This window comes from Microbacterium sp. ZKA21, from assembly GCF_050434165.1.
Taxonomy (GTDB): Bacteria; Actinomycetota; Actinomycetes; order Actinomycetales; family Microbacteriaceae; genus Microbacterium.
Window position 1 is genome coordinate 1 of the sequence record NZ_JBNPVV010000003.1, and the last position, 452,994, is coordinate 452,994.

The 452,994-nt window shown below is 69.0% G+C and carries 449 protein-coding genes and 4 tRNA genes (1 of these 453 only partly in view); 208 read left to right on the plus strand and 245 right to left on the minus strand.

All coding sequences use genetic code 11. From position 1 onward, the window contains the following. Positions 1–770 precede the first annotated feature (770 nt). From M2317_RS07245 to M2317_RS07265, 5 genes are all read right to left on the minus strand, one after another. On the minus strand, positions 771–1,940 hold the full coding sequence (locus M2317_RS07245; RefSeq protein ID WP_429458726.1) for a lactonase family protein: 1,170 nt from the start codon (positions 1,938–1,940) through the stop codon (positions 771–773). A gap of 94 nt (positions 1,941–2,034) precedes the next feature. After that, positions 2,035–3,321 carry an adenylosuccinate synthase gene (locus M2317_RS07250; protein WP_429458728.1) on the minus strand — a complete coding sequence of 429 codons (1,287 nt, stop codon included), beginning with the start codon at positions 3,319–3,321 and terminating at the stop codon, positions 2,035–2,037. A gap of 103 nt (positions 3,322–3,424) precedes the next feature. Beyond that, entirely contained in the window at positions 3,425–4,849 is a 1,425-nt protein-coding gene (locus M2317_RS07255; RefSeq protein ID WP_429458730.1) for a mechanosensitive ion channel domain-containing protein, read from the minus strand. A gap of 1 nt (position 4,850) precedes the next feature. After that, a complete protein-coding gene (locus M2317_RS07260; RefSeq protein WP_429458732.1) occupies positions 4,851–7,004 on the minus strand; it encodes an adenylate/guanylate cyclase domain-containing protein in 2,154 nt (717 codons plus the stop codon). A gap of 96 nt (positions 7,005–7,100) precedes the next feature. After that, complete coding sequence (locus tag M2317_RS07265; protein ID WP_429458734.1) at positions 7,101–7,766, minus strand: GntR family transcriptional regulator; 666 nt, start codon at positions 7,764–7,766, stop codon at positions 7,101–7,103. Positions 7,767–7,909: 143 nt separating this feature from the next. Here M2317_RS07265 and M2317_RS07270 point away from each other — a divergent pair, with 143 nt between their 5' ends. Further along, positions 7,910–8,623, plus strand: a complete 714-nt coding sequence (locus tag M2317_RS07270; protein WP_429458736.1) for a Pr6Pr family membrane protein — start codon at positions 7,910–7,912, stop codon at positions 8,621–8,623. On the opposite strand, the gene M2317_RS07275 is transcribed toward M2317_RS07270, so the two are convergent. Next, positions 8,608–9,264 carry a response regulator transcription factor gene (locus tag M2317_RS07275; RefSeq protein WP_429458737.1) on the minus strand — a complete coding sequence of 219 codons (657 nt, stop codon included), beginning with the start codon at positions 9,262–9,264 and terminating at the stop codon, positions 8,608–8,610. The genes M2317_RS07270 and M2317_RS07275 overlap by 16 nt on opposite strands. Position 9,265: 1 nt before the next feature. Beyond that, positions 9,266–10,765, minus strand: coding sequence for an ATP-binding protein (locus tag M2317_RS07280; RefSeq protein WP_429458739.1), 1,500 nt, complete (start codon positions 10,763–10,765; stop codon positions 9,266–9,268). Between the two features lie 146 nt (positions 10,766–10,911). Here M2317_RS07280 and M2317_RS07285 point away from each other — a divergent pair, with 146 nt between their 5' ends. Beyond that, positions 10,912–11,481: a hypothetical protein gene (locus tag M2317_RS07285; RefSeq protein WP_429458740.1), complete on the plus strand. Its 570-nt coding sequence runs from the start codon at positions 10,912–10,914 to the stop codon at positions 11,479–11,481. Positions 11,482–11,582: 101 nt separating this feature from the next. Here the strand turns inward: M2317_RS07285 and M2317_RS07290 are convergent, their stop codons facing one another. Continuing rightward, positions 11,583–11,774, minus strand: a complete 192-nt coding sequence (locus M2317_RS07290) for a hypothetical protein (protein ID WP_429458742.1) — start codon at positions 11,772–11,774, stop codon at positions 11,583–11,585. Positions 11,775–11,956: 182 nt separating this feature from the next. On the opposite strand from M2317_RS07290, the gene M2317_RS07295 reads away from it, so the two are divergent. The 10 genes from M2317_RS07295 (at position 11,957) to M2317_RS07340 (ending at position 20,300) form a co-directional block, all read left to right on the plus strand. Next, positions 11,957–12,658: a hypothetical protein gene (locus M2317_RS07295; RefSeq protein ID WP_429458744.1), complete on the plus strand. Its 702-nt coding sequence runs from the start codon at positions 11,957–11,959 to the stop codon at positions 12,656–12,658. Further along, the gene (locus M2317_RS07300; RefSeq protein WP_429458746.1) at positions 12,658–13,308 is read left to right on the plus strand and encodes a polymorphic toxin type 15 domain-containing protein; all 651 of its coding nucleotides are present in this window, start codon (positions 12,658–12,660) and stop codon (positions 13,306–13,308) included. The genes M2317_RS07295 and M2317_RS07300 overlap by 1 nt, the downstream gene beginning before the upstream one ends. Before the next feature lie 9 nt (positions 13,309–13,317). Then, the gene (locus M2317_RS07305) at positions 13,318–13,878 is read left to right on the plus strand and encodes a T6SS immunity protein Tdi1 domain-containing protein (protein ID WP_429458748.1); all 561 of its coding nucleotides are present in this window, start codon (positions 13,318–13,320) and stop codon (positions 13,876–13,878) included. Between the two features lie 69 nt (positions 13,879–13,947). Beyond that, complete coding sequence (locus M2317_RS07310) at positions 13,948–15,099, plus strand: AAA family ATPase (RefSeq protein ID WP_429458750.1); 1,152 nt, start codon at positions 13,948–13,950, stop codon at positions 15,097–15,099. A 23-nt stretch (positions 15,100–15,122) separates the two neighbouring features. Next, positions 15,123–16,010 (plus strand): DUF58 domain-containing protein, encoded by an 888-nt coding sequence (locus tag M2317_RS07315; protein WP_429458752.1) that lies wholly within the window; start codon positions 15,123–15,125, stop codon positions 16,008–16,010. Continuing rightward, complete coding sequence (locus M2317_RS07320; protein ID WP_429458754.1) at positions 15,997–16,488, plus strand: hypothetical protein; 492 nt, start codon at positions 15,997–15,999, stop codon at positions 16,486–16,488. Before M2317_RS07315 ends, M2317_RS07320 begins: the two co-directional genes overlap by 14 nt. Beyond that, positions 16,479–17,465, plus strand: a complete 987-nt coding sequence (locus M2317_RS07325; protein ID WP_429458756.1) for a VWA domain-containing protein — start codon at positions 16,479–16,481, stop codon at positions 17,463–17,465. Before M2317_RS07320 ends, M2317_RS07325 begins: the two co-directional genes overlap by 10 nt. Further along, positions 17,462–18,454 carry a VWA domain-containing protein gene (locus M2317_RS07330; RefSeq protein ID WP_429458757.1) on the plus strand — a complete coding sequence of 331 codons (993 nt, stop codon included), beginning with the start codon at positions 17,462–17,464 and terminating at the stop codon, positions 18,452–18,454. Before M2317_RS07325 ends, M2317_RS07330 begins: the two co-directional genes overlap by 4 nt. Further along, complete coding sequence (locus M2317_RS07335) at positions 18,451–19,212, plus strand: hypothetical protein (protein ID WP_429458759.1); 762 nt, start codon at positions 18,451–18,453, stop codon at positions 19,210–19,212. The genes M2317_RS07330 and M2317_RS07335 overlap by 4 nt, the downstream gene beginning before the upstream one ends. Then, entirely contained in the window at positions 19,206–20,300 is a 1,095-nt protein-coding gene (locus tag M2317_RS07340) for a hypothetical protein (RefSeq protein ID WP_429458761.1), read from the plus strand. The genes M2317_RS07335 and M2317_RS07340 overlap by 7 nt, the downstream gene beginning before the upstream one ends. A 71-nt stretch (positions 20,301–20,371) precedes the next feature. Here M2317_RS07340 and M2317_RS07345 read toward each other — a convergent pair whose 3' ends face one another. The 9 genes from M2317_RS07345 to M2317_RS07385 form a co-directional block, all read right to left on the minus strand. Continuing rightward, positions 20,372–21,076, minus strand: coding sequence for a ZIP family metal transporter (locus tag M2317_RS07345; protein ID WP_429458763.1), 705 nt, complete (start codon positions 21,074–21,076; stop codon positions 20,372–20,374). 243 nt (positions 21,077–21,319) lie between these two features. Further along, on the minus strand, positions 21,320–21,646 hold the full coding sequence (locus M2317_RS07350) for a hypothetical protein (protein ID WP_429458764.1): 327 nt from the start codon (positions 21,644–21,646) through the stop codon (positions 21,320–21,322). After that, positions 21,636–22,238 (minus strand): Asp23/Gls24 family envelope stress response protein, encoded by a 603-nt coding sequence (locus M2317_RS07355; RefSeq protein WP_429458766.1) that lies wholly within the window; start codon positions 22,236–22,238, stop codon positions 21,636–21,638. Before M2317_RS07355 ends, M2317_RS07350 begins: the two co-directional genes overlap by 11 nt. Next, on the minus strand, positions 22,229–22,783 hold the full coding sequence (locus M2317_RS07360) for an RNA polymerase sigma factor (protein WP_429458767.1): 555 nt from the start codon (positions 22,781–22,783) through the stop codon (positions 22,229–22,231). Before M2317_RS07360 ends, M2317_RS07355 begins: the two co-directional genes overlap by 10 nt. A 4-nt stretch (positions 22,784–22,787) precedes the next feature. Beyond that, positions 22,788–23,402: a hypothetical protein gene (locus tag M2317_RS07365; RefSeq protein WP_429458769.1), complete on the minus strand. Its 615-nt coding sequence runs from the start codon at positions 23,400–23,402 to the stop codon at positions 22,788–22,790. Further along, the gene (locus tag M2317_RS07370) at positions 23,399–23,950 is read right to left on the minus strand and encodes a hypothetical protein (protein WP_429458771.1); all 552 of its coding nucleotides are present in this window, start codon (positions 23,948–23,950) and stop codon (positions 23,399–23,401) included. Before M2317_RS07370 ends, M2317_RS07365 begins: the two co-directional genes overlap by 4 nt. Further along, entirely contained in the window at positions 23,947–24,264 is a 318-nt protein-coding gene (locus M2317_RS07375; RefSeq protein WP_429458773.1) for a hypothetical protein, read from the minus strand. Before M2317_RS07375 ends, M2317_RS07370 begins: the two co-directional genes overlap by 4 nt. Next, positions 24,261–24,452, minus strand: a complete 192-nt coding sequence (locus M2317_RS07380; protein ID WP_429458774.1) for a DUF2273 domain-containing protein — start codon at positions 24,450–24,452, stop codon at positions 24,261–24,263. Before M2317_RS07380 ends, M2317_RS07375 begins: the two co-directional genes overlap by 4 nt. After that, entirely contained in the window at positions 24,449–24,886 is a 438-nt protein-coding gene (locus tag M2317_RS07385) for an Asp23/Gls24 family envelope stress response protein (RefSeq protein ID WP_429458776.1), read from the minus strand. Before M2317_RS07385 ends, M2317_RS07380 begins: the two co-directional genes overlap by 4 nt. 174 nt (positions 24,887–25,060) lie before the next feature. On the opposite strand from M2317_RS07385, the gene argG reads away from it, so the two are divergent. From argG to M2317_RS07410, 5 genes are all read left to right on the plus strand, one after another. After that, positions 25,061–26,509, plus strand: a complete 1,449-nt coding sequence (gene argG, locus M2317_RS07390; protein ID WP_429458778.1) for an argininosuccinate synthase — start codon at positions 25,061–25,063, stop codon at positions 26,507–26,509. Between the two features lie 174 nt (positions 26,510–26,683). Beyond that, positions 26,684–27,304: a TetR/AcrR family transcriptional regulator gene (locus tag M2317_RS07395; protein WP_429458780.1), complete on the plus strand. Its 621-nt coding sequence runs from the start codon at positions 26,684–26,686 to the stop codon at positions 27,302–27,304. Further along, positions 27,301–28,176, plus strand: a complete 876-nt coding sequence (locus M2317_RS07400) for a hypothetical protein (protein WP_429458782.1) — start codon at positions 27,301–27,303, stop codon at positions 28,174–28,176. The genes M2317_RS07395 and M2317_RS07400 overlap by 4 nt, the downstream gene beginning before the upstream one ends. After that, positions 28,173–30,026, plus strand: coding sequence for a YhgE/Pip family protein (locus tag M2317_RS07405; RefSeq protein ID WP_429458784.1), 1,854 nt, complete (start codon positions 28,173–28,175; stop codon positions 30,024–30,026). Before M2317_RS07400 ends, M2317_RS07405 begins: the two co-directional genes overlap by 4 nt. A gap of 117 nt (positions 30,027–30,143) precedes the next feature. Then, the gene (locus M2317_RS07410) at positions 30,144–32,807 is read left to right on the plus strand and encodes a penicillin acylase family protein (RefSeq protein ID WP_429458786.1); all 2,664 of its coding nucleotides are present in this window, start codon (positions 30,144–30,146) and stop codon (positions 32,805–32,807) included. A gap of 448 nt (positions 32,808–33,255) precedes the next feature. On the opposite strand, the gene M2317_RS07415 is transcribed toward M2317_RS07410, so the two are convergent. Both M2317_RS07415 and M2317_RS07420 read right to left on the minus strand, forming a co-directional pair. Further along, the gene (locus M2317_RS07415) at positions 33,256–35,022 is read right to left on the minus strand and encodes a heparinase II/III domain-containing protein (protein ID WP_429458788.1); all 1,767 of its coding nucleotides are present in this window, start codon (positions 35,020–35,022) and stop codon (positions 33,256–33,258) included. 110 nt (positions 35,023–35,132) lie between these two features. Continuing rightward, positions 35,133–35,489 carry a hypothetical protein gene (locus tag M2317_RS07420; RefSeq protein WP_429458790.1) on the minus strand — a complete coding sequence of 119 codons (357 nt, stop codon included), beginning with the start codon at positions 35,487–35,489 and terminating at the stop codon, positions 35,133–35,135. 28 nt (positions 35,490–35,517) lie between these two features. Between M2317_RS07420 and M2317_RS07425 the strand changes: the two genes are divergently transcribed. Next, a complete protein-coding gene (locus M2317_RS07425) occupies positions 35,518–36,276 on the plus strand; it encodes an alpha/beta fold hydrolase (RefSeq protein ID WP_429458792.1) in 759 nt (252 codons plus the stop codon). 104 nt (positions 36,277–36,380) lie between these two features. On the opposite strand, the gene M2317_RS07430 is transcribed toward M2317_RS07425, so the two are convergent. From M2317_RS07430 to M2317_RS07460, 7 genes are read right to left on the minus strand one after another with little or no spacing between them, the layout of a single operon-like run. Beyond that, complete coding sequence (locus tag M2317_RS07430) at positions 36,381–37,211, minus strand: DUF2510 domain-containing protein (protein WP_429458794.1); 831 nt, start codon at positions 37,209–37,211, stop codon at positions 36,381–36,383. A gap of 14 nt (positions 37,212–37,225) precedes the next feature. Further along, complete coding sequence (gene mnhG / locus M2317_RS07435) at positions 37,226–37,615, minus strand: monovalent cation/H(+) antiporter subunit G (protein ID WP_429458795.1); 390 nt, start codon at positions 37,613–37,615, stop codon at positions 37,226–37,228. Continuing rightward, positions 37,612–37,881 (minus strand): monovalent cation/H+ antiporter complex subunit F, encoded by a 270-nt coding sequence (locus M2317_RS07440; RefSeq protein ID WP_429458796.1) that lies wholly within the window; start codon positions 37,879–37,881, stop codon positions 37,612–37,614. Before M2317_RS07440 ends, mnhG begins: the two co-directional genes overlap by 4 nt. Then, a complete protein-coding gene (locus M2317_RS07445) occupies positions 37,878–38,456 on the minus strand; it encodes a Na+/H+ antiporter subunit E (RefSeq protein ID WP_429458798.1) in 579 nt (192 codons plus the stop codon). Before M2317_RS07445 ends, M2317_RS07440 begins: the two co-directional genes overlap by 4 nt. After that, positions 38,453–40,006: a Na+/H+ antiporter subunit D gene (locus M2317_RS07450; RefSeq protein WP_429458800.1), complete on the minus strand. Its 1,554-nt coding sequence runs from the start codon at positions 40,004–40,006 to the stop codon at positions 38,453–38,455. Before M2317_RS07450 ends, M2317_RS07445 begins: the two co-directional genes overlap by 4 nt. After that, the gene (locus M2317_RS07455; protein WP_429458801.1) at positions 40,003–40,539 is read right to left on the minus strand and encodes a Na(+)/H(+) antiporter subunit C; all 537 of its coding nucleotides are present in this window, start codon (positions 40,537–40,539) and stop codon (positions 40,003–40,005) included. The genes M2317_RS07450 and M2317_RS07455 overlap by 4 nt, the downstream gene beginning before the upstream one ends. Continuing rightward, positions 40,539–43,469, minus strand: a complete 2,931-nt coding sequence (locus M2317_RS07460) for a Na+/H+ antiporter subunit A (RefSeq protein WP_429458803.1) — start codon at positions 43,467–43,469, stop codon at positions 40,539–40,541. Before M2317_RS07460 ends, M2317_RS07455 begins: the two co-directional genes overlap by 1 nt. 113 nt (positions 43,470–43,582) lie before the next feature. On the opposite strand from M2317_RS07460, the gene M2317_RS07465 reads away from it, so the two are divergent. After that, positions 43,583–43,984 carry a phage holin family protein gene (locus tag M2317_RS07465; protein WP_429458804.1) on the plus strand — a complete coding sequence of 134 codons (402 nt, stop codon included), beginning with the start codon at positions 43,583–43,585 and terminating at the stop codon, positions 43,982–43,984. Between the two features lie 4 nt (positions 43,985–43,988). Here the strand turns inward: M2317_RS07465 and M2317_RS07470 are convergent, their stop codons facing one another. Both M2317_RS07470 and M2317_RS07475 read right to left on the minus strand, forming a co-directional pair. After that, a complete protein-coding gene (locus M2317_RS07470) occupies positions 43,989–45,296 on the minus strand; it encodes a hypothetical protein (RefSeq protein ID WP_429458806.1) in 1,308 nt (435 codons plus the stop codon). Then, positions 45,293–45,679 carry a hypothetical protein gene (locus M2317_RS07475; RefSeq protein WP_429458808.1) on the minus strand — a complete coding sequence of 129 codons (387 nt, stop codon included), beginning with the start codon at positions 45,677–45,679 and terminating at the stop codon, positions 45,293–45,295. The genes M2317_RS07470 and M2317_RS07475 overlap by 4 nt, the downstream gene beginning before the upstream one ends. On the opposite strand from M2317_RS07475, the gene M2317_RS07480 reads away from it, so the two are divergent. Further along, on the plus strand, positions 45,678–46,202 hold the full coding sequence (locus M2317_RS07480; RefSeq protein ID WP_429458810.1) for a low molecular weight protein-tyrosine-phosphatase: 525 nt from the start codon (positions 45,678–45,680) through the stop codon (positions 46,200–46,202). The two genes, M2317_RS07475 and M2317_RS07480, sit on opposite strands and share 2 nt — an antisense overlap. Beyond that, positions 46,202–47,599, plus strand: coding sequence for an adenylosuccinate lyase (purB, locus tag M2317_RS07485; protein WP_429459551.1), 1,398 nt, complete (start codon positions 46,202–46,204; stop codon positions 47,597–47,599). Before M2317_RS07480 ends, purB begins: the two co-directional genes overlap by 1 nt. A 221-nt stretch (positions 47,600–47,820) precedes the next feature. Here purB and M2317_RS07490 read toward each other — a convergent pair whose 3' ends face one another. Beyond that, positions 47,821–48,162 carry a hypothetical protein gene (locus M2317_RS07490; RefSeq protein ID WP_429458812.1) on the minus strand — a complete coding sequence of 114 codons (342 nt, stop codon included), beginning with the start codon at positions 48,160–48,162 and terminating at the stop codon, positions 47,821–47,823. After that, positions 48,159–48,794 carry an acyl-CoA synthetase gene (locus M2317_RS07495; protein WP_429458814.1) on the minus strand — a complete coding sequence of 212 codons (636 nt, stop codon included), beginning with the start codon at positions 48,792–48,794 and terminating at the stop codon, positions 48,159–48,161. The genes M2317_RS07490 and M2317_RS07495 overlap by 4 nt, the downstream gene beginning before the upstream one ends. A gap of 303 nt (positions 48,795–49,097) precedes the next feature. Here M2317_RS07495 and M2317_RS07500 point away from each other — a divergent pair, with 303 nt between their 5' ends. Both M2317_RS07500 and M2317_RS07505 read left to right on the plus strand, forming a co-directional pair. After that, positions 49,098–50,006, plus strand: a complete 909-nt coding sequence (locus tag M2317_RS07500) for a hypothetical protein (RefSeq protein ID WP_429458815.1) — start codon at positions 49,098–49,100, stop codon at positions 50,004–50,006. 26 nt (positions 50,007–50,032) lie between these two features. Beyond that, positions 50,033–50,188, plus strand: a complete 156-nt coding sequence (locus tag M2317_RS07505; RefSeq protein ID WP_429458817.1) for a hypothetical protein — start codon at positions 50,033–50,035, stop codon at positions 50,186–50,188. A gap of 99 nt (positions 50,189–50,287) precedes the next feature. Here the strand turns inward: M2317_RS07505 and M2317_RS07510 are convergent, their stop codons facing one another. The 7 genes from M2317_RS07510 to M2317_RS07540 form a co-directional block, all read right to left on the minus strand. Beyond that, a complete protein-coding gene (locus M2317_RS07510; RefSeq protein WP_429458818.1) occupies positions 50,288–51,124 on the minus strand; it encodes a sulfurtransferase in 837 nt (278 codons plus the stop codon). A 115-nt stretch (positions 51,125–51,239) separates the two neighbouring features. Then, complete coding sequence (locus M2317_RS07515) at positions 51,240–52,547, minus strand: DivIVA domain-containing protein (protein WP_429458819.1); 1,308 nt, start codon at positions 52,545–52,547, stop codon at positions 51,240–51,242. A 140-nt stretch (positions 52,548–52,687) separates the two neighbouring features. Then, the gene (locus tag M2317_RS07520) at positions 52,688–53,308 is read right to left on the minus strand and encodes a response regulator (RefSeq protein WP_429458821.1); all 621 of its coding nucleotides are present in this window, start codon (positions 53,306–53,308) and stop codon (positions 52,688–52,690) included. Then, positions 53,305–54,546, minus strand: coding sequence for a sensor histidine kinase (locus tag M2317_RS07525; protein WP_429458823.1), 1,242 nt, complete (start codon positions 54,544–54,546; stop codon positions 53,305–53,307). Before M2317_RS07525 ends, M2317_RS07520 begins: the two co-directional genes overlap by 4 nt. A gap of 38 nt (positions 54,547–54,584) precedes the next feature. Next, positions 54,585–55,034: a DUF2871 domain-containing protein gene (locus M2317_RS07530; protein WP_429458824.1), complete on the minus strand. Its 450-nt coding sequence runs from the start codon at positions 55,032–55,034 to the stop codon at positions 54,585–54,587. A gap of 75 nt (positions 55,035–55,109) precedes the next feature. Then, on the minus strand, positions 55,110–55,514 hold the full coding sequence (locus tag M2317_RS07535; RefSeq protein WP_429458825.1) for a (R)-mandelonitrile lyase: 405 nt from the start codon (positions 55,512–55,514) through the stop codon (positions 55,110–55,112). Positions 55,515–55,540: 26 nt separating this feature from the next. Next, positions 55,541–56,563: a zinc-dependent alcohol dehydrogenase family protein gene (locus tag M2317_RS07540; RefSeq protein WP_429458827.1), complete on the minus strand. Its 1,023-nt coding sequence runs from the start codon at positions 56,561–56,563 to the stop codon at positions 55,541–55,543. Positions 56,564–56,689: 126 nt separating this feature from the next. Between M2317_RS07540 and M2317_RS07545 the strand changes: the two genes are divergently transcribed. Together M2317_RS07545 and M2317_RS07550 are read left to right on the plus strand one after the other, a co-directional pair. Then, on the plus strand, positions 56,690–57,574 hold the full coding sequence (locus M2317_RS07545) for a helix-turn-helix domain-containing protein (RefSeq protein ID WP_429458829.1): 885 nt from the start codon (positions 56,690–56,692) through the stop codon (positions 57,572–57,574). Beyond that, positions 57,571–58,230 carry a GTP cyclohydrolase II gene (locus M2317_RS07550; RefSeq protein WP_429458831.1) on the plus strand — a complete coding sequence of 220 codons (660 nt, stop codon included), beginning with the start codon at positions 57,571–57,573 and terminating at the stop codon, positions 58,228–58,230. The genes M2317_RS07545 and M2317_RS07550 overlap by 4 nt, the downstream gene beginning before the upstream one ends. Positions 58,231–58,398: 168 nt before the next feature. Here the strand turns inward: M2317_RS07550 and M2317_RS07555 are convergent, their stop codons facing one another. From M2317_RS07555 to M2317_RS07565, 3 genes are read right to left on the minus strand one after another with little or no spacing between them, the layout of a single operon-like run. Continuing rightward, positions 58,399–59,142 carry an SDR family oxidoreductase gene (locus M2317_RS07555; protein ID WP_429458833.1) on the minus strand — a complete coding sequence of 248 codons (744 nt, stop codon included), beginning with the start codon at positions 59,140–59,142 and terminating at the stop codon, positions 58,399–58,401. 13 nt (positions 59,143–59,155) lie between these two features. Next, positions 59,156–59,653 (minus strand): hypothetical protein, encoded by a 498-nt coding sequence (locus M2317_RS07560; RefSeq protein ID WP_429458835.1) that lies wholly within the window; start codon positions 59,651–59,653, stop codon positions 59,156–59,158. Between the two features lies 1 nt (position 59,654). Continuing rightward, positions 59,655–60,527, minus strand: a complete 873-nt coding sequence (locus M2317_RS07565; protein ID WP_429459553.1) for an aldo/keto reductase — start codon at positions 60,525–60,527, stop codon at positions 59,655–59,657. A 198-nt stretch (positions 60,528–60,725) separates the two neighbouring features. On the opposite strand from M2317_RS07565, the gene M2317_RS07570 reads away from it, so the two are divergent. Beyond that, on the plus strand, positions 60,726–61,607 hold the full coding sequence (locus M2317_RS07570) for a helix-turn-helix transcriptional regulator (RefSeq protein ID WP_429458837.1): 882 nt from the start codon (positions 60,726–60,728) through the stop codon (positions 61,605–61,607). On the opposite strand, the gene M2317_RS07575 is transcribed toward M2317_RS07570, so the two are convergent. Then, on the minus strand, positions 61,597–62,535 hold the full coding sequence (locus M2317_RS07575) for a DUF1214 domain-containing protein (RefSeq protein WP_429458838.1): 939 nt from the start codon (positions 62,533–62,535) through the stop codon (positions 61,597–61,599). The two genes, M2317_RS07570 and M2317_RS07575, sit on opposite strands and share 11 nt — an antisense overlap. Before the next feature lie 122 nt (positions 62,536–62,657). Here M2317_RS07575 and M2317_RS07580 point away from each other — a divergent pair, with 122 nt between their 5' ends. After that, positions 62,658–62,987, plus strand: a complete 330-nt coding sequence (locus tag M2317_RS07580) for a helix-turn-helix domain-containing protein (protein ID WP_429458840.1) — start codon at positions 62,658–62,660, stop codon at positions 62,985–62,987. Between the two features lie 99 nt (positions 62,988–63,086). Here M2317_RS07580 and M2317_RS07585 read toward each other — a convergent pair whose 3' ends face one another. From M2317_RS07585 to M2317_RS07595, 3 genes are all read right to left on the minus strand, one after another. Then, complete coding sequence (locus tag M2317_RS07585) at positions 63,087–63,677, minus strand: ClpP family protease (RefSeq protein ID WP_429458842.1); 591 nt, start codon at positions 63,675–63,677, stop codon at positions 63,087–63,089. Continuing rightward, positions 63,674–64,288, minus strand: coding sequence for a ClpP family protease (locus tag M2317_RS07590; protein ID WP_429458844.1), 615 nt, complete (start codon positions 64,286–64,288; stop codon positions 63,674–63,676). The genes M2317_RS07585 and M2317_RS07590 overlap by 4 nt, the downstream gene beginning before the upstream one ends. A 97-nt stretch (positions 64,289–64,385) precedes the next feature. After that, complete coding sequence (locus M2317_RS07595; RefSeq protein ID WP_429458846.1) at positions 64,386–67,529, minus strand: alkaline phosphatase D family protein; 3,144 nt, start codon at positions 67,527–67,529, stop codon at positions 64,386–64,388. Between the two features lie 247 nt (positions 67,530–67,776). On the opposite strand from M2317_RS07595, the gene M2317_RS07600 reads away from it, so the two are divergent. Genes M2317_RS07600 through M2317_RS07615 form a run of 4 tightly spaced genes read left to right on the plus strand, consistent with a single transcriptional unit; the run spans position 67,777 to position 72,203 of the window. Next, a complete protein-coding gene (locus M2317_RS07600; protein ID WP_429458847.1) occupies positions 67,777–68,694 on the plus strand; it encodes a metal ABC transporter substrate-binding protein in 918 nt (305 codons plus the stop codon). Continuing rightward, positions 68,691–69,422 carry a metal ABC transporter ATP-binding protein gene (locus M2317_RS07605; protein WP_429458849.1) on the plus strand — a complete coding sequence of 244 codons (732 nt, stop codon included), beginning with the start codon at positions 68,691–68,693 and terminating at the stop codon, positions 69,420–69,422. Before M2317_RS07600 ends, M2317_RS07605 begins: the two co-directional genes overlap by 4 nt. Next, entirely contained in the window at positions 69,419–70,282 is an 864-nt protein-coding gene (locus tag M2317_RS07610) for a metal ABC transporter permease (protein ID WP_429458851.1), read from the plus strand. The genes M2317_RS07605 and M2317_RS07610 overlap by 4 nt, the downstream gene beginning before the upstream one ends. A 10-nt stretch (positions 70,283–70,292) precedes the next feature. Then, positions 70,293–72,203: a M3 family metallopeptidase gene (locus M2317_RS07615; protein WP_429458852.1), complete on the plus strand. Its 1,911-nt coding sequence runs from the start codon at positions 70,293–70,295 to the stop codon at positions 72,201–72,203. A 9-nt stretch (positions 72,204–72,212) separates the two neighbouring features. Here M2317_RS07615 and M2317_RS07620 read toward each other — a convergent pair whose 3' ends face one another. Further along, the gene (locus M2317_RS07620) at positions 72,213–73,394 is read right to left on the minus strand and encodes a trans-sulfuration enzyme family protein (RefSeq protein ID WP_429458853.1); all 1,182 of its coding nucleotides are present in this window, start codon (positions 73,392–73,394) and stop codon (positions 72,213–72,215) included. A gap of 114 nt (positions 73,395–73,508) precedes the next feature. On the opposite strand from M2317_RS07620, the gene M2317_RS07625 reads away from it, so the two are divergent. Further along, on the plus strand, positions 73,509–73,979 hold the full coding sequence (locus M2317_RS07625) for an Lrp/AsnC family transcriptional regulator (protein ID WP_429458854.1): 471 nt from the start codon (positions 73,509–73,511) through the stop codon (positions 73,977–73,979). Between the two features lie 171 nt (positions 73,980–74,150). On the opposite strand, the gene M2317_RS07630 is transcribed toward M2317_RS07625, so the two are convergent. Together M2317_RS07630 and M2317_RS07635 are read right to left on the minus strand one after the other, a co-directional pair. Beyond that, positions 74,151–74,906 (minus strand): SDR family oxidoreductase, encoded by a 756-nt coding sequence (locus M2317_RS07630; protein ID WP_429458856.1) that lies wholly within the window; start codon positions 74,904–74,906, stop codon positions 74,151–74,153. 109 nt (positions 74,907–75,015) lie between these two features. After that, positions 75,016–75,777, minus strand: coding sequence for an SDR family oxidoreductase (locus M2317_RS07635; protein ID WP_429458858.1), 762 nt, complete (start codon positions 75,775–75,777; stop codon positions 75,016–75,018). Between the two features lie 321 nt (positions 75,778–76,098). Here M2317_RS07635 and M2317_RS07640 point away from each other — a divergent pair, with 321 nt between their 5' ends. The 4 genes from M2317_RS07640 to M2317_RS07655 all read left to right on the plus strand — a co-directional run bounded on the left by M2317_RS07640 (position 76,099) and on the right by M2317_RS07655 (position 79,979). After that, positions 76,099–76,869: an SDR family oxidoreductase gene (locus tag M2317_RS07640; RefSeq protein WP_429458860.1), complete on the plus strand. Its 771-nt coding sequence runs from the start codon at positions 76,099–76,101 to the stop codon at positions 76,867–76,869. Positions 76,870–76,872: 3 nt separating this feature from the next. Next, positions 76,873–77,790 (plus strand): RNA polymerase sigma-70 factor, encoded by a 918-nt coding sequence (locus M2317_RS07645; RefSeq protein WP_429458862.1) that lies wholly within the window; start codon positions 76,873–76,875, stop codon positions 77,788–77,790. Continuing rightward, on the plus strand, positions 77,787–78,185 hold the full coding sequence (locus M2317_RS07650; RefSeq protein ID WP_429458863.1) for a hypothetical protein: 399 nt from the start codon (positions 77,787–77,789) through the stop codon (positions 78,183–78,185). The genes M2317_RS07645 and M2317_RS07650 overlap by 4 nt, the downstream gene beginning before the upstream one ends. Before the next feature lie 96 nt (positions 78,186–78,281). Next, positions 78,282–79,979: an AMP-binding protein gene (locus M2317_RS07655; protein WP_429458865.1), complete on the plus strand. Its 1,698-nt coding sequence runs from the start codon at positions 78,282–78,284 to the stop codon at positions 79,977–79,979. A gap of 106 nt (positions 79,980–80,085) precedes the next feature. On the opposite strand, the gene M2317_RS07660 is transcribed toward M2317_RS07655, so the two are convergent. The 9 genes from M2317_RS07660 to M2317_RS07700 all read right to left on the minus strand — a co-directional run bounded on the left by M2317_RS07660 (position 80,086) and on the right by M2317_RS07700 (position 88,646). After that, the gene (locus M2317_RS07660; protein ID WP_429458867.1) at positions 80,086–80,430 is read right to left on the minus strand and encodes a hypothetical protein; all 345 of its coding nucleotides are present in this window, start codon (positions 80,428–80,430) and stop codon (positions 80,086–80,088) included. 199 nt (positions 80,431–80,629) lie between these two features. Next, a complete protein-coding gene (locus M2317_RS07665) occupies positions 80,630–81,526 on the minus strand; it encodes a carbohydrate ABC transporter permease (protein WP_429458869.1) in 897 nt (298 codons plus the stop codon). Between the two features lie 10 nt (positions 81,527–81,536). Beyond that, complete coding sequence (locus M2317_RS07670) at positions 81,537–82,487, minus strand: carbohydrate ABC transporter permease (RefSeq protein WP_429458871.1); 951 nt, start codon at positions 82,485–82,487, stop codon at positions 81,537–81,539. A gap of 2 nt (positions 82,488–82,489) precedes the next feature. After that, positions 82,490–83,395: a phosphodiesterase gene (locus tag M2317_RS07675; protein WP_429458873.1), complete on the minus strand. Its 906-nt coding sequence runs from the start codon at positions 83,393–83,395 to the stop codon at positions 82,490–82,492. A 23-nt stretch (positions 83,396–83,418) separates the two neighbouring features. Continuing rightward, a complete protein-coding gene (locus M2317_RS07680) occupies positions 83,419–84,171 on the minus strand; it encodes a tyrosine-protein phosphatase (protein WP_429458875.1) in 753 nt (250 codons plus the stop codon). Further along, entirely contained in the window at positions 84,168–85,514 is a 1,347-nt protein-coding gene (locus M2317_RS07685) for an extracellular solute-binding protein (RefSeq protein ID WP_429458877.1), read from the minus strand. The genes M2317_RS07680 and M2317_RS07685 overlap by 4 nt, the downstream gene beginning before the upstream one ends. A 29-nt stretch (positions 85,515–85,543) precedes the next feature. After that, the gene (locus M2317_RS07690; RefSeq protein ID WP_429458878.1) at positions 85,544–86,686 is read right to left on the minus strand and encodes an ABC transporter ATP-binding protein; all 1,143 of its coding nucleotides are present in this window, start codon (positions 86,684–86,686) and stop codon (positions 85,544–85,546) included. 130 nt (positions 86,687–86,816) lie between these two features. Then, complete coding sequence (locus M2317_RS07695) at positions 86,817–87,725, minus strand: MurR/RpiR family transcriptional regulator (RefSeq protein ID WP_429458880.1); 909 nt, start codon at positions 87,723–87,725, stop codon at positions 86,817–86,819. 81 nt (positions 87,726–87,806) lie between these two features. Further along, positions 87,807–88,646: a metallophosphoesterase family protein gene (locus M2317_RS07700; RefSeq protein WP_429458882.1), complete on the minus strand. Its 840-nt coding sequence runs from the start codon at positions 88,644–88,646 to the stop codon at positions 87,807–87,809. Positions 88,647–88,815: 169 nt separating this feature from the next. Here M2317_RS07700 and M2317_RS07705 point away from each other — a divergent pair, with 169 nt between their 5' ends. Then, complete coding sequence (locus M2317_RS07705) at positions 88,816–89,616, plus strand: alpha/beta fold hydrolase (protein WP_429458884.1); 801 nt, start codon at positions 88,816–88,818, stop codon at positions 89,614–89,616. On the opposite strand, the gene M2317_RS07710 is transcribed toward M2317_RS07705, so the two are convergent. Beyond that, positions 89,555–91,060, minus strand: a complete 1,506-nt coding sequence (locus M2317_RS07710) for an MATE family efflux transporter (RefSeq protein WP_429458886.1) — start codon at positions 91,058–91,060, stop codon at positions 89,555–89,557. The genes M2317_RS07705 and M2317_RS07710 overlap by 62 nt on opposite strands. Before the next feature lie 131 nt (positions 91,061–91,191). On the opposite strand from M2317_RS07710, the gene M2317_RS07715 reads away from it, so the two are divergent. Then, positions 91,192–92,241 carry an NAD(P)-dependent alcohol dehydrogenase gene (locus M2317_RS07715; protein ID WP_429458887.1) on the plus strand — a complete coding sequence of 350 codons (1,050 nt, stop codon included), beginning with the start codon at positions 91,192–91,194 and terminating at the stop codon, positions 92,239–92,241. A gap of 6 nt (positions 92,242–92,247) precedes the next feature. Here the strand turns inward: M2317_RS07715 and M2317_RS07720 are convergent, their stop codons facing one another. The 5 genes from M2317_RS07720 to M2317_RS07740 form a co-directional block, all read right to left on the minus strand. Next, positions 92,248–92,781, minus strand: coding sequence for a VOC family protein (locus M2317_RS07720; RefSeq protein WP_429458889.1), 534 nt, complete (start codon positions 92,779–92,781; stop codon positions 92,248–92,250). A 76-nt stretch (positions 92,782–92,857) separates the two neighbouring features. Continuing rightward, positions 92,858–93,526: a helix-turn-helix domain-containing protein gene (locus M2317_RS07725; protein ID WP_429458891.1), complete on the minus strand. Its 669-nt coding sequence runs from the start codon at positions 93,524–93,526 to the stop codon at positions 92,858–92,860. A 33-nt stretch (positions 93,527–93,559) separates the two neighbouring features. Then, positions 93,560–94,909: a hypothetical protein gene (locus tag M2317_RS07730; RefSeq protein ID WP_429458893.1), complete on the minus strand. Its 1,350-nt coding sequence runs from the start codon at positions 94,907–94,909 to the stop codon at positions 93,560–93,562. A gap of 2 nt (positions 94,910–94,911) precedes the next feature. Continuing rightward, positions 94,912–95,976 (minus strand): NAD-dependent epimerase/dehydratase family protein, encoded by a 1,065-nt coding sequence (locus M2317_RS07735; RefSeq protein WP_429458895.1) that lies wholly within the window; start codon positions 95,974–95,976, stop codon positions 94,912–94,914. Then, positions 95,973–96,896: an MTAP family purine nucleoside phosphorylase gene (locus tag M2317_RS07740; protein WP_429458897.1), complete on the minus strand. Its 924-nt coding sequence runs from the start codon at positions 96,894–96,896 to the stop codon at positions 95,973–95,975. Before M2317_RS07740 ends, M2317_RS07735 begins: the two co-directional genes overlap by 4 nt. Before the next feature lie 130 nt (positions 96,897–97,026). On the opposite strand from M2317_RS07740, the gene M2317_RS07745 reads away from it, so the two are divergent. From M2317_RS07745 to M2317_RS07755, 3 genes are read left to right on the plus strand one after another with little or no spacing between them, the layout of a single operon-like run. Next, entirely contained in the window at positions 97,027–97,593 is a 567-nt protein-coding gene (locus M2317_RS07745; RefSeq protein WP_429458899.1) for a cytochrome b/b6 domain-containing protein, read from the plus strand. After that, the gene (locus tag M2317_RS07750) at positions 97,586–98,194 is read left to right on the plus strand and encodes a molybdopterin-dependent oxidoreductase (protein ID WP_429458900.1); all 609 of its coding nucleotides are present in this window, start codon (positions 97,586–97,588) and stop codon (positions 98,192–98,194) included. Before M2317_RS07745 ends, M2317_RS07750 begins: the two co-directional genes overlap by 8 nt. Then, on the plus strand, positions 98,194–98,412 hold the full coding sequence (locus M2317_RS07755; protein ID WP_429458902.1) for a hypothetical protein: 219 nt from the start codon (positions 98,194–98,196) through the stop codon (positions 98,410–98,412). Before M2317_RS07750 ends, M2317_RS07755 begins: the two co-directional genes overlap by 1 nt. 45 nt (positions 98,413–98,457) lie before the next feature. Here the strand turns inward: M2317_RS07755 and M2317_RS07760 are convergent, their stop codons facing one another. The 3 genes from M2317_RS07760 to M2317_RS07770 are packed head-to-tail and all read right to left on the minus strand — an operon-like array spanning position 98,458 to position 100,447. Then, a complete protein-coding gene (locus M2317_RS07760) occupies positions 98,458–99,138 on the minus strand; it encodes a class I SAM-dependent methyltransferase (RefSeq protein ID WP_429458904.1) in 681 nt (226 codons plus the stop codon). Beyond that, complete coding sequence (locus M2317_RS07765) at positions 99,135–99,788, minus strand: TIGR04282 family arsenosugar biosynthesis glycosyltransferase (protein WP_429458905.1); 654 nt, start codon at positions 99,786–99,788, stop codon at positions 99,135–99,137. Before M2317_RS07765 ends, M2317_RS07760 begins: the two co-directional genes overlap by 4 nt. Further along, positions 99,785–100,447 (minus strand): glycosyltransferase family 2 protein, encoded by a 663-nt coding sequence (locus tag M2317_RS07770; RefSeq protein ID WP_429458907.1) that lies wholly within the window; start codon positions 100,445–100,447, stop codon positions 99,785–99,787. Before M2317_RS07770 ends, M2317_RS07765 begins: the two co-directional genes overlap by 4 nt. A 112-nt stretch (positions 100,448–100,559) precedes the next feature. Between M2317_RS07770 and M2317_RS07775 the strand changes: the two genes are divergently transcribed. The 4 genes from M2317_RS07775 to M2317_RS07790 are packed head-to-tail and all read left to right on the plus strand — an operon-like array spanning position 100,560 to position 104,592. Further along, positions 100,560–101,282 carry a response regulator transcription factor gene (locus M2317_RS07775; RefSeq protein ID WP_429458909.1) on the plus strand — a complete coding sequence of 241 codons (723 nt, stop codon included), beginning with the start codon at positions 100,560–100,562 and terminating at the stop codon, positions 101,280–101,282. 1 nt (position 101,283) lies between these two features. Then, positions 101,284–102,435, plus strand: a complete 1,152-nt coding sequence (locus M2317_RS07780) for a sensor histidine kinase (RefSeq protein ID WP_429458911.1) — start codon at positions 101,284–101,286, stop codon at positions 102,433–102,435. Between the two features lie 27 nt (positions 102,436–102,462). After that, the gene (locus M2317_RS07785) at positions 102,463–103,641 is read left to right on the plus strand and encodes an MFS transporter (protein ID WP_429458912.1); all 1,179 of its coding nucleotides are present in this window, start codon (positions 102,463–102,465) and stop codon (positions 103,639–103,641) included. Between the two features lie 33 nt (positions 103,642–103,674). Beyond that, on the plus strand, positions 103,675–104,592 hold the full coding sequence (locus tag M2317_RS07790; RefSeq protein ID WP_429458914.1) for a DUF808 domain-containing protein: 918 nt from the start codon (positions 103,675–103,677) through the stop codon (positions 104,590–104,592). 95 nt (positions 104,593–104,687) lie between these two features. Here the strand turns inward: M2317_RS07790 and msrA are convergent, their stop codons facing one another. After that, the gene (gene msrA, locus M2317_RS07795) at positions 104,688–105,224 is read right to left on the minus strand and encodes a peptide-methionine (S)-S-oxide reductase MsrA (protein WP_429458916.1); all 537 of its coding nucleotides are present in this window, start codon (positions 105,222–105,224) and stop codon (positions 104,688–104,690) included. A gap of 216 nt (positions 105,225–105,440) precedes the next feature. Between msrA and M2317_RS07800 the strand changes: the two genes are divergently transcribed. The 4 genes from M2317_RS07800 to M2317_RS07815 all read left to right on the plus strand — a co-directional run bounded on the left by M2317_RS07800 (position 105,441) and on the right by M2317_RS07815 (position 109,454). Continuing rightward, positions 105,441–105,953 carry an N-acetyltransferase family protein gene (locus M2317_RS07800; RefSeq protein WP_429458918.1) on the plus strand — a complete coding sequence of 171 codons (513 nt, stop codon included), beginning with the start codon at positions 105,441–105,443 and terminating at the stop codon, positions 105,951–105,953. A gap of 175 nt (positions 105,954–106,128) precedes the next feature. Continuing rightward, positions 106,129–107,031, plus strand: coding sequence for a J domain-containing protein (locus M2317_RS07805; RefSeq protein WP_429458919.1), 903 nt, complete (start codon positions 106,129–106,131; stop codon positions 107,029–107,031). Positions 107,032–107,124: 93 nt separating this feature from the next. Then, complete coding sequence (locus M2317_RS07810; protein ID WP_429458921.1) at positions 107,125–108,783, plus strand: SulP family inorganic anion transporter; 1,659 nt, start codon at positions 107,125–107,127, stop codon at positions 108,781–108,783. Further along, positions 108,783–109,454 (plus strand): GAP family protein, encoded by a 672-nt coding sequence (locus M2317_RS07815; protein ID WP_429458923.1) that lies wholly within the window; start codon positions 108,783–108,785, stop codon positions 109,452–109,454. Before M2317_RS07810 ends, M2317_RS07815 begins: the two co-directional genes overlap by 1 nt. A 74-nt stretch (positions 109,455–109,528) precedes the next feature. On the opposite strand, the gene M2317_RS07820 is transcribed toward M2317_RS07815, so the two are convergent. Beyond that, on the minus strand, positions 109,529–109,915 hold the full coding sequence (locus M2317_RS07820) for an SHOCT domain-containing protein (protein ID WP_429458925.1): 387 nt from the start codon (positions 109,913–109,915) through the stop codon (positions 109,529–109,531). Positions 109,916–110,020: 105 nt separating this feature from the next. Between M2317_RS07820 and M2317_RS07825 the strand changes: the two genes are divergently transcribed. Then, on the plus strand, positions 110,021–111,007 hold the full coding sequence (locus M2317_RS07825) for an FUSC family protein (RefSeq protein WP_429458927.1): 987 nt from the start codon (positions 110,021–110,023) through the stop codon (positions 111,005–111,007). Here M2317_RS07825 and M2317_RS07830 read toward each other — a convergent pair. The 7 genes from M2317_RS07830 to M2317_RS07860 all read right to left on the minus strand — a co-directional run bounded on the left by M2317_RS07830 (position 111,004) and on the right by M2317_RS07860 (position 118,391). Then, positions 111,004–111,183 carry a hypothetical protein gene (locus M2317_RS07830; RefSeq protein ID WP_429458929.1) on the minus strand — a complete coding sequence of 60 codons (180 nt, stop codon included), beginning with the start codon at positions 111,181–111,183 and terminating at the stop codon, positions 111,004–111,006. The genes M2317_RS07825 and M2317_RS07830 overlap by 4 nt on opposite strands. Before the next feature lie 34 nt (positions 111,184–111,217). Further along, positions 111,218–111,616, minus strand: coding sequence for a GntR family transcriptional regulator (locus tag M2317_RS07835; RefSeq protein WP_429458931.1), 399 nt, complete (start codon positions 111,614–111,616; stop codon positions 111,218–111,220). Then, positions 111,613–112,626 carry a hypothetical protein gene (locus M2317_RS07840; RefSeq protein WP_429458933.1) on the minus strand — a complete coding sequence of 338 codons (1,014 nt, stop codon included), beginning with the start codon at positions 112,624–112,626 and terminating at the stop codon, positions 111,613–111,615. Before M2317_RS07840 ends, M2317_RS07835 begins: the two co-directional genes overlap by 4 nt. Before the next feature lie 116 nt (positions 112,627–112,742). Next, complete coding sequence (locus M2317_RS07845) at positions 112,743–115,154, minus strand: TIM-barrel domain-containing protein (protein WP_429458936.1); 2,412 nt, start codon at positions 115,152–115,154, stop codon at positions 112,743–112,745. 2 nt (positions 115,155–115,156) lie between these two features. Further along, a complete protein-coding gene (locus M2317_RS07850) occupies positions 115,157–115,972 on the minus strand; it encodes a carbohydrate ABC transporter permease (RefSeq protein WP_429458938.1) in 816 nt (271 codons plus the stop codon). Continuing rightward, positions 115,969–116,952: a carbohydrate ABC transporter permease gene (locus M2317_RS07855; protein ID WP_429458940.1), complete on the minus strand. Its 984-nt coding sequence runs from the start codon at positions 116,950–116,952 to the stop codon at positions 115,969–115,971. Before M2317_RS07855 ends, M2317_RS07850 begins: the two co-directional genes overlap by 4 nt. A 59-nt stretch (positions 116,953–117,011) precedes the next feature. Next, positions 117,012–118,391: an extracellular solute-binding protein gene (locus M2317_RS07860; protein WP_429458942.1), complete on the minus strand. Its 1,380-nt coding sequence runs from the start codon at positions 118,389–118,391 to the stop codon at positions 117,012–117,014. Between the two features lie 94 nt (positions 118,392–118,485). On the opposite strand from M2317_RS07860, the gene M2317_RS07865 reads away from it, so the two are divergent. Together M2317_RS07865 and pnuC are read left to right on the plus strand one after the other, a co-directional pair. Then, a complete protein-coding gene (locus M2317_RS07865) occupies positions 118,486–119,514 on the plus strand; it encodes a LacI family DNA-binding transcriptional regulator (RefSeq protein WP_429458944.1) in 1,029 nt (342 codons plus the stop codon). Positions 119,515–119,546: 32 nt separating this feature from the next. Continuing rightward, on the plus strand, positions 119,547–120,263 hold the full coding sequence (pnuC, locus tag M2317_RS07870; protein ID WP_429458946.1) for a nicotinamide riboside transporter PnuC: 717 nt from the start codon (positions 119,547–119,549) through the stop codon (positions 120,261–120,263). A gap of 12 nt (positions 120,264–120,275) precedes the next feature. On the opposite strand, the gene M2317_RS07875 is transcribed toward pnuC, so the two are convergent. Both M2317_RS07875 and M2317_RS07880 read right to left on the minus strand, forming a co-directional pair. Then, positions 120,276–120,842 (minus strand): dihydrofolate reductase family protein, encoded by a 567-nt coding sequence (locus M2317_RS07875; RefSeq protein ID WP_429458948.1) that lies wholly within the window; start codon positions 120,840–120,842, stop codon positions 120,276–120,278. Between the two features lie 74 nt (positions 120,843–120,916). Continuing rightward, complete coding sequence (locus M2317_RS07880; protein ID WP_429458950.1) at positions 120,917–121,636, minus strand: MerR family transcriptional regulator; 720 nt, start codon at positions 121,634–121,636, stop codon at positions 120,917–120,919. A 61-nt stretch (positions 121,637–121,697) separates the two neighbouring features. Here M2317_RS07880 and M2317_RS07885 point away from each other — a divergent pair, with 61 nt between their 5' ends. From M2317_RS07885 to M2317_RS07895, 3 genes are read left to right on the plus strand one after another with little or no spacing between them, the layout of a single operon-like run. Beyond that, positions 121,698–122,141 (plus strand): DUF6194 family protein, encoded by a 444-nt coding sequence (locus tag M2317_RS07885; protein WP_429458952.1) that lies wholly within the window; start codon positions 121,698–121,700, stop codon positions 122,139–122,141. Continuing rightward, positions 122,138–122,680 (plus strand): putative immunity protein, encoded by a 543-nt coding sequence (locus tag M2317_RS07890; protein WP_429458954.1) that lies wholly within the window; start codon positions 122,138–122,140, stop codon positions 122,678–122,680. Before M2317_RS07885 ends, M2317_RS07890 begins: the two co-directional genes overlap by 4 nt. A 9-nt stretch (positions 122,681–122,689) precedes the next feature. Continuing rightward, complete coding sequence (locus tag M2317_RS07895) at positions 122,690–122,917, plus strand: RNA-binding S4 domain-containing protein (protein WP_429458956.1); 228 nt, start codon at positions 122,690–122,692, stop codon at positions 122,915–122,917. Positions 122,918–122,932: 15 nt separating this feature from the next. On the opposite strand, the gene M2317_RS07900 is transcribed toward M2317_RS07895, so the two are convergent. From M2317_RS07900 to M2317_RS07945, 10 genes are all read right to left on the minus strand, one after another. Then, entirely contained in the window at positions 122,933–123,670 is a 738-nt protein-coding gene (locus tag M2317_RS07900; RefSeq protein ID WP_429458958.1) for an amino acid ABC transporter ATP-binding protein, read from the minus strand. Beyond that, entirely contained in the window at positions 123,667–124,533 is an 867-nt protein-coding gene (locus M2317_RS07905; RefSeq protein ID WP_429458960.1) for an amino acid ABC transporter permease, read from the minus strand. Before M2317_RS07905 ends, M2317_RS07900 begins: the two co-directional genes overlap by 4 nt. Continuing rightward, the gene (locus M2317_RS07910) at positions 124,530–125,375 is read right to left on the minus strand and encodes an ABC transporter substrate-binding protein (RefSeq protein WP_429458962.1); all 846 of its coding nucleotides are present in this window, start codon (positions 125,373–125,375) and stop codon (positions 124,530–124,532) included. The genes M2317_RS07905 and M2317_RS07910 overlap by 4 nt, the downstream gene beginning before the upstream one ends. Before the next feature lie 32 nt (positions 125,376–125,407). After that, positions 125,408–125,839: a cupin domain-containing protein gene (locus M2317_RS07915; RefSeq protein WP_429458964.1), complete on the minus strand. Its 432-nt coding sequence runs from the start codon at positions 125,837–125,839 to the stop codon at positions 125,408–125,410. Next, complete coding sequence (locus M2317_RS07920) at positions 125,836–127,146, minus strand: amidohydrolase family protein (RefSeq protein WP_429458966.1); 1,311 nt, start codon at positions 127,144–127,146, stop codon at positions 125,836–125,838. Before M2317_RS07920 ends, M2317_RS07915 begins: the two co-directional genes overlap by 4 nt. Continuing rightward, entirely contained in the window at positions 127,143–128,564 is a 1,422-nt protein-coding gene (locus tag M2317_RS07925) for an adenosylhomocysteinase (RefSeq protein WP_429458968.1), read from the minus strand. The genes M2317_RS07920 and M2317_RS07925 overlap by 4 nt, the downstream gene beginning before the upstream one ends. Positions 128,565–128,599: 35 nt before the next feature. Beyond that, the gene (locus M2317_RS07930) at positions 128,600–129,547 is read right to left on the minus strand and encodes a quinone oxidoreductase family protein (RefSeq protein ID WP_429458970.1); all 948 of its coding nucleotides are present in this window, start codon (positions 129,545–129,547) and stop codon (positions 128,600–128,602) included. Positions 129,548–129,629: 82 nt separating this feature from the next. Then, complete coding sequence (locus tag M2317_RS07935; RefSeq protein ID WP_429458972.1) at positions 129,630–129,926, minus strand: SelT/SelW/SelH family protein; 297 nt, start codon at positions 129,924–129,926, stop codon at positions 129,630–129,632. A 43-nt stretch (positions 129,927–129,969) separates the two neighbouring features. Then, complete coding sequence (locus M2317_RS07940; protein ID WP_429458974.1) at positions 129,970–130,764, minus strand: DUF4192 family protein; 795 nt, start codon at positions 130,762–130,764, stop codon at positions 129,970–129,972. A gap of 204 nt (positions 130,765–130,968) precedes the next feature. Then, positions 130,969–131,691: a class I SAM-dependent methyltransferase gene (locus M2317_RS07945; protein WP_429458976.1), complete on the minus strand. Its 723-nt coding sequence runs from the start codon at positions 131,689–131,691 to the stop codon at positions 130,969–130,971. A gap of 126 nt (positions 131,692–131,817) precedes the next feature. Here M2317_RS07945 and M2317_RS07950 point away from each other — a divergent pair, with 126 nt between their 5' ends. Then, positions 131,818–132,255, plus strand: coding sequence for a hypothetical protein (locus M2317_RS07950; protein WP_429458978.1), 438 nt, complete (start codon positions 131,818–131,820; stop codon positions 132,253–132,255). A 1-nt stretch (position 132,256) separates the two neighbouring features. Here M2317_RS07950 and M2317_RS07955 read toward each other — a convergent pair whose 3' ends face one another. From M2317_RS07955 to M2317_RS07965, 3 genes are all read right to left on the minus strand, one after another. Beyond that, positions 132,257–133,081 (minus strand): alpha/beta hydrolase, encoded by an 825-nt coding sequence (locus M2317_RS07955; RefSeq protein WP_429459555.1) that lies wholly within the window; start codon positions 133,079–133,081, stop codon positions 132,257–132,259. Between the two features lie 140 nt (positions 133,082–133,221). Continuing rightward, complete coding sequence (locus M2317_RS07960; RefSeq protein WP_429458980.1) at positions 133,222–134,253, minus strand: LacI family DNA-binding transcriptional regulator; 1,032 nt, start codon at positions 134,251–134,253, stop codon at positions 133,222–133,224. 62 nt (positions 134,254–134,315) lie between these two features. Further along, positions 134,316–134,555, minus strand: a complete 240-nt coding sequence (locus M2317_RS07965; RefSeq protein WP_429458982.1) for a hypothetical protein — start codon at positions 134,553–134,555, stop codon at positions 134,316–134,318. 130 nt (positions 134,556–134,685) lie between these two features. On the opposite strand from M2317_RS07965, the gene M2317_RS07970 reads away from it, so the two are divergent. Beyond that, positions 134,686–135,552 (plus strand): aminoglycoside phosphotransferase family protein, encoded by an 867-nt coding sequence (locus tag M2317_RS07970; RefSeq protein ID WP_429458984.1) that lies wholly within the window; start codon positions 134,686–134,688, stop codon positions 135,550–135,552. Between the two features lie 20 nt (positions 135,553–135,572). Here M2317_RS07970 and dnaB read toward each other — a convergent pair whose 3' ends face one another. Next, on the minus strand, positions 135,573–136,964 hold the full coding sequence (gene dnaB, locus M2317_RS07975) for a replicative DNA helicase (RefSeq protein ID WP_429458986.1): 1,392 nt from the start codon (positions 136,962–136,964) through the stop codon (positions 135,573–135,575). Between the two features lie 503 nt (positions 136,965–137,467). Between dnaB and M2317_RS07980 the strand changes: the two genes are divergently transcribed. Both M2317_RS07980 and M2317_RS07985 read left to right on the plus strand, forming a co-directional pair. Continuing rightward, the gene (locus M2317_RS07980; RefSeq protein ID WP_429458988.1) at positions 137,468–138,733 is read left to right on the plus strand and encodes a hypothetical protein; all 1,266 of its coding nucleotides are present in this window, start codon (positions 137,468–137,470) and stop codon (positions 138,731–138,733) included. A 527-nt stretch (positions 138,734–139,260) separates the two neighbouring features. Then, a complete protein-coding gene (locus M2317_RS07985) occupies positions 139,261–140,223 on the plus strand; it encodes a DNA topoisomerase IB (RefSeq protein ID WP_429458990.1) in 963 nt (320 codons plus the stop codon). A gap of 58 nt (positions 140,224–140,281) precedes the next feature. Here M2317_RS07985 and rplI read toward each other — a convergent pair whose 3' ends face one another. From rplI to M2317_RS08030, 9 genes are all read right to left on the minus strand, one after another. After that, positions 140,282–140,734 (minus strand): 50S ribosomal protein L9, encoded by a 453-nt coding sequence (gene rplI / locus M2317_RS07990; RefSeq protein WP_429458992.1) that lies wholly within the window; start codon positions 140,732–140,734, stop codon positions 140,282–140,284. Between the two features lie 11 nt (positions 140,735–140,745). Further along, the gene (gene rpsR / locus M2317_RS07995) at positions 140,746–141,000 is read right to left on the minus strand and encodes a 30S ribosomal protein S18 (RefSeq protein ID WP_071641238.1); all 255 of its coding nucleotides are present in this window, start codon (positions 140,998–141,000) and stop codon (positions 140,746–140,748) included. A 26-nt stretch (positions 141,001–141,026) separates the two neighbouring features. Continuing rightward, entirely contained in the window at positions 141,027–141,527 is a 501-nt protein-coding gene (locus M2317_RS08000) for a single-stranded DNA-binding protein (protein WP_429458995.1), read from the minus strand. A 5-nt stretch (positions 141,528–141,532) separates the two neighbouring features. Continuing rightward, the gene (rpsF, locus tag M2317_RS08005; protein ID WP_429458997.1) at positions 141,533–141,898 is read right to left on the minus strand and encodes a 30S ribosomal protein S6; all 366 of its coding nucleotides are present in this window, start codon (positions 141,896–141,898) and stop codon (positions 141,533–141,535) included. Positions 141,899–142,051: 153 nt separating this feature from the next. Beyond that, positions 142,052–143,608 (minus strand): DUF6716 putative glycosyltransferase, encoded by a 1,557-nt coding sequence (locus tag M2317_RS08010; protein WP_429458999.1) that lies wholly within the window; start codon positions 143,606–143,608, stop codon positions 142,052–142,054. Beyond that, positions 143,605–144,477, minus strand: a complete 873-nt coding sequence (locus M2317_RS08015) for an N-acetylneuraminate synthase family protein (RefSeq protein WP_429459001.1) — start codon at positions 144,475–144,477, stop codon at positions 143,605–143,607. Before M2317_RS08015 ends, M2317_RS08010 begins: the two co-directional genes overlap by 4 nt. A 619-nt stretch (positions 144,478–145,096) precedes the next feature. Beyond that, on the minus strand, positions 145,097–146,269 hold the full coding sequence (locus M2317_RS08020; protein ID WP_429459003.1) for a cytidylyltransferase domain-containing protein: 1,173 nt from the start codon (positions 146,267–146,269) through the stop codon (positions 145,097–145,099). Continuing rightward, positions 146,266–147,615 carry a polysialyltransferase family glycosyltransferase gene (locus M2317_RS08025; protein ID WP_429459005.1) on the minus strand — a complete coding sequence of 450 codons (1,350 nt, stop codon included), beginning with the start codon at positions 147,613–147,615 and terminating at the stop codon, positions 146,266–146,268. The genes M2317_RS08020 and M2317_RS08025 overlap by 4 nt, the downstream gene beginning before the upstream one ends. After that, positions 147,612–148,592, minus strand: a complete 981-nt coding sequence (locus M2317_RS08030) for a glycosyltransferase family 2 protein (RefSeq protein WP_429459007.1) — start codon at positions 148,590–148,592, stop codon at positions 147,612–147,614. Before M2317_RS08030 ends, M2317_RS08025 begins: the two co-directional genes overlap by 4 nt. A 234-nt stretch (positions 148,593–148,826) precedes the next feature. Here M2317_RS08030 and M2317_RS08035 point away from each other — a divergent pair, with 234 nt between their 5' ends. Both M2317_RS08035 and M2317_RS08040 read left to right on the plus strand, forming a co-directional pair. Continuing rightward, entirely contained in the window at positions 148,827–149,798 is a 972-nt protein-coding gene (locus M2317_RS08035) for a hypothetical protein (protein ID WP_429459009.1), read from the plus strand. Positions 149,799–149,850: 52 nt separating this feature from the next. Then, positions 149,851–150,984: a hypothetical protein gene (locus M2317_RS08040; RefSeq protein ID WP_429459011.1), complete on the plus strand. Its 1,134-nt coding sequence runs from the start codon at positions 149,851–149,853 to the stop codon at positions 150,982–150,984. Between the two features lie 11 nt (positions 150,985–150,995). On the opposite strand, the gene M2317_RS08045 is transcribed toward M2317_RS08040, so the two are convergent. Both M2317_RS08045 and M2317_RS08050 read right to left on the minus strand, forming a co-directional pair. Next, positions 150,996–151,844: a tyrosine-protein phosphatase gene (locus M2317_RS08045; protein WP_429459013.1), complete on the minus strand. Its 849-nt coding sequence runs from the start codon at positions 151,842–151,844 to the stop codon at positions 150,996–150,998. Positions 151,845–152,043: 199 nt separating this feature from the next. Then, positions 152,044–152,517: a DUF2231 domain-containing protein gene (locus M2317_RS08050; protein ID WP_429459015.1), complete on the minus strand. Its 474-nt coding sequence runs from the start codon at positions 152,515–152,517 to the stop codon at positions 152,044–152,046. An 86-nt stretch (positions 152,518–152,603) separates the two neighbouring features. Here M2317_RS08050 and M2317_RS08055 point away from each other — a divergent pair, with 86 nt between their 5' ends. The 3 genes from M2317_RS08055 to M2317_RS08065 all read left to right on the plus strand — a co-directional run bounded on the left by M2317_RS08055 (position 152,604) and on the right by M2317_RS08065 (position 154,400). Continuing rightward, on the plus strand, positions 152,604–153,107 hold the full coding sequence (locus M2317_RS08055) for a sigma-70 family RNA polymerase sigma factor (RefSeq protein ID WP_429459017.1): 504 nt from the start codon (positions 152,604–152,606) through the stop codon (positions 153,105–153,107). Continuing rightward, a complete protein-coding gene (locus M2317_RS08060) occupies positions 153,104–153,814 on the plus strand; it encodes an anti-sigma factor (protein WP_429459019.1) in 711 nt (236 codons plus the stop codon). Before M2317_RS08055 ends, M2317_RS08060 begins: the two co-directional genes overlap by 4 nt. A 73-nt stretch (positions 153,815–153,887) precedes the next feature. Next, positions 153,888–154,400 (plus strand): COG4315 family predicted lipoprotein, encoded by a 513-nt coding sequence (locus M2317_RS08065; protein WP_429459020.1) that lies wholly within the window; start codon positions 153,888–153,890, stop codon positions 154,398–154,400. Positions 154,401–154,424: 24 nt separating this feature from the next. Here M2317_RS08065 and M2317_RS08070 read toward each other — a convergent pair whose 3' ends face one another. After that, positions 154,425–155,771 (minus strand): GAF domain-containing protein, encoded by a 1,347-nt coding sequence (locus M2317_RS08070; RefSeq protein ID WP_429459022.1) that lies wholly within the window; start codon positions 155,769–155,771, stop codon positions 154,425–154,427. Between the two features lie 163 nt (positions 155,772–155,934). On the opposite strand from M2317_RS08070, the gene M2317_RS08075 reads away from it, so the two are divergent. Further along, positions 155,935–158,553, plus strand: coding sequence for a carbohydrate-binding protein (locus M2317_RS08075; RefSeq protein WP_429459023.1), 2,619 nt, complete (start codon positions 155,935–155,937; stop codon positions 158,551–158,553). 62 nt (positions 158,554–158,615) lie between these two features. On the opposite strand, the gene M2317_RS08080 is transcribed toward M2317_RS08075, so the two are convergent. The 3 genes from M2317_RS08080 to M2317_RS08090 are packed head-to-tail and all read right to left on the minus strand — an operon-like array spanning position 158,616 to position 161,855. Next, positions 158,616–159,965 (minus strand): ABC transporter substrate-binding protein, encoded by a 1,350-nt coding sequence (locus M2317_RS08080; protein WP_429459026.1) that lies wholly within the window; start codon positions 159,963–159,965, stop codon positions 158,616–158,618. Positions 159,966–159,985: 20 nt separating this feature from the next. Then, positions 159,986–160,903 (minus strand): carbohydrate ABC transporter permease, encoded by a 918-nt coding sequence (locus M2317_RS08085; RefSeq protein ID WP_429459028.1) that lies wholly within the window; start codon positions 160,901–160,903, stop codon positions 159,986–159,988. A 16-nt stretch (positions 160,904–160,919) separates the two neighbouring features. Further along, positions 160,920–161,855, minus strand: a complete 936-nt coding sequence (locus M2317_RS08090; RefSeq protein WP_429459030.1) for a carbohydrate ABC transporter permease — start codon at positions 161,853–161,855, stop codon at positions 160,920–160,922. A 144-nt stretch (positions 161,856–161,999) separates the two neighbouring features. Here M2317_RS08090 and M2317_RS08095 point away from each other — a divergent pair, with 144 nt between their 5' ends. Both M2317_RS08095 and M2317_RS08100 read left to right on the plus strand, forming a co-directional pair. Next, complete coding sequence (locus tag M2317_RS08095; protein ID WP_429459031.1) at positions 162,000–163,259, plus strand: Gfo/Idh/MocA family protein; 1,260 nt, start codon at positions 162,000–162,002, stop codon at positions 163,257–163,259. A gap of 9 nt (positions 163,260–163,268) precedes the next feature. Further along, a complete protein-coding gene (locus M2317_RS08100; RefSeq protein ID WP_429459033.1) occupies positions 163,269–164,273 on the plus strand; it encodes a LacI family DNA-binding transcriptional regulator in 1,005 nt (334 codons plus the stop codon). 32 nt (positions 164,274–164,305) lie between these two features. Here the strand turns inward: M2317_RS08100 and M2317_RS08105 are convergent, their stop codons facing one another. The 5 genes from M2317_RS08105 to M2317_RS08125 form a co-directional block, all read right to left on the minus strand. Then, positions 164,306–165,733 carry a CCA tRNA nucleotidyltransferase gene (locus M2317_RS08105; RefSeq protein ID WP_429459557.1) on the minus strand — a complete coding sequence of 476 codons (1,428 nt, stop codon included), beginning with the start codon at positions 165,731–165,733 and terminating at the stop codon, positions 164,306–164,308. Between the two features lie 142 nt (positions 165,734–165,875). Next, the gene (locus M2317_RS08110; protein ID WP_429459035.1) at positions 165,876–166,190 is read right to left on the minus strand and encodes a hypothetical protein; all 315 of its coding nucleotides are present in this window, start codon (positions 166,188–166,190) and stop codon (positions 165,876–165,878) included. A 21-nt stretch (positions 166,191–166,211) separates the two neighbouring features. Then, the gene (locus tag M2317_RS08115; protein ID WP_429459036.1) at positions 166,212–166,655 is read right to left on the minus strand and encodes an N-acetyltransferase family protein; all 444 of its coding nucleotides are present in this window, start codon (positions 166,653–166,655) and stop codon (positions 166,212–166,214) included. A 31-nt stretch (positions 166,656–166,686) separates the two neighbouring features. After that, a complete protein-coding gene (locus M2317_RS08120) occupies positions 166,687–167,742 on the minus strand; it encodes an LLM class flavin-dependent oxidoreductase (protein WP_429459037.1) in 1,056 nt (351 codons plus the stop codon). Between the two features lie 147 nt (positions 167,743–167,889). Next, the gene (locus tag M2317_RS08125) at positions 167,890–169,404 is read right to left on the minus strand and encodes a DUF7059 domain-containing protein (RefSeq protein WP_429459039.1); all 1,515 of its coding nucleotides are present in this window, start codon (positions 169,402–169,404) and stop codon (positions 167,890–167,892) included. 96 nt (positions 169,405–169,500) lie between these two features. On the opposite strand from M2317_RS08125, the gene M2317_RS08130 reads away from it, so the two are divergent. The 4 genes from M2317_RS08130 to trxA all read left to right on the plus strand — a co-directional run bounded on the left by M2317_RS08130 (position 169,501) and on the right by trxA (position 174,836). Further along, on the plus strand, positions 169,501–171,633 hold the full coding sequence (locus tag M2317_RS08130) for a DUF6049 family protein (RefSeq protein WP_429459041.1): 2,133 nt from the start codon (positions 169,501–169,503) through the stop codon (positions 171,631–171,633). Further along, positions 171,630–173,246 (plus strand): murein biosynthesis integral membrane protein MurJ, encoded by a 1,617-nt coding sequence (gene murJ / locus M2317_RS08135; RefSeq protein ID WP_429459043.1) that lies wholly within the window; start codon positions 171,630–171,632, stop codon positions 173,244–173,246. The genes M2317_RS08130 and murJ overlap by 4 nt, the downstream gene beginning before the upstream one ends. A 231-nt stretch (positions 173,247–173,477) precedes the next feature. Beyond that, a complete protein-coding gene (trxB, locus tag M2317_RS08140; RefSeq protein WP_429459044.1) occupies positions 173,478–174,452 on the plus strand; it encodes a thioredoxin-disulfide reductase in 975 nt (324 codons plus the stop codon). 60 nt (positions 174,453–174,512) lie between these two features. Next, on the plus strand, positions 174,513–174,836 hold the full coding sequence (trxA, locus tag M2317_RS08145; protein WP_429459046.1) for a thioredoxin: 324 nt from the start codon (positions 174,513–174,515) through the stop codon (positions 174,834–174,836). A 53-nt stretch (positions 174,837–174,889) separates the two neighbouring features. On the opposite strand, the gene M2317_RS08150 is transcribed toward trxA, so the two are convergent. From M2317_RS08150 to M2317_RS08170, 5 genes are all read right to left on the minus strand, one after another. Then, positions 174,890–175,399, minus strand: coding sequence for a GrpB family protein (locus M2317_RS08150; protein ID WP_429459048.1), 510 nt, complete (start codon positions 175,397–175,399; stop codon positions 174,890–174,892). Between the two features lie 218 nt (positions 175,400–175,617). After that, positions 175,618–175,953 (minus strand): tryptophan synthase subunit alpha, encoded by a 336-nt coding sequence (locus M2317_RS08155; RefSeq protein ID WP_429459050.1) that lies wholly within the window; start codon positions 175,951–175,953, stop codon positions 175,618–175,620. A gap of 9 nt (positions 175,954–175,962) precedes the next feature. Continuing rightward, positions 175,963–177,402: a sugar porter family MFS transporter gene (locus M2317_RS08160; protein ID WP_429459052.1), complete on the minus strand. Its 1,440-nt coding sequence runs from the start codon at positions 177,400–177,402 to the stop codon at positions 175,963–175,965. A 70-nt stretch (positions 177,403–177,472) separates the two neighbouring features. Further along, a complete protein-coding gene (locus M2317_RS08165; RefSeq protein ID WP_429459054.1) occupies positions 177,473–178,432 on the minus strand; it encodes a ParB/RepB/Spo0J family partition protein in 960 nt (319 codons plus the stop codon). Beyond that, positions 178,432–179,325 carry a ParA family protein gene (locus M2317_RS08170; RefSeq protein WP_429459056.1) on the minus strand — a complete coding sequence of 298 codons (894 nt, stop codon included), beginning with the start codon at positions 179,323–179,325 and terminating at the stop codon, positions 178,432–178,434. The genes M2317_RS08165 and M2317_RS08170 overlap by 1 nt, the downstream gene beginning before the upstream one ends. A 1,536-nt stretch (positions 179,326–180,861) precedes the next feature. On the opposite strand from M2317_RS08170, the gene M2317_RS08175 reads away from it, so the two are divergent. After that, positions 180,862–181,281, plus strand: a complete 420-nt coding sequence (locus M2317_RS08175) for a VOC family protein (RefSeq protein WP_429459058.1) — start codon at positions 180,862–180,864, stop codon at positions 181,279–181,281. Positions 181,282–182,145: 864 nt separating this feature from the next. Here the strand turns inward: M2317_RS08175 and M2317_RS08180 are convergent. From M2317_RS08180 to rpmH, 8 genes are all read right to left on the minus strand, one after another. Then, entirely contained in the window at positions 182,146–182,400 is a 255-nt protein-coding gene (locus tag M2317_RS08180; RefSeq protein WP_429459060.1) for a hypothetical protein, read from the minus strand. A 289-nt stretch (positions 182,401–182,689) separates the two neighbouring features. Then, positions 182,690–183,166: a GNAT family N-acetyltransferase gene (locus M2317_RS08185; protein ID WP_429459062.1), complete on the minus strand. Its 477-nt coding sequence runs from the start codon at positions 183,164–183,166 to the stop codon at positions 182,690–182,692. Positions 183,167–183,187: 21 nt separating this feature from the next. Then, positions 183,188–183,811, minus strand: coding sequence for a 16S rRNA (guanine(527)-N(7))-methyltransferase RsmG (gene rsmG / locus M2317_RS08190; RefSeq protein ID WP_429459064.1), 624 nt, complete (start codon positions 183,809–183,811; stop codon positions 183,188–183,190). Between the two features lie 30 nt (positions 183,812–183,841). Then, positions 183,842–184,336 carry a protein jag gene (locus M2317_RS08195; RefSeq protein WP_429459066.1) on the minus strand — a complete coding sequence of 165 codons (495 nt, stop codon included), beginning with the start codon at positions 184,334–184,336 and terminating at the stop codon, positions 183,842–183,844. After that, the gene (gene yidC, locus M2317_RS08200) at positions 184,336–185,403 is read right to left on the minus strand and encodes a membrane protein insertase YidC (RefSeq protein ID WP_429459068.1); all 1,068 of its coding nucleotides are present in this window, start codon (positions 185,401–185,403) and stop codon (positions 184,336–184,338) included. The genes M2317_RS08195 and yidC overlap by 1 nt, the downstream gene beginning before the upstream one ends. A 3-nt stretch (positions 185,404–185,406) precedes the next feature. Further along, complete coding sequence (gene yidD / locus M2317_RS08205) at positions 185,407–185,757, minus strand: membrane protein insertion efficiency factor YidD (protein ID WP_429459069.1); 351 nt, start codon at positions 185,755–185,757, stop codon at positions 185,407–185,409. Further along, entirely contained in the window at positions 185,754–186,059 is a 306-nt protein-coding gene (rnpA, locus tag M2317_RS08210) for a ribonuclease P protein component (protein WP_429459070.1), read from the minus strand. The genes yidD and rnpA overlap by 4 nt, the downstream gene beginning before the upstream one ends. Before the next feature lie 51 nt (positions 186,060–186,110). Further along, positions 186,111–186,248 carry a 50S ribosomal protein L34 gene (gene rpmH, locus M2317_RS08215; RefSeq protein ID WP_013584598.1) on the minus strand — a complete coding sequence of 46 codons (138 nt, stop codon included), beginning with the start codon at positions 186,246–186,248 and terminating at the stop codon, positions 186,111–186,113. A 318-nt stretch (positions 186,249–186,566) separates the two neighbouring features. Between rpmH and dnaA the strand changes: the two genes are divergently transcribed. The 14 genes from dnaA (at position 186,567) to M2317_RS08285 (ending at position 201,136) form a co-directional block, all read left to right on the plus strand. Then, complete coding sequence (dnaA, locus tag M2317_RS08220; RefSeq protein ID WP_429459073.1) at positions 186,567–187,958, plus strand: chromosomal replication initiator protein DnaA; 1,392 nt, start codon at positions 186,567–186,569, stop codon at positions 187,956–187,958. Between the two features lie 753 nt (positions 187,959–188,711). Further along, on the plus strand, positions 188,712–189,854 hold the full coding sequence (gene dnaN / locus M2317_RS08225) for a DNA polymerase III subunit beta (protein ID WP_429459075.1): 1,143 nt from the start codon (positions 188,712–188,714) through the stop codon (positions 189,852–189,854). Between the two features lie 2 nt (positions 189,855–189,856). Then, complete coding sequence (locus M2317_RS08230) at positions 189,857–190,321, plus strand: GNAT family N-acetyltransferase (RefSeq protein WP_429459077.1); 465 nt, start codon at positions 189,857–189,859, stop codon at positions 190,319–190,321. A gap of 118 nt (positions 190,322–190,439) precedes the next feature. Then, a complete protein-coding gene (gene recF / locus M2317_RS08235; protein ID WP_429459079.1) occupies positions 190,440–191,633 on the plus strand; it encodes a DNA replication/repair protein RecF in 1,194 nt (397 codons plus the stop codon). Then, positions 191,630–192,133 carry a DUF721 domain-containing protein gene (locus M2317_RS08240; RefSeq protein WP_429459081.1) on the plus strand — a complete coding sequence of 168 codons (504 nt, stop codon included), beginning with the start codon at positions 191,630–191,632 and terminating at the stop codon, positions 192,131–192,133. Before recF ends, M2317_RS08240 begins: the two co-directional genes overlap by 4 nt. A 118-nt stretch (positions 192,134–192,251) precedes the next feature. Next, a complete protein-coding gene (gyrB, locus tag M2317_RS08245) occupies positions 192,252–194,321 on the plus strand; it encodes a DNA topoisomerase (ATP-hydrolyzing) subunit B (protein ID WP_429459083.1) in 2,070 nt (689 codons plus the stop codon). Positions 194,322–194,387: 66 nt separating this feature from the next. Continuing rightward, positions 194,388–196,937, plus strand: coding sequence for a DNA gyrase subunit A (gyrA, locus tag M2317_RS08250; protein WP_429459085.1), 2,550 nt, complete (start codon positions 194,388–194,390; stop codon positions 196,935–196,937). Between the two features lie 5 nt (positions 196,938–196,942). Next, positions 196,943–197,347: a DUF3566 domain-containing protein gene (locus tag M2317_RS08255; RefSeq protein ID WP_429459087.1), complete on the plus strand. Its 405-nt coding sequence runs from the start codon at positions 196,943–196,945 to the stop codon at positions 197,345–197,347. 145 nt (positions 197,348–197,492) lie between these two features. Further along, entirely contained in the window at positions 197,493–198,758 is a 1,266-nt protein-coding gene (locus tag M2317_RS08260) for a sensor histidine kinase (protein ID WP_429459089.1), read from the plus strand. Beyond that, on the plus strand, positions 198,746–199,429 hold the full coding sequence (locus M2317_RS08265) for a response regulator (RefSeq protein WP_429459091.1): 684 nt from the start codon (positions 198,746–198,748) through the stop codon (positions 199,427–199,429). Before M2317_RS08260 ends, M2317_RS08265 begins: the two co-directional genes overlap by 13 nt. Continuing rightward, positions 199,426–200,367: a hypothetical protein gene (locus tag M2317_RS08270; RefSeq protein ID WP_429459093.1), complete on the plus strand. Its 942-nt coding sequence runs from the start codon at positions 199,426–199,428 to the stop codon at positions 200,365–200,367. Before M2317_RS08265 ends, M2317_RS08270 begins: the two co-directional genes overlap by 4 nt. A gap of 52 nt (positions 200,368–200,419) precedes the next feature. Beyond that, positions 200,420–200,493: transfer RNA gene (locus M2317_RS08275), tRNA-Ile, on the plus strand. Between the two features lie 27 nt (positions 200,494–200,520). After that, positions 200,521–200,593, plus strand: a tRNA-Ala gene (locus tag M2317_RS08280). Positions 200,594–200,758: 165 nt separating this feature from the next. Continuing rightward, on the plus strand, positions 200,759–201,136 hold the full coding sequence (locus tag M2317_RS08285) for a YciI family protein (protein ID WP_429459094.1): 378 nt from the start codon (positions 200,759–200,761) through the stop codon (positions 201,134–201,136). Between the two features lie 8 nt (positions 201,137–201,144). Here M2317_RS08285 and M2317_RS08290 read toward each other — a convergent pair whose 3' ends face one another. Beyond that, positions 201,145–201,630: an N-acetyltransferase family protein gene (locus tag M2317_RS08290; protein ID WP_429459096.1), complete on the minus strand. Its 486-nt coding sequence runs from the start codon at positions 201,628–201,630 to the stop codon at positions 201,145–201,147. Between the two features lie 89 nt (positions 201,631–201,719). Between M2317_RS08290 and M2317_RS08295 the strand changes: the two genes are divergently transcribed. Continuing rightward, complete coding sequence (locus M2317_RS08295; RefSeq protein ID WP_429459559.1) at positions 201,720–201,980, plus strand: hypothetical protein; 261 nt, start codon at positions 201,720–201,722, stop codon at positions 201,978–201,980. 181 nt (positions 201,981–202,161) lie between these two features. Here the strand turns inward: M2317_RS08295 and M2317_RS08300 are convergent, their stop codons facing one another. The 4 genes from M2317_RS08300 to M2317_RS08315 form a co-directional block, all read right to left on the minus strand. Beyond that, a complete protein-coding gene (locus tag M2317_RS08300) occupies positions 202,162–203,241 on the minus strand; it encodes a 3-deoxy-7-phosphoheptulonate synthase (RefSeq protein WP_429459098.1) in 1,080 nt (359 codons plus the stop codon). Positions 203,242–203,540: 299 nt separating this feature from the next. Continuing rightward, the gene (locus M2317_RS08305; protein ID WP_429459099.1) at positions 203,541–204,500 is read right to left on the minus strand and encodes an acetylxylan esterase; all 960 of its coding nucleotides are present in this window, start codon (positions 204,498–204,500) and stop codon (positions 203,541–203,543) included. Continuing rightward, complete coding sequence (locus tag M2317_RS08310; RefSeq protein ID WP_429459101.1) at positions 204,497–205,477, minus strand: acetylxylan esterase; 981 nt, start codon at positions 205,475–205,477, stop codon at positions 204,497–204,499. The genes M2317_RS08305 and M2317_RS08310 overlap by 4 nt, the downstream gene beginning before the upstream one ends. A 60-nt stretch (positions 205,478–205,537) precedes the next feature. Next, positions 205,538–206,245 (minus strand): polysaccharide deacetylase family protein, encoded by a 708-nt coding sequence (locus M2317_RS08315; protein ID WP_429459103.1) that lies wholly within the window; start codon positions 206,243–206,245, stop codon positions 205,538–205,540. 151 nt (positions 206,246–206,396) lie between these two features. Here M2317_RS08315 and M2317_RS08320 point away from each other — a divergent pair, with 151 nt between their 5' ends. The 9 genes from M2317_RS08320 to M2317_RS08360 all read left to right on the plus strand — a co-directional run bounded on the left by M2317_RS08320 (position 206,397) and on the right by M2317_RS08360 (position 214,358). Then, positions 206,397–207,140 carry an SDR family oxidoreductase gene (locus M2317_RS08320; RefSeq protein ID WP_429459105.1) on the plus strand — a complete coding sequence of 248 codons (744 nt, stop codon included), beginning with the start codon at positions 206,397–206,399 and terminating at the stop codon, positions 207,138–207,140. Positions 207,141–207,176: 36 nt separating this feature from the next. Further along, positions 207,177–207,767, plus strand: a complete 591-nt coding sequence (locus tag M2317_RS08325) for a TetR/AcrR family transcriptional regulator (protein WP_429459107.1) — start codon at positions 207,177–207,179, stop codon at positions 207,765–207,767. Continuing rightward, positions 207,754–208,758: an NADPH:quinone oxidoreductase family protein gene (locus M2317_RS08330; RefSeq protein ID WP_429459108.1), complete on the plus strand. Its 1,005-nt coding sequence runs from the start codon at positions 207,754–207,756 to the stop codon at positions 208,756–208,758. The genes M2317_RS08325 and M2317_RS08330 overlap by 14 nt, the downstream gene beginning before the upstream one ends. Beyond that, positions 208,755–209,489 (plus strand): glucose 1-dehydrogenase, encoded by a 735-nt coding sequence (locus M2317_RS08335; protein WP_429459110.1) that lies wholly within the window; start codon positions 208,755–208,757, stop codon positions 209,487–209,489. Before M2317_RS08330 ends, M2317_RS08335 begins: the two co-directional genes overlap by 4 nt. 99 nt (positions 209,490–209,588) lie before the next feature. Beyond that, on the plus strand, positions 209,589–210,377 hold the full coding sequence (locus M2317_RS08340) for an ABC transporter ATP-binding protein (RefSeq protein WP_429459112.1): 789 nt from the start codon (positions 209,589–209,591) through the stop codon (positions 210,375–210,377). Next, on the plus strand, positions 210,374–211,117 hold the full coding sequence (locus M2317_RS08345) for an ABC transporter ATP-binding protein (RefSeq protein WP_429459114.1): 744 nt from the start codon (positions 210,374–210,376) through the stop codon (positions 211,115–211,117). The genes M2317_RS08340 and M2317_RS08345 overlap by 4 nt, the downstream gene beginning before the upstream one ends. After that, complete coding sequence (locus M2317_RS08350; RefSeq protein ID WP_429459116.1) at positions 211,117–211,995, plus strand: branched-chain amino acid ABC transporter permease; 879 nt, start codon at positions 211,117–211,119, stop codon at positions 211,993–211,995. The genes M2317_RS08345 and M2317_RS08350 overlap by 1 nt, the downstream gene beginning before the upstream one ends. Continuing rightward, a complete protein-coding gene (locus tag M2317_RS08355) occupies positions 211,992–213,074 on the plus strand; it encodes a branched-chain amino acid ABC transporter permease (RefSeq protein ID WP_429459118.1) in 1,083 nt (360 codons plus the stop codon). Before M2317_RS08350 ends, M2317_RS08355 begins: the two co-directional genes overlap by 4 nt. A 3-nt stretch (positions 213,075–213,077) precedes the next feature. Further along, on the plus strand, positions 213,078–214,358 hold the full coding sequence (locus M2317_RS08360; protein ID WP_429459119.1) for an ABC transporter substrate-binding protein: 1,281 nt from the start codon (positions 213,078–213,080) through the stop codon (positions 214,356–214,358). 63 nt (positions 214,359–214,421) lie between these two features. Here M2317_RS08360 and M2317_RS08365 read toward each other — a convergent pair whose 3' ends face one another. The 5 genes from M2317_RS08365 to M2317_RS08385 all read right to left on the minus strand — a co-directional run bounded on the left by M2317_RS08365 (position 214,422) and on the right by M2317_RS08385 (position 219,433). Further along, positions 214,422–215,999: an AMP-binding protein gene (locus M2317_RS08365; protein WP_429459121.1), complete on the minus strand. Its 1,578-nt coding sequence runs from the start codon at positions 215,997–215,999 to the stop codon at positions 214,422–214,424. A gap of 43 nt (positions 216,000–216,042) precedes the next feature. After that, a complete protein-coding gene (locus M2317_RS08370) occupies positions 216,043–217,257 on the minus strand; it encodes an acyl-CoA dehydrogenase family protein (protein WP_429459123.1) in 1,215 nt (404 codons plus the stop codon). Continuing rightward, the gene (locus tag M2317_RS08375; protein ID WP_429459125.1) at positions 217,257–218,291 is read right to left on the minus strand and encodes a phosphotransferase family protein; all 1,035 of its coding nucleotides are present in this window, start codon (positions 218,289–218,291) and stop codon (positions 217,257–217,259) included. Before M2317_RS08375 ends, M2317_RS08370 begins: the two co-directional genes overlap by 1 nt. A 103-nt stretch (positions 218,292–218,394) precedes the next feature. Further along, the gene (locus M2317_RS08380) at positions 218,395–218,787 is read right to left on the minus strand and encodes an acyl-CoA thioesterase (RefSeq protein ID WP_429459127.1); all 393 of its coding nucleotides are present in this window, start codon (positions 218,785–218,787) and stop codon (positions 218,395–218,397) included. A 7-nt stretch (positions 218,788–218,794) separates the two neighbouring features. Continuing rightward, on the minus strand, positions 218,795–219,433 hold the full coding sequence (locus tag M2317_RS08385) for a QsdR family transcriptional regulator (RefSeq protein WP_429459129.1): 639 nt from the start codon (positions 219,431–219,433) through the stop codon (positions 218,795–218,797). 111 nt (positions 219,434–219,544) lie between these two features. Between M2317_RS08385 and M2317_RS08390 the strand changes: the two genes are divergently transcribed. After that, a complete protein-coding gene (locus M2317_RS08390) occupies positions 219,545–220,762 on the plus strand; it encodes an acyl-CoA dehydrogenase family protein (RefSeq protein ID WP_429459131.1) in 1,218 nt (405 codons plus the stop codon). A 16-nt stretch (positions 220,763–220,778) separates the two neighbouring features. After that, positions 220,779–222,002: an acetyl-CoA C-acetyltransferase gene (locus tag M2317_RS08395; protein WP_429459133.1), complete on the plus strand. Its 1,224-nt coding sequence runs from the start codon at positions 220,779–220,781 to the stop codon at positions 222,000–222,002. A 48-nt stretch (positions 222,003–222,050) separates the two neighbouring features. Here M2317_RS08395 and M2317_RS08400 read toward each other — a convergent pair whose 3' ends face one another. The 4 genes from M2317_RS08400 to M2317_RS08415 form a co-directional block, all read right to left on the minus strand. Then, complete coding sequence (locus M2317_RS08400; RefSeq protein ID WP_429459135.1) at positions 222,051–222,506, minus strand: MaoC family dehydratase; 456 nt, start codon at positions 222,504–222,506, stop codon at positions 222,051–222,053. Next, positions 222,503–223,252, minus strand: coding sequence for a 3-oxoacyl-ACP reductase FabG (gene fabG, locus M2317_RS08405; protein ID WP_429459137.1), 750 nt, complete (start codon positions 223,250–223,252; stop codon positions 222,503–222,505). Before fabG ends, M2317_RS08400 begins: the two co-directional genes overlap by 4 nt. Before the next feature lie 27 nt (positions 223,253–223,279). Beyond that, on the minus strand, positions 223,280–224,374 hold the full coding sequence (locus M2317_RS08410) for an alcohol dehydrogenase catalytic domain-containing protein (RefSeq protein ID WP_429459138.1): 1,095 nt from the start codon (positions 224,372–224,374) through the stop codon (positions 223,280–223,282). Positions 224,375–224,490: 116 nt separating this feature from the next. After that, positions 224,491–224,721 (minus strand): tautomerase family protein, encoded by a 231-nt coding sequence (locus M2317_RS08415; RefSeq protein ID WP_429459140.1) that lies wholly within the window; start codon positions 224,719–224,721, stop codon positions 224,491–224,493. A gap of 58 nt (positions 224,722–224,779) precedes the next feature. Between M2317_RS08415 and M2317_RS08420 the strand changes: the two genes are divergently transcribed. Both M2317_RS08420 and M2317_RS08425 read left to right on the plus strand, forming a co-directional pair. Beyond that, positions 224,780–225,202 carry an NUDIX hydrolase gene (locus tag M2317_RS08420; RefSeq protein ID WP_429459142.1) on the plus strand — a complete coding sequence of 141 codons (423 nt, stop codon included), beginning with the start codon at positions 224,780–224,782 and terminating at the stop codon, positions 225,200–225,202. A gap of 31 nt (positions 225,203–225,233) precedes the next feature. Beyond that, entirely contained in the window at positions 225,234–226,415 is a 1,182-nt protein-coding gene (locus M2317_RS08425; RefSeq protein WP_429459144.1) for an amidohydrolase family protein, read from the plus strand. 16 nt (positions 226,416–226,431) lie between these two features. Here M2317_RS08425 and M2317_RS08430 read toward each other — a convergent pair whose 3' ends face one another. Both M2317_RS08430 and M2317_RS08435 read right to left on the minus strand, forming a co-directional pair. Next, the gene (locus tag M2317_RS08430; RefSeq protein WP_429459146.1) at positions 226,432–226,917 is read right to left on the minus strand and encodes an aminoacyl-tRNA deacylase; all 486 of its coding nucleotides are present in this window, start codon (positions 226,915–226,917) and stop codon (positions 226,432–226,434) included. Beyond that, on the minus strand, positions 226,914–227,402 hold the full coding sequence (locus M2317_RS08435; protein ID WP_429459148.1) for a DNA helicase: 489 nt from the start codon (positions 227,400–227,402) through the stop codon (positions 226,914–226,916). Before M2317_RS08435 ends, M2317_RS08430 begins: the two co-directional genes overlap by 4 nt. A 160-nt stretch (positions 227,403–227,562) precedes the next feature. Between M2317_RS08435 and M2317_RS08440 the strand changes: the two genes are divergently transcribed. Together M2317_RS08440 and M2317_RS08445 are read left to right on the plus strand one after the other, a co-directional pair. Beyond that, on the plus strand, positions 227,563–228,120 hold the full coding sequence (locus tag M2317_RS08440; RefSeq protein ID WP_429459150.1) for a peptidylprolyl isomerase: 558 nt from the start codon (positions 227,563–227,565) through the stop codon (positions 228,118–228,120). 22 nt (positions 228,121–228,142) lie between these two features. Then, positions 228,143–229,033: a rhomboid family intramembrane serine protease gene (locus tag M2317_RS08445; protein WP_429459151.1), complete on the plus strand. Its 891-nt coding sequence runs from the start codon at positions 228,143–228,145 to the stop codon at positions 229,031–229,033. A gap of 144 nt (positions 229,034–229,177) precedes the next feature. Here M2317_RS08445 and M2317_RS08450 read toward each other — a convergent pair whose 3' ends face one another. Further along, positions 229,178–229,417, minus strand: a complete 240-nt coding sequence (locus tag M2317_RS08450) for a cell division protein CrgA (RefSeq protein ID WP_429459153.1) — start codon at positions 229,415–229,417, stop codon at positions 229,178–229,180. A gap of 80 nt (positions 229,418–229,497) precedes the next feature. On the opposite strand from M2317_RS08450, the gene M2317_RS08455 reads away from it, so the two are divergent. Genes M2317_RS08455 through M2317_RS08465 form a run of 3 tightly spaced genes read left to right on the plus strand, consistent with a single transcriptional unit; the run spans position 229,498 to position 231,115 of the window. After that, a complete protein-coding gene (locus tag M2317_RS08455; RefSeq protein WP_429459154.1) occupies positions 229,498–230,289 on the plus strand; it encodes a class E sortase in 792 nt (263 codons plus the stop codon). An 11-nt stretch (positions 230,290–230,300) separates the two neighbouring features. Next, positions 230,301–230,456 (plus strand): hypothetical protein, encoded by a 156-nt coding sequence (locus tag M2317_RS08460; protein WP_429459156.1) that lies wholly within the window; start codon positions 230,301–230,303, stop codon positions 230,454–230,456. Then, positions 230,453–231,115 carry an anthranilate synthase component II gene (locus M2317_RS08465; RefSeq protein ID WP_429459158.1) on the plus strand — a complete coding sequence of 221 codons (663 nt, stop codon included), beginning with the start codon at positions 230,453–230,455 and terminating at the stop codon, positions 231,113–231,115. The genes M2317_RS08460 and M2317_RS08465 overlap by 4 nt, the downstream gene beginning before the upstream one ends. Positions 231,116–231,171: 56 nt before the next feature. On the opposite strand, the gene pknB is transcribed toward M2317_RS08465, so the two are convergent. From pknB to M2317_RS08500, 7 genes are read right to left on the minus strand one after another with little or no spacing between them, the layout of a single operon-like run. Further along, positions 231,172–232,863: a Stk1 family PASTA domain-containing Ser/Thr kinase gene (gene pknB / locus M2317_RS08470; protein ID WP_429459160.1), complete on the minus strand. Its 1,692-nt coding sequence runs from the start codon at positions 232,861–232,863 to the stop codon at positions 231,172–231,174. Between the two features lie 43 nt (positions 232,864–232,906). Then, complete coding sequence (locus M2317_RS08475) at positions 232,907–234,670, minus strand: serine/threonine-protein kinase (protein WP_429459161.1); 1,764 nt, start codon at positions 234,668–234,670, stop codon at positions 232,907–232,909. Continuing rightward, the gene (locus M2317_RS08480; RefSeq protein ID WP_429459163.1) at positions 234,667–236,124 is read right to left on the minus strand and encodes a peptidoglycan D,D-transpeptidase FtsI family protein; all 1,458 of its coding nucleotides are present in this window, start codon (positions 236,122–236,124) and stop codon (positions 234,667–234,669) included. Before M2317_RS08480 ends, M2317_RS08475 begins: the two co-directional genes overlap by 4 nt. Continuing rightward, a complete protein-coding gene (locus M2317_RS08485; RefSeq protein ID WP_429459165.1) occupies positions 236,121–237,506 on the minus strand; it encodes an FtsW/RodA/SpoVE family cell cycle protein in 1,386 nt (461 codons plus the stop codon). Before M2317_RS08485 ends, M2317_RS08480 begins: the two co-directional genes overlap by 4 nt. After that, on the minus strand, positions 237,503–238,810 hold the full coding sequence (locus M2317_RS08490; protein WP_429459167.1) for a PP2C family protein-serine/threonine phosphatase: 1,308 nt from the start codon (positions 238,808–238,810) through the stop codon (positions 237,503–237,505). The genes M2317_RS08485 and M2317_RS08490 overlap by 4 nt, the downstream gene beginning before the upstream one ends. Positions 238,811–238,817: 7 nt before the next feature. Then, positions 238,818–239,378 carry an FHA domain-containing protein FhaB/FipA gene (locus M2317_RS08495; RefSeq protein ID WP_429459169.1) on the minus strand — a complete coding sequence of 187 codons (561 nt, stop codon included), beginning with the start codon at positions 239,376–239,378 and terminating at the stop codon, positions 238,818–238,820. Further along, positions 239,375–240,091 carry an FhaA domain-containing protein gene (locus tag M2317_RS08500; RefSeq protein WP_429459171.1) on the minus strand — a complete coding sequence of 239 codons (717 nt, stop codon included), beginning with the start codon at positions 240,089–240,091 and terminating at the stop codon, positions 239,375–239,377. Before M2317_RS08500 ends, M2317_RS08495 begins: the two co-directional genes overlap by 4 nt. A gap of 329 nt (positions 240,092–240,420) precedes the next feature. Between M2317_RS08500 and M2317_RS08505 the strand changes: the two genes are divergently transcribed. From M2317_RS08505 to M2317_RS08535, 7 genes are all read left to right on the plus strand, one after another. Then, positions 240,421–240,504 (plus strand) — tRNA-Leu (locus M2317_RS08505). 202 nt (positions 240,505–240,706) lie between these two features. Continuing rightward, positions 240,707–240,916, plus strand: a complete 210-nt coding sequence (locus tag M2317_RS08510; RefSeq protein ID WP_429459173.1) for a heavy-metal-associated domain-containing protein — start codon at positions 240,707–240,709, stop codon at positions 240,914–240,916. Beyond that, a complete protein-coding gene (locus M2317_RS08515) occupies positions 240,916–241,872 on the plus strand; it encodes a heavy-metal-associated domain-containing protein (protein ID WP_429459175.1) in 957 nt (318 codons plus the stop codon). The genes M2317_RS08510 and M2317_RS08515 overlap by 1 nt, the downstream gene beginning before the upstream one ends. 94 nt (positions 241,873–241,966) lie before the next feature. Continuing rightward, on the plus strand, positions 241,967–244,225 hold the full coding sequence (locus tag M2317_RS08520) for a heavy metal translocating P-type ATPase (RefSeq protein WP_429459177.1): 2,259 nt from the start codon (positions 241,967–241,969) through the stop codon (positions 244,223–244,225). A gap of 49 nt (positions 244,226–244,274) precedes the next feature. Beyond that, positions 244,275–244,532, plus strand: a complete 258-nt coding sequence (locus M2317_RS08525) for a YHS domain-containing protein (protein WP_429459179.1) — start codon at positions 244,275–244,277, stop codon at positions 244,530–244,532. A gap of 80 nt (positions 244,533–244,612) precedes the next feature. Beyond that, the gene (locus M2317_RS08530) at positions 244,613–246,730 is read left to right on the plus strand and encodes a heavy metal translocating P-type ATPase (RefSeq protein WP_429459181.1); all 2,118 of its coding nucleotides are present in this window, start codon (positions 244,613–244,615) and stop codon (positions 246,728–246,730) included. A gap of 64 nt (positions 246,731–246,794) precedes the next feature. Further along, positions 246,795–247,517, plus strand: a complete 723-nt coding sequence (locus M2317_RS08535; RefSeq protein ID WP_429459183.1) for a VIT1/CCC1 transporter family protein — start codon at positions 246,795–246,797, stop codon at positions 247,515–247,517. Positions 247,518–247,634: 117 nt separating this feature from the next. Here M2317_RS08535 and M2317_RS08540 read toward each other — a convergent pair whose 3' ends face one another. Together M2317_RS08540 and M2317_RS08545 are read right to left on the minus strand one after the other, a co-directional pair. Continuing rightward, positions 247,635–248,237, minus strand: a complete 603-nt coding sequence (locus tag M2317_RS08540) for a response regulator (protein ID WP_429459185.1) — start codon at positions 248,235–248,237, stop codon at positions 247,635–247,637. After that, positions 248,234–249,430, minus strand: a complete 1,197-nt coding sequence (locus tag M2317_RS08545; protein ID WP_429459187.1) for a sensor histidine kinase — start codon at positions 249,428–249,430, stop codon at positions 248,234–248,236. The genes M2317_RS08540 and M2317_RS08545 overlap by 4 nt, the downstream gene beginning before the upstream one ends. A gap of 157 nt (positions 249,431–249,587) precedes the next feature. On the opposite strand from M2317_RS08545, the gene M2317_RS08550 reads away from it, so the two are divergent. Continuing rightward, positions 249,588–250,148 (plus strand): small multidrug efflux protein, encoded by a 561-nt coding sequence (locus M2317_RS08550; RefSeq protein WP_429459189.1) that lies wholly within the window; start codon positions 249,588–249,590, stop codon positions 250,146–250,148. On the opposite strand, the gene M2317_RS08555 is transcribed toward M2317_RS08550, so the two are convergent. Continuing rightward, positions 250,149–251,228 (minus strand): carboxylate-amine ligase, encoded by a 1,080-nt coding sequence (locus tag M2317_RS08555; RefSeq protein WP_429459191.1) that lies wholly within the window; start codon positions 251,226–251,228, stop codon positions 250,149–250,151. 22 nt (positions 251,229–251,250) lie between these two features. Continuing rightward, positions 251,251–251,424 (minus strand): CsbD family protein, encoded by a 174-nt coding sequence (locus M2317_RS08560; RefSeq protein ID WP_429459193.1) that lies wholly within the window; start codon positions 251,422–251,424, stop codon positions 251,251–251,253. 610 nt (positions 251,425–252,034) lie between these two features. Here M2317_RS08560 and M2317_RS08565 point away from each other — a divergent pair. Continuing rightward, positions 252,035–252,241 (plus strand): cold-shock protein, encoded by a 207-nt coding sequence (locus M2317_RS08565; protein WP_046014597.1) that lies wholly within the window; start codon positions 252,035–252,037, stop codon positions 252,239–252,241. Between the two features lie 72 nt (positions 252,242–252,313). Here M2317_RS08565 and M2317_RS08570 read toward each other — a convergent pair whose 3' ends face one another. The 5 genes from M2317_RS08570 to M2317_RS08590 form a co-directional block, all read right to left on the minus strand. Then, positions 252,314–252,985 (minus strand): HAD hydrolase-like protein, encoded by a 672-nt coding sequence (locus M2317_RS08570; protein ID WP_429459195.1) that lies wholly within the window; start codon positions 252,983–252,985, stop codon positions 252,314–252,316. A gap of 19 nt (positions 252,986–253,004) precedes the next feature. Then, positions 253,005–253,982: a DUF389 domain-containing protein gene (locus tag M2317_RS08575; RefSeq protein WP_429459197.1), complete on the minus strand. Its 978-nt coding sequence runs from the start codon at positions 253,980–253,982 to the stop codon at positions 253,005–253,007. A 107-nt stretch (positions 253,983–254,089) separates the two neighbouring features. After that, on the minus strand, positions 254,090–254,785 hold the full coding sequence (gene nucS / locus M2317_RS08580; RefSeq protein WP_429459199.1) for an endonuclease NucS: 696 nt from the start codon (positions 254,783–254,785) through the stop codon (positions 254,090–254,092). Positions 254,786–254,805: 20 nt separating this feature from the next. Continuing rightward, complete coding sequence (locus M2317_RS08585) at positions 254,806–256,173, minus strand: serine hydrolase domain-containing protein (protein ID WP_429459200.1); 1,368 nt, start codon at positions 256,171–256,173, stop codon at positions 254,806–254,808. 65 nt (positions 256,174–256,238) lie between these two features. Beyond that, positions 256,239–257,267: a LacI family DNA-binding transcriptional regulator gene (locus M2317_RS08590; protein ID WP_429459202.1), complete on the minus strand. Its 1,029-nt coding sequence runs from the start codon at positions 257,265–257,267 to the stop codon at positions 256,239–256,241. A gap of 173 nt (positions 257,268–257,440) precedes the next feature. Here M2317_RS08590 and M2317_RS08595 point away from each other — a divergent pair, with 173 nt between their 5' ends. The 6 genes from M2317_RS08595 to M2317_RS08620 are packed head-to-tail and all read left to right on the plus strand — an operon-like array spanning position 257,441 to position 266,231. Further along, the gene (locus M2317_RS08595) at positions 257,441–259,792 is read left to right on the plus strand and encodes a glycoside hydrolase family 3 N-terminal domain-containing protein (RefSeq protein ID WP_429459204.1); all 2,352 of its coding nucleotides are present in this window, start codon (positions 257,441–257,443) and stop codon (positions 259,790–259,792) included. Then, a complete protein-coding gene (locus M2317_RS08600; protein ID WP_429459206.1) occupies positions 259,789–260,766 on the plus strand; it encodes an ABC transporter permease in 978 nt (325 codons plus the stop codon). The genes M2317_RS08595 and M2317_RS08600 overlap by 4 nt, the downstream gene beginning before the upstream one ends. Beyond that, positions 260,760–261,710 carry a carbohydrate ABC transporter permease gene (locus M2317_RS08605; protein ID WP_429459208.1) on the plus strand — a complete coding sequence of 317 codons (951 nt, stop codon included), beginning with the start codon at positions 260,760–260,762 and terminating at the stop codon, positions 261,708–261,710. Before M2317_RS08600 ends, M2317_RS08605 begins: the two co-directional genes overlap by 7 nt. A 58-nt stretch (positions 261,711–261,768) precedes the next feature. Beyond that, on the plus strand, positions 261,769–263,427 hold the full coding sequence (locus M2317_RS08610) for an extracellular solute-binding protein (protein WP_429459210.1): 1,659 nt from the start codon (positions 261,769–261,771) through the stop codon (positions 263,425–263,427). A 57-nt stretch (positions 263,428–263,484) separates the two neighbouring features. Then, entirely contained in the window at positions 263,485–264,180 is a 696-nt protein-coding gene (locus M2317_RS08615) for a DUF624 domain-containing protein (RefSeq protein ID WP_429459212.1), read from the plus strand. Continuing rightward, positions 264,177–266,231 (plus strand): beta-galactosidase, encoded by a 2,055-nt coding sequence (locus M2317_RS08620; protein ID WP_429459214.1) that lies wholly within the window; start codon positions 264,177–264,179, stop codon positions 266,229–266,231. Before M2317_RS08615 ends, M2317_RS08620 begins: the two co-directional genes overlap by 4 nt. Here the strand turns inward: M2317_RS08620 and M2317_RS08625 are convergent. Next, complete coding sequence (locus M2317_RS08625) at positions 266,200–267,426, minus strand: MFS transporter (RefSeq protein WP_429459216.1); 1,227 nt, start codon at positions 267,424–267,426, stop codon at positions 266,200–266,202. The two genes, M2317_RS08620 and M2317_RS08625, sit on opposite strands and share 32 nt — an antisense overlap. A gap of 60 nt (positions 267,427–267,486) precedes the next feature. On the opposite strand from M2317_RS08625, the gene M2317_RS08630 reads away from it, so the two are divergent. Beyond that, a complete protein-coding gene (locus M2317_RS08630) occupies positions 267,487–268,545 on the plus strand; it encodes a LacI family DNA-binding transcriptional regulator (RefSeq protein ID WP_429459218.1) in 1,059 nt (352 codons plus the stop codon). Between the two features lie 145 nt (positions 268,546–268,690). On the opposite strand, the gene M2317_RS08635 is transcribed toward M2317_RS08630, so the two are convergent. Next, positions 268,691–270,193: a hypothetical protein gene (locus M2317_RS08635; RefSeq protein WP_429459220.1), complete on the minus strand. Its 1,503-nt coding sequence runs from the start codon at positions 270,191–270,193 to the stop codon at positions 268,691–268,693. Positions 270,194–270,343: 150 nt separating this feature from the next. On the opposite strand from M2317_RS08635, the gene M2317_RS08640 reads away from it, so the two are divergent. From M2317_RS08640 to M2317_RS08655, 4 genes are all read left to right on the plus strand, one after another. After that, positions 270,344–271,411, plus strand: a complete 1,068-nt coding sequence (locus tag M2317_RS08640; protein WP_429459222.1) for a histidinol-phosphate transaminase — start codon at positions 270,344–270,346, stop codon at positions 271,409–271,411. A gap of 163 nt (positions 271,412–271,574) precedes the next feature. After that, complete coding sequence (locus tag M2317_RS08645) at positions 271,575–272,702, plus strand: thiamine pyrophosphate-dependent dehydrogenase E1 component subunit alpha (protein WP_429459224.1); 1,128 nt, start codon at positions 271,575–271,577, stop codon at positions 272,700–272,702. Continuing rightward, entirely contained in the window at positions 272,699–273,679 is a 981-nt protein-coding gene (locus tag M2317_RS08650; RefSeq protein WP_429459226.1) for an alpha-ketoacid dehydrogenase subunit beta, read from the plus strand. The genes M2317_RS08645 and M2317_RS08650 overlap by 4 nt, the downstream gene beginning before the upstream one ends. A gap of 56 nt (positions 273,680–273,735) precedes the next feature. Next, positions 273,736–275,085 (plus strand): dihydrolipoamide acetyltransferase family protein, encoded by a 1,350-nt coding sequence (locus M2317_RS08655; RefSeq protein ID WP_429459228.1) that lies wholly within the window; start codon positions 273,736–273,738, stop codon positions 275,083–275,085. Positions 275,086–275,222: 137 nt separating this feature from the next. On the opposite strand, the gene M2317_RS08660 is transcribed toward M2317_RS08655, so the two are convergent. Further along, positions 275,223–276,395 carry an ROK family protein gene (locus M2317_RS08660; RefSeq protein WP_429459230.1) on the minus strand — a complete coding sequence of 391 codons (1,173 nt, stop codon included), beginning with the start codon at positions 276,393–276,395 and terminating at the stop codon, positions 275,223–275,225. Positions 276,396–276,568: 173 nt separating this feature from the next. On the opposite strand from M2317_RS08660, the gene M2317_RS08665 reads away from it, so the two are divergent. From M2317_RS08665 to M2317_RS08750, 18 genes are all read left to right on the plus strand, one after another. After that, complete coding sequence (locus M2317_RS08665) at positions 276,569–277,873, plus strand: ABC transporter substrate-binding protein (protein ID WP_429459232.1); 1,305 nt, start codon at positions 276,569–276,571, stop codon at positions 277,871–277,873. After that, positions 277,870–278,781 (plus strand): carbohydrate ABC transporter permease, encoded by a 912-nt coding sequence (locus tag M2317_RS08670; RefSeq protein WP_429459234.1) that lies wholly within the window; start codon positions 277,870–277,872, stop codon positions 278,779–278,781. The genes M2317_RS08665 and M2317_RS08670 overlap by 4 nt, the downstream gene beginning before the upstream one ends. Continuing rightward, positions 278,781–279,659: a carbohydrate ABC transporter permease gene (locus tag M2317_RS08675; protein WP_429459236.1), complete on the plus strand. Its 879-nt coding sequence runs from the start codon at positions 278,781–278,783 to the stop codon at positions 279,657–279,659. Before M2317_RS08670 ends, M2317_RS08675 begins: the two co-directional genes overlap by 1 nt. Positions 279,660–279,704: 45 nt before the next feature. Next, positions 279,705–281,378, plus strand: coding sequence for a glycoside hydrolase family 13 protein (locus M2317_RS08680; protein ID WP_429459238.1), 1,674 nt, complete (start codon positions 279,705–279,707; stop codon positions 281,376–281,378). 142 nt (positions 281,379–281,520) lie between these two features. Then, positions 281,521–282,492 (plus strand): metal ABC transporter solute-binding protein, Zn/Mn family, encoded by a 972-nt coding sequence (locus M2317_RS08685; protein ID WP_429459240.1) that lies wholly within the window; start codon positions 281,521–281,523, stop codon positions 282,490–282,492. After that, a complete protein-coding gene (locus M2317_RS08690; RefSeq protein WP_429459242.1) occupies positions 282,489–283,322 on the plus strand; it encodes a metal ABC transporter ATP-binding protein in 834 nt (277 codons plus the stop codon). Before M2317_RS08685 ends, M2317_RS08690 begins: the two co-directional genes overlap by 4 nt. After that, on the plus strand, positions 283,319–284,179 hold the full coding sequence (locus M2317_RS08695; RefSeq protein ID WP_429459244.1) for a metal ABC transporter permease: 861 nt from the start codon (positions 283,319–283,321) through the stop codon (positions 284,177–284,179). The genes M2317_RS08690 and M2317_RS08695 overlap by 4 nt, the downstream gene beginning before the upstream one ends. Positions 284,180–284,247: 68 nt before the next feature. Continuing rightward, the gene (locus M2317_RS08700; RefSeq protein WP_429459246.1) at positions 284,248–284,664 is read left to right on the plus strand and encodes a Fur family transcriptional regulator; all 417 of its coding nucleotides are present in this window, start codon (positions 284,248–284,250) and stop codon (positions 284,662–284,664) included. After that, positions 284,661–285,680 (plus strand): permease, encoded by a 1,020-nt coding sequence (locus tag M2317_RS08705; RefSeq protein ID WP_429459561.1) that lies wholly within the window; start codon positions 284,661–284,663, stop codon positions 285,678–285,680. The genes M2317_RS08700 and M2317_RS08705 overlap by 4 nt, the downstream gene beginning before the upstream one ends. Further along, a complete protein-coding gene (locus tag M2317_RS08710; protein WP_429459248.1) occupies positions 285,673–286,455 on the plus strand; it encodes a TIGR03943 family putative permease subunit in 783 nt (260 codons plus the stop codon). Before M2317_RS08705 ends, M2317_RS08710 begins: the two co-directional genes overlap by 8 nt. After that, on the plus strand, positions 286,445–288,427 hold the full coding sequence (locus M2317_RS08715; protein ID WP_429459250.1) for a hypothetical protein: 1,983 nt from the start codon (positions 286,445–286,447) through the stop codon (positions 288,425–288,427). Before M2317_RS08710 ends, M2317_RS08715 begins: the two co-directional genes overlap by 11 nt. A 6-nt stretch (positions 288,428–288,433) precedes the next feature. Then, positions 288,434–289,087, plus strand: a complete 654-nt coding sequence (locus M2317_RS08720) for a DNA-3-methyladenine glycosylase (protein ID WP_429459563.1) — start codon at positions 288,434–288,436, stop codon at positions 289,085–289,087. 141 nt (positions 289,088–289,228) lie between these two features. Further along, on the plus strand, positions 289,229–289,465 hold the full coding sequence (gene rpmB, locus M2317_RS08725; RefSeq protein ID WP_120226966.1) for a 50S ribosomal protein L28: 237 nt from the start codon (positions 289,229–289,231) through the stop codon (positions 289,463–289,465). Next, positions 289,465–289,635 (plus strand): 50S ribosomal protein L33, encoded by a 171-nt coding sequence (gene rpmG / locus M2317_RS08730; protein ID WP_046014935.1) that lies wholly within the window; start codon positions 289,465–289,467, stop codon positions 289,633–289,635. Before rpmB ends, rpmG begins: the two co-directional genes overlap by 1 nt. 3 nt (positions 289,636–289,638) lie before the next feature. Further along, positions 289,639–289,944 (plus strand): 30S ribosomal protein S14, encoded by a 306-nt coding sequence (rpsN, locus tag M2317_RS08735; RefSeq protein WP_264156413.1) that lies wholly within the window; start codon positions 289,639–289,641, stop codon positions 289,942–289,944. A gap of 244 nt (positions 289,945–290,188) precedes the next feature. Further along, positions 290,189–291,082: an endonuclease domain-containing protein gene (locus M2317_RS08740; RefSeq protein WP_429459253.1), complete on the plus strand. Its 894-nt coding sequence runs from the start codon at positions 290,189–290,191 to the stop codon at positions 291,080–291,082. Positions 291,083–291,365: 283 nt separating this feature from the next. Beyond that, complete coding sequence (locus tag M2317_RS08745; RefSeq protein WP_120230127.1) at positions 291,366–291,653, plus strand: HU family DNA-binding protein; 288 nt, start codon at positions 291,366–291,368, stop codon at positions 291,651–291,653. A 93-nt stretch (positions 291,654–291,746) separates the two neighbouring features. Continuing rightward, positions 291,747–293,741, plus strand: coding sequence for a cytochrome c oxidase assembly protein (locus M2317_RS08750; RefSeq protein WP_429459256.1), 1,995 nt, complete (start codon positions 291,747–291,749; stop codon positions 293,739–293,741). Between the two features lie 42 nt (positions 293,742–293,783). Here M2317_RS08750 and M2317_RS08755 read toward each other — a convergent pair whose 3' ends face one another. Continuing rightward, on the minus strand, positions 293,784–294,845 hold the full coding sequence (locus M2317_RS08755; RefSeq protein ID WP_429459258.1) for a hypothetical protein: 1,062 nt from the start codon (positions 294,843–294,845) through the stop codon (positions 293,784–293,786). A gap of 73 nt (positions 294,846–294,918) precedes the next feature. Between M2317_RS08755 and M2317_RS08760 the strand changes: the two genes are divergently transcribed. Beyond that, on the plus strand, positions 294,919–296,310 hold the full coding sequence (locus tag M2317_RS08760) for an ATP-dependent DNA helicase (protein ID WP_429459259.1): 1,392 nt from the start codon (positions 294,919–294,921) through the stop codon (positions 296,308–296,310). Here M2317_RS08760 and M2317_RS08765 read toward each other — a convergent pair whose 3' ends face one another. Both M2317_RS08765 and M2317_RS08770 read right to left on the minus strand, forming a co-directional pair. Further along, positions 296,311–296,958, minus strand: a complete 648-nt coding sequence (locus M2317_RS08765; protein WP_429459261.1) for a heme oxygenase (biliverdin-producing) — start codon at positions 296,956–296,958, stop codon at positions 296,311–296,313. A 44-nt stretch (positions 296,959–297,002) separates the two neighbouring features. Continuing rightward, positions 297,003–297,320, minus strand: a complete 318-nt coding sequence (locus tag M2317_RS08770; protein WP_429459263.1) for a DUF2470 domain-containing protein — start codon at positions 297,318–297,320, stop codon at positions 297,003–297,005. Positions 297,321–297,415: 95 nt separating this feature from the next. Here M2317_RS08770 and M2317_RS08775 point away from each other — a divergent pair, with 95 nt between their 5' ends. Both M2317_RS08775 and M2317_RS08780 read left to right on the plus strand, forming a co-directional pair. After that, positions 297,416–298,699, plus strand: coding sequence for a serine hydrolase domain-containing protein (locus M2317_RS08775; protein ID WP_429459265.1), 1,284 nt, complete (start codon positions 297,416–297,418; stop codon positions 298,697–298,699). 5 nt (positions 298,700–298,704) lie between these two features. Then, positions 298,705–299,379, plus strand: coding sequence for a FadR/GntR family transcriptional regulator (locus tag M2317_RS08780; protein WP_429459267.1), 675 nt, complete (start codon positions 298,705–298,707; stop codon positions 299,377–299,379). 8 nt (positions 299,380–299,387) lie between these two features. On the opposite strand, the gene M2317_RS08785 is transcribed toward M2317_RS08780, so the two are convergent. The 5 genes from M2317_RS08785 to M2317_RS08805 all read right to left on the minus strand — a co-directional run bounded on the left by M2317_RS08785 (position 299,388) and on the right by M2317_RS08805 (position 303,396). After that, positions 299,388–300,044, minus strand: coding sequence for a response regulator (locus tag M2317_RS08785; protein ID WP_429459269.1), 657 nt, complete (start codon positions 300,042–300,044; stop codon positions 299,388–299,390). Continuing rightward, positions 300,041–301,327: a sensor histidine kinase gene (locus tag M2317_RS08790; RefSeq protein ID WP_429459565.1), complete on the minus strand. Its 1,287-nt coding sequence runs from the start codon at positions 301,325–301,327 to the stop codon at positions 300,041–300,043. The genes M2317_RS08785 and M2317_RS08790 overlap by 4 nt, the downstream gene beginning before the upstream one ends. Before the next feature lie 19 nt (positions 301,328–301,346). Continuing rightward, positions 301,347–302,168 carry an ABC transporter permease gene (locus M2317_RS08795; protein WP_429459271.1) on the minus strand — a complete coding sequence of 274 codons (822 nt, stop codon included), beginning with the start codon at positions 302,166–302,168 and terminating at the stop codon, positions 301,347–301,349. Then, on the minus strand, positions 302,165–303,076 hold the full coding sequence (locus M2317_RS08800; RefSeq protein ID WP_429459274.1) for an ABC transporter ATP-binding protein: 912 nt from the start codon (positions 303,074–303,076) through the stop codon (positions 302,165–302,167). Before M2317_RS08800 ends, M2317_RS08795 begins: the two co-directional genes overlap by 4 nt. Positions 303,077–303,231: 155 nt before the next feature. Next, positions 303,232–303,396, minus strand: a complete 165-nt coding sequence (locus tag M2317_RS08805; RefSeq protein WP_264156427.1) for a hypothetical protein — start codon at positions 303,394–303,396, stop codon at positions 303,232–303,234. A gap of 151 nt (positions 303,397–303,547) precedes the next feature. On the opposite strand from M2317_RS08805, the gene M2317_RS08810 reads away from it, so the two are divergent. Beyond that, positions 303,548–304,723, plus strand: a complete 1,176-nt coding sequence (locus M2317_RS08810; protein WP_429459276.1) for a MalY/PatB family protein — start codon at positions 303,548–303,550, stop codon at positions 304,721–304,723. Between the two features lie 2 nt (positions 304,724–304,725). Here the strand turns inward: M2317_RS08810 and M2317_RS08815 are convergent, their stop codons facing one another. The 6 genes from M2317_RS08815 to M2317_RS08840 form a co-directional block, all read right to left on the minus strand. Further along, positions 304,726–305,712 carry an aldo/keto reductase gene (locus tag M2317_RS08815; protein WP_429459278.1) on the minus strand — a complete coding sequence of 329 codons (987 nt, stop codon included), beginning with the start codon at positions 305,710–305,712 and terminating at the stop codon, positions 304,726–304,728. An 81-nt stretch (positions 305,713–305,793) separates the two neighbouring features. Continuing rightward, complete coding sequence (locus tag M2317_RS08820) at positions 305,794–306,597, minus strand: ABC transporter ATP-binding protein (RefSeq protein WP_429459280.1); 804 nt, start codon at positions 306,595–306,597, stop codon at positions 305,794–305,796. Positions 306,598–306,610: 13 nt separating this feature from the next. Continuing rightward, complete coding sequence (locus tag M2317_RS08825; protein ID WP_429459282.1) at positions 306,611–307,498, minus strand: ABC transporter permease; 888 nt, start codon at positions 307,496–307,498, stop codon at positions 306,611–306,613. A 19-nt stretch (positions 307,499–307,517) separates the two neighbouring features. After that, positions 307,518–308,492 carry an ABC transporter substrate-binding protein gene (locus M2317_RS08830; protein WP_429459284.1) on the minus strand — a complete coding sequence of 325 codons (975 nt, stop codon included), beginning with the start codon at positions 308,490–308,492 and terminating at the stop codon, positions 307,518–307,520. Positions 308,493–308,532: 40 nt separating this feature from the next. Next, a complete protein-coding gene (gene atzF / locus M2317_RS08835; RefSeq protein ID WP_429459286.1) occupies positions 308,533–310,251 on the minus strand; it encodes an allophanate hydrolase in 1,719 nt (572 codons plus the stop codon). Next, a complete protein-coding gene (locus M2317_RS08840; RefSeq protein WP_429459288.1) occupies positions 310,248–310,979 on the minus strand; it encodes a GntR family transcriptional regulator in 732 nt (243 codons plus the stop codon). The genes atzF and M2317_RS08840 overlap by 4 nt, the downstream gene beginning before the upstream one ends. Positions 310,980–311,106: 127 nt before the next feature. On the opposite strand from M2317_RS08840, the gene M2317_RS08845 reads away from it, so the two are divergent. The 4 genes from M2317_RS08845 (at position 311,107) to M2317_RS08860 (ending at position 314,155) form a co-directional block, all read left to right on the plus strand. Then, positions 311,107–311,883 carry an alpha/beta fold hydrolase gene (locus tag M2317_RS08845; RefSeq protein WP_429459290.1) on the plus strand — a complete coding sequence of 259 codons (777 nt, stop codon included), beginning with the start codon at positions 311,107–311,109 and terminating at the stop codon, positions 311,881–311,883. 77 nt (positions 311,884–311,960) lie between these two features. Then, a complete protein-coding gene (locus tag M2317_RS08850; protein ID WP_429459567.1) occupies positions 311,961–312,518 on the plus strand; it encodes a Dps family protein in 558 nt (185 codons plus the stop codon). Positions 312,519–312,520: 2 nt separating this feature from the next. Beyond that, complete coding sequence (locus M2317_RS08855) at positions 312,521–313,318, plus strand: SDR family oxidoreductase (RefSeq protein WP_429459569.1); 798 nt, start codon at positions 312,521–312,523, stop codon at positions 313,316–313,318. Positions 313,319–313,324: 6 nt separating this feature from the next. After that, complete coding sequence (locus M2317_RS08860; protein ID WP_429459291.1) at positions 313,325–314,155, plus strand: DUF72 domain-containing protein; 831 nt, start codon at positions 313,325–313,327, stop codon at positions 314,153–314,155. A 324-nt stretch (positions 314,156–314,479) separates the two neighbouring features. Here M2317_RS08860 and M2317_RS08865 read toward each other — a convergent pair whose 3' ends face one another. The 4 genes from M2317_RS08865 to M2317_RS08880 form a co-directional block, all read right to left on the minus strand. Then, on the minus strand, positions 314,480–315,829 hold the full coding sequence (locus tag M2317_RS08865) for a DUF222 domain-containing protein (RefSeq protein WP_429459293.1): 1,350 nt from the start codon (positions 315,827–315,829) through the stop codon (positions 314,480–314,482). An 87-nt stretch (positions 315,830–315,916) separates the two neighbouring features. Then, positions 315,917–316,789 (minus strand): carbohydrate ABC transporter permease, encoded by an 873-nt coding sequence (locus M2317_RS08870; RefSeq protein WP_429459295.1) that lies wholly within the window; start codon positions 316,787–316,789, stop codon positions 315,917–315,919. Positions 316,790–316,791: 2 nt separating this feature from the next. Beyond that, on the minus strand, positions 316,792–317,790 hold the full coding sequence (locus M2317_RS08875) for a carbohydrate ABC transporter permease (protein ID WP_429459296.1): 999 nt from the start codon (positions 317,788–317,790) through the stop codon (positions 316,792–316,794). Positions 317,791–317,794: 4 nt separating this feature from the next. Then, a complete protein-coding gene (locus M2317_RS08880; RefSeq protein WP_429459298.1) occupies positions 317,795–319,123 on the minus strand; it encodes an extracellular solute-binding protein in 1,329 nt (442 codons plus the stop codon). 127 nt (positions 319,124–319,250) lie between these two features. On the opposite strand from M2317_RS08880, the gene M2317_RS08885 reads away from it, so the two are divergent. Both M2317_RS08885 and M2317_RS08890 read left to right on the plus strand, forming a co-directional pair. After that, complete coding sequence (locus M2317_RS08885) at positions 319,251–320,345, plus strand: substrate-binding domain-containing protein (protein ID WP_429459300.1); 1,095 nt, start codon at positions 319,251–319,253, stop codon at positions 320,343–320,345. A 101-nt stretch (positions 320,346–320,446) separates the two neighbouring features. Beyond that, a complete protein-coding gene (locus M2317_RS08890) occupies positions 320,447–321,475 on the plus strand; it encodes a hydroxyacid dehydrogenase (RefSeq protein WP_429459301.1) in 1,029 nt (342 codons plus the stop codon). A gap of 74 nt (positions 321,476–321,549) precedes the next feature. Here the strand turns inward: M2317_RS08890 and M2317_RS08895 are convergent, their stop codons facing one another. Then, entirely contained in the window at positions 321,550–323,151 is a 1,602-nt protein-coding gene (locus M2317_RS08895; protein ID WP_429459303.1) for a DUF4832 domain-containing protein, read from the minus strand. A 153-nt stretch (positions 323,152–323,304) separates the two neighbouring features. Continuing rightward, positions 323,305–324,018, minus strand: a complete 714-nt coding sequence (locus M2317_RS08900) for an SDR family oxidoreductase (RefSeq protein WP_429459304.1) — start codon at positions 324,016–324,018, stop codon at positions 323,305–323,307. 124 nt (positions 324,019–324,142) lie between these two features. Here M2317_RS08900 and M2317_RS08905 point away from each other — a divergent pair, with 124 nt between their 5' ends. Continuing rightward, positions 324,143–324,742: a TetR/AcrR family transcriptional regulator gene (locus tag M2317_RS08905; RefSeq protein ID WP_429459305.1), complete on the plus strand. Its 600-nt coding sequence runs from the start codon at positions 324,143–324,145 to the stop codon at positions 324,740–324,742. Between the two features lie 13 nt (positions 324,743–324,755). On the opposite strand, the gene M2317_RS08910 is transcribed toward M2317_RS08905, so the two are convergent. The 4 genes from M2317_RS08910 to M2317_RS08925 all read right to left on the minus strand — a co-directional run bounded on the left by M2317_RS08910 (position 324,756) and on the right by M2317_RS08925 (position 328,046). Beyond that, entirely contained in the window at positions 324,756–325,751 is a 996-nt protein-coding gene (locus M2317_RS08910; protein WP_429459306.1) for an NADP-dependent oxidoreductase, read from the minus strand. Between the two features lie 96 nt (positions 325,752–325,847). Next, positions 325,848–326,582, minus strand: a complete 735-nt coding sequence (locus M2317_RS08915) for an SDR family NAD(P)-dependent oxidoreductase (protein WP_429459307.1) — start codon at positions 326,580–326,582, stop codon at positions 325,848–325,850. Positions 326,583–326,595: 13 nt separating this feature from the next. Then, positions 326,596–327,669, minus strand: a complete 1,074-nt coding sequence (locus tag M2317_RS08920) for a PQQ-dependent sugar dehydrogenase (RefSeq protein ID WP_429459309.1) — start codon at positions 327,667–327,669, stop codon at positions 326,596–326,598. A 32-nt stretch (positions 327,670–327,701) separates the two neighbouring features. Further along, a complete protein-coding gene (locus M2317_RS08925; RefSeq protein ID WP_429459311.1) occupies positions 327,702–328,046 on the minus strand; it encodes a cyclophilin-like fold protein in 345 nt (114 codons plus the stop codon). A 248-nt stretch (positions 328,047–328,294) separates the two neighbouring features. Here M2317_RS08925 and M2317_RS08930 point away from each other — a divergent pair, with 248 nt between their 5' ends. The 3 genes from M2317_RS08930 (at position 328,295) to M2317_RS08940 (ending at position 331,436) form a co-directional block, all read left to right on the plus strand. After that, positions 328,295–329,425 carry a DUF4232 domain-containing protein gene (locus M2317_RS08930; protein ID WP_429459313.1) on the plus strand — a complete coding sequence of 377 codons (1,131 nt, stop codon included), beginning with the start codon at positions 328,295–328,297 and terminating at the stop codon, positions 329,423–329,425. A 204-nt stretch (positions 329,426–329,629) separates the two neighbouring features. After that, positions 329,630–330,880, plus strand: coding sequence for a multidrug effflux MFS transporter (locus M2317_RS08935; protein ID WP_429459315.1), 1,251 nt, complete (start codon positions 329,630–329,632; stop codon positions 330,878–330,880). A 16-nt stretch (positions 330,881–330,896) separates the two neighbouring features. After that, entirely contained in the window at positions 330,897–331,436 is a 540-nt protein-coding gene (locus M2317_RS08940) for a cyclophilin-like fold protein (RefSeq protein ID WP_429459316.1), read from the plus strand. Between the two features lie 294 nt (positions 331,437–331,730). Here the strand turns inward: M2317_RS08940 and M2317_RS08945 are convergent. Then, positions 331,731–331,804 (minus strand) — tRNA-Gly (locus M2317_RS08945). 84 nt (positions 331,805–331,888) lie between these two features. Between M2317_RS08945 and dcd the strand changes: the two genes are divergently transcribed. Next, positions 331,889–332,494 (plus strand): dCTP deaminase, encoded by a 606-nt coding sequence (gene dcd / locus M2317_RS08950; RefSeq protein WP_429459318.1) that lies wholly within the window; start codon positions 331,889–331,891, stop codon positions 332,492–332,494. Between the two features lie 112 nt (positions 332,495–332,606). Here dcd and M2317_RS08955 read toward each other — a convergent pair whose 3' ends face one another. From M2317_RS08955 to M2317_RS08965, 3 genes are all read right to left on the minus strand, one after another. Then, complete coding sequence (locus M2317_RS08955; RefSeq protein WP_429459320.1) at positions 332,607–334,640, minus strand: pectinesterase family protein; 2,034 nt, start codon at positions 334,638–334,640, stop codon at positions 332,607–332,609. Continuing rightward, positions 334,637–336,172: a pectinesterase family protein gene (locus tag M2317_RS08960; RefSeq protein ID WP_429459322.1), complete on the minus strand. Its 1,536-nt coding sequence runs from the start codon at positions 336,170–336,172 to the stop codon at positions 334,637–334,639. The genes M2317_RS08955 and M2317_RS08960 overlap by 4 nt, the downstream gene beginning before the upstream one ends. 263 nt (positions 336,173–336,435) lie before the next feature. Further along, positions 336,436–337,380, minus strand: a complete 945-nt coding sequence (locus M2317_RS08965) for an alpha/beta fold hydrolase (RefSeq protein WP_429459324.1) — start codon at positions 337,378–337,380, stop codon at positions 336,436–336,438. A 73-nt stretch (positions 337,381–337,453) separates the two neighbouring features. On the opposite strand from M2317_RS08965, the gene M2317_RS08970 reads away from it, so the two are divergent. Both M2317_RS08970 and M2317_RS08975 read left to right on the plus strand, forming a co-directional pair. Beyond that, entirely contained in the window at positions 337,454–338,098 is a 645-nt protein-coding gene (locus tag M2317_RS08970; protein WP_429459326.1) for a TetR family transcriptional regulator C-terminal domain-containing protein, read from the plus strand. A gap of 69 nt (positions 338,099–338,167) precedes the next feature. After that, entirely contained in the window at positions 338,168–339,499 is a 1,332-nt protein-coding gene (locus M2317_RS08975; protein ID WP_429459327.1) for a hypothetical protein, read from the plus strand. Positions 339,500–339,604: 105 nt separating this feature from the next. Here the strand turns inward: M2317_RS08975 and M2317_RS08980 are convergent, their stop codons facing one another. Further along, positions 339,605–340,594 (minus strand): MarR family winged helix-turn-helix transcriptional regulator, encoded by a 990-nt coding sequence (locus M2317_RS08980; RefSeq protein ID WP_429459329.1) that lies wholly within the window; start codon positions 340,592–340,594, stop codon positions 339,605–339,607. A gap of 89 nt (positions 340,595–340,683) precedes the next feature. Here M2317_RS08980 and M2317_RS08985 point away from each other — a divergent pair, with 89 nt between their 5' ends. Continuing rightward, on the plus strand, positions 340,684–341,181 hold the full coding sequence (locus M2317_RS08985) for a MarR family winged helix-turn-helix transcriptional regulator (RefSeq protein ID WP_429459331.1): 498 nt from the start codon (positions 340,684–340,686) through the stop codon (positions 341,179–341,181). 1 nt (position 341,182) lies between these two features. On the opposite strand, the gene M2317_RS08990 is transcribed toward M2317_RS08985, so the two are convergent. Then, a complete protein-coding gene (locus M2317_RS08990) occupies positions 341,183–342,586 on the minus strand; it encodes an MFS transporter (protein WP_429459333.1) in 1,404 nt (467 codons plus the stop codon). A 67-nt stretch (positions 342,587–342,653) separates the two neighbouring features. Further along, entirely contained in the window at positions 342,654–343,502 is an 849-nt protein-coding gene (locus M2317_RS08995; RefSeq protein WP_429459334.1) for a serine protein kinase RIO, read from the minus strand. Positions 343,503–343,755: 253 nt separating this feature from the next. Between M2317_RS08995 and M2317_RS09000 the strand changes: the two genes are divergently transcribed. Beyond that, positions 343,756–344,949 (plus strand): MFS transporter, encoded by a 1,194-nt coding sequence (locus M2317_RS09000; protein ID WP_429459336.1) that lies wholly within the window; start codon positions 343,756–343,758, stop codon positions 344,947–344,949. 48 nt (positions 344,950–344,997) lie between these two features. Then, positions 344,998–345,459, plus strand: coding sequence for a DUF3817 domain-containing protein (locus M2317_RS09005; RefSeq protein ID WP_429459338.1), 462 nt, complete (start codon positions 344,998–345,000; stop codon positions 345,457–345,459). Between the two features lie 3 nt (positions 345,460–345,462). On the opposite strand, the gene M2317_RS09010 is transcribed toward M2317_RS09005, so the two are convergent. The 18 genes from M2317_RS09010 to M2317_RS09095 form a co-directional block, all read right to left on the minus strand. Further along, positions 345,463–346,359, minus strand: coding sequence for a helix-turn-helix transcriptional regulator (locus tag M2317_RS09010; protein WP_429459340.1), 897 nt, complete (start codon positions 346,357–346,359; stop codon positions 345,463–345,465). A gap of 387 nt (positions 346,360–346,746) precedes the next feature. Continuing rightward, positions 346,747–347,505, minus strand: coding sequence for an ABC transporter ATP-binding protein (locus tag M2317_RS09015; protein WP_429459341.1), 759 nt, complete (start codon positions 347,503–347,505; stop codon positions 346,747–346,749). Further along, positions 347,502–348,320, minus strand: coding sequence for an ATP-binding cassette domain-containing protein (locus M2317_RS09020; RefSeq protein ID WP_429459343.1), 819 nt, complete (start codon positions 348,318–348,320; stop codon positions 347,502–347,504). The genes M2317_RS09015 and M2317_RS09020 overlap by 4 nt, the downstream gene beginning before the upstream one ends. After that, positions 348,317–349,177, minus strand: a complete 861-nt coding sequence (locus M2317_RS09025) for an ABC transporter permease (RefSeq protein ID WP_429459345.1) — start codon at positions 349,175–349,177, stop codon at positions 348,317–348,319. Before M2317_RS09025 ends, M2317_RS09020 begins: the two co-directional genes overlap by 4 nt. Then, positions 349,174–350,136, minus strand: a complete 963-nt coding sequence (locus tag M2317_RS09030) for an ABC transporter permease (RefSeq protein WP_429459571.1) — start codon at positions 350,134–350,136, stop codon at positions 349,174–349,176. Before M2317_RS09030 ends, M2317_RS09025 begins: the two co-directional genes overlap by 4 nt. A gap of 59 nt (positions 350,137–350,195) precedes the next feature. Further along, on the minus strand, positions 350,196–351,689 hold the full coding sequence (locus M2317_RS09035) for an ABC transporter substrate-binding protein (protein ID WP_429459347.1): 1,494 nt from the start codon (positions 351,687–351,689) through the stop codon (positions 350,196–350,198). Between the two features lie 60 nt (positions 351,690–351,749). Further along, positions 351,750–352,466, minus strand: coding sequence for a DUF1684 domain-containing protein (locus M2317_RS09040; protein WP_429459348.1), 717 nt, complete (start codon positions 352,464–352,466; stop codon positions 351,750–351,752). A gap of 347 nt (positions 352,467–352,813) precedes the next feature. Beyond that, the gene (locus tag M2317_RS09045) at positions 352,814–353,740 is read right to left on the minus strand and encodes an NAD(P)/FAD-dependent oxidoreductase (RefSeq protein ID WP_429459350.1); all 927 of its coding nucleotides are present in this window, start codon (positions 353,738–353,740) and stop codon (positions 352,814–352,816) included. Next, positions 353,733–354,062: a ferredoxin gene (gene fdxA / locus M2317_RS09050; protein WP_429459353.1), complete on the minus strand. Its 330-nt coding sequence runs from the start codon at positions 354,060–354,062 to the stop codon at positions 353,733–353,735. The genes M2317_RS09045 and fdxA overlap by 8 nt, the downstream gene beginning before the upstream one ends. Then, positions 354,059–355,459, minus strand: coding sequence for an FAD-dependent oxidoreductase (locus M2317_RS09055; protein ID WP_429459354.1), 1,401 nt, complete (start codon positions 355,457–355,459; stop codon positions 354,059–354,061). The genes fdxA and M2317_RS09055 overlap by 4 nt, the downstream gene beginning before the upstream one ends. A gap of 46 nt (positions 355,460–355,505) precedes the next feature. Next, positions 355,506–356,366 carry a uroporphyrinogen-III C-methyltransferase gene (cobA, locus tag M2317_RS09060; protein WP_429459356.1) on the minus strand — a complete coding sequence of 287 codons (861 nt, stop codon included), beginning with the start codon at positions 356,364–356,366 and terminating at the stop codon, positions 355,506–355,508. After that, entirely contained in the window at positions 356,363–357,280 is a 918-nt protein-coding gene (locus tag M2317_RS09065; protein ID WP_429459358.1) for an ABC transporter permease, read from the minus strand. The genes cobA and M2317_RS09065 overlap by 4 nt, the downstream gene beginning before the upstream one ends. After that, entirely contained in the window at positions 357,270–358,124 is an 855-nt protein-coding gene (locus M2317_RS09070) for an ABC transporter ATP-binding protein (RefSeq protein WP_429459360.1), read from the minus strand. Before M2317_RS09070 ends, M2317_RS09065 begins: the two co-directional genes overlap by 11 nt. Beyond that, the gene (locus M2317_RS09075; protein WP_429459573.1) at positions 358,124–359,140 is read right to left on the minus strand and encodes an ABC transporter substrate-binding protein; all 1,017 of its coding nucleotides are present in this window, start codon (positions 359,138–359,140) and stop codon (positions 358,124–358,126) included. The genes M2317_RS09070 and M2317_RS09075 overlap by 1 nt, the downstream gene beginning before the upstream one ends. A gap of 88 nt (positions 359,141–359,228) precedes the next feature. Continuing rightward, positions 359,229–360,536, minus strand: coding sequence for a sulfate adenylyltransferase subunit 1 (locus M2317_RS09080; protein WP_429459361.1), 1,308 nt, complete (start codon positions 360,534–360,536; stop codon positions 359,229–359,231). After that, complete coding sequence (gene cysD / locus M2317_RS09085) at positions 360,536–361,456, minus strand: sulfate adenylyltransferase subunit CysD (RefSeq protein ID WP_429459363.1); 921 nt, start codon at positions 361,454–361,456, stop codon at positions 360,536–360,538. The genes M2317_RS09080 and cysD overlap by 1 nt, the downstream gene beginning before the upstream one ends. Continuing rightward, positions 361,453–362,196, minus strand: coding sequence for a phosphoadenylyl-sulfate reductase (locus M2317_RS09090; protein WP_429459365.1), 744 nt, complete (start codon positions 362,194–362,196; stop codon positions 361,453–361,455). Before M2317_RS09090 ends, cysD begins: the two co-directional genes overlap by 4 nt. Beyond that, a complete protein-coding gene (locus tag M2317_RS09095) occupies positions 362,193–363,911 on the minus strand; it encodes a nitrite/sulfite reductase (protein ID WP_429459367.1) in 1,719 nt (572 codons plus the stop codon). The genes M2317_RS09090 and M2317_RS09095 overlap by 4 nt, the downstream gene beginning before the upstream one ends. A 308-nt stretch (positions 363,912–364,219) precedes the next feature. Between M2317_RS09095 and dnaK the strand changes: the two genes are divergently transcribed. The 5 genes from dnaK (at position 364,220) to M2317_RS09120 (ending at position 369,740) form a co-directional block, all read left to right on the plus strand. Beyond that, positions 364,220–366,082, plus strand: a complete 1,863-nt coding sequence (gene dnaK / locus M2317_RS09100) for a molecular chaperone DnaK (protein ID WP_429459369.1) — start codon at positions 364,220–364,222, stop codon at positions 366,080–366,082. Between the two features lie 2 nt (positions 366,083–366,084). Continuing rightward, positions 366,085–366,723 carry a nucleotide exchange factor GrpE gene (locus M2317_RS09105; RefSeq protein WP_429459372.1) on the plus strand — a complete coding sequence of 213 codons (639 nt, stop codon included), beginning with the start codon at positions 366,085–366,087 and terminating at the stop codon, positions 366,721–366,723. Between the two features lie 7 nt (positions 366,724–366,730). Continuing rightward, a complete protein-coding gene (locus M2317_RS09110; RefSeq protein ID WP_429459374.1) occupies positions 366,731–367,714 on the plus strand; it encodes a DnaJ C-terminal domain-containing protein in 984 nt (327 codons plus the stop codon). 100 nt (positions 367,715–367,814) lie between these two features. Then, positions 367,815–368,252, plus strand: a complete 438-nt coding sequence (locus M2317_RS09115) for a heat shock protein transcriptional repressor HspR (protein WP_429459376.1) — start codon at positions 367,815–367,817, stop codon at positions 368,250–368,252. 120 nt (positions 368,253–368,372) lie between these two features. Beyond that, a complete protein-coding gene (locus tag M2317_RS09120; protein WP_429459377.1) occupies positions 368,373–369,740 on the plus strand; it encodes an FAD-dependent oxidoreductase in 1,368 nt (455 codons plus the stop codon). Here the strand turns inward: M2317_RS09120 and M2317_RS09125 are convergent. Together M2317_RS09125 and M2317_RS09130 are read right to left on the minus strand one after the other, a co-directional pair. Continuing rightward, positions 369,680–370,432, minus strand: coding sequence for a Pr6Pr family membrane protein (locus M2317_RS09125; RefSeq protein WP_429459379.1), 753 nt, complete (start codon positions 370,430–370,432; stop codon positions 369,680–369,682). The two genes, M2317_RS09120 and M2317_RS09125, sit on opposite strands and share 61 nt — an antisense overlap. Positions 370,433–370,609: 177 nt before the next feature. Then, positions 370,610–371,185: a TetR/AcrR family transcriptional regulator gene (locus tag M2317_RS09130; protein WP_429459382.1), complete on the minus strand. Its 576-nt coding sequence runs from the start codon at positions 371,183–371,185 to the stop codon at positions 370,610–370,612. Between the two features lie 72 nt (positions 371,186–371,257). Here M2317_RS09130 and M2317_RS09135 point away from each other — a divergent pair, with 72 nt between their 5' ends. After that, the gene (locus M2317_RS09135; RefSeq protein WP_429459384.1) at positions 371,258–371,824 is read left to right on the plus strand and encodes a dihydrofolate reductase family protein; all 567 of its coding nucleotides are present in this window, start codon (positions 371,258–371,260) and stop codon (positions 371,822–371,824) included. A 65-nt stretch (positions 371,825–371,889) separates the two neighbouring features. On the opposite strand, the gene M2317_RS09140 is transcribed toward M2317_RS09135, so the two are convergent. Then, positions 371,890–374,214: an arylsulfatase gene (locus tag M2317_RS09140; protein WP_429459386.1), complete on the minus strand. Its 2,325-nt coding sequence runs from the start codon at positions 374,212–374,214 to the stop codon at positions 371,890–371,892. Positions 374,215–374,366: 152 nt separating this feature from the next. Between M2317_RS09140 and M2317_RS09145 the strand changes: the two genes are divergently transcribed. Further along, entirely contained in the window at positions 374,367–375,275 is a 909-nt protein-coding gene (locus M2317_RS09145) for a formylglycine-generating enzyme family protein (protein ID WP_429459388.1), read from the plus strand. A 25-nt stretch (positions 375,276–375,300) separates the two neighbouring features. Here M2317_RS09145 and M2317_RS09150 read toward each other — a convergent pair whose 3' ends face one another. Beyond that, positions 375,301–376,221 carry an HAD family hydrolase gene (locus M2317_RS09150; RefSeq protein ID WP_429459390.1) on the minus strand — a complete coding sequence of 307 codons (921 nt, stop codon included), beginning with the start codon at positions 376,219–376,221 and terminating at the stop codon, positions 375,301–375,303. Between the two features lie 81 nt (positions 376,222–376,302). Next, the gene (locus M2317_RS09155; RefSeq protein ID WP_429459392.1) at positions 376,303–377,019 is read right to left on the minus strand and encodes a GAP family protein; all 717 of its coding nucleotides are present in this window, start codon (positions 377,017–377,019) and stop codon (positions 376,303–376,305) included. A gap of 228 nt (positions 377,020–377,247) precedes the next feature. Here M2317_RS09155 and M2317_RS09160 point away from each other — a divergent pair, with 228 nt between their 5' ends. Then, positions 377,248–379,605 (plus strand): arylsulfatase, encoded by a 2,358-nt coding sequence (locus M2317_RS09160; RefSeq protein ID WP_429459394.1) that lies wholly within the window; start codon positions 377,248–377,250, stop codon positions 379,603–379,605. A gap of 36 nt (positions 379,606–379,641) precedes the next feature. Here M2317_RS09160 and M2317_RS09165 read toward each other — a convergent pair whose 3' ends face one another. Then, a complete protein-coding gene (locus M2317_RS09165; protein WP_429459396.1) occupies positions 379,642–381,285 on the minus strand; it encodes a SulP family inorganic anion transporter in 1,644 nt (547 codons plus the stop codon). Between the two features lie 29 nt (positions 381,286–381,314). On the opposite strand from M2317_RS09165, the gene cls reads away from it, so the two are divergent. Then, complete coding sequence (gene cls, locus M2317_RS09170) at positions 381,315–382,802, plus strand: cardiolipin synthase (RefSeq protein WP_429459398.1); 1,488 nt, start codon at positions 381,315–381,317, stop codon at positions 382,800–382,802. A 9-nt stretch (positions 382,803–382,811) separates the two neighbouring features. On the opposite strand, the gene M2317_RS09175 is transcribed toward cls, so the two are convergent. Further along, entirely contained in the window at positions 382,812–383,396 is a 585-nt protein-coding gene (locus M2317_RS09175) for a hypothetical protein (protein WP_429459400.1), read from the minus strand. Positions 383,397–383,584: 188 nt separating this feature from the next. Here M2317_RS09175 and M2317_RS09180 point away from each other — a divergent pair, with 188 nt between their 5' ends. Then, a complete protein-coding gene (locus tag M2317_RS09180; RefSeq protein ID WP_429459402.1) occupies positions 383,585–383,995 on the plus strand; it encodes an MmcQ/YjbR family DNA-binding protein in 411 nt (136 codons plus the stop codon). 3 nt (positions 383,996–383,998) lie between these two features. On the opposite strand, the gene M2317_RS09185 is transcribed toward M2317_RS09180, so the two are convergent. Beyond that, positions 383,999–384,643 carry a hypothetical protein gene (locus tag M2317_RS09185; RefSeq protein WP_429459403.1) on the minus strand — a complete coding sequence of 215 codons (645 nt, stop codon included), beginning with the start codon at positions 384,641–384,643 and terminating at the stop codon, positions 383,999–384,001. Next, the gene (locus tag M2317_RS09190; protein WP_429459404.1) at positions 384,640–385,119 is read right to left on the minus strand and encodes a MarR family winged helix-turn-helix transcriptional regulator; all 480 of its coding nucleotides are present in this window, start codon (positions 385,117–385,119) and stop codon (positions 384,640–384,642) included. Before M2317_RS09190 ends, M2317_RS09185 begins: the two co-directional genes overlap by 4 nt. 145 nt (positions 385,120–385,264) lie before the next feature. On the opposite strand from M2317_RS09190, the gene M2317_RS09195 reads away from it, so the two are divergent. From M2317_RS09195 to M2317_RS09205, 3 genes are all read left to right on the plus strand, one after another. Beyond that, positions 385,265–386,479: a glycosyltransferase gene (locus tag M2317_RS09195; protein ID WP_429459407.1), complete on the plus strand. Its 1,215-nt coding sequence runs from the start codon at positions 385,265–385,267 to the stop codon at positions 386,477–386,479. 4 nt (positions 386,480–386,483) lie between these two features. After that, positions 386,484–387,698 carry a glycosyltransferase family 4 protein gene (locus tag M2317_RS09200; RefSeq protein WP_429459409.1) on the plus strand — a complete coding sequence of 405 codons (1,215 nt, stop codon included), beginning with the start codon at positions 386,484–386,486 and terminating at the stop codon, positions 387,696–387,698. 133 nt (positions 387,699–387,831) lie between these two features. After that, a complete protein-coding gene (locus tag M2317_RS09205; protein WP_429459411.1) occupies positions 387,832–388,959 on the plus strand; it encodes an AI-2E family transporter in 1,128 nt (375 codons plus the stop codon). Between the two features lie 10 nt (positions 388,960–388,969). Here the strand turns inward: M2317_RS09205 and M2317_RS09210 are convergent, their stop codons facing one another. After that, positions 388,970–389,491 (minus strand): hypothetical protein, encoded by a 522-nt coding sequence (locus tag M2317_RS09210; protein WP_429459413.1) that lies wholly within the window; start codon positions 389,489–389,491, stop codon positions 388,970–388,972. A 30-nt stretch (positions 389,492–389,521) separates the two neighbouring features. Continuing rightward, complete coding sequence (locus M2317_RS09215; protein WP_429459414.1) at positions 389,522–389,689, minus strand: hypothetical protein; 168 nt, start codon at positions 389,687–389,689, stop codon at positions 389,522–389,524. A 101-nt stretch (positions 389,690–389,790) separates the two neighbouring features. Here M2317_RS09215 and M2317_RS09220 point away from each other — a divergent pair, with 101 nt between their 5' ends. Both M2317_RS09220 and M2317_RS09225 read left to right on the plus strand, forming a co-directional pair. Next, on the plus strand, positions 389,791–390,759 hold the full coding sequence (locus tag M2317_RS09220) for a GlxA family transcriptional regulator (RefSeq protein WP_429459575.1): 969 nt from the start codon (positions 389,791–389,793) through the stop codon (positions 390,757–390,759). Between the two features lie 208 nt (positions 390,760–390,967). Further along, complete coding sequence (locus tag M2317_RS09225; protein WP_429459416.1) at positions 390,968–392,128, plus strand: endo-1,4-beta-xylanase; 1,161 nt, start codon at positions 390,968–390,970, stop codon at positions 392,126–392,128. Between the two features lie 66 nt (positions 392,129–392,194). On the opposite strand, the gene M2317_RS09230 is transcribed toward M2317_RS09225, so the two are convergent. Together M2317_RS09230 and moaA are read right to left on the minus strand one after the other, a co-directional pair. Continuing rightward, positions 392,195–392,869, minus strand: a complete 675-nt coding sequence (locus M2317_RS09230) for an NRDE family protein (RefSeq protein ID WP_429459418.1) — start codon at positions 392,867–392,869, stop codon at positions 392,195–392,197. A gap of 32 nt (positions 392,870–392,901) precedes the next feature. Further along, the gene (gene moaA / locus M2317_RS09235) at positions 392,902–393,999 is read right to left on the minus strand and encodes a GTP 3',8-cyclase MoaA (protein ID WP_429459420.1); all 1,098 of its coding nucleotides are present in this window, start codon (positions 393,997–393,999) and stop codon (positions 392,902–392,904) included. A gap of 276 nt (positions 394,000–394,275) precedes the next feature. Between moaA and M2317_RS09240 the strand changes: the two genes are divergently transcribed. Then, entirely contained in the window at positions 394,276–394,773 is a 498-nt protein-coding gene (locus M2317_RS09240; RefSeq protein WP_429459577.1) for a nucleoside deaminase, read from the plus strand. Between the two features lie 102 nt (positions 394,774–394,875). Beyond that, a complete protein-coding gene (locus M2317_RS09245; protein ID WP_429459422.1) occupies positions 394,876–396,384 on the plus strand; it encodes an NCS2 family permease in 1,509 nt (502 codons plus the stop codon). A 461-nt stretch (positions 396,385–396,845) separates the two neighbouring features. Here the strand turns inward: M2317_RS09245 and M2317_RS09250 are convergent, their stop codons facing one another. From M2317_RS09250 to M2317_RS09290, 9 genes are all read right to left on the minus strand, one after another. Continuing rightward, positions 396,846–397,454 carry a nucleotidyltransferase family protein gene (locus M2317_RS09250; RefSeq protein WP_429459424.1) on the minus strand — a complete coding sequence of 203 codons (609 nt, stop codon included), beginning with the start codon at positions 397,452–397,454 and terminating at the stop codon, positions 396,846–396,848. Then, positions 397,451–400,306 carry a molybdopterin-dependent oxidoreductase gene (locus tag M2317_RS09255; protein WP_429459425.1) on the minus strand — a complete coding sequence of 952 codons (2,856 nt, stop codon included), beginning with the start codon at positions 400,304–400,306 and terminating at the stop codon, positions 397,451–397,453. The genes M2317_RS09250 and M2317_RS09255 overlap by 4 nt, the downstream gene beginning before the upstream one ends. After that, positions 400,303–401,247, minus strand: coding sequence for an FAD binding domain-containing protein (locus M2317_RS09260; RefSeq protein ID WP_429459426.1), 945 nt, complete (start codon positions 401,245–401,247; stop codon positions 400,303–400,305). The genes M2317_RS09255 and M2317_RS09260 overlap by 4 nt, the downstream gene beginning before the upstream one ends. Further along, positions 401,238–402,482, minus strand: a complete 1,245-nt coding sequence (locus M2317_RS09265; RefSeq protein ID WP_429459428.1) for an XdhC family protein — start codon at positions 402,480–402,482, stop codon at positions 401,238–401,240. Before M2317_RS09265 ends, M2317_RS09260 begins: the two co-directional genes overlap by 10 nt. 113 nt (positions 402,483–402,595) lie before the next feature. Continuing rightward, positions 402,596–403,429, minus strand: coding sequence for a xanthine dehydrogenase accessory protein XdhC (gene xdhC, locus M2317_RS09270; RefSeq protein WP_429459430.1), 834 nt, complete (start codon positions 403,427–403,429; stop codon positions 402,596–402,598). Positions 403,430–403,433: 4 nt separating this feature from the next. After that, positions 403,434–405,803 carry a xanthine dehydrogenase molybdopterin binding subunit gene (gene xdhB, locus M2317_RS09275; protein WP_429459431.1) on the minus strand — a complete coding sequence of 790 codons (2,370 nt, stop codon included), beginning with the start codon at positions 405,801–405,803 and terminating at the stop codon, positions 403,434–403,436. Further along, positions 405,800–407,287 (minus strand): xanthine dehydrogenase small subunit, encoded by a 1,488-nt coding sequence (locus M2317_RS09280; RefSeq protein WP_429459433.1) that lies wholly within the window; start codon positions 407,285–407,287, stop codon positions 405,800–405,802. The genes xdhB and M2317_RS09280 overlap by 4 nt, the downstream gene beginning before the upstream one ends. A 22-nt stretch (positions 407,288–407,309) precedes the next feature. Further along, entirely contained in the window at positions 407,310–407,483 is a 174-nt protein-coding gene (locus tag M2317_RS09285) for a hypothetical protein (protein WP_429459434.1), read from the minus strand. Positions 407,484–407,613: 130 nt separating this feature from the next. Then, on the minus strand, positions 407,614–408,366 hold the full coding sequence (locus M2317_RS09290; RefSeq protein ID WP_429459436.1) for an IclR family transcriptional regulator: 753 nt from the start codon (positions 408,364–408,366) through the stop codon (positions 407,614–407,616). Positions 408,367–408,482: 116 nt separating this feature from the next. Here M2317_RS09290 and coaBC point away from each other — a divergent pair, with 116 nt between their 5' ends. The 8 genes from coaBC to M2317_RS09330 all read left to right on the plus strand — a co-directional run bounded on the left by coaBC (position 408,483) and on the right by M2317_RS09330 (position 415,151). Beyond that, a complete protein-coding gene (gene coaBC, locus M2317_RS09295) occupies positions 408,483–409,673 on the plus strand; it encodes a bifunctional phosphopantothenoylcysteine decarboxylase/phosphopantothenate--cysteine ligase CoaBC (RefSeq protein ID WP_429459437.1) in 1,191 nt (396 codons plus the stop codon). Positions 409,674–409,713: 40 nt separating this feature from the next. Continuing rightward, positions 409,714–410,172, plus strand: a complete 459-nt coding sequence (locus tag M2317_RS09300; protein ID WP_429459439.1) for a DUF1772 domain-containing protein — start codon at positions 409,714–409,716, stop codon at positions 410,170–410,172. Between the two features lie 80 nt (positions 410,173–410,252). Beyond that, positions 410,253–411,110, plus strand: coding sequence for an HpcH/HpaI aldolase/citrate lyase family protein (locus M2317_RS09305; protein WP_429459441.1), 858 nt, complete (start codon positions 410,253–410,255; stop codon positions 411,108–411,110). A 21-nt stretch (positions 411,111–411,131) separates the two neighbouring features. Beyond that, complete coding sequence (gene bcp / locus M2317_RS09310) at positions 411,132–411,599, plus strand: thioredoxin-dependent thiol peroxidase (protein ID WP_429459442.1); 468 nt, start codon at positions 411,132–411,134, stop codon at positions 411,597–411,599. A 184-nt stretch (positions 411,600–411,783) separates the two neighbouring features. Continuing rightward, the gene (uraD, locus tag M2317_RS09315; protein ID WP_429459443.1) at positions 411,784–412,287 is read left to right on the plus strand and encodes a 2-oxo-4-hydroxy-4-carboxy-5-ureidoimidazoline decarboxylase; all 504 of its coding nucleotides are present in this window, start codon (positions 411,784–411,786) and stop codon (positions 412,285–412,287) included. Next, positions 412,284–412,625, plus strand: coding sequence for a hydroxyisourate hydrolase (gene uraH / locus M2317_RS09320; protein ID WP_429459445.1), 342 nt, complete (start codon positions 412,284–412,286; stop codon positions 412,623–412,625). Before uraD ends, uraH begins: the two co-directional genes overlap by 4 nt. A gap of 8 nt (positions 412,626–412,633) precedes the next feature. After that, a complete protein-coding gene (pucL, locus tag M2317_RS09325; protein ID WP_429459447.1) occupies positions 412,634–413,527 on the plus strand; it encodes a factor-independent urate hydroxylase in 894 nt (297 codons plus the stop codon). 115 nt (positions 413,528–413,642) lie between these two features. Further along, positions 413,643–415,151, plus strand: coding sequence for a nucleobase:cation symporter-2 family protein (locus M2317_RS09330; protein WP_429459449.1), 1,509 nt, complete (start codon positions 413,643–413,645; stop codon positions 415,149–415,151). Positions 415,152–415,292: 141 nt separating this feature from the next. On the opposite strand, the gene M2317_RS09335 is transcribed toward M2317_RS09330, so the two are convergent. Next, the gene (locus tag M2317_RS09335) at positions 415,293–416,039 is read right to left on the minus strand and encodes an SDR family oxidoreductase (protein ID WP_429459451.1); all 747 of its coding nucleotides are present in this window, start codon (positions 416,037–416,039) and stop codon (positions 415,293–415,295) included. A 53-nt stretch (positions 416,040–416,092) separates the two neighbouring features. On the opposite strand from M2317_RS09335, the gene aceE reads away from it, so the two are divergent. Then, positions 416,093–418,792 carry a pyruvate dehydrogenase (acetyl-transferring), homodimeric type gene (gene aceE / locus M2317_RS09340; RefSeq protein ID WP_429459453.1) on the plus strand — a complete coding sequence of 900 codons (2,700 nt, stop codon included), beginning with the start codon at positions 416,093–416,095 and terminating at the stop codon, positions 418,790–418,792. Between the two features lie 150 nt (positions 418,793–418,942). Here aceE and M2317_RS09345 read toward each other — a convergent pair whose 3' ends face one another. Then, positions 418,943–419,710: an IclR family transcriptional regulator gene (locus M2317_RS09345; protein ID WP_429459455.1), complete on the minus strand. Its 768-nt coding sequence runs from the start codon at positions 419,708–419,710 to the stop codon at positions 418,943–418,945. A gap of 115 nt (positions 419,711–419,825) precedes the next feature. On the opposite strand from M2317_RS09345, the gene M2317_RS09350 reads away from it, so the two are divergent. From M2317_RS09350 to M2317_RS09405, 12 genes are all read left to right on the plus strand, one after another. Further along, complete coding sequence (locus M2317_RS09350) at positions 419,826–421,226, plus strand: NAD-dependent malic enzyme (protein WP_429459457.1); 1,401 nt, start codon at positions 419,826–419,828, stop codon at positions 421,224–421,226. 5 nt (positions 421,227–421,231) lie between these two features. After that, positions 421,232–422,830, plus strand: a complete 1,599-nt coding sequence (aceB, locus tag M2317_RS09355) for a malate synthase A (RefSeq protein WP_429459458.1) — start codon at positions 421,232–421,234, stop codon at positions 422,828–422,830. After that, positions 422,830–424,098, plus strand: coding sequence for a DUF6986 family protein (locus tag M2317_RS09360; protein WP_429459460.1), 1,269 nt, complete (start codon positions 422,830–422,832; stop codon positions 424,096–424,098). Before aceB ends, M2317_RS09360 begins: the two co-directional genes overlap by 1 nt. Further along, positions 424,095–424,910 carry a bifunctional allantoicase/(S)-ureidoglycine aminohydrolase gene (locus M2317_RS09365; protein WP_429459579.1) on the plus strand — a complete coding sequence of 272 codons (816 nt, stop codon included), beginning with the start codon at positions 424,095–424,097 and terminating at the stop codon, positions 424,908–424,910. The genes M2317_RS09360 and M2317_RS09365 overlap by 4 nt, the downstream gene beginning before the upstream one ends. 148 nt (positions 424,911–425,058) lie before the next feature. Continuing rightward, entirely contained in the window at positions 425,059–425,856 is a 798-nt protein-coding gene (locus M2317_RS09370; RefSeq protein WP_429459462.1) for a hydroxypyruvate isomerase family protein, read from the plus strand. Between the two features lie 27 nt (positions 425,857–425,883). Beyond that, positions 425,884–426,768 (plus strand): 2-hydroxy-3-oxopropionate reductase, encoded by an 885-nt coding sequence (locus M2317_RS09375; protein WP_429459464.1) that lies wholly within the window; start codon positions 425,884–425,886, stop codon positions 426,766–426,768. After that, positions 426,765–428,552 carry a glyoxylate carboligase gene (gcl, locus tag M2317_RS09380; protein WP_429459466.1) on the plus strand — a complete coding sequence of 596 codons (1,788 nt, stop codon included), beginning with the start codon at positions 426,765–426,767 and terminating at the stop codon, positions 428,550–428,552. The genes M2317_RS09375 and gcl overlap by 4 nt, the downstream gene beginning before the upstream one ends. Positions 428,553–428,566: 14 nt before the next feature. Continuing rightward, the gene (locus M2317_RS09385; RefSeq protein ID WP_429459467.1) at positions 428,567–429,688 is read left to right on the plus strand and encodes a glycerate kinase; all 1,122 of its coding nucleotides are present in this window, start codon (positions 428,567–428,569) and stop codon (positions 429,686–429,688) included. Positions 429,689–429,805: 117 nt separating this feature from the next. Then, positions 429,806–431,197 carry an allantoinase AllB gene (allB, locus tag M2317_RS09390; RefSeq protein WP_429459469.1) on the plus strand — a complete coding sequence of 464 codons (1,392 nt, stop codon included), beginning with the start codon at positions 429,806–429,808 and terminating at the stop codon, positions 431,195–431,197. Positions 431,198–431,285: 88 nt separating this feature from the next. Continuing rightward, positions 431,286–431,903: a hypothetical protein gene (locus M2317_RS09395; RefSeq protein WP_429459471.1), complete on the plus strand. Its 618-nt coding sequence runs from the start codon at positions 431,286–431,288 to the stop codon at positions 431,901–431,903. A gap of 82 nt (positions 431,904–431,985) precedes the next feature. Then, the gene (locus tag M2317_RS09400) at positions 431,986–434,130 is read left to right on the plus strand and encodes an ATP-dependent Clp protease ATP-binding subunit (protein WP_429459472.1); all 2,145 of its coding nucleotides are present in this window, start codon (positions 431,986–431,988) and stop codon (positions 434,128–434,130) included. 76 nt (positions 434,131–434,206) lie between these two features. Continuing rightward, complete coding sequence (locus tag M2317_RS09405; protein ID WP_429459474.1) at positions 434,207–434,443, plus strand: TetR/AcrR family transcriptional regulator C-terminal domain-containing protein; 237 nt, start codon at positions 434,207–434,209, stop codon at positions 434,441–434,443. A gap of 11 nt (positions 434,444–434,454) precedes the next feature. Here the strand turns inward: M2317_RS09405 and M2317_RS09410 are convergent, their stop codons facing one another. Further along, positions 434,455–434,874 (minus strand): pilus assembly protein CpaE, encoded by a 420-nt coding sequence (locus M2317_RS09410; protein WP_429459475.1) that lies wholly within the window; start codon positions 434,872–434,874, stop codon positions 434,455–434,457. Positions 434,875–434,931: 57 nt separating this feature from the next. Between M2317_RS09410 and M2317_RS09415 the strand changes: the two genes are divergently transcribed. Further along, a complete protein-coding gene (locus M2317_RS09415) occupies positions 434,932–437,058 on the plus strand; it encodes a DEAD/DEAH box helicase (protein WP_429459477.1) in 2,127 nt (708 codons plus the stop codon). A gap of 107 nt (positions 437,059–437,165) precedes the next feature. Here the strand turns inward: M2317_RS09415 and M2317_RS09420 are convergent, their stop codons facing one another. From M2317_RS09420 to M2317_RS09460, 9 genes are all read right to left on the minus strand, one after another. Then, the gene (locus M2317_RS09420; RefSeq protein WP_429459479.1) at positions 437,166–437,753 is read right to left on the minus strand and encodes a nitroreductase family protein; all 588 of its coding nucleotides are present in this window, start codon (positions 437,751–437,753) and stop codon (positions 437,166–437,168) included. Between the two features lie 111 nt (positions 437,754–437,864). Beyond that, on the minus strand, positions 437,865–438,587 hold the full coding sequence (locus M2317_RS09425) for a Pr6Pr family membrane protein (RefSeq protein WP_429459481.1): 723 nt from the start codon (positions 438,585–438,587) through the stop codon (positions 437,865–437,867). A gap of 186 nt (positions 438,588–438,773) precedes the next feature. Next, positions 438,774–439,871 (minus strand): ABC transporter permease, encoded by a 1,098-nt coding sequence (locus tag M2317_RS09430; RefSeq protein ID WP_429459483.1) that lies wholly within the window; start codon positions 439,869–439,871, stop codon positions 438,774–438,776. Further along, complete coding sequence (locus M2317_RS09435; protein WP_429459486.1) at positions 439,871–440,800, minus strand: ABC transporter ATP-binding protein; 930 nt, start codon at positions 440,798–440,800, stop codon at positions 439,871–439,873. The genes M2317_RS09430 and M2317_RS09435 overlap by 1 nt, the downstream gene beginning before the upstream one ends. Positions 440,801–440,875: 75 nt before the next feature. Next, positions 440,876–442,048 (minus strand): benzoate/H(+) symporter BenE family transporter, encoded by a 1,173-nt coding sequence (locus tag M2317_RS09440; RefSeq protein ID WP_429459488.1) that lies wholly within the window; start codon positions 442,046–442,048, stop codon positions 440,876–440,878. A gap of 134 nt (positions 442,049–442,182) precedes the next feature. Further along, positions 442,183–443,682 carry a hypothetical protein gene (locus tag M2317_RS09445; protein ID WP_429459490.1) on the minus strand — a complete coding sequence of 500 codons (1,500 nt, stop codon included), beginning with the start codon at positions 443,680–443,682 and terminating at the stop codon, positions 442,183–442,185. Then, positions 443,679–444,308, minus strand: a complete 630-nt coding sequence (locus M2317_RS09450) for an ABC transporter ATP-binding protein (protein ID WP_429459492.1) — start codon at positions 444,306–444,308, stop codon at positions 443,679–443,681. The genes M2317_RS09445 and M2317_RS09450 overlap by 4 nt, the downstream gene beginning before the upstream one ends. Positions 444,309–444,316: 8 nt before the next feature. Next, positions 444,317–444,970, minus strand: a complete 654-nt coding sequence (locus M2317_RS09455) for a response regulator (RefSeq protein WP_429459494.1) — start codon at positions 444,968–444,970, stop codon at positions 444,317–444,319. Then, positions 444,967–446,223 carry a sensor histidine kinase gene (locus tag M2317_RS09460; RefSeq protein WP_429459495.1) on the minus strand — a complete coding sequence of 419 codons (1,257 nt, stop codon included), beginning with the start codon at positions 446,221–446,223 and terminating at the stop codon, positions 444,967–444,969. Before M2317_RS09460 ends, M2317_RS09455 begins: the two co-directional genes overlap by 4 nt. Before the next feature lie 144 nt (positions 446,224–446,367). On the opposite strand from M2317_RS09460, the gene M2317_RS09465 reads away from it, so the two are divergent. The 3 genes from M2317_RS09465 to M2317_RS09475 are packed head-to-tail and all read left to right on the plus strand — an operon-like array spanning position 446,368 to position 448,138. After that, positions 446,368–446,814, plus strand: a complete 447-nt coding sequence (locus M2317_RS09465; protein WP_429459497.1) for a VOC family protein — start codon at positions 446,368–446,370, stop codon at positions 446,812–446,814. Next, positions 446,814–447,518: a winged helix-turn-helix transcriptional regulator gene (locus M2317_RS09470; protein ID WP_429459498.1), complete on the plus strand. Its 705-nt coding sequence runs from the start codon at positions 446,814–446,816 to the stop codon at positions 447,516–447,518. The genes M2317_RS09465 and M2317_RS09470 overlap by 1 nt, the downstream gene beginning before the upstream one ends. After that, positions 447,515–448,138, plus strand: a complete 624-nt coding sequence (locus tag M2317_RS09475; protein WP_429459500.1) for a dihydrofolate reductase family protein — start codon at positions 447,515–447,517, stop codon at positions 448,136–448,138. The genes M2317_RS09470 and M2317_RS09475 overlap by 4 nt, the downstream gene beginning before the upstream one ends. Positions 448,139–448,145: 7 nt before the next feature. On the opposite strand, the gene M2317_RS09480 is transcribed toward M2317_RS09475, so the two are convergent. The 3 genes from M2317_RS09480 to M2317_RS09490 form a co-directional block, all read right to left on the minus strand. Then, the gene (locus M2317_RS09480; RefSeq protein ID WP_429459502.1) at positions 448,146–448,955 is read right to left on the minus strand and encodes a Cof-type HAD-IIB family hydrolase; all 810 of its coding nucleotides are present in this window, start codon (positions 448,953–448,955) and stop codon (positions 448,146–448,148) included. Continuing rightward, entirely contained in the window at positions 448,952–449,797 is an 846-nt protein-coding gene (locus M2317_RS09485; RefSeq protein WP_429459504.1) for an exodeoxyribonuclease III, read from the minus strand. Before M2317_RS09485 ends, M2317_RS09480 begins: the two co-directional genes overlap by 4 nt. Before the next feature lie 414 nt (positions 449,798–450,211). After that, complete coding sequence (locus M2317_RS09490) at positions 450,212–450,844, minus strand: amino acid deaminase (RefSeq protein WP_429459505.1); 633 nt, start codon at positions 450,842–450,844, stop codon at positions 450,212–450,214. A gap of 130 nt (positions 450,845–450,974) precedes the next feature. On the opposite strand from M2317_RS09490, the gene M2317_RS09495 reads away from it, so the two are divergent. The 3 genes in view from M2317_RS09495 to phnC are tightly spaced (at most 17 nt apart) and all read left to right on the plus strand, a layout consistent with a single transcriptional unit that may run on beyond the window. Next, positions 450,975–451,685, plus strand: coding sequence for an HAD family hydrolase (locus tag M2317_RS09495; RefSeq protein ID WP_429459507.1), 711 nt, complete (start codon positions 450,975–450,977; stop codon positions 451,683–451,685). Then, the gene (phnD, locus tag M2317_RS09500) at positions 451,678–452,688 is read left to right on the plus strand and encodes a phosphate/phosphite/phosphonate ABC transporter substrate-binding protein (protein WP_429459509.1); all 1,011 of its coding nucleotides are present in this window, start codon (positions 451,678–451,680) and stop codon (positions 452,686–452,688) included. Before M2317_RS09495 ends, phnD begins: the two co-directional genes overlap by 8 nt. A 17-nt stretch (positions 452,689–452,705) precedes the next feature. Further along, positions 452,706–452,994, plus strand: partial view of a phosphonate ABC transporter ATP-binding protein gene (gene phnC / locus M2317_RS09505; RefSeq protein WP_429459510.1) — the 5' end (the start) only. 536 nt of this gene lie beyond the right edge of the window; the window shows 289 of its 825 coding nt (coding positions 1–289); its start codon is at positions 452,706–452,708; its stop codon lies off the right edge, out of view.

Genomic DNA, 452,994 nt, shown 5'->3' on the forward strand with positions numbered 1-452,994 from the left:
GCGAAAGTCTGGTTCATCCCACCCGCCAACATCGACCCCAACCGCACCCCACGCCTCGGCGGCACCGCCCGCTACAACCTCGCCGCCTGACACCGGCAGCGCCCGAGCCCCTGAGAGCCTGATCGCCTGATCGCCTGATCGCCTGATCGCCTGATCGCCTGAGAGCTTGTGCGCCGACAGTGCCTGAGAGTCTGACCGCCGACACCTCCCCGCCTGACCGCCGACAGCGCCGGAGCACTTGTGCGCGTGAGCGCGTGAGCGCGTGAGCGCCGATGGCGCCGATAGCGCCGATAGCGCCTGAGAGTCTGACCGCCTGACCGCCGACGCCTCACCGCCTGACCGCCTCACCGCCTGACCGCCTGAGCGCCAACAGAGCCTGAGAGTCTGACCGCCTGACCGCCGACAGCGCCGGAGCACTTGCGCGCGTGAGCGCGTGAGCGCGTGAGCGCGTGAGCGCGTGAGCGCCGACAGCGCCGACAGCGCCTGCAAGGCTGATCGCCTGACCGCCGACGCCTCACCGCCTGACCGCCTCACCGCCTGACCGCCTGAGCGCCTGAGCGCCAACGGAGCCTGAGAGTCTGACCGCCTGACCGCCGACAGCGCCGGAGCACTTGTGCGCGCGAGAGCTTGTGCGCCGAAAGCGCCTGAGAACCTGAGCGCTTGACCGCTTCACCGCTTGAGCGCCGACAGCGCCTGAGCGCCTGAGAATCCGAGGACACGCGGTCGACGCCACCCACATGGTCGGAGCACGCGCTCGCCGGGAACGCGTCTCAGCGCACGGGCAGGATATGCGTCGGCGCCGGCGCCTGAGCGGTGTGACGCACCCCGAGGGGCACACCGGTGCGCTCATCGAGATCGAGCAGCGCGACCGTGTCGGACCGCTGCCCGGCGACGAGCAGCTTGCCCTCGAAGACCAGGTGATGACGCGGCCAATCGACACCGGCATCCGCCAGCGCGATGGATTCCAACCGGTCTCCCGAGCCGTGCACGCGCAGCGCGGCGATCGTATTGCTGCCGCGCAGCGCGGTGTACAGCACGTGACCGTCCCGGCTGCGGGCGAGCTCAGCGGGAAAGTCCGTCCCCACCGCGGCGTTCGGGCTCGCGAGCGTCGCAGACACGATCGCCCATGTGCCATCGGGCCCCGCCGCGAGCGTGAAGACCTCGCAGGAGTACTCGGTCACCACGTGGAGATGCCCGCTGGGATGCACGACCATATGCCGCGGACCGGTACCCCGCGGCAGCACCACCTCATGATCGAGCACCAGCCCCGACGCGGTCGGGCGCCAGAACCGCACGAGGTCGAACCCGAGATCCGTGGTGGCCACGCGCCCATCCGGCAGGAACGCCGCCGCATGGGCGTGTGAGACGCGCGGCTCGTCGCCGACGGGAGTGTCGTACGGATCGGATGCCGCGGCCCCGACGCCCACGCGGGGGGCCGACACGCCAGATGTCGGGCCGTTCGCCGTGTCGCGTCCGACACGTGGCGAGTCGGCCTCCGATCCGGCATCCGGATCCTCGCCGAACAACGCCGCCCGCAGCGCCGCGGCCTTGTCGACAGCATCCGGAACCGGCCGTCCCTCGGCATCCAGGCCGATGCGGACGACCTGTCCGTCGCCGTAGCAGGACGCGATGAGGTACGCACCGGAGGGCGCGACGGCGAGGTGGCAGACGAACTGCCCGACCGGGACGCGATCCCCCAGCGGGGCGAGCGCCGACTCGCCGGTGCGGACGAAGGCCTGCACCGCGGCATCCCCTTCGAGCGCGGCGTAGACGACGTCGAGCCGCGGGTGCGGAGCCAGCCACGATGGCGACGGCGCCGCCGCGACCGCCCCCCGATACGACAGCGCCGTCGCGGACTGCGCGTCACCGGCGAGCAGTCCGATGCCGTCGGCCGAGCCGTCCATGCCGGAGCCGTAGCCGCCGAGCCAGAACCGCGTCATGCGTCCTCCTCTTCAGCCCGTCTCCAAGGCGCGCATGCACGCGACACGACATACGAGCCGTGCGCACGCGCCGCGGAGACGGATTCTGAGTGTGTCAATCGAGCAGATCGTGCCGCACGATGATCTCATCGCGGGCGGGGCCGACTCCGATGACCGAGATGCGCGTGTTGCTCATCTTCTCCAGCGCCAGCACGTAGTCCTGGGCGTTCTGCGGCAGGTCCTCGAAGCTGCGCGCCTTCGAGATGTCCTCGCTCCACCCCGGGAAGTACTCCAGAATCGGCTTCGCGTGGTGGAAGTCCGTCTGGTTCACCGGCACGTCGTCGAAGCGCGTGCCGTCGACGTCGTACGCCACGCACACCGGGATCTGCTCGAGCCCGGTGAGGATGTCGAGCTTGGTCAGGACGAGGTCGGTGATGCCGTTGATGCGCGTCGCATAGCGGGTGATGGGCGCGTCGTACCAGCCGACGCGACGCGGGCGGCCGGTCGTCGTGCCGAACTCGAAGCCCTGCTTGCGCAGCCACTCGCCCTGCTCGTCGAACAGCTCGGTCGGGAACGGACCCGAGCCGACGCGCGTCGTGTACGCCTTGACGATGCCCACGATGCGGTCGAGCGCACCGGGGCCGACGCCGGATCCGGTCGATGCGCCGCCGGCCGTAGCCGAGGACGACGTCACGAACGGATACGTGCCGTGGTCGACGTCGAGCATGGTCGCCTGGCCGCCCTCGAACACGACGACCTCGCCGCGGCCAAGCGCCTGGTCGATGAGGTGACCGGTATCGGCGACCATGGGCCGCAGCCGCTCGGCGTACGAGAGCAGGTCGTCGACGATCTCGTCGGCCGTGATCGCGCGGCGGTTGAAGATCTTCACCAGCAGGTGGTTCTTCGCTTCCAGCGCGCCCTCGACCTTCTGGCGCAGGATGTTCTCGTCGAACAGATCCTGCACGCGGATGCCGACACGGTTGATCTTGTCGGCGTAGGCCGGGCCGATCCCGCGGCCGGTCGTGCCGATCTGGCGCTTGCCGAGGAAGCGCTCGGTGACCTTGTCGAGGGTGCGGTGGTACTGCGTGATGATGTGCGCGTTCGCGCTGACGCGCAGTCGCGAGACGTCGATGCCCCGCGCAGACAGCGCCTCGAGCTCGCTGAAGAGCACTTCGAGGTCGATCACGACGCCGTTGCCGATCACCGGGTTCACGCCGGGAGAGAGGATGCCGGAGGGCAGCAGATGCAGAGCGTACTTCTCGTCGCCGACCACGACCGTGTGTCCGGCGTTGTTGCCGCCGTTGAACTTCACGACCCAGTCGGTGCGCTCACCGAGCAGGTCGGTGGCCTTTCCCTTGCCCTCATCGCCCCACTGGACGCCGACGATAACGATTCCTGGCATGGGTGAACCCCCTTGCTTTCGCCGGGTTTGCACCGGCCGATGAGCTGGCCCGCTTCGGGCGGCTCCATCCTATCGAAGGGGGACGGACACCCCTCGGAGTGCGTCAGCGATCGGCGATGAGCCGCCGCGAGATGCCGAGTTCCGCCATGCGGTCCGCGGCCAGTCGGCGCTTCAGTTCGAGCGATTCGCCGATCTCGGCTGCGAGCCGCGGGCGCGACAGGATCAGTCCGTCGATGGTCTCCCGCGGAACGACCAGCACGGTCAGGATCTCGGACGCCGTCGTCACGGCCTGCGACCGTTCGCGGGTGAGCGCTGTGTGTCCGACGATCTCGCCTGGCCCTGCGGAACCGACGTCGATCCGTGCGCCATCCACCTCGACGGCGAGAGCGGCACGGCCCGATACGACGACCAGGACGTCTTCGGGGATCACACCGGACGGCAGCACGACCTCGCCGACGCCGTAGCGCGCCAGTCTGGCCGTCGCAGCGAGCGGCTCCATGTCGTCCTCGCGCAGGTGCAACGTGGGCGCGATCTTCGCGATGGCGGTCCGCAGCAGTTGCGGGTCGGCCACGGGGTCGGTGGAATCGCCGTCCAGCGCGAACCCGCGCCGCCGCGCCGCGTACCAGAGCCACGAGAGGTACATCGAACGCGCCAGACCCGCGTCGGCCGGACCAGGCAGCGGAATCGACACGTGATAGGCGCCGCCTCCGCCGTAGGTCACGCCTGCCCGCTCGCCGGGGATGCGGACCGGCAGCGCGTCCGCCACGTCGATGAGCAGACTCATCACCTCATGCGGCGGATCGTCCGTCGAGAAGGTCACATCGGCCGTGGCGGAGTAGGGTCCCTCCGGTTCGCTGAGGTTCGTGAAAGAGGCACCCGACAGGCTCGAGTTCGGCACGATCTGGATGCCGGAGCCGGTGTCGATGTGCACCGCACGCCAGTTCACTTCGACGACCCGCCCGCGGACGCCGGCGGCATCGAGCCAGTCGCCGATCTTGAAGGGCTGCTCGAACAGCAGGAGCAGCCCCGAGATCACACCGCCGACGGCGTTCTGCAGGGCGAGACCGATCACGATCGAGGTCACGCCGAGCGCCGTGATGAGGCCCCCCACGTCGGCTTCCCATACCCAGGAGAACAGCAGGGCGAGACCGATCACGACCAGTGCGAGCCGCGCTATCTCGACGAAGATCGTCGGGATCCGGTCGCGCCACGAACCCGGTTCGGCGTTGGCGAACAGCGCGACGTTGAACGACGACAGCACGAGGAGGATCACCAGGAACCCGAACACGGTGGCCACGACCCTGACCCACACCTGATCCGCCGGCGACTGCATCGCGAACCCCAGCAGTGCGAACAGCGCCCCGAAGGGGATGACCCAGTTGCGCAGCAGCTTGAGCGGACCCGCGATCGGGTTGCCCCGTCGCGCAAAACCGCCGATGAGTTCGGTGAGCACGACCAGGACGACCGGCACGCCGATGGCGATCCCGATCACCCACCAGGCCCAGCCGTCCTGGAACGCGTCGGCCATCTCAGGCCACCTTCCACACGGTCTCGGTCCTGCCCTGCACGTCGACCGTCCCGGCTTCGGTGTACGTGAACATCTCCTGCGTGCGATCGCGCACGGTCTGGCTGACGTAGATGCCGGGTTCGCCGGTGACCGAGCGCACCCGGTACGCGAGATTCACGGCATCGCCCCACAGGTCGTACGCGAGGTTCGTCCGCGCCACGAGCCCGCTGGTCACGGTGCCGGAGTCGACACCCGCGCGGATCGCTATCGAGCTGCCGTTCTGCGCGTTGAACCGGTCGGCCGCATCACGCAGCCCGCGGGCGAACTCCACGCTGCGACGGACGTTGTCGACCCTCGGGACGGTGAGACCGGACGAGGCGAGGTAACCGCCCCGGAGTGTTCGGACCTTCTCGACGCCCGCCTTCTCGGCGGCATCGTCGAATCCGCGCATCAGGGTGTTGAGGAAACCGATCTCCTCCTCCGCCGTCAGATCGCGGGCGAAGTCGTCGAATCCGACCAGTTCGGCGAACACGACGGAGACGTTCTCGTGCGCCTCGGTGATCGCCTCGTCGCCCTGCCGATACTTGGCCGCCGCGCTCTCCGGCATGAGCGTGAGCAGGAGCTTCTCGTTCTCCTTCTGCTGCTCGTCGATGAGGTCCTGCTTGATGCGCAGGCTCGAGGCCATGTCGTTGAACGCCGCGCCGAGGTCGCCGAACTCATCCCGAGAGCCCTGCGGCACCTGCACCTCCAGGTCGCCTTCGGCCACACGATGCACGGCTCCGACCAACCGGTGGATCGGTCGCGTGAACACCTGCGCAAGCGCCAGCGACAGGAGCGAAACCGCGAGGATGATCCCCAGAAGAGTGAGGAGCACGTTGCGCGTGAAGTCGGCGACCGGCGCGAACGCCTCCGCCGAATCGATGCGCGCGATGATCACCCAATCGAGCCCCTCGACCTCCAGCGGCGCGTAGGCGGTCACGCTGTCACCGCCGTGATAGTCGGTGCCCGTCGTCGTCCCGGTCTTGCCGGCCTGCGCCTGCGCGACCGCGAAGGTGTTGATCGGCTGGAGCAGCACCGTCCCACCGACGTCGGCGATGCGCTCCGCGACGGAGGGCGGCGTGCCGCCGTTGATGGCGCGCTGGGCGTACGTGCCCGGGTCCTCGATCAGTCGCCGAGAGGTGCTGCGCATCAGATCGTCGAGGCCGACCAGGTACACCTCACCCGTGTCGCCGAGCCCCTGCTTCTTCCACTGCTCCGAGCCCGTCGTGACGTCGTTGATGGCGTCGATGGAGATCTGGAACGCGATGGCGCCCGTGACGCGCTCGTTGTTTCCGATCGGCGAGACGACCCAGATCGCCGGTACGTTCATCGACGGGATCCACCGTTCGAAGTCGGTCATGGCGATCGAGTCGACCGAGTTCGTGGCCATCACGTCGGCGTAGGCCTGCGACAGCTGCGACTCCCGGTACGGGCCGGTGTGCAGATTGGTGCCGAGTTCGATGCCCTTGTACGCGCTGAAGACGACATCCCCGTCGAGGTTCAGCAGCAGGGCGTCCTCGTACCCCAAGCTGTCGACGAGACGCGTGAAGTAGTCGCCGTAGCGTTCCGTCGCAACGGAGTAGGACGTGCCGTCCCCGGCGTCGTTCATCCGGAGAAGCTTGTCGTAGTCGGTATCGAAATCCTGGTTCGCCATCGAGTAGTGCAACTGCGCGTACTGACCTGCCGCCGACTCGGGGATGAAGGCGGCATCGCCGTATTCCTCCCCCGTGCGTTCCTCGAGTTCAGGGATGAAGGTGTCGCTGTAATAGCTCTCCAGCTGGGCGGTCTGCTCCGGCGTGATGACCTGCTGCTCGAGCTCCTCGTATCCGGCGTTGACAGCCGTCGACATGTTCTGCGCACTGAGGTTGCGCGAGTTCAGCGAAGCCTGCTTGCGCACCTCATCGATCGCATCGACGAGTTCGGCCGCACGCATCGAGCGGATCGTGATGAGCTGGTCGACGGCGGCGTCGTGCAGAGACTGCCGGCCGTTGAGAAACCCGATCGCTCCCACCACGATCGAGGAGACCAGGCTCACCCCGAGCAGCATGATCAGCAGCTTGGACTGGATGCTGAGCCCTCCGCGCGGCCGCAGCCGCCGCTTCCTCGCACTCCCGACCGCGTCCACCCCATCGCTCATGCGCCCTCCCTCGCCTTCGTCACCCTCGGGGCGACTCTAGCGATATACCGCTCGGGCGCGGAACCCCCGCGACGCGATCCGCGATCGGCGGGAGGGTCAGGCGGCGGCACCCCCGTGAACGCTGCGCAGCCACCCTTCCGCAGCATCCGCATCGCGCGCGAGCATCGCCTCCCGCAGGTGCCGATACGCGTCGGCGCGCTCCTCGATCGGGCGCACGTCCAGATGCGCTCGACGGACATTGCGATCGAGAACAGGAGCCATCTCCACCATGACGCGCGAGAGCACGGCGTTGCCCGAACGCCGAGACAGGTAGGCGATGAACTCCCGCGCCGCCTGCTTCAACTCATCGTGCGCATCGCGGTCGGACGCCTCGATCATGACGTCCAGCAGTGCGACCGCCTCGGCGAGTTCGGCGCCGTCCATCCGACGGACGGCGAGCCGCAGGGCGAGGCCGGCCTGCAGACCCGTGTACTCGAGCGTCCCGGCGACCATCTCGTCGGACACGCCGGTCACCCGGGTGTACCGGCTCGGCGACACCTCGACGAGGCCGATCCACGTCAGCCGCTGCAGCGCCTCGCGCACCGGGGTGCGCGAGATGCCGAGCGCTTCGGCGATCTCCTTGTCGCTCACGCGCTCGCCCGGCTCCAGCTGCTCCGCCACGATCGCGTCGCGAAGCACCTCGTAGACGCGATCGCCGAGCGACTGCGTCGTGTTCTCCTTCAGGCGCAGCCGTTCGTCCAGCCGCGCATCATCGATCCCCATGTTCTCGGCCCCTCTCTACCGCGAGCCCCCCAGTTCTCGCTCAGCCTACGCACGCGCGCTGACGAGACGTTCCCAGCCGAGCCCTGGTGCTGCGATATATCCCTCGCCCCCGGCGCCCGCTACGCTGACGCGCGGAGGAACACATGAACTGGTGGGCGTACGTCCGACTCGCAGGGGCAGTGCTCGGCGCGGCCGCGATCACGCGGCAGGCATGGCTCGTCATCGGAAACGCGCTCGCGTCCGAGACGGAGTGGGGCTCGCACCTGCCGACCGTGGTGACGAACTTCTTCAGCTACTTCACGATCCTCTCGAACATCCTCGCCGCGGTCGCCCTGGCGATCGGCGGGATCTGGATGCTGCGCAACCGCCGCACCGCCGATGCCGAGCCGGCATGGCTGGCGACCCTCCTCGTCTGCGCGAGCACGTACATGATCGTCACCGGCATCGTCTACAACCTCCTGCTGCGCAGCATCCCGCTCGCCGGCCTGTCGGATGTGTGGACCAACGAGACCCTGCACGTGGTGATCCCGCTGGTGATGCTGCTCGACGTGCTGTTCGCTCCGCGGCGGCGCGGCATACCGTGGTCGGCGCTGTGGGTCGTCGCCGCATTCCCCCTCGCCTGGGCCGTGTACACGCTCGTCCGCGCGGAATTCATCACCGCTCCCTTGAACGGCTACTCGTGGTGGTACCCGTACCCGTTCCTCAATCCGCACGAGGTGCCCGCCGGGTACGTCGGCGTGGCCGGCTACGTGGTCGGCATCGCCGCCGTCATCGTCGTCGTCGGCGCGTTCGTCGTCTGGATCGGCCGTCGCCGTGGCATCCGACCTGACGCGGACGGAGTTCACGGCATCCGGTAGCCCATGCCGCGAACCGTCTCGATGCGCTCGGCGCCGAGCTTGCCGCGCAGGTGCCCGATGTAGACGTCGACGACGTTGGAGCCGGGGTCGAAGTCGTACCCCCAGATCCGGCTGAGGAGCACCTCACGGCTGAGCACCTGGCCCGGATGCCGCACGAACTCCTCGGCGAGCGCGAACTCGCGAGCGGTGAGGTCGATGTCGATGCCGTCGATCCTGGCGCGCCGAGCGGAAAGATCGATCACGAGGTCGCCGTGCATCAGTTCGTTGGCTGTGGGAGTTCTGGTCTGCCGCATGCGCAGGCGGACGCGCGCCAGCAGCTCTTCGAAGCGGAACGGCTTGGCGATGTAATCGTCCGCTCCGCCCTCGAGCCCGGCGACGGTGTCGCGCAGCTCGATGCGCACTGTGAGCATGATGATCGGCAGCTGCGACCCGGATCCCCTGAGCTGCTCGAGCACCTCGAACCCGGTCATCTCGGGCATGTTGACGTCGAGGATGAGCAGGTCGAACTCGTCGGTGAGGGCGAGATCGAGCGCTTGGCGGCCGTTGTTCGCGACGCGGGTGGCAAAGCCGGCGGCGCGCAACCCCTTCTCGAGGAATCCTGCGATGCGCGGCTCGTCGTCGGCGATGAGGATGGAGGGCATCTCACTCGTCTCCCGTCGATCGCGCCTGCGGACCCAGCGTATCCGCGTCGTCGGCACCGGATGCCGCCGACGGTGAGATCGGGATGCTCAGCGTGAACAGCGCACCGCCACCCTCGGCGTCCTCGACCAGCGCCTCCCCGCCGTGCTGCTCTGCGATGAGTTGCACGATACTGAGTCCGAGGCCGCTGCCGTCCGGCCCGCGCCCGCCGTCCTGCAGGCGCTGGAAACGCTCGAAGATGCGCTGCTTGTCCTCATCCGGGATGCCAGGGCCGTGGTCCCGGACGCGCAGCAGCAGCCGTCTGCCCGCGATCTCGGAGGAGAGCTCCACCGCGCCTCCGCCGTGCGTCGCCGCGTTCTGGATGAGCTGCAGCATCGCCTGTGTGATGCGGGCAGCGTCGATCTGGGCATCCGCCTCGGCGATCTCGCCGAGCACGACCTCCGCGTCCGCGATCATCGCCGCCTTCTGCGCGATCGTGCGCAGCAGCGTCGCAGCCGGGACGTGCGCGCGTCGAAGACCCTCATCGTCCAGCAGGACGGCGACGTCGACGAGGTCGCCGACGAGTCGGCCCATGCGCTCGATCTCGTCGACAGCCAGTCGTCGCGTGTGCTCGACGTCGATGGGATCCGCCACATCCATGACGTCGAGGTAGCCGTGCACGATCGTCAACGGCGTCTTCAGTTCGTGGCCGACGTCTCCGAGCAGCCGCCGCTGCGCGGCCATCGCCTCATCGAGGCGATCGAACATCCCGTTCATGGTGCGGGCGAGGCCCGAGACGTCGTCGCGACCGCGCTGCGGAAGGCGCTCGTCGAGCGACAGTGCCGAGACGCGTTCGGCCATCTCGCGCATCTCGCGCAGCGGGCGGAGCAACCGCGTGGAGACGAACCAGGACACCGCCGCGATCACGGCGACCGCGGCGATCGACGTGATCAAGTAGGCACGAGCCGAGAGCTCGAGTCCCCCGAACTCCAGGTCGAGGTCGTAGACCATCACGAACACCGCGGTGGCGTCCGGGTCGGACGAGACCTCGATCGGGGCCGCGAGATACGACCAGTCCTTCCCGTTCTCGCGGTACGTGCCTGCGACCACGTCGCGCCCAGCGGTCTCGTCGACCACGCGCGCGACGAAGTCCTCGTCCGCGCTGGGATCGACCGTGCGTCCCACGCCGGGGACGAGCGCGACCTCGCCGTCGACCAGGCCCATGGATCCGCTGGTCTCGCCGGGCACGAGCACGCGCATGACGCTCGCGAGGGCATCGGTGGCATCGGTCCATCCGCCGTCCGGCGGGGTGCCGACGATCAGACGGGTGGATTCCAGGTCCGCGCGGAGCTGGTCCTGCACGCTCTCGGTGATGCGGTGGCGCTCGACCGCGTACACGGCCATGCCGACCGCCAGCATCCCGAGCGCTGCGACGAGAGTGATGACGATCGTCAGCCGCGCCCGCACCGAGAACCCGGCGGCGTCGGAGCGCGCGTCGGGTGCGGTCGGCTCGCGCACAGGCATGGGAACCATTGTCGGGGATACGGATGCCGGAGCACATGCCTGTGGATCTAAAAGAGCTTTCATGTTCCTTTACCCCGCCCGTTAGATCCGTCCTTCATCCTGGTATGCGGGACGCAGCGCTCCTGCGCGGCCTGGGGAAGGACACGATGAACAGGAAGACCCTGGTGACGGCTGCCGTCGCCGGCGCGCTCGGCCTGGCAGTCGTGGCCGCGCCCGCGGTGGCATCCGCGTTCGGTACGTCGGACGAGGATTCGACCAGCGTGGTGATTCCCGGCGGCGTCGTGACCGACACCGTCGCGGTCGACGAACCCGCGCTCGACCGCAGCACCGCGGTCCGCACGCCGGTGCAGACCCCGGTGGCCTCTGCCGTTCCCGTGCCGCCGCCAGCCCCGCAGGAACCCGACGACGACTCCGGCGAGTACGAGGCGAACACGGAGCCGTCACCCGTCGTCCCGCCGGTGACGACACCGGACGATGAACAGGACCGGACGGATCGCGACCGCGATGACGACGGCCCGAAGCACGTCAACCCGGAGCCGCACAGCCCCTCGGACGACGCTGACGGCGCCTCGGACGGCGACAGGGACCGACACGATGACGGTCGCGGCGGTCGCGGCGACCGCGACGATGACAGGCGCGACCGCGGCCAGCGGGACCATGACCATCGCCACGGCGATGATGACGACCGTCGCGATGACGACGGCTGGAGCCGCTGACCCAGCACTCCCCACAGACTCGGCGGCCGACGTTCCCCCTCCCCAATTGCGCGAATCCCCCGTTCGCGTGAACGTCGGCCGCCGTACCTCTTCGCTCCGAGTCAGTCCTTCAGCGAGCGGATCGCCGCGATCAGGATGCCGAACGCGATCACGGGCAACCCGACCGTCGCGGAGCGGAAGTTTCCGTTCAACATCGGAATGATCACGCACGTCGCGACCCCGAGGACGAAGATCGCGATGATCGTCACCCGCCACAGTCGATCGTTGCGCGTGGGTGTCGGCGAGGTGGTCATCGGTTCGCTCTCCTTCGAACGGGCGCTGCGAACGCAGCGCGGCCTCCACTCTAGAGACGCGAACGCACCGGTGTCTGCAGGCCGATCGGGGGACGGATTCGATGGCGCATGGGGACCTCTCCCCATCGCGATGCCGTGCCGCATGCACTTAAGGTGCCTCTTGGAGGTGGTGCGCTGTGGGGATGATGTTGCCGAATGAGCTTGTCTGGGTGATGGAGAAGCTCGGTTTCGAGTGGCCGGATATCGATGAGGATGAGGTCACGAAGGGTGCCACTCTGGTGCGGAACTTCGGGTCGGATCTGGAGGGTGTGATCCAGGCGATCGATCAGAAGATGAACGGGGATCTGACCGGGTCGCTGATGGGCAGGACGGGTCCGGCGACGATGAGCGCGTGGAACACGAACCGGTCGCAGAATCTGCAGAAGCTGGTCGACATCATGCCTCCGGCTGCGGTGGCGATGGATGTCGGTGCGGCGGCGATCCTGGGGTTGAAGATCAAGGTGATCGTGGATGTGACCACGACGCTGGTGACGCTGGTCGCGATGCTGACGAACCCGATCACGGCGGCCGGGGCGGGGCCGATGCTGATCATCAAGAAGAAGCTGCTGAACGCGGCGGTGGACATCGTGATCGAGCAGCTGCTGAACCAGCTCGCACCGATGGCGATCGAGCCGCTCGCGGAGCAGCTGCCCGCGATCATCGACTGGATTCTGGACTCCCCGATGGTGGAGTCCACCGCGGGCGATTCGGACGAGTTCCATGCGGATCTGGCGGCGCTGGAGGAGGCGCAGTCGACGATGAAGCTGCACGGTGCGGACATTCAGACGCTGACGTCGACGTTCTTCGCCGAGTTCTCCGCCCTCGACTTCGGAGGAGACGACTGATGTCCGCGATCAAACCCATCATCCGCGAACTCAAAGACGCCGCGCTCAAGGGCGCCTCGTCCGCGAAGGACAAGCTCCACCGCCTCGCCGACAACCTCGACGAGCACTTCGACACCGTCATCCGCGAAGTCCGCGACCAGGACAAGTTCGACGGAAAGCCGAACAAGATCGATGTGAGTCTGAAGAAGTTCAAGAAGAACAGGAATCACGACTCAGCGGAGTACAACCGCCAGTACAACGAGCAGATGGACACGCTGCAGAGCACGTCCGTTTCGGACTGGCTGAAGAACCGGATCGAGTATCTGGACAACGGCAGGACTTCGGACTCGCTCAGGGCCCAGCAGAACGCGCGGGACGTTGCGCTCAAGGACAAGATCACAGAGCTTCGACGCGGAGGCGAAAGCCGCGAGGATGCCGCAGCGCATGCCGCTGAGTGGCTCCGCGGCCAAGCGGCGACTCACCGATTGGACGGAATCGCCGGCGGCAACGTCACGGACATCTCGGGCGTCGGAGACACCAGAATCAATTCTTCGCTGGGCTCGCAGTGGAGGTCGCGCGTCGGCGACATCGATCGCGCCGTCATCGACTTCATCAACAAGAACCCCGGTGTGGATCTGGACAGCACGTTCATCAACATCGTCCTCAGGTAGGTTTGAACCATGGTTGAGATCGCTGATTTCGTTCCGCATGCGCCCGTCCCCGCGGAGATCATCGAGGAGTACCGAGGACGCGTCCCGGACGAACTGATCGAGATCTGGGAGCAGTACGGATACGGCACTTTCGGACTCGGCTTCCTGCGGGTCATCGACCCGAAGCTCTACGAAGCCGAAGTCGGAGACTGCATCGGCAAGACCCAGGGCGACGGCATCGCGATTCCCATCATGACCACCGGACTCGGCGACCTCATCACCTGGGAACCCAGCGTGGGCGTCGTCGGGATCCTCTACCGGGAAGGCCGAACGGTCGGCATCAATTCGACCCTGGACAACTTCCTCTTCATGGTCGGCCTCGACGGAGCGGACGAGCTCGCCGACACCTTGAAGTGGGATCTTTTCCCGGAGGCCGTCGAGGCGCACGGCGAACTGCCGTACGACCAGTCGTTCATCTTCGTCCCCCTGCTCTCCCTCGGCGGTGCCGCAGAAGTCGAGAACCTCCACAAGCGCGAGACGATCCCCGCGATCCAGGTCGCCGTCGACCTGCAGGGCGTCATCGGCCACTGACCCTCGGGTTACGCTGTTTCCCGGGGGACGGCGTCGACGTGTCCCCAGGGTGCGAGCGAGGAGACCGAGATGAACCAGCCCTACCCCGCGTCGAACGCCGGCCCGGCAGTCCCTCCTCCCCCGCCCGCACCGGCGCCGCCGATCAGCAGCGTGCCCACAGCCGGCCCTTCGACGGGCTCAGGGAACCCTGGTGGATCAGGGAACCCTGGCGGATCAGGGAACCCTGCCTCCGGCCCCCAGACGACCGATGCCGAGCTCTCCCGTGCGACCGAGATCCTCCGCATCATCACGGACGCGTACTCGGCGAAGATGGTCGGCCAGGAGCGCCTGCGCCTCAGCCTGCTGATCTCGCTCATCGCCGGGGGCCACATCCTGCTCGAGAGCGTCCCAGGCCTCGCGAAGACCACCGCCGCGAGCACGCTCGCCGACACCGTGCGCGCGCAGTTCAAGCGCATCCAATGCACACCGGACCTGCTCCCCAGCGACATCACCGGCAACCAGATCTACGACGCCGCGACCGGCTCCTTCCGCACCGTGCTCGGCCCTGTGCACGCGAACTTCGTGCTGCTCGACGAGATCAACCGCTCCAGCGCGAAGACGCAGTCGGCGATGCTCGAGGCGATGCAGGAGCACCAGACCACGATCGGCGGCGAGGTGCACCACCTCCCCCGGCCCTTCCTCGTCATCGCGACGCAGAACCCCATCGAGCAGGAGGGCACCTACGAGCTCCCCGAGGCGCAGATGGACCGCTTCCTCCTCAAGGAGATCGTCGAGTACCCCAGCCCCGCCGAGGAGTTCGAGATCCTCAACCGCATCGACTCCGGAGTGCTCGACCCCGACCGCCACGTCGGCAGTGCAGTCTCGCTCGCCGACATCGAGCAGCTGCAGGAGATCGCGAGCCGCGTGTACGTGGACGCCTCCATCCGCAACTACATCGTCCAGCTCGCCTACGTCACGCGGAACCCCGCACCGTACATCGGCGAGGAGCGCGCCCGCCTCATCAAGTACGGTGCGAGCCCCCGTGCCTCGATCGCGTTCCTGCAGGCATCCAGAGCCCTCGCGCTCCTCATGGGACGCACGCACGTCGTCCCGGAGGACATCCGCACGCTCCGCCATCTCGTCCTGCGCCATCGTGTGCTCCTGACGTTCGAAGCGGATGCCGAGGGCGTCCGGAGCGAGGACATCATCGACCAGATCTTCGCCGCTGTGCCGACCCCGTAACCGTTCGACAGGCTCACGGACCTATGGCAAGTCTGATCACGCGGGTGCGGGCGAAGCTCTTCATCCACTCGTCGCAGAAGTCGATGCACGCGCTCGACGGCGCATATGCATCGCTCATGCGCGGGCGCAGTCACGACTTCGAGGACCTGCGCGCCTACGAGTACGGCGACCAGGTGCGAGACATCGACTGGCGTGCCACGGCCAAGCAGGGCACACCGCTGGTCAAACGGCACCGGGCGCTGCGAATGCACACCGTGATGTTCGTCGTCGACACCGGCCGCGGCATGACCGCGCTCGCGCATGACGAGCGCCCCAAGAAGGAGCTCGCGATCCTCGCCACCGGGGCTCTCGGCATCCTGTCGCTGCGGCACGGCGACGACTTCACCGTGGTGCACGGCGACTCCTCCGGCATCCGGCGAACGGCACCGGCGCGCAGCGAGGGCGCTCTCGAGCACGCCCTGCGGAGCATCGACCGCGCCGTCGACGCGAGCACGGCGCCGAGCGACCGCGACGGCCTGCTGAGCTACGTCGCCCGGACTATCTCGCGACGCATGATCCTCGTGATCGTCACGGACGAGGCGCCGGTGACGGACGAGACCGAGCGCCTGCTGCGCCGGCTGCGCGTGCAGCACGACGTGCTGTGGATCGCGCTGCGCGACGCCGACCCCGTGCTCGATCACACCACCGGCCGGGTCCGCGCCGACGTCTACAGCCGCTGGCAGGTACCGGACTTCGTCCAGGGCGACGAGGCGATCGTGCGCGAACTGGCGGCGAGCGCCGCCGCCGACGCCGCACGCCGTGACGAGCTGCTCGACCGGCTCGAGATCAGCCGCGTCGACCTGGACACGCAGGACGGCGCCGTCACCGACCTCCTGCGCATGCTGAACCGGAGGGCGAATGTCCGGTTCTGACGAGCTCTACCCTCCTGCTCAGTACGGGTGGGGCTGGATGCTGCTCGCCATCGGCATCCTCGCGCTGCTGATCCTGGCGGCCTGGATCGTCGTCGTCCTGACCCGGCCGAAGCGGCGGCTCGAGCTCGCCGGAACGACACCGCTCGGCCCGACCCGCACCGACGAGGTCCTCGCCGTGCTGCGCACCGAGTACCTTCAGCAGATCGACGGCATCGAGGCGGCGCACGCGAGCGGCGAGATCGACGCCAAACGCACCAATCTCGAGCTCAGCCGCACGGTGCGCGCATTCGTCAACGAGTACAGCGGCATCGAGGCGCCCGTGCTCGCGCTCGACGACCTCATCGCACTCGGCGTCCACCCTGCGCTCATCGACGCCCTGCATCGGCACTACTACCCGAGCGTGTTCCGCCGGGGACCTGCGATCGACCCGGCGGCGGGCCTCGCCGCCGCGCGGACGGTGGTGACGGCATGGAACTAGCGAACATCTGGATGCTCGTCGGTGCCGTCTTCGCCGCGCTGATCGCCGTCGGCGTTGGGCTGCTGGTCGGCTTGCGCCGTCGCAGAGCGGATGCCGCGGCCGACGCCGCCCCCATCGCCCGCGCCGAGCGGCTGCGCGCTCTGCCGTCGTTCCGGCAGGCGGTCCGCCGGCGCGCCCTCGCCCTCGCGGGCCTGCTCGCGCTCGCATCGGTGACGGTGCTGCTGGCCGGCGTCGTCGCGGCCCGCCCGATGTCGTCGCAGACGATCCAGCCCGTCAATACGAGCCGCGACATCATGCTGTGCCTGGACGTCTCCGGCTCGATGAGCGACGTCGACGTCGAGGTGCTGACCGTCTTCGACGAGCTGCTCGACGGATTCGAGGGCGAGCGCATCGGGCTGACGATCTTCAACAGCTCTGCCGTGCAGATCTTCCCCCTGACGGACGACTACGACTTCGTCCGCGAGCACCTCCAGCGCATCAGGGAGAGCTTCGACTACGCCGAGGGCATCCCGGAGCACTGGGTCGGCACGCTGAACGGATCCGGGGCGTCGCTCATCGGCGACGGGCTCGCCTCCTGCGCCGTCGGCTTCGATCACGAGGGCGACGAGCGCAGCCGGTCGATCATCCTGGCCACGGACAACGAGGTCAACGGCGCATCGATCGTGACCCTCGAGGAGGCGGCGGCGTATGCGGCATCCAAGCAGATCCGGGTGTTCGCCCTCAACCCGGTCGAGGGCAAGGACGCCGGCCCGAGCGCGGAGCTGATCGCCGCGGCCGAGGCCACCGGCGGTGCGGCCTTCGGTCTGCGTGAGACGACCACGGTCGACGACATCGTCGCGCAGGTGCAGGAGCAGGAGGCGACGGAGCTCCGCGGGCAGGCGCAGGTCGTGTGGAGCGATCAGCCGAACCTGTGGATCGTGCTTCTCGTGCTGCCGGTCCTCGGCCTCGTCGTGGTGCTGTGGAGGGTGCGACTGTGATCTTCCAACCCGTTCTGAGCCCCTGGCTCATCGCCCTGATCTGCCTGCCGCTGGCCGCAGTCGCCGTGCTCTGCCTCCTCAAGGCGCCGGGCCTGCGCGCACGGCTGCTGTGGGTCGGGCGGCTCCTCCTGGTGCTGGCGTGCTGCGCGCTGCTGCTGCGCCCCGGCATCCCCGGCGGGACGAGCCAGACCCTCGCGACCGACACCGACATCGTGCTGGTGGTCGACACGACCGCGAGCATCGTCGCGGAGGACTGGGACGGCGACCAGCCGCGCCTGGACGGCGTCCGCGCCGATGTCCAGTCGATCATCGACGAGTACCCCGGCGCCCGCTTCGCGCTGGTCACCTTCGATGCGACCGCCGACCTGCGGATGCCGTTGACCACCGACACCACGGCTCTCGCATCCGCGATGGAAGTGCTGCGCCCCGAGGTCACCGCGCAGTCGCAGGGGTCGTCGATCGGCATCGCGAGCGGTCTGGTGTCCGACACGCTGCAGAACGCGGCGTCCTCCTCGCCGGACCGCGCGCGCATGGTGTTCTACTTCGGCGACGGCGAGCAGACCGCTGCCACCGAGCCCGAGTCGTTCGCGGCGAGCGCCGAGTACACCGACGGCGGCGCCGTGCTCGGCTACGGCACTGCCGAGGGCGGCCCGATGCGGGACACCTCCCTCGGCGACGCCGGCGGTTCGTACATCCAGTACCAGGGCGCCGATGCCCTGTCGGTGATCGACGAGGGCACCCTGCAGACGATCGCGGAGGACCTCGGCATCCCGTACCAGCACCGGACGGCGGATGCCGCGATCGAACTGCCGGAGGCGCCGACGACGACCACGAACTACGCCGACTCCGGCGAGGTCGGCAACGTCATCGAGCTGTACTGGATCGCCGCGGTCGTGATGGTGCTGCTGCTCGCCGTCGAGCTCGCGGTGGCGACCGCGCGCGTGGCGCGGCTGCGCGGGCTGTCCTCACGCGCAGGAGGGGACCGATGACCGCTCCGAATTCGACCGACGCCGCCGCCGCACTGCTGGCCGCGAACCGGCGGCGCCGCAGCATCCGGAAGTGGATCGTGATCGGGACCCTCCCGCTGACCATCGCCGCCCTGCTCTTCACCGGCAAACTGCTCAGCATGTACGCGTTCGCGCACCAGTCGATCACGTCGTACGTCGTCGGCGACTACGAGGGCACGATCCGCGCCGGCCAGGGGCAGGAGTTCCTGAACTGGTTCGAGCCCTACAAGGCGCCGTTCAACGTCGGCGTCGGGTTGGCCGGTTCGGCGCAGCTTCCCGAGGCGCGCGCGAAGTTCGAGGAGGCGCTGCCGCTCGCGCACGGGCTCGAGGTCTGCGGCGTCCGCGTCAATCTTGCGCTCGTGATCGAGCAGATGGGCGACGCTGCACGCGATGAGGGCGACGGCGCCGGGGCTGCCGAGCTGTACGCGGAGGCGCTCACCGTGACGCTGGAGACGCCGCCGGAATGCGGCCAACCGGAAGCCGACGAGCAGTCGTCCGATCCCGAGCGCAGCATGGGCGACACGCTCGACGAGACCGAGGAGCGGCTCAAGCAGAAGCAGCAGGAACAGCAGCAGAACAACAGCGGCGAGGGCGAGGAACCGCAGGAGCAGCCCGAACAGGAGGGCCCGAGCGAAGACCAGCTCGGGGACATCGAGGACCGTCTGAATCAGGGCCGCGAGGAGCGCCAGGAGAACGAGGACGGCGACGGTTCGGGCTCGGGGACGGACAGGCCATGGTAGATCCCGATCAGCAGCGCGCCCGTTACGTCACGAACTCCGACGGGGCCCCGCCACTGCCGCCGCCTGGCGGCTATCGCGGCGCACGCCGGACCCCTGACCCCGCCGCGGTCGCGGCGCAGAACGCCGTGGCGACGCTCGAGGCACCGAAGCAGCCGGCGAATGCGATCGGCTGGGTCGCGCTGGTCTCCGGCATCCTGTTCGCCGTGATCCTGCTCGGCACGTTCCTCGCCGGCGGGACCGACACGATCTACGGCGTCACGATGCTCGCCCTGCAGCTGCTCATCGTCGGCCTCGCGGTCTGGGCTCTCGTGACGCGCCGCGGTCGCGCGCTGGGAGCGGTCGCGCTGTCGATCGCCCTGCTGTTCAACACTGCGACGGTCGGGGCGATGGGCGCTGTGCAGACCTCGGCATCCGGAAGCTACGGCGGGGCGAAGTCCGAGGAGCAGAAGCACGAGGAGGCCTACCCGGGCATCAAGGGCACGTCGAGCACGGACGTCCTCGCGCAGCCCTCGCTCGAAGAGGTGCGGGAGTCCTCGGAGGCTGCCCTCGACGACATCAAGAAGCGTCTGAGCGCCGAGTTCGGGTACACCTGGAGCCCTGCGGGCGACGAGGATCTGCGCCCCGAGCGCAACGGCTACGGCGGCGAGTCCATGCTGGTGCAGTACACGTCCGCGAAGTGGGGGACGAACGAGCCGATCCAGGACTACGACCGCAAGCTCGAGGTCATGGGCGTGATCGACGAAGTGCTGACCGAACACGACATGTGGGGGATCATCTCGCTGAACGACGCGACGAGCGGTCTCGACGAGTCCATGCGCGAGAAGCTGTACGGCTCCGCCGATCCGCGCACCCAGGACACCTGGGAGTGGTACAGCGACGACTACCCCGGCCCGCGGCGGTTCTACGCGACGATCTTCGACACGTCGCACGACGAGTCCGGTGAGTTCACGGCATCCCGCGAGGCGCAGGCGGCCCGTACGGGCGAGCCCGTCGAGGGGCTGCAGATCATGTTCCTCGCACCGGAGCTGCTCAGCGAGGGCGACCGGGCCGAGTTCGAGCAGAAGCTCGAGGAGTACCCGGGGTACTGAACGGAGATGGCGGGCGCGGCATGCCGTGCCGGATCCCGGATCGATCGCCCGACGGGTCAGCGCGCGGCGGGTCAGCTCGCGAGCGACAGCCCCGCCGCCACGGCGAAGCCCAGCACCGTCGCGAGACCCGTGACGTCCTTCGCCTTGGACTGCGCGTCCGGCACCATCGAGTCCACGAGCATGACGAGCAGGGCGCCGGCCGCGAATCCGCTGGCCGCGGCACGGAACTCCGCGGTCACGGCGTCCGCCAGGGCGAAACCCGCGACGGTCGCCAGTGCGCACGCCACGGCGACGCCAGCCCACAGTCCGAGCACGCGGGATCGCTTCATGCCGTCCTCGAGGAGATCGGATGCCGAGCCGATCGATTCCGGAAGATTCGACACCAGGATCGCGATGACGAGCGCGACGCTCACGCCCTCGCCGGACGCGAGGCCGATGCCGAGCACGAGCTGCTCCGGAATGCCGTCGAGCAGCGCGCCGACGGCGAGCGGTGCGCCCTGCGATCCGGCGGACGCGGTCGCCCGCTTCTCGACGATGCGGTTGGCAATGTAATAGCAGGCCGCACCGACGGCGACGCCGATCGCCAGCGGGAGGGGACCGGCCAGGTCGAGCCCCTCCTCCCAGAGCTCGAACGCGATCGACGCCATCAGGGCGCCCGCACCGAATCCGAGCACGATCCCCAGCCACTTCGGCGGCCACGGCCGCAGGGTCGCCAGTACGGCGCCGACGATGAGCGGCGCCGCCGCCACCGAGCCCCACAGGATCGCCTCGCCCATGTCGCACCTCCGAGCATCACTCTGGTGCCAAATCCCGGACGGGTCGAGTGCTGCACGGCGTGTCCCGCGTCATTCGAACCCCGACTCGCCGGGCGGATGCCGAAGCATCCGAAATCCGGCACACAGCTGGCCGGTGTCAGGCCGGCCGGGGGCCGTCGGGTCGGGGGCCGTCGGGTCGGGGGCCGTCGGGTCGGGGGCCGTCGGGTCGGACAGGTGCCCGTCCCGGCGACCCGCCCGGCCGCGTCAGGCCGGTTCCACGCGCACGACCGTCAGCACGACGTCGGCCGGCGGCAGCGAGCGCCCGGCCACGACCTCGATGATCGCGTCCCGCACGCGCGCGATCGTGATCGATGCGGCGGTGGACTCGCTCGCACCGATCGCCGCCTCGACCCTGGTGCGCTCCGCCTCGCGCGTGATGCGCAGACGCGGACTCGCGTCACGGAGCCCGATCACCTCCGTCGCGGCCTCCAGCGCGTTGCCCAGCAGCGTGCCGGAGCGGTACAGTCCGACGACGCCGGGGACGGCAAGCACGGCAGCCTCCAGCGCCGTGGCCAGTTCCTCATCGACCATCGGTCACTCCCCTCTCGGCGGACGGCAGCAGGTGCACGTCGTGGACCCGGATGTCGACGCCGGTGATCTCCAGGTCGGTGTGCCGCTGCAGATTGCGCAGGATCTCGGCGCGGACGGCCGCGGTGACCTCGCGCACCGGTCGCCCGTAGAGGATGCTGATGTCGACGTCGACCCCGACCGGTGCGCCCGGCTGCGACACGTCGCCGTCGAACCGGCATCGGCCGACGAGCACGCCCGGCACCCGGTTCTCCGCCGCGCGGACCAGCCCGCGCGCGGCCCCCTCCGTGATCGCGAGGTCGCCGAACTCGGAGGCGTACGGGATCCGTCTCCCGGCCCGTGCATCCAGCGCGATGCCCGCCATCACGGCGGCCACCCAGGTGTCGTCGACCAGCGCGATGTCCTCCTCATCGGCCGTCAGGAGTTCGGGAGCCAGGCCGTGCAGACGCTCCAGAGCGTCCAGTGCCAGCCGGCAGCCGGGCGACTCGTCGATGGACGGGTCCGCGGGCCGCCGTCCCGCGTCGAGATACGCGCTCAGCTCCTGGATGGTGTGGCCGTCGAGATGCTCATCGTCGAAGTGCGGGGTCATCGCCATTGCTCCATCCTCACGATGATGTACTTGCGCGCACGGGCCAGCAGGCCCCGCACGGTGGATGCCGGAATCGACAGCTCCTCGGCGATCTCGTCGTAGGACTGCCCGGCGAGCTCGCGCAGCACCCAGCACTGCCGCTGCGCCTCCGGAAGCTCCGCGAGCACCTCGTCGAGCGCCGCGGCGCGCGCTCTCGCCTCCACGATCCGCGGGGGCGAGAGCGCCACCGGCGCCTCGTGCTCGACATCGTCCACGTCGAGGTGCACCCGCGCCGCCCGGCGCCGATCCATCGCGCGGCGGCTGACGATGCGCATCAGCCATGGCCGCACCGCCGCAGGGTCGTCGAGCTCGTCCAGGCGCTGCCAGGCCACGACGAACGTCTCCTGGACGATGTCGTCGACGTCGGCGTTGCCGCCGAGCAGACGGCGCGTGTGCGCTCGCATCATCGGCGCGTAGCGCCGCACGAGCACTGCGAACGCGGCCGTGTCCCCATCCACGGCCCTCGCCACGATCAGTGCGTCGTCGACGCCGTCCAGCTGCATCTCCGTCATCGGCTCACCTGACCCGGGTGGTGGATCGGAGACGGTCGACGAGGCGGTGCTCGCTGAGATGCAGCAGCACCGGCATCCGCCTGCCGCACAGCGCCGCCCATTCCTCGGTCGCCGTACCCGCCGCCGCGAGCACCCCGACGAGGTCGGCGCCCCGACGTGGGCGCACACGGATCCGCACCACGGTCTCCCCACGGACCATGTGGACGTCGGTGTGCACGGCGATCACATCGGCCCGGCGCTCGAGCTCCGCATCGACGATGGCGCTGACGATGTTCGCGTCCGCCGAGGTGGCCCCGCGGGGATCACGCACCGACAGCGCCGTGGCGGATCGGCCGCCGCCCCGCGTCGAGACGAAGATCACCGCGAGCACGACGATCAGCACGCCCGCCCCCGCCGCGGCGAGCGCGGCCGCAGGGATGCGCCGCCCGTCCGGCGCGATGACGGCGGCATCGCCGAATAGCCGCCCCACGGCGGCGACGGCGTCATCGAGCTGCGCGCGCAACGGCTGCGCCCACGCCGGGTCCACCACGTGCAGCAGCAGAGCGGCGCCCCCGACCCCCAGGACGAGCGCCACGAGCGCCAGCGCGACGCGGTTGACGACACGATTGGTCGCGTTCATCCGATGACCCCCCGATCCCGGACCACGACCGTGGGCTCGACCGCGAAGCCGAGCTCGTCGAACACGCGCCGCGCTGCCTGCCCAGCGGAATCCTCGTCGACGACGGACCCGCTGGTGGGCACGATCTCGACGCGGACGGACCGGCGACCGACCACAGCGCTCACCTGCGACCGGTCGAGCCCGCAACGCGATGCGACGGCATCCGCCACGGCGTCAGCGAGCACACCGTCGTCCACGAGCAGCGCGTGCGCGGCGAGCGTGCGCGCCCGCCGCGCACGCCGGCCCGGCAGCACGGCGGCCGCGAGGAAGACGACGGCGAGGACGATGGCGACGCATCCGACGGCGATCAGGGTCCCCACCCCTGCGCCCGTCGACAATGCCGTCACCCGGTGCGCGACCCCCACATCGAGCACCGACCAGGTCATCACGCCGATCCCCCCGACGATCAGCACGATGAGCACCGCCACCGCGACGACCGACGAGGTCGTGCGCGACGCGTGCGTCTCCCGACGGAGAACACGTCGATACACGCGTGGCGTCTCGCTCACTGCACCCTCCTGTCCACGCGCACCACACCCGAGAAGCGGACGTCCACGACGCCGACACGACGACCCGCGTCGTCGCCCAGCGACGCGATGACGCGGTCGCGGATTCCCGTTCCGCGCCGCACGAGGTCCTCGGATCGCCCCAGCAGAACCGGCACCGTGACCGAGACGCGGAGCGCGCCGTGCTGGTCCCCCAGATCCACATGCACTCGATCGGCCCTCACGTCGGCGGCATCCGAGACGACGCCGACGGCGAACTGCTGGAGCGCCCGCGCCGTGATCGTCGTCCGCCCGCCGAACGGCTCGCGCGTCGTCATGACGACGAGCGGCGTCCGCGCACGGCGTCGGCGATCGCCCGCACATCGAGCCGACCGTCCACGATCCGGCCGATTCCCGCACCGACCAGCACGGCGACGGCGACGAACACGAATGCCCAGAAGCCGAAGGCGATCCAGCACACCGCGAGCGCTCCGGCGAAGAGCGCCCCCGTCACCGTGGGAGTCACCGGACCCGCGCCTCCTCGGCGTCGTCCTCGTCATCCGACGGGATGTGCACGTCGTTGACGGTGACGTTGACCTCAGCGACCTCCATGCCGACGAGCTCCTCCATGGCACGGTACACGGCGGCGCGCACGTCGGCGGCGACCTTCTGCAACGACACCGGGTAGGCCGCGACGATCGTGATGTCGGCGGCGACCTGGCGCTCGCCGACCTCGACGCTGACGCCCTGGGTGAGATCCGTGGAGTTCAGCGCATCGCGGATCGCTCCGACGACCCTGGCGGCCCCGCCGCCGAGCGCGTAGACGCCCTCGACCTCGCGGGTCGCGATGCCGGCGATCTTCGCGACCACCGCGTCATCGATGACCGTGCGTCCGTGCTCGCCCGACGCCGCCTCGACCGCACGCGTCTTGGCCGCAGCACCGGAAACCTGATCAGCCATGTCTGCTCCTTCAGTCAGGGCGCCGGGAGGCGCCATCCGCGAGGCGAGAAGAACAGCCTCACCTGTAAGACGGCGTCATCGCCGATTCGTCACGAAATCGTCCGAAATCTTCTCCGCCGCCCTGCGATACCGGCCGATCAGGGCGACACGCCGCGCGCCGATAGACTGGGAACCATGTCCAAGGTCCTTCAGTCCCTCCCCGTCGGCGAGCGCGTCGGCATCGCCTTCTCCGGAGGACTCGACACCTCCGTCGCCGTCGCGTGGATGCGCGACAAGGGCGCCGTCCCATACACCTACACGGGTGACCTCGGCCAGTACGACGAGGACGACATCGAGTCGATCCCCGGCCGCGCGCTCGAGTACGGTGCCGAGAAGTCGCGCCTGATCGACTGCAAGACCGCGCTGGTCGAAGAGGGCTTCGTCGCCCTCGCCTGCGGTGCGTTCCACATCCGTTCCGGCGGCAAGACCTACTTCAACACGACACCGCTGGGTCGCGCCGTCACGGGCACGCTGCTCGTGCGCGCCATGAAGGAGGACGGCGTCGACATCTGGGGCGACGGCTCCACCTACAAGGGCAACGACATCGAGCGGTTCTACCGCTACGGCCTGCTCGCGAACCCCCGCCTGCGCATCTACAAGCCCTGGCTGGATGCCGACTTCGTCACCGAGCTGGGCGGACGCAAGGAGATGAGCGACTGGCTCGTCGCCCACGACTTCCCCTACCGCGACTCCGCCGAGAAGGCGTACTCCACTGATGCCAACATCTGGGGCGCCACGCACGAGGCCAAGACTCTCGAGCACCTCGACGTGTCTCTCGAGACCGTCGACCCGATCATGGGCGTGAAGTTCTGGGACCCGTCCGTCGCGATCGAGACCGAGGACGTCACCGTCACGTTCGAGGGCGGCCGTCCCGTCGCGATCAACGGCGTCGAGTACTCCGACCCGGTGGCGCTCGTGGACGAGGCCAACAGGATCGGGGGGCGTCACGGCCTGGGCATGAGCGACCAGATCGAGAACCGCATCATCGAGGCGAAGTCCCGCGGCATCTACGAGGCTCCGGCGATGGCGCTGCTGTTCATCACGTACGAGCGCCTGGTCAACGGCATCCTGAACGAGGACACCCTCGCGACCTACCACGAGCAGGGCCGGCGCCTCGGTCGCCTCATGTACGAAGGTCGCTGGCTCGAGCCGCAGTCGCTCATGCTGCGCGAATCCATCCAGCGCTGGGTCGGCTCGACGATCTCGGGTTCCGTCACGGTGCGGCTGCGCCGCGGCGACGACTGGACCATCGTCGACACCGTCTCGCCGAACCTGTCGTACGGCCCGGAGAAGCTCTCGATGGAGCGCGTCGGCGACGCCGCCTTCGGCCCGGTCGACCGCATCGGCCAGCTCACGATGCGCAATCTCGACATCGCCGACTCGCGCGCCCGCCTCGAGCAGTACGCGGGCCTCGGCCTCGTCGGCGGCGCCACGGGCGAGCTCGTCGGACGCGTGACCGCCGGCGAAGCGAACGAGATCACGGATTCGGTCGCAGGCACCACGCTCGCCGAGACCGAAGAGGCCCTCGCGGATGCGGTGGATGCGGCATCCGAGGGCGCAGCCTTCGACTCCGGCACCGACTGATTCCACGCCCGCTCCTTCCACTTCGGGGGCCGACACGCCACCTGTCGGACCGTTTCCACGATTCGGTCCGACATCTGGCGTGTCGGCCCCCTTTTCTGTGCGCCCGTGGGGGCGGATGCTGAGAAAGCACCGAGTTATCTTGCACACGCTTGTGCATGATCGTAGAATGGGGGCATGACAACCCGTGCACCCCGCCGCGACGCGGTCGAGAACCGCGCCGGAATCCTGGACGCGGCCCGCGCCACCCTGGCGAACGACCCGCACGCGTCCGTCGACGTCATCGCCCGCAGCGCGGGTCTCTCCCGCCGAACGCTCTACGGGCACTTCGACGACCGCGACGCGCTCGTCCGCGAACTGATCGCGAACGGCGCGCAGCGCTTCAACGCCATCGCCGCGTCCATCGACGACGCCGATGCCCGCATCGCGCTCGCCCGCCTCGCCGCACGCCTGTGGCAGGAGGCCGCGCACGTACAGGTCGCCGCCGCCCTCGCCCTCGACGAAGCGCACGTCGCCGACACCGCGGACGCGCTCGCGCCGCTGCGGCGCACCGTCGCCGATCTCGTGCGCCGAGGCCAGGAGGCAGGCAGCCTGCGCACCGACCTCCCGGCACCGACGGTCGCCCGGTTGATCGAGGAGATGGCCCGCACCGTGGTGTCCCGGACGGATGCCGCCAGCACCGGCGCCCAGAACCTCGCGGTGCGTTCCGTGCTGAGCATCGCCGGCCTCTCCTGGCGCGAGGCGGACGAGCTCCTCACCGCGCATCCGGAACTCGTCGGGGCGGAGATCGTCAAATGAAGGTCACCTTGCAGGACGTGAGCAAGGGACGCGCACTGCCGAAGACGAGCCTCAAGTTCCACAGCGGCGCCGTCCGCTACGCCCTCGCCGAGACAGAGCAGCGTCCGACCGTGCTCGGCCTGATCGCGAGCGGGCGGATGAAGACGGAGACCGGCCTCGTCACGATCGACGGCGCGGCTGACGCGAAGGCGCTGCGGCGCACCGTCGCGCTCGTCGATGCACCGGACGTCAGCGACCCGCACCCCGACATCGCGCTGGCGGGCGTCGTCGCTGAAGAGCTCATGTTCGCCGGGAAGCCGGCCACGCCGTTGCACGCCCGCCGGTGGCTGGCCCAGGTCGGTTATGACGACCTGGGCTCGGCGCCGATCGGCACCGTGGATCCGGCCGCACGGGTTCGGATCCTGTGCGAGCTCGCCGTGCTTCGCGACGGCGTCGAGGCGATCGTGCTGGTCTCGCCCGACCGGCACGGCGGCAGCCCGGACGGATGGTGGCGCATCGCCGGCGAGTTCGCCGACCGCGGCATCGCGATGCTCGTGATCCTCGGCGGCTCGGCAGCTGTCGCCCTGGAGCGCATGCAGGAGCTGGGAGCCGTCAACGCCTCCGGGCCGATCGAGCCGCTCCGGCTGCCGGAGCCTGCGCCCGCTCACGCGTCGAGCGAGGACGACGAGGACGACGAATCGGGACTCCCGCACGACGAGAAACCCCTACCCGGCAGCGACCTCGGTTCGACTCGCGCGGCTGCGCCGGCCTCGTTCGAAGAACGAGGGGAAGCGGCCGACTCGACCCCGGTCGACGATCGCGAGGAAGCGGCAGCGTCGGCCTCGCTCCACGAGCGCACGGACGACGACCCCGAAGAGGAGGGCGCGCGATGAAGGTCCCCGCCATGATCGCCGCCGAGTTGCGGCGGCTGACCGCCAGCAAGATGGGCGTCATCGCCCTGCTGGCGCTGATGTGCGTCCCCATTCTCTACGGCGGCCTGTATCTCTGGGCCAACCAGGATCCGTACGGCAAGTTCTCCGAAGTCCCCGTCGCCCTGGTCGTCGAGGACACCGGCACCGATACCGGCGACGACGCCACCAACTACGGCGAGGACGTTGCCGAGAACCTCATCGAGGGCAACGCGTTCGACTGGCAGGAGATGACCTCCGAGGAGGCGGCTCAGGCCCTGCACGACGGCGACGTCGACTTCACCGTCACGATCCCCGCGGACTTCTCCGCGGCGCTCACCTCGGCATCCGGAACCGACCCGCACCAGGCGCGGATCGAACTCGAGACCAACGACGCGAACAACTACCTCGCCTCCTCGATGGGGACGCAGGCCGTCGAGAAGATCCGCAGCTCCGTGGCCGAGATGGTCGGCAGCGAGGCGGCCGAGAAGCTGCTCACCGGACTGAGCGACGTCCGCGACGGCATGATCACCGCCACCGACGGCGCGACGCAGCTGGTGGACGGCTCGGCATCCGCGGCATCCGGCAGCGCGGCCCTCGCCGACGGCACCGCCCAGCTCGCCGACGGCACCGCGCAGCTCGCCGATGGCGCGAACTCGCTCTCCGGCGGCGCCGCGACCCTCGCGGACGGCGCCAGGCAGGTGAGCGACGGCAATCGGCAGCTCGCCGATGCGGCCGATCGCGCCGGGTCCGCCGTGCAGCAGGCCGCCGATGCGCTCCCCCAGGCGCGCGCCGACATCCAGACGCTGCTGGCCGAGCAGGGCGTCAGCCAGGAGCAGATCGACCAGGTCCTTGGCCGGCTCGACCCGGTCGCGCAGCGCCTGCAGGACGGCAACGCCAAGGTGCAGGATGCCGTCGGCAAGGTCGACCAGCTCGCCGCCGGGTCCGCGTCCGTCGCGGACGGCGCATCGCAGCTCGCCTCCGGCGCGTCGACGCTCGCCACCGGCGCGGGCACGGTCGCCACCGGCGCGGCGTCCGCGAACGACGGCGCCGCCCAGCTGCGCGACGGGCTCTCCACGCTCGCGGGCGGAACCGTCGAGCTGCGCGACGGCCTGCAGGACGGGGTCGATCGCATCCCGGCATCCACCCCGGAGCTCCGTGCCGACCAGGCCGACACGATCGCCGACCCGGTCTCCGTCTCCAGCGACAAGGTCGCCTCGGCCGAGGACTACGGCGCAGGACTCGCGCCGTTCTTCGCCGCACTGGCCGCCTGGATCGGCATCTACGCCCTGTTCCTCATCGTCAAGCCGATCTCGCGACGGGCCGTCACGGCCCTGCACTCGCCGATCCGCGTGACGCTGGCCGGGTGGCTCACGCCGGCGATGCTGGGCGCGCTGCAGATGGTCGGGCTGATGGGCATCCTGTCGATCACGCTCGGATTCCGCTTCGACAACCTGTTCGGAACGCTCGGGGTGATGGTGTTCGCCTCGGCGACGTTCGCGGCGATCATCCTCGCGCTCAACGTCTGGCTGGGCTCGGTGGGGCAGTTCCTCGGCCTCGTGCTGATGGTGCTCCAGCTGGTCACGGCCGGCGGGACGTTCCCGTGGCAGACGCTGCCGGAACCGCTGGCGGCACTGCACCACGTCCTGCCGCTCGGTTACGTCGTCGACGCCATGCGCCAGCTGATGTACGGCGGGAATCTCGCCCGTGCCGGCTGGGATCTCGCGGTCCTCGCGATCTGGCTCGTCGGCGCCCTGGTGCTCGCGATGGTCGGCGTCACCCGCATGACGCACCGCCGCACGCTGCGCGACCTCCAGCCGAGCCTGATCGGCTGAGCGGCGCCGAGTCCGTGGGAGGGCTCCCGTCGGGTTAGGATGCCGGGGTGCGCGTGACCCGACACGCGCACCCCGATCCGGTGGAACCGGGTCTCACGGCACTACCCGAAGGACTCCATGACGATGACGACAGCTGAGCCCGAATCCGCCGCGCCGCGCCGCTCGATCGGGCGACGGATCGGCGCGATCCTGCTCACCGTGATCGCGGCCGTGGTCGTGATCGCGGTCGCCGCAGGATTCTTCGTCGCCTGGACGATCAGCCGCTCGCTGCCGCAGACCTCCGGCACCGTGGAGCTTCCCGGTCTCGACGCGCAGGTGAGCGTGCAGCGCGATGCCTCCGGCATCCCGACCATCACGGCCGACAGCTCCGGCGACCTGTTCTACGCGCAGGGGTTCGTGCACGCGCAGGACCGCTTCTTCGAGATGGACTTCCGCCGGCACGTGACCAGCGGACGGGTGGCCGAGATGTTCGGCGAGTCCCAGGTCGCGACGGACATGTTCCTGCGCACCCTCGGCTGGCGCGAGGTCGCCGAGGAGGAGGTCGCGGCGATGGACGAGACCACGCTCGGCTACTACCAGGCGTATGCGGACGGCGTGAACGCATATCTCGCGACGCGCAGCGGCGCCGATCTCAGCCTGGAGTACGCCGTCCTCGGCATCCAGAATCCGGACTACGAGGTCGAGCCGTGGGAACCGGCCGACTCGGTGGCCTGGCTGAAGGCCATGGCCTGGGATCTCCGCACGAACATCGAGGACGAGACCGAGCGCGCCCTGCTCGCCTCCCAGCTGGGCGCCGACGGCTCGGATGCCCAGGCCACGCAGGCGACGCTCGAGAAGCTGTACCCGGCGTACCCGTTCGAGCAGAACCCGGTGATCGTCCCCAAGATCTCCACGGTGCCCGCGCTCGGGACCGAGACGGATGCCGAACCCGCCGCCTACACGGCACCGACCGACGGCGAGGCGGACGCGCAGGCCGCGCTCACCACCGTGGACTGGCAGCAGGCCGACTCGGTCATCGAGGCCGCAAGCCTGCTCGTGGGCGATGTCGGCGAGGGAATCGGCTCGAACTCGTGGGTCGTCTCAGGTGCGCTGACCGAGTCAGGGATGCCGCTGCTCTCGAACGATCCGCACCTCGGCGCCTCGCTGCCGAGCGTCTGGTACCAGGTGCAGCTGAAGTGCTCGGAGGTCACCGAGGAGTGCCCGTTCGACGTGGGCGGTTTCTCGTTCTCCGGCCTGCCCGGCATCGTGATCGGGCACAACGCCCAGGTCGCGTGGGGGTTCACGAACCTCACCACCGACGTGACCGACCTGTACGTCGAGCGCGTGGACGGCGATTCGTACTGGCGCGACGGGCAGCTCGTGCCGCTCGAGGTCCGCGAGGAGACGATCAAGGTCGCCGGTGCCGCCGACGTGCCGTTGACGATTCGCGAGACGGTGCACGGACCGATCATCTCGGGGCTGACCGAAGACTTCACGGGCGTCGCCGATGATCCGGTGGTCGGCACCGGAGGCGCAGTGCTGCCCCTGGCCGGTGCGCCCGAGGTCCCGGAGGGCGAGTACGCCGTGAGTCTGCGCTGGACGGCGCTGGATGCCGGAACCGCGTCGACCGCGATCTTCGCGCTGGCCACCGCACAGGACTTCGACGACTTCCGCTACGCGGCGTCGCTGTTCGACGTGCCTGCGCAGAACCTGATCTATGCCGACACCGAGGGCAACATCGGATACCAGACGCCTGGGCGCCTGCCCACGCGCGGTGCGGGCGACGGGTGGCTGCCGCAGCCGGGCTGGGACAGCGCGTACGACTGGACCGGTTACATCCCGTTCGAGGAGCTTCCGGTGGCGTACAACCCGACATCCGGGTACATCGTCACGGCGAACAACGCGATCGTCACGGACGATTACGACCACTTCCTCACGCGGGACTGGGACGACGGGTACCGTGCCGCGCGCATCGCGCACCTCATCGAGCGGCGCGCGGCGGCGGCACCACTGACGGCGCGGGACATGCGCGAGATCCAGATGGACAACGAGATGTGGATCGGCAAGCAGCTCGCCACCGCGATGGGCGAGATCGAGGTCGACGGCAAGGGCGCGCAGGATGCCGTCGCGCTGCTGCGCACCTGGGATGCTCAGAACAACGCGTCGTCTGCGGGTGCGGCGTACGCGAACGTACTGTGGTCGAACCTGGCGCAGAACATCTTCGCGAATCGGGATTCACCGCTGCCGCTGGGCAGCCAGAGCCGGCTGTTCACCGTGGTCGGTGCGATGCTGGACGATCCAGCGGATCCGCTGTGGATCAACGAGGCGATCGACGTGGACGGCATGGACGCGATGCTGAAGCTGTCGGCCGAACAGGCGTACGACGAGCTCGCCGCGCTGCAGGGCGAGACACCCGCACGGTGGAACTGGGGGTCGCTGCACGCGCTGACGCTGCGCAGCGACACGCTGGGTTCTTCCGGGATCGCGCCGATCGAGTGGCTGTTCAACCGCGGGCCGTATGCGGTCGGCGGTGGCGGCTCGGTCGTGAACGCCACGGGATGGGAGCTCGGAGAGTCGTACGCGACGACCACGGTCCCGTCGATGCGGATGGTCGTGGACATGTCTGATCTCGACGCGTCCAGTTGGATCCACCTCACCGGAGCCAGCGGCCACGCTTTCGACGACCACTACACCGATCAGACCGCCGATTGGGCGGCCGGCGTGCAGCGGGACTGGGCGTTCTCGACGGATGCCGTCGATGCCGCGGCCGTCGAGACTCTGGTGCTGACGCCGAAGGGCTGAGTAGCGGGCGCTTCGCACCCTCCCGTCGCAGTTCGCGCCGCTTCGCCCGCGACCCCGCACGTTCCGGTCGCAGTTCATGCCGCTTCCGCCGCGCCAGAGCGACATCAACTGCGACCGCAACAAGCATCGGCATACGCGAAGCGGCATGAACTGCGACCTGAGGTCTGCCTCGTGGGGCAGCCGGGGGGAGCCTCCTCGCTCGTTGAGCGAGCGAAGCGAGACGAAACGCAGTCCGAGCTGATCAGCGGTCACCGCGATTCGACTCGGGCGGCTCCGCCGCGCGCGCATTCCGGTCGCAGTTCGCGCCGCTTCGCCCGCGACCCCGCACGTTCCCGTCGCAGTTCATGCCGTGTCCGCCGCGCCAGAGCGTCATCAACTGCGACCGCAACAAGCATGGGCGTGCGGGCAGCGGCATGAACTGCGACTGGAGGCCAGCAACCAGCTCAGCTCAGCTCAGGCGAGCCGTGATCGTGCACTGCGCATCCGCGGCCGTGCGCACGAGGTCAAGGAAGTACGCGGTGGCGGGGTCGCCGTCGTGCGTGCGGAATTCGGCCTGATCGAGTCGCGGCTCCCAGCCGTCCGACCAGGTCACGCGCACCGCGCCGCGCTCACCACGGATCACGGCGGCATCGCCGTCGAGCGAGATCGGGAACAGCGACACGAGGCGATCGGCGATCTCCACGGCATCCTCGAGGGCGAACTGGTCGGAGATCGTGAGCGCACCGTCGGCGAACGCCAGCGCCCGGCGAACCCGCCGCAGTCCCGGCACGTCATAGGCCGCCGTCAGGTCGAGCACGAGGCGCCCGTCGTCGACGGCGACCTCCTCGACGATCGCCGCGGCATCGGGTCCGTCGTGCTGGCGCGCGCCGCCGATGATCGGCACGCTGTGGCCCTGCGACCCGGCCGAGAGGTTGTCGTACCGGGTCTCGGGCTGGAAGTACGCCGCGTCGTAGTACCCCATGCCGAGCTCGCTCAGCAGCGGATCGCCGTTCACCGCGAGCACGAACGACCCGAGATCGTTGTGGTTGTGCGGCTCATCGTTGTGCCCGGCCTTGGCGGCGAAGCCCAGCTCGTTCCCGTCCGCGTCCGCGCGGATCACCAGCCACTCGGCATCCGGGTACCAGGCCGCGGATGCCGAGGCATCCGGTGCCTCGTCCGCCGCGTCGCGCGCCCAGACGAACTGCCGGATCACCGGAGCCCAGTTGTGCGACCACCCAGCGGTTGCCCAGAACTCGCGGGACACCGCGGTGGACGGGTCATGGGACTCGAGGAACCCGGCGAGCGCGGGGGCGACGATGCCGTACGGCTCGGCATCGGAGAACGCGGCCACCGCGCGGCCGCCCAGCGAGACGCTGCGCGGGTAGCGGGTGATCGCCGCCAGCTTGTCGCGGTGCGGTCCTTCCCACAGGTCGATGCCGGTGCGCTGGCGGAGCGCCTCGGCGTAGTAGACGAAGAAGCCGAAGCCATAGTTCCAGTAGTTGAGGCCCTCGACGCAGATGCCGTCGTCGCCGTAGCCCTCGAGGAGCGCGTCCATGGCGGCCGTGCAGCGGTCGAGGATGCCCTCGAGACCGTCGGTTTCGAGATACATCGCCGCGATGCCGACGCTGCCGGCGCACACGGATGACCAGTTGGTCTCGACGCTCTCCCACCACCAGGTGCGTTCGCGGAACGGCGTGAGCACGCGGCGCTCGACCTCGCGCCGGATGCGGGCGGTGACCAGCGGGTGCAGCCGGTCGCCCAGGAGGGCTGTGATCTCGGTGAGCGCGAACGCCGTCTCGGCGGCGAACAGGTCGACGACCTCGTCGTGCGGGATCTCGGGATCGGGCGACGACAGCTCGGGGATGTGGGCGGGAAGCGCCCACACGTACTCGTCGCAGATCGCCCAGATGGGGTCCTCGACGGCCGAGATCGGTACGTCGTCGCTGAGCAGCGCGCCGATCGTCGCGGCGAACAGGCGCTTGCGGATGCCGAAGTAGATGTCGCTGTGCTCGGTGCGATCGCCGTCGACGTCGAAGCGGCGGTGGACGGCGAACGCGGGCCATTGGATCGGCGCTCCCGCCTCGGCCAGCGCGCGATCGAGGTACTCCTGCGCGCTGGCGGCGATGCGGCGGTTGCGGATGGGCTCGCGCCAGTGCTCCGGAGAACGCGCCTCGGCGAAGACGGCGGAGGACGACCCGCCGTCGAGTGTCGTGCGGGGCGCGGTGGTCTGCGTCATGAGGGTGCTCCGATCGTCTCGGTAAACGTATGCCGTCCGGGGCCGATCCGCGACTCGGCCCGCCCGAGGGATGCGATCCCGGCGAACCTGCCCTCCGGTTCAGTCACGCCTTACGCGGGTTCGGATGCCGGGATACCGCCGGTGGCGTGACCCGATGCGTCCCGCGCCGCCATCGCGGACGCCCGCCGTGCGATCATCCAGATTCCGACCGCCGATGCGAGGAACACCGCACCCAGCACCACCCAACCGATGAACCCGTACGTGATCGCCGTGGCGTTGACGATGATCGGGGCGGCGAGCGGTCCGACCGAGAACCCCACACCGAACACGCCCTGGTTGGCGCTGGCGCGCACGGGGTCGGCGAGCTCGAAGCTCAATCCCCACGCGCCCGCCTGCGACAGGATCTCCGCGAACGTGTGCAGCACGGCCGCCGCGAGCAGGATGACGGACGCCGACCAGGTCGGCATCCCGGCGGCGAGCGGGTATCGTCCTGGTATGCCGTCCCGCCTGCTCGCCCCGGAGGGCGTCCCCGCCGTCGTCGAGGAGTTCGAGCACGGCGGTGCGACACTCGTCGTCGAGACGTTCGGCGAGGGCCGGCCGTTCGTCCTGCTGCACGGGATCGGCATGGGCCGCAGCGTGTACCTCGATCTCACCTCCCGGCTTCGCGGCAGGGTCGTCGCCGTCGACCTGCCCGGCTTCGGCGAAGCGCCCGAGCCCGTGCGCACGCTGACGATGGAGCGGCACGCGGACCTCGTCGCCGCCTACCTCCGCTCCGCCGGCCTCACCGGCGCGGTCGTCATCGGTCACTCCATGGGCAGCCAGATCGCCGCGGAGCTGGCGGCACGGCATCCGGACCTCGTCGCAGGCGTCGTCCTCGCCGGTCCCACCGTCAACAGCGCGTCGCGCAACGTCGGCGCCCAGGCCCGCTACCTGCTCATGGACCTCGTCGGAGAACGCCCGATCGTGCTCTGGCGCGGTGCGAGGGAGTATCTCCGCGGCGGACCGCACCTGATCCGCAAGATGCGGGCGACGATCGTGCACGAGCCGGAGGACGCGTTCCGCCGCATCCGATGCCCTGTACTCGTTCTGCGCGGCGAGAGCGATCCGCTGGCTCCGGTGAGCTGGTGCCGGGAGATCCTGGACTGCATCGCCGGTGCCGAACTCGCCGAGATCCCCGACCACGGGCACGGCACGCTCATCAGCGATGCCGAGCCGGCGGCCCGGCTGATCGAGGAGTTCGCCGCTCGCGTGTGAGCATGCTCGACCTCACCGTGTGACCGAACGTCCGCCTGTGCGGATGTGGGCGATCGCCTGCATCGGTGAATGTGCACCTCACCGCGACGGCCGCGCCGACCGGATCAGCGCACCGGCGGCGGTCCTTCCGGCAGCACCATCGCGTAGCGTCGCGACCGCGTGAGCAGCAGGATGAACAGCGCCAGCCCGGCGAGGATCAGGCCGAACGGGATGCCGAGGAACCCGAGCAGGCCCGCGAGGATGTCGTCCCCCGAGGCGGCGAGGCCGATGCCGATGCCGAGCGCACCGACGGCGAGGGCGAGGAAAGCGATCGCGGCGAGAACCCACCCCGCGATCATCGAGATGCGATAGCTGCGCGGGCCGAAGTGCCCGGGGCGCACGCCGATCTTCATGCCGACGTACCAGCTCCAGCGCGCGCCGGTCCACCATCTGCCGGCCTGTCCGGTGACCGGGTACCAGCCGGCGCCCTGCCCTTCGACATCGCCGGGCAGCGGCCGTACGACGATCTCGGCGAAGGGCGCCCCCTGCGGTGCCGGCAACCGACGCAGTCCGTTCGTGCTGATGCCGCCGATGAGCCAGACCGCTCCGGCCGCGGCCATGAGGACGGCCACTAGCGGGAACGCGCCGTTGCTCGAGATCAGCCCGGTGAGAACCTGCATCGTCGCCAGAAGCAGGAACACGATGCCGAGCACGATGCCGGTCGCCGCCGGTTCGATCGCGAAGGCATCCGGCTTCGGACGACCATCGCGAACACGGTAGGGCGTCCACGCCGTGCCGTCCCACCACCGGATGTCCGACGTGCCCGGCACGGGGTACCAGCCCATCGGCGGTGCGATGACGGGCGCCACCCGCTCCTGCGCGGTCCACTGGACACCGTCCCACCACCGCTGATGCCCGGGCGTTCCCGCGTCGTACCATCCTGCAGGCGTTGACATCGCTCTCCTCCGATTCACCCCGCGCCTGGCGGGGTCTGCTTCGCCTCGGCCAGATCGTCGACGACGAGGTGCCGCTGATCGGTCGTCCCGTTGCGATAGGCCTGCCGCCCGACCATATGCGCCGACAGCGGCGCCGTGGCGAACTGCATGAGCACCACCGGCGCCACCAGCGCCGCGCCGACGAGGATTCCGCCGACCGATCGCTGAGACAGTGCGATCGCGATGCAGATCAGCAGCAGCCCGAGCACCTGCGGCTTCGTCGCCGCGTGCAGCCGCGAGGGCACGTCGTGGAAGTGCAGCAGGCCGACGGCGGCGGAGAGGCACAGCAGCGCGCCGCACAGGATCAGGATGAGCACGGCCCAGTCGACGATGACGTCGGGGATCTCGAGGCCGAAGACGTTCATGGTGTCGTGTTGTCCCTTCTGGCGACGTACCGAGCGACCGAGATGGATCCGAAGACGCCGACGGCGGCGATGATCAGCAGCACCGGGATGCTGCGGGTGTGACCGTTGATCGCCATCTCGGCGCCGAGCACGCACATCACCTCGGTGAGCAGCACGTCGGAGGCCACCGCACGGTCCAGGATCGACGGCCCTCGGACGATCCGGACGACGGCGAGGATCGCGGCGATGCCGAACACCACCAGGATCACGGTCAGGAGAATGCTCATCGCCCACCTCCCGCGAGCGCGCGCTCGTCGTCTCTGAGCGCACGATACTGCGCGGGGCTGCCGAGCGCACGCACGATCCGCCGCTCCCAGCGCAGCACCTGCTCGCGCTGGCGGTCGACGTCGGCGACGCTGCGCACGCCGATGACGTGCAGATAGAGGATGCGGCGGTCGCGGTCCGCCTCGACGATGAGCGAGCCGGGGATCAGCGACGACGTCACCGCGACGTGCGTCATCACCAGATCGTCGGCGTATCTCAGCGGCACGGCCATGATCGCCGCCCCCGGCTGGTGGCGGAAGTCGAACACCTGCAGCGTCACGCTGAGCGCGCCGCGGAGCACCGCGAACAGGAACTGCACCAGGAACAGGGCCCCGTACCAGAGGTTGATCCGGCCGCTCAGCTCGATGGTCGGCAGGCGGAACACGCGGGTGACGAAGATCGCCACGACGAGACCCGTGACGAGCGCGAGCACGGTGAACTGGCCCCACAGCAGCATCCAGAGCACGACGAGCCACGCCAGGAAGGGGAGCTGGAGCAGGACGGCCTTGAGCAGGCCGGGACGCGTGTCCGGGCTCACGGCGACACCTCCTCTTCCAGCTGCACGAGGCTCACGGGCTGCAGCAGCGCATCGCCGATGCGGTCGCACAGCGCGTACAGAGGGCCAGCGAACACGGTCAGCGCCACCGTCACCGCCACCATGCCGCCGGTCGCGACCGTCATGATGTTCGGGATGCGGCGGCGTTCCTGCTGCTCGTCGGCTGCCGGCGCGTTGCCGAGGTAGGAGATGCGCCCGTCCGTCTCGGCGGAGTCCTCCTCCTCGCGCCAGAACGCGAGGTTCCAGGCGCGCATGAGCGCGTACAGCGTCAGCAGCGAGGTGATGATGCCGCCGAAGATCAGGACCATCATGATCGGGGTGCCGACGGACGCCGCCGCCTCGAACAGTGCGAACTTGCCGATGAAGCCCGAGAACGGCGGGAGCCCTCCGAGGTTGATCGCCGGGACGAAGTACAGCACCGCCAGGACCGGCGCCGCCTTCATGAGGCCCTTCACCCGCAGGATGCTGGTGCTTCCCGCTCTTCGCTCGATGAGCCCGACCGCGAGGAACAGGGTCGTCTGCACGACGATGTGGTGGACGATGTAGTACACCGTGGCGCCGATCGCGGCGGGCGTCGCGATCGCGAGACCGAAGATCATGTAGCCGACATGACTGACCAGCGTGAACGACAGGATTCTCTTCAGCTCGGCCTGCGCCACGGCGCCGAGCACGCCGACGATCATCGTCGCGAACGCCACGATCAGCAGCAGCGTGTCGATGCTGTTCTCGGCGAACAGCTGCGTCTCGGTGCGGATCAGCGCGTAGACGCCGACTTTGGTCAGCAATCCGGCGAACACCGCCGTGACCGGGGCCGGGGCGGTCGGATACGAGTCGGGCAGCCAGAACGACACCGGGAAGATGGCCGCCTTGATCCCGAACGCGACCACGAGCATCAGATGCAGCACGAGCTGCGTCTCCTGCGGGAGCTCGGTCATCCGCTCGGCGATCTGCGCCATGTTCACGGTGCCCAGCGCGCCGTAGATCATGGCGATCGACGCGAGGAACAGGATCGACGACACCAGCGACACGACGATGTACACGGCACCGGTGCGGATGCGGGATTCCGTGCTTCCTAGCGTGATCAGCACATACGAGGCGACCAGCAGGATCTCGAACCCGACGTACAGGTTGAACAGGTCGCCGGCGATGAAGGCGTTGAAGATGCCGGCGGCGAGGATCAGGTACGACGGGTTGAAGATCGAGATCGGCGTCTCGTCCGTGCCGTCCGCGGCGCCCTGACCGATCGAGAACAGCAGGACCGCGACGAGCACGATGCTGGAAACCAGGACGAGCAGCGCGGCCAGTCGGTCGACGTACAGGATGATGCCGAAGGGCACCGGCCAGCCGCCGACCGACACGGCCAGGGGGGCGCCCGCGTCGACGACGACGAGGAGGATCGCGGCGATCACCGCCACGGCGGAGAGCGTCGCCGCGGTCACGAAGATCTGCAACCGCGGGCTGCGCCCGAACACGAGCGTGATGGCGGCGCCGAGCAGCGGCAGCGCGACGAGAAGCGGGACGAGGGCGCTCACGGGCGGTCCTCCCCGTCGTCGGTCCGGCGCGGGCCGTAGGGCGAATCCACCGGAGCGTCGTCCTGGATGGAGGGGTGGTCACGCGTGTGCAGCACGGTGATCGGCGCGGTCTGCACGCCGACGAAGTCCGTGGTGACGTCTTCGTCCTGGGTGTCGCCCTCGTCGTCGAGGACGTCCTCGTCGGCATCCGTGCGTTCGCGCAGCGCGATGTCGGCCTCGTCGTCCTCGACCGTGTCCGCCTGGCCGAGCTGCCAGGAGCGGTAGATGAGCGCGAGCAGGAAAGCGGAGACGGCGAACGTGATCACGATCGCCGTGAGCGTGAGCGCCTGCGGCAGCGGATCGCTCACATCGGTCTCGCCGTAGAACGGCGCGTTCCCCGGTACGCCCATCACGATCAGCAGCAGCAGGTTCGTGGCGTTGCCCAGTAGCAGGAATCCGATGAGCACCCTGGTGAGGCTGCGCTCGAGCATCGCGTACACGCCGCACGCGAACAGCACCGCCATGACGACGATCAGGGTCAGCGAGACGTCCATCAGACGTTCACCCCCCGCGCGCGCATATCGAGCGCCTGCTTGTCGACTTCGGCACCGAGGCTGCGCAGCACGTCCAGCACCAGACCGATCACGACGAGGTAGACGCCGATGTCGAAGATCGTCGAGGTCACGAACTCGACATGGCCGATCAGCGGGATCTCCCACTCCCAGAACGAGCTCGTCAGCGGTGCGAGACCGAAGAACAGCGGCACCACGGCCGTGCCGACCGCGACGATGAGCCCGGCGCCCAGCAGCCGACCGGCATCCGTGGGGGCGGCGGCGCCGAGTTCCCAGCGTCCGCCGGCGATGTAGCGCATGACGAGCGCCATTCCGGCGACGAGACCGCCGGCGAAACCACCGCCGGGGCTGTTGTGCCCGGCGAACAGCAGGTAGATCGACACCACGATGATCGTGTGGAACAGGATGCGGACGATGACCTCGAGCAGGATCGACCGGTTCTCGGGCTTCATCTTCTGCCCGCCGACGAGCCAGGCCCGCGGCGCACTGCGGTTCTCGGCCGTCTGGAATCGCACGCCGTCCGTCGTCTCGACGAGAGGGTTGAGCCGCGCCTTGCGTCTGGTCGACCGCGGCAGGGTCCGCGTAGCCGCGAGCAGATCGGCGCGATGCGTGACGAACACGAGCGACGCGACGCCGGTCGCGGCGAGCACGAGCACCGAGAGCTCGCCCATGGTGTCCCAGCCGCGCAGGTCGACGAGGGCGACGTTGACGACGTTCTTGCCGTGGCCGAGATCGTAGGCGAGCTCTGGGAACAGCAGCGAGATCGGGTCGGCCACCCGCGACTGCGTGGCCACGATCGCGACGAGGGCCATGGTGACGCCGACCGCGATGCCGAGGACGGCACGCGGCACGCGTCCGACCGAAGCGTTGTGCTCGCCCATCCGCGCCGGCAGCCGCCGCAGCACGAGAGCGAACGTGACCATCGTGACGGTCTCGACGAGGATCTGCGTGAGCGCGAGATCGGGGGCGCCGCTGGTGGCGAACAGCACGACCATGCCCAGACCCGTCACGGACACGAGCACGACGCCGGTGTAGCGCTTGCGGGCGCGTACCGCGACGATGCCGGCGGCCGCCATGATCGGCGCGACGACGATCTGCGTCGGCGTGTGCCAGGCCGACAGGTTGAGTTGATCGACATCCGCCGCGAGCAGCGCCGTGATCTCGGCCACCACGAGGACGATGAAGACCGTGCCGACGTACACCGGCAGCGAACCGCGCTGCGTGAGCGAGGTCGTGAAGACCGAGAGCCGGTCGACGCTGCGGGTGATGAGGTAGTACGCGTCGGATGCCGTGAACGGCAGCATCCGCGGCTTGCGGTCCCACCCCGTGCGTCGGGACAGCAGGAAGACGCCGAGGCCGGCCAGGATCGACACGATCGAGATCGCGAGCGCAGGCTCGAACCCGTGCCAGAGCGCGAGATGCCCTGGGCCCGCGTCGCCCAGTCCCTGCGTCGCCGTGACCGCGTACCCGTGCAGCGCGACATCGACCGCCGGGGCCCCGATGCCGACCGCGAGCGTCGCACCGGCGAGGATGATCGGCGCCGACAGGAAGCCCACCGGCGGGTCGGGCCACGGAGTCTCCGGCATCCGGTCGCCCTGCGCATCGCGCTTGGTCCAGAAGGCTCCCCACAGGAATCGGATGCCGTAGGCCGCCGTGAGCACGGCTCCGAGCGAGACCCCGATGATGGCCACGATGCCCCAGGCGGATCCGGCGAGCGCATCGTCGAGCAGCGCGGTGAGGGCGGACTCCTTCGCGACGAAGCCGATGGTCGGCGCGATTCCCATCATCGACGCGATCGAGATGAACGCGGCGGTGGCCATGACCGGCGCCTGCCGGCCGACGCCGGAGAGCTCGGTGATGTCACGCGTGGACAGCTGCCGGTCGATGACGCCGACGATGAGGAAGAGCGCGGATTTGAACAGGGCATGCGCGATCACGAGAGCGATTCCGGCGAGCGCTGACGCCTGTGTGCCGTAGCCGACGACGACGGTGAAGAAGCCGAGCTGGCTGACCGTGCCGAACGCGAGAACGCGCTTGAGGTCGGTCTCGCGCAGCGCCTGGATGCCGCCGAGCAGCATCGTGAACACGCCGAGCGAGATGACGATCGGGCGCCAGGGCTCGCTCAGCGCGAAGATCGGCGCGAAGCGCGCGATCAGATAGATGCCCGCCTTCACCATGGCCGCCGCGTGCAGGTAGGCGCTGACCGGGGTGGGTGCGGCCATCGCGCCCGGCAACCAGAAGTGGAACGGGAAGATCGCCGATTTGCTGAGTGCCCCGACGAGGAGCATGACGATCGCGGCGTTCACCACCGGGCCGGTGGGCGGGTCGGCGAGCATGGCCGAGATGCTGGAGGTCCCGGCATCCACCACCAGCAGGACGACCCCGACGAACATGATGAGTCCGCCGAGCGTCGTCACCAGCAGCGCCTGCAGAGCGGCACGACGACTGGCCGCACGGCCGCGGTAGTGCCCGATCAGCAGGTAGGACAGGATGCTGGTGAGCTCCCAGAACATCACGAGCATGACGAGATCGTCTGTGAGGACGAGGCCGTACATCGCGCCGGCGAAGCCGAGCAGCACCGCGGCGAACTGGCCGAGTCCTGCTGCACTGTCGTGGAAGTACCACCGGCAGTACAGCAGCACGAGCGCTCCGACACCGGTGACGATGAGCGTCATGACCCAGGCGAGCACATCCATGCGCATCGACAGGTTCAGGCCGAGCTGAGGGATCCACGCGATCGACTCGAACGGCGTCGTGTCGGCGTCGAGCACCTGCGGCGTGAGGACGAGCGCGTGGACGAACGCCGCCGCCGGAACGAGCGCGGCGATCGCGAACGCCTGCGCACCGAGCCAGCGCACGAGCGCAGGCAGGAGCAGGGAGGCGAGGAGGAAGACCGCGAGGAGCGTCAGCATAAGCGGCTCCTCAAGGGCTCGTCGGCCATACGGCGCAGGCGGGCGGGTCCGTGCCAGTTTACCGGCCGAAACCGTGGCACGGGCCCGGGTTCGCGTGACAGACTGGTCGGATCATGCGCTTCATCGTCAAGGTCGTCATCAACGCCTTCGCTTTCTGGGTGGCCGCGCTGATCCCCGCGCTCGAGATCACGGTGCGCCCGTTCCCGCCGGGCGGCGACCTGCAGATGGTGCTCACCCTGCTGCTGGTGGGGGCGCTGTTCGCTCTGGTGAACACCATCGTCGGCACGATCGTGAAGATCATTGCGTTCCCGCTGTACATCCTGACCTTCGGCCTCATCGGGTTCGTGATCAACGGCTTCCTGCTGTGGCTGACCGCCTGGATCACGACCGGCTTCGGCTGGGGCGTGTCGGTCGGCGACTTCTGGTGGGTGATCGTCGGCGCGCTCGTGATCTCGATCATCAACGCCGTGTTCGGCTTCATCCTCCGCCCGCAGAAGAAGCGCAGTTCGGTCTGAGCGATCACTCGGCCCCTCCCGTCCGATCGGCGACGTACTCGGTCGACTCGATGGTGGTGGCCTTCGCCAGCGCTCTGAGCCGCTCGAGGTAGGCCTCCAGGCGCGGATCGCCGGACGCATCGGCGAGCTCGGCGGTCTCGATGTAGGTGTCCATCATGTGCGGCTCGAGGATCAGATCCTTGATGCTCGGCATCGGGTCGCCCTCGCGCTGAACGACCATGCTGTCCGGCGACCCTGTGCCGCCCTGCGATCCGCCGCCGGCGAGCGCGTTCACGACGTCGTCGGTGTGACGCAGCTGGATGAGGAGTTGATCGTCCCGCAGCGTCGGCTGCACCGGGCTGCCCGCCGTCACCAGCATCTGCACGTCGAACTCGTCCCCCATGGCGAGGTACGAACCGACCATGGCGCCCTGCGAGTGCGCGTACACGTCGACGACGTCGCCCGCTTCGGCACCCGCCTGATGCAGCGCGTCGAGCGTCGCCTGGTACGAGGCCGAGACCTGACCGGTGTAGAGCTCGGCGTTGGACTTCATGTCCCAGGGTTCGCTCGCACCGTACAGTCCGGACTGCGTGCCCTTGATGTACGCCACATAGTGCGCCGTACCGTCCTCGAAGGTGTACTTCTCGACCTTCACCTGGGCATCCTCCGCCTCGGGGAACCGCCGCAGCCCGTCGGCGAGCGACGCAGGGGCCGTCGCCGGGAGCGTCGTGAACACCGGTGCGACCTTGACCGGGTCCGGCCATCCGTCGAGCTTCGCCTTCCCCGGAAGCGTGCCGAACACGGCGGAGCTGCCGAGCATCGCGGCGATCGATGTGATGGCCCCGAAGTTCACACCCGTCACGGTCGTTGCGATGTCGAACTGACCGTCCAGGCCGTCGTAGCGCTGGTCCTCCCAGGTCTGCTGGAGATAGGTCGCCATCGGGCCGAGCCGTTCGTCGGAGGCTTCGAGATCCAGGATGTCCGGAAGGAGCGCCTCCGCAGCAGTGGGGTCCGCCAGCGCGAGCGCCTCGTACTCGGTACGCAGCTCGACGAGTTCGTAGACATCGGCCATGAGCAGTGTGCCGGTGATGATCTCGTCGATCCGGGCCCGCAACGCGGCCAGGCGGTCGCCCACCGCCCACAGCTCGACGGTGCTCACCGTGCTCGAGAGTCCCGCCGTGTCGGTGATCTGCCGATGCGCGGTGCACACGGCATCCGCCGCCTGGCCGACGCGCACGGCGACAGGACCGAGCCGCACCCCCACGTCCCGCAGCGTCTCGGTGTCGACCGCGATCGAACCGCCGTAGGTGATCTGCAGGTCGTCGTCGCTCATCGCGCGGCCTCCAGCTCCCACAGTCGCACGCGCAGCGCCGATTCAGCCGATGCGCACTCGGCGGTCAGGCTCGCGATGGTCTCGTGCAGCTTGCGCACGCCTTTCGCCTGCCAGTCGGTGTCGGCGACGAGAGGGACGAGGGCGACCCCGGCATCCTCGAGCCCTTCTATGGCCTCGTTGACGAAGCGACGGGCGGCGTGCCAGCCCCAGATCTGCTCCGGGGCCCAGTCATTGGCGATCTCGGTGGAGTACATGACGCCCAGATTGGCGCCCACCGCCCCTGTTCCGCGGCGGGATCTCGCGCCCTCTGCGGCACCGGTGGAGAAGCCGTCGGGAATCCGGTCTGTGCAGGAGCAGTCGCGCGGCGGCAGAATGGAATCCATGACCGACCCGGAACCCTTCCGCGTCATCTTCGTGTGCACCGGCAACATCTGCCGATCGCCGATGGCCGAAGTGGTGTTCCGCGACCTCGCGGAACGACAGGGACTCGGACCCCGGATCCTGTCGAGCAGCGCCGGAACCGGAGACTGGCACCTCGGCGAGCGCGCCGATCACCGCACGCTCGCCGCCCTCGAGCGCCGCGGCTACGACGGTTCGCGCCACCGCGCGCGACAGTTCACCGCGGCATCCTTCCGCGAGAACGACCTCGTGGTCGCACTCGACCGGACGCACGAACGCAACCTGCGCGAATGGGCGCACGACGAGGACGAGGAGGGCAAGGTCACGCTGCTGCTCTCGTTCGATCCGGAGACCGAGGTCACGGACGTCCCCGACCCGTACTACGCGGGCCCGGACATGTTCGATGCCGTGCTCGGTATGATTGAGACGTCGACCCGGGGCCTGTTCCGCCAGCTCGAGCCGGCCCTGCGCCAGCCCGCACGACGCCCCGCACTCGAGGGGCCCTGATCAGGAGGACTCCCCTGACTTCGCACGCCCCGCTCCCCGCCCAGCCGCTCAGCCCGCTCGACGGACGCTATGCCGCCGCCGTCGCCGGTCTCGGTGACTTCCTCTCCGAGGCGGGACTCAACCGCGCCCGTGTCGAGGTCGAGGTCGAGTGGCTGATCGCCCTCACCGACCGCTCGCTGTTCGAGACGGCCCCGCTGTCGGATGCCGACAAGGAGCGCCTGCGCGGCCTCTACCGCGACTTCGGCCAGGCCGAGATCGATTGGCTGGCCGAGAAGGAAGCGGTCACGCAGCACGACGTCAAGGCGATCGAGTACCTCGTGCGCGACCGCCTGTCGACGCTCGGACTCGACGCGATCGCCGAGCTCACCCACTTCGCCTGCACGAGCGAGGACATCAACTCCGCCTCCTATGCGCTCACCGTCAAGCGCGCCGTGCTCGGCGTGTGGCTGCCGGCGCTGGACGGCGTGATCGCGAAGCTGCGCGAGCTGGCCGTCGAGCACGCGGACGCGCCGATGCTGTCCCGCACGCACGGGCAGCCCGCGACGCCGTCCACCATGGGCAAGGAGCTCGCAGTCTTCGCGTGGCGCCTGGAGCGGGTGCGCGGCCAGATCGCGGCATCCGAGTTCCTGGCGAAGTTCTCGGGTGCGACCGGCACCTGGTCGGCGCACATCTCGGCCGAGCCGGACGCCGACTGGCCCGAGATCTCCCGCTCGTTCATCGAGGGCCTGGGGATCGACTTCAACATCCTTACGACCCAGATCGAGTCGCACGACTGGCAGGTCGAGCTGTACGACCGGGTGCGTCACGCCGGCGGCATCCTGCACAACCTCGCCACGGACATCTGGACCTACATCTCGCTCGGCTACTTCGCGCAGATCCCGGTGGCCGGTGCGACCGGGTCGTCGACGATGCCGCACAAGATCAACCCGATCCGCTTCGAGAACGCCGAGGCCAACCTCGAGATCGCCGGCGGCCTGCTCGCGACGCTCGGCCAGACCCTGGTCACCTCGCGCCTGCAGCGCGACCTCACCGACTCGACGACGCAGCGCAACATCGGCGTCGCGTTCGGGCACTCGCTGCTCGCGCTCGACAACCTGCGCCGCGGCCTGAACGCCATCTCGCTGCGCCGCGACGTGCTGCTGGACGACCTCGACGGCAACTGGGAGGTTCTCGCCGAGGCGATCCAGACCGTCATCCGGGCCGAGGTCGTCGCCGGCCGCTCGACGATCACCGATCCGTACGCGCTGCTCAAGGAGCTCACGCGCGGCAACCGGGTCGGCGCCGCGGACCTGGCGGCCTTCGTCGAGACCCTGGAGATCGGGGATGCCGCGAAGCAGCGCCTGCTCGCGCTGACCCCCGCGACCTACACCGGCATCGCGGAACAGCTCGCGAAGTAGCCCGCGGGGTAGGGGTCTCGGGCCGAGGAATCGCACCCGAGACGCGGTGCGGTCACGTTTCGGGTGACCTCGGCATCCGCCCACCCGCCCGAAGCGTGACCGAACACAGCAACGGTCACGTCAGCGGCGACCTGCGCACGCGGCATCCCACCGCAAGCGTGACCGCACCGAGCGGTGGCGCGCACACAGCGGCCGCGCCGAAGCGGACTGCTCGAGCGCGCTCAGGCCTTGTCGGGCGCGGAGCCCTCGGCATCCGGCTCGTCGTCGTACAGCACGGGGCGTTCGAGTTCGTCGTCCTTGTACTGGGCCGGGTCGACCGCGAGCATGAGCATCGCGATGCCGAGCAGGGTGACGATGAACGCTCCGCCGCCCACCACGAGGCCGAGCGCCACGGGGCTCAGCCCTTCGTACGTGCCGTTCGCGATCGCGAGGTTCACGCGCGACGTGAAGGCGCCGGTCGAGATCAGCGTCACGACGGCGGCGAAGATTCCGGCGGCCGCGGCGATGCCGAGCAGGTGCAGCGGACGCAGCAGCTCGCGGCGGGTGGGCTTGTCGTCGGTCATGCCGCACCTCCGGAGAGCGGGGCCGCGTCCGCGGCGGGGGTCTGGGCGTCGTCGCGCAGCGGGGTGAACCCGGCGATCCCGAGGAACACCGCGACGAGAGCGGCGTAGCCACCCAGCATCCCGACGCCGAGGATGATGCCGGTGAGCTGGAACGTGCCGGCATCATCGACCGTGTAGTCCGAAGAGAAGCCGGCCGGGATCAGCAGCAGAGCTGCGGCCAGCAGGATGCCGAGGCCACCGATGAGCAGCTGGTCGCGCGCGAGCGGGTCGTTCGCACGACGTCCGCGCAGGCCGACGATGATCTCGACGACGCCCGAGAGCACCGCCCACGAGATGACGACCACGAAGAACATGTCCTCGGTGCGCCAGAGCGGAACGCCGGCGACCATGCCGGCGAGACCGTCGATCACGGCGAGCAGCACGTACGGCCAACGGCGACCGGGTTCGGCGACCAGCCAGGCCCCGAGTGCCAGGACGAAGCCGGTGACGATCGCGAACCCGCTGAAGACCGCGAGGCCGACGGCCGCGGAGTGATCGGAGGAGAACGTCACCATCAGCGCTGCGATCGCCGCGAAGGCCGCGCGCAGCAGCTGGATGTGTCGCACCGTGAAGGCGCGGGCGGGGGCAGACATGACGGATCCTCGGTCCTGATGGTGGTCCGTCCCAGTCTACCGGCGCAGATGCGGCGGCCCACCCGCCCAGGACGGGCATCGCGTCGGAATCCGGCGGTCCGTCCCCAGGCGGACCGCCGGACTCCTCGCTCGCGCAGCATAGGGGCATCGCTGCGCCGGTCGTGCCCATCCGCGCTCGGGCTCCTGCTCGCGGGTGGAACGACCCAGCGACCACTGCTTCCCTCTGGAGCCCCGAGACGGAAGCAGCTGGCCGTATGCTCGAATCTACGAGAACACCGTTCACATACCTGGGGGAGGTCTGTGATGTCAAGGGAGAACAACTCTCACGCCGGCGACAACGCCTTCGCGGAGGCATTGCGCGACGCCGTCCTCGCGCGCGGGGTGACGCTCGCGTGGCTCAACAAGCGTCTGCGCGAGAACGGCAACGCGGTGTCGATGGCCACACTCAGCTACTGGCGCTCGGGCGCTCGTCGGCCGGAGGGCGCGCAGTCGATGGCCGCGATCGCCGACATCGAGACGTTGCTGCACCTGGACAGCGGCGCCCTGGAGAGCCTGGTCGGGCCGTCGCAGCGCGTCGGTCCGGTCGGCCCGCCCGCTTTCCCGCTTCACGAGGGCGTGCTCGAGGATGCCGTCACCGAGGTCTTCCGTGCCCTCGGCGCTCCGCAGTTCGATCTGGCCCGCGATGTGAGCACGCACTCGGTCACGGAGGTCGGCGCGGACGGCGACGTCGTCTCGCGTACGACGAGGACGCTGCTCCAATCGATGTCCGGCCTGCTCACGCATGTGCCGTACGTCGACATCACCCCGGGGATCTCCACGCCGGCTCCGACCTTCCGCGCCGTGGGCGGTGGACGGATCACGGCACGACACTCGCACGCGTCCGGCGAGGTGCATGGGTTCTCGCTCGAGCTGGATCAGCCGGTCGACAGCGCGCAGATGACGATGATCGAATGGGCGCTCGACGTGCCGCCCGGGTACCCGTCGGTCCGCGAGACGGGGCACGGCGTCGCCCGCCAGGCTCGCGACATCGTGCTGTGGACCCGCTTCCACCCGGATGCCCTGCCCGACTGGATCGAGGAGGTCGAGGAGACGCCGGACGGCATCGTGACCACCCCGCTCACGATCGACTCCGGCTCGAGCGTGCTGCAGGTGCGCCGCCGGTTCGGCCCGGGGATGCTGGTGCTGCGCTGGGGATACGGCGAGCGCGACTGACCCGCACCTGTGCGCGGTCGGGTCCTGTGGGCGCACAGGCCGGGTTCTGCGCCACTTCTCTGAGTCTGCGCCTGATACTTCGTATCGCATCTGCAGGCAAGTGGCGCGAACCCCGGGCGGATGCCGGCGTGAAGCTCGCGGCGACGACGCTCACCGTCCTGCCGGTGCTGCTGAAGGGCTGAACAGGCCCGGCCGCGACCTGGATCAGCGTGGAAGGCAAACGCCGGTTCTGACCAGCGATAGCCGACGTTTTCCTTCCATGCTGGCGGCGAGTGCCACGATCAGCGCGGGTCGGGCCCGGTCACGACGGGGCGGCCGGGGGTGTTCGACCACTGGCTCCACGATCCGTGGAAGATCTGCGCGTTGATGCCGGTCTCGGCGAGCATCAGCGCGGTGTGCGCGGCGGTGATGCCGGAACCGCAGTACGCGGCCACAGGCGTCTGCGCCGTGACGCCGATCGCGGCGAGGTTCGTGCGGATCTCGTCGGTGCCGCGCGCCTTGCCGTCCGCGTCGAGGTGGGTGGCGGTCGGCAGGTTGATCGCGCCGGGGATGTGCCCGGCGACGGGATCGTACGGCTCGGTCTCGCCGCGGTACCGCTCGGGGGCGCGCACATCGAGCAGGACTCCGGATGCCGGGAAGGCCGCGACCTCGTCGATCGTGAGGCTCCCGCCCCCGATGTCGGTCAGCGTCACTGTCCCGGACTCGTGCGTGACCGCGCCGGATTCGACCGGCAGGCCGGCAGCGCGCCAGGCCGGCCACCCGCCATCCAGGACGCGGACGTCGACACCGCCCTGCTGGAGAACCCACCATGCGCGGGCGGCGGCGAGCCCCCGGTAATCGTCGTACACGACGACCACGTCGCCGTCGTTCAGACCCCATCGCCGCGCGGCATCCTGAACCGTCGTGGTCTCGGGCAACGGGTGGCGTCCCTCGTCCGGACGCCCGTGGCGGGACAGCTCGGTCTCGAGGTCGACGTAGACGGCGCCGGGGATGTGGGCGGCGAGATGGTCGGGGTAGCCATCCGGACCGCCGAGCCGCCAGCGCACGTCGAGAATCCGCAGCCGCGGCTCTCGATCGATCAGGTCGGACAGCTCGGCGGCGCTCACGAAGTGGGACATGATCCCAGCGTATGACGGCGTCGGCCCCCGCTCGCGACGAGACGAGACGAAGCGCGGTGATTGCTGATCAGCCGTCACCGCGTTTCGACAACGAACGAGGGGACGGCGCCTGGACTCAGTCCTTTTCAGCAGGCTCGAGCTCCTCGGCGACGTCGACCGCCTCGACGAGCTCGTCCTCGTCGGCAGCATCCGCATCCGTCGGCTCCGCGGTCAGCACGCCATCAGGACGGATGAGCTCGCGCACCTCGGCCATGAAGCTGTTCAGCTGCTGCTGCTGCCAGCGCAGCTGTCGCGTGCGGTCCTCGGCGTCGCGCAGCACCTCGGTGGTGTGCCCGATCACGGTCTCCACGATCCTCTGCGCCTTGACCCGTGCACGGTCGAGCGTCTCGCGGGCTCGCACCTGAGCATCCGATTCGATCGTCTGCGCCTGCGAACGCATCAGGCGCTCGTAGTCGTCGGCCTTGGCCGAGATGCGCTGCGCGTGCTCGAGCGATGACTGCACCTGCTCGTTCGCGTCGCTCGTGATGCGCTCGGCGTGCGCCACGGCCTGGTTGTGCAGCGTCAGGAACTCCTGCTGCGCGTCGTTCTGGCGGCGCGTCAGGCTCTCCTCGAACTCCAGCACGCGCGTGTTCATCTCGCGGACCTCGCGTTCGGCATCCGCGCGCTGCTGCTGCGTCTCGCGCGTGACCATCGAGCGCAGCGCTGCCGAACCCTTCTCGGCCTCCGCGCGGACGGCCGCTGCCTCCTGCTCGGCCTGCGTCACCTTCTCGGCGGCGTGCGCTCCCTCGCGGGCGATGCGCGCCTCGTGCGCGGTGTATTCGGTGTCGATGCGCAGCCGCACCTGGTCGGCCTCGGACTGCGCCTCGGCGGTGATGCGGGCGACATCGGCCGCCAGCTCCGCGCGCTTGGACTCGGCCTCTTCGCGTGCCGCTTCGAGCAGGCGCTCCGCCTGCGTGGCCGCGTTCTGGATCAGGACCGTCGCCTGCTCCTCCGCGACCCGCAGCACGGCCTCGAACTGCAGACGCGACCCCTCATCGTCGCCGTCCTTCTTGGGGGCCTCGACGAGTTCACTCGTGAGCGTCGCGACCTGCTGCTCGAGCTCCGCGGCCTGCGCCTGGGCCGCGGCGGCCGCCGCCTCCAGCTCGGCGATGCGCTCCGCAGCCTCGGCCTGCGCGGCTTCGGCCTCGGCACGGACCGCGTCGGCCTCGCCGCTCGCGCCGTTGCGGGCGAGCGCGACATCCGTCTCGGCGCGCTGCAGCTGCGCGCGCAGCGTCGCGACCGCGGCATCCACCTCGCCCTTGTCGTACCCGCGGAAAGCCTGCGTGAACGACGCCTGCTCACGGGGAGCGCTGCCGCCGCCCTGCACCAGCTGGTCGAAGAAGTCGGGCTCTCGTCCGTCGCGGTTGTCGGCGTTTTCGGTCATGAGGAACCTTTCTGAGGATCCCGCCCGGACAGCATCGACGAATGCCGCAGAAGGCGAAGGGGAGGAGGATGGCGCGAAGCTCGCGACACATCCTAATCCGTCCGGGTGTGCAACGGGCCGGGGGATTCCGGCCGCCGGAGTCAGATCAGGCCCTTCTCCCTGGCGCGGCTGACCGCCTTCGCCCTGCTCTCCACCTGCAGCTTGCCGAACAGGTTCACGAGGTGCGTCTTCACGGTTGCTTCGGTGACAAACAGCGCGCGGGCGATCTCTCGGTTCGAGGCCCCCGCTCCGAGCATCCCGAGGACCTCGTGCTCGCGGTCGGTCAGCCGCACCTGCGGCCTGCGCCTCCCCTCGGCGACGCGCTCGGCGAGCTCAGGGGCGAGCACCAGCTCTCCGGCGGCGGCCTGCGCGAGCGCCCTCATGATCGTCTCCGGCGACACGTCCTTGAGCAGGTAACCGGCCGCACCGGCTTCGATCGCCCGCAGGATGTCGGCATCCCGGTCGTAGGTGGTGAGGATGATGACGGCCGGAGCCGGCTCCAGTGCGCGCAGTGCTGCGGTCGTCGCGACCCCGTCCATGCCCTCCCCCAGGCGCAGGTCGCAGAGCACGACGTCGGGGTGCAGCATCCGCGCCGCGGCGACGGCCTGCTCCCCCGTACCGGCTTCGCCGGCGATGTCGACGTCGTCCTGGTGCGCGAACAGCGCGCGCAGTCCGGTGCGCACGATCGGGTGATCGTCCACGAGCAGCACGGAGATGGTCACGCGAACCCTCCCATCGGCGCGTGCGCGGACAATGCGGCGCCATCCCCCAGCGCACTCTCCACATCGAGCCCTCCGCCGAGCTCGCGCAACCGCTCCCGCATGGCGTGCAGGCCGTAGCCGCTGCCGTCCGCACCGCGGCGCGCCGTGTCCCAGGCCGCCGCATCGAATCCGCGGCCGTCGTCCACGATGTCCAGCCGAACGGTGTCGCCGGCCTGCGCGAGACTCAGCGTCACGCGCCGCGCACCCGAGTGCATCCGCACGTTGGCCAATGCCGATTGCGCCGTGCGCAGCAGAGCGACCTCAATCGGCATCGGCAATTGCCCCAGGTCCGGATCGGCGCGCAGTTCCGCGTCGATGCCGGTCTCGGCGGCGAGGTGGTCGACCATGCGTCGCAGCGCACCGGCGAGCGCCGTCTCGTCCAGTTCGGCCGGCGCGAGCGCGTCGATGATCCGACGGACGTCCGTGAGCGAGTCGTGCGCGATCCGACCGATCTGCTGCAGGGCGCGATCGGCGGACGGATCGACGGTCTCGTCGCGCGCGGCCCGTGACAGCATCCCGATCGACGACAGCCCCTGCGCGACCGTGTCGTGGATGTCACGCGACAGCCTCGTGCGCTCCGCGATCACGCCGGCTTCGCGCTGCGTGCGGGCGAGCTCCTCCTGCAGTTCGGCCATCTCGTCCTGCGCGCGCAGCAGCGAGTCGACGAGACGCTGCCGGTCGCGCATATCGGCCGCCAGCTCGACGTAGCCGCGCGCCAGCCCGAACGCGAACAGTCCGCCGATGAGGGGCCCGATGACATTCGCGTATGTCGTCGCACCGTGATGCATGAGGGGTGCGGCGATGGCGAGGACCAGCACGATCGCACTGAAGACGGCCGCGCGCGCCACGGACAGCAGGTAGCCGGCCAGCAGCCAGAGCGGGAAGGCGACCCAGACGTACTCCGCCGACACTGCCAGCCCTGCTGCCCACAGGATGCCGAGGCCGACCAGCCACAGCGCACCATGCCGTGCGTCCCGGCGACGCGCTGCGATGGTCAGGCCCGTCGCGTACCAGCCGAGGAAGAGCACCGATGCAGCCACCGCGGGCAGTACCTGCGTCCCGCCCGCGGCCGCCCTGACCGTTGCGATCACCACGAGCAGCACGGTCAGGACGACCTGTCCCGCCCGCATCGACCGCAGCACGCCGGCCAGCGAACGCAACGACATGCCGGAGCGATCGGTGTCTGACGGGTCGGGCATGAACCGATTCTCCTCGGTCATGCGCAGATCCGCGCGGATCAGACGTGTGCAGGCGCAGAGACGGATGCCGCGGCATCCGTCCTGGAGACGAGCGCTTTGCGCAGGGCGAGGAAGAGCAGGATCATCCCAGCCGTCAACAGCATGTGGCCGAGGCCCGCGATGCCGGCGATCATCTTCGAGGATTCCATGCCGAGGACGGTGAGCGACCCGTGCACGACGAGCATCCCGCTGGTCACGATGACCCCGGCGTTGTAGATCCAGAAGAACCACGCGAACAGGCGGCTGCGCGACAGGGCGAACTGCTTCTCCAGCACGAGCACGATCAGCAGCACGATGAAGCCGAGCGTCAGCAGATGGGTATGCGCGAGGCCGAGCTGGGTGAACTGCCCTTCGGGGAAGCCGTTGAGTTTGGTGAACTCGCGGTAGAACAGGCCGGAGGCGACGCCGGCGAGCATGTAGGCGAAGGCGGCGTAGAAGAGTCGGGTCATGCTCCCAGCCTCACCGTCGATGCCCGCCGGCGGTTCCATCGAAGGATGGAGATCCGGCGCTCAGGCGGAGGCTCCTCAGGGACGCCGGGAGTACTCCTCGTCGGTGACGTGCTCGAGCCAGGTCGTCGTCTCGGCCGGGTCGTCGGCGGACTCCAGCAGCGCGAGGTGCTGCATGAAGCAGTCCTCCGTGGCGCCGTGCCAGTGCTCCTCCCCCGGCGGTGTGTAGATCGTCTGGCCAGGGTGCGCCTCGACGACGACGCCGTCGCGGGTTCCGACGCGGGCGATCCCCTCGGTCACCCGCAGGTACTGCCCGCGGGCGTGCGAGTGCCAGGCCGTGCGCGCACCCGGGGCGAAGCGCACGAGTCCGCCGGACATCCGCTGGTCCGCGTCGTGCGGGGCGAAGATCGGATCGAACCAGACGTCGCCGGTGAACTGCTCCGGCGGGTTCTTGACCGTGGGTCGCAATTCTTCGATGTGCATGTTCTCTCCTCTCGCAGGGCTGAGGCTCAGAGCGTCAGCAGAACCTTGGTCGCGCGGCGCTCGTCCATCGCCCGATAGCCCTCAGCGGCATCCTCCAGCGGCAGTGTCAGGTCGAAGACCTTGCCGGGGTCGATCTTGCGATCCCAGATGAGCTGGATGAGGTCGGGCAGGAAGCGGCGCACCGGTGCGGGGCCGCCGTGCAGGTGGATCTCCGCGAAGAACAGCTCCTCACCGGAGAGCTGCACGTCGTGCGCGACGCCGACATAGCCGACGTGGCCGCCCGGACGCACCGCGCGGATCGCCTGCTCCATCGACTCCTGGGTGCCGACGGCCTCGATGACCGAATGCGCGCCGTAGCCGTTCGTGAGCTCCTTGATCCGGGCCACGCCTTCGTCGCCCCGCTCTTCGACGATGTCGGTCGCGCCGTACTCCCGGGCGAGCGCCTGGCGATCGGCGTGCCGGCTCATCGCGATGATGCGCTCCGCACCCAGCTGCTTCGCCGCCAGGATGCCCATCAGACCGACCGCGCCGTCACCGACGACCGCGACCGTCTTACCGGGTCCGACCTCGGCCGCGACAGCGGCGAACCAGCCCGTGCCGAGTACATCGGATGCTGCCAGCAGCGAGGGGATCAGGTCGGCGTCCGGCTGGCCCGGCGTCACCACGAGCGTGCCGTCGGCGTACGGGATGCGAGCCCGCTCGGCCTGCGTGCCGATCGTGACCGACACGAACTCGGCGTGCACGCACTTGGACTGGTAACCGGACCGGCAGATCTCGCAGGTGTTGTCCGAGATCACGAACGATCCCACGACGAAGTCGCCGACGGTCAAAGTGGTGACCTCGGAGCCGATCTCCTCGACGACGCCGACGTACTCGTGACCCATGTGCTGATGGTCGACGGGCTCGGCTCCGCGGTACGGCCACAGGTCGGATCCGCAGATGCAGGTCGCGGTGATGCGGATCACGGCATCCGTCTGGTCGATGATCCTCGGGTCCTCGCGCTCCTCCACCCGGACGTCACCGGGGGCATACATGACGACTCCACGCATTTCACATTCTCCTCGTGTCTGGGGTTGATGACAGTCAACCCGCGTTTGCGCACCCGAGGAAGGTGCTGTCAAGGGGTGTACCAGCAGGGCGCCCCTCGGCAGCCGTCCGCGTCCTACGATCACTGCATGGACAATCGAGCAGAGGTCCGCGAATTCCTGACGTCGCGGCGCGCCAAGGTGACTCCGGATCAGGCCGGCATCGTCGGTGGCGCGAACCGCCGTGTTCCGGGGCTCCGCCGCACCGAGGTCGCGATGCTCGCCGGCGTCAGCGTCGAGTACTACGCCAAGCTCGAGCGCGGAGCGCTCGCCGGGGCATCGTCGTCCGTTCTCGACGCACTGTCCCGCGCACTGCTCCTGGACGACACCGAGCGCGCGCACCTGTTCGATCTGGCGCGCGCCGCCGACGGCATCCCGACCTCAGGGCGAGCGCGTCGCCGTACGGCTTCCAGCGCCGCTCCGCGGATCAGCCTGCAGTGGGCGCTGGAAGCCCTGACCGGCGCCGTCGCGTTCGTCCGTGACCAGCATCAGGACCTCATCGCCACGAATGCCCTGGGCCGGGCGTTCTTCTCTCCTCTGATCGGCGAGGGCGGGCGCACGCCGAACCTCGCACGATTCCAGTTCCTGGATCCGGCGTCGAAGGACTTCTACCCCGACTGGGACCTCTTCGCCGAGATGTGCGTCGCGATCATGCGCGCCGAAGCCGGTCGCGATCCGCACGACAAGGCGCTGCAGGATCTCGTCGGCGAGCTGTCGACGCAGAGCGACGTGTTCCGTCGGCTGTGGGCCGCGCACGACGTGCGCCAGCACGGAGCGGGCACCAAGCGCTACCGGCATCCGATCGTCGGCGACGTCACCCTGGCCTACGAGGAGCTCGCGATCACGGCGGAGCCCGGGCAGGTGCTCATGGTCTACACCGCCGAACCCGGTTCGCCCTCGGCGGAGCGACTCGGTCTGCTCGCGAGCTGGGCCGCCGGGAATACCCGGTCCGGCGGCGCGTTGCACACCGCATGACAGAATCCTCGACGGTTCTCGCCGCTGCATCCGAGCGCACGCACGTCCGTGTGCCGATGCGGTTCTCGGACGGGTACGCGACGACCGCGGACGTCTTCACCTTCGACGGCCTCGCCGACGAGCGCGAGCATCTGCTGCTCGGCCTCGGCGACTGGCAGGGCGCGCTGGAGCGCGCGGCATCCGGAGGGCCGGCTCCGCTCGTGCGGCCGCACAGCGAATGCCTCACCGGAGACGTCTTCGGATCCGAGCGCTGCGACTGCGGCCCGCAGTTGCGCGAAGCGGTCGAGCGGATCGCCGGCGAGGGCGGATTCCTGCTGTATCTGCGGCAGGAGGGCCGGGGCATCGGACTGTACGCCAAGCTCGACGCGTACGCGCTGCAGGATGCCGGACTCGACACGTACGAGGCGAACCTCGCCCTCGGCCACGGCGAGGACGAGCGGGACTACACCGCGGCGGCGCAGATGCTGACCGCGGTCGGCGTGCGTGCGATCCGCCTGCTGAGCAACAACCCGGACAAGGCCGTGCAGCTCGAGGGTCTGGGCATCGCTGTGGAGGAGCGGGTTCCCACCGCCGTGCACCTGTCGGCCGCGAACGCCGCGTACCTCCGGGCGAAGCGCGACCACACCGCGCACACGCTCGACCTCTCAGCCGCGTAGGTCGACTCGATCCGGAGGAGAACGCACGATTCGGAGGAGCGGATGCCGCAAAAGCATCCTCCCGATCGTGCGAAGTCCTCCCGTTCACGCGTAGGCGGGGAGCCGCACAGCAATCGCGCGTTTCGTCTCGGTCGGATTCACGGTCCTGGATCGACGAATCAGAAACGCTCAGCCCGCGAGCGCGCGGATCCGCTCCAGATCGGCCAGCACGGAGGCCGGCTCCTCGGACAGCGGCTGGGTGTCGGCATCCAGTGCGCCGTCCAGGCCTGTGTCCGGAACGAGCGCAGCGAAGAGCGGGTCGAGGTCGGACTGCGCCGGACCGTGCTCCGCGACGAGCTCGAACGTCTTGCCGACCGCGGCATCCGAAGTCAGCGCCGACACGAGCACCTGAGCGATCTGCGCCCGCGCGATGACGCCGTCCGCCGGGCTGCCGGCGGTGCGGGTGTCGCCCTGGAGGAAGACCAGCTCGTGCTGATCGTCGTCGTTGTAGTCGAACCAACCCGGCCGCACAATCGTGTACGGGTGACCGCTGGCGCGGACCAGCCGCTCACCGCGGCGCTTCCAGTCGTGCGCACGATTCGACGTGTTGTATCCGCCGCGGTAGGTGACCCCGATCGCGGTCATCAGCGCGATGCGCACCGGTCGATCGCCGATGGCCTCGAGAACGCCGCGCACGCCGCCGTAGTCGACGTCGCGGAATCCTGCCTCGTCGCCGTGCGTCCCGTGAGTGAAGACGACCGCGTCGACGCCGTCCACGGCATCCGTGAGGGTCGACGGATCGGTGAGGTCTCCGGTGACGTCGCCGCCGCGCCGGCTGAGCACGCGCACGGGATGGCCGGCCTCCGTCGCGATGCGGGCGACGTGGCGGCCGATGCTGCCGGTGCCTCCGACGAGCAGGATGTTCAGACTCATGATTCCTCCGTGTTCATGCCTGGGCGCCGGCCTTGATCTCGGCGAGGGCGTTCATGAACCCTTTCGAGCATCCGCTGGCTCCGGCGAGCCGGTCGATGGCGATGTCATCGAGATCCCGGCCGATGATCTCCTCGCCGATGGCGTCGGCGAAACGTTCCTGGTGGCCGAGGGAGGTCGGATCCTCGGCCGGAGTGGTGACGGTGACGTCGGTGACGACGTCGCCCTCGATGGTCAGAGTGACGTCCTGGTGCGACGGCAGCGACCCGTACCATCCGGTCGCCTCGTACGTGCCGTCGGCGTAGTCCGTATCGGATGCCGTCGGAACAGGGTCCCGGCTCGCGGCTGCCTCCTCGGGGTCGGTGTCCGCCGCGGGCGTCCCGCCGGCGCATCCGACCAGTCCGGCGAGAGCGAATGCCGCCGCCAGTCCGCCGCCGAGCCGCCTCGCATCGCGCACATCGCTCGACCCGTGGTCGGACGAAGGCGACGTGCGCGATGCGAAAGCGGTGGGCATGTCAGGCCTCGGGGATCTCGCGTCCGAACGTCTCGAGCGTGACGTCCTCGGGCTCGGGTCCCCGGCGCACCTCGGTGTCCAGCGCGTCGATCGACGCCAGCTCGTCGGCGGAGAGCTCGAAATCGAAGACGTCGAAGTTCTCCTGGATGCGCGCGGGGCGCACCGACTTCGGCAGCGCGGACCGGCCCTGCTGCAGGTGCCAGCGCAGCATCACCTGGGCCGGGGACTTGCCGTGCGCCGCGCCGATCACCTTCAGCGTCTCGTCGTCGAACGCGGATGCGCCGTTCGGGCGATACACCGTGATGCCGCCGATCGGCGACCAGGCCTGAGTCACGGTGCCGGCCGCGGCATCCGCCTGCTGCACCGCACGCTGCTGGAAGTAGGGGTGCACCTCGATCTGGTTGACTGCCGGGACGATGCTCGTCTCCTCGGACAGGCGTGCGAGGTGGTCGAGCATGAAGTTGCTCACGCCGATGGCACGGACGCGACCGTCGGCGAGCAGGGCCTCCAGCGCCTTGTAGGCGCCGACGGTGAGATCGAAGCGCGTCGGCAGCGCCTGGTGCAGGATCAGCAGGTCGAGCTGGTCGACGCCGAGCTTTCCGGTGGACTTCTCGAACGCGTGCAGCGTCTCGTCGTAGCCGTAGTCGCTGATCCAGACCTTCGTCTCGATGAAGACGTCGTCGCGGGCGATGCCGACGCGGCGGATCGCTTCGCCGACCTCGCGCTCGTTGCCGTACGCGGCGGCGGTGTCGATGAGCCGGTAGCCGGTCTCGAGGGCCGCGCTGACCGCGTCGACCGTCTCCTCCGGAGCCGACTGGAAGACGCCGAAGCCGAGGGCGGGCATCTGGATGCCGTTGTTGAGGGTGATGTTCATGGTCATGCCTCCAGTGTGGATGTGGTTGCGAATTCGAGGGAGGGGCTGTCGGTACCTGTCACGCGCACGCACGGCAGAGCTTCCGGGTCGTGGTCATGAGTCCATTCCAGTCGCGTGCCCGGCGGGGCGGCAGTGACGGCTCTCCCCGGTACTGCTGGTACCTCCTTTCGCCGGACGCCACGGCGTACCGTCGATGTCATGGACACCCGAACCGAGGTGCGCGAGTTCCTCTCGACACGGCGCGCACGCCTCACCCCCGATCAGGCCGGTCTGCCCGCGTTCGGGGGCAATCGCCGCGTCCCTGGGCTCCGCCGCGAGGAGGTCTCGCTGCTCGCCGGCGTCAGCGTCGACTACTACACGCGGCTCGAGCGCGGCGACCTGTCCGGTGTCTCCGACAGCGTGCTCGACGCGCTCGCCCGCGCGCTGCAGCTGGATGAGGCCGAGACCGCGCATCTGTTCGATCTCGCCCGCACGGCGAACGCCTCACCGGTGGCCCGCAAGCCGCGCAAGAAGACGGAGGGCCTGCGCCCCAGCATCCTGCGCCTGCTGGATGCCATGACCGAGGCACCCGCGCTGGTGCGCAACAACTATTTCGACTACCTCGCGGGCAACACCCTCGGCCGGGCCCTGTACGCCCCATTGTTCGCCGAACCGGCCCCCAACAGTGCCCGGTTCGCGTTCCTGAACCCGGCCGCACAGGACTTCTACCCGGAGTGGGAGCGCAACACGCAGGAACTCGTCGCCGCGATGCGCGGCGAGGCCGGGCGCAACCCGTACGACAAGAAGCTCACGGATCTCGTCGGCGAGCTGTCGACACGCAGCGAACGTTTCCGCACGCTGTGGGCCGCGCATAATGTGCGCTTCCATCGCACCGGCGTGAAGAGGCTCAACCATCCGGTGTTCAGCGAGCTCGAGCTCACCTACGAGGCGTTCGAGCTGCCGGCCGACCCGGGGCTGCACCTGTCGACCTACACGGCGGAACCGGGAACGGCGTCGGCCGACAAGCTGAAGCTGCTGGCCAGCTGGGCGGCGACGGATGCCGCGGTTCCGGGCGCGTCGCGCGATCGGACTACGCGCTGATCGTCGGGAACGTCCAGGCGCCGTCGGTGATCTCGGGACGCGGGCGATACAGCCGCACGAGGTAGTTCCATCCGTCGGTGATCGGAATCGCGTTGGGCGTGTCCACCGGATAGTCCCCGAAGCGCACGGTCGTCGACCCGTCGGCGTTCTTCTCCGCGGTGATGTTGTTGACCGTGTACGCATCTCGATCGTTCGGCTCGAAGTAGCCCTGGGCGTTGTAGACCGAGATCGACCAGAAGCCATCGACCGGCACGTCTCCGACAGTGAGCTCGTACTGCCCGACCGGCAACCGCGGGTCCACACCGATGTACGACGCCTCGCTGGTCGGCAGCCCGCCCCATCCCGCGGCCGTGCCGATGAGATGGCGGACCGGTTCGACTTCGTCCCTCGCACCGAACATGCGGTCGAAGCCGGTCAGATTCCTGGCGAGAGAGAGCAGCGCGTCCCTCGTCTCGTCAAAGGACTCAGTGTCGTAGTCGGGGTACGCGAACCGCTCCGCCGAGCGGCTCGTCAGTCGAATGCCGTCCTGCAGCGTCGCCACGGTCCGCACGTCGTCCGCATCTGCGGGGTCGACGAGGATCCGCACGGCCACGACGACATAGTCGCTGCCGAGCTCGTCAGCACGGAGCTCGTGGTCGCCGGCATCGTGGAAGACCGTCTGCACGAAGTGATCCTCGTTGACGATCATCGCCGAGAGATAGCGCTCCCCGGCATCCGGCAGCGTCAGCGTGGCCCCGTCCGAGACATCGACGACGGCGAAGCTGTAGAGGGTGTCGCGGTTCAGCCGGATCACCGTCTGCCGGTCGATCGCCGCCGGTTCGCGGTTGTGCAGGAAGATGTTGACGCCCCCTGCGCTCTCCTGCAGGTCGTGGAACATCCGATCTGTCTCGGCCCGGACGAAGTTGTCAGCGTTCACATGAGTGGTCACGGGGCTGATCCTCCCACAGCCTCGCCTCGAGGGGTCGCGAATCGTGCCGCTGGAGCCGCAGTGGCGTTCTGCTCTGAGCAGAACGCCTCGATCATGAGGCCCGGGCCGACTTATCGTGAGGCATGGCCGACATCGTCCCGTTCCCGCGTCCCCTGAACCGCGACCCGGAGCCGCTCTGGCGCCAGCTTCTCGGTGATCAGCTCCGTCGCCGTCGCCATGACCGCGAGGAGACCCTCACCGAGACCGCCGACACGGCCGGAGTGTCGCCGCAGTACCTCTCCGAAGTCGAACGCGGGCTCAAGGAGCCGTCGAGCGAGATGATCGCCGCGATCGCGGGCGCCCTCGACACGAGTCTCATCGAGTTGACCAGCGCGATCGCAGATGAGCTGCGGTCGACCCCGGCATCCGTCTCCGCATCCGCCGCACGCGGCGTCTTCGCCCTCGCCGCCTGACACGGCACCGCTTCGGGGCCGGCACGCCAGATGTCGGACGATCTCGAGCGAAACGTCCGACAGGTGGCGTGTCGGCCCCCGGTGTGCGCGCCTTCGGCTTCAGTCGCGCGCACCCAGCACGGTGTCGATGAGTCCGTACTCCTGGGCCGCGGATGCCGTGAACACCCGATCCCGATCGGTATCGGCCCGCAGCGACTCGACCGAACGCCCGGTGTGCCGCGCGAGCACGGCCTCGAGGTCCGACCGCACTCGCACGACCTCGTCGGCCGCGAGGATGAGGTCCGGGATCGCACCGCGCGACTGGCCGGCCGGCTGGTGCAGCACGATGCGCGCGTGCGTCAGCGCCGCGCGCTGCCCTTCGGCTCCGGCCGCGACGAGCAGGGCCGCCGGTCCGATCGCCTGGCCCACAACTGTGGTCGCGATGGCGGGGCGAATGTGCTGCATCGTGTCGTAGATCGCCAGTGCCGCGCCCGGATCGCCGCCCTCACTGTTCACGTAGAACTGGATGGCGGCATCCGGAGCATCCGCGTCGAGGTGCAGCAGCTGCGCGATCAACGCGTTCGCGACCCCGGCGTCGATGCCCGTGCCGAGATAGATCACCCGTTCGGCGAGCAGGTGCGAGTAGACATCCATGATGCGCTCGCCCCGCGGATGCTGCGCGATGACGTTCGGGATCGTGTATCCGCTCATGACTGCCCTCCCAGGCCCACCCGTGCGCGTCGGCGCGGGAACACCTCGGCGGTCGAGGTGATGATCTCGTCGATGAATCCGTAATCGAGCGCTTCGGATGCCGTGTACCACCGGTCGTGCAGCGAATCCTCGAAGATCCGCTCCGGCGACTGGCCGGTGTCGTCGGCGATGAGGCCGAGCACGGTGTCACGCATCTGTCGGAGGTCATCGGCCTGCACCTCGATCTCCACGGCGGAGCCGCCGATCCCCGCCGAGCCCTGGTGCATCAGCACTCTGGCGTGCGGCAGCGCCCTCCGCTTCCCCTTCGTGCCGCCGGACACCAGGAACTGCCCTGCGCTGGCCGCCATCCCCAGCACCAGCGTGGACACGTCGTTCGGGATGAGGTGCATGAGGTCGCGGATCGCGAGCATCGCCGGCACCGAGCCGCCGGGCGAGTGGATCCACAGGGCGATGTCAGCGACCGGGTCCTCGGCGGACAAGGTCAGCAGCTGCGTCATCAGCAGCGTGCCGTTGTCATCGTCGAGGCCGCCGTCGAGCACGAGCACGCGCTCGTGGAACAGCGCACGCCTGGCCTCGGGACCGAACTGCGGGATCGGGTTGTCTTCGCTCATGGATCCAGCGTGCGCCCCGGCATCCTCGCTGTCGCGCGAATCCGCCGTAGGCAGATCCGCTGTGAGCAGTGGGATGCCGGGGTGCCGGCACCTTCGGTCAGCCTTCCTGGTAGAGCACGCCGATCGTGTTCGTCGCGACGGCACCGGAGACGCGTCCGGTGACTTCGACCTCGACGAGCCCCGCAGGCAGGTCGGAGCGTCGGACGGTGAAGTCGTGGAACGCGCTCCGTCCCGGCCGGATGCCGCGAAGCGTCTTCTTGCCGTAGTCGGTGCGGATCTTCACATCCACCGCGACCGCCTCCTGGTTGAGCACGTTCACGGACAGGATCATCTTGTTACGCTCCGCAGCGGACGAGACCGTGACGAGGGCGGCCGGACGATCCGCGTTGACCGCGCGACCGAGCGGGGTGAGTTCCGCAGCGCCCCCGAATCGCGCGCCGTTCTGGGACGACAACGCGACGAGCTTGAGGTAGCGGGCACGCGTCTCGGGGAACTCGATCGTCGTGAGCGCGGTTCCCGCCGGGAGCGAGCCGGTCGCCACCGGCGCCCCCCAGGACACGTTGTCCTCCGACAACTGGATCTCGTAGTCCTTGATCATCCCGTTCGTCGCGCCGTCTTGACGCGGCAGGTGCCCGAGTCCGTCGAGCAGGTGCTCCGACCCCATGTCCAGGACGATCCAGTGCGGGTAGCCCGCCGCATCCGTCGACCAGCGGGAGTGCCAGTGCGATGACGGGTTGCCATCGAGCACGTTCGCGGCCAGATCCCCACTGGCCACGTCCTCCGAGCTCACGGCGGCGATCGCCACGCGTGAACGAGGGACGACGCCCTCGGCCAGGACGGCGACCGGGGCCGTGCGTGATACCGAACCCTTGCGGCCGGAGAACTTGTACGAGGCATGGGCCGTGATCGACGCCGGTCCTGCGGCATGACCGATCGGCGGCTCGACGATCCAGTTGACCGTGCGGCTCTCACCGTCGTCGAGCGTGCCGAGCTTGTCCTCCGTCGACGCCACGGCGCGCCACCCGTCGGGCACCTCGAGGCCGGCCACCACCTGTCGCAGCTTCCCGCCGGACTGATTCGCAACGCTGGTCGTCACGGTCGTCGACTCTCCAGGCAGCAGTTCAGTGCCCGCCGAGGCGACCTGCACGAGTGCGGGCTGCGGCGTGAGCTGCACAGTGTCCGTCTTCACCTCGAACAGCCGCTCCCCGTCGCGATTGATCCAGGTGGCGGTCATCGTCGACGGCTCGACCGTCGTGTCGAGCTCGAGCCGCATGAACACGTGGGGTTCGGCCGCGCTGTGCACCAGCGCCGGGTTCGGCACGTTCAGGCTCGGGATGATCGAGCTGTGCATCGGGCTGACGATGAACTGCCACAGGTCGTATCCGACGCGTGGGCCGTAGTTCAGCGCGCGGGACACGTGGATGTCGCCGCCGAGCAGGAATACGCCGTCGATGCGGTGCTCCTGCACGAAATCGAAGATCGCCTCGCGCTCGTGCGCGTAGGTTCCCCAGTCATCGGACTCCCCATTCATCTTGTCGTCCCAGATCATGCCGGTGGCGATGCACTTGAACGGGGCGCTGCTGGCCAGCAGCTTCTCCTGCAGCCAATCCCACTGGACCTGGCCGATCGCCGTCTGCTTGCCGGAATCGGCCCAGCTCGTCTCGGTGCGACTGAACCAGCGGGGATCGACCAGGAAGACCTCGAGCGGGCCGCGCCGGAACGACGTGTAGATCCCTTCGCCAGCCTCGGTCCGCTCGCGCAGCGGTTCGCCGCCCGCGGTGTGACCATAGGACGAGTGAGCGCGGTAGTCGACGAATGCTCGCCGGTTGTTGCGCTTGCCCGGCAGGTCGCCGTGCACGTCGTTGCCGCCGAAGTCGTGGTCGTCCCATGTCCCCCAGACGGGCATGCTGCGCGTGACCTCGCGCACCTGCGGCTGCTGCAGGAACGCCCGGTGCTTGTCCCGCGCCGTCTGCAGGTTGGTGCTGTCGATGTAGGGGGTGTCCCCCATCATCACGAAGGCTTCGCAGCCCTCGGCACGGATGGTGTCCCAGATGTGGTTGGTCTCGGTCCACACGCAGGAGCCGAGGCCGACGACGAGCTTGGTGGGAGCGTCGTTCTCCGTGGCTGTCGAGAACGATCCGGAGATGTTGAGACCGGGGATGCGGTCGCCGTCGGGGGCGATCGAATAGGAGTACTTCGTGGCGGCCGTCAGACCGCCGATGTCGAACAGCACCGTGTGGTCGTTCTCGGGCGACAGCGCAGCGCGCACGTGGCGCCGTTCCGTGCCCTCGCTCCAGTAGTCCAGGGTCCACTCGGGTCGATCGTGCAGATCGCTGCCCGGGCGGATCAGCACCCGCGAGTGCTCCGTCCCGGTGTCGCCGACCAGCGGTCCGGCGATCGGCTGCATCGTCGGCGTCACCTCCGGCGCAGTGCCGGCGATCACCTGTCGGACGTAGCTGGCGAAGGCGGTGAAGAACATCTCGCTGTCCGCGACAGCGGCAGCCGGCTGAATCGTCTGCCCTGCGGCGTTGTAGACCTTGTCGATCGTCAGGCTGGTGATGATGAAGCGCCCACGCCCGTGGGCGCCCTCGAGCAGGGCCGGCGGGCGTCCGGTGCTCTGGCAGGCGAGAAGCACGCGCATGTTGCTCCAGCCGAGCAGCGATTCCCAGCTCACGCGGATCTGCGTCGAACGGCCGGTGAAGACCTTGCCGTCGACGACGCGCAGATGAGTGATGAGGGGATGGTCGACGGCCACCGGGAAGATCGTGTCGTAGTCGGAGTCGTTGCGGCTCGCCGTCATCGCACCGGGCAGGTACGAGACGGTCGAGTGGAACTGATCCGACTGGGCCATATCCAGCACGACACCACCACCGGAGACGAACGTCTGGATCGATGCCGTCTGGGCCGCGATGTACGCACCGTAGGCAGGAGCATTGTTCGTGAAGCCGCCGAAGGCGATCACGTCGACTCCCTGCTCATCTGCGGCCTTGGCCGTGTCGAGAGGGACGACGGCGAAGCCGGCCTTGGTGAGAAGTTCGGCGAGACCGGTGCCGTTGGTCCATTGGTCCCGATGCTCGAGAACGGCGGCGCGCAACGGTGTGGCGTCTGCCGCACCGGCCGAGCCGGCCCCTGCCTGGGCGAGCAGCGCGGACGCGGCCGCAGTGGCTGCACCCCCGAGGAAACCTCGGCGGCTCGTCAGGAAGGTTTTCGCGGGCTTCTGCTCGCCAGCGCGCTTGGTCATGTGAGCTCCTCGCCCTTCGGGCATATAGGTACCTATCTCCGACAGATCCTCGAAGAAAGGAACAGTTGATTGAACTTCTACGCGTTCATTCGCGCGTCATCGCCGATCGTAGGGACCTAAGCGCACGTCTTCTTGGGAGATTTCATGACATCTCGTTGACAACCTGGTGAACAACCGGGTGCTTCCGGCCCCGGGAAGGCGCGCCGATTCGCTTGTTCCAGGCACTCCGAAAAGGTATCTTTTCGGTGTGCCTAAAAATCCCCGCACCGCCGCGGCGTCCCTCGCAGCCGGCATCCTGCTGGCCGGATCTCTCGCCGGATGCGCGGGGCCGGACACGGCATCCGACGACGACCGACCGATGGTGCTGACGACCTTCACGGTGCTCGCCGACATCGCAGAGAACGTCGCCGGCGAGCATCTGCGCGTGGAGTCGATCACGAAGCCGGGCGCCGAGATCCACGGCTACGAGCCCACTCCCGGCGACATCCGGAAGGCGGCCGATGCGGACCTCATCCTCGACAACGGCCTGAACCTCGAGGTGTGGTTCGCGCAGTTCGTCGAGACGGTCGATGTGCCGCATGCCGTGGTCTCCGACGACGTCGACGTGATCGACATCACCGGCGACGCCTATGCGGGCAAGCCCAATCCGCACGCCTGGATGAGCCCCGCGAACGTGCAGCTCTACGTCGACGCGATGGTCGCGGCCTTCTCGAAACTGGACCCGGACCACGCCGACGAGTACGCCGCGAACGCCGCGTCCTACCAGGCCGACCTGCAGCAGGTTCAGGACGACCTGGTCGCCGACCTCGCCGAGCTCCCCGAGAACCAGCGCGCGCTCGTCACCTGCGAGGGCGCGTTCTCGTACCTCGCCAGGGATGCCGGGCTCACCGAGGCCTACATCTGGCCGGTCAACGCGGAGCAGCAGGCGACTCCGCAGCAGATCGCGGACGTCATCGAGTTCGTCGACGACAACGACGTGCCGGCGGTGTTCTGCGAATCGACCGTGTCCGACAAGCCTATGCAGCAGGTCGTCGAGGCGACTGATGCCTCGTTCGGCGGCGTCCTCTACGTCGACTCCCTCTCAGAGGCCGACGGACCCGTCCCGACATACCTCGACCTGATCCGGCACGACGCGGACACGATCGTCGAGGGGCTGATCGGATGAGCGCGATCGAGGTCAGCGGCGTCACGGTCCGCTACGGCGACGTGCTCGCCCTGGACGACGTCTCGCTCACGGTCGATGCGGGACGCGTCACGGGCCTGATCGGCATGAACGGTTCCGGCAAGTCCACGCTGTTCAAGTCGATCCTCGGGCTCGTACGTCCGGCCACCGGAACGGTGGCGCTGGACGGCGGCGACGCGGCATCCGCTCGACGTCGCGGACTCGTCGGGTACGTCCCGCAGAGCGAGGACGTGGACTGGTCGTTCCCCGTCTCGGTGCGCGATGTCGTCATGATGGGCCGCTACGGCAGGCAGGGCATCACGCGGCGAGCGCGCCCCGCCGACCGGACGGCCGTCGACGATGCCCTCGAACGCGTCGAGCTGCACGACCTCGCCGAGCGGCAGATCGGGCAGCTGTCCGGTGGGCAGCGCAAGCGCGCGTTCGTCGCCCGCGGGATCGCTCAGGATGCCGGGATCCTGCTGCTCGACGAGCCCTTCGCGGGGGTCGACAAGCGCAGCGAGGCGACGATCGTCCGGTTGCTGCGCGAGCTCGCGGCCTCCGGACGGACCGTGCTCGTGTCGACGCATGACCTGCATGCCCTGCCCGAGCTGGCCGACGAGGCGGTGCTGCTGCTGCGCCGCGTGCTGTTCCACGGGTCGGTCGCCGCGGCGCTGGAGCCGGCCCAGCTGGCCAGGGCCTTCGGACTGGATGCCGGCGAGGACGCCGCATGATCTGGGACTGGATCCTCGAACCCCTGCGGTACGACTTCATGGTGCGGGCACTGGCGACGACCGTGATGGCGGCGGTCGTGTGCGCGCTGCTGTCGTGCTGGCTCGTGCTGGTCGGCTGGTCGCTCATGGGCGACGCCGTGTCGCATGCTGTACTTCCCGGCGTCGTCATCGCCTACGTGCTCGGGGCGCCGTTCGCGCTCGGGGCGCTCGTGTTCGGCTTTCTCGCTGTGGCGCTGATCGGCGCGATCCGCGGCACCAGCCGCGTGAAGGAGGATGCCGCGATCGGCATCGTCTTCACCACCCTGTTCGCACTGGGACTCGTGCTCATCTCGGTCACGCCGAGTCAGACGGACCTCAACCACATCATCTTCGGGAACATCCTCGGGGTCTCGGCGGGTGATCTCCTGCAGGTCGGCATTCTCGCGGCCGTCGCGTTCGTCGTGCTGCTCGTCAAGCGCCGCGACCTCACGCTGTACGCGTTCGACCCCACGCACGCATTCGCGATCGGCCTCTCCCCGCGGATGCTGGGGGCGCTGCTGCTCGGCATCCTCGCTCTGACAGCGGTCGTGGCGCTGCAGGTGGTCGGGGTGGTGCTCGTCGTCGCGATGCTCATCATCCCCGGCGCGACGGCTCAACTGCTGACCGACCGCTTCGGACGGATGCTGCTGATCGCGCCCCTCCTCTCGGCGGCGTGCAGCGTCACCGGGATCTACCTCAGTTACTGGTTGGATGCGGCACCCGGCGGGCTGGTCGTCGTCGTGCAGGGGGCGGCATTCGCGCTCGTGTACCTGTTCGCGCCACGGCAAGGGCTGATCGGGCGGCACGTGTTCGCGCGGCGGGCCGTCCGAGCCGCGTCATAGGCTGAGGCGCATGGCTCTCGAACCGCTCGCCCTGCCCGCCGACGACTGGAACGTGTTCATCACCGACCGCGCCGAAACCTCGCTGGCGACCGCCCGCGACATCGTCGCCCGGCTCAAGGACGGCACGCCCCGCAGCCCGCTCGCGATCCTGGAGCTGTGGAACATCGGCGAGATCGCGACGGCGAACGCGTCCAGCTTCACGCAGCTGCTCGCGGAGGTCCACCCGGATGCCGCGGCACGCGAACTCGCCGAGCAGGCGTTGCAGGAGGCATCCGCCTTCGTGACCGAACGCGACCAGGACCGCGAACTGTACGAGGTCTTCGCGGCCGTCGACGCGGCCGATCTCGACCCGCAGGCCGCCCGACTGCTCGAGCGCATCCTGCGCGACTTCCGGCGGGGCGGCGTCGACCAGGACGACGCCACGCGTGCCCGGCTCGCCGAGATCAGCGCCCGGATCACGGTCGTCGACCAGGAGTTCTCCCGGAATGTGCGCGACGACGTGCGCAGCATCCGGATCGCACCGGAACGCCTGTCCGGCCTGCCGGACGATTTCGTGGCGGCGCACCCGACCGGCGAGGACGGCCTGGTCGAGATCACGACGGACTACCCGGACTTCCGGCCGTTCCGTGCCTATGCGCACGATGCGGCCGCCCGCGAGGAGATCGCCCGCGCGTACAACGATCGCGGCTGGCCGGCCAACGACGTGCTGCTGCACGAGCTGCTCGACCTGCGCGCCGAACAGGCGAACCTGCTGGGCTACGCCTCGTGGCCGGACTTCGACGCCGAGGTGAAGATGATCGGCACCGGCGACGCGATCGGCGACTTCATCGAGCGCATCGCCGACCTCTCGGCTGAACGCGCCGAAGCCGACCGCGAAGCCCTGCTGATCCGCGCCCGCCAGGATGACCCGACGATCACCGAGATCACGACGGCCGACGCCGACTACTACGGCGAGATCCTGCGTCGCGAGCAGTACGACGTCGACGCGCAGGAGGTACGCCGCTACTTCGACTTCGCACGCGTGCGCCAGGGCCTGCTGGACGTGACCGGCCGGCTGTTCGGGCTCGCCTACCAGGAGGTCGATGCGCCGGTCTGGGCCGATGAGGTGTCCAGCTACGACGTCCTCCGCGACGGCGAGCGCATCGGGCGCATCCACCTCGACCTGCACCCGCGGGAGGGCAAGTACAAGCACGCGGCGCAGTTCGATCTCGTGACGGGTGTGCGCGGCATCCAGCTGCCCGAGGGCGTCCTGGTGTGCAACTTCCCCCGCGGTCTCATGGAGCACGAGCAGGTCAAGACGCTGTTCCACGAGTTCGGCCACCTGCTGCATCACATCCTCGGCGGCGACCAGGTCTGGGCGCGGTTCTCGGGCGTCGCGACGGAGTGGGACTTCGTCGAGGCTCCGTCGCAGATGCTGGAGGAGTGGGCCTGGGATGCCGACATCCTGCAGACCTTCGCCCTGGATGCCGCGGGCACTCCGATCCCCGCCGATCTCGTGTCCCGCATGCGCGAGGCCGCCGACTCGGACCGCGGCCGCTGGGTGCGCACGCAGATCTTCTACTCCGCGGTGTCCTACCGGCTGCACCTGGAACGTCCGGCCGATCACGACGCAGTGTTGGCGGAGCTGTCGGAGCGCTATTCGGTCATCGCGCGGCTCCCCGACACGCACTTCCAGGCCGGATTCGGGCACCTGACGTCGTACAGCTCCGGCTACTACACGTACATGTGGAGCCTCGTCATCGCGAAGGATCTGTTCAGCGCCTTCGATCCGTCGGACATGTTCGCCGCGGATGTCGCGGGGCGGTACCGGGACGAGGTGCTCGCGCGCGGAGGATCAGCGGATGCCGCGGAGCTCGTGGCTTCGTTCCTCGGCCGCCCGACGTCGTTCGACGCCTTCGGCGGGTGGTTGGCGGGCGCCTGACGCTCCAGGTCAGCGCGCGAGCGCGAGCGACGGGACGGCGGCGAACGCCTGCGCCAGGTCGGCGATGAGGTCATCCGGGTGCTCGAGGCCGATCGACAGGCGCAGCACATCGGCGGCCGGGCGAGCCTCCGCCGGCACGGGCCGATGCGTCAACGCCGCCGGATGCTGGATCAGCGAATCCACTCCGCCGAGCGACACCGCGTGGGTGAACAGCCCCACGCCGGACGCCACAGCGCTCGCGGCCGCGTATCCGCCGCGCACGCGCAGCGCGATCATCGCGCCGGTGCCGCGCATCTGGCGGTCGAGGATGCCGCGGGGGTCGCCGTCCAGACCAGGGAAGAAGACCTCCTCGACCTCCGGCCGATCGATCAGCCACTGCACGACGCGCTGTGCGTTCTCCTGCTGCCGCTGCATCCGGATCGGCAGCGTGGCGAGTCCGCGGTGCAGCAGATAGGCACCGAGCGGATGCAGCAGACCGCCGGTCACGGCGCGGACGCGCCGCAGCGCCTCGGCGGTCTCCTCACTGCAGGCGATGACCCCGGCGATCACGTCGCCGTGTCCGCCGAGGTACTTCGTAGCGCTGTGCAGCGAGAGCGCGGCGCCGTGATCCAGCGGGTTCTGCAGCACTGGCGTCGCGAACGTGTTGTCGACGAGCACGGGAACGGCACCGGCCGAGGCGACGATCGCGGCGATGTCGACGAGTTCGAGCGTCGGGTTCGCCGGGGTCTCCAGGACGACGAGCCCCGTGTCCGCACGGATGGCAGAGGCGACCTCGGACGGTTCGCAGTACGTCGTCTCGACGCCGAGCAGGCCGGAGCCGAGGAGGTGGTCGGTTCCGCCGTACAGCGGCCGGACTGCGACGACGTGGCGGCGCCCGGTCGCTCCGCACAGTGCGAGGATCGCCGCCGTCATGGCGGCCATCCCAGAACCGAAGGCGACGGATGCCTCGGCGTGCTCCAGTTCGGCGAGGGCGTCCTCGAAGCGCGCGACCGTCGGGTTCCAGAGTCGCCCGTAGACCATGCTCCCGTCGGCGGGCGGACGGCCTCCGGTCGCCATGGCCTCGTAGGACTCTCCGCCGCGCTCGACGTCGGGCAGCGGGTTCGTCGTCGAGAGGTCGATGGGCAGCGCGTGAACGCCGAGCGCGGTGAGGTCTGCACGGCCGCTGTGCACGGCCATCGTGTCGGGATGCATGCTCCCATGCTTGCTGACATCGCAATCGAAGTGGGATGATTCGACAGCATCCGCAAGCATCCACGCCGATCGTGCGATTTCCAACAGAATCGGATGCCGGAGGGAGCCGTGACCTTGTCGAAAACGCCAGCCATCCTGGATGAGCTCGACCTGAGGATCCTGGCCGCGCTCTCCGAACGCGGCGACATCACGAACAAGGCGCTGTCGGCGCGGCTGGGGCTTGCGGAGTCGACCTGCGCGCATCGGGTGCGGTCGCTGCGGACGCGCGGGATCATCCGCGACGTGCGGGTGCGACTCGACGAGGCCGCGCTCGGCTATCCGCTGCAGGCGATGATCAAGGTGCGCCTGGCCAACCACACCGGCGCGAAGGTCACTGCACTGTTCGACGCGCTCGTCGCGATCCCCCGCGTGCTGCAGGTGTTCCACGTCGCCGGCGTCGACGACTTCCTCGTGCACGTCGCCGTGCAGGATGCCGCCGCGCTGCGCGACATCGTGCTCGAGCACATCACCGTCCACTCGGTGGTGCGGGGCACCGAGACGCAGCTCGTGTTCGAGCTCCGCGACGGGCGCGGGCTGCTCGGCTGAGTGCGGCGCGGGACCGCCGGCGGCCAGCGGGGCTGCGCCGGGCAGCCCCGCCCCGGGCCTACGGGGCGCCCGAACCACCGAACCGGAGGAGAACACTCGGTTGGGAGGGCCGATCGTCGCCGAACTCTCCTCCCCTTCGCGTGTTCTCCTCCGGATCGGATGAGACGTCGCTTACGCGCGCGGCGGGTTCGCCGGCAGCCACTCCTCCAGCGTCGTCTCGAAGATGTGAGCACCCTCGACCGGGATGAGCGTCCGCTCTTCGATCTGTGCGCCGTAGTACGGCGCGCTGTCGTCCCGAACGACCGTCCTCGGGTCGCCCCGGAAGGTCAGCGCCCGCCGGGCGAACTCATCCATCCCGAAAGCCTCGGGGCCGGCGATCTCGACGTCACCGGTCGGGTCGCCCGCGGCGGCGCGGGCCACGGCGGTCGCGACGTCCTCCGCAGCGATCGGTTGGATGAGCGCCCCCGGCAGCACGACGGTGCCATCTGTGGTCGAGATGTCGGCGATGCTGCCGACGAACTCGAAGAACTGCGTCGCGTGGACCAACGAGTAAGCGATGCCGGACTCGCGGATGAGCTCCTCCTGCGCGACCTTCGCAGCGAAATATGGGATGTTCTGCGGGCGGTTCGTGCCGACGATCGTGAGTGCCACGTGGTGCGTGACACCCGCCGCGCGCTCCGCCGCGAGCAGGTTCCGCGTCGAGGTGGTGAAGAACTCGATCACGTCGTCCGGTGCGAACGACGGCGAGTTCGACACGTCGACGACGGTGCTGGCACCCTCGAGCGCTTCCGCGAGTCCCTCGCCGGTGAGCGAGTTGACGCCGGTGTTCGGTGAGGCGGCGACAGCTTCATGGCCATGCGCGGTCAGCTTCGCGACGACCTTGGATCCGATGAGGCCGGTGCCTCCGATGACGACGATCTTTGCCATTTCATGCCCTTTCGATCTGACGGGCGCCCCTGTCGGCGCCCACCAGGTATGACAAGGCGGGGGCCTTCGATGTGACGGCTGTCCGGAGAACGAGTCCGTCACGACCCGTTCAGGCGACCCCGCGGGCCCGGATGCGCCAGTCGTGGTACCGCGTCGGAGCGATCGACGCGGTGGCCTCCGGAAGGAGATCGCGGCTCGCGAGGTGCGCCCCGAAATACGTCCCGAGCGGATCCGGGACGACTTCGCGCTCGTCCTGGCGGGATCGCATATCGATGACGGCGAGTTCCTCGAGGCTGAACACCTCAGGCCCGGCGAACTCGACCATGCCGTGGAGGGGCGCAGCGACGGCCGTTCGGGCGACGGCCTCGGCGACGTCGTCGGCGGCCATGGGCTGGATGAGGACGTCGGCGACCCGGACAGTGCCGCTGCGGACGGCATGGTCGGTGATGTTGCGGACGAACTCGAAAAACTGCGTGGCGTGCACGAGCGAGTAGGGACGCTGCGACGCCGTGATGAGTCGCTCCTGCTGCTCCTTGGCGACGAAATAGCCGCCCTCGGCACGGGCGAGCCGATCCGTGCCGACGACCGAGAGCGCCACGTGGTGACGAACACCGGCGGCTTCGCCGTAGCTGAGCAGATTCATGGTCGAGGTGTAGAAGAACTCGCGCGCCGCGGCTTCGTCTGTATACGACGAGTTGGAGACGTCGATGACGACGTCGGCGCCCTCCAGCGCATCCTCCAGCCCCTCGCCGGTGTACGAGTTGACGCCGGTCGAGCGGGCAGCGGCCAGGACCTCGTGGCCCTCTGAACGGAGGCTCCGGACGAGTCGAGCGCCGATCAGACCCGTTCCGCCGATGACCGTGATTTTCATGTCGCTCCTTCGAGTTTCGATTGATTGCCACGGGAATCCGTCTGCACTCATCTGACAAGACACGACCTCGAGTTGTGACACATCGCCCAGATGAGAATCCGGCCGATCGGAGCCGTCACAGCCGACGAGGCTGCCCGTGACGACGCTCGGACTACTCGCGTGGCGATGGATCCGGAAGACCGGTTGAGGACGGCTCGCACGGCGTGCTACACGGAGATCTCGGGAAAAGCCCGACTCGCTGTCACAGACCGAATCGCTGCTCGGTCAGTGCATATAGGGCAGTCTGCGTAGTGGCGCAGGTCCAGAAACGGAGCGGGCGAGATGCGAATCGTTGTTTTGGGTGGAACCGGCCAAGTGGGTCGGAAGGTCGTCGAGAAGCTCGAACGGCGCGCTCAGGCCGTCGTGGTGGCCTCGCCGACGAGCGGAGTCGATGCGCGATCCGGTCGCGGACTGGATGCGGCCCTGGAGTATGCGGATGCCGTTATCGATGCGACCAACACTCCGAACCTATCCGGCGAGGCGGCACGGCAGTTCTTCGAGACGACGACGCGCAACGTGCTCGACGCCGAGCGGCGAGCGGGCGTGAAGCATCACGTCGCGCTGTCGATCGTCGGCGCGGATCGCGCGGGCGAAGACGATTATTTCGCGGCCAAGGGCGTGCAGGAGAACCTGGTGCACGCCGGTCCAATCGACCACTCCATCCTTCGATCCACCCAGTTCTACGACTTCGCTCGCCGGATCGCCGAATGGAACACCGCGGAGGACACCGTCCACCTGCCCACCAAACCGGTGCAGCCGGTCGCGGCATCCGATGTCGCCGACGTCCTCGTCGAGCTGGCGCTGGGAGGCCCCCTCAACGGCGCGGTCGACCTCGGCGGGCCCGAGCAGATGCCGCTCTCGGAGTTCGTGCGCCGCGTCCTCGGAATCGATCACGACCCGCGTTACGTCGTGGCGGATAACGACACCGCCCCTGTGGGCTTCAACATCTCCGGCGACCTGCTGCTGCCTCGTGACCCCATGCGCATCGCGGCCACGACGCTCGACACCTGGATGCACGACGAAGGCCGTCGCAGCCTGGCGGGGGTTCAATGAGCCATGGGTGAGCATGACGTGGCCGTCGACGACGCTTTCGATGCACACGACGACCTCGACGAAGCGCTGAGGATCTTCGACGCGCATCGGCGACGCCTGTTCGGCATCGCCTACCGGATGCTGAGCACGGTAGCGGATGCGGAGGACATCGTCCAGGAGACGTGGATCCGCTGGCAGAACACCGATCGCTCGAAGATCCAGGAGCCAGTGGCGTTCCTCACGACCATCACGACCCGGTTGGCGATCAACGTCCTGCAGTCCTCCCACACGCGCAGAGAGATCTATATCGGGCCATGGCTTCCCGAGCCGGTCAACACGGACGATGACCCGGCGCTCGGCGCCGAGCGTGCCGAGGCCCTGCAGTTCGCGATCCTGCTGACGCTGGAGAAGCTCACGCCCACGGAGCGCGCGGCGTACATCCTGCGCGAAGCGTTCGATTACCCCTACCCGCGGATCGCGGAAGTGATCTCCAGCAGCGTCGTCAGCGCACGACAGCTGGTCAGCCGCGCCCGCGCGCACCTGTCCTCCGCTCGAGACACCCCGACGGACGCCACCGCGCAGCGACGCCTGCTGGAGGCATTCCTCACGGCCGCGCGGAAGGGGGATGCGCACGAGCTCGAAGCGCTGTTCGCCGCGGACGTCGTGAGCTACACCGACGGCAACGGCGCGAAGCTCGCCGCCCGCATTCCGGTCATCGGGCGCGAACGCGTCGCGAAGTTCGTCGCGGCTTTCGCCCACCATTTCTGGACCGGGAAGACCATCGACTGGGTGCACGTCAACGGGCAGACAGCCGCCACGCTCACCGAGAACGGTGTGATCACGACGATGGTGACGGCGACGACGTCGAGCGACGGCATCCTCCAGCTCCTATGGGTGATGAGCCCGCAGAAGCTCTCTCACGTCGGCGCGGTCAGCGCATGAGCGGAAAGCACTACCCGGCGTGGCTGCGCAGGCGGCGACGCGGTGCCGCCGACCACGGCATCCTGGATGAACTCGCGAACGCCCTGAGCTCGCACGACGATGACGCCGTCCGTGCGCTCCTGCACTCCGACGTCACGGTCGTCATCGACAGCGGCGGACACCTGCCCACGGCGGCGACTCCCGTGCAGGGCAGGGAGGAAGCGGCATCCGAGCTGCTGCAGCTGATGCCGGCCGGCACCGGCACCGCCGCAGCGTCCATCAACGGCGTCCCTGGACTCACGCTCGTTCGCGACCAACGGGTCGTCGGAGCGCTCACCGCGGAGGTGCGGTCCAGGCTCCTCGTGAGCGTGTGGGTCGTGTGCAATCCGGACAAGCTGCGGCCCTGGAACCGATAGCAACCCACCCACTGATCGGAGGGCGATCCGCGGGGAACGAACGACGAACTCAGCCCCCGCGGATAGTCCGCCGCGTCTGGGTGCAGGATGGAACCCATGAGCCGTCCTGCCACCGCCGCCACGACCGCCATCCGAGAGATGCGCGACTTTCTCTTCGACCACGCCACCGACTACGAGGGCGCGCGCGCCGGGTTCCGCTGGCCGCAGCTCGACTCCTTCAACTTCGCACTGGAGTGGTTCGACGTCGTCGCGGGTGAGCACCCTGAGCGCCCTGCGGTGCAGATCGTCTCCGCCGACCTGAGCGTGCGCACGTGGAGCTACGGCGATCTCTCCCGCCGCAGCGACCAGGTCGCGAACTGGCTCCTGAGCCTCGGCATCCGGCGCGGCGACCATGTCATCGTGATGCTGAACAACTCGATCGAGCTGTGGGAGGTCATGCTCGCCATCACGAAGATCGGCGCGGTGTCCATCCCCACCTCGACGCTGCTCTCGGCATCCGACCTCGCGTACCGGATCGAGCACGGCGAGGCCACCGCGGTCGTCGCCCTCGGGTCGCTCGCCGACCGGGTCGGCGGCGACATCCTGCGGATCGCGGTCGACGGGGCGCCGGACGGCTGGACGGACTTCGCCGAGTCGGCGAGCGCGCAGGAACTCTTCGAACCGGACGCACCCACCCCGGCATCCGACACCAGCCTGCTGTACTTCACGTCGGGCACCACCAGCCGGCCGAAGCTCGTCCAGCACACGCACGTCTCCTACCCGGTCGGGCACCTGTCGACGATGTGGTGGCTGGGGGTCCGGCCCGAGGACGTGCACCTGAACATCTCCTCGCCCGGGTGGGCCAAACACGCCTGGTCGAGCTTCTACTCGCCGTTCCTCGCCCAGGCGACCGTGTTTGTCTACAACTACGACCGCTTCGACGCCAACACGCTGATGCAGGTCATGGAGACGCACCACGTCTCGACCTTCTGCGCTCCGCCGACGGTCTGGCGGATGCTGATCCAGGCCGACCTCGGTCGGCTGGCGCATCCTCCGCGCGAGCTCGTCGGCGCCGGAGAGCCGCTGAATCCGGAGGTCATCACGCGCGTGCGCGACGCCTGGGGCGGAACCATCCGAGACGGATTCGGGCAGACCGAGATGACCGCGTGCGTCGGCAACTCCCCCGGACAGCTCGTGAAGGACGGCTCGATGGGCCGCCCGCTGCCCGGCTACCCGGTCGTCCTGTTGGATCCGGTCACCGGACAGGTCGCCGACGCCGAGGGCGAGATCGCACTCGATCTGACCGAAGCGCCGGTGGGCCTGATGGCCGGCTACTACCGGGATGCAGCGAAGACCGCAGAGTCCCGCGAGGGCGGCTTCCATCACACCGGAGACATCGCCACCCGCGATGCGGACGGATACCTGACGTACATCGGACGGGCGGACGACGTCTTCAAGGCATCCGACTACAAGATCTCGCCCTTCGAGCTCGAGTCCGTGCTGCTCGAACACGAGCTGGTGATCGAGGCGGCCGTCATCCCGAGCCCGGATGAGACGCGCCTGTCGGTTCCGAAGGCGTACGTCTGCCTGCGGCCGGATGCCGGTGACGAGGCCGCCGCGGCATCCGCGATCTACGCGTTCGCGCGGGAGCGGCTGTCCGCGCACCTGTGGGTGCGGATCATCGAGTTCGTGCCCGAGCTGCCGAAGACGATCTCGGGGAAGATCCGCCGCGTCGAGCTGCGCGCCCGCGAGGCGGAGCGCGTCGCCGCAGGTGCGGACGCCGCCGGTCAGCACCTGGACCGCGACTACCGCTGAACCCGTCCGTCGAGGAATCCGATCCGGAGGAGAACGCGGGAAGAGTGCACGAGCGCGGGACCGCGGAGAGCACCCCGAGTCCGAACCCGGGCGCGCGGACCTCGGATCAGCCGGCGTCGAACGCGGCGCGCGGCACCTCGAACGCGGGCTGGCGCGGAGCGTCGACCGCAACCGGCTTCACCGGCAGCGCGGGCTTGGCCGGCACGTCCACCTCGGTGGGACGGGCGCGCTCGGGCCGACCGGCCACGATGCCCCGCACGATCCCGCCGAGCGTCAGGGCGACGGCCAGTGCGATGCCCGACACGAGCGTCGGCATCCACGTGTTCGCGGCGGCGGCGGCGACGCTGAGCAGCGCACCGAAGATCCAGCCGGCGACCGCGCCGCCGACGACGCCCTCCGAGCCGCGCGCCATCGCGACCAGTGCGACGAGGGCGCAGAGCACAGCGATCACCGCGCCTGCTACCCCGATCGGTATGAACACTCCGGCCAATTCGTTGACCACTGCTGTCGATGTCACCATCGTGCACCCCCCGATGCGATCCGTGTATGTCCAGCGTAGGCGAGCGCGGCGCGCTTCACATCCACCGGAGGAATGATGCGACATCATCCGCCGGGTTGATGCTGCTGCCGCCTCACAGCGGTCCGCGCGCCTACTTCAATCCGGACCGCACGAACGCGTCGACGACGTAGCGCTGCAGGAAGATGTAGATCAGCAGCACGGGGATGCAGGCGAGTCCCGCAGCCGCCATCGTCGCGCCCCAGTTGACGCCCTCGGCGGTCAGGAAGCTGCGCACGCCCACCTGGATGAGCGCATCGCCCTGACGCATGATCAACGACGGCCACAGGTACTCGTTCCACGCCGAGATGAAGGCCATGATGCCGAGCGCGGCGAGTGCGGGCTTCATGTTCGGGACGACCACCGACCAGAGCGTCGCCCAGCTCGAGCGGCCATCCAGCTGGGATGCCTCCAGCAGCTCCCGCGGAAAGGCGCGCATGTGCTGCACCATGAGCAGCACGGCGAAGGCCCCGGCCAACTGAGGGACCACGACGCCGCCGATGGTTCCGAGCAGTCCGAGCTGCGACACGAGCACGTAGTTGGGGATCATCGTCACCTGGAACGGCACGAGCCACGAGCCGATGAAGAGGAACATCAGCACCTTCTTGCCCGCGAAGTCCCACACGGCGAAGCCGTACGCCGCGAGCACCGCGATCAGCAGCTGGGCGGCCGCCAGCACGAGCGACATCCCGAACGTGTTCAGCAGCATGTTGCCGATCGGGATGGCATCCCACACGTAGGCGAAGTTCTCGAAGCTCAGCGGCCAGGGCAGCAGGGTCTGGTCGAGGGCGTTCTCCGGCGCGCGCAGCGCCGTGGCGAACATCCAGTACACCGGGAAGATGCTGAACACCGCGAGGATCACCAGGATGACGTGCCCGATGATCACCCCGCCGCGACGGCGCGACCCGACGGCGAGATCCTCGGCCTTGGACTGCACGCGGTTGGTGGCGCCCGCGATGGTTGCCGGGGGTGCGACGGTGACGAAAGCCATCACTGACCTCTCAGTTGTCGTAGAAGCTCAGGCGATCCTGCAGCTCGAGGAAGAGCAGCGCGATCAGGCCGAAGCCGAGGAAGAAGATCACTCCGGCGGCCGAGGAGATGCCGGCGTCGAAGTTCTGGAATCCGAACTGGTACAGCAGGTAGTAGATGTTCGTCGTCGAGTTCGACGGTCCGCCCTGCGTGAGCAGATCGATGATGGGGTACGTCCACTGCGCAGCCAGCAGAATCGTCATGAGCGCGAGGAACACGATCGTCGGGCTCAGCAGCGGCATCGTGATCTTGCGGGTGATGCGGGCGAAGCCCGCCCCGTCCAAAGATGCGGCCTGGGCGTAGTCCGGGCTGATCCCGGCGAAGCCGGCCGCCACCACGAGCACGCCGAATCCGAGCATCTGCCAGCCCACGATCACGATGACCGCCCAGATCGCCCAGGCGGGGTCGCGGAAGACGTTCGGCATGTCGATCCCCAGGTGCGCGAGCACCGTGGCGATCGCCCCCTGCTCGGCGAACAGCCAGCGCCAGACCGCGCTCGTCGCCACCGGGGTGATGAGGAACGGCACGAAGATCAGCGCCTGATAGAAGGTGCGCGCTCTGCCCTGCACCTGCCGCGACACCAGTGCGATCACGATCGGCAGCACGAGCGAGAACACCAGGAAGGCCGCGATGTACACCACCGTGTTGATGATGGCGATGCGCATCTCGGGAAGCTGCACGACGTCCGTGTAGTTGTCGAAGCCCACGAAGTTCTTCGGGCTGGTCGGCAGCAGGTTCCAGTCGTAGAACGACAGCGAGAAGGTCTGCACGAGAGGGCTGTACGTCCACAGCAGCAGGAAGAAGACGCCGGGCAGGATGTAGAGGTACGGCACGAACGCCTGAGGGCGGATGCGGCGCCGCGTGCGCGGGGCCGCATCCACCTCCTCAGCTGCCACCTCGGGGGTGGTGACCGCGACGAACACGGTCAGCTCTGCACCGATGCGGATGCCGCGGCGAGACGCTCTTCGGCGCTCATCCGCATGAACCCCTCGAGCATCTCCGGCGTCATCTCGTACACGGTCGGGAACTGCCCGATCGGGACGATGGAGTGCAGCACCCGGTCGCCGTAGACGTGCACGAGGTTGTACGACTGAGCGCCGTCCTGACCGCGCGCCGCCGGGTAGACCACGTTGAGGTCCTGGGTGTAGCAGGTCGCGGAGGCCACCGAGACGGGGACCCCGGCGAAGGTGCTGTGCGTCGAGTAGTGCAGGTGACCGCCGAGCACGCCGCGGACGTCGGTCCCGCGGATGATCTCCGCCAGACGATCCTGGTCCTTGAGTTCGACCAGCGCGAGCAGACCGAGCGGGCTCGGCACAGGCGGGTGGTGCAGCGCGATGAGCGTGCCATCAGGCGCCGGCGTGGCGAGGACGTCGGCGAGCCAGGTGAGCTGCTCCTCGGAGATCTCGCCGTGGTGGTGGCCGGGGACGGTCGAGTCCAGGGCGATGATGCGCAGGCCGTTGATGTCGAACACGCGGTCGACCGGCTCGCTGTCGTCGGCATCCTGATCCAGCAGACCCTTGCGGAAGGCCACGCGCTCGTCGTGGTTGCCCATCACCCAGATGACCTGGGCGCCGAGACGCTCGGCGGCTGGTTCGACGAGCTCGCGCAGTCGCCGGTAGGCGTCGGGGTCGCCGGCGTCGGCGAGATCGCCCGTGAAGACGATCGCCTCCGGGCGCGTGTTCGACTTCTCGAAGCCCTCGAAGAGCTCGGCGAGGTTCTTGTCGGAATCGATGCGGTCGTGCAGCAGCCCGCCGTCACGCACGAAGTGCGTGTCGGACAGATGCAGGATGAAGTGGTCGGCAGTGGGGAACTGTCCGTCGAAATCGCTCATGAGGGTCCTTCCAGGGTTCGTGTTCAGTCGACCAGGACCGCCGTGAGGCGATCCAGATCAGGGGCGGACAGGCCGTTCGCCCGCAGGTAGGCGCGCACGGAGCCGTGCTCTCGCTCGACACGGGCGAGGAGGGCGTCGAGCACCTCGGCGGGGCTCGCGGTGACCAGCTCGATGACTTCCGGGGTGAGTTCGGCTCCGCCGTCGCGGAAGCCGGCCAGCATGCGCTCTGCCCATTCGCCGCGCAGGTTCTCCGCGGTCTGCGCGTAGTCGGCGACGACCTCGTCCCGGTCGACGCCGGCCGCGCTCAGGGCGAAGGCGATGACGAGACCGGTGCGGTCCTTGCCTGCCGTACAGTGCACGAGCACGGCCTCGTCATCCTCGGCGGCGGCGATCACGCGGACGGCATCCGCCAGCTGAGCACCGCGCGCGTCGACCATGTGGTCGTAGATGGGTGCCAGTCCCAGCCGCATGTCCGCCTGCGATGCCGGTGCGGCCTGGTCGAAGACCGGGAGGTGATGCACATGCACCGCGACGCCGTCCAGCGCGCTCGGCGCGGAACGCAGCTCGTCGTCGCCGCGCAGATCGACGATGTGCGCGATGCCGAGGTCGGCGATCAGATCCCGACCGGCCGCGTCGAGCAGGTGCAGCGCGTCGGAACGGAAGAGCTTGCCCCAGCGCGACGTACCTGTGGCCGCCCGGTACCCGCCGGTGTCGCGGAGGTTGTAGACGCCGGGGGTCACGTGGCGACGCACCGGGGCTCCTTCGACGACGCTCATTCGATCAGTCCCTGAGCGCGCTCTGCGGCATCCTGCATGGTCTGTTCGATGTCGGCGCCGTAGAACACCGACTCTTCGATGGCCGTGGCGAGCACCGTGTCGACCTGCGCATAGCTGTCGCCGGGATAGGAGACCCACGGTTCGAGCGCATCGAGCTGCTGGAGGTTGGGCTTGACGAGCGAGTTCGCCTCGACCCAGTCGTAGAGCGGTCCGCCCTCTTCGGCCATCGTGTTGCGCAGCGGCAGGTACCCGATCTCGGTGGAGATCGTCTCGTAGGCGTGCGGGCTGGTCATCCACTGGATGAGCTCCCAGGCCGCCGCCTGCTTCTTCGGGTCCGTGGAGAACATCGACAGGAAGGATCCGGAGTTCGTCGGAACGACGTCGTGGTCATCGAACGCGGGCAGTGTGCGCGCGTCGAGGGTCCAGCCCCCGGAATCCGCTCCGCCCATGAAGGCCGCCTGCAACGCGGAGGTGTTCACGTGGACGGCGGTCTTGCCCTGCGCGAAGGCCTCGTACATCGAGGTCGAGTCCTGGTTGGCGAGCACGCCGGCGTCGAACATGTCACGGAACGTCTGCACGGTGTCGACGGCGGCGTCCGAGCCGAACTCGATCGTCGTGCGGTCGTCGCTGAGCACCTGCGCCCCGTCGGAGAGGAACAGACCCTGCATGCACCAGTTGCCGCCGGTCACCGTGCACGTGACGCTGACGGACGGCTCACCGGTGGCGGCGGTGATCGTCTCGCCCGCCGCCTGCACGGCATCCCAGGTCGACAGATCGACCGAGTCGGGATCGAGCCCAGCCTGCGCGAAGAGATCCTCGTTGATCCAGAGCACCGGGGTCGAGAACACGTACGGGATGCCGTAGGTGGAGCCGTCCCAGTTCGCGAGGGTCTGAGCGCGCTCGTGATACGGGTAGTCGCCGCCGAACTCGTCCGCCAGGGCGTCCTGCCCGACGACCGCGCTGAGGTTCTGCGCGCCGAGCGTGGTCGCCGCGAAGTCGAGCTCGTTGAAGGTGAGCTGCGCGACGTCCGGCGCCCCACCGGCGAGGATCTGCTGCTGGACGCTTCCCGCGGTGGATGCGGAGCTGGACGGCTGCGCGTTGACCGTGATGTTCGGGTGCTCGGCCATGAACTCGTCGATGAGCGTCGTGATCGTGTCCGACCAGATGCCCGCGTTGGAGAGGTTGTAGGACTCGAAGGTGATGGTCACCTCGTCGTCCTCCGTCAGCGTCGCCATGCTGCCGGCGGATGCGGTGGATGCCGCGGAACTGGCGCAGCCGGCGAGGGCGGCGGCCGCGAGGAAGGCGAGGCCGGCGAGACCAGCGCGGCGGGAGCGGTTGTTCATCGTTTCTCTCTCTTGGGGTTCGGTGGGGATCAGGGGACGAGGACGCGGTCGTCCGCGCGGATGCCGTCGGCGGTCCGGGCCGCATCGGGCACCCATTCCAGGCGGCGTCCGGTGGAGCGGTCGAACAGGTGGACGTGCTCGGGCGAGACATGCAGCGTGAGCCGGTCGCCGTCCGAGACCCGCACGTCGCGCGAGGTCCGCACCTGCAGGCGTCCGGCGCCGGTGGAGCAGGTGAGGATCTGCTCGCCGCCGAGATTCTCGACGATGTCGACCGTCACGGCGACGCGAACCCCCTCGTGGGCGGTGGTCGCGTCCACGATCTGGAGGTGCTCGGGGCGGAGGCCGAGAACGACGTCCAGCGGCACGGTGTCGCCGTCCCAGAGGTCGCCGCCGAGGCCCTCGGCGCTCACCACGATTCGGCCGCCGTCTCCCGCCACCTGCGCGTCGAGCAGATTCATCGCCGGGCTGCCGAGGAAACCGGCGACGAAGACCGACTCAGGCCGGTCGTAGAGCTCTTCGGGCGTGCCGTACTGCTCGATGCGCCCCGCGTTGAGCACGACGATCCTGGTCGCCATCGTCATCGCCTCGACCTGATCGTGCGTGACGTAGACGAATGTGGCGCCGAGCCTGCGGTGCAGCGCGGTGAGCTCCTGCCGGGTCTGCGTGCGCAGCTTCGCGTCGAGGTTCGACAGCGGCTCGTCCATCAGGAAGGCCTTCGGGTTGCGCACGAGCGCGCGTCCGACGGCCACGCGCTGCCGCTGCCCGCCCGAAAGTTCCTTGGGCTTTCGATCGAGGTACTGATCGATCTCCAGCGAAGCGGCCACGTCCTGCACACGGCGCTCGATCTCGTCCTTCGCGAGCTTCTGCACCCGGAGCGGGAAGGCCAGGTTCTTGCGGACGCTGAGGTGCGGATAGAGGGCGTAGCTCTGGAAGACCATCGCGAGATCGCGCTTCTTGGACGGCAGCTCGGTGATGTCCTCGCCATCGAGCAGGATGCGGCCCGTGGTCGGTTCGAGCAGCCCGGCGATCATGCGCAGCAGCGTGGTCTTGCCGCATCCGGACGGGCCGAGCAGAACGAGGAAGTCGCCGTCATCGACGGTGAGCGTGATGTCGCGGACCGCTGCGGTGCTCTTGAAGCTGCGGCCGATCCCGCGGAGCTCGATGGTGCCCATGGGTTCGCCTCCTGTAGGCGACCTGTCTCGCGGGACCGTCCCGTGGAATTCGCTTACATGGCTACATTGAGCGGTGAAAGTGAATTACCGGCGAACGACAGCCCAACGGCATCCGGTGGGACGGAGAACGTTAGGACGCCGTCCTGCTCGACCTCGGCTCCTCCGAGCCGTTCGGCTCGGCGACGATCGCACCCAGCTCATCCCGGATCGCTCCGCGCGCACGCTCGGCGTCATCGCCGTCCATGCGGTCGGCCACGGCGAGCTGCAGAACGGAGAGGAGGAGGTACTGGACGAGACCCGCCCCGACCGCGCCCTGATCCCAGCTCTGGAATCGGGCGCCCGCGACCAGCAGGATATCCGTGTGATCAGCGAGCGCAGAGCGCGAGAAGCTCGTCACGCCGATGACCGTGGCTCCCGCCTCCCTGGCTGCGGCGGCGGCCGCCAGCGTGACGGCGTTCGCGCCGCTCGAGCTGACGACGACGCAGACGTCCCCCGGCCGCAGCACGCGTGCCGTGAGCTGCTGCGAGACGCCGTCGACCGGAGCCTCGCAGGGGCGCCCGTTCATCGTCAGCTTCAGCGCGATCGACTGCGCCGCCGGCCCGGATGCTCCGGTGCCGGTCAGCAGGACACGAGGGGCGGCGACGATGGCGTCGGCGGCCGCGTCGAACGCCGCCGCGTCGACGGACGCGAGCGAAGTGCGCAGGATGTCGCCGGCACCGTCCGCGATGCTCTGGAGCCAGCCCGCCGTCCCGGCCTCGCGGGACCGTGAAGCCCGGGCGACGGCACCGAGATCTCGGACCAGGAGCATGCGCAGGTGCTGGAATCCCTGGAAGCCGAGCGCCTGGCAGGTGCGGGTGACCGTCGGTGGCGAGGTCTCGGCAGCAGCGGCGAGGTCAGCGCCCGACATCTCCACGACCTCCTCCGGGCGATCCGCGCAGATGCGGGCCACCCGCTGCGCGCTCGGGATGAGCGAGGGCAGCACGGAGAGGATGTGGTCGATGGTTCCGCCGATCGGCGGCTCGGCGATTCGCGCATTCATGGGTTTCGGTCTATCACGTGTCGGTGCCCGTATCGCGGCGCCGAGGTGAACGGCACCGCGATACGGGCGAGAGCGGACGGGTCAGAGCGTGACGCCCAGCGCGTCCAGCGCGATGCGCGCCTGCTCGACCTCGAGGAACTCCGGCTCGACGATGTCCAGCGGTGCGCGAAAAGAGGGCAGGACACGATCGCCGAGCTCGTACTCGACGACGCCGAGCTGAGCGAGGCCCGGGCCCACGACGTCGGCGGAGACCGCGCCGCGGTGGACGAACGCCGTCGACGGCGCGGAGACGACCGCGGCGCCATCGCGCTCGGTGAGCGCGTAGTGATGCAGGTGACCGCTCCCGTAGGCGCGGACGTCGAGCCGGGCGAGCACCGCCTCGAGACGCGGCAGGGCGCCTGGACCGATGCTGAGGTGCGTGTTCTGGTGCTCCGGCGCATGCGCCCGCACCGGCTTGTGCGTGAAGACGACCGCCGGACGGGGTCCGACCTGCTCCGGGAGCGTCTCGATCCACGCCCACTGCTCGGCCTCCTCGGGCAGGCCCGACTCGAAGAGTTCGCTGTTGAAGCCGACGACCGCCCAGCCGTCGACGATGTCGACGAAGCGATCGATGCCGAAGTGGTTTCGGAACGCCGCAACGCGCGCGCTCGTCACCGGACGGTCGCCGAACGGGTCATCCCCCGGCTCGCCCACGTCGTGATTCCCGGGGAGGACATGCAGCGGCGCATCGATGCCGGCGAGGATCTCCTTCGCGGTGACGCGGTCGCGGTCCTCGTCCGGATCGAGGATCGTCACGTCCCCGGTGTGGACGACGACGTCCGGCTCGAGCTCGTTGATGAACGCCACGAACCGGGCGGCGTTCGACGAAGGACTGCCGCCGAGGTGACTGATGTGAGTATCGGTGATCTGGACGAGTTTCATCCTGGGCTCCGCCTCTCTGAGGGATGCCGCGGACGCGGCGCCGCCACGCTAGAGCGTTCCGGTGACGTCGGCTCCAACACCAGGTGAATGATTCGTTCACCTGCGACTGCGAGAATGAAAGCTGCTTTCCCTCGCCGGGTCGCGGCACCGCGGGGTCCAAGATGGACTCATGGCCGTACCCCTCTCCGAACTGAACCGGATGCCCGACCCGCAGATGGTCATCGTCGGCGAAGGCGTGCGCCTGGCGACCTACGCCTGGGGAGATCCGGATGCTCCGGCCGTCGTCATCGTGCACGGATTCGCCTCCAGCACGCGTGACAACTGGGTGCTGACCGGCTGGACGAGGATGCTGGAGCAGGCCGGCTACTTCGTCCTCGGCGTGGACCAGCGCGGCCACGGCCTGAGCGACAAGCCGCACGAGCCGGAGGGCTACGACATCCGGGCCCTCGCGTCGGATCTGGAGACCGTGCTCGACACGTACCTCGTCGAGGAGGCGCAGTACGTCGGCTACTCGCTCGGCGCCCGCGTGGGTTGGCAGGTCGCGGTGGATCTGCCGGCGCGGATCACCCGTGTCGTGCTGGGCGGCGTGCCCGAGGGCATCCCGCTGGCGCGTCTGGATCTCGACCAGGTCCGCGCGTACATCGAGAACGGAACCGCGGTCACCGACAGAGCGACGCAGAACTACATCGCTCTGACCGAGCGCGTCCCCGGCAACGACCTGAACGCCCTGCTGGCGCTCGCGTCGGGTATGCGCGCCTCGCGCACGATCGATCCGGACACGGCGGACGCACCGCAGCAGCCGGTGCTGTTCGCGACCGGATCGCAGGACGCGATCATCGAGGGCTCACGCCACCTGGCATCCGCGGCACCGCAGGGCCGGTTCCTCGAGATCCCGGACCGGCATCACTTCAACGCACCCGGTTCCCGCGTCTTCCGCGAAGCCGCCCTCGCCTTCCTCGCGGAGCGTTGATCGCGCCGGGCAGCGTGATGGGCGAGGTGACGACGGCATCGACCACGAGCGAGCTGTTCGTGGGGCCGACCAGCGGAATCGGCGTCGTCTCGGTGAGCACGGTCGAAGTGATCGGCATCCGGGCGAGCCGGCGGTGCTCGCGCACGTAGGCCGGGATGAGGATCACGACCGCGCCGAGCCAGGCGAGCGGATTGCTCCAGGCGACGCCCTCGAAGCCCCACAGCGAGCCGAGTACGACGGCGGCGACCACGCGGGCGACGAGCTCCACGACGCCCGTGACCGTGGGGATCATCGCGTGGCCGAGCCCCTGCAGCGCACCGCGCAGCACGAACAGCACGCCGAGGATGGCGTAGCAGGAAGCGTTGATGATGAGCATCTGGTGTGCGAGATCGACGACCACCGGGGCGCTGTCGCCGACGAACACCTCGACGATCGCAGCGCCGGTGGTGATCAGGAGAATGCCGAGGAGCACGGACCCGATGACGGCGATCCAGGTCGCCTGGACCACACCGCGCCGGATGCGGTCAGGGCGTCCGGCGCCGACGTTCTGCGCGACGTACATGCTGGTCGCGAGACCGAGCGAGGCGAGCAGCGCCGTGGCGAGGCTGTCGACGCGGGACCCTGCCGTCCAGGCGGCGACGGCATCCGAGCCGAGCTCGTTGAGCGCGACCTGAACGGCGAGGGTCCCGATCGCGATGATCGACGCCTGGAAGCCCATCGGCAGGCCGAGACGCAGGTGCTCCCAGATCTCGGCGCGGGTGACGCGCCAGTCCTCGCGCTTGACGTGCAATTCGTGCAGTCGTCGGCGCAGGTACTCCAGGCACAGCGCGACCGAGATGGCCTGAGCGACCACGGTCGCCAGCGCCGCACCGGCGACGCCCCAGCCGACGGGGCCGACCAGGAGGATCACGAGGCCCACGTTCAGCACGCAGGCGAGCGTGAGGAACCACAGCGGCGTGCGGGAATCTCCGATCGCGCGGATGATCGCGGCCAGATAGTTGAAGAACATGGTCGCCGCGGCGCCGAGGAAGCTCACCTGCGCGAAGACGACCGCGTCGTCCATGAGCTCCGGTGGCGTCTGCATGGCGGCGAGAGCCGGCTCGGCGAGCAGCGGAGCGGCGACGGTGAGCAGCACGCTCATCGCACCGGTGAGGATGGTCCCGGTGGCGACCGAGCGGCGCACGACTCGAGCATCCCCCGCGCCGAAGGCCTGCGCCGTCGGGATCGCGAACCCGCTGGTCAGACCCCACGCGAAACCGAGGAGGAGGAACAGCAGGCTGCCGGTGGCACCGACGGCGGCGAGCGCCTCGACGCCGAGCTGACGTCCGACGACGATGGTGTCGACGAACTGGTACAGCTGCTGGACGACGTTGCCGATCAGCAGCGGCACGGAGAAGGCGAGGATGACGCGCCAGGGCGCGCCGGTGGTGAGGGAACGGGACACAGTCACTCGACAGGCAGGAGAGGGCGGAACAGAACGGGGCAGAACGGGAGGAGCACACGCAGAGGTGCGACCTCCGATTGTATCGAATCGATTCGAGCCCGTCGAGCGCGGATTCGGCGTAATCTCTTCCTATGCCCACCACCGTTGCCGCGATCGTCGCGCCCTCCGCCACCGACCGTCTCATTCCCGGCACCGTCGAGCGCCGCGATGTCGGACCGCACGATGTGCTCATCGACATCCGCTGGGCCGGGATCTGCCACTCCGACATCCACACGGTCAAGGGCGACTGGGGCCCGCAGCACTACCCGCTCACCGTCGGGCACGAGATCGCGGGCGTCGTCGCCGAGGTCGGCTCGGACGTCACGAAGCACAAGGTCGGCGACCGCGTCGGCGTCGGATGCCTGGTCAACTCCTGCGGCGAGTGCGCGAACTGCGTCGCCGGGTCAGAGCAGTACTGCCTGAACGGCGCGATCGGCACGTACGCGGCGAAGGACGTGGATGGCACGATCACGCAGGGCGGCTATTCGACGAGCGTCGTCGTGACGGAGGACTTCGTGCTGCGCCTGCCCGAGGAGATCCCGTTCGAGAAGGCGGCGCCGCTGCTGTGCGCCGGCATCACCACGTATTCGCCGCTGCGGCACTGGAACGCCGGCCCCGGCACGCGCGTCGCGGTCGTGGGGCTCGGCGGACTCGGCCACATGGCCGTCAAGATCGCGCACGCGCTGGGCGCCGAGGTCACCGTGCTCACCCGGACGCTCGCGAAGAAGGACGATGCGCTGTCGCTCGGCGCCGACCGCGCGTTCGCGACGAGCGACCCGGCGACGTTCCGTGAACTGCGCGGCGGGTTCGACCTCATCATCAACACGGTCTCGGCGCCGATCGACCTCGACGCCCATCTGAAGCTGCTCGCTCTCGACGGCACGCTCGTCAACGTCGGCGCACCGGCCGAGCCGCTCAGCCTGCACGTGGGCACGCTCATCGGTGGACGCCGCTCGTTCGCCGGCTCCAACATCGGCGGAATCGCCGAGACGCAGGAGATGCTCGACTTCTGCGCCGAGCACGGCATCGCCCCCGAAGTCGAGATCGTCTCGGCATCCGAGGTCAACGAGGCCTGGGATCGCGTGCTCGCCTCCGACGTGCGCTACCGCTTCGTCATCGACACGTCGACGCTCGCCGGCTGATCGGAGTCACACGCCCCGCTCCGTCAAGCGCGGGATCGCGGCGATGAGCGTGTCGTGGATGTATACGAGTTCCGGCGTCGGCTCCCAGGCTGCATCCGCACCGTCGGCTCCCCACTCCTCGTCGGCGCTGTCCTCCCCCGACCACGCGTCGTCGGTCGACGGCGTCGTGCTGTAGACCCACCACAGATTCCCCCACGGGTCGAGGAATCGGGAGAAGACGTCGCCGAAGAACTCCGTCGGCTCCGTGACGATCTCCGCGCCTTTCGCCTTCGCCCGCTCGAGAGCCTGCGGCACATCATCGACGTAGACCTGAAGCAGCGCGGGCAGATAGGGCCAGTCCGGCTTGCGCTCGGCGAACATGAGTGTGGTCCCGCCGACCTGCAGTTCTGCGTGCAGGAGCAGACCATCACCGTCGACCGTGCGCGACTCCGGCCGTGCGGCGCCGTCGAAAACGTGCGCGACGAAGGCGATGAGCCCGTCCGCGTCCTTGGCGATGAGGAACGGGTTGACGGTGGCATATCCGGCGGGAGTCTCGGTCATAAGGCCATCCCATCGCGAGCGGTGACACAGACGCTTGAACGAAAACGACATCTTCGCGCGATCGGCCACCGGCCCGTCAGCGTGCGAGATGCGCGGCCACGATCGCCGCGGGCGTCTGCCCGCGGATCATTCGCAACGATCTGGTGAGGTGCGCCTGATCCGAGAATCCGGCGGTCGAGGCCGCCTCCGTCGGCGACAGCCCCGATTGCAGCAGGACGTACGCGTGCTGCGCACGGGCGAGTTGCCGCACCTGAGCAGACGTGAGGCCGACGACGCGGCGGAAGCGTCGTTGCCATGTCCGATCGGTCGCCCCGGTGCGGTCGCCGGCGAGTGCCGCGCGGATGCCGTCATCGATGCGCAGGGTGCCGGCGTCCACCAGTTCGGCGACCCAGTCCTCCAGGCCGTCGAACTCCGGGATCCGATGCCAGCGCTCCCCGATCAGGACCCGACCGTGCACGGTCGGGAGCGCGACGGTCGATCCCCGGAAGGTGTCCTTGCCCGCCGAGGCGACCATGACATGCGGGGCGAGCTCGACACCCCAGTATTCGTCGCCCAAGGCACCGTCGACGGTCGCGGAGTAGAAGGTCGGTCCGTTCATCTCCGCAGACAGCAGGCCATCCGCGGCGCGCACGAAGGAGATCCCCCAGTACTCCGACCCGGCGACCGCGTAGGTGTCCGGGCGGTCGACGCGGGCATGCCACAGCATTCGGACCGACGTCGAACCGCTCTCGCGTTGCTCCCACATGCCGGTGAGACTACCCGTCGCACCCCGCTGGAATCACCACCCGGTCTGCAGCAGCGACTGCACGACGATCGCGAACACGATCTGCACCGCGAGCATGATCCGACGCGTCCGACGCCCGAACAGGGCGAGCCCCAGCAGTGCCCACGGCACGAACGGCAGCCAGATGCGCTCGACCTCCGCGCGGCTCATGTTCGACAGGTCGGCCAGCAGGATGCTCAGCCACGCCGCCGCCACGAGGAGCACGACGACGCGCACGCCGTCGTCGCGCAGCACGCCAGGTCTACCTCTGCGCCGGATGCCGGCATCCACCGCTCCCCCGAGGGATGCCGCGACCATCGGCCCCGCACTGATCGCGAACGCCGCGAGATTTCCCCACATCCAGTACGCCGCGGGGCGCCGGGAGGCGACGCCGTCCCAGTACCGCTGCTGCAGCACCGGGAACGCCTCCCACCAGGCGAAGCCGCCGGCCGCGAACGTCAGCACCACGGCGAGCGCCGCGGCCGCCGCGATCGGCAGCGGCCACCACTGCCGCGCCGCGAACAGCACCGCGAGCGCGAGCACTCCCAGCAGCGGCATGCCGTACGACAGCATCACGCAATAGCCGAGCAGCACACCGGCGAGCAGAGCCCAAGCCGTCATCGACACCGCGCCCTCGCTTCGTCGCGACGTCGTCGCCGCACGTGCCAGCGCCCACAGCCCCCACGCCGCGAACGCCGCGAACATGCCGTCGCCCGAGACGCCGATCCAGATGGCGGCCGGCGTGAAGACGAGGAAAGGAGCGGCCCGTCGCGCGGACTCCTCCGCCCCCAGGGACCGCAGCGCCCCGAGCACCGCGACCGGAATGGTCGCGCCCAGGACGATCACGACAAGTCCCGCCGCCAGCCCGCTGCCGAGCCCCACCCGGACCAGGACGTAGAAGAACAGCAGCGCACCGGGCGGATGCCCCGCGATGTGCACCGGCCAGTTGTCCTCGTGCGCGTACGGGATGCGCTCGACGTACTCCCGCAGGGTCGCCCCGAAATCGGTGACCTCACGCGCGGTGCCGAGGTATTCGTATCGGTGGTTCAGAATCGTCCCGATGCCGTCGAGCCCGTCGACGAGCGCCAGCGACAGCAGCCAGGCCAGTGCCGCGCCGAACACGATCAGCTGCAGCGGCACCCAGCGCAGCCGCGCGACGAGACGCTGCGCGAAGATCACCGCCGCAACGCCGAGTGCGACAGCGATCGGCAGGCCGGGGCCGATCCGCGGCATCCACTCCGCATGCAGCGGCGGGAAGGACTTCACCCGTACGTTCCAGCCGGTCAGCGACGGAATCGCGATCGCCACGGCGATCAGCACCGCGGCCGCGATTCCGCTCCACAGCGCCACACGAGGACGGACCACGCTCACCTCCCCGCGACCGCCGCCCGCAGTGGATCGCGGGCGAACTGCGCGACTCCCTCCCCGAACGACACCTGCGGACGCCAGCCGAGCTCGCTGCGGATCCGCGCTGAGGATGCCGTGATGTGCCGGACGTCGCCGGCACGGAACCTCCCGCTCACACGCGGCGCCGGCCCGCCCATCGCCGTGGCCAGCTCCCGCGCGAAGTCGCCGATCGTGTGCACGTCGCCGCTGGCCACGTTGAAGGCGCGCGCTTCACCGGCAGCAGCGCTCCAGCGGAGGGCCGCGAGATTGGCGGACGCGACATCGGACACGTGCACGAAGTCCCGTCGCTGCTCGCCGTCCTCGAACACGTCCGGCGCTTCTCCGCGCTCCAGCGCGGAGCGGAACAGTGACGCGACTCCGGCGTAGGGCGTGCCCTGCGGCATCCAGGCGCCGTACACGTTGTGGTAGCGCAGCAGTGCGGCGGTACCGCCCGTGCTGCGGGCCCAGTCGCGCGCGAGCAGCTCCTGCTCGAGCTTGGTCGCGGCATAGGTGTTGCGCGGGTCGCAGGACTGGTCCTCGTCGATGAGCTCGGGCTGCAGCAGGTTCCCGGTCATGGGCGATCGCGGGTCGAAGATGCCGGCCTCGAGGTCGACGAGCCTGCGCGGCGGTGCCTGCCCGATCCACGAGCCGTCCCGATACAGCCCTTCGCCGTATACGACCATCGAGGAGGCGAGCACCAGCCGGCGGATACCGGCATCCCGCATGGCCGCCAGCAGCACGGCGGTGCCCAGCGAGTTGGAGGCGACGTAGTCCGGGGCATCGCCGATGTCGACGCCGAGTCCGACCTTCGCGGCCTGATGACAGACGGCGTCGACGCCGCGCAGGGCGGTGGCCACGGCATCCGGATCCCGCATGTCGCCCTGCACGAACTCGATCCCCGGCGGCAGCGGCCGCCCCGCACCGTCGCCGTGCACATCCGGCCGCAGTGAATCGAACACGCGCACCGACCAGCCGGCGGCGAGCGCACTCTCGACGATTGCGCCGCCGATGAAGCCGCGCCCGCCGGTGACGAGCAGAAGGCTCATCCGGCGCCGCCATCGGGCGTGACCGGCTCCGCGGGGCCGGCGGGTGCGCTGCTCGAGCCGGCAGGATCAGCGCCGCCCGTATCGACCGGCTCTGCCGCCAGAATGCTGCGCACCGCGTCCTCCGACAGCAGCGGCTCTTCGGCGAAGTCCGCCGGGATCGCCCCCACGATCGCGGCGATCGCGGCGTTCAACCGCGGTTCAGCCTCGGCCATCACCCGGAACACGCGCTCCGCTGTCGCCGAGCGATCCTCGTCGCCGCCCCCGTGCTCGGTGTCGGTGTCGGTGATGATCGCGATGTTCACGTGCGCGAATCCGAGCTCGGCGGCCAGCGCCGCTTCGGGCAGCTGGGTCATGTTCACGATGTCGGCCCCCATCATCCGATGCCACGCCGCCTCCGCGCGGGTCGAGAACCGGGGCCCCGGAATCACGACGCTCGTCGCGATCTCCCGCGGAGTCTCCCCCAGTCCGCGCAGCGCCACCGCCGCGATGCCCCGCAGCTCCCGGCTGTACGGCTCGGCCAGCGGCAGGTGCTCGACCCCTTCGACGACGCCCCCTCCGTCGAAGTAGGAATCCGCACGTCCCCACGTGCGGTCGATGAGCTGGTCGGTGAGAGCGATGTCGCCGGGCTGCATGCCTGCGTCCAGGCCGCCGACGGCGTTGGTCGACACGAGGATCCGTGCGCCCAGTCTCGCCAGCGCCCACAGCTGCGCGCGGGCGGGGATCCGGTGGGGCGGCACGCGGTGCCCGGCGCCGTGCCTCGCCAGGAACGCTGTCCGCCGACCGGCGAGCCGCCCGAGCACGATCCCCGACACGTCTCCGTACGGAGTCTGCATCGGCGCGAGGGCGCGGGCGTCGGCGACAGCGAGGGCGGCCAGTCCCGATCCGCCGATCACCGCGATCTCGACCTTTTCGTCATGCATGTCCTCAGCCTGCTCTCGGGCCGTGCACGCGGCATCCGGATTTCCTTACGCCCCCGTGACAGCTGCGCCGTCACCACCCTGTAAGCGAATCGGCGGGCGTCGGCGATCGGCATCCGCGCAGACTGAGGCCATGACGGACCGCACCGCGCTGATCGACCGGCTGGATGCCGTCGTCCGGCCGCGCGCAGCGCGCGTGCAGCGCGCGCTCGCCTCGCCGGTGCGGGATGCACGGATGACGGTCGTCGTCGGCCGGATGCTGGGGCTCGCGTTCCTCGTCTGCTTCGTCACCGGGCTGTACAGCCATTTCCTGCAGAGCCCGGTGGACTGGTTCGTCGCTCCTGCGCGGCCGGAGTATCTGTACGCGTGGACGCAGGGGACGCATGTCGTCGTGGGCAGCATGCTGTTCCCGCTGCTGCTGGCGAAGCTGTGGGTGGTGTATCCGCGGCTGTTCCAGTGGCCACCGGTGACGGGTCTGCGCGACGTCATCGAGCGCGCGTCGGTGGGGGTGCTGGTCGCGACGGCGTTGGTGCTGCCGGTGACCGGCATCCTCAACGTCCTGGGGTGGTACCCGTGGGAGTTCTCGTTCCGGCGGACGCATTTCGCGCTCGCCTGGGTGCTGATCGGCGCGCTGCTGCTGCACATCGCGGTGCAGCTGCCGACGATCCGCCGATTCTGGGCCGGAGGGTCGGATGACTGAATCGGATGCCGTGTCACGACGGCGCTTCCTGCTCGGGATCGGCGCGGGGTCGGCGGCGATGGGGGCACTGGCGGTCACGCACGCGATCCTTCCGGCAGGGCCCTTCAGTCTGACCGACGACCGGAGGCGGATCGTCGCGCCGCAGGCCCTGCCGGTGAACCGTTCGGCACGCGAGGCGCAGGTGACCGAACTCGCCTCGGATCCCGACTGGCGGCTGACGGTGTGCAACGGCTCGCACGTGCGGAAGCTGAGTCTCGCCGACCTGGATGAGCTTCCGCAGCGCCGCGAGGTGCTGCCGATCGCATGCGTCGAAGGGTGGACGGTGGATGCCGCGTGGCAGGGAGTCCGCCTCGCCGACCTCCTCGATCTCGTCGACGCGCCGACCGATGCAACCGTGCGGATGCAGAGCATGCAGCAGCGCGGGGCATTCGCCGCCACGACCATGCCGCCGCAGTACACGCGCGATCCGAAGACGCTCGTCGCATTGCACGTCAACGGCGAGCGCCTGGATCCGGACCACGGCTATCCGGCGCGGATCATCGCCCCTGGTCGCCCCGGCGTGCTGCAGACCAAGTGGCTGAGCGCGATCGAGGTGATGTGATGCGAGTCGTGCTGGCAGCGCTCGGCATCGGCGTGATGCTCTGGGGCGGATGGCTGCTCGTGAGCACGCAGCGCCCCGATCAGCTGCTGAATCTGGCCGTGTGGCTGGCCGCCGCGGTGATCGCGCACGACTTCGTGCTCGTCCCGGCGATCACGGTGCTGCGGCGGCGCATCGCCGCGATGCGGAGAGGTCGCGTTTCGCCGCCTCCTGCAGGCTGAGGCGACCATATGCGGCCCCTCCGCGGGCCCCGAGCCCCGTCACGCTCAGAGCGCCACGCCCTGCGCCCGCTCCAGAAGGGCGAACACCCTCCCCGCGTGCGACCAGGTCTCCGAGACGCGCACACCGGCATCCGCAGCGCACCGGCGCAGTCCGTCCAGTCCGACCTCGTACCAGGGGAAGGGCAGGCTCGTCCGTCCGGCGTGATCGATCAGAATCGCCTGGAACCCGCGATCGCGGTGCGGATCCGCGTGCACCTCGACGATCACGGCACCGTCGGGCTGCACGAGCGACGCGCACCGCGACAGCAGCAGCGCCGGGTCGCCGCCGATCCCGATGTTGCCGTCCATCAGCAGCGCCGTCCCCCACCCGCCCTCGCGGGGAATCGCGTCGAACACCGAGCGGTGCAGCACGGGCAGTCCCTGCGCGTGCGCGTGCGCGACGGCCGCGTCCGAGACATCCACGCCCAGGCTGAGGTGCCCTGCGACGATCGCGGCGCGGACCATGCGTCCCGGTCCGCAGCCGACATCCAGGATCGCCCCGCGCGCCCGCTCCAGCACCGACCGGTCGGCATCGTCCGCCGCCGCGAGGAAGCGCCCCAGCTCGATCGGCGCATCCTGCGCACCGTCGTCGTCGATCATGCGCAGGACCCCGCCTCCGCTGCGCAGCGCCGTCGCGTACGGCGACGCGTCACCGGCGTCGAAATGCGCAACGATCGGCAGAGTCACCTGGCACCCCCACGCAGCAGGCCTCGGTCGTCGAGCAGCCGCACCACCGCGCTCGTTCCGTCGAGCTCCGCCGCCACGGCTCGCAGACTGTCGATGTCGTCGATGTCCGTGAGCATCGGCAGATCGGCGACGCTCAGCCCGGCATCCACCAGCCGGGCGCGCTGCACGGCGCCGGTCCGGTTCTCGGACATCGGCACACCGCGCACGAGGTCGCCCCGCGGCATCCCTCCGACGAGACGGTCGCGCAGCCCGAGCAGCCAGAACCCGCCATCGGATGCCGGGCCGAACCAGGCCCCGACCCCGAACGGCCAGCGGTGCACCACGATGTCCAACAGCTCCGCATCGATCTGCGGGGTGTCCATGCCGATCAGCAGCACCGGTCCGTCGAGGCGGTCGAGGACGTCGGCGATCCGCTCGTCCAGGCCGCCCTCGGACTGCGGGATCTGCTCGAAGCCTTCGACAGCCGGCAGCGTCCCCTGCACGCACAGCACCCGGCGCGCATCGATTCCGCGCACCGCCGCGATGGTGTCGTCGAGCGCCGCCTCTGCGATGAGGGCGGCATCATCGAGCGAGAACGGCGGGTGCAGCCGTGTCTTGACCCGGCCGGCAACGCACTCCTTCGCCATGATGACCACCGTGACGCCGTTCATGCGTACCTCCGCAGCATCCGGAGCATGTCGCCGATCGCCTGAGCCGTCCCGCGGACGGTGCCGGTGACCTTGGACCTGCCCACGCGAGGGCGGTAGTCGACCGGGACCTCGTCGATGCGCCACCCGGCGCGCTGGGCGCGCAGCACCAGTTCCAGCGGATATCCGCTGCGCCGATCCCGGATGCCGAGCCCCACGAGCCTCTCCCGGTCAGCGGCTCGCATCGGGCCGAGGTCATGCAGCCCGACCTGCATCCGCAGCCGCACGAACCACAGCAGCACGGCGTTCGCGACCCTGGCGTGCAGCGGCCATGCCTGAGCCGTCACCGCGATCCGACGGCCCATCATGAGGTCGGCCTCGCCGGATCGGATCGGATCGACGACACGGTCGAGCTGACGCATGTCGAACGAGCCGTCCGCATCGCAGAACGCGACGATCGGCGCGGTCGCCGCCAGGAGGCCGGCATGCACGGCGGCACCGTATCCGCGCTGCTCTGCCGTCACGACCGTCGCTCCGAGTCTTCGAGCGATCTCGGCCGACCCGTCGGTGGAGCCGTTGTCGACGACGATCGCCCGGTACGACGGCGGGAGTTCGGCGAGCAGCGACGGCAGCGCGCGTGCCTCATCGAGACACGGCAGGATCACGTCGACGGAGGAGCTCATCCTCCGAATGTAGGAATCAGGGGCGGATTGCGCCGCCCCCAAACCCTTACGATCTGCGGACGTCGGACGAACTCCCCGCCTTCCGGCCGACCGCCCCGCCTAACCTGGGTGCATGACGTCGACCGCGCCCGCCGAGCCGCAGGGAGATCTCGTCGACCGTCGCGTGCTGATCGTCGAGGACGACCCGATGGTGTGCGAGGTCGCCGAGACGTACCTGCACGCGGCGGGGTTCCTGGTGGATGTCGCGTCCGACGCGTTCTCGGGTCTGGATGCCGCGGCGACCCGACGCCCCGACCTCATCGTCCTGGACCGCATGCTCCCCGGGGTCGACGGCGTCGAGGTGTGCCGCCGGATTCGCCTGACCTCGCAGGTCCCGATCATCATGCTCACCGCCCTCGGCGCCCCGGAGGATCGCATCGACGGGCTCGAGGCCGGGGCGGACGACTATCTGACGAAGCCCTTCTCCCCGCGCGAGCTGGTGCTGCGCGTGCAGTCGGTGCTGCGCCGCAGCCTCGCGGCGTTCGCGCCCGAGGCACCCTTCGATCTCGGTCCGTTCCACCTCGACGCCTCGGCGCGGATCGTGACCGCGGACGGTTCGGCACTGGAGCTCTCGGCGCGGGAGTTCGACCTGTTCGCGTTCCTGCTCAAGCATCCGAGGCAGACCTTCGACCGCCAGACCCTCCTGCGCACAGTGTGGGGCTGGGAGTTCGGCGACCTCTCCACCGTGACGGTCACGATGCGTCGACTGCGCGAGAAGATCGAAGCCGACCCGGGCAACCCGCGGATCCTCGTCACCGTGTGGGGCGTGGGCTACCGACTCGACCTCGGAGGCTGACGTGCCGCTGCCCGATTTCCTCACCATCGTCGGCATGGCGCTCGCATGCGCTCTCGTCATCGGCGCGCTCGGCCTGCTCGCACTGCGGCTGCTGCACCGCCGCCCGCTCATCGCCCAGCTCTTCGTCGTCGTGCTGACCTCGGTGCTGTCGCTGGCCGCCGGCGTGCTCGCCGTGGCGCTCGCGATGTACATCTCCCCGCACGACTTCCTCGTGGTCGTGACCGTCACGATCGTCGCGGCCGTCGTCTCGGTGGGCGTCGCCCTGCTGCTGGGGCTGCGCATCGCAAGGGCCGGCGACGAGCTGCGCCGGCTCACGCACGCCATGGGAGAAGGAGAGGTCGTCGACCGGCATCCCTCCGACGCCCCGAGCGCCGAGTTCGAGGCGTTGGCGACCGAGCTCGCCGAGACCAGTCACCGCCTCGCGCAGGCCCGCGAGGAAGTGCAGGCGATCGACGCGTCGCGCCGTGAGCTGGTGGCCTGGATCTCCCATGACCTGCGCTCTCCGCTGAGCGGGCTGCGGGCGATGACCGAGGCGCTCGAGGACGGGCTCGCCTCGGATCCGGCCCGCTTCCACCATCAGATGCGCCTGCAGGTCGACCGGCTCACCTCCCTCGTCGACAACCTGTTCGAGCTGTCGAAGATCTCGTCCGGCACGCTCGTGCTCACCCTGGAACCGCTGTCGCTGCACGACCTGGTCTCGGATGCCGCGGCCGAGCTCGCGCCGGTCGCGCAGGCCAAGAGCATCGTCCTCGTCGAACGCACCAGCCCCGATCACACGCTCGTCGGCGACCCGCGCGAACTCTCGCGCGTGGTATCGAACCTGCTCATGAACGCGCTTGAGCACACTCCGACGGGTGGCGAGGTCCGCATCAGCACGGTGCAGGATGCCGAGGGCGTGACGCTCTCCGTCCGCGACTCGGGCGCGGGCATCGCCGAGGAGGACCTGCACCGGATCTTCGACCCCGGGTGGCGCGGCACGCACGCCCGCACCCCCGGCACGGGGATCGCCGGGACCAGCGGAGCCGGACTGGGTCTGGCGATCGTGCGCGGGATCGTGGAGGCGCACCAGGGCCGCATCAGCGCGACGAACGAGCCGACCGGATGCCGCTTCGACGTGCGCCTACCGAGCGGGGTCGTCGGCTCGAGTCGCTGAGCTCACACCCCCCGATACGCTGGCCCGGTGACACGCTCCCCCGGACGACTGGCCCTCGCGCCCCTCTACCTCGCGGGCTTCACGACCGCATTCGGCGCGCACGGCGTCGCGAGCGTTCTGGGCTCCGAGTCCGATGACATCGGCATGTCCCTGCTCGCGTTCGGCGCCGTCCTCGCGCTGTACGACGTGGCCGAGGTGTTCCTCAAGCCGGTCTTCGGCGTCCTCAGCGATCGGATCGGCGTGAAACCCGTGATCCTCGGCGGACTCATCGCGTTCGCCGCGGCGTCCGCCGTGGCTCTGTTCGTGGCGACGCCGCTGGCGCTCGCACTCGTGCGGCTCGGGCAGGGCGCCGCGGCATCCGCGTTCTCGCCCTCATCGTCCGCCGCCGTCGCGCGGCTCGCGGGCGACGAGCTGCTCGGCCGCTACTTCGGCCGGTACGGGGCGTGGAAGAGCATGGGCTACATGCTCGGTCCGATCCTCGGGATCTGGCTCGCCTACGCGTTCGGCCTGCAGGCGGTCTACGGCGCGCTGGTGGTCCTCGCGCTCGTGGCGGCGTTCGCCGTCGCGCTGCGCGTGCCGCACCTGCCGCCGCTTCCGAAGTCCAGGGCGACCGTGCGCGACCTGTTTGCGCAGATCACGGCGCGGTCCTTCCTCATCCCGACGCTCGTGCTGGCCACCAGTACCGCGATCCTCGGCGTCGCGGTCGGCTTCCTGCCGTTGCTGGCCGTACGGCTCGACCTGCATCCGCTGGTGGGAGCGGCCGCCGTCGCCGTGCTCGCGCTGGCATCCGCACTCATCCAGCCGGTGGTCGGCAACGCCCGCGACCGCGGCCGCCTGCGCACCGGCAGTGGCACCGCCGCGGGCCTCGCCCTGGCGACCGGAGCACTGCTCCTGCTGGCCCTCGCGCCGGGAACGGTGTCCCTGTTCCTCGCCGCCGTCGGCATCGGCGTCATGATCGGCATCGTCACCCCGCTCGCCTTCGCGCACCTCGCCGCGTCGACGCCGCCGGAGCGGATGGGCCGCACGATGGGCAGCGCCGAACTGGGGCGCGAACTGGGCGACGCGGCCGGCCCGCTGGTCGTCGGCGGAGTGGCCACGATCGCCGGAGTCCCGTTCGGCCTCGGCATCCTCGCGGTGCTGACCGCCGGAGTCGGGGCATCAGCCTGGGGGATGCTGAGACGCCAGCCCGTCACGCGACCCCGCTAGAGTGGCAACCCGACAGCACACTCAGGGGGTCCCATGTCGGTTGGTCTGCTCGCGGTCGTCGACGACATCCTCAGCGCGGCGCTGAAGGCGTCGTCCAAGGCGGCCGGTGTCGTGATCGACGACGCAGCGGTCACGCCCCAGTACGTGCAGGGCATCACGCCGGCGCGCGAACTGCCCGTCGTCCTGAAGATCGCACTCGGGTCGCTGGTCAACAAGTTCGTGATCATCATCCCGATCGCGCTGCTGCTGACCGCGTTCGCCCCGTGGGTGCTGCCGTACCTGCTCATCATCGGCGGCACGTATCTCTGCTTCGAAGGCTCCGAGAAGGTGCTCGAGTGGTTCGGGTTCCATCACGGCCATGCCGACGAGGGCGCACGCGACGAGAACAAGCTCGTGTTCGGCGCCGTCCGCACCGACCTGATCCTGTCCACCGAGATCATGCTCATCTCGCTCGCCAACCTCGAGTCGGGGCTGAGCATCTGGATGACGCTCGGCATCCTCGCGGTCATCGCGCTGCTCATGACCGGTGTCGTCTACGGTGCGGTCGCGCTGCTGGTGAAGATCGACGACATCGGGCTGAAGATGGCGAAGAACTCCGACCGTCGCGTACGGCACACCGGCACCCGGATCGTCCGCTCGATGCCGGCCGTGTTCCGCGTGATCTCCGTGGTCGGCACGGTCGCGATGCTCTGGGTCGGCGGGCATCTCGTGCTGGCCAACCTCGGCGCCGTCGGACTGGTGGGCATCACCGACTTCGTGCACGGCGTCGAGCACCTGCTCGAGCCGCTCGGCGGATTCGTCGTGTGGTTCGGCGACACCCTGATGTCCGCGATCGCCGGGCTCATCCTCGGGCTCGTGATCGTCGGGATCGTCCTGCTGATCGGTCGGATGCTGGGCAAGGAGCCGACCTTCACCGAGGGCGGCGAATCCCCCGCCGACGTGCACGCCTGACGCCTGCCCCGCGACCCACGAGACTTGTTCTGCGGGACGAAACTTGGCTGGAGCGGCCAAGCCTCACCGCACAGATCAAGTCTCGCGGCGGACGGTCAGGCGACTTCGCGCTGCGGCAGCACCCAACCCGCTCGCGGGAAGTGACAGGTGTATCCGTTGGGGATGCGCAGCAGATAGTCCTGGTGCTCCGGCTCGGCCTCCCAGAACGGACCCTCGGGCTCGATCGTCGTGACGGCCTTCCCCGGCCACAGCCCCGACGCGTCGACGTCGGCGATCGTGTCGCGCGCGACCCGCTCCTGCTCGGGCGAGAGCGGGAAGATCGCGGACCGATAGCTCGATCCGATGTCGTTGCCCTGACGGTTCAGGGTGGAGGGGTCGTGAATCTGGAAGAAGAACGCCAGGATGTCGCGATACGAGGTCTTGGTCGGGTCGAACACGATCTCGACCGCCTCGGCGTGACCGGGGTGGTTGCGGTAGGTGGCATGGTCGTTCTCACCGCCGGTGTAGCCGACGCGGCTGTCGAGCACGCCGGGCTGACGGCGGATGAGGTCTTCCATGCCCCAGAAGCAGCCGCCGGCGAGGACGGCGGTCTCGGTGCCCGGGGTGCGGGTGATGGCTCCGGTGTCGGTCATGAGTGGCACTCCTTGTCTGACGTCGCTCTGGTGCGAGGTGCGTCTGCAGAGGACAACGACGAACGCGGCGATTTTGGTCCCGGCCTCTTCGAACGGGCGCCGATCGCCCTTCCCCGCTGTCGGATTCCAGCGTACGCTCGCGGATGCCGATGACGCCCGGATCGGAGATTACGGGCCAGAGACAGCTGACTTCGTCTCGCTGATACGGTCGAGATCGTGCACATCAGGGATGCCGAGGCGAGCGACCTCGCGACGATCACCTCGATCTACAATCACGCGGTCGAGAACACGACGGCGATCTGGAACGAGAACACGGTCGACGTCGCGGATCGCACGGCCTGGCTTGCGGATCGCACCGGGCAGGGTTTCCCCGTGCTCGTCGCGGTCGACGATTCCGGCGTGCTCGGCTACGCCACGTTCGGTCCCTGGCGGCCGCACAGCGGGTACCGCCGCACGGTCGAGCTCTCGATCTACGTGCACCCCGACCACCAGGGCCGCGGCCTCGGCAACGCGCTCATGGCAGCGCTGATCGAGCGGGCCCGCGAGCTCGGCGCGCACGTGATGGTCGCCGCCGTCGAGAGCGGCAACACGACATCGATCCGATTGCACGAGAAGCACGGCTTCGTGCAGACCGGTCTGCTCCCCCAGGTGGGCGTGAAGTTCGGCGCATGGCTGGATCTCGCGTTCCTGCAGCTCATCCTGGACGATCGTCCGACCCCGGCATCCTGACCCCTGCCGTCCGCATCCGCGAGACCTGCTTTCTGCGGTGGCACTTAGCTTCCCTGGCCAAGCATCACCGCACAGACCAAGTCTCGCGAAACGGGTGCTGCACGCCTCCCGACACCGTCCGCCGCGGCATCCCCTCATGCACGCACACGAGCCCGCGGATCGGTAGCCTGAATCGGTGTTCGACAGCCCTCTCTCCGCGTCGGCGTACGAGGTGCTCGGCGTCGCCCCCGACGTCGACGATGACGGGTTGCGTCGCGCCTATCGCCTGCGGCTGCGCGAGACGCACCCCGACACGGGAGGGGATGCCGCGGCCTTCATCCAGGTCCAGCACGCGTGGGAGCTGATCGGCACCGCCGAAGCCCGCCGCGCATATGACCGCGGGCATGACGACGGCGCACAGCTGCAATGGGGCGGACGGACCGAGCCGTCGACAGCGGGAACCCGGCCGAGGACGGCATCCTACGGGCGAGCCGGATCCTGGCGCCGCGAGCGCTACCTCGCCCTCGCGCGCGAATGGGCCGAGGGTGAGATCGCCGACCCGTACTCGCCGGCCTTCGTCCGCTCGACGCCCTGGGAGCTGCGGCGCCTCCTCGCCGACGCTCTCGCCGAGGAGGACACCGCGCGAGCGATGGACGATCTCGGCATCGGCTTCACGGTCTGGCACGGCGTCGTCGCCGGACCCGGTGACGAGACCCTCGACCATGTCGTGCTGAGCCCGACCGGCCTGTACGGCCTCGTCTCGGAGGACTTCGGGGGGCCGGTCGGGTTCCGCCGCGACGAGATCACCGGTCCGGAGGCCGGGGATCGGATGCCGGTCGGCGAACTGCTCGCCCGGATGCGCGTCGTCGCGCGCACCGCACGCGTTCGCTTCGGCGGAGCGATCGTCGTGCTACCGGACGATGACGTCGTCCAGCCCGTCACGCCGCTCGGAACCGTCGGGCGGATTCCGGTGATCGCCGTGCGCCGCAGCGCCTTGCGCACGGTGCTCCGCGCCGGCGTCCCCGGGGCGCGGATCGTCGGCGGCAATGAGCTCTTCGACGTGCGGACGCGGCTGAAGCAGACGGTCCGGACGCGCTGATCCTCATCCTTCCCGCGTGATCTTCCGGCTCGGCGCTGGCCGCGGAGTGCTCCCGAGTGCCAGTGTGGGACACGACGAACGAGAGGAATCACGATGCAGCGCCCTTTGGCCGGCCTCACGACGAAGAACCTGGCATCAGAACTGACCGCCGGCGTCACGCTCCTCGCGATCGCGATCCCCCTGAACATCGGGTACGCGCAGATCGCCGGCTTGCCGCCGACCGCCGGGCTCTACGCGCTCATCGTGCCGACCGTCATCTACGCGCTCGTCGTGTCGTCCCGTCAGCTGGTGGCGTCTCCGGATGCCGCGGCGGCCGCCCTCGTCGCCTCATCGGTCGGCGGGCTCGCCACCGCAGGGAGCGCAGACTACGCGACCCTGGCGATGGCGCAGGCGATCATCTGCGGCATCATGTTCGTCCTCCTCGCCGTCTTCAAGCTCGGCTTCCTGGCGAACTTCCTCTCCAAACCGATCCTCGTCGGCTTCGTGGGCGGACTGGCGCTGGACATCATGGTCAGCCAGATCGCCAAGATGCTGGGCGTCAAGATCGAATCAGGCGGCGAGTTCGTCGAGAAGGTCTCCGGCCTGATCACCGGTCTCGGAACCATCAACGGCTGGTCGGTCCTGATCTCGGCGGTCTCGGTCGCGATTCTGCTCGTCGGACGCATCTACCTGAGGGCCGTGCCCTGGGCGCTCGTGGTCCTCGTGCTCGCGACGGTCGTCGTCCTGGCAGCAGGCCTCGACCAGAAGGGCGTCGCGGTGCTCGGCGAGGTTCCGGCCGGCGCGCCGGCCTTCACCTGGCCGATGCTGGACTGGGCGACCTGGGCGGCGCTGATCCCCTCGGCCATCGCGCTCACCCTCGTCACCACGGCGGAGGGCCTGCTGGTGTCGCGCTCGTACTCGGAGAAGCACCGGTACCCGTTCCACGCGAATCGCGATCTGATGGCGTTCGGCGTCGCGAACATCGCCGCCGGCGCGCAGGGCAGCTTCGCGGTCGGATCCTCCACCTCGCGCACTGCCGCGATGGACCAGGCCGGATCCCGCACCCAGCTGCCGTCGCTCGTGCTCGCCGTCGGCACGCTGCTGCTGCTCCTGTTCGGCACCGAGCTGCTGGCGGACATCCCCTCGCCCGTGATCGGGGCGATCGTCGGCGTCGCGGTCATCCCGCTGCTCGGCATCCGCGAGTTCAGGGAGCTCTGGAAAGCAGACCGCTTCGAGTTCCTCATCGGCGCCACCTGCTTCCTCGTGACGCTGTTCGTCGGGTCGATCCCCGGCATCCTGGTGGCGTTCGTCCTCGCCCTGATCAACATCGCCAAGCGTGCGGCCAACCCGGCCATCGACGTCCTGGAGTCGTCCGGCGACCCGGGCGAATCCTTGCTCGAGGACGCCCCGGCGGGCACCGTGACCGCGCAGGGCGTGATCGTCATCCGCATGGCTGCGCCGCTGTTCTTCGCCAATGGGGCGGTGTTCACGACCGCGGTCAAGGACGCCGTCACGGCCGCAGGCGACGGCGCGGTCGAGCATCTCGTCATCGACATGGAGGCGGTCACCGATATCGACGTGACAGGTGCCGAGTCCTTCACCGCACTCAAACAATGGCTCGCCGATAAGGGCATCACGCTCGGCTTCAGCCGCGTGCGTCCCAAGACGCAGCGTCGCCTGACCAAGCTCGAGCTGCTCGACGACGAGAAGATCTACATCACCAATCGCGCCGCGATCACCGATCTCACCGGCCACGACGTCAAGGAGAACTGATGGGCAGTGTCATCGGGGAGATCCTCCCCCTCGCGCTCGGTGTCGCGATCAGCCCGATCCCGATCATCGCCGCGATCCTCATGCTTCTGTCGCCGAAGGCGCGGGTCACCAGCGTGGGCTTCCTGCTCGGCTGGCTGATCGGGATCATCGTGGCCATCACGGTGTTCACCCTGCTGTCGTCGATCCTCCCCGAGGGCGACGAGGATGCCTCGCAGCCGATCAAGGGCGTCATCCAGCTCGTGCTGGGCGCCCTGCTGTTTCTGCTCGCGCTGAAGCAGTGGCGCAGCCGCCCGAAGGAGGGCGAGGATCCGAAGCTGCCCGGATGGATGAAGGCGATCGACACGATCTCGTTCTTCGGCGCCTTCGGACTCGGGTTCCTGCTCTCGGCGCTGAACCCCAAGAACCTCATCATGGCCGCCGGCGCGGGCACCGACATCGGAGCGGCCGCGTTGTCGACCGGGTCGATCATCGGCGTGATCGCGATCTACACGCTGATCGCGGCATCCACCGTCCTCATCCCCGTCGTCGGGTACCTCTTCGCCGCCGACAGGCTGGGCGGAGCGCTGGATGCCCTGCGCACGTGGCTCATGAAGGAGAACGCGGTCATCATGGCCGTGCTGCTGCTCGTGATCGGTTTCTCGATGGTCGGCAAGGGCATCGGGAGCTTCTGAAGCAGCCGGCACGGTGCGACGAGAAGGGGGACGATCCGATTCGGATCGTCCCCCTTGCCGTGAAGGTCAGCGGATCAGCTGAGCGCCTTCGTCTTGAGCTGCGCGAAGTCCTCGGCCGTGATGGCGCCGGAGTCGAGCAGCGCCTTCGCCTTGGCGATCTCCTCGGACGGGCTGGAGCCCGCGACCTGCTGGATGTACGAATCGGTGGCCTGCCTGACCTGCTGCGCCTCGGCGGCGCTGCGCTCGGCCATGCCGTTCCCTCGTGCGATCAGGTAGACGAGCGCGGTGAGGAACGGGACGAAGATCAGGAAGAGGATCCAGACAGCCTTCCACCAGCCGTTCAGCTTCCGGTCACGGAAGAGGTCGCCGATGATGGCGAACAGCGCGAACAGGTAGGCGATGAAGGCGAATGCCCAGACGAACCACCAGATGATGTCCCAGAACGATGTCCAGAAGTTCATGATGAACCTTTCGGTTGTGCTCCCCCGCGGAAACGGTGCGGATGCTGAGAACGCTATCGCTCCACGGCATCCACGTCCATCGTTCCGTCCGTGTATAACGGTGACATGCAGGTGCCCGCAGGATTGACCTGGAGCTGGTCGCGCTTCGCACTCGGGGCGGTGTTCGCGCTCCCCGGCATCCTCGTGGCTCCCTTCTCGCCGACGGTGGGCGTCGCTCTGGCCGTGGGAGTGCTTCCCGCTGCCGCGTACGGCCTGCCGGCGCGGCGAAGTCGGCGCGCGATTCTCCCGTTGGTTGGGCTGCTCAGCGCCGCGGGCTTCCTGCTGGGCTCCCTCCTGACGCACCTCCCTGTCGTCGCGGTCGTTTCCTTGCTGCTGCTGTCCTTCCTCGCCAGCCTGAGCACAGCGCGCTGGCGCGTCGGCCGACTGCTCCTGGCCCTGGTGCTGCCGATGGTCGGGTTCGGTCTGAGCTTTCCGAACACGTCGACGACCGGGGTGCTCGCGGCCTTCGTGATCGCCGGATCGGTCTACGCCTGGCTGGTTTCGTTGCTCTGGCCGGAACGCGCCGACCCGTTGCCGCCGGCGCCGAAGACCGCACGTGGATCAGATCTGGTCGCTTACGGCATCCTGCTCGGTCTCGCCAGCGCGACGGCGGCGACCATGGGGTACGTCTACGGACTCGAGCAGGTCGGTTGGGCTGCCGGAACGGTGCTGCTCGTCATGCGCCCGGTCCGTGGTCAGGTGATCCTGCGCAGCGTCGGACGCGCCGCATCGGTCTTCATCGGAGCGATCGCTGCGATCTGCTTCGCGCTGTCCGAACCCGGCGGAATGCTGGTCGGGCTGCTCATCGCACTCGCCGTCGGAGCGATGGGCGCCATGCAGGAGAGCCGGTGGTATGTGGCGCCGGCCTTCACTACCCTCATCGTGCTGACGCTGATGCTCACGACGTCTTCGGCAGCGCCGGGCGAGCAGTTCATCGCGCGGACCAGCGAGACCCTGCTCGGCATCGGACTCGCTCTGGCCTTCGGAGCGGCGATCCCGTCGCTGTACGCGTATCTGCGCGTGGAACTGGCGCGATTGCGCGACCGCGGCTAGTCGTCGCGCGAACTGAACACGCTGCGCAGCACGAGGAACACGATCAGCGCCACCACGACGACGATCGCGAGCTTCGCGATGAACCACAGCACGGAGAAGAGCAGCCCGACCAGCCACCAGGCGATCACGACCGCGGCGATGACGCCGAGGACGGTCCAGATCGTGTTCTTGGTCATGGGTCCAGCTTACGGAGTCGTCCGCACGGTGCGGTCAGCCGTCACCCTGATCGGCGCCTGCTGTACCCGACTCGGCCTGCCAGACGAGGCGCAGCACGGTGATCACATCATCCGGATCCGCACCGGTGGAAACGGCGTCCTCCACGAGTTCGCGGATCCGGCGTGTCACCGCCACCGGCAGCACCGCGGCGGACGCGGCGACACGCGTCCCCGCGGCCGTCCTGGTGACGACGAGACCGTCCTGCTCGAGCATCCTGTACGCCTTCGCGGCGGTGCCGGGCGCGACACCGAGGTCGCTCGCCGTCTGCCGTACCGTCGGAAGGCGTTCATTCGCACCGAGCTGACCCGACACGATGAGCCCGCGCAGCTGACGGTAGATCGCGATCGCGGGGCTGGCTTCGTCAGCGGTCCTGACGAGCGGCTGGCCGGTCACCGCACTTCCGCCACGTCGACCGCACGCGCCGCCGGCGACGTCGAGATCGGCGCCGACCGGCGCGCAGGGACCGCCGTGATCAGGAGCAGCACGAACGCCGCGATCTCGAGGAGCGGCGCGAACCAGCCCGCGGCGACGGCGAGCTCGGCATACCGCCAGGCGGCCTCGAACGACTCTCCGCCGTTCTGCCCCTCGATGGTGAGGCTCGAGATCGTTCCCGCAGCGGCGATCAGCCGCCAGGAGCCGGCGAGAGCGAGCAGCATCGCGGCCGCCGTGATGCGGACGATGCCGGTCGCGACTCGGCGTCGTGCTTCGCGCTCGGCAGGGACGGTCTCCGGCCGGAGATAGGGTCGAACGGCATTCGCGCGCAGTGCCGCCCAGGCGACGACGACCAGGACGAGCAGGCAGACCAGCACCGGCAGCCCATAGGCCCAGCCGTAGAACCACGGTCGGACCGGATCGATGTCGGGCTCGTTGGCGATCGGGATCTCGAGCCACACGTACCACCCGCGACTGTTCGGCGTCGACGCCAGACCCGACAGCACGGTCGTGACAGCCAGGACGAGGACCAGGATGCCGGTGCCGATGAGCGCAGGGCGCGCACTGAAGCTGCGCCAGGTGCGTCGGGCGACGGGCAGGACGGCAGCCTCGGCCGGGGCTGTACCGCGGGTCAGGATGAGGGCGAGCACGACGCCGATGCCGACGCTCGCGACGAACAGCGGCGTCGCGTAGCGCCACCACGCGACCTCGTCGATCAGATCCAGCGCGTAGCCGCTCACGAGGTGCTCAACGAGGAACAGGATGATCACCGCGATCGACACGATCATGACCGTGCGCCGCTCCGGCCCGTACCGCCGTCGCAGCGATCTGCGCACCGCCTCCGACAGATCGTCACGCGGTGCAGGCCCCTCGCTCGGCCGCGTCGCGAAGACGAGAACTCCGGCGGCGATCAACGCCGCGAGCACCAGCGAGACCACCGGCGTCGAGAACGCCGCGGATGCGAATGCCATCGGGCCGGACATGGTTGTGCTGACGAGCGGCATGGTGCCTCCGATTCAGATGTTGTGTCATATGTATAGCACAACTTGTATCGAAGGCGCGGCACAAGAAGTCGGCGAGCGATCGCCTACCAGGCCGTGATGGCCGACAGCTGCTCGACGAGCGCGTCCCGCAGCTCGCGCGGGAGATCCATGGCCGCGATCGCCTCCATCGATCCTGCCTCCGTGACCGCCGTCCAGATGCGCCGCTTGTCCTCGTACCCGATCTCGGCCCGCTGCAGCTGCTCGAACACCCGCTGCGGATCGAAGGCCGAAGTCCGTTCCGCGCCGAGGATCCGCAGCGTGAATCCGTCCTCGAAGGAGACCGCGCCGATATCGATGCCCAAGCCGGCCGGCGAGAGATCCTCGGCGGGCAGAGCAGCGACGGCGAGCATCCGACCGTCCCGCAGCGATGCCGATTCAGCTCCGCCGACCCCCGGCACCCGCACCGATACCGTGCGCGAAGGCATCGGTGCGCCGGAGTGCCGCGCCGCCAGAGTGATGTCGGCGCGGCCGTCGGCGCGCACCTCCAGCGTCTGCGTGAACTCGACGAGCGCGCGCTCCGGCTCGGCCGAGCCATCGTCCTCGGCCAGCTGCGACACGCCTTCTCCCGGGATCACCAGCAGTTCCAGGCGCGTCGGCGCCTGCGCCGCCGGTGACATCGGTTCGGCGTCGAGCGGCACGACCGCTCCGGCACGTGCCAGCACCGGATACTCCTCGAGGGACCGTGTCAGCAGCGCGTCACGTCCGCCGCGGTACCGCAGGCCCGTGATGACGTCGACCCAGTCGCCCTCCGGCAGCCAGGCACGAGCCGTCGCGAGCTGAGACGACCGCTCGCGCGGCACCGTGATCGGCACGACGAGGAGATGCTCGCCGAGCAGATAGGAGCTCGGATGCCGGTAGGCCCCGTGCTCGCGCGGCAGGTCGTGGTAGAGCGGCCTCACCACGCTGACGTTCTCGGCATGCGCCGCCCACGCCGCGGTGTAGAGCATCGGGATGAACCGGTGCCGCAGCCGCATGTACCGGCGCATGATCGCCGCCGCCGGCTCGCCGTAGGCCCAGGGCTCCTTCGAGCTGAACGGATTCGTCGACGAATGCAGTCTGTTGATCGGCGACAGCACGCCGAACTGCAGCCAGCGCACGGCCAGCTCGACGTCGTGGATGCCGCCCATGTGCCCGCCGATGTCGTGGCTCCACCACGTGTAGCCGGCGTTCGCGGCGGTCGCGGTGAATTCGGGCTGGAACGCGAGAGAGGCCCAGCTGACGATCGTGTCGCCGGAGAACCCGACGGGATACCGATGGCCCCCGCGCTCGGTGTAGCGCGAGAACGTCAGCGGCCGCCGTCCATGACGCGCCGATGCGTGGAAATGCGCGTGGTTGAGCATCCACAGCGGATCCAGGCCCGGCATGTCCGAGTGCTCACCGGACTGCCAGTCGATCCACCAGAAATCGACGCCCTGGTCCTCGAGCGGCGCCAGCACGTGCGCCTGATAGGCGTCCATGAAGCGTCGGGACGAGACGTCGAAATCGACCGGTGTCCCCGACGACGAGTCGATCCCCATCGCCTCCGCGACCGCTGGGTACGACGACTCGTGCCGTCTGATCCCGTCGGCGGGATGCAGATTGAGCGTGACGGCGAGACCCCTCGCGTGGAGTTCGCCGAGGAAGCGCTCCGGGTCCGGGAAGAGCTCGCTGTTCCAGGTGTAGCCGGTCCAGCCGGTGCCGATCGCCGGATCGACGTCCACGAGGTGCCAGTCCATGTCGATCACGGCGACCGACAGCGGGATGCCGTCGTCGTGGAACCGCGACATCAGCGCGAGATACGCGGCCTCGTCGTACGCCCAGTACCTGCTCCACCAGTTGCCCAGCGCGAACCTCGGCACGAGCGGAATCGGCCCCGTGAGCTCATGGAAGGCGCGCAGCGCCGCGGTGTGATCGCGGCCGTACCCGAAGAAGTAGAAGTCCTGCCCAGTGCTCTCGCGGGGCCGGATCCACCTGTCCTCACCGAGCAGCAGCGAACCCGAATCGTCGAGCACCCCGAAGCCGAATGTCGACAGGATCCCCGGCGGGATCTCGATCGCGCCGTCGATCTCGTCGAGCGTGCGCACGGTGCCGCCGAGGTTGCCGCGCAGCGGCAGCGTCTGCGGATACACCTGCCCCGGTCGCCACGTCGTGTAATGCACGTCGGTAGCGCCGGCCAGCAGTGCGATCGAGAGTCCGGACGTGCTCGGCATCCGCTCGTCGTATCGCAGGCGCAGACTGTCGGTGGTGATCTCGATGCCGTTCTCGGTGCGCACGACCCGGAACGCCGGTACCGGAAACCTGCGGTTCATCACCTGCTGCGTCTTCTCGTCGACGAACCGCTCCTGCGGGTCCCACTCGATGCGGATCAGACGGTCGGTCAGAACCGAGATCCGGTAGCCGGGTCCGGTGACGGTCGCGCCGTCCGCTGCCGGCGCCGGTTCCCCGTCCGACAGCGAGATCTTCGTGTGCTCCGGCATCCTCAACCCTTCAGAGCTGCGCTCGCGGCACCGGCGATGAACCGGCGCTGGAACACGATGTAGACGATCATCACCGGCACGATCGCCAGTGTCGTGGCGGCGAACAGCCCGCCGTAGTCCGTGCCGTACTGCCCTCTGAAGGTGGTGAGGCCCACCGCGAGCACCTGCTTCTCCTCGGACGAGATCATCAGGTAGGGCCAGAGGTAGTCCTCCCACACCCAGAGGAAGACGAAGATCGACAGCGCCGAGATCGCGTTCACGCTCATCGGCGCGACGATGCGGTGGAAGATGAACCACTCCGACGCTCCGTCGATGCGCGCGGCTTCGAGGATCTCGTCCGGCACGGCATCCATGCTCTGGCGCATCATGAAGATGCCGAACGCGCTGATGACCGCCGGAATGATGATCGAGGCGTAGCTGTCGGTGAGACCGACCGCGCGGAACATCGTGTACCGGGGGATGATGACGACCGCCCAGGTGACCATCATGGTCGACAGGATCACCGCGAAGAGCGGGCCGCGTCCGCGGAAGCGGTACTTCGAGAAGACGAACCCGCCGACGAGGCTCGTGTAGACCGAGAGCGCCGTGATCGTCACCGACAGGAACACGCTGTTGAAGAACAGGCGGAGGAAGTCGAGCTTCGTCTGGATCGAGATGAAGTTCTCGACCGTCCATTCCTTCGGCCAGAAGGTCTGGTCGAAGCCGACGATCTCGGCGTTGGACTTGAATGCGGACAGGACCATCCAGAAGAACGGCAGGACGATGATCAGGCCGACCACCAGCAGCATCGCGTTCAGCGCGAAGACGCGGACCTTCATGACGCCTTCCCTTCGGAGTTCTTGGCGCGACGCCGACGACGCGGAGCGTCGAGCGCGGACTGGTTCATGCGCCACGATGCGGCCGTCAGCACGGCGGTGATGAGCAGCAGCACGAAGGCGATGGCGGAGGCGTATCCGAAGTTGTACTTCACGAATGCCTGGTCGTAGATCATGAACGAGATGAGCTGCGTCGAGGTGCCCGGTCCTCCGTTGGTCATCACCAGCACCTGCACGAATGCCTGCAGGTAGCCGATCATCGAGGTGATGACGATGAAGAACAGCATGGGCCGCAGCAACGGCAGGATGACGTGCCAGAAGCGGCGCCAGGCGTTCGCGCCGTCGACGGATGCCGCCTCCAGCACGTCCTCGGGGATCGCGTAGAGGCCGGCGAGGAAGAGGATGACGGCGAAGCCGAAGTCCTTCCAGATCGTCATGATCACGATCGCGAGCAGAGAGTAGCGCTGATCGAACAGCCAGTTGATGTCGAGGCCGAACATCGTGTTGATGGCGCCGAACTGCGGGTTGTACATGAGCGTCCACAGGAACGCGACGGCGACCAGCGGCATCACCGTCGGCAGGTAGAAGATCGTGCGGAAGAACGTGCGCCACCGGCTGAGCTTCGAGAACAGCGCGTAGGCGATGGCGAGTCCGAGCACGACGCGGCCGACGATGGCCAGGATGCCGAAGACGAGCGTGTTGCCTGATGCCCGCCAGAACGTGGCATCCGCGAACAGTTCGGCGTAGTTGTCGATGCCGGTGAAGTCGAACGTGCCGTTGAGCGGGTTCCAGTCGTGGAAGCTGCCGACGAAGGCGATGCCGATCGGGATGAGCAGCAGCACCACGAGCGACGCCATGATGATGCCGACCGTGAGATTGCGCAGCCACAGCTCGCTGGCGGGCTTGCGGATGCGGCGCGTGGCCTGCGTCACCGGGGCGGATGCCGCGGGTTCCGCCAGCCGCGGAGATGTCTGAATGGTCATGCGGGTGCCGCTCCCGGCCGCCGTGGACGGCCGGGAGCGCTCCTTCCTGCGGGGGATGCTCAGTCGGCGGAGTAGAAGGCGTACAGGTTCTCTGCGGAGACGAAGTCCTTGCCGTCGAGATCCTTCTCGATCGTCTTCTGGGCCGCGGCGAGCGCGTCCTCGGGCGCGACGCCGTTGAAGAGGATCTCCTCCCACATGGTGGCGGTCGATGTCTCGAAGGTGGCCGGCACCGGGCCCGGCCAGATGTAGCGCTCGATGTCGCCGAACGCCGCGAGCGCCGGGTCGTCGGCGAAGGCCGGGTCATCGGCGATCGGCTTGTAGGCGGGGAAGATGCTGAAGCTCAGCGCGAGCTCCTTCATCGACTCCTCGTCGGTCAGGTAGTAGCGCAGGAAGTCCTGTGCCACTTCCTTCTCGGCATCCGTTCCGTTCGCATTGATGCCGAACGTCGACTCGCCGTTGTACCGGTCGAACGCGTACGGCGTCTCCCCGGCATCCGGAACCGGGGTCTGGAACGCGCTCCACTTCAGGTCCGGGTAGTCGTTGCGCAGAGTGCCGGAGAACCAGCCCCAGGCGTACGTCATGGCGGACAGGCCCTGACCGAAGCTCTCGGTGCCGGAGGCGCCGTAGTTCGCGTCGCCGGACCCGTCGGCGTAGATGTCGAGGAAGCGGTTGATGACTTCGAGGTTCGCCTCGTTGTCGACGGTCGGCGTGCTGCCGTCCTCGGCGAACAGGTTCTGCCCGAGTTGATAGGCCATGCCCATCTGCATCGCCTGGCCACCGCCGTTGAAGTTGAAGCCGGCCTGGCGCAGTTCGTCGCCCTCACGGAGGGTGAGCTTCTTCGCGACCTCGCGGAACTCGTCCCAGGTGGTGGGGATGTCGGCGTCGGTGAGCCCGGCGGCTTCCCACATGTCGGTGTTGTAGTAGATCGATCCGCTCATGAGACCCAGGTCGATGTAGTAGGTCTCTCCGTCGATGACGTGTGCTGCGGCTCCCGTGTAATCGGCTTCGAGATCGGCGGCGTCGATGTCGTACGGCTCCATCTTCGCGATGAGGTTGTCGTGCTGGGAGTTGTGCACGTTGAAGATCGCCGGTCCGCCGTCGGACTGCAGCTCGAGCGGGAGCTTGGTCCAGTAGTCCTCCCACGGCTGGTTGACGACCTTGATCGTGACGTTCGGGTGGATCTCGGCGTAGGCGTCGGCGATGGCCTGGAACTGCTCGATGTTGCTCCACGCCCACCACTCCAGCTCGATCGGCTTGCCGTCGTTGACCAGCGTGTTGGGGTCGTAGGTCAGGTTGTCGCCGGCGACGGGCAGCCCCTTGTCCGCTTCGGTGTCTTCGACACCGCTGCTGCCGCTCGTGCACGCCGTCAACGACACCGCGAGTGCTGTGGCCGCACCGATCGCCACGGCGGCACGGGCTCGCCTCGTTGGTCGGAACATCTGGACTCCTTTGTCAGGTTTACCGGTATACCTTTACCGGTAAACTATGATGCAACAGCGACGTGCTCCCCGTCAAGGGGAAAGATGTCCTGAGATGAGGGAGACGAGCGCCATGGTGACGATCGCAGACATCGCCCGCGTGTGCGGGGTGTCGAAGATGACCGTGTCGAACGTGCTCAACGGCCGCGACGGCCGCGTGTCCGCAGCCACCAGGACACGGGTGCTGGATGCCGCAGCCGAACTCAACTACCAGCCCAGCGCTGCGGCCCGGTCGCTGTCGGTCGCGCGCAGCGAGATCATCTCGCTGGTCTACTACGCCGCCGCCGAGGGCGACCTCGGCCTGTCGAACCCCCACGATGCGATGCTGCTCGGCGAGATCGAGCGCCACGTCAGCGCCGCCGGCAAGCACCTGATGATCCATGCGGCCACGGATGCTGCGGACACCGCCCGCCGACTGCGCTCCTGGAACGTGGACGGCGCCGTGTTCCTCGGCGTCCTGGCCGACGAGGTCGAGCAGCTGCGCAGCCACCAGGACGTGCCGATGGTCTTCATCGACGCCTATACGGATGCCGAGGTCTCGACGGTCGGGATCGACGACGCCCAGGGCAGCTACGCGGCGACCCGTCACCTTCTCGACGCCGGCCACAGCGAGATCGCGTTCGTCGGCCCGGCCGCGGCGAGCGCGGGTGTCATCAACGCGCGCTTCACCGGGTTCGCCAGGGCGCTGGCCGAGGAGGGCCTGGAGGCGGAACCGCACCGGGTCGTCGCCAATCTCACCTTCGCCGACGCGGATGCCGCGGCCGAGGATCTGCTCGGCCGCGCGCCCGGCTTCACCGCGGCGGTGGTCACCGCGGACATCCTCGCGATCGGTCTGATCAAGGCGTTCGCGCGCCGCGGCATCCGGGTGCCGGAGGAGTTCTCGCTGGTCGGATTCGACGACCTGCCGATCGCGGACATGGTCACCCCATCCCTGAGCACCGTGCGGCAGGACATCGCCGAGAAGGCGCGCGCCGCAGTCGAACTTCTCATGGAGCAGCTCGACGGGCGACGCGAGCCGCGCCGCATCACGCTCGACCCGCAGCTGCTGGAGCGGGAATCCGTGGCTCCGCCACGGCAGCGGTAGGGTCGCCGCCGCATCCTGAGAGACTTGGGTCGATGGAGTTCCTGCGCTGGCTCGTCGACGTCTTCTCGTCGCAGTGGGTGCTGCCCGGCGGGCAGACGCTGCTCGTCCGAGAGGTGATCGGCAACGCCTTCGGCCTGGCCAGCGCTCTCGGCGGGATGCGCCGAAAGGTCTGGGCGTGGCCGGTCGGGATCGTGGGCAATCTGCTGCTGCTCACCGTCTTCCTCGCGTCGATCCTCGACCCGGCGCATTCCCTGCCGGCCCTCCTCGGCCAGGCCGGACGCCAGATCATGTTCATCGCGGTCGCGATCTACGGCTGGATCCGGTGGCGCCGCGCCGCGGACGATGGCGGCCAGGTGACGCCGCGCTGGGCGTCCAATCGCGCACGCGTCGGCCTGGTCGTCGTCCTCGTCGTCGGCACGGTCGCCCTCACGCCCGTCTTCCGCGCGCTCGGCTCGTGGGAGCCGGTCTGGGCGGATGCCTGGACCTTCGTGGGTTCACTCCTGGCCACCTACGGCATGGCGAAGGGATGGACGGAGTTCTGGCTGATCTGGATCGCCGTCGACATCGTCGGCGTACCGCTGCTGTTCAGCTCCGGCTACTACGCGACCGGATTCATGTACGTCTTCTACGGCGCGTTCACCGCGATCGGCTTCGTGGTCTGGTGCCGCGCGCAGGCGAACGCGAAACCGCAGATCGAGACGATCCTGCCGGATCCGACGGTCCACCGCGCGGATGCCGCCGAGGACTGAACCCGCGGCCGATCAGCCGAGCGGCGGACTCTCCAGCACAGTCGGCACGTACTCGAGCAGTTGGATGCGCTGATCGAACGTGCGCGCCTCGACGAGGTCGAGGCGGACGTCGGGGTACCCGTCGAAGATGCGTTCACGGCCGGTCGCCCCGGTGATGACGGGGAAGACGCCGACGCGATAGCGATCGACGAGCCCGGCGACGAGCAGCGACCGGCACAGCGCCACGCTGCCGAGGGTGCGCAGCGGTCGATCCGATTCCGTCTTGAGCCGGCGGACGTACTCCACCGCATCCGTCCGGACGAGCGTCGTATTCGCCCAGGCGAGCGGCTCCTGCAGCGACGACGAGAAGACATGCTTCTGGATGCCGTCGAGCATGTCCGTTCCCGGCTCGCCGCTCGAGGCCATCTCGGACATCAGGCGATAGGTCGTGGCGCCCATGAGCAGCGGATAATCCTTGTCGGGTGCGGTCTCGAGCCACGCGAGGTACTCGGGGCCCTCCATCCCCCAGAATCCGGGCCAGCCCTCGGCGGCGCCGTAGCCGTCGAGGGAGCAGATGAAGTCGATCGTCAGGGTCTGCATATCGTCTCCTTCGGTCTTCACGCAGGAGCCTAGGCCTGTCGGATGCCGCGGTAAACCCGTTCTCGCTCAGCCCCTCACGCGGAACGAGCGAGAAGGAGGGCATGCAGGTCGCTCGCGGCGGCGAGCAGGCCGAGACTCCGCCTGGTGAGCGCGATGAGCCGTTCGTCGAGGAGCTCTCCGGCGTGAGCGGTGAGGCCGTGCTCGCGCACTTGCCCGAGAACCTGGCGGATCCGCGGGATCGGATAGGCGCCCTCCCGCAATGAGGCGACGATCCTGGCCTCGGCGATGCTGCGGTCGCCGTACTGCCGTGCGCCGGTGTGCTGATGACGCGCCGGTCGGATGAGGTCCGCGTCCTCCCAGTGCCGCAACGCGGACGACCGCACGCCCAGCGCCTGCGCCAGCTCGCCGACGGTCATGACGTCGCGTTCGTCGAAGGCCGTCACCGGCTCGGCCAGCACCGCATCGAGGCCACGGCGGGCGCTTCGAACTCGCGCGCGCTCGGCATCGAGTGCCGCATGAAGGCCGTCGATGCGTTCGGCCGCGTCGTCGAGGCTCCCCGTCAGCAACCGCGGCATGAGGCGCCGCGCAGGGACGGGACCGATTGCGGCCGCGAGAGAGCGATAGGCGTGTGCGGCGGCGACATGCATCGGCCGGTAGCGGCGATAGCCGTTCGCGGCGCGCTCGGCCACGGGAATCGCGCCCAGCCGTTCGAGATCGCGGATCTGCTGCGTCGAATAGCCGGCGATCCGGCCGACCTCAGCGGTCGTGAATGTCTGCTCTTGAGGGTTTGACATGAGTCCTCCCGTGATCACGCGGCTCAACTCCACATAAGCACATGAAGGGCATCATCGAAGCATGCAGATGCACGAGATCATCAGTCACGTCCGCTCACTGGAGGGCGTTCTCGTCGTCGAGCCCGACGAGAACGGGCCGTATCCGCCGTTGGCGTGGGGCGACGCGTTCTTCTACTACGCCCCCGATGGAGTCATGCCCGAGCGCACTCAGCCCTACGGAACGATCATCACGAAGAACTACCCCGACGACACGGCAAGCCGCCTGGACGCACCCGACCGCTTCCGCGTCAACATCCACGCGGGGCGCGAGCGGGTGGCGTCGCTCGCCGCCCCGGATGTCGACCCCGCCGAGCCCGATGCGTTCGCCTTGCACCCCGTGTACGGCGACGCCGGGTGGATCTCGGTCGTGAATCCCGGGGCGCGCACAGCGGATGCCGTCCTCCTGACGCTCGAGGAAGCGCATGAGGCCGCGCGCGCCAGATCACTCCGACGAGGCACGGCATGAGTTCGCCGCAGTCCCTGGTCGAGTCGGACAGGCGCGCGGTGGCCGCGTGGGCGGCCGCCTGCGCCGAACGCGTGCTCCCGGTGTTCGAGGCCGAGGCACCGACCGACGGACGACCGCGTGATGCGATCGCCCGCGCCCGCGCCTTCGCCCGTGGTGAACTCACGGCTGCGGAGGAGATCCGGCGCCGCTTCGTCGCGGGTCGCGCCGCCAAGGTCGTGCGCGGGTCGGCCGCCGTCGCCGCCGCCCGTGCCGCCGCGCAAGCGGCCGGTGTCGCGCACATGGGCGCTCATGCGCTGGGGGCTGCCGCGTACGCCGTGCGCGCGGCGGATCTCGCCGCACCCGATGATCCGGATGCCGTGGCGCATGAGATCCGGTGGCAGCTCTCGATCATGACCGATGACGTGCGCGCGGCCCTTCGGCGCCTGCCGCGCGTCGGCGAGGACACCGCGGGACCGCTCGGCCCCGGCCTGCTGGGAACCGGTGTGCTCGCCGAGATCATCGCGACGATCCAGGATGGGCTCGACGCAGATCTCCTCTAGCATTCAGGGATGAGCTCTGCAGACCCGATCGAAGACGTGCCCATCGGCGGAGACATGATCCGCCTCGGACAGTTCCTCAAGTTCGCCGGGCTCCTGGACTCCGGCGGGAACGCCAAGGAGGTCATCATCGACGGTTACGTCGCGGTGAACGGCGAGGTCGATCGCCGTCGCGGACGTCAGCTGCACGACGGTGATCTGGTGACCTTCGAGGGACGCACGGTCCGCGTACGGCCCTGATCCTCCGCCCCGGCGTCAGTGCTGCACGCGCGCCAGGAACTCCACGGTCGCCGGATGCTGCGGGGCGTCGAAGATCTGCTCGGGCGTCCCCTGCTCGATGAGCTCGCCGTTCGAGAGGAACACCACGCGGTCGGCGACCTCGCGCGCGAACGACATCTCGTGCGTCGCCATCACGATCGTCGTGCCGCGGCGCTTGAGCTCGCGGACGAGGTCGAGCACTTCGCCGACCAGTTGCGGGTCCAGGGCGCTCGTGATCTCGTCGAGCAGCAGCACCTCGGGGCGCGTCAGGATGGCGCGCACGATGGCGACGCGCTGCTGCTGACCGCCCGAGAGACGATCCGGGTACTCGCCGGCCTTGTCGCCCAGCCCGAGCGTCTCGAGCAGCTCGCGTCCGCGAGCGAAGGCCTCCGACTTCGGCATCCGATGCACGCGCCGCGCGGCGAGCGTGACGTTGTCCAGCACGGTCAGGTGGGGGAAGAGGTTGAAGTGCTGGAAGACGACGCCGATCCGGGCGCGTGCGGCATCGGCATCCACCCGCGGGTCCGTGATGTCCTCCCCGGACAGGAAGATCTGGCCGTCGTCGACGCGCTCGATGAGGTTCATCGTCTTCAGCAGCGTGGATTTTCCGGAGCCAGAGGCGCCGATGAGGACGACGACCTCGTGCGTGCCGACGGCGAGGTCGACGCCGCGCAGCACGTCGTGGTCGCCGAAGCGCTTCCGGACGCCGCGGGCCTCGATCACGGGAACGGTCATACGACGCCTCCGGCCTGCTCGCGCTTGTTGAGCCGCGCCGAGAGCGCGTCGGTGAGCCGGATCATCGGCCAGCTGAGGACGATGAAGAACAGACCGGCGACGACATAGGGGGTGTAGTTGTAGGTGTCGGCCACTTCCAGCTGCGCGGCGCGCACGGCGTCGATCACGCCGAGCACGGAGATGAGCCCGACGTCCTTCTGCATCGAGACGAAGTCGTTCATGAGCGCGGGGACGACCTTGCGGACGCCCTGCGGGATGACGACGATCCGCAGCGTCTGGGCGTGGCTGAGCCCGAGCGAGCGCGCGGCGACGCGCTGCGAGGGGTGCACGGCCTCCATGCCGGCGCGCAGCACCTCGGCCACGTACGCGGAGTAGGTGACGATGATCGCGATCGTTCCCCAGAACGCCGGAGGCATCCGGGGGAAGATCATCAGCGCCGGGATGCCGTAGCCGATGATGTACAGCACGATGAGCAGCGGCACACCGCGGAAGAGGTCGGTGTAGCCGGCCGCCAAGGCGCGCACCGGGAAGAACACCGGCCCGCGCAGGGAGCGCAGCGTGGCCAGCAGCGTTCCGAAGATCGCCACGCCGACAGCGGCGATCACGAGCACGAGCAGATTCACCAGGAGACCCTGGAAGATCGGGCCGAGGCTGTCCAGCGCCACCTGCGGGTTGAAGAACATCTGACGCACCGCCACCCAGCCGGGGGTGTTCGCGACGACGACGATGAGAACGCCCGCGACGAGGATGCTGCTGATGAACGCGATCAGCACCGACTTCGTCGTGGCGCGCTTACGCAGTCGACGGCGCGACAGCTCGAGCTCGCTCGGCTGCCACGGCACCTCGACCGCGTTCTGCGTCATTTCAGGACGGGGACGTCGACGGCGTCGCTCAGCCACTCCTGCTGCAGCTCGTCCAGCGTCCCGTCCTCGCGCAGCGCGTCGACGGCCGCGGTGACGTCCTCGGTGAGCGCGGAGCCCTTGGGCAGCACGATGCCGAAGTCGTCGCCGCCGTCGGCATCCGCGAACTGTCCGGTGACGACGCCGTCGTCGAGCTGGGCGCCCACGACGTAGAACGCACCGGGGAGGTCGGTGATCATGGCGTCGATCTGACCGCTCTTGAGTGCGAGAACGACGTCGTCGACCGAGTTGAAGACGCTGAGGTTCGCGTCGCCGAGCTGCTCCTTCGCGACCGTGTAGCTCGTCGTGCTGCTGGCGACTCCGACCTTGGCCTCCTTGAGCTCGTCGATCGACGTGGCCGACGCGGCTGGCGAGGAGCCGACCGCGACGACGGCCTGAGCGGTCGTGTAGTACGGCGACGAGAAGTCGACCGCGTTCTTGCGCTCGTCGGTGATCGAGAACTGCTGGATGTTGAGGTCCCAGTCCTTGGGTCCGGGCGCGATCGCGCCGTCGAAGGTCGTACGCACCCAGACGATGTCGGAGGCGTCGTAGCCGAGCTGATCGGCGACCTCGTGCGCGACGGCAGCCTCGAAGCCCTCGCCGTTGGACGGGTCGTCATCGACGAACCAGGGCTCGTAGTTGGGTTCGCCGGTGGCGATGGTGAGCTTGCCCTCGGTGACGGTCTGCAGTCCGTCGGACGAGTCACCGGTGGACTCGGATGCCGGGGCGCAGGCTACGAGGGAGACGGCTGCTGCCACGCCGACGGCGACGATGGCGGCACGACGGAAGATGGGTGCGAGAGGCACGGCGACTCCAGGGAAGAAGATTCGGGTTCGACTCATAGCGTATTCGACTCGGCGAGTCGCCAATCCGCGAAGTCGAAACCCGGGGACACGAAGCACGACACCAGCACCTCGAGATCGTCGAGCGGTCGCGCCGCCTGCCACACGCCGGCCGGAACGAGCTGCTGCTTGGCGTCGTCCGGTCCCAGCACGACCGTGGTCGCCTCGCCGGGGGCTGCCGCATCGCCGCCGAGGCTCAGCTCGAGGCGTCCGGGTCCGTGCCAGAGCCACAGCTCATCGCTGGTCACCACATGCCACGCGCTCGCCTCGTCCGGCCGGAGCAGGTAATGGATGCAGGTGCCGGCCGGTCGTGGGCCGTTCGGCGTCTCGACGGCGAGCGGACTGGTCCACGTGCGGCGGAACCAGCCGCCCTCCGGATGCGCGGCGAGATCGAGCTCGACGGCGGTCGCCGGGCGCTGTTCGGTCATCGGGTTCCTTCCGGTGCGGCGACGGCGGAGAGGTCGAACGCGTCGACGGCGTAGCGGACTTCTCCCGCGACCACGGTGGCTGCGGCGCGCCCCGCTCCCACTTCGACGAGTTGTGCCACGGCATCCTCTCCGGCGGGGATGTCGAAGAAGGTGAGATCGGCGAGCGCGCCGACGGCGAGGTAGCCGGTGCGCTCGGGTCCCACGTCGATGCCCATGGCGTGCGCCCCGCCCAGCGTGGCGGCTCCCAGTAGCCGGGCGTGCAGGTCCCGGTCGGTGTACCCCTGAGAGCGGGCGATGCGGGCGAGCTCTGCGACATCGGCGAGCACGTCGAGGGATGGGCTCGACGACAGCGAGTCCGTGCCGACGGCGATCGGGCTGCCCTCGCGGAGGTAGGCCGCGATCGGCGGCTCCTCGAGTCCGATCACGGCGTTCGACCGCGGGCAGAGGGCGACGGTCGTCCGGCGTTCGCGCAGGATGGCGCGGTCGCGCGCGCTCATGTAGACGCCGTGCGCGATGTGGCAGTCCGGGCCGAGCACGCCGAGCTGGTCGACGAACTCGGTCGCGCTTGTTCCGAAGCCGGCGTCGCGCAGCTCCTGGAAGCTGGCGAGACCGGCGGTGTGCCAGGCCTGCGGATGCTCGTGCGCGAACTCGCTCTCGAACGCCGCCTCGCCGAGATGGATGTGGATGCGGCCGCCGCGTTCGCGCACGATGTCCGGGATCTCCAGGAGCGGCTCGATGTCGAGCGAGTAGGGGGCATGCGGTGAGAGCCCGCTGCCCGGAGGCATCGGGAGGGCATCCAGGGCCTGCTCGACCTGGGCGCGTCCGGTGCGCGCCCAGTCGGCGTTGGTCCAGCTCATCACCTCCCAGTAGGTGATGCCGTGCAGCCGCGCATCGTGCAGGGCTGAAGCGGCGGCGGGATCGGTGACGACGTCGGCCACCGCCGTGGTGCCGAACCGCAGCGCCTGTTCCGCGCCGTCGGCCGCGTCCGTCGCCCAGTCGCGGCCGCGTTCGTATACCGGGTCGAACGCGCGCACCCAGTCCTCGAATCCGGTGTAGCGCCCCTGGCCGACCTCGGCCATGCCGGTGTACTGCAGGTGGGTGTGCGCGTTGACGAGGCCGGGGGTGAGGACGCCGGGCCAGTGGACTTCGGATGCCGTGATGCCGCGGTCCGCGAGCGAGCGGAGCACCCACGAGCGCTCACCGACGTGCATGATGCGTCCGTCGCGCACGGCCACGGCGCCGTCGGCGATCGGCGGCGCGGTGATCGGCACGACGAGGTCGGCGGAAAAGACGGTGACGTCGGTCATGCGGATGCTCCGTGGTAGCGCGGCGATCGCCACTGGGACTGGGCCGCGACCTGCGCCCGGCTGCGTTCGTCGATGGTCGCCCCGCGGACGGCGAGCGCGGCGCGTGCGATCCGGTCGTCGGCATCGGCGGGGAACGCGTGCACGCCCGGTTCGAGGGTCGAGTCGAGCAGCTGTTCGACCGCGGCCAGCTGCACGGCGAAGGAGAGGTCCATGATCTCGATGGGGTTGCCCTCGGCTGCGGCGAGGTTGACGCACCCGCCGCGCGCGACGAGGAGCGCGCCGTCACCGAAGCGGTCGAGATGGGGAGCGTGGGGACGCAGCAGCGAAACGTCGACGTCGACCTCTTCGGGCACCCCGCCGGCCACCGCGACGATCGCGGCGGCGCGCAGCGTGTCGGCGTCGATCGTGTGCGGTGCACCCGTGGCCGAGATGACGAGGGCGTTCGGTGCGAGTTGCGCCAGCGGTCCGATCGCGAATCCGTCATGGGCGGCGCGCAGCGCCCGCACCGGGTCGGTCTCGGCGACCGCGATCTGCACCCCGAACGCACGCAGGTGAGCCGCGACGCCTTCGCCGACCGGCCCGTACCCCACGACGATGGCCGGCTGATCGCGGATGCCGATGCCCGCGGCATCCAGCACGTCGCAGATGGCGAAGACGCACGACTGGCCGGTGCCGTACCGGTTGTCGAACGAGGTCTTCATCGGGGCGTCGTTGACGGCGATGACCGGGATGCCGAGAACGCCGCTGCGCTGCATCAGCCGCAGCGGCGCGAGGCCGCTCGTGGTCTCCTCGGCGGCGCCGCGGAGCGTTGCGGCAAGGCCCTCCTCGTGCGCGAGGCGGATCAGGTGCGAGCCGTCGTCGAGCAGCAGGTCGAACCCGCGACGCAGGAAGGCGACGGCCGCCGCGCGTTCGGCGGGGCCGCTCAGCGTCGGGTCCCCGTCGACCGGGATGCCGCGCTCGCGCAGCACATCGGCGACCGTGACGTCGATCTCGTCGGGGTGGGCGTACACGGCGACGTCGGCGCCGGCATCCCGCAGCAGCAGGGCGAGCTGCGCGGTCTTGGGTTCGAGCACCATCGCGATGCCGATCCGGATGCCGCGCACGGTGCCGCCCTGCTGCAGACCCCGCGCGAGTTCGGCCGCGACCGGCATGTGCCGTCCGGCGAAGTCGACGCGATCGGCGGCCGAGGCGCGAACCGGCAACGCCTCGCCGTCGAGGAGGATCTCGGGCTCACCTCCCGGTGCGAAGGTCACGCCGCCGCGGCCGAGGTGCGCGCCGAGCGCGGCGAGCAGCCGACGGAGCTCGTCGGACACGGCATCCGCACCGGGGACCGAGAAGGTGCGTCCGGCGATGAGCAGGTTGGTGTCACGGGCGAAACGACGCACGAGTCGCTGGGCGGTCGTGGAGGCGTCGGTCACGTATCAAGCGTACGCGGCGCGGGGTCGCGCGGCCGTCACGGGATCAGTGCGATCGCCCCGCCCGGATGCCCCTCGCCGAGGAACGCATGCGCCGCAGGCGCCTCGCTCAACGGGTACGTCCGCGCCACCGGCACGACGAGGTCGCCGCGGCCGGCGAGTTCGATCAACCGCGAGCGCGCTTCGTCCCGGAAGACGGCGCTGGCCGGCATCGAGCCGGCGATCGCGGCGAACCCCTCCGACTGCGCCGATGCAGCGGCCACGATCGTGACGATCCGCGAACGATCCGGCACGAACTCCAAGGACGTGGCGATGGCCTCGTCGGTGCCGACGGCATCCAGTGCTGCGTCGATCCGGTCGACTCCGGCATTCGACATCGCCGCACGGATGCGCTCGGCCAGGCCGGGGCCGTAGGCGATCGGGATGCCGCCGAAGCGACGCACGTCTTCTGCGCGCCCCGGGCTCGCCGTGCCGATCACCCGTACCCCGATGAGCGCGGCCTGCTGCAGCACGCTGACCCCGACGGCCCCGGATGCCGCGTGCAGCAGCACCGTCTCGCCCGGCGCGGCGCGTGTGATCGCGAGCATCTCGGCGGCGGTCGTGCCGGTCAGCAGCAGATTCGCCGCCTCCGGATGGGTCAGCGTGGACGGCTTGTGGAACGCCTTGCCGACGGGGATGGTCAGCTCGGTCGCGTAGCCGCCGCTGACGCGGAAGGCGAGCACCTCATCGCCGATGGATGCCGGGCCGGAGCCGATCTCGGTGTCGGGGCCGATCGCGGTGATCTCGCCGGAGACCTCGTACCCGATCGCCACGGGAAGCGCGACGCCAGGACGCGCCGCGGCGACGTGCTTGGCGTCGGCGGGGTTGACTCCCGCCGCGTGCACACGGAGGGTGACCTCGCCGGGACCTGGCGCGGGAGGGACGTACTCCTCGAATCGCCAGACGTCGGGCGTTCCCCATTGCGGGGCGATCCAGTGCCGTGCCATCGCCGTCTCCTCTCGGACCTTGTTCCATCCTGCCGGGTGTCAGCCCGGGTCGGGTCAGACGGGCGATCTCGGCCGGGGGCGCTCAGCTTTCGCGCTCTTTGGCCCGGTCGGCGTGGCCGAGCGAGCGATCCGGGGCGATCCGATCGCGCACTCGCCGCTTGAGTTCGACGATGTCCGGGAAGCCGTCGTCATCCGCGCGCGACCAGATGCGTTCGCCGTCCGCGTGGATCTCGAAGATGCCACCGGTTCCGGGGACGAGCGTCACCCCTCCGCCGCGCAGCTCTTCGACGAAGGTCGTCAGCAGCTCCTGGGCGACCCAGGTCGCCCGCGGCATCCAGGAGCACTGGGTGCAGTATTCGATTCGGATGCTGTGGCTCATGCCGCCACGGTACTCGGCGTTTGTTACGGCCTGTCGACAAAGGTCACGACCGCGTCGAGCAGGGGCTCCAACCGCCGCAGTTCCCCTTCTCGCGCCAGGACCAGGAGCGGGTCCACTTCGGCGTGGTGCCGCTGAAGTGCAGCATCAGACCGCAGGCGAGGACATGCCCTGGTTCGATCCTCAGCGCCTCGGCGAGATGGGCGAGCGCGAGCACGCCGCGCCCTCTCGCCCACAGCATCCAGGCGATCGCGCACAGAACCGGTGGGCGCAGCTCTTCCGGGGCAAGCGCGGCGGTTCGGCGCAGGATCGAGACCGCTGTCTCCAACCGCGATTCATCCGGTTCGTGGCTGATCTTGCCGAGGAACTTGCGAACGAGATGATCGTGCTCGACGGCATTTCGACGCCGCAGGTCGTCGACGTACTCGTCGACGCTGAGTCCCCGTCGCTGAGCGCGGTCCGACAGCCGTACGAGCTTGAGGTGCTGCTGCTCGCCCACTCGGCGTCCGAATGCCGTCTGCAGAGCCAAGGATTCCGGGATCGTCGGAAATCCGAACATGACCATGAGCTGAGCGTGGAATGCGAGGCTCACCGTTGCGCTGTCATCGAACAGGGTCTCGGTGATCGGCACGATCAGCCCGAGGACTTCGGCATGCGTCATCACGCCGGATGCCCGGGCGCGTTCAGCACTGTGCCGCTTCGCCTCGGTGGTGCTCATGATGGCGCGGAAGTGAGGCAGCCCATCGCTGATTCGGCCCAGCTCGAGATACGTGTCCGCGACCTCAGCCCAAGTGACCTCGGGAAGGCGGATGAGGGGCTCGGAGTCGGTCAATCGGTACATGCGCCCATGCTCGTCGCCCCTCGGCATCCGTTGCGCCGAACGATCCCAGCCATCTACCGCATCTGTGGACAGGTGGCCCGGGCAACTCGGCTGTGCAGGACGAGCGCATGGCGAGCGCCGTCCCGGCGAGAGCTTTCGGAACGCGAGGACTTCGCACGACCCAGCGGAGCTGATCGTGCGTTCGGGCCTCCGGTTCGGCAGCCGTCAGAGCGAGATCTTGCGCCCGAGCCAGGTGACGAGCGTGGACGAGAGCAGGTACTCCTCACCGTCGCGCTGCTCGCGAACCACCGCCTGCCGTGCAGTGCGATCGATCACCTCGAACCCTGCGAACGAGTCGATGAGCAGAGCGTCGACCTCGGCTACCGAGATTCCGCTCTCCAGAAGCGCAGGGCGGCGCGACCCCGAAGCATCGACTTCATACCGATCGGCGACGATGCCGAGGGCGACCACTCCGCCCGGTCGGAGCGCCGCATCGACCTGCCCAAGCAGGCGACGAATCGATCCAGCATCCGCCAGGTGCTCCACCGAAGAGAACGCGAACACGAGATCGACGCCTTCGACGAACTCCAGTTCGGCCAAGTCAGCCTGTTGCGCACGCAACCGCGTCGATCCGGATGCCGGGGCCAACGCCGCCAGCCGCCGCACGGCGGAGTCGAGCAGATCGACGGCGAAGACGACGGAGCCGGCGGGCACGCTATCGAGCATCGGAACGGTATGCCGCCCGACACCTGCGCCGAGGTCGTAGGCGACGACTGCTCGATCGCGGGGCAGGAGTTCGAGCGCCTCGAAGACCAATCTGTGCGGCTTGGCCAACCACGTTCCTTCGGACCCCAGGCCCGTCTGGGCATAGAGCTCTTCGTGGTAGCGGATAGTCTCCTGCCTGGCGCGTTCGAAGGCCGCCGCCCGCGGGGATGCCGAGTCGCTCACGTCAGCCAGCATGCCAGTCGAACCGCGCTCCACCGACATGATCAGGAATCGAGAAGCGCGGTCGTTCCCGTGTCCCTAGTTTGGAATCAGACGCCAACCCAGATCATCACGAAAGAGGAGCACCCCATGGCTACGAAGACCGACGGACTCTCCGCGGACGAACGCGCAGCGGTCAAGCAGCGCGCCGCGGAGCTGCGTGCTGAGGCGAAGGCCGGCAAGACCCGCGAGGTAGGCGAGAAGGCCCTCCGCGACGCGATCGCCGCGCTGCCCGATGACGACCGCGCGATCGCCGAGGGCATCGACCGCATCGTGAAGGACGTCGCACCGCACCTGTTCCCGAAGACCTGGTACGGGTTCCCGTCGTACGCCGACGCGAACGGCAAGATCGTGGTCTTCTTCAAGCCGGCCTCGAAGTTCGAGACGCGCTATCCGACTCTCGGCTTCGAAGAGGCCGCCCAGCTCGACGACGGCGACATGTGGGTGACGTCCTTCGCATTGAAGGCGCTCACGCCCGAGACCGAGCCGCGTGTGGCCGAGCACATCCGCAAGGCCGCGGGCTCCTGACCTACGCCGAGGGCGCTTCTGAGCTCAGCGCGCGGCCCAACCAGTCGCGCGCGCGGGCCAGGAGCGCCTTCGCCGGTTCGCTGTCATGCGCCCAGTTCTCGAAGCCGTGCGGCGCACCGGCCACCAGGTCGAACTCGACATCCACGCCGGCATCCCGAAGCCGACGGGCGTAGTCCTCATCCTCGGCGAAGAAGAGCTCGATGTCGCCGACGGCGATGTAGGCCGGCGGAAGTCCGGTCAGATCGGTTCGACGGGCGGCGGCCGCGTACGGCGGCGGTTCGGCCGAGCCGAGCGCCTCGCCGAGATAGCCGGCCCAGCCCACCCGGTTCGCACGGTTGTTCCACACCCAGTGATCGATGGCGTCGAGCGACTGATCACTGGCCGTGCGGTCGTCGATCATCGGCGCGAACAGCCACTGCGCGACCGGTGGCACGGCGCCCTCATCGTGCAGGCGCTGCACGAGTGCGGCCGCCAATCCTCCGCCGGCGCTCTCGCCGCCGATCGCGATGTTCGTCGCGTCGACGCTGAGCGCTCCGGCGTGTTCGCACGTCCATCTCCACGCTGCGCGTACGTCGTCGAGGGCTGCGGGACACGGATGGTCGGGTGCGAACCGGTAGTTCGCGGACACGACGGGGATGCCGAGGATTCGCGCCGTCTCCGCGCAGAGCAGTTCGTCCTGGCGGGCGTCGCCGAACAGAAGCCCGCCGCCGTGGATCCACAGGAGAGCACCGCGGCCGACGCGGCGTTCGGGCCGGTAGATGCGCAGTCGGATGCCGTCGGAGCGGAGGTTCGACACCGTCACCCCTTCGATGCGGGGCACGGGCATCATTCGTGTCGCCATCCGCATGACGGTCCGCATCCATCCCTTGGAGGAGTCGGGAACGGGAAGTCTCAGGGTCGCATCGCGCAGCGCAGGGTCGACTCGTTCGATGTCCAGGATCGGCTCCGTTCGCGTTCAGTCTTCAGTCACGACGGCGAGTGGGCCGTGGAGGCCCGCACCACCAGGGCGGTGGGGAGTCGTTGCGGAGACACCGGGGTCTCCTCCCGCAGCAGACTGAGCAGGGCGTGCGCCGCGGCATCCCCCTTGGCATCGATGTCCTGGCGGACGGTGGTCAGCGCCGGCGAGACCCGTGCGGCGATCGGATTGTCGTCGAACCCGACGATCGAGAGCTGCTCGGGGACGAGGATGCCTCGATCCCGCGCCCGATCCATCACCTCGAGCGCGACCAGGTCGGAGTACGCCAGGACTGCGGTCGGCGGGTCGTCGAGCATCCGATCGATCCGTTCGCGCAGGATCTCGTCCATCTCGAGGGCCGGAGTGCCGAGGATCGTCGGGACGACGCCGGCCTGCTGCAGCCCCCGCATCCACCCGTCCAGGCGTCCGGCGATGGTGGGCGAGGCGGTTTCGAGGGAGATCTCGGATGCCGGAGCATTGTCGGCGTCGAGCGCGGCGACGACGATCGCGACGCGGGTGTGGCCGAGCTTCACGAGGTGCTCGGCCGCCTGGTAAGCGCCGGTGGCGTTGTCGATGCCGATATCAGGCACCCCGGGAACCGGCAGCCCCTCGACATTGACGATCGGCAGCCGCCGCTCTCTCAGGGCCGTGAACGCCGACGCCGCCGGAGAACAGGAGTAGATGATGGCGCCGTCCATCGCGATGTCCCGAGCCGGCACGACGCCATTGCTCCCGGATGAATGCAACAGGACGAGCGAGTATCCGGCATCCGCGAGCGAGCCTGCGACCGCGCGGACGAAACCGACGGCGACGTCGTCGGTGAACGCGTCACGGGGCGAGTTCGTCAGCACCATGCCGACGACGCCGGTGCGTCCGCGAGCGAGCGCGCGCGCAGCCGGATCAGGACCGGCATATCCCAGTTCTTCAGCGGCGCTCAGGATCCGTGCGCGCAGGTCTTCGGAGAGCTGGTCGGGCCGGGAGAAGGCGTTCGAGACGGTCATGCGACTGACGCCGAGGTGCTCGGCGATCGTCTTGAGCGTCACTCGCGCCACCTCGTCCACCTCCGCCCCCATTCTGCCCGATGGGGAGATCGGTCCGGTCTGAGTCAGCACGATTCCGAAGCGCTCGAGACGCGTACCGGCTGGGACGGCTCGACGAATTCCGCCAACCGCCGGATGCCGAGGGCCAGGCTCGCTCGCAGGCGCCGTCGCCGATCCGCTCTGGCGAGAGCCGCGACGTGACGGTCCCGCGCTCGTAGAGCGTCGAGGCGGCGCTGACCGTGCAGGTCGCGCCCAGCCGTCTGCCGTTCGGAGTGAACGAGCGCCGCGATGGTCTGGTGTTCCATGAGACCTCCTCTGTAGCGGTACAGAAGAAGATTACTATACCGGTACAGAAGATGCCAAGGATCGACGACAAGCTCAACGAACGGCAGTGCGAGATACGCTTGGTCGCGCGATGATGCGTTGGGGGGAACAGTGATCGATATCGACGAAGCCCTGGTGTCCGAACTCATATCGAAGCAGTTTCCGCATTGGCGCACGCTGCGCATTCGCGCGGTTCCGCAACAGGGGTGGGACAACCGGACGTTCCGCCTGGGAGATGACCTGTCGGTGCGGTTGCCCAGCGCCGAGGCCTACGCCGCTGCTGTCGAGAAAGAGAAGCGCACGCTCGAGTTCCTCGACGGGAAGCTTCCGGTTCTTGTCCCCGGTGTCGTGGCGATCGGGGCGCCCACCCAGGACTACCCGCTTCCGTGGTCCGTACGTCGATGGCTGCCCGGAAACACGATCGACGAGAATCCGCTGATCGACCGGGTCTCGTTGGCCGAGGATCTGGGATCCGTGTTGCGCGCACTGAGATCCCTCCCGACAGGCGCGGGTGCCTCAGCGGGGCGGCATTCCTTCTACCGCGGCTGTCACCCGAGCGTGTACAGCGATCAAGTGCAGGTCGCCCTCGAACGTCTGGGAGACGAGGTCGATGCGGAGCGGTGCCGAGAGATCTGGCTCGCCGCGACGACGACGGCGTGGGAGTCCGAGCCCGTCTGGTTTCACGGCGACGTTGCCCCCGGCAATCTTCTTGAAGAGGGAGGAAGACTCTCGGCAGTCATCGATCTCGGCACATGCGGGATCGGCGACCCCGCATGTGATCTCGTCATCGCGTGGAGCTACTTCGATGGCGACGCCCGCGAGGCGTTTCGCGAGTCGGTCGCCCTCGATGATGCGACATGGCGACGCGCGCAAGGATGGGCCCTCTGGAAAGCACTTGCAACCATGTCGGGCCAGTCAAGCCCAGACGCCGGGGATACTCAGCAGCGTGTGCTGGCCGAAGTCCTCACAGCGCACTAGCGTTCGTCCCATCACGGTCGCTAGTGGAAGTCCCCGCCGCCACCACCGAAGTCGCCCGGGGCCATGTCCGCGAAACGCGAGTAGTGGCCCTGGAAGGCAACCTGGATGGTCGCCGTCGGACCGTTTCGGTGCTTGGCGACGATCAGGTCGGCCTCGCCCGGACGCACGTCCTTGTCGTAGACCGAGTCGCGGTGCAGCAGGATCACCATGTCGGCATCCTGCTCGATCGAGCCGGACTCGCGCAGGTCGCTGATCGCGGGCTTCTTATCCTGACGCTGCTCGGGGCCACGGTTCAGCTGGCTCAGCGCGATCACGGGAACTTGCAGCTCCTTGGCGATGAGCTTGAGGCTTCGCGAGAACTCCGAGACCTCCTGCTGACGCGACTCGACGCGCTTGCCTGAGGTCATCAGCTGCAGATAGTCGATGATGACCATGCGGAGCCCTGCCCGCTGCTTGAGTCGCCGGCACTTCGCCCGGATCTCGACGAGCGTCATGTTCGGGCTGTCATCGATGTACAGCGGCGCGTCGTTGATGCGCCCGCGGGTCGCGGCGACCGTCGTCCAGTCACGCGGGTCGAGCGTTCCCTTGCGCATGCTCTGCAGCGGGATCTGGCCCTCGGCGCTGAGCAGACGCATGGCGATCTCGCTCTTGCCCATCTCGAGCGAGAAGAAGATCGACGGAATGTTGTGTCCGATGGATGCCGCGCGGGCGAAATCCAGAGCCAGCGTCGACTTGCCCATAGCGGGTCGTGCCGCGACGACGATCATCTGACCGCCGTGCAGGCCGTTGGTGAGTTCGTCGAGCTCCTTGAAACCGGTCGGGATGCCGGTCATCGAGCCGTCGCGGCCGTTCGCGGCCTCGATCTCCTCGAGCGCGGCATCCACCGCGACCGTGAGCGGGACGTAATCCTCCGCCGTCTCGGACCCCGTGACGGAGTAGATCTCGGCCTGAGCGTTGTTGACGAGGTCGGTGGCGTCGCCCTGGCCGTCGTAACCGAGCTGCACGATTCGCGTGCCGGCGTCGACGAGACGACGCAGAATGGCGCGCTCGGACACGATGCCCGCGTAGTAGCCGGCGTTGGCGGCGGTCGGAACGATCGAGGTCAGCGTGTGCAGATAATCCGCGCCACCCGCGCGGCTCAACTCGCCGGTCTTGATGAGCTCGTCGGTGACGGCGACGACATCCGTCGGCTCTCCGTGCGAGTACAGCGAGAGGATCGCCTCGTAGATGAGCTCGTGCTTGGGGATGTAGAAATCGGCGCCCTTGAGCGTCTCGATGACGTCGGCGACGGCATCCTTCGACAGCAGCATGCCGCCGAGCGCGCTCTGTTCTGCGAGCAGATCATGAGGCGGCGTGCGCTCCGACTTGCGCCGCTCGCCGAGTCGCTCCTCCGAGATGTCACTGATCGACACAGGGCTCCCTTCGGTGCGATGGATGCATGGGCCGGAAGCCCCGCTGCGACGACGGCCCCGGCTGGACACAGCGCATCACGGACCTCGGACATCTCGTCGCTCGATAACGCTAGGAGCGGCGTTCTCCACATGCAACACGACCTGTGGATAACTCTGTGGAGAGATTGCGGAGAACGTCGGAGTGTCTGTGTAGAACGGCTGTGGATAAGACTGTGAGGCCATGCGATTCGGACTAGTTTTATATCCGCTGACCTGGTGTTTATTGATTCCCCAGGCTGTGGATGGAATTCGGTCTCAACGGGCGCTTGAAGGTTTCCCCACCTGGGGACGCATGTGCACAACCTGGGGAAAGTCAAGTCCGATTCCGTCCGGGCGCGTCATCGTCCGAAGCGCGGCGAAATGCAGCGCCGAAACCTCTGGACAGTCGTCGGTCGGCCGGAGTAGCCTCGGCCCAGCGGCGCACTGCGCGCCGACAGCGTTGCGCTTCGGAGGGGGAGGTGAGCGTGACTTCCGCATCAGTTCGACACCGCCTTTCGCACGGTGTCCTGTGGAGCGCGTTCGGTATCCTCGCCTGGGCCGGGATCACGCTGCTGGCAAGTCCGGGAACGGCGCAGGCCGCCGACGAGAACTCAGATGCCGCGGGCCTGACGTCCGTGGTCAGCGGAGTGACGGACACGGTCGGGGACGTCGTGGCTCCGGTCGTCGACGCAGTCGCACCGGTCACGGATGCTGTCGAGGACGTCGTCCAGCCCGTCGTGACCGAGGTCGTGCAGCCCGTCGTCGAGGAGGTGATCGAGCCCGTCGTCGAGGACGTCGTCCAGCCGGTCGTCGAGCCCGTCGTCGAGGACGTCGTCCAGCCGGTCGTCGAGCCCGTCGTCGATGACGTCGTCCAGCCGGTCGTGACGGAGGTTGTGCACCCGGTCGTCGAGGATGTCGTCGAACCCGTTGTGGCCCCCGTCGTAGAACCCGTCGTGGCCCCCATCGTGAACGACGTAGTCCAGCCCATCGTGACGCCGATCGTCGAGGACGTCGTCACCCCGATCGTGAGCCCCATCGTCGACGATGTCGTCACCCCGATCGTGAGCCCCATCGTCGACGATGTCGTCACCCCGATCGTCGACGAGGTTCGCCCCATTGTCGAGCCAGTCGTCGAGGACGTCGTCGAGCCCATCATCCGCCCGATCGTCGACGACGTCGTCCAGCCCGTCGTGACCCCGATCGTTACCCCGATCGTGACCCCGATCGTCCCCATCGTGGACCCGATCGTGACTCCCATCGTGACCCCGATCACTTCACCCACCCCGGTCGACGACGCCGACGGCAGCCTTCCCGGCGCCATCGTCGGCGGTTCTCCGAGCGCACCGACCTCCCCGGTGATCACGCCCACGACGCCGGACGTCTCGGTGATCGCTCCCGTCGTCCGGGCGACCCCGCCGACCACCTCCGCATCCTCCGCCCCGGCATCCGCCCCGGCGACGGTCATCGCGGCATCCGCCTGGCCCGTCGCCTCCTCCTCCGCCGCCGCGCCGGAACCCCTCAGCCCGGCCGTCGACGCCGGCGCTCCGGCATCCGACACCCCGGCGGCGCCGCTGGGCTCCTCGACCACTCCGACGTCCTCCGCCGCTCACGCCGGAGGCTCTTTTTCGGACAGCGCCCGCCTCGGCGACGCCTCCGACCACCCGCTCCACGGCTGGATGCGGGCCCACGGCGTTCCGGACGACGACCTGCCGTCGTCGCCGGTCGCCGGCACCGACGTCTCTCCTGACTGACCGGTGATCGCGCCGTCCCTCGCGGACGGTCATGCGGTGCTGCGCGCACACCCCCGATTGCGCGTGCCATCTCGATCACCCGATCAGTCAGGAGCTGACCCTTGCCTGCTTTCACCCCGCACGCTCTGAGCGTCCCCGAATCTTCCGAGGCCGGGGCCTCCGCCGTCGTACCCCATCCGGAGGCTCCCCAGGCCTCCGAACCGAGCCCGGCTCCCCAGGCCGACACGGCTCCGACGGCGGAGGATCCCCTCTTCGACGCGCGCCGCACAGCGCAGCGCTGAACGCCGGACCGGGATCGGCGTCCTCGGGGGAGGAGCCGTCGATCCCCGTCCGGTGCGTGCGCGCGATGCGGCAGCCGGGAGCCATCCCGAGTGCTCCCCACCGCCGGTGCTCAGCACCCGCGCACGCGAACAGGCGGATGCCCCGAGTTCGTCCCTCGGGGCATCCGCCGCATCCTCCGCACCCCGGGATCAAGCCCCTTGACGTCGGGGCACGGTCCCGGTCTGCTGAGACCCAGGAGGTGGGACATGCCGCGCATCCACCGTGTCGACCCGGCATCCGTGCCCGGCATCCGTCGAGTGCGCACTCGCGGCCGGTTCCGCTATCGCAACCCCGACGGCACGGCGGTCAGCAGTGCCGATCGCAAGCGCATCGCGGCTCTCGTGATCCCGCCGGCGTGGACCTCCGTCTGGATCAGTCCCGACCCCGACGGGCACCTCCAGGCGCTCGGAACGGATGCCGCGGGCCGACGTCAGTACCTCTATCACGCGAGGTGGCGGACGCGCCGCGACGGCGAGAAGTTCGAACGGGCGCTGCGTCTCGCCGCCGCGCTGCCCGCGCTGCGCGCCAGGGCGACACGGGCACTGCGCGGCGAGGACGAACGCGAGCGCGTCCTCGCCGTCGCGTTCCGTCTGCTCGATCGCACCGCCATCCGGATCGGATCCCCCGGCTACCTGCGCCGCTACGGCACCCGCGGACTCACCACGCTGCGCTGGGCGGACGTCACGTGGCGCGGCACGACCATCACCCTGTCGTTCCGAGGCAAGATGAACCTCCTCCACACGATCGAGTTCGACGACGAGGACCTCATCGCCTGGATCGGCTCCCATCCGGCGCATCCGGCGCGCGCGTTCCTCCTGCGCTACCGCGAGGGTCCACGGCGCCGCACGATCGGACCGGCGGACGTGAACGCGTTCCTCGCCGACGCCGCGGGCGAACCGTTCACGGCGAAGGACTTCCGCACGCTCCGCGGAACGACGACGGCGGCGCTGGTCCTCGCCGAACGCGCCGACGAGGATGCCGAGGCTCGCGAACGCGCTGCCGTCGACGCGGTCGCAGCCGCGCTGGGGAACACCAGGGCCATCGCCAGGGCGAGCTACATCGATCCGCGCGTGCTCGCCGCCGCCAGGAAGGGGCGGTTCATCGACCGGGCGCCGTCACCCGAGAGCGCACTGCTGCACCTTCTCGACCGCGCGCCCGACGACGCCTGAACCGACGGATGCCGCCCTCCCGAAGGAGAACGGCATCCGATCGTTGCGGTGTCGAGCCTTACTTGGCGGCGACGACCTGCAGCGTGATGACAGCGGTCAGGTCGTCGTGCAGACGGACCGTGGCCTCGTGCTCACCGGTCGCCTTGATGGCGTTGGTGATGTGCACCTTGCGCTTGTCGATGCTGCCGAGACCGGCGGCCTCGACGGCGTTCGCGATGTCGGCGGTCTTGACCGAGCCGAACAGGCGACCCGTCGCGCCGGCCTTGACGGCCAGACGGACCTTGGTGCCCTCGAGCTTGTCCTTGAGCGCCACGGCCTCGTCGCGGTCGTGGATCGCACGCGCCTTGCGGGCGGCCTGGATCTGGTCGACCTGCTTTTCGCCGCCACGGGTCCACGCCGTAGCGAAGCCCTGGGGGATGAGGTAGTTACGGGCGTACCCGTTCTTGACCTCGACCACGTCACCGGCGCTTCCGAGCCCGGCGACCTCGTTCGTGAGAATCAGCTTTGCCATGTCCGTACCCCTCAGCGGCCAGCGCCGGCGTAGGGCAGGAGCGCCATTTCGCGCGCGTTCTTGATCGCCTTGGCGATCAGACGCTGCTCCTGGACCGAGACACCGGTGATACGACGGGCGCGGATCTTGCCACGCTCCGAGATGAACTTGCGAAGGGTCGCGACGTCCTTGTAATCAATGACGCCGACCCGGATCGACTTCGCGGGAGCGGTGGGCTTGCCACCCTTCCGCGGCTTGCGGCGGTCGCCGCTCGACTTTCCAGCCATGGTTTTTCCTTAAATGAAGTGTTTGTTCAGAACGGGGTGTCGTCGCCGAAGCTGCCCGGAGTGCTCCAGGCGTCAGCGCTGGTCGATGAACCGGGTGTGGACCACGGCTCCTCCGACACCTGCTGCTGCGGACGCGACTGCCCGCCACCGGCGCCACCGCCGGAAGCCGCACGCGTGACTTGAGCCGTCGCGTAACGCAGCGACGGTCCGATCTCGTCGACTTCGAGCTCGATGGCCGTGCGGTTGTTGCCCTCACGGTCCTGGTAGGAGCGCTGACGCAGACGGCCCTGCGCGATGACGCGCATGCCCTTCGTCAGCGAACCCGCCACGTGCTCGGCGAACTCGCGCCAGACGGACGCGCGGAGGAACAGCGCTTCGCCGTCCTTCCACTCGTTCGCGGCACGGTCGAAGTTGCGCGGCGTCGATGCGATGGTGAAGTTCGCCACCGGCAGCCCGTTCTGCGTGTAGCGCAGTTCGGGGTCGGCCGTGAGGTTTCCCACCACGGTGATGACGGTTTCGCCGGCCATGGGTCTTAGGCCTTCGCAGCCTTGGACTTGCGAGCGGCCTTCTCCTCGGAGCGCTTCGCCTCCGCGGCAACCATCGCCTGAGCCTCTTCAGCACGCAGCACCTTGGTGCGCATGATCTGCTCGTTGAGGCCGAGCTGACGGTCCAGCTCCTGGGTGGCCTCGCTGGTCGCGGTGAAGTTCACGACGGCGTAGATGCCTTCGGTCTTCTTCTGGATCTCGTAGGCCAGACGGCGCTTACCCCAGATGTCGACCTTGTCCACAGAGCCACCGTCGTTGGTGATGACCTTGAGGAACTTGTCCAGTGTCGGGGCGACCTGGCGCTCGTCGATCTCGGGGGTCAGAATGACCATGAGTTCGTACTGGTGCGTCACTTACCCACCTCCTTCGGACTAGAACGGCTTCCAGGGATTTCCTGGAAGCAGGAGGGTGTGTGCACGTGTCCGCCCTGGAATCCCGAATGGATGCCGGCAGGCAGACAACCGTGACAGTCTACCGGAGTTCCGGGCGTGTCGCGAACCTGCGCCTCAGCGGCGCAGCGAGTCGGCGTGCGGGGCCGGCTCGAGGGTGAAGTCGGTTCCGGTCTCGGACCAGGTGTCGGCCGAAGCCCGACGACGCGACAGGATGCCTCGGACGAGCGGCGCGCCGACCGCCAGCGCCACAGCGCCGCTGACACTCCGGTCCGCCGAGCCGAGCACGCTCTTGCGGTGCCAGGCCGCATGCAGCGCGCCGCCGCGCGGCGATGGCATCTGCCGCGGCGCGAGCTCGCCGGCTCGCCGGCGCGCGATCAGCTGTTCGACGTCGCGCCACCATCCGGACTCGGATGCCGGGTGGAAGTAGTTGTCCCACATCCAACCGGGGTGCGGATGCCGGAACTGCCGCCGCACCACCTCTTCGCCTCCGCCCAGCAGTCCGCTGCCGATGAACACAGTGTTCAGCAGCGGCTTGCGCACCCCGAACGTGTCGAGGGCGATGACCGGAACGCCCGCCGCCAGCGCCTCGATGGCCGCGGTCGAGCTCACCGTCACAAGCCCTTCGGCGCGCTCCAGCGCTGCGGACATCGGCTGATACGAGAACACGAGGTTCGACGGGCGCGATCGGAACAGGTCGACGTACGCATCCTGCTCGAGGTGCGTCTCGGCCTCACCGGGGCGCGACCGCAGCTTCACGACGACGCGGCGACGCGGATTCGCCTCAGCCGCGCGGACGAGGATGTCGGCGACCGCCTGACGCTCATGGCGTTCGACCGGCACCATGGCCTGTGCCGCGAACACGAGATCCGTGGCCGGCGGGCGCAAGGTCGCCTGCGTTTCGACGAGCCCCTTCGTCTGCCCGGTCGAGGAGGACGCTTCCGCCGCTCGCCCCGCGAGGACGGCAGTGCCCGACAGTCCCCCCGCTCCCCCGAGACGACGGCCGAGTCCGACATTCCCCCCCGCTCGCCCCGCGAGGACGGCGGAGCCGACCGAATTGAAACGCGTCTGCGACTGAGAACCCGTTTCGATCCCCGCACCCCACTCCAATCGACGCTCCGCGTCGGCCGGAGCCTCCGGGGCGCGTGGGCCCGTCTCCGCTCGCTCGACGAAAGAGGAGCGCGCGTACGGCAGCGTCGCCAGCCCCAGCGGCACGTCCACCCCGATCCGCTTCCCGAGCTCCGCGAACGCTCGCCGCTCCCGATGCGAATGCAGCACGACCAGATCGCAGTGCTTCCGGTACTCCAACGCACCACGCTGCGTAGGGATCGACATCCCCGGCAGCCCGCCCACGACGACCGGCCGCTTGTCGAGCCGATCGATCTGCCCGCCGAGCAGCCGCACGAAGGCGCCGCGGCCGGCGAGGACCACTGCATCCGGCTGGTGTCCGGCCAGCCAGCCGCGGACCTCGTCGAACGAGAGACGCGTGACCTCAGCATCCGTGAAGCCGGTGCCGGCCAGCGCCGCACGCTCCTGCGCGCGACTGACCGTCAGCGGCGTCGTCACGATCAGCAGGTGGCGTCGGATGCCGTCGACACCCGCCAGAAGCGAAGCCGACCACTTCACGAACGAGTCGGCGTCGGCGATCGCGACGACGCGAAGGCGAGCGCTCATGCCGGTACGCGACGCAGCTTCGCCATCGGGGCGAGTTCGCCGGGGAACACGCGCTTGATGCCGTCGCCGAGCGCCGTCTCGATCACGCGGATGTCGCGGACGAGGTGGTCGAGGCCCGTGGGCTCGAGCGAGGCTGCATGATCCGAACCCCACATGGTGCGATCGAGCGTGATGTGCCGCTCCACCGCGACGGCGCCGATCGCCACGGCTGCCAGCGAGATCTGCAGGCCGCGCTCGTGGCCGGAGTATCCGACCGGGATGCCGGGGTACCGGTCGCGCAGCGACGCGATGACCCGCAGATTGGCCTCCTCGGGCTCCATCGGGTACGTCGACGTGGCCTGCATGAGCACGACGCGATCGGTGCCGAGCACCTCGAGTGCGCGGTCGATCTGCTCGAGCGTCGACATCCCGGTCGAGAGGATCACCGGCTTGCCGGTCGCGCGCAGCGCCTCGAGCAGTTCCGTGTCGGTGAGGCTCGCTGAGGCCACCTTGTGGGCGACGACGTTGAGGTCCTCGAGGAAGTGCACGCTGGGAACGTCCCACGGCGAGGCGAACCAGTCGAGGCCGAGCATGGTGGCGTAGTCGCCGATCTCGATGTACTCGTCGCGGCCGAACTCGACGCGGCGGCGGTAGTCGAGGTAGGTCATGGTGCCCCACGGGGTCTCCCGCGGCACGTCGCGCATGTGCTCGGGGGTCGAGATCTCGGGCGTGCGCTTCTGGAACTTCACCGCGTTCGCGCCGCTGCGCGCTGCGACGTCGATCAGGCGCTTGGCGAGTTCGACGTCGCCGTTGTGGTTCAGCCCGATCTCGGCGATCACGTAGACGGGGTTGCCGCCGCCGATCACGTGCGATCCGATGCTTACGGTCATGTCGTCCTCCAGTCGTGAAACCCTGTCTCTCCTGGGTACGCCGCGAGGGTGAACGCCACGCGACCTGACGGTTACCGGCACCGGACGGGATGCTTTCGGCCCCGCGACTCCGGTCGCAGTTCGTGCCGGCATCCTGGCCCGTTCCCGCGCTCCGGTCTCAGTTCATGTCGGTATGCCGCGCTCGAAGCGGCGCCGACTGCGACCGCAGCGAAGCGCCCCACTGCCGAGGCGGCACAAAGTGCGACGGCTACGCGGCCGCGTACCGGAATCGGGCTCCGTCGCGGTTCCGGTCGCAGTTGATGCGGTATCGCGGCCCACTCCCGCGCTCCGGTCTCAGTTCATGCCGGTATCGGGGCCCACTCCCGCGCTCCGGTCGCAGTTGATGCCGGTATCGGAGCCCACTCCCGCGCTCCGGTCTCAGTTCATGCCGGTATCGGAGCCCACTCCCGCGCTCCGATCGCAGTTGATGCCGCCATTTCGCGCTCGAAGCGGCGTCAACTGAGACCGGAACGAAGCACCCCGCCCGGAAAGCAGCGCGAAGTGCGACCGGAACCCGCAACCGGCCCGGCACCGGCTGGAACGCGCCACCGGCCCGGCACCGGCGCGGACCCGGGACCGGTCACCGAGGCAATACCCGCTCGACCAGTTCGCGAACGGCGCCCTGTCCGCCGTGGCGGTTGAGCACGACCCGCGCCTGCTCTCGTACGGCGGGATGCGATCCGGCGACGGCGACGGGCCAGCCGACGATCCGCATCGCCGGGAGGTCGTTGACGTCGTTGCCGAGATACGCGATCTCGCTGAGGGCGATGCCGTGCTCGGCCGCCCAGCCGGCCAGCGCCGTCGCCTTGTCGTCGATGCCGTGCAGCACCGGCACCTGGAGCTTGTCCGCCCTGGCGCGCACGACCGCGTTGGTCTCGGTCGACAGGATGAGCATCGGGATGCCGGCACGCCGCAGCAGCGAGACGCCCATGCCGTCCTCCCTGCTGACCCGCACGTGCTCGCGCCCCTCGCTGTCGACGAGCGCCGTGTCATCGGTGTGCACGCCGTCGAAGTCCGTCACGACCGCCCGCACATCGATGCGGTCGTCCGGCGGATCGATGAGTCCGGCGACGGCGGCCGCCGTCGCGAGCTGGTGGACGTCGTCGATCTCGACCGCGGTCTGCTCGGGCACCTCGACTATCCCGATCCGGCCGAAGAAGCGGTGCCCCGCGGCTCGGAATCCCGCGGCGGTGAATGCGTAGAACGCGCCGGTCTCCAGATAGTGCGGCTCGCGCTCCTGTCGTCGCGGCCGGTGGGATGCGTCGTGGTTGATGGCCGCAGCCGCACCGTTCTCGTCGCGACGCCAAAGGAACCCGTAGGTCTCGTGCGCGGAGAACACGCTGTCGAAGCGGCCGTCGCGGATCAGCGCGATGGCCTGGTCGATCCCCGCGGACGGGATGAACGGCGACGTCGCCTGCACGAAGACCACGGTGGCGATGCGGATGCCGGAGTTCTCGAGCTCGTCCAGCGCATGCAGGACGGCGCTCTCGGACGAGGCCGTGTCGCCCGAGATCTCCGCCGGCCGCACGACCACCCGCGCCCCCGCGGCGGTCCCCACCGCCGCGATCTCGGCGTCGTCGGTGGAGACGACCACGAGGTCGACTCCGGATGCCGCGGTCGCCGCCCGCACAGCCCGCTCGACAAGCGGCAACCCGCCGACCCGCCGGAGGTTCTTGCGCGGCACCTGCTTGGATCCGCCCCGTGCGGGGATGATCGCCACCGTCACCGGGTGTGCTGCATCGTTCCGCGTCATCGTCCTCGTACCGCCTTCCATGCGCGACCGGCGCGCCGCCGTGCCCCCGCCACCGTGAGACGGATCTCCTCCATGCGCCCCACGCCGCCGCGCGAGCGCAGCATCCGCGGAACGAAGCGCTCCCGCGGGGCGCCGGGCAGCCCGAGAGCGATGAGCCGGTCGGGGACGAAGTAGCGATCGCGCTCCGCGGCATCCATCTCCTGCAGCAGCTGCACGGCACGCGGACGCAGGTGCGCGGCGATGCGCGGCTGCATGGCGTAGCCGACGGCGTCGACGAGCAGCTGCAGCCGGTCGGGATCCCGGTACGGCGAATCGTCACGGGTGAGCGCGTCGACGATCGTGGCCGGCACGCGGTTGCTGTTCTCGTACGGAGTGAGGCGCGCGAGCACAGTGTCCAGCCCGGCGGAGGCGATCGCCCGGTCGTACAGTGTGCGCACGGTGGGCAGCGCCGTCGAGAAGCCCGCGACGACGACCGCGGCATCCAGTCGTTCGGCGACCAGCTCCGCCGGGGTCGGACCGTCGTACTCGACCAGCGCCACGCCGTGTCGGCGGGCGCGCTGGCGCAGCGCCGATGTGACGGCCGGCGGTGCCGACGGGTGCGGTTTGAAGACGATGCGCGCCGGATCCCAGGCCATCGCGCGATCGACCATCTGCTGTTGCATGGCGATCTCCTCGGCGGGCTCGACGAGGCCGAGCGCGGCGAGGTACTGGCCGAGCACGAGCGCCGTCCGAGTGCCGTCGGCGAGGGCATCCAGTGCGGGATCGGGCACGGCCGTCTCGGCGAGTGCCGCGCGGAACGCCGCCGCAGGGACAGGTGCGCGCGCGGCTCTCGCCTCTGTGAAGACGAGCGGTTCCACCCCGGGCACGACGTCGCCGTAGACGACCCGCCCCACGCGCTCGACGACGGTGCGGCCGAGATCGACCCGGATCGGCGAGTACGTCATCAGTCCGTCGCCGATGATCGTGATCCGTGCGTTCGAGAACAGCGCCAGCAGCGTCTTCGCCGGCGCGACCTGCGGGCTCTGCACGCACAACTCGATCTCGTCGTCGAGTGCCCAGGCCCGGGTGAGCAGGCGCCGCAGGATCGGCAGGTCAGGGGCGTGGGGCTTCCACGAGGACGGATGCCGCGGCGACAGCAGTTCGTCGAAGGACTCGGTTCGGGCGAACCGCCCCCGCAGCGTCGCGAGACCCGGTTGCGCGTCGATGCCGGTGCTCGTCTCGGGAATGCGCGCGGTGTTGACGGGGACCAGCACGTTCTCGTGCGCGTTGTCGAACAGGCCCGCATCGATAGCGGCCGCCGCAGTCGCGAGGCCATATGCGCTGTGCAGCATGAACAGCCGGGTCATGTCGTCCGCTCCGCCTGGCGAAGGCTCCGCGCGAGCACCCGGCGGCGCGGCCCGTCGAGTCGCGACAGCGCGGACCTCGCCTGGTCGGCGGGCAGGCGAGCCAGCAGCTCTCGGATGCCGATGCGCATGTCGCGGCGCAGCGCCGGCGTCATCTGGCGCGAGCGGACGAGGTGATGCGAGCTCAGCGCCAGCACGGTCCACACCGCTTTCGGCAAGAAGCGCTCGGCCTCGGCATCCTGCTCGACGGTGTCGAGCACCGCGGAGAGCGCGCGGGTGAAGTCGAGCTGTCGGCGGTCGCGCACCTGGGTCAGCGATGTCGGCACACCGCGGCGGTAGAGCAGCGCGGGGGCGTCGACGACCGCGAAGGAGCGCGCGTGCAGGTGCAGGCGCCAGATCCATGGGCGATCCTCGGCCGTGAACAGCCCGTCGTCGAAGACGGCGAGGCCGCGGTCGATGAGGCGGCGGTGGAATATGCCCGCCCAGGCATACGGGTAGTCGACCATGGTCGTGTCGTCCGCCGGAAGGATCGCATCACGCGGCGACGCGACCTCGCCGCGCCAGGCGTAAGGCGCGCGCACCAGGGTGCGCTTGATGCCGGTGACGCGCACGTGGTCGGTGCGGAGGAAGTCGCACTCGAGCTCGCGCAGGTTCTCGGCGAGCACGCGCAGTCGGCCCGGCTGCATCCAGTCGTCGCCGTCGATGAAGCAGAAGGCGTCTCCTTCGACGTGGTCGAGGCCCTGGTTGCGCGCGGTCGCCAGCCCGAGCGGTTTCGGGTTCACGATGACCTCGGCGTGCCGGAAGCAGTCGGCGTAAGAGCGCATGATCGCGCCGGTGCCGTCGGAGGAGCCGTCGTCGACCGCGACGAGCTTGAGGGCGGCGGGGTTCTCGAACTGGCGCGTCAGAGTCTCCAGCGTGGTGCCGATGTACGGCGCGGCATCCTTCGCGGGAAGGATCACGGTGACGAGAGGCGTGCGCACGGCGGGCATGGTGACACGCGCGCGTTGCCGGGAGGCGACCGCGCGGTGAACGGGCGGTGCACCATCCGTCGCGAGCTCACGCGGAGGGCGGTTCGGTGTCGGTTCGGTGTCCGCCGGCGCGCTTCCGGTTAGGGGGCCGACACGCCACCCGCCGGACGTTCTCGGCGGAACGGTCCGACATCTGGCGTGTCGGCCCCCAGTGTGACGGCGGCACGCGCCGGGTACCGTTGAGGCATGGAGTGGGTGGCGAATCCGGAAGCAGTGGGCGCATGGCTGCGCGACCGATTGGATGACGGCTATGCGAGCATGCACGTCGCCGTCCCGCACGGGTTCCCCGCCTACGCCCGCGTGTTCCATCCGGCGCGGGTGCGATCGCTCCCGCATCGTCGGATGCCGGACGAGGACGAGTGGGAACGGATGCCGGATGCCGAGCAGCAACGGCTGATGTCCTCGTTCTCCGACGAGCCGACGACCTGGACGGCCGCCGCGTCGGCGTTCGGCACGACGATGCATCCGCTCGCCCAATGGCAGCGGATCGTGCGGACGCCCGTGGACCGCGACTGGCACGTCCGGATCGCCGATGACGGACGCGAGTTCACCAGCCCGGAGGAAGGAGCCCTTCCTCCGGGGCATCTGGCGGCGATCACCGAGAAGCTGATCGAAGCCACGACGACACCAGACGACGGGTTCGCCGCGATCTGGGAAGGCTGGGGTGGGCTGGTGGGCTTCTACGGATCCGCGCCGTCGCGCGTCTTCCTCGGCTTCAGCGACGATCCCCACCACCAGGCGCTGCTCGATCAGAGCGTTCACGACCGATTCAACAATCCGTTCGCGAAAGCCACCTGGCAGCCCGGCATGCTGTCCGACGAGATCTCCCGAGGTCCGAGACTCCACCTTCCCGACCGCGATCACGTGCTCTTCTCTGCCGCGCCATCCGTTTTCACCGAACCGGATTGGCAGCTCGACGCCCCGTGGCGGGATCGCCCCGCCGAGGAGCAGGGTTTCGCACCGCAAGCGCAGCACCCCAGCATCCTGTGGCCCGAGGATCACGCCTGGGTCATGGTGAGCGAGATCGACTTCGACTCCACGATCGTCGCGGGGTCCCACGAGCTCGTCCGCGCGATCTGCTCGGACGAACGCATCGAGGCCCTTCCGCTGCGCGAGGGCGCCGACCTCTCCTGGGATGCCGACGACGTGAACCGCTGACGCGCGACTCGTCTGGCGCGCCGATCCGCCATCGACGGCTAGCGTGGGACGGGTGAGCACGCCGATTCCCGACGCGCACCCGATGACGTTCGACGCGCGCCCCCTCACCGATCCGGTCGACCCCGCGGCGGTGAACGCGTTCGTCGCCGAGATGCGCGCCCGACGCTCCGGCAGCATGAGCGCCGGAACCGTCATCGGGATCGTCATCGGCGTCCTGTGCGTCGCGATCGCACTGCCGATCCTCCTCTTCTCCTTCGCAGCGATGTCGACGCAAGGATTCCCCGGGGTGGCGATCCTGCCGTTCGCGATCTTCGGCATCCTGTTCGTCGGGATGGGCGTGTTCGCCTTCGTCAGCCATCGTCGGGGCCGGGTGGCACGGTACCGGCTGAGCCGGTTCGCGGCCGCGAACAACATGAGCTACGAGGATCGGGTGGACAATCCGGGCCTCCCGGGGATGATCTTCCAGAACGGCAACGCTCGCCGCGCGACCCGGCTGGTGCGCGGCCACAGTCCCCGCTTCGTCGAGTTCGGCAATTACCAGTACACGGTCAAGCACGGCAAGAGCTCGACGACGTACCACTGGGGGTACGTCGCGGTGAAGCTGGACGTGCCACTGCCCAACATCGTTCTGGACGCCGTGGGCAACAACGGATTCGGCTCGAACCTCCCGGCATCCTTCGACAAGGATCAGCACCTCTCGCTCGAAGGCGATTTCGACCGGTACTTCACGCTGTACTGCCCGGCCGGGTACGAGCAGGATGCTCTTTACCTGTTCACGCCCGACATCATGGCGCGGTTCATCGACAGCGCCGCTCAGCTGGATGTCGAGATCGTCGACGACTGGCTGTTCCTGTACACGCAGCGTCAGGCGTCGACGTTGGACCCGGCGACGTGGGCGTGGCTGTTCGGTGCAGTCGGCGCGCTCATCACGAAGTTCGATCAGTGGGCGCGCTGGCGCGATGAGCGATTGCAGGCGGGTCAGAGCGCGGCGGCGGCGCTCGGCACGAACCCGGCCCCGGCGCCTGGCTCCGCGACGGGCCTGCCGTTCGCGCCCCCGGTCGGGATGATCACTCCCCCGCCGGGCGTCGCCCCGTCGGGCCGCCGGCTCAAGCGCCGGACGCGCTGGGTGTGGATCGGCGTCGTGGTGCTCGTGCTGGTGATCAACTTCGTGGCGCGGATGTTCTGATCGCGCGGCGGTCAGTCCAGCGACCGCCGAGCGCTGACCGCCGCCTCCTCGACCCCGCTCGTCAGGATTCCGACGAGCTCGTCGACCTCGGCATCCGTCATCCCGTGGGCGCGCAGGTAGCCGGCGGCGCCGCCGTACTCCGAAGCGAGCCGATCGAGGACGGCCTGGATGGCCTCCGCCGGTGCCTCGGTCGCGAGAATGCGGAGCTTCGGGGTGAGCGGAACGCCCATGCTCGTGATGAGACCGGTGAGCGACTCCGCGAAGGCTCCGGCGAGGTTCTGTTCGGTCAGCGTGTAGTCGGCGACGATGTCCGCGCGGCTCGCACCGGCGAGCTGCAGCAGGATGGCCGCGGCGACACCCGTCCGATCCTTCCCCGCCGTGCAGTGGAACAGCACGCCGGGGCGCTCCGTGCCGCCCGCGGCGATCACGGCCCGCCCGATCGCGACGAACTGCGCGGCGCCGTCCCGCAGCATCCCGAGGTAGAGCTCCTCGAGCGTCGGGACGGCATCCAGCATGCGGGCGACGTCCGCTTCGCTCGGCCGCGTGCCGTCGCCATCGGGGAGCATCCGGCGCACCATCTCGTCCATCGCTCCGCCGAGGATCGGCAGCGTGATCAGCTGCACGCTGCCGTCCAGCGGCAGCACGTCGGCAGACCGCGTGCGTTCGGCATCCGTCCGCAGATCGATCACCGTGCCGATGCCGAGTTCGGCGAACGCGGTGATGCCGGCTTCGGTGAGTGCGCCCAGGGCGTCCGACCGATGGAGGATGCCGGGGCGCACCGTCCCTCCGGACTCCACCGCCATCCCGCCGATGCTCCGGGCATTGTGCGTGACCTGCAGGACGGTGGTGAGATCGCTCATGCGCCCAGGTTATCGGGCGGCTTGATGCCGTCGTCGTGAGTGTGGGGGTGGGTGCTGTCTGGGGATCAGCTCCCACCCCATCCCCCGGGACAGACGCCGACGACCAGCTGGGGTCCGGTCATGCGCGGCGTCTCACGCTGAGGCTATCCCCCGCGGGGTTGCACGAAGTTGCACCCGATCGATCAATCAGTTGAAGCCCTCACCCCCAGACGGCTCGAGCTCCTGCCTCGCCGATGCGGACCACCATCGTCGTGCTTCCCGTCGCCGCCGCGACCGCGAGCACCGCGAGCAGGCCGGTCACGATCGCATCGGATCGCGACCGCGGCTTCCCCTCTTCCGGACGCGGACGGAACCGGTACCAGCCCCATTGCGCCGCGGAGACGACGAAGAGCGCGATCGCCCAGGGCAGCAGCATCCGGCCGAGGGCGGCGTGCTCCTCCACGCCGGGGAGCGGTCCGACCGTCGTCAGGAGTGCTTCCCCGGCTGCGACCGTGATCGGGGTGAGCGCGAGGACGACCAGGGCGGCGACCGGCGTCGCGATGCCCAGCCGCCGACGCACCGCGGGGATGAAGGTACCGAGCACGAGCGCGAGTGCGGTCAGCGGAAGCAGCACCACGAGAGCGTGCACGATGAGAGGATGAAGCGGAAGTCCGGCGATCTCGAACGCGTCCATGATCGGAACACGAGACGGAGCGGTCTCGGGTTCATCTGAACGTCAGCGACGTCGTCCCTCGTGTCCTCTGTGTGAGGAGGTGACCGATGTCCGACGACGCGGCTCGCCTCGGTGCGCTCTACGACGCGCACGCGGCATCGGTCCGGCGGTACGCCGTGCATCTGACGGGCGACAGCGCCGCAGCCGACGACGTCGTGCAGGAGACGCTGCTCCGGGCCTGGCGCACGCCGCACATCCTGGCCGAGGACCCGGCGGCCACCCGATCGTGGATGTACACCGTCGCGCGCCACCTCATCATCGACGACGCGCGCAGCGCCCGTCGCCGGCGGGAGATCACGATGGCGGAGACGCCGGAGACGGCGGTTCAGGATGCCGCGGATGCCGTGCTGGACGCCATGCTCATCGAGGAGGCGCTGGCCGGTCTCAGCGCCGCGCATCGCGACGTCGTGGTGCGCGCGTACTACCTCGGCCTGTCCGTCGCCGAGATCGCCCAGGAGCTGGCGATCGCCGAAGGCACTGTTAAGTCGCGACTGCACTACGGGCTGCGGGCCCTGCGGCTGGCGCTGCAGGAGAAGGGGGTGACGCGATGAACGCGGAGCACGAGCGTTTCGCGGAGTGGGATGCGGCCTACGTGCTGGGCGCTCTGAGCCCCGCCGACCGGGCGCTGTTCGAGGGGCACGCCACCGGATGCGCCCTCTGCCGCGCCGACCTCGCGGAGCTCGTGCCGCTGCCGGGTCTGCTGGCGCGGGTGCCGCGGGCGACAGCGATCGACCTGCTCTCCTCGGCCGATGACGCGTCTGCTGACGTGCCGTCGACGGCCGGCCACGACGTCGCCCGCTCCCGGATCATCGATCTCGGCCTCGCCAGAGCGCGGCGCGCGCGTCGCACCCGCTGGATGCTGGGCGCCGCGGCGAGCATCGTCGTGATCGCCGGCATCCTGGCTGTGCCTGCCGTCCTCTCGCTGCAGACCGGGCCGGCCGAGACCGTCGCGCTCGAGCGGGTCGAGGACGTGCCGCTGTCGGCGTCCGTCCGCCTTGAGGATGTCGCATGGGGAACGCGGATATCGCTCACGTGCACGTACGGACCGGCGGCATACGCGCCCGACGACGGCTGGGAGTACGTCCTCGTCGTCGTGTCGACGAGCGGCGTCGAGAGCCGGCTGTCGACCTGGCGCGCCTTCCCGGACGCCACGGCGCAAGTCGCCGCCGGCACGGCCCTGTCGCCGGACGACATCGCAGCGATCGAACTGCGCTCGGCAGCGGGCGACGTGCTGATGCGCAGTGAGCCCGATCGCTGAACGGAACGCCTGCGCGTCTCGTGTCCACTGCGACGGGATGTCCGTCCCGATCGCCTCGGACGAAGGAGTCATCATGAACGTCGCACCGGCAGCCGGAATCGGCACCGTCGCCCTGATCCTCATGCTGGGTCTCGCCGGGTGCTCCTCGGGAACCGGCTCCGGCGGAGACCCGTACTCGAACGGCGCGGACGAGCAGTCCAGCGCGCCGGCCGAAGCACCGGAGCAAGCGGCCGGCGTCGCACTGATGATCGCCGATTCGTCGCTGGGCAGCATCGTCGTGGACGGCGAGGGGATGACCGTCTACATGTTCGACCGGGACACCCAGGGTGCACAGGAGAGCGTGTGCGAGGGCGAGTGCGCGGACAACTGGCCCGCCGTGACCACGGATGCCGAGGCACCGGAGGTCGAGGGCGTGACCAGCGAGGTCGGCACGATCGTCGGCGTCGACGGCGAGACGCAGGTGACCCTGAACGGATGGCCGCTGTACTACTTCGCCGGGGATGCGGAGCCCGGTGACGTCGCCGGGCAGGGAGTCAACGACGTGTGGTGGGTGCTGTCCCCGGCCGGTGAGCGGACGACCGGCTGACCGGCTGACGAGCCGACGCCGACCTCAGACCCGGTCGAACCGCTCGAGACGTTCGAGCTGTTCGAGACGTTCGAGACGGGCGACGAGCCCGGCACGCTTCGGCGACCGGGCCGGCAGCAGTTCCAAGCACAGGCGCAGCACCGCGGCGTCGTCCGCCCCTTCCGGGATCTCGGCATACCCGAGCAGCACGTCGATGCCGGCACCCGTGAGCATCGCCTCACGCAGGGCGGAGCGGACCGTCTCCCTGAGGTCCTCCGCGCCCGGCGCAGTGGACTGCGGCAGCACCGGTCCCCGATAGGCCGTCAGGGCGACGCGGTTCGCTCCGCGATCCAGTAGCGAGAGAACGTTCTGCGCGTCGATCTCCACCGGGATTCGCAGGCGATACGGCCGCGATTCGGGGACCAGGTCCGGCGAAACGCGCTCCAGCACCCGACGCAGCCGCACCATCTCGGGGCGGAGCGTCTCGGCGTGTCCGCCTTCGCCGTAGACCGCGTCGGCGAGTGCGCCCGCGGACAGGCCCTGCCGGTGCAGGGCGAGGATGAGCATGATCTCCGCATGCCGCGTGCTCAACTCGATCACGGATTCCGTCTCGGGACCCCAGACCTCGAGCTGTCCGCGGTCGCGGCCCAGTACCCGCAGCGTCGCCTGCGTGGCGATGGATCGACGCGGCGCACGCGGACGCTCGCGCACCTGTGCGCGCGCACGCAGTCGGCTGACGAGCAGTTCCGATTCCACGAGCCGCGCGGCGGCGTCGACCAGCATCCGCGCCTGCGGCGTCGCCACCTCCCGGCCGCCCGAGATGTCGATGACGCCCAGGATGCCGCGGGTCTCGGGGTCGAGCACGGGTGCGGCCGAGCAGGACCACGCCTGCACATGGCGGTTGTAGTGCTCGCTCTCGTGGATCTGCGCGGAGCGCCCGGTCGTGAGCGCGATGCCGGGAGCCGTGGTGCCGATCGCTCCCTCGGACCAGTCGGCGCCGATGACGAAACCCATCTCACCGGTCCGCACCAGCGCCTCCAGATCCCCGTCGATCCAGAGCATCCGCCCGCCCTGATCGCCGATCGCCACGATGACCCGGGAGTCCTGCGGATCGCCCGGCATCAGCAGGTTGCGGACCAGCTCCATGGCGCCGGCGAGCGGATGCGCGGCGCGATAGCAGTCGAGTTCGTCCTCCGTCAGCGCAAGCGGCGGCAGGCCTTCGGCGCCGACTCGGCTGCGATACGAGCGCTCCCAGGATTCGCGGACGAGCGGGCGCACCCGCTGCAGTCGGCGATCGTCGAGGTTCCCCGCGACGACCTCCTCGTGCGCGCGCTCGACGAGTCGACGCGACGCGGGACCCGGGGCGATGGGACCCGACCATGGTGATGACACGCGTCTCCGATCATCGATGACCGAACTATGCCCCCAGTGTAGGGCTGTCGCAGCCGCGGGCAACACGTTCTCTCGCTTCGTGCTCTCGACATCTTCGAAGCGCTTCGATATTCTCACGAACGGTCGAAGAAGACCGTCCACGAACACGACAGGAGTGTTTCCCGTGAGATTCAGACGTTCCGCGCTCGCGATGGCCGTCACCGCCGGCTGTCTCGTACCGCTCGCGATCGCCGCCCCCGCGGCGCAGGCCGAGGCACCGGATGCCGCGGCATCCGACTACAGCTGGTCGAATGCCGCCATCAGCGGCGGTGGCTATGTACCGGGCATCATCTACAGCCGGACCGAACCGGGGCTGGTCTACGCCCGCACGGACATCGGCGGCGCGTACCGGCTCGATCGCGAGACCGACACCTGGGTGCCGCTGCTCGATCACGTCGGATGGGACGACTGGAACCGCCTCGGCGTCCTCAGTCTCGCCACCGACCCGGCCGAGCCGAACCGCGTGTATGTCGCAACAGGCATGTACACGAACGACTGGGATCCGAACAACGGCGCGATTCTCAGGTCCGACGACTACGGCGACACCTGGGAGACGACGCCACTGCCGTTCAAGGTCGGTGGGAACATGCCCGGCCGCGGCATCGGCGAGCGTCTGCAGGTCGACCCGAGCGACAACGACGTGCTCTATTACGGGGCCGAACAGGGCCAGGGACTCTGGCGGTCGACGGATGCCGGGGCGAGCTTCGAGAAGGTCGACGCGTTCCCCAATCCCGGCGATTTCGTCCCGGAGCCCGGCTCGGACAACTCGTATCTCACCTCGAACCTCGGTGTGCTGTGGACCGCGTTCGACACGGCATCCACCGCCGACGGCGAGCCGACCGCCACCCTCTTCACGGCCGTGGCCGACACCGACGACATCCTGTACCGCTCGGATGACGCGGGCGCCACCTGGCAACCCGTCGACGGCGCACCCACCGGGTTCCTGCCGCACCACGGCGTGATCGATGAGGCGAGCCGGTCGCTGTACATCACCACCAGCAACACGTCAGGACCGTACGACGGATCGGACGGCGAGGTGTGGCGCTACGGCCTCGACGACGGCTCGTGGACGAACATCACGCCGACGCAGCGTCCTGTCGGCGGCGACTTCGGCTTCGGCGGACTGACGATCGACCGAAACGACCCGGACACGATCATGGTCGCCACGCAGATCCAGTGGTGGCCGGACATCCTGATCTTCCGCTCCACCGACCGGGGAGCGACCTGGTCGCCGATCTGGGACTACGAGTACGGCGACGACGGCTCGGCGACCATGGCCCGCCGCTACGAGCAGTCCATCGACGGGGTCCCCTGGCTGTCGTTCGGCAAGGATGTCGGCGAGCCTGTCGCATGGGCTGAGCCGACGCCGAAGCTCGGGTGGATGACGTCCGCACTCGAGATCGATCCGTTCGACTCGGACGAGCTGATGTACGGCACGGGGGCGACGATCTACCGGACTGAGGATCTCACGGCATGGGATGAGCCCGACGGCGTGATCCATATCACTCCAGAGGCATATGGCATCGAGGAGACCGCCATTCAGGAGCTCGTCGCCCCCGCGGGCGAGGTCGATCTGGTGTCGGCGATGCTCGATCTCGGCGGGTTCGTGCATTCCGATATCGCGACGGTGCCGCAGAGCTTCCGCGATCCGTACTTCGGCGGCGGCACGAGCGTCGACGTCGCAGCGCGCGCCTCGAACGTCGTCGTACGGGCGGGCACGGATGGCAGCGGCGCGCACGTCGTCGCGGCTTCGAGCGACAGCGGCTCGACGTGGACGACCTCTCCGGCCGCCGACGGCGCGAGCGGACCGGGTACGGTCACCGTGAACGCCGACGGCTCGGCGATCGTCTGGGCGCCGGCCGGCGCCGCGGTGCGCGTCTCGGCCGACGGCGGGGCGACGTGGACGGAATCGAACGGCCTTGCGGCCGGCGCGCGCGTGGAGAGCGATCGAGTCTCCCCTGAGCGCGTGTACGGCTTCGCCGGCGGGGTCTTCTACCGGTCGGAGGATGCCGGCCTCAGCTTCCAGGCGGTGAGCGAGGGCACGCTTCCGGCCGAGGGCCCGGCGCGCTTCCAGGCGATGCCCGGCGCGATCGGCGATGTGTGGCTGGCCGGTGGTGAGGACGACGGCGCCTACGGGCTGTGGCGATCTCGGGACGGCGGGACCACGTGGACCGCAGTGCCGGGCTTCGACGAGGCGGACACGATCGGATTCGGCAAGGCGGCGCCGGGCGCGACCGCACCTGCGATCTACACCGCCGCGTCGCGCGACGGTCAGCGCGGCGTGTATCGCTCGATCGACGGCGGTGCGAGCTGGCAGCGCATCAACGACGACGCGCACGAATGGGGCTGGATCGGCGCCGACATCACCGGCGACCCCGACGAGTTCGGTCGGGTGTACATCGCGACGAACGGCCGGGGCATCGTCGTCGGCGACGACGACGACGCAACCCCCGCAGCCTGGTCGACGCGGACGACGTACGACGAAGGGGATGCCGTGGCCTTCGACGGATCCGTCTGGGTCGCGTCGTGGTGGACGCGCGGTGAGGAACCGGGCTCCAAGCGCAACGGCGCCTGGCAGGAGATCGCCGCGACCGGCGACGGCATCGCGATCTGGACGGCGAGCCGCGTCTTCGACACCGGGGACATCGTCGGCGTCGACGACGGCCTCTGGCGCGCGAAGTGGTGGACCCGCGGCGAAGAACCCGGGTCGAAGCGCAACGGCGCCTGGGAGCAGATCGAGTAGCCCCGGCATCCGCACCCCGAGGCCTGCGGTTCGCGGGGATCCGCAGGCCTCGGGGTCAAGCGTCAATCGCCCGCTGCATCCTCTCCGGCATCCTCGAACAGCCTGTTCACCTGGGTGTTGGCGTCCGTCAGGGAGCCGACGTCCGCCTGTCCGGTGAGAATTGAGTCCATGGCGGGCTTCATGATCCCGTCGATCTGTGCGGCGTTGGCGGTGATCGGGAACAAGAACGTCGTCCCGTCCGTCACGTGCTCCGTGAAGGCCGAGACATCGAGTCCGCGCTCATCGTAGGCGGCGACGGCGCGTTCGGCCGACGAGAGGATGGCGGGGAACACGACGCCCTGGTCTCCGATGACGTCCTGGCAGGCCGGCGAGCCGAGGTACTCGACCCACCTCTTCGACCCCTCCAGATTGTCCGTGCCGACCCAGATCGAGTCGGCGAGGCCGTTGAACATCGATGCGCGCTCGCCCTCGGGCCCTGTCGGCGTCGGCGCGACGCCGAGGTCGATGCCGTCGTAGCTCGCGTACTGACCGATCATCCACGAGCCGTGGGAGTTGATCGCCGCGCGTCCGGCTCCGAAGTTGTCGGGCATCGATGCGCCGATCGTCGTCTCGAGACGAGGCATGTAGCCCTTGTCGATGAGACCGGCCCACCAGGCGATCGCGCTCTGGAAGCGCTCGTCGTCGTAGTTGTAGTGATCGCCCCAGGGGTTCTCGTTCGTGTGCGTCCACCCAGTCGTGCCGGTGAACCAGCTCCACTCGGCCTGGCCCATCCCTGACCCGGAGTTCGCCAGACCCATGCCGTACACCTCGACGTCGTTCTTGTCGAAGCCCTCCTCATCGCCGCGGACACCCGCGGAATCGATGGTGAGGCGGGCGATGACGTCCTCGAGGGTTCCGCCGTCGTCGGCGTTCCAGGTCAGCTCGACCATCTCGTCCTCGCTGATGCCGGCATCCGCGAGCATGTCGCGGTTGTAGAACAGCGCGATCGTGTCCCAATCCTTCGGAACCCCGTACCGCTTCCCGTCCTCCCCGACCCACAGGTCGGCGAGTCCATCCGCATACCGGTCGAAGTCGACTTCCGTGTCGTCGAGCGGCACGAGCTGCTCGAACCGCAGGTAGTCCGGATACTTCGACAGGTGATTCGTGAAGACATCCGGCGCGTTCTCGGCGACCATGCCGTTGGTGAGCTTGCCCCAGTAGTCGTCCCACCCGAGCTGCGTGACCTTCACGGTGAGGTCGGGGTTCGCGGCGTTGAAGTCCACGGCGCACTGCCGGTAGCCGGGCAGCTGATTCGCGTCCCACAACCAGTAGTCGATGGTGTTCGGGTCGTCCCCGGCGGCGCATCCGCCGAGGGCGGCGACCGACAGCACGGTGACAGTGCCGGCGACTGCCTTGGTGAACGTGCGATTCATGATCCGTCGTCCCTTCATGATCACTTCAGTCCGCTGAAGCCGATGGAGTTGACGATCCGTTTGCCGAAGACGGCGAACAGGATCAGCACCGGAACGGCCGAGACGAGCGTCGCGGCCATCAGGCCCGACCAGTCCGGCGCACCCTGCGGCGACTGGGATTTGAACGTGCCGAGCCCGACTGTGAGCACGCGGGTGCTCTCGTCCGACACGAGCAGCGGCCAGAAGTACTCGTTCCACTGCCCCATGAACGTCAGCAGCGCGAGCGTCGCGAGCGGTGCTGCGGCATTGGGCAGCACGACCTGCATGAAGATGCGCCACTGCGACGCGCCGTCGATCATCGCCGCCTCTTCGACCTCGCGCGACATGTTCAGGAAGAACTGCCGCATGAAGAAGATGGCGAACGGCGTCATGAAGATGTACGGCAGGATCATGCCGAACATCGTCCCGAGCAGCCCGAGGTTCTTGATCAGCAGGAAGTTCGGCAGCGCGGTGAAGATCGGCGGCACCAGCACGGTCGCGAGGAACAGCCCGAACACCAGGTCGCGGTGCTTCCAGCGCAGCCGCGCGAACGCGTACGCCGCCATCGAACTGAAGAACACCGCACCGGCGGTGGTCAGCGTGGCGAAGATCGTGGAGTTCAACAAGTACTGCCAGAAGTTGATCTCCGCCCCCGAACCGCCCTGTGCGAGCGCCTCTTCGGTGGACTGCAGCCCGAATACGCGGGCGAAGGCGCCGAGGTTGAAGTCGACGGGGAGCAGACTCGACGAGTTGGCCGCGAGGCCGCTGTTCATCGAGAGCGAGGTGCGCAGCACCCAGTAGAACGGCAGGATGCTGATCGCGATCGCGATGCCCAAGCAGATCCAGCCGAAGACAGCGCCCCAGGTCACGCGCCGGCGGATGCGGCGCCCCTGGGTGACGATGGTCGTGGTCGTAGTCATGGCCTCTTCCTTTCGCTTACGCCAGGTCGGATTCGTTGCCGCGGAGGAGTTTCATCTGCACGAAGGCGACGATGCCCAGGATGATGAACAGGATCATCGCCAGAGCGGATGCGTAGCCGAACTCGAGCTGCGTGAACGCTTTCTGGAAGATGTAGTACTGGATCACCCGGCTCGCGTTGACCGGCCCGCCCTGCGTGGTGACGGCGACGGTGTCGAAGACCTGGAAGGATCCGGTCACCGTGAGCACGAGCACCAGCGCGATCACCGGCCGCAGCAGCGGCAGAGTGATGCGCCCGAACGTCTGGAACGGGTTCGCGCCGTCCAGCTTCGCGGCTTCGTAGACCGTGCCTGGGATCGCCTGAAGCCCCGCGAAGAGCAGCAGTGCCGTGTAGCCCATGTGCCGCCAGGTGTTGATCAGTGCCTGCGTCGGGATCGCCCACTCGGCGCTGCCGAAGAACGCGACCCGGGGCAGGCCCAGCCACTCGATGATGTTGTTCACGATGCCGAGCTGGTAGTCCAGCATCCAGAACCACAGCAGCGCGGCGATGACGTTCGCCATGAGATACGGCATCAGCAGCATCCCTCGCACCGCCGTCGAGCGGGCGACATGCTGCATGAGAAGTGCCAGCCCGAGGGCGATGGCGGTCTGCAGCACGATGTTGATGACGACGTACTGCACCGTGACACCGAGGGCGTTCCAGAACAGCGGGTCCTGGGAGAGGCGTTCGTAGTTCGCCGTGCCGACCCAGGTCGGTTCGTCCAGAACGCTGTACTCGGTGAAGCTGAGGTACAGGCCCCGGATGGTCGGAACGAAGTAGAACAGGATCAGACCGATCAGCGCCGGGGCGATGAAAAGCAGGGCGGTCTTGAGGTCACTGCGCGTTCTTCGCGTTCTCGCTCCCCCGTCACGCGCCGCTCCGCGACGCCCGAGGACGATCGTGCTCGTTGTCATCTTCATACTCCGTCGTTATGCGATGATCAGGTTGCCCGTGAAGTTACACGAGTCACTGGATCGACGCAAGCGTTGTCTCACAACTGTTTTTCCGGCGAACAGAATGTGTTGACTCGTGTAACCGGACGTGGCAGACTCTCGCGCATGACACACCAGACCTTCTCCCTCGGCATCGTCGGCGCAGGGCAGTTCGCGGGCCAGTTCGCGAAGCTCTTCAACGCCCATCCCTTCGTCTCGTCGGTCGTCGTGACCGATGTGCTACCCGAACGCGCGACGGAGCTCGCGGAACGCGAGCACCTCGCCGGCACCGTCCCGAGCTTCGACGATCTGCTCGCCTCCGACGTCGACGCCGTCGCGATCTTCACGCAGCGCTGGACCCACGGCCCGCTCGTCGTGCGCGCGCTGCGCGCAGGCAAGCACGTCTACTCCGCCGTCCCGATGGCGATCAGCGAGGACGAGATCGCGGCGATCATCGAGGCCGTCCGCGAAACGGGGCTCACCTACATGATGGGCGAGACCAGCTACTACAACCCGGCGACCGTGTACGCCAGGGGCCGCAAGGCCGAGGGCGCGTTCGGCCGCATCTTCTATGCCGAGGGCGACTACGTCCACGACATGGACCTCGGCTTCTACGCCGCGTACCAGTACAGCGGCGGCGAGGAGTGGAAGAGCACGGCCAGCTATCCGCCCATGCTCTACCCGACCCACTCGGTCGGCGGCGTGATCGGGGCCATCGGCTCGCACGCCGTGAGCGTGAGCTGCATCGGCGTGCGCGACGACCGCGGCGACGGCGTGTTCGACCGCGAGGTCAGCATGTTCGACAACGACTTCTCGAACGCCACCGCCCTGTTCGAGCTCGACGGCGGCGGCAGCATGCGCATCAACGAATTCCGTCGCGTCGGCTACCCCTCTCACCTGCGCGAGTCGCGGTTCCGCTACTTCGGCACCGAGGGCAGCTTCGAGCAGCTCGTCGCGAACGCCGTCTGGCAGGACAAGTCCGGCTACGAGGACGTCTCGGAGCTCCTCGAGACCAAGCCGTCGATGTCCGCCGACGACCCGTCGCTCGCCGGTGTCGACCCGGCGCTGCGCGACGCTTTCATCTCGGGGCTCGCCCCTGTGCACGACGCGTCACGCCTGCCCGAGTCGCTCAAGCGTCTGCCGAGCGGTCACGAAGGCAGCCACCACTTCCTCGTGGACGACTTCGCCACGGCGGTCGCGACGCGCACGCTGCCGCCGGTGAACGCGTGGGAGGCCGCTCGCTACACACTGCCCGGCATCATCGCCCACCGCTCCGCCCTCCGCGGCGGCGAGCGGCTGTCCATCCCGGACTTCGGCGATGCTCCGGAGCAGCTCGGTGCTCCGGACGACCTCGACGGACAGATGGCCGAGGCCGCCCGCGACTAGGATGGCGCCGTGTCCCGCTCCTCTTCCTCCTCTCCGAGCAGGGCCACCCGAAACGACGTCGCGAAGCTCGCCGGGGTGAGCCCCGCAGTGGTCAGCTACGTCGTCAACGGGACCAAGCGCGTCGGTCCGGACACGGAGGAGCGGGTACGGGATGCCGTGGCGAAACTCGGGTATCGGGCGAACCCGTCCGCCCGAGCACTGCGCCTCGGCTCGACCGAGATGCTCGGCATCGTCACGCCGACCACCACCAATCCGTACTTCGCGCAGCTCGCGCACGAGGTCGAGGCGGCGGCGGCCAAACGCGGGTACATGGTCATCACCTCCAGCTCCGACTCCTCCATCGCCACGGAGCGCGTCCAGTTGGAGCAGCTGGCCGGGCGGCTCGTCGACGGCATCTTCCTGTGCAGCACGGTGTTCGAACCCGATCTGCGCAATCTCGACATCGCCGGCATCCCGATCGTCCTGCTGAACAACAGCGCGGGTGTGCCGACGCGCGACTCGGTGGGCGTCGACCTGCTACACGGCGCCCACCTCGCGGTCGAGCACCTCGCCGAGCACGGCTACGACGACATCGGCATCGTCATCGGCGGCACGACCGGCGACGAGGAGGACGGCCGCGAGACCGGCTGGCGCGAGAGTCTGGAGCGTCTCGGCCTGACACCCGGTCCGATCGCGCGCGGCTCGTTCACCCCGGACGGCGGATACGAGGCGATGCGCCGGCTGATCCGATCGGATGCCGTGCCACGGGCGCTCTTCGTCAGCTCCGACCAGATGGGTCGAGGTGTCCTCAAGGCAGCGCACGAGGCCGGGTTGCGCATCCCGGAGGACGTCGCGATCGTCTCGTTCGACGGTTCGCTCGACGCCGCCTACAGCTGGCCCACCCTGACGACCGTCGCGCAGCCGTTGGCCGAGATGGCCGAGGCGGCGGTCGAGGCGCTGCTGGGCCCGCCGCACGAGCGCGTGCACATGGTCGTCGAGGCGCACCTCGTCATCGGCCGCTCCTGCGGCTGCTGACGGCGCACCCTTTTCGACCGGCCATGGTCGGCTCAGCCGCGGTTCGCCCACCAGTCGCGCAGGCGCTGCTCCGCGGCATCCGGACCGATGACGCCCTCGTCCAGGCGGACTTCGAGCAGGAAACGGTACGCCTCGCCGACCTCCCGGCCGGGCGCGATGCCCAGGATCTCCTGGATCCGGTTGCCGTCGAGCTCCGGGCGGATGGCGTCCAGCTCCTCTTGCTCGCGCAGGGCTGCGATTCGGGACTCGATGTCGTCGTACGCGTGCGCGAGGAGCGCGGCCTTGCGGCGATTGCGCGTCGTGACGTCGGCGCGCGTGAGGATGTGCAGGCGGTCGAGCAGGTCGCCGGCGTCGCGCACGTACCGGCGCACGGCGCTGTCGGTCCAGGTCCCCTCGGCGTACCCGAAGAAGCGCAGGTGCAGCTCGATGAGTCGTGCCACGGCATCCGTCGTCCCGCCGTCGAAGCGCAACGACTGCAGGCGCTTGCGCGCCATGCGGGAGCCGACCACGTCGTGGTGGTGGAACGTGACCGCGCCGCCGGACTCGAGCTTGCGGGTGCGCGGCTTGCCGATGTCGTGCAGGAGGGCCGCGATGCGCAGCGCCACATCCGGCTCGGCACCCGGATTCCTGGCGTGCTCGAGTTGGATCGCCTGCTGCAGCACGGTCAGCGAGTGCTCGTAGACGTCCTTGTGGTGATGGTGCTCGTCGACCTCGAGACGCAGGGCGCTCACCTCGGGGAGGAACTCCTCGATGAGGCCGGTGTCCACCAGGACCCGGATGCCGCGCACGGGGTCGTCGGTCTGCATGAGGCGGATCAGTTCGCCCTGGATGCGCTCAGGGCTCACGATCTTCAGCGTCTCGCGGAGGTCGGCGATGGCATCCTGCGTCGCGTCGTCGATCGCGAAGCCCAGCTGCGCGCTGAATCGCGCTGCCCGCAGCATCCGGAGCGGGTCGTCGCCGAAGCTCACGGTCGGGTCCATAGGGGTGCGCAGGATGCCGGCGACGAGGTCCTCCACACCGCCGGTCGGATCGACGAGCTTGACCGCTGGCACCTGCAGCGCCATGGCGTTGACAGTGAAGTCGCGGCGAACGAGGTCGCCGTCGATCGTGTCGCCGAACTCGACGGTCGGCTTGCGGGTGACCCCGTCATAGCTGTCGGCACGGTAGGTCGTGATCTCGACCTGCTCACCCTGCACGCGGGCGCCGATCGTGCCGAAGGCGCGTCCGATGTCCCAGTGCGCAGTCGCGATGGGCTTCACGATCGCGAGGATCTCGTCGGGTGATGCGTTCGTCGTGAAGTCGAGGTCGTGGGTGGGCCGTCCGAGCAGCGCGTCGCGCACCGGACCGCCGACGACGGCGAGCTCGAAGCCCTGCGCGGCGAAGGCATCGGCCAGGGTGCGGACGACGGGGTCGGCGGCGAGCGCGCCGAGTCGAGCGAGGCCATCGGCCATGTTGAGCATGATCTCCAGGGTACCGGGCGCCTCTCCGGTCGTCGGAACAGGCGGCCGGCTGTCGAGACCCCATCCTGCCTGCGAGAGCCCGCCCTGTTCGCGCGAGTACCGAGAGGCCACGCCGACGAGGGGAGGTGTCGACGAGTCGGACTCAGCCCGCGTTGTTCGGGTCTCCTGGTGCGGGTCCCCGCGGCACGCCGAGGTCGCGCAGCTCCTGCGTGTTCCTACGCATCATCGACAGCAGCGAGGATGACAGGACGATGCCGCCCAGGATCGCGATGGCCACGAGGACCCAGATGCCGATCTCGGGCTCGACGACCTCGAACCCGTAGACGAGAACGACCGCGAGGAGCAGTGCTGCGCCCTCGATGAGCGCGAACCACAAGAAGAATCGCGACTGCTGCTTCCGCTGCTCGCCGCGCGCGGCCAGCACCCGAGGATCGTCCCACCCACCGTCGAAGGTCATGCCGTCAGAGTAGCGCCCGGGTCAGGGCATCCGGATCTGGTAGTGGATGAAGCCGCTGCGGTCGGCGACCCGGTCGTAGAGACGGCGGGCAGTCTCGTTGCTCTCGGCCGTCAGCCAGTAGACCTTGGCGCAGCCGTTGCGCTCGGCCCACGCCCTGACGTGCTCGATGAGCGCCTCGCCGGCTCCTGCGCCGCGGGCATCCGGCGAGACGAAGAGGTCTTCGAGGTAGCAGTAGTCGGACGTCGTCCACGTCGCCGGATGCGTCAGCCAGTGCACGATCCCGACGGCGCGGCCTTCGCCGTCGCGGGCGATGGCGCCGTGCAGCTCGGCATCCGTGGTCAGCCGGTCGAAGGTCGCGTCCGTCGTCGCCTGATCGAGCTCGGACTCGTAGAACGTCAGGTAGCCGTTCCACAGCGCGAGCCACTCGGCGCGGTCCTGCGGCTGAAGCGGGGTGATCTCGAGCATCCGCCCAGGTTATCGCTGGGTCGGGCAGGGGTCAGATCGGGTCGCCCTGCACCGGACCCTCGGTATTCGGCTTCCATCCGAGCGCCGGGGCGACGTGCTCGGCGAACGCCTGCAGGACATGCAGGTTGTAGTCCGGACCGAGCTGGTTCGGGATCGTGAGCATGAGGGTGTCCGCGGCCATCACTGCCTCGTCCTGCTTGAGCTGCGAGATCAGCACGTCCGGTTCGGCGGCGTATGTCTTGCCGAACGTCGAGCGCATCCCGTCGATGATGCCGATCTGGTCGTCGCCATCCTCGCTGCGCAGTCCGAAGTACGCCCGGTCCATGTCGCTGACCAGCGGGAAGACGCTGCGGCTCACCGACACCCGAGGAGCGCCGGTGTGACCGGCATCCTTGTAGGCGGCGCGGAAGAGATCGATCTGCTCGCGCTGCAGCTCGTGGAACGGCTGCCCCGTGGCCTCGGTGAGCAGGGTCGAGCTCATCATGTTGAGTCCCTTGCGCCCGGTGTCCTCCGCGGTCGCTCGCGACCCGGCTCCCCACCAGATGTGATCGCGCAGGGTCGGCGAGTGCGGTTCGACGTGCAGGTACTGTCCCGGTCCGACCATGCGCGGGTCGCCGGGGGCGATCCGCTCGCCGTCGACCGCCCGCAGGAACAGGTCGAACTTCTCCCGTGCCAGGATGCTGCCGCGCTCCGGGTCCTCGCCATCGACGTATCCGAAGGTCTCGTAGCCGCGCAGCGCGGTCTCGGGTGAACCGCGGCTCACACCGAGCGCGATGCGTCCGTCGGCGATGAAATCCAGGGCGGCGGCCTCCTCGGCGAACTGGAACGGGTTCTCGTAGCGCATGTCGATGACGCCGGTGCCGACCTCGATGCGCTTCGTGCGGGCGGCCATCGCGCTCAGCAGCGGCATGGGGGACGCGGCCTGCCGCGCCCAGTGGTGCACACGCACGTAGGCGCCGTTCACGCCGATCTCGTCAGCGCCCTCGGCGATCTCGATCGTCTGGCGCAGCATGTCGCCGGCCGTGCGCGTCGACGAACCGGGGACGTCGGCGTAGTGACCGAACGAAAGGAATCCGAAAGCCTTCATGATTCATTCGAACGCATGAACCGTGGCCAGTATTCCTGTGGGCGCCCGGTACACCTGCACGACTCGGGCACGCCTGCACGACCGATTCGGCGAATTCGTCGTGCAACTGTGCCCAGCCGACCGTGCCGGCGCCCGCGCCGGAGCAGGTCACGGCGCCGACGTCAGGAACCCGTCCAGGATCAACTGCCGGATGCGCGGCTCGAGGTCCGCCCAGAGGTCGGGCAGCGGCACCTCGAACAGATCGGCCAGCGCTGCGGCGATCTGAGCGACCGTGAGGTCGCCGTCGCACGCTCCGACGAAGGCCGCGAGCGCGGGGTCGACCGCGATCGTCCGGCCGAATCCGCCGCCCTGGCGCAGCTCGATGACGCTGGGGTCGTCGTTGCCGGGCAGGAGATGGCGCGCTTCCGTGACGTCGCCGGCGACGAACAGGGTCTGCGGGATGCCGTGGGCGAGCGCATCGTGCGCGACGAGGCCGGCCTGCAGCGCCCTGCCTGTCTGCGAGATCGGCTGCGCGACATGCTCGAAGCGGCGGAGCGCCTCGACATCAGGCGAACCGCGGCGGATCAGCACGTACCCGAACCCGATCGCCGTCACTTCGCGCGCAGCGAAGTCGTCCAGCCAGGCGTCGAGCAGCGGAGTGAATCCGGCATCCCTCGGCGTCGTCCCGCCATCACGGATCCACAGTTCGGCATAGGCGAGCGGCGAGAGCTCCTCGCGCTCGATGACCCAGGCGTCGAGCTCCGAAGGAATCCACGAACGCAGCCGATCGAGCCCTGCGGAACCGTCGCGAGACTCCCAGTTGCCGAGCAGCTGGGCGACACCGCCGGGGGTCAGGTGATCGGGAACCGTCCGCAGGAACTGCTCCACCAGGGCGTCGCCGATCAGCCCGCCGTCGCGGTACTCGTACTCCGGCACGCTGTCGACGCGGGGCGTGATGACGAAAGGAGGGTTCGAGACGACGAGATCGAATGCCTCGTCGGCGACGGGCTCGAACATGCTCCCGAGGCGGAACTCGATGTTGGAGACCCCGTTCAGCAGTGCGTTCAGGCGGCCGAACGCGAGCGCGCGCTCCGAGATGTCGGTCGCCACCACGGTCCCGGCGTGCCGCGAGACCAGCAGCGCCTGGATGCCGCAGCCCGTGCCGAGATCGAGCGCACGGCTCACCGGCTGAGGGATGACGAGCTCGGCGAGCGTCCGAGAGGCGCCTCCGACGCCGAGAACGTGGTCGGCCGGCAGCGCGGATCCCAACGCCACCTCGTCGAGGTCGCTCGCGATCCACCACTCCCCGATGCCGTCCGCATCGACGAACGACTGCGGACGCACGAGCGCGGTCGGCCGGATGACCGAGCCGTCGTCGCGCGCCAGGCCCAGAGCCACGAGTCCCGCGACACCGGTCCGCGGCAGAGCGTCCGCCACGGCATCCTCCGGCTGCGGGATGCCGAGCACGAGGAGCCGACCGAGGGTGGCCAGCGGTGAGGCATCCCCCTCGATGGCGCGGAGGATCGGCGTGCGCAGGCCACGGGCGAGCGCGTCGTCGTACTCCTCTCCCCACAGTCGCCGCAGCGGTTCCGAACGGAAGTCGGCGGCATCGAGATCGGTGGCGAGAGCCGAGGCGAGCAGGGGATCCGGGGTGATGGCGGGGGTGTCGGACACGGCCGTCACTCTACGCGCCTTCAGGCTTCGGATCGGCGCCACGCCTAGAATCACAGGGTCCGCACTCACGAACCGCTCGCCGTGTTCGAGGAAGACCCCGAAACCGTGATCATCCCCCGTACAGCTCCGCGCGCGCGCCGGCATCTCCTCGCCCGCGTCCTCGCTGTGCTCGTCGTCACCATGATGGCGGCGATCCTCGGCATTCTCGGCGGCGCCGCTCCGGCCATGGCCGAGCCGACTGACGAGCCCACCACCGACGGCACCGTGTCGCTGTCGCTGTCGCTCGGCGTGCACGGCGCGATTCCTGTCGGTTCGCCGATCTCGGGCACCGTCGCAGTCGTGAACGACACCGGTCAGGAGCTCGCCCCGGCCCGCGTCGCACTCGAGCTGGGCCCTGTTCCGCTCGCGGATTCCGCAGCCGTGACGGCATGGCTCGGCTCCGGCGCCGGAGGCGGCACCCTGACCTCGCTGTTCTCCGCGCCGACGACGGCTGTCGGCGGGGATGCGAACCTCGAGACGCCGATCCTGGCCAGTTCCGATCTGGTGCAGCAACTGGCTCCGGGCGTATATCCCGTGAACGCCTCGCTGTCCGGTGCGACCACGAGCGACGGGACCTCGTGGGATGCCACGGTGCGCTCCGTCCTCACCGTGCGCCCGGCAGCGGCCGCACAGGTGACCGTCATGGTCCCGATCACGGCCACCCCGGCATCCGGGACCCTGCTCAGCGCCGACGAGCTGTCGTCGCTGACGGCGGCCGACGGTGCGCTCACCGCCCAGCTCGACGCCGTGACCGGCACGATGGCGGTGCTCGCCGTCGACCCGGCCATCGCCGCCGCCATCCGGGTGCTCGGCGATGCTGCGCCGGCCTCGGCCGTGTCCTGGCTGGAGCGGCTCGAGGCGCTGGCGAACGAGACGTTCGCCCTGCAGTTCGGCGATGCCGACGTGGCCACACAGTCCCACGCCGGACTCGCCACCGCGCTCGCACCGACCACCCTCGAGCCGTTCATGAGTGCTGCGGATTTCCCTGAGGACGACGCGGCGACGCCGTCACCCACACCGTCGCCGTCCGCCAGCACCCCGACGACCTTGCCCGACATCGCCGAGCTCACTGCGCTCCGGGGTGAGATCGACGGCATCCTGTGGCCGCGCGGAGACGTCACCGCCGATGATCTCGCCGCCTTCGACACCTACGTCGGCTCACCGGCGACGACGATCCTGCCGTCCACCTCGGTCTCCGAAACGGATGCCGCCGGCAACGCCCGTGCGGGCGCATCCGCCGTCCTCGTGCACGACGCCGCGATCTCGGCCCTGATGTCCGCTGCGGCGGCCGAACCGGATGACGATCTCCGCGAAGCCCTGCTGGCCCAGGCGAACGCCGAGCTGGCATTCGCCGGGTCGCCGGCCTCCGGCATCCTCATCGGACTGGAGCGCGACGAGCAGCGGGCCGCCGCGGCGCTGCGCGATGTCGTCCTCGCGACCGGAACGGCTCCGCTGCGCACGCTGCAGGCAGCGGCGCCGACGACCGCGACGCCCACAGCAGAACCGGATGCGACGCGAGCCGCGAACCTGACGACCCTCCTCACCGATGAGGACGCTCTCGAAGCCTTCGGGACGATCCTCGAAGACCCGCAGGTGCTGCTCGCGCCGGAGCGGATCCGCATCCTGCGCCTGCTCGGCGTCGGACTGAGCGATGCGCAGTTCGAGACCGGATTCGTCGAGCACCGGGCGGCGACCGTGACGACCCTCGACTCGGTGGCCATCCAGGATCCCGCGCCGATCCAGCTCATCAGTGCGAACGTCGACCTGCCGGTCTGGATCCGCAACGATCTGCCCTGGCCGGTGAAGCTCAATCTCGAGGTGCGACCGTCCGATCCACGCGTCGTGATCGACCCGTACACGTCGGTCGAGGCGACGGCGCAGAGCAACACGCGAGTGTTGATCCCCGTTCAGTCGCGCGTCGCCAGCGGCGAGCTGCAGGTGCGCTTCACGCTCTCGAGTCCGAGCGGCGTGCCGATCGGCGACTCGAAGTCGGCCGATGTCACGGTGCGGGCCGAGTGGGAGAACATCGGTCTCGGCATCCTGGGCTCCGTGATCGTGCTGCTGCTGGTCTTCGGCGTCGTCCGCACCGTCCGCCGACGCCGGCGCGAACGGGCCGTGGTCGGTACGGATGGCGGCGACGGGGATGCCGAGTCGACTGCTACCCCGGACGGCACCGCCCCCGACGAAGGAGTTCGATGACCAGCCTCGGCCGCGCCAGCGCACTGCTCGGCGCAGGGACCCTCGTCTCCCGTCTGACCGGGTTGCTGCGCACGATCGTGCTCGTGGGCGTGATCGGCTCGAACGCGTCGGCCGCCGCCGACGCGTTCTCGGTCGCGAACCAACTACCCAACAGCGTCTTCAACCTCATCTCGGTCGGCGTGCTCACGGCCGTGATCGTGCCGCAGATCGTCCGGGCGAGTCGCGACGCCGACGGCGGCAACGCCTTCATCTCGAAGCTGTTCACCCTCGGAACCGTCGTCCTGGTCGCCGCCACCGCCGTGGCGATGATCGCCGCCCCCTGGCTGGTGGGCCTCCAGTTGAAGGCGGAGAACGTCGAGCAGCTCGCTCTGGCCACCGCTTTCGCCTACTGGTGCCTCCCGCAGATCCTGTTCTACGGCCTGTACGCGCTCGTCGGCGAGACGCTGAACGCCAAGCGCATCTTCGGCCCTTTCACCTGGGCGCCGATCGCGAACAACCTCATCTCGATCGCCGGGTTCCTCATCATCGGCGCCGTCTTCGGCAACGACCTCGTGAACATCGCGGACTGGACGCCCGACATGGTCGCGTGGCTGGGCGGGACGGCGACCGCCGGAATCGCCGTGCAGGCCGGCATCCTGCTGGTGTTCTGGCGCAAGACCGGACTCGCGCTCAAGGTCGACTTCCGCTGGCGCGGCGTCGGACTCGGCAACGTCGGCCGGGTCGCGGGCTGGACACTGCTCATGGCCCTGTCGAGCATGGCGGCCGGTTTCTATCAGAACTGGGTGGCGAACGAAGCCTCCGGCGAAGGCGCGGCCGTGACGGTGATGAACAACGCCTGGCTGATCTTCATGCTCCCGTACTCGATCATCGTGCACTCGATCGGCACCCCCTACTTCACGCAGCTGTCCGAGCACGCCGCGGCCGGTCGAGACGACGATGTGCGCGGCGACATCTCCCGCAGCATCCGGACCCTCGGTTTCTTCCTGATGGGCGCGCTGGCAGCGGTGGTCGCCGCGGCCGTTCCGGCCTCGCGCGTGTTCACCAACTCCTCGTCGGATGCCGTGGACGCCGCCGTCGTGCTCGTCTGCTATCTCGTGGGCCTGCTGCCACTCGCGGTGCTTTTCATCGTGCAGCGCACGTTCTACGCGTACGGAGACACGCGCACGCCGTTCTTCTTCACGCTGTTCCAGTGCGCGCTCGTGGCCATCACGGCGACGATCGCGTGGGGGCTGTCCGCGTCCGGTGCGCTGCCGATCACCCTGCTCGCGGCCGCCGTCGCGCTCGGCCAGTCGCTCGCCGGCACCGTGCAGACGATCGTCGCGACGGTGCTGCTGCGTCGCAGGCTCGGCTCGCTCGAGACCGGACGATGGATGCTGTCGCTCGGCCGATTCGCCCTCGCGGCGATTCCCGCCGCGGCAGCCGGCTGGGGCGTGTTCCTGCTGCTCGGGGGCGTCGACGGCTGGACCACCGCCGACAAGATCCTCGGCGTCCTGGGCGCCGGGGTGATCGCGGTCGCGGCCGCGGTCGTATACGTGGTGTTCCTATGGGTGCTGCGCGCGCCGGAGCTGCAGGTCGCCAGGAGCATCGTGAAGCGGATCCTTCCAGGGCGCTGATTCAGCCCGCACGGCGTTCCGGTCGCAGTTACTGTCGTTATCCTGCGGTGTCGCGCGTTCCGGTCGCAGTTGCTGTCGCTCTCGCCGAATCGAAGCGGCACGAACTGCGACAGGAAGGCGCACCCAGAACATCAGAACGACACGAACTGCGACCGGAACGATGCGTCGCGCATGCCGCGGGGGAATGCCCCACGGCTACCATGGGTTGAAGCAGTGGAACGAGGAGAGCACATGCGTCAGGTCATCATCATCGGCTCCGGCCCCGCCGGGTTCACGGCCGCCATCTACGCGGCGCGCGCGAACCTCGAGCCGCTGCTCATCGCGAGCTCGGTCGAGGTCGGCGGTGAGCTGATGAACACCACCGAGGTGGAGAACTTCCCGGGCTTCCCGGATGGCATCCAGGGCCCAGAGCTCATGGCCAAGCTGCAGCAGCAGGCCGAGAAGTTCGGCACGGAGGTCGTTTACGACGACGTCACGTCGCTCGAGCTGGACGGCGAGGTCAAGAAGGTCGTTCTCGGATCCGGCGCGACGCACGAGGCACGCACGGTGATCTACGCGACCGGATCCGCCTACCGCAAGCTCGGTGTGCAGGGCGAGGAGCGCCTCTCCGGGTACGGCGTCTCGTGGTGCGCGACGTGCGACGGCTTCTTCTTCCGCGAGAAGACGATCGCGGTCGTCGGCGGCGGCGACTCGGCGATGGAGGAGGCGACCTTCCTCACGCGCTTCGCCGAGAAGGTCTACATCATCCACCGCAAGGACAGCCTGCGCGCCTCGAAGATCATGCAGGAGCGCGCGTTCGCCAACGAGAAGATCGAGTTCATCTGGAACAGCGAAGTCGCCGAGATCCTGGGCGACTCGGCCGTCGCGGGCGTGCAGTTGCGTTCCACGACGGACGGCTCGCTGCGCGACCTGCCGCTGGACGGCCTGTTCGTCGCGATCGGCAACGACCCGCGCACGCACCTCGTGCACGGCAAGCTCGACCTCACGGCCGAAGGCACCATCTGGGTCGACGGCCGCACCTCCGTGACATCCAAGCCGGGCGTCTTCGCCGCCGGCGACGTCATCGACCCGCACTACCGTCAGGCCATCACGGCGGCCGGTTCCGGTACGGTCGCGGCTCTGGATGCTGAGCACTTCCTCGCGGATTTTGAGGATGCTTCCGTCGAAGTCCCGGCTGCGGAAGCCGCCGAGGTCATCGTCGGCTAGGGAACACTTTCCACCCGCCTGCTGTTGGTGCAGGTGAGACTTCGATCAAGGAGAAGACTGATGACTGCTAAGGCGACGAGCCAGGCGACGTGGGATCAGGACGTGCTGCAGGCCGAGGGCACCGTGCTGGTGGACTTCTGGGCGGAATGGTGCGGTCCCTGCCGCATGGTCGCGCCGGTTCTGGACCAGATCCAGTCCGAGCACCCCGAGAAGATCACGATCCTCAAGCTCAACGTGGACGAGAACCCCGAGCTGGCCATGAAGTACCAGATCACGTCGATTCCGGCGATGAAGGTCTTCGCCGCCGGCGAGGAGCGCAAGACGATCATCGGCGCCAAGCCGAAGTTCGCGCTCGAGCAGGACCTCGCCGAGTTCATCGGCTGAGCCCTCCCGACGCTTCGAAGGCCTGTTCCTCTCCCGAGGGACGGGCCTTCGGTCTATTTGTCGTACACCGGGACCGACGCGAGGCCGCGGGCAGCTCGCGCTCGATCGACGATCTCCTGGATGACAGCGGTCTTCCCCGCGTTGTAACGAGCACGCCCGGCGGCGGCTGCAGCCTCCTTCGCCGCCTGATAGCGAGCCGCATCCTCGGGATGAGACAGCAGCCAGTCCCGGAGGATTCGCTGATTCGCATCATCCCATTGCTCCGCCGGGAAGAAGTGCGCGATGCGCGTACGGATGCCGTCGGGTTCGAACACCAGCACAGGATGCGTCCGCACACCGCTGCCGATCCGCCAGCCGGCTTCCTCCAGCCGGACGAGGTGGACATCCAGGCCGTCCGCGTCGACGAGGCGCACCGCGACATCGATGATCGGCTTGGCCTTCAGCCCCGGTATCGCCGTCGATCCGATGTGCTCGATCTCCCAATCCGCATCCCCGAGGCTGCGCAGCTCTGCGGCGATCTCGCGGAACATCCGCGGCCATTCCGGGTCGTGGTCGACGAGCACACCCCCACCCTATCCACCCCTTCCCTTCTCCCCACCCTCATCGATGCAATAAGCCTCCCGTCCACACCTGAAAGGGCGCAGGGATGCTCCGAGAGCGAGCGTCGGGAGGGCCCCGCGAAGCGGGAGGGACCCTCGGCGAGGGATCGGAGCATCCCGGAGCCCGGCGTCAGATCACGTAGCGATGGCGAAGCCGAGCCCGTTCGTCCATCGGTCAAGCCTCAGCTGGCGTCAGCGATCGAAGCATCCCATCGCCGGTACTTCGGCCCGTCGCCCAGAAGCTTCCAGACCGCCGGAGTCAGCGGCGGATACTCCAGCGCGATCTGGCGCAGCACGCGATAGTGCCGCGCTGCGTTGGGACGGACCCCGTCGTTCGCGGCGATGTTGTCGGCGCGCAACAGGAAGACGACGAGCTCGTCGACGCTGGGCAGATCCTCCATGAAGTCCCACGGGTCCTCGCCGCTCAGCAGACGCTCCTGGACGAGCACCGCCAGCTCGTCAGCGGCTTCGGCGCGAAGAACTTCGAGGCTGGCTCTGCGAGGAATGGCGTCTGTCACCCGTCAAGCCTACGCGCGCTCCTTGTGACCTCGGCGTGTGATCTGCACGACGTCCGTCATGGTCTCCAGCTCGCGACCCTTCGTCTCCGGCACCTGGAAGTACACGAAGAAGAACGACAGCGCCGCGAAGAACGCGTAGAAGCCGTAGGCGAACGTGAGCCCGATCTCCGCGAAAGCCGGGAAAGTCGTCGAGATGAAGAAGTTCGCCATCCACTGCGCTGCCGCAGCGACTGCCAGGGCGCCGGCGCGGATCGAGTTCGGGAACATCTCGCCGAGGAGAACCCAGACCAGCGGGCCCCAGGTCGCCCCGAAGAACACCACGAAGCCGTTGGCGCAGACCAGCGCGATCAGCGACCACGGCTGTGGGAGGACCACGGCGCCGTCCTGCAGCGTGCCGAACGAGAACGCGACGGCCATCAGTCCGAGTGTGATCGTCATGCCGATCGAGCCGATCAGCAGCATCGGACGCCGGCCCACCTTGTCGACGAGCAGGATTGCGACGATCGTCACGACGATGTTGGTGACCGATGTGATCACGGACGTCATCAGTGCATTCGACTCGTCGAATCCGACGGACAGCCACAACGTCGTCGAGTAGTAGAAGATCACGTTGATTCCGACGAACTGCTGGAAGACGCTGAGCAGGATGCCGACCCAGACGATGGGCTTCAGTCCGAACCGGTTGCCGCGCAGGTCGCGCAGCGATTCCTTCTTCTCGGTGTTGATCGTCGCCTTGATCTCCTGGATCTTGAGATTGACGTCCGTCTCGCCCGTGAAGTCGTAGAGAACCTGGGACGCCTTGTCGTACTCGCCGCGCGCGACCAGGAATCGGGGAGATTCCGGGAGGCGAAGCGCCATCACGCCGTAGACGATGGCCGGAATGGCCTCTGCCATGAACATCCACCGCCAGGCATCCAGCCCGAACCAGAGCATGTTCGCTGCCCCGCCGGCGATGTTCGCGAGGATCGCGTTCGACACGAGTGCAGTGAAGATGCCGAGCACGATCGCGAGCTGCTGCAGCGACCCGAGTCTGCCGCGTATGCGCGCCGGAGACACCTCGGCGATGTAGGCAGGGGCGATGACGGATGCTGCGCCGACACCGAGCCCGCCGATGACACGCCAGACGATCAGATCGATGACGCCGAAGGCCAGGCCCGATCCGATCGAAGACGCGAGGAACATGACCGCGGCGATCACCATCACGGGGATGCGCCCCCATTTGTTCGCCAGAGACCCGGCGAACCATGCGCCGACCGCGCAACCGAGCAGCGCGGAGGAGACCGCGAACCCCTGCAGCGCCGGACCGAGCTCGAACGCGCCGGCGAGGGCGTCGACGGCACCGTTGATCACCGCCGTATCGAAGCCGAAGAGGAAGCCACCCAGGGCCGCCGCGATGCTGATTCCGATGACCCGGCCGCTGATGCGTGCCGGGAGACTCTGATCCGACATGTGTCACTCCCCCGCTCTGGGGCGAGCCTATCGGCTGGTCGCTTCGGGTGACAGCATCACATGGGCGCGGTCAGGAACCGTATCCTTCCTCGCCGAGCTCCGCGAGGATGCGATTGAGATCCTGGATCGATGCGAAATCGATGACGACCTGGCCTTTTCGGGAGCCGAGGTTCACCTTCACGCGAGTGTTCAGACGGTCGCCGAGCTTGCTGCCGACCTCATCGAGGTACGCGCGGCGTGCACCGGGCTGCGGCTTGGCAGCCTTGGTCCCTGCATCCCGCGGGGTCGCCTTCGCGGCCTCCTCGGCGGCGCGCACCGAGAGGTCCTCGTTGATGATCTTGTCGGCCAGGCGCTGCATGGCGTCCGCGTCATCGAGGCTCAGGATCGCACGCGCGTGCCCGGCGGAGAGGACGCCGGCCGCCACCCGCTGCTGCACAGGGACGGGCAGCTTCAACAGCCGGATCGTGTTGCTGATGCGCGGACGCGAGCGCCCGATGCGGGTGGCGAGCTCCTCCTGCGTGATCCCGAAGTCTTCGAGGAGCTGCTGATAGGCGGATGCTTCTTCCAGCGGGTTGAGCTCGGACCGGTGCAGGTTCTCCAGGAGCGCGTCGCGGAGCAGGTCCTCGTCGGTCGTGTCGCGGACGATCGCGGGGATCGTCTCGAGGCCGGCCTCGCGCGCGGCACGCGTACGGCGCTCGCCCATGATGAGCTCGAACGCGCCGTCCGCGTTGGTGCGGACGACGACCGGCTGCAGGACGCCGAACTCGCGGACGCTGTGCACGAGCTCGGCGAGATGATCGGCGTCGAAGTGCGTACGCGGCTGGCGCGGGTTCGGCACGATCGCGTTCGGATCCACGTGGACCAGCCGGACCCCCGGGATCGCTGCGAGTTCGGGTTCGGCGGAGATCTCGATCGTGGCTTCCGGCTTCAGCTTCGCACCGGGGAAGAACACATCGACGGGCCGTTCGGTCTGCTCGGTCGTGGGGATGAGGGCTCCTATCCCCCGCCCGAGTCCGGTTCGCTTGGCCATCAGTTCTCCTTGCTCTGTGTGCTGCTGGTGCGCGCCGCGGTGCGCTGCGCGATCTCGACGGCCGCTTCGCGATATGCGACGGCACCGGCCGAGTTCCCGTCGTACTCGATCACGGTCTGACCGAAGCTGGGAGCCTCGGAGACTCGGACCGACCGGGGAATGACGGTGTGGAGCACCTGCTCCGGGAAGTGCCCGCGGACCTCGTCGGCGACCTGCTGCGCGAGCCGCGTGCGGCCGTCGTACATCGTCAGAAGGATCGTCGACAGGTGCAGCTTGGGATTCAGGTGCTTCTGGATCATCTGGATGCTGCCGAGCAACTGGCTGAGGCCTTCCAGCGCGTAGTACTCGCACTGGATGGGGATGAAGACCTCGGATGCCGCGGTGAACGCATTGATCGTCAGCAGCCCCAGCGACGGCGGGCAGTCGATGATCACGAAATCGAGAGGGTGGTCGGCGATGTAGGCGTCGAGGGCTCGTCCGAGTCGGTGCTCGCGAGCCACCTGGGCGACGAGTTCGATCTCGGCGCCGGCGAGGTGGATGGTGCTCGGCGCGCAGAAGAGATTGTCGGACTCGGGGCTCGGCTGCACGATATCGACGAGGGCGACATCGTTGATCAGGACGTCATAGATGCTCGTCACATCAGCGCTGTGCGGGATGCCGAGGGCCGTCGAGGCGTTGCCCTGCGGGTCGAGATCGATGACCAGCACCTTGGCTCCGAGGTGCGCCAGGGCGGACGCGACATTCACTGCCGTCGTCGTCTTTCCGACGCCGCCCTTCTGGTTCGAGATCGTCAGGATCCGCGGATGCGAGCGGTCGAAGTCGAGGTCGACCTCCTCCAGGGCCCGGCGGCGTGCGCTGAGATCAGCGAGTTCTCGAGCGAGTGGGGTATCCATGCCGAAGTTGTCGTTCGGTGGTGCCTTTTCGGGTTGTTTCACGTGAAACATCCACTCCTTTCGGGGCCGCGTTCCACTCTAATCGAGGCAGCCGACCTTGATCGCCAGACGGTCGGCTCGGCGTTCGGCCGGGGATTCCAGGACGCTTCCGTTTCACGTGAAGCGTCGCTTGCTCGCGGCGCATGACCCCGGGAACTGAAGGGAGCAACCGGTCAAGTGCCGCGTGCATCGACGATCGATTCGTCGCCGAGTCGCGGTTGGTTCGCCCGTGGTGCGCGGCATCGCACAGGCCGTGGTCGACGTCGCGACGGACCCGACGTCGGCCATGATGGCTCTCTCCACGCCGTCATTGGAGATACCCATCAAGCGCGCGATCGGCTGACATCCGCCGCTCACCTCCCCCTCCCCGCACGAACGTGGTCGATGTTCGGGCAGGTCGTCAAACGCGATCCACCCGCCGCCTACTGGTCGGTGAACCACCGTCGGCCGGTCGAAGCATGTTCGCGACAAGTCCGGATGCGCCCTTGAAGAACCGGATCGCCGCGACGCCGACGTGTTCCTCTCGGACCGTGCACGCTCCGAACAGCCGATCGCCGCAAGTTCGGGCGAGCATGGTCGTCACACCCTTCCTCAGCCTGGCGTATCCACGTCACCGTTCTCAGCGTACGTTTCACGTGAAACCCCCGGGCTGCGTCCCGGGGGGCGGAAGCCAGCGGACACCTTCAAGGTGCGCCCCTTCACGTCTGCACCTCGTCTGCCGAGCATCGACGTCACAGTCCTGCCAGTCGAATTCCGCTGCCCGAAGGCCGCATCATCGGCATCCCGTCGGTTCGTTGCGTGGATCGGCGACGCGATACGCTCGGACGCGCTCCCCCCGACCAGGTGGGGCGATCGAGGGTGATGGACCAGCGCGGAGTCCTTCGCACGGAGGGATGCCGATCCCCGATTTCACGCGGATCTGCGCCCTCTTTCCAGCTCTGCCATGGCTCAGATGATGCACCCGCCGCCGTCGTGCATCTGAACGGAGGCGCAAGGATCCTCGACCATCTCCCCCTACCTGCAGACACTGATCCTCCGACCTACGGATGCGTTCTTCGCATCCGTCTGCACAGTGCGACGACGTTTCAGCGATGTCTCCGATCGCGTGGTCGGCTGTTTCAGACACCGTCATCGACGCATCTACTGCCCACGCGACGATCAGAACCCGCGCGCCCTGCCACCAGGTCAGTCACGATCGAGGTGCGGCCAGCGAGGCCCGACCGAGCCGCGTGACGTGATCCGCGACTGTGCTCGGAGCAGCCAGGCCGCGAACGCACAATCTGTACCGGACGACGGGGACGTCCGCGAACTGAGCGAACGTGAATCCAGCCTGCAGGCAAGGATGTTTCACGTGAAACATCCTTGCCGTGGCCGTCTTCCACCGGATGGCCGAGCCACCTGTCTGCCGGGAAACGCGCGCACGGTGCTGCCCGTTCGAGGATCGGCCAGGAGCCTTCGGCTCGACGGAGCACCGCCGTTCGGCAATAGGATCAGCGTGTGGACACGGTGGTGTGGTGGGAAGTCGAGACGGCCGACCCTGAGCGGTTCCAGCAGTTTCACGCGAAGCTGTTCGGCGGGTCATTCGAGGCGGCGTTTGCGGACACCGATCTGGGGGCGGACTACTGGATCATCCAGGCCGCCGGCCGTGGCATCGGCGGGCTTCAGCGCGCCTCATCATCGGCGACCGTGCCTTCTGTGGGTTCTCGCCTGTACTTCGAAGTGGACGATCTGGAAACCGTGCTTGAGCAAGTCGTCGCACTCGGCGGTACCGTGGAGCGATCTCGGATCGCCCTGGGTAGCGACGACCGTTGGTTCGGAACCTTCCGCGATCCGACCGGCGTGTCATTCGGGCTGTGGACGCAGCATCCCGAGGCATCGATCGACGCCGATCGGGGCTCGGCCAGCCTCGAACAGTGAAGCGCCCCTCCAGGTCCCGACCCGGCGCCAGTGACAACCGCCGGTTCGCTGCCGATCGCGGCTCAGGATCCATCGCGCGATCACGCGCGATTGCAGTTCGAGGGTCCTGAATCGTCCTGCGTCTCGGTGTTCCACGTGAAACCCCCGATGAACCCGTCCGCGAGTTCGGATGGTCGACCTCCTCTGAGCGCGCCGGCTGGTGCGAATGACAGCACGCAGCCTTCGTGCTCCCACTGGGCGAGAACGCGAATGCCTGCAGCTCGGGATAGGCGCACTGGCGTCAGTCGTTCGCGTGGTCCGGCGCGAATGCGTGATTCCGACTGCGCGGGCGGTCCTTCAGGGCGGCGTGCAGCACACCGTCCAATCCGGAAGTTTGCATGGACGTAGGCGCATCCGCGCACGTCGGATCGCAATGGAAGTTGTCATGCAACGCGCACGCGTCGCGCACGATGGCCTCGCCAACCTGACCGGTATGGCGGGCGCGACCAGAAGGCCGTCGCAACCGTCCTCGCTAAGGCATCTCAGCGATTGATGCCACAGCTCACGTGAAGCACACACGTCCGAGCACGGGCGACGGGCGGCGGGCGGCGGGCGGCGGGCGGCGGGCGGCGGAAAGCGTGGCGCAGTGTGCACGCGTCTGACACCGTCATCCTGACCGGCGCAGCATCGTGGGGCCAGACAACCGGCCCACGCAGAGGCAACTGGCCCTTTGAGTCCATGTTTCACGTGAAACACAAGCATCCGAGCAGTTCTGACCGGCGACGGAAGGAGTGTGTCATTATCCTGACCGGGAACGGCGGTCGTGGGGCCGGACGACCGTCGCGACCGGCCACTCAGAGGCGACCGGCTTCTTGAGTCGGTGTTTCACGTGAAACGCTCGCATCGAGCCCCGCGATCCTGACGGAAGGGCAGGCGCAAACCGCGACGAACGTGGCGACCGTGCCCGATAGGGCGACCCAGGTCTTGATGCCGCGTTTCACGTGAAACGCCAGCATCGAGCACCGCGATCATGCCGGCCGCCAGGAGCTCTCGATCCTGACCGGAGGGGCAGGCGTAGACCGTGACGGACGTGGCGACCGTGCCGGACAAGGCGACCCAGGTCTTGATGCCGTGTTTCACGTGAAGCACGGTTTCGACCCGTCGTGAATCACACGACGTATACGCGGGCGACACTTCTTCCGCGGTGCCGGGTTAGACACGGGAGTGCTCGGGAGGGAGGCTCCCGTCACAGGGCGACGAGAGGTTCCTCCGGTTTCACGTGAATCGCTCGGCCACGAAGCGGCATCCCGCCGACTCCCCTCTCCTGGAGCAGGTTCCGGCGCGCGCGACGTCGCGACCATTACAGCGCCGGCTGTTGCGCGCGCATACCCGTCCCACTCCCAACGCTGCGTTTCACGTGAAACATCGGTCAGAAGGTCATTGCGGAACGCCGATTCATTAAGACATCGACCGGATCCTCGCGCTCCACGACAAAGCCGTGACGTTCATAGAGGCGGCGGGCAGAGCTTCCCCGCAGCACGTTCAGGCGATAAACACGCTCCGACACGCTCTCCGCGAGAACTCGAGCGAGCACTTGGCCACCGACACCGCGCCCCTGCATCGACGGCTCGAGATAGAAGTGCTCCACCCAGAGTGAGTCCCCATCGGGTCGGATTGCGATCGACCCGATATCCCGTCCTTCACTCACGATGACCCGCGTGAACGAGGGCGTAAAGGCGTCCAGGAACCGCTCCCGCACGCGTCTGGGGTCATATCGACCCAATCGCTCGAGATCCGACCGCAGAACGACGGCTCTGAGTTCGGCGATCCACTCGGCATCCGACAGTGAACCAGCACGGAAAGTCCATTCAATCGCCTGCTGCTCAGGACGATCGTCGTGTTTCACGTGAAACATCAGCGAACGAGCTCAGCGCACAGTCGCACGGACGACACGCGTCGTCTCCGGGAGAACGCCTTCTCCCAGCACCTCGACGCGCACATCCGAGAGTTTGAACTTCGTCAGCTGCTTCTGCGCAGCTTCGATCTCGTTGGCGGCATTGACACCCTTGAGAAGGGCCAATTCGCCCCCATCCCGCACCAGCGGGGCCGTCACGGGCACCAATGTGCGCAAGGCGCTGACCGCGCGTGCAGTGACCACATCGAAGGAACGCGGTCGGCTGACCTCTTCTGCCCGTGCGCGCAGCACCTCGACGTTCTCCAGCCCCAGCTCTGACACCTGCTCGTTCAGCCAGGTCACGCGGCGCTCCATCGGCTCGATGAGCGTGAACTGCGCATCCGGTCGCGCGATGGCGAGGACGATCCCCGGCAGACCGGCACCCGAACCGATGTCGGCGACTGACCCATGCATGAGAGGTGCGGCGATCGCCGAATTCAACACATGGCGCGTCCACAGGCGAGGCAGCTCCAGCGGGCCGATCAGCCCGCGCTCTTCGCCCTGCTCCGCAAGCGCGCCCGTGAACGCACGCGCCAGCTCAAGCCGGTCACCGAAGAGTTCGGCCGCCACGATCGGCTCGGATTCGACTTCACTCATCGACTTCTCCACGCCGTTTCACGTGAAACATCAGCGACGACGGATCACCGTGTGACGGTCTGCACCCTCGCCGTACGACTCGGAGATGAGTCCGCGATCCGCAACGACGTCGTGCACCAGCTTGCGCTCGTAGCTCGACATCGCGGGCAAAGATGCCTGCGAGGCTCCCTCGTCGAGTTTGATCACTGCGGCATCCACCAGCTTCTCGAGCTGCCGGCGACGCGCGTCGCGTGATCCGCCGATGTCGAGGATCAGTCGCGAGAACGAACCGGTCTTGCTCTGCACTGCCAGGCGCGTGAGCTCCTGCAGAGCCTGAACGGTGTCCGGAGCCGAGAGCAGCTCGATGCCATCCCCTTCGGCCTCGACCGAGACGTAGGCCCGACCCTGTCGTACGTCGAGGTTCAGGTCTCCGTCGATGTCGGCGATGTCGAGCAGCTCTTCGAGGAAGTCCGCGGCGACATCGCCCTCGGCCTCGAGGTCGGCGACAGTGGGAGCGGGGCGCTCGGTGACGTTCTCGACGCTCATCAGTTGGTGCCCTTCTTCTTCGCGCGCTTCTTGCCCACCGGCTGCTGGCGCTTCGGCGCTTCGGCCTTGGCCTTCTCGATCTCTTCCACCTTGCGCTGCTGCTCGGCTTCGTACGCCGCCATCGGGACGACCTTGCCGTCTGCGTTGATGGCCTTGCCCTTGCGAGCGAGTCGCTCCTCGCGTGCCTTGGCCGCTTCCGAACCGGGGGTCGGCATCTCACGGATGACGAGGAACTGCTGTCCCATGGTCCAGAGGTTCGACACGAACCAGTAGACGACCACGCCGAGGGGGAAGAAGACGCCGGAGAAGATGAATCCCAACGGCAGGACGTAGAGCATGATCTTCTGCATCTGATACGCCTGGCCGGTCTTGGCCTCGGGCGACAGGTTCTTCGAGATGATCTGCAGCTGCGTGAAGAACTGCGAGGCGATCATCAGCACGACCAGGATCACCAGCAGCACGATCGCAGGGGTGTTACCCTCTTCGACGGCCTGACCGAGGGTGCCGTGCAGCGAGACGGTTCCGAAGATGGTCGCGTCGTAGAACTCCTTGGTGAGCTCCGGGCTCAGCAGCCCGACGCCGCCGCTGCCGGCGACCGCGTGCTTGGTCACGTCGTTGAGGACGCTGAACAGGGCGAAGAAGATCGGCATCTGCACAAGCAGTGGCAGACAGCTCGACATCGGCGTCGTGCCGTGCTTCTTGTACAGTGCCATCGTCTCGCGGCTCATGGCCTCGCGAGACAGCTGATCCTTCTTACCCTTGTACTTCTCCTGAACTTTTCGCAGTTCAGGAGCAATTTCCATCATCTTGCGCTGGCTCTTGATCTGCCGCACGAACAGCGGGAAGACCGCTCCTCGCACGACGATCACCAGGCCGACGATCGACAGGATCCAGGTGATGCCGGCGGCAGCGGGGAGTCCGATCGTCGTGAACAGCCAGTGCCAGAAGACGAGTACGGCTTCGACCGCCCACTTCAGTGGCCACAGGATCGTTCCCAGCAGGTCGAACCCACTGTTGGTGGGAGCTGGTGTCGATGTCGCAGACGCGAGCAGAAGGTCAAGACCCACTGTTCAGTCCTTTCGAAGAGGAACGACGAAACCGTGTGAGGTCAGGTCGTAATGGAAATGCTTGTGCGGGTGAACGTCGTCGACGCCACCCTGAGTCCAGGGGTTGCAGCGCAGGATCCGCCATGCCGAGAGCATCGCTCCCTTCACCGCACCGTGCTGCTGCACCGCACCTACAGCGTAGGCGGAACAAGATGGGTAATAGGCGCACACGTCTCCGTAGAGCGGAGAGATCACCTTGCGATACGCGGTGAGGAATCCGAGCATCAGATTCCGGGGGAGCAGAGGGATGCCGCGCAGCAGGTCACCTGCGTGGAACTGCGCCTGTCCGAGGGCGTACGACGGCAGGGCACTCATGCGACCACCGGTTGGGCGAGGCGTCTGATGCAGCGCTGCACATCGACGCGCAGGTCGGCGAAGGATGCCGTGGCGGATGCAGGAAGGGCACGGATGACGACATCCGTGCCCTGAGGGACCTCTGAAAGCAACTCCGCGCAGACGGCTTTGAGCCGACGACGCACAGTGTTGCGGATCACAGCGTTACCCACCTGTTTGCTGATGATGAACCCGAATCGGGCTGCTCGCTCGGTGTCAGCGGTCGTGAGGACCGACGTGACGACGCGGCTTCCGCCGCACCGCGATCCGCGTCGAACCACCATTCGGTAGTCATCGCCGCGGGTCAGACGATGCGGGCGGGCGAGCACAGCGGGTTACGCCGAAAGCTCGGTGCGGCCCTTCGCACGACGGGCCGCCAGGATGCCGCGGCCGGCGCGAGTGCGCATACGGGCGCGGAAGCCGTGCTTCTTGGCGCGACGACGGTTGTTGGGCTGGAAAGTGCGCTTGCTCATGGATCACTCCGGGAAGTCAGTCACCGGATGCAGATCTACCGGGGACATGGGGGCTGCCCAATCGGGCATAAGTCAACCGATTTAGGGTACGTCAGTCTCGCACGCAGGGCAAATCCCCGCGCGACACCGCCGACTCCGGCATCCGATCCGCACAGCCATTATCCACAGCCGAACCGATCCGGCGAAGCGCAACACGCCCGCCGGATTTCCGCGGCAGGTTGCCGTTCACAGCTGTGATGACTACCGTGGCATCCGAAGTTATCCACAGGGGGGCCCGCCGACAAGGCGACTTTCCGATCCTCGTCCGCACGGAGCGCCATGTCCTCGCCTGCCCACCCCGACGTCCCGGTCTGGAACGAGGTGCTCGAGGTCCTGGCAGATGATGATCGCGTCACTCCGCAGCTGCAGGGCTTCCTCTCGCTGGCGGTGCCGGCCGGAGTGATGGGGGCGACCCTCTATCTCGACGTGCCGAACGACCTCACCGCGGCGCAGATCAACAAGCGCCTGCGCGTCCCGCTCATGGAAGGGCTCGCGCAGACCGGCGGCGAGGTCACCTCGTTCCGCGTCGTCGTGAACCACGAGCTCGCCGATCAGCCGACCGCCCCGATCGCCGTGTCAGATTTCGCGCGCATCGAGCCTGCCCGAGTCGAATCGCCCATGGAGCAGCCGAGCGCGGTGCGCCACGAGTCGCGACTGAACCCGAAGTACACGTTCGACAACTTCGTCATCGGCCAGTCCAACCGTTTCGCACACGCCGCAGCGGTCGCCGTCGCCGAAGCACCGGCCAAGGCATACAACCCGCTCTTCATCTACGGCGACTCTGGCCTCGGCAAGACCCACCTGCTCCACGCCATCGGCGACTACGCGCAGTCCCTCTACTCAGGGGTGAAGGTCCGGTACGTCTCGAGCGAGGAGTTCACCAACGACTTCATCAACTCGATCGCGAACAACCGCGGATCGGCTTTCCAGGCGCGGTATCGCGACGTCGACATCCTCCTCATCGACGACATCCAGTTCCTGCAGGGACGCGCGGAGACCCAGGAAGCCTTCTTCCACACCTTCAACACCCTGCACGACCACAACAAGCAGGTCGTCATCACGAGCGACGTCGCGCCGAAGCATCTGACCGGCTTCGAGGATCGGATGCGCAGCCGCTTCGAGTGGGGTCTGATCACCGACGTCCAGGCGCCCGACCTCGAGACGCGCATCGCGATCCTGCGCAAGAAGGCGCAGAGCGAGGCACTGCACATCCCCGACGAGGTGCTGGAGTACATCGCGACCGTGGTGTCGTCGAACATCCGCGAACTCGAAGGCGCCCTGATCCGCGTCTCGGCGTTCGCCAGCCTCAATCGCTCGTCGCTCGACATCGCGCTGGCGCAGACGGTGCTGCGCGACATCGTCGATACGGCGGAGGACAACATCATCTCGCCGACCGACATCATCACGGCCACCGCGGGCTACTTCAAGCTCACGGTCGACGACCTGTACGGATCCAGTCGCTCGCAGCAGATCGCCACGGCGCGTCAGATCGCCATGTATCTCTGCCGTGAGCGCACCAACCTCTCGCTGCCCAAGATCGGTCAGCTCTTCGGCAACCGCGATCACACCACGGTGATGTACGCATACAAGAAGATCAGCGAGCTCATGAAGGAGCGTCGCTCGATCTACAACCAGGTCACCGAGATCACGACGCAGCTCGGCCGTCGCTGACCCAAGACGACCAGGAGCTCTGCTCGCCAGTCTCCCGTTTCGTCTCATTCGTCTCCGCCTTCCTCGCTCAACGACCGATCGAAGCCCCAAGCGCACAATCGGGTGCCCGTCACGCGGCCAGACCGTCGTGCCCCGGCGCAGTCGTCGGCGAAGCCGACGCTGCCCCTCCTCCCTCTCCTCCATCCACCTCGGGACGGCGGAGGGATGCTCCGTGAGCGAGCATCGGGAGGGACCCGCGAAGCGGGAGGGACCCTCGGCGAACGAACGGTGCATCCCTCGGCCCGCCGCTCACCCACCACAGCGACGCCGAAAACCGGACACTCCCAGTACCTCATGTCCCCCAAACGGCCGACTTGACACGCCGACCCGCTCACCGATATGCCCGTTTGCACATGTGGATAACTTGTGGATGATTCCGATTGTTAACGGGACGAATCGATGCCGATCACGGCATCCTGTGGATAACTCAAGGCACCGCGGCGATCGCGCAGCATCCCGAAACCCGCGGTTTCCTCAGGGATTCCACAACTCACAGCTGTGTAGTTTCTTACTCTCGACTGATATCCACCGAGTTATCCACAGTATCCACAGCTGTTAACACCGTTAAGGAGTTAACCCGAATGGATGGCGATCCGATCACCTCGAAGGTGTGGAAACCGGGGCGTAGGGCTTCGTCGCACTGTGGGGCTACGATGGGAAGCCCTGCGGTGGGCCCGCCTGCGCAGGTCTTGTAATTACGACGAGGGAGCGCCCGTGAGGTTCCAGGTCAATCGCGATGTCTTCAGCGAAGCAGTGTCCTTCGTCGTCAAGCTCCTGCCCCAGCGCAACCCGCAGCCGATCCTCGCCGGTGTGCTGATCGAAGCCGGCGACACCGGTCTGACGCTCTCGGCATTCGACTACGAGGCCTCGGCACGCACCACCATCGAAGCGACGGTCGAGACACCGGGCACGATCCTGGTTCACGGTCGCCTGCTGTCCGACATCGCCAGCCGGCTCCCGAACGCACCGATCGAGATCGCCGTCGAGGACGACGGCGGAATCACGGTCACGTGCGGATCCGCACGATTCACCCTCGCGGCCATGCCGGTCGAGGAATATCCCTCGATCCCCGAGGTCTCCGGGTCGTCCGGTGTCGTTCCGGCCGAGGACTTCGGCACCGCGATCGCACAGGTCGGATTCGCCGCATCACGCGACGACGTCACTCCGGTCCTCACCGGTGTCCAGCTCGAGGTCTCCGGCCACAGCCTCAGCCTGGTCGCGACCGACCGCTACCGCGTCTCGCTGCGCGATGTCCCGTGGGACGGCACATCGGCCGACCAGATGGCACTGGTTCCCGCGCGCACCCTGCAGGAGGTCGGCAAGACCTTCGCGCACGCGGGCAACATCGAGATCGCCTTCTCCGGCGAGGGCGATCGCGAGATCATCGCGTTCACCGCTGGCAACAAGACCGTGACTTCTCTCCTGATCAAGGGCAATTTCCCGCCCGTGCGACGCTTGTTCCCCGAGCAGACGGATCATTATGCGGTCGTCAACACCGCGGATCTGATCGAGGCCGTTCGTCGCGTTTCGCTCGTCCTCGACCGCGCTGCTCCGCTGCGATTCACCTTCTCGAGCGACAGCGTCACGATGGATGCGTCGGGCAGTGAACAGGCCCGAGCATCCGAGTCCGTCGACGCGCACCTATCCGGTGGGGACGAGGTCACGCTCGGACTCAACCCGCAGTACCTTGTCGAGGCTCTCGGCGCGGTCAAGAGCGAGTTCGTGCGTGTCACGTTCACGTCGAGCGACAACGCCAACAAGCTCAGTCCGATCCTGGTGACGAGCCAGACCTCGGTCGATCAGGCCGGAAACGACTCGTACAAGTACCTGCTCCAGCCCAACCTGCTGCTGCGCTGACGGTGATCGAGCGGATCTCCCGGGAGACCGCGGCACGGATCATCGCGCGCGACGAGCAGGCCGGCGACGACTGGCATGTCGACTACCCGTTCGAGGACGAGTTCGTCCCGTTGCGGATGCTGGTGCAGCACGTCGATCCGCACCCGGTCTTCACGCTCTACATGATCCGCGATCAGGACGGCCTCGCCGTCGGAGGTCTCGGATTCTTCGGTCCACCCGACGAAACCGGAACCGTCGAGATCGGCTACGGTCTGATCCCCGCGGCTCGCGGCCGCGGCCTGGCATCGGATGCCGTCGCCCACGCCGCCCGGATCGCAGCGGCCCACGGCGCGACTCGCATCGTCGCCGACACGGACCTCGACAACCTGCCCTCGCAGCGCGTTCTCCTCACGGCAGGTTTCACCGAGACCCGTCGCGATCAGGACAAGGTCATATTCGAACGGCAACTAGGTCACCGCTCTGTCTGACCCGAAGTCGTCGACATCTGGTTGCTGCTCCGCCCGCCACCAACCAACGAATGCGATGGCGAAGCTGAGCACTCACCGCCCGCCACGAGTGTCAGTCGCCCCGGCTAGGCTGACTCCCGTGATTGTGGAGCACCTGAACCTGGTCGATTTCCGCAATTACGCGACCGCCGATCTCACCCTGCACCCAGGCCCCAACGTGCTCGTCGGCCGCAACGGTCAGGGCAAGACGAACCTCGCCGAGGCGATCGTGTTCCTCGCGACACTCGGTTCGCACCGGGTCTCATCCGATGCGCCGATGGTGCGCGACGGGCATGAGTTCGCGATCATCCGCGCTCGTCTCTCGGTCGGTGAACGCCGCGTGCTCATCGAGGTGCAGCTGAACAGGCAGGGGTCCAACAAGGCGCGCATCAATGGTTCGTCCGTGAAGACGAGCGAGCTCCCGCGCTACGCGCACGTCGTGCTGTTCGCCCCTGAGGACCTGCAGATCGTCCGCGGCGATCCGTCGTCCCGGCGCCGCTTCGCGGACCAGCTGCTCATCCAGCGCGCACCCCGCCTGTCGGGTGTGCTCGGCGACTACGACCGGGTGCTGAAGCAGCGCACCGCACTGCTGAAGTCCGCGCGAGCCCGCGGCATCCGCGGGGAAGCGCTGACCACGCTGGAAGTGTGGGACGAAAAGCTCGTCGCGCTCGGCAGCGAGATCATCGTCGCCCGGCAGCGACTCGCCGCCGATCTGCAGGCACCCCTGGCCGAGGCGTACGCGGCGATCGCCGGCGCCGACCATCAGCCCGAGCTCGACTGGGCGCTGTCGGTGCGCGGCGGCGACCCCGAGGAGGGGCAGCCGGCCGAGTCGGCGGCGGGCGAAAGGGCCGATATCGCCGAGGCGTTCCGTGCCGCGCTCCTGGCCAAGCGCACCCAGGAGCTCGACCGTGGGCTCACTCTCGTCGGACCGCACCGGGATGACCTGCTCATGCGCGTGCGCTCGCTTCCGGTGAAGGGCTATGCATCGCACGGCGAATCCTGGTCGATCGCCCTCGCCCTGCGGCTCGCGTCCGCCGAGCTCCTGCGCAGCGAATCACCGGCCGGCGACCCTGTGCTCATCCTCGACGACGTGTTCGCCGAACTCGACTCCGACCGACGCCGCCGCCTCGCGACTCTGACGAGCGGATACGAGCAGGTGGTGGTCACGGCCGCAGTCGAGGAGGATATCCCCGAGGTGCTGCACCGGCATGTGGTGCGCATCTCCGCGGGCACGATCAGCGATGACCGATCGGACGCGGCATCCGACGAGAGCGATGAAGGGAGCGACGCATGACCGAGCACATCACCCACACCGCTGCGGAGGTCCCCGAGACCGTCGCGACCTACCTGCGACTGCGCGGGCTCAAGCCGAGCGCCAAGAACTGGAAGCGCAAGCGCCGCATCGCGGACGATGATGAGAACGCACCGTTCACGCCAGGGCGCGACCCCGGTTCCCTCGGCGCCGTCCTCGACATCCTCACGAAGCAGGCCGGCTGGGAGTCGACGATGGCCCGCGAGGATCTGGTCCGGCAGTGGGCGGATCTCGCCGGCGAGAACACGGCGAAGCACTCGGATCCGGTGTCGTTGGAGAACGGGATGCTGACGGTGAAGTGCGACTCGACGGCGTGGGCGAAGAACCTGCAGTACATGCGCGGGACCATCCTCACGGAGATCGGCAGAAGGTATCCGGCGGCGGGTGTGGAGAACCTCCGTTTCATCGGACCGGACGTCCCCTCGTGGAAATGGGGCCCGAGAGCCGTCCCAGGGCGGGGTCCGCGCGATACCTACGGGTAGGACACCATGGGAGGCATCCCGATCGATTTGAGGGCCATACACGGCCTTTCAGCGCGATGAACCGCTTCAGGTACGGGTAGACTGGACTTCACAAGATCGATGTGGAGACTGCCCTCTGATGACGCCTGAATCCCCCGCTGACGAGACGGAATCGACGACCGGGGGCACCCCCGACGCCCAGGCGCGCACTGCCGGCGACTCCGCGAAGATCGAAACCGAGTACGGTGCGGACTCCATCCAGATCCTCGAGGGTCTCGAGGCGGTGCGCAAGCGACCAGGCATGTACATCGGGTCCACGGGCCCCCGCGGCCTGCATCACCTGGTGCAGGAGATCGTCGACAACTCCGTCGACGAGGCAATGGCCGGCCACGCCGACACAATCGTCGTGACGCTGCTCGCCGATGGCGGTGTCCGCGTCGTGGACAACGGCCGCGGCATCCCCGTCGACCCGCACTCGTCCGACCCGACCAAGTCGACCGTCGAGGTCGTGCTGACCATCCTGCACGCCGGCGGCAAGTTCGGCGGCGGCGCCTACGCCGTCTCCGGTGGTCTGCACGGCGTTGGCTCGTCCGTCGTGAACGCGCTCTCGACCCGGTTCGACGTCGAGGTCAAGCAGAAGGGCTTCGTCTGGCGGCACAGCTTCGCCGACGGCGGCGTCCCGCAGCAGCAGCTCGAGAAGGGCGAGGCGACGTCCGAGACCGGAACGAGCATCACGTTCTGGCCGGATGCCGAGATCTTCACCGAGGGCATCGAGTTCGAGTACGAGACGCTGCGCACCCGGTTCCAGCAGATGGCGTTCCTGAACAAGGGCCTGCGCATCGAGCTGAGCGACGAGCGCGAAGGCGCGACGTACGAGACCGAGGAGGACGGGAAGCCGGTCACGAAGCAGCGGGCCGATGTCTTCTACTACGAGCGCGGTCTCGTCGACTACGTCGAATACCTGAACAAGGTGCGCCACGCCGACGTCGTCAACGAGGAGATCATCGATTTCTCCGCGGAGGACACCGTCCGCAAGATCTCGGTCGAGATCGCGATGCAGTGGACGACCTCGTACACCGAGAACGTGTTCACCTACGCCAACGTGATCAACACGCACGAGGGCGGCACGCACGAGGAGGGCTTCCGTGCGGCGCTGACGACGCTCGTCAACAAGTACGCGCGGGCGAACAACCTCCTCAAGGAGAAGGACGACAACCTCTCCGGTGACGACGTCCGCGAAGGCCTCACCGCGGTGATCTCGGTCAAGCTCTCGGAGCCGCAGTTCGAGGGTCAGACGAAGACCAAGCTCGGCAACACCGAGGCGAAGGCATTCGTGCAGAAGGTCGTCGGCGACCAGCTCGGCGACTGGTTCGATCGCAACCCGGTGCAGGCGAAGAACGTCATCCGCAAGGCGATCGACGCCGCGACCGCACGCCTGGCGGCTCGCAAGGCCCGCGAGACCGCGCGTCGCAAGAGCGTGTTCGAATCGGCTGCGATGCCGGACAAGCTCAAGGACTGCACGAGCAAGGACCCCTCGATCAGCGAGATCTTCCTCGTGGAGGGCGACTCGGCCGGCGGTTCCGCGGTGCAGGGTCGCGACCCGCACACCCAGGCGATCCTGGCGCTGCGAGGCAAGATCCTCAACGTCGAGCGAGCCCGCCTGGACAAGGCGCTCGCCAACCGTGAGGTGCAGGCGATGATCCAGGCCTTCGGCACGGGGATCGGCGAGGACTTCGACATCGAGAAGGCCCGGTACCACAAGATCGTGCTCATGGCGGATGCCGATGTCGACGGTCAGCACATCACGACGCTGCTGCTGACTCTGCTGTTCCGCTACATGCGCGGACTGATCGAGGCCGGTTTCGTCTACCTCGCGATGCCGCCGCTGTACCGGCTCAAGTGGTCGAACCAGCCGCATGAGTACGTGTACTCGGATGCCGAGCGCGACGCACTGCTCAAGGACGGGCTCGCCAACGGCAAGCGCATCCCCAAGGAGGGCATCCAGCGCTACAAGGGTCTCGGCGAGATGAACGCCAAGGAGCTGTGGGAGACCACGATGGATCACACCACGCGGACCCTGCAGCAGGTGACGATCGACGACGCGGCCGCGGCCGACGAGATCTTCAGCGTGCTGATGGGGGAGGACGTCGAGTCCCGGCGCAACTTCATCCAGCGCAACGCCAAGGACGTCCGCTTCCTCGACATCTGATGCATTGGACTCGCTTCGCACTTCAACGAGCTCAGTGAGCTGTACGACCGGAACTGAAAGACACACATGACTGACGAAGAACGTCCCGACTCCAGTGCCGCGCACGAGCACGGCAAGATCGACCAGGTCGACCTCCAGTCGGAGATGCAGCGCAGCTACCTCGACTACGCGATGGCCGTCATCGTCGGCCGTGCACTGCCCGACGTCCGCGATGGACTCAAGCCGGTGCACCGCCGTGTGATCTACGGCATGTACGACGGCGGCTTCCGCCCCGACAAGTCGTACTCGAAGTGCGCGCGCGTCGTCGGCGAGGTCATGGGTCAGTACCACCCGCACGGCGACACCGCGATCTACGACACCCTCGTGCGTCTCGTGCAGCCTTGGGCGCTGCGCTACCCGCTCGCCCTCGGCCAGGGCAACTTCGGGTCCCCGGGCAACATGGGCGCCGCCGCTCCCCGTTACACCGAGACGAAGATGGCTCCGCTCGCGCTCGAGATGGTGCGCGACATCGAAGAGGAGACCGTCGACTTCCAGCCGAACTACGACGGCCAGACCCAGGAGCCGACGGTTCTGCCCGCTCGGTTCCCTAACCTCCTCGTCAACGGGTCGGTCGGCATCGCGGTCGGCATGGCGACCAACATCCCGCCGCACAACCTCCGCGAGGTCGCCGACGCCGCGCTGTGGGCGATGGACAACCCCGATGTCTCGCGCGAAGAGCTGCTCGACGGACTCATCCAGCGCATCCCGGGTCCGGACTTTCCGACCGGCGCGCAGATCCTGGGCACCAAGGGCATCCATGAGGCGTATCGCACGGGTCGTGGATCGATCACGATGCGAGCGGTCGTCAACGTCGAGGAGATCCAGGGCCGTACGTGCCTGGTGATCACCGAGCTGCCGTACCAGGTCAACCCCGACAACCTCGCCGTCAAGATCGGCGACCTCGTCCGCGAGGGCAAGATCACCGGCATCGCCGACATCCGCGACGAGACCAGCGACCGCACGGGGCAGCGCCTCGTCGTCGTTCTCAAGCGGGATGCCGTCGCCAAGGTCGTGCTGAACAACCTGTACAAGCACACGCAGCTGCAGGACAACTTCGGTGCGAACATGCTCGCGATCGTCGACGGCGTGCCGCGCACGCTCGCACTCGACGGCTTCGTGACGCACTGGATCGACCACCAGATCGACGTCATCGTGCGCCGCACGATCTTCCGCCTGCGCAAGGCCGAGGCGCGGATGCACATCCTGCGCGCCTACCTCAAGGCGCTCGATGCGCTCGACGAGGTGATCGCGTTGATCCGCCGGTCCCCCAGTGCCGATGAGGCGCGTTCCGGACTGAAGGCGCTCCTCGACATCGACGACGAACAGGCGCAGGCGATCCTCGATATGCAGCTGCGTCGCCTGGCGGCGCTCGAGCGGCAGAAGATCATCGACGAGGCCACCGAGATCGAAGCCAGGATCAAGGACTACAACGAGATCCTCGCCGATCCGATGCGTCAGCGGGCGATCATCCGCGAGGAGCTCGTCGGCATCGTCGAGCGCTTCGGCGACGAGCGCCGCACGCACATCCTGCACGGCTTCGACGGCGACGTGTCCATGGAGGACCTCATCGCCGAAGAGGAGATGGTGGTCACCGTCACCCGCGACGGCTACATCAAGCGCACGCGCAGCGACAACTACCGTTCGCAGCACCGCGGCGGCAAGGGGATCAAGGGCGCCCAGCTGCGGGCGGACGACATCGTCGAGCACTTCTTCGTGACGACCACGCACCACTGGCTGCTGTTCTTCACCGACAAGGGCCGCGTCTACCGCACCAAGACCTACGAGGTGCCGGAAGCCGGTCGCGACGCGAAGGGCACGCACGTCGCGAACCTGCTCGCGCTGCAGCCGGATGAGGGGATCGCGCAGATCCTCGACATCCGCGACTACGAGGTCTCCGACTACCTGGTCCTGGCGACGCGGGACGGCCTGGTGAAGAAGACGACCCTGTCGGCCTACGACACCAACCGTCAGGGCGGTGTGATCGCGATCCGCCTGAACGAGGAGGACGAACTCGTCGGCGCTCTGCTCGTGGACAGTGCGGACGACATCCTGCTCATCAGCCGCCGTGGCATGTCGGTGCGATTCAGCGCGACCGACGAGGCGCTGCGTCCCATGGGTCGTGCGACCGCCGGCGTGAAGGGCATGAAGTTCCGCGAGGGAGACAGTCTGCTCTCGGCATCCGTCGCCGCCCCCGGGCAGTTCGTCTTCGTCGTGACCGACGGCGGCTACGCCAAGCGCACGGCGATCGACGAGTACCGCGTCCAGGGACGCGGTGGTTTTGGCATCAAGGTCGCGAAGCTGAACGACGATCGGGGCACGCTCGCCGGCGGTCTGATGGTCGCGGACGACGACGAGGTCCTGGTGGTTCTGTCCAGCGGCAAGGTGGTACGCTCTGCCGTGGCCGAGGTCCCGGCGAAGGGCCGCGACACCATGGGTGTGGTGTTCGCGAGGACGTCTGCGGACGATCGCATCCTGGCCATCGCCCGCAACGGAGAGCGGGGGCTCGCTGAGGAAGATGCCGAAGCGGATGCCGAATCACCCGACTCCGACAACACACAGACTCCTGAGGAAAACTAAGACGCATGAGCACAGTAGCCGACAAGCTCGCGAAGAAATCGACGCGCAAGTCCGGGGGCAAGCAGGTCCGCCTGCGCCTGGTCTACGTCGACTTCTGGTCCGCGGTGAAGCTGGCGTTCCTCGGCGCGATCGCGTTCGCGGTCGTCACCATGGTCTCGTTCTTCCTGGTGTACATGGTGCTGCAGGCGACGGGCGTCATCTCTCAGGTCGATGAGATCCTCGGCAGCTTCACCGACGGCGCGTTCTCGCTGTCGGAGACGATCGGCCTGCCGCAGGTGATGGCCTTCGCCGCGGTCGTGTCGATCCTGAACCTCATCGTGTTCACCGTGCTCGGTGCCGTCGTCGCGGGCATCTACAACCTCGCGGTCAAGGTCACCGGCGGCCTGCTGGTCGGCTTCACCTCGAACTGACGACATCGGCTCACGGAGCCGGTGAGGATCGGAAGGCGGATGCTTCGGCATCCGCCTTCCGTCGTCCCGGAGTAGGGATAACCCGAAGCGAGCCGTCTGGCTGCCTCGGTATCCGGCGACAGCCCGGAACCGTAGCGTTATGGGCATGACGAATCAGACTGCTCATCCCGCAGCGCCGGTCGCGGAGCGGCCGCCGGTGCGGTTGCTCCTCACGATCCTGCAGCTCACCGCACTCGGAGTGCTGGGATCCATCGCCTTCGGCGTCCTCAGCGGACTGTTCGCAGCGAGCATCGCGCTCGTGTTCGTGTTCGGCATCGGGCTCATCTTCTTCGTCGGGCTCGTCTACGCGATGTTCGGCGTCGCCTGGTTCGAGGTCGCTCGCGTGAGCAGCCTCTACGACCTCGGGCTGCCGACCCTGCGTCCGCGACCGCGCACCCGCCCGGGGTTCGGCGGCTGGGTCCGCTCGCTCGGCCGGCAGGCGATCGACGGCTCGATGTGGCGCGCGCTGGCGAACTTCGTGCTCGCTTGCATCGCGGGCTTCCTGATCCTGCGCCTGTTCTGGGGCATGGTGTGGTCGGCGATCACCGCCTTCGCACCGCTCACGCGCGAAGGCATCGTCGACGGTCCGTACGGCAGCGAGATCCTCGTCGCGTGGGCGCCGCTGGTCGGCATCCTGGGCGTCGTGATTTCCGCAGCCGCGATCGTCGGGCTCGCGCTGCTGCACCGCGTGATCACCCGCGCGCTGATCGTGCCGAGCCGCGAGGCCGAGCTCACCGAGCAGGTGCGCACCACGAGCGCTCAGCGCGAGGGCGCCGTCCGGGCCGCCGACGTCGAGCGCACCCGCATCGAGCGGGACCTCCACGACGGCGTCCAGCCGCGGCTCGTATCGGTCGGCATGACCCTCGGACTCGCCCAGCAGAAGATCGACGACGACCCGGCGAAGGCCAAGGAGCTCATCTCCGAGGCGCATACGTCGACCAAAGCGGCCATCACCGAGCTGCGCCAGCTGGCCCGCGGGATCCACGCGTCCGTCCTGGACGATCGCGGTCTCGATGCCGCGCTCTCGGCCCTCGCCGGCCGGTCGCACATCCCCGTGCACCTCGACGTCCGCATGGAGGGGCGGTGCAGCCGGGACGCCGAGGCCGCCGTGTACTTCGCGATCGCCGAATCTCTCACGAACGCGGCCAAGCACTCGCGGGCCAGCGACTGCCGGGTGATCGTGCGCCGACGCGAGAACGGCGTGCTGTGGGCTCGTGTCGAGGACAACGGCATGGGCGGGGCGCAGATCCAGCCCGGCGGTGGCCTCGACGGCATCTCGAACCGCGTGCTCGCCGCCGGTGGGACGTTCCGACTCGACAGCCCGCAGGGCGGTCCGACCAGCCTGGAGGTGAGTGTGCCATGCGCATCCTGATCTGCGAGGATTCCGTCCTTCTCCGCGAGGGGCTCGTCCGGCTCCTCGAGGACGCCGGCCACGAGGTGGTCGCCGCCCTTCCCGATACTCATGGACTGCACGATGCGGTCACCGAGCACACGCCCGATCTCTGCATCCTGGACGTCCGGCTTCCGCCGACCTTCACGGATGAGGGGATCCGTGCGGCGCTCGAGATCCGCGCCCGCCAGCCGCAGCTGCCGATCCTCGTGCTCTCGCAGTACGTCGAGGAGCGCTACGCCAGCGATCTGATCGCCGCCCAGGGCGGGCCGCTCGGCTACCTGCTGAAGGACCGGGTCGCCGATGTGTCGGAGTTCGTCGTCTCGGTCGAGCGGATCGCGGACGGGGCGACTGTGCTCGACCCCGAGGTGGTCGCGCAGCTGCTGACCCGGCGCAACAAGGACGACCGGATGCTCCGGCTCACGGAACGCGAACGCACGGTCCTCGCGCTGATCGCCGAGGGGAAGTCGAATCAGGCGATCGCGGGTCTCCTCTTCCTCTCCGAGGCGAGCGTCGAGAAGCACATCACTTCCATCTTCCAGAAGCTCGGTTTCGAGCAGGACGAATCGGGCAACCGGCGGGTGCTGGCAGCGCTCGCCCACATCGAGAACAACGGCGGCCCGGCCGCCGGACAGACAGGAGCGGCACGATGAGCACGAACGACAACGGCGGGCACGAGATCCCGCTGACTCCTCCTCCGGCCGGGCCCTCGGTTCCGGATGCCGCGGCGAACGCTGCCCCGGCATCCCCTCCCCAGGCGGCAGGATCGGTTCCTCCGGCTGGACCGGCGCGACCTGCGTCGGGACCGGGACGTCCGATCGGCATCGTCCTCGCCGTGATCGGCGGTGTGGCGCTGCTCGGGTCGGGTGCGACAGCGGCCTTCGCCGCCAGCGGTCAGTTGAACGAGCACTCGTTCGCGACGGCGGCGGATGTCGACGGCATCCGGGGTCTGTCGATGGAGGTCGGAGCGAGTGATGTGAGCGTCCAGTTCGGCGACGTCGACGAGGCGGAGCTGCGGGTCGACGGAGGCCGTGGCGGGGCGTGGACGGTCGAGCGCGATGACGACGAGCTCGTCGTCCGCAGCCCGAACCGCTCGTTCGGCTGGTGGTTCGGCGGCTGGTGGGGGGACGACGAGCGCGTCGTTCTGATGCTTCCCGAGAGTCTCAGGACGGCTGGGCTGGACCTGGATCTCGATCTGGGGGCCGGGAGCCTGGATGCCGCCGGCGAGTTCGGCGAGGTCGACCTGCACGTCGGTGCCGGCGCGTTGACGATCGAAGGCTCCGCCGTATCGGTGGATGCCGACATCAGCGCCGGTCGCGCCGAGATCGAGCTCGCGGACGTCCAGGAGGCGGACCTCGGCATCTCGGCGGGCCGCCTGACCGCCGAGTTCACCGGCAGCACGCCGGACGCGATCACGTTCGAGGTGAGCGCCGGTTCACTCGAGCTGACGGTGCCGGATGACGTGTACAACGTCACTCAGGAGGTCAGCGCAGGATCGTTCGACAACCACGTGGAAACGTCCACCACCGCATCCAGCACGATCGACGCACGGGTCTCCGCCGGATCGGCCACGCTGCGGGCGGGGGACTGACCGGCTCGATTCGGTTTTTTCGTCAATCTCGGGTAATCTCTTGGAGGTTGACGGGGCTATAGCTCAGGCGGTTAGAGCGCTTCACTGATAATGAAGAGGTCCCAGGTTCAAGTCCTGGTAGCCCCACTCCACACTCCAACTGAACACCCTCACGGGGCCTTAGCTCAGTTGGTAGAGCGCCTGCTTTGCAAGCAGGATGTCAGGAGTTCGAATCTCCTAGGCTCCACATCCAGAACCGGTCGGACTCAGTCCGGCCGGTTTCTTCGTTTCCGGCTTTGCAGGACCGCCGCCACGGCATATTTCTTTCGGTGGATGTCGATTCGGCCGTTGCCCGTTCGACGCCTTGGTGAGAGGGTCGCACGAGGTGGCCCACGATGAAGGGAACGAAGCCATGACCCAGTACTTCCTGACCGTGCCGCACGACACGGCGACCGAGCCGACGATGGAGTCCATGCAGGAGTTCGACCCCGCGGAGCTCGCCGCCGTCATGGCCGCGGTTGATGAGTTCAACACCGCGCTGAAGGATGCCGGAGCACTGCTGTTCGCCGGCGGACTCACACCGCCGTCGACGGCCAAGACCGTCGATGTCTCGTCGGGCGAGACCCGCGTGCTCGATGAGCCGTTCGTCGAGGCCGAGTCGTACGTCGGCGGCTTCTGGGTGATCGAGGCGTCCGACGAGGGCAAGGCGCTTGAGTGGGCGACCAGAGCGTCGATCGCGCTCCAGTGCCGCATCGAGGTCCGCGCGCTGCAGGAGGAGCCCGCGGAATAGCACCGGGATCAGTCGGCATCCCATTCGGCGAAGTACCAGAGCACCGGCTCGTCGACGCCGGGGATGCTGTTGCGGAAGCCATGTCGTTCGTAGAAGCGGCGCGCATCGATGTCGCTGGAATCGACGTTGATGTGCATCTCGCCGGCATCCCTCCGGCGGGATTCGTCCACTGCCTGCGCGAGCAGCGCACCGCCGATCCCCTGGGACCGGTGCTGCGGACGCACGTAGAGTTCGTCGAGAGTGGCGACGTGCCCGCCGTCGTTGTAGATCGCCGGGCGCAGCGCGACGACGGCGTAACCGACGATCCGGTCATGTCTCCGGGCGAGCAGGGCGAACCCGGCCGGATCGGCCAGGAAGCGCCGGAACCGCGGAAGCAGCACCTCGAACGGCGCCTCCGGCTCGTCGAACTCGTCGCCGAAGTCGATCTGCAGCCGCGTGAGCGTCTCGGCATCCTGCGCGGTGGCGAAGACGATCTCGATCTCGGATCCCGGCATGCCGCTCTCCTCTCGGATGCGCCCAGTCTGCCGCGTCGCCGGAGCCGGCGCCATGCACCTCCTAAGATCTAAGGGTGCTGATCGGTCTCATGCGTCCCGTGGAAACCCGCTCCGTCGCGGTCGAAGCCGCCGACCTGGCCGATGTCCAGGTGCAACTGGCCGCGCAGCGGCCCGAGGGGTTCGACCTCGTCTCCTCTCCGGTCGAGATGATCAAGGGCGCGGCGATCCTGAAGGCCGTCGGCACGTTCGCCCGCCGCGACCAGGTCACGGAGATCTCCGCGGACGACATGGCCGGTCTCGAGGCGAAGGTCCCCGAGGGCTGGCAGCTGCTGAACGTCCGCGTGGCCTGACGCGCCCGCGAACGCCGGGTTCCGGTCGCAGTTGCTGCCGTCACGACCCGAGCGCGCCGGGTTCCGGTCGCAGTTGCTGTCGCTCAGACTGAGGCGACGCGGCACAGACTGCGACCGGAATGATGCGGTCGAGCGCTGAAGCGGCACGAACTGCGACCGGAAGACCGTGATGACGCGACCGTCAGCCGCGCCTCGCACGCGCCGCGGCGGCCAGACCGGTGAGAGCGTCGACGGTCGTGTCCCATCCCATGCAGGCATCCGTCACGCTCTGGCCGCGCACCAGCGCCGCCGGGCCCTGCGTCACGTCGAGCTTCTGCGCCCCGGCGACCAGATTGCTCTCCAGCATGATGCCCGCGATCCCCGCCCCCTCGGTCGAGATCTGCGCCGCGAGCTCACGGGCGACGTCGGCCTGACGCACGTGGTCCTTGCCGCTGTTCCCGTGACTGGCGTCGATGATCAGACGTGCCACGAGTCCCGCGGCAGCCAGTCGCGATGACGCCTGAGCGACGTGCTCCGTGCCGTAGTTCGGCCCATCCGCCCCGCCGCGCAGGATCACCGACGTGTCCGGGTTGCCCGTCGTGGTGACCAGGCTCGCCCGTCCGTCGGCACCGATCCCGAGGAACGCCTGCGGAGAGGATGCCGCGGCCGCAGCATCCAGAGCGACCTGGAGTCCGCCGTCCGTGCCGTTCTTGAAGCCGATCGGCATGGACAGGCCCGACGCGAGCTGGCGGTGGATCTGGCTCTCGGTCGTTCGCGCACCGATCGCTCCCCAGCTCACGAGGTCAGCGGTGTACTGCGGGCTGATCGGCTCGAGGAACTCGGTGGCGCACGGCATCCCGAGCGCCGTGACGTCCCGCAGGAAGGAGCGGGCCATCCGCAGCCCGGTCTCGATGTCGTGGCTGCCGTCCAGGTGCGGGTCGTTGATCAGCCCCTTCCAACCGACGGTCGTGCGGGGCTTCTCGAAGTACGTCCGCATGACGATCAGCAGGTCGTCGCGGTGCCGCTCGGCCTCGAGCGTCAGGCGGGCGGCGTAGTCCAGCCCGGCTTCGGGGTCATGAATGGAGCACGGCCCCGCGACGACGAGCAGGCGGTCGTCCTCGCCCGCCATGATGGCGCGGATCTCGTCGCGGGTGCGCGAGACGAGAGCTGCTCGCTCGTCACCGACGGGCAGCTCGGCGGCGATCTCCGCGGGTGTCGGGATCGTGGTGAAGGCCGCGACGTGGAGATCCGCGGTGGCGTCGATCGTGGCTGCGTCGTTCATGTGCAGGGGGTCCTGTCTTGGTGAGGGCGGACCCGATGCAGAGCCCGCCGAAACGGCGAAAGCCAGAGCGAATGCTCTGGCTTGTCGGCTCTGAAGGTGTCGGTATGCGCTAGATCAGCGCCGGCCCCTCCAGAGCCGACTCGAAATACGCATACCAACGGGATGTCATGGACAAGACCCTACCGCATGAATCGGATGCCCTGTCCGTGCCGAATCCCGGATGCCTCGGCATCCGTCCGGAGTATCGGATCCGAGTGATGGTCCCACGTGCCGGTGGGATTCAGCACGGCGCGGGGCGGTCAGGCCCGATCGATGGTCGCCGCAGCGAAGAAGTCTTCCGTCGCCTGCCGGAACAACCCGTCGGAGAGCTCCTCGATGGGACCCTCCAGGTGGCCGGAACCCCGCACGGTCAGCCGCTTCGGCCCAGCCAGCGCGTGGTACACGGCGAACTGTCCGCGAGGATCGACGGACGGGTCCTTGACTGCGGCACCGACGTGCACCGGGATGCGGATCCGCGACGCCGCGATCGCCGCATCGAAATAGTCCAGGACAGGGCGCACTTCCGGATGCTGCCGCAGATGCTGCCGGACGGACTCGCCGCTCCCGGTGCAGCGGCGGCTGAGCCGGATCGGGAAATGCCCGAAACTGGGCACGTCGAGGGATGCTCGGCGGAACCGCTCATCCCACGGCAGTGCGAGCGCACCCATCCCGCCGCCGAAGCTGCCGCCCTGATAGTCGAGCGCCGCCGCGGCATCCGGAGCGGCATCCAGCAGGACGGTGGCCGCGCGCCACAGGTCGGCGGCCGAGTACCGGTGCGAATACGTCTCGCGGTGCTGGATGCCGGCGAGCACGTGCCGCGCCGAGAGCGCGGGGAAGCGTCCGGGTGGATTCGCCTCCTGACCAGGGGCCACCGGGAAGATCGCCGCCGTGTCGGCGGGGAGATCGGCGAGATCGGGTTCGGTGCGCCCGCCGTAGCCGTGGCCGATGACCCGCCCTCGAGTGACCGGTCCGTGCGGCAGCGCGAGCCAGGCGACGACCTGTTCGCCCGTCGAAGAGGCGAACAGGATCCGCTGGACGCGATGCGTCGGGGTCGGCTCGAGCGGCTCTGTGACCTCCCAGTCGACGGGGCCGGAGCCGAACTCGACGAAGGTGTTCTGCCAGAACGCGTCGAAGTCGACGGGTGCGGCCGGCGGATCAGGCGGAGTCAGCAGAACCGAGAGCGGATACTCTGTGAGCTCTTCCGGGACGGCGGTGGTCACGCGGCCGCCTCAGCCGCCGCCCCGAAGAGCTCGTCCAAGAACTCGAGGTGCCGACGCCACTGCGTCCACTGTCCGCCCTCGTGCCCGTTGTACGGGTACACCTCGATGGTCTTGTCCTCGGTCGCGTAGTGATTGAACTGAGCGAAGACAGTCGACGGCGGGCACACGGCGTCGTAGAGACCGACCGAGTACAGCGCGGGAGCCGTGGCGCGGGCGGCGAAGTTGACCCCGTCGAAGTAGCTGAGCACGCGGAAGACGTCCTCTTCGTCGCCGCGACGGGTCTGCATGTAGCGTGCCAGCTCGTTGTACGGGTTGGCATCGGTGATGCGCAGCGCACGGCGGTAATGGCTGAGGAACGGCACGTCGATCATCGCTCCGGCGAGCCCGTCGCTGAGCCCGGCCGCCGCGACCGCGATGCCGCCGCCCTGGCTGCCGCCGGCGACGACCACCTTCGAGGGGTCGACGTCGGGGTGACTGCGGGCCGCATCGACGGCGAGTGCGGCATCCGTGAACAGGCGGCGGTAGTAGTACTCGTGCGGGTCCTCGATGCCGCTGGACATCTGGCCGTGGATGCGGGGGCCGGTGCCGACCGGGTCGGGTGTGGCGGCTGCGTGCCCGCCGCTGCCCTGCCCGCGGCTGTCCATGACGAAGACGGCGTATCCCGCGCTGGGCAGCAGGGTCCACTGCTCGGGGACTCCGCGGCCACCGCTGTAGCCGATGAACTGCACCACGGTGCCGCGGATCTCGCCGACCGGTCGGACGAACCACGCCTTGATCGGGTGTCCGGCGAACCCGGGGAACGTCACGTCGTCGACGATGAGGTTGCGCAGGGCGGTGTCCACGCGGGTGAACACGGGCTCGCCGCGTCCGCGGGAGAACGCCAGCGTCTCCTCCCAGAAGGCGTCGAAGTCGGTGGGCTCCTCACGTTCGGGTCGGTATTCGCGGAGCTGGTCGATGGGCATGTCGAACTGGGCCATGTCTCGATTCTCTCGGGATTCGGCTGCGGGTCGGGTGATTCGGTCAGGAGCGGTCGTCGATCAGCGCGATCCCTCAGGCATCGGGAGTCGGTCGAAGCCGTGCATCGAGAGGCCGAGGCCCCGTGCCTCGCGCAGGATGACCGCCAGGCGGTCGGGGTCGATGTGATTGAACGCGCTCCTGGCTGCGATGTCGTGGGCGAGCACGACGAGCACTCCGTCTCGTTCCGCCGTCTCGCGCAGCAGGAAGCTCATCGTCTCGGCATCCGCGGGGTGGGATTCCCCACCCCGGCCGGTGTCGGAGCCCCTGGCAGGGAGCACCCGCGGGATCGCGTCGGCCGGGACGATCGTGCGAGCGGTGATCGCCCGATCCGCAGTGCGCGGGCTGCCGCCGCGGAGGTACTCGAATCGGCTCAGGAGCACCGCGTCGGACGCGTCGTCGCGGCGGGTGTTCGGGTAGGCGAAGGAGCGCACCGAGGCGCCGATCTCCTGCAGGGCATGGATGCTGGGGTCGATCTCGATCGCGACATACTCATCCGCGCCCTGATCGCGGATGGTCTCGTCGGCGTTGCGGTGCCTGGCGCCGTGCGAGCCCACCGTGTGCCCGTCGGCGAGCAGGACCTGAAGACCCGCGCGTTCGTCGTCGTCGAGCAGATCCGCCTCCATGACGAAGAAGGTCACCTCGGCCTCCACTTCGTCGAACAGCGGCCGAGCGGCGAGCCACGAGTCCACGTGACGATCGTCGAAGGTGAGCAGCAGTCGTCCGGTCATCGGGGAAACCTCCTGGGGCGCGACACCGCGGCGGCATCGCCTCGCTTCGTGTGCTCGGCATCGGTGACATCCACGCCGCATCAATTTAGCGGTGGGCATGCTACGCTCGACAAAACCGACTGGACGGTATGCAATGCGCAAGGAGGCGCCCATGCCCGCAGCACGCTTCGACGGCACGGTCTCGCTCATCACCGGGGCCAGCCGCGGCATCGGCTTCGCCATCGCCCGGCGCCTCGTCGCGGAGGGCGGCTCGGTCGTGATCACCGGCCGCAGGCAGGATGCTCTGGATGCCGCGGTCGCCGAACTCGGGCCCGCGGCCTCCGCCGTGGCCGGCCACGCCGATGACCCGGAACACCGGGGCGACGTCTACGCGCACATCACCCAGCGCCACGGCCGGCTCGACCACCTGGTCAACAACACCGGCATCAACCCCGTCTACGGGCCGATCGTGGACGTCGACGTCGATGCCGCGCGCAAGATCCTCGAAGTGAACGTCGTCGCAGCGCTGGAATGGACCAGGTCGGCGATCGGCGCAGGCCTGCGGAGCAGCGTGGTCAACATCGCCTCGGCCGCGGGCCAGAGCGCGAGTCCCGGCATCGCCTTCTACGGAATCTCGAAGGCCGCGCTCATCAACCTCACCGCGCAACTCGCGTTCGAGCTCGCTCCGTCGATCCGAGTGAATGCGGTCGCGCCGGCGGTCATCAAGACCGCGTTCGCCCGCGCTCTCTACGAAGGTCACGAGGCCGAGGCATCCGCCGCGTACCCGCTCGCGCGGCTCGGCGAGCCGGATGACGTCGCCGGTCCGGTCGCCTTCCTCCTGTCGAAGGATGCCGCGTGGATCACCGGGCAGACACTGTCGATCGACGGCGGCGCCGGCATCCGTCCGATCCTGTGATCAACGCCGGAGCAGGATTCGCGGAAAGATGAAGGCATGAAGGATTCCCACGTCGCAGAGGACGTCACCCGTGCGGCCGTCGAGCTGTTCGCCACCCAGGGCTATGCCAACACCAGCGTGCAGCAGATCGTGGCGGCAGCCGGCGTCACCAAGGGCGCGATGTACCACTACTTCGAGTCGAAGGACGATCTGCTCTTCGGCATCTACGACACGCTGCTGTCGCTGCAGAGGGCGCACCTCGAGGAGATCATCGCCCGCGGCGGCGAGACGGATGCCGTGCTGCGCGCCGTGTGCGTCGACGTGCTCGAGACCTCGATCGATCACATCGCCGAGGGGGCGGTGTTCTTTCGCAGCATGAACATGCTGTCCGCTCCTCGTCAGCAGGAGGTCACCCGGCGGCGGCGCGCCTATCACGACGAGTTCGCCGCCCTCATCGAGCGCGGGCAGCGCGATGGGGTGTACCGCGCGGACATCCCGACGGCGGTGCTCATCGCGCACTTCTTCAGCGACGTGCACTACCTCTCGCACTGGTACTCGGCCGAAGGGCCGGAGGGCAAGACGCTCGTCGCCGAGCAGATCACAGACCTGTTCCTGTCCAGCCTGAGGAGAACGGATGCCGAACACTGACGTTCCGCACACCATGCGCGCCTGGCGAGTCACGACGCTCGGCGAGCCGGCCGACGCGCTGACGCTCGACGAGGTGGAGTCGCCCGCACCGGCCGACGGGGAGGTGCTCATCCGGGTCGCCGCCGTCGCCGCCAACTTCCCCGATGTGCTGCTGGCGCGCGGGCAGTACCAGGTGAAGCCGGAGCTGCCTTTCATTCCCGGAGTGGAATGCAGCGGAACCGTGGTCGGCATCGGCGCGGGCGTCGCGGACTTCTCCGTCGGTGACAGGGTGGTCGCCGGTCGGATCGGCGTGCTCGCGGAGTACGTCACCGTGGAGGCGGCATCCGTGCACGCCATCCCGGATGACTTCGGCTTCGTCGCGGCGTCGGGCCTCAGCATCGCCTATCAGACGGCGTGGTTCGCCCTGCACCGGCGGGCGCGACTGCGCGCCGGCGAGTGGCTGCTCGTGCATGCTGCGGCCGGCGGCGTGGGCGCGGCCGCCGTCCAACTCGGGGTCGCTGCCGGCGCCCGAGTGATCGGGGTCGTCGGTTCCGAAGCGAAGGCCGCTGTCGCGCGCGGTGCGGGGGCTGAGCACGTCATCCTGCGCAGCGACGACATCGTCGGCGAGGTCAAGCGCATCACCGGCGGGCACGGCGCCGATGTGGTCTTCGATCCCGTGGGCGGACCGGCGTTCGCCGCATCCACGCGGTCGGTCGCGTTCGAGGGGCGGATCGTCGTGATCGGATTCGCGAGCGGCGAGATCCCGCAGCTCGCCGTCAACCACGCGCTCGTGAAGAACTACGCCGTGCTCGGGCTCTACTGGGGTCTGTACCAGGAGCGCCTGCCGAAACTCGTGGACGAAGCGCATGATGCACTCATCGGTCTCTTCGAGGAAGGCCGGATCGACCCCGTCGTCGATCACGTCGTCCCGTTCGAGCGCGCCCCCGATGCGATCACGGCGCTCGCGACCGGCGCGACCGTCGGCCGCGTGGTCATCGAGGTGGCCGCGTGACCGATCTCGACGGGCGCGTGGCGCTCGTCACCGGTGGGGCCAGGGGGATCGGCGAGGCCTACGTCCGCGCACTGCACGCCGCGGGCGGCCGCGTGGTCATCGCCGACATCCTCGCCATCGAGGGCGAGGCTCTTGCGGCAGAGCTGGGAGAGCGTGCCCGGTTCGTCCCGCTGGACGTCACGGACGAGGCGGCCTGGGATGCCGCGGTGGATGCCGCCCTCGCCGGTTTCGGCGCCATCGATGTGCTGGTGAACAACGCCGGCATCGCCAACGCCGCCCCGATCGAGCACCTGACCACCGAGAAGTGGAACTCCGTGATCGCGGTGAACCTCACCGGAACCTTCTTCGGATGCCGTGCCGTCGTGCCGACGATGAAGCGGCAAGGCCGCGGTTCGATCATCAACATCTCGTCCGTGGAGGGCATGCGCGGCAGCCCTGGATTGCACGGCTACACGGCGGCGAAGTACGGTGTGCGCGGCTTGTCCGCCTCGCTGGCCGTCGAACTCGGTCCCTCCGGAATCCGGGTGAACTCGGTGCACCCCGGCTTCATCACGACGTCCATGACGACGCGGATCGATCCGGCGCACCTCGACATCCCCCTGGGCCGCCCCGGAGTGCCGCAGGATCTCACGGGCACCATCGTCTTCCTCGCGAGCGACGCGTCGTCGTTCACGAGCGGCGCGGAGTTCGTCGTCGACGGCGGAATGATCGCCGGAATCCCGCACCGCTGAGGCGTCCCGCCTCGAATGCGCTTCCGTCTGCAACATGAACATACCGCCCGGTCGGTTTCTGATGTACAGTGATCGGACCAACGACACGAAGAGGTGCCGATGAATCCGCAATCCCCGCACGAACCTCCACCCCTGCTCGAGGTGGACCGGCTGACCGTGACCTTCGGCGGTCTGACCGCCGTCGATGACGTGTCGTTCGACGTCCGTCCGGGCGAGGTCGTCGCCCTCATCGGCCCCAACGGCGCCGGGAAGACGACGATCTTCAATGCGATCTGCGCTCTGGTGCGCCGCCGGGGGGAGGTCAGGATCGACGGCGTGCGTGCGCCGCGCCGGACATCGGCGCTGACGGCCCGCGGTGTGTCCCGCACCCTGCAGGGTCTTGGCCTGTTCCCGACGCTGTCGGTGCGCGACAACATCCGCATCCCGCTGGCCGGGTCGAAGGATGCCGACAGCGCCGTCGCGGCACAGCTCGCCGACCTCGACCTCGTCGCTATGGCCGACCGTCCGGTCGCCGCGCTCGCGTATCCCGATCGCAAGCGGGTCGCACTCGCCCGCGCCCTGGTCACCGCACCGACGCTGCTCCTGTTGGACGAACCGGCCGGTGGTCTGGGAGCCGAGGACATCGCCGGGCTCACCGGCATCGTGCGAGGCGTCGCGGATGCCGGATGCGCGGTGCTGCTCGTCGAGCACCACGTCGATTTCGTGATGCGCCTCGCCGACCGCATCGTGGTGCTCGACTTCGGACGCGTCATCGCGCACGGCGAACCGGAGCAGATCCGCACCGACCCCCGCGTGCAGGAGGCCTACCTGGGAGTGGCCGCCGGCACCGAAGCCACGTTCGGCGCACACGGGGACGAGGACGTCAGGGCAGAGGAACCCGCCGCATGAGCGCTCCATCGACTCGGACCGCGACCGGAGCATCCCTCACGATCCGCGAGCTGACCGTCGGGTACGGCGGCGCGCCGGTGCTGCACGACGTGAGCATCGGCATCCGTCCCGGCGAGATCGTCGCGCTCCTGGGTGCCAACGGTGCGGGCAAGACCACCCTGCTGCGTGCGCTCCTGGGACTCGTCCCGACGACCGGCGGTGCTCTCGCGCTGGACGGCACCGATCTGTCGCCGCTGCGCACCGAGGAGCGCGCCCGTCGCGGACTCGCCCTCGTCCCCGACGGACAGAGCGTCGTGGCCGAACTCACGGTCGACGAGAACCTGCGTCTCGGCGCACTCTGGCGTCATCGCGGTGCGGCGCGTGAGCATGCCATCCGAGGCATATACGAGCTGTTCGAGCCTCTCGCCCGTCGCCGCGGCGCCGAGGGTCACCAGCTCTCCGGCGGCGAGCGGCAGATGCTCGCGCTGGGGCGCGCGCTGGTCGCAGAGCCGCGCGTGATCGCGCTGGACGAGCCGTCGCTGGGTCTGGCCCCGCTCGTCGTGGCGCAGATCATGGCGACGCTGCGCATCACGGCCGAGCGGCGCGGACTGACGGTGCTGCTCGCTGAGCAGAACGCCAAATCCGCCCTCTCCATCGCTGACCGCGGCGTGGTGCTCGATCTCGGTCGCGTGGTGGCGGATGCTCCGGCATCCGATCTCGCCGACGACTCCGCCCTCCGACACGCCTACCTGGGGTTCTGATGGATCGACTCGCCTTCCTCCTCGCCACCGGGCTCGCGCGCGGCGCGATCTTCGCCCTGTTCGCTCTATCGCTCGTGCTGATCTGGCGCGCAGCGCGCATCATCAACTTCGCCCAGGGGGCGATGGCGCTCGTCGCCACGTACGCGGCGTTCGCGGTGAGCGGGCTGACCGGCGACTACTTCGCCGGGCTCGCGGCCGGCCTCATCACGGGAGCAGTGACGGGACTCGTCGTCGAACGCGGCGTCATGCGCTTCGCCCCGCACTCGGCTCCACTGACCGGCGTGATCGTCGCGATCGGGCTCGTGATGGTGCTGCAGTCGCTGCTCGGCATCCTCTTCGGCCCGCAATACCGCCCGATGTCCGCGCCGTTCGACGACCGTCCCCTCATGGTCTCCGGGGTTCCGCTGCTCTCGCCCAACGACGTGTTCATCCTGGCGGTCGCACTCGCGGTGATGGGCGGTCTTGCCCTGCTCTTCACTCGCACCTCGCTCGGGCTGCAGCTGCGCGCATCGGCCTTCGCCCCCGAAGTCTCCCGGATCCTCGGCGTGCGGGTGAATCGGATGGTGACGATCGGCTGGATGCTGTCGAGCGCGCTCGCCGCGCTCGCCGCGATCCTCCTCGTCCCCACCGAGCTGGGACTGAACCCGCACGCCACGGACATGCTCTTCGTCTACGCCTTCGCCGTCGCGGTCGTCGGCGGTCTCGATTCGCCCGCCGGCGCCCTTCTCGGCGGTCTCGTGGTCGGCGTCGTCATGAGCCTCGTCACCGGATACCTCGGAGCCACGGTCGCACCGATCGGCGTGCTCGTGCTGCTCGTCGCGGTCCTGCTGCTGAAACCGGACGGCGTGTTCTCCATCAACCGGGCGCGCAGCGCATGACCGGCATCCTTTCGGCCCTGCGCGGCCCGCGTCGCACGATCGCCCTGGGCGCCGTGCTGACCATCCTCGCCATCGGCGGCACGTTCCTGCTCGATCCGTACCGCAACTTCCAGCTCGCGACGATCGCCGCCACGTTCTGCGTCGCCGCCGGCCTCACCCTGCTCATCGGGCACAGCGGGCAGCTCTCGCTCGGACACGCCGCGCTCATGGCGACGGGCGGCTACGGTTACGCGCTCACCGTGAACGCGCTCACCGAGGCCGGCGTCGGCTCGGTCCTACGGTTCGTGATCGGGATGCTGGCAGGCATCGCCGCCGCCGGCATGCTCGGTCTCCTCCTCGGACTCGCGGCGGCCCGACTGCAGGGCCCCTATCTCGCCGGCGTCACCCTGGCGCTGGTGATCGCGGTTCCGGCAGCGGCCACGGTGTTCTCGAGCATCCTCCGCGGCGACCAGGGGATCCAGATCCCCTACGACGGCGTCCCCGAGCCGTTGCGCGATCTCATCGCCGTGGAGCAGTGGCAGGCCTGGGTCGCCGTGCTCGTGGCCGGCGTCGTCGTCACCTGGCTCGCGGTGCTGGGCGGCGGATCGTTCGGACTGCGGATGCGCGCCGTCCGCGATGACGAGACCGCGGCACGGCTGAACGGCGTCGCAGCGGCACGGGTGAAGGTGACCGCGTTCGTCGTCAGCGCGTCCGCGGCCGGGGCCGGCGGCGCGGTGATCTGCTTCGTGACGCAGTCCGTCAGCCCCGGCGCCTACACGCTCGCGTTCTCGCTGCTCCTCGTCGTGGCCGTCGTGCTCGGCGGCCTCGGCAGCATCGGCGGCGCGGCGATCGGGTCAGCGCTCGTCGTGCTGTTGCCCTGGGCGATCGGCGCCGCGACGGCCGCACTCCCCGTACCCGCCGACCTCGCCCAGCGCCTCGCCGGCAACCTTCCCGTCCTCGTCTTCGGCGCCCTGCTCATCGTGACGATGCTCGTCCGGCCGGGTGGCCTGGCGAGCCTGCGGCGCCGCATCCGGCGATCATCGGATGCCGCGGCATCCGAACCCGAACCCGTTCTGCCCACCACCACACGAAAGAGGTGACTCATGTCACAGCACTCCCCTGGCCGCGTGCTCGCCGTCGTCGCGGCATCCGCACTCGCCGTCGTCCTCGCCGGCTGCAGCACCCCGACGACCGCGGACCCCGCCGCCGATGCACCCGGCGTCACCGACGACACCGTCACGATCGGCACGCACACGCCCCTGACCGGGCCTGCCGCCGCCGGCTACTCGTCGATCTCGGCAGCCGCCACCGCCTACTTCGCCTATCTGAACGATCAGGGCGGCGTGCACGGCCGTGAGATCGAGTACATCGTCAAGGACGACGGCTACAACCCCGCCACCACCCAGACCGTGGTGCGCGAACTGGTGCAGGAGGACGAGGTGTTCGCGATCGTGAACGGCCTGGGCACCGCCCCGCACACCGCCGTGCTCGACTACCTGAACCAGAACGAGGTGCCAGACCTGTTCGTCGCCTCCGGCTCCACCAACTGGAACCAGCCGGAGAAGTATCCGTTCACGTTCGGGTTCAACGCCGACTACGTCGTGGAGGGCGCCGCGCTCGCGCAGTACGCCGCCGACGAGTACCCGGACAAGAAGGTGTGCCTGCTCGGCCAGGACGACGACTTCGGCGACGAGATGGTCGAGGGCGCCGAACTGGCTCTCGGCGCGGACGGATTGACGCACGTCGAGCGCTACTCGGTCTCGAACCAGGACGTCACCGCGCAGATCGGCGCGCTCAAGGCGGCCGGCTGCGAGATCAACATCCTCGGCACGATCAACGGATTCACCGCCCTCGCGCTGGGCACCGCCGCACAGCTGAACTGGTTCCCGCAGTGGTTCTCGTCGTCTTCCGGCGCCGACTACCCGACCCTGATCGGATACCTGGGCGAGGATGTCGGCCCGCAGCTGCTGCAGGGGTTCGTGGGGACGAACTACCTGCCCTCGCTCGGCGGCGACAGCGACTGGGTGGCGCTGTTCCAGAAGGTCAACGACGAGTACAACGACGCGGCGCCCTTCGACGGCAACACGATCTACGGCATGAGCGTCGCGTACCTCTTCGCCGAGACGCTCGAGGCCGCCGGGGAGAATCCGACGCGCGAGTCGCTCGTCGACGCACTGCGCTCCGGGGAGCTCGCGGGCAACGGCATCCTGCCGCTCTCGTTCAATGAGGACAGCCACGCCGCCTACCTCGGCGTCGGCATCACGGCCGTCGACCAGGGCGTGCAGGACTACGTCGGCGCGACCTACGCCGTCGACGGCGGCGAGGTCAGCGCGGTCGAGCCCGCACCCGTCGAACTCACGGCGGAGGGCGTGCCGGGTTCCTGAATCCCCCGCAGGAACAGGAGCGGCCCCGGATCCACGAGATCCGGGGCCGCTTCGTCGGGTGGGCTACGCCGTCGTGAACTGCGTCACCAGCTCGCGCTTGAGGACCTTGCCGCTGCCGCCGAGCGGCAGCGCGTCGACGACGTGCACGACACGCGGATACTTGTACGCCGCGATGCGGTCCCGGACGAAGGCGGTCACCTCGTCCGGATCGAGCTCGGCGCCCTCGCGCGCGACGACGGCCGCGTGCACCTCCTGACCGCGGACGTCGTCGGCGACGCCGAACACGGCGGCGACCGCGATCCCCGGATGCCGGGCGAGCACGGCCTCGACCTCGGTGGGGTACACGTTGTAGCCGGATCGGACGATCATGTCCTTCTTGCGGTCGACGATCGTGAGCACCCCGTCGACGTACGTGCCGAGGTCGCCGGTGCGGAACCAGCCGCCCACCACGGCGCTCGCCGAAGCATCCGGGCGCCCGAGGTAGCCCTTGAACAGGTTGTGGCCGCGCACCACGATCTCGCCCAGTGCGCCGGGTTCCTCGTCGAGCAGGATCCGATCGTCGATCTCCGGGTCGGCGATCGCGACGTCGACGCCCCAGAGGGCACGGCCGACCGTGCCGGGGCGGATCGGCTCGCCGAGCGGATTGGACGACACGGTCGGCGCGGTCTCGGTGAGCCCGTACCCCTCGTGCACATCGGCGTCGTAAGCATCGTGGAACGCCTCGAGCACCGCGACCGGCAGCGCGGCACCGCCGGAGACGGCGTAGCGCAGCGGCGGACGCTCGGGCGAGCGCCTGGCCGCCTCCAGCATCCCGACGTACATCGTCGGCACGGCGGTGAACACGCTCGCACGATGCGAGGCCATCAGGCTCAGCGCCTCGTCCGGATCGAAGCGCGGCAGCAGGATGACCGAGGCGCCGACACGGAACGCGATGTTCATCACGGCGGTCTGGCCGAAGGTATGGAACAGCGGCAGCCCTCCGAACACGACGTCGTCAGCGCGCAGATCGAAGGCGTCGATGAGCGTGCAGTGCACCTGCTCGACGATCGAGAGGTGGCTGCCGACCGCACCCTTGGGTGTTCCGGTCGTGCCGCTCGTGTAGAGGATGGTCGCGGCATCGAGCGGCCCGGTCGCCGTGTGACGCGGGATCGGCTCGGCTGCCGCGGCTTCGGCCTCCAGATGCGGGAGGTCGACCCCGGCATCCATCGGAAGCAGCACGGTCGTGAGCGGGACCCCTGCGGATGCCGCGGCCGGCACCGCCTCGGTGAGCAGGGGAGCTGCGACCACGAGCAGATCCGCCTCGGCATCCCGCAGCACGTAGGCGATCTCGTCCGCCTTGAACAGCAGATGCACGGGAACGGCGACCGCGCCCAGCGACAGCACCGCGTAGTAGACGCGGGCGAAATCCGGGACGTTCGGGATGAGCAGGGCGACGCGGTCGCCGCGGCCGATGCCCCGGTCCCGCAGGGCGCCGGCGTAGGCGCGGGTCTGATCCCACAGTTCCCGATACGTCGTGGTCGTGCCGGCGAAGTGCACCGCGGGACGATCCGCATGGCGGACGGCGGATTCGGCGAGGATGCTCGCGACGGACAGGGTCGGGAATCCCGGCCCGTCGACGGCCGGATCGGGGTGGTGGGTCATCGGTGTCTCCTTCGACTTCGACATGACGGCTTTCGGGGGATGCTCAGATGCGCAACTGCGCGCGCCCGAGGCTCGACAGGTGGACCTCGTCCGGGCCGTCGGCGATGCGCAGTGATCGGATGCCGGCGTAGAGCTCGGCCAGCGGGGTGTCGCCGGAGACGCCGGCGCCGCCGTGCACCTGGATGGCGCGGTCGATGATCGTCTGCACGGCGCGGGGCACGGCGATCTTGATCGCCTGGATCTCGGTCATGGCCTCGCGGTTGCCGACGGTGTCCATGAGCCACGCGGTCTTCAGCACGAGCAGCCGCAGCGCCTCGAGCTGGATGCGGGCTTCAGCCGCCCACTCCCGGATGACGCCCTGTTCGGCCAGGCTGCGCCCGAACGCATGCCGCTCGTTGGCTCTCGCCGTCAGCAGGGCGAGCGCCCGCTCACCCATGCCGAGCGCGCGCATGCAGTGATGGATGCGGCCCGGTCCGAGCCTGGCCTGCGCGATCGCGAACCCGTCGCCTTCCGCTGCGATGAGGTTCGCCGCCGGAACGCGCACGTCGTCGAAGGCGATCTCGGCGTGCCCGCCGTGGTCGCGGTCGTCGTAGCCGAAGACGGTCAGCGGGCGGATGATCCGCACGCCCGGGGTGTCACGGGGGACGAGGATCATGGACTGCTGGCGGTGTCGCGCGGCATCCGGATCGGTCTTGCCCATGACGATGAAGATCGCCGCATCCGGATTCATCGCTCCTGTCGACCACCACTTGCGCCCGGTGATGACGTAGGCGTCGCCGTCGCGGCGGATGCGGGTGCCGATGTTCGTGGCATCGCTGGATGCGGCATCCGGCTCCGTCATGCAGAAGGCGGAGCGGATCTCGGCCCGCAGCAGCGGAGCCAGCCAGCGCTCCTTCTGCGCCGGGGTGCCGAACTCGTTCAGGACCTCCATGTTGCCGGTGTCCGGCGCCGCGCAGTTGAAGGCCGCCGGGGCCAGGCGCGGACTCCAGCCGGTGAGCTCGGCCACCGGGGCGTACTGCAGGTTCGTCAGCCCCGCAGCTCCCGTGACGGCGGGGTCGCCGGGGAGGAAGAGATTCCACAGGCCCTCGGCGCGCGCCCTCTCCTGCAGGTCGCGCACGATCGGGCGGACGTCCCATCGGTCCGGAGTCGCGGCGAGCTGCTCGTCCAGGACGGGCTCGGCCGGCAGCACCTCCTCGTCGACGAAGCGGCGCGCCTGCGCCGTGATCTCGGTTGTCCTGGCATCCGGGGCGAAGTCCATCAGCGCACCTGCAGTCCCTTCTGAGCGAGCGGCTCCACGAGCGCGCCCATCCGATCGAAGCCCTCGCCGACGGTATCGCCGGCCTGGTAGCGGTAGTGGATCCCTTCGAGGATCACGGCGAGCTTGTAGGCGGCGAAGGCGCGGTACCAGTGCAGCTCGGGCAGCACGATGCCGGCGTGAGCGGCGTAGACGTCGGCGAGATCGTCGAAGCTCGGGTAGCCCGCGGCCGGATCGACGGCGCTGGGCACGGCGCCGACGCCGGCGGGGAGCGCCGCGATGTCCCAGTACAGGGCGAAGATGCCGAGATCGACCAGCGGGTCGCCGAGCGTGGCCATCTCCCAGTCCAGGATCGCGGAGATGTGCGGATGCTCGGCTGGGCCGGCGACCAGTGCGTTGTCCAGGCGGTAGTCGCCGTGCACGATGCCGGTGCGGCCGGTCTCGGGCACCCCCTGCACGAGGCCGTCCTGAAGCCGATCGAGGATCGGTGTGGACCGGGAGCGCGAGGCGTCGAGCTGCCGGCGCCACGTGGTCAGCTGGCGGGCGAGATAGCCGTCCGGCCGGCCGAAGTCGCCGAGGCCGACCGTGGACGGATCCACCGCGTGCAGATCGGCGAGATGCTGGATCAGTTCGATGCTCAGCGCGCGCAGCGCGGCCGGCGGATGGGCGGCGTTCTGGGAACGGGAGGACAGCACTCGCCCCGGCGCGCGCTCCATGAGGAAGAACGGCGTGCCGGTGATCGCGGCCTGCTCGGTGTCGTCGACGAGATCGATCGCCGTGGGGACGGGGATCGGCGTCGGCGCCAGGGCCGAGATGACGCGGTGCTCGCGCCCCATGTCGTGCGCGCTGGAGAGCACATGTCCGAGCGGGGGCCGGCGCAGGATCAGCGGGATCGCGGCACCCGAGACGGCGTACGTGAGGTTGCTGCGTCCGCCGGCGATGACCTCGGCCTGCAGTTGGCCGGCGGCGAGTTCGGGATGCGCGGTGGACAGCCAGGCGGTCAGCGCCGCCACATCCAGCCCGGGGACCTCAGGCATCAGCGCCCGCCTTTCCACCGTTCGTCGATGAGCGGTGCGATCAGCATACCGGATGGTCGGTTTGTTGGCGAGTCGTCTCTCCGACGGGTGTTCGCGCGCGGGGTCAGATCAGCTGCGCCTCGATCGCCGAGCGGATGCCGGTCGGGATCGCCACGGGACGGCGGGTTCCGGCGTCCACGAACACGTGCACGAAACGGCCGTGCGCGATCTGCTCGCCGGCGCGATGGATGCCGAGATCCCACGTGACGCTCGTGGAGCCGAGACGCTCGATGCCGATGGCGACCTCGAGAACATCCGGGAACGACGCCGAGGCGTGAAACTCGCAGGACGACGCTGCGCAGAGCGCGATCGCGTCGCCGGTCGGATCCAGTCCGCCCTCGCGGATCATCCAGGCGTTGATCGCGGTGTCCATGGCGAGGTAGTAGACGCTGTTGTTCAGGTGGCCGTACTGGTCGTTGTCGTTCCAGCGCGTGGCGAAGGGGTCGCGGACAGTCATGGGCGGCTCAGCCGTCGACTCGCAGCAGCAGGCGGAACGCGACGCGGGCGCGCTCCGCGCTGGGCTGATCGCCGGAGATGAGGTCGGCGTAGGTGAACGACTCCGACATGCGTACCAGCAGATAGGCGAGCCCCGCCGGATCGATCGCGCCGCCGAGCGGCTGCTCGCCGAGCTCGCGCCGGACGAGCCACTCGGCCGTCGCGACGTAGCGGCGCTGGATCGGGCTCTCCTTCGTGGTGAGCAGGCGCAGTGCCCGCGCGGGCTCCCGGCGGAGGAACTGGCGGAAGTAGTCCGCGGTGATCAGATCGTCGACGAAATGGGTGAGGATGCCAGCGATGCGCTCGCCCCCGGTGCTGGCGGCTGTGGCGTGCTCGGCCTGCACGAGCGTCGGCACGGCGAGCGACCACAGCACCTCGCTCAGCAGGGCATCCCGATTGCCGACCCAGCGGAAAAGCGACGTGCGGTCGACGCCGAGCGTCGTCGCGAGGGCTCCCATGTCGATGCGGCGTCCGGAGATGAAGGTCTCACGCGCCGCCTCGAACGCGCGGACGGCGTCGGCGTGGTCGTCGAGCCGCTCGGACAACCAGGATGGAGCGGCGTCCGTCCCGGCCGTGGCGATCGTGGCGGAGGCGGTGACGGAGGTCATGCGTGCACTCTACCTGCGGGGTCGGGCCTGGACGCAACGTTTCCGGAGATGTTGTGCAACATTCTCAAATATGATGCATACTCGGGTTGATCACCGACGATCGGAGAAACGATGACGTTCACGCTGACCCCGCCCGTGTCGACCGGAACCGAGCCCGCCGCGCTGCTCGACGCCGACTTCTACGCGTTCCAGCACCTGCTCACGGATGCCGAGCAGCGCGCGCTCACCGGCATCCGGGAGTTCCTCGATCTCGAGGTGCGTCCCTACGCGGACGACCATTGGGAGCGCGCGGAGAGCCCGCGACACCTCGTGCCGCGCATCGCCGAGCTCGGTCTGTACGGCAATGCCTTCCCGGAGACGCGGCAGTTCGAGAACTCCGCCGTGTTCCGCGGCTGGGTGGCGATGGAGATCTCCCGCGCCGATCCGTCTACCGCGACGTTCATCGGCGTGCACAGCGGGCTCGCGATGACCGCGATCCAAGTCGGCGGTTCGGAGGAGCAGAAGGCGCAATGGCTACCGGTGCTCGCCGCCGGTCAGCAGGTCGCGGCGTTCGGGCTGACCGAGCCGGGGCACGGATCCGACACCGCGAAGGGACTCGAGACGACGGCCGAGCGACGCGGCGACGAATGGGTGCTGAACGGCGCGAAGCGCTGGATCGGCAACGGCGCGTTCGCCGATCTCGTCGTGATCTGGGCGCGGGACGTCGCGGACGACCAGGTCAAGGGGTTCCTCGTGCGCACGCCGGCGGTCGGGTTCACCGCCACCAAGATCGAGCGGAAGCAGTCGCTGCGCGCGGTCGAGAACGCCGACATCGTGCTCGAGGACGTCGTCGTCCCGGAGAGCGATCGCCTGCAGCGGATCCACGGCTTCCGGGACCTCGCCGTCGTGCTGCGCCTGACCAGGGCGGATGTCGCGTGGCAGGCGCTCGGCGTCGGGGTCGGCGCCTACGAGGCCGCGCTCGAGTACGCGAAGACGCGCATCCAGTTCGGCAAGCCCATCGCGTCCTTCCAGCTCGTGCAGCAGAAGCTCGCCGACTGCCTCGCCGACATCACGGCATCCACGGCCCTGTGCATGCGGGTGTCGCAGATGCAGGACGAGGGCATCCAGCGCGATCACCATTCCGCCATGGCGAAGGCGTTCGTCAGTGCTCGCATGCGCGAGACCGTCGCGCGCTGCCGGGAGATCTGCGGCGGCAACGGCATCCAGCTCGACCACGGCGTCGCCCGCTACTTCGCCGATGCCGAGGCCGTGTATACGTTCGAGGGCACCTACGACATGAACTCGCTCATCGTCGGCCGGGCCATCACCGGCATCGCCGCGTTCGTCTGATCCCGAGGAGAGAACCATGCCAGAGGCCTATATCGTCGCCACCGCCCGCTCGCCGATCGGCCGCGCCAGGAAGGGGTCGCTCGCCACCATGCGCCCGGACGACCTCGCCGCCCGCATGGTGCGTGCGGCGCTCGACAGCGTTCCGCAACTCGATCCGTCGCGGATCGACGACCTCATGCTGGGTTGCGGACAGCCCGCGGGCGAGCAGGGGTTCAACATCGCACGGATCGTCTCGGTGCTGCTCGGCCTCGACACCGTGCCCGGCACGACCGTGAACCGCTACTGCTCCTCTTCCCTGCAGACGACGCGGATGGCGTTCCATGCGATCAAGGCCGGTGAGGGCGACGTGTTCGTCTCGGCCGGCGTCGAGGCGGTGAGCCGGTACACCCAGGGGATGAGCGACGTGATGCCCGGCATCGCGATCGAGAACCCGGTGTTCTCGGATGCCGTGACGATCACTGCTCGTCGGGCGGAGCTCGGCGCGCCGCCCTGGACGGATCCCCGGTCGTACAGCGCCCTGCCCGATCCGTACATCGCGATGGGGCAGACGGCGGAGAACGTCGCCCAGGTGCACGGGATCACGCGGGACGAGCAGGATGCCTTCGCCGCCCGATCGCAGCAGCGCGCCGAGGCGGCGATCGCGTCAGGTTTCTGGGCGCAGGACATCACCCCGGTCACGCTCGACGACGGCACGGTGGTCGCAGCCGATGATGGACCCCGAGCGGGTGTGACCGTGGAGGCGCTCGCCGGGCTCGATCCGGTGTTCCGTCCGGACGGCACGATCACAGCGGGCAACTGCTGTCCGCTGAACGACGGTGCGGCGGCACTCGTCGTCGTCTCTGACCGGGTGGTGGACGAACTGGGCCTCGAGCCGCTCGCGCGGATCGTGTCGACCGGGGTGAGCGGGCTGTCGCCGGAGATCATGGGGCTCGGGCCCGTGGACGCTTCGCGGCAGGCGCTCTCCCGCGCGGGGCTGGCGATCGCGGACATCGACCTCGTCGAGATCAACGAGGCCTTCGCCGCGCAGGTGATTCCGTCCGCGCGTGAACTCGGCATCGACGAGGAGCGGCTGAACGTGCACGGCGGGGCGATCGCGGTCGGGCATCCGTTCGGGATGACCGGCGCCCGGATCACCTCCACGCTGATCAACGGTCTCGCCGCGACCGGCGGACGGTACGGCCTGGAGACGATGTGCGTCGGCGGCGGCCAGGGGATGGCACTGGTCCTCGAGCGCGTCTGAAAAACGCCGAAGGGCGCCCGCCCGATCGGCGGGCGTTCTTCGCCGTGCTCACCCCGCGACGAAAAGGGCGAGCGTGTCCGCCACGAGCGCGGGCCGCTCCGATCCCTCGATCTCGACGGTCGTGCGGGACGAGAGCCGCCACCCCTGCGGGCCCTCCTCGGCGCCGGTGACCTCCGTCACCGCACGCACGCGCGAGCCCGCCGTGACCGGCTGCAGGAAGCGCACGCGATCGAGCCCGTAGTTCACGACCATCGTCGCGCCGTCGACCAGCACGAGGCCGGCGACCAGGCGCGGCAGCAGCGAGAGGGTGAGATAGCCGTGCGCGATCGTCGCGCCGAACGGTCCGGAGGTCGCACGCTCGGCATCCAGATGGATCCACTGCCAGTCCTCCGTCGCATCGGCGAAGGCCTGGATCCGCGGCTGATCGATCGTGAACCAGTCGCCGGTCGCGGTGCGACCGACGGCGTCCGGCAGGGCGGACGGATGCTCGATGAGGATGCTCATGCGCGCGGGCCTCCCGCGACGTAGAGCACCTGCCCGGAGATGAACCCCGCCTCCTCCGAGCAGAAGAAGGATGCCGCGGCCGCGATGTCGTCGGGCTCTCCCGCGCGTCCGACGGGGATCTCCTTCGCGGCGTGCGCGACGAAGTCGTCGAAGCCGACGCCGATGCGCTCGGCCGTGGCTCGCGTCATGTCGGTGACGATGAAGCCCGGCGCGATCGCGTTCGCCGTCACGCCGTACCGGCCCAGTTCGAGGGCCAGCGTCTTCGTGAAGCCCTGCATGCCGGCCTTGGCCGCGGCGTAGTTCGCCTGGCCGCGATTGCCCAGTGCCGAGGTGCTGGACAGATTGACCACGCGACCCCATCCTGCGTCGACCTGATGCTTCTGCACGGCACGGCACATGAGGAACGCTCCGCGCAGGTGCACGGTGAGCACGGCATCCCAGTCGTCCTCGGTCATCTTGAACAGCAGGTTGTCGCGGATGATGCCGGCGTTGTTGACGAGGATCGTCGGTGCACCGAGTTCCGCGGCGATGCGATCGACGGCGCTCTGCACGGCGGCGGCATCGGCGACGTCCGCGCCGACGGCGATCGCGCGACCACCGGCGTCTTCGATGGCGGCGACGGTGTCCGCGCAGGACGCCTCGTCGAGGTCGAGGACGGCCACGGCATGGCCGTCGGAGGCGAGACGTTTCGCGGTGGCAGCGCCGATGCCGCGCGCGGCGCCGGTGACGATGGCGGTACGGGTCATGAATGTTCCTTTCGGAGGGGGAGCGGATCAGAAGACGATGAGCTGGCGCAGTTCCGTCCCGGCGGCGAGGCGATCCATGGCCTCCGGCAGGTTGTCCAGACGGATGCGGGAGGACACGAGCCGTTCGAGCGGCAGCCGTCCTGATCGCCAGAGGTCGACGTACCTGGGGATGTCGCGCTCCGGGACCGCCGAGCCCAGGTAGCTGCCGATCACGGTGCGCGCCTCGGCGGTCAGCCGGAGCGGGGAGACGTGGGCCACGGCATCCGGAGCCGGGAGGCCGACCGTGACCGTCGTCCCTCCCGGTGCGGTGAGTGCGAGGGCTGTCTCGAAGGCGCGCGCGGATCCGGCGGCCTCGATCACGACGGGAGCACGCAGGTCGCCCACGTCCGAAGGAGTGCAGGATGCCGGGGCGCCGAGCGCACGGGCGGCCTCGACCTTCGCGGGTACGGCGTCCACACCGACGACCTCGTGGCCGAGGGCGGCGGCGACGAGCAGCGCCGCCATGCCGACACCTCCGAGTCCGACCACGATGACGCGTTCTGCGGGTGCGGGGCGGCCGGCGTTGATCACCGCACCGCCCCCGGTGAGCACCGCGCAGCCGAGGAGCGCGGCGATCTCGGGCGGCACGTCCGCGTCGACGGCGACGACGGATGCCCGATCGACCACCGCATGGGTGGCGAACGCGCTCACGCCGAGGTGGTGATGCACCGTCTCTCCGTCGCGGTGCAGACGGGACCCGCCGGCCAGGAGCGTCCCGGCGGCGTTGGCGGCCGAGCCTGGCACGCAGGGCAGCCGGCCGTTCGTGCGGCATCCGTCGCAGTCGCCGCATCGCGGCAGGAAGGTCATGACGACGCGCGAGCCGACCACGATGTCGTCGACGCCGTCGCCGACCTGTTCCACGATCCCCGCGGCTTCGTGCCCGAGCAGCATGGGCACAGGGCGCACACGGTTGCCGTCCACGACGCTCAGATCGGAGTGGCAGACGCCGGCGGCCTCGATGCGCACCAGCAGCTCCCCGTGCCGCGGCGGTTCGAGATCGAGCTCGCCGATCGTGAACGGCTGGGACTCATGGAACGGGGAGGGGGCGCCCGACTGTTCGAGCACGGCTCCGCGGATCAGCATCCGGACCTCCCTGACGCGCCCGCTCCGGCGCGGGACTTCCCGTCAGCATACCGACCAGCCGGTATGCGCGCTAGTTCCGCCTCGGAGTCGAAAGGGCGAGAGCGGGGCGCTGCGTGTCAGACGGAGGACGACGTCACACGCGCGACCAGAGCAGCGCGCGAGTCGTCCTCGCTGGCGAGCACTCCGCCGTTGGCGACGAAGTCCGCGGCCACCTCTTCGAACATGATCCGCACATCCTGGCGCCGGGCACCGAGGGCGTCGACCGCGGCATCCGTCACGGCCTCGGCGAAGGCGCGACGCTGGTCGACGGTGCGACCGGGGAGAAGTTCCACTCTGATGTTCGGCATGGCCAGAGCCTAGGACATCCCGAGCGGGCGGCAGACCTTCGAGGGCTAATGTGAGTCCATGGACCTGAGAGTCGCCGCGTACGCGGTCGTCACCGATGACGACGATCGGATCCTGCTCGCCCGGTGGACCGAGGGCCGTCGCGTCGCGTGGACGATGCCGGGCGGCGGACTCGAGCCCGGCGAGGACCCCGAGGATGCCGTGCGCCGAGAACTCCGGGAGGAGACCGGATATTCGGTGAAGGTCGGCGAACTGCTCGGCATCCACTCCCGGGTGATCCCTGCCGGCCGACGCGTGCAGAAGTCCGACACGGCGCTGCACACGCTGCGGATCCTGTACCGCGCCGAGGTCACCGGTGGACGCCTGCGTTTCGAGCAGGACGGGTCGACCGATATGGCCGGCTGGTTCAGCGTCGCGGCCGCGAAAGAGCTGCACCGCGTCAAGCTCGTCGACATCGCCCTCCGCATGGCCGGCATCCTCTGACCCGGCGCACCCCGGATGCGAGGATGGGGCGATGAGCATCATCCCCGTCTCCGCCCTCCGCAACGTCCGGCCGTGGGGGCGCGACGCCGTCGACATCGTCATCGACGACGACGTCATCTCGGCGATCCGTCCGGCATCTGACGCCCCGGTCCAGCAGGGTGAGATCGACGGACGAGGGATGCTGGCACTGCCCGGCCTCGTCAACACCCACGCCCACGTGGACAAGTCGTGGTGGGGACTGCCGTGGCAGTCCTACGGCGGAGAGGGCGGCACGGACGGCCGCATCCGGCACGAGCGCGCACGCCGCGATGAGCTCGGCATCCCGAGCGTCGGCATCACCGCCGCCGTACTGGCCGAATTCGTCCGTCACGGCACGACCGCGGTCCGCACGCACGTCGATGTGGATCTCGGGATCGGGATGCGCGGGATCGAAGCGGTCCGCGAGGCGTTCGCCGCCTACGACGGCGCGCTCACGAGTGAGATCGTCGCCTTCCCGCAGGACGGCGTGCTGCGCCGCCCCGGCGTGCTGGAACTGCTCGCGGATGCCGCGGCCGCGGGCGTCGAGCACATCGGCGGGCTAGATCCGGCGGGAATCGATCGCGATCCGGTCGGGCAGCTCGACGGCCTGTTCGCGATCGCGGTCGAGCACGGTTGCGGCCTCGACATCCATCTGCACGACGGCGACGAGCTCGGGCTGTTCCAGTTCGAGCTGATCCTGGACCGGGTCGAGCGTCTCGGCCTCGTCGGAAAGGTCAACATCGCGCACGGCTTCGCGATCGGCTCGGCCGCGCCGTCACGGCGGCGCGACCTGCTGCAGCGCATGGCCGGGCTGGGGGTGACGATGACGACCGTCGCGCCTCTGGGGCTGCCGCAGCTGAGCCTGCACGCGTTCGACGCGGAGGGCGTGCGGTTCGGGCTCGGCACCGACGGCATCCGGGACCTGTGGAGCCCCTACGGAACCGGAGATCTGCTCGGGATCGCGCGGCAGTACAGCCGGGCGTCCGGTCTCGTTCGCGACGAGGACCTCACGCGCGTGATGGAGATCGCGACGGGCGCGAGCATGCCGTTCGTGGGTCGGGAGGCGACGGACCTCGCCGTCGGCGCGCGGGCCGACATCGTGGTTCTGGATGCCGAGAACCCGATGGATGCCCTCGTCCGCACGCCCGATCGCGAGCATACGATCGCGGGCGGCCGGCGGGTGTTCTCCCGCTGACAGAACCTCGCGGTGGTTAGGGCTCAGGAACCGAGATGTCGGCCACCGTCGCGCCGTAGGCGGCGATGAGGTCGTCGGCCTCGACGAAGAGGCTGTAGCCGTGCGCACCCGCACCCATGGCGACCCGCTGGCCGACGATCGACTCGTCGGCATAGACCGGCCAGTCCGTGGTGCTGCCGATCGGCACGATGGTTCCGCGCTCGTAGCCGGTCGCAGCGAGGGCGAGCTCGGGCTCCGGCAGACGCAGCTTGTTCACTCCGACGACGGCGCGCAGCTTCGGCCACGAGATGGACCGGCCGCCGGGGATCAGCGCGAACAGGTATTCGCCGTTCCCTGAGCTTGTCGAGCGCTTGACGACGAGCGTCTTCACAATGCCCGACGGTTGGATGCCGAGCAGCTCGGCGGCCTCGTGGAGACTGCGTGCCTGCGGCCGCTCGCGGATCTCGATCTCGAGACCACGGGCGGCCGCCGCATCCTTGACCCTGGAGTGGGGATCGGTCACGCGTTCGGCGCGGACAGCGGGTCGTCCGCGACCCAGAGCTCGTCATCGGCGCGCAGAGCCTGCCACGCGGCGTAGAGCACGCCGACGGCGGCAGCGGCACCGAGGATGATCGCGACGACCGAACCGATGCCGGGGCCCTTCTTCGACGGCGCCGGGGCTGCGACGAGGCCGTGGCGCTTCGCGTTCGCGACGTCCCAGGCCGAGAGCGCCGAACCGACGACACCGCCGACGATCGGAACGACCTTGTCATCGACGACGTGCTTGCCGAAGCGCACGCTCTGGTCGACGACCGGTGCCACCCTGCGGTTGTACGCGTCCTGAACGACAGGAACGACCTGCTCGCTGTTGATCTTGCCGAGCTGGCGGCCGGCCTCGCGCGCGACAGTCGCGGCCTGGCCGACGAGCACCTGCTGGGACTCCCACAGCTTGTTCGCGTCGTTCTGCAGACGACGCAGTTCCTTCTTCCGCTTTCGGCTGAGGCTCACGATGCTCTCCTGTCCATTGGAGTACGGGTTCCCCATCATGCCAGACGCGGCTGGATGCGGGCAGAGTTTGTGGGCACCCTTGCCAGGGATCTCCGATCGCGCTAAGCGATCACGCGCGGCATCCAGGCCATCCCGGGGCGCGCTCTGCGAGAATAGGTGCATGCCTCACGCTTCTCACGTCGCAACTCTGCACACCAACCACGGCGACATCGTCGTCAACCTCTTCGGCGACCACGCCCCGAAGACGGTCGCGAACTTCGTCGGCCTCGCCGACGGATCGAAGGACTGGACGCACCCCGCCACCGGCAAGCCCGGTGAGGGACCCCTCTACAAGGACGTCATCTTCCACCGCATCATCCCGAACTTCATGATCCAGGGCGGCGACCCGCTCGGTCAGGGCGTCGGCGGCCCCGGCTACAACTTCGACGACGAGATCAACATGGAGCTCGACTTCAACGAGCCCTACATCCTCGCGATGGCCAACGCAGGTCTGCGTCGCAACGCGATCACGGGCAAGGCCGAGGGCACCAACGGCTCGCAGTTCTTCATCACCACGGACCCGACCCCGTGGCTGCAGGGCAAGCACACCATCTTCGGCGAGGTCGCCGACGACGCGTCCCGCGCGGTCGTCGACGCGATCGCCGCCGTCCCGACGGCTCCCGGCGACCGCCCGATCGAGCCCGTCGTGCTGCAGTCGATCGACATCGTCGCGGCCTGACCGACCTCCTCTGCCGATCCGGATGACGAACACCGAATTCGCGAGCAATCGCGACAACTTCTGCTATCGGCATCCGGATCGGCAGAGCTTCGTGCTCTGCCAGCGCTGCATGCGCACGATCTGCCCCGAATGCCAGACGCAGGCCGCCGTCGGCGTCATCTGCCCGGAGTGCCTGAAGGACCAGAAGAAGAACCGCACCCCGGCCCAGAAGAAGGCGGATCGCCGCTGGAACGGCGGGCGGTCGATCCTCGCCCCCGCCACCGGCAGGCCGGTCGTCACGTACGCGATCATCGCGCTGACGGCGTTCGTCTGGCTGCTGACCCTGATCCCCGGCATCGGCGACAGCATCAAGGGCGCTCTGCTCTTCAACGCCGTCTATCTGTATCCGGACCTCAACGGCGGTGTCTTCGAGCCGTGGCGCGTACTCACCGCTGCCCTCGTGCACAGCGGGATCTGGCACATCGGCTTCAACATGCTCTCGCTGTGGATCATCGGCAGGACCCTGGAACCGATGCTCGGGCGCTGGCGCTTCCTCACGCTCTACGTGCTCAGTGCGGTCGGCGGCTCCGTCGCGGTCGCCTGCATCGAGCCGCTGCAGTCGGTGCTCGGAGCCTCCGGTGCCGTCTTCGGTCTCTTCGGGGCGCTGATCATCATCGGCCGCCACATGGGAGCGAACGTCACCGGCATTCTCGTGATCATCGGGCTGAACCTCGTGATCGGGTTCGTACCCGGCTTCAACATCGCCTGGCAGGCGCACATCGGCGGTGCGGTCGTCGGCCTGCTCGTCGCCCTGATCTTCACGCGCACCAAGCGGAGGGATCAGCGGCTCTGGCAGATCCTCTGGCTCGTGGCGCTCGGGCTGGGGCTCGTCGCGCTGCTGGCCTTCGTTCCGCCGGCCGTCATGCTGGCCTGACCAGAGCGTGCACACCGTGTGAATAACACCGGTGTAATTCTCCCCAGCCTGTGGATGAGCTTGTGGATAACTCGTCCCCGGTGCGAAACGGAAGAACCCCCTCACCGTTGCGGTGAGGGGGTTCTTCTGCAGAGATCGCGGGCGTCAGCGCCAGCGCGTGGTCATGAGGAAGCCGATCAGCGCGATGCCGAGGCCGATGGCGAGGTTCCAGGACTGGATGCCGGGGATCGGGTACTGCATCCCCGAGATGTAGAACACGAGGATCCACGCGAGCCCGAGCAGCATGAAGCCGACCATGACGGGCTTGAACCAGACGGCGTTGGGCGCCTGCTCGCCTTCCGCGCGCTCGACGACGGGTTCTTCGCTCTTGCGGTCTCGTGCCATGGGGACATTCTACCCATGAGGCCCGGGAACACCCGCGTCCTCCCGGCTGACGTTCACGCGGAACGGATAGGATCGCGCCTGTGACTGCAACCGCCGTGCCCGAGACCCGTCGCGCGCGACGTCGACGTCAGCGTCCTCGCGCGACGTTCACGAGCGTGCTGGGCGAGCTGTTGCTCACGGCAGGTGTTCTGGTCATGCTGTTCGTCGCCTGGCAGATGTGGATCGGCGACATCATCATCAGCGCGCAGCACAACGCCGAAGGCGCAGCCGTGTCGCAGGAATGGGCGAGTCAGCCCGCGCCGGAGCCACCCCCCGTCGTCACGGATGACGAGACCGGCGAGACGTACTACGAGCCGCCGATCCTCGCCCACCCCGGCGACGGCGAAGAGTTCGCGCGGATGCTCATCCCGCGTTTCGGCGGCGACTACAACGTCGCGGTGGCCGGCGGAACCAGCCGGGCGGTGACGCTGGACAAGATCGGGATCGGCGTCTACGACCAGTCGAAGATGCCGGGCGAGGTAGGGAACTTCTCGGTGGCCGGACACCGGACGACCTGGGGCAAGCCGCTCAACAAGATCGACAAGCTCCGTACCGGCGACGCGATCGTCGTCGAGACGCCCGAGGGCTGGTACACCTATCGGTTCCGCACGCTCGAGTACGTCACCCCTGCGCAGGTCGACGTGCTGCTCGACGTCCCGCAGATGCCCGGCGTCGAGACCGGCGAGCGGTACATCACCCTGACGGCCTGCTCGCCGCTGTACTCGCTCGCCGAGCGCATCGTCGCCTACGGTGTCTTCGAGGGCTTCCAGCCCCGCGCCGAGGGTCCGCCCGATTCCCTCGCCCCCGTCGAAGTCGCCCCGCCGTCCATCTAAGGAGCCCCACGATGTACGCAGCTCTCTGGCGCATCCTCCCCGGCCCCTGGTGGCTGCGGGTGTTCATCCTGCTCGTACTCGTCGCGGCGGTCCTGTACGGACTCTTCTTCTACGTCTTCCCCTGGATCGCGCCGATCATCACCCCGGGCGAGGTCGACCTGGAATGACCGTGCGGGTGCTCGTGGTCGACAACCACGACAGCTTCGTGCACACCGTCGTCGGCTATCTGCACGAGCTCGGCGCCTCGACGACGGTCGTCGAAGCGGATGCCGTGGATGCACGCGGCATCGACGCGCTGTTCGCCGACGCCGACGCCGTGATGCTGTCGCCCGGTCCTGGTCGGCCCCGCGATGCCGGCGCCTCGGTCGAGGTCGTCTCGCTCGCGGCCGAGCGACGGATGCCGGTGCTCGGCGTGTGCCTCGGCCATCAGGCGATCGGGGCGGCCTTCGGCGTCGAGGTCTCCGAAGCGCCGGAGCTGATGCACGGCATGGTCTCCCGGATCGCTCACGACTCGTCAGCGCTGTTCGACGGCATCCCGTCTCCCTTCGCCGCCGGACGCTACCACTCGCTCGCTCTCGCCGAACCCGACCTGCCGGACGAGCTCGTCGTCACCGCACGTGCCGAGCACGGCACGGTCATGGCGATCGCGCACCGAGAGCTGCCGATCCTCGGGGTGCAGTTCCACCCGGAGAGCGTCCTGACCGAGGGCGGCTACCGCCTGCTCGCGAACTGGCTCGCCCTGATCGGCGATCCGGATGCTGTGGCCCGCGCCGCCGAGCTCAGCCCGCTGTCCCTTTCCGACCCGGGGTCGAAGAAGCCCATCTAGAGGCGGCGAAGGTCGTCTTCAGCGACCCGGGGTCGAGAAGGGCCGGGTGGGTCGGGCTATTCGCCGCTGCAGTAGCGCAGCTCGACGGGCGAGTGCACCGGCACATCACCCGGGGCGAGCGACATCGACATCACCGTCGGCGGGTCCACCGCAGGGCAGCTCGTGTCGGGCGTCGGAACCGCCTGGAGTCCCACGCTCTCGAGTTCTGCGGTGGCGGCGTCCACCGTGAAGCCTTCGAGGTTCTTCAGCGCGACCATGCCGCTCGCGACGACGAGGTCGACGGTCGTACCAGGGGGCAGCTCGTCGCCGTCCTCGATCTGCTCGTCGGCCACGCTGGCCTCGAGCACGACACCGGCGGGTTGATCGGAGCTGCTGGCCGGCCGGATCGTGCCGAGCTGAAGGCCGGCCTCGCTCAGCGCCTTCTCGGCGTCGGCCTGCGACATGCCGACGAGCCGCGGAACCTCGACCGTCTCCGCGCCGCTGGACACGTAGACGGTGATCTCGGTCTCCTGCTCGACGGTGGTGCCGGCTTCCGGGTCAGTGCGCGTGACGTTGCCCTCGGCGATGTCGGAGCTCGGCTCCATGACGAGGGTGGAGGTGAGGTTGAGCTCCTCGAGCGCCTCCTGAGCGCGCTCGGAACTGACGTCCACGAGATCGGGGACGGAGCGCGACGAGGACTGCACGCTCGGGCCCTGCACGGTGACGACCCAGAACAGCACCGAGGCCAGCAGCACGGCGAGCAGGGCGACGCCCGCCCAGATCCATGCCACCGGCGGACCGGACTGCGTCCGAGCCATGGTCGTGTCGGTCGAGAGCTGGCGCAGGGTGCGTGCGGTCTCCTGCGCGGCCCGGGGGCTCGGCCCGTAGAGCTCGCTGGTGAGAGCGCCGATCTGCTTCTTGCTCGGCGCCTTGCCGCCGAAGGCGGTGTCGAGCGCGGCACGGAAGCTCGCGGCATCCGGATACCGCTGGTACGGATCCTTCGCGAGCGCACGGAGAACGATCGGGTCGAGCGCGCCGGGGGAGAGCTCGTTCACCTCGGTCGGCGGCACCGGCGTCTCGCTGACGTGCTGGTACGCGACCGCCACCGGCGAATCGCCGCGGAACGGCTGGCGCCCGGTGAGCAGCTCGTAGAGGACCACGCCCGTGGAATACAGGTCGGTCCGGCCGTCGACGGGCTCGCCCTTGGCCTGCTCGGGCGAGAAGTAAGCGGCGGTGCCGATGATCTGGGTCGTCTCCGCGACGGTGGACGACGAGTCCGAAACGGCGCGGGCGATGCCGAAGTCCATCACCTTGACCTGGCCCTTGGGCGTCACCATGACGTTGCCTGGCTTGATGTCGCGGTGGATGACGCCGGCCTTGTGCGAGTACTCCAGGGCCTCGAGGATGCCGTCGACGTAGCGCACGGCATCCGCAGCCGGGACGGGGCCGTCGGCGATGATCGCCTTCAGCAGCGTCCCTTCGACGAGCTCCATCACGATGTACGGGACCGGCTGCGCCCCCGAGACGTCCTCGCCGGCGTCGAAGACGCGGACGATGGACGGGTGCGACATCCGGGACGCGGCCTGCGCCTCGAGACGGAACCGGGTGCGGAATGCCGTGTCGCGCGCGAGGTCGGGGTCGAGGATCTTGATCGCGACGTCGCGACCGAGGGTCAGGTCGTAACCGCGGTAGACCTTCGCCATTCCGCCGTGGCCGATGAGCTGGTCGACGCGGTAGCGGTCCGCGAGGACGCGTTGCTCTGTGGACACGTAGGACCCCCTTGCGTTGACGACTGCTGACTGCCTACCAAGGCTACCCTTCGGCGTCTGCGCCCGCGTCTGCCTCGCCGCCCGCATCCGCCTCGCCCTCGGCCGGCGGAGTGGTCGGCTTCGGGGACGACGGAGCCTGGATGGCGACCGTCATCTGCGGGGATGCGCCGGAGGGGCGGTCACCGCCGCAGAACGCCTGGTAGGTCGCCGTGACGTTCTGCCCGGCGGTGTCGGCGTCGATCGTGATCTCGGCGCTGCGCTCGGCCGGCGTGAAGCTGCGGGTGGTCGTGCCGTCGGCGAACGTCGCGTTCGTGATGGTGACCTCGTAGGAGCTCAGCGCGGGCACACCGGACGGGCAGGTGTAGTTCGTCCAGTTCAGCGTGGCCGTCTTGCCGGCGATCGCATCGCCGGAGAGCGTCGGAGCGGACTCCGGCGCACTGACGGCGACGACCTCGGCGAACAGCGTGAGCGTGAGGGGAGTGCCCGGCTCGACCATGCCGGTCGGCTCGACGCTCTGCACGGTGCCGACCTGCTCGGCCGTGGCGGCCGGCGTCGAACCCGTGACGCAACTGGCGTCGAGGTCGACCGCGGCGGCGGCGGCGACCGCCGCGTCGCAGGTCATTCCGGCAAGGCCCAGCTCGCCGACGTTGATCCGCGGATCCTCGCTCGGCGTCGGGTCGGGCGTCGGAGTCTGCGACTGCGTGGTCGGCGGAGGCGTCGTGGGCTTCTCCTCCGGGTCGCCGGACAGCAGCGCGATGATCGTGCCGCCGACCGCGAGCAGCAGGATGACGATGAGGGCGATCAGCGGCCACGTCCACGGGCTGCGCTTCTTCTTCTTCGTCTCGTCGACCGCATCGTCGGTCTCGAGGGCGGCCGTCGTGGTGAGGATGCGGGTGGCATCGTCACCGGCGGTGTCCATCATGCGCGTCGCCTCGTCGGCGACGCCGCCGGTGGCGATGGCGGGAACGGCGATGGCGGCCGAGTTCAGGTCGCCGCGACGCAGCGCCTGAGCGGCGCGCGCGACGGTCGCCGACGAGCTCGGCCGGTCCCCCGGCTTCTTGGCGATCATCGCCATGACGAGGTTCTGCACGGGGATCGGCACGGTCGGCGGCAGCGGCGGAGGCTGCTCGTTGATCTGCGCCATCGCGATCGCGACCTGCGACTCACCCGTGAACGGGCGCTTGCCGGCCAGCGACTCGTACGCGACGATGCCGAGCGAGTAAGTGTCCGTCGCAGGGGACGCCGGGTGACCCGACGCCTGCTCGGGCGACAGGTACTGCACCGTGCCCATCACCTGACCGGTGGCTGTCAGCGGCACCTGGTCGGCGATGCGGGCGATGCCGAAGTCGGTGATCTTCACACGACCGTCCGGCGTGATCAGCAGGTTCCCCGGCTTGATGTCGCGATGCACGAGGCCGGCGGCGTGCGCGGCCTGCAGTGCGGCGGCGGTCTGCGCGACGATGTCGAGCGTCTTGTCGGCGCTGAGGGCCCCGTCCCGCTCGAGGACCGTCGAGAGCGCCTCTCCGGGCACGAGCTCCATGACGAGGTAGGCGCTGCCGTTCTCCTCGCCGTAGTCGAACACGCTCGCGATGCCCTCATGGTTGACGAGTGCGGCGTGCCGGGCCTCGGCGCGGAAGCGCTCGAGGAACCCGGGGTCCCCCATGTACTCGTCCTTGAGGATCTTGATGGCGACCGTACGACCGATCACATGATCGGTGGCCTCCCAGACCTCGCCCATGCCGCCGATCGCGATCCGCGACTGGAGCTCGTAGCGTCCACCGAACGACACACCCTGCGTCGGCCTCATTTGTTCAGCACCGCCTCAATGACCTTCTTCGCAATCGGAGCGGCAATCGAATTGCCGGATCCGGACTGACCCTTACCACCGCCGTCTTCGACGACGACTGCCACCGCCACCTGCGGATCATCCGCGGGGGCGAAACCTGTGAACCACAACGTGTACGGCTCGGTGTCACCGTTCTCTGCCGTACCCGTCTTACCGGCGACGTCGACCCCGTCTATTCTCGCATTAGACGCGGCTCCGGAAGCGACACTCGCGACCATGGCGTTCGTGACGTCCTGCGCGACCGACTCGTCGACGGCGCGGCCGAACTCGGTGTTCTCGAACGCCCTCTGTGTCGACAGGTCGTCGCCGATCACGGCATCCACCATCCGCGGGTTCATCACGACGCCGTCGTTGGCGAGTCCTGCCGACACCATGGCCATCTGCAGCGGGGTCGCCCGGACGTCGCCCTGGCCGAAACCGGTGAGGGCGACCTGATCGTCGCTGAGGCCCTGGGGGTACGTCGACGCGGTCGAGGGCGTCGGGGTGTCGAACGAGAGGTCGAAGCCGTACGCCTCGGCGGTCTCGCGCATCGCGTCTTCGCCGACCGCGACGGCCAGCTGTGCCATCGGGATGTTGCAGCTGAGCCGGATCGCGTCGGCGATCGAGACGGTCTCGCCAGGGCCGCACGTTCCGCCGCCGGAGTTCGAGATCTGCTGGCTGGTGCCGGGGAGCGTGTACCGCGCCGGGTTCGGCAGCGTCGACTGGGGCGTCCATTCCCCGGTCGAGAACGCGGCGGAGGCGGTGACGAGCTTGAACGTCGATCCCGGTGGGTTGAGGCTGCCCGCGATGGCCCGGTTGTAGAGCGGGTTGTCGGCCGCGGCCTCCAGCTCGTCGTGCGTGGTGCTGACGGCTGCGACGTCGTGCGAGGCCAGCAGGTTGGTGTCGTAGCTCGGCGAGGAGGCGAGGGCGAGGATGCGGCCGGTGGACGGCTCGATCGCGACTACGGCGCCCTCGAGCCCGTTCAACGCCTCGTAGGCGACGCGCTGAACCTCGGCATCCAAGGACAGGGAGATGCTCGAACCGGTCTGCGGCTGGCCGGAGACGATGCGCTCGATCTCGGCGAAGAATGCGCCGGCGCCGGTGCCGGAGAGCTCGGCGTTCATCGCCTTCTCGAGACCGGTCGAAGACTGCAGTGCCGGGTTGAAGTAGCCCGTGACGGGCGCCCACATCGCAGCATCCGTGTAGACGCGCTGGAAGGCGTAGGTGTCGTCGGCCGGGATCGAGGTCGCGATCGGCGTGCCGGAGGCGATGATCGACCCGCGCTGGATCTCGTAGCTGTCGAGCAGAGTGCGCTTGTTGTTCGTGTTCTGGGCCAGGGCGTCGGCTTCGACGACTTGGATCCAGCTGGTCGCGATGAACAGCGACAGGAACATCGCGAGCATGATGATGCTGAGGCGGCGCAGTTCCTTCGTCATCCGATCACCACCCTCGGCTGGCGGCGCACGCCGTCGGAGATCCGCAGCAGCAGCGCGACGATGAGCCAGTTCGCGACCAGCGACGAGCCGCCGGCGGCGAGGAACGGGGTCGTGAGGCCGGTCAGCGGGATGAGCCGCGTGACGCCGCCGACCATGATGAACACCTGCAGGGCGATCGTGAACGACAAGCCGGTCGCGAGCAGCTTTCCGAAATCGTCCTGCCCGGCCATCCCGATCCGGATGCCGCGGCTGATGAACACCATGTAGAGACTGAGGATCGCGAATATGCCCACGAGTCCGAGCTCTTCGCCGAGGCTCGGGATGATGTAGTCGCTGTGCGCGAGCGGGGTGACCTGCGGGCGGCCGAGGCCGAGGCCTGTGCCGATGAGGCCGCCGTGTGCCAGGCCGAAGATGCCCTGCTGGAGCTGGAAACCCGCGCCCTGGGGGTCGACGACGCTCGGATCGAACGCGTAGAGCCAGTTCGTGAAGCGTCCGCGCACGTAGCTGAGGATCTGCGTCGCGAGGAACACGCCCACCGCGACGAGGGCGAGGCCGATGACGACCCAGCTGGTCTTCCCGGTGGCGACGTAGAGCATGGCGATGAACATGCCGAAGATCAGGACACCGGTGCCGAGGTCGCGCTGGAACACGATGATGCCGAGCGAGATCAGCCAGACGACGATGACGGGGCCGAGCTCGCGGGCGCGCGGCCACGTGATCCCGAGGAAGCGGGTGCCGACCGAGGTCAGGCTCTCGCGGGTGCGGACGAGGTAGCCGGCGAAGAAGATCGCCAGGCACAGCTTCGCCAGCTCGCCCGGCTGGAAGGAGATGAATCCGCCCAGCGACACCCACACGTCGGCGTTCGCGTCGGTGACGCGGAGTCCTGGGACGAATGGGAGCAGCAGCAGGATGATACCGGCCAGGCCGAAGATGTACGTGTAGCGGAACAGCACGCGGTAGTTGCGCAGGGCGATCACGAGGGCGATGGCCAGCGCGATCGAGATCGCGGTCCACGCGAGCTGCTTGGAGGAGTAGGCGCCCCAGCCTGTGAGGCTCTTCGCGATGTCGATGCGGTAGATCATCGCGATGCCGAGTCCGGTCAGCAGCGTGGCGATCGGGACGACGAACGGGTCGGCGTCGCTGGCGACGATCCGCAGCACGATGTGCAGGGCGAACACCAGCACGGCCAGGGCGCCGGCGATGAACAGGATCATCGGGTCGATCGCTCCGAGGGCGCCGAGCTGGACGAGCGCGAGGGCGCCGCCGCTGAGCAGGCAGGCGAAGAGCAGCAGCCAGAACTCGCGGTTGCGCTGCGTCTGCGGCAGCCGCATCTTCTTGAGGGCCTTGATGACCGCGGTATCGGCGGCGACGTCGGTGCTCACGGTGTCCCCCCGTCCGTGGTGGGCGCGGGGGTCGGCGTCGGAGTGGCGGTCTGCTGCGCCTCGTCGGCCTTGACGGCATCCGCTCCGGCCTGCAGACGCTCGACGATGGCCTCGGCATCCGAGAGGGAGCGGGCGTTGATCGTGCGCTCGACGGACGCGCGCTGGTACGGCGGCAGGTCGGCGAGGAGGATGTCGGTGTCCTCGATGGGCGTCGACAGCGTGATCGGACCGATGTTCTGCTGGACGCCCTGGAAGATCACGACACTGTCTTCATCGGCGCCGACGAAGTAGCGCGTCTGGGTCCAGTTGTAGGCGAGCAGACCGGCGCCGGCGAGGGCGAGGAGGGCGACGAGGAGGGCGCTGATCCAGCCGACGCGCCGGCGCTTCGCGCGGCGCTTGTCCTCTTCGATGAGCTCTTCGAGGTAGTCGGCGGCCGGTTCGAAGTGCGTCGGCTCGTTGGCGGCCTGCCGTACCGGGTGCAGCCAGCTGCTGCGGCCGGCTCGGGCCGCAGGGACCAGGATGCCGGACGGATTGGATGCCGAGCCGACGATGGTCGCGGTGCCGGAGGAGAGCGGATGCTGCCCGCCCACGTCGACCAGCACGATCGTGACGTTGTCGGGTGCGCCGCCGTCGAGGGCCTGCTTGAGCAGGGTGTCGGCGGTGCGGCCGGGGGCGAGGCCCTGGCGCATGACCTTGGCGACGTGCAGTTCGTCGACCACGCCGGACAGGCCGTCGGAGCAGAGCAGCCAGCGGTCGCCCGGGAGCGTGGGCATGACGAACATGTCCAGCTCCGGGTCGTTGTCCATGTCGCTGAGCACGCGCATGAGCACCGAGCGGCGCGGGTGGTAGCGCGCCTCCTCCGGCGTGATGCGGCCGGAGTCGACGAGGCGCTGGACGAACGTGTGGTCCGCGGTGATCTGCGTCAGCTCGTCGTCGCGGAAGAGGTAGATGCGCGAGTCGCCGATGTGGCCGATGACGGCGTACTCGTCGACCATGATGATCGCGCTGACGGTGGTGCCCAGGCCGGCGAGTTCCGGGCGGTCCTTGGCGGCGCGGATCAGATCACCGGCGGCCGTGGTGACGGCGGCCTGGAGAGAGGCCTGCGCGTCATCGGTCGTGGCGTAGCCGGTGTCGAGCGGGGCGAGGCGCTGGATCGCGACGCTCGAGGCGACATCGCCGCCGGCGTGACCGCCCATGCCGTCGGCGACGGCGAACAGGTTCGCTCCGGCGTAACCGGAGTCCTGGTTGTTGGAGCGGACCTTCCCGGTGTGGGAGATCGCGGCGCTCGAGCCCTCGAAGACCATGCCGCGCTCAGGCTCGCAGTTCGAAGGTTGTGGCGCCCACCTTGACGGGGATGCCGATGCCGATCGCGGCCGGACCACCGGTGAGGCGCTTGCCGTCGAGATAGGTGCCGTTCGTCGAGTCGAGGTCCTGGACGGTCCAGGTGCCGCCGCGCAGCATCAGGCGCGCATGGTGGCTGGAGGTGTAATCGTCGCGGATGACGAGACCGGATTCGCTGGAGCGCCCGATCGTCATCGGCTCGCTGCCGAGCGGGATCTCCAGCCCTGCCTTCGGGCCGGACGTGATGACGATGCGCATGGCGCTGCTGGCGGTCGCCGGGGCGCCGGTCTTGGCAACGGGTGCCGGTGCCTTGGCTGCGATGCCGGAGGCCGGGGTCGTGGCCGGCGTGGAGACGGCCGCCGCCGGGGCGGGAGCGGGGGTCGCAGCCGCGGCTTCGGCGGGGAGCTTTCGTGCACGGACGCCGAAGAGATCGGCACGCAGCGAATAGACGACGCCGAATACGAAGAACCACAGCAGCAGGAGGAACCCGATGCGCAGAAGGAGGAGGACCAGTTCGCTGGGAGTGCTCACGGGCTCACCCCGAAGGCGCGCGTCGCGTCGTCGTCCCGGCGCTGCGGCGAGGCGACCGGGACGATCCGGAACACGAGGTCCGTGCGGCCGATGGTGATCGTGGTGTCGGATTCCAGGCGCGCTTCGCGCACCTTCTCCCCGTTGACCTTGGTGCCGTTGGTCGAACCGAGGTCGCGCATCATGGCGCGCTCGCCGTCCCAGAGGATCTCCGCATGGCGTCGGCTCGACCCGGCATCCGAGATGGTGATGTCGGCGTCGCTGCCGCGCCCGATGACGGTGCGTGAGCGGGAGACGGAGTGGCGACGGCCGTCGACGTCGACGACGGCCTGCCAGGTGACGCGTCCTTCGACCGTCGTCGAATTGACGCGCACGGTGCCCGTGGCGACCTTCTCGTCGGCCTCGAGGGCGACGCTGAGCGGGCCGGCGAAGCTGTACCCCTGGGTCTTGCCGTGCTTCGTGAGGAGGGCGAGGAGCTCGTCGATGAGGGGGCGACCGACGGACTGCATCCGCTCGGCATCGTCGGGGCTGAGGCGTACGAGGTAGCTGTTGGGCGCGATGATGCGATCGCGGCTGACGATCGCGGCCTTGGTGTCGGCCTCGCGCCGCAGGGCGGAGGCGATCTCCACCGGCTGGATGCCGCTGCGGAAGGTCTTCGCGAACGCGCTGTTGACCGCGCGCTCGAGACCCTTCTCAAAGCTGTCAAGTAGTCCCACGGGGCTCCTCTGGCATGCCGACTGGTACGGCCATCGTAGTCAGGTGTCCTGAGTGAACGCCCTCCGGGCGCGCGATTGCGGGGATGCGGGGGTGATGGGCCGCGCGAGCCGGCCGTCGAGTGGGCCGCGAGGGGAATGCGTGTGGGCCGTGCGGGGGATGCGTGTGGGCCGTGAGACTTGGTTTGCGGGGTGACACTTGGCTGGGCAACGGAAGCCTCGCCCCGCAAAGTACGTTTCGCGGCTCCGGTTGGCGGCGACGGTGCCGGTTTCACCGACCGTCTGAACGCGTGATATCCTCGGGAAGTTGAGTTCTTCGGAACGAGACGCTCGCGCGAGTGGCGGAATAGGTAGACGCGCTGGCTTCAGGTGCCAGTGTTCGCAAGGACGTGGGGGTTCAAGTCCCCCCTCGCGCACCGGATGGCCCCGGATCTTCGGATTCGGGGCCTTTGTCGTTTCCGGGTGCAGGTTAGCCGCCCGCGATGCCCCGACACCGCCCTCCTCCAGGAGCCGTGCCGCGCCGTATTCCCGCCTTGACCGGAATACCCCCCATGGGTATATGGTTGGATCAATCACATACCCCTCCTGGGTACTCTGAACGAGACGAGAGGAAACGCCATGAGCACCACCGAATACCAGGTCACCGGAATGACATGCGGCCACTGCGAGATGTCCGTCCGCGGCGAGGTCGGTCAGGTCGCCGGCGTCACCGGCATCCAGGTCAGCGCCTCCGACGGCAGGCTCGTCGTCACCAGCGACGCTCCGGTGGACGACGCGGCCATCCTCGCCGCCGTCGACGAGGCCGGGTACGCAGCGGTGCGCGCCTGATGAACACCGCGGGCCGCCTGGGTCTCTACGGCGCGGGCCTCGTGATCGCGTTCGGCGCCGCCTACCTGGCCGCCGGCGCGATCGTGCCGGAGAGCACGGTCGCCGCGTGGAGCCAGGCGAGCCACGCGGACGACCAATCGCACAGTACCGAACCGGCGCAGCAGAACACGCAGGAGAAGAAGGAGCAGGACGTGAGCGGTACGACCATCTCGGCATCCGGATTCACCCTCGGACCCATCGGCGCCCCGCCGGCGGCAGGCGCCGACGGTGAACTGTCCTTCCGCATCCTCACCGCCGCCGGCGAGCCCGCCACGACCTACGACACGGCCCACGGCAAGCAGCTGCACCTGATCGTGGTCCGAAACGACGGCACGCAGTACCGCCACGTCCACCCCGAGCTGGATACCGCCACCGGTGTCTGGTCGCTCCCGTGGACCTGGGATGCCGCGGGCACCTACCGCATCTACACCGACTTCGTCTCCGACGGCACGGCCGCGACGCTGTCGCGCACGATCGATGTCGCCGGCACCCTGACCCCGGCCCCGGCGACCGAGGTCATCCGGACCGCATCCGTCGACGGCTTCGACGTCGCCATCTCCGGCGATCTGGTCGCGGGAGCCGACAGCGAGCTCACCGTCGAGGTGACCCGCGACGGAGAACCCGTCACCGCCCTCGAACCGTACTTGGGCGCGTTCGGCCACCTCGTCGCCCTCCGCGACGGCGACCTCGCCTACCTGCACGTCCACGCGCACGGCGACGAACCGCAGCCGGGCGACACCGCCGGCCCCGCGGTCGACTTCACCGCCGGCGTCCCGTCCGCCGGGCGCTACCTGCTCTACCTGGACTTCCAGGTCGACGGGCAGGTCCACACCGCGCAGTTCGTCCTGGATGCGGCGGCATCCGATGCCGCTCCCGACCACGGGTCCGACGGCGGCGGCGACCACGGCGGACACTGACACCGAGAAACCACGAACGAGACGAGAAACCACCGCTGGAGTGGTTTCTCGCGCGGGGAGTGATTTCTCGCGAACCGACCCTGAGGAGACACACATGAGCGACACGACAAGCGACGTCGCCAGCGTCGAGCTGGAGATCGGCGGCATGACGTGCGCTTCCTGCGCCATGCGCATCGAGAAGAAGCTCAATCGCCTGGACGGCGTGACGGCCACCGTGAACTACGCGACTGAGAAGGCCAAGGTCACTGCCCCCGCCGGTTTCGACCCCGCGCTGCTCATCGCCGAGGTCGAGAAGACCGGCTACACCGCCGAGCTCCCCGCCCCGCCCTCCGACACCCGCGCGGCCGACGACGAGGACGCTCCGGATGCCGAGCTCACCGGCCTCCGCAACCGCCTGATCGTGTCCGCCGTGCTGACCGTGCCCGTCATCGCGATGGCGATGATGCCCGCGCTGCAGTTCCCGTACTGGCAGTGGCTGTCTCTCACGCTCGCCGCCCCCGTCATCGTGTGGGGCGCGTGGCCGTTCCACAAGGCGGCCTGGACCAACCTCCGCCACGGCGCCGCCACGATGGACACGCTCATCTCGATGGGCACGATCGCGGCGTTCGCGTGGTCGCTGTACGCGCTGTTCTTCGGAACCGCCGGCGTTCCCGGCATGACCCACGCGTTCGAGCTGACCGTCGCCCCGAGCGACGGTGCCGCCAACATCTACCTCGAGGTCGGCGCCGGAGTGACGACGTTCATCCTCGCCGGCCGCTACTTCGAGAAGCGCTCGAAGCGCCAGGCCGGTGCGGCGCTGCGCGCGCTGCTCGAACTCGGTGCGAAGGACGTCGCCGTGCTGCGGAATGGCGTCGAGACCCGCATCCCGATCGCCGATCTGACCGTGGGCGACGAGTTCATTGTGCGCCCCGGCGAGAAGATCGCCACGGACGGCGTCGTCGTCTCTGGAACCTCCGCGGTAGACGCCTCGATGCTGACCGGCGAATCCGTCCCGGTCGAAGTGGGCCCAGGGGATGCCGTCACCGGCGCGACCGTGAACGCCGGCGGCCGCCTCGTCGTCCGCACCACCCGCGTCGGCGCCGACACCCAGCTCGCGCAGATGGCCAAGCTCGTCGAGGACGCGCAGTCCGGCAAGGCCGACGTGCAGCGTCTCGCCGACAAGGTGTCCGGAATCTTCGTGCCGATCGTCATCGCGATCGCCGTGGTGACGCTCGGCGCGTGGCTGGGTGCAGGATTCCCCGCGTCCGCCGCCTTCACCGCCGCCGTCGCGGTCCTCATCATCGCGTGCCCCTGCGCGCTCGGCCTCGCCACGCCGACCGCCCTGCTGGTCGGCACCGGGCGCGGCGCGCAGATGGGCATCCTCATCAAGGGCCCCGAGGTGCTCGAGTCGACCCGCAACGTCGACACGATCGTGCTCGACAAGACCGGGACGGTCACGACGGGACGCATGACGCTCGTCGACGTGCACACCGCGGACGGCGTGGATCGCGCCGACCTGCTGCGTCTCGCCGGCGCCCTCGAAGATGCCTCGGAACACCCCATCGCGCAGGCCATCGCCAAGGCGGCCACCCAGGAGTTCGGCGCGCTCCCGGCGTCGGAGGGCTTCACCAACATCGAGGGCAAGGGCGTGCAGGGCATCGTCGATGGGCACGCCGTGCTCGTCGGGCGCGAATCCCTGCTGGCCGATTGGGCGCAGCCCCTCCCCGCCGACCTCGCCGCCGCGAAGAGCGAGGCCGAGCGGCAGGGTCGCACGGCCATCGCCGTCGGCTGGGATGGTCTGGCCCGCGGCATCCTGGTGGTGTCGGATGCCGTGAAGCCCACGAGTGCTCAGGCGATCGCCCAGCTGAAGGCCCTCGGCCTGACGCCGATCCTGCTCACCGGAGACAACCGCGCCGCCGCCGAGCAGATCGCGGCCGAGGTCGGCATCGACACCGTGATCGCCGAGGTGCTGCCCGCCGACAAGGTCGACGTCGTCACCCGACTGCAGGCCGAGGGGAAGGTGGTCGCGATGGTCGGCGACGGCGTCAACGACGCAGCCGCCCTCGCGCAGGCCGACCTGGGCCTCGCGATGGGCACCGGCACCGACGTCGCGATCGAAGCGAGCGACATCACGCTGGTGCGCGGCGATCTGCGCAGCGCCGCCGATGCGATCCGGCTCTCGCGCCGGACGCTCGGCACGATCAAGGGCAACCTGTTCTGGGCGTTCGCCTACAACGTCGCGGCGATCCCGCTCGCGGCGCTCGGCCTGCTCAACCCCATGCTCGCCGGAGCCGCCATGGCGTTCTCCAGCGTGTTCGTCGTCGGCAACAGCCTGCGCCTGCGGTCCTTCCGCAGCCAGGCGACGGATGCCTGACTCGCCGGCGATCACCTTCGCCGGAATCCACCACCGAGAGGAACACCCCATGTCCGAGACATCAGCCGGATCCTGCTGCAGCGTCGGCGGAAACGCCACCGTAGACGCGGCGGGCCGCAAGGATCTGCTCGCCCCGAGCGCGACCGACGTCGCCGTCTGCGTCGTCATGGGCGGCAGCATCGCGAAGTCGGATGCCGAAGCCGCCGGCCTCTATCGAGACCATGAAGGCGAGCGGTACTACTTCTGCTGCGCCGGATGCGCGCCGAAGTTCGACGCGGATCCTGGGAAATACGTCACGGCGGCGTGAGCTGAGCGGATCGTGCAGGGCTCTTCGGAGTCCGCACGATCTCGTCGTCGGAGGAGCACGAGAACCGGAAGGGATGCATCATGCAGAACGCGCACGATCATGAGGGGCACGGCGGGCATGTGGAGCACGGTGCGCCCGACGGGCACACCGGGCATGACGAGCACCACGAGATGAGCAGCCACGGCGAGCATGCTGGACACGGCGGCCACGCCGGGCACGCAGACCACGTCGCCCAGTTCCGGAAGCTGTTCTGGATCATGCTCGTCCTGGCGGTCCCGACCGTCGCGCTGTCCGGCATGTTCGCGATGATCCTGGGCTACACGCTCCCCCACGTCCCAGGGCTCACGTGGGTCTCGCCGATCCTCGGCACGGTGATGTACGTGTGGGGCGGCCGCCCGTTCCTCACCGGCGCCGTCAGCGAACTGCGCGCCCGCACCCCTGGCATGATGCTCCTGATCGGACTCGCGATCACCGTGGCGTTCCTCGCCTCCTGGGGCGCGACCCTCGGCATCCTGCATCACGAGCTCGACTTCTGGTGGGAGCTCGCCCTGCTGATCGTCATCATGCTCCTCGGCCACTGGATCGAGATGCGCTCACTGGCACAGACGACCTCGGCGCTCGACTCGCTCGCTGCCCTCCTTCCCGACGAGGCCGAGCGCCTGGAAGGCGGCGAGGTCGTGACGGTCTCCCCGACCGATCTCGCGATCGGCGACGTCGTCGTGGTGCGCCCGGGCGGAAGCATCCCGGCGGACGGCCGCATCGTCGACGGCCGGGCCGCGATGGACGAGTCGATGATCACCGGCGAATCCCGCAGCGTGACCCGCGGCATCGGCGACGACGTGACCGCCGGCACGGTGGCCACCGACTCCGGTCTGCGCGTCGAGGTGACGGCGACGGGCGACGACACGGCCCTCGCCGGCATCCGGCGCCTCGTGACCGAGGCGCAGAACTCGTCCTCCCGGGCGCAGCGCCTCGCCGATACCGCCGCGGGCTGGCTGTTCTGGTTCGCGCTCGGCGCCGGCATCCTCACGGCTGTGATCTGGACGCTGGTCGGGATGCCGGACGAGGCCGTGATCCGTACGATCACGGTCCTCGTGATCGCCTGCCCGCACGCGCTCGGACTCGCCATCCCGCTGGTCGTTTCCATCGCGACCGAGCGCGCCGCACGCGGCGGGGTGCTCGTGAAAGACCGCCTGGCGCTGGAGAGCATGCGCACGGTCGACACGGTCCTGTTCGACAAGACCGGGACCCTGACGAAGGGCGAGCCGGTGGTCAGCGAGGTCTCCGTCGTCGACGGCGAGGACGCGGATGAGGTGCTGGCCCTCGCCGCCGCCGCCGAGGCCGACAGCGAGCATCCGCTCGCGAAGGCGATCGTGCGCAGCGGCGCCGACCGGGGACTCGCCGTTCCCGCGAGCGCGGATTTCGCCTCCTCCCCCGCGGTCGGCGTGACCGCGACCGTCGAGGGGGCGACGGTGCGCGTCGGCGGACCGCACCTGCTCGCCGAGGAGGACGCCGTCGAACTGCCTGTCGTCGACGCCTGGCGCGCGGACGGCGCGATCATCCTGCACGTCCTGCGGGGCGGTGTCGTGATCGGCGCGCTCAAGCTCGCGGACGAGGTGCGTCCCGAGTCGCAGGACGCGGTCGACGCGCTGCATGCGCTCGGCATCCAGGTCGTCATGATCACTGGGGATGCCGAGGCCGTCGCCCGCTCGGTCGCCGACGAGCTCGGAGTCGACCGGTTCTTCGCGGGTGTCCGTCCAGAGGACAAGGCAGCGACCGTGCAGGGCCTGCAGCGCGAGGGACGCAGGGTCGCGATGGTCGGCGACGGCGTGAACGACGCACCGGCGCTGGCGCAGGCCGACGTCGGCCTCGCGATCGGCGCCGGCACCGATGTCGCCATCGCCTCGGCCGGCGTGATCCTCGCCAGCGACGATCCGCGGTCCGTGCTGTCGGTCATCGAGCTCTCCCGCGCCGCGTACCGCAAGATGACGCAGAACCTGTGGTGGGCGGCGGGATACAACCTCATCTCGGTTCCGCTGGCCGCCGGAGTGCTCGCGCCGATCGGGTTCGTGCTGCCGATGTCGGTCGGGGCGATTCTGATGTCGCTGTCGACGATCGTCGTGGCGCTGAACGCGCAGCTGCTGCGCCGCCTGGATCTGCGACCAGAGGCATCCACCAGGGCGATCCTGGACGGCTGATCGCGCCGGTCCCGAAATCGGGCCGGGAGTGCGACACAATCGGGCGGGACGGACGGAGGCGGATATGAACAGGGAGTCGCCCGGTGCGCACCCGGACGAGCCGCACGCGCCCGGACTCGCCCAGCGGCTGAACTGGCTGCGCGCCGGTGTCCTGGGTGCCAACGACGGCATCGTCTCGACGGCCGCCGTCGTGGTCGGCGTCGCCGGTGCAACGGCCGAGGTCGGACCGGTCTTCATCGCGGGAGCCGCGGCCCTCGTCGGAGGCGCGATCTCGATGGCGCTCGGGGAGTACGTGTCGGTCTCGAGCCAGCGCGATTCCGAGCGTGCGCTGATCGCGAAGGAGCGTCGCGAACTCGCGGACGAACCGGATGCCGAGTTCGCCGAGCTCATCGGCCTCTACGAGGCCAAGGGGCTCAGCCATGAGACGGCCACGCAGGTCGCTACCGAGCTCACCGCGCACGATCCGCTCGCCGCCCACCTCTCGGCCGAGCTCAACATCGACCCCGACGACGTCGTGAGCCCCTGGCACGCGGCGTTCGCTTCGGCGATCGCGTTCTTCCTCGGCGCGCTGCTGCCGATGGCGACGATCCTGCTCGCGCCGCACCCGCTGCGCATCGGGTTGACCTTCGTCACGGTGCTGATCGCGCTCGCCGTCACCGGCTACGTGGCGGCGTGGCTCGGCGGAGCGAACCGCGGACGAGCGGTCGTGCGCACGATGATCGGCGGTGCGCTGGCGCTCGTGGCCACCTATCTCGTCGGGAGCCTGTTCGGCACCACCGTGCTGTGACGACGGCACGTCGACCGATGGGACAGATGTCGGGACGATGCCCGGATGTCAGGGGATCGGCGGGCTTCTGCGCTGACATCTGGGAATCGTCCATGCATCCGTCCCCATCGGGCCGCGTCAGATCCAGCCGCGCTCCTCGGCGAGCAGCACCGCCTGCTGGCGCGTGGCGACGTGGAGCTTGCCGAGCACGGCCGAGACGTGGTTCCGCACCGTCCCGGGCGCGAGCGACAGGGCCTTGGCGATCTGCCCCGTCGTCTCGCCGCGTCGCCCCGCACGCAGCACATCCAGCTCGCGCTCGGTGAGCGGGGACCGTTCGTCGCTGAGCGCGTCCGCCGCCACCTCAGGGTCGACGTAGCGCCCGCCGGCCGCGACCCGTCGGATCACCTCGGCGACCTCGTCCGCCCCGCGGGACTTCGGCAGGAAGCCGGCGACTCCGGAGGCCAGCGCTCGCCGAAGGACGCCGGGCCGCGCATGGCGCGTCACGACGATGCACCGCGTCGCGACGAGTCGGGTGAGACGCTCGGCGACTTCGACGCCGTCGAGACCCGGCATCTCCAGGTCGAGCAGGCAGATGTCGGGGGCCACGCGGACGGCCTGGTCGACCGCCTCCGTCCCGCTCGCGCATTCCGCCACGACCTCGATGTCGTCCTCGAGGTTCAGCAGTGCGGCGATCGCCGACCGGATCATCGCCTCGTCGTCGGCTACGAGCACGCGGATCATCGCGCCACCGCCGGAACGCTCACGACGACGGAGAACTCCGTGCGCCCTCGATCGATCTCCACGGTGCCGCCAGCCTCGGCCGCGCGACGCGCGATGCCCTCCAGACCCGATCCGTCGGCGCTCTCGGCCGTCGATGCCGCGGCGTCGTTCGCGATCTCGTACCGCCACGCGTCGCCGGCGCGCGTCAGGCTCAGCCGCGCCCATCTCCCGCCGCCGTGCCGCAGGACGTTCGTGGTCGTCTCGCGGATCACAGGGCCGAGGACGGATGCCGGGGCGGCATCGGCTGCGGCATCCACCGACGACTCCGCCGAGGTGCCGGCGGCCCGAAGTAGATCCACGGCGTTCGCGATCTCGTCGCGCAGCGGCACGGACCGGAACCGCAAGGCGAGGTCGCGTGTGCCCTGCCGGGCTTCATCCACGCTGGTGCGTGCGAGCCTGATCTGCGCGAGCGCGGCATCCGGATCCTTCGCCATCAGGCGCTCGGCGAGTTCGAGCTGCAGGGCGATGACCTGCAGATGGTGCCCCTGCAGATCGTGCACGTCGGTCGCGACCCGCAGGCGCTCCTGCGTGGCGCCGAGGCGGGACTCGGCGGCGCGGGCGCGGTCGAGGGTGATCAGGACATCCCACCACCACAGCGACATGACCGACATGGCCGGGAGCAGGATCGAGAAGATGCCCAGCATCCATGCGGTGGAGTTCTCGACCGCGTCCAGCGAACCGGCATTCCGATCGATGATCCACAGGGCGATCAGCACGGCGGTGGCCGCGACGACCAGACGGAGTCGCACGCCGCGCGGCCAGTTGAGCAGCACCAGAGATTGAAGAACGACGAAACCGCTCGCCACCCACAACCCGGTCGTGGAGCCGACCACCGCCGCGAAGATCACGGCGATCGTCAGCGGAAGCAGGATGCGCTGCCAGGGCCCGGTTCCCGCCGTGTCGTCACGGTGCCGGTACTGGAAAAGCTGCACGAGCGTCGCTCCCCACCACACCAGCCCGCCCAGACCGACGACGATGGCCGCTGTGGAACCCGCATCACCCTCGACGACGGCGGCCATCATGAGAAGCACGAGGATCAGTTCGAGGAAGATGACCGCGGATGCCGTGTACCACCACGTCGCGGTGATGCCGCGTGCGAGCCGACGGGCGCCATCTGCTCCGGCATCCGCGCCGGGCGTGCTGAGAGTCGACATGTCCCCCACATTACGGGCATGACAGTTGTCACCCACTGGCCGTGAAGCTCGCAGGGGAACTGGTGACGGACCGGCACTTATCGCCATCGGCGGGCCACGATTCACTGGTTTCATGCCGAGCGGAACCGCCGCTCGGAGCCCCACACAGGAGCACACCATGAACCTCATCGAAACCTTCCAGGACCTCGTCGCCCAGGTGCCGGAGTTCATTCAGCCTCTGATCGTCGCGGCGGCCGGAGCCATTCCGTTCATCGAAGGCGAGGGGGCCGCGGCGATCGGCATCATCGGCGGCATTGCGCCCCTGGTGGCGGCGATCGCCGCCATCGTCGGCAACTTCGTGTGCGTCGCGATCCTCGTCTTCGTCAGTGCGGGGGCGCGTAACGCGGTCGTGACCAGGCACCGCGCGAGGGTCCAGGCGCGCGAGACGCTCGCGGTCGCGGCTTCGGCTGCTCCGGCATCCGTCGCGGTCGAGCCGGAGGAGGAGAGCGAGCGCAAGGCCGCACGTCGCGCGAAGTTCCAGCGCTCGCTGGAGCGCTACGGCGTTCCCGGAGTCAGCCTGCTGGGACCGCTGCTGCTGCCCACTCAGTTCACCGCGACCATGCTCGCAGCCGCCGGTGTCGGACGCGCGCGCATCCTCATCTGGCAGGGCGTCGCGATCATCGGCTGGACGACGCTGGTCACTCTGATTCTCACCGGAGTGATCCACGCCGTCGCGTGATCAGGCCGCGTGCGACGAGTGCCCGACCCGTTCGCCCAGCAGGGCGGCGAGGCCGGGCACTCCGCCTGCATGCAGCGCCGCCAGCTGCCGATCGGCGCCGGTGCCGTCTGAGCGGATGAAGGCCATGCGATCGCGGACGAACGCATCGTCGCCGGCGTCTTGCAGGTAGGGCTGGATGAGGAGCATCAGGTCCTGGATCAGCATCCGGGCGCTGGACGCCTCTCCCGTGATCGGGTCGATCAGCGCCGCGTTCAATCCCTCTCTGGCCGCCATCCAGAGCGTGGCGTCGATGAGGTCCGTGTCGAGGGGCAGGACGGCGAGATCGTCCGCGACCAGGATCGCGCGCACCAGTGCCGCCAGCAGCAGCGCGTCGTCCGGGTCGAGCTGCGTGTCGAACACGCGGACCTCGACCGTCGGGAAGCGATCCGACAGCCGTGCCGCCCAGGCCAGGGATGCCGCGTCCGGCGACGCGCGGAGCCGGATGAGCTGGTCGAGGTGATGGCGGTAGTGCGCGTGGTCGCGGAACAGCGGAGGGCAGCCCATCGTCGGCAGCCGTCGCATCATCACCGTGCGCCAGCTGCGGAAGCCGGTGATGCGCGAGTGCCAGAACGGCGAGTTGCCGGCGAGTGACAGCAGGACGGGGAGCCACGGGCGCAGTCGATTCAACGCACGAACGCGCTCCTCGGCGTCGGTGATCTCGACGTGGATGTGGCATCCGCACACGTGGTGGCCGCCGGCGATGTCGGCGAGCCAGCGCGCGACCTCTCGGTAGCGGGTCGTGGGCGACACATGCGAATCGCCGGTGCCGAACGGCGTGCCCACCGGCCCGGGGATGCAGTCCCCGTCGCGGGCGAATTCGGACACGGCAGTCCGTGCCGCGGAGAGCTGCGCACGGGCTTCGTCGACCGTGCGCAACGGTGAGGTGGCGTACTCCAGCTGGCACGTGAGGAACTCGCCGGTGAAAGCACCGGGGTGCCCGGCATCCGTCAGCGCGCGCTCGGCGCGTTCGGCGGACGATGCCGGGGCGAGAGAGTCGGGGTCGAGGAGGAAGTACTCCTCCTCGACCCCGAAGCGGGTCATGACAGCATCCCTTTCGCCGGGATCAGTCCTTGACCGCGTCCTTGACGTTCTCAGCGGCCTGCTTGACGTCGGCCTTCGCCTTCTGGGCCTTGCCCTCGGCTTCGAGCTTCTCGTTGTCGGTGACCTTGCCGGTGGTCTCCTTGACCTGCCCGGCGACCTTCTCGGCGGCGTTCTTGGCCTTGTCGTCGATGCCCATGTCATCCTCCTTCGTTCGGAGGTTCCACCTTGCGCTCTCGAGGCGGATGAGGCGACGGGGTTGACGCCGAGGGAACGAGGCGATAGCGGCCCCCACGGCGTCCCTCCCGACCTTCACGGGCCGCGTTCCGTGGTCCGAAGACCATGGACGCGGCCACTCACCCTCCCCGGTGGTGAAGGTGCATGTGCACCGGGATCGATCGCCCCCGTCTCACCCCAGAAGACGGACGGTTCTCCCCAGAGCCGGCGATCCGCACATGCGATTGGGCCCCCTCTGATAGTTCAGTCCCCCATGGGCTATTCGAGGGGGCCGCTCTCGTGTCATCTTCCCACGAAATTTCTGTTTTGTCCCCCAAATGGGGGACAAGAATCTGTTTTTCGGGTTAGGCTGTTCCTGACGCACCCTCCGGTCGTCTTCTGGCCCTCATCGCTCCCCCCGCGGTGAGGGCCACTCCATTTCTCGGGCCGCTCTCGGCTGCGGCGCGTGACCGGCATGCAACATTTGGGTTACCTTCTTCGTCCTGCCCGTTTCCGCGAGCGCTCGGCTCCACTAGCGTTAGCCGTGTCGGGGCACCCCTGCGTCGGCGTCAATACCAGCAGAACGGCAGTACATGAGCACCCAGGGCACGGTCAAGTGGTTCAACTCGGAGAAGGGCTTCGGCTTCATCTCCCCTGACGACGGAGGCGCCGACGTGTTCGCGCACTACTCCGCCATCGAGTCCTCCGGCTACCGCTCGCTCGACGAGAACCAGCGCGTCGAGTTCGATGTGGCGCAGGGCCCCAAGGGCCTGCAGGCCGAGAACATTCGCCCCCTCTGAGGCGATTCTTCACAGGACTCCCCACCGGAGCGCGGATCCGCGCATCCGGCGGGGAGTTCTGTGCTTGCGGGGTCAGTCGGTGAGCAGCAGAGCCTGAAGGGCCGCGGCATCCGCAGCGCGGAAGGCGGCGGCGTCGCCCTCTGACGCGTCTCCGAAGCCCCACTCCGCGAAGATGACGGGGATGCCGTAGTCCATCGCGCCCTCGACGTCATGATGCCGATCGCCGATGAGCACCGGCTTCGACGTGTCGACGCCGGCCGCCTGCAGGCGCTCGATGGCCCAGCCGATGACGTCGGACTTGCTGTCGCTGCGCCCGACGGTGCCGGCTCGGGCGCCGGAGATGGCGGTGAAGAGACCGATCAGGTCGTTGTGCTCGAGGATCGCGCGGACCTGGTTCTCGGGCTTGGTGCTCGCGGTCGCCTGAGGGATGCCGGCGGCTGCGACCGCGCGGATGACCTCGGGAACACCCGGGTAGATGTCGACGGATGCCGCGTAGCCGTCGCGGGCGGCGAGTTCGCGGTAGCGGGTCAGCGCGTCGTCGGCCTGCGTCGGCGTGAGCCCGGCGAGCTGCTGGAACGACTCGTACATCGGCGGACCGACCCAGCGGGCCAGGGAAGCCGGATCCGGTGCCGCGACCTGGAACGATGCCAGCACCTCCAGCAGACGCGGGAAGATGCCGGGCGTGGCATCGGCGATCGTGCCATCGACGTCCCACAGCACGCAGGAATACGGGGAATGGGGCATGCCTCCAGCCTAGGGGCGGTCACGGCGACGGCTCGTCGCCGAGCTCGACGCGGTAGGCCGGTACGAACTCGAGAGCGACAGCGCTCGGTGCGACGCCGGCATCGCGCAGCGCCTGCTCCAGATCGTCGGTCTCGGGCAGGGGAGGTGCACCGGTCAAGGTGATCTCGGCCTGACCGCCGCTCACCGCGAGGCCGTCGATCTGCCAGCCCGCCTGCGCGGCCCACGGTTCGGCCGCCTGCCGGATCCGAGCCTCCAGCAGGGCGTCGGTCGAGAACCGGGCGGAGGTCGTGGCCAGCGGGACCGCGATGATCGCGAGCGTCACCACGATCGAGATCAGTGCGCGATACGGACGTGCAGCTGCGGCATCCGCTTCGGCGATCCCCTCCCACTTCGCACGCAGCGGCGTGAGCACGACGACGCCGGAGCCGAGGATCGCCGCGACGTTCGTCGCGAACAGGAGCAGCGCTCCGCCGGCCTCCGACCACGCGCCGGACTCCATCGTGAGGCCCACCACGCTCAGCGGCGGCACGAGCGAGATGGCGATCGCCACACCGGGGAGCGTGTCGGAGATGTCCTTGCGCACCAGCGCGACCGCTCCGACGACACCGGTCGCGAGAGCGGCGAGGAGGTCGATGAGGTGCGGTGAGACGCGCCCGGACACCTGCGAGTTCGTCAGCGCCGTGACGGGCGATGGGACGATGAGGCCGACGAGGTATCCGATCGCGACGGCGGTGAGCGCGCCGAGGACCACCAGAGTCCAGCAGCGCACCAGGTTGCGTCGGCTGCCGAGCACGGTCGCCAGCACGACGCCCAGGATCGGCGTCATCAGCGGCGCCACGATCATGGCCCCGATCACCGTGGCCGTCGAGTCCGCGACGACGCCGGCCGCTGCGATCACGCTCGACAGCACGATCAGCAGCCAGAAGCGGGACGAGCGCCGCCCTGCCTCGGGCCCCTCGAAGAAGACCGCATCGCGCATCGCCGCCAGTGTGTTCACGGCCCCTCCCACGGGGTAGCGGAGGTTCGCACTCCGACCGCGGAATCATCCCACCCGCGGTGCGGCGGCGCCTGTTCGGCTCATCTCCGCCGGGCGAGCGGGAGCGATCAGAACAGGCGCGGAACGCCCGATTCGATCCCCTTCATGGCCTCGTAGTCCAGCACCAGACAGCGGATGCCGCGGTCCTCGGCGAGCACCCTGGCCTGGGGCTTGATCTCCTGGGCGGCGAATACTCCCTGCACCGGGGCGAGGTGCGGGTCGCGCCCGAGCAGCTCGAGGTAGCGGGTGAGCTGCTCGACGCCGTCGATGTCGCCGCGGCGCTTGATCTCCACCGCGATCGCCGCGCCCGCGGCATCCCGGATCATCAGATCGACGGGGCCGATCGCCGTCGGGTACTCGCGCCGCACGAGCGTGGCGCCTTCGCTGACGAGGTCGACCTGCTCGGCGAGCAGGCGCTGCAGGTCGGCCTCGACACCGTCCTTCTGGAGCCCGGGGTCGATGCCGAGGTCGTGGTTCGTGTCGTGCAGGATCTCGTAGATCTGCACGCGGAGCGCATCGCCGGTCTTCTTGTGGGTCACGCGCCAGACCTCGACGACGCCGGCGGACGACTCCTCCTCCCCCGGCGCTTCGGACGCCAGCGAGCACGGCGGGCTCATCCAGTTCAGCGGCTTGTAGCTGCCGCCGTCCGAGTGCACGAGCAGGCTGCCGTCGCCCTTGTGCACCAGCAGGCGCGTGGCGAGCGGGAGGTGGGCATTGAGCCGACCGGTGTAATCCACCGAGCAGCGGGCGATGACGAGACGCACCCGTCGAGCCTACTTCGTCCTCACCGGGCCGCCGCCCCGAGCCCGGCCCTGGCGACCCGCGCCGGGACGTGCAGCGTGTCGATCGTGGGGCGCCAGAGCGGCGTCGAGTGCCATCGCAGCCGCAGGCCCTCCTCGTCACGAGTGAGGATCACGCGATGCGGAGACGTCAGCACGACCAGATGCACGCGCACCTCTCCCCCGTCGCGCTCGCCGCGGACGGCCACGGCGAGCGACGTGTCACCGGCGCCGAGCACCGACCGTCGCCAGCCGTCGGCGTCGACCTCGATCGTTCCGGCATCCGGGATGCCGAGCAGCCAACGGTCCTCGCCGAGGTCGGACAGAGACCAGCCCTCGGCATCCTGAACCGGATCCGTCGGCGTGAGCAGACCGCGCGATGTCCAGGAGTCGAGTCCGGGAGCGAGCGCGGCGTCGTCGGCGTCCTGCGGGGAATCCGAGAAGGCTTCGACCAGGCGCAGCAGGGCGTCGAGCGTGCGGTGGGCCTCGGTCGATGCGCCCTGGTAGGCGATCGCGATGCCGCGGTCCGGCACGACGATGCCGAACTGGCCGTACGCGCCGTCGAGGCGGAAGCCGATGCGGCTGCCCCAGACCTGGTAGCCGTAGCCGCGACCCCAGTTGCCGAGCCCGGCGTCCGGATCGTCAGGGTCGCGGGTATCGGACCAGGGGCGGGACATCGCGTCGATGAACGCGGTCGGGATCACCTGGCGTCCGGCGAAGCGTCCGCCGTCGGCGAGGCAGATCGTGATCCTCGCGAGGTCGTCGATGGTCAGGTGCAGGCCGGAGAAGCCCTGGTCGATGCCGTCCAGCGGAATCCACCATCGCGGCCCGATGCCCAGCGGCTCGAACAGTCGGGGACGCAGGTAGTCGGTGAGAGACTCGCCGCTGGCCGCGGTTGCGATCGCCGAGAGGGCGTAGCTGGCGGGCGAGTTGTACGCGAAGTGCGTCCCGGGGGCGTGCTCGCCGGGGATCGCGAGCAGCGAGCGGACCGAGAACGGCAGGTCGAGGGTCTGTTCGCGGCTGTGACCGGTGTTCATCGTGAGCAGGTGCTTCACCGTGATGCCGTGCGGATTCGGTTCATCCAGGTAGCGGTCGACCGGGGCATCGATGTCGACGAGACCCTCGTCGGCGAGGAAGCCGATCGCGAGCGCCGTGAACGTCTTCGACACCGAGTACACGAGGGCAGGCGCGTCTGCGGCCCAGGGGTCCCACGCGCCGCGGAACAGCACTTGGCCGTGGCGGGCGATGAGCAGCGCGTGCGGGTCGAGCCCGCCGGTTTCGAGCTCGGCGATCAGATCGCGCACCTCGGCGGTGCGCAGCCCGTGCGCTTCCGGAGCAGCGGTCGGCAGTGCCGTGGTCGTGTCGGTGGGCATCTTCGCTCCGGGGTCGGGGTGGTCGGGTCGGGGTCGAGGTGGTCGGGTCGGGTCGGTCGCGTGCGTCAGGTGGTGGCGGGCGGCGCGGTCGATTCTCGCACGACGAGCTCGGTCATCAGGTCGACCCGCGTCGAGCTCGGTGTGCGTCCCTCGGCGAGCGTGAGCAGCATCTGGGTCGCGAGGCTCCCCATCTCGCGCAGGGGCTGATTGACGGTGGTCAGTGGCGGGTTCAGCCACTGCGTGATCGGCAGGTTGTCGTAACCGACGACCGAGAGGTCCTCAGGAATGCGCAGGCCGTGCTCGCGCGCGGCGCGGGCGATGCCCAGCGCGACGTAGTCGGAGCCGGCGAAGATCGCGGTCGGACGATCCGGCCGTTCGAGCAGCTCCCTCGCCTGGTGGTAACCCGAGCTCGCCGCGAACTCCCCCCAGCGGACGAGAGACGGATCCCACGGCAGCCCTGCTTCGTCGTGGGCACTGCGGAACCCGTCCACCCGCGCCCGCGAGCACAGCATGTCCGACGGGCCCATGATGACGCCGATCCGGCGGTGTCCGAGTCCGATGAGGTGCTGCGTCGCGACGAGCCCGCCGTTCCAGTTGTTCGACCCGACGGTGGGCACGTCGGTGGGGGGATTTCCCTGAGTGTCGAGCACGACGAACGGGATCGCCCGGGAGTGCAGCTGATGGCGCTGGCGCTCGTCGAGTCCGGAGAGCACGAGCAGGACGCCGAGCGGCCTGCGCGACATCACGTCGTCGATCCACTCCTGCGGCGGACGATGCGCACCGCCGAGTCCCGACAGCACCACGCCGACGCGCGCCGGAGCGGAGATGCGCTCGACGCCGTTGATGATCTCCTGCGACCACAGGTTGTCGCCCTGATGGAAGACGAGGTCGATGAGGCGCGACGCGGTGGCCTTCGCTCCTCCGGACCGCGGGCCGACCGGCTTGCGGTACTCGTGGCGCGACAGCGCCTCTTCCACACGCCGCCGCGTCGCCTCGGAGACATCCACGCGGCCATTGAGGACCTTCGACACGGTCGGCACCGAGACGCCCACCTCTGCGGCGATGTCGGCGATCGTTGCACGTGCTCTGACCATGGAGTCCTCTCGAAACTATCGGCAAGCGTAGCCTGCCTGAAATGAGTTGTCACGCCACGTTATCCGGACGAGAAACTGGGGATTGACGGGAGCGACAACAAACTCTACGGTCGGATCGAGCCATTCTTTCGAGATGCAGCCCGATAGTTTCGAATCACGACGAAGTGAGATACATGATCGACGCCTCCCCGACGACGCGGGTGACCGGACCGTGGCACGACCGGGAACTTCCGGCCTCCGACCGGGCTAGTGCCCTGGTCGCCGAGATGACCCTCGAAGAGAAGACGAGTCAGCTCGTGGGACTCTGGGTCGTCGCCGATCCGGCCGGCGGGGATGTCGCTCCTTTCCAGAGCGAGATGAGCGGCGCCGGCATCACCTTCGACGACGTGATCGAGGACGGTCTCGGTCAGCTGGTCCGGCCGTTCGGCTCGGACCCGATCGAACCGGCGAAGGGTGTGGAGTCGCTCGCTCGTGCGCAACGCCGGATCATGGCGGCGAACCGCTTCGGCATCCCGGCCCAGGTGCACGAGGAGTGCCTGGCCGGCTTCGCGGCCTGGCAGGCGACGGCGTACCCGGTGCCGCTGTCGTGGGGCGCCTCGTTCGACCCGGACCTGGTCGAGGAGATGGCGGCGCAGATCGGCACCTCCTTGCGCTCCGCCGGCGTCCACCAGGGCCTCGCGCCGGTCCTCGATGTCGTAAGGGATTATCGGTGGGGTCGGGTCGAGGAGACGATCGGCGAGGACCCGTACCTCATCGGCGCGATCGGCTCGGCGTACGTGCGCGGCGTGGAGTCCGCGGATGTCGTGGCCACTCTCAAGCATTTCGCCGGCTACTCCGGCTCGCGCGCCGCGCGCAACCACGCACCGGTCTCCGCCGGTCCGCGCGAGATGGCCGACGTCTTCCACCCGCCCTTCCTCACCGCGCTGCGAGAGGGCGGAGCGCGGTCGGTCATGAATTCGTATGCCGAGGTCGACGGCGTCCCGGCCGCCGCCGACGGCACGGTGCTCACCGACCTGCTGCGCGACGAGTGGGGCTTCGAGGGCGTCGTCGTCGCCGACTACTTCGCCGTCGCGTTCCTGCGCACTCTGCATCGAGTCGCCGAGACGGACGGCGAGGCGGCGGCGCTCGCGCTCGCCGCCGGCATCGACGTCGAACTTCCGTCGGTTCACGCCTACGGAGAGCCGCTGCGGGCCGCCGTTCGCGGCGGGCTCCTCGACGAGGCGCTCGTCGACCGGGCCGTGCTCCGCGTGCTCACGCAGAAGGCCGAGCTGGGCCTGCTGGATCCGGACTGGACACCGGATGCCGCGTCCGAGGTCTCCTTCGACACGGCCGAGCAGCGCGACACCGCGCTGCGGTTGGCACGCGAGAGCGTCGTGCTGCTCGCAAATGACTCCGGCATCCTGCCGCTGAAGCCGAGCGCCCGGGTCGCCCTGGTCGGCCCATTGGCCGACGATCCGTTCGGGATGCTGGGCTGCTACTCCTTCCCGTTGCACGTCGGCGTGCGCCACCCGGACGTCCCGGTCGGCATCGACATCCCCACGGTGCGCGCAGAACTGGAGCGCACGCATCCGGCCGGCATCGCCTACGCCAAGGGGTGCGACGTCATGCAGCCCGGTCGCGAGGGCTTCAGTGTGGCGACGAACGCCGCGCGCGATGCCGACATCGCGGTCGTCGTGGTCGGCGACAGGGCCGGGCTCTTCGGCAAGGGCACATCGGGCGAGGGATGCGACGCCACCGATCTGCGCCTGCCCGGTGAGCAGCACGACCTCGTCGAGGCGGTGCTCGCCACCGGGACGCCCACCGTGATCGTCGTGCTGTCCGGTCGGCCCTACGCTCTGGGCGCCTTCGCCGATCGGGCGGCGGCCATCGTGCAGACGTTCTTCCCCGGGCAGCTGGGCGGCCAGGCGATCGCCGAGGTCCTCACCGGTGCGACGAATCCGTCCGGCCGTCTGCCCGTCGGCATCCCGCGGGATGCCGGATCGCAGCCGTCGACCTATCTCGCGCCGCCGCTGGGCAGGGCCGATGCACCCTCGAACATCGACCCGACGCCTCTGTTCCCGTTCGGGCACGGCGCATCGTACGGGTCGCCGACCTGGGGCGAGGTGACCTGCGACAGCGCCGAATGGGCTGTCGACGGCGCCGTGACGCTCAGCGTCGAACTGTCGAACGAGACGGATCGGACGCTCTCGGATGTCGTCCAGCTCTACCTGCACGACGTCGTCGCCCAGGTGACCCGACCGGTCGCGCGTCTGATCGGCTTCCGGCGCGTGACGCTCGAGCCGGGAGAGCGCGCCGCCGTGACCTTTACCGCGCATGCCGACCTGACCTCGTTCACGGGTCTGCGCGGCGAGCGGATCGTCGAGCCAGGCGCGGTCGAGCTGCAGGTGGCGCGCTCCAGTGCCGACGTGCACCGGTCGGTCGCCCTGCAGCTCACGGGCCCCACGCGCCGGGTCGATTCAACGCGCGTGCTTCTCAGCGCGAGCACGATCGAGAGCGCCGTCACCGCGGACGGGAGGATCGGATGACCGAGACGCGAGCCGTCATCACACCGCCGACCACCGGGCGGAGGTGGTGGCGCAAGAGCAAGGGCACCAGCAGCCTCACGTGGCGCAAGGCGCTCAAGCGCGATTGGCGCCTGTACACGTTCCTGATCCTGCCGCTCGTGTTCCTGCTGATCTTCCGGTACATCCCGATGGTGGGCAACATCATCGCCTTCCGGCGCTTCCGTCCTGGGGGCTCGATCCTCGGCGACGAATGGGTCGGGTTCTACTACTTCGAGGCGTTCATCAACAACGCGCAGTTCTGGCAGGTGTTCTGGAACACCGTGATCCTCGGCACGATCACGCTGGTGATCTGCTTCCCGCTGCCGATCATCCTGGCACTGATGCTCAACGAGCTGCGCTCGAGCCGGTTCAAGCGCATCGTGCAGACCGTCTCGTACCTGCCGCACTTCATGTCGATCGTGATCGTGGCCGGACTCGTGCTGCAGCTGACCTCGCTGACCGGCACGATCAACCAGATCGTCGAGGCGTTCGGCGGCGATGCCATCGCCTTCATGCAGCGACCGGAATGGTTCCGGACGATCTATGTGTCGTCCGAGGCATGGCAGACGGTCGGATGGGGGACGATCCTGTATCTCGCCGCCCTCACGACGATCGACGACCAGCTCTACGAGGCGGCGCGCATCGACGGGGCCAACCGCTGGCAGCAGACGTGGCACATCACGCTGCCCGGCATCCGTCCGACCATGATGGTGCTGCTCATCCTGAACATCGGCTCGTTCATGGCGGTCGGATTTGAGAAGGTCCTACTGCTGCAGAACCCGCTGATCTACTCGACGGCCGACGTCATCTCCACGTACCTGTACCGCGTCGGCATCCAATCCGCGCAGTTCTCGTACGCCACCGCGATCGGGCTCTTCGAAGCCGTGATCGGTCTCACGCTCGTGCTCGGCGCGAACTTCATCTCCCGTCGATTGGTGGGTACCTCGCTATGGTGACCGACATCTCCCCCGCAGCCGACGTCCTTCCGGCGAAGCCCGACCTCGCTCACGTCCGGGCCGAGCACGGCATCATCAAGGAGTCGGTCGGATACCGCACGTTCCGCGTCGTGAACGCGATCGTGCTGATCCTCGTCTGCGTCGTGACGCTCTACCCGTTCGTCAACCTCGTCGCCAAAGCGTTCTCCTCCGAGGGGTACATCGCCGCAGGCCAGGTGAATCTCATCCCCGTGGGATTCAACCTCGAGACGTTCAAGGCCGTGATGGGCGACGGGCTGTTCTGGACGAACTACGGCAACACCGTGCTGTACACGGTCGTCGCGACGATCATCTCGATGTTCCTGACGACGACCTACGCCTACGCGCTCAGCCGTCCGGCTCTGAAGGGTCGCGGGTTCTTCGTCGGCATCGCGGTGTTCACGATGTTCTTCGGCGGCGGCCTCATCCCGAACTACATCCTCGTCGCGAGCTGGCTCGGCTGGCGCAACAGCATCTGGGCGGTCGTGATTCCCGGGGCGCTGAGCGTGTTCAACCTGCTCGTGATGAAGTCGTTCTTCGAGAACTTCCCCGCCGAACTCGAAGAGGCGGCATCGATCGACGGTCTGTCGACGTACGGCGTCTTCTTCCGCATCGTCCTTCCGCTGTCCAAGGCCGTGCTGGCGACCATGACCCTGTTCTACGCGGTCGCGATGTGGAACTCGTGGTTCGGTGCGTTCCTGTACCTCGACGACAAGGATCTGTTCCCCGTCACGGTGTACCTGCGCAACCTCATCGCGTCGGCCACCGGGGCGCCCGAGATGGAGGTCGCCGGCGAAGCGGCCCAGGTCGCCTCCAACATCCAGTCGGTGACCATGCTGCTCACCGTCCTGCCCATCGTCTGCCTCTACCCCTTCATCCAGCGCTACTTCGTCTCCGGCGTGATGCTCGGTTCCGTCAAGGGCTGATCGCCACCCCCCTGCGTCGAACGACGACGTTCCCCACGAATCACAGGAAGAGATCACCATGAATAAGCACATCCGCAGAGGGGCTGTGGCCGGCTTCGCCGTCGCGGCCCTCGCGCTCACCGCGTGCACGAGCAGCGCCGCCCCGGAAGGCGAGGAGAACGGCGACAGCGCCACGATCGGCGCCGAGCAGTCCGTCGGCGCCATGGAGGAGTTCGAGGCTGGCACGAGCTTCAAGGCGACCGAACCCGTCGACTTCTCCCTCATGTACCGCGACCACACCGGGTATCCGGTCAAGGACGACTGGTCGGTCTTCTCCCACCTCGAGGAGGACCGCAACGTCACCTTCTCGCGCACCGACATCCCGATGGCCGACTACGAGCAGAAGAGGTCGCTGCTCATCGGCGGCGGCGAGGCCACGGACATCATCTCGGTGACGTACTCCGGTCAGGAGACGCAGTTCGTCTCGGGCGGGGCCATTCTCCCGGTCTCGGACTACTTCGAGTACATGCCCAACTTCCAGCAGAAGATCGAGGACTGGGGGCTCGAGGAGGAGCTGGATGCCGGCAAGCAGGAGGACGGGAAGAACTACCTCCTCCCCGGCCTGCGCGAAGTGCCGGACATCCAGTACTCGGTGATGATCCGCGACGATCTCTGGAAGAACGCCGGCATCACCGAGGACCCGGAGACCTGGGACGAGTTCGCCGAGCAGCTGGCGACGGTCAAGGCCGCGAACCCCGACCTGCAGTACGCGCTGTCGGACCGCTGGACCGATCAGACCCCGCTCGGGTCGTTCCTCAACGTCATGGCGCCGAACTACGGCACGGCCGCCGGCTGGGGCTACGCGAACACCTATTACGACCAGGATGCCGAGGAGTTCGTGTTCACCGGGGCGACTGACGGCTACCGGGACGTCGTCTCCTACGCCGCCGACCTGGTCGAGCAGGGACTGCTCGACCCCGAGATCACGCAGAGCGACGACCAGGCCGTCCAGAAGTTCGTCTCCGGGGCCTCAGCGGCGATCTCCGGCAACACCCAGGCGCTCTCCGACTACCGGACCAAGCTCGCGGATGCCGGCAAGGGCGACGTCCCGATCCGACTGATCTCCGTGCCGGGCGGCCCCGCCGGATCCAACGTCGGGGGCACACGATTCACCTCGGGGATCATGCTCAGCAGCGATGTCGCCGACAAGCCGTACTTCAAGGCACTGCTGCAGTTCGTCGACTGGCTGTACTACTCCGACGAGGGCCTCGAGTTCGGCCTGTTCGGTGTGGAGGGCGAGACCTTCGAGCGGGGCTCCGACGGGACCCCCGCGCTGCTCAGCGATGTGGGCTGGAGCTCGATCAACCCGGACGCGCCGAAGAAGCTGAACGCCGACTTCGGATACAGCAACGGCGTGTTCGTGCTGGCCAACGGGTCGTCGGCTGCGCTCACGCAGGCCATGATGACGCCCGAGATCGCCGAGTGGACCGCCGCTCAGCTCGAGGCGAAGGAAGTGCTTCCGGTCGCTCCGGCCGCGCGTCTGAACGAGATGGAGCTGGAGCAGACCACGCTCGTCGAGACGCAGCTCAAGGATGCCGTCCAGGCCGCGACCGCCGCGTTCATCACCGGCCAGCGCTCGATCGACGAATGGGATGCGTACGTGACCGAGATGCAGGGCCTCGGTTCGGACCAGCTCGTCGACACGATGAACACCGCCCTGGAGCGGACCCAGAAGTGACCGAGGGGCGGCCGGTCGTTCACGACCGGCCGCCCTCTCTCGAACAGAGGAATCGCCATGACGGACACGCGCACCAGGGTCGACCCCGCCGACGAGATCGGCCGCGGCCCGCTCTCCCGCGGCGCCGCCTTTGTGTACCGGATGCTGGTGCTCGAGGGCCTGCTCCTGCTCGCGCTGATGCCCGCACTCGTCACGGTGCTGCTGCTCGGCCGCGATGCATCGAACGTGCCGTTCTTCACGCTCGCGCTGCTTCCGCTCGCGCCGGCCCTCGTCGCGGCGATCGCGGCGCTGCGGGCGTGGGAGCGCTCGCCGGATCTGTCCCCGGCACGCGCCTTCGTGACCGCCTACCGACGCGACCTGCTCGCAACGCTGGCGTGGGCGGCGCCGGCGACTGCGGGGCTCGCCGTGTTGATGTTCAACCTCGTGCATCTCGACGCGGTCGCCGGCGGTGCCATGATCCGGCCGGCGCTCGTCGTGATCGCGGCGATCACGGTCGTCTGGTGCGGGCACATGGCCGTGCTCACCAGTGCGTTCCGCTTCCGCACGCGGGATGCTGCCCGCATCGCGCTCTCGCAGCTGCTGCCGCAGTGGCGGCTCTCGCTCGGCATCCTTTCGCTCGTGCTCGTCGCCGGAACTCTGGTGCTGATGGTGTCCGAGCTGGTGCTTCTCCTGTTCGCGTGGGCGTTCGCCGCCCTCCTCGCCCTGATCGCACGCCCCCTGATCGCCGACGTCACCGAGAGGTTCACCCGATGACATCCCCCGCACGCCTTCCCGACCTGGATCACATCGCCTTCGGCGGCGACTACTCCCCCGAGCAGTGGGGTCGGGACGTCTGGACCGCGGACTACGCGGCCTTCGACGCGGCGCAGATCACGACGCTGACGGTCGGGGTGTTCTCGTGGGCGCTGACCCAGCCCGACGAGGACACCTTCGACTTCACGGTGCTCGACGAGATTATCCAGCGCGCGGCGGACGAGGGGCGCCGGATCTGCCTCGGCACCGGCACCGGCGCGCTCTCGCCCTGGATGGCCCGCCGTTACCCGGATGTCACGCGCACCGACTACGAGGGTCGGCGGCACGGCTACGGCCAGCGGCACAACGCCTGCTGGAGTTCGCCGAACTTCCGCCGGCTTGCCGCCCGTGCCGCCGGTCGTCTGGCCGAACGCTACGGGTCGCACCCTGCGGTCGTCGCATGGCACATCGGCAACGAGTACGGCGGGCGCTGCTACTGCGATCTGTGCGCGGCGGAGTTCCGGATCTGGCTGCGCGACCGCTACGGCTCCCTCGACGCGCTGAACGAGGCGTGGAACACGACGTTCTGGTCGCACCGGTTCACCGACTGGGACGAGATCGAGCCGCCGAGTGCCCTCACCGAGCACTGGGGCGGACCGGGCAAGACCGCCTTCCAGGGCATCACACTCGACTTCGCGCGGTTCTCGACCGACAACGCGATCCGCCAGTTCGCGGAGGAGAAGGCGGCGATCCGCGAGCACTCCGACCTGCCGGCGACGACGAACTTCATGGGCTTCTACGAACCGCTCGACTATCACCGCTGGTCCGAGCACCTCGACTTCGCCTCGTGGGACAACTACCCGCGCGCGATGGATCAGCCATGGAGCACCGCGCTCGCGCACGACCTCATGCGCGGGCTGAAGGACGGTGCGCCGTTCTGGCTCATGGAGCAGACGCCGTCGGTCACGGCATCCAGGGATGTGAACCCCGTCCGCAGGCCAGGGGTCATGCGGCTGTGGTCATGGCAGGCGGTCGCGCACGGCGCGGACTCGGTCCTGTTCTTCCAGATGCGCCAGTCGCGCGGTGCATGCGAGATGACGCACGGCGCGTTGCTCGACCACTCCGGTCGGCTGGACACCCGGACCTTCCGCGAGGTGGCGGGCCTGGGCGCCGAGCTGGGCGCGCTCGGGGATGCCGTCCTCGGCGGGCGCACCCCGGCACGCTGTGCGCTGATCGTGGACTGGGATTCCTGGTGGGCCGTCGAGATGGCCGATGGCCCGAATCGCCTGCTGCGCTACATGCCGGCCGTGCAGGAGTGGGGACGCGCGTTCTGGGATGCCGGTGCGCAGGTCGATGTCGTTCCGGTGACCGCGGACCTCAGCGGCTACGACGTCGTGGCCGCTCCCCTGCTGCACATGATCAAGGGGGACGTCGCCGAGCGGCTCGCACAGGTCGTCGAGCGCGGCGGGACGGTCATCACCGGCTGCCTGTCCGGGCGCGTGGACGAGGACGACCGGCGCTTCCTCATGGACGCCCCCGGTCCCCTGGCCGGTCTCTGCGGCATCCGTGTGTCCGAGACGGATGCCGCTGATCCCGATGTCTCCAACCGGATCGTCTTCGCGGAGGAGACGACCCAGGGCACGCACGTGTTCGAGGTGCTGGTCGCCGAGGATGCCGAGGTGATCGCCCGCTACGGCGATGACTTCTACGCCGGTGAACCAGCCGTGACGCGGCGCACCGCGGCATCCGGCGGGCAGGCCTGGTATCTCGGCACCCAGCTCGCGCAGCCGGGGCTCGCGCGGATCGTGCGATCGGCGCTGGAGACCCACGACCTCGTCGGACCGTACGCGGACGTGCCTGGACTGGAGCTCGCGACGCGGGTCGCGCCGGACGGCGAGCGGATCGACTTCGTCCTGCACCACGGACCGGACGCCGTGACCATCGCGCTGCACGCCGACGGCACGGATCTGCTGACCGGAACGTCGTACGACGCCGGCGCGCAGGTCGAACTGCAGCCGACCGACGTGCTCGTGCTCGCGGTCAGCGCACCGGGGTCTTCTCGGCGTCTGTGAGCGGGCGAGCGGCTCCGGAGGCGAGCCCGGATGCCGCGACCAGTGCCACGAGGATGTACAGCGTGTTCAGCAGGCCGATGTGCTCGCTGATCATGCCGAGGATCGGCGGGCCGCACAGGAACGCCGCGTAGCCGATGGTCGCGGCGGCGCTCACGCGGGCTGCGGCCTTGGCCGGGTCGTCCGCCGCCGCCGACATCCCGAGCGGGAAGCCGAGTGAGGCGCCGACACCCCAGAGCGCGGCGCCCAGGAAGACCAGAGGCATGGTGGGCGCGAGGATGAACAGCAGGATGCCGCCGGCTGCCGACACGGCGAGCACGCGCAGCACGAGCACGCGCCCGAAGCGGTCGACCAGCGGGCCGCCGAAGATCCGCACCGCGGTCATCGCTACGGAGAACACCGTGAGCGCCAGGGCGCCGTTCTCGGCGCCGAAACCGTGGTCCTCGCTGACACCCAGCGCGAGCCAGTCGTTCGCGCCGCCCTCGGCGAAGGCCATGCCGAGCATGACGATGCCGAGGACGTAGGTGCGCGGCTCGCGCCACGCCGACAGCGCGACGTGCATGCGTTCGCGCCAGTGCGGCTTCTCCCCCGGCTCGGCCGGGTCCAGCGTCTCTTCGCGGCTGGGCACGTTCGCGATGCTGACGAAGGCGGTGACGAGGATGAGCGCCGCGATGACCCCGGCGTGCGGTGCGACCTCGATGTCGAGCTTCGTCGCCGCCCACGCCGCCCCGGCGCCGAGCACCGTGCCGAAGCTGAAGAACGCGTGGAACAGCGGCAGGATCGTCTTGCCTGCGTGCTGCTCGATCGCCGTGGCCTCGACGTTCATCATGACGTCCAGGCACCCGTTGCCGAACCCGAACAGCACGAGACCGATGATGACCACGGGGAAGGAGCCGAGCACCGTCGCTCCGAACCCGATGAGCGCGATGCCGATCGCGAGCGTGATGAGCAGGCCGAGCATTCCCCGCCGAGCGCCGGTCCGCGCCATCACGGCGGGGCTCGTCGAGATGCCGATGATCGACGCGATGCCCATGCCGAGCAGCAGCAGCCCGATCTGCGCGTTGTCGATGTCCAGGGCGGACTTGATGTCCGGCACGCGCGCGGCCCACGTCGCGATCGAGACGCCGCTGGCGAGGAAGATCGCGAAGATCGCATTGCGCCAGCGCACGTACTGGGATCGGGTCAGCTCGGCATCCATGCGACCCAGCGTATCGAATCGATTCGAGCGGCGGAAACCCGGGGCGTATATCCTCGAAGAATGGACCCAGCCCCCCGTCGTGCGACGATCGCCGATGTCGCACGTGCCGCCGGTGTCGCGCCGTCCACGGCATCGGTGGTGTTCAGCGGCAAGGCGCAGGTGTCCGAGGCCACGCGTGCACGGGTGCTGGCGGCCGCGGCATCGCTCGGCTACGCAGGGCCCGACCCGAGGGCCGCGTCTCTGCGCACCGGACGAAGCGGCATCGTCGCGGTCGTCCTGGACGGCCCGCTGCGGACCGTGTTCCTCGACCCGGTGACGATTCCGATGATGGACGGCATCACCGACGGGCTCTCCGAGCTCGGCGCCGCCGTCCTGCTCCTCCGTGAGGATGCCGCCGAGGAGGCGGCCAATCTCGCCAACGCCCCCGTCGACGCCGTCGTGCTGATCGGGTGCTCCGGTCGGACCAGGGCGTCTCTGGAGATCGTGCGCGGCCGCGGCATCCCGGTCGTCGTCATCGAGGGGGACGCCGGAGACGGAATTCCCCAGATCACCCTGGACAACAAGGATGCCGCGCGCGACGTCGCCCGACACGTCCACGGGCTCGGTCACCGCGACGTCGCCGTGCTGACGCTGCCGCTGGACAGTTCTCGTGACCGGGGAGCCGTGACGGAGGATCGGCTCGCGCGGGCGACCGTCGACGTCACGCTCGACCGGCTCGCGGGCGTGCGCGAGGTGTTCCCCGAGGCGCCCGCCGTGTCTGCGGCGCACTCGTCGATCGATGAGGGCCTGATCGCCGGCCGGGCGCTGCTCGCCGACGACGAGACCCGACCGACCGCCGTGCTCGCGCAGAGCGACCTGCTCGCGGCCGGCGTGATCCGCGCCGCCGAGGAGCGCGGGCTGCGCGTGCCTCAGGATCTCAGCGTCACGGGCTTCGACGGTGTCACGGTCGACGGCCTCGGGCGCCACATCCTGACCACGTCCGTGCAGCCGGCGACGCAGAAGGGCCGCGCCGCGGGGGAGCAGGTGACGCGGATGCTGCGCGGCGAGAGCCCGGAGTCCCTGCATCTGACGTGCCGATTCCGCGCTGGTACGACGACGGCGACGCCGGCTGCGCGCTGAGCGGGGCGCGAGGCGGCGCAGCGCGAGGCCGGCGTGCCTCGGTTGCGTGAGGGGGCTCATCTGGTCGCCTCGGGGCGCGTGAGGCGGCCGTTCGCGACCACTGCCGGCATCCGCGAACAGGCGTCCGCGAACGCACGCCAGCGCGTCAGGAGTGCGGGAAGCCCAGCGGAACCTCTTCGGGGGCGAAGTCGTAGATCGCGTAGCGGCCGCACTCCACGACGTTCACCTGCATCGCGCCGAGCGACAGCTCCCAGCTCTGGGTCTCGGCATCCACGATGAGGAACGTCACGGCTGTGCTGTCGAAGTCGCGACGGTTCACCAGCCACTCGTATCCGTTCAGCTGGTGATCCACCTGCACGAGCCGCGTCGGATCCTCGAGATGCAGCTTCGGCAGCCGCACGGTCCAGAACTGACCCGCTCCGACCTGATCCGATTCGTCGACCCAGTCGACGATGCACGCGAGGTCGGCATCCGGCGAGGTCGCCGCCTGCGCGACCCGCGGCACGCTGAGTCCCGCTCCGACGAGCAGCAGGACGGCGACGACGGCGGTCGAGACCCGCGCGACCGCGGGGGACAGGCGAGTCGGTCGCTTCGGATCGGCGACGAGGACGAGCAGCGGTGCGAACACCACCGGCTCGAGATAGCGCGCCGCATTCGTGCCCAGGGCGATCGCCCCGATCGCCACCAGCAGCGGCAGCACCCAGGCGGATGCCGCGACAAGACGCTCCGCTCGGCTGGACGCCCGCATGGTGCGGCGGATGGCGAGCACGACGAGCGCGGCGAGCACCACGCCACCGATCCACCCGAGCGGGGTCGAGAGACGCTCTAGGACGAGTTCGCCGTAGGAGGCCGCCGACTCCGGCCACAGCTGCGGTTTCGCGTAGCCGAGCCCGGAGTTCTCGATCCATGCCGCCAGCGGAATACGTCCGAGGAGCCCGGCGATCGTCCCGCCGACGAGCCACCAGAACAGCGACAGCATGCGACCGCGATCATGTGCGCGCAACGCCGCGAAACCGAGGATCGCCCCGAGCGGCACGGTCGTCCAGACCAGGTAGAGCGGGTTCGAGAGCGTCGCTGCGGCGGCCACGGCCCCGAGCGCGATGAGCATTCCGCGCTGGCGACCGCTCCGGTCGCAGACGCGTCGTGCGATCCCGACCGAGGCGAGCATCGCGATGACGGTCGCGGAGTAGTACGTCGTCGTGAGCAGCAGCGAGGCCAGCTCGGCGGAATCGCGCGAGGCGCTGGTCTCGGTGGCCGCGATCACCCCGAACACCGCGATCGCGGCCAGCGACCACGCGACAGGGGCGCGCCCCGCCCGTCGCCGGCCGGCGACCAGCCGCACCGCTCCGTACAGCGCGATCACGTTGACGATGGCGTTCACGAGCAGCAGCGCGTCGATCCCGAGCGGAAGCGCCAGCCGCAGCAGCGCGAACACAGCCGATTCCGGCAGGAAGAGCACCGTCGACATCGCCCAGTCCACCCCCTGACCCTCGAGGATCGAACGGACGAACATCGGCACGACGAGTGAGTCGCTGTCGCGCAGGAGCAGATCACCGCGGGCTGTCGAGGCGACCTGGCCCGTGACGATCACCGCGATCGCCGCAGCGCCCAGCCACCCGAGCAGTTCGCGCACCCAACCGTGTTTCACGGCATCCACTCTGACATGCGGTGCTGTGGACCCGGCCGGATCAGAGCGCACGCGTGTGCGAACGGAACGCTTCGGCGACCTCGTCGAGCTCGAGGCGGCTCTGTGCGACCGCGAGCACGAGGTTTCGCGGCCACTCGTAGACTTCAGAGCGTGACCGAGCCCATCCTGCCCCGCATCCGTCCGGAGATCGCCGCTCTTCCGCCCTACCGCCAGGGCAAGCAGGCGGGTGCCGATGCGTTCAAGCTCTCCAGCAACGAGAACCCGTTCGATCCGCTGCCGTCGGTCGTCGAGGCGCTGCAGAGCACCGTCCCGATCAACCGCTACCCGGATGCCACGGCCGGCGCCCTGCGGACCAGACTGGGGGAGCGGTACGGCGTCGAGCCGGATGCCGTGCACGTCGCGGCCGGTTCCGTCTCGATCCTCTACCAGCTCGTCGTCGCGTCGGCATCCGTCGGCGACGAGGTGATCTACGCCTGGCGTTCGTTCGAGGCGTATCCGGGCATCCCGTTGATCGCAGGCGCCACGAGCGTGCAGGTGCCGCTGCGCGCGGATGCGACGCACGATCTCGACGCCATGGCGGATGCCGTCACCGACCGCACCCGCGCCATCATCGTGTGCACCCCGAACAATCCCACCGGACCCATCGTCACCAGTGCGGAGTTCGCCGCGTTCGTCGCCCGCGTGCCCTCCGACGTGCTCATCATCCTCGATGAGGCCTACGCCGAGTTCGTCGCGGCGCCCGGCGCCGTCGACGGACTGAAGGAGCGCCTCTTCGAGACGCACCCCAACGTGGTGATCCTGCGCACGTTCTCGAAGGCGTTCGGTCTGGCCGGGCTCCGCATCGGCTACGCGATCGGCCACCCGCGGGTGCTGGATGCCGCGCGCAGCACCGGCATCCCGCTGTCCGTCACATCGGCGGCCGAGCGCGCCGCGATCGCCAGCCTGGATGCCGAGTCGGAGCTGCGCGAGCGCGTCGCCGTGATCGTCGAGCGGCGCACGCGGCTGCGCGACGGCCTGCGCGCGCAGGGCTGGGAGGTGCCGGATGCCCAGGGCAACTTCGTCTGGCTGCCCACCGGTGAGCGGACGGACGAGATCGCCGCGGCGTTCGCGGCGTCCGACCTCATCGTGCGGCCGTTCGCGGGCGACGGCATCCGCATCTCGGTCGGGGAAGAGGCGTCGCTCGAGCGGGTGCTGGCCGTCGCGGCATCCGTCCGCTGACCCGCTTCGCGAGACTTAACTTGTGCGGTGGGACATAGCCAGGGTGGCCAAGTCTCGCGCCGCAAGGTAAGTCTCGCGGGGGTGATTCTGCGCATTCCAGGCAGAAAGTAGGGCCCCCTAGCTATGCGTGACGGGGCATGCGAGCGCGGGTAGCGTGGGGCGGGTGACCTCATCTGAGACCCCTCTCGTCCGCGTCCTCGAGGCGGACGGCAGCTTCGCACCGAGCGCCGCCGCCGAACGGTATCTGCCGCTGATCGACGCCCTCACGGATGCCGACCTCGAGCAGTTCTACCGCGACATGGTCGTCATCCGCTCGATCGACACCCAGGCCACCAACCTGCAGCGGCAGGGGCAGCTGGCGCTCTGGCCGCCGAGCCGCGGCCAGGAGGCCGCCCAGGTCGGTTCGGCCCGCGCGGCACGATCGCAGGACACGATCTTCCCCTCGTATCGCGAGCACGCGGTGACCCGCATCCGCGGCGTCGATCCCGTCGACATCATCAAGCTCATGCGCGGCGTCTCGCACGGCGGCTGGGATCCCACGGACCCGAAGAACGGCAACACCCGCCTCTACACGCTGGTCCTCGGTTCGCAGACGCTGCACGCCACCGGATACGCCATGGGGCTCTCCTTCGACGGGCGCTCCGGAACCGGAGACCCGGAGCGCGACGAGGCCGTCGTCGTCTACTACGGCGACGGCGCCTCCAGCCAGGGCGACGTGCACGAGGCCATGGTGTTCGCCGCGAGCTACCAGGCACCCACCGTCTTCTTCCTGCAGAACAACCACTGGGCGATCTCGGTGCCGGTCGCCACGCAGTCGCGCGTGCCGCTCGTCGAGCGCAGCGCCGGCTACGGCATCCCCAGCGTCCGCGTCGACGGCAACGACGTCCTCGCCAGCTACGCCGTCTCGCGGGTTGCGCTCGATGAGGCGCGCAGCGGCCAGGGCCCCAGGGCGATCGAGGCCGTGACCTACCGCCTCGGCGCGCACACCACCAGCGACGACCCGACGAAGTACCGCGGCAGCGACGAAGAGCAGGAATGGGCCCAGCGCGACCCGATACCCCGCATGCGCGCGTATCTCGAGGGCCGGGGCGCCGCGGCATCCTTCTTCGCCGACGTCGAGGCCGAGGCCGCCGACGCCGCCGAGGATCTGCGCGTGCGCACTCTCGAACTGCAGCCGCCGACCGCCGAGACGATGTTCACGCACGTGTACAGCGAGCCGCATCCGCTGATGGACCAGCAACGGGAGTGGCTGCAGCGCTACGAGGCATCGTTCGAGGGAGGGCAGGCATGACCATCGAGACGATGCCGTTCAGCAAGGCGCTCAACGCGGGCCTGCGCAAGGCCATGGAGGACGATGCGAAGGTCCTGCTCATGGGAGAGGACATCGGCAAGCTCGGCGGAGTGTTCCGCATCACCGAGCACCTGCAGCGCGACTTCGGCGAACAGCGCGTGCTCGACACGCCCTTGGCCGAGTCGGGAATCGTCGGCACCGCGATCGGACTCGCGATGGCAGGGTTCCGACCCGTCATCGAGATCCAGTTCGACGGCTTCGTCTTCCCGGCGTTCGATCAGATCACCACGCAGCTCGCGAAGCTCACGAACCGCCACGACGGCCGGCTGAGCCTGCCGATCGTGATCCGCATCCCGTACGGCGGGCACATCGGCGCGGTCGAGCACCACCAGGAGAGCCCGGAGGCGTACTTCGCGCACACGCCGGGTCTGCGGGTCGTGAGCCCGTCGACGCCGAACGACGCCTACTGGATGATCCAGGATGCGATCCGATCGAACGATCCGATCGTCTTCATGGAGCCCAAGAGCCGGTACTGGCCCAAGGGCGAGGTCGATCTGGCCGCGCCAGCGGTGCCGCTGCACTCCTCCCGCGTCGTCCGGCAGGGCAGCGACGTCACGCTCGTCGGGCACGGAGCCATGGTCACCACCCTGCTCCAGGCCGCTGCGCTGGCGGATGCCGAGGGCACCAGCTGCGAGGTCGTCGACGTCCGTTCGCTGTCGCCGGTCGACTACGGTCCGATCCTCGACTCGATCCGCAAGACCGGGCACATGGTCTACGCGCAGGAGGCGCAGGGCTTCGCGAGCGTCGGCAGCGAGATCGCCGCGACCGTCATGGAGCAGGCGTTCTACGCACTCGAGGCGCCGGTGCTGCGGGTGTCCGGCTTCGACGTCCCGTTCCCCCCGGCGAAGCTCGAGGGCGTCTTCCTCCCGGATGCCGATCGCATCCTCGAGGCCGTCGACCGCTCCCTCGCCTACTGATCCCATCCGCTCCCTGAGCTTCCATCCGCTCCCTGAGCCTGTCGAAGGGCAAGACCATGAGCACGCAGAACTCCACCCTCCCGGACGTCGGCGAGGGCCTCACCGAGGCCGAGATCGTCGCGTGGAAGGTCGCGCCGGGCGACCACGTCGACATCAACGACGTCATCTGCGAGATCGAGACGGCCAAGTCGCTCGTCGAGCTGCCGTCGCCACACGCCGGCACGGTCGGCGAGCTGCTCGTCGCGGAGGGGACGACCGTGGAGGTCGGCACGCCGATCATCTCGTTCGTCTCGGATGCCGAGGCGGCCGCCCCGGCGGCCCCCGTTGCTCCCGCGGCGGAGGAAGGCGGTGGATCCGTGCTCGTCGGCTACGGCAGCGGGGGAGGAGCGACCTCGCGACGCAAGCGTGTTCCGCAGCGGCCGGTTCGCTCGTCGGTGGGCGTGATCGCGAAGCCGCCGATCCGCAAGCTGGCGCGCGACCTGGGCGTCGATCTCGCCTCCGTCGCGCCGACCGGCGCTGACGGCGAGGTCACGCGTGACGACGTGGTGAAGCACGCGTCCCAGGCCAGCGTCTTCCGCAACATCGAGACGCCGGAGTGGGGCGAGGTGCGCGAGGAGACCCGGCCGGCTCCGCAGGCCGCACCGGTCGGTGTCGCGCGGGGCGTGGCACCGACGGCATCCGCTCCCGCAGTCCAGGATGCCGAGGCGCGCAGCGAGGCGATTCCCGTCAAGGGCGTGCGCAAGGCGAGCGCCAATGCGATGGTGCAGAGCGCGTACACCGCACCGCACGTGACCGTGTGGAAGGACGTCGATGCGACGCGCACGATGGAGCTCGTCAAGCGGCTGAAGGCGTCGCCGGACTATGCCGACATCCGCGTCTCCCCGCTGCTGATCGTCGCGCGGGCCGTGATCTGGGCGGTGCGCCGCAACCCGATGGTCAACGCCGCGTGGGTCGAGACCGAGAACGGCGCCGAGATCCGCGTCCGCCACTATGTGAACCTCGGCATCGCGGCCGCGACGCCGCGCGGCCTGCTCGTGCCGAACATCAAGGACGCGCAGGACCTCAGCATGAAGGACCTCGCCAGGGCGCTCAACCGTCTGACGCTCACGGCGCGCGAGGGCAAGACGCCGCCGGCCGACCAGCAGGGCGGCACCATCACGATCACGAACATCGGTGTGTTCGGGATGGATGCCGGGACCCCGATCATCAACCCAGGCGAGGCGGGGATCGTGGCGATGGGCACCATCAGTCAGAAGCCGTGGGTCGTCGACGGCGAGGTGCGTCCGCGCTACGTGACGACCGTCGCCGGATCGTTCGACCACCGCGTGATCGACGGAGACAGCATGAGCCGGTTCGTCGCGGATGTCGCCGCGATCCTCGAGGAGCCTGCGCTGCTCGTCGACTGACCGCTCTCCGTCGGTCGGAGAGATCCCCGGCGTCGGACGGCATCCCCGGATTCCATCCGACTCAGGAGATCTCGCCGGCGCACGGATGCCGGATGCCCGGGCGCACGGCCACCGGGAGCACCGGATCCCCCGGCGGGTCAGCGTCCCGCGAGCCGCCGCTCGGCCAGCAGCGGGACGGCGTGTTCGTGGGCGGCGCGCCGCGCGGTCGCGACCGCGCCGAGCGACACGACCTCGGCGCCCAGCGCCGAGGCGAGCAGCTCCGGTGCCGGCAGGTGCAGCTGCGCGGGAAGGATGCCGCGTGCGGCGGCGAGTACCGGCTCGATGCTCTCGGCGACGGCGCCGCACACGATCACCTTCGCGGGGTCGTACATGCTGCCGAGCACTCCGACCACGCGCGCGAGCGTCTCGCCGACCCGTGAGGCGACGAGCAGGGCCTCCGGATCCGCGGATGCCGCCAGCGCGAGCAGGGCCTCCGGGTCGACGCGCTCGGCGTCTGCGAGCCGTCCGACGGCCCCGCCCTGCGCGATCTCGCCGGCGGCGATCGCGTCGCGCACCCGATCCTGCAGCGCGTAGCCGAGGCCGAAGGCCGATCCGACGCCGATGATGTGATCGAAGACCACTCCCTCGCCCACGCCGCCGTGCGCTCCGTGGAGCAGCTGACCGTCGACGACCACGCCGCCGCCGAAGCGCTCTCCAGCGAGCAGTGCCACGTAGTCACGGCATCCGATCGCGCCGCCGCGCGGATCAGAACCCTCCGCGACGGCCGCGAGCAGCGCATCGTTCTTGACCTCGACGACCGGAGCCCAATCGCCGAGCGCCTCGGCGAGCTGCGGATTCGTGCGCTCCCAGAACCCGTCCGGATGCGGGGGCGAGACCCCGGCGCGATCCACCGGAGCGGCGACGCCGACGCAGATCGCCAGGATCGCGTCGCGGGACGATCCGGCTTCCTCGAGCGCTCGCCCGAGCTGATCCAGGAGAGTCGCGCGGCGCTCGGCGGGGGAGTGCTGCGGGTCGAGGTCCGTGCGGTGGTGCACGAGTGTGCGGTCGAGAGGGTCGGCGATCGTGACGGCGAGGTGGGTGTCTCCGGCATCCACTCCGATGACGACACCCAACCCGGACGAGAGCGCGAAGCGTCGCGCCGGCCGCCCGGAACGGTAACTGCCGGCCTCCCTGGCATTGGGCAGCTCGTGCAGGATGTCCACGCTGGCCAGGGTGTCGATGGCATCGATGGCGGTCGATCGGGTCAGCGAGGTCGCGGCCATCGCGTCGGTGGCCGTGAAGGTCCCGGCGCTCCAGGCGAAATCGAGCACCGCACCGACGCTTGCGCGTCCCGTTCCGAGACCCGCAGAGATTTCTGACACAGCCCTTGACCTCCCCGGTCCTCCAATGAGAGAGTACCGTCCAGCGAAGTAAATTTGCTCACTAGATTTACTCTACGGATCTACGATTCGGCAATCGACCGAAGATCGACGGAAGGACGACGGTGTCTGTGAAATACACAACCGCGGTGCGATGGGCGGCAGGTGCAGCCGTGTTCGCGCTGGTCGGGACGGCCCTGGCGGGCTGCTCGACCGATGGGCGCGAGACCATCCGCTTCACGTTCAGCAAGCGCGAGGCGATTCCGTTCATGACCGACCTCGTGGCGGAGTACAACGCGTCGCAGGGCGACGTGCGCGTCGAGATCGACACGTCAGGCGTCGACGTCGTCTCAGCCAGCTTCGTGCGGGGCAACCCGCCGGACATCATGCTCGCCAACTACAACTACGAGATCGCCCGCTTCGTGCAGCGCTGCGCCCTGACCGACCTGTCCGGCACCGATGCCGCTGCGAGCACGCGCGACGACCTGCAGTCGCTCATGGATCAGTACGGCTCGTGCGCGGGGCGCACGAGCGCACTGCCGTACTCGGTGATGGCGGCATCCGTCATCTACAACAAGGACATCTTCGCCGAGCACTCGCTCGACGTCCCCGAGACCTGGAGCGAGCTGCTCGCGGTGTGCGACGAGCTCCAGGCCGCGGGCGTGACCCCGTTCTACGCCACGTTCAAGGACGATTGGACCGTCGGCCAGGGCTGGTACGACTACTCCGTCGGCGGGTCGTTGGACGTCCTGGAGTTCTTCGACGATCTGGCAGCGGAAGGCGCCGACGTGGGGCCGGACTCGGACGTCTCGTTCCAGAAGGACTTCGCGGAGCCCATGGATCGGATGCTGCAGCTCACGGGCTCGTACGTCAACGAGGATGCCGCCAGCCGCGGCTACGGCGACGGCAACCTCGCTTTCGCCAACGGCGAGGCGGCGATGTACCTGCAGGGGCCGTGGGCGTTCAGCGAGATCGCGAAGACCGCGCCCGACCTCGAGCTCGGCACGTTCCCGCTGCCGATGACCGACGATCCGGACGACCTCGCGGTGCGCGTCAACATGGACCTCGCGGCCATGATCCCCGAGGGCTCGACGCACCAGGATGCCGCGCGCGACTTCCTCGAGTACCTGTACCTCCCCGAGAACATCGAGGCCTACAACGCCTCCCAGCTCGGCTTCACCCCCACGAAGGATGCCGAGGCCCCGGACGACCCCCGCATCGCCGGCATGATCCCGTTCTACGACGCGGGCCAGGTCTATCAGGGGCCGTCGGTGCTCGTGCCCAAGACCATCCCGGTCTTCAACTACACGCAGGCCATGGTGCTCGGCGGTGACCCGAACGCGCTCCTCGCCACGATGGATGCGGACTGGGCACGGCTCGCGTTCCGCGCGCCGGCGCCATCGACCGAGACGAAGGAGTCCGAGGGATGACCACGACAACGACGATCGTCACGCGGGGAGACGCGAAGACGCGACGCAGCTCGCGACGCGTCGAGCCGATCTACTACCTGTTCCTGCTGCCGAGCCTGGTGCTGTTCACTCTGGCCATCACCATGCCCGGTGTCATCGGGATCTTCTTCAGCTTCACCGATTCGATCGGCATCGGCGAGTGGAACTTCATCGGCCTGACGAACTACATCGCACTGTTCAGCGACCCGGCGATCCTGCAGAGCTACCTGTTCACGTTCGGCTTCTCGATCGCCACCGTCATCGTCGTCAACGCGGTGGCGTTCCTGCTGGCGGTCGGGCTCACCTCGCGCGTGCGGTTCAAGACCGGACTGCGCACGGTCTTCGTGATCCCGATGGTCATCTCGGGCATCATCATCGCCTACGTCTTCAACTTCCTGTTCTCCAACTCGATCCCCGCGCTCGGTACCGCACTGGGCATCGATGCATTGAAGACGAGCCTGCTGGCCAATCCGGATCTGGCCTGGGTGGCGATCGTGATCGTGACCGCCTGGCAGGCGATCCCGGGAACGCTGCTCATCTACATCGCCGGTCTCCTGTCCGTCCCCGGCGAGGTGTACGAGGCGGCCGACATCGACGGGGCGAACAAGTTCCAGCAGCTCACGCGCATCACCCTCCCGCTGGTCGCCGGCTACGTCGTGATCAACGTGATCCTGGGGTTCAAGGGCTTCCTGAACGCCTACGACATCATCGTCGGCCTCACCAACGGCGGACCGGGAACGGCGACGCGCAGCATCGCGATGACGATCATCGCGGGCTTCAACGGCGGTGACTACGCCTACCAGATGGCGAACGCGACGATCTTCTTCGTCGTGGCCGTCCTCATCTCCCTCGTTCAGCTCTCGCTGACCCGCGGAAGGAACGCATTCTGATGTCGACGCAGACGATCACCACTCAGACCGCCACCGGCAGGAAGCCCCGCGTCCGCATGGAGCGGGTCAACTGGTCGGGCACGATCATCCTGATCCTGTGCGCCGTCACCGTGCTGCTGCCGCTGTACGTCACGATCTCGATGGCGTTCAAGACCACGGGGCAAGCCGTGGACGGCAACGCGTTCTCGCTGCCGGCGCCGTTCTCGATCGACGGCTTCATCGAGGCGTGGAACCTCACCAGGTTCCCCGTCGGTGCCGGGATCTCGTTGCTCGTCACCGCGGGGACGGTCGCAGCGACCATCATCCTCGCCGCGTTCGCGTCCTACGCGATCGTGCGCAACTGGGATCGGCGGCTGTTCCGCTACTCGTTCTTCTACCTGCTCGCGGCGATGTTCATCCCGTTCCCCGTGGTGGCGCTGCCGCAGATCCAGCTCACCGGACGCGTGGGACTGGACAACCCGCTGGGCGTCGTCATCCTGGCGACGATGTTCCAGTTGAGCTTCAGCGTGCTGCTGTTCACCGCGTTCCTCCGATCGATCCCGCTCGAGCTCGAGGAGAGCGCGCGCATCGACGGCGCGACGACCTGGCAGACCTTCTGGAAGCTCATCTTCCCGCTGCTCGCGCCGATGAGCGCCACGGTCGGGATCTTCGCGTTCCTGTACGCCTGGAACGATTTCATGATGCCGTCGCTGATCATCTCCGATCCGGCCCTGCAGACTCTGCCGGTGCGGCAGAACCTGTTCCAGACGCAGTTCAGCAACAACTACAACATCTCGTTCGCCTCGTATCTCATGGCCATGGCGCCGGCGATCGTGGCCTATCTGTTCACGCAGCGGTGGGTCATGGAAGGCGTCACCCAGGGCGCCGTCAAGGGCTGACCCTCCGCACACCCGAAACCCCAGAAAGAAGGAGCTCGCTCTCTCATGACCGATGCGCTCGTCATCGACACCCCCGACGACCAGAAGACCCCGGCCTGGTGGCGCCAGGCGGCCGTCTACCAGATCTATCCGCGCAGCTTCGCGGACTCGAACGGCGACGGACTGGGGGATATCCCCGGCATCCTGTCCCGCGTCGACTACCTGGCCGAGCTGGGCATCGACGCGGTGTGGCTGAGCCCGTTCTACCCGTCGGCACTCGCCGACGGAGGATACGACGTCGCCGACTATCGCAATGTGGATCCCCGGCTCGGCACTCTCGAGGACTTCGATGCCATGGTCGCGGCGCTGCACGCGCGCGGCATCCGCGTCGTCGTCGACATCGTGCCGAACCACACCTCCGACCTGCATGCCTGGTTCCAGGAGGCGCTCGCCGCAGGACGAGGTTCGGTCGCCCGCGATCGGTACATCTTCCGTGAGGGCACCGGTCCCGACGGCTCGGAGCCCCCGACCGACTGGGTGTCGGTGTTCGGCGGATCCGCGTGGGAGCGCGTCGAGGACGGCCAGTGGTACTTCCACAACTTCGCCGTCGAACAGCCCGACCTGAACTGGGACCATCCCGAGGTGCGCGCGGACTTCCTCGAGACCCTGCGCTTCTGGTCGGACCGCGGCGTCGACGGATTCCGCATCGATGTGGCGCACATGCTCACCAAGGATCTGTCCGAGCCCCTGCCCAGCCGGGCCGAGCTCGATGCGATGCCGCAGGACGGCCGGCATCCGCTGATCGATCGGGACGATGTCCACGAGATCTACGCCGAGTGGCGGCGGGTCTTCAACGAGTACGACCCGCCGCGCACCGCCGTCGCCGAAGCGTGGGTGTCCACGCCGGAGCGCCGGGCGAAGTACGCGTCGGCCGACGGACTCGGGCAGGCGTTCAACTTCGACCTGCTCGTCGCCGACTTCGATGCCGCGCAGTTCCGCTCGATCATCTCCGAGAACCTCGCGCAGTCGCAGCTGAGCGGCTCATCCACCACCTGGGTGCTCTCGAACCACGACGTCACCCGTCACGCCACACGGTACGGGCTCCCCGCGCTCAACGGCCGGCCCGTGAAGCAGGGCACCGAGTGGGTCGAGGCCGGTGGGCCCGAGGAGATGCTCGACCGTGAAGGCGGCCTCCGCCGGGCGAATGCCGCGACGCTGCTGCTGCTCGGTCTCCCCGGCAGCGCCTACCTCTACCAGGGTGAGGAACTCGGTCTGCACGAAGTGGCCGAGATCGCCCCCGAGCAGCGTCAGGATCCGGGATTCTTCCGCGGGTCCGAATTCGATCGTCTGGGCAGGGACGGATGCCGCGTGCCGCTGCCCTGGACCGCCGACGGCGCCTCGTTCGGATTCGGTTCCGCAGTGTCGCACCTGCCCCAGCCGGGATGGTTCGCCCAGTACGCGGCGGATGTCGAAGCATCCGATCCGGCGTCGACCCTGTCGTTCTACCGCCGCGCGCTCGCTCTGCGCCACGAGCTGCAGACCGGCGAGACGCTGGAGTGGATCGAGACCGGTCGCGCTGACGTGCTCCGCTTCGTCCGTCCGAACGGCTGGCAGGTCGTCACGAACTTCGGTACCGAGCCGTTCGCCCTCGACGGCGGAGACGTGGTGCTCTCCAGCGGAGCGGATGCCGCGGCATCCGCTCCGGGTGAGACGACCGTCTGGATCGCGCCGGCCGCCTGAGCAGCGTCGCCCCCGCGCTGGGGCCGACACGCCACCTGTCGGACGCTTTCGGGCGAACCGTCCGACATCTGGCGTGTCGGCCCCTGCCGCGCGCACGTCCAGCCGATTTTGAGAATCATTCTCAAGAACGTACGATGAGGACATGAAGAAGTCCGTCGCCGCCCTCGCGCTCGTCTCCGCATCCGCCCTGGTATTGGCAGGATGCGCATCGACCCCGACGGCGGAGGGCGGCACCGACGGGCTGACCGTGGTCGCCACCACGAACATCTACGGCTCGCTCGCCGAGCAGATCGGCGGCGACCGGGTCTCGGTCACCTCGATCATCGACTCGGCCGCGCAGGACCCGCACTCGTACGAGGCCTCGGCCCGTGACCGCCTCACGGTGCAGGAGGCCGACCTCGTCATCGAGAACGGCGGCGGGTACGACGCGTTCATCGAGGACCTGCTCGAGGGGTCGGATGCCGAGACCATCACGGCCGTCGAGTTCTCGCACGACTACCCCGGCAACGAGGGCCACGACGAGGATGCCGATGAGCACGCCCACGAGGACGAGCACGCCGATGAGCACGAGGGCCACGACCACATCGAGGGGTTCAACGAGCACGTCTGGTTCGACCCGCACACGATGATCCACGTGGTCGAGGACATCGCCGCAGAGCTCACCGCCCTCGACCCGGACGGCGAGGCCGACTTCACGGCCGCGGCCGACGACATCATCGCCGATCTCGAGGGCTCCGAGGCCGACCTCGCCGACCTGGATGCGCAGTACGCCGGCACGGGATTCTTCATGACCGAGCCGCTTCCCGGGTACCTCGCCGAGGCGGCAGGGCTCACGGATGTGACCCCGGAAGGCTTCTCCGAGGCGGTCGAAGAGGGCACCGATGTCGCCCCCGCCACGCTGCTCGCGGCGATCGAGGTCATCGAGTCCGGTGACGCGGCCGTCCTGCTGACCAACGCGCAGACCGGCGGAGCCGAGACCACGCGCATGGAGGAGACGGCCGAGGGCGCCGGCATCCCCGTCGTGGCCTTCACGGAACTGCTGGCGGACGGATCGTCGTACTCTGAGTGGATGGCCGACGCGATTCAGAACCTCGCCGACGCGCTCGCATCGTGAGCGCTGCGGGTGCCGAACCCGCGCACGACGACGCCGCTCCGATTCTGACGATCCGCGAAGCCGCCATCCAGCGCGGTGACCGCGAGCTGTGGGCAGGACTCGACCTCGACGTCCGACCAGGCGAGTTCATCGCCGTGCTCGGCCCGTCCGGTTCGGGCAAGACGACGCTGCTGCGGGCCATCCTCGGGCTGCAGGATCTCTCCGCGGGAAGCATCCGCGTCGGCGGATCGCCGGTGCACCGTGGAAACCCGCGCATCGGCTACATCCCGCAGCAGCGCCCGTTCCCTCCGGACACCAGCATGCGGGCGCGCGACGTCGTCGCGCTCGGGGTGCAGGGCACGCGCTTCGGTTTCCCGCTCCCGCGCCGTGGAGACGGCGAACGGGTCGAAGAACTGCTCGCCGCCGTGGGTGCGACCGAGTTCGCCGACCGCAGGGTCGGACTGCTCTCCGGCGGTGAGCAGCAGCGCCTGCGTGTCGGGCAGGCGCTCGCCGACCACCCCGACCTGCTGCTGTGCGACGAACCGCTGTCGGCCCTGGACCTCGCCAATCAGCGAGCGGTCACCGAGATCATCGAACGACAGCGCCGCGATCGCGGCGCAGCGGTTCTGTTCGTGACGCACGACATCAATCCGATCCTCGGCCGGGTCGACCGCATCCTGTACATCGCCGGCGGTCGTTTCGTGCTCGGCACCCCGGACGAGGTGCTGCAGAGCCGCGTGCTGACCGACCTGTACGGAACGCCCGTCTTCGTGCTGCGAGCCGGAGATCGCCTGGTCGTCGTCGGGATTCCGGATGCCGAGCCGCATCACGACCACGAGGAGCACGAATGATCGCCCCCATGGTCGACTGGAGCGACGTCTTCTCGTTCGAGGATTACGGCGCGCTCGTCGCGCTGCTTTCGAACTCGATCATCGCGGGCGCCGTGCTGGGGCTCGTCGGCGGACTCATCGGCGTCTTCGTCATGCAGCGCGATCTGGCCTTCGCCGTGCACGGCATCAGCGAGCTGTCGTTCGCGGGTGCGGCCGCAGCACTGCTGTTCGGCGGCAGCGTCGTGCTCGGCTCGATCGGCGGCGCGCTGGTCGCCGCCATCCTCATCGGACTGCTCGGGTCGAAGGCACGCGATCGCAATTCGATCGTCGGCGTGCTGATGCCGTTCGGCCTGGGTCTCGGCATCCTGTTCCTGTCGCTGTACGACGGCCGCAGCGCGAACCGGTTCAGCCTGCTGACCGGCCAGATCGTCTCGGTGTCCAACCCGGATCTCGGCTGGCTCATCGGCATCTGCGTCGTCGTGCTGCTGGGGCTGCTGCTGATGTGGAACCCGTTGCGCTTCGACTCCCTCGACGCGGTCGCGGCCTCGGCCCGCGGCATCCCGACGCGGGCGATCAGCCTGGCGTTCATGGTGCTGCTGGGACTCATCGTCGCGGTCGCCGTGCACATCATCGGCGCCCTGCTCGTGATGGCGCTGCTGGTGACGCCGGCCGCGGCGGCCATGCGCGTGGCGGCTGGTCCGCTCATCGTGCCGCTGCTCGCGGCGCTGTTCGGGTTCGTCTCGGCCGTCGGCGGCATCCTGCTCGCGCTCGCGGGCACACTGCCGGTGAGCCCGTACATCACGACGATCTCGTTCCTGATCTACGTGGTGTGCTGGGTCGTCCAGCATCGGCGCGGACGCGTGCGCCGGAAGGCCTGATCACGCCGCGACCGACGCGTGAGAGGCCTCCCAGCCCCGCGCAAGGCCCGCGGCCTAGAATCGGGGGCATGGCTCAGCGCAACACCTGGCAGCGCGAGCGCGTGCGCGACGCTCTCGCCGACGCGCGCGGATTCGTCAGCGCCCAGTCACTGCACGCCACCCTCCGGGACGAGAACACCGGCATCGGTCTGGCGACGGTCTACCGCGCGCTCGCGGGCCTCGCGGCGTCCGGCGATGCCGACTCGCTGCAGAGTCCCGAGGGTGAGGCCCTCTATCGCGCCTGCTCGACGCAGGGCCACCACCATCACTTGATCTGCCGCTCGTGCGGTCTCACCGTCGAGATCGAAGCCACCGAGGTCGAGGCGTGGGCGCAGCGCACGGCCGCCCTGCACGGCTTCACCGAGGCGGCGCACGTCGTCGACATCTTCGGGCTGTGCACGCCGTGCGCGAAGAAGAAGCAGGCGCAGGAGTCGGCGACCGCGTGAACGTGCTCACCGCGCCCGGCCGCGCAGGAACGCGCCGCTCCTCGCCGCTCGTCGGCGTCGCGGTGGGCCTCGGCATCCTCGCGGTGCTGTTCGCCATCGACCTGTTCCTGCCGACGCTGTACTCGGTGTCGCTGCCGCACCGGATCCAGGACGGTCTGACCCTGTCGCTGAGCGTGCTGATCGAGGCGCTGCCGTTCGTGATCCTCGGGGTCGTGCTGTCGATCGTCGTGCAGGTGTGGCTGCCGGCGGATGCGATCCAGCGATGGCTTCCCCGCCGCGCGTGGGCGCGCCGCGCGGTGCTGTCGCTGCTGGGGATGCTGATCCCGGTGTGCGAGTGCGGCAACGTGCCGTTCGCCCGGGGACTGATGATGCGCGGGCTGGCGCCGGCCGAGGCGCTCACGTTCCTCATGGCGGCGCCGATCGTGAACCCGATCGTGATCCTCACCACCCACGCCGCGTTCGGCTGGGACGGCGGCATCCTCGTCGCGCGCCTCGTCGGCGGCTACCTCATCGCGAACCTCGTGGGCTGGATCTACAGCCGTCACCCATCGCCGGACGCCCTGCTCACCGAGCGGTTCGTCGCCACGTGCGACCGTGTGACGCACGAGCACGGCACGCCGATCCGCCGCAGCCTCACGCAGTTCCTCATCGAGCTGCGCGCGGTGATGCCGGCGCTCGTGATCGGCTCGGCCGTCGCCGGCGCCGTGCAGGTGCTGATCCCGCGGGACGTGCTGCTGGCGATCGGATCGAACCCCGTGCTGTCGATCGTCGCGATGATGGCGCTCGCGATGACGGTCGCGATCTGCTCGAACGTGGATGCCTTCTTCGCGCTGTCGTTCGCGTCGACGTTCTCGCCGGGCGCGATCGTCGCGTTCCTGCTGGTCGGCCCGCTCGTCGACATCAAGATGCTCGCGCTCATGCGCACCACCTTCACCACCCGGACGCTCGTCGGAATCGTCGGCATCGTGCTGCTGAGCGCGTTCGTCATCGGGATCGGGGTGAACGTCTTTGTCTGAGCAGGTCTCGCGTTCGCGTGCGCTGTGGTCGCGGTGGTTGGGCGTCGGCCTCGCCGCCGGCCTCGCGGTCGTGACCCTCGGTCTGGCTTTCACGGGACGGCTCTCGCTCTACATCAGTCCTGAGTCGGTCTGGTTCGCCGTGGCCGGAGCCGTCGTGACGCTCGCCGGAGCGGTCTGGTCGTGCACGCTCCCGCTCGGCGCGGAGATGGATCACGACCACGACCACGGGACGGATGCCGCGGACGCGGGCGGCTCATCGACGAAACGCACCCTGGCGGCGGTGGGGAGCGTCTCGGCCGGTGTCGTGGCATCGGCCGTCGTGATCGCGGGTCTCGTGCTGCCCCCGGCATCCCTGTCCGTCGAACTGGCGATGTCGCGTGCCGGCGAGGCGGGCACGCTCTTCGCCGGCGCGGACACCGTGACCCTCGGCGTCGCCGATACATCGACGTTCGGCGTGGGGGACTGGGCGAGCGTGTTCGCCACAGCGACCCGCCCGGAGAGCTACGACGGCTCGACCGTGACGCTCACCGGATTCGTCACACCCGGTGCCGGAGACGACGAGATGAACCTCTCGCGCCTGGTCATCACGCACTGCGTGATCGACGCGCAGCCGGCATCGATCCCCGTGGTCTCCGCCTCCTGGTCGAGCGACTACGAGGTCGGCCAGTGGGTGGAGATCACCGGCACGATCACGGCGGATGCCGCCGGCACCCTGAGCGTGGAGCCCACCGAGGTCACGGCGATCGACGAGCCGGGGGATCCGTATGAGTACTGACTCCCCGAACCCGCCGCGGACCCGAGCCGAGCTGCGTGCGCTGCGCGCGGCGGAGGAGGCCGCCGCGGCGGCTGGCGCCCCGGAAGGGGACGCGGGTGGTCGTGTCGCGGGGGCGGACGCGGCGAATCGGGACTCCTCACGAGGCGTGACTCCGGCTGCTGCGCCTGCAGAGGACGAGAACCGTCCCCTTTCCGCGTTCGACGCGGCGATGCGCGACACCTCTCGGCGGTTCGAACCCGTGCGCGAGTCCACGCCGGCGGCGAAGGCGTCGCAAACGGTCGCCTCGAGCGGGGCGAAGCGGCAAGATGCGACCCCTCCCGCGGAGCCCGCGGAGTCCGCTGGGTCTACTGAGGCCGCGGAGGCCGTGGGGGCCGCCGAGGTCGCGCACACACCGGAGGGGTCGCAGACAACGGAACCCGCCGAGACGGTGGCCACTGCCGCCGCCACCACAGGCAACTCCGACAAGCCCCGCGACGTCCGGGATTCCGCCCGGCCCCGCGAGTCCCGCGGCCCCGCCGGCGCCGCCGGCCCCGCCGAGTCCCTCGACCCCGCCGAGCCCACCGAGCCCCGTGACCGCGCCGCCCTGCGGGCCGCCACCAAGCCCCGCGACCACCGCTTCGGCATCCTGCTCGGCTCTGTGCTCGGCATCCTTGCGCTCGTGGGCGCGACCCTCGGCGTCCTCAGCCTCACGCAGGGACCGCGCCTCGTGGCCGAGCAGATCGACCCTGCCCAGGCGATCGAGGTCTCCGGCAGCCGGTTGATCCTCACCACGAACCAGCCGCTGACCGCCATCGACCCCGAACAGGTCACCGTCGAGCCCGCCGTGCCCTTCACCGTCGACGCCGCGGGGCGCAGCGTCGGCATCCGCTTCACCGTTCCGCTCGATGACGAGACGACCTACGACGTGCGCATCGCCGACGTCACGAGCACGGGCGGCGGCCCGTCGACCGATCTTGCGACATCGTTCACGACCCCGCCGTCCGAGGTGTTCCTGCTCAAGCGGGATGCCGAGGGGAACGACAGCATCTTCCGCACAGACCTCACCGGCGAGAAGGCCGTGCCGGTGTACTCCGCCGACCGCATCGATGACTTCCGCGCGACCACCACGCAGCTCGTCGTGGCCGTCGAGGACGAGGACGGCTCCTCGATCCTCGTCATGAACAGGGACGGCTCCGATCCGCGCGAACTGGCCCTTCCCGGCGACGGCTTCGTGACCGGAGTGCAGGTGTCCGACCGCGGCGGACTGGTGGGCTACACCTACTCCGACCGCGAGCTCACCGACACCAGCGGCCGCGCCAGCGTGCTCGTCACGCAGCCGCTCGACGGCTCAGGCGAACCGCGCGTCATCGAGGTCGCCGACGTCGAGGCGAGCATCGCGGAATGGGAGTTCGTGCCCGATTCCGCCGCGGTCCTGTTCATCGACTGGCAGGGCGCGCTCGCTCTCGAGGATCTCTCCTCGGATGCCGGGACGCAGGCCCTCGGTACGGCCATGAGCATCATGGGCGTGTCTCGTGGGACGTACACGGCGATCATCGAACGCACCGACGGCAGCGTCGTCGAGCTGAACCTCGCGGACGGCTCGGAGACGCCTCTGCCGGCATCCGATCCGGACTACGGAGTCGCGACGACCATCGCGCCCTACCCGGGCGGGACGCTGCGGCACATCGTGACGCGCGACGAGAACGGTCTCCCGATCGGGCAGTCCGTGATCCGGGTCGACGACGACGGCGCGGCGACGCCGCTGTTCGAGGTGCCGAGCACCGACACGATCCTGCAGGTGTGCGCATCGCCGAGCGGGCAGTACACGGCCGTCGCCGTCGCGCCCGATCTCGCGAACAATCCGTACGACGACCTGCTCGCGCCGCTTCCGCAGACGCTGCACACGCACGTGCTCGACACGGAGACCGGCGACGAGGTCGTCCCCGTCACCGGGTTCGACATCTCGTGGTGTCCGGTGGGACCGGTGTTCTGACCCGTGCTGCACCGGGCTGATCGCGAGGAGCTCGCAGGCCTGCCGCTCGAGGTCGCACCTCGCCTGCTGGGCGGACAGCTGCGGACCGTCGTCGACGGCGCCCCTGTGACGCTGCGGATCACCGAGGCCGAGGCCTATCACGGGCAGGGCACCGGTCTCGTACCAGACCCCGGGTCTCATGCGCGGATGGGTCGCACGGCGCGCAACGCCACGATGTGGGGCGAGCCGGGCCATCTCTACGTGTACCTGAGCCACGGCATCCACTCCTGCGTCAACGTCGTGTGCGCACCGGACGGCATCGCCGGCGGTGTGCTGCTGCGGGCCGGCGAGGTCGTCGAAGGACAGGATGCCGCGGCATCCCGATCCGGACGCACGGGGCGCGACCTCGCCAGAGGGCCGGGGCGCTTCGGGCAGGTGTCGGGGCTGCGGCATCCGCGCCACGACGGCATCGACGCCGTGACCGGTGCGGAGCGGGCCGGTGCGCAGGCCGAGCTGTGGCTGGACGAACCGCTGACCGATGTCGCGAGCGGACCCAGGGTCGGAGTGGCGGGCGTCGCCGGGACGCACGCGTTCCCATGGCGGTTCTGGATCCCTGGCGATCCGACGGTCTCGGTTTTCCGCTGGGGGCGCGGGGCGGCCGCGGCAGGCGCGGTGTCCTGAGCCTGCCGAAGGGTGCTAGACTGACTCTTCGTCTGCGCACACTCCTGTGCGCAGTTCGCATGCCGGGCCCGCAAGGACGGCACGCAGACAAGGGATCTTGGGTGGGGCCGTCCGGTCTCACGGTATTGAAGGAGTAATCACATGGCAGCAGTGTGCCAGGTGACAGGAGCTGTTCCCGGCTTCGGTCACAACGTCTCGCACTCGCACCGCCGGACGAAGCGCCGCTTCGACCCGAACGTGCAGAAGAAGACTTACTACGTCCCGTCGCTCGGACGTAAGATCACGCTCAACGTGTCCGCCAAGGGCATCAAGGTGATCGACGCGCGCGGCATCGAGAAGGTTGTCGCCGACCTCAAGGCGAAGGGTGTGAAGCTCTAATGGCCAAGAAGGCACAGGACGTCCGTCCGATCATCAAGCTCCGCTCGACGGCGGGCACCGGTTACACCTACGTGACCAAGAAGAACCGTCGCAACACCCCCGACCGCCTCGTGCTGAAGAAGTACGACCCGGTGGTCCGCAAGCACGTCGAATTCCGAGAGGAGCGTTGATCCATGGCTAAGAAGAGCAAGATCGCTCGCAACGAGCAGCGCAAGGTCATCGTCGAGCGCTACGCCGAGCGTCGCGCCGAGCTGAAGAAGACGCTCGTCGACCCGAACGCCACCGACGAGGCCCGCGAGGCCGCACGCGTCGGCCTGCAGAAGCTGCCGCGCAACGCGTCGCCGGCTCGCGTCCGTTCGCGTGACGCCATCGACGGCCGCCCCCGTGGCGTGCTGACGAAGTTCGGCATCTCGCGTGTCCGCTTCCGCGACATGGCGCACCGTGGCGAGCTGCCCGGTGTGACCAAGTCGAGCTGGTAAGCATAGCTTTCTGAAAGGGCAGGGTTCTTCGGAACCCCGCCCTTTCTGCGTGCCCGGCGGGTGATCGGGCGCGCGTGCGCTCGGGCGCGCGTCGCCCGCCCCGAACCGGAGGACTTCGCGCGATCCGGAGGGTCGAATCCGCCATTTCGATCCTCCCGTTCGGGGGTTCTCCTCCGGTTCGGACGTGGGCCGGATGTCGTGCCGCTCCCGCACCCGCCCTGCACCGCGGGGCGAGGGCGGCCTCTTGTCCACAGCATCCGAGGATGCCGGGGGAGATGTCGCACGAGGCGGAGCATCCGAGCACGAAGCTCGGACGATGGATCCGATCACCGAACTGCGCCGACTGGGCGGAGTCGCGCAGGTGCGAGCGCTGCTCGACGCCGGCGTCACGACCCATGCCCTGCGCATGGCGAAGACCGCTGGTACCGTCCGAAAGATCCGCAACGGCTGGGTCGCGCTCCCGGACGCCGACCCGATCCTCGTCGGCGCAGCGCGTCGCGGCGTCGTGCTGACGTGCGTCACACTCGCGAAGCGGCACAACCTGTGGGTGCGGAAGGTGAGTGAGCTGCATGTGGGTGCGCCTCCGACCGCAGGTCACGTGACCGCGCCGAAAGCGGTGGTGCACTGGAACAAGCCCGTCGTTCCGCGGATGCCGGGGGCCGTGGAGGATCTGCTCATCAACGCGCTGGTGATCGCGACCGCCTGTCTCGTCCGCGAGGATGCCATCGCGCTGTGGGAATCCGCGCTGCGCAAGGGCGTCGTGCAGAAGAGCGAGGTGCTGCGCCTTCCGCTGGCCGCTTCCGCGCGGAGCCTCGTAACGCAGGCCTCGCTCTGGTCGGACTCGGGGCTCGAGTCGATCGTCTTGCACCGACTGCGTTGGTTGAAGCTGCCGCTCGTGCAGCAGGCGTGGGTTCTCGGGCATTGGGTCGATCTGCTCATCGGCGACCGTCTGGTGATCCAGATCGACGGAGGGACGCACGTCGGCGCGCAGCGCACCGAGGACATCGCGCATGACGCACTGCTGAAGTTGCACGGGTATCACGTCATCCGCATCGGGTACGACCAGATCATGAACCACTGGACCGAGGTGCAGGCGAGGATCATGTCGGCGATCGCGCAGGGCCTCCACCTCGCGTGAGGGTCCGACCCGAACGGGAGGACTCCGCGCGAACGGGAGGATCGAAACCGCCGTTTCGATCCTCCCGTTCGGGTGTTCCCCTCCCGTTCGGGAGCACGAACTTCACTCACACCTGTGACGGAAGTGACGAATGTGGCCCGACACGCCGCCGAAAACGTCAAAACCCGCGAAATGACGCGGAAATGTCGGCCATGGTTGATACATTCGAGGCGGTCGCTCGACCAGGAGCATCCGCTCCGACCCACACAACAACGCGACGGGACCCTCGTCGCTGGAGGATGACATGGCTGACAAGTCCATCACCAAGACCGAGCTCGTCGCGAGCATCGCTTCCGCCACCGGCCAGAGCCAGGCCACCGTCTCCGGTGTGCTCGACGCTCTGTTCTCCTCGGTCTCCGACGCCGTTGCCAAGGGCAGCAAGGTCTCGATCCCGGGCTGGATCTCGTTCGAGCAGGTCGACACGGCCGCCCGCACGGGCCGCAACCCGCAGACCGGCGCCGAGATCAAGATCCCGGCCGGCAAGCGCGTCAAGGTGACCGCCGGTTCCAAGCTCAAGGCCGCCGTCAAGTAAGACTGCTTCCTTTCGAAGGCCGCTCCCTGGTGGGGGCGGCCTTCGTGCGTCCGCCTGGGAATCCGCGTCCGCCGCGCCGCGTAGGCTTGACGGGTGACCACGCCAGCGCAGCGGGTCTCGGCGTATCGCATCGCCGGACCCGCGATCCTCCTCATCGCCGGTGTCGTCGCCACCGTTCTCGCGCTGATCTACGGCGGCGGGGCCGAAGCGCCCCGCCTGCTCGACCCCGGCCCCATCGTGCGCTGGGGACTGCCTGTCGTCAAGATGCTGAGCAACGTCACCGGCGCCATCATGCTCGGCTCGCTAGTACTCGCCCTCTTCGCCCTCCGCACCGGCACCAAGCCCTTCGAACGGGCGATGGATGCCGCGTCGGCCGGAGCCGCGGCCTTCACCGTGGCATCCGGAACGGCGTCCTTCCTCACCTTCATGTCGGTGTTCAACCCGGCTCTGAGCGCCGACCGGCTGTTCGGAGAGCAGCTGGGCAGCTTCCTGCTGAACACGGCGCTCGGCCAGTCCTGGCTCATCACGACTCTGATGGGCGCGACCGTCACCGTGCTGGCGTTCGCCTGGCGCACGTGGACTCCCGTGCTGCTGACGGCGATCCTCGCCGCGGCATCCTTCCTCCCGCTCGCCACCCAAGGGCACTCCGGCGACGTCGCCGGGCACAACATCGCGGTCAACTCGATCCTGCTGCACACCATCGGCGCCGCCGTGTGGCTCGGGGGCCTCCTGCTCGTCGTCATGCTGCGCCGTACGCCGGATCTCGACACCAGGGCGCTCGTGCAGCGCTACTCGACGCTCGCGCTGGCGGCGTTCGTCGTCGTCGCGGTCTCGGGGCTCGCGCGCTCGATCGTCGCCCTGGGCGACTGGGCCGGCCTGATGACGCCGTACGGCGGCATCCTGATCGCCAAGATCGTCCTGCTCGTCGCGATGGGCGCGCTCGGTGCCTGGTACCGCTCACGGCTGATCCCGAAGCTCGACCAGGACCGCCGCTGGTTCTGGATGCTGGTGCTCTGCGAGGTCGCGCTCATGGGCCTCGCCTCGGGTGCTGCTGCGGCGCTCGCCCGAACGGAGCCTCCGGCTGGAGATACGCCGCCGGCCGTCCGGACGCCGGCCGAGATCCTCACCGACTCCCCGCTGCCGCCCGAGTTCACCCTGGACCGCTGGTTCACGGAGTGGAACATCGACGTGCTGTGGCTGGTCGCCGGCGGCTTCGGGCTGGTGTTCTACCTGGCCGGAGTCCTGCGTCTGCGGCGCCGCGGCGACCGCTGGCCGATCCACCGCACCGTGTTCTGGGTCGCCGGCATCCTGCTGCTGATCTGGGTGACCAGCGGTGCGCTCAACGCCTACCAGGACTACCTGTTCAGCGTGCACATGATGGGGCACATGCTGCTGTCGATGGCGATCCCGCTGCTGCTCGTGTCCGGTGCGCCCATCACCCTGGCGCTGCGCGCGATCGAGAAGCGCGACGACGGCAGCCGCGGCGGACGCGAGTGGATCATGTGGGCCGTGCACTCGCCGTTCGCCCGCGTCCTGACGCATCCGTTCGTCGCGGCCGGGATCTTCGTCGGCTCGCTGTGGGCGTTCTACTTCACCGACCTCTTCCGGTGGTCGATGTACGAGCATCTCGGCCACGAGTGGATGATCGCGCATTTCCTGATCTCGGGTTATCTGTTCGTGATGAGCCTGATCGGGGTCGACCCGGTGCCGTACCGCCTGCCCTACCCCGGACGCCTGATCACCCTCATCGCCGTGATGGCGCTGCACGCGTTCTTCGGCATCGCGATCATGATGCAGACCGGGCTGATGGTCTCGGAGTGGTTCGGCGCGATGGGCCGCACGTGGGGCCCGACTCCGCTGGAGGATCAGTACATCGGCGGCGGCATCGCCTGGTCGGTCGGCGAGATCCCCACGCTCATCCTCGCGATCACGGTGGCGATCCAGTGGAGCCGGAACGACACGAAGGTGCAGCGCCGGCGCGACCGGCACGCGGACCGCACCGGCGAGGCCGAGCTCGAGGAGTACAACGCCCGGCTGGCGGAGCTCGCCGCCAAGGACGCCAGGGCGGCGGCGCGCGAAGGCCGCTGAGGCGTCGCTCTCACGCCCGTCGCACGACCCTGTCCCGTCCGGCTATCCGTCCGCCGGGGATCCGACCAGGATGGATGCCGAGCCGTCGGCGAGAATCGTGATCGTCCCGTTCACCTGGAACGGCACATCCTCCGAGACGTGCAGGATCTTGCCGTCGAAGAGCGAGCGGATGTCGACCTCGATGTGCGCCACGGCATCCGTCGCGGGAATCACCCATGCACCGCCGTCGGGTTCGACCGCGACCTGAGGCTGCTGCGCGATCGACCAGGTCGGCACTCCGTCGATGCGGTTGCTCACGTCGTACCCGAACGGGCAAGCAGTGGGCTTGAGGACCTGCTGGGTCGTGCACGCGGTGAGGAACTCCTCGACGCGCTGCTGCACGACCGCCACGAACTCGTCGGTCGCCGTCGCGGTCACCGAGACGGGCGTCGACGTGACCGGCGCGTCGGCGAGGACGCTGACGCCGGGGGATTCCGAGATCGCGGTGTCGACCGTGACCGAGTAGACGCCGGGGGTGAACACGAGCATCGAGAGCGGCGCCGTCGGGTCGGCTTCGGCTCCGGATGCCGAGACCTGGCCGCGCTCGACGGCGAACCCGTTCACGGCGAACCGATCCGCCCCCAGCAGGGTGAGCTCCACGGCGGCGAGCGGACTCTCGCTGAACCGCCACCGCGGCGCGATGCCGATCCAGCCGTCCTGCTCGACGCGGAATGTGCTCTCGCCGGCGTGGCCGTTCGCCGAGTACGAGACGGTGACCTCGCTGACGTCCTCCTGCTTCGTCGTCGATACGATCCCGACGTCGGTCAGCGGTGCGAGAGCGGCCTGACGCAGCAGCGCCTCGGACGCGGTGGGGTCGATCCCGGCATCCTCGAGGGTGGCGCGATCGATGGCGACCCCGGGGACGAGCAGTGCATCGCCGGCCCGGCCGGCCGCCAACAGGTCGAGATAGCGGGTGACGAAGGCGGCCGGGCTGTAGAACTGCTGGTACAGGGCGGCGCCGCCGGCGCCGAGAGCCGCGAGGAACAGGATGCCGATGAGCGCGAGGATCGACAGATCGACCCCGAGACGCGCGCGCCGGGGCGACCTGGGCGCAGGCTGCTCCATGGCGTCAGTCTAGGAGGGCGGTCCTGGGACGAAGCCGAGCATTGCCGACGGTGACGGGAGCCGGCGACGTACCATGGATGCCGTGTCCCTTCCCGCCCTCTCCGCCGAACAGGAAGCCCTGTTCCGGCTGATCGAGGACACCGATGAGCACGTCTTCGTGACCGGTAGAGCCGGCACGGGCAAGTCGACGCTGCTGCAGCACTTCGCGTGGAACACCAAGAAGCAGATCGCCATCTGCGCGCCGACGGGCGTCGCCGCACTCAACGTCGAGGGGCAGACGATCCACTCGCTGTTCCGCCTGCCGATCGGGCTCATCGCCGACAGCGAGATCGAGCAGAACGACGCGACCCGACGCATCCTGAACGCGATCGAGACCCTCGTGATCGACGAGATCTCGATGGTCAACGCCGACCTGATGGATGCCATGGACCGCGCGCTGCGCCAGGCGCGCGGACGCCGCGGACTGCCGTTCGGCGGCGTTCAGGTCGTCATGTTCGGCGACCCGTACCAGCTCGCGCCCGTGCCGCCGCGGGGTGACGAGGCGCGCTACGTGGAGGATCACTACCGGTCGTTCTGGTTCTTCGACGCGAAGGTGTGGGCGGGGTCGGCTCCGGGGGAGGACGACGGCCTGCTCGATCTCGGCCGTCACGGCGCCGAGCTGCACGTGCGCGAGCTCGTGGAGATACACCGGCAGTCGGACGACGGCTTCAAGGCCATGCTCAACGCCGTCCGGTACGGGCGCGTGACCGCCGAGATCGCCCAGGTGCTGAACACGCAGGGGGCGCGTCCGCAACCGGAGCCGGAGCCTGGCGAGGTGCCGATGATCACGCTCGCCACGCGCAACGACATCGTCAACAACATCAACCGCCGTCATCTCGCGGCTCTCGGGGGACGCGAGCAGACCGCCAAGGCCGAGATCAACGGCGACTTCGGGCGCGGCGAGGCGAACTTCCCCGCGGATGCCGAGCTGAAGCTCAAGGTCGGGGCTCAGGTGATGTTCCTGCGCAACGACACGGCGATGGCGGGAGAACCGCCGCGGTGGGTGAACGGCACGATCGGGACGGTCATCCGCATCCTCGGCGGCTCGGTGCGCGTCGACATCGACGGCGAGGAGGTCGACGTCGAGCCGGCCGTGTGGGAGAGGTACCGGTACGCCTACAACCCGCTGACGAAGACGCTGTCGCGCGACGTGGTCGCGGAGTTCACGCAGTTCCCGCTGCGCCTCGCGTGGGCCGTCACCATCCACAAGTCGCAGGGCAAGACCTACGACCGGGCGCTCATCGACCTCGGCTCCGGTGCATTCGCCCCCGGCCAGACCTATGTCGCGCTGAGCCGGCTGACGTCGCTCGACGGCCTGTACCTGTCCCGGCCGCTGCGGCCGAGCGACATCCGCGTGGACGAGGACGTCCGCCGCTTCATGCGCGCGGCGTGGGAGCGCAACTCGACCCCCGAGGTCACCGCCTGATCAGGCGGCCGCGCGGGCGCGGTCGAGATCCTCGAAGAGCTCGGTGTTGAAGCGGTACGCCAGCAGCACCTCGTCGATGACCCGCTCCCGCTCGGCGTCGTCCCAGGGGGCGGCGTCCAGTTGATCGCGGTAGACGTCCTTGAACGCCTTCGGATCGGCGATGTCGTCGAACAGATAGAAGCCGATCCCGTTCGTCTCGAACCCGAACCGCCGCTGCATGACGCGTCCGATGAAGATCCCGCCGGACAGGTCACCGAGGTAGCGCGTGTAGTGGTGGGCGACGAAGCCCCCGGGCCACGTCGCACCGACCTGGTCGATCCGTTCGACGTAGCGCCGCGTGGTCGGCAGCGGCTGGATCCGCTCGCGCCAGTCCGGCCCCACGAGGAACGCGAGGTCGGCCTCGAGCGCGGGCAGGCGCGTGAGCTTGTCGCTGAGGAAGACCGAGGCCACCGGGTCGCGCCGCATCCGCTCTGCGGCGGATTCGAGCGCCTCGTAGATGAAGTAGTGCTGCGTGACGAGCGCGATGTAGTCATCGCGCGAGCCTTCGCCCGTCAGCAGATCGCCCATGAATCCGGCGTGCTCGCTGCGGGAGTGCGACCCGGATGAGCGCTCGCGCAGCGCCGCGGAGAACGAGAGGATTTCGGACATGCCCTCAGTGTAAGGGCAACCTAACCTGTTGCGAAGGACGGATTTCAGGCGTGCGGGCGCGGCTCGACGCCCAGACGCGCGCAGGCCGCGTCGTACAGCGCCACGATCTCGCGCCGGACGGCCGGTCGTTCTGCGATCGCGCCACCCGGCCACGGCACGCGCAGCTCGTCTTCGGCTCCGTCGGCGCGGATCACCCGCCAGAGACCGGCTTCGCCGTCGAAACCCGTCATCACGGCATCCGCGATCGGGCTGAGGGATGCCGGGGCGAAAGCGCGTGCGATGAGCAGGTTGTCGTCGGTGTGATCGCCGTTCATGTGGCGCAGGACGGCTGCGACCACATCGGCGTCGAAGGTGTGGGGCACGCCACCACTGTAGGGCGCCGTCGGCCCGCGGCATCCCGGGGTGTCTTTCAGGATCTCCCCTCTAGACTCTCTGGAGATACCCAGGGAGTGGATCCATGCACCTTCTGTCGTCGCGCCGCCTCGGCGCAGCTGCAGCCTCAGCCGCGGCGCTCGCGCTCGTTCTGGCGGGCTGCTCCGGTGATGCGGATGTGACGTACACGCCGCCGCCGCAGGTCGACGGCGCCCTCCCCGAAGACACCGTGGCGCAGATGCAGGCCGCGGTCGACAACGCCATCACGGCATCCGGTGCCTCGGGTGCGATCGTCGGAGTGTGGGTTCCGTGGAGCGGCGAGTGGGTCGCGGCGACGGGGACCCAGGCGCAGGGCGACGACACCGAGGTGACGACCGACATGTCGTTCCGGATCGCGGACACCACCCGCCTCATGACGTGCGACGTCCTCTACGGCATGGCCGACGACGGTCTCATCGAGCTCGACGCCGCGGTGCCCGACTACGTGTCGGGTGTGGCGGACCTCAAGGACATCACGCTGCTGGATCTCTGCAACGGCACCGCGGGCATCGGCTCCTCGGAGGCGATGATGAAGAGCGCGTGGCTGACCACGCCGGAGCGCGTATGGGCCCCGCTGGAGCTCGCCGCGTTCGGTCTCGGCCAGGAGGCGTCGACCCCGCACACGGCCTACCGCGACTCGGATGCCGGCTACCTGCTTCTCGGCCTCGCGCTCGAGCGCGCATCGGGCAAGAGCGCAGCCGCGCTCATCGACGAGTACGTGACCGATCCCCTCGACCTCGCGCAGACGCGCCTGCCCGGCGCGCGCCCGGCCGCGGCATCCGACGGCGCCGTGCTGCGCGGCAACACCCTGCCGGCGATCGAGGGCGGATACGACTGCACTGCGCCCATCGACGTGAGTGTCGCCTCCGCGAGCTTCGGATACACCGACTCCGGTGCCGTGTCGACCATCGAGGACCTCGGGACCTACATCCAGGCCACGGCGGCGCAGGCGCTGCGCGCGGAGGATGCCGAGCCCGCCCGCTTCGGCACCCCGCTGCCGGTGTCGGCGTCGTCGCCGTCCTGGTACCAGGCGACCGGCGGAGCATTCGTCGTCGGATCGATGATCGGCCAGCAGGGCTGGGTCCCGGGTTACGCGACGTCGGCGTACTCGGACCCCGCCACCGGCTTCACGGTCGCTGTCACGCTGAACAACTCGGCATCCGGCAGCAGCATCGCCGCGTACCTCGCGTGGGAGCTCGCCGCGATCGCGTCGAAGGCACCGGCCGCCGACGGGCAGACCGCCCCCGACTTCGGGCTGCCCTTCACGGCCGAGCAGTACCACGACGTCATCTCCAGCATCGTCACCTGCGCTGCGCCTCCCGCCGGCTGACTCTCGTGCCGGACCGTCCGACCGGCTCGCCCAAGGCCGTCGACACGCTGAACTTCCTCAAGACGCGCATCGTGCGCGGCGACTGGCCGATCAACAGCCGCATCCCGCGCGAGCCCGATCTCATGGCGATGATCGGAGTCGGAAAGTCGACCGTGCGCGAGGCCGTCCGCGCGCTCGCCGCGCAGGGGATGCTGGAGCCGATCACGGGCGTCGGAACCTTCGTGCGCTCGCGCACCCCGGTGGCTTCGGTGGTGACGGATCACCTCGCCGAGTATTCGCTCGAGGACGTGCTCGTCTACCGTCGGGCCCTCGAGATGGAGGCCGTGCGCCAGGCGGCCGTGCTCCGCACCGACGAGCAGCTCTCCCAGTTGCGCGCGGTCTGCGACCGTGACCGGCGCATCACCGCGGGCACCCCGTTCGCCGCAGAACTCGGCGAGACGCCGGGGAGCTTCCACCATCTGGTCTTCGAGGCATCCGGCAACCGACTCCTCGCAGGTCTGTACGTCGCGGTCATGCCGGTCATCCGCGCGGCGGTCCGCGGAGGGCGGCTCCGGCTCGGTGCCGACCTGGAGGTCTTCGACGCGGACCATGCGGCGATCCTCGAGGCGATCGGGGAACGGGATGCCGCGGCCGCCGCCCGCGCGATGGCCACCCACCTGGATCACGACCTGGTCGTCTGATCGACCCGTCAGTCGACGAGCCCGAGCCGGTGCGCGAGGATCACGGCGTGCACCCGGTCGCGCGCTCCGACCTTCGCCAGCACGCGGCCGACATGTGTCTTGACGGTGGATTCGCTGAGGAACAGCGCCTGCGCGATCTCGACGTTGGACAGGCCGAGGGCGATCTGCACGAACACATCGCGCTCGCGCTCGGTGAGGGAGGCCGTGGGGTCGTCCTGCGGTGGCGTGTTCGCCAGCCGCGGACCGACGTGCTCCAGCAGGCGGCGTGTGACCCGTGGCGCGAGCACGGCGTCGCCCTGATGGACGGCGCGGACGGCGGCGATCAGCTCGTGACGGTGCGCATCCTTCAGGAGGAACCCGCTCGCGCCCGCGCGGATCGCTCCGAACGCGTACTCGTCGAGGTCGAACGTCGTCAGCACCAGTACACGCGTCTGCGGGCGGGCTCGGACGATCTCCTCCGCGGCCGCGATGCCGTCGACCCCCGGCATCCGGATGTCCATGAGGACGACGTCCGGGGCGAGCGTCGACGCGCGGGCGATCGCGGCGGCCCCGTCGCCGGCCTCGCCGACGACGACGAGATCATCCTCGGCCTCGAGGACGAGCCGGAAGCCGACGCGGATGAGCTCCTGGTCGTCGACGAGGAGGATGCGGATCTGCTCGGTCATGTCTCGCTCCCGTCGGAGGACGCCGCGGGGAGCTCGGCGCGCAGCCTCCATCGTCCGTCGCCGGCGGGGCCGGCGTCCAGCCTGCCGCCCAGATGCGACGTGCGTTCGGCGAGACCCCGGAGGCCGAAACCGCCGGCGTCGGCTTCGGCGCGGACGCCGACGCCGTCATTGCCGATCTCGATCACGATCGGATCGGCGGCGCGGTCGATGCGCACCGACACGGTCGTCGCCTGGGGAGCATGGCGCATGGCGTTCGTGACGCCCTCCTGCACGACCCTGCCGATGGCGAACTCGACCGGCTCCGCCGCGCGAGCGTCGCCCGCCACCGTGAGCGTCACCGGGAAGCCGGCCCGCTGCGCCGCCGCGACCGTGGTGCGAGGATCGACCGGGGCGGTCGGAGCGAGGGGAGCCTCGGCGTCCCCTTCGCGCAGCACCCCGAGCATCGAACGCATCTCGGTCAGCGCGCCGCGCGCCGTCGCGGCTGCGGCCGCCGAGGCATCCCGCGCGCGATCCGGATCCGAGGTGGCGGCCGCGCCCTCGGACAGCGCGACGATGACCGTCAGCGAGTGCGAGACGACATCGTGCATCTCGCGCGCGATCCGCGCTCGTTCGGCGGCGGCGGCGATCTGCGCCTGCTGGTCGCGCTCGTTCAGCAGCTGGCGGGAGCGATCGATGATGGCCTCGACGTAGCGCTTGCGTCCGCCGACGTTGGTGCCGATGAGCGTGCCGATGAGGGCGAGGACGAGTTGGCCGAGGATGCCGTTCACCGCGGCCTGGAGCGTGATGACTCCGGCGAGTTCGAGTGCGGCCGACAGAAGCGTCAGGCTGCCGATCCCGATGCCGAAGGCCGTCCACGCGGCGCGGGACGAGCGGTAGACGGCCATGCCGTAGCTCGTGACGAGCAGCAGCGGTCCGCCCGCCGGCTCGAGGAGCAGCAGGTAAGCGGCCGCGACGAGGTAGGCGGCGACCAGCACTGTCGTCGGCCAACGCCGTCGACGCAGCGCCAGCAGGACGCAGGCGGCCAGGACCAGGGTCAGGATGGCGATGCTCACACCGAGCGGAGCCGGCTCCGCGGGGACGAGCGTGCCGTCCGGTGCCGTCGTGTAGCTCGCGTTGGTGCCGACGGACAGCGCGAGGCAGACCAGCGCGATCAGGATGTCCGCGAACAGCGGATGCCGCGCCCAGAACCGCCGGATCACACCCGGGGGACGCGGCAGACGCAGCTCCTCCGCCGCGGCATCCCGGTCGGGAGTTCCGTCGGCGGAGGAGCTGCGGTGGCTCATGCTCGACACGCGCTCGACTCTACGCGTCGCGCGTGCGCAGGACGGCCCAGGCGCCGAGCAGCCCGGCAGTCACCCAGGCGGCGAGCGTCAGGTAGGCCTCCCCGACCGGCAGGCCCCAGTCGTCCTGGGGGAGGATGATGCTCTGCGCCGCACTCATCGGCAGGTGCGCACTCGCATCGGCGATCCACTCCCATCCTTCACCTGGCATCGCGAAGATGTTGGCGACGAGCGGCAGCACGAGCAGCAGACCGACGGTGGCGGCGATCGCCCCCGCTCCGGAGCGCAGCATGAAGCCGAACGCGACGCCGAGCAGTGCGAACACGGCCATCGCCAACGAGGTGGCGAGGATCGGCAGCGTCGAAGCCGACGGGGTTCCCCAGTCGAACGGCTGGGCGGTGTCCGTGAACATCGGTGTGACCACGAGGGCTGCTGTGACGAAGATCACGACCGAGCTGACGAACAGCACCAGTCCCACCACGATCGCTTTGGCGAGGAGCACCGAGCCGCGCACGGGAACCGCGGTGAGCGTCGAGCGGATCATGCCGGTCGAGTACTCGCCGGTGACCGAGATGGCACCGAGGATACCGGCGAGCAGCATCGTGAACTGCACCGGCGAGACGACGGCCTGGATGGGTTCGAATCCGGGCGCGGCCGTCATCGACTGCGCGACGAGCACCGCGATGCCGATGGTGAGTGCGGCCGTGATCCCGATCGACCACCAGGTGGAGCGGAGCGTGGCGAGCTTGATCCACTCGCTGCGCAGGATCCGCAGGAAGTTCAGTCGGTACGGCGACTCGACGTGCGTGGCGCGACGAGGGGCGGAAGCGGTCAGGGTGCTCATGCGATCTCCTTGGTCCGGTATTCGACGTCGTCGCCGGTGAGGGCCAGATAGGCATCCTCGAGCGACCCGGTCGTGGGCGTGAGTTCGTGCAGGCGGATGCCGCGGTCCGCGGCGATGTCGCCGACGAGGGGTGCGGCGAGACCGACGATCTCGAGCAGGTCCGGTTCGGTGCTGATGATCTCGACGTCCGCGCCGGCGACGGCTTCGGCGAGGGCGGCGGCCTGCGGCGTGCGCACGCGGACGGAGTTGCGCGTCCAGGCGCGGACGAGATCGTCCAGCGACGCATCGGCGAGGACGCGGCCCCGACCCATCACGATGACGTGATCGGCGGTCTGCGCCATCTCGCTCATGAGGTGGCTGGAGAGCAGGACCGTCCGGCCCTCGGATGCCGCGTGCCGGACGAACTGGCGCACCCACCGGACACCCTCGGGGTCGAGGCCGTTGACCGGCTCGTCGAGGATGAGCGTGTGCGGGTCGCCCAGGAGCGCGGCCGCGATGCCGAGACGCTGTCCCATGCCGAGCGAGAATTTCCCTGCCCGCTTGCGGGCGACCGGGGTGAGACCGGCGAGGTCGATGACCTCATCGACGCGGGCGGGGCCGATGCCGTGCGTCGCGGCCATGGCGCGCAGGTGGTTGCGGGCGCTGCGGCCGGTGTGCACGGCCTTCGCGTCGAGCAGCACGCCGACCTCGGTGAGCGGAGCACCCAGACGCCGGTACTCGGTGCCGCCGATGGTGGCGCGCCCGGCCGTCGGGCGGTCGAGCCCCACGATCATGCGCATGGTGGTGGACTTGCCGGCGCCGTTCGGGCCGAGGAAGCCCGTGACGGCTCCGGGGCGGATCGTGAACGAGATGTCGTCCACGGCCGTCTTGTCGCCGAATCTCTTCGTGAGTCCTTCTGCAGTGATCATGCTTCGACGCTACGGATGCCGGACGTCGAAGCGCGTCCTCCTGCGGTACCGACTACGGGCCGAAGGGCGGCACTGCGGGACCATGATCGAAAGAGGCCGCGACGGTTCCCCGTCGCGGCCTCTCCGCGGATGCGCACCTCGTGCGCGCCCGGAGGTCAGACTCTGTTGCGACCGCCGATCACACGGAACAGGAACGCGATCAGCGCGATGACGCCGACGATCAGCGCCACCCACAGCAGCCAGTTCAGTGCCGTGTTGAGGCCGCCGACGATGGCGAGAATGACGGCGATGACGATGATCAGCACCAATGCGATGTTCATGAACGACTCCTTCGCTCGGGTTGAATCCACCATCCTGCCGTGTCTAAGCCGATCGGCCACGAGGGTTGACGAGCGCTGTCACGCGGTGGTAGCCGCCCCCGCGTGCCTCTGCGACCGGGAGAATGGAGAAGGACGAGTTCAGAGGAGAGACATGGCAGCGCATCCCTTCGACGCGATCACCGCGGACGATCTTCGGCAGGCCGGCAGCGTGAAGTGGACGGCATTCCCTGACACGATCGGCGCCTTCGTCGCCGAGATGGACTTCGGCGTCGCGCCGGCCATCACGGACGCGATCACGGCATCGCTGGATGCCGGGCTCACCGGGTATCTGCCCGAACGGCTGCGGGCGCAGCTCGCCGAGGCCACGGCATCCTGGTACTCCGAGAAGTACGGCTGGGATGTGCCGGCCGAGCGTGTGCGCGCCGTGTCCGACGTGATCTCCGCGTTCGAGTTCGCGATCACGTCGTACACGTCGCCGGGAGGGGCCGTCATCGTGCCGACGCCGGCCTACATGCCATTCTTGACGGTGCCCGGCCGCCTCGGCCGGCGGGTCATCGAAGTGCCGAGCGTTCTCGTGGACGGCCGCTGGATCATGGACCACGAGGGCGTCGCGGCCGCGTTCGCCGACGGGGGCGAACTGCTCGTGCTGTGCAACCCGCACAACCCGCTCGGCACGGTCGCCACCCGCGACGAGCTGCTGGCGGTCGCCGCGACGGTGGATGCCGCGGGCGGGCGGGTCTTCAGCGATGAGATCCACGCGCCGCTCGTGTACGCCCCCGGCACGCACATCCCGTATGCGTCGGTGTCGGACGTCGCCGCCGGGCACACGCTGACCGCGGCATCCGCGTCGAAGGCGTTCAACCTCGCCGGGTTCAAGTGCGCGCAGCTGATCTTCTCGAACGAGGAGTCCGAGCGGCTGTGGGAGGAGGACGGCGGCTGGGCGGGCCACGGCACGGCGACGATCGGCGTGATCGCGAACATCGCCGCCTATACCGGCGGCGAAGCCTGGCTCGACGACGTCGTGGAGTATCTCGACGGCAACCGACGGCTGCTGACCGAGCTCATCGCCGAGATCCCCGGCGTGAGCATCGTGGTCCCCGAGGGGACCTACATCGCGCTGCTGGACTTCCGCGAGAGCGGTCTGACCGGCGACCTCGCCGCCTGGTTCCACGAGCACGCCGGCGTCGCCATGACGGACGGCTCGGCGTGCGGCGAGGCGGCGATCGGGTACACCCGGTTCGTGTTCGCGACGCCGCGTCCGATCATGGTCGAGGCCGTCGACCGGATCCGGCGGGCGCTCGCCGAGGTCAGCGAGCGCGCCGCCTGATCTCAGCGGTTGACGGCCTGCATACCGGCGGCGTTGTAGCGATCGCCGGCCACGCCGAAGCGTGCGACGAGGTCGTTCAGATCCGCGATGTCGTCGGCGGAGAGTGCCACGGTCGTGGATGCGGCGTTCTCGTCGATGCGCTCCCGGCGCCGGGTGCCGGGGATCGGCACGATGAACGGATGCTGCGCGAGCAACCACGCGAGCGCGACCTGACCGGGTGACACGTCGCGCTCGGCGGCGAGAGCCTTCACGTGATCGACGAGCCGGAGGTTGGCGGCGAGGTTCTCGGCCTCGAAACGGGGCACCTTGGCGCGGATCTCATCGGAGCCGAATGTGCTGCCGGCCGTCACGGTTCCCGTCAGGAAGCCCTTGCCGAGCGGGCTGAACGGCACGAACCCGATGCCGAGTTCGGCGCAGGTCGGCAGCACCTCCGGCTCCGGATCGCGCGTCCACAACGAGTACTCGCTCTGTACGGCGGTCACCGGGTGCACGGCGTGCGCGCGCCGGATCGTCGACGCGGCCGCCTCGGAGAGCCCGAAGTGGCGCACCTTGCCCTCGGCGATGAGTTCGCCGACGGTGCCCGCGACGTCCTCGATGGGCACGTCCGGATCGACGCGGTGCTGGTAGAGCAGGTCGATCGTCTCGATACCGAGGCGCTGCAGCGAACCTTCGGCGGCGGCGCGAATGCGTTCGGGGCGGGAATCCACGCCGACCGACGCGCCGTCCTGGATGTCGAAGCCGAACTTCGTGGCGATCGTGACGCGGTCCCGGATGGGCCGCAGCGCCTCGCCGACGAGCTCCTCGTTGTCGTACGGGCCGTAGACCTCGGCGGTGTCGATGAACGTGACGCCGTGGTCCACCGCGTATCGGAGGACGTCGATCATCTCCTGCCGGTCGCCGGGGTTGGGGCCGTAGCTCTGGGACATGCCCATGGCGCCGAGACCGATCGCGGAGACCTCGAGGCCCTGGCCGAGTGTGCGGATGTGCATGCTGGTTCCTTCCGTCGAGGCCAGCGTAGGACGGTCGGGTCGTCGGGAGGGAGGTTCTGTCAGGGCACCCCTGCGGAGGCCTCAGGCCGCGTTCGTCAAGCGGTGCGCGTTCCCCGCATGAACGAGTGCATCGATGTGCCGCTCGATCTCGTTGAACTCCGGAGAGTTCACGTCGCGATCCGTGGGAAGGTCCACCGTGACGACCTCGCGGACGTGCCCGGAGATGCCGTGTGCGGTGCCGCCGGCCATGACCATGACGCGATCACCGAGGTAGACCGCTTCCTCGATGCTGTGCGTGACGAACAGAACGGTGATGCCGGCATCCCTCTGGATCCGCTGCAGTTCGTGCTGCATGTCGGTCCGGGTGAGGGCGTCGAGTGCCCCGAACGGCTCGTCCATCAGCATGACCGACGGCGTGTTCGCCAGCAGTCGCGCGATCGCCACACGCTGCTGCATGCCGCCGGACAGCTGGTGGGGGAACGATGAGGCGACGCGGGTGAGGCCGACCGAGTCCAGTGCCTGGGTCGCGCGCTCCTTCACGACCGCGCGCGGAAGCCGCGCCTGGCGGGGGCCGTACTCGATGTTCTCGCGGACGGTGAGCCAGGGGAACAGACCGTAGTCCTGGAAGACGACTCCTCTGTCGGGACCGGGGCCCGTCACTTCCGCACCGGCGACCCGGAGGGAACCTCCGCTGATGGTCTCGAAGCCGGCGACCATGCGCAGAAGCGTCGACTTGCCGCATCCGGACGCGCCGACGATGCAGACCACCTCACCGGCCCGGATGGTGATGTCGACGTCCTCGACGGCGGCGATCGGCGCCCCCGGGTAGCTCTTGCTCACGCCGGTCATCACGATGTCCGCGGCGTGCTGTTCGGGAACGCTCATGCTGTGCTCCTTGTCACTTCTGGATCGGACGGCGCCCGAAGGCGACGGAGAAGATGAGTGTGAGCAGCCGGTCCGCGATGAAGCCGGCCAGACCGATGACGATCATGCCCACGATGATGAGATCGGTGCGCGACTGCTCGCGCGCCTGGGTGATGAGAGCGCCGAGGCCCGTGCTGATGCCGACGGTCTCGCCGACGACGAGGATGACCCAGCCGAGCCCCATAGCGATGCGCATGCCGCTGATGATCTGCGGCGCCGCCGCGGGGATCACCACCTTGTACAGGGACTGGAGCTTCGGGGTTCCGAGCATGGCCGCCGCCTCGAGGAGGCGCCCCGGGACCTGGTGGACTCCGCTGATCGTGTTCAGCAGGATCGGGAAGACCGCGGCGATGAACACGAGGAACACGGTCGAGCGGTCTCCGAAGCCGATGATGAGCAGCGTGAGCGGGGCCCAGGCGGTCACGGGGATCGGGCGGACGAGGTTGACCGTGGGCTCCAGCATCCGGAACAGCAGCCGTGAGCGGCCCATGAGCACGCCCAGCGGCACGGCGACGGCGACGGCCAGCGCGAATCCCTGCAGGACGCGCAGCGTCGAAGCGGCGAGGTGCTCCCAGAGGGTGCCGCTGAACGAGTCGTCGTACACGCCGCCGACGGCGAGGTCGACGCCGCGCAGCGCGACCTCTCCCGGTGTCGGCAGGAACGTCATCTTGATGTCGAACGGGAGCGTCCAGGCGTACTGCACGCCCAGGTGCCAGCCGATGAGGATCAGAATCGGCACCGGAAGGGCGATCATCCAGCCCAGCGGGAGACGGCGCCGACGTGTTCGGTCGCCGGCGGAGGGGACGGATGCCGCGGTGGCGGCCTCCGCGCGATCCGGCGGGGTCTCGACGGTCGTGGTCATGGTGTCGGCTCCTCGGGACTCAGTCGTTCTGCGCGGCCGCGACGAACGAACTGTCGGCCAGCAGCTCGGGGTCCACGGCGGAGGAGACCTGATCGAACTCGAGCATCTCGTCGCCCATGGCCTGCAGCGTGCTCAGGTAGTCGTCGGTGAGGTCCCACGTCGGCCAGATGTTCTCGATCGCGGTGGCCGTCACGTCCGGGTCCAGGGCGAACTCGTCGACGAGCCCTTCGGCCCAGGCGTCCGTGTCTGCGGCCATGTGATCCACGGCGGCGATGTGCGTGTCCACGACCTCCTGAACCAGGTCGGGGTCGTCGGCGATCATCGAGTTGCTCGTCGCCAGGACGATGTTGGTCCGGCCGATGGACGTGTCGTACGCCGACATCAGTTCGTGTCCGCCGCCCTCGATCGCGATCGACGGGCCGACCTCCGCCGAGATGAACGCGTCGATCTGACCGGACGAGAAGGCGCCGGCGAGATCGGCGAACGGCAGGTTCACGAGTTCGACGTCCGAGGCCGGGTCGATCCCCTGCGACTCGAGCGTGCGCTTGAGCAGGATCTCCTGCGTGGCACCCATCGGGAAGCCGATGCTCGTTCCGACGAGATCCTCCGGGGACGTGATGTCCTCCGTCGCCACGATCCGTGTGCCGCCGTCGGCGGCCGCAGCGACGATGCGGACGTCCTGCTTCTCGGCGACGCCCGCGATCACCGACGCCGCACCCGTCACGCCGAAGTCGACGGAACCCGACACGATCGCGTTCTTGATATCGCTCGAGGTGTCGAAGAGCACGATCTCGAAGTCGACGCCGTCCGGTGCGAACTCCTCGTAGAAGTAGGGACTGAACAGATGCGGCTGTGCGCGCAGCGTCCCGATGGTGACGGTGGTGCCGGCGTCGTCGGAATCGGCGGATGACGCCGAGGCGCAGCCCGTCAGGGTGGCAGTGGCGAGGAGGGCGACGGCGGTGGTGGCGATGAGGGCAGGGGTGCGGAAGGTCACGGGGTCTCCAGGTTCTCGGGGCAGGGCAGGGCAGGGTGGGTCAGACGGTGACGGGCTGGGAGGATGCCGCGCGGAATGCGCGCCAGCCGCCGAACCCGGTGATGTCGCGTTCGGTGCGGTCGACGGATGCGGTGAAACCGAGGACGGCGCTTCCGTCCGCGAGCTCGACCTCTCCGAGCGCGAGCGGGGCACTGATGCTGCGCAGCAGCTGCGAGACGGCGAGGGGAGACAGCCGCCAGAGCTCCCCGGGCAGTTCCGCCCCGTCCTCGGCGCGGATCACCGCGGGACGTTCGATCTCGCCTTCGACGAGCAGCATGCGGAAGGTGTCCCGAGTCCGGACGTCGCGGACGAAGCGTGCGCCGAGCGACTGCAGCTGCGCGTTCAGCGGCTCGCCGCGCAGATGTGCGCCGAAGACCGCCAGTTCGACGCCGGGGACGGCGAGGGACGCCCCCTCCTCTGCTTCGCCGACGAGGCGGGAGGCGATGTCGAGGGCGACCTGATCGTGGAACGCGGGCACGACGATCGAGACCCCGTACCCGCCTTCCGCCGACGTCGGGACCGGTACTGCGACGGCGGCCATGTCGAGCAGGTTGACGAAGTTCGTGAACGTCCCGACCCGGCTGTTGACGCCGAGCGGGTCCTCGGCCACCTCGGCGACGGTGGGGTGCACGGGTGCGGTCGGGATCAGAAGCGCATCCATGCCCGCGAGCGCGTGGCGCGTCTGGAGCTTCGCCGCAGCGACAGCCTGCTGTGCGTCGATCACGGCGACGCCGTCCGTCGCCATGGCGCGCTGCGCGATCGTCGCGACCGAGGGGTCCGCGCCCCCGGGGTGCGCCTGGAGGAACGCCCCGTACGACCAGACGCGTTCGCTGACGAGCCCGCCTCCGTAGAGCAACTGCGCGCTGTCGAGCATCGGGCGCAGGTCGATCGTGCGGAACTCGACTCCGAGGCGTGCGAGCTGCGCGACCGCCGCGTCGAACGCCTCACGCGCTCCGAGCGACAGCGATGCGAGATCGGCGTCGTGTGGCAGGGCGACGACCGGCAGGGCAGGGGCGGCGAGCGGAGCATCCGCCGGCCATGGCCGGCTCCGGGGGTCGGTCGCGGATACTCCGACCACGGCATCCATGACTCGTGCCGCGAGCGTCGTCGTGCGTGCGAACACCGAGACGGTGTCGTAGGACGGCGAAGCCGGGACGACGCCGTCGAGCGGGAGCAGCCCGAGCGTCGGCTTGATGCCGAGGATGCCGTTGAACGCCGCCGGAACCCGCCCGGAGCCGGCCGTGTCCGTGCCGAGCGAGAAGTCGACGAGTCCGAGTCCGACGGACGCGCCGGATCCCGAGCTGGACCCGCCGGCGACGCGCTGCGGGTCGAGCGCGCTGGTGACGACGCCGTACGGGCTCCGGGTCCCCACCAGTCCGGTGGCGAACTGGTCCATGTTCGTCTTGCCGACGAGCAGGGCGCCGGCGAGCAGCAGCCGCTCGACGACGGTCGCGCTGCGCTGCGGGCTCCGCGCGAAAGCCGGATGAGCGGCCGTGGTCGGGAAGCCGGCGATGTCGATGTTGTCCTTGACGGCGAACGTCGTGCCGGCGAGCGGAAGGTCGGCGCCGTCGAGCAGCCGCTGCCGGATCGCCTCGGCATCCGCGGCGATGTCCTCATCCGGACGGAGGGCGATCCAGATCGTGGACGGCGCTCGCCGGATCGAGTCGAAGAGGGCGGAGAGGTCGGCGGCAAGGGATTCGCGCGAAGCGAGGTCGATCATGCGTGCGGGTCCGTTCTGTGATTCATGTGGGAGATCTGCATGGCGCGGGCGGCCCTGGCCTCGACGATCGACTGCGACTGGCCGACGTGCGTGCGGAGGAAGTCGCGCGCCTCCCGCAGCCGGCCGCGCAGGACGAGCTCGAGGATCTCGAGATGTTCGCTGATCGTGGCGTCGACGCGGTCCTGCGTGAGGTAGTCGTGCATGCGGATCGGTCGGATCCGCCGGTTCACGCGTTCGAGGGCGGTCACCAGCTCGCCGTTGCCGGCCGAGCGCAGCAGCGATACGTGGAACTGCTCGTCGGCGTCGACGAAGCCGGGGTCCGGGGTGACGCCGTCATCGAGCCGGGCGTGCCACAGCGACTGTTCGCGGATGAGGACCGAGGCCTCGTGATGGACCGTCGGGTCGCTGATCGCCCGATCCAGGCCGTGCGACTCGAGGAGGATGCGCAGTTCGTACAGCTCGGTGAACTCCTCCAGTGTCGGCATGTAGCGGTACAGCGCGCCGTCCCGTTTCACCAGCAGACCGTCGGCCTCGAGGCGCGCGAGGGCGTCGCGAACAGGGGTGCGGGACACGACGAACCGGTCGGCGATGTTCTCCTCGGTGAACCGGTGGAACGGCGAGTGGGTCGCGGTCAGGAGCTCCGCGCGGAGCTCTTCGTAGATGCGCACCCGTGCCGGACGACGGCGCGAGAGCGTCGGCTCTTCCGATGTGGCCAATGATGTATCCATTGCTGGACAGCGTCTTGGACACATGTTTCGAGCGCGTGTACGCGGTATCGCTCCGGTGTAACGGATCACACGCTTTGTTACAGCGCGATGCCTTGACGCCCTGAGGGCGCGGGTGTTGCCTGGGGTGATGGAGATCGTCACGTCTGCAGACGGAACGCCTATCGCCACCCGCACCATCGGCGCGGGCCCGACCGTCGTCATCGTAGGCGGTGCGCTGTCCACGGCTCGAGACGCCGGTGCGCTCGCGCAGGCCTTCGCGGATGCCGGGTTGCGTGCGGTCACCTATGACCGGCGGGCGCGCGGTGACAGCGGCGACGCGACGGTCGCGGATCCCTCGCGCGAGGCCGAGGATCTGGCGGCGGTGATCTCGGCATCCGGATCCGATGCGGCCGTCGTCGGGCATTCCTCCGGAGCCGTGCTCGCCCTGTACGCCGCAGGCGAGGGCGTCTCGATGACGCGGCTGTTCCTGTCCGAACCGCCGTTCCGATTCGGCGTCGACGATCCGGCATCCGACCTCGCCGACCGGCTGCAGGCGCTGGTCGACGACGGTCGTCCCGGCGATGCGGTGGTGCTGTTCCAGCGCGAGGGCGTCGGGCTGCCCGATGCTTTCATCGAGCAGTTCCGCGCATCGCCGGCGTTCGAACAGGTCGCACCTCTCGGGCGGTCGACCGTCTACGACACTCTCGTGACGAAACGCGTTTCGACGCCGACGGCAGCGATGCTCCGCGTCCGGATGTCGGTGACGATCCTGCGCGGATCCGAGACGATGCCGATCCTCGTGGCCGCGGCGTCGCGTCTGGCCGCTGCGATGCCGGATGCCGAGTTCGTGGAGGTGCCCGAGTCGATCGGTCACCGGATGGATCCGGAGGCGACCGCTCGCGTCGTCGCCGACCGCCTCATCTGATCCGCGCCTGGATCAGGGGTGCCGCGGCTGTCAAGCCCCTCCGACCGCCGGACCCGGCGGGTTACGGTCGCCGCATGATGGCAACCACGAAGACATCCACCAAGGCATCCGGCTCCCGCAGTGCGCGCGGCGGGACCGGCGAGAAGCGCACGCGTCGGCAGAACGCCGAGAAGGGATTCGTCGCATCGCCCGAGCTGAGCGCGCACCTGCAGGCCGTGCTCGTCGACCTGCTGGAACTGGCAATGCAGGGCAAGCAGGCGCACTGGAACGTCGTCGGACGCAACTTCCGCGACACGCACCGTCAGCTCGACGACATCATCGACGCGGCGCGCGAGTTCAGCGACACGGTCGCCGAGCGCATGCGTGCGCTCCACGCCGTGCCGGATGGGCGCAGCGATACCGTCGCGTCGAGTACGACGCTGCCCGAGTACCCGCAGGGCGAGGTCGACACGACGGAGACCGTCGATCTCATCACCGAGCGGCTCGAGGCGGTGGTCGCGACCATGCGCGAGGTGCACGACGGCGTTGACGAGGAAGATCCGACCAGCGCGGACATCCTGCACGCGATCATCGAGAAGATGGAGCAGTTCGCGTGGATGGTGAGCGCGGAGAATCGCACGCCGGCGGGGCGCTGAGCATGGAGGTCGAGCCTCGCCGCGCGATCGTGACGGGTGCGGATTCCGGCATCGGCCGCGCCACGGCCGTCGCGCTCGCCGCCGAGGGCGTCGACGTGGCGATCACGTGGCATTCGGATGCCGAGGGTGCCGAGGAGACCGCAGAAGAGGTCCGGTCGCATGGGGCTCGGGCGGTTGTCGCCCGGCTGGACACGGCGGAGATTCCGGGTTGTGGGGATGTCGTCGATGATCTCGTCGCCGAACTCGGCGGTCTGGACGTCTTCGTGAACAACGCGGGAACGGGACTGTCGACGCCATTCCTCGATGTGAGTCTCGACGAGTGGCGACGGGTGATGGATGTGGATCTGACCGGAGCGTTCATCTGCCTGCAGCGGGCGGCTCGGCACCTCGTGGCCGCGGGGAACGGAGGGCGCCTGATCGCGGTGACGAGCGTGCACGCGCATCAGCCCATGGTCGGCTCGAGCGCCTACGACGCGGCGAAGCACGGCCTCGCCGGGTTGATGAAGAACCTCGCGCTGGAGCTCGGCGGTCACGGCATCACCGCGGTGAGCGTCGCTCCGGGCGAGATCACGACGCCGATGACCGGGCAGACCGACCGTGACCCGCGTCAGGAGGATCGCCCGGGCATCCCGCTGGGGCGGCCGGGGGATGCCCGTGAGGTGGCGGCGCTGATCGCCTTCCTCGCGTCGCCTGGTGCCGCGTACATCAGCGGCACGTCGATCGTGATCGACGGCGGGATGCTCCAGATGGGCCCGCAGGCCGGTGCCGCGATCACCCAGCACGACTGGCGGACGGTGTGAGGGCGGATGCCGCGCGCTCCAGTCGTGCGGATCGGCACCTCGGGGTGGCGGTACCCGCGCTGGCGGGGTGACTTCTACCCGAAGGGGCTCGCACAGCGGCGGGAGCTGGAGCACGTCGGATCGCGCTTCTCGACGGTCGAGCTGAACGGTTCTTTCTATTCGCTGCAGCGTCCGGAGAGCTACCGGCGCTGGCGTGCGGCGGTTCCCGACGGGTTCGTGTTCGCTGTGAAGGGTTCGCGTTACGTCACGCACATGCTGCGGCTGCGTGGGGTCGAGACGGCGCTGGCGAACTTCTTCGCGTCGGGCGTGCTCGCTCTCGGCCCCGCGTTGGGACCGTTTCTGTGGCAGTTGCCCGAACGCGCGCAGTTCGATCCGGCGGTGCTGTCGGAGTTCTTCTCACTGCTGCCGCGGTCGACGACGGAGGCGCTGAAGCTCGCGCGGCGTCACGACGATCGGATGTCCGGGCGTGCATGGCTGGAGGTCGAGGAGGACAGACCGTTGCGTCACGCGTTCGAGCCGCGCTCGCCGTCGTTCGGTGAGGCCGAGGATCTGCTGCGGCGGTATGGCGTCGCGATGACGGTCGCCGATACGGCGGGGCGGTTCCCGCTGTTCGATTCCGTCACCGCGGACTTCGTGTACGTGCGCCTGCACGGTGCGCAGGAGCTCTACACGAGCGGGTACACGGATGCCGAACTCGACGCGTGGGCGTCTCGGATCCGCGGGTGGGTGGCCGACGGGCGGGATGTGTACGCGTACTTCGACAACGATGCGCTCGGGCATGCGCCGCATGACGCGGTGCGGCTGGCGCAGCGGATCGGCGCGGTGGGTGGCTCGTGATCGCACGGTGGGCCGGGCTGGCGACAGGGCGGTGATCGCCGCGTCAGTGGAGCTGGCGTGAGCTGAGCTGTGCGTGGGCGGTGCCGGTTTCGAGCACGGTTGGCCGTGTCGAGCATAGGCGGTGCGGTGCGGTGCATGTGGGCGCGCGGCGAGCGGGACTCGCGACAGTGCGGTGACCGTCACGTCAGTGGAGTTGGTGTGCGCGTGGGCGTGGATGTGAGCATCGGGGCACGTGCTGACGAGCGCATCCCGATGCTGGCATCCCGGTGCCGCCCGAGACGCGGCGCTCGGCCTTCACTCGCATGGCGGCCCCCGCGCCGGGTGTCAGGCGGCGAGGTTGTAGCGGGCGGTGCCGCCGAGTCGTGGGGTGCGTTCGGGGTCGACGCTGGGTGGGGGGATGAACCAGACTTTCGCGGTCACACCGGTGCCTTCGATTCTGATTTCCCAGCCGTTGTCGTGGACGCGGTGGTGGCAGTTGTCGCAGAGCAGGACCCCGCGGTCGAGGTCGGTTCTGCCGCGGTCGCGTTGCCACCAGTCGATGTGGTGGGCGCGGGTCATAGAGGGTGGGAGGGTGCATCCGGCGCATCCGCCGTCGCGTTCGACGAGGGCGAGGCGTTGTGCCCGGGTGAAGAAGCGTTTCTCCCTGCCCCAGTCGAGGATCTCGCTGTCGGTGCCGAGCACGTACGGGATGACGCCCCCGGATGCGGCCATGCGTCGGGCGGCACTGATGCTGATGGGCTGGTCGATGCCGTCGATGGTCGCGTATCCGGTTCCCTCGGCCAGGTCGTTCACCCCGACCCGGACGATCACGGTCGCCCCGGCCAGGGCGGGGGCGTTGCTGTCGCAACCGAGGGCGTGGGCGGCGATATCGGCGAGAGCGTCGGCCTGCAACTGCGCGATGCTGCGCCGATCGGCGTCCGGAGCGTCCGGATCGAGGGCGTGCACCCGCGCGTTCAGCACCGCGGTGACATGCCCTTCGATCGCGGTTTTGATCGGCGCACCGGTGGCGACGTCGACATCGGCGTCGATGTGCAGGCGCCCCTCGCGCTCGAACATGACCAGTCTGTTCTGCGCGCGGGCTGCTTCCTCCCGGGGCAGGACTCCGTCGGGGTCGAGGTGCGCTTCGGTGTGGGTGAGGAGTTTACGGACCTCGTCCAACGACAACCCGGCCGCCTTGTCTGCCAGGGCGGCCTCTGCCTCGGCAAGCCGATCCATGTCGATCTTGAATCGGACCCGGTCGAGCAGGGCGATGATGAGCCCGGCCGCCGGGGCCCCGATCCGCCCGGAACCGAGGGCGGCTTGCACGGCCGGGTACTTCGCCGGCAGCCGCGCCCCGAGCAGGTCGGTGCGCGGTGCGGTCGCTTCCCCGACCCTCACCAACCGCGATGCCTCCCCGGAAGACCGCCCGGTGACCGTCGCGACGAACTGTCCCGCGTTGCGGAACCCCTGCTCTTTCGCCAGAGACTCCGCGCCGAGCTCGGGACGGGACTCGTGCGCGATCCGCGCCGCGACCTCCGCCTCCAACCCATCCACCAGCCGGTGCAGCACCCCGAGTGCCGCGTTCGCGGCCACGAGTCCCGCCCGGTCCAGACCCGCCGCATCCGAAGCATCCGACCACACCGCATCGAGGCGGCTAACTGCCTCTTGCAGAGGATCCAGATGCGTCGTCGACATACCCCCAGACTACCCCGCCCACCCCAATAATGGAAGAGATGTTCGGAAGAGAAGTTCGGAAGAAATATTCGAGACTCAACGATCACATCATTTGATTCCGGAGGTCGAGAAGCCGGCGACATAGCTGCGCTGGGCGAAGATGAACACGATGATCATCGGGATCACGTAGAGGATCGACGCGGCGGCGATCAGGTTGTTGAGCGGGAAACCCTGGTCGTTGACGTAGCCGGTGGTCAGTGCCACGGCGAGCGTCGTGTTGTCGTAGTTCAACAGCAGGTTCGGGGTGATGAAGTCGCCCCAGACTCCGGTGAACGACAGCACGAACACGGTCACGATGATCGGCTTGGACATCGGGATGAAGATGCGCATGAAGATCCCGAAGCGCGAGCAGCCATCCAGTGTCGCCGCTTCCTCCAGCTCACGCGGGAGGCCTGCGAAGAACTGCCGGTACAGGAAGATGAGGAACGGGGAGCCGGCGATCGCCCAGAGCACCCAGGGCCAGTACGTGCCGACCAGACCGATGCGAGCGAAGAGCAGGTACGTCGGGATCAGCGTGACGATGCCGGGGACGAGCATCATCGAGATGAGCACGCCGAACAGGAAGTTCTTCCCCGGTCCCCGCAGACGGGCGAACCCGTATCCCACCAGCGCGGAGAAGAACGTCGTCAGCACTCCCGAGATGGATGACAGGAAGAACGAGTTCGCGGCGTAGACGAAGAACGGCTGCTCCGTCACGGCGAGCACGAAGTTCTCGAATGCGGGCGGAATCGGGAACCAGATGAAGTCGGTCGTCGACAGCTGCTCCGGCGTCTTCAGCGCCGTGATGATGAGCAACGCGATCGGCAGGACCAGCAGCACCGAGATGATCGTCAAGGTGATGACCAGGCCGGGTCGCGAGCGGACCCTGTCGCGGATGCGCGACGATGCTCCAGCGGTCGTGATGGCGCGGGTGGTGGTCATGTTCAACGTCCCTTCTCGGACGGGTCGACCGCGTAGAAGACCGTTCGTCCACCGATCTTGAAGGTGATCACGGTGACGATCAGGATGGCGAGGAAGAAGAGCCAGAGCATCGCCGACGCCGGCCCGTACTGCGAGAACGCGAAGTACTTCGCGTAGACGTTGATCATGTAGACCTGGTTGGCCTCCGGCACGGCGGTGATCGCCGCGGCCCCCGTCGCGGGCGAGAGCAGGAGCGCCGGGACGAACGTCTGCAGCACGCCGATCGTCGTCGTGATGGTCTGGAACAGCAGCACCGGCGAGATGGCGGGGAGCGTCACATGCCAGAACCGCTGCACCGCGTTCGCGCCGTCGAGCAGCGCCGCCTCGTTGAGTTCGGCCGGGACATCCTGGAGGGCGGCGAGGTTGATGATCACGCCGCCGCCGATGCCCCACAGCATCACGACGATGAGGACGCCGAAGACGGCATCGCCGTTGAACCAGTCCACGGCATCCACGCCGAACAGTGCGAGGAATCCGTTGAGCGCTCCGGTGTCGCGGTCGAAGATCAGCTTCCACGTCAGGGTCGCGGCGACCGCCGGAATGATCGCCGGCAGGTAGATCATCGAGCGGAACCAGGTGCGCGCCCGCACCTTCTGGTTCAGCAGGATCGCGAGCAGCAGGCTGCCGATGATCGTGATGGGCACCACGATGATCGCGAGCAGCCCGGTGCGACCCATGCTCGCCCAGGTCTGCGGGTCGACGAGCACATCGAGGTAGTTCGTGAACCCGACCCATGAGAAGGACGGCGAGATGCCGTCCCAGTTCGTCATGCTCACGGCGAAGGCGTAGCCGAGCGGGAAGAGGGTGAGCAGGACGGTGCCGGCGAGCCAGGGCGAGATGAAGGCGTAGAACGCGCGGCCCTCTCGGCGGCTGCGCAGCGACGGCCGCCTGCGACGCCCCTCGGGGCGGGTCGGTGGCAGGACGACCTGCTGAGTCGTCGGTTCGGCAGTGAGAACGGCCATACGATCACTTCCCCACGAGCGACGCACCGTTTGCGAGGAGCGTGTTCGATGATTTCGTAGCGGAGTCAGCCCACTGGCCGACGGTGATGTCGCCGCGAACGGCTTTCGCGAACGATGCTGCGAGCGTCGCGTCGATCGCACTCGGGTCGACGAACGGGGTGGTCGGAACGACGGACAGGAACTCGATCTCGTTCATCTGAGTCCGGAACGCCGCCTTCTGCAGCTCGGTCTCCTGCGGCAGCTTGTCGACGAGCGAATTCACCGACGGGATGCCCCACCCTGTCGTCGCTCGAGCGGCGGCGGGTTCGCCGCCGCAGAACCATTCGATGAACGCGAACGCCTCGTCCTTCATCCGCGACTTCGACGACATCCAGAATCCGGTGGCGGCCGTCGTGGGGCTCACGCGAGTGCTGCCCATCTGGGGAGCGGACGCCAGCCGCGAGAACGGTTCGACCTCCTGATCGGGTGTGATCTGCCCCGTCATCCAGTAGCCCGCGGCGTTCATGGCCAGCCGGCCGGTCGAGAACCCGGGCCAGTCCCAGCCCTCCGGACTGACATCGACGAGGGTGTATCCGACTTTGGCCGCGGCGACGTCGACGAACCATTGCAGCGCCTTCTGCGCTTCGGGCGACGTGAAGTCGATGCGGGAGAGATCGTCGTTGTAGAGACTGCCGCCCTGTGAGGCGACCATGGTCGAGATCGACGCCACCCGAGGTACGGTCTGGAACAACCCGTACTGCGTGACCTTGCCGCCTTCCCGGAACGTCATCGCCTTGGCGTGCTCGAGCAGCTCTTCGTGCGAGTACGGTCGGTCATCCGTCGGGAGCGGAACCCTGGCTTCCTCGAACGCCTGAGTGTTGACCCAGTACATCGTGTCCTGCGACCAGTCCTTAGTGACGCCGTAGTACGCGCCCTTGCCCTGGGTCCGGCCGTCCCAGCGCCACACGTCGTTGACCACGGCGAGGTTGTCCGGATGCAGAAGGCGACTGCTCTTGAGGTACTCGTCCAGCGGATGCGATATGCCGCGTGCCGCGTAGTACGGCGACTGCAGAGCACCGCCGCCGCGCACGACATCCGGCGGGTTGCCCGCAGCGATCATCGAGTTCAGGCGGATCTGATCGAACGTGATGAACGACAGCCCGATGTCGGGGTGGGCAGCCTCCCACGAGGCCAGCAGCTCGTCGTTGATCTCGTTCGCCACGGTCATGACGGTGATGGTCTTCGCCTTGCCGCTGAACGAGCTTGTGGAGCAGCCCGAGGTTGCGAGGGCCGCGAGTCCCACAAGCGTCCCGCCGATGAACGCTCGGCGCGAGAAGGGCGCGAGTTCGCGCATGTTCCGTACCTCCAGTGCTACGTCCGGCCGCGGTCTTCGCCGACCGGGCGCCCCCATCCTCGGCACTTGCGGCGTTCGAAGTCAAGATTCATAATGCATTCGATCACTAGTCGCACATGGAGGTGCCATGGATCTCTCCCAGCGGCAGGAGCGCATCCTTGCCGAACTGCGTCTGCACGGCAGCCTCTCGGCGACCGACTTCGCCGAGAGGATGCAGATCTCGGCGATGACGGTGCGCCGCGATCTCGGCGAACTCGCCGAGCAGGGGTTGCTGCGTCGTGTGCACGGCGGTGCCGTCGCCGTCGAATCCGGGGCGCCTCCGGCGAGCACTCACCGGCCGCCGCCCCGATCGGCCACCGGCCCGATCCCCGTCTTCGACGAGCCGCTGTTCACCTTCGGCTTCGTGGTGCCCGATCCGCACTACTACTTCCCCCCGATCGTCGCCGGTGCCGTGGAGCGGGTGCAGGCACTGGGCGGCCGCCTCGTGCTCGGCATCTCGGACTACGACGCCGAGAAGGAGCGCCACCAGATCGACCGGCTGATCCAGGCCGGGGTCGACGGGCTGCTGGTGACCTCGAGCGTCAGTGATGCGGTGCCGACGTTCGAGCAGCTGCTCGACTCGCCCGTCCCGGTGGTGGTCGTCGAGCGCTCGCTCGACGAGGTCCCGACGGCCAGCGCACTGGATGTCGTCCGCACCGACCACGCCGCCGGCGCCACGATGGCGGTGCGGCTGTTCGCGGCCCTCGGGCACACCAGGGCCGGGCTGGTCGCTTTCCACAGCCCGACGACGCCGCATCTGGAGGCAGGCTTCGAGCGGGCGGCGCGCTACTTCGGCGTGGACATCTCGGATGCCGTGATCCACATCGACGAGCACACGGCGGTGCGGGAGCAGACGGTCGCGGCGATCGAGCGCTGCAGGGCGACGGGCGCCACCGCGGTGCTCGTGCACTCGGACCGGTACGCCGTCGAGTTCGTCGAGACGGCGCTCGGCATGGGTTTGTCGATTCCCGGAGACCTGTCGATCGTCTCCTACGACGACGAGCTCGCGGCGCTCGCCGCCGTGCCGCTCACCGCGGTCGGGCCGCCCAAGCGCGACGTCGGATGGATGGCCGCCGGGATGCTGTTCGACCGCATCTCGTCGACGCCGGAGCGCGCCCTCGCGTCGCGGCACGTCGCGCTGCGGCCGAACCTCGTCTCGCGACTGTCCACCGCGGCCCCGTAATGTTCGAATTCTGATCGACTGAACCACGGCGGTTGACGCGGTCGACCCGGCTGCATTGGGATGGAGCACATTCACCGGGGGAATCGAGGGAGACGCCGACGATGCTGCACACCGGGCGCGCCGCGCCACCGACCGTGGCGTTTCTGATGCCGGAGGACACCTTCTCGCGGGTGTTCGGCACCGCCGATATCGCGCGCCTGCTCGCCGAGCCGCGCCTGCGACTGCTCGCCGCCGAACCGCTCGACCTCTCCGCGCCGGGGCATCGGCGCATGCTGGCCGAGGCGCAGATCGTGATCACCGGCTGGGACTCCCCAGAGCTGCGCGGCGATGCGCTCGCGGCGCTGCCGTCCGTGCGCGCCGTCGCGCATTCCGCCGGCACCGTCCGCCCGATCGTCACGGACGAACTGCTGGCGCTCGGGGTCGACGTCGCCTCGAGCGCGAGTGCGAACGCCGTACCGGTGGCCGAGTTCACGCTGGCCATGATCATCCTGGCGGCGAAGCGCGCGTTCTGGTCGGCCGACCGACTGCGGGCGGAGCGACGGAAGCCGGATGCCGAGACCGCCTGGCCGACCGTCGGCGCCAACGGCGTGCGCGTCGGCGTGGTCGGGGCTTCGCACATCGGGCGTCTCGTTCTGCGGCACCTGGAGCGGTTCGACCTCGAGGTCGTCGTCGCCGATCCGACGTTGACCGCGCGGCAGCGTCGAGATCTCGGCGTACCGTGCATAGCGCTGGACGACCTCTTCGCCTCGAGCGACATCGTCACACTGCACGCGCCGTCGCTGCCGAGCACGCAGGGGATGATCGATCGGGACAGGATCGCCCTCATGCGCCCGGGCGCCACGCTGATCAACACCGCCCGCGGCGACCTTGTCGATTCGATCGCGCTCGCCGAGCGGCTGCGACGCGGTGACCTGGTCGCACTCCTGGACGTCACCGATCCGGAGCCGCTGCCTGAGGGGCATGCCCTGTGGTCGACGCCGAACACCTTCCTCACCCCGCACATCGCCGGTTCTCAGGGCACCGAGTTGGCGCGGCTCGCGGAGCACGTCATCGACGAGGTCATCCACTACGCCGCGAACGGGCGCTTCATCGAGCCGATCACGGTGCCCCAGATGGCGGTCATGGCGTGATCTTCGGCATCCGGCGCATCCCGGGCTGACACGACGAAGCGGGCCGGGTGCTCCCCGGCCCGCTTCGTCGTGCCTCAGGCGACCGTGCAGTCCGCGATCACGAGCCAGCCGTCCGCTGTCGTCGTCGACGACGTGGCGAGCTCGATCGCCGGAGTGCTGCCCGTGGTCGTGTCGACGATCGCGAGCGCCCAACGATAGTGGCCCTTCGGCACCGCGCCGATGGTCGCGGTGGTCGTGTACTCGTACGAACGGTGCGAGCGCCACGTCGCCGGTTCGACCGCGGCATCCACCCGCACATCGACGGCCTTGCCGGCGTTGTCGAGCAGAGCGAACGCGACCCGGTACTTGTGGTTCCAGGCCGGGATGTCGTTCGGCAGGAAGCCCCAGCCCTGATTCACCCATGAGTGCTGGATCGCCACCTGGCCACCGGGGGCGACCTTGGCGGGCACGGTCACGGCACCGGGGTGCAGCCGGTACCCGCCCTTCTCGTTGAAGGCCTGGACGAGGTCGAAGCGGTCCTCGAACCACGACTCCGTCTCGCCGACGCGGAAGTCCATCGAATTCACGTGGGCCTGCTGGCCGTCGTCGTACTCGCCCTGTCGCACGTCGCCCGGCGTCTCGTATCCCCGGGGGTCATCCGAATAGCTGTGGCTGTGCGTGACCCATCCGCCTTCCAGGATGATCGGACGCTTGTAGAGGTAGGCGCCGGCGACTTCGCGCTCCCACTGGCCGTAGTAGGTGGTCATGCCGAATGCGTCCTGCCGAAGGATCCAGCCCTTGTCCTGGTAGGCGTAGTCGAGCAGCGCGCGACTGTTCGGATCCGCCGTGCCCCAGTCCTTCTCGCCGCCGATCATCCGGTGGTAGTTCACCGCCAGCGGCACTGTCGGGAACAGGCGGGAGTAGAGGTCGATGTTCCACTTCCACACGGCATCCCGGTTGGCGATGTCGAGGTACTTCATCGAGTGGCCCTCGCCCCACTTGCCGAGTCCGTAGCCGTCGATGAAGTCCATCTCCTCCGGGTCGCCGAAGCGTGCCGCGAAGGCGGTGAGGAACGCCTCGTACTTCCGCTGGAAGATCGGATCGTCCGGGTACGGCGACCACAGCACCTTCGTGCCGCTGGTGGACTCGTAACCCTGCGCTCCGGCGGCGCGGACGTAGTCGGGAGTGAAGCCGAGCGGTTTGTCGCGGCTGTCGACGACGACGCGGAAGGCGAGGCGCATGTCGCGATCGCGCGCATTCTGCAGCATCCACTTCAGCTTCTCGTCGGTGTCCCAGCCGTAGACGCCCTCGGCCGGGTTCAGCACCGCCCATGACAGGCGCATGTAGAGCGTGGGGGCGTAGTCGGAGACGCGGACCGGTCCGTCGAGGCCGGGCACCACCATGTTGTCGTAGTGCTCCCAGTAGTCGTCGGCGACGGTCGCGGTGCTGTACAGCACGAAGCCGTTCAGCGGGTTGCGCAGCACACGGCCGGCGTCGTGGGCGAAGGTCGCCGTTCGGCTGCGTCCGGCGGACTCGCTCAGGCCGGATGCCGTCCGCGGTTCGGATGCCGTGCCGGATGCCGCGGCCGTCGCCGCTGATGCGGACGACGGCAGGATCAGCGCCGATGTGGCGGCCAGTGCGCCGACGACTCCCATTCCCAGGACCGTGCGTCTGCCGTATTCGGATGGCGTTCCCATGTCGTGCTCTCCTTCGAGTCGATGATGTGCGGTGGCGCGCTGTCAGCCATCATTCGGTGGGCGGAGCGGGAGTGTCAACGAAGACGGAGCGGTCGCACAGGAAGCGAACAGCGAGCGGATGCCGGCTGCTCGCTCCCTGGCGGTGGGGTTCAGTCAGCTGCGAGCCGCGAGCTGCGGGTAGACGGCTTCCAGCGGGGCGGAGAGCCCGGCCTTGGCCTGCACGGACGTGTCATCCGCGAGGACTTCGTACTGGCCGGCCTCGGTCGCATCGAGCACCTTCTCGACGAGCTCTGCAGGGTCGAGCTTCGGGTCGGTGGCGTGCATGGCCATGGCGGTGTCGACGTAGCCGACGTGCACGCCGACGACCTGGACGCCGGCGGGCTGCAGCTCCACGCGCAGCGAGTTCGTCGCGGACCACAGGGCCGCCTTCGTGGCCGAGTAGATCCCGGCGACCGCGTACCAGGACAAGGCGGAGTGGATGTCGATGATCGCGGTGTTCCCGCCCTTCGCGGAGAGGATCGGGGCGAACGCGCGGGTCAGGAACAGCGGGCCGAGGAAGTTGGTCTCGACGCTGCGGCGGATCTCCTCGTCCGAATGGCTGAGGATGCCGGGGCTGGACACCGAGATACCCGCGTTGTTGATCAGGATGGTCACGTCCGGCGCGGCCTCGACGGCGGCCCTGATCGAATCGGCGTCCGTCACGTCGAGAGCGAGAGGGACGATGCGCTCATCGTCCCAGTCGCGGGGCGTCCTGGCAGTGGCGTAGACCTTCGCTGCCCCGCGGGCGAGAGACTCTCGGACGAAGTGCGCGCCGATGCCTCCGTTCGCGCCGGTGACGAGCACGGTGGCTCCGTTGAATGACGTCATGGTGTTGTCCTTCTCTGTTGGCTGGTGTCACCGTGGGAGAATGAGCAGCGCCATATCCGAGCCCACGCAACAATGACTACACTCATAACTGAGGCAAGTCAGGGTTTATTCCAGGAGGATCACGATGCCAGGGGCCGCACAGCCGCTCGGGCGGCGCGAGCGCAACAAGCAGGAGAAGCTCGAGCGCATCACGGCGGCCGCGAGCGAGCTGTTCGCGACCCACGGCGTCGACGACGTCACCACGCAGCAGATCGCCGAGGCCGCCGATATCGGCACCGGCACGCTGTTCCTGTACGCGAAGACCAAGGGCGAACTGCTGCTGCTGGTGCAGAACACCCACTACGGTGCCGCCCTGAAGCGGGGGCGGGTCGCCGCCGCCAAGGCGGCGGACGCCGTCGAAGCCGTGCTGGCGCTGGTCGCCCCGGTGGTGGAGTGCAATCGCGCGCAGGTCGACAACGGGCGCACGTACCTGCGCGAGATGGTCTTCGGCGACCCGACGGAACCGCACCACGCCGAAGCGCTCTCGATCGTCGCGCAGACCGAAGAGGCGCTCGCGGGGACGCTGATCGAGCGCGCCGGGGCGGCGGAGGCCGATGCGGCGGCGCTCGCGCGGGTGATCTCGGCCGTCATGTTCGTCGAGATGGCCGCCACCGTGAATGCCGGTTCGAGCGTGAAGGACATCGTCGCCGGCATCCGTGCGCAGGTCGCGGCGATCCTGCGCTGACGGATGCCGCGGCTCACGCGCCGGTGATGACGACCTTGCCGCGGACGCCGCCGCCGGCCAGTGCGGCAAGGGCGCTCGGCGTCTCATCGAACGGGAAGGTGCTCCCCACGACCGGGCGCAGGATGCCGTCATCGACCAGGGACGCGATCTCGCGGAGCTGATCCCCGCTGGCGCTCATGAAGAGGAATTCGTAGGTCACGCCGAGCTTCTTCGCCTGCGTGCGGATGCTGCGGCTCAGCGCGCCGATGCCCAGGCGGAGCAGCGGGTTCAGGCCCGCGCGCTTCGCGAAGGCCGGGTCCGGCGGCCCGGAGATCCCGATCGCCGTGCCGCCGGGGCGGAGAATGCGCAGCGACTTCTCGAGGTTCTCCCCGCCGAGGCTGTCGAGGACGAGGTCGTAGCCGGAGAGCACCTTCTCGAAGTCCTGGCTGCGGTAGTCGATCACCTCGTCGGCGCCGAGGTCGCGGACGAAGTCGGCGTTGCGGCTCGAGGCGGTCGTGGCCACGTGGGCGCCGAGGTGCTTCGCGAGCTGGATCGCGATCGAGCCCACGCCACCCGCTCCGGCGTGGATGAGGACCTTCTGGCCGGGCTGTACATTGCCGCGGACTACGAGCGCCTGCCATGCGGTCAGCGCCACCAGTGGCAGGGATGCCGTCTCGATCGCCGTGATCGTGGTGGGGACGAGGGCGAGGTCCGACTCGTCGATCGAGATGCGCTCCGCGAACGTGCCGATCCGGCCGTCGCGGGCGCGACCGAACACCCCGTCGCCCGGTGCGAACCCTCGGACCTTCGACCCGGTGCGGATGACGGTGCCGGCGAGGTCGTGGCCGAGGGCGAGAGGCGTGTCGTACGGCAGGATCGCCTTGAACTCGCCCGCGCGGATCTTCTCGTCCAGTTGGTTCACGCCGGCGGCGGTGATCCGCACCAGCACGTCGTGGTCGCCGACGGTCGGTTCGGGAACGTCTGCCTCGTGCACCGGTTGCCCGTAGTGGTCGAAGACGAATGCGCGCATGCTGTACCCCTTGTCTGATCTCACTCAATTATGAGTGTACTCAGTTTATATGTCAAGCGCACCGACCAGACCGATCGCCCGCGACGAGGGTCCGGTTCAGGAGAACGTGACCCCCGCATGAGCGGCGAGCCGCTCCATCAGCGCACGCTGGAACTCGGCATCGACGGCGGCGGGGTGCGGACGCCCGGCCCCACGGTGGTGCCAGTACCCGCCGCTGCGCGGTGCGATCTCATCGGCATCCGCGGTGGCGAGCCAGACCTGGGTGCGGTGTCCTTCGTCCAGGTCATCCGACGCGTGCGGTCCACCCATGCGCGTCGGCACCCAGCCCGGATCGACGGCGTGGGCGAGCGCGTTCGGCCGCAGCCGCGCGAGCGCCATCGCGAGTGCCGTGACGTGCAGCTTCGAGTCGTCGTACGGGCGACGTCGATCCTGCGGGCGCGCGAAGTCGAGGGCCTCGAGCTCGGCGGATCCCGTCAGGTGCATCGAACTGCTGAGGGTCACCGTGCGAGAGGGCGGCGTCATCAGCGCGGACAGCACGTACGGCGCGACGATGTTCACCGCGAAGACGTCGGGACCGTTCAGCACTCCGGCGTTGTGGATCACCGCGTCGAACGTGCCGATCCGATTCAGCCGGCCGGCGAGGTCGACGGTCGCGTCGAGGTCGGCGAGGTCGCCGTGGACGGCCGCATAGGCGCGATCACGGATGCTCTGTTCGCGCAGGCGGTCGGAGGTGCGCGCGTGCAGCACGACGTCGTGACCGAGATCGATGAGCTCGCGGGCCGAAGCCTGACCGAGGCCGGTTCCGGTGCCCGTGACGAGGATGAGCGCCATGGAGTTCCCTTCGTCAGTCGGCGTTCACACGGATGATGCGGTCGTCCGCGTCTCTCGGCTCGCCGCGTCCGTCCGTGTTGTTGGTGAGGATCCACAGGGAGCCGTCGGGTGCCGCGACCACGTCGCGCAGACGGCCGTACTCGCCCGCGAACAGCTCGGTCGAAATCGCCGGATCATCCAGCGGAACCGCACGGAGACGCTCTCCCCTCAGGTTCGCGACGAAGAGGGTGTCATCGGAGATCGCGATGCCGCTGGGACTCGCATCCGCCGGCGACCACTGCTGCACGGGGTCGATCATGTCGTGCGACTCGACGATGCCCTCGGCATCCGGCCAGCCGTAGTTCCCGCCCGGTTCGATCACGTTCAGCTCGTCCCAGGTGTCCTGGCCGAACTCGCTTGCGTAGAGTGTGCCGTCGTCATCCCAGGCGAGGCCCTGCGGGTTGCGGTGCCCGTAGCTGTACACGAGCGAATCCGCGAAGGGGTTGTCGGCAGGGATGCCGCCGTCCGGCGTCATGCGGAGGATCTTGCCCGACAGCGAATCCAGGTCTTGCGCGCTGCTCCTGTCGCCGGCATCGCCGGCCGTCGCATAGAGCATCCCGTCCGGTCCGAAGGCGATCCGTCCGCCGTTGTGGTTGCCGGCAGCCGGGATGCCGTCGAGGATCGTCACGGAAGCGCCGAGCCCGAGTGCGCCCGGTTCGCCGGTCAGATCGTAGCGGTCGATGCGGTTCTCGCCGGAGCCGGTGGCGTACGCGTACAGATCGCCGTCGTGGACGGCGATGCCGAGGAGGCCGCCTTCGCCCCGTGGCTCGACGTCGGCGATGACCCCGACCTCGCGCGTCGTGCCGTCCGCCGCGATCTCGAGGATGCACGCGGTGTCGCGCTCGCTGACCAGGGCCCTGCCCTCGTGGAATGCGATGGACCAGGGCGCGGCGAGGTCCTCCGTGATCACCGAGGTCGGTGCCGCCGATGCGGAGGGGGCGGTCGACGGGACGGGGGACGTGCTCGGCGCTGGCGCGCTGCACCCGACGAGCGCCGCGACGGCGCCGAGAGCAGCGGTGAGCCGGGCGGGGCGAGCGATGGACAGCATGCGATCTCCTCGGCTGTGGTCCGGCATCGGTGTCAGGTGATGCTGATGACAGTGCCGTCCGGGAGCGCCCCGAGCGCTTCGAGATCGAAGTCGAACCGGCCGACGCGCACGAGCCCCGGCCATCGGCCAGGGCTGCCGTAGTAGAGCACCAGCGTCTGCAGCGGCGCGTAGTACGCGATCTCGCCCGGACGCGGTTCGTCGGCCTCGGGAACGCCGTCCAGTGCGAGTTCGCGCTTTAGCTGCGCGACCTTCTCGACGTCGTTGAAATCGTCGAATGCGAGGGTGAGCGGCAGCAGGTCGCACAGTTGCTGCGCGACGGGATTGTCGAAGAGCTCGCCGCTGACGGTGCGGCCGTCGATGGTCAGGTCGATGTTCATGAATGCCTCCGGCTTCACGGTACCCACGCGGTCCGCGGGAGGGGAGGCCCTGTCAGTACGTCGTTCCGTGGACACTCCCGCGGCGGCTTCGGTGCGCGTCGGCTCGATGACTGCTTCACGGCGTGGGGCGATATCGGCTTCGAAGGTCTGCTCTTCGGGCTGGGGTCTGCACGGCGCTCGCGAGGTGCCGGCATCCTCGCGGTATGGTCGAGGCGCCGTGAGCGCGCGAAGATGTCCGGAGGAGTGCGATGAAACGTGGACTGATCGGCGGCGGAGTGCTCGCCGTCTTCTGGTTCCTCTGCGGCTGGGTGCCGTACGCCCTGTCTGCGGCCGGCGGAAGTTTGGGGACCTTGGGACAGTTCATTCCATCCCCTATGGCCCGCGGGGTGTTCGGAAGCCCGGTCCTGTGGGCGGTCATCGTTCAGGTCCTGATGGGAGTCGCCCTCATCGCCGGGTTCGCGGTGCTCGCTTCCCTGCTCTCCGCAGGTCGGTTCAGCTTCGCCGCGAACTGGCTTGCCGCGGTCCTGGCGGCGTTCGCGATCGGCGCTGCACTGGACCTCGGAAACTTCTTCTCCTGGGTCGGCAGCTTCGGGGTCCGTGGCGCCGCCGGCACCATGGGCGCCGCGCCGTTGACGACGTTGTGGGCGGTGCTGGTGGGGTGGTTCCCTGCGCTCGCTGCTGCCCGCTGGGGCCGCTCGCGCGATTCCTCCGAGGCACCGTCTTCCCGGCGTGCGGGCGTGAAGGCGACGGCTGCTCTGGCGCTGGTCGCGGTCGTCGCGCTGGTCGGTCTTCCGCTCGCTTCGCTGGCCGGCGGCAACGCGACGCAGGAGCGGTTGCGCGAAGAGGCGGCGGCAGCACAGGAGCAGGCGGATCCGGATGGTGCGGCCTTCCCCGACCCGGATGCAGCCGGAGAGGAGGTTCCGACCGCGGCGCCCTCTGACGGGAGGGCGCCGGAAGGCGCGTGCACGTCGGCCAACACGACGATCCTCGCACCGGCGCCGGATGCGGCAACTGGGCATCGAGGTCAGTGGATCTCGCTCGTGAACGTCTCTGCGGAGCCGTGCACTGTGGAAGGCTACGCGGATATTGCGTACGGAGATCAGAACGGACATGCCCTCGACGTGACTGTCGAGCACGGCGGGTCTTTCATGGCGCAGGACCCTGGTGCCGCACCCGTCACTCTCCAGCCCGGGGAGTCGGCCTTCGCCGTGATCGGGTGGGATGCGAACTCGGTGAACGGGCAGCTTGCGGCGAACAGCCAGTGGATCGCGGTCACGCCAGGAGAGGAACGGCTCTCCTGGGATATCTCGCTGGACATCGTCCCCGGCGCGACGGTGTCTGTCACGGCGTGGCAGGCCGAGGTGCCCGCGGGCAGCTGACGCCGCCGTCAGCTGGAGGGCATCTGCGCACCGCGGGGTTCGGTCATGGCCTGTCGAACGGAAGTCGTGATCTCGTGCTCGATCTGCAGCGAGAGACTACGTCTCGTACTCGGTGATCTCGATCCGCACCCCTGATGAGTTCCCTATCAGTACACCCTTCGGCAGGGACTCCCACGTGGACCAGCGAGCGCGGACCATGGATCCATGCCACCCACGTCGTCCCCGAGCACGTCCCGTCGCCTGTTGCCCTCGTTGCTTCTGCTCCTGACGGTGTTCGGACCGATCTCGATGGACCTGTACCTCCCAGCCCTGCCGGCGCTGACCTCGGAGCTCGGAGCCGTCACCTCGGTGGCTCAGCTGACGGTGACGGCGTGCCTCATCGGGCTCGCGGCAGGGCAGCTGCTCGCAGGCCCGCTGTCCGACCGGTTCGGACGTCGAGGGATCCTGCTCATCGGGATCGTGGCTTACATTCTCACCTCGCTGCTGTGTGCGCTCAGCCCATCGATCGAGCTGCTCATCCTCGCCCGCCTCGTACAGGGTCTCGCCGGAGGCGTCGGGATCGTCATCGCCACCGCGGCCGGCCGCGACGTCTTCGAGGGCAAGGCTCTCATCCGCTTCTACGGTCGGCTCACCGTGATCGGAGGGTTTGCCGCCATCGTCGGACCCCTCCTCGGCGGTGTGTTGAACACTTTCACTGATTGGCGCGGGCTGTTCGTCTTCCTCGCTGCCATCGGCGTGGTCATCCTCGTCATCACCCTGCTCGTGTTCGGGGAGACCCTTCCGGCAGAGCAACGCACCGGCGGCGGGTTCAGCCAGACGATCCGGGCGTACCGCACGCTTCTGAGCGACCGCGTGTTCCTCGGCGCGGTGCTGAACCAGGGTTTTCTCTACGCTGCACTGTTCGCGTATCTCGCGGGTTCGACGTTCGTGCTGCAGGACATCTACGGACTCACCCCCCAGTGGTACGCGGCAGCTTTCGGGCTCAATTCCGCAGGGCACATGATCTTCGGATACGTCGCTGGCCGCTCGGCGGAACGTTGGAGCATTCCGGGCACTCTCGCGGTCGGCGTCGTGGTGACCGGGGTGGGAGCCGGGGGGCTCCTCGTCGCCGGGTTGACGCCGATGCCGTTGTGGACCGTCATCGTCTCCCTGTTCGCGCTGTCGAGCGGCGTCGCGATCACCGCACCCCCGGCGACAACCCTCGCGCTGTCCGACTATCCGCAGATGGCCGGGACCGCATTGTCTCTGCTCGGCATGGTGCGCTTCGGGTTCGGCGGGATCGCCGCGCCGTTCGTCGGGATTGCCGGAGCGCTCAGCATCCTGCCACTCGGTATCACCACCGTCGTCACCGTGCTCCTCGCAGCGGCCGCCTGCCTCCTCCTGGTGCGTCGGCCGGCTCACGCCACCCGCTCCCTGCACACGGATGCCCCGCCGCACAACACCCCCGTTGCGTGATCGAAAGGAGAAGTCCATGCCAAGCAGACTCCACGCGTTCGCCGGGGTCGCGCTGCTGACGTGTGTCATCACCGCATGCGTCCCGACGCCGGCTGCCCCACACGAGGCCTCGCCTGCTCCGACGCCCTCGACGAGCCACGTTCCGGCCCGTGAAACACCCGCGACGACAGCCGTCCCCGAACAGGAACAGGTCGCGGGGACGGTTGTGCGCTTCGCGTCTGACCGCACCAGCGTCGACGTGACCATCGGCGAGGACAGTCCAGGCGTCCGCGACTTCCTCTCGCTCCTGCCGCTCGAACTGACGATCGAGGAGTTTGCCGGTGCGGAGAAGATCGCCTACCTTCCCCGCGAGCTCAACTACGAGGGCTCACCCGGCTCGGACCCCGAGGACGGCGACCTGATCTATTTCACTCCGTGGGGGAACCTCGGGTTCTACTACGACACGACCGGCGTCGGGTATTCCGACGCCACTCTGCACATCGGCACCTACACCGCCACGGAGGAGCAGCTCTCCCTCCTCGAAGGCGGCCCCGTCAGCATCACCGTCGTCGACTGACACTCGACCGCGAATCGAACGGAGTCGCTCCCGACGCAGGAATTCGGAGCCATCGAGGTCCTGACCTACAACCCGCTGCCGCAGAAGGAGTTTCTCCGCCCCGTCCTCAAGGCCACACCCGAAGATCTCATCGGCGCGGCCGAGTTCTCGATCTGCGCTCCCGTTGCCGTCGTGCACCAGGTCGTGCAGGGCATGCGATTCCTGGGAGCCGGGCCCATCCTGTTCAGCAACGGTGGTAGCGCGGTTCGCCCTCATGCGTCGTACGAGAACTCACAACAGTTCTCGAAACCTTCGTGGAGGGGCTGACGGGAATCGAACCCGCGCTATCTGCTTGGGAAGCAGAAGTTCTGCCATTGAACTACAGCCCCGTACCGGCATCCGAAGAAGCAGGTATCGGCAAGCCTACCCGGCGCGGGCGTCATCGCCAAAGCACCGCGCACTAGGCTGTTGCCGTGCTTCTCAGCGATCGCGACATCACCGCAGAACTCGCCTCCGGCCGAATCGGACTCGACCCGCACGATCCGGCGATGGTGCAGCCGTCGAGCGTCGACGTGCGCCTGGACCGGTACTTCCGGTTGTTCGACAACCACAAGTATCCGTTCATCGATCCCTCAGAGGATCAGCCGGAGCTCACTCGCCTGATCGAGGTCGCCCCCGACGAGCCGTTCATCCTGCACCCCGGTGAATTCGCGCTCGGTGCGACGTTCGAGCAGGTCTCCCTGCCGGACGACGTCGCCGCTCGCCTGGAGGGCAAATCCTCGCTCGGCCGCCTCGGACTCATCACGCACTCCACGGCCGGCTTCATCGACCCCGGGTTCACGGGGCACGTGACCCTCGAGCTCGCCAACGTCGCGACGCTGCCCATCAAGCTGTGGCCGGGCATGAAGATCGGCCAGCTCTGCTTCTTCCGCCTGACCTCGCCGGCCGAGAACCCCTACGGCTCCGGCCCGTACGGCAACCGCTACCAGGGACAGCGCGGACCGACGGCATCCCGCTCGTTCCAGAACTTCCACCGCACGGATGTCGGGGTCACCGACCTCGGTTCGACCGGCGGTTGACTCCAGACGCAGCGAGAGGGCAGAAACGCACAGTCGCGCAGACGCGCACCGTGCATTCCTGCCCTCTCGTGTGAGCCGGGGACGGATGCCGCGGCATCCGCCCCCCGTCAGCTCAACGCCACGGGCTCCAACCGTCGTCACCCGACAGATACGCCTCGCGCGTGAACGCGGCGGCCTCCTCGTCCGTCAGCTGAGGGCGACCCGGATCCTCGCCGACGACCGCACCTGGTCCGGTGTTGGCGTACTCGCGGAAGAAGTCCTCCTGCCAGCTCCATCCGCTCATGTCCGACCACGCGGGCGTGCGCACGTGCGCTCCGAGCTCGGAGTCGCGCACGACCATCGCCGGGTCGACGTTCGGGTTGCTGCTCGGGTGCCACGGGCGTCCGAGTGACACGGTGCCGGCCGCGGCATCCGAGGTGAAGACCGAATCCACGAACAGGAAGCCCTTGCCGCCGGGTACGGTCGCGGGTGCTGCGACGTACCCGTTGTTCGTGGTCGACGCCCGATCGAGCGACCGGATCTCGGAGTCCTCGACGACGAGCGTCCCGCCGCCGTAGATGAAGTCGACATCTCCCTCGACGTACGAGTCCGTCATCCAGACCCGCGACGGCTGGGTCTTCGAGATCGGGTCGACCAGGAACGTGTCCTGGTTGCCGAGCAGCCGCACGCCGTCGAGCACCGTGCGGTCGGCCGCCGTGCGCAGCGCCAGCGCCTGACTTCCGCCGTTCACCGCCTCGTCGTAGGCGTTCTCGATCGTGATGTCGCGCAGGGTGACGTCGTCCGCCAGCACCGAGAGCACGGGCGAACCGGTGTGCCCCCACGTCCCGCCGTAGAACTTCGCCTGGCCGGCCGCGATGTCGTAACTGATCACGACATCGGATGCTTCGCCGGTCGAACTGCGGATCGTCAGGTCGTCGGCATCGGGCCAGATCCGCACGACCTCGCGGTAGACACCGGGGGAGACGATGATCTCGACCGGGTGCTTCGCGCGCGATGCCGCGCCCACCGCCGCGCTCACGCTGGCGTAGTCGCCGGTGCCGTCCAGGGCGACCGTGACCCTCTTCTTGACCTTCTCGTCCTTGCCGAGCGGTCCGCTGCCGGCGTCGACGATCGTGACGACATCGGCTGTGGCATCCGGAGTGTAGGAGTAGTACGACGTCGGGTCGAACGTCGGACCCGTGTTGTCCTTGCGCCCCCGGATGTTCGTGAAGGTGTTGTTGCGCGACTCGACCCTCGACTCGGGATCCTTCGCGACGATCGCGTCCTCGCCGTTCTCGTAGACGCTGGACTCGATCACGAGCTGCGCGGCACCCCGCGACATCGTGCCGTAGTGCGCCTGTCCCTCGAACCAGTTGTTGTAGAGGTGGCCCGCCGCCACGTTGTCGATGCTCGCGTTGCGCTGGTACGTGTTCGAGAACGCGTTGTGGTGCATCGTGATCGTGGTGACGACGTTGCTCGTCCAGCCGACGCCGACCGTCTTGTTGTGGTCGTGGAAGGAGTTCCACGACAGCGTCACCGCGGTCGAGTCCTTGCGCACATCGACGAGCCCGTCGCCGAGGCGCGTGAACTCGTTGTGGTCGATCCAGACGTGCGATGAGGTGTCGACGCGGATGCCGTCGTTGTCGTTGTCCTCGCTCTTGCCGTCCCAGTCGCCGGCGACGTACGAGTCGCGGAACGTGAGGTTGCGCACGATCACGTTCGACACCTTGTTCAGGAAGAGCCCGCCGCCGACGAGCTCGGCGTCCCGTCCGGCACCGGCGATCGTCTTGTCGGAGGCGACGGTGATCTGCGAGCCGAACGGCTCGACGTCGAGGCTGCCCTTGACGAGGATCGTCAGCGGCTCCTCGAGCGCGGCGTACTCGGCGAGCTCGGCGGCATCGTCGGCCACGACCACCCGGCCATCCGCACCACCGGTGGTCCCGTTCGGCAGGTCATCGCTCGGCGTCGACGCGAAGCCGGTCGCCACCGGAGACCACACCGGCCCGTCGGCGGTCGTCGTGTCGGGTGCTCCGATCCGATCGAGGAGGCCTGCGCCGTCGAGGGTCGTGGGGAACTCGTCCGCGTGCGCGGGCGCCGCGATCAGCGTCAGGGCGAGCAGCGGTGCGCCCGCGACGACGGCGACGCGGGTCAGGTTCTTGCGGTTCATCGGTTTGCTCCTTCCACGAGTGTGTCGCCGATCAGGACGACGTCGTCGAGAGTCGTTCCTGTCCCGGCATCCCGCAGCGCCAGTGCCTTCTTGGGTGCCGACACCTCCAGCGGGTTCTCGAGCGTGAGGCTCTGCAGGGTGACGTCATCGGCGAGGACGTTGACGGTCGGCCATTCGCTGCTCGACTTGTCGTATGTGATGACGACGTCCGCCGGGTCGCCAGTGGCGCCGACGATCGTCAGATGGTCGGCATCCGGCCAGATCGAGACGACCTCGCGATAGACGCCGGGCTGCACGACGATCTCGACCGGGTGCGCGCTGCGGGACGCCGCACCCACCGCCGCGTGCACCGACATGTAGTCGCCGCTGCCGTCCTGTGCGACCGTGATGCGGCGTTCGGCCTCATCGCTCGTGGAGTGCACGGGGCCGGCGCTCTTGGTGAGGATCTTCCGAACGCGGGATGCGGGGTCGGCCGTGTACGTGTAGTTCGCGGACGCGTCGAAGGTCGCTCCCGTATCGCGTGGCTGTTCGCCCCAGACGTTCTCGAAGATGTTGTCCTGCTGGAACACCGAGCCCTCGCCGATCAGCGGGTTGCGGGCGTCCTCGAACACGTTCCCCTCCACGACGAGCTGGGTCTCGGCGCCACGGGCGTTCATGCCGTACGAGCTCACGCCGGACAGCCAGTTGTTGTACACGTGACCGGCCGCGACGTTGTCGAGGCTGCCGTTGCGCTGGTGCACGTTCGAGAACCGGTTGTGGTGCAGCGTCAGCGTCGTCACGACGTTGTCGGTCCATCCGACGCCCAGCGTCTTGTTGTGATCGCGGAAGTAGTTCCAGGATGCCGTGACGGCGGTCGAGTCCTTGCGGATGTCGAGCTGGCCGTCGCCGAGACGCTCGAACTCGTTGTGGTCGACCCAGACGTGGTGCGACGTGTCGATGCGGATGCCGTCGTTGTCGTTCTCCGGAGACTTGCCGTCCCAGTCGGCTCCGATGAAGGAGTCGCGGAACGTCAGGTTGCGGATGATCACGTTCGAGACGCGGTCGACGAACAGCCCGCCGTTGACGATCTCGCCGCCGTCGGCCGCACCGGCGATGGTCTTGTCGGCTGCGACCTTGATCATGCTGCCGTCGCCGACGTCGATGGTGCCGTCGACGAGGATGGTCAACGGCTCGGCGGATGCCGCGGCGGCGACGAGTTCTGCGGGTTCGTCGACGGTGACGGTTTCGCCCCCCGCACCGCCGGTCGTGCCGTTCGGCAGGTCGGCGGTCGGAGTCGATGCGAATCCGGTCGCTGTCGGGGACCATACCGGGCCGTCGGCGGTCCTGGTGTTCGGTGCGCCGATCTGAGCGAGCAGGTCGGCGCCGTTCGGCGTCTGCGCGACGGCGGCGGACGGGACGAACGCGCTCAGCGCGAGCAGCGGAGCGCCGACGATCGCGGCTGCGGCGACGTATCGTCGACCGCGGTTCCGCGAAGCAGCGGGTGGAGAATCCAGCGAAATGGGCGCGCCGGAATGCGGGGGCTTGAAGGACATCATCGTTCCTCTCGCAGGTGGAGACCGGTGTGGGGAACCGGTTTCTGAACCCTATTCAGGAAATGTTGTTGATGTCAACCTATTTACGGAAGACCCGCGAGACTTACTTTGCGAGGTGAGACCGAGTTGGGCTGACTGGGCCTCACCCCGCACCGTAAGTCTCGCGGAGCTGCCCTGCCTGGCGTCCGGCACCCGCGCCGCACCTGTTCCGACATCCGCCCCGCATGTGTTCCGACACCCGCCCCGCACCGAACGGGAGGGGATCACACGAACGGGAGGGGCGAATGCGCGATATCGGTCCTCCCGTTCGGACGTTCTCCTCCCGTTCGGGCGACCGAGATGGCGTCCGGCGCGGGATGCTCCCCGCGGGTGACCTCCTCGACGACGACGTCGAGCACGTCGTCGTCCGACAGGATGCGGTTGTGGCCGAGGCCGGATGGTCGCAGCATCCGCGAGCGACCGGCGTGGGCCCGGTGCAGGCGCACGGAATCGGCATCCGGGAGGCCTTGATCGTCCCGACTGTGCACGACGAGCAGGCGAGTTCCGTAGGGGAGCGGTTGGGCGGCCGTGTCGAAGCGCTCGATGACGGATGCCGGTGTCTCGCCGATCCGAGCCGCGAACAGGCGCGCCAAGCGATCCCTCGCGGCGTCGCTCAGAGCGACCATCTGCGCGAACCGGTCGACCATCGCCATCGGGCCCGCTGCTCCCGAGATCGTGACGACGAGCGGGGTCGGAGCGAACGTGCGCGCGGCCGTGAGGCAGGCGACCGCGCCGACCGAATGCCCGACGATCGCATCGAACGGGCCGAAGCGCAGCTGCAGCCCCTCGATCGCGGCCATCCAGTCGCGGATGTCGGTGCTGCGGCCGCCCGACGCGCCATGTGCGGGTGCGTCGAACGACACCACGCGGAGGCCGGCCGCGACGAGCTCGCGCACGAGCGGGGCGAACTGGGTGGCCCGCCCCATCCAGCCGTGGATCACGAGCACGGTGCGCGGGCCATCGCCCCAGCGATAGGTCACGACGTCTCTGCCGCGCACGCGCAGCAGCTCGCGACGAGCGGCGAGATCGGTGGGTCGATCCTGATCGCGCAGCGCCATGCGCGGTCGGGTGCGGAAGAACAGGACATACGCGATCCGGCCCGCGAGGGCGGGGGAGATCGTGTCGGCGGTGCGGAGTGCGGTGCGGACGAAGGTGGCGGAGCGCGGCATGTCTTCCTCGATTCCGAATTAATACGAACGATCGTACGTAGAGTATACGAACGGTCGTGCGTAAACTAGAGGCATGTCGGATCAGGTGGTGGACGGGCGCCGGGCACGAGGGGACGCCTCGCGGCGCAGTGTGCTGTCTCGGGCCACGGATCTCGCGTCCGTCGACGGTCTCGACGGGCTCACGATCGGACGCCTCGCCGCGATGTCGGGGCACAGCAAGAGCAGCATCGCAACGCTGTTCGGCAGCAAGCAGTCCCTGCAGCTGGCGACGATCGCCGCGGCCCGCCAGGTGTTCATGGCCACGATCGTCGAGCCGTCGCGCGACGAACCCCGCGGTGTGCGTCGGGTGGCGACGCTCATGCGTCGGGCTCTGGACTACTCCCGCGACCGTGTCTTCACGGGCGGATGCTTCTTCGCCGCCACCTCCGCCGACATCGACTCCAAGCCGGGACCGGTCCGCGACGCCGTGCGCGCCGCCCAGTCCGACTGGTACGGCTACGTCGCCGCGCAGTTGCGATACGCCGTCGAGGGCGGCGAGCTGGAGGAGGGGTCGGATGCCGAGGCGATCGCCTTCGTCCTCATCGCGCTCGACGAGCACGCGAACAGCCGATCGCTGCTCTTCGGTGACGACGACGCTTACGACCGGGCGGCCGGCGCCATGCGGCAGCAGCTGCTCACGGTCGGAGCGGATCCGGAGCTGCTGACCGCTCTGGCGTGATCACCCGCTTCGATCGATGGCGCGGCAGGTGCCCCCGCGCGAAACCACCGCGCGGCATAGGATCAGAGCGTGAGCGGCGATATGGGGAATCCGGAAGTCCCGCGCGACGACGAGGCGCGTGCCTTTCCGCCGCCCCCGCCGCCGGCGCAGGGGCCGACGCCGACCGACGGTGCCGCCGCCGACGACGTCCCCGGCGTGTCCGTGACGCCCGCTGAAGAGACGGATGCTGGTGTGGCCCCCGCCGCGATGCCGGATGACCTCGAGGTGAGCGCCGTTCTCGCGATGGCGCGCGTGGACGATCTCGACATCCCGCCGGCCGACATCGCCGTTCCCGACTTCACGATCCCGGATCCGCCGGAGATCCCGCCGCTCGACCCCACGGCCGCCGTGCTGCTCGAGGACGAGAAGGCGGCAGTGTCCACCGACGTTCCGCCGCCCGCGACCCGCTCCGAACTGCGCGCGCGCACGACCGCGGGTGAGTCCGCGGCGGGCCAGGCTCCTTTCGAGGGCGGGAATGCCGTCCCCGAATCGGCATCCGACCCTGCGCCGGCGGCCGCATCCGAGACGCCCGCATCCGACCCGAGCCGGCCCCACGAATCAGCAGGCGCGTCAGCACCGGCTCCCGGACTCCCCGCGGCGTCGCCGGTCTCCGGAACACCCGGCGTACCGCCTGCCCCCGGGTCGCCGACCGCACCACCGATCTTCGCCGCCGAGCAGCCGCCGGCCGCCTTCGCCCCCGCCGCGCCTTTCGGCCAGGCGACGGATACCTCGGCATCCGACCCCTCGAACCCGCGCGGCGGCGACACCTACCGCGGATGGCCGATCGTGGTCTTCATCGCGCTCGCGGCGTTGCTCATCGCCGCCGTGATCGGGATTCTCGTGCTCGTGAACAACCCGCCGTCGATCGCGGCATCCGGCGGCTCCGGCACGGGAATCCCCGAGCCTGTCACGGTCGACGAGGTCTCGGAATCCGGTTGCTCCGATCTGTGCGCGGAGATCTCGACTGCCGTGAAGAGCACGATCACTGGTCGTGGCGGGGTCGTGTGGACGACGGACGAGGACTGGCAGGATGCCGCAGCGCCGGTGGCCTCGGCATCCGGTGCGACGTCGGCGAGCTTCACGTCGACGGCCGGAGAGCTCCGGTTGTCCGTCATCGCGTTCGCGGACGACGACGTCGTTGCCGCGGCCGGAGAGGAGCTCGCCGCACAGCGCAGCGAGCCGCTGACGTCGGAGAGCTCGGTGTACGACGACGGCACCGGCACCAGCCGCATCTATGCGGATGGCGCCCAGCAGGCCATCATCTGGCACGTGCCGAGCGCGGATGCCGCGCCTCGACTGATGCTCATCGAGGGCCCGGACGACGAAGCCGTCTTCGACTTCTACCTCGCACTGCCCTTCTAGCCTCCACGCACCGCGAGACCTGCTCTGCGGCGTGAGACCGACCCTGTGCGGGTCGGTGTCAGCGTGGAAAGCAAGTCTCGCGGAGAGGTGCGAGCAGCGGGGTGGTCACCCGGCGGTGGTGCCGCGTTCGAACCCGGCGTCGAAGCCGCGCTCGTAGGCGTGCTGGGCCATCCGTGCGATACGACGGTGCGGGCCGCCGTGACCGTGACGGCCGCGACCGTCGTCGTGGGCGGAGTGTCCGTGGTCGCCGTGTGCACCGAAGTGCTGATCGGAGGCCGCGTGACCGCCGTACCCGCGACCGTGACCGTGGTCGGCAGGTGCGCCGTCGCTGTGCCAGGATCCGTTCCGGGTGCCGTGGAGGTCGTCGCGCGACGACCGGTCGTGTCCGTGATCGCCGTGCCACCGGCCGGAGCCGTGGTCGGCGAACCGTGAACCACCTCCGTCGAACTCGCGCGGCGCGGAACCAGGCCCGCGACGGTGGCCGCCGAGGGCCTCATGGGCTTCGACATGCTCACGGCAATGGGGGCCGGCGTGTTCGCCGAAGCGGCGTCCGTGCCGATGTCCGTGCCCGTCGTGATCGTGATCGTGATCGTCGGGCGCGCGGTGGCCGGCGAACGGGCCGAATCCGTGCGCGTGCCGACGGCTGTGCCCGCCGTGTCGGCGGCGCCCTTCGTGTCCGCGGCGCCTGCGCGGCAGCGGGGCGTTCTCGTCCCAGCCGAGCGCTCGCGCGATCGCCGTCAGGCTCGCGATGGTCGTCGCGTAGTCCTCGGGGCTCACAGCCCCGGCGACCGTGGCGCGGATGCCGTCGACGATGGCTCCGAGCCGCTCCTTGGCGGCGCGTCCGTCGTCGGTCAGCTCCCACGCGTCCTCGGCGGAGCTGATCCAGCCGAGCTCGATCAGGCGACCGAGCTTGCGGTCGTCGATCGGTCGTCCGGTGGGGACGCTGCCGTCGACGGCGTTGAGCAGCCGCCAGTCGCGGCGTGTGATGCCCTCGTTCTCGAAGGCACGGGCGAACTCTGCGGCGAGGAGCCGATCGGTCGCGGTGAGCCAGTAGCCGAACGGGCGTTCTTCCCGTGATGTGTTCTGCGTGTTCATGGGGATGTCCTTTTGTTTGTCACTGTGCATGTATATGTAGTGTGACATGCAATCCCAACGTATGTCAAATAGCATGTAAAATCAGATGCGTGAGCTCACCCGACCCAGCCGACGACATCGCCGAAGCACTCGCGCGCCTGCGCGGCCGGCGCCCGCATGGACACGGCCACCACGGCGGGCCGCACGGCCATCACGGCGGACCGCACCCCGGCCGCCCAGGCCCCTGGGGCGCGGGTCCCGGCGGGCGCTTCGCCGCCCCGGCCTGGATGCGGATGCTGGAGGCGCTCGCCGCGGCATCCGCACCGCTCAGCGTGAGCGAGCTCGCCGAGGCCGTCGGCGTCGATCAGCCGCGCGCTTCGCGACTGGTGCAGCAGGGAGTCGAGCGCGGGTTCGTCCAGCGCGAGGCCGACCCCGAGGATGCCCGTCGTACCCGCATCGCGCTGACGGATGCCGGCATCCGCGTCGCCCGCGGAGCCAAGGGCGAGCGCCGTCAGGCCCTGTCGACGGCGCTCGAAGCGTTCACGGAGGCCGAACGCACCGAGCTCGCCCGACTCCTCAACAAACTCGCCGACAACTGGAACGTCTGAGTCAGGACGCCCGACGCTCCGGCACCGGAAGCAGCAGCAGGAACCCGATCAGCAGCACGATGACGATGCCGAGGATGCCGAACTTCGTCTGAGCGGTCAGCACGATCAGGGCGGTCCACGCGGCCGAGGCCATCCAGCTCGCGGCGCGTCCGGTGGTCGCGTAGAGGCCGAAGATCTCGCCTTCGCGGCCGGCCGGCGTGACCCGCGCGAGGAACGACCGCGAGGCCGACTGCGCCGGTCCGACGAAGGCGCACAGCAGCAGGCCGCCGATCCAGAACACGATGGCACCGATCTCGGAGAGGAAGAACACGGCCAGGCCCGCGACGACCATCGACGCGAGCGAGAAGAGGATGATCCGCTTGGCGCCGAACCGGTCGTCCAGTCGACCGGCGAGGATCGTCGAGACGCCCGCGATGAGGTTCGCCGCGATGCCGAAGATCACCAGCTGCAGGAAATCGAAGTCGAACACCTGCCCGGCGATGATGGCCCCGAACGCGAACACACCGCCCAGCCCGTCGCGGAACACCGCGCTCGCCAGCAGGAACCAGAACGTGGGCCGCGTCTCCGGCGCGCGATACAGCCCGACGACGTCCTTCACGAGCAGAACGTAAGAACGGAAGAACCCGACCTTGCGCTCCGGCCGCCCCAGCGACGGCTCCGGCACGTTCAGGAAGATCGGGATGCTGAAGGCGATCGCCCAGATCGCGCAGCCGACCGCGATGATCCGGAACGGGAGCCCCGATTCCGTCGGCAGCCCGAACCAGTCGAACGTGAAGAAGACGACCACGAGCACGAGCGCGACGATCCCGCCGATGTAGCCGAAGCCCCATCCGAGCCCCGAGATGCGTCCGATGGTCTTCGGGTTCGCGATCCCGATCAGCATGGCGTTCGAGTTGACCGCCGCGATCTCGCCGAACACGCTGCCGGCCGAGATCAGCGCCACGCCGAGCCAGAACAGCGCCGGCGTCGGCTCGACGAACCACAGCCCGAACATGCAGGCGATCAGCGCTCCGGTGCCGATTCCGAGCCAGAGCTTCTGGCGCCCCGCGGCATCCGCCCGCTGTCCGAGCACCGGAGCGAAGACGAGGATCGCGAGTCCGGCGATCGTGGAGCCGAGCCCGAGACCGCTGGCGAGATCAGCCTCGGCTGCGAGGTAGGCGGGGTCCTTGTCGCCGAGGGCCGCGATGTCGGCCGGGAGGAACTGCTCGGTCGTCAGATACAGCGCCGTGAAGATGAAGGTCAGGATGACGGTGTTGAACGGCTGCGTCGCCCAGTCCCATAGGGCCCAGGAGTACACCTGCTTCTTCGGAGCGGGGGTGTCGCCGCGCAGCTCCAGCCCGATCACTCCGACGGCGCCGCTGTTCGCGGTGGGCGGCGGGACGGGCGTCTCATCCGACGAGCTCATGTCTCGAAGTCTGGCCGCGTCCGGTGAACACGAGGTTGCGGCGCGCCGTGGCGGCTTCCGTGCGCGCTCACTCGAACGACACGGCGACGAGCTCGGCGAACAGCGCCTCGGCATCCGCCTCGACCCGATGCCGGGCGAACCAGTCGCAGACGTTGACGCAATCGCGGTGCAGCAGATCGAATCCCTGCGGGTTCGCGATGACGTCGACGATCTGGGGCAGGTCGATCACGCGCACGCGGCCCTCGTGCACGAGCAGGTTGTACGGCGAGAGGTCGCCATGCGCGAACCCGGCCGCGGCGAAGACGTGCATGAGGTCGACGACCTGGCGGAACAGGTCGGTCAGCTCGTCCCGGTCGCCGCGCACCTGCGCGAGTCGTGGCGCCGCCACGGAACCTGTTCCGACGAACTCCATGAGCACCTCGGTGCCGTTCACCTGCACGGGGTACGGCACCGGAGCTCCGAGCTCCCACGCGCGGCACAGAGCCTCGAACTCGGCGAACGACCACTCAGCCGCCGCGACCTCCCGGCCGTAGAGCGACTTCTTCTCGGTCGCGCGCGCGTCGCGGGATCTGCGCGTGCGCCGCCCCTCGGTATAGATGCTCGAGCGGTGGAACGTGCGGTGCTGCGATGTGCGGTAGCGCTTGGCCGCGAGCAGCGTTCGCTGCGATGGATCGTCCGGCACGGCGCGCTCGATGAGGAAGACATCCGCCTCCTTGCCGGTTTTCAGGATGCCGAGCTCGGTGTCGAGGGCGCCGGCGCTCGTCACGACCCAGGACGGCCGCGGTTCGGGGCCGCGCTCGGACGGGGTGACGGCAGGCCAGGTGGTCCAGCGCTGGTTCTCGCCGGGCTCGACGTCGGCGAAAGCGAGAGAGATGTCGAAGGGGGATGCGTCCGTGGACGCGAAGGGATCAGACACGATGGTTGCTCCGGGGAGGGGAGACCACGCGCGGATCAGGAGCGGGCGGCCTCGAGGGGAAGGTTCTGGTCGGAAGAGGGCACGACGACGACAGCAGTCATGGCTTGCTCCTTCCGCTGATTCCTTCCGGGGACGTCCCGGCGCGGAGTCGAGCATATCCGGACGCCGGGCCGCCGTCCAGCCCCGGACGATCGGTCGGATGCCGCGGACGACCGATCGGGTGCGGGCACCGGCATCCTGCGAGGGTGGAGACATGACCACGACCGCCCCCGTCCCCACCGTCCCCCCGGTCGCCGCAGCCGAGCGCATGCGCTACGGCGGGCCGCTCATGCTCATGCTCATGAGCTTCCTGCTCGTCACGGCGGAGTTCCTGCCCAACGGGATGCTGACCGAGATGGCGGACGGGCTCGGCATCACGCCGGGGCAGGCGGGGCAGACCGTGACCGTGACCGCTCTCGTGGGATTCATCGTCGCCCCGACGGTCGGTCTGATCTTCCCGCGGCTGGATCGGCGGAGCCTCCTGGTCTGGATGGCGCTCGCCGCCGCTGCATCCAACCTCATCGTCGCGATCGCGCCCAACCTGGTGCTCGTGCTGCTCGCGCGATTCCTGTTGGGCGCAGCCATCAGCGCGTTCTGGTCGATGTCGATCACGGTCGCCGCCCGGATTGCGGGGCCGGAGCGCATCGGCCGTGCCGTCATGTTCACGACGGCCGGGACGTCGCTGGCGACCGTCGCGGGTGTTCCGATCGGCGTCATGCTCAGCGAAGTCCTCGACTGGCGCGCGGTGTTCGCGCTCGCCGGGATCGTCACCGCTGTGCTGGCCATCGGCCTGCGGACCCTTCTGCCCTCGGTGCCGGCCGCTCAGGCATCCAGCCTCCGCATCCTCGTCGACACGATCCGCCGACCCGGCGTCGGGCTCGGCCTCACCGGACACGTCCTCGTCGTGCTCGGTCACTTCCTCGCGTACACCTACATCCGCCTCGCCCTGGAGCGGGTGCCGGATGTGGATGCCGGGACCATCGTCCTCCTGCTCGCTCTGTTCGGTGCCGGCGGCCTGATCGGCAACCTCGTGATCGGACTCATCGTCGACCGGACGTTCGCCGTCTTCGCTGTCGTCGGCCCCGTCTCGATCGCGGCGGCCGTGTTCGCCACGATCCTGCTCCCCGGGTCCGTCGCCGCGATTGGGGTGGCGGTGTTCGTGTGGGGCTTCTTCTTCGCCTCCTGGCTGATCGTCGTGAACACCTGGGTCGGACACCGGATGCCGGATCGTCTCGAAGCGGGCGGCAGCCTGGTGGTCGTCGGGTTCCAGGGCGCGATCATGCTCGCGGCCGGTGTCGGCGGCATCCTCGTCGATGCTCTCGGAGTCGAACTGAACTACGTCATCGGCGCGGCGATCCTCGTGCTCGGGGCCGTGCTGTTCGGGGCGTCGAACCGCGTGCGCGGCTGACTCATACCCGGGTCTCCTAGGCTGGAATCACCCCACCCGAGGAGACCCGTGTTCCGTGCACCCGCCCGCCTTTTCCGCGTCCTGGCGATCGCCGAGGCGATCACCTGGACGATCCTGATCGCCGCGCTCATCGCTCGAGCCCTCGGTGCGCCGGGGATCGTGGTGACGATCGGCGGAGGCATCCACGGGTTCGTGTTCCTCGCGTACGGCGCGACGGCGATCCTCGTCGCGCTCAACCAGCGCTGGCACGTCGGCGTCGCGGTGCTGGCGGTCGTCAGTGCGGTGATCCCGTACGCGACGATCCCGACCGAGATCTGGCTGCACCGTTCGGGTCGCCTGCGCGGCGACTGGCGGCTCGAGGCCGGTGATGATCCGCGCGATGCGCGCTGGTACGACCGGCTGATGCGCTGGTTCCTGCGGCGCCCGTGGGTGCTCGCGGGACTGCTCGTCCTCGCGATCGTCGCGCTCTACGTGATCCTGCTGCTGGTCGGCCCGCCCGGCGGGCGCTGATGATCAGGCGGGGATCGCAGTGCGCCCCTGCAGACGCCACAGCGACGGCGTCACACCGGTGTGCCGGCGGAACGCGCGGCTGAAGCCCTCGTCCGACGCGTAACCGAGCTCGCGGGAGGTCTCGGAGACACTGCGGCCCGCATCCAGCAGCTCCTTGGCCTGACGCATCCGCACGTCTGTGACGTAACTCGCCGGCGATTGGCCGACGGCGGCGCGGAAGCGCTCGGCGAACACCGACCGCGACATCGCGCCGACACTGGCGAGCAGGTCGACGGTCCAGTCGCGCCCCGGTTCGGAGTGGATCGCATCGACCACCCGGTCGAGGAAGGGGTCGCCCGCCCTGGACGGCCAGCCCTGCGGCGCGCAGCCGTTCTGCGCCCAGGCGCGGATCACGCTGAGCAGCACGGTCGTGACCATCATCCGGCAGATGAGCGGGTCGCCCGAACGCAGTCCGTGCAGGTCCGGATCGACGGGGCCGAGATTGGCGGCCAGCGCGGCGGCGGCCGGTTCGAGTTCGGCGAATCCCGTGACGAAAACGAAACCCGGGATGCCGTCGACGGCATCCGAATCGAGTTCCAGGTCGGCGGTCATCAGGCGTGCACCGGAGGTCGACTCCAGGACGATCGGCCGGTGCCCCATGCTGAGGAACGCATCGCCGGCGAGCAGCGTGCGCGGGCCGCGGGCGGTTCCGGTGGACCCGCCGGGGACATCGAGCGTGCAGCTGGTGTCGAGCACGACGTCGCCGGTGATCTCGCCCTCGACGACGTATGCGAGCGTGACCTGTCCGGCTGGCAGCGGCAGCAGCCCGCCTTGGGCGAGCGTGGTGCGGCGTGCGAAACCGAGTCGGACATCGAAGGAGGAGAGCACCTCCGCCAGGCGAGCAGGATCGACAGTCGTCATGTGTGAGTGCAACCCCTGGTGAGCGGGTGCTATTCCGGATCGGCGGGTTCTCCCGGTCGCACTTGGCGCCGCTCTAGCACTGCCGGCATCCATTCCCGTCGCCACTGGCGTCGTCCTTGCCGGCGCCGCTTGTTCCCGTCGCACTTGGTGCCGCCATGGCACGGCCGGCATCCGTTCCCGTCGCAGTTGGTGCCGTTCCGATTGCCGCGAAGCGGCGTGAACTGCGACGGGGACGATGGCCCGGCGTGCCGATGCGGCGTGAACTGCGACGGGAATGATGGCCCGGCGTGCCGATGCGGCGTGAACTGCGACGGGAATGGTGGCCCGGCGTGCCGATGCGGCGCGAACTGCGACCGGAATGCGACCCTGGCGGCGCCCGCGGCGGGGTCAGGCCGCAGGCAACCGGGGAATCGCCGAGACCAGCGTGCGCGCGTACTCGGTCCGTGGAGCGCTCAGGATGCCGCGCGTCGGCCCCTCCTCGACCACACGGCCGTCGCGGAGCACGATCGTCCGCTCGCACAGCGCCGCTACCGCGCTCAGATCGTGCGACACCATGACGAGCGCCAGACCGGTCTCGGCGCGGAGCGTGCGCAGCAGGTCGATCACCTGGATGCGCGTGGTGACGTCGAGCGCGCTCACCGGCTCATCCGCGAGCAGCACCCGCGGCTTCGACACGATCGCGCGCGCGATCGCGATGCGCTGCCGTTGCCCGCCGGAGAACTCGTGCGGGTACCGCCCCAGCACCTCGGCGTCGAGGCCCACCGAGCGGACGGCATCCGCCACCGCGACCCGCGCGTCGGCTCCGCGAGCGATGCCGAGCGAGCGCAACGGCTCGCCCACGATGCGATCGATCCGCTGGCGGGGGTCGAGTGACGAGTACGGGTCCTGGAAGACCGTCTGCACGTCGCCGCGGAACCGCCGCATGAGCGCACGATCGCGACGGTTCAGCGGCTGCCCGTCGAAGAGCACCTCGCCCTCGTGGGGCGCGGCCAGCCCGAGCAGCAGCGAGAAGATCGTCGACTTGCCCGCCCCCGACTCGCCGACCAGACCGACGGCCTCGCCCTCGGCCACCTGCAGCGAGGCGTCGTCGACGACCGTGCGCTGCCCGTAGGCGAAGCGCGCGTTCCGCAGCTCGAGAATGGTCATCGCCCGCTCCCTTCCGACCCGCCGGATGCCGCGGGATCGTCGAGCGCGGCATCCAGGGCCCTGGCGCTCGCGACCAGCGCCGTCGTGTACGGACCCTGCGGCGCCGAGATGATCTGCGAGATCTCGCCCTGCTCCACCGCTCGCCCGCGCTGCATCACGACCACCCGGTCGGTCATGCGGGCGACCACCGCGAGGTCGTGGCTGATGAACAGCAGCGCCATGTCGCGCTCGGCGACGAGACGGTCGAGCAGCGTGAGGATCTCGTCCTGCACAGTGACGTCGAGCGCGGTGGTCGGCTCGTCGGCGATGAGGAGCTTCGGATGCCCGGCCAGCGCGATCGCCGTCGCGACCCGCTGCCGCTGTCCGCCGGACAACTCGTGCGGATACGCGCGGGCGATGCGTTCGTCCGGCAGCGACACATCGGCCAGGGCGGTGTGCACGGCATCCTGCAGCTCCTGGCCGCGCAGCCCGAGGTGGCGGCGCATGGGCTCGGCGATCTGACGACCCACGCGCATGAGCGGATCGAGCGCGGTCAGGGGCTCCTGGAAGAGCAGGGCGGCGACGGGGCCGCGGAGCGGTCGCAGCGCACGGTCCGCCGCGCCGATCACCTCGGTGCCGTCGAGCCGGACGGATCCGGATGCCGAGAGACCCGCACCCAGCAACCCGGTGGCCGCGAGTGAGGTGACCGACTTGCCCGAACCGGACTCGCCGATGATGCCGACGCGTTCGCCGGCGGCGACCGTGAACGACACGTCGTCGACGACGCGGCGGCCGCCGGCCGTCACCGTGAGTCCGGCGATCTCGAGAAGGCTCAACGCGTCCTCCTGCGGGTCGGATCGGCGAAGTCGCGGAGCCCGTCGGCGACGAAGTTCACGCCGAGCACGAGCACGACCAAGGCGATCCCCGGCGCGATCGCGCCGACCGGGGCGGTGAGCACTGTGCCCTGTGCCTCCTGCAGCAGCCGGCCCCACGACGCGTTGGGCGGCGGAGCGCCGAGCCCGAGGTACGACAGGCTCGCCTCGGCGAGGACCGCCGCGCCGAACTGCAGCGCGAGGCTCACGCTCAGCGTGGGCCAGATGTTGGGCAGCACGTGGAACGCCACGATCCCGGGCCACCGCGTACCGCTCGTCCTGGCCGCGGTGATGAACTGCTCGTGCAGCACCCGGTGCGCGAGGATGCGCGTGAGCCGCGCGATGACCGCCGACATCGCCAGCCCGATCGCGAGGATCGCCGACCACAGCGACGCCCCCTGCACGGCGACGACGAGCATCGCCAGCAGCAGCACGGGGAAGGCGATGATGACGTCCAGCGCCGCCGACATCGAGTCGTCCACCCACGGACGGGCGAACGCCGCGATGAGGCCGATCGTGATCCCCAGCACGGCCGCCAGTGCGACCGAACCGATCCCGACGATGAGGGCGATGCGCGCGCCGATCATGAGCTGCGTGAACAGATCGCGGCCGAGCTTGTCCGTGCCCAGCAGGTGCGCACCGCTCGGTCCTTCGAGCCGTCCGCCGCTGATGTCGCTCGGCGCGTAGGGCAGCCACAGCAGCGACACGACGGCGAGCAGCACGATGAGTCCGGTCAGGCACAGCCCGATCACGAGGGTCGCGCGGCTGCCGCCGCGGCGCCGGGGCGCGGCATCCTCGATCTGCTCCACGATGCCCGTCATCGCGCACCCGCCACTCGTGCGCGCAGCCGAGGATCGATGAGCCGCTGGACGATGTCGGCCAGGAAGCCGACGAGGAGGACGAACAGGGTCGAGACGACGAGCACGCCCTGGATGTTTGCGAAGTCGTGCTGTTCGATGCCGGTCAGCAGCATGCTGCCGAGCCCCGGAAGCGTGAAGACGCTCTCGACGACGACCGCACCCAGCAGCGTCGTCGACAGTTCGATGCCGAGGACGGCGATGACCGGCACGGCGCCGTTGCGGAGTCCGTGGCGCAGCAGCGCTTCGCCGAGGCCGGCGCCGCCGGCGCGGGCGGTGCGCAGGTAGTCGCTGCCGAGCACGTCGAGAGTGGCGGCGCGGACGTACCGCGACAACGACGCGCTCATGACGATCGCGACTGTGAGGACCGGCAGCGCCAGCGAGCGCAGCGCATCGGCCGGGTCCTCCCAGTCGTCGCGCGGGAAGCCGCCGGAGGGCAGAACCCCGAGTCCGAGTGCGAACACCCACACCAGCAGGATGCCGACCCAGAACACCGGCACCGCGATGCCGAGCTGCGCGAAACCGGAGAGCACCGTGCCGTACCAGGTGTCGGCCTTCACTGCGGCGGTGATGCCGATCACGAGCGACAGCAGCAGCGCCAGGATGAAGGCGAGGAGCGTCAGCGGCAGGGTGATCTGGAGGCGGGCCGCGATCTCGGGGCCCACGGGCAGCGTGCTGATGTACGACTCGCCCAGGTCGAATCGCAGCATCTGGCCCGCCCACAGCGCGAACTGTTCGAAGAGCGGTCGGTCCGAGCCCACCTGCGCGCGCGCCGCGGCGATCTGCTCGGGCGTCGCATCCACCGAGAGCAGCGCGTTCGCCGGGTCGCCTGGAAGCAGTCGGAGCAGCACGAAGATCACCATCATGGCGACGACGAGCGACACCACGAGGAACGCGGAGCGGCGGAGCAGATACGTGAGCATTTCAGGCATGGGGATCGCGGGGCGGATGCTTCAGCATCCCACCCCGCGATCGGAAAGGGTCAGGACTTGACGATGTCGTAGGCGAAGAACTGCGAGTTCAGGCCGTTGACCGGGTATCCGCTGAGCTCGCTCGAGGCGACGACGATCTGCGGGTAGAGGTAGAGCCAGACGCTCGCGGCATCCGCGGCGATCTTCTCGTTCACCTGCTTCAGAAGGGCGGTCTGCTCGTCCGTGGTCGCCGCCTGCTCGGCCTCAGCGACCCACTGCTGCACCTGGGCGTCGTCGTACCCCCAGTAGAAGTCGGGGTTGCCGTACCAGACCACGTCTCGGTCGTTGACGTGCTCCTGCAGCGTCGCCTCGAAGTCGCGCTCCTGGAATACCTTCGTGTACCACTCGTCCGCGCTGATGGTGTTGATGTTCACCGTGATGCCGACCTCGGCCAGCTGCGACTGCAGGAACTCGGCGACGACCGGGTGCGGGTCGTAGCTCGGAGTGTCGAGGGTGAACTCGAATCCGTCCGGATAGCCGGCCTCGGCGAGCTGCTGCTTCGCGAGGTCGACGTCGTAGGGGTTGACGTCCGTGAGGTCCTCGTACCAGGGGTCGGTCGGCGGGACCATCGAACCGATCAGGGTGCCGTAGTCGCCCCAGATCGAGGTGAGCAGCTTCTCGGTGTCGATGGCCGAGTACACGGCCTTGCGCACCAGGGCGTTGTCGAACGGCGCGACGCGATCGTTGAACGCGAGCAGCTCCTTCGTCGTCGATGTGCCCTCGCTGATCGTGTAGTCGTCGTTCGAGGCGAACTGCTCGAGGGCATCAGGGCTCTGGATGCTGGTGATCACATCGATCTCGCCGGTGAGCAGGGCGTTGTTCTGCGCCGTCGCCTCGGTGAAGTAGGTGAAGACGACCTCGCCGTTCGCGGCCGGCTCGCCCCAGTAGTCGTCCCAGCGGGTCAGGGTCAGCGTGCTGCCCTGCTTCCACTCCTCGAGCGTGTACGGACCGGTGCCGTCCTCGGTGGTGGTGAGATCCTCGGCGTCCGCATTGATGATCCAGATGTATGCGAGGTTGTACAGGAACGAGATCGAGCGCTGAGAAAGCGTGAAGACGACCGTGGTGTCGTCGGGGGTCTCGATGCCGGAGATCACGGAGAACGCCGACTTGCGGGCGGACTTCGAGTCCTCAGCGGTGACCGCCTCGACGCTGGCCTTGACGTCGGCCGAAGTCAGCTGCTTGCCGGAATGGAAGGTCACGTCGTCGCGAAGCGTGATCGTGTACGTCAGGCCGTCCTCGCTGACCTCTTCGCTCGCGGCGAGCAGGGGCTCGACCTCGCCGTCGTCGGTGAGCTTGTACAGCCCCTCGTAGACGTTGCCGTTGAAGGCCTCGGTCACGCCCTGGCCGCCGCCCTGGGTGTTGCTCAGGTTCTGCGGCTCGTACAGCGAGCCGATGGCGATGGTGGCGTCGGCGGCATCCTCCGCGGACGGCGTGCTCGATGAGCAGCCGGCGAGGACGAGGGCCGCGCCGACGATGGTCGCCGCGAGGGCGAGCGGAGTCTTCACAGGGGGTCTCCTGGGTTCGGGTCGGTGTTCGGGTTTCGGATGCCGCGGGTCGGCGTCGGATCAGGCCGAGTAGATGTCGAAGTCGTCCATGAAGACGACGTTCTTCTCGCCGGCGCGGATCGGCTGGGCGAACCGGTTCTGCGGGGGCGGCAGCGGGCAGTTGTACTGCGCGGAGAATCCGCAGGGCGGGACGAACGCGCGGTTGAAGTCGAGCACGACGGATCCGGCGTCGCCGAAGCCCGCTTCGTCGTCGCGCTGCACGAACAGGAAGCGTCCGGAGCCGTACGTCTCGTCGCCGTTGGTCGGGTCGCCGAACACGAGCAGCAAGGTGCCGCCGTCGTCGAACGCGGCGAGGCGGTGCTCGGTGCCGTCGAGCGTGAAGGTGATGTCGCCGGGAACGACGAGCTCGCGCGTGCCGCCGTTGTCGCGGATGTGCTCGAACGGGACGGTGCGACCGGCATCCACCGGGGCGAACTGCGCCTCGATCACCCAGGCCGGGTCGTACTCGTACGCGTCGATGCGGTCGTAGGCGCGGATCGCTGGAGACTCGGCATCCCAGAACCGCAGGCCGTACTCGGGCTGGCCGGTGGAGATGTCGGTGCGCTGGATCGGCGTCACCGTGACGGATGCCGGGGCGGCGGCCTGCGCGGCAGCGAGGTCCGGGCGCTCGGGTCCGACCCAGCGCGTCTCGACGAGGGCGAGGTTTCCGGTGGGGCGGGCGACGGCGGCGTGGCGCTCGTTGCGCCAGCGGGCGTGGTCTTCTTCGGGTGCAGACATGACCATTCCAGGGTACGGGCGTGCGGGAATCGGCGCCGCGATGAGGCGTCACGAGTGGCAACACGCGCAGGCGCCCTCGCATTCCGCACGCGCAGGGTCTTCAGGTCGCAGATCCTGCTGTTCTCCGCGTTCGCAGCCTGCTCAGGTCGCGAAATCTGTCGCTTCGAGCGAGCGAAAGCGGCAGGAAGTGCGACCGGAGCTTCAGGTCGCAGTTCCCGCCGTTCTGCGCGTTCGCGGCCCGTTCCGGTCGCGAAATCTGCTGCTATGAGCGAGTCAGAGCGACAGAAAGTGCGACCCGAACGGGCGGTATCGCGCGTTCAGGGCTGGGGCAGAGAGGGGTCAGTCGATCAGTGCGCGGTCGCGACACCGATCGCGTCGTGCACGATGACCGCGGCGACCCGCGCACCGGCGCCCGCGGCGACGATGAGCTGCTGAGGGCCGGGGGCCGCGGCATCCCCCGCGGCGTACAGACCTGGCACATCCGTGCGGCCGGAGCGATCCGTGACGAGGTGGCCCGAGCCGTCGAGGGCGGGGGACAGCCCGTCGAGGAAGGCCAGGTTCGTGTCCCACTCCGGACGCACGAAACCGCCGTCGAGGTCCACGCGGGTGCCGTCGGCGAGGACGATCGCTTCGAGCTTCCCGCGCTCGCCGACGAGTTCTGCGATCGGATGCCGGGCCACAGCGATGCCCGCGGCCGCGAGCTCCGCCTCCTCGGCCGTCGAGACGACATCCGCGCCGTTCGTGAAGACGGTGAGCTGCGGGCTCCACCGGGCGATCAGTCGGGCGCGGTCGGCGAGATCCACTGATTCGCCGATCAGAGCGAGCGGGCGGTCGCGCAGATCCCACGCGTCGCAGGCCGCGCAGCTGAACAGGCTCATGCCGTAGAAGCCGCGCAGATTGGGGACGTCCGGCAGCGTCTCGCGCAGCCCGGTCGCGAGCAGCACGGTGCGGGCGGTGACCGTCGACGTCGCCTCGCGGCGGCCGATGCCGGCGACGAACACGTCACCCTCCCGCGACAGAGAGGCCACGACGACCCGCGAGCGGACCTCGACGTTCGGGTAGGCGGTGAGCTCCTCCCTCGCGAGACGGCGCAGCTCGTGCGGCGGGATGCCGTCGCGCGTGAGGAACCCGTGCGAGTTCAGCGTCGCCGCATTGCGCGGACGGTCGGCGTCGATTACGAGCACGCGCATGAGCGAGCGCCCGAGGTTCAGGGCCGCCGACAGCCCTGCCGGGCCGCCGCCGATCACCAGCACGTCATAGGAGGAGTCAGTCATGCCCGTCACCCTGCGGAGGAAGCGAGGCCACGACCGGGTGGTCGAAGTCGTAGACGCCGACCTTGGCGGCCCCGCCTGGGGAGCCGATCTCCTCGAAGAACTCGACGTTGGCCTTGTAGTAGTCGGCCCACTCCTCGGGGAGATCGTCCTCGTAATAGATCGCCTCGACGGGGCACACCGGCTCGCACGCCCCGCAGTCCACGCACTCGTCCGGGTGGATGTAGAGCGATCGCTCGCCCTCGTAGATGCAGTCCACGGGACACTCGTCGATGCAGGCACGATCCTTCACATCGACGCACGGCAGCGCGATGACGTAGGTCATGGGACCAGTGCTCCGTCGCGCGACACCGCCACCTGCTCCTCGCGCGGGACGACCTTGACGCGCTCGCGCGTGTGCTCATGCGTCTCACCGAGGTGCCGCTCGTGGGCGTCGAGGGCGAGCCAGCCGTCCCACGTCGTGTACTCGGTCGCGCGCTCGTCGAGGAGGTCGAGCACGTCGGGGGCGTCCGCCGCCGAGAGCAGCCCGGCCTCGGCATCCGCCACCAGGTGGGTGATCGTCTCGAGCGCATCCGACTTGGTGTGGCCGATGAGCCCGACGGGTCCGCGCTTGATCCAGCCGGTCGCGTACAGACCAGGCTGGTCGTCCACGCGCCCGCCGTCATTCGGGACGACGCCGCGGGCCGCATCGAACGGCGCACCGTTCACCTGCGTGCCGTAGTAGCCGACGGCGCGGTAGACCGCCTGGATCGGGTACTCGCGGATCTCGTCGGTGATGACGAGGCGGCCGTCGGCATCCGTCGTGGTGCGCGCGAAGCGGATGCTCTCGACCCGGCCGTCTCCCTCGATCGACACCGGCGCGTGCCAGAAGTGCAGGTGCAGGCGGCGCGAGGCGCTGCCCGTCGGGCGGTCGCGCCAGCCGTTGAGTGTGCGCAGCATGACCTTGAGCTGGTTGTTGGACGCCGATGCCGGGTCGACACCGTCGAAGTCCTCGTCGTGCAGCACGATGTCGACGTCGCGGACCTCGCCGAGCTCGCGGAGCTCGATCGGGGTGAACTTGATGTCAGCGGGCCCGCGGCGTCCGAAGACGTGCACGTCTGTGACAGCGGAGGATTCGAGCCCGGCCAGCACGTTGTCGGGGACCTCGGTCGAGCGCAGGTCGACGGCATGCTTGGCGAGCACGCGGGCGACGTCGAGAGCGACGTTGCCGTTGCCGATCACGGCGACCTCGCGGGCCTCGAGCGGCCAGGTGCGCGCGACATCCGGGTGGCCGTCGAACCACGCGACGAAGTCGGCGGCGCCGTACGAGCCGGGCAGATCGACGCCGGGGATGTCGAGGGCGGTGTCGCGGATCGCGCCGGTCGCGAGGATCACGGCGTGGTACCGCTCGCGCAGCTCGTCCAGGGCGATGTCGCGACCCACCTCGACGTTGCCGATGAAGCGGATGGTGCGACGCACGGCGGGCTCCGCGTCGCCCTCGGATGCCGCAGGGAACGCATCGAGCATCTCGTGCAGGGAGTTCACGATGCCCTTGATCCGCGGGTGGTCGGGCGCGACGCCGTAACGGATGAGGCCGTACGGCGCAGGCAGCGACTCGAACAGGTCGATCTCGACGCGCCCGCCGCGATCGCGGACCGCGTTCGCGAGGAGGTTGCCGGCGTAGATCCCGGCCGGCCCGGCGCCGACGATCGCGACGCGCAGGGCGAGAGGAGAGGAGGTCATGGCATGGCCTTTCGGGGGTGCCGCTCCGCGGAGCGTGCGAACGGGGTCAGATCACGTAGTCGAGGGTGCTGTCGATCGCCCGGCCGAGGCCGGTGTCGACGGCGAGTCCGGCATCCATCGCCTCGAACCAGCGGGCGCGGGGTGCCGGGGCGGGTTCGGATGCCGGGAGGGATGCCGCATGCGGGCTCAGCCGGACGACATCGCCGATCACCACGACCGCCGGCGAGCGGACCTGGCGCGTGGCCGCGAGGTGCGCGATCGTGCCGAGCGTGCCGATGGTCACGCGCTCGTTCGCGCCGTAGCCGTCCTCGATGATCGCGACGGGGCAGTGCTCGCCGCGCGCACCGGCGGCGAGCACGTGGGCCGAGTGCGCCAGCGTGTTCACGCCCATGAGCAGCACGACGGTGTGGTCGCCCTTCGACTGGCTCAGAGGCCCGCCGGGCTCGATCTGGTCGTGCGCGCTGACGATCGTGAACGACGTCGACACACCGCGGTGCGTCAGCGGGATTCCGGCGACGGCCGGGACCGAGACGGCGCTGGTGACGCCGGACACCACGTCCACCGTCACGCCCGCCTCCTCGCAGAACAGCTGCTCCTCGCGCCCGCGTCCGAACACGAACGGGTCGCCGCCCTTGAGGCGCACGACGCGCTTCCCGTCGGTGGCGAGCTGAACGAGCAGGGCGTTGATGCCGTCTTGGGGCACCTTGTGGTGGCCGGGGAGCTTGCCGACGTCGACGACCTCGGCGGCGAGGACGATGCCTTCGGCCGAGAGCTGGTCCAGCACGGAGCGGGCGCCGAGCCGGTCGGCGACGATGACGTCCGCCTCCTGGAGGGCGCGGAGTCCGCGCAGCGTCAGCAGCCCGGCATCCCCGGGGCCCGCGCCGACGAGCGTCACGTGACCGGTCATCGAGCACCTCCGGGAGCGAGCCCGCGGCTGCGCAGCAGGCGCCGCTCGATCGGGCCGAACAGGACGAGCTCGATGAGGATGCCGATCGCGAGGATCACCAGGATCGTGCCGAGCACGCCGGCGAGGTCCGCGAGCTCGCGGGACTGCTGCAGCATCGATCCGAGTCCGAACCCGATGGAACCGCCCACGGCGATGATCTCGGCAGCCATGAGCGAGCGCCACGAGAACGCCCAGCCCTGCTTGAGGCCCGCGAGGTAACCCGGAAGGGCCGCCGGAAGAACGACCGCGGTCGCGAGCTGCCAGCGGCTCGCGCCCAGCACGATGCCGGCGCGACGCAACTGCGGCGGCACCTGGTCGATGCCCGAGAGCAGGCCGTTGATGATCGACGGGATCGCGCCCATGAGGATCACGAAGTAGACGGTGGCGTCGCTCAGGCCGAACCAGATGACGGCGGCGGGGACCCAGGCGACCGAGGGCAGCACCTGCAGCCCCGAGATGAGCGGTCCGGCTGCGCGGCGCAGAGCCTTCCACTCCGCCATCAGCAACCCGATGGGCGTGCCGACGATGATCGCGATGAGGAAGCCGACCACACCCCGCTCGAGGCTCGTCGTGACGGCCTCCTGCAGGCGCCCGGACTCCCAGGCGTCGCCGAGCGCTGCGGCCACCTGCAGAGGGCCAGGCGAGATGTCGGGTCGCGGCTGGGCGATGACGACGTACAGCTGCCACGCGGCCAGCAGCACGACGAGCAGGACGACCGGCGGCAGCACCTTGCCGACAGCGGTGCGCCAGACGGACGAGCGCCGGTCCTCTTCGCTCTGCAGCCGGTCGAGCCCGGCGGAGAGCGTGTCGAGCTCGTCCGGCTTGGTCGCTGAGCCTGTCGAAGCGCGCTCGGTCGGAGAAGTTTCAAGCGGCATTGCGTCGGATCTCCTCGCGCAGCTCGGTGGTGATCTCGGCGGCCAGCGCCGAGACCTCCGGCGATTCGATGCGGCGCCCTGCGGTCCCGCCGAGCTTCCACTCCCTGGCGATCCGGCCGGGGCGGCTGGACAGCAGGATGACGCGCTGGCCGAGGCGCGCGGCCTCGCGGACGTTGTGCGTGACGAACACGATGGTGCGCCCGGTGGCGCGCCAGACGCGCTCCAGTTCCTCGTGCAGCAGGTCGCGGGTGATGGCGTCGAGCGCGGCGAACGGCTCGTCCATCAGCAGCACCGAGCGGTCCTGCGCGAGTGCGCGTGCCAGGGCGACGCGCTGCCGCATTCCGCCGGAGAGCTCATGCGGACGCTTGTCTCCGGCATCCGCCAGGTTCACCGTGCCGAGCAGGCGCAGCGCCTCCTCGCGGCGTTCGGCGCGAGGGACGCCGCGCAGGCGCAGCGCGAGCTCGACGTTGCGGCGGGCGGTCAGCCACGGCATCAGCGCGGACTCCTGGAACATCACGGCCGCACCCGTGCTGGGCACCGAGATCGCGCCCGAGGTCACCGGTTCGAGACCCGCGATCAGATTCAGCAGCGTCGATTTGCCGCATCCGGACGCCCCGAGCAGGCACACGAACTCGCCGGGGGCGATGTCGAGCGACACGTCGTCCAGGACGACGGGGCCCGTTCCGAAGCGCTTGGTGACGTGATCGATCCGGACGATCGGCTCGGCCGGAGCGGATGCCGGGGCGATCGGCGTCACGCCATCGAAGCTGGGCGCCAGCGAGGAGACGCCCACGTGCGCACGCGCGGTGTCGTCTGCGCGGGTCCGCCCCGCCGGCGCCGTCATCACTCGTCCCCGAGGCCGCCGGCGGAGACGGGCTCCTGGCCGTCCGCCTCGAGCAGCGCGTTCAGCGCGGTCAGGTCGAACAGCCCGTCGATCGAGCCGTCCTTCTGGGTTCCGGCGGCGAGCCCGTTCTCGACGAGCGTCGTGAACGTCTCGGCGTGCGGGTCGACCGTGAAGGTCACGTTCTCGAGTGCGCGCGTCAGCACCTCGTCGGAGAGCCCCTTGCCGGTGGCGTCGGTCAGCGCCGCGTTGATGACCTCGGGCGCCTCTGCGGCGTTCTCGTCGAGCCAGGCGACCGACGCGATGTGGCCTTCGAGGAGCTTCTCGACCACGTCGGGGTGCTCCTCGGCGAACTCGGCGCGGACCAGCAGCACGGTCGTCGGGAACGCGCCGTCCTCCCAGAGGTCGGCTTCGTCCACCAGCACGTGCGCCCCGGCATCCACGACCAGGCGGGAGACCCACGGCTCGGGCAGCCACGCGCCGTCGACCTCACCCTGCTGGAACAGCGTCAGCGTCTGGGCGTTCTCGGTCGGGGTGATCGTGACGTCGCCTCCCCCGGAGGTCGAGGTCTCGAAGCCCTCGTCCGCGAGCCAGCTGCGCAGCGCGACGTCCTGCGTGTTGCCCAGCTGAGGGCTCGCGATGTTCGTGCCCTCGAGGTCGGCGACGTCATCGATCCCGTCGCGGACGACGAGCGCCGCACCGCCGGAAGTCGCACCGGCGATGATGTGCGCCGACTGGCCACCGGACTGGATGAACGTGTTGATCGAGGGGTTCGGACCGATGTAGGTGGCGTCGATCGCACCGGCGGACAGGGCCTCGATCGCGGCGGGACCGGCGTTGAAGATCTCTGTCTTGAGGTCGATGTCCTCGCCGAGCGCGTCGGTGAACAGGCCCTCTTCCACACCGACCAGCGCCGGCGCGTGGGTGACGTTGGCGAAGTAGCCCAGGCGGACCTCGTCGACCGGCTCGGACGTGGCGTCCGCCCCAGGAGCGGCGGAGGCGCAACCGGCCAGCATCATGGCGCCGAGTCCTAGTGCGGTGAGAGCAGTGGTCTTACGGGTGATCTTCACGGTTTCGCCTCCTTAGACGGTGATGGGTGGTGCAGGTTCAGTCGACGACGGTGGCGGCGGCGAGCGTCGCCCCGTCGACAGGGTGGATGAGCAGCAGCGACCCGGCGGCGCGGTTCACCGCGTACGGCTCGAGCGGCAGGTCGGCGGCGAAGCGCAGGCGCACGCGGCCGATCTCGTTCACGGCGAGGCGCTCGGCATCCTCGTGCTCGAGGGTCTCGAGGTCGCGGCGGTCGAGGACCTCGACGACCAGCGCCTGCACGGTCGACGTGCCGTGCTTGACGAGCACCTTGGCACCGGGCGCGGTGTCGCGCGTGTCGAGCTGGAACACCTCGACGACGGCCTCGCGACGGGACTGCGGGGCGGTGCCCGCTGCTGCGATGACGGCGCCGCGGGCGGCATCCACCTCGTCGGCGAGGGTCACCGAGATCGACTGCGCTGCCGTAGCCGTCTCGGCTTCGCGGCCCGCGACCCGGATGCCGGTGATGACCGTCTCGTGCCCGCCGGGGAGCACCTCGACGCGGTCTCCGACTCGGACTGCGCCGGACGACACGCGTCCGGCGAATCCGCGGTAGTCGCGGTAGCGCTCGGCATCCTCCGCGGGGATGCGCGGATCGAGGCCGCCCTGCGGACGGAGCACGAGCTGCACGGGGAGGCGGAACGCGGCATCCGCCGACTCCGTCTCCTCCTGCGTCGGCAGGGTCTCCAGCAGCTCGATCAGTGTGGGACCGGTGTACCAGGGCGTCTGCGGTGACCGGTCGACGACGTTGTCGCCCTCCAGCGCCGACACCGGCAGCACGTGGATGCCGGACAACCCGAGCTGCTCGGCGACCCGCTCCGCCTCGAGCTCGATCTCGACGAAGCGGTCCTCGTCGTAGTCGGTGAGGTCGATCTTGTTGACCGCGATGATCACGTGCGCCACCCGCAGCAGCGAGACGACGGCGAGGTGGCGGCGGGTCTGCTCGACCACGCCCTTGCGCGCGTCGACGAGCACGATCACGGCGTCGGCGGTGGCGGAGCCGGTGACCATGTTGCGCGTGTACTGCACGTGACCGGGGCAGTCCGCCAGGACGAAGCTGCGCTGATCCGTGGCGAAGTAGCGGTACGCGACATCGATCGTGATGCCCTGCTCGCGCTCGGCTCGAAGGCCGTCTGTCAGCAGCGCGAAGTCGAACTCGCCGTGCGCGAAGCCGCGGGCGCGGGAGGTCGAGGCGACCTGCTCGAGCTGATCGGCGAGGATCGCCTTGGCGTCGTGCAGCAGCCGGCCCACCAGGGTCGACTTGCCGTCGTCGACGGAGCCGGCTGTCGCGAACCGGAACAGCGTCTGCTCCTGCAGAAGTGTCGTCATCAGAAGTACCCGTCCTTCTTGCGGTCCTCCATGGCGGCCTCGCTGATGCGATCGTCCGCACGGGTGGCGCCGCGCTCGGTGAGCGTCGATCGCGCGACCTCGGCGACGACGGATGCCGTGTCGACGGCATCCGATTCGACGGCGCCGGTGCAGCTCATGTCGCCGACCGTCCGGTACCGGACGACGCGGCGCTCGATCTCCTCGCCCTTCAACGGCTGCGCGAACTCGCCGACCGCCCACCACATGCCGTCGCGGCGGAAGACCTCGCGCTCGGACGCGTAGTACAGCGGCGGGAGGGCGATGTTCTCGCGCTCGATGTAGCGCCAGACGTCGAGCTCGGTCCAGTTGGAGATCGGGAAGGCGCGCACGTGCTGACCGGGAAGATGACGGCCGTTGTAGAGGCTCCACAGCTCGGGGCGCTGGTTGCGCGGGTCCCACTGGCCGAACTCGTCGCGCAGCGAGATGATGCGCTCCTTGGCGCGGGCCTTGTCCTCGTCGCGGCGCGCGCCGCCGAACACGGCGTCGTGCTTGCCCGCGGTGATCGCGTCCAGCAGCGGCTGGGTCTGCAGCGTGTTGCGCGTGCCGTCCGGGCGCTCGATGAGCCGGCCGTCGTCGATGTAGTCCTGCACGCTCGCGACCTCGAGGGTCAGGCCGAGGCGGGCGACGGTCTCGTCGCGGAACGCGATGACCTCGGGGAAGTTGTGGCCGGTGTCGACGTGCAGCACCGGGAACGGCACGCGCCCTGGCGCGAACGCCTTGGTCGCGAGGTGCAGCACGAGCACAGAGTCCTTGCCGCCGGAGAACAGCAGCACGGGGCGCTCGAACTCCGCGACGACCTCGCGGATGATGTGGATGGCCTCGGCCTCGAGCTGGTCGAGCGCGGTGAGGCTCGTCGCGGGGGCGGTCGTGTCGATCGTCATACGTGGAGCCCGCATTCTGTCTTCGCCTGCCCGGCCCAGCGGCCGGAGCGGGGGTCTTCGCCCGGTGCGACCTGCTTGGTGCAGGGCTCGCAGCCGATCGAGGGGTAGCCGAAGTTCACCAGCAGGTTCACCGGAGCCTTGTGCTCAGCGGCGTACTCCAGGACCTCGTCGAAGCTCCACGCGGCGACCGGGTTCACCTTGACGAGGCCGTTGCGCTCGTCCCAGGTGACCAGCGGCGTGTTCGTGCGAGTGGGCGCCTCGTCGCGGCGCACGCCCGTGAACCACAGCTCGTAGCCGCCGAGCGCGTCCTGCAGCGGGGCGACCTTGCGGCGGGCGCAGCACAGCGCGGCATCGCGTTCGAACAGTTTGGCGCCGAACTCGGCATCCTGTTCGGCCACCGTCTGGTCCGGCGTGACGTCGACGATCCGCACGTCCAGGGCCCGTTCGACCTCGTCGCGCGTCGCGTAGGTCTCGGTGAAGTGGTAGCCGGTGTCCAGGAACAGCACATCGACGCCCGGCAACTGCTCTGCCACCAGGTGCGGCAGCGCGGCATCCGCCATGGAGCAGGCGACGGCCGCGGCATCCGCTCCGAAGTTGCGGGCGACCCAGGCGACGACCTCGGCGGCGGACGCTTCGTGGTCGGTCAGGCTGCCGAGTTCGATGTTGCCCTGTTCGGCGAGAGCGGCGAGTTCTTCGCGGGTGCGCTTGGTCCGGATGCGGGGGGCGAGGCTGACGGTCACTGCAGTGCCTCCTCTTCGGCGCGATGGGCCCACTGCGCGAAGCTCTCGCCGGCGGCGCGGTCGGCCAGGTAGCGGCGGATGACGCGCTCGGCGTAGTCGGCGATGCCGTCGGCGGCGACCTTGAGTCCGCGGACGGTGCGGCCGAGACCGGCCTCTGCGCGGTCGACGCCGGCGAGTCCGCCGCCCAGGTGCACCTGGTAGCCCGGGACCTGCTCGCCGTCGATCGAGACGAGCTGGCCCTTCAGGCCGATGTCGGCCGTCTGGATGCGGGCGCAGGAGTTCGGGCATCCGTTCACGTGCAGCGTGATCGGGCGGCCGATCTCCGGCTCGAGGGCGCCGAGACGCTCTTCGAGCTGCTCGATGGCCGTGGCGGCGTTCGCCTTGGTCTCGACGATCGCGAGCTTGCAGTACTCGATGCCGGTGCATGCGATGGTGCCGCGGCGGAACAGACTCGGCCGTGCGGACAGGCCGATCGCGTCGAGGCCGGTGACGAGGCCGTCGACCTCACTCTCCGGGATGTCGAGTACGAGCAGCTTCTGGTACGGCGTGGTGCGCACGCGCTGCGAGCCGTGCACCTCGGCGAGGTCTGCGAGGGCCGTGAGGGTGCTGCCCGAGACGCGGCCGACGAGCGGGGCCGCGCCGACGTAGAACCGGCCGTCCTTCTGCTCGTGGATGCCGACATGATCGCCGATCGTGGTCGGGGTGGGAGCGGCAGGGCCGTCGGGAAGCGGGCTGTCGAGGTACTCGGTCTCGAGCACCTCGCGGAACTTCTCGGTGCCCCAGTCCGCGAGCAGGAACTTCAGGCGCGCCTTGTTGCGCAGGCGGCGGTAGCCGTAGTCGCGGAAGATCTGCGTGATGCCGTGCCACACCTCGGCGACCCGGTCGGGAGCGACGAAGGTGCCGAGGCGCTCGCCCAGGCGGGGGACGACCGATAGCGCGCCGCCGACCCAGAGGTCGTAGCCGATGCCGAGTTCCGGATGCTCGACCGCGACGAAGGCGCAGTCGTTGATCTCGTGCACGACGTCCTGGCTCGGGTGACCGGTGATCGCGGTCTTGTACTTGCGCGGCAGGTTCGCGAGCGTCGGGTCGCCGATGAAGCGCTCCGCGATCTCCTGGATCTGCGGGGTCGGGTCGATGAGCTCGTCCGCGGCGATGCCGGCGACGGGGGAGCCGAGGATCACGCGGGGCACGTCGCCGCAGGCCTCGGTCGTGCTGAGCCCGACGGCCTCCAGGCGGCGCCAGATCTCGGGGACGTCCTCGACGCGGATCCAATGCAGCTGGATGTTCTGGCGGTCGGTGAGGTCGGCGCTGTCGCGGGCGAACTCGGTGGAGATCTCGCCGATCACGCGCAGCTGGTGCGTGGTGAGCTGGCCGCCGTCGATGCGGACGCGCAGCATGAAGTACTCGTCCTCGAGTTCATGCGGCTCGAGCTGGGCGGTGCGACCGCCGTCGATTCCCGGCTTGCGCTGCGTGTACAGCCCCCACCAGCGGAAGCGGCCGTGCAGGTCGGTCGGGTCGATGCTCGCGAACCCGCCGACCGAGTACTCGTTCTCGATGCGCTCGCGGACGTTGAGTCCGTTGTCCGCCAGCTTGAACTCCTCGTTGCCGTTGAGGGGTTCCGTTCCATCGACGAGCCACTGACCGTGCGGCTTGGTGGGCGTCCTGGTCGTGCGCGTACGTGCACCGCGGATCGGCGTCTGCTGTGGCGTGGTCATGAGGTGGCTCTCTGCGCTGCTGGCACTGCTCGTCGGAGATGGCGTTGCACAACTCTGGCGTTAACCCCGGATGACGTCACCGCAGGGCGACACATGACGTCAGCCGACGAAACATGACGACATAGAAGGCGTGCGCGCAGGGTCATGCGGTCTAATACCCGCCGCACCTCGACCCCTCGGTAAAACTTGAGTGAACTCGTATCAACTTTGTTTGACAGCATCCGAGGGTCGATGTACAGTTGAGTCATCGCGACTCAGGTTTGCTGATCGCTGCAGACTCCCCGACCGAAACTCACAAGGAGAAACACATGGCACGTGCTGTTGGAATCGACCTCGGTACGACGAACTCCGTCGTCAGCGTCCTCGAAGGTGGCGAGCCGAAGGTCATCGCCAACGCCGAGGGCTTCCGTACGACCCCCTCGGTCGTCGCGTTCACGAAGGACGGCGAGGTGCTCGTCGGCGAGACCGCCAAGCGCCAGGCCGTCACGAACGTCGACCGCACCGTCGCCTCCGTCAAGCGCCACGTCGGCACCGACTGGTCCTTCGACGTCGACGGCAAGAAGTGGACGCCGCAGGAGATCTCCGCGCGCATCCTCCAGAAGCTCAAGCGCGACGCCGAGTCGTACCTGGGCGACACCGTGACGGATGCCGTCATCACCGTCCCCGCGTACTTCAACGACGCCGAGCGCCAGGCCACCAAGGAGGCCGGCGAGATCTCGGGCCTCAACGTCCTGCGCATCATCAACGAGCCCACCGCCGCCGCTCTCGCGTACGGCCTCGACAAGGGCAAGGAGGACGAGCTCATCCTCGTCTTCGACCTCGGTGGCGGAACGTTCGACGTCTCCCTCCTCGAGGTGGGCAAGGACGACGACTTCTCCACGATCCAGGTGCGCTCGACCTCGGGTGACAACCGTCTCGGCGGCGACGACTGGGACCAGCGCCTCGTCGACCACCTGATCAAGCAGTTCAAGGAGACCTCGGGCGTCGACGTCTCGGGCGACAAGATCGCCCTGCAGCGCCTCAAGGAGGCCGCTGAGCAGGCGAAGAAGGAGCTCTCCAGCTCGTCGAGCACCAGCATCAACCTGCCGTACCTCTCGCTGACCGAGTCCGGCCCGGTGTCGCTGTCCGAGACGATCACCCGCGCGAAGTTCGAGGACCTCACCAAGGATCTCCTCGACCGCACCAAGAAGCCCTTCGAGGACGTCATCCGCGAAGCCGGCATCAAGGTCGCCGACATCGACCACATCGTGCTGGTCGGCGGCTCCACCCGCATGCCGGCCGTCGCCGAGCTCGTCAAGCGCGAGACCGGCAAGGAGGCGAACAAGGGCGTGAACCCGGACGAGGTCGTCGCCGTCGGCGCCGCCCTCCAGGCCGGTGTCCTCAAGGGCGAGCGCAAGGACGTTCTGCTCATCGACGTCACCCCGCTGTCGCTCGGCATCGAGACCAAGGGCGGCCGCATGACCAAGCTCATCGACCGCAACACCGCGATCCCGACCAAGCGCAGCGAGACCTTCACCACGGCCGACGACAACCAGCCGTCCGTCGCGATCCAGGTCTTCCAGGGCGAGCGCGAGTTCACCCGCGACAACAAGCCGCTCGGCACGTTCGAGCTGACCGGCATCGCGCCGGCTCCCCGCGGCATCCCGCAGATCGAGGTCACGTTCGACATCGACGCGAACGGCATCGTGCACGTGTCCGCCAAGGACAAGGGCACGGGCAAGGAGCAGTCGATGACGATCACCGGCGGCTCGTCGCTGTCGAAGGACGACATCGAGCGCATGGTGCGCGAGGCGGAGGAGAACGCCGCGGAGGACAAGCGCCGCGCCGAGGCTCTCGAGCAGCGCAACCAGGCCGAGACCCTCGCGTACTCGATCGAGAAGCTCATCAAGGACAACGAGGACAAGCTCCCCGCTGACGTGAAGGACTCGGTCCAGGCCGACGTCGACGCTCTGAAGACGGCTCTGGCCGGCGAGGACGACGACGCCGTCAAGGCCGCGTTCGACAAGCTGAACGAGTCGCAGGGCAAGCTCGGCGAGGCGATCTACGCGCAGAGCCAGGCGGATGCCGCGGCCGGCGCAGCGCCCGAGGGCGAAGCCCCCGCCGGTGACGCCTCCGCCGAGGAGGACGTCATCGACGCCGAGGTCATCGACGAGGACGAAGAGAAGAAGTAACCATGACGGACAAGAACTTCGACGACAACGACGAGGTTCGGCCTGAGGGCGAGGGGTCGGATGCTGCGGCATCCGGCCCCGCGCCGCAGGAGAACCCGGATTCCGCAGAGGCCCAGGCGGCTGAGGGGTCCGACGAGTCTCCCGCGGACGACCTGACGGTCGACGACATCCTGGGCACCGCGCAGACCGGCGAGGCCGCGGCCGAGGACGCCGTGCTGGCGGACCTGGAGTCCGCGCTGCTGGACGACCTCAAGCGGCTGCAGGCCGAATACGCCAACTACCGTCGGCGCACCGAAGAGCAGCGCCAGGTCGAGATCGATCGCGCCAAGGGTGAGGCGGCCAAGGGCCTCATCCCCGTGCTCGATGACCTCGACCGCGCCCAGCAGCACGGCGACCTGGTCGACGGCACACCGTTCGCCGTGATCGCTGAGAAGGTGCGCGCGGTCGTGGAGCGTCTGGGCGTCGTCTCCTACGGCGAGAAGGGCGAGGAGTTCGACCCGCAGCACCACGAGGCGATCTTCCAGCAGCCGACGCCAGGAGCGGAGAAGACCACCGTCCTCGAGGTCGTCGAGGTGGGTTACCGCCTGGGCGATGTCGAGCTGCGTCCGGCGAAGGTCGTCGTCGCCGTGCCCGCAGAGTAGGAGTCAGATGGCAAGCCAGGACTGGTTCGACAAGGACTTCTACAAGACGCTCGGCGTCTCGAAGGACGTCAGCGATGCGGATCTGAAGAAGACCTATCGCAAGCTCGCCCGCAAGTACCATCCGGACTCCAACCCGGGAGATGCCGCGGCCGAGTCGACGTTCAAGGAGATCAGCGAGGCGTACTCGGTGCTCTCCGACGCCGAGCAGCGCAAGGAGTACGACGAGATCCGCGCCATGGGCTCCGGCGCTCGCTTCACCGCGTCAGGCGCGGGCGCAGGAGGCTTCGAGGACGTCTTCAGCCGGTTCGGGCAGCGCGGGCAGTCGTCCGCCGACTTCGAGGACATCTTCGCGATGTTCAACCAGGGCGGTCAGGGCGGCACGTTCGGCTCCGGTCGGTTCGGTCAGCCGTCTGGCGGCTTCCGGGGCTACGGCGGACCCCAGCGCGGAGCCGACGTCACGGCGCGGACGACTCTCGATTTCGTCACGGCGGCGCAGGGCGAGACCATCACGCTGCAGGGCGAGGACGGCAAGCCGTTCAAGGTGAAGATCCCGGCAGGCGTCGCGGACGGTCAGAAGATCCGTCTGCGCGGCCGAGGTCGGCATTCGCCGGACGGCGGCGAGAACGGCGACATCGTCGTGAGCATCACGGTGCGTCCGCACCCGGTGTTCACGCGCGACGGGCTGAACCTCCGTCTCACGGTGCCGGTGACGTTCACCGAGGCGGCGCTCGGCGCGACAATCGAGGTGCCGACGCTCGGCGGCGAGACGGTCAAGCTCCGTGTCGCCCCCGGGACGCCCTCGGGGCGCGTCCTGCGCGTCAAGGGACGCGGCATCAAGAGCAGCAAGGGCACCGGCGACCTGCTGGCCGAGCTGCAGGTGGCGGTCCCCTCGCACCTCGACGACGACGCTCGTGCGGCGCTCGAGGCGTTCGCGGCGGCCGAGCCGAAGGAGAACCCGCGCGCGGACCTGATGGCCAAGGCGCGCGGCTGACGCACCCTTCGCTCGCTCAACGAGCGAGACCCCACCCCTCGCTCGTTGAGCGAGCGAAGCGAGTCGAAACGCAGCAACCGATGAGAAACACCAGGAGGTGATGGCGATGGTCCCCGACGATGACGATGCTCCGGTGCTGACGATCGCCGTCGCCGCCGAACTCGCGGGCATGCACCCGCAGACGCTGCGGCAGTACGACCGGATCGGACTCGTGATCCCCGGTCGTACTCGCGGCGGCTCGCGCCGGTATTCGGCGCGCAACGTGCAGCAACTGCGCGAGGTCGCCCGCCTGTCCGGCGAGGGCATGAGCCTGCCGGCGATCTCGCGTCTGCTGCACTTGGAGGACGAGGTGCGGATGCTGCGCCGACGCGTCCTCGATCTCGAAGGCGCCCTGCGCGCCGAGCGCGAGAACCGCCCAGGAGTGCGCGTGTTCGCCGCCGGAGCGAGCGGAGTGATCCCCATGGCGTCGGGCCGCCGCATCCGCCGATCGACCGAGGTCGTCCTGTGGCGGCCGGGTGATCGCCGCACCGAGGACTGAGCCGAATCGAGCGCCTGCCTGCTGTGGAGACGGCGATGCACGCGCTGCGGGATCAGCACGAGCAGACGGTCGCCCGGTAGAGGGCGTGCGGACAGGTCGTCGCGGTAAGGTGGCGACACCATGAGGATGACGCGTCGCACGCTGCTGATCGGCGCCGGGGTCGGCGCGATGAGTGTGCTGCTCGCGTCCTGCACGCCCGAACCGACGCCGTCGCCCACGCCGACCCGTACGCCGACCCAGCCGCCGCCGACGTTCGACGGGCCGGCGCCGACGGAGTCGATGCGCAGCACCTGGACGACCGATCCCTTCTCGCGCGGCGGCGCGAGCTTCACACCGGTCGGCGCGCAGCCGAGCCTGCGCCAGGCTCTCGCCGAGCCGATCGAGCAGCGCGTGTTCTTCGCCGGCGAGGCGACCGATGCCGACGAACCCGGCACCATGCGCGGCGCCATCCGATCGGGCGAGCGCGCGGCGATCGATCTGCGCACGCGCGCGGCCGCCGGCGAACGCATCGCCGTCGTCGGTGCGGGGCTCGCGGGTGTTGTCGCGGCCGGGCGCCTCGCCGAGGACGGTGCCGTCGTCACGGTCTTCGAAGCGCGCGACCGGATCGGCGGCCGCATCGATTCGCGGGTCGATGAGGCCTGGCCGCTTCCCGTGCAGCTCGGCGGATGGATGCTGGGAGTCGACGACACCGATCTGCGCGAGCGGTTCGCCGCCATCGACACGCGGCTGCTCGATCTGCAAGGCGCCGATTGGCGCTCGTCGGGCGGCCCCGTCGACCCTGTCGGCGACGACGTCCTGACCGGCGCGATCGAGACAGCCCAGACGCAGCCGGCTGACGTGTCGGTCGCCGAGGCGCTGACCGAGGCCGGTGCGGATCCCGCGGAGCCGACGCTGGCCGCTCTCCTCGCGGCGGTCACCGCGGCATCCGGAGGCGACGCCGACGTCCTGTCGTCCTGGTTCCCACCCGCGTTCCCCGCGGAGAGCTATGCGGCTGTGTCGGCCGATCTGACCTCCTTCCTGGAATCGTTGCTGCAAGGGCTCGAGGTGAGCCTGTCGTCGCCGGTGTCCCGCGTCGCGTACGACGACACCGGCGTCAGCCTGCGGCTGGGGACCGGGGAGTCGCTGTCGTTCGATCGCGTCGTGCTGACCGTTCCGCTCGGCGTTCTGCAGCACGGCGGCATCGAGTTCTCGCCCGCGCTGCCGTTCGCGCATCGCGGCGCGATCGCCGATCTCGGCGTCGGCGCGATCGAGACGATCTGGCTGCGGTTCGATGAGGCCTTCTGGGACACCGAGGCGGCCCTGTGGCACGTCGTCGACGGGGATGCGGTGATCCGCACGTGGTTCAACCTCGAGCCGACGACGGGCGAGGCCGTCCTCGTCGGCGTGGTCGGCGGTGCCGCCGCCGAGGCCTTCGCCGAGCTGGGCGATCAGGATGCGGTCGTCGCCGCTCTCGCGTCGCTCGCGCCCTTCATCCCCGCCGATTCGTAGCCCCGCTTCGCCGCTCGCCGTCGGGCGAGCGGCGCCCAGGGGCTCGGCATCCGGCTCACGCCGACGACGGCTGCCGCGACCAGCGCGAACATCGCCAGAGCGAGTGCGCACGTCACCACGAACTCCGGCGGTCCTGAAACCTGCCGTGGATCGAGGAAGTAGTACGGATACCAGCCGATCGACGGCCCGCGCCACAGCGTCACCAGGCCCCACAGGATCGGAAAAGCGAGGGATGCCGGAACCACCCGCCACGTGACCCGGCGATGCCCGGGGGTCAGGCCCCACGCGAGTGCGGTGCAGGCGGGGAGCCAGAAGTGCAGCAGCTGGTCGGACCACGGCACGTCGATGCGGATGCCGCGCAGGCCCGCCTGCCAGACGATCAGCGCGAAGGCGATACCGGCGGTGATGGTCCAGGTGAGGACGAGGGCGAGGGCGATCGTGAACCATCGCGGGTCGTTCGCGCGTCGGAACGCCAGGACGCCGCCGATCGCGAGGAGGACGACGAGGGCGCAGTTCGACTGCACGGTGAGGTACGCGAAGAAGTTGTCGCCCGCGACCGTGTTCGAGCTCAGACCCCAGAAGAGCCGGTGGGTCAGAGCGGCCAGGCAGACGGCGGCGGTGAGCAGGCGCAGAGCGCCGAAGATGATCCGCCAACGCACGTTCGCTCCGCCTCCTCTCTCGCGCGGCCTCATCCGGCGAGTCTACGGAGCGCAGGTGTGAGTGCTCAGACCGTCATCGCCAGGCCCGGTCACTGCTTCTCCATGGCGTCGCCGCAGGGCGCGCCGGCGTCGAGAAACCAGACTTCGGGCGAGAAACCATCCGCGGCGTGGTTTCTCGCGCGCCGAGTGGTTTCTCGGCAGCGGACCCCGTCAGGGATGCCGCGGCAGGAGCCCCTCGACCAGGGCGTCGACGATGGCATCCGTGGAGGTTTCCGGATCGATCGAGGACGTGAGCCTGTCGAGCAGGAGGCCGTCGATCGCGTAGTGGAACAGGGCGATCTCGCGGGCGCCGCCTGGCAGGCGCGCCGCTTCGTTGAAGGCGACGTCGGCGGCGAATCCGGTGCGCAGCCATGACGAGACGGTGTCTGCGAGTTCGGGGCGTCGTGCCGATTCCAGCCGCAGCTCGAACAGCGCGAGGGTCACCTCGCGCTCCGTCGAAAGGCGTCGCACGATGTCGCGCAGGTACTCGGCGAACAGCTCGCGACTCGGCTCCTGCGCGGCGCGGCGTTCGAGGTCCTCGGGCGTCGGAGCGAGCCGCGCACCGATCCGTTCGAACAGCCCGGTGATCAGCGCCTCGCGGGTGCGGAAGTAGTTCGACGCCGTCCCGATCGGCACTCCGGCGCGCTCGTCGATCGCGCGGTGCGTCAGCCCGCGGGAACCAACGCTGGACAGGACGGCGATGCCGGCATCCGCCAGCGCATTACGACGTGCCTCGTTCTTCGCCATGATCTGAGACTAGCGCAACCACTGCACCTGTTGTAGTCTCGAACCACTTCACCTGTCGTGATTGGAGTTCTCATGCGCGAATTGACCTACTACGTCGCCGTCACCCTCGACGGCTTCATCGCCGGGCCGGACGGGGAGTTCGACTTCTTCCTCGCGGAGGGCGATCACCGGGACGTCATCAACGCCCGGTTCAACCAGACCATCCCCACGCAGATCAACGAGGCGCTCGGCATCCCCATCGACGGCGACCTGTTCGACACCGTGCTGATGGGATGGAACACCTACGCGGTCGGGCTGCCGGCCATGCCGAGCCCGTACCGCCACCTGCGGCAGGTCGTCTTCACGAGTCGCGCGGCCGAGCCGGTCGAGGGCGTCGAGTTCATCGACGCCGACCCGGTCGCGACGGTGCGCGCGCTCAAGGCCGATGACGGCAAGGGCATCTGGCTGTGCGGTGGGGGAGCGCTCGCCGCCGCACTGGCTGACGAGATCGACCGGCTCGTGCTGAAGATCAACCCCGTGCTGATCGGCGACGGCATCCCGCTGTTCGGAGGCCGCGGGTACGCACCGCAGGCGCTCGTGCGCACGGCGACGACGGCGTTCGAATCCGGCGTGGTGCTCGCCGAGTACGCGCGCGTCTGACCGACCCGGACACGCCAGCGGGGCGGGAGGGCCGAAGCCCTCCCGCCCCGCTTTGCGCGTGCAGATTACTCGCGCGCGAACGCCGCCTGCGCCTCGAGCTCGAGATCGAGGTACTGCTCCTCGCTGACGTCGATGCCGACGCCGAGCAGCTTCCCGTTCGTGAACGGGAACGGGTTCGTGTACTGCTCGCTGACCGCATCCGCGCTGTCGAAGCCGATGCACAGCCCGTCGCCGCACAGCGTGAACTTGCCGATCTGCGCGCGCATCGGGCCCTCGGCGACGACCTGGTCGTCGACGTAGAGCTTCGCGGTGCCGATCGACTCGCCGTGCTCTCCGGCGCTCTCGCGGATGAACTCCACGCCCAGTGCGTGCGGCCCCTCCGTCAGGACGTCGGACGTGAACGTCTGCTCCGGCGGGATGCCGAGGAAGTTGTACACGTAGGTGAGCCGGCCGTCCTTGATGAACAGCGTGTGCCCGCCGAAGCGTGAGCCGTGCGCGAAGATGACGCCCTCGGTACCGTCCTCGACCACGACGTCGCCGATGATCTTGAACGACCGACCGCGGACGTTCACCGCCACCGACTCCGGCACCGCCGTCGTGCCCGGGTAATAGATGTAGCGGTTCCGCGGCGGCTCGGCCTGCGGGCGTTCGATGGTCAGCTGCTCACGAGCAGGGCGGTCATCCAGCGGGTAGACGAAGTTGTCCTTCGCCTCGATCTCGAACGCCTCGATGAGCTCGGCAAGCTTCTCGGGATGCTCGGCCGCGAGGTTCTTCGACTCCGACCGGTCGACATCGACGTGGTAGAGCTCCCACACGTCCTCGTCGAAGCGGCCGTGACCCGTCAGCGGTGCGTGGATCGTGGACGCCTTCCAGCCGTCCTTCCAGATGCCGCGCGTGCCGAGCATCGAGTAGTACTGCACGTGCTTCTCGGTAGGGCCATCGGGCGCGGCGTCGAAAGACGACTTCATCGAAACGCCGGGCAGCGGGCGCTGCTCGACTCCCCGGAACACATCGGGGAACTCGATGCCGATGACGTCGAGGATCGTCGAGACGACGTCGACGGAGTGATGGTACTGGTGGCGGATCTCGCCCTTGGCCTTGATGCCCGCCGGCCAGTGGATGATCATCGGGTCGCACGTGCCGCCGGAGAACTGCGAGTAGCGCTTGAACATCTTGAAGGGGGTCGAGAACGCCGCCGCCCACCCCGTCGGGTAGTGGTTGTACGTTCCCTGACCGCCCAGCTCGTCGATCTTGGCCAGGTTCTCCTTCAGGTCGTCGGGGAAGCCGTTGAAGAACTTGTTCTCGTTGACCGAGCCGTCGGGGCTGCCCTCACCGGAGGCGCCGTTGTCGGCGCAGTAGAAGATGAGCGTGTTGTCGAGCTGGCCCGATTCCTCGAGGTAGTCGATGACCCGCCCGATCTCGACATCCGTGTACTCGCTGTACGCGGCGAAGACCTCGGCCATGCGGCTGAACAGACGCTTCTCATCGTCCGACAGCGACTCCCACGGCTTGACGTAGTCGGCGGCGTTCGCCTGGTCGTCCGGCAGGAAGTTGAGTTCGGTGAGATCCGTGTCCGCGGGCAGGATGCCGCGTTCGGTCATGCGCTCGAGCACCCACGTGCGGTAGGCGTCGTATCCGTCGTCGAACAGACCCTTGTACTTCGCGATGTACTCGTCCGGGGCCTGGTGCGGGGCGTGGTTCGCACCGGGGCAGTACCACGTGAACCACGGCTTCGAGGGGTTCGAGGACTTCTGATCGCGGATCATGCGGATGGCCTGATCGGCGAGATCCTTGGAGAGGTGGTAGCCCTCGTCCGGCGTGTACGGCGCCTCGATGAACCGGTTGTCCTCGACGAGATCGGGGAACCACTGGTTCGTCTCGCCGCCGAGGTAGCCGTAGAAGCGATCGAAGCCCATCGCGAGGGGCCACTGGGACTTGCTGCCGCCCGAGGAGATGTCCTCCTCGGGGACGTTGTGGTTCTTGCCGACCCAGAACGTGGAGTAGCCGTTGTCCTGCAGGACCTGGCCGATGGTCGCGCACTCCGCCGGGATGCGTCCGGAATAGCCGGGGAACCCGTTCGTCCCTTCCATGATGACGCCCATGCCGTTGGCGTGGTGGTTGCGTCCGGTGAGGAACGTCGACCGCGTCGACGAGCAGATCGACGTCGTGTGCCATTGCGTGTATGTGAGTCCGTTCTCGGCCAAGCGGTCGAGCGTGGGCATGTTGATGCGTCCGCCGTACGGCGACCACGACGCCATGCCGGTGTCGTCGTACAGGATCACCAGGATGTTTGGTGCGCCCTCCGGCGCCTTCGGAAGCTCGTACGGACTCCAGTCGGGGACCGAGTCCCGAATGTCGACCGCGATCTTGCCGCTGAATTCCTTGGCCATGACTCTCCTCCAGTCGGGAGCGCGGATGCCTCCGCACGCGTACGCCTTGAACGCTACTCGGGACGCTCTGACCGGGCCAGAGGTTCACCCGGAACAGGCTAGGAACAAATCGGATCGACGCCGCCGCCGCGCCGCACGGATACGGTGGGAGTGTGACGACACACGATCAGGTCCTCCTCGACGGCGGAACGTTCCTCATGGGTTCGGACGATTTCTACCCGGACGAGCGCCCGGTGCACGAGCGCACGGTCACCCCGTTCCGCATCGATCGCTACGAGGTGACCAACGCGCAGTACGCCGCGTTCGTCGATGACACCGGCTACGTCACGATCGCCGAGCGCGAACTCGACCCCGCCGCGTTCGAGGGAGCCGACCCCGCGGACCTTGTTCCGGGCTCCATGGTGTTCACGCCGACGGACGGCCCGGTCGACCTGCGCAACTGGCGCAACTGGTGGCGCTGGCAGCCCGGGGCGTTCTGGCGCCGGCCGTTCGGACCCGACTCGTCGATCGACGATCGGATGCAGCATCCCGTCGTGCACATCGCCTTCGAGGATGCGAACGCCTACGGCGACTGGGCAGGGCTGCGTCTGCCCACCGAGGCGGAGCACGAGTACGCCGCGCGGGGCGGGCTCGAAGGCAAGCGCTTCGCGTGGGGCGACGAGGCCTACCCGGAGGGCGTCGCGCAGGCCAACTCCTGGCTCGGGCGCTTCCCGTACGACAACCAGGGGGTGGGGGATGCCGCGCCCGTCGGCTCGTACCCCGCGAACGGGTACGGCCTGTTCGACATGATCGGCAACGTGTGGGAGTGGACGAGCGACTACTACACCCAGCGTCACCTGCGGCTGTCGGACAAGCCGGTGGATGCCGGTAAGCGCACCAATCTGCTCGCCGCGGCGAGTGCGCTGAGGGAATTCCCGGAGATCCCGAGGCGGGTGCTCAAGGGCGGATCGCAGCTGTGCTCCCCGGAGTACTGCCTGCGCTTCCGCCCTGCCGCACGATCACCGCAGGCGGAGGACACCGGGATGAGCCACATCGGCTTCCGCTGCGCGAGCGACGCCTGACGCCCTCCTCGCTCGTTGAAGCGGGTCAGGCCGGGAACACCTGCGACCAGTCATCGCGCACGCTGATCACCGTGAGGTCGTCGGCCGCGAGCGCCTGCTCCGCGCCCTTGTCGTAAGGCGTGTCGCCGCGGTCGGTGTCGTCGTCGTGGTGCACGAGCAGCGCGAGACTGCGCGGGCTGCCCTGCGCGAACCGCAGCATCGGCAGATCGCCGTTCGAGTTGCCCGCCGCCAGGATCGGACGGCGACCGGTGCGCATCCAGATGCGGACCGGCTTCTCGGGGCCATCGTCGAAGTACGCCAGCTTGGGCGCGTAGCGCACGACGTTGGCCTCTTCGTCGTACGTGAGCCCGAGTCCGGTTCCGATCACGCGTTCCGCGGGGATGCCGTAGTTCGCCACGGTCATCGGCCGCATGAAGTCGCGCTCGCCGCCGGAGACGATATACGCGGTGAAGCCGTTCGCCTCGAGGTACCGCACCAGCTCGACCATCGGCTGGTAGACGGTGAGCGAGTACGGCGTACCGAGGGAGAGGTGTCGGGCGTCGCGATAGAACTCCTCGACCGACGCCGCGTAGTCCTCGACGCTCAGACCGGCGGAACTGCCCGCGACCGCGGCGATGAGCACGCCGAGATCGGCATCGTCTCCGGCGTAGTGCTTGTCCACCGCTGCTCCGAGCCACGCGAGGTCCCCGGATGCAGCCGCTTTGTACGGCTGCTTCTCGGTGAGCGTCGGGTCGGCTTCAGCCGCCTTCTTCCATTCGCCGAGCAGGTAGTGCAACTGGGTGACCATGGGCTTCTCGGTCCACAGCGTGCCGTCGTTGTCGAAGACTGCGACGCGCGCGTCGGGAGCGACGTAGTCGGCGCCGCCCTCGTCGGTCACGGCCGCGACGAAGTCGATGATCGCGGTGCGGGTGGCGGTGTCGCGCCACGAAGGCAGGATGTCGGTCATGGAGTCCTCCTCGGATCTGGCTCTGACCCTATCGCTCGCGTCGCCGGCGGGAGCACCGCTCGCACCCGACGGGTGACGCGATCAGAGCAGTCCCGCGATGCCCTTCTGCAGCTGGATCGCTCCGATGACGAGCAGCAGTGCGGCGTTGAGGACGTGAGTGTTCCCGGCGATCCACGTGCGCACGCGATCGAGCAGCGGCTGCGCGTTCTCGCCACGCGCGAGCACGTAGAGCACGGGGAGCGCGATCGGGAGCGCGCCGATCACGATGAACCCCGCGGCGAACAGCATCTGCGCGGAGGCGTCGAGGCCCGAGAGCGAGATGTCGAGGGCGGCGATGATGGCGCAGGACGCGTCGACGGGGTTGAGGACGAACAGCCCGATGCCGAGCAGGAACGTGCGCGCCGGCTTGAACGTCGACACCGTCTGCAGCCAACCGGGGAGCTGCGGCGACGCCGCGACGACCTCCTGCGGGGTGGTGGCGTTAGACATCTGCGCGATGTGCACCCGGCCCTTGCGGTACACCCACACGGCCGCCGCGAACAGGAAGACGCCGATGACGGTTCGCAGCACCGCCACCCAGAGGGGCGGCTCCGCGAGCGCATGAACTTCGAACACGTCGAACAGCCACAGACAGACGACGGTCAATCCGGCAAGGCCCACGAGCCAGCCCAGCAGATAGGCGATGCCGTTCGATCGGGCGCGCTCCGACAGCAGCACGGCGACGAGGGCCATGATCGCGAGCGGGCTCAGCACGACGCCCAGCGTCACTGGGATCAGAGAGAACACCAGCTCGGTCATGGGTGCCTTTCGTCTCGATGGGGTGCGTGCTCACTCTGGCACTCAAGCACGCTTTTGGACAGAGCCGGGAGAAAGCGCTGTTGAGCATTGTTCCGTAACGCGTGCTGTGCCACGGTGGACACGAAGCCGTCGGGTACGACGGCTTATGAACGGGAAGGGCGATCCCGTGAGTTTGCGGATGCGAATGTGCATCCGTGGCCGCGGGGCGCCCTGACCACACCAGAGAGGTTGACCGTGAGCTCCGTCCATCGTTCTGCACTTCCGATTCCCGACCTCGCCTACACCGGCACCGTGACGTACGACGCGACGGACCCGGACACCCACTACCCGCCGATCACACCGGTCCGTCCGCCGGATGGAGCGCCGAACGTGCTCGTCGTCCTCATCGATGACACGGGATTCGGCGCATCGAGCGCTTTCGGCGGCCCGGTTCAGACGCCCACCTTCGAGCGCATCGCGTCGCAGGGGCTGAAGTACACGCGATTCCACACGACCGCCCTGTGCTCGCCCACGCGTGCCGCCCTGCTGAGCGGTCGCAACCACCACACCGTCGGCATGGGCGGCATCACCGAGATCGCCACGTCTGCGCCCGGCTACAGCTCGCTGCGCCCGAACGACTGCGCCCCGCTCGCCGAGACGCTCAAGCTCAACGGCTACAGCACCTCGCAGTTCGGCAAGTGCCATGAGGTCCCCGTGTGGGAGTCGAGCCCGATGGGGCCGTTCGACCACTGGCCGACCCCGGGCAACGGATTCGAGTATTTCTACGGCTTCATCGGCGGCGAGACCAATCAGTGGTACCCCGCCATCTACGAGAACACCTCGCCGGTCGAGCCGTGGGGCACGCCCGAAGAGGGATACCACTTCATGGGCGACATGACCGACAAGGCGATCGGATGGATGAAGCAGCGCAAGGCGCTGACGCCCGACAAGCCGTTCTTCACGTATTTCGCGCCGGGTGCGACGCACGCCCCTCACCACGTCCCGCAGGAGTGGGCCGACAAGTACAAGGGGAAGTTCGACCAGGGCTGGGATGCCCTGCGCGAAGAGACGTTCGCCCGGCAGAAGGAGCTCGGCGTCATCGCCGCCGATGCAGTGCTCACCGAGCGCAGCCCCGGCATCCCGGCGTGGGACGAGATGAGCGCGGATCTGCACCCCGTCCTCGCTCGTGAGATGGAGGTGTACGCGGGGTACCTCGAGTACGCCGACCACCACGTGGGACGACTCATCGACGCGCTCGACGAGCTCGGCGAACTCGACAACACGCTCGTCTACGTCATCATCGGCGACAACGGCGCCTCCGCCGAGGGGACGATGAAGGGCACGACCAACGAGGGCTTCGTCATCAACCACATGGACGCGATGGAGGACGACGCGTACATGATCGCCCACAAGGACGAGCTGGGCACGCCGCAGTCGTACAACCACTATGCGATCGGCTGGGCGCACGCGATGGACACGCCCTACCAGTGGACCAAGCAGGTCGCCAGCCACTGGGGCGGCACGCGCAACGGCACGATCGTGTCCTGGCCGAACGGCATCGCGGCCCGAGGCGAGATCCGCAATCAGTTCGCGCACGTGATCGACGTCGCCCCGACGGTGCTCGAGGCGGCCGGCATCCCGGAGCCGTCCTCCGTGAACGGCGTGACGCAGCGCCCCTACGAGGGCACGCCGATGAACTACTCCTTCGACGATGGCGACGCCGATGAGCGCCACACGACGCAGTACTTCGAGATGCTGGGCAACCGCGCCATCTTCCACAAGGGCTGGGTCGCCTGCGCGAAGCACAAGGACCCGTGGCTCGGTTCGTCGCACGGTCTCGATGACGACGTGTGGGAGCTCTACAACGTCGAGGAGGACTGGACGCAGTCGAAGGACCTCGCCGCCGAGCACCCGGAGAAGCTCGCCGAGCTGCAGCGTCTCTTCCTGATCCAGGCGGCCCGCTTCAGCGTGCTTCCGATCGATATCCGGTCGGCGGAGCGCTTCAACTCGGAGATCGCCGGGCGCCCGGAACTCGTCAAGGGCTCGTCTCAGACGCTGTACACCGGAATGAAGCGGCTGAGCGAGAACTCCGTGATCAACCTGAAGAACAAGTCCTTCACGATCACGGCGTCGATCACGGTTCCGGATGCCGGTGCCGAGGGAGTCCTGATCGCCCAGGGCGGCTCGTACGGAGGATGGAGCTTCTACGCGCACGAGGGCGGCCTGCGGTTCGCGTACAACATCCTCGGAATCAAGACGGATGTGGTCGCAGGCGATGTGAAGCTGGATGCCGGAACGCACGAGGTGCGCGCCCACTTCGCCTACGCCGGTGGCGGCGTAGGCAAGGGCGGCACGGTGTCCCTCTACGACGGTGAGACGCTGGTCGCCGAGGGCGAGGTCGAACGGACGCTGCCGTTCATGTACTCGATGGACGAGACGGTCGACGTCGGACAGGACGTCGCCTCACCGGTGTCGCCCGACTACGGCGCGCGCGGCAACGAGTTCACCGGTGAGATCGGCTGGGTGCGGCTGGACGCGGGCGACGACGACCACTCGCACCACGCCGACCCCGACCATCTCATGACGATCGCGATGGCGCGGCAGTAGCGAGCCGCCGACGCGGCATCCGCGTGAGTGCCGGGCTCAAGCGGATGCCGCGTCCAACCCCTCCCGGACCGAGTCGTGAGCGCGACCGTCGTGTTCCAGGGACGCATACCAGGACGTTCTGCGTGCGATCACGCGCGCGGCCTCCGGCAGCTTGGCCAGATGCAGTGTGATACCGAGCTGGGACAGTTCGCGGTCGAGGTCCTCGAGGGCGTCGAGAACGGTCACGGTGACGATGTCGAGGCGCTCGACATCCAGCACGACCGCAGTGACCTGTTCGGGCTGCGTCGTCGCGAGGGCGATGATGGCGCGCTCGTTCTCGAGGGCATTGGCCGTGTAAAGTCCTCGGCCGAGGTGGATTCCGATCGCCGATCCGCGGCGATCGACGATGTCGAGCTTGGGGATGTTCAGCTCCCGCAGCACGAGGACGAGCGTCACGACCACTCCGACGGCCACGGCGGCGAGCAGTCCGACCGACAGGCCGATGAGCGCGACGACGAGCGCGATCCAGAAGTCGCGGGGGCTGATGCGCGCCCACCGGACCAGTTCGGGGATGTTGATGAGCCCGGCGACCGCGACGAACACCATGGCCGCCAGTGTCGCCTGCGGCAGAAGGCTGAGCACCGGTCCGAGGAACAGCGACACGAGGATCGCGAGCGCGACGGTGACGAGGGTGGACACCTGGGTCTTGGCGCCCGCGGCCTGATTGACGGCGCTCTGCGAGAACCCGCCCGCGGATGGCATCGTCGTGAAGAACGCGCCGACGACGTTCGCCGCGCCGGTCGCGAACAGCTCCTGGTTGCTGTCGATTTGCGGCTCGGTCGCCTTGCGGATGCCGCGGGCGACCGCGGCCGATTCGAGGAAGGCCATCACGGCGATCGCAAGGGCCCCCGGCACGAGATCCGCCAGATGGGCGAGGTCGGGCAAGCGTGGCGTCGGGATGCCGGAAGGAACGGGGTCGATGAGCGCGACGCCGGCCGCGGTCAGACCTGTGAAGGCCGCGAGGAGGATGCCGCAGGCGACGACGATGAGCGTCCCCGGCACGCGGGGCGCGAACTTCTGCAGCACGACGAGCACGACGATCGACCCGACTGAGAGCGCGATGGTCGCCGCGTTCGCGCTGCCGAAGGCGTCTCCGACCGCCAGGAGCGATCGGATGAATCCGTCGCCGGAGACATCGCCTGTCTCGCCGAGCAGTTTCGGCAGCTGCCCGACCGCGACCGTCGCGCCGACGCCGATCTTGATGCCGAGCACGGTCGCCGCGCTGATGTTCTCCACCAGGGAGCCCAGCTTGAAGATGCGCGCGAGGAGAAGTGCGAGACCGACGAGCAGCGTCAACGTCACGAGCGAACCCAGCGCTTGATCCGGATCGTCTGCGCTCGCCGCGACACCGGCTGTGACCAGTGTCGTCGCTGTGAGCGTCGCGATGGTCGATGTGGTCGAGACGCTCATCGCGCGACTTCCGCCGAGCAGCGCGTACACGAGCATCGGGATGATGCAGGTGTACAGGCCGACCTGCACGGGCAGGTTCGCGATGGTCGCGTACGCCATCGCCTGAGGGATCACGACGGCTCCGGCGGAGAGCCCGCCGACGACATCGGCTACCAGCCATTCCCGCCGGTAGCCGGAAAGCGAGGGCAGCAGCCAGCCCGGACGGTCCTGGTGCGAAGACGTAGAGGTCACATGCGCGAATCTACCGGGCAGCACCGATCATGCGTCACACTTCAGGAGTGAACTCCCTTCTCCTCGCCAACCTCGGTTGGGTGGCCAGCGCGATCATCGTGCTCGTCATCAACATCGGCGCGCTCATCATCATCCCGAAGGGGCGCAAGCCCACGGCGGCCATGTCGTGGCTGCTGCTGATCTTCCTGCTGCCGATCGCGGGGATCGTGATCTTCCTGCTGATCGGCAACGTCAAGCTGCCCAAGAAGCGCCGGGCCGAGCAGGCGCAGATCGACGGCATCATCCGCGACCGCGTCGCCGCGGGCGACTTCGCGGTCGACACGTCCGAATGGCCGACCTGGTTCACCCGTGTCACCGCGCAGAACACCGAGCTGACGAGCTTCCCGCCGGTCGGCGGCAACACGGCCGAGCTGATCGACGACTACGAGGCATCCATCATCGCGATGGCCGAGGCCATCGACACGGCCGAGACGTACGTGCACGTGGAGTTCTACATCGTGAGCTGGGACGAGACGACCAGGGTGTTCTTCACCGCGATGGAGAACGCCGTCGCGCGTGGTGTCACGGTGCGCCTGCTCGCCGACCATATCGCCTCGCGCAAGGTCGCCAAGGCCGATGAGACCTTCGCCGAGCTCGACCGCATCGGCGTGCTGTGGAACTGGATGCTGCCGGTGCAGCCCCTCAAGGGCAAGTACCAGCGCCCCGATCTGCGCAACCACCGCAAGCTCGTGGTCGTCGACGGGCGCATCGCGTTCGTCGGCTCGCAGAACCTCATCGACCGCTCCTACAACTCGCCGAAGAACATCAGCCGCGGGCTCAAGTGGCAGGAACTCGTCTCGCGCGTCACGGGTCCGGCGGTCACCGAGATCGACGCGGTGTTCCTCTCCGACTGGCTGATCGAGACCGGCGAGCAGCTCGACGAGATCGTTCCGGCCTCCGAAGTCGAGGCATCCACCGCGCCGGACGCCCTGGTGTGCCAGCTCGTCCCGAGCGGACCGGGCTACGAGACCGAGAACAACCTGCGGCTGTTCCTCTCGCTCATCCACGGCGCCACCGAGCGGGTCATCATCACCAGCCCGTACTTCGTTCCCGACGAGGCGATGGTCTACGCCATCACGATCGCCCGCCAGCGCGGACTCGAGGTGCAGCTGTTCGTCTCGGAGCTCGGCGACCAGGGCATGGTCTACCACGCGCAGCGCTCGTACTACGAGGCGCTGCTCGAGGCGGGCGTGCGGATCTTCCTGTACCCGGCGCCGTTCATCCTGCACTCCAAGCACTTCTCGATCGACGACGACATCGCCGTGATCGGCTCGAGCAACATGGACATCCGCTCGTTCACGCTGAACATGGAGATCTCGATGCTGGTGCGCGGCGCCTCGTTCGTCGCGCAGATGCGCGAGGTCGAACAGGCCTACCGGGATGCCGGTCGCGAGCTCACCCTCGAGGAGTGGCGGCGGGAGCCGGCGAAGTCGACGTTCCTGGACGGCGTCTTCCGGCTGACCTCGGCGCTGAACTGACCGTCGGCGTCAGGCCGGCGGGAGGCGCAGCACGTCGCCGGACTCGTCTGTCGTCAGGTCGTCGGAGATGCGGATGCTGCGGGCGAGGTCATCCAGCGCCGGAAGCGTCGTGCCGAACCGCTCGCGGTCGCCGCTGAAGGCGCTGAGCGTGATGAGGTGCGTTCCGGTGTCCCACGTGTAGGTGGCGAACGGCGGGTCGTCCGGGTTCGGCGGCACCGGCATGACGAGCTTCTCGCCGACGCCGAGCGCCGTCGGGAACGCCTCGGTGTCGTCGTACTCCATCGGCATCATCGCGCGGGCGGTGCGCACCTGCGGGGTGAGCTCGACCACGCCGGCCATCGCGGCGAGGAGCTCGGGGTCCGCCTTCCAGCTCCACACCAGGCGCGTGCCGTTCGCGCTCATGAGCGTCCGCGGCGCGAGGCGCTCGACCAGCCAGCCCAGGGCGGGCCCGGGGCCGCCGGCCTGCTCGAAGGCGCGTCGAGTCTGAGCCGTCATCAACCGGAAAGCGGCCTTGCGGTGGCGACGGCCGCGCAGTCCGGACGGCCAGGAGACGGGCGCCCAGAGGGTCGGATCGGCGGATGCTGTCAGGCGCATGGCTCCACGCTAGGGGAACGCGCTGGGATCCGCGTGTGTGCGACGTCGCACACCCCAGCCACGGCCCGCGCCACGTCCCGGCATCTACTCGGGTTGTGCGCCACCTTTCTGAGAATGCGCCTGTTGTCTACTGGCGCGAACTCGGAAAGGTGTAGCAGAACCGGCCAGGGGGGAGCACGATGGGCGCCATGGCGACGTTGACGGATGTGCGCGAGATCGCGATGGCGCTGCCCGGCGTCCAGGAGCGCACCGGTGGCCACACCGGTGCGCCGGAATGGAACCTGCGCAGCGCATCGATCGCATGGGTGCGCGGACCGACGAAGACGGACCTGCGCAGGCTCGCTGAACTCGGGCGTTCCTGGCCGGAGGGCATGGTGCTCGGCATCCGCGTCGCCGATCTGCAGGAGAAGGAGGCTCTGCTGGCGGCCGAGCCGGACGTCCTGTTCACGATCCCGCACTTCGACGGGTATCCGGCCCTGCTGGTCATGGTCGACGTGATCGACCGCGACCGGCTGGCGGAGCTGATCTGCGACGCCTGGCTGATGCGCGCGCCCGCGCGCGATCGGAAGGCTTGGCTCGCCGAACGCGGGCTCGAGTGAGCTTCAGCCCTCGAGCAGGAACGGCCGTGACGCGGCGAGGAACGACCGAGGATCGTCCGCCCACAGCCGCACCCGCGTGACCTCGTGCGCACCGCCGCGCGGGGCGAGCCCCGGTAGGCGGATCGGCGTCGGACGCTCGAGTTCGATGAGGATGTTCGTCTCGTCCTGCATCCGCTCGGCGTACTCGCCGCCGGCGACGCGCGGGCTCTTCGGCTCGTCGACCCGCTTCGCGATCTCGACGGACGCGACCGCGCTCCACGGGATCGCGACGTCGACCTCCAGGCCGTTGCGGATGCGGATGCCGGTGGGGCCGACCGCGTGCGGACGCTGCAGCATCGCGCACAGCAGCCCCAGCATCCAGGTCAGTCCCCAGAGGCCGAGGATCAGCACGCCGATGCGCACGGCGGGCCACGGATGAACGATGAGGTCGAGGATCGGGATCTCGATCGCCGAGAGCACGATGAAGATGATGAGCACGGTCAGGACGGGGCGGTGGTAGCCGATGCCGGTGCCGCCAGGTTCGATCGCCGGACGGCGCACGATCGCGCGGCCCATGCTCGAGTACACCCGAAGCTCGGCGTGCAGGGCGCGCTTCGCCAGCGAGACGAGCCGGCGGACCCGTGGCGGGCGGGTGGTGGTGTCGGTCATGATCGGCGCTCCGAGGATGCGGCCGCGGGGGCCGCGGGGGACGCGGCGGCCTCGTCGACGAGCGCGGCGAGCTTCGCGATCACGCTGTCGAGTCCGCGCTCGAAGGCCGCGCGATCCGCCGGTGCGATGGCGGCGATGAGATTCTCGTTCAGCTCGACGTGATCGCGCTGCATCCGCTCCATCATCGCGGTCGTGGTTTCGGTGAGCTCTACGAGCACCGCTCGGCGGTCAGTCGGGTGCGGTGTGCGACGGACATGGCCGGACGCCGTGAGGCCGTCGACGAGTCCGGTGATGTTGCGGGGGCTGACGTCACACGCGACCGCGAGCGACTGCTGCGTCGACGGACCGCTGTGGGCGAGCACCCACAGCAGGTGGACGCGCGCCTGGGTCAGGCCGGTGCCGTCGAAAGCCCGCGCCATGTCGCGCTGGAAGAGGTCGGCGATCTGCAGCAGGCGGTCGAGGAGGAGCGGTTCCATATTCATGATGGTACTGCATAGTTACCATACTTCACTAAATTCGTCCGGCCGCCTCCGCGGCCTCAGCAGGGCGCTCGGGTAGAGTTGCCTGCGCCCGACCAGGCACCGAATCTCCTTGGCCGCCCGACCGTAAGGCAGCATCTCCGTGACTTCACCCGACGATCCGATCGACCCGTCGAGCGCTCCCGTTTCCCGTCCGCTGAAGATCGTCATCGGCTGCGACACCTTCGCGCCGGACATCAACGGCGCGGCCCGTTTCGCCGAACGGCTCGCCGCCGGGCTCGTTCAGCGCGGCCATGAGGTCCACGTCGTGGCGCCCAACCAGGCCTACCGTCGGGCACGGGCGCACACCGAGGTGATCGAGGGCGAGCGGATGACGCTGCACCGCCTGCCTTCGGTGCGCTGGCTGCCGCACGACTGGCTCCGCTTCGTCTGGCCGTGGCGCTCCAAGCACTACGCGCGCGAGGTGCTGGATGCCGTGAACCCCGACGTCGTGCACATCCAGTCGCACATCATCATCGGGCGCGGCCTGGCCCGCATCGCGAGCGAACGAGGCATCCCGGTGGTGGCGACGAATCACGTCATGGCCGAGAACATCCTCGACCATTCCGCGTTCCCCGATGCCATCAACCGGCCGATCATCACGTGGGCCTGGGGGGACGCGGGTCGCACCCTGAACCTCGCCCGCGCCGTCACGACGCCGACGCGCCGCGCGGCGGACTTCCTGGAGCGCACGATCGACATCCAGGGCGTGATCCCGGTGAGCTGCGGCATCGACCGCACCCAGTACACGCCCGTCGTGGCGCCCCGCGAGAAGAACCGGATCATCTTCGTCGGCAGGCTCACCGCCGAGAAGCAGATCGAGGTCATACTCCAGGCGATGACCAAGCTGGACCCCGCACTCGACGTGCACTTCGACGTCGTCGGCGGCGGCGACCAGCGCAAGAGCCTCGAGCACCTCGCGACGCAGCTGGGTCTGGCCGACCGGGTCGCGTTCCACGGCCGGACGAGCGACGAGGAGCTGCGCGCGCTGCTGTCGCGCGCGAGCCTGTTCGTGATCGCATCGATCGCCGAACTGCAGTCGATCGCGACGATGGAGGCGATGGCGTCCGCGCTTCCGATCGTGGCGGCGGATGCCGTGGCGCTGCCCCACCTCGTCCACGACGGCGAGAACGGGTACCTGTTCGAACCGGGGGATGCCGAAGAGCTCGCGGCGCGGCTCACCGACGTGCTGACGGCGGAGCCTGCCGAGTACGAGCGGATGCAGCGCGCCTCGCTCGACGGCGTCATCGTGCACGACATCAACCGCACGCTGGATACGTTCGAGGCGCTGTACCGCGGCGATTCCCTGCCGGAGTAGCGGCATGCACATCGTCCTGTTCGGCGATCAGCACCTCGACTCGCTCGGCGGGGCGCAGGTCTCGATGCGGTTGCAGCGACGGTTCCTGGAGCGCGCCGGGCACACCGTCACGGTCGTGGCGCCGAGGATGCACGTCTCCCGGTCCGGTTCCCTGAGCTCGTCGAAGGGCGACCCCGCCTACCTGGACACCCCGTCGATGCCGATCACGCTCGACCGCGAGTATTCGATGACCTGGCCGGGCAACCGCGTCGACCGCTACCTGGATCGTGCATTCGTCTCGCGGCCACCCGTCGATCTCGTGCACGTGCAGGCCGACTTCTGGGGTGCCTTCATCGGGCACCGGTTCGCGCATCGTCACGGCATCCCGGTCGTGCACACGATGCACAACCGCGTGGATGTCGGGCTCGCGGCCGTCACGCCGCTGCATCGCCCGGTGCTCGCCGTGCTCAACGCGTGGCGACGCGCGGCGATGCGGGGGATCGGGGCGCAGGTGCCCGGTGCCGATGGCTGGGCGTATCTGCGGGGGATCGCGCAGGAGTCCGGCGCCGTCACCGCGCCCTCGGGGCACTTCGCCCGCCGGCTCGAGCAGCACGGAGTGTTCGACGCCGTGGACGTCGTGTGGAACGGCATCGACGACGACCTGCTCGATCGGGTGCTCGCGACGCGCGGCACCCGCGAGCCCGGTCGACCGCGGTTCGTCTGGCTCGGACGCATGAGCCCGGAGAAGCGCCTGCTGCCCTTCCTCGAGGCCGTCGTGGCCTCCGGCGTCGACGCCGACATCGAGATCATCGGCGGCGGAGGCCAGCTGCGCGCGGCCGAGCGGATCGCGCGCGGTCACGACGGCATCCGATTCGCCGGACGTCTGCCGTATGCCGAGACGCTGACGCGCATCGCCGCGGCGGATGCCGTGGTGCAGACCTCGATCGGCTTCGAGACGCAGGGGATGACCCCCTTCGAGGCCGCCGCCCTCGGCACGCCGACGATCGTGTGCGATCCGGACATCGGTGCGGAGCTGCGCGGTGGACAGTGGCTCGTGCCGGCATCGGATGCCGCCAAACCCGAGCGGGTGGCGGCGCTGGCCGAGACGCTGCGGGTCGCGGCATCCGAGATCGCCGGCGGCACCGCTCCTGTTCCGGATGCCGCGGTCGCCGAGGCGTTCCGGCAGTCGTCGCGGACTGCCGCGATGATCGCCGTGTACGAGCGGGTCCTCGCGGGCTGACCCGATTCCCGGCCCCACTCGACGAGCAGGGGCGCAAGCTGTCGCGTGCGTGCTTGTGAGGCGGCCGTTTGCGGCCGCTTTCACCGCGCGCGCCAGCGCGCTCTGCGCAACACGCAGCGGTTACGCTTGCCCCGTGACCAGCCCCGCACCTTACGCCGACCGATCGTTCTCGCCGAGCCTGCGCGTACTGCTCTCGCTGGCCGCGGCGGTGGTCGTGATCGCCGGGCTCTCGTTCGCGCGCGAGATCGTCGGACCCATCGCGCTCGCCATCGTCATCGTCGTCATCTGCGAACCGCTCCGTCGCCCGCTCGAACGCCGCGGCTGGCCGGCCTGGGCGGGATCGGCGGCCGTGATCGCCGTCGCCTACATCGTCCTCGGCATCATGGGGCTGCTGCTGTGGTTCGCGGGCAATCAGTTCGCGCACCTCGTGGTCGATCTCGCGGCCGACGGCGGGCTGTCGCAGCGCCTCGACGAGACGGTCGGCTGGCTCGAGTCGATCGGCGTCGCCGGCGAGGCGGCGGATGCCGCGGCATCCGCTCTGGACCCGGCGACCCTGCTGAGGGTGGCGTCCAGCATCGGCGGAACCGTGCTCGCGGTGGCGACCGCACTGTTCTTCGTCTTCGCGTACATCATCTTCATGGCGATCGACGCCTCCCGCTACCGTCAGGCGGGCGTTGTCTTCCACGCGACGCACGGACCGGTGATCGCGCGGATCGCGCACCTGAACAGCGGCATCCGCCGGTACTACATCGTCAATGCGTCCTTCGGCGCGATCGTCGCCGTGATCGACGGCCTGGCGCTGTGGGCGATGAACGTCCCCGGCGCGGTCGTCTGGGCGGTGCTGGCGTTCGTGACGAACTTCATCCCGAACATCGGATTCGTGCTGGGCGTCATTCCGCCGGCGATCCTCGCGTTCTTCGTCGGCGACTGGCCGCTGCTGCTGGGCGTCCTGATCGTCTACAGCGTCGTCAACGTGGTGCTGCAGGTGCTGGTGCAGCCGAAGTTCGTCAGCGATGCGGTCGACCTGAGCCTCACGCTGAGCTTCTTCTCCGTGATCTTCTGGACCTTCGTGATCGGTCCGCTCGGTGCGATCCTGTCGATCCCGCTGACGCTGCTCACGCGGACGCTCGTGCTCGAGGGCAACTCCGATGCCCTGCTGCTGCGGTGGGCATCCGGGGATCACTCCGCCGTGCCGCCGCCGGAGCCGGAGCCGGCGCCGGCTCCCGTGCGCCGTCGGCGACGCTGGCCCTGGTCGCGGTGACCGGCAGGATTCAGAAGTAGCCGATGAACGCCCGGCCGAGTCCGTTGATGATGATGCTGCCGAGGGACCCGACGATGACGGCGATGCCGATGCCGACCGCGATGCCCGCCTGGCCGTGCGGAGCAGCAGGCCGTCGAAGCCCGGCGATCCCGAAGCCGAGGGCGAGACCGGCGACGGCGAGCACGATGAACGAGCCGAGCCAGTTCGCGACCTCGATCATCGCGTACCCGCTGCTGTAGTCGTAGCTGTAGATCAGTGCCGTGTTGGCCAGTGTCGAGACGAGCCCGAGCCCGACAGCGATCAGTCCGAAGATGAATCCGAGGCGTCCCGGCGCATTGGTGCTGCCGGCTCCGGCCGCAGACGGGTATCCCGACGGCATCGAACTCGCGTTGAGCTGATACCCCTGCGGCTGTGCGTGCTGGCCGGCCGGTGCCCCGTAGCCGGGCTGTGCGGCGAACGGTCCGGATGACGGCTGCTGCGGCTGCGCGTACGGCGGGACCTGTGGCTGCTGGTGCTGCTGGGGGTCGCTCATGACGCCGAGCATAGTCGCCGGGTGGCGCGCTCAGCGATAGGTGGTCACCGACTCCGCCCGGCGCAGCGCGTCGTCGTCGCGACCGGCGACACGGGTCCAGTCGGTGTCGCGTCGGCGGTATCCGTCGCGGCGCACGTCGATGATCGTCCAGACGATTCCCCAGACGGAGAGGGCGATGAGGAGCGTGACGATGATCATGGCAGAAACGCTACGCTCGCGTGATTCGCGTCACGAGTGGCAGAATGGACATGATCCGTCGTAAAACTGCCATGATGGGTGGTGGTGGAGAAAGGGTGCTCATGGAGACCGTGGCCTGCATCGTCCAGGACGGATTCGCGCCGTTCGAGTTCGGCGTCGCCTGCGAGGCGTTCGGGCTCGATCGATCGGATGACGGCGTTCCGAACTTCGACTTCCGCGTCGTGGCGCCGCACCCGGGTGCGATCGGGTCGAAGCTCGGGTTCTCGATCAATGTCGAGAACGACCTCGCGTTCGCGTACGACGCCGACCTCGTCGTGGTGTGCCCGCTGCCGCGCGAGCGCTGGGGCGACATCGACCCGCTGATCCTCGATGCCGTGCGCGCGGCGCATGAACGCGGGGCGTGGGTGCTCAGCGTGTGCAGCGGATCGTTCATCCTCGCGGCATCCGGAATCCTGGATGGCAGGCGGGCGACGACGCACTGGATGTATGCCGACGTCATGGCCGAGATGTACCCGCAGATCGACGTCGACCCCGACGTGCTGTTCGTGCAGGACGGGCGGATCATCACCAGTGCAGGGACCGCCGCCGGATTGGATGCCTGCCTGCATCTGCTCCGCCAGGAGATCGGCGCCGAACTCACGAACCGGGTCGCGCGGCGCATGGTGGTGCCGCCGCAGCGCGACGGCGGGCAGGCGCAGTTCATCGATCGTCCGCTGCCGCTCGTGCAGAGCGACTCGCTCGCGCTCGTCACCGACTGGGCCATCGAGAACCTCCGTGAGGACCTCTCGGTCGAGCAGCTCGCGCACCGCGCGCACATGTCGCCGCGGACGTTCGCTCGTCGGTTCAAGGCCGAGCACGGCGCGACGCCGGCGGCCTGGCTGGCTCGGCAGCGCATCATCCAGGCGCAGCGGATGCTGGAGCGCACCGATCTCGGCCTCGACCGCATCGCCGCGGAGTGCGGGTTCGGATCCGCCGCCGTCCTGCGGCAGAACTTCGCCCGCGTGCTCGGCACGACCCCGACGGCCTATCGCGCGACGTTCTCGTGCACGCGGGACGAGTCCGCGGCCTGAGCCTCGGGCCGCCCGTGATCTGCGGGCGGACGTGCGTGACGGTGTGCGCCGCGCCCGGGCCGAGCTTGTGGCGACGGAGCGGAAAGACTTCCGATAGTTTTCCGAAACTCTTGCGTCTCGGCATCCCGCCGTCCTATCTTTTGTTGCGAACGCAAACATACGCGACGCAGCACGGCGTCGCGGACGACGATGATGTCAGGAGATCTCCATGCGCCGATCGATCCGATCGATTCTGGTGGCCACCGCCACCGCAGCCCTGGTGCTGCCGCTGTGCGCCGTGACCGCGGCCAACGCCACGCCTCCGGGATTCAGCAACGCCGACAAGGGCGCACTGCGCAACCAGGCCCCCGCCGACCTCGCCATCGGCAGCGCGGTCTGGGGGCGGAACCAGCTGATGGACTACGACCGCAAGGCGCCCACCGAGTACCAGCGCGTCCTCGGTGCTCAGTTCTCGTCGCTGACGCCGGAGAACGACATGAAGTGGGACGCGCTGCGTCCGACCGCCGACACGTACGACTTCGAATCCGCTGACGCCCTGGTCGCCTTTGCGAAGGCGAACCACCAGGAGGTCCGCGGGCACACGCTGCTCTGGCACAGCCAGAACCCGGCGTGGGTCACCGAGGCGAGCAGAACATGGACGTGCGACGACGCGCGTGCCGTGCTCGAAGATCACATCCGCACCGTGGTCGGTCACTTCAAGGGCGAGATCTACGAGTGGGACGTCGCGAACGAGATCTTCCAGGACACATGGGACAACGGCGGCGTGAAGCTGCGCACCGAGGCGAACCCGTTCCTGAAAGCATGCGCCGATGATCCGGTCGGTCTGCTCGTGGACGCGTTCACGTGGGCGCATGAGGCGGATCCGGATGCCGTGCTCTTCCTCAACGACTACAACGCCGAGGGCATCAACGAGAAGACCGACGCGTACTACGCGCTCGCGCAGGAGATGCTCGACCGGGGAGCTCCGCTCGGCGGCTTCGGTGCGCAGGCGCACCTGAGCCTGCAGTACGGCTTCGACACCTCGCTGCAGGCGAACTTCGAGCGCTTCGCTGCACTCGGGCTCAACGTCGCCATCACCGAGGCCGACGTCCGCATCCCGCTCCTGGACGGCGAGACCGGTCCGACCGCCGAACAGGTCGCGGCTCAGACCGAGCGCTACGACGCCCTGCTCCAGGCCTGTCTGAACGTCGATGCGTGCTCGTCGTTCACGGTCTGGGGGTTCCCGGACGCGAACTCCTGGGTGCCCGACGTCTTCCCCGGCGAAGGCTGGGCGACGCCGTTCGAGGACGACTTCACGCCGAAGCCCGCGTTCCACGCGATGCTCGAGTCGCTCACCGAGGCGACTCCGGGGACGTCCCCGCGTCGCTGATCCCGGTTCGAATCGCTCGATTGACCCTGATCCGGGAGGATCGCGGGTCAATCGAGCGATTCGAGCTCACTCCGCCTTCCAGTGGCCGGGGGACGGGAGCGCCTCGTCGTGCACCTGCACCCCGGCATCCGACACGGTCGCCGTGCAGAACAGCAGGGACTGCGTCGGATAGCCGTGCGGCCGGTTGTCACGGATGATCGCGCGGTCGTCCTCGGCCGACAGCTCGGTCGTCTCGGCGAGCAGCGGCACCCACGCATCCGGATCCGTCGCACGGAACCGCGGCAGCCAGGCGGCGATACGCGCAGTCGCCGGGTCGTCGAGGTCGTCATGCGCGATCATGTGCACCCCGGGGGCGATCGGGGTCTCGCGCAGCGCGATCCCGTCCCAGGAGATCACGCGCGCGGCATCCGGAGTCGCCTCGAGCAGGTTGAAGCCGTGCATTTGCGGGATGCCGGTGGGAGAGCGGCCCATCACCGACTCGAGCGCGAGCGATCCGCGGGATGCCGCGTCCGGCAGATCGAGCACGTCCGCACGATTGAGCAGCACGGCGAGGCGATGCTCGGCGGGATTCACCGCGAGCCAGGCTCCGCCCGCGCGGCGGTCCCGGATGCCGATGACGCCCGGGTACTCGGCAGGCCACCACGCGCCGACGTGATCCCACGCGCGCTGGGGATCCTCATCCCGTACGGCCAGGAGGCGCGAGCTTCCGGCATCCGCCACGTCGATCACCACGGTGCACACGGTCGCCAGCCTATCCGCGCACGCGACGGCCGTCATCCGCCGATGTAGCTCATCTCGATCCGCTGGCGCTTCTCGCGCAGCTCGGGCGTGAGCGTGGCACGGATCTCGGAGTAGCGATCGTCTCTGCCTGCCCAGATCGATGCCATCGCCGCCGAGAGCTCGTCGTCATCAGCGCCGCCGCGCAGCAGGGCACGCAGATCGTGGCCCTCGGTCGCGAACAGGCAGGTGAAGAGCTTTCCCTCGGTCGAGATCCGCGCCCGGTTGCAGGTGCCGCAGAAGGCGTTCGTCACCGACGAGATGAGGCCGATCTCGCCGCCGCCGTCGACGTAGCGCCATCGCTGCGCGGTCTCACCGGCGACCACGGCATCGACGGGCTCGAGGGGGAACAGCCTGCCGATCCGCTCGACGATCTCGGCGGCGGGCACGACTTCCTCGAGTGCCCAGCCGTTCGACGTGCCGACGTCCATGTACTCGATGAAGCGCAGCGTGTACGGGGTGTCCTTGAAATGAGCGGCCATCGCTTCGATCTCGCCGTCGTTGAGCCCGCGTTTGACGACCATGTTCAGCTTGATCGGGTCGAGACCGGCGGCATGGGCGGCGTCGATGCCGTCCAGCACGCGCGAGACCGGGAAGCGCACATCGTTCATGCGCTGGAACAGCCCGTCGTCGAGGGAGTCGATCGATACGGTGAGCCGGTCGAGCCCGGCATCCTTCAGCGCCTGGGCCTTGACCGTCAGGGCCGAGCCGTTCGTGGTGAGCGCGATCTCGATGCGTCCGCCTTCGGGCGTGCGCAGGGCCGCCAATCGGGCGATCAGATCTTCGAGGCCGCGGCGCAGGAGCGGTTCGCCCCCGGTGAGGCGCAGCTTGCGCACGCCGTGGGCGACCGCGACCCGCGCGATGCGCTCGATCTCCTCGAAGCTGAGCAGTTCGTCGCGATCGAGGAACGCGTACTCCGTGCCGAACACCTCTCGGGGCATGCAGTACACGCAGCGGAAGTTGCAGCGATCGGTCACGGAGATGCGCAGGTCGTGCAGAGGCCGGCGGTGACGATCGGAGAGGGTTCCCGTCGCGGGCAGGCGCGACGCGCCCGGCGCCCGCGGCGTGAGCGCAGCTGTCGACCGGTCGGACATGATCGCCCCTTTCGAGGGGCAACACTACACCGGTGGGACCCGACGGTCGGCCGCAGAATCTCGCATCTCGGAAAACATGTTTCAGAAAGGTCTGGACGCATCCGGAGCGCGCTGTTACAGTCGAACCGCCGGGCGACCAACGAGGGTCGGCTGGCGCAGGAAGCAAAACCTAGCGGTTCGACGTATATCTCGAGGGACGATCTGGCCACGGGCAGGTCCGAACGGAAGCCGTATCACTGCGACGACAGCAAGGAAGCCTTCATGAGCAGCATCAGCATGTCCGTCACCGATTCGCAGCCCACACCGGCCGAATACCTGGCCAGGGCCGTCGCGCTCGCCACAGAGAACGTCCGCAACGCCGGAGGTCCGTTCGGCGCGATCGTCGTCTCGGCGGATGGGCGGGTCTTCGAGGGTCTCAACAGAGTGACAGCGAATCTCGATCCTTCGGCGCACGCCGAGGTGACGGCGATCCGCAACGCCTGCCAGGGGCTCGGCACCTTCGATCTCACGGGCGCCACGCTCTACACGAGCTGCGAGCCCTGCCCGATGTGCCTCGCCACCTCGCTCTGGGCCCGCATCGACCGGGTCTACTTCGCCGCCGACCGCAATGACGCGGCCGCAGCCGGCTTCGACGACGCGGTGTTCTACCGCTACTTCGAGGGCGGTGAGGACGACCGAGCGATCATGCCGGTCGGCCAGGAGCACCTGCCCGCTGAGGAGCGTGTCGCTCCGTTCACCGAGTGGAACGGCAACTCGTCCCGCATCGACTACTGACGGCACCCGCCGCAGACCCACCCCGCCCGTCCCGACGTCTGCCGTCTCGACATCCGGCGACCCTTCCCATCCCTTCCGCATGACAACCGCTTGGAGCCGACGATGTCTTCACATGTCTTCAACGACCCAGAGACCGGCGCGACCCCCGCGCCGGAGCTCCCGCCCCTGGCCACCGGCGCCACGACCACGGTCGACGCCGAGCCAAGGAATGCCGTCGACCGCTTCTTCGAGATCACCCGGCGCGGATCGACGTTCGCCCGTGAGATCCGCGGCGGCATCGTCACCTTCGTCACGATGGCGTACATCGTGATCCTGAATCCGCTCATCCTCGCCGGCGTCGACGACGTCGCCGGCAACGCGCTCGATCCGGCCCAGATCGGGGCGGCCACCGGCCTCACCGCCGGAGTCATGACGATCCTCTTCGGCCTGATCGCACGTCTGCCGTTCGCGCTCGCGGCCGGCCTCGGCATCAACTCCTTCCTCGCGGTCTCGGTCGTCGGTCAGGTCACCTGGCCGGAGGCGATGGGGCTGGTGGTGATCAACGGACTCCTGATCGTGCTGTTCGGAGCCACCGGCATCCGCACCGCGATCTTCAACGCGGTGCCCGCACAGCTGAAGGCCGCGATCACAGTCGGCATCGGCCTGTTCATCGCGTTCATCGGGTTCGTCGACTCCGGCTTCGTCACCCGCACCCCCGGCGGCCCGCCCGTGCAGCTCGGCGACGCCGGGTCGATCACCTCGGTGCCGACGCTCATCTTCCTGCTCGGCCTCGTGCTGATCGGCGTGCTGGTCGCGCGCAAAGTACCGGGCGGCATCCTGATCGGCATCGTGGCGACCACGATCGTGGCGATCATCGCGCAGGCGATCCTCAAACTCGGACCGAGCTTCGAGGACCCGAGCGGATGGCACATGACCATCCCCGAACTGCCGAGTTCGTTCGTGACCATCCCCGACTTCGGGCTGATCGGGCAGTTCGACCTCTTCGGCTCCTTCGGCCGCATCGGCGCTCTGGCTGCGACCATGCTCGTGTTCACGCTGGTGTTCTCCAACTTCTTCGACGCGATGGGGACCATGACGGGTCTGGCGAAGAACGCCGGCCTCGCGTACAAGGACGGCACCTTCCCGCGCCTGCGCTCGGCCTTCGTCGTCGAGGGTCTCGGGGCCGTCGCCGGTGGCGCGACCTCGACCTCGTCGAACACCGTCTACGTCGACAGTGCGTCCGGCATCGGCGAGGGGGCGCGCACGGGTCTCGCGGCGGTCGTCGTCGGCATCCTGTTCCTGCTGTCGATGTTCTTCACGCCGCTGACGCTCGTGGTGCCGATCGAGGTGGGATCCGCGGCTCTCGTGGTGGTCGGTGCGATGATGATGGGCCAGATCAAGGAGATCAAGTTCACCAACTTCGCCGTCGCGCTGCCGGTGTTCCTCACGATCGTGACGATGCCGCTCACCTACTCGATCGCCAACGGCATCGGCGTCGGCTTCATCTCCTGGGCTCTCATCAACGCGCTCTCCGGTCGCGCCCGCAAGGTGCACTGGCTGATGTGGGTCGTCGCCGCCGGTTTCGCACTGTACTTCGTGCGCGGACCGATCGAACAGGTCCTCGCGGGCTGAGACGCGTCCGCAGAAGACCCCCGGAGCTTCGGCTCCGGGGGTCTTCCGCGTGATTCCGGATGCCGCGGGCGATCACACGCGGCATCCGTCGCGTGTGCGACCGTGTTCCCGATGCTTCGGGTCGCACTTCGTGTCGCTATGACGCGGCCTTAGCGACATGAACTGCGACCGGAACGTTCGGACAGGACGCGGAAGCGACATGAACTGCGACCGGAACGCTCGGACAGAACGCGGAAGCGACATGAACTGCGACCGGAAGATCGGCCTGGGTGACGCGGGACGGTGACGCGGGGACGGGTGACGCGGGACGGTGACGCGGGGACGGGTGACGCGGGACGGTGACGCGGGGACGGGTGACGCGGGGACGGTGACGCGGGGACGGGTGACGCGGGGACGGGTGACGTGGGGACGGGTGACGCGAGGACGGGTGCGCGGGTGCGGATGCGGGTGTGCGGATGCGGTCAGCTGATCTCGGGCCAGGCCGCCAGGTCCGCGGGCAGATCGATGTCGCCGCCGGATCCGACGTCCGCGCACTCGACATCGTCGATGAGGTGCGGACGCTGAGACAACCACGCGCGGGCGCCGGCATCGCCTTCGGCGAGTGCTGCGGCATCGACCAGGTCGGCCGTGTCGAATACCACAGGGTTCCCGGGCGCGCCGTTCCACGCGGCACGGGTCGCCCGTCCGGGCAGATGGGCGTCGAGCAGCCGGCGCATGACCTGCACACTCACGCCCGGCTGATCGACCAGCAGCACGATGACCGCGCGCGGACGGGATGCGGCCACGCGCAGCGGGCGCACCGCGGCGCGCAGCGACGCCGACATGCCGAGGTCGGCATCGGGCACGTGCACGACCTGCGCAGACGGCGATCGCGTACGCAGCCAGCGCCGGACGGCGGTGGCCTCCGGGCACACGGCGACCGTCACACTGCAGCCTGCGAGAGCCGCCGCTCGTGCCGTCCTCGTCACGAGCACCTCGTCGTTCCAGGTCAGCAGCGCTTTCGGCCCGCGGCCGAGGCGCATGCCGCGTCCGGCGGCCAGCACGATCGCGTGCCGGTGATGCAGCGTCACGCGCCCGCCTCCGCGCCGGCATCCGCATCTCGGGAGACCACGGCGGCATGGATGCGGTCGCGCGTGAACGGGGTGCGGGTCATCCGAATGCCGGTCGCGTCGCGGATCGCCGAAGCCAGCGCGGGCGCGATCGGGTTGAACGGCGACTCGCTCATCGACTTGGCGCCCAGCGGGCCGAGCACGTCCGAGGTGCGGGCGAACGAGATCTCCGAGCGCGGCACGTCGCCGAAGACGGGTACGTGATACTGGCGGAGGATGTCGGAGACGACCCGTCCTGCATCGTCGACTCGAACGATCTCGTGCAGCGCGGCTCCGATCCCCTGGGCGATTCCGCCTTCGATCTGGCCACGGCACTGCTCGGGGTTGACGACGACTCCGGCGTCCGCTGCGTGGATCGAGCGCAGGATGCGCAGCTCGCCGGTCGCCTCGTTCACCGCGACCCGGAATCCCTGCACGTTGAAGGCGACGGAGCGCGGTGTGCCGCCCCAGTATCCGGTGGCCTCGATGACGTCGTCGTCGGCCGCGGCCGCGATCTCCTGCAGCGTCACGGCGGAGCCGCCGCGCACGACGCGGTCGCCCGTCAGGATGCACTCGGCCGGCGGGGCGCTCAGCAGGACGGCGGCCCGATCCCGCAGCATCGTCGCGAGCGCGCTCGCCGCGGCGTGGGTGGCGCGGCCGGCGACGACCGTGCCGGTCGAGCCGAAGGCGCCCGTGTCGTGCGGCACGAGGTCCGAGTCGGACTGGCGTAGTCGCACCCGGCGGGTGTCGCTCTGCAGCACGGTCGCCACGATCTGCTGGTGCACCGTCGAGGTCCCGTTGCCGAACTCGGCGGTGCCGACATCGAGCGTGACCACGCCGTCGGCGTCGAGTCGCAGAGCCACGTGGGCGTGATGACCGCGCGGCGGCACAGTGGCGATCATGGCGACCGCCGACCCCTCGCCCATGCGCCAGCCGGGTTCGAGCACCGCGGCATCGGCTGCCCGGTCGCGCGCCAGGGCATCCTGGACGATCGAGACGCACTCGTCGAGGCCGTAGCTGCCGATCAGCAGGTCGGGTTCCTCGTGCGCGGCGACCATCGCATCGTCGGCACCGATGAGGTTCGCCCGCCGGAAGTCCAGGGGGTCGATGCCGAGCCTGCGAGCGAGCTCGTCGACCGTCGATTCGATCGCGAAGATCATCTGACTGAGGCCGTACCCGCGGAACGCGCCGGAGGGCACGGTATTGGTGTAGACGACGTCGGCGTCGATCCTCTTCGCCACTGCCCGGTACACGGCGATCGATTCGCCGACCCCGTGGAACATCACCCCTGGGCCGTGATTGCCGTACGCGCCGGTGTTCGAACGCACATCGACGCCGATGCCGGTGATCGTGCCGTCGGCTGTCGCTCCCATGCGCACGCGGATGCGGAACGGATGCCGCACCGTGGTGGCCGTCAGCACCTCCTTGCGCGAGAACTCCACCCGCACGGGCCGGCCCGTCGCCATGGTCGCCAGCAGCGCCAGGTCCTCGGTGAGCACCTCCTGCTTGCCGCCGAAGCCGCCGCCGACCCGGCCGGTGTAGACGCGGACGTCGTCCTTGTCGAGACCGAAGACACGCGCCAGCGTGCGTCGCACGAGGAACGGCACCTGGGTGCTGCTGCGCACGACGAAGCGTCCGCCCGCGTCGCGCCACGCGATCGAGCCGTGCGTCTCCAGCGCTGTGTGCGAGACCCGGTGGGTGTGGAACTCCCGCTCCTCGACGATGTCGGATGCCGCCAGCGCCGACTGCAGGTCGCCGACCTCGGAGTGCAGCTCCATGACGAGGTTGCGCGTCGGATCGGCCAGGCCCTCGACGCTCCCGCCCCCGGGGGACGTGGGGCCGTGCAGCGCGATGACGTCGGGATGGTCGGCCAGCTCGGGGTCGGTGTTGAACGGCAGCACCTCGTACTCCACCGCGACCAGACGTGCCGCACGGTCCGCGTCCCGCTGCGACTCCGCGACCACCAGCGCCACCCGCTGACCGACGAACCGCACGTATTCGTCGAACACCCGGGTGTCGGCGGGGTCGTCGGCCTCGATCTCGTGCTGCGCGGTCGAGAACACCGTCTGCGGGGCATCCGCGCGGGTGAGCACGGTGACGACCCCTGGGGCATCGAGCGCGCGTGCGGTGTCGACGCGAACCACCCGCGCGTGCGGGTGCGGGCTGCGCACGACGGCGGCGTAGAGGAGGGGCGCAGGCAGCTCGTCGGGGTCGACGTCCATCGTGTACTGCACGGTGCCGGTGACCACGCCCACCGCGGCAGGTGCCCCCGTGGCCGATCCCACGCCGCCCGCGCGGTCGTCGATGTTGGTCCGGCCGTGCACGGCATCGTCGATGCTGCGGTAGCCGGTGCAGCGGCAGATGCTGCCCTTCAGCGTGCGGTCGAGGTCGGCGGTGTCGATCACGGGCTCGCCGGTCCGAGGATCGGCGACCCGCGGCAGGGACGCCACGGTGCACACCATGCCGGCCGTGCAGAACCCGCACTGGAATCCGGCGGCGCGGCGGAACTGCTCCTGCACCGGATGCGGATGCTCGGGGGTGCCGAGCCCCTGCACGGTGACGATGTCGCGTCCGGCCGCGCGGTGCGCGGGGTAGACGCAGCTGTGCACGGCTTCGCCGTCGACGATCACGGTGCACGCGCCGCAGTCGCCGCCGTCGCAGCCCTTCTTCACGCCGTATGCGCCCTGGTCGCGCAGCCAGGTGCGCAGGCACTGCCCCGGTTCGGCGGTGACGTCGACGGTGCGGCCGTCGACGGTGGCTTCCTGGCGCCTGTCGGAGCCGTCTGCCGATGCGTCGTCGGCCGTCGTGGGGGAGGGGACGATGTCGATGGTCATGCCGCCATCCTCCGCATCCTGATGTCTCCGGTGACGCGTTCCTGCGCGTCATCCACGCCGGTCGCCGACGCCGGCAGCAGTTCGGCGAGGATCTCGTCGCCGAGCCGATGCGTCATGGTGCGCCGCCAGGCCGGCTCGCCGTGGATGTCGTCGTACCAGCCGCCGTTCGCACCCGCGGCGGTGTCGATCGCGCGGCGCCAGGCGCCGGCATCCGCGGGGATCCGCTGGGGTCCTGAGCCTGTCGATGGGCCGAGGTCCAGGGTGACGGGCCGGAACGTCGATGCGGTCACGGTCAGGCGCACGGACTCCTGCGACGTGCGCCGGCCGATGATCAGCGCGGCGGAGCGCCCCCGCTCGGTGAGCGAGATGCGCCGGAATGCCGCCACCTCGCGAAGCGAGGATCCCGGGACGCGGAAGCTGCGGATCAGTTCGCCGTCGCCGAGCCGATTGCGCGCCGGTCCTGCGACCAGCTCGGCGACCGGCATCCTCCGCCGTCGTCCGTCCGGCCGCAGGATGAGCGCCGTGGCGTCCCAGGCGCTGAGCAGCGAGATCATCGGCCCCGCGGGCAGGGCGGTGGCGACGTTGCCGCCGACCGTAGAGACGTGCCAGATCTTCCAGGAGGCGACGAACGCATCGCAGGCGGGCCGGATCAGCTCGATACCCGGGAGATCAGCGGGCAGGATGCCGTCTGGCAGCGCATAGAGATCGGCGATGCGGCACGTGGCGGCGATCTCGAGTCCGTGGCCGCCGCCCGGTTCTGCGATCCAGGTGAGCGCAGGCCACCCGGATGCCGTGATGTCGAGCAGACGGTTCGGCGCACCGCGGGTGATATCGGTGCCGTAGGAGTAGATGACCGTGCCGCCGGCGAGCCAGGAGTCGCCGGGCAGCCACTGCTCGGGATCGGCGCACATCAGCACCTCGTCGACGCACGTCACGTCCATGCCGGCACCCCGCTCTCGAGTGAGGCGGTCGCGCAGATGCGCGAGCCGTCGTGCACGTCTCCGCGGGTGTCGCGCAGACGCGGCCGGGGCGGGGCGTCGATGCCGGTGCGGGCGGCGGTCTCGGTGAGGATCAGCTCGGCGAGGATCGACACCGCCACTTCCGCCGGGGTGCGCGCGCCCAGATCGAGGCCGATCGGCGAATGCAGCACGGAGAGCGCGCTGTCCGCGAGACCGCCGGCGCGCAGTTCCTGCACACGCTTCTCGTGCGTGATGCGCGACCCCATCGCGCCGACGTAGGTGAGATCGAGCCGCAGCGCCCGCTCGAGCACCGGCAGGTCGAAGCGCGGGTCGTGGGTGAGTACGACGATCGCGGTGCGGGCGTCGATGCGGCCGGCATCCAGCTCCTGTTCGAAGTGCCGGAGCGGATGCATGCGGACCACCTCGTGGGCCCCGGGATGCCGTGCCCGCGTCGCGAAGACGGGCCGTGCGTCGCAGACCGTGACGTGTCTGCCCAGGGCGGCCGCCGCCAGGGCGAGCGCCGCCGAGAAGTCGTTCGCGCCGTAGACGATCAACCGGGCAGGGGCCGCCGCCGATTCGACGAACAGGCGTCGCGCGACCGGGCAGCCCGGTTGCGTCCGGTCCGTGATGTCGACCACGTGCGCACCTCCCGCGCGTGCGGCGGCGCGCACCGCGTCGTCACCGGCTTCCGGCGGGACATCGGCGCCGCGGAACGCGCAGGCAGTCGTCGCATCCGCGTGGGTGCGCCTGGAGCGACCCACGGGAATCGTCCGTCCGTCTGCGCGTTCTCCTCGGATCCGGTTGAGATCGCTCGGGACACCGGTGGTGCCGATCGCGGGCAGCTCGCGCACCAGGCGCAGGTCGGATGCCGGCGAAGCGAGGGTCGCGAGCACGTCCGGTCCGAACGTGACCAGCGGCTGCACGAGCACGCGCACGTCGCCGCCGCACATCAGCCCGATCTCGATACCGTCGTCGTCCGCGTACCCGAACGAGTGCAGCTCGACCTCTCCGGTTTCGAGGCAGTCCAGGGCCGCGCTGACGACGGCGCCCTCCACGCACCCGCCGGAGACCGAGCCGATCGTGCGGCCGTCGTCGCGGACGGCCATGGACGTGCCCGCGGGGCGGGGCACGGATCCGGAGACCTCGACGATCGTGGCGATCGCCCAGCGGCCGGGGTCGGCCAGGCATTCGGTGTAGTCGGCGATGCGGTCGAGCATGGGAACCTCCGGGTCGCAATCCGCTGCGTCTTCGCAGCGGGGTGCCCGGTAGATGGTTCACAGATGTAACCCGCCTAGGCCTGACAGCAGTCTAGATATTCACAGAGTGGATTTCAAGTTCCATTTTCCGGAAGAGCGAGATCGGCGGCCGCGGCCTCATCGATGAGCTGGAGCATCCTGGCCGCCACGCTCACCGCGATCGCCGCCGGTTGCTTGCCCGCCACTTCGGGGATGCCGATCGGCGTGGTGACGCGGAGGAGATCCGCCTCGGTGTGACCGAGCTCGGTGAGCTTGGCGCGGAACCGCGCCCACTTCGACGCCGAGCCGATCAGGCCGATGGAGCCGATGCCTTCGGTGCGCAGGGCCAGATCGACCACGGCGAGATCCTCGACGTGGTCGTGCGTCATGACCAGGACGTGCGCTCCCGGGGGGAGCGCGGCGAGCGCGGACTCGGGCACCGGCGCGTGCGTCACCTGCACGCGGGCGACGGCGTCGGACAGCACGTCGATGCGATCCGGCGAGAGCATCTCGGCGCGCGAGTCGATCAGGCGCAGCTCCAGCTCGTGCCTGGTCAGGATGCGGGCGAGCTCGAGCCCGACATGGCCGAGGCCGAAGACCGCCACCGTCGGCACCACGCGCATGGGCTCCAGCATGATCGTGACCTCTCCTCCGCAGCACTGCACGCCGTACTCGGTGACGGCCTTGTCGCTGAGCGTCAGCGTGAGCAGTTCGGGTTCGGCCGCTCCGGATGCCAGCATCCGACTTGCTCGCTCGATCGCCGTCGCCTCGAGATTCCCACCGCCGATGGTGCCGAAGACCTCGCCGGGGGCGACCACCATCTTCGCTCCGCCGTTGCGCGGCGCATGACCGCGCACTGCGGCGAGAGTCACGACGACCGCGGGGATGCGTCGTGCGCGCATCCCCTGCAGGGCGTCGAGCCAGTCCATGACCTCAGCGCGCGGCGGCGAGCACGCGATCGGGATCGGTCGTCGCACCGGCCTGCTGCGCCGCGCGCACCGACCAGAACACGGCCTCCGGCGTCGCCGGCGACGGCAGCTCGACCGTGCGGCCGGCCGGTCCGAATGCGGCGACGGCCTCGCGGATGGCCTCGCGGGCACTGAACGCGAGCATGAAGGGCGGCTCGCCGACGGCCTTCGAGCCGTAGACGGCGCCGTCCTCGCGGGCGTTCGTGAACAGGCGCACGTTGAACTCCTCCGGCATCTCGGAGAAGCTCGGGATCTTGTACGTCGACGCCGACTGGGTCTGCAGGCGCCCGCGGTGCGGTCCGTCCGTGGCATCCCAGCGCAGCTCCTCGAGGGTCAGCCAGCCGACGCCCTGCACGTACGCGCCCTCGATCTGCCCGATGTCGAGCATCGGCGAGAGCGAGTCGCCGACGTCGTGGATGATGTCCACACGGCGCACGCGATAGGCGCCGGTGAACCCGTCGACCTCGACCTCGGTGGCCGCGCATCCGTACGAGAAGTACTTGAACGGGGAGCCCTGCATGATGTCGGGGTTCCAGTGCAGTCCCTCGGTGCGGTAGTAGCCGGCCGCGAACAGCTGCACGCGCTGCAGGTAGGCCGCGTTCGCGACCTCGGCGAAGGTGAGCGCCTGGTCGCGGTTGCCGAGCCCTGTGACCACGCCGCCGGAGAAGCGCACGTCGCGCTCATCGACGCCGAGCAGGCGCCCGGCGACCTTCGCCATGCGTTCCCTGATCTGCTCGCAGGCGTTCTTCACCGCGCCGCCGTTGAGGTCGGCGCCGGAGGATGCCGCGGTGGCCGAGGTGTTCGGCACCTTGTCGGTGCGGGTCGGGGCGAGCCGTACCTGGTGCAGCTCGAGACCCAGCGCTGTCGCGGCGACCTGCATCATCTTCGTGTGCAGGCCCTGGCCCATCTCGGTGCCGCCGTGGTTGATCAGCACCGAGCCGTCCTTGTAGACGTGCACGAGGGCACCGGCCTGGTTGAACGCGGCGAAGTTGAACGAGATGCCGAACTTGATCGGCGTGGTCGCGAGGGCCCGCTTCGCATCCGGACTCTGCGCGTTGAACGCCGCGATCTCGGCCCGGCGCTCGTCGATCGCGGCCTCCGTGCGCAGCTGCGCCCACATGGTGCCCATGCGCTCGGAATCCTTCACAGGCTGTCCGTACGGGGTGGACTGGCCAGGGCGGTAGAAGTTCTGCTCGCGCAGCTGCATCGGATCGATGCCCAGGGCGGGGGCGACCCGACCGAGGATGTCCTCGATCACGAACACGCCCTGCGGGCCGCCGAAGCCGCGGTAGGCGGTGTTGGACGCTTTGTTCGTCTTCGCGATGCGGCCGTGCGCGTGCACGTTCGGGATCCAGTAGGCGTTGTCGAGGTGGCACAGCGCTCGGCCGAGCACCGGCTCGGACAGGTCGAGGCTCCAGCCGCCGTCGCACGTGAGCAGGGCGTCGAGCGCCTGCAGCATCCCGTCGGCGTCGAAGCCGACCTTCCAGCGGATGTGGAACGGATGCCGTTTGCCGGTCATCGTGATGTCCTGCGTGCGGTTCAGGCGCAACCGCACCGGGCGTCCGGTGAGCTTCGCGCCGAGCGCCGCGATCGCGGCGAAGCCGTGCGGCTGCATCTCCTTGCCGCCGAACCCGCCGCCCATTCGCAGGCACTGCACGGTGACCTCGCTGGAGCTGATCCCGAGCACGTGGGCGACGATCTCCTGCGTCTCGGAGGGGTGCTGCGTCGAGCACTGCACGAAGTACCCGCCCTCGGTGTCCCGGAGGGCGAGGGAGGCGTGCGTCTCGAGGTAGAAGTGCTCCTGGCCGCCGAACTCGGTCACGCCCTCGAACACATGGGTTGAGGAGGCGAGGGCGGATGCCGCGTCTCCGCGCTCGACGGTGCGGGCGATGCCCTGGAACGACCCGGCGTCGATGGCGTCCTGCACGGTGATCAGCGACGGCAGCGGTTCGTACTCGACCTTCACACGCTCGGCGCCGAGCCGCGCGGCCTCCTGGGTCTCGCCGAGCACCCAGACCAGCGCGTGGCCGTAGAACATCGCGACATCGGGGAACAGGGGTTCGTCGTGCTTGATGCCGGCATCGTTGACACCGGGCACGTCGTCGGCGGTCAGCACCCGCACGACGCCGGCGACCTCGTACGCGCCGGAGACGTCGATCGTCACCTTCGCGTGCGCGTTCGTGGACTGCACGGGCCAGGCCGTGAGCACGCCGGCCGTCTGCGCGGAGAGGTCGTCGGTGTACATCGCAGCTCCCGTCACATGCAGTACGGCGCTCTCGTGCGCTGCGCGCTGTCCGACGACGGGATTCGCCGGGCGGTCGGCCAGTGCGCTCATGCGGACACCTCCTTCGCGTCGAGGACCGTCGTGCTGTACAGCTTCAGCAGTGCGGTGTTCAGCATGAGAGAGCGGTACTCGGAGCTCGCCCGGTGATCAGACATCGGGGTCCCCTCCGAGCCGAGGATGTCGGATGCCGCGCGCACCGTGGCCGCATTCCACGGCTGCCCGATGAGCGCCTGCTCCGTGGCGTGCGCCCGCAGCGGCGTGGCGGCGACGCCGCCGAGCCCGATCGTCGCATCGGTCACGAGGCCACCGGTGATGTCGAGGGCGAACGCGACGGCGACGCTGGAGATGTCGTCGAAGCGACGCTTGGCGATCTTGTGGAACGCAGTGGTCGCCGCCAGCGGGCGCGGGATGCGCACCGCACGGATCAGCTCGTCCGGGCGGCGGATCGTCTGGCGGTAGCCGGTGAAGTACTCCGCCAGGTCGACCTCGCGCTCGCCGTCGGCCGACGCCAGCACCAATCGGGCGCGGAGGGCGAGCAGTGCCGGCGGGGTGTCGCCGATCGGGGAGCCGGTGCCGAGGTTGCCGCCGAACGTGCCGCGGTTGCGGATCAGCCGCGAGGCGAACTGCGGGAAGAGCTGGGCCAGCAGGGGGATTGCACCGTCGAGTCCGCGCTCGACCTCGGACAGCGACAGGGCCGCGCCGATCTCGATGACATCGTCGGCGACGGACAGGGCGCGCAGTTCCGGCAGCTGCTCGATCGCGACGACGAGCGGTGCGCGCCGTCCGCGGATGTTGACCTCGACGCCCCAGTCGGTGGAGCCGGCCACGAGCAGCGCGTCCGGTTCGTCGCGCAGCAGCGCGAGCGCATCCGCAAGCGACGCGGGCCGGATGAAGCGGGCGCCGTCGACCACGGCATCCGTCGCGACCGGAGCCGGAGCGGGCTCGGCGAGGCGCTGCTGCAGCGGGTCGGCGGGGTCGGGTTCGCCGAGCCTGTAGGCGGCATCGCGGATCGGGCGATAGCCGGTGCACCGGCACAGGTTTCCGCTCAGCGCGTGCAGGTCGAAGCCGTTCGGGCCGTGCTCTCCGGCATGGGCGGAGCATCCGTCGCCGTGCTCGGCGGCGGACCGGCCGGCGGAGACGACGGCGGCGGACCGGTCGGCGCGGTAGAACTCGCCGGCCATGCTGCAGACGAAGCCGGGCGTGCAGTACCCGCACTGGGACCCGCCGGCCTCGGCGAGCTTCTCCTGGACGGGGTGCATCGCCTCGGGAGTTCCGAGGCCCTCCGCGGTCACGATCTCCTGTCCGTCGAGAGCGTAGACCGGGACGAGGCAGGCGTTCACCGGCGTCCAGGCCGTGCCTCCGCCGGGTGCGGGGGTGGCGAGCAGCAGGGCGCACGCGCCGCACTCTCCCTCGGCGCAGCCCTCTTTGCTTCCAGAGAGTCCGCTGGTGCGCAGCCAGTCCAGGGCGGTGGCGTTCGTGGCGGTGTTCGCGAGGGGGCGTCGGCGCCCGTTCACGATGACGGCGTTGTCGGTCATGAGTCGATCTCCTCCGGTGAGTCTAAGCCTCGGGCGCCGCGAACCAGCGCGGGAACAGGATGCGGAAGGCGCGCAGGAAAGCGCCGGATCCGTCGGAGTCGCCCTGTTGGAGATCGGGGTCGATCTGGATGCCGCGGTTCTCTGTCGATTCGGCCCTCGTCGATGCGGGCCGGGATCGTTCACCTCGTTCGGACATGCGCACCTCTTCGTCGAGTGATCGTCTTCAGTCGAGGTTCATTCCATGATATGGAAGTCAATTACTGACTTATGGAAAGCGTACGACGATGCGCCGAAGAGGTCAATGCCCCTTCGCGACGGCGGATCCCTCAGCCGCGAGCGAGTGCGGAGATCTCGGCGATCGCGTCGCGCAGCACCGGGATGGCACGCTCGGCGAAGTCGTCGTCGACGCGGGCGATCGGTCCGGACACGGACACGGCCGTGGCGACGGGCATGTCGGGCACGGCCATCGCGTAGCAGCGCACGCCGATCTCCTGCTCTCCGTCATCGATCGCGTAACCGCGTTCGCGGATGAGCTCGAGGTCCGCGAGCAGGTCGGGCAGCGTCGCGATCGAGTGCTCGGTGGCCGGCGGCATGCCGGTGCGCGAGATGATGTCGCGCACGGCGTCGTCGCTGAACTGCGAGAGGATCGCCTTGCCGACGCCGGTCGCGTGCAGATGCGCACGGCGCCCGACCTCGGTGAACATGCGCATGGCGTGCGGCGACGGCGCCTGTGAGACGTAGATGACCCTGTCGCCGTCGATCGTCGCGAGATTCGCCGTCTCGCCGAGCCGCGACACGAGGTCCTTGAGCTGCGGCATCGCGATCTGCCCGAACTTGCGATTCGCGACCTCGCCCAGGCGGACCAGTCGCGGGCCCAGCGCGTACCGGCGGTTCGCGAGCTGCCTGGCGTAGCCGAGGGAGACCAGGGTGCGCAGCAGTCGATGGATCGTGGGCAGCGGCAGGTCCGCCGCGGCGGCCAGTTCGCTGAGGGTGACGTCGCCACCGGCATCGGCGATGAGCTCGAGCAGATCGAACACGCGGGCGACGGACTTCACTCCGTCGGAGGCGGCAGCGGGCATCGCGGGCCTTTCATCGGATGCGGAACAGGCGATGTCGAACTATCCGCATGGTGGAAACTCTCTGTCGAGCAGGCTACCCCATCGCGATGACCGGTCGCGCTGGCAGAATCGTAGACGTGAACATCGTCGTGGCAGTGACCGGTGGCATCGCCGCCTACAAGACGGTGCACCTCGTGCGCCTGCTGGTGAAGGGCGGGCACGACGTCACCGTCGTGCCGACCGAGGACGCCCTGCGCTTCGTCGGCCTGCCGACCTGGGAGGCGATCAGCCGCAAGCCGGTCACGACCGGCGTGCACGAGGATGTCGCCCGGGTCCGTCATGTCGCCCTCGGCCAGGCAGCGGACCTCGTCATCGTGGCGCCGGCCACCGCCAACACGATCGCGAAGATGGCGGCCGGCCTCGCCGACGACCTGCTGGGAACCACTCTGCTCGCCACCACCGCACCGGTCGCGATCGCTCCCGCGATGCACACCGAGATGTGGCGGCATCCGGCGACGCAGGCGAACATCGCGACGCTGCGCTCCCGAGGGATTCGGATCGTCGGCCCCGGCGACGGCGAGTTGACCGGGGGAGACTCCGGCCCTGGTCGGATGCTGGAGCCGGAGGAGATCCTGGATGCCGTCCTCGCTCCCGCCCGCGACCTGACCGGAGTGCGCGTCGTGATCTCCGCCGGTGGCACGCGCGAACCCATCGATCCGGTGCGGTTCCTCGGCAACCGCTCCAGCGGGCGGCAAGGGGCGGCCCTCGCCGCCGAGGCCGTCGCGCGCGGCGCCGAGGTCGTCCTCGTCGCCGCGAACATCGCGCCGGATGTGCTCGCCGCCGCGCACGGCGCCACGGTCCGTCCGGTCGGCACGGCAGGGGAGCTCTCGATCGCGATGAAGGATGCCGCGGCATCCGCCGACGTGGTGATCATGGCCGCTGCCGTCGCCGACTATCGGCCGGCGCACCCGGCCGAGCACAAGCTCACCAAGGAGGACGCGCTCCTCACCAGGATCGACCTCGTCGAGAACGAGGACGTCGTGGCGGCGCTCGCCGCGTCTCGACCGGCGGGGCAGACCGTCGTCGCGTTCGCCGCCGAGACCCTCACGGATCCGGACGAGCGCCGGGCGCGCGCCCGACGCAAGCGCGAGCGCAAGGGCGCGGACCTGCTCGTCGTGAACCTCGCCGATGCCGAGCACGGATTCGAGAAGGCCGAGAACGCGGTCGAGATAATCGGCGAGGGCGGTGCCGTGGTCGGGGAGGCCTCGGGAACCAAGCGCGAGGTCGCCGCCGCGATCTGGGACCGACTCCTCGCTGCTCGCGCGTGAGCGTCGATCGGAACCACGCGAGTGTCGTAGATTGCAGGACGTGGACCTCTCAGACATCCTCGCCGTCATCGGTCTCGTTCTGCTCGCGCTCGGGGGTGGGACGTTCTGGTCGTTCTCGACCGGTGTGATGCCGGGCCTCGGCCGCACGGATGACGACATGTTCGTGTCGGCGATGAGATCGATCAACCGCGCCGTGGTGAACCCGCTGTTCCTGCTGCCGATCTTCCTGCCGCCCGTGCCGCTCGTGTGGGCGGGGCTCATCGATACGGGCAGTCCGCGCGGATGGATGCTGGTCGCTGCCGGCGTCGTCTTCTTCATCGGGGCGATCATCGTGACCGGAGCCGGGAACGTCCCCTTGAACAACGCCCTCGACGCCTCGTCGTCGCCCTCCGCCGTGTCACGAGCGGCTTTCGAGCGCCGGTGGAACGTCTTGAACGGTGTGCGCTCGGCCGCGTCCGTCGGGGCGATCGTCCTGGCTGCTGTCGCTCTCGTCGTCTGATTCCGCCCTGGTGCCACGAATTGCACTGCGTTAGACTTTTCGAATTGTAGAAGTCAACTTTCACAGGACGGAAAGTAAAGATGAACGCTCCTCTGCCGCCCCGCGTGTCGCGGGAGATCGCCCCTGAGCTGGCCCGATCGTGGCTCCTCGTCGCGGGGACCAGGCCGGACACCTTCGACGACGCGGCCGCCTCGCACGCCGACGCTGTCGTGCTCGACATCGAGGACGCCGTCGACCCGAGTCGCAAGGACGAGGCCCGGCAGGGTGTGGTCGACTGGCTCAGCACCGGCGGCAGCGCCTGGGTGCGCATCAACGACGCCGCGAGCGACTACTGGGCCGACGATATCGAGGCGCTGCGCGCCGCTCCCGGCCTCCGCGGCGTGATGCTGGCGAAGACCGAGCTCGGCGGCCAGGTCATGGATACCTTCAACCGGCTCGGCGCCAAGGTGCCCGTCGTGGCGCTCGTCGAGTCAGCCATCGGGCTCGAGAACGCGACCGAGATCGCCCGCGCGAAGGGCGCCTTCCGGCTCGCCTTCGGCAGCGGCGATTTCCGTCGTGACACCGGGATGTCCGCGGATCGCGAGGCGATGGCGTATCCCCGAGCGCGACTGGTCATCTCCAGCCGTGCCGCAGGTCTGCCCGGTCCCATCGACGGGCCGACCGTCGGCACCAGCCACCCGGTCCTCCGCGAGCAGTCCGCCATCACGGTCTCGATGGGCATGACCGGAAAGCTGTGCCTGTCGTCGGACCAGACACCCGTCGTCAACGAAGTGATCAGCCCCACCCGCACCGACGTCGAATGGGCGTACTCCTTCCTCGCGGACTTCGACGCCCGCGGACGCATCATCCGCGACGGCAGCGACCTGCCGCGTCTCGGCCGTGCGCGCAAGATCATCCAGCTCGCCGAAGCGTTCGACGTCGCCTTCATCCTGAACTGACCCTGACCCGATCGGAGCATCATGACCACTCGACTCGCCACCGGCGACATCGCCCCGGACTTCTCGCTCGCGGATGCCGACGGCGAACGCACCGCGCTCGCCGACTACCGCGGCCGGAACGTCGTCGTGTACTTCTATCCCAAGGCGGCGACGCCGGGGTGCACAACGGAGGCATGCGACTTCCGCGACAGCCTCTCCTCGCTCGACGCGGCCGGCTACGCCGTGCTCGGCATCTCGCCGGACACCGTCGACGAGATCCGCGCCTTCGCGGACGCCGAGTCGCTGACCTTCCCCCTGCTCGCCGACACGGATGCCGCGGTGGCGCGCGCCTGGGGCGTGTGGGGCGAGAAGACCGTGAACGGCCGCACGTTCGAGGGAGTCATCCGCTCGACCTTCGTGCTCGATGGCGACGGCATCGTGCAGCGCGCGGAGTACGGGGTGGATGCGGAAGGTCACGTCGCCCGGCTCCGCGCCGAACTCGGCGCCTGACGCCCGTACCGGCGGCCGGGTGCCGGACGATCTTCCCGAAAAGGGTTGACACCGTCCGGCATCCTCCGCATACTAATTACACATGCTGAAATAACAGTTCCGACATACGGAAACAGAATCCTCTCGGAAGAGAGTCCGTATAGCCTCTACACGTCGGATGCCAGTATGTGCTTGAGGATCGAAGATGTTGCTCGAGGAGTTCAACTCCAGCACCCGCGAAGCCGCTCTGGGCGTCGCGAAGCCTGCTCTGGATATCCCCCGTTGGTACGAGGCGATCATCGCCGGTCGTCCGTACGCGTCGGTCGATGCGCTGACGGAAGCCGCCATGCGGGTCGCCGCTCCGCTCACGGAAGCGGAGCTCGACGCCGCGCTGGCGCATCATCCCCGCATCGGGGAGCGCGCTCACGGCGACAGTGCCGAGGCGGCGCATGCCCGAAGCGAGCAGGCCGGTGTCCACGCGAGTGCGGCCGAGGCGCTCGCCGAAGGCAACCGGGCCTACGAAGCGAAGTTCGACCGGGTGTACCTGGTTCGCGCCGCCGGCCGTTCAGCCGACGACATCCTCGCCCTGCTGCAGGAGCGGCTGGGCAACACCCCTGAGCAGGAGCTGGTCGTCATCGACCAGCAGCTGCGCGAGATCGCGGCTCTCCGTCTCTCCGGGGCCATCGAGACAGAAGGAGCACGCGCATGAGCGTCTCTCACGTGACCACCCACATCCTGGACACATCGATCGGGCGCCCCGCGCCCGGCGTCGCCGTCATACTCGAGGCCCGAGTCGGCGATGGATGGAACGGGATCGGTACGGGCCTCACCGATGCTGACGGGCGGGTGAAAGACCTGGGTCCCGAGCGGCTGGAGAGCGGTGCATACCGACTCCGGTTCGACACGGCGGCCTACTTCGCCGGCATCGAAACGGACACCTTCTTCCCGGAGGTGGTGCTGACCTTCCTGGTCGACGCCGAGCAGGAGCACTACCACGTGCCTCTTCTGCTCAGTCCGTTCGCCTATTCCACTTACCGAGGAAGCTGAGTACGAAGATGACCGAAATCATTCTGGGCAAGAACCAGTACGGCAAGGCGGAGGTGCGCGTCGTCCGCGTGACGCGCGACACGCCCCGCCACGAGATCGAGGATCTCAACGTCACGTCGCAGCTGCGCGGCGACCTCGCCAGCGCGCACTTCGACGGCAACAACGAGCACGTCGTCCCCACCGACACGCAGAAGAACACGGTGTACGCCTTCGCCAAGGACGGCGTCGGCAGCCCTGAGGAGTTCCTGCTCCGCCTCGGCCGCCACTTCACCGGCGAGTTCGAGTGGATCACCGGCGGTCGCTGGGAGGCCGAGCAGTACACCTGGCAGCGCATCGAGGGCGACGGCGGCGAGCACGATCACTCGTTCGTCCGCGGTGGCACCGAGACCCGCACCGCCCTCGTGCAGATCGAGGGCGACGACACGGTCGTCATCGCCGGGCTGCAGGACCTCAAGGTCCTCAAGACCACGCAGAGCGGGTTCGTCGGCTACCCGAAGGACACCTACACGACCCTCCCCGAGACCGAGGACCGCATCCTCGCCACATCGGTCACCGCCAAGTGGCGCTACAACCGCAACGACATCGACTTCAACGAGGTTTACGCGGACGTCCGCAGCCGCCTGCTCGCCGGATTCTCGCGCAACTACTCCTACGCGCTGCAGCACACGCTGAAGGAGATGGCCGAGGCGGTGCTCGAGGCGCATCCCGAGATCGACGAGATCCGCTTCTCGACGCCGAACAGCCACCACTTCGTCGTCGACCTGTCGCCGTTCGGCCTGGAGAACCCCAACGAGGTCTTCTACGCTGCCGACCGCCCGTACGGACTCATCGAGGCGTCGTTCCTGCGCGAAGGCGCCGACACCGACCACTGGTCGTGGAGCGGCTCCGCCGGCTTCTGCTGACCCTCGGCTGACCAGGGGCCCGTCTCCGACGGGGCGGGCCCCGGCTGCCGCATACCCGATACCCACCCGAGAAAGCCCACCCCGAACAGCGGGTCACGGACAAGGAGGTCCTCACATGACTGCTGCACGCACAAAGACCAAGACCAGGATCAGGACGGAATCGGACCGGCCGGAGGACGAACGCCTCGGCGTCGGCACCGCCTTCATGTTCGGACTGCAGCACGTGCTGACGATGTACGGCGGCATCATCGCCCCGCCGCTCATCATCGGCGCCGCGGCGGGACTGTCCCCGACGGAGGTCGGCGTGCTGGTCGCCGCCTGCCTCTTCATGGGCGGCCTCGCGACGCTTCTGCAGACCATCGGCATCCCGTTCTTCGGATCGCAGCTGCCGCTCGTCCAGGGCGTCTCGTTCGCCGGCGTCGCCACGATGCTCGCGATCGTCAATCAGGGCGGCGGCCTGCCTGCCGTCTTCGGAGCGGTGATCGTCGCGTCGCTGATCGGCCTGGTGATCGCCCCGTTCTTCGCACAGATCGTGCGATTCTTCCCCCCGGTCGTCACGGGCACCGTCATCACCATGATCGGTCTCTCGCTGGTCCCGGTGGCAGCCCGGTGGATCACGGGCGCGAACCCCGAGTCGCCGGACTACGCCGACCCGGTCTTCGTCGGCATCGCCGGGTTCACGCTGCTCGCCATCATGGTGCTGTCGAAGCTCGGCAACTCCACGATCTCGCGCCTGTCCATCCTGCTCGCCATGGTCATCGGCACGATCTTCGCGGCCCTCATCGGACGGGCCGACTTCTCGAAGGTGTTCGAAGGACCGATCTTCGCCTTCCCGACGCCGTTCGCCTTCGGCGCCCCGACGTTCGACGCCGCCGCGATCATCTCGATGACGATCGTGGTGCTGGTGATCCTCACCGAGACGACGGCTGACATCATCGCCGTCGCCGAGATCACCGGGTCCAAGGTCGACCGCAAGCGGATCGCCGCCGGTCTCCGCGCCGACATGGTCTCCAGCGCCATCTCGCCGATCTTCAACTCGTTCACGCAGAGCGCCTTCGCCCAGAACGTCGGGCTCGTGGCAGTCACGAAGATCAAGAGCCGCTACGCCGTCGCGGCCGGCGGCGTGATCCTCATCATCCTCGGTCTGCTGCCCGTGCTCGGTCGCGTCGTCGCGGCGGTGCCGACGTCGGTGCTCGGCGGTGCGGGACTCGTGCTGTTCGGCACGGTCACGGCATCCGGCATCCGCACGCTGTCGAAGGTGAAGTACGACGGCAACATGAACCTCATCATCGTGGCGGCGTCGCTGTCCTTCGGCGTGCTGCCCGAGGTCAACCACGACATCTACATGAACTTCCCGACGTGGTTCCAGGTCATCTTCGGATCCGGCATCAGCTCGGCGGCGATCATGGCGATCACGCTGAACCTCGTCTTCAACCACTTCACGCGGGGCACCCCGGACAACCCGTCGGTGTTCGCCGCGAGCCCCGTGCGGGTCGTCAAGACCGACGTCATCCGGACCCTCCGCGAGGGGGACCGGTACGTCGACGGCACGCTGATCGACGCCAAGGGCCGCAAGATCGTCGTCATCGACGACGACGGCGAGCAGTCCGCCCCGGCGCACTGATCCTGCGCGGGGGCGGCCGCTGGTCCGCCCTCGCGTCCGGCGCGACGGTCCGTGCACCGACGCGTCAGGGGCGGACCCGTTCGGTGACACCGGGTCCGCCCTCACCCCGCTCCCGAGGAGGTTGCGATGCCCGATTCGTGCTCAGCCGCGGCCGGCGTACGGCATCCCGGATGCCGTGACCGTCAGCGATGCGACGTTCGCCTCCGCCGGAAGCTGCGCCATGAAGAGCACCGCGCGCGCGGCATCCGCGACATCGAAGGTGGGCTCAACGCGTCGCGAGCCGTCCGGCTGCAGCGCTCCGGTGTCCGCACCGAGTTCGGTCATGATCGCGGTGCGCGCATTGCCGATGTCGATCTGGCCGGCCGTGATGCCGTGGTGGCGGCCGTCGAGATCGATCGACTTCGTCAGCCCGGTGATGGCGTGCTTGCTCACCGTGTAGGCCACGGACAGCGGACGCGGCACCTGCGCCGAGATCGAGCCGTTGTTGATGATGCGCCCACCCTGCGGATGCTGCGCGATCATCGCGCGCATCGCGGCACCGGCGCACAGCAGAGCGCCGGTGACGTTCACATCCAGCACTCGCTGCCAGTCGTCGAGCGGGATCTCGGCCGCCGATGCGGACGGGCCGAAGGCGCCGGCGTTGTTGAACAGCACGTCCACCCGGCCCCACGCGGCGACGACCCGTGCGAACAGCGCCTCCACCTCGGACTCGACCGTCACATCCGTGGGCACCACGAGGGCGTCCGGATGCCCGGCCGCCGTCTCGTGCAGGGCATCCTCCCTCCGGCCTGCCAGGGCCACACGGAAGCCCTCGGCCAGCAGGGCGCGCGCGACCGCGCGCCCGATCCCGGAACCTGCTCCCGTCACGACGGCGATGCGTGTGCTCATCCTCGAGTCCTCCCGACGTTTCCCTGATCCCATCTAACAAGAAAGGCCGAACCGTGACAGACACTCGCGCCTCAGCCGCCATCGCCGACCTCGACCCGGAGGAGACCGCCGAATGGCTCGAATCCCTGGACGCCGTCATCGCGGCGCGGGGAACCGATCGCGGCGAGCACATCGTCCGCACCCTGGTGGATCGTGCCGGCATCCGCTCGGAGCCCATCGCGACCACCGACTACGTGAACACGATCCCGGCGGACGCCGAGCCGGAGTACCCCGGCGACGAGGAGCTCGAGCGCCGCTATCGCGCCTGGATGCGCTGGAACGCCGCCGTCATGGTGCACCGCGCGCAGCGCCCGGGGATCGGCGTCGGCGGGCACATCTCGACGTACGCCGGAGCCGCCACGCTCTACGAGGTCGGCTTCAACCACTTCTTCCGCGGCAAGGACCACCCGGGCGGCGGCGACCAGATCTACTTCCAGGGGCACGCGTCGCCCGGCATGTACGCCCGCGCCTTCCTGGAGGGACGTCTCGGCGAGGAGGACCTCGACGGCTTCCGCCAGGAGAAGTCCCGTGAGGGGCACGCGCTGTCGTCCTACCCGCACCCCCGACTCATGCCCGAGTTCTGGGAGTTCCCGACCGTGTCGATGGGCATCGGCCCGATGAACGCGATCTACCAGGCGCAGTCGAACCGGTACCTGCAGGGCCGCGGCCTCAAGGACACGTCCGATCAGCACGTGTGGGCGTTTCTCGGCGACGGCGAGATGGACGAGCCCGAGTCACGCGGGCTCCTGCAGCTCGCGGCCAACGACGGCCTCGACAACCTCACCTTCGTCGTCAACTGCAACCTGCAGCGCCTCGACGGACCCGTCCGCGGCAACGGCAAGATCATCCAGGAGCTCGAGGGCTTCTTCCGCGGCGCCGGCTGGAACGTGATCAAGGTCATCTGGGGGCGCGAGTGGGACGGTTTGCTCGACGACGATGCCGACGGCGCCCTCGTCGACATCATGAACACGACCGTCGACGGCGACTACCAGACGTACAAGGCCGAGTCCGGTGGCTTCATCCGGGAGAACTTCTTCGGCCGCGACCCGCGAACCCGCGCGCTGGTCGACGGCCTCACCGACGATGAGATCTGGGGTCTCAAGCGCGGTGGGCACGACTACCGCAAGGTCTTCGCCGCGTACGCGAAGTCGCTGGAGCGCAACGGCAGGCCCACCGTCATCCTGGTCAAGACCGTCAAGGGCTACGGTCTCGGCCAGCGCTTCGAGGCGCGCAACGCGACGCACCAGATGAAGAAGCTCACGCTGCAGGACCTCAAGGATTTCCGCGACCACCTGCGGGTCCCGATCTCGGATGCTCAGCTCGAAGCCGACCCGTACCAGCCGCCGTACTTCCACCCCGGTCAGGATGCCGAGGAGATCCGCTACCTGCAGGAGCGCCGCCGCGCGCTCGGCGGATACCTGCCCGAGCGGCGTCCGCACGCCTCCGGTGAGATCGCTCTGCCCGATCCGAAGGCGTACGAGGTGGCCGCGCGCGGATCAGGCAAGCAGCAGGCGGCGACCACCATGGCGTTCGTCCGCGTGCTCAATGACCTCATGCGCGATGCGGAGTTCGGCAAGCGGATCGTGCCGATCATCCCCGATGAGGCCCGCACGTTCGGGATGGACGCGTTCTTCCCGACGGCGAAGATCTACAACCCGAACGGGCAGAACTACCTCGCCGTCGACCGCGACATCGTGCTGTCGTACAAGGAGTCGACCGCGGGGCAGATCCTGCACGTCGGCATCAACGAGGCCGGCTCCATCGCCGCGTTCACGGCCGCAGGCACGTCGTATGCGACGCACGGCGAACCGTTGATCCCGGTGTACGTGTTCTATTCGATGTTCGGCTTCCAGCGCACCGGCGACTCGCTGTGGGCCGCAGCCGATCAGATGGCCCGCGGGTTCCTGATCTCGGCCACGGCCGGCCGCACCACGCTCACCGGTGAGGGGCTGCAGCACGCCGACGGGCACTCGCCGCTGCTCGCCGCGACCAATGCGGCCGTGATCACCTACGACCCGGCCTACGGCTACGAGATCGGCCACATCATGCGCGCCGGCATCGAGCGCATGTACGGACCGGGGCGCACGGATGCCGAGCGCAACGTGATCTACAACCTCATGGTCTACAACGAGCCGATCGTGCAGCCCGCCGAGCCGGAGGGCGTCGACGTGGACGGCATCCTCGGCGGCATCCATCGGATCGCCCCCGCGGCCGCACCGAAGGCGCACCTTCTGGCGTCCGGCATCGGTGCGACCTGGGCGCTCGAGGCGCAGCGGCTGCTGCGGGACGACTGGGGCGTCGAGGCCGACGTCTGGTCGGTGACGAGCTGGACCGAACTGCGCCGGGACGCGGTCGCCGCCGAGGAGGACGAGTTCCTCGGGCGCGGTGCACGTGTGCCGTTCATCCGGCGCCAGCTCGCCGATGCCCAGGGCCCGATCGTGGCCGTGAGCGACTACGCGAAGGACCTGCCGGACCAGGTTCGCCAGTTCGTGCCGAACGACTGGGCGACGCTCGGCGCCGACGGCTTCGGCTTCTCGGACACCCGCGCCGCCGCACGCCGGTTCTTCAAGATCGACGGTCCGTCGGTCGTCGTCCGCACCCTGCAGCTGCTGGCTGCCAGGGGAGAGGCGGATGCCGCGGTCCCCGCCAGGGCGGCCGAGAAGTACCGCCTGCTCGACGTGAACGCGGGCACGAGCGGGTCCGACGCGGACTAGGCGCGCCTGAGGGGTCGCGTTCGGTCGCTTCCGCGTTCAGGAGGCGACCATCTGCGACCCCTGCGCGCGGGGAGGTCGGCGCCGAGTTCGGTCACGCTAGTGGCGGGTGGGATGCTGTGCATCCCTGCTGAGATGTGACCGAACCCGGTGTCAGGCGGTGAGGTCGGCCATGATCGCCTCGGCCGCTTTCCGCAGCAGCGGGACCGCGCGCTCGCCGAAGGCCTCATCGACGCGCGAGATCGGTCCGGAGACCGAGACGGCGGTCGGCGTCGGCGCCTCGGGGACGGCCATCGAGAAGCAGCGGACGCCGATCTCCTGCTCCTGGTCGTCGATCGCGTAGCCGCGCTCGCGGATCACATCGAGCTCGGTAAGCAGATCGTCGATCGTGCCGATGCTGTGCGCGGTGGGAGTCGGCATCCCGGCGCGCAGGACGATGCCGCGTACCGTGTCGTCGGGCAGCTGGGCGAGGATCGCCTTTCCGACGCCGGTGTCGTGCAGGTGCGCGCGGCGTCCGACCTCGGTGAACATGCGCATCGAGTGCAGCGACGGCACCTGCGCGACGTAGACGACCATGTCGCCGTCGAGGACCGCCATGTTGGCGCTCTCGCCGAGCGCGTCGACGAGCCCCTTCAGCTGCGGGCGCGCGAGCGCCCCGAGCTGGCGGGACGCACCCTCGCCGATGCGGATCAGCCGCGGGCCGAGCGCGTAGCGGCGATTCGGCAGCTGGCGCGCGTAGCCGAGCGAGACCAGCGTCCGCAGCAGGCGGTGGATCGTGGGCAGCGGCAGGTCGGTGGATGCCGCCAGTTCGCTGAGCGTGACGTCACCGCCGGCATCCGTCACCAGTTCGAGCAGTTCGAAGACGCGCTCGACCGACTGCACCCCGGAACTGGCGCTCTTCGGGCTCTTGCTCTCCGCCATTGAAACCTCCCACGGTCGGAATCATTCCGTCGCCCCAACTCTATCGGTGTTGCGGATAACTTCCATAAAGTAGATAATAGAGTCCACGATACGAAAAACTCGATGAGGAGAAACCATGGCGAATCCGGGACCCGGCAACTCGATCACGTTGCGCATCGACGCGCCGTCGAACTTCAGCGTCACCAGCGAACTGGCGGCGGCGGCGGCGGGGGCGGGGGCAGCGGTCACCGCGCTCGACGTCGTCGAATCGCATCCGAAGACGATCGTCGTGGACCTGACCTGCAACACCACGGGTGAAGAGCACGCAGAACGCGTCCGCGACGCGGTCGACGCGCTCGACGGCGTCACGGTCCGCCTCGTCAGCGACCGCACCTTCCTCATGCACCTGGGCGGCAAGCTCGAGGTCGTTCCCCGTGTCCCCCTGCGCAACCGCGACGACCTGTCCCGCGCCTACACCCCGGGCGTCGCCCGCGTCTGCACGGCCATCGCCGAGGACAAGAGCAAAGCGCGCCAGCTCACCGTCAAGCGCAACACGATCGCCGTCGTCACAGACGGCACCGCCGTCCTCGGCCTCGGCGACATCGGTCCAGAGGCCGCCCTGCCGGTCATGGAGGGCAAGGCAGCGCTGTTCAAGCAGTTCGCCAATGTCGACGCCTGGCCGGTGTGCCTCGACACCAAGGACACCGAGGAGATCATCAAGATCGTCAAGGCGATCGCTCCGGTCTACGGCGGTGTGAACCTCGAGGACATCGCCGCCCCGCGCTGCTTCGAGATCGAGGCCCGCCTGCGCGAAGAGCTCGACATCCCGGTCTTCCACGACGACCAGCACGGCACCGCGATCGTGACCCTCGCCGCTCTCCGCAACGCGCTGAAGGTGGTCGGCAAGACGATCGAGGACGTGCGCATCGTCGTCTCGGGAGTCGGCGCCGCCGGCAACGCGATCGTCCAGCTGCTCCTCGCCGAGGGCGCACGCGACATCGTCGCGTGCGGCCGCGACGGCGCCATCCACGCGGGCGCCGAGTACGCCGATGCGCATCGCACCGAGCTCGCCGCCTCCACGAATCCGCGCGGATTCCAGGGCACGCTCAAGGAGGCGCTCGCAGGTGCGGACGTGTTCATCGGCGTCAGCGCACCGAACATCCTCGACGAGCACGACATCGCCGTCATGGCCGCCGAGGCGATCGTCTTCGCCATGGCCAACCCGACGCCCGAGATCGATCCGATCGCCGCCTCGAAGCATGCGGCCGTCGTCGCCACGGGACGCAGCGATTTCCCGAATCAGATCAACAACGTCCTCGCCTTCCCCGGCTTCTTCCGCGGGCTGCTCGACGCCGGAGTGTCCGACATCACCGCGCCTATGCTGGTCGCAGCCGCCGAGGCCATCGCATCCCGGGTGGGCGACGACGAGCTCAATGCGAGCTTCATCATCCCCAGCGTGTTCGATCCTCTCGTGGCCGGCGCGGTCGCCGAGGCGATCGTCCGCGTCGTCGAATCAACCGCCTCGATCAAGGAGTGACCATCGTGTCCGCCACCGTCAGCACCCCCTCCGCTCACCCCCGTGCGGCCGAGATCCTCTCGCCCGAGGCGCTCGCCTTCCTCGGCCGACTACACGAACGCTTCGCCGTCACTCGCGACCGGGTGCTCGACGAGCGTGTCGAGCACCGTGCGGCGGCCTCGGCATCCGGTCGGCTCGACTTCCTCGCCGAGACGGCCGACATCCGCGCCGGCGACTGGAAGGTCGCCGAGGCTCCGGAGGCCCTGCGCGACCGTCGCGTCGAGATCACCGGTCCGGCGACACCCGCCAAGATGGCGATCAACGCCCTCAACTCGGGTGCGAAGGTATGGCTCGCCGACCTCGAGGATGCCTCGGCGCCGACCTGGCACAACGTGATCGACGCCCAGGTCAACCTGTACGACGCCGCCCGCGGAACGCTGTCGTACTCCGCGCCGAAGGGCAAGGAGTACCGCCTGCGCGAGGATGCACCGCTCGCGGTCGTCGTGGTCCGCCCTCGTGGCTGGCACATGTCGGAGCGCCACATCTCGGTGGACGGCGGCGCATCGATCGGCGCCCTGGTCGACTTCGGCCTGCACTTCTTCCACAACGCGCAGACGCTCACGGCGTCGGGGCAGGGCCCGTTCTACTACCTGCCCAAGATGGAGAGCCGGCTCGAGGCGCGGTTGTGGAACGACGTCTTCACGTTCGCCGAGCAGGAGCTCGGCATCCCGCACGGCACGGTGCGAGCGACCATGCTCATCGAGACGATCCCCGCCGCCTTCCAGATGGAGGAGATGCTCTACGAGCTGCGCGAGCACGCGTCGGGTCTGAACGCCGGACGCTGGGACTACCTGTTCAGCGTCATCAAGTACTTCCGCGACGCGGGCGAGCGCTTCGTCCTCCCTGACCGCGCGAGCATCGTGATGACCGCGCCGTTCATGCGCGCGTACACCGAGCTGCTGGTCAGCACGTGTCACCGCCGCGGCGCCTTCGCGATGGGCGGAATGGCCGCGTTCATCCCGAACCGCAAGGACCCCGAGGTCACTGCGGCCGCGATCGACAAGGTCCGCGCCGACAAGACCCGCGAGGCGAACGACGGCTTCGACGGATCGTGGGTCGCGCACCCCGATCTCGTCCCGATCTGCCGCGAGGTGTTCGACGGGGTCCTCGGGGACAAGCCGAACCAGCTCGACCGCCTGCGCGACGACGTCTCGGTCACGGCCGAGCAGCTGCTCGACATCGCATCGGCCGGCGGAGAGGCGACCGAGGCGGGCCTTCGGACCAACCTCTACGTCGCGGTCGCGTACACGGCCGTGTGGCTCTCCGGCAACGGCGCGGTCGCCATCCACAACCTGATGGAGGATGCCGCGACGGCCGAGATCTCGCGCTCGCAGGTCTGGCAGCAGGTGCGCAATGCCACCGTGCTCGCGGACACCGGCCGCACCGTCACCCCCGAGCTCGTCGAGCAGCTGCTCGGCGAAGAGGTCGAGCGCCTCCGCGGCGAGGTCGACGCGGCATCCTTCACGGCGCACTACGAGCCGGCGGCGAAGCTCGTGCGGGACCTGTGCCTCGAGGACGAGTACGTCGACTTCCTCACCACTCCCGCGTACGAGCTGGTGGGCTGATGGCGACCCTCACCGCCGCCGACCTCGCCGCGGTCGACACGCGCCTGGCCGGCACCGACACGCTGCTGTCGACCGAGTACCCGGGCGATGACGGCACCCGTCAGCCCGTGCACACGCTGTACGTGCCGGCCGATCGGTTCGACCTCGAGCTGTCGGCGACGTTCGGGGCCGCCGCTGCGCAGGCCGTCGCGGAGGCCGGCGGCACAGTCGCGCTGGCGCACACCGTCGGCCTCGGCCACCTCGCCGAGGAGCTCGCGCCGCTCGTGGATGCGAAGCTCGCCGCCGAGCCGATTGAGGACCTCCGGTTGGACTTCGAAGACGGCTACGGCGCGCGACCGGATGCCGAGGAGGACGCGGATGCGGTCCTCGCCGCCGAGCGGGTGGCGGCCGCTGTCGCCGCCGGCGTCGCGCCGGCCTTCATCGGCATCCGATTCAAGTGCTTCGAGGAGCCGACCCGGCACCGCGGCATCCGTACCCTCGATCTGTTCCTGACCACGCTGGCGGGTGTCGGTCCTCTCCCGGACGGGCTGGTGCTGACCCTGCCCAAGGTGACGACCGTCGAGCAGGTCGAGGCGATGGTCGCCCTGTGCGAGGTGTTCGAGGAGCGCCTCGGGCTGCCGGCCGGCCGGCTGCGCTTCGAGGTGCAGATGGAGACGCCGCAGCTGATCATCGCCGCGGACGGCTCCGTGCCGGTCGCGACGCTGCTGCACCGCGCGCAGCACCGGGTCTCGGCCCTGCACTACGGCACCTACGACTACAGCGCCTCGCTGCAGATCGCGGCCGCGCACCAGTCGATGGAGCATCCGGCCGCTGACTACGCCAAGCAGGTCATGCAGGTCGCCGTCGCCGAAACCGGCGTCCGACTCTCGGACGGCTCGACCAATGTCATCCCGGTCGGCGACCCCGATCACGTGCGGGATGCCTGGAAGCTGCACGCCCGGCTCGTGCGGCGCTCGCTCGAGCGCGGCTACTACCAGGGCTGGGATCTGCACGCTGCGCAGCTGCCGACCCGGTATCTCGCCACCTACGCGTTCTACCGCGAGGGATTCGCCGCGGCGGCCCGGCGCCTTGACGCCTACCTGCACGGCGACGATGCCACGATCATGGACGAGCCGGCGACGGCTCGTGCCCTGGCGCGGTTCGTCGTCCGCGGGCTGGGGTGCGGCGCGATCACGGCGTCCGAAGCCGTCGAAGCCACCGGCGCGGAACCCGCCGAACTCATCCACCTCGCCCACCCGAAACTCGTCACCGCCGACAAGGAGGCCTGATGTCCTACTACACGCCTGCCGGAGGCCTTCCTCCGCAGTCCGATCTGCTCACCGATCGCGCGGTCGTCAAGCTCGCGTACACGTTCATCCCGAAGGGGGTGATGCGCGACATCGTCACGAGCTCCCTGCCCGGCTTCACGAACACCCGTTCGTGGATCCTCGCGCGGCCGACGCCGAGCTCGGCGACGACGTTCTCGCAGCTGATCGTCGAGATCGCCCCTGGCGGAGGCGCCGAGAAGCCCGAGCGCGAGGCGGGTGTCGAAGGCGTGGTCTTCGTGACCACCGGGCAGCTCATGCTGACGCTCGAGGGGGAGCGCCACGTGCTCACCGAGGGCGGTTACGCGTTCCTCGCGCCGGGAGCGATCTGGTCGCTCGCGAACGAATCCGGCGAGATCACGAGCTTCCACTGGATCCGCAAGGCCTACGAGTGGCTGGACGGCGTCGACGCCCCGGCATCCTTCGTCACCAGCGATCAGGAGATCGAGCCGGTCGCGATGCCGGACACCGACGGAGTCTGGGCGACCACCCGGTTCTCGGACGCCAGCGACCTGGCGCACGACATGCAGGTGAACATCGTCACGTTCAAGCCGGGCGGTTCGATCCCGTTCGCCGAGACGCACATCATGGAGCACGGCCTGTTCGTGCTGCAGGGCAAGGCCGTGTACCGGCTCAACGACGACTGGGTCGAGTGCGAGGCCGGCGACTACATGCTGCTGCGCGCGTTCTGCCCGCAGGCCTGCTACGCCGGCGGTCCGGAGGACTTCCGCTACCTGCTGTACAAGGACATGAACCGTCAGATCAAGCTCACCTGAGCTCTGCCGCTCCGTCGCGAAGGCGCCGTCCCCGTGGGGGCGGCGCCTTCGTCGTGTCGGAGGCGAGCGTTGACAGGGTCGCCACCTCGGCGTATTCTTTTCACTACTAGGAATTGTTCTTCCACAATCCGAAATCAAGGATGATCTCATGAGCTACACCGTCAACGCCTCGATCCTGCTGACCGACCTGCCGCTGCTCGAGCGCCCGGCCGCAGTCAAGGCCGCCGGCTTCGACGCGGTCGAGTTCTGGTGGCCCTGGTCCGTCGCGATCCCGGAGCAGTCCGAGATCGAAGGATTCGTCGGCGCGATTCAGGATGCCGGGGTGCAGCTGACCGGTCTCAACTTCTTCGCCGGTGACATGCCGGCCGGCGACCGGGGCCTCGTCTCGTGGGTCGGCCGCGAGGACGAGTTCCGCGCCAATGTCGACGTCGTCGTCGCGATCGGCGAGCGTCTCGGCACGAAGGCGTTCAACGCGCTGTACGGCCTGCGCCAGGAGGGCGTCTCCGCCCAGGCGCAGGACGACCTCGCGGTCGAGAACCTCGCGATCGCCGGCCGCGCCGTCGCCGAGCTGGGCGGCATCGTGCTGCTCGAACCGGTCAGCGGTGCGGACGCCTACCCCGTCAAGACCGCCGCCGACGCCCTCGCGATCATCGAGCGCGTCCGCGACGAGCAGGGTGTGGACAACATCCGCCTGCTCGCGGACTTCTACCACCTGGCCGTCAACGGAGACGACGTCGCCGCGGTCGTCGCGGGCCACGCAGCGGAGTTCGGCCACATCCAGATCGCGGACGCCCCCGGACGCGGCGAACCGGGCACCGGCGACCTGCCGCTCGCGCAGTGGATCGCCGACGCGCAGGCGGGCGGGTACGAGGGAGTCGTCGGCCTCGAGTACAAGGCCACGCAGGCCGACCCGTTCGCCTGGACCGCTGCCACCGCGCAGGCCTGACCACCACTTCCCGCAGAGGAGCAAGACATGACCAGCATCGCTTTCATCGGCCTCGGCATCATGGGACTGCCCATGGCCAAGAACCTCGTCACGGCTGGATTCGACGTGACCGGCTACAACCGCAGCCAGGAGCCGATCGACAAGCTCGTCGCCGCCGGCGGCACCGGCGCGAACAGCGTCGCCGACGCCGTGAAGGACGCCGACGTCATCATCACCATGGTGCCCGACTCCCCGGATGTCGCGGGCGTCGTGCAGGGGCCGGATGGCGTCTTCGCGAATGCCAAGGCGGGCGCGCTGTGGATCGACAACTCCTCGATCCGCCCCGATGTCGCCAAGGAACTCGCCGAGGAGGCTGTGGCCGCTGGCTTCGGCGTCGTCGACGCACCTGTCTCGGGTGGCGAGCAGGGCGCGATCGACGGCGTCCTGTCGATCATGGTCGGCGGCGCGGCCGAGCACTTCGCGGCCGCAGAGCCGGTGCTGAACGCGATCGGCAAGACCATCGTGCACGTCGGCCCTGCCGGCGCCGGCCAGACCGTCAAGGCGGCGAACCAGCTCATCGTCGCCGTCAACATCCAGGCGCTCAGCGAGGCCATCGTGTTCCTCGAGGCGTACGGCGTCGACACGGATGCTGCGCTGAAGGTTCTCGGCGGCGGACTCGCCGGCTCGAAGGTCCTCGATCAGAAGGGCCAGAAGATGCTCGACCGCGACTTCGCCCCCGGATTCCGCCTCGCCTTGCACAACAAGGACCTGGGCATCGTCACCGCCGCCGCACGACAGGCCGGCGTCACCGTTCCGCTCGGCTCGGCCGTCGCCCAGCTCGTCACCGCGCTCGTCGCGCGCGGCGATGGCGCACTCGACCACTCCGGGCTCTTCAAGCTCACCAACGAACTCTCCGGTAAGGACATCTCATGACCCGCATGCGCGCAGTGGACGCCATCGTCCAGATCCTGGTGAAGGAGGGCGCCACCGAGGCGTTCGGTCTTCCCGGCGCCGCCATCAACCCGCTGTACTCGGCGATGCGCCGTAGCGGCGGCATCCGACACACGCTCGCCCGCCACGTCGAAGGCGCATCGCACATGGCCGACGGCTACAGTCGCACCGGCGACGGCCGCATCGGCATCTGCATCGGCACCTCCGGCCCGGCCGGCACCGACATGATCACCGGCCTCTACGCCGCGATCGCCGACAGCATCCCGATGCTGTGCATCACCGGGCAGGCCCCGGTCGCCAAGCTCGACAAGGAGGACTTCCAGGCCGTCGACATCGCGTCGATCGCGAAGCCGGTCACGAAGTTCGCCAAGACCGTGCTCGAGGCGGGGCAGATCCCCGGTGCCTTCCAGACGGCGTTCCAGATCATGCGCTCAGGACGCCCCGGACCCGCGCTGCTCGATCTGCCGTTCGATGTGCAGATGACCGAGATCGAGTTCGACATCGACACCTACGAGCCCCTGCCCGTCGCGAAGCCGACGGCGACGCGTGCGCAGGCCGAGAAGGTGCTCGACATGCTCATCGCGTCGAAGCATCCCGCGATCATCGCCGGTGGCGGCATCGTGAACTCCGGCGCCTCCGCGAAGCTCGTCGAGCTCGCCGAGACCCTGGGTGTGCCCGTGTTCCCGACCCTGATGGGCTGGGGTGCTATCGGCGACGACCACCCGCTGGCCGGCGGCCTCGTCGGCATCCAGACCTCGCAGCGCTACGGCAACGCGAGCTTCCTGGAGAGCGACTTCGTGCTCGGCATCGGCAACCGGTGGGCGAACCGGCACACCGGTGGCCTGGACACCTATCGCAAGGGCCGCACGTTCGTGCACGTCGACATCGAACCCACCCAGATCGGCCGCGTGTTCGCGCCCGACTACAGTGTGGTCTCCGATGCGGGCGCCTTCATCGACGCGCTGCTCGAAGCCGCCCGCGACCGCGTCGCCGAACTGCCCGACTACAACGGCTGGGCGCAGGAGTGCCGCGACCGCAAGGCGCGGCTGCAGCGCAAGACCAACTTCGACGAGGTGCCGATGAAGCCGCACCGCGTCTACCAGGAGATGCTCTCCTCGTTCGGTCACGACACCACCTACGTCACCACGATCGGCCTCTCGCAGATCGCCGGCGCGCAGCTGCTGCACGTGTACGGCCCGCGCCAGTGGATCAACGCCGGCCAGGCCGGCCCTCTCGGCTGGACCCTGCCGGCCGCCCTCGGCGTCGTGCGCGGCAAGCCGGAGCAGCAGGTCGTCGCGCTCTCGGGCGACTACGACTTCCAGTTCATGATCGAGGAGCTCGCCGTGGGCGCGCAGCACAAGCTGCCGTACATCCACGTCGTCGTGAACAACAGCTACCTCGGTCTGATCCGCCAGTCGCAGCGTCCGTTCGAGATGGACTACGAGGTCTCCCTCGCCTTCGACAACATCAACACCCCGTACGACGCGAACAGCGTCGCCCAGGGCTACGGTGTCGACCACGTCAAGGTCGCCGAGGGGCTCGGCTGCAAGGCGATCCGCGTCGAGCGACCGGAGGATCTCGCCGCCGGATTCGCGGAGGCGGAGCGGCTGAAGAACGAGTTCCAGGTGCCGGTGGTCGTCGAGGTCATCCTCGAGCGCGTCACCAACATCGCCATGGGTGCCGATCTCGACACCATGAACGAGTTCGAGGACCTCGCGACGTCGCCCGCCGACGCTCCCGAGGCGATCTACGCGCTGCTCGACTGAGCTCGCGGCACACCATGCGCATCCTGATCGCGTCGGACAAGTTCAAAGGTTCGGCAACGGGGGGCGAAGTCGCCGAGGCGCTCGCCCGCGGCATCCGGTCGGTGATTCCGGATGCCGCGGTCGACGCGGCCCCCGTCGCCGACGGCGGCGAGGGCACCGTCGATGCCGTCGTCGCCTGCGGTTTCGAGCCGGTCGCGGTCGTCGTGACCGGACCCGTCGGGCAGCCGGTGACGGCCACGTTCGCGGTTCGAGGAGCGGAAGCCGTCATCGAGATGGCGGCCGCGAGCGGCCTCGATCAGCTGCCAGGTGGGGAGCCTGCACCGCTCACGGCGACGAGCCGTGGCACCGGTGAACTGATCGCCGCCGCCCTGGACTGGGGGTGCAACCGGATCGTGCTGGGTGTGGGCGGCAGCGCCAACACCGATGGCGGGGCGGGGATGCTGCAGGCGCTCGGCGTCTCGCTGCGTGCCGCCGACCGTCCGGTGCGCGCCGGGGGCGCGGCTCTCGCCGACCTGATCTCCGTCGACGTGTCGGGTCTGGACCCGCGCATCGCCGACGCGACGTTCGTGCTGGCCAGCGACGTCGACAATCCGCTCCTGGGAGACCGGGGGGCCGCTGCGGTGTTCGCACCGCAGAAGGGGGCGAGCGCCGACGATGTCGCCGCCCTCGAGGCGGCCCTCGCGCGCTTCTCGACACTGCTGGAGGAGCAACCGGGTGTGCGTCCCTCCGCGACGTCACCCGGCGCCGGCGCCGCCGGCGGCGTCGGCTACGCCGCGATGGCCGTGCTCGGGGCGACTCGAGAACCGGGCATCGAGGTCGTGCAGCGCCTCACCGGACTGGCGGGCCGCATCGCCGGCGCGGACCTGGTGATCACCGGCGAGGGGAGCCTCGACGATCAGAGCTTCGGCGGCAAGACCCCCATGGGAGTCGCCGCCGCCGCTCGGGCGGCCGGAGCGCCGGTGATCGCGGTGTGCGGACGCACGACCCTGAGCGCCGAACAGGCAGTTGCCGCCGGCTTCAGCGACGTGCGCGCGCTCAGCGAGCTCGAACCGGACCCGGCGAGGAGCATGGCCAACGCGGCCGACCTGCTCGTGCGGGTCGGCGCCGAGATCGGGCGCTCGCTGCAGGGGCATTGACAGCCGCGGCATCCCTCGCGCCCCAGCGGATCACCGGTTCACGTCCGGCGTCCGGCGAGCGGGTGCACAATCGACACAGCAGGATCGCCGGCGTGACCGGCGGAAGGGAAGGGCGACATGTCGCAGGAGAACGATCAGCAGGATGCCGCGGCGTCGCACGACCCGACGGGTGAGCGCTACGACCTCGTGATCCGCGGAGAGCGGGTGCTGACGTCGTCCGGCATCCGTCCTCGGGAGGTCGGCGTGCGGCACGGCGTCATCGTCGCGATGCAGCCGCTGGGCAACAACCTGCAGGGCGCAGAGATCGTCGAGCTCGCGGATGACGAGACGCTGATCCCCGGACTCGTCGACACCCACGTGCACGTGAACGAGCCGGGCCGCACCGAGTGGGAGGGCTTCGCCTCCGCGACCCGCGCGGCCGCGGCCGGCGGCGTCACGACCATCCTGGACATGCCGCTGAACAGCATCCCGCCGACGGTCGACGTCGAGGCGCTCGAGATCAAGCGCAGCGTCGCACGCGACCAGGTGCACGTCGACGTGGGGTTCTGGGGCGGGGCCATCCCCGGCAACACCGAAAACCTGCGCGACCTGCACGATGACGGCGTCTTCGGGTTCAAGTGCTTCCTGCTGCACTCGGGCGTCGACGAGTTCCCTCCGCTGGATGCCGACGAGATGGAGAAGGACATGCGCGAGCTCGCGACCTTCGACTCCGTCATGATCGTGCACGCCGAGGACTCGCGGGCGATCGACCGCGCACCGCAGCCCGAGGGCGACGACTACGGGAAGTTCCTGGCGTCGCGTCCCCGCGGTGCCGAGAACCTGGCGATCGCGGAGGTGATCGAGCGCACCCGCTGGACAGGCGGACGTGCGCACATCCTGCACCTGTCGTCATCCGACGCGCTGCCGATGCTGCGCACGGCCAAGCAGGACGGGCTCAAGCTCACGGTGGAGACCTGCCCGCATTACCTGACGCTCACCGCCGAGGAGATCCCGCACGGTGCGACCCAGTTCAAGTGCTGCCCGCCGATCCGCGAGGCCGGGAACCGCGAGCTGCTCTGGCAGGGCCTCGAGGACGGCACGATCGACTTCATCGTCTCCGACCACTCGCCGTCGACGCTCGATCTCAAGGATCTGGACAACGGCGACTTCGCGGTCGCGTGGGGCGGGGTCGCGTCGCTGCAGCTCGGTCTCTCGCTGATCTGGACCGAAGCGCGCCAGCGCGGCCTGGAGCTTGCGACCGTCGTGTCCTGGATGAGCGAGCGTCCGGCCCAGTTCGCCGGCCTCACCGGCAAGGGGCGCATCGCGCCGGGGTACGACGCCGACTTCTCGGTGTTCGCCGCCGACGACGCGTACGTGGTCGACGTGGGCAAGCTGCACCACAAGAACCCGCTCACGCCGTATCACGGCAAGCCTCTGGCCGGCATCGTGCGCCGCACGTACCTGCACGGCGAGGTCATCGATTTCGAGACCCCGCGCGGGCGTCTGCTGCGGCGGGGCATGGCCGACTGACGGCTGTCGCGCGGGGAATCTGATCGCCGCGAGGATCCGCATCGCGGCGATCTTCCTGTCCGCCCAGCGGATCGGGCAGAATCGCAGCATGACCGAGAAGACCAGGCAGCGGAGGGACGTCTTCGACGTCATCGCCGTATTCGTGCTGTCGATCACCGCCGTCCTGACCGCCTGGTGCGGTTTCGAGTCCTCCAAGTGGGGCGGCGACATGTCGATCGCCTTCAGTGAGGCATCCGGCGCGCGCATCAACGCCGGAGTCGCCGACGGCACAGCGCGTGACGCGCGCCAGTACGACCTGACGATCTGGACCGAGTGGGTGCAGGCCGACCGCGCGCAGGATGCCGAGCTGACGGCGTTCATCGAGGAGCGGTTCACGCCCGAGTTCGCCGTGGCGTTCGAGGCGTGGGACGCGGATGGCCGCACCGAGCGCGGGCCCTTCGTCATGGAGGAGTACGTGCCACCGGGAAGCGCAGAGGCGGCCGAGCTGTCCGAGCGGGCCGATACGCGCTTCGACGACGCATTGGAGAGCAATCAGCGCGGCGACAACTACACGCTGCTCACCGTGCTGTTCGCCCTCGTGCTGTTCCTCACTGCGATGTCGCAGCGCGATCTGACGATGTGGGTGCGGTGGGTGCTGCTCGGCCTCGCCATGGTCGTCGGAGTGACGGGCGCGATCATCATGCTGACGTTCCCGATCCTCATCTGACCGCCGCTGGCCGGCCCGGCATGATCCTGCTAAAGTTGAGTCAACACCACTCAACTTTGAAGGAGTCTCCGCAGGAGGAAAGATGACCAACCCGGCACAGGAAGACCAGCAGTCCGCTCTCGAGCAGTTCGGGATCAACCTCACCGACCGCGCTCGGCAGGGCAAGCTCGACCCGGTGATCGGACGCGACAGCGAGATCCGCCGCGTCAGCCAGGTGCTCACCCGTCGCACCAAGAACAACCCGGTGCTCATCGGCGAGCCGGGTGTCGGCAAGACCGCCGTCGTCGAAGGCCTTGCGCAGCGCATCGTGGCCGGTGACGTGGCCGAGTCCCTCAAGGACAAGGAGCTGGTCACCCTCGACATCTCGGCGCTCGTGGCCGGTGCCATGTACCGCGGGCAGTTCGAGGAGCGGCTGAAGCAGGTCCTCAAGGAGATCACCGAATCCGACGGCAAGGTCATCACGTTCATCGACGAGCTGCACGTGCTCATGGGCGCCGGCGGCGGGGAGGGGTCGGTCGCGGCATCCAACATGCTCAAGCCGATGCTCGCGCGTGGCGAGCTGCGCATGATCGGCGCGACGACCCTGAACGAGTACCGCGAGTTCATCGAGAAGGATGCCGCGCTCGAGCGCCGCTTCCAGCAGGTGTACGTCGGCGAGCCGACGGTCGAGGACACCATCGCGATCCTCCGCGGCCTCAAGGGCCGGTACGAGGCGCACCACGGCGTCACGATCTCCGACAGCGCGCTCGTCGCCGCTGCCGCGCTGTCGAACCGGTATCTGCCCAGCCGGCAGCTGCCCGACAAGGCGATCGATCTCGTCGACGAGTCGATGTCGCGGCTCAAGATGGAGATCGACTCCTCGCCGGTCGAGATCGACCAGCTCAAGCGTCAGGTCGATCGGCTCAAGCTCGAAGAGCTCGCGCTGAAGAAGGAGAAGGATGCCGCGTCGAAGGAGCGGCTGAGCACTCTGCGCGAGCACCTCGTGGAGCTCGAGCGGGACCTGGCCGTCCTCGAGGAGCGCTGGGCACGCGAGCGGCAGAGCCTGAACCGGGTCGGTGACCTGAAGAAGCAGCTCGACGACGCGATCACGCAGCGCGACCTCGCCATGCGCAATGCCGACTACACCAAGGCGTCCAAGCTCGAGTACGAGACGATCAAGCGCCTGGAGCGCGACATCGCCGAGGCTGAGCAGGCCGAGGCGACGGCATCCACCGAGCCGCGCATGGTCAACGAGCAGGTCACCGAAGAGGACATCGCGGCCGTCATCGCGGCGTGGACCGGCATCCCCGTCGGGCGGCTCCTTCAGGGCGAGAGCGAGAAACTGCTCCACCTCGAGGCCGAACTCGGCAAGCGCCTGATCGGGCAGAAGGATGCCGTGAAGGCGGTGTCCGATGCCGTCCGCCGCTCGCGCGCGGGCATCAGCGACCCAGGGCGGCCGACCGGATCGTTCCTCTTTCTCGGCCCGACCGGCGTCGGCAAGACCGAGCTGGCCAAGGCGCTCGCCGAGTTCCTGTTCGACGACGAGCGCGCCATGGTGCGCATCGACATGTCGGAGTACGGCGAGAAGCACTCGGTGTCGCGCCTGGTCGGCGCCCCTCCGGGTTACATCGGATACGAGCAGGGCGGGCAGCTCACCGAGGCCGTCCGTCGCCGTCCGTACAGCGTCGTCCTGCTCGACGAGGTCGAGAAGGCGCACCCGGAGGTGTTCGACATCCTCCTGCAGGTGCTCGACGACGGCCGCCTGACCGACGGGCAGGGTCGGACGGTCGACTTCACCAACGTCATCCTGGTGCTGACGTCGAACATCGGCTCGCCGATCCTCATCGACCCCACGATGTCGACCGAGGTGAAGCGGGAGCAGGTCATGGCCCTCGTGAGGCAGGCGTTCCGGCCGGAGTTCCTCAACCGGCTCGACGACATCGTGATGTTCTCCTCGCTCACCGAGGACGACCTCGCGCAGATCGTCGAGCTCGCCGTCGACCAGCTGCAGGCGCGCCTGCACGAGCGGCGGCTGAGCCTCGCCGTCACGCCGGATGCGCGGTCCTGGCTGGCCGAGCGCGGATACGACCCGCTGTTCGGCGCGCGGCCGCTGCGCCGGCTCATCCAGTCCGAGGTGCAGAACAAGCTGGCCACGGCCCTGCTGAGCGGCGGGGTGCGCGACGGTGACACGGTGCGCGTGGATGTCGCGGCCGACGGGTCCGGGCTCGTGCTGACCACGGCGAGCTGATCGCCTCCCGGTCGGCCGGGCACGGATGCAGGGAGATCCCCCGGATGTCGGAAGACATGCCGGGGGATCTCCCTGCATGCGGGGAATCTCCCGACATCCGGCCCGCGCCGCGCTCATCGGCCGGCTGGACGATGCCGGTCTGCTCGCGGCGCCGGATGCCGAACGGGCGGCCACGCAGTTGAACTGGCTCGTGATGGGGGAGCCGGTCAACCGCGCCATGCTGCTCGGTGATGAGGCGGCGCTGGGCGGACGAGACATCGCCGTACATGTCGAGGAGGCATTGGACGTCTTCCTCGCCGCCTACGGTCGCTGACCACGGGGCGTTCAGTGCGATCGCGAGATGAGTTCCAGCAGCGCGGTCCCATACGCCTCCGACGGATCCGGATGCTCGAACTGCAGGTGCTCGCCGGCGATCTCGATCTCCACGCGGAACGTGTCTTCGAGTCGCACCAGCCGGCGGAAGGTCCCGCGCAGGAGGTCGCGCAGCTGATCCTCGCGTGGCAGCCACACGGCATCCTCGAGAGTGACCGCGTCGAGCGCCCACTCGGTCGTGCCGTTGAAGGCGAGGTCCGTACCGCTCGGCGTGCGCCGCGCCTCGATCGTCAGCTCGCTGACCGTGAAGACATCGGCCTCCGCTTCGAGTTCGACATCGTCCGGAAGGTCGAGCTGGAACCGGTCGCCGCTGTCGGGCCGCCAGGTCAGGCCGGCGTCCCGCAGCGCGATGGCGAGTTCACGGGAGATCATGACTTCAGCCTATGACCGGTTGCAGGTCATGTCGGTCGGGTGAGGCAGAGTGGGGACATGACGAACTCGACCCCGGCCACAGACACGCGCGACGCCGCGCTCGCTGCGCTGCGCGAGCTCGTCGGACGTCCGGATGCCGAGTTCCATGACGGGCAGTACGAGGCGATCGAGGCGCTGGTGGCGGGTCGACGGCGTGCACTCGTCGTGCAGCGCACAGGGTGGGGCAAGTCGGCGGTCTATTTCGTCGCGACCCTGCTCCTGCGCCGTCAGGGCGCCGGACCCACGGTGCTCGTCTCGCCGTTGCTGGCGCTCATGCGCGACCAGATCGCGGCCGCCGAACGGGCCGGTGTGCGGGCCGTCGCGATCAATTCGACCAATGCGCACGAGTGGTCCGATGTCATCGCGCAGCTCGATCGGGACGAGGTCGATGTGCTGCTGGTCTCGCCCGAACGACTGAACAACCCGGCGTTCCGTGAGCAGCAGCTGCCTGCCCTGGTGCGCCGCATCGGCATGCTGGTGGTCGACGAGGCGCACTGCATCAGCGATTGGGGGCACGACTTCCGCCCCGACTACCGGCGGCTGCGCGATCTCATCGCCGAGATGCCCGCCGCGGTACCGGTTCTCGCCACCACGGCGACAGCGAACAGCCGTGTCGTCGCCGACGTCGCCGAGCAGCTCGGCACCGGCAGTGCGGATGCCACCGGCGCGGATGCCGGTGTGCTGACGATCCGCGGTCCACTGGCCCGGGCATCCCTCCGCCTCGGCGTGCTGCGGCTGCCGGATTCGGCCAGTCGGCTGGCCTGGCTGCTCAGCCACCTCGACGACCTGCCTGGATCCGGCATCATCTACACGCTCACGGTGGCGGCCGCCGTCGACACCGCCCGGCTGCTGCGCGAGCACGGGCATGAGGTGCGCGCGTACACCGGGCAGACCGACACCGACGAGCGCACGGAGTCCGAGGGGATGCTCAAGCGCAACGAGGTCAAGGCGCTGGTGGCGACGAGCGCGCTGGGCATGGGCTTCGACAAGCCCGATCTCGGGTTCGTGCTGCACCTCGGAGCTCCGTCTTCACCGGTCGCGTACTACCAGCAAGTGGGCCGCGCCGGACGCGCGAGCGACAGCGCCGATGTGCTGCTGCTCCCCGGCGTGGAGGACCGCGAGATCTGGCACTACTTCGCCACGGCGTCGATGCCCGACCAGGAACGGGCGGAACGCGTGATCGCCGCGCTCGGCGACGCACCGGTCTCGACGCCGGCCCTGGAAGCGATGGTCGACATCCGTCGGACGCCGCTCGAGCTGCTGCTGAAGGTCCTCGATGTCGACGGCGCGGTCCGCCGAGTGCAGGGCGGCTGGGTCGCCACGGGGCAGTCGTGGACGTACGACGCCGAGCGCTACGAGCGCATCGCGGCCGAGCGCCTCGCCGAACAGCGGCACATGATCGAGTACGAGCGGACCGACGGATGCCGGATGGAGTTCCTCCAGCGCTCGCTCGACGACGAGACCGCCGCCCCGTGCGGACGCTGCGACAACTGCGCCGGTGTCTGGTTCCCCAGCGAGATCCGCACGACAGCGACCGAGGCCGCGGCCGGATCGCTCGATCGCGTCGGGGTTCCGATCGAGCCGCGCAAGGCATGGCCGACCGGGGCCGATCGGCTCGGCGTCCCCGCGAAGGGCCGCATCGCCCCCACGGAGCAGGCCGCCGACGGACGCGCGCTCGCGCGCCTCACCGACCTCGGGTGGGGCGGGACGCTGCGGGCGCTGTTCGCCGCCGGTGCGCCGGATGCCGCAGTCACCCCGCAGGTGCTCGCCGCGTGCGTCCGCGTGCTCGCCGACTGGGGCTGGGACGAGAGGCCGGTCGCGGTCGTCGCGATGCCCTCCCGGTCGCGTCCCCTCCTGGTGGATTCGCTCGCCCGGGGTCTCGCCGAGGTCGGGCGCCTGCCGTACATCGGAGCGTTGTCGTTCGCGAACGGCGGCCCGACGGGGCAGCCAGGCGGCAACAGCGCGTTCCGGCTCGCCGGCATCTGGGACCGCTTCAGCGCCGATGGGCTCGAGATTCCCGCAGGGCCCGTGCTGCTCGTCGACGATCAGGCCGACAGCCGGTGGACGCTGACGGTCGCCGCCCGCGTGCTCCGCCAGGCCGGCGCGACGGCAGTGCTGCCGTTCGTGCTCGCCCTGCGCGGGTGACGCGGGTACGGGGTCGTCGTTCCGCGGACCGCGTGTGCGCGTAGAGAACGAAAGAGCGCTCCACAGCCCAGGGCCGTGAAGCGCTCTTTCATATCTCTGGAAAGACCTCAGGCGCTGACGAGCACCGTCTCGTCGAGCGAGCGGCGCACGCGCGGAGCGACCTCGCGCTCCTGCAGGGCCTCGGGAAGCGACTCGACGTCGCCGAACTCGCCGAGCGCGATCACGGTCGTCGGCACGAAGCGCGCCTCGACGCCGGGCAGCTGCTGCAGAGCCTCGGGCTCGAAGCCGCTCATCTGGTGCACGACGAGACCGTCGGCGTGCGCCTGGATCGACAGGTGCGCGACGGCCTGACCCAGGTCGTACTGCGCGTGGCTCAGGGCGTTGCCCTCGGCATCCGTCGCCTCGGTGAGGGCGACGATGAGGACGGCCGCGTTGCCGGCCCAGATCTGGTTGAAGCCGATGAGTCCGGCGTGGATCTGCGCGTGCAGCTCGGAGCCGCGACGGGCGACGAGGAAGCGCCACGGCTGGGTGTTGTTGGCCGACGGGCTCCAGCGGGCGGCCTCAAGTGCCGACGCGAGCTTGTCCTCGTCGATCGGGGTGGCGTTGTCGAACGCGCGCGGGCTCCAGCGCTCCGCGAGGATGTCGAGGACAGGGGCGTTCGTGTCGGCCGTGCGAGCGATGACAGGAGTGGACATGGGTGACCTTTCGAAGTCGGGTTCCGTGCCGACTCCGTCGTCCGCGCTTACGCCAGTCTAAACGCATGCACCTGAATGCATATTCCGAAGGTCACGGAACGAAACAGGTCATCACTCCTTCGAGCGGAATGCCCGCCCCAGCATCCGATCCACACCGAAGTACACATAACCGACGGCCACGAGCGCGACGGTGAGGATCAGGATCTGGGTCGCGACGCCGCCGATCCCCAGGGCGTCGACGTTCATGAAGGGGTAGGGGTACTTCTTGCCGGGGCCGAACTCGCCGCCGAGCGCGGAGAAGGTGAACGCGAACACCAGATAGGCGTAGGGGATGAGCGCCCACAGCAGCGGATCGATCCAGCGGAACGCACCCTTGTGCACGAACAGCAACCAGTCGGCGATGAGCAGGCACGGGGTGATGATGTGGATCAGGTTGTCGGTGAGCGTGAACGGCTCGTAGGTGCCCGGCTGGCTGAATGCGGCGGGAACGAGCACGAAGAGGTACACCAGCATGGTGACGGTGATCGCTTCCATCACCGCGCCGCTGAGCCGGGCCGACGGCGTCGACGTGCCGTAGCGGCCGTCACGCCTGAGATCCCGTACGGTCCTGATGATCAGCAGCACCATCCACACCGCGCACAGGATGTTGCTCATGATCGTGTAGAACAGCAGGCTGCTCCACGACGGGGTGGCGGTGAGGATGCCGGTGACCCGAACGATCCCGGTGATGATGAGCACCAGCGCGATCGCCCGGTAACCGAGCGCCAGAGGCCGAAGATTGATCGCGCCTCCGGAAAGGAGGGGGCGCGCGGTGCGCACGTCGGTGGTCGTCACGGGTGAGAGCCTTTCTCGCGAGGGCGGCACGGTCCAGGCTAGTGGCGGTGCCGCCCGCTCGACGTCCCGGGCGCGGCTCGCGCGTGAAAGAGGAAAAGTGCCGGTCATCCGCGCAGGAGACCGACACTCTTCTTCTTCCATCAGCGGTGGCGGATCCCTCGGTGGTGTGGGCCGCACCGCCACTGCTCAGGCGCGCAACGCCTCGCCCAGCTTGACCCGTGCGCCCATCTTCAGCAACGAGTTCTCGTAGATCTTGGCCGAGAGCCCCACCACCAGCGCGCACGTCGCGACGAGCAGCGCGAGCGCGACCAGCGGCTCCCACCATTCGGCCTCGCCGAAGAACAGTCGGATCGGCATCGCGACCGGTGCCGAGAACGGCACGTACGACAGGATCGTCATGACCGTCGGGTTCTCGCCGAGGAACAGTACGAGGTAGAACGGTGCCATCACGAGGAGCATCATCGGCGTGTAGACCGAGCCGACGTCCTCCTGTCGCGACACGAGCGATCCGGCCGCGGCGAACATCGTCGCGATCAGCACGAACCCGAACAGGAAGAACACGGCGAACCAGATCAGCGGTGCGCCGAATCCCTGCAGCAGGTCGGTCTGGCCGGTCACGATCAGGCCGATCGCAGCGACGACGACGAGCAGCAGGATCTGCGTGATCGCGAGCAGCGTGTTTCCGATGACCTTGCCGGCGAGCAGTACGCGTGCGGGGATCGCCGACAGCAGGATCTCGATGATCCTGGTCTGCTTCTCCTCCACGACGCTCGTCGCAATCGGAGAACCGAAGCTCAGCGCCGCCATCATGAACACGAGACCGAATATCATGCCGAGGATGTACCGCATGCCGAAGGTGGGCGCGTTCGGGTCGAGCAGCTCCACGGTCGGGGCGAGCGAGAACACGCTCACCAGAGCATCCGGCGGCGACTGGTTCGCGATGATGATCACCCCGGTCGGCGCACTCGAGTCGGCGATGACCGCGGCATCCACGTCGCCGGATTCCACCAGGGCGGTGGCGGCCTCGCGATCAGCGACCTCGGTGACCTCGAACGTGTCGCCGTCGGGAAGGAGAGCGGCGGCCTCGCTCGTCGCCGCGATCGGCGTCGAGCTCGTCGTGTTCGAGGCGATGCCCATCCAGATCACGCCCGCGAGGGCGACGATGAGCAGGATGCCGGTGGAGATGAGGAACGCCTTGCTGCGCAGTCGGGTCGACAGTTCGCGCTCGGCGACCAGCCAGATCCCCTGCGCGGGCGAAAGAGTGGGGTGTGCGGAGAGTGACATCAACGGACCTCCTCGAGTTCGTGAGCCGGTGCCGGCTGGATGACTTCCTTGAAGATCTGGGCGAGCGTCGGCTGCTGCGGTGCGAAGCGGCCGACGTCGCCGCCGTCGAGCGCCCGGCGCAGGACGCGCTGTGCGGTGTCCGGCGCGTCGACGTCGAACACCGCGCTGCCGCCGTCGAAGTCGATGACCGTGACCCCAGGCTCGTCGCGCAGCCAGCCGGCATCGCCCGTGGTCTCCAGCTCCCAGCGCGGGGCCGCGTACTGTCGGCGCAGTTCGTCGCGCGGTCCGGATGCCCGGATCACCCCGCCGGCGATGATGACGACGTCGTCGCAGAGCCGCTCGACGACGTCGAGCTGGTGCGACGAGAACAGCACGGAGACACCGCGCGCCGCGCGCTCCTGCAGCACGCCGGCGACGGTGTCGACCGCGAGCGGGTCGAGACCCGAGAACGGCTCGTCGAGGATCAGCACATCAGGGTCGTGGACCAGAGATGCCGCGATCTGCGCGCGCTGTTGGTTGCCGAGCGACAGCGCCTCGATGTTGTCGTTGAGTCGTTCGCCGAGCCCGAGCTCCTCGAGCAGCGCGGTCGATCGGGCGACGGCATCCGTCTTGGAGAAGCCGTGCAGTCGCGCGAAGTAGGCGACCTGCTCGAGCACCTTCATCTTCGGGTAGAGGCCGCGCTCCTCGGGCATGTACCCGAAGTTCCGGCGTATCTCGGGGGTCAGCGCTGCTCCGCCGAGCGTGACGGACCCGCCGTCGGAGGTGAGCAGGCCGAGAACGATCCGCATCGTGGTCGTCTTGCCCGCACCGTTGCCGCCGACGAAGCCCGTCAGGTGGCCGCTGGCCACCGGGAAGGTGATGTCGTCGAGCACACGGCGCTCGCCGAAGCTCTTGATGATTCCTGTCAATTGCAGGGTTCCTGTGCTCATGCTCCCAAGCTACGAAGAAGCGGATGCCGGGGCATCCCCCTTGGGGCGGACACCGGGTCCGCTGCCGGACGGAGCTCAGCGGCCGGCGGTGAGGACCGCCCGCACGATCAGCCCGGCGATGAGCGCCCAGAAGGCGGCGCTGATCCCGCCCAGCGACAGGCCGGATGCCGCGATGAGGAACGTGACCACGGCGGGCATCCGCTCGGCGGGCTCCGCGACGGCCTGCTGCACCGCAGAGCCGAAGGCGGCGAACAGGGCGAGACCGGCGACCGCCGGGATCACCGCGGCCGGCGCCAGCAGCACGAGCGCGGCGAACGCCGCCGAGAAGCCGCCGAGCACGAGATACGACGCCCCGGTCGAGACGCCGGCGACCCAGCGTCTGGCGGGGTTCGGATCGGCTTCGGGTGCGGCGGCCAGCGCCGCGCTGATCGCCGCGAGGTTGATCGCGTGTCCGCCGGCGGTCGCGCCGACCGCCGTGCCGATCCCGGTGACGAACATCGCCGGACGCCAGGGCACGTCGTAGCCGTAACTGCGCATGATGGCGACGCCTGGCACGTTCTGCGACGCCATCGTCACGACGAACAGCGGCAGCGCGACGCCGACGAGTGCTCCGACCGTGAACGTCGGAGCCGTGAACTCGAGGCGCGGGAGAAGCAGCGCCGGGTCCACATGAGCGCCCGTTCGGAACAGCTCGATCGCGACGACGACGGCCGCCGCGACGAACGCCAGCGGAACCGCCCATCGCGGCGCGAACCGTGCGAACACGAGCCAGGTGAGCACGACGGGCAGCACGCCCCACGGGTTCTCCGCGATGCCGGTGATCGGCGCGAGACACAGCGGCAGCAGGACGCCCGCCAGCATGGCCTGCGCGATGGATGCCGGGATCCGCGCGATCAGCCGACCGAACCCCGGCCACAGCCCTGCGACGATGATGAGCGCCGCGACCACGAGGAATGCGCCGACGGCAGCCGGCCATCCGCCCTCGACCGTGCCCGTGGCGGCGAGCAGCGCCGCGCCGGGGGTCGACCACGCCGAGGTGATCGGCATCCGGTACCGCCAGGCGAGCATGACGCAGGCGAGCCCCATCGTCAGGCTGAGGACGAGCAGACCACTCGCCGCCTGGCCTGAAGACGCGCCGACGGCGCTGAGCCCGGTGAGCACGACGGCGAACGAACTGGTGAATCCGACGAGTGCCGTGACGATGCCCGCCGTGATCGGGCGCGAGATCGAGACGGCGGTTCCGGTCATGCATGCGAGGTTATCGCGGGCCGCCGTCCGCGCTGACCTGCTCGCGGGGAGTTGGGCTCGCGCTGGTGGGACGCTCGGGCTCGGGAGCGAGGCTGTCGAAGCCGTCCACCGAGCGTGTGAAGACCGGCCGGGGCCTATCCCGCCGCGCGGCGAAGTCGTCCGACCGTCAGGGCGCCCAGCGCGATGACGACAGGCGCCGACGCCAGCAGTGCCAACGGGCCCGCCGACATCGCCACGAGTGCGCCGAAGGCCAGTGCGGCCGTCCACAGCAGTGCATCCGATTGCCAGAGCCAGATGCCGATGGCCGATGCGTCGCCGGCGGGCGTCGGCACCGGCATCATCAGCTCGATCGGCAGCGGTCCCTTCGTCGTGTCGTACGCACGGACGGCGACGAGCAGAGCGCCGAGCACGGCCACCGGGGTCATGACATCGCCGCCCGCTCCCCACGCAGCAGCGGCGGGAACGACGATCGCGCACAGTGCGGGCCAGGAGAGGTGCAGCAGAAGCATCCGCCCCGCCGACCCGCCGTACAGCGCAGGGCGCCCCGCCGCATCGGCCGCTTCGCGGCAACCGTCCATCAGTGCGCCCAGCGCCAGATAGGCGATCACGCCGAGGCTGATCGCCGCGACCCAGCGGGGTCCGGTGCCGACACCGGCCAACCACGCCCAGCCCGCGCCCGACGCGGCAAGAGCGACGAGCGCGACGGCGAACCGCATCGGTGTGCGCACCGAACCGATGGCATCGCGCTGCAGCACAGCGAGCAGAAGCGGCCGGTTCATCGCGATGCGCAGCCGCCTGCCGGATGTCGGCAGAGGGCGCGTGCGGTCGGCGGCCCCGGCGAGATCTCCTGTCGCGGCGAGCACCGTCATGGCCTCCCACCGCGTCGCGTGCGCCTCGAGACTGTCGGGACGCAACCGGCCGAGCAGGACGGGCAGCAGGGCTGCCGCCACGATCGCCAGGCCGCCGAGGACGAGCAGCGCCGCCGCGGCATCCGACCCGCTCCAGAGCGCACCCAGGGCGGACGCGGCGGTCCACGGGACGTCGGCGACGACCGCGATGAGTTGCGCGATCAGAGCGGCCGCAAGCAGGCCCCTGCCGCGCCGCCCGAGCGACTGCCCTGCCAGCCAGATCCCGACTGCCGGGACGGCGAACAGCGCGGCACCGGCGGCGAACGCGACGCATCGCCCCACGGCGATGCCGTTCGCGAGCAGGCCGCTGACCGCCAGGAGGGCGAACCCGCCGCTGAGGATCACGGTGCTCACCGTCGCTCGGGTCAGCCGGCGCGCCCACGCGCGCGTCGGTGAGATGTCCGAGCGACCGACGACCGATGCAGTGAACGGCGTCGGCACGATCGGCCCCCGCACCCGCCCCAGCGCCAGGGCGCCGAGCCAGAGCAGGGCGCCGAGCACGCCGATGATGTGCGCGAGCGCCGGTCGGGTCAGTGCCTCGACCGCCTCGGGCGTCGCCAGAGCCAGCACGATCGTGCGGACGACGGGTACGCCCGCGATGGCGGCGACCAGGATCCCGACGTACACGAGGTAGGCGGCGTCGGCACGGGTCGGTCGTCCCGCGCGCTCGCGCCGGGCCGTGCGCGCGGCGGCGAGCCTGGCGCGCTCGGAGGCGCCGTCCGTCACGATGCGTCGCCGACCGTCAGGACCTCTGCGCCGATCGATCGCACGAGCTTTCCGCTGTGCGTCGCGAGCCCGATCGCGACCCCGGAGGCCATGCGCCGACGCAACGCCTCGGCCACGAGACCGCGGCGGTGCGCATCCAGTCGCTGCTCCGGTTCATCCAGCAGCAGCACTCGGCATGGGCGAGCGAACGTGAGGGCGAGTGAGAACAGCTGCAGCTGTCCGGAGGAGAGCTCGGTGGGGTAGCGCATCGCGAGCGCGGAGATGTCCAACTCCGCGAGTCCCTCGAGCGCCGCACGTTCGCCGTCGGCGGCCGAGTCGCCCCAGGTCGCGCGGACGAAGCGCAGCTGCTCGACGAGTGTGAGGTCGCGGGCCAGCGGGGGCATCCCGATCATCGCCGCCACGGCCGCCCGGTGCCCGGCGCGCCGGATCCGCAGGGGCTCCCCCTGCCACGTCACTCCTCCCGTCGACGGGGGCGTGAGGCCGGCGAGGACCCGCAGCAGCGTCGTCTTGCCTGCTCCGTTGGGGCCGCGGATCGCCAGCGCGCCGCCTGCCGCGATCGTCGCCGAGGTCGTCGGCAGCAGCACCTGCTCGTCGACGGCCACGCTGACTCCGGTCGCCGTGAGCATCCCCGGCATCATGCCAGCCCACCGCGCAGCGCGAGCACGACCGCCTGCACCCTGTCGCGGGCTCCGAGCTTCTGCAGGATCCGGGAGACATGCGTCTTCACGGTCGCCTCGCCGATGTACAGCCGCGCGCCGATCTCGGCGTTGCTCATGGCCTCGGCCATCAGCGTCAGCACCTCGGCCTCGCGGTCGGTGAACGGCTCGGCCGGTGTCGGTGTCGGCGCGGCAGGGTCCTCGCGTCCGAACCGCCGCAGCACGCGCCGGGTCACCTCCGGCGCGAGCATCCCGTCGCCCGCGGCCAGAGCCCGGACGGCCGCGACGAGATCCTCGGGGCCGGCGTTCTTCAGCAGGAACCCGCTGGCCCCGGCATCCAGAGCAGAGAAGAGGTAGTCGTCGCGATCGAACGTCGTGACGATCGCGATCGCGGCGTGCGAGTCGGGTGCGGCGACGATGCGCCTGGTCGCCTCGATGCCGTCCATGTCCGGCATCTGGACGTCCATGCAGATGACATCCGGATCCAGAGCGGATGCCGCGGCCACCGCCTCCATGCCCGTCGACGCCTCGCCGATGACGGTGATGTCGGGCTGGGCGTCGAGGATCGTCCGGAAGCCGGCGCGCAGCATCGCGTGGTCGTCCACGAGGAGGACGCGGATCTCGCCGCTCATGCGGTCGCTCCGGCGAGGGACGCGACCAGCGGCACGCTGACGCGGACCCGCCAGCCGCCGCGTTCCCGCGGCCCGGATTCGATCGTTCCGCCCGAGGCCGCAGCGCGCTCCCGCATGCCGAGCTGCCCGAGACCGGCCCTGGCCGTGAGAACCCGGCGCCCGGTGTTCACGACCTCGAGCTCGACCGCGGCATCCGTGTAGCGGAGCCGGACGTCGGCGGTGGCGCCCGCACCCGCGTGACGGCGCGCGTTCGTGAGCGACTCCTGGGCGATGCGATACAGGTTCACGGCGACCATCGCAGGCACGGGACGCGGTTCGCCGATGACCTCGTAGGTGGCCGGGATGCCCGCTTCCCTCGTGGCCGCGACCAGCGCCGTGATGTCGTCGAGATCGAGCGTCGAGGCCGCGTCGGCGGCATCCTCCTCCGAAGAGCGCAGCGTCTCGAGCAGGTTCCGCAGCTCTCCGATGGCGTCGCGCGCGGATGATTCGATCCCCGTCAGGATGCGTTTCGCCTCACCGGGATCGGCGTCGATGACAACCCGGGCGGCCCCGGCCTGCACCCCCATCACCGAGACGTGGTGCGCGACCACATCGTGCAGTTCGCGCGCGATGCGCACCCGATCCAGCGCGACGGCCTGCGCGGCTGTGACCTCGCGCTCGCGCTCGAGATCCGCGGTGCGCTGCTCGAGGGCCGCACGCTGCATCGCGGAGTGCCAGGCGCGCTCGCCGAAGTAGTACGCTCCGCCGAAGTAGAGCACGTTCACCAGCAGCTGCAGCAGCATGAACGCGATGTACGGCGACATCGCGCCGGCGATGACGTCGGCTTCGTCGGCGGTGTCGATCGCGTCGCGGTACATGGTGATGATGAGCCACAGGAACATGCCGGCGATGATCGTCGCGCGCACGATCGTCGCGGCTCGTCGGTTCGTCATCCAGGCACCGACCGTGTACAGCGCGATGAACATCGCGACGTTGCCGGCGTACAGCTCGGGGATGCGGAAGGTCACGGCGACGAAGTACGCGGCGGAGACGACGAGCGCCACCTGTGCGGGCCACACGCGGCGGAAGGCGAGCGGAGCGGCGAGGACGACGAGATACGGCACGGCGAACGGAAGCGGCGCCTGCTCGTCGCCGTAGATCTCGGAGATCGACGACAGGACGGCGCTGATGATGCCGGCGACGAAGACGACAGCCGCCAGGATGAGATCCGCTCTGCGCTGCTGAGGGGTGATCGGACGAGTCGGTGCGGGCATGGGCACCACGCTACGGAAAAGCGGATGCCGCGGCATCCGCCCTGGGGTGGATTCGGAGCGCACTTGCTATTGACAAGCTTGGTTGTTATTTGCAAGTGTTGTGTCGTCCGCATCGGACGACCGGAATCGACAAGGGAGTCAGAAATGTCCACCAAGATCTTCGTCAACCTGCCCACCGCCGACCTCGAGCGCAGCAAAGCGTTCTACACGGCGCTGGGCTGCGACATCAACCCGCTGTTCACCGACGAGAACGCCGCCTGCATCGTGTGGAGCGAAGACGTGTACTTCATGGTTCTCACGCGCGACTACTTCGGCACGTTCACGGAGAAGCCCATCGTCGACCCCCGCGAGGGCGCGCAGGTGCTCATCGCGCTGAGCCGCGACTCGCGCGAGGACGTGGATGCCGTGCTCGCCGCCGGTCTCGCCGCGGGCGGAACGGAGCCGAACGAGGCCAAGGACTACGGCTTCATGTATTCGCGCGACCTCGAGGACCCTGATGGCAACGGCATCGAGTTCCTCTACATGGACCCGGCCGCCGCAGACCAGGGCCCCGAGGAGTTCATGGCCGAGCAGGGAGCCGAGTCGGCCTGATGGCCGCCCGGAGCTACGGCCAGTACTGCGGCATCACGACGGCCGTCGAGCTGATCGGGGAGCGCTGGGCGATGCTCATCGTGCGCGACCTGCTCGTCGGCCCTCGCCGCTACACCGATCTCAAGCAGGGGCTGCCTCGGATCCCGACCAACATCCTCTCCACACGGCTCAAGGAACTGCAGGAGGGCGGTGTCGTGCGTCGGGTCCCGCTGATGAACTGCGGCCTGGTGTACGAGCTGACGCCCTACGGGCGCTCGCTCGAGCCCGTCATGCTCGCGCTGGGCCGCTGGGGATTCCAGGCGATGGGGGACCCGGAGCCCGGTGATGTCGTCACGCCGGACTCGCTCACGATGGCGCTGCGGACCTCGTTCCAGCCGTCGGGAGCTGCGGATGCCGACTTCGAGCTGCACCTCGGCGACATCGTGCTGCGGGTGATCGTGTCGGCCGGCGACCTCTCCATCACGCAGCTCGCCCCGCCGGCACCCCCCGTCGGCGGTGGCCTGCCGACGGGGGAACCGGATGCCGTGATCGTCGCCGGCCCCGGCATCCGGCGCCTGATCGCCGGAGATGTGACGCCCGCCGAGGCGATCGCGCAGGATCTCGTCGCCGTGGTGCGCGGCGACGAGAGCGCACTGGACGCCTTCGCGTCGACCTTCCACATCGCACCGCTCATCGTGTCCGATTCGCAGAGGAGCGCATCATGACTGGACGCATCATCATCGACCTGTTCACCACCCTCGACGGCGTCGCCCAGGCACCGGGCGGACCGGAGGAGGACGAATCCGGTGCCTTCCCCTTCGGCGGATGGCAGGCGCCGCTGCCGAGCGAAGCCGTCGGGCGCAGCGTCTCCGAGGGCATGGAGACCCTCGACGCGCTGATGCTCGGACGCCGGACCTACGACATCTTCGCCGGGTACTGGCCGCAGCACACCACTGGCGAGGAAGGCTGGATCGGGCAGCTGTTCGATCGGGTGCCGAAGTACGTCGCCTCGCGGGATGCCGGCATCGACCTGTCGTGGTCGGGGTCGACCCGGATCGGCGACGATCTGGTCTCCGAGATCGCCGAGCTGCGGTCGCGCCACCGCGACGTGCACGTGATCGGCAGCATCGACCTCGCGCAGACGCTGCTCGCCGAGAAGCTCTACGACGAACTGCAGCTGTGGGTGTATCCGGTCGTGCTCGGACAGGGCAAGAAGGTGTTCCCGGACGGCGCCGCACCCGCGAACATGACGCTGCTCAGCGCGACGAGCGGCGACGGCGGCACGCTGCTGCTGCGCTACGCGCCCGCCCCGGGCGAGGTGCAGACGGGGACCATGGGGGCTTAGCGCGCGCTCAGGTCAGGAGACGCTCGATCACGAGGGCCACGCCGTCCTCGTCGTTCGATGCCGGGGCGATCTCGTCAGCGGCATCCTGAACGGCAGCCTCGGCGTCCGGCATCGCGATGCCGAGCCCGGCCCAGTGCAGCATCTCGAGGTCGTTGAGCGCGTCGCCGAAGGCGAGGACCTCGGTGCGGTCGATGCCGAGGCGGGTGCACAGCTGAGCGAGACCGGTCGCCTTCGTCACACCCTCGGCCATCACCTCGACGAAGGGAGCGCCGGACAGGGTCGCCTCGAAGCCGGTGAGGCCGAGCGCCTGCAGAGCTGCGAAGATCTCCGGGATCGGGACGGACGGATGCCGGATGACCAGCTTCAGACTCGGTGACGCGAGCACCTCCGCCCTGGACACACCGCCCATGGTCGCCGGGTCGCGCTTGTGGTCGGTGAAGGCGGCGAGCTCGGCATATCCGTGCTGCGCGACGAACGTGGCGCCGACATCGCGCACGCTCGCGAAGACGAGATCGGGGATCACCCGGCCCAGCGCGTCGGCCAGGTCCTGCTGCACGGCGGGCGGGATCTCCTGGGCGAACAGGTGCTCGCCGGTGGTGAGATGCACGCCGTAGGCGCCGTTGCCGCACAGTGCCCAGTCATCGAAACCCGCCCCGGCCGCGACCTGCTGCAGCCCGATCGGCTGGCGTGCGGTCACCGGCACCACGCGGATGCCGGTGGAGCGCGCGGCGTCCAGGGCGGCACGCGTGCGCGGCGACACCGCTTGGGAAGAGTTCAGCAGCGTGCCGTCGAGATCGGTCGCGATGAGGCGGATCACGCGAAGATCATCGGCAGATCGTCATCCTCTTCCACCGCGCCGAAGGCGAGGTCCACGACCACCGGGACGTGGTCGCTCGGCTGCTCGCCCTTGCGCTCCTCGCGATGGATGGACGCTCCGGTCACGGCATCCGCCAGCGCCCGGGATCCGAGGATGAAGTCGATGCGGATGCCCTCGTTGCGCGGGAACTTCAGACGCTGGTAGTCCCAGTAGGTGTACCCCTCGGGGAGGAGCGGACGGACGACGTCGGTGACGCCGGCATCGGCGAGGGCGAAGAACGCCTGGCGCTCGGGAGGCGACACGTGCGTCGAGACGCCCTCGACGATGGCCGGGTCGCCGTTGTCGGCGTCGAACGGGATGATGTTGAAGTCGCCGACCAGCGCCAGTGGCAGGTCCGGGTTCGCGGCGAGCTCCGCCGCCGTCGCGTTCTTCAGCTGCTCGAGCCAGTGCAGCTTGTACGTGTAGTGCGGGTCGTCCAGGCTGCGGCCGTTCGGGACGTACAGGCTCCACACGCGGATGCCGTCGACCATCACGCCCAGCGCGCGCGCCTCCTGCGGGGCATCAGGACCCTCGTGGCCCTTGGCGAAGCCCGGCATCCCGTCGAACGAGGTCCGCACGTCCGTGATGGGCAGGCGGCTCGCGATCGCCACGCCGTTCCACTGATTGAAGCCGTGGACCTCGACGTGATAACCGGCCGCTTCGAACGGCTCGTACGGGAACTGATCCGGCTTGCACTTGATCTCCTGGAAGGCCAGGACGTCGATGTCCTCGCGGACGGCGAACTCGACGGCGCGGGTGACGCGCGTGCGGATGGAGTTGATGTTCCAGGTGGCCAAGCGCATGGCTCAAGCCTACGGGGCGGGGCGGACACTCGTGCGGGGCGGGCTCGTCTTCGGCGTCGTGCGGGGTGAGCGGCGGGCTGCGGGATGCTCCGTTCGCTCGCCGAGGGTCCCTCCCGCTTCGCGGGTCCCTCCCGATGCTCGCTCACGGAGCATCCCTCCGCCCTGTCCGGAACGGGGGAGGCCACCTGGACAACAGGGGAAGGGGGAGGGGCGGCAGCGTCGGCTTCGCCGACGACTGCGTCGGGGGGCACGACGGCTTCGCCGCGTGCCGAAGGGGTCACGGGACTTCCTGCCCGCTGGTTGAGCGAGGGCGGCGGTGCCCACCCGCTGGTTGAACGAGGGCGGCGGTGCCCACCCGCTGGTTGAGCGCGAGGGCCAGCGAGCAGGCGAAACGCGGGGAATGCTGAGCAGAGGTCAGAGGACGGCGTTCCAGCGGAGCCGCGGGAGTGAGGAGTCGAGGTCGGCGAGCAGCGCAGCGGGGTCGGCGACGGGGAACATCGTGATCAGGCGACGTCCGTGCGCGGGGGAGCCGAGAGCGTAGGCGAGGGCGGATGCCGCGGGTCGGCGGTCGGCGATCGCGACGACGGTATCCGCGCCGTCGAGGTGCTGGACGCGCACCGGAGCGGCGGTGATCAGCATCTCGGCGACCTCGGTGACGCGGTCGAGGAGCGTGCGCTCGCCGGCCCACGGCACGAAGGCGTCGGGGGTGAGAACGCAGGCGACGGCGAGGTCGCCATCCAGCCAGCGGTCGCGCTTCAGGCCGTACGGGGTGGGCGTCGTCGAGAGCAGGTAGCCATAGACGTGCAGCAGCCCGGCATTGCCGACCGGCCATGCCGAGTCCAGACCGGCGCGGGTGTGCAGGGCATCGAACATCGATCGGGGCAGGACAGGGGCTCCGACGTTCTCGTCCACGATCGTGGAGCGACCCCAGCGCGCGAATCGGTCCGCCTCGGCGTCCGCATCGATCGCCGGACCGAGCCAATCGAACATCGACAGCACGTCCGCGGCGTCGTACGCGGCGACCGCGGCATCCAATCGATCGATCACGACGACGAGCGTAGCGGGCGCGATCCGTCGCGGCGGAATCGGAATTCACGCGCTGTTCACACAGGATGGTCGTAATGTCCAAAGACGAATGCCAGTATGGACGCATCGTCCCGATCCGATCAGGAGAACCGTGACTCTCACCCTCGTCCTCGACTTCGACGGCACCATCGCGCTCGGCGCTGGACCGCTCGAGGCCTTCGCCCGTGCCGTCGCGACCGCGGCCGACGACCCGACGTTCGCGGATCGCGCGATGGCGGACCTCGCCGCCTTCGAACGCGGCGAGACCGACGCACGCGACGGGTACGACGTGATCAGCACGCTCGCCGTCAGGCAGGGCGTCACCGCCGATGCGCTCGAGGCCGCCTACCAGTCGTCGCGGGCGCTGCTCGGTTCCGACCACGCCGCGATCGCGCCGCCGGGCGGCCTCGCCGACTTCCTCCACCGGATCCACCAGCACGTGCGCGTGGTCCTCGCGACCAACGCGCCAGGCGCCGGCATCCGCCCGGTCCTGGACGGATGGGGCGTGACCGATCTGTTCGACGACCTGCACTTCACGGTCGGAAAACCGGCAGGGCTCGTCCCGATCATCCGGGCGGCGATCGCTGCAGGTCCTGTCCTCTCGGTCGGCGACATCTTCGAGTTCGATCTCGCGCCGGCCGCCGAGCTGGGCGCCGCCACGGCGCTCGTCGGTGCCACTGCCGAACGCTCCCCGGCCGCCGTGACGATGCGCGGCCGGACGATCGCCGACCTGTACGGCGACATCGAAGCCTGGGCCGCGACTGCGGCATCCAGTACCCCCCGCAGCACCACCCTCACCGAAAGGCACGATCCGAATGCGTAAGTCCTTGCTCACCACGGGCATCGCCGCCGTCGCCGTCCTGGCGCTCGCCGGCTGCAGCAGCAGCGCAGCCGAAGAGACGGCAGGCGAGGCGACCGAATGGCCGTCGTCCATCACCCTGTCGCTGGTGCCGTCGGTCGAGGGCGAGGACCTCGCCCAGGCGCTCGACCCGCTGACCACGTACCTGTCGGACAACCTCGACATCGAGGTGAAGGGAGTCGTGGCATCCGACTACGCCGCGACCGTCGAGGCGCTCGGCACCGACCAGGCGCAGGTCATCATCACCGACGCCGGGTCGCTGTACAACGCCACAGAGCGCTACGACGCCGAGCTGATCCTCCGCGATGTGCGCTTCGGCGCCACGTCCTACGCGTCCGTGGCGTACACCAACAACCCCGACAGGTACTGCGAGGACGAGCCGGTCCTGTCGACCTACGCGGCCAGCGGCATCGAGCTGTCCTACTGCAACGGCATCGAAGAGGCCGCCTCCGATGCGACCGGCTCCGGTCCCGCCGGCATCGAGGCGCTCGGCGAGATCACCGACGGCACGAAGGTCGCCCTGCAGGCCGCCACGTCGCCGGCCGGCTACCAGTACCCGGTCGTCGCGATGCGCGAAGAGGGCGTCGACACGGATGCCGGGATCACCCAGGTCCCCGTCGAAGGCAACAACAACGCGGTCCTCGCCGTCTACAACGGCGACGCCGAGGTCAGCTTCGCGTACTGGGATGCTCGCACGACCGTCACGGAAGAGGCGCCGGACATCGCGGAGAAGGTCGTCGCCTTCGCCTACACCGAGATGATCCCGAACGGGGGTGTCGCCGTCACCTCGACGCTTCCCGACGACCTCGTCGCGGAGCTCACCGAGTTGCTCGACGGCTACGCGGACTCGTCCGAAGAGGCGGCATCCGTGATGTTCGACCTCGTCGGCCTGTCCGACTGGACGAGCGAGACCGCTGAGGACGAGATCACCCGCTACGGCGAGATCCTCGCTGAATTCTCCAACTGACACGCTGAACTGAGAACATGCACACTGATCCGCAGCACGCGGAGGCCGGGGTTCTGCCCCCGGCCTCCGCGTCGTGGTCGATCCGTCTCGACGACGTCTCGGTCACGTATCCCAACGGCACCCGCGCCCTCAGCGGTGTGTCTCTCGACATCGCCGCCGGAGAGATGGTCTCGGTGGTCGGCCTGTCCGGGTCGGGCAAGTCCACGCTCATCCGCACGATCAACGGTCTCGTGCCAGCGACGAGCGGCACGGTCACGGTCGGTCCGCACGTCGTGACCGGCATGCGCGGTCGACGACTCCGCGAGA

Coding starts and splice junctions, on each gene's coding strand:
- M2317_RS08515 (WP_429459175.1), top strand. CDS start 240,916: ATGAACACCGCGGGCCGCCTGGGTCTCTACGGCGCGGGCCTCGTGATC.
- M2317_RS07245 (WP_429458726.1), bottom strand. CDS start 1,940: ATGACGCGGTTCTGGCTCGGCGGCTACGGCTCCGGCATGGACGGCTCG.
- M2317_RS07375 (WP_429458773.1), bottom strand. CDS start 24,264: ATGACGACGCGCGAGCCGTTCGGCGGGCGGACGACGATCACGGCGCGG.
- M2317_RS09410 (WP_429459475.1), bottom strand. CDS start 434,874: ATGATCTCCCGTGAACTCGCCATCGCGCTGCGGGACGCCGGCCTGACC.
- M2317_RS08395 (WP_429459133.1), top strand. CDS start 220,779: ATGCCAGAGGCCTATATCGTCGCCACCGCCCGCTCGCCGATCGGCCGC.
- M2317_RS07695 (WP_429458880.1), bottom strand. CDS start 87,725: ATGAATGCGCGAATCGCCGAGCCGCCGATCGGCGGAACCATCGACCAC.
- M2317_RS09080 (WP_429459361.1), bottom strand. CDS start 360,536: ATGACGACACTTCTGCAGGAGCAGACGCTGTTCCGGTTCGCGACAGCC.
- M2317_RS07440 (WP_429458796.1), bottom strand. CDS start 37,881: ATGAGCATTCTCCTGACCGTGATCCTGGTGGTGTTCGGCATCGCCGCG.
- M2317_RS07355 (WP_429458766.1), bottom strand. CDS start 22,238: ATGGCGATGACCCCGCACTTCGACGATGAGCATCTCGACGGCCACACC.
- M2317_RS08370 (WP_429459123.1), bottom strand. CDS start 217,257: ATGGACTTCGCCCCGGATGCCAGGACAACCGAGATCACGGCGCAGGCG.
- M2317_RS07930 (WP_429458970.1), bottom strand. CDS start 129,547: ATGGCACGGCACTGGATCGCCCCGCAATGGGGAACGCCCGACGTCTGG.
- M2317_RS09430 (WP_429459483.1), bottom strand. CDS start 439,871: ATGTCACTCTCCGCACACCCCACTCTTTCGCCCGCGCAGGGGATCTGG.
- M2317_RS08875 (WP_429459296.1), bottom strand. CDS start 317,790: ATGGCCGTTCTCACTGCCGAACCGACGACTCAGCAGGTCGTCCTGCCA.
- M2317_RS08880 (WP_429459298.1), bottom strand. CDS start 319,123: ATGCGCGAACTCGCGCCCTTCTCGCGCCGAGCGTTCATCGGCGGGACG.
- M2317_RS07935 (WP_429458972.1), bottom strand. CDS start 129,926: ATGAGCCACAGCATCCGAATCGAATACTGCACCCAGTGCTCCTGGATG.
- M2317_RS08790 (WP_429459565.1), bottom strand. CDS start 301,327: ATGAGCCACCGCAGCTCCTCCGCCGACGGAACTCCCGACCGGGATGCC.
- M2317_RS08350 (WP_429459116.1), top strand. CDS start 211,117: ATGGATCGACTCGCCTTCCTCCTCGCCACCGGGCTCGCGCGCGGCGCG.
- moaA (WP_429459420.1), bottom strand. CDS start 393,999: ATGTCCGACCGGTCGACAGCTGCGCTCACGCCGCGGGCGCCGGGCGCG.
- M2317_RS09075 (WP_429459573.1), bottom strand. CDS start 359,140: ATGATGCTGGCCGGTTGCGCCTCCGCCGCTCCTGGGGCGGACGCCACG.
- M2317_RS09150 (WP_429459390.1), bottom strand. CDS start 376,221: ATGACCGACATCCTGCCTTCGTGGCGCGACACCGCCACCCGCACCGCG.
- M2317_RS08255 (WP_429459087.1), top strand. CDS start 196,943: ATGAGCACAGTAGCCGACAAGCTCGCGAAGAAATCGACGCGCAAGTCC.
- M2317_RS07260 (WP_429458732.1), bottom strand. CDS start 7,004: ATGAGCGATGGGGTGGACGCGGTCGGGAGTGCGAGGAAGCGGCGGCTG.
- M2317_RS08890 (WP_429459301.1), top strand. CDS start 320,447: ATGCTGCACACCGGGCGCGCCGCGCCACCGACCGTGGCGTTTCTGATG.
- M2317_RS07585 (WP_429458842.1), bottom strand. CDS start 63,677: ATGAGCGGATACACGATCCCGAACGTCATCGCGCAGCATCCGCGGGGC.
- M2317_RS08060 (WP_429459019.1), top strand. CDS start 153,104: ATGAACGCGGAGCACGAGCGTTTCGCGGAGTGGGATGCGGCCTACGTG.
- M2317_RS07285 (WP_429458740.1), top strand. CDS start 10,912: ATGAACAGGAAGACCCTGGTGACGGCTGCCGTCGCCGGCGCGCTCGGC.
- rsmG (WP_429459064.1), bottom strand. CDS start 183,811: ATGAGTGAAGTCGAATCCGAGCCGATCGTGGCGGCCGAACTCTTCGGT.
- M2317_RS08440 (WP_429459150.1), top strand. CDS start 227,563: ATGCCTCACGCTTCTCACGTCGCAACTCTGCACACCAACCACGGCGAC.
- M2317_RS08655 (WP_429459228.1), top strand. CDS start 273,736: ATGAGCACGCAGAACTCCACCCTCCCGGACGTCGGCGAGGGCCTCACC.
- M2317_RS09055 (WP_429459354.1), bottom strand. CDS start 355,459: ATGACCTCCTCTCCTCTCGCCCTGCGCGTCGCGATCGTCGGCGCCGGG.
- M2317_RS08360 (WP_429459119.1), top strand. CDS start 213,078: ATGTCACAGCACTCCCCTGGCCGCGTGCTCGCCGTCGTCGCGGCATCC.
- M2317_RS07335 (WP_429458759.1), top strand. CDS start 18,451: ATGACCGCTCCGAATTCGACCGACGCCGCCGCCGCACTGCTGGCCGCG.
- M2317_RS07880 (WP_429458950.1), bottom strand. CDS start 121,636: ATGTCAAACCCTCAAGAGCAGACATTCACGACCGCTGAGGTCGGCCGG.
- fdxA (WP_429459353.1), bottom strand. CDS start 354,062: ATGACCTACGTCATCGCGCTGCCGTGCGTCGATGTGAAGGATCGTGCC.
- M2317_RS07365 (WP_429458769.1), bottom strand. CDS start 23,402: ATGAACGCGACCAATCGTGTCGTCAACCGCGTCGCGCTGGCGCTCGTG.
- M2317_RS08855 (WP_429459569.1), top strand. CDS start 312,521: ATGGAGGTCGAGCCTCGCCGCGCGATCGTGACGGGTGCGGATTCCGGC.
- M2317_RS08300 (WP_429459098.1), bottom strand. CDS start 203,241: ATGAACGACGCAGCCACGATCGACGCCACCGCGGATCTCCACGTCGCG.
- M2317_RS08850 (WP_429459567.1), top strand. CDS start 311,961: ATGGCAACCACGAAGACATCCACCAAGGCATCCGGCTCCCGCAGTGCG.
- M2317_RS08825 (WP_429459282.1), bottom strand. CDS start 307,498: ATGACCACGACCGTCGAGACCCCGCCGGATCGCGCGGAGGCCGCCACC.
- M2317_RS08460 (WP_429459156.1), top strand. CDS start 230,301: ATGTACGCAGCTCTCTGGCGCATCCTCCCCGGCCCCTGGTGGCTGCGG.
- M2317_RS08550 (WP_429459189.1), top strand. CDS start 249,588: ATGAACCTCATCGAAACCTTCCAGGACCTCGTCGCCCAGGTGCCGGAG.
- dnaA (WP_429459073.1), top strand. CDS start 186,567: ATGTCCTCGCCTGCCCACCCCGACGTCCCGGTCTGGAACGAGGTGCTC.
- M2317_RS08260 (WP_429459089.1), top strand. CDS start 197,493: ATGACGAATCAGACTGCTCATCCCGCAGCGCCGGTCGCGGAGCGGCCG.
- M2317_RS09220 (WP_429459575.1), top strand. CDS start 389,791: ATGGAGACCGTGGCCTGCATCGTCCAGGACGGATTCGCGCCGTTCGAG.
- cobA (WP_429459356.1), bottom strand. CDS start 356,366: ATGACCGGTCACGTGACGCTCGTCGGCGCGGGCCCCGGGGATGCCGGG.
- M2317_RS09290 (WP_429459436.1), bottom strand. CDS start 408,366: ATGCCCGCTGCCGCCTCCGACGGAGTGAAGTCCGTCGCCCGCGTGTTC.
- M2317_RS08595 (WP_429459204.1), top strand. CDS start 257,441: ATGATCGACGCCTCCCCGACGACGCGGGTGACCGGACCGTGGCACGAC.
- M2317_RS07615 (WP_429458852.1), top strand. CDS start 70,293: ATGGCTCTCGAACCGCTCGCCCTGCCCGCCGACGACTGGAACGTGTTC.
- M2317_RS07700 (WP_429458882.1), bottom strand. CDS start 88,646: ATGAAACTCGTCCAGATCACCGATACTCACATCAGTCACCTCGGCGGC.
- M2317_RS07495 (WP_429458814.1), bottom strand. CDS start 48,794: ATGTCTGCCCCCGCCCGCGCCTTCACGGTGCGACACATCCAGCTGCTG.
- M2317_RS09200 (WP_429459409.1), top strand. CDS start 386,484: ATGCACATCGTCCTGTTCGGCGATCAGCACCTCGACTCGCTCGGCGGG.
- M2317_RS09125 (WP_429459379.1), bottom strand. CDS start 370,432: ATGAGGCCGCGCGAGAGAGGAGGCGGAGCGAACGTGCGTTGGCGGATC.
- rpmG (WP_046014935.1), top strand. CDS start 289,465: ATGGCCAAGAAGGCACAGGACGTCCGTCCGATCATCAAGCTCCGCTCG.
- rpmH (WP_013584598.1), bottom strand. CDS start 186,248: ATGAGCAAGCGCACTTTCCAGCCCAACAACCGTCGTCGCGCCAAGAAG.
- M2317_RS07470 (WP_429458806.1), bottom strand. CDS start 45,296: ATGAGCGACGACGACCTGCAGATCACCTACGGCGGTTCGATCGCGGTC.
- M2317_RS09345 (WP_429459455.1), bottom strand. CDS start 419,710: ATGGCGGAGAGCAAGAGCCCGAAGAGCGCCAGTTCCGGGGTGCAGTCG.
- M2317_RS07715 (WP_429458887.1), top strand. CDS start 91,192: ATGCCCACCACCGTTGCCGCGATCGTCGCGCCCTCCGCCACCGACCGT.
- M2317_RS08355 (WP_429459118.1), top strand. CDS start 211,992: ATGACCGGCATCCTTTCGGCCCTGCGCGGCCCGCGTCGCACGATCGCC.
- M2317_RS08955 (WP_429459320.1), bottom strand. CDS start 334,640: ATGAACCGCAAGAACCTGACCCGCGTCGCCGTCGTCGCGGGCGCACCG.
- M2317_RS08610 (WP_429459210.1), top strand. CDS start 261,769: ATGAATAAGCACATCCGCAGAGGGGCTGTGGCCGGCTTCGCCGTCGCG.
- msrA (WP_429458916.1), bottom strand. CDS start 105,224: ATGACCGACACCGGAGCCATCACCCGCACCCCGGGCACCGAGACCGCC.
- M2317_RS07665 (WP_429458869.1), bottom strand. CDS start 81,526: ATGGCTTTCGTCACCGTCGCACCCCCGGCAACCATCGCGGGCGCCACC.
- M2317_RS07650 (WP_429458863.1), top strand. CDS start 77,787: ATGAGCGGAAAGCACTACCCGGCGTGGCTGCGCAGGCGGCGACGCGGT.
- M2317_RS09255 (WP_429459425.1), bottom strand. CDS start 400,306: ATGACCATCGACATCGTCCCCTCCCCCACGACGGCCGACGACGCATCG.
- M2317_RS09040 (WP_429459348.1), bottom strand. CDS start 352,466: ATGTCTGCACCCGAAGAAGACCACGCCCGCTGGCGCAACGAGCGCCAC.
- M2317_RS09395 (WP_429459471.1), top strand. CDS start 431,286: ATGACCGAGAAGACCAGGCAGCGGAGGGACGTCTTCGACGTCATCGCC.
- M2317_RS08815 (WP_429459278.1), bottom strand. CDS start 305,712: ATGCACATCCGCACACTCGGCCAGGGCCTCGAGGTCTCCGCGATCGGT.
- M2317_RS08265 (WP_429459091.1), top strand. CDS start 198,746: ATGCGCATCCTGATCTGCGAGGATTCCGTCCTTCTCCGCGAGGGGCTC.
- M2317_RS08935 (WP_429459315.1), top strand. CDS start 329,630: ATGCCACCCACGTCGTCCCCGAGCACGTCCCGTCGCCTGTTGCCCTCG.
- M2317_RS08555 (WP_429459191.1), bottom strand. CDS start 251,228: ATGACCCGCTTCGGGGTCGAGGAGGAGTACTTCCTCCTCGACCCCGAC.
- M2317_RS08015 (WP_429459001.1), bottom strand. CDS start 144,477: ATGACCGTAAGCATCGGATCGCACGTGATCGGCGGCGGCAACCCCGTC.
- M2317_RS07690 (WP_429458878.1), bottom strand. CDS start 86,686: ATGGGCACCATCGAGCTCCGCGGGATCGGCCGCAGCTTCAAGAGCACC.
- M2317_RS08330 (WP_429459108.1), top strand. CDS start 207,754: ATGCCGAACACTGACGTTCCGCACACCATGCGCGCCTGGCGAGTCACG.
- M2317_RS08035 (WP_429459009.1), top strand. CDS start 148,827: ATGGAGTGGGTGGCGAATCCGGAAGCAGTGGGCGCATGGCTGCGCGAC.
- M2317_RS07645 (WP_429458862.1), top strand. CDS start 76,873: ATGGGTGAGCATGACGTGGCCGTCGACGACGCTTTCGATGCACACGAC.
- M2317_RS07550 (WP_429458831.1), top strand. CDS start 57,571: ATGACAGAATCCTCGACGGTTCTCGCCGCTGCATCCGAGCGCACGCAC.
- M2317_RS09460 (WP_429459495.1), bottom strand. CDS start 446,223: ATGCCCGCACCGACTCGTCCGATCACCCCTCAGCAGCGCAGAGCGGAT.
- M2317_RS08810 (WP_429459276.1), top strand. CDS start 303,548: ATGGCAGCGCATCCCTTCGACGCGATCACCGCGGACGATCTTCGGCAG.
- M2317_RS09030 (WP_429459571.1), bottom strand. CDS start 350,136: ATGCTCACGTATCTGCTCCGCCGCTCCGCGTTCCTCGTGGTGTCGCTC.
- rpsR (WP_071641238.1), bottom strand. CDS start 141,000: ATGGCTGGAAAGTCGAGCGGCGACCGCCGCAAGCCGCGGAAGGGTGGC.
- M2317_RS07490 (WP_429458812.1), bottom strand. CDS start 48,162: ATGACCGACGACAAGCCCACCCGCCGCGAGCTGCTGCGTCCGCTGCAC.
- M2317_RS07590 (WP_429458844.1), bottom strand. CDS start 64,288: ATGAGCGAAGACAACCCGATCCCGCAGTTCGGTCCCGAGGCCAGGCGT.
- M2317_RS08600 (WP_429459206.1), top strand. CDS start 259,789: ATGACCGAGACGCGAGCCGTCATCACACCGCCGACCACCGGGCGGAGG.
- M2317_RS08565 (WP_046014597.1), top strand. CDS start 252,035: ATGAGCACCCAGGGCACGGTCAAGTGGTTCAACTCGGAGAAGGGCTTC.
- M2317_RS08970 (WP_429459326.1), top strand. CDS start 337,454: ATGTCGGATCAGGTGGTGGACGGGCGCCGGGCACGAGGGGACGCCTCG.
- M2317_RS08065 (WP_429459020.1), top strand. CDS start 153,888: ATGAACGTCGCACCGGCAGCCGGAATCGGCACCGTCGCCCTGATCCTC.
- M2317_RS07810 (WP_429458921.1), top strand. CDS start 107,125: ATGCAGCGCCCTTTGGCCGGCCTCACGACGAAGAACCTGGCATCAGAA.
- M2317_RS08445 (WP_429459151.1), top strand. CDS start 228,143: ATGACGAACACCGAATTCGCGAGCAATCGCGACAACTTCTGCTATCGG.
- M2317_RS09185 (WP_429459403.1), bottom strand. CDS start 384,643: ATGACCGACACCACCACCCGCCCGCCACGGGTCCGCCGGCTCGTCTCG.
- M2317_RS08675 (WP_429459236.1), top strand. CDS start 278,781: ATGTCGACGCAGACGATCACCACTCAGACCGCCACCGGCAGGAAGCCC.
- M2317_RS08520 (WP_429459177.1), top strand. CDS start 241,967: ATGAGCGACACGACAAGCGACGTCGCCAGCGTCGAGCTGGAGATCGGC.
- M2317_RS07515 (WP_429458819.1), bottom strand. CDS start 52,547: ATGACCGAAAACGCCGACAACCGCGACGGACGAGAGCCCGACTTCTTC.
- M2317_RS07605 (WP_429458849.1), top strand. CDS start 68,691: ATGAGCGCGATCGAGGTCAGCGGCGTCACGGTCCGCTACGGCGACGTG.
- rplI (WP_429458992.1), bottom strand. CDS start 140,734: ATGGCAAAGCTGATTCTCACGAACGAGGTCGCCGGGCTCGGAAGCGCC.
- M2317_RS08325 (WP_429459107.1), top strand. CDS start 207,177: ATGAAGGATTCCCACGTCGCAGAGGACGTCACCCGTGCGGCCGTCGAG.
- gyrA (WP_429459085.1), top strand. CDS start 194,388: ATGACTGACGAAGAACGTCCCGACTCCAGTGCCGCGCACGAGCACGGC.
- murJ (WP_429459043.1), top strand. CDS start 171,630: ATGACCAGCCTCGGCCGCGCCAGCGCACTGCTCGGCGCAGGGACCCTC.
- M2317_RS08545 (WP_429459187.1), bottom strand. CDS start 249,430: ATGTCGACTCTCAGCACGCCCGGCGCGGATGCCGGAGCAGATGGCGCC.
- M2317_RS08605 (WP_429459208.1), top strand. CDS start 260,760: ATGGTGACCGACATCTCCCCCGCAGCCGACGTCCTTCCGGCGAAGCCC.
- M2317_RS07415 (WP_429458788.1), bottom strand. CDS start 35,022: ATGACGCAGACCACCGCGCCCCGCACGACACTCGACGGCGGGTCGTCC.
- M2317_RS08115 (WP_429459036.1), bottom strand. CDS start 166,655: ATGCTCGAGATCACCCCGCTTCAGCCGCAGGACCGCGCCGAGTGGCTC.
- M2317_RS07290 (WP_429458742.1), bottom strand. CDS start 11,774: ATGACCACCTCGCCGACACCCACGCGCAACGATCGACTGTGGCGGGTG.
- M2317_RS09435 (WP_429459486.1), bottom strand. CDS start 440,800: ATGAGCACAGGAACCCTGCAATTGACAGGAATCATCAAGAGCTTCGGC.
- M2317_RS08940 (WP_429459316.1), top strand. CDS start 330,897: ATGCCAAGCAGACTCCACGCGTTCGCCGGGGTCGCGCTGCTGACGTGT.
- M2317_RS09025 (WP_429459345.1), bottom strand. CDS start 349,177: ATGACGGGCATCGTGGAGCAGATCGAGGATGCCGCGCCCCGGCGCCGC.
- M2317_RS07865 (WP_429458944.1), top strand. CDS start 118,486: ATGAGGGAGACGAGCGCCATGGTGACGATCGCAGACATCGCCCGCGTG.
- M2317_RS08195 (WP_429459066.1), bottom strand. CDS start 184,336: ATGAGCGTCGAGAACGTCACCGAGCGCCCCGCTCCCACTGTCGCCGAC.
- M2317_RS07480 (WP_429458810.1), top strand. CDS start 45,678: ATGACCGACCCGGAACCCTTCCGCGTCATCTTCGTGTGCACCGGCAAC.
- M2317_RS07570 (WP_429458837.1), top strand. CDS start 60,726: ATGGACACCCGAACCGAGGTGCGCGAGTTCCTCTCGACACGGCGCGCA.
- M2317_RS08745 (WP_120230127.1), top strand. CDS start 291,366: ATGGCTGACAAGTCCATCACCAAGACCGAGCTCGTCGCGAGCATCGCT.
- M2317_RS08620 (WP_429459214.1), top strand. CDS start 264,177: ATGACATCCCCCGCACGCCTTCCCGACCTGGATCACATCGCCTTCGGC.
- M2317_RS09215 (WP_429459414.1), bottom strand. CDS start 389,689: ATGATCATCGTCACGCTCCTCATCGCCCTCTCCGTCTGGGGAATCGTC.
- M2317_RS08540 (WP_429459185.1), bottom strand. CDS start 248,237: ATGATCCGCGTGCTCGTAGCCGACGACGAGGCGATGATCCGGTCGGCG.
- M2317_RS07940 (WP_429458974.1), bottom strand. CDS start 130,764: ATGTACCGATTGACCGACTCCGAGCCCCTCATCCGCCTTCCCGAGGTC.
- M2317_RS07675 (WP_429458873.1), bottom strand. CDS start 83,395: ATGAGCGATTTCGACGGACAGTTCCCCACTGCCGACCACTTCATCCTG.
- M2317_RS07685 (WP_429458877.1), bottom strand. CDS start 85,514: ATGAACAACCGCTCCCGCCGCGCTGGTCTCGCCGGCCTCGCCTTCCTC.
- M2317_RS08340 (WP_429459112.1), top strand. CDS start 209,589: ATGAATCCGCAATCCCCGCACGAACCTCCACCCCTGCTCGAGGTGGAC.
- M2317_RS07610 (WP_429458851.1), top strand. CDS start 69,419: ATGATCTGGGACTGGATCCTCGAACCCCTGCGGTACGACTTCATGGTG.
- M2317_RS07950 (WP_429458978.1), top strand. CDS start 131,818: ATGGCTACGAAGACCGACGGACTCTCCGCGGACGAACGCGCAGCGGTC.
- M2317_RS08310 (WP_429459101.1), bottom strand. CDS start 205,477: ATGGCCCAGTTCGACATGCCCATCGACCAGCTCCGCGAATACCGACCC.
- M2317_RS07475 (WP_429458808.1), bottom strand. CDS start 45,679: ATGGATTCCATTCTGCCGCCGCGCGACTGCTCCTGCACAGACCGGATT.
- M2317_RS08045 (WP_429459013.1), bottom strand. CDS start 151,844: ATGAGCGATCTCACCACCGTCCTGCAGGTCACGCACAATGCCCGGAGC.
- M2317_RS08715 (WP_429459250.1), top strand. CDS start 286,445: ATGAGTACTGACTCCCCGAACCCGCCGCGGACCCGAGCCGAGCTGCGT.
- M2317_RS09115 (WP_429459376.1), top strand. CDS start 367,815: ATGGCGATGGTCCCCGACGATGACGATGCTCCGGTGCTGACGATCGCC.
- M2317_RS08800 (WP_429459274.1), bottom strand. CDS start 303,076: ATGATCACTGCAGAAGGACTCACGAAGAGATTCGGCGACAAGACGGCC.
- M2317_RS07535 (WP_429458825.1), bottom strand. CDS start 55,514: ATGCACATCGAAGAATTGCGACCCACGGTCAAGAACCCGCCGGAGCAG.
- cysD (WP_429459363.1), bottom strand. CDS start 361,456: ATGACGATCGACACGACCGCCCCCGCGACGAGCCTCACCGCGCTCGAC.
- M2317_RS07310 (WP_429458750.1), top strand. CDS start 13,948: ATGAACCAGCCCTACCCCGCGTCGAACGCCGGCCCGGCAGTCCCTCCT.
- M2317_RS08895 (WP_429459303.1), bottom strand. CDS start 323,151: ATGGGAACGCCATCCGAATACGGCAGACGCACGGTCCTGGGAATGGGA.
- M2317_RS07905 (WP_429458960.1), bottom strand. CDS start 124,533: ATGACGCAGAACGCGGTCGAGGTGCCGTGGCAGCCGAGCGAGCTCGAG.
- M2317_RS08590 (WP_429459202.1), bottom strand. CDS start 257,267: ATGGTCAGAGCACGTGCAACGATCGCCGACATCGCCGCAGAGGTGGGC.
- M2317_RS08270 (WP_429459093.1), top strand. CDS start 199,426: ATGAGCACGAACGACAACGGCGGGCACGAGATCCCGCTGACTCCTCCT.
- M2317_RS09465 (WP_429459497.1), top strand. CDS start 446,368: ATGTCCACCAAGATCTTCGTCAACCTGCCCACCGCCGACCTCGAGCGC.
- M2317_RS08525 (WP_429459179.1), top strand. CDS start 244,275: ATGTCCGAGACATCAGCCGGATCCTGCTGCAGCGTCGGCGGAAACGCC.
- M2317_RS08365 (WP_429459121.1), bottom strand. CDS start 215,999: ATGACCCACCACCCCGATCCGGCCGTCGACGGGCCGGGATTCCCGACC.
- M2317_RS08055 (WP_429459017.1), top strand. CDS start 152,604: ATGTCCGACGACGCGGCTCGCCTCGGTGCGCTCTACGACGCGCACGCG.
- M2317_RS07270 (WP_429458736.1), top strand. CDS start 7,910: ATGAACTGGTGGGCGTACGTCCGACTCGCAGGGGCAGTGCTCGGCGCG.
- M2317_RS09175 (WP_429459400.1), bottom strand. CDS start 383,396: ATGCGCCTGACAGCATCCGCCGATCCGACCCTCTGGGCGCCCGTCTCC.
- M2317_RS08765 (WP_429459261.1), bottom strand. CDS start 296,958: ATGTCCGAAATCCTCTCGTTCTCCGCGGCGCTGCGCGAGCGCTCATCC.
- M2317_RS09245 (WP_429459422.1), top strand. CDS start 394,876: ATGTCTTCACATGTCTTCAACGACCCAGAGACCGGCGCGACCCCCGCG.
- M2317_RS08020 (WP_429459003.1), bottom strand. CDS start 146,269: ATGACGCGGAACGATGCAGCACACCCGGTGACGGTGGCGATCATCCCC.
- M2317_RS08105 (WP_429459557.1), bottom strand. CDS start 165,733: ATGCTCAACATGGCCGATGGCCTCGCTCGACTCGGCGCGCTCGCCGCC.
- M2317_RS08085 (WP_429459028.1), bottom strand. CDS start 160,903: ATGACTACGACCACGACCATCGTCACCCAGGGGCGCCGCATCCGCCGG.
- M2317_RS08840 (WP_429459288.1), bottom strand. CDS start 310,979: ATGGATACATCATTGGCCACATCGGAAGAGCCGACGCTCTCGCGCCGT.
- M2317_RS07815 (WP_429458923.1), top strand. CDS start 108,783: ATGGGCAGTGTCATCGGGGAGATCCTCCCCCTCGCGCTCGGTGTCGCG.
- M2317_RS07430 (WP_429458794.1), bottom strand. CDS start 37,211: ATGTCAACGCCTGCAGGATGGTACGACGCGGGAACGCCCGGGCATCAG.
- M2317_RS08000 (WP_429458995.1), bottom strand. CDS start 141,527: ATGGCCGGCGAAACCGTCATCACCGTGGTGGGAAACCTCACGGCCGAC.
- cls (WP_429459398.1), top strand. CDS start 381,315: ATGCGTCACACTTCAGGAGTGAACTCCCTTCTCCTCGCCAACCTCGGT.
- M2317_RS09120 (WP_429459377.1), top strand. CDS start 368,373: ATGAGGATGACGCGTCGCACGCTGCTGATCGGCGCCGGGGTCGGCGCG.
- M2317_RS08650 (WP_429459226.1), top strand. CDS start 272,699: ATGACCATCGAGACGATGCCGTTCAGCAAGGCGCTCAACGCGGGCCTG.
- M2317_RS07385 (WP_429458776.1), bottom strand. CDS start 24,886: ATGGCTGATCAGGTTTCCGGTGCTGCGGCCAAGACGCGTGCGGTCGAG.
- M2317_RS09305 (WP_429459441.1), top strand. CDS start 410,253: ATGAACGCTCCTCTGCCGCCCCGCGTGTCGCGGGAGATCGCCCCTGAG.
- M2317_RS07720 (WP_429458889.1), bottom strand. CDS start 92,781: ATGACCGAGACTCCCGCCGGATATGCCACCGTCAACCCGTTCCTCATC.
- M2317_RS07395 (WP_429458780.1), top strand. CDS start 26,684: ATGACAACCCGTGCACCCCGCCGCGACGCGGTCGAGAACCGCGCCGGA.
- M2317_RS07320 (WP_429458754.1), top strand. CDS start 15,997: ATGTCCGGTTCTGACGAGCTCTACCCTCCTGCTCAGTACGGGTGGGGC.
- yidD (WP_429459069.1), bottom strand. CDS start 185,757: ATGAGTGCCCTGCCGTCGTACGCCCTCGGACAGGCGCAGTTCCACGCA.
- M2317_RS08490 (WP_429459167.1), bottom strand. CDS start 238,810: ATGGTCTTCGAGGGCTCGAGCGCCGCGATCTCCCACACCGGGAAGGTC.
- M2317_RS08400 (WP_429459135.1), bottom strand. CDS start 222,506: ATGAGCATCCTCATCGAGCATCCGTCCGCCCTGCCGGACGCCGTCGGT.
- M2317_RS07525 (WP_429458823.1), bottom strand. CDS start 54,546: ATGCCCGACCCGTCAGACACCGATCGCTCCGGCATGTCGTTGCGTTCG.
- M2317_RS08285 (WP_429459094.1), top strand. CDS start 200,759: ATGACCCAGTACTTCCTGACCGTGCCGCACGACACGGCGACCGAGCCG.
- M2317_RS09370 (WP_429459462.1), top strand. CDS start 425,059: ATGAGCTACACCGTCAACGCCTCGATCCTGCTGACCGACCTGCCGCTG.
- M2317_RS08585 (WP_429459200.1), bottom strand. CDS start 256,173: ATGCCCACCGACACGACCACGGCACTGCCGACCGCTGCTCCGGAAGCG.
- M2317_RS07655 (WP_429458865.1), top strand. CDS start 78,282: ATGAGCCGTCCTGCCACCGCCGCCACGACCGCCATCCGAGAGATGCGC.
- M2317_RS09210 (WP_429459413.1), bottom strand. CDS start 389,491: ATGAGCGACCCCCAGCAGCACCAGCAGCCACAGGTCCCGCCGTACGCG.
- M2317_RS07455 (WP_429458801.1), bottom strand. CDS start 40,539: ATGGACGTCTCGCTGACCCTGATCGTCGTCATGGCGGTGCTGTTCGCG.
- M2317_RS08910 (WP_429459306.1), bottom strand. CDS start 325,751: ATGCGCGCATTCGTCTTCGACCACTACGGGCAACCGGTGCACGAGGCA.
- M2317_RS07750 (WP_429458900.1), top strand. CDS start 97,586: ATGACTGAATCGGATGCCGTGTCACGACGGCGCTTCCTGCTCGGGATC.
- M2317_RS07635 (WP_429458858.1), bottom strand. CDS start 75,777: ATGAAAATCACGGTCATCGGCGGAACGGGTCTGATCGGCGCTCGACTC.
- M2317_RS07820 (WP_429458925.1), bottom strand. CDS start 109,915: ATGAACTTCTGGACATCGTTCTGGGACATCATCTGGTGGTTCGTCTGG.
- M2317_RS09110 (WP_429459374.1), top strand. CDS start 366,731: ATGGCAAGCCAGGACTGGTTCGACAAGGACTTCTACAAGACGCTCGGC.
- trxB (WP_429459044.1), top strand. CDS start 173,478: ATGCGTCAGGTCATCATCATCGGCTCCGGCCCCGCCGGGTTCACGGCC.
- M2317_RS07595 (WP_429458846.1), bottom strand. CDS start 67,529: ATGACCAAGCGCGCTGGCGAGCAGAAGCCCGCGAAAACCTTCCTGACG.
- pnuC (WP_429458946.1), top strand. CDS start 119,547: ATGGAGTTCCTGCGCTGGCTCGTCGACGTCTTCTCGTCGCAGTGGGTG.
- M2317_RS08535 (WP_429459183.1), top strand. CDS start 246,795: ATGAACAGGGAGTCGCCCGGTGCGCACCCGGACGAGCCGCACGCGCCC.
- M2317_RS07460 (WP_429458803.1), bottom strand. CDS start 43,469: ATGCTGACGCTCCTCGCGGTCTTCCTCCTCGCCTCCCTGCTCCTGCCT.
- M2317_RS07425 (WP_429458792.1), top strand. CDS start 35,518: ATGCCGTCCCGCCTGCTCGCCCCGGAGGGCGTCCCCGCCGTCGTCGAG.
- M2317_RS07530 (WP_429458824.1), bottom strand. CDS start 55,034: ATGACCCGACTCTTCTACGCCGCCTTCGCCTACATGCTCGCCGGCGTC.
- M2317_RS09180 (WP_429459402.1), top strand. CDS start 383,585: ATGGCGACGTTGACGGATGTGCGCGAGATCGCGATGGCGCTGCCCGGC.
- M2317_RS07885 (WP_429458952.1), top strand. CDS start 121,698: ATGCAGATGCACGAGATCATCAGTCACGTCCGCTCACTGGAGGGCGTT.
- M2317_RS08930 (WP_429459313.1), top strand. CDS start 328,295: ATGAAACGTGGACTGATCGGCGGCGGAGTGCTCGCCGTCTTCTGGTTC.
- M2317_RS09010 (WP_429459340.1), bottom strand. CDS start 346,359: ATGACGACTGTCGATCCTGCTCGCCTGGCGGAGGTGCTCTCCTCCTTC.
- M2317_RS09000 (WP_429459336.1), top strand. CDS start 343,756: ATGACCACGACCGCCCCCGTCCCCACCGTCCCCCCGGTCGCCGCAGCC.
- M2317_RS07745 (WP_429458899.1), top strand. CDS start 97,027: ATGACGGACCGCACCGCGCTGATCGACCGGCTGGATGCCGTCGTCCGG.
- M2317_RS08315 (WP_429459103.1), bottom strand. CDS start 206,245: ATGACCGGACGACTGCTGCTCACCTTCGACGATCGTCACGTGGACTCG.
- allB (WP_429459469.1), top strand. CDS start 429,806: ATGTCGCAGGAGAACGATCAGCAGGATGCCGCGGCGTCGCACGACCCG.
- M2317_RS08425 (WP_429459144.1), top strand. CDS start 225,234: ATGAGCATCATCCCCGTCTCCGCCCTCCGCAACGTCCGGCCGTGGGGG.
- M2317_RS07895 (WP_429458956.1), top strand. CDS start 122,690: ATGAGCTCTGCAGACCCGATCGAAGACGTGCCCATCGGCGGAGACATG.
- fabG (WP_429459137.1), bottom strand. CDS start 223,252: ATGACCCGTACCGCCATCGTCACCGGCGCCGCGCGCGGCATCGGCGCT.
- M2317_RS07275 (WP_429458737.1), bottom strand. CDS start 9,264: ATGCCCTCCATCCTCATCGCCGACGACGAGCCGCGCATCGCAGGATTC.
- M2317_RS08795 (WP_429459271.1), bottom strand. CDS start 302,168: ATGAGCACCCTGACCGCTTCCGCCCCTCGTCGCGCCACGCACGTCGAG.
- M2317_RS09045 (WP_429459350.1), bottom strand. CDS start 353,740: ATGACTGACTCCTCCTATGACGTGCTGGTGATCGGCGGCGGCCCGGCA.
- M2317_RS07350 (WP_429458764.1), bottom strand. CDS start 21,646: ATGGTCGATGAGGAACTGGCCACGGCGCTGGAGGCTGCCGTGCTTGCC.
- M2317_RS07755 (WP_429458902.1), top strand. CDS start 98,194: ATGCGAGTCGTGCTGGCAGCGCTCGGCATCGGCGTGATGCTCTGGGGC.
- M2317_RS07770 (WP_429458907.1), bottom strand. CDS start 100,447: ATGAGCTCCTCCGTCGACGTGATCCTGCCGTGTCTCGATGAGGCACGC.
- M2317_RS08805 (WP_264156427.1), bottom strand. CDS start 303,396: ATGAACATCGCATTGGTGCTGATCATCGTCATCGCCGTCATTCTCGCC.
- M2317_RS08925 (WP_429459311.1), bottom strand. CDS start 328,046: ATGAACATCGACCTGACCATCGACGGCCGCACCGTCAGCGGCGAGCTC.
- M2317_RS08785 (WP_429459269.1), bottom strand. CDS start 300,044: ATGACCGAGCAGATCCGCATCCTCCTCGTCGACGACCAGGAGCTCATC.
- xdhC (WP_429459430.1), bottom strand. CDS start 403,429: ATGGACTGGCTCGACGCCCTGCAGGGGATGCGCGCACGACGCATCCCC.
- M2317_RS07965 (WP_429458982.1), bottom strand. CDS start 134,555: ATGGAACACCAGACCATCGCGGCGCTCGTTCACTCCGAACGGCAGACG.
- M2317_RS08465 (WP_429459158.1), top strand. CDS start 230,453: ATGACCGTGCGGGTGCTCGTGGTCGACAACCACGACAGCTTCGTGCAC.
- M2317_RS08685 (WP_429459240.1), top strand. CDS start 281,521: ATGAAGAAGTCCGTCGCCGCCCTCGCGCTCGTCTCCGCATCCGCCCTG.
- M2317_RS08870 (WP_429459295.1), bottom strand. CDS start 316,789: ATGACCACCACCCGCGCCATCACGACCGCTGGAGCATCGTCGCGCATC.
- M2317_RS07875 (WP_429458948.1), bottom strand. CDS start 120,842: ATGCAGACCCTGACGATCGACTTCATCTGCTCCCTCGACGGCTACGGC.
- uraH (WP_429459445.1), top strand. CDS start 412,284: ATGAGCGTCTCTCACGTGACCACCCACATCCTGGACACATCGATCGGG.
- M2317_RS07775 (WP_429458909.1), top strand. CDS start 100,560: ATGACGTCGACCGCGCCCGCCGAGCCGCAGGGAGATCTCGTCGACCGT.
- M2317_RS08320 (WP_429459105.1), top strand. CDS start 206,397: ATGCCCGCAGCACGCTTCGACGGCACGGTCTCGCTCATCACCGGGGCC.
- M2317_RS09485 (WP_429459504.1), bottom strand. CDS start 449,797: ATGCGCTTGGCCACCTGGAACATCAACTCCATCCGCACGCGCGTCACC.
- pucL (WP_429459447.1), top strand. CDS start 412,634: ATGACCGAAATCATTCTGGGCAAGAACCAGTACGGCAAGGCGGAGGTG.
- M2317_RS08885 (WP_429459300.1), top strand. CDS start 319,251: ATGGATCTCTCCCAGCGGCAGGAGCGCATCCTTGCCGAACTGCGTCTG.
- M2317_RS08240 (WP_429459081.1), top strand. CDS start 191,630: ATGACCGAGCACATCACCCACACCGCTGCGGAGGTCCCCGAGACCGTC.
- M2317_RS07860 (WP_429458942.1), bottom strand. CDS start 118,391: ATGTTCCGACCAACGAGGCGAGCCCGTGCCGCCGTGGCGATCGGTGCG.
- M2317_RS09130 (WP_429459382.1), bottom strand. CDS start 371,185: ATGGCGAAGAACGAGGCACGTCGTAATGCGCTGGCGGATGCCGGCATC.
- M2317_RS09450 (WP_429459492.1), bottom strand. CDS start 444,308: ATGCTCACGGCGACCGGAGTCAGCGTGGCCGTCGACGAGCAGGTGCTG.
- M2317_RS09260 (WP_429459426.1), bottom strand. CDS start 401,247: ATGGACGTGACGTGCGTCGACGAGGTGCTGATGTGCGCCGATCCCGAG.
- bcp (WP_429459442.1), top strand. CDS start 411,132: ATGACCACTCGACTCGCCACCGGCGACATCGCCCCGGACTTCTCGCTC.
- M2317_RS07295 (WP_429458744.1), top strand. CDS start 11,957: ATGATGTTGCCGAATGAGCTTGTCTGGGTGATGGAGAAGCTCGGTTTC.
- M2317_RS09105 (WP_429459372.1), top strand. CDS start 366,085: ATGACGGACAAGAACTTCGACGACAACGACGAGGTTCGGCCTGAGGGC.
- M2317_RS09225 (WP_429459416.1), top strand. CDS start 390,968: ATGCGCCGATCGATCCGATCGATTCTGGTGGCCACCGCCACCGCAGCC.
- M2317_RS08415 (WP_429459140.1), bottom strand. CDS start 224,721: ATGCCGAACATCAGAGTGGAACTTCTCCCCGGTCGCACCGTCGACCAG.
- M2317_RS07630 (WP_429458856.1), bottom strand. CDS start 74,906: ATGGCAAAGATCGTCGTCATCGGAGGCACCGGCCTCATCGGATCCAAG.
- M2317_RS08480 (WP_429459163.1), bottom strand. CDS start 236,124: ATGACGAAGGAACTGCGCCGCCTCAGCATCATCATGCTCGCGATGTTC.
- M2317_RS09415 (WP_429459477.1), top strand. CDS start 434,932: ATGACGAACTCGACCCCGGCCACAGACACGCGCGACGCCGCGCTCGCT.
- M2317_RS09240 (WP_429459577.1), top strand. CDS start 394,276: ATGTCCGTCACCGATTCGCAGCCCACACCGGCCGAATACCTGGCCAGG.
- M2317_RS08410 (WP_429459138.1), bottom strand. CDS start 224,374: ATGCTGATCCGCGGAGCCGTGCTCGAACAGTCGGGCGCCCCCTCCCCG.
- M2317_RS09405 (WP_429459474.1), top strand. CDS start 434,207: ATGCGGGGAATCTCCCGACATCCGGCCCGCGCCGCGCTCATCGGCCGG.
- M2317_RS07680 (WP_429458875.1), bottom strand. CDS start 84,171: ATGAGCGTCGTCGAAGGAGCCCCGGTGCGTCGCCACGTGACCCCCGGC.
- M2317_RS08345 (WP_429459114.1), top strand. CDS start 210,374: ATGAGCGCTCCATCGACTCGGACCGCGACCGGAGCATCCCTCACGATC.
- M2317_RS08025 (WP_429459005.1), bottom strand. CDS start 147,615: ATGACCCGGCTGTTCATGCTGCACAGCGCATATGGCCTCGCGACTGCG.
- M2317_RS07555 (WP_429458833.1), bottom strand. CDS start 59,142: ATGAGTCTGAACATCCTGCTCGTCGGAGGCACCGGCAGCATCGGCCGC.
- M2317_RS07765 (WP_429458905.1), bottom strand. CDS start 99,788: ATGAACGGCGTCACGGTGGTCATCATGGCGAAGGAGTGCGTTGCCGGC.
- M2317_RS08860 (WP_429459291.1), top strand. CDS start 313,325: ATGCCGCGCGCTCCAGTCGTGCGGATCGGCACCTCGGGGTGGCGGTAC.
- M2317_RS07840 (WP_429458933.1), bottom strand. CDS start 112,626: ATGGCATTCGCATCCGCGGCGTTCTCGACGCCGGTGGTCTCGCTGGTG.
- M2317_RS08680 (WP_429459238.1), top strand. CDS start 279,705: ATGACCGATGCGCTCGTCATCGACACCCCCGACGACCAGAAGACCCCG.
- M2317_RS08820 (WP_429459280.1), bottom strand. CDS start 306,597: ATGAGCGTTCCCGAACAGCACGCCGCGGACATCGTGATGACCGGCGTG.
- M2317_RS08965 (WP_429459324.1), bottom strand. CDS start 337,380: ATGCCGCGCTCCGCCACCTTCGTCCGCACCGCACTCCGCACCGCCGAC.
- M2317_RS08625 (WP_429459216.1), bottom strand. CDS start 267,426: ATGGATGCCGAGCTGACCCGATCCCAGTACGTGCGCTGGCGCAATGCG.
- M2317_RS07915 (WP_429458964.1), bottom strand. CDS start 125,839: ATGACCGAACAGCGCCCGGCGACCGCCGTCGAGCTCGATCTCGCCGCG.
- M2317_RS08700 (WP_429459246.1), top strand. CDS start 284,248: ATGGCTCAGCGCAACACCTGGCAGCGCGAGCGCGTGCGCGACGCTCTC.
- M2317_RS09360 (WP_429459460.1), top strand. CDS start 422,830: ATGGCGACCCTCACCGCCGCCGACCTCGCCGCGGTCGACACGCGCCTG.
- M2317_RS08290 (WP_429459096.1), bottom strand. CDS start 201,630: ATGCCGGGATCCGAGATCGAGATCGTCTTCGCCACCGCGCAGGATGCC.
- M2317_RS07985 (WP_429458990.1), top strand. CDS start 139,261: ATGCCGCGCATCCACCGTGTCGACCCGGCATCCGTGCCCGGCATCCGT.
- mnhG (WP_429458795.1), bottom strand. CDS start 37,615: ATGAACGTCTTCGGCCTCGAGATCCCCGACGTCATCGTCGACTGGGCC.
- M2317_RS08900 (WP_429459304.1), bottom strand. CDS start 324,018: ATGACGTCATTCAACGGAGCCACCGTGCTCGTCACCGGCGCGAACGGA.
- M2317_RS08120 (WP_429459037.1), bottom strand. CDS start 167,742: ATGAAGGCTTTCGGATTCCTTTCGTTCGGTCACTACGCCGACGTCCCC.
- M2317_RS07830 (WP_429458929.1), bottom strand. CDS start 111,183: ATGACCAAGAACACGATCTGGACCGTCCTCGGCGTCATCGCCGCGGTC.
- M2317_RS08080 (WP_429459026.1), bottom strand. CDS start 159,965: ATGAATCGCACGTTCACCAAGGCAGTCGCCGGCACTGTCACCGTGCTG.
- M2317_RS07340 (WP_429458761.1), top strand. CDS start 19,206: ATGGTAGATCCCGATCAGCAGCGCGCCCGTTACGTCACGAACTCCGAC.
- M2317_RS09335 (WP_429459451.1), bottom strand. CDS start 416,039: ATGAGCACACGCATCGCCGTCGTGACGGGAGCAGGTTCCGGGATCGGG.
- M2317_RS09015 (WP_429459341.1), bottom strand. CDS start 347,505: ATGACCATTCTCGAGCTGCGGAACGCGCGCTTCGCCTACGGGCAGCGC.
- M2317_RS07735 (WP_429458895.1), bottom strand. CDS start 95,976: ATGAGCCTTCTGCTCGTCACCGGCGGGCGCGGCTTCATCGGCGGCGCA.
- M2317_RS07510 (WP_429458818.1), bottom strand. CDS start 51,124: ATGTCCCACTTCGTGAGCGCCGCCGAGCTGTCCGACCTGATCGATCGA.
- M2317_RS07410 (WP_429458786.1), top strand. CDS start 30,144: ATGACGATGACGACAGCTGAGCCCGAATCCGCCGCGCCGCGCCGCTCG.
- M2317_RS08960 (WP_429459322.1), bottom strand. CDS start 336,172: ATGTCCTTCAAGCCCCCGCATTCCGGCGCGCCCATTTCGCTGGATTCT.
- M2317_RS08755 (WP_429459258.1), bottom strand. CDS start 294,845: ATGGAGCAGCCTGCGCCCAGGTCGCCCCGGCGCGCGCGTCTCGGGGTC.
- M2317_RS07740 (WP_429458897.1), bottom strand. CDS start 96,896: ATGCATGACGAAAAGGTCGAGATCGCGGTGATCGGCGGATCGGGACTG.
- M2317_RS08775 (WP_429459265.1), top strand. CDS start 297,416: ATGCACCTTCTGTCGTCGCGCCGCCTCGGCGCAGCTGCAGCCTCAGCC.
- dnaK (WP_429459369.1), top strand. CDS start 364,220: ATGGCACGTGCTGTTGGAATCGACCTCGGTACGACGAACTCCGTCGTC.
- atzF (WP_429459286.1), bottom strand. CDS start 310,251: ATGATCGACCTCGCTTCGCGCGAATCCCTTGCCGCCGACCTCTCCGCC.
- M2317_RS07400 (WP_429458782.1), top strand. CDS start 27,301: ATGAAGGTCACCTTGCAGGACGTGAGCAAGGGACGCGCACTGCCGAAG.
- M2317_RS09475 (WP_429459500.1), top strand. CDS start 447,515: ATGACTGGACGCATCATCATCGACCTGTTCACCACCCTCGACGGCGTC.
- M2317_RS07560 (WP_429458835.1), bottom strand. CDS start 59,653: ATGCCCACCGCTTTCGCATCGCGCACGTCGCCTTCGTCCGACCACGGG.
- rpmB (WP_120226966.1), top strand. CDS start 289,229: ATGGCAGCAGTGTGCCAGGTGACAGGAGCTGTTCCCGGCTTCGGTCAC.
- M2317_RS07580 (WP_429458840.1), top strand. CDS start 62,658: ATGGCCGACATCGTCCCGTTCCCGCGTCCCCTGAACCGCGACCCGGAG.
- M2317_RS07705 (WP_429458884.1), top strand. CDS start 88,816: ATGGCCGTACCCCTCTCCGAACTGAACCGGATGCCCGACCCGCAGATG.
- M2317_RS09285 (WP_429459434.1), bottom strand. CDS start 407,483: ATGTCCGAACGAGGTGAACGATCCCGGCCCGCATCGACGAGGGCCGAA.
- trxA (WP_429459046.1), top strand. CDS start 174,513: ATGACTGCTAAGGCGACGAGCCAGGCGACGTGGGATCAGGACGTGCTG.
- M2317_RS07250 (WP_429458728.1), bottom strand. CDS start 3,321: ATGCCAGGAATCGTTATCGTCGGCGTCCAGTGGGGCGATGAGGGCAAG.
- rpsN (WP_264156413.1), top strand. CDS start 289,639: ATGGCTAAGAAGAGCAAGATCGCTCGCAACGAGCAGCGCAAGGTCATC.
- M2317_RS08670 (WP_429459234.1), top strand. CDS start 277,870: ATGACCACGACAACGACGATCGTCACGCGGGGAGACGCGAAGACGCGA.
- M2317_RS09140 (WP_429459386.1), bottom strand. CDS start 374,214: ATGGCCAAGGAATTCAGCGGCAAGATCGCGGTCGACATTCGGGACTCG.
- M2317_RS08760 (WP_429459259.1), top strand. CDS start 294,919: ATGGATGCCGTGTCCCTTCCCGCCCTCTCCGCCGAACAGGAAGCCCTG.
- xdhB (WP_429459431.1), bottom strand. CDS start 405,803: ATGAGCGCACTGGCCGACCGCCCGGCGAATCCCGTCGTCGGACAGCGC.
- M2317_RS07890 (WP_429458954.1), top strand. CDS start 122,138: ATGAGTTCGCCGCAGTCCCTGGTCGAGTCGGACAGGCGCGCGGTGGCC.
- M2317_RS08420 (WP_429459142.1), top strand. CDS start 224,780: ATGGACCTGAGAGTCGCCGCGTACGCGGTCGTCACCGATGACGACGAT.
- M2317_RS08010 (WP_429458999.1), bottom strand. CDS start 143,608: ATGAGCGCTCGCCTTCGCGTCGTCGCGATCGCCGACGCCGACTCGTTC.
- M2317_RS08095 (WP_429459031.1), top strand. CDS start 162,000: ATGACACACCAGACCTTCTCCCTCGGCATCGTCGGCGCAGGGCAGTTC.
- M2317_RS09400 (WP_429459472.1), top strand. CDS start 431,986: ATGACCAACCCGGCACAGGAAGACCAGCAGTCCGCTCTCGAGCAGTTC.
- M2317_RS08845 (WP_429459290.1), top strand. CDS start 311,107: ATGGAGATCGTCACGTCTGCAGACGGAACGCCTATCGCCACCCGCACC.
- M2317_RS09070 (WP_429459360.1), bottom strand. CDS start 358,124: ATGACGGCGCCGGCGGGGCGGACCCGCGCAGACGACACCGCGCGTGCG.
- M2317_RS07825 (WP_429458927.1), top strand. CDS start 110,021: ATGCAGGTGCCCGCAGGATTGACCTGGAGCTGGTCGCGCTTCGCACTC.
- argG (WP_429458778.1), top strand. CDS start 25,061: ATGTCCAAGGTCCTTCAGTCCCTCCCCGTCGGCGAGCGCGTCGGCATC.
- M2317_RS08915 (WP_429459307.1), bottom strand. CDS start 326,582: ATGGCGCTCATCCTCGTCACGGGCACCGGAACCGGCCTCGGTCAGGCT.
- M2317_RS07465 (WP_429458804.1), top strand. CDS start 43,583: ATGCGCTTCATCGTCAAGGTCGTCATCAACGCCTTCGCTTTCTGGGTG.
- M2317_RS08865 (WP_429459293.1), bottom strand. CDS start 315,829: ATGTCGACGACGCATCTGGATCCTCTGCAAGAGGCAGTTAGCCGCCTC.
- M2317_RS07325 (WP_429458756.1), top strand. CDS start 16,479: ATGGAACTAGCGAACATCTGGATGCTCGTCGGTGCCGTCTTCGCCGCG.
- M2317_RS09280 (WP_429459433.1), bottom strand. CDS start 407,287: ATGACCGACAACGCCGTCATCGTGAACGGGCGCCGACGCCCCCTCGCG.
- M2317_RS08920 (WP_429459309.1), bottom strand. CDS start 327,669: ATGCTGTCCATCGCTCGCCCCGCCCGGCTCACCGCTGCTCTCGGCGCC.
- M2317_RS09420 (WP_429459479.1), bottom strand. CDS start 437,753: ATGTCCACTCCTGTCATCGCTCGCACGGCCGACACGAACGCCCCTGTC.
- M2317_RS08375 (WP_429459125.1), bottom strand. CDS start 218,291: ATGCCTGAGGTCCCCGGGCTGGATGTGGCGGCGCTGACCGCCTGGCTG.
- M2317_RS07280 (WP_429458739.1), bottom strand. CDS start 10,765: ATGCCTGTGCGCGAGCCGACCGCACCCGACGCGCGCTCCGACGCCGCC.
- M2317_RS09385 (WP_429459467.1), top strand. CDS start 428,567: ATGCGCATCCTGATCGCGTCGGACAAGTTCAAAGGTTCGGCAACGGGG.
- gyrB (WP_429459083.1), top strand. CDS start 192,252: ATGACGCCTGAATCCCCCGCTGACGAGACGGAATCGACGACCGGGGGC.
- M2317_RS08510 (WP_429459173.1), top strand. CDS start 240,707: ATGAGCACCACCGAATACCAGGTCACCGGAATGACATGCGGCCACTGC.
- gcl (WP_429459466.1), top strand. CDS start 426,765: ATGACCCGCATGCGCGCAGTGGACGCCATCGTCCAGATCCTGGTGAAG.
- phnD (WP_429459509.1), top strand. CDS start 451,678: ATGCGTAAGTCCTTGCTCACCACGGGCATCGCCGCCGTCGCCGTCCTG.
- M2317_RS07345 (WP_429458763.1), bottom strand. CDS start 21,076: ATGGGCGAGGCGATCCTGTGGGGCTCGGTGGCGGCGGCGCCGCTCATC.
- M2317_RS08615 (WP_429459212.1), top strand. CDS start 263,485: ATGACGGACACGCGCACCAGGGTCGACCCCGCCGACGAGATCGGCCGC.
- rnpA (WP_429459070.1), bottom strand. CDS start 186,059: ATGGTGGTTCGACGCGGATCGCGGTGCGGCGGAAGCCGCGTCGTCACG.
- M2317_RS09095 (WP_429459367.1), bottom strand. CDS start 363,911: ATGACCACGCCACAGCAGACGCCGATCCGCGGTGCACGTACGCGCACG.
- M2317_RS07955 (WP_429459555.1), bottom strand. CDS start 133,081: ATGCCCGTGCCCCGCATCGAAGGGGTGACGGTGTCGAACCTCCGCTCC.
- M2317_RS07420 (WP_429458790.1), bottom strand. CDS start 35,489: ATGCCGACCTGGTCGGCGTCCGTCATCCTGCTCGCGGCGGCCGTGCTG.
- M2317_RS08530 (WP_429459181.1), top strand. CDS start 244,613: ATGCAGAACGCGCACGATCATGAGGGGCACGGCGGGCATGTGGAGCAC.
- M2317_RS09455 (WP_429459494.1), bottom strand. CDS start 444,970: ATGAGCGGCGAGATCCGCGTCCTCCTCGTGGACGACCACGCGATGCTG.
- M2317_RS07500 (WP_429458815.1), top strand. CDS start 49,098: ATGTCAAGGGAGAACAACTCTCACGCCGGCGACAACGCCTTCGCGGAG.
- M2317_RS09440 (WP_429459488.1), bottom strand. CDS start 442,048: ATGACCGGAACCGCCGTCTCGATCTCGCGCCCGATCACGGCGGGCATC.
- M2317_RS08905 (WP_429459305.1), top strand. CDS start 324,143: ATGCCAGGGGCCGCACAGCCGCTCGGGCGGCGCGAGCGCAACAAGCAG.
- M2317_RS07305 (WP_429458748.1), top strand. CDS start 13,318: ATGGTTGAGATCGCTGATTTCGTTCCGCATGCGCCCGTCCCCGCGGAG.
- M2317_RS09470 (WP_429459498.1), top strand. CDS start 446,814: ATGGCCGCCCGGAGCTACGGCCAGTACTGCGGCATCACGACGGCCGTC.
- M2317_RS08090 (WP_429459030.1), bottom strand. CDS start 161,855: ATGACAACGAGCACGATCGTCCTCGGGCGTCGCGGAGCGGCGCGTGAC.
- M2317_RS09155 (WP_429459392.1), bottom strand. CDS start 377,019: ATGACCGAGCTGGTGTTCTCTCTGATCCCAGTGACGCTGGGCGTCGTG.
- M2317_RS07845 (WP_429458936.1), bottom strand. CDS start 115,154: ATGCCGGAGCACACGAAGATCTCGCTGTCGGACGGGGAACCGGCGCCG.
- M2317_RS07255 (WP_429458730.1), bottom strand. CDS start 4,849: ATGGCCGACGCGTTCCAGGACGGCTGGGCCTGGTGGGTGATCGGGATC.
- M2317_RS08630 (WP_429459218.1), top strand. CDS start 267,487: ATGGACCCAGCCCCCCGTCGTGCGACGATCGCCGATGTCGCACGTGCC.
- M2317_RS07265 (WP_429458734.1), bottom strand. CDS start 7,766: ATGGGGATCGATGATGCGCGGCTGGACGAACGGCTGCGCCTGAAGGAG.
- M2317_RS09065 (WP_429459358.1), bottom strand. CDS start 357,280: ATGCCGCTTGAAACTTCTCCGACCGAGCGCGCTTCGACAGGCTCAGCG.
- M2317_RS08385 (WP_429459129.1), bottom strand. CDS start 219,433: ATGACCTCCGTCACCGCCTCCGCCACGATCGCCACGGCCGGGACGGAC.
- M2317_RS07920 (WP_429458966.1), bottom strand. CDS start 127,146: ATGACCGACGTCACCGTCTTTTCCGCCGACCTCGTCGTGCCGATCACC.
- M2317_RS08050 (WP_429459015.1), bottom strand. CDS start 152,517: ATGGACGCGTTCGAGATCGCCGGACTTCCGCTTCATCCTCTCATCGTG.
- M2317_RS07315 (WP_429458752.1), top strand. CDS start 15,123: ATGGCAAGTCTGATCACGCGGGTGCGGGCGAAGCTCTTCATCCACTCG.
- M2317_RS09330 (WP_429459449.1), top strand. CDS start 413,643: ATGACTGCTGCACGCACAAAGACCAAGACCAGGATCAGGACGGAATCG.
- M2317_RS08570 (WP_429459195.1), bottom strand. CDS start 252,985: ATGCCCCATTCCCCGTATTCCTGCGTGCTGTGGGACGTCGATGGCACG.
- uraD (WP_429459443.1), top strand. CDS start 411,784: ATGTTGCTCGAGGAGTTCAACTCCAGCACCCGCGAAGCCGCTCTGGGC.
- M2317_RS08980 (WP_429459329.1), bottom strand. CDS start 340,594: ATGAACACGCAGAACACATCACGGGAAGAACGCCCGTTCGGCTACTGG.
- M2317_RS07300 (WP_429458746.1), top strand. CDS start 12,658: ATGTCCGCGATCAAACCCATCATCCGCGAACTCAAAGACGCCGCGCTC.
- M2317_RS07540 (WP_429458827.1), bottom strand. CDS start 56,563: ATGCGTGGAGTCGTCATGTATGCCCCCGGTGACGTCCGGGTGGAGGAG.
- M2317_RS08560 (WP_429459193.1), bottom strand. CDS start 251,424: ATGGGCATCGACGACAAGGCCAAGAACGCCGCCGAGAAGGTCGCCGGG.
- M2317_RS07900 (WP_429458958.1), bottom strand. CDS start 123,670: ATGACCGTTCCCGTGATCGAGGCCCGCGGCGTCCGGAAGCGCTTCGGC.
- M2317_RS08110 (WP_429459035.1), bottom strand. CDS start 166,190: ATGACCTTCGACGGTGGGTGGGACGATCCTCGGGTGCTGGCCGCGCGC.
- M2317_RS08170 (WP_429459056.1), bottom strand. CDS start 179,325: ATGGATACCCCACTCGCTCGAGAACTCGCTGATCTCAGCGCACGCCGC.
- M2317_RS07855 (WP_429458940.1), bottom strand. CDS start 116,952: ATGACCATTCAGACATCTCCGCGGCTGGCGGAACCCGCGGCATCCGCC.
- M2317_RS09135 (WP_429459384.1), top strand. CDS start 371,258: ATGCGCGAATTGACCTACTACGTCGCCGTCACCCTCGACGGCTTCATC.
- M2317_RS08295 (WP_429459559.1), top strand. CDS start 201,720: ATGCGTCCCGTGGAAACCCGCTCCGTCGCGGTCGAAGCCGCCGACCTG.
- M2317_RS08165 (WP_429459054.1), bottom strand. CDS start 178,432: ATGGCCAAGCGAACCGGACTCGGGCGGGGGATAGGAGCCCTCATCCCC.
- M2317_RS07620 (WP_429458853.1), bottom strand. CDS start 73,394: ATGCATCCCGACACGATGGCCGTGCACAGCGGCCGTGCAGACCTCACC.
- M2317_RS08990 (WP_429459333.1), bottom strand. CDS start 342,586: ATGAGCTCGTCGGATGAGACGCCCGTCCCGCCGCCCACCGCGAACAGC.
- M2317_RS07725 (WP_429458891.1), bottom strand. CDS start 93,526: ATGTGGGAGCAACGCGAGAGCGGTTCGACGTCGGTCCGAATGCTGTGG.
- M2317_RS07545 (WP_429458829.1), top strand. CDS start 56,690: ATGGACAATCGAGCAGAGGTCCGCGAATTCCTGACGTCGCGGCGCGCC.
- M2317_RS07360 (WP_429458767.1), bottom strand. CDS start 22,783: ATGACGGAGATGCAGCTGGACGGCGTCGACGACGCACTGATCGTGGCG.
- M2317_RS08160 (WP_429459052.1), bottom strand. CDS start 177,402: ATGTCGGATCAGAGTCTCCCGGCACGCATCAGCGGCCGGGTCATCGGA.
- M2317_RS08475 (WP_429459161.1), bottom strand. CDS start 234,670: ATGAGGCCGACGCAGGGTGTGTCGTTCGGTGGACGCTACGAGCTCCAG.
- M2317_RS07640 (WP_429458860.1), top strand. CDS start 76,099: ATGCGAATCGTTGTTTTGGGTGGAACCGGCCAAGTGGGTCGGAAGGTC.
- M2317_RS07565 (WP_429459553.1), bottom strand. CDS start 60,527: ATGAACATCACCCTCAACAACGGCATCCAGATGCCCGCCCTCGGCTTC.
- M2317_RS07405 (WP_429458784.1), top strand. CDS start 28,173: ATGAAGGTCCCCGCCATGATCGCCGCCGAGTTGCGGCGGCTGACCGCC.
- M2317_RS08450 (WP_429459153.1), bottom strand. CDS start 229,417: ATGGCACGAGACCGCAAGAGCGAAGAACCCGTCGTCGAGCGCGCGGAA.
- M2317_RS08380 (WP_429459127.1), bottom strand. CDS start 218,787: ATGACTGTCCGCGACCCCTTCGCCACGCGCTGGAACGACAACGACCAG.
- M2317_RS07790 (WP_429458914.1), top strand. CDS start 103,675: ATGTCGGTTGGTCTGCTCGCGGTCGTCGACGACATCCTCAGCGCGGCG.
- M2317_RS07850 (WP_429458938.1), bottom strand. CDS start 115,972: ATGAAGGTCCGCGTCTTCGCGCTGAACGCGATGCTGCTGGTGGTCGGC.
- M2317_RS09265 (WP_429459428.1), bottom strand. CDS start 402,482: ATGCTCGACCGCATCGCCGACTACACCGAATGCCTGGCCGACCCCGGC.
- M2317_RS09350 (WP_429459457.1), top strand. CDS start 419,826: ATGGCGAATCCGGGACCCGGCAACTCGATCACGTTGCGCATCGACGCG.
- M2317_RS09190 (WP_429459404.1), bottom strand. CDS start 385,119: ATGGAACCGCTCCTCCTCGACCGCCTGCTGCAGATCGCCGACCTCTTC.
- M2317_RS09375 (WP_429459464.1), top strand. CDS start 425,884: ATGACCAGCATCGCTTTCATCGGCCTCGGCATCATGGGACTGCCCATG.
- M2317_RS08390 (WP_429459131.1), top strand. CDS start 219,545: ATGACGTTCACGCTGACCCCGCCCGTGTCGACCGGAACCGAGCCCGCC.
- M2317_RS08695 (WP_429459244.1), top strand. CDS start 283,319: ATGATCGCCCCCATGGTCGACTGGAGCGACGTCTTCTCGTTCGAGGAT.